Source organism: Pseudomonas sp. HP_08, from assembly GCF_055284095.1.
The window spans coordinates 112,216-469,604 of record NZ_JBTOQC010000023.1 but is presented as its reverse complement, the minus strand read 5'-3'; the positions used below and the strand labels follow the sequence as shown (position 1 = coordinate 469,604).

The window sequence follows — 357,389 nt, the reverse complement described above, 5'->3', positions numbered from 1 at the left end:
TTTGGAGCGAAAATCCAGGATGTAATTGTAGACGTAGCGTACACAGCCAAAGGTTTTCTCCAGTAGCAGTTTCTGCTCTGAAGTGGGGTAAAACCTGAATTTATAGGCGCGCTTGCTCATCGATGGATAGTGCCATCAAGCTGTATTTATGTACAGCCTATGCGGCTACGCCGCTCTCCTTTCCTCCCCCACCTGAAGGAAGGGGTTTCTCGGAGCGATCTGGATGAATCCGCAGTGACACCTTCCCCCTCGAATCAGCTATCCCAAAACTCACCCACCGGGGGCAGAACCCGGGTTCTGCCTATGGCCGATCACCTCCACACGCCGTGCAGCCTGGCGTGACAGCCCTCAAAACGTCGCTCCACAAAAAGGCGCCGACAGCCGTTTGCGCACCATTCTGGCGAAAGCATTCAGGCTTTTTGAGTGTCAAGATCGAAGAAACCACACGATATAAAGGCTTGGCAAACTTAGGCCTGATTATTGCTTGGTAAAATACCTGACCGAAAGGTCAAGTCATTAATTCTGGCTCAGATGATTCTTGGACGTCTGTAATAAAGGCATACGGCATGCCGAGCGATCTATAGAGAGTTATGGCAGGCGCCTTGGACAACCTACGGAAACCACATTGATGCTACGTTTTCTGCTCAACCAGAGCCTCTGCGAGGAGCGCGATCTGGATCCCAACCTCACCGTACTGGACTATCTGCGCACTCGGCACAGGCGGACCGGAACCAAGGAAGGCTGCGCATCAGGAGATTGCGGTGCCTGCACCGTGGTCTTGGTCGAGCTGGAGGGCCAAGACCTGCGCTACCGGGCGATAAATGCGTGTCTGACACTCATCGCCAGCCTGCACGGCAAGCAGTTGATCAGCGTCGAGGATCTCAAGCAGCAAGGTCGTCTGCATCAGGTGCAACAGGCCATGGCCGACTGCCACGCTTCGCAGTGTGGTTTCTGCACACCAGGTTTTGTCATGTCATTGTTTGCCTTGCAAAAGAGCGTGCAGCAATACGATCCCCATGCCACTCACCAAGCGCTTTCTGGCAACCTGTGCCGTTGCACCGGTTACCGGTCGATTCTCGCCGCCGCCGAACAAGCCTGCAGTCAACACCAGAGCGATTCATTCGATGCAGGCAAAGCCGAGGTCATCGCCCGCCTGCATGCCATTGCCGCGCAGCCCGGTGATGAGTTGCATAACAATGGTCGCCGCTGCCTTATGCCAACCAGTAGCGACGAACTGGCCCGGCAATTCGCCGCGCATCCCGAAGCCCGGCTGGTTGCCGGCGGCACCGACCTGGCGCTGAACATCACCCAGTTTCACCAGGAACTGCCGTTGCTGATTCATATTGGCAATATTCAGGAGCTGAAATGCATAGAGGTGCTGGACGACCATATCGAGATTGGCGCCGGCGTTACCCTCAGCGATTGTCACACCCTACTCACCGCCGAATACCCGGACTTCGGTGCGCTGCTGAAACGCTTTGCCTCGCTGCAGATCCGCAATCAGGCCACTCTCGGCGGTAACATCGCCAATGCCTCGCCGATTGGCGACTCCCCGCCACTGCTGATCGCCCTGGGTGCAAGCCTGATCCTGCGCAAAGGTGAACAACGCCGTCACCTGGCACTGGAAGACTTCTTCCTCGACTACAAGGTGACCGCTTGCGAACCCGGTGAATTCATTGAAAAAGTGAGAATACCGAGAAGCATCACAGGTCAACAGTTACGTGCTTACAAGGTGTCCAAACGTCTGGACGATGATATTTCTGCGGTCTGCGCCGCGTTCAACCTGTACCTGCAAGACGGCATCCTGAGTGAGGTGCGCATCGCCTTTGGCGGCATGGCCAGCACTCCAAAGCGCGCCACGGCCTGCGAACAGGCGCTATATGGCCAGCCGTTCGACAATGCCACGCTAGAAGTCGCCTGCGCCGCTCTGGCCGAGGACTTTATGCCGATAAGCGATTTTCGTGCTAGCCGCGAGTATCGCCTGCTGGTGGCGCAGAACCTGCTGCGCCGTTGCCATCTGGAACTAACCCAGCCACATATCTTCACCCGAGTAACCGACCTTGCATAAGCCCGCGCTGAGTCAACAGCAACTTGCCGAGCAGTTCCGCCAAGGCCTCGCCACCGGCGTGGGTAAATCGCTCAAACATGAGAGTGCCGACAAGCACGTCAGCGGCGAAGCGATCTACATCGACGACCGCCTGGAATTTCACAACCAACTGCACGTTTACGCCTTGCGCAGTGAGCGTGCCCATGCACGTATCACCCGTCTCGACACTTCGCCGTGCAAGAAAATGCCAGGCGTCGCCATCGTCATCACTCACGAGGATGTGCCGGGCCAGTTGGATATTGGTCCGTTACTGCCAGGCGACCCGCTGCTGGCCGACGGCCTGGTGCAGTTTGTCGGCCAGCCGATCCTGGCAGTCGCTGCCGATAGCCTGGACAACGCGCGCCGCGCCGCCATGGCGGCCATTGTCGAATACGAGGATCTGCAACCGGTTCTGGACGTGGTCCAGGCCATGCGCAGCCAGCATTACGTGGTGGGTGTACATCAGCAGCGACGTGGTGACGCTGCCGCCGTGCTGGCAGCCGCGCCACATCGCCTGAAAGGGCAGCTGCATATTGGCGGGCAGGAGCACTTCTATCTGGAGACCCAGGTGTCCTCGGTGTTGCCCACAGAAGATGGCGGCATGCTGGTGTACTGCTCCACACAAAACCCTACCGAAGTACAAAAACTGGTCGCTGAAGTACTTGGCGTAGCCATGCACAAGGTGGTGGTTGACACTCGGCGCATGGGGGGCGGCTTCGGTGGCAAGGAAACTCAGGCCGCCAGCCCGGCCTGCCTGTGCGCCGTGGTTGCATGCCTGACCGGGCGGCCGGCAAAAATGCGCCTGCCGCGCTTTGAAGACATGCACATGACCGGCAAGCGCCACCCGTTCTATATCGAGTACGACATCGGCTTTGACAATCAAGGTCGCCTGCTGGCCACACACATGGACCTGGCAGGTAACTGTGGCTATTCGCCGGATCTGTCTCGCTCCATTGTCGACCGTGCAATGTTCCACGCCGACAACGCCTACTTTCTCGGCGCCGCGCTGATCACCGGTCACTGTTGCAAGACCAATACCGCCTCCAACACCGCTTACCGCGGTTTCGGTGGCCCCCAAGGCATGCTGCCGATCGAAGAGGTAATGGACCGCATCGCCCGTCACCTCGGCCTTGATCCGCTGGAAGTACGCAAGCGCAACTATTACGACAACGCCGAGCGCAACGTCACACATTACGGTCAGACGGTCGAACACAACCTGCTGGCAGAGATGACCCGTGAGCTAGAAGAAAGCAGCGACTATCACGCCCGCCGCGCCTCGATCCGCGCGTTCAATGCGACTAACCCGGTACTGAAAAAAGGTCTGGCGCTAACCCCGGTAAAATTCGGAATCAGCTTCACAACCAGCTTTCTCAACCAGGCCGGTGCACTGATCCACGTCTACAGTGATGGCAGCATCCACCTCAACCATGGCGGCACCGAGATGGGTCAGGGCCTCAACACCAAGGTCGCCCAAATAGTCGCTGAAGTTTTCCAGGTCGATATCGAGCGCATCCAGATCACTGCCACTAACACCGACAAGGTTCCCAATACCTCGCCCACAGCTGCCAGCAGTGGCACCGACCTCAACGGAAAGGCTGCGCAAAACGCCGCTGAAATCATCAAGACACGCTTGATCGAATTCGCTGCCCGGCACTTTGCCGTGAGCGCAAGCGAAATCAGGTTCAGCAACAACCAGGTACGCGCCGGCGAATATTTATTGCCGTTCGACGAGCTCGCGCGGCTGGCCTGGATCGGTCAGGTGTCGCTGTCCTCTACGGGTTATTACAGCACACCAAAGATTCACTACGACCGTGCCAGTGGAAGTGGCCACCCGTTCTATTACTTCTCCTATGGACTGGCCTGCGTCGAAGCTCTAGTCGACACCCTGACCGGCGAATACACGCTGTTGCGCACCGACATCCTGCATGATGTCGGTGCCTCGCTGAACCCGGCCCTCGATATTGGTCAGGTCGAAGGCGGTTTTGTCCAGGGCGTCGGCTGGCTGACCTGCGAGGAGCTGGTGTGGGATGACAAGGGCCGCCTGCTGACCAGTGGACCGGCCAGCTACAAGATCCCCACCGTCGCCGATGTGCCCGCAGACCTGCGGGTCAAGCTGGTCGAGAACCGCAAGAATCCGGAAGACACCGTGTTTCACTCCAAGGCCGTCGGCGAGCCGCCCTTCATGCTCGGCATCGCTGCCTGGTGCGCGATCAAGGATGCCGTGGCGAGTATCTCCGATTACCGTATCCATCCGGATATCGACGCCCCCGCTACCCCCGAACGGGTGCTGTGGGGCGTCCAACAGATGAAGCAAGCACGATGAACAGCACCGTCTGGATCGAAGCCCTGGCCAACCTGCAACAGCAGGACGAAGCCTGCGTACTGGTGACCGTAATCGAGGAGAGCGGCTCCACGCCGCGTAACTCCGGTGCAAAGATGGTGGTATCGACCACTCACAGCCACGACACCATCGGCGGCGGCCACCTGGAGTACAAGGCCATGAAGATCGCCCGCGAGATGCTGGAAGCAGGCGGCCAGTCGCTGCGACTGGAGCGCTTCGTTCTCGGCGCCAGCCTGGGTCAGTGCTGCGGCGGCACCACCGTATTGCTGTTCGAAGCCATGGGCCGCGCCCAGGCGCGCATCGCCGTGTTCGGCGCTGGACATGTCGGCCGAGCCCTGGTGCCGCTGCTTGCCAGTCTACCGTGCAAGGTACGCTGGATAGACTCGCGTGAAGACCAATTCCCCGACTCACTACCCCGCGGCGTCGAGCGTATTGTCTGCGACGAACCGGTCGATGAAGTGAGAAAACAGCCGGCCGGCAGCTACTTTATCGTCATGACCCACAACCACCAGCTCGACCTGGAACTGAGCGCCGCCATTCTCGCGCGCAGCGATTTCGGCTGGTTTGGCCTGATCGGCTCGAAAAGCAAGCGTGCACGTTTCGAACATCGCCTGCGCGACCGCGGGCTGGCCTGCGATGTGATACAGCGCATGCGCTGCCCGATGGGGCTGAGCGAGGTCAAAGGCAAGCTACCGATGGAAATAGCAGTATCCATCGCCGGCGAAGTGATCGCCACCTACAACACCGCTTTTGGCACGCAAGCAGCCAAGGACAAACAATCCCTGACGCGCCTGCTACCCAGCTCGCGGCGGGCTTGAGCCCGCACTGAAAACGTCCTCCAATTTCAAGAGTGAAACCCATGAGTCCGATCCAAGCGTTTCGGGGCGCCTTGCTGCACAGCCTGGCTGACCCGGCTGACGTAGGCGAAGCCAACAGCCACGAATACTTCGCCGACGGCCTGCTGCTGGTACAAGGCGAAAAAATCCTTCAAGCCGGGCCTGCTGCCGAGCTACTGGCCCGGTTGCCGGCAGAAGTGACGGTGCAACACTTTCCTGATGCCCTGCTCTGCCCCGGTTTTATCGACACCCATATCCACTACCCGCAAACCGGCATGATCGGTGCCTACGGCGAAGACCTGCTGCACTGGCTGAACACCTACACCTTCCCGATGGAGTCGCAATTTTCCGACCCGGCCCATGCTGCCGAAGTGGCCGAGGTTTTCATCAAGGAACTGCTTCGCAACGGTACTACCACCGCCTTGGTGTTTGGCACCGTGCACCCGCAATCGGTGGACGCCTTCTTCAGCGCCGCCGCCGCACGTGACCTGCGCATGATTGCCGGCAAGGTGCTGATGGACCGCAACGCTCCGGATTACCTCTTGGACACCCCGCAAAGTGGCTATGACGAAAGCAAAGCCCTGATTGAGCGCTGGCACGGCAAGGGCCGCCTGCACTATGCGGTGACCCCGCGTTTCGCTCCGACCAGTAGCGCGCAGCAACTCGACCAGGCCGCCCGCCTGTTGCATGAGTATCCGGATCTATACCTGCACACGCACCTGTCGGAAAATCTCAAGGAAGTGCAATGGATAAAGGCACTATTCCCTGAACGCAGCAATTACCTGGACGTGTACGATCATCATGGCCTGCTCGGCGCGCGCTCGGTATTCGCCCACGGCATTCACCTGTGTGACAGCGAATGCAGGCGACTGGCACAGACCGGCTCGGCGCTGTCGTTCTGCCCCACCTCGAATCTGTTCATTGGCAGTGGCCTGTTCGACCTGAGCAAGATGGAACAGCACGGCGTACGTGTCGGCCTGGGCACCGATGTCGGCGGCGGCACCAGTTTCTCGCAGTTGCAGACACTGGCCGAAGCCTACAAGGTCAGCCAGCTACGCGGGCGCCAGACCCACCCATTCAAGCTGCTGCATCTGGCGACTCTCGGCGGCGCGAAGGCCCTGTATCTGGACGATCGCCTCGGCAACTTCCTGCCGGGCAAAGATGCCGACTTCGTGGTCCTCGACCTTAAGGCCACACCGCTGATCGACTACCGTCTGCGTCAGTCCAGGAGCCTGGAAGAAACCCTGTTCGCCCTGATTACCCTGGGCGATGATCGGGCCATCCAGGCCACCTATGCTGCCGGGCGCTGCGTGCACCAGCGCGGATCGAACTGAACGCTTCAAGCACCAACGTGGGTCAGCTACCGCGGTAGGTCGAGTAGCTGTAAGGCGAAACCAGCAGCGGAACATGATAGTGCAGCATGCTGTCGGCAACACCGAAGCGCAGGACCACGATGTCGAGAAATGCCGGAGACGGCAGTGTCATGCCGCGCGCTCGGTAGTAGTCACCCACCGCAAAATGAAGCTGGTAGGTACCGGCGATAAACTCATCGCCCTCCAGCAACGGTGCCTCGCAACGCCCATCTGCATTGGTTCGCAGGTTAGCCAGCAAGCTCAGCGTGGCACCTTCCACACGGTACAGTTGCATCTCGATGTCACTTCCCGGACAGCCATGAGTGGCGTCCAGTACGTGGGTGGTCAAACGTCCCATAGCGCACTCTTTTTGATTGACGGGTACAGCCTGTTCAGGCGGCGAAGCGGGTCGGCGCCATAATCTGACCCAACGGGCAAGTTTTTTGCAATACCCTTGCCAATCACCGCATGCCTGCATTCAACCGAGTGTGCGCCACGCAGCAAGAGGATCGGCACTTTGCACCCTGGCTACCCCCGCGACCTGATTGGCTACGCCAATACACCGCCCCATCCGCACTGGCCCGGCGAAGCCAGCATTGCCCTGTCGTTCGTACTCAATTACGAGGAAGGCGGCGAGCGCTGCATCCTGCATGGCGATGACGAATCCGAAGCCTTCCTTTCCGAGATGGTCGCCGCCCAGCCGATACCCGGCGCACGCCACATGAGCATGGAGTCACTCTACGAATACGGCAGTCGCGCTGGCTTATGGCGCCTGCTCAAACTGTTCCGTGAGCAAGGTATCCCGTTGACCATCTTCGCCGTGGCCATGGCCGCGCAGCGCCATCCTGAAGCGATCAAAGCCATGGTCGCCGACGGCCACGAAATCTGCAGTCACGGCCTGCGCTGGATCAACTATCAGGACATGCCCGAAGCAGAAGAGCGTGCGCACATGACCGAAGCCATCCGTATTCTTACTGCGATAACTGGCGAACGCCCGCTGGGCTGGTACACCGGCCGTACCGGGCCCAACAGCCGGCGCCTGGTGATGGAGGAAGGCGGCTTTTTGTATGACAGCGACACCTATGACGACGACTTGCCCTATTGGGAAAAGCACACCCCGAACGGTCAGCCGCACCTGGTGATCCCCTACACCATGGACACCAACGACATGCGCTTTACCCAAGTACAGGGTTTCAACAGCGGCGACGACTTCTTTACCTACCTCAAAGATGCCTTCGATGTGCTCTACGCCGAGGGAGAAGCAGGCGCACCAAAGATGCTCTCTATCGGCATGCACTGCCGTCTGCTCGGTCGTCCGGCACGGCTGGCCGCGCTGCAGCGCTTTATCGCCTATGTAAAAAACCATGAGCGCGTATGGTATGCCCGTCGTGTCGATATCGCCCGCCATTGGCAGACAGTGCATCCCTGCCCGCAGGTGACAGCATGAGCCGTTTCCGCACGCTAACCCCATCGAGCCTGACCCGCGAAGCCTTCATTGAGGCGTTTTGCGATATATACGAGCACTCGCCCTGGGTCGCCGAGCGCACCTATGATCAAGGCCAGCCGGCCAGCTTCGACACGATTGACGGGCTGCACTCGCAAATGGCCGCCGTGCTGCGCGACGCCGGTCATGACAAGCAATTGGCGCTGATCAACGCCCACCCGGATCTCGCCGGCAAAGAGGCCGTATGCGGCGAACTCACGGCCGCCTCTACCTCAGAACAGGCAGGCGCGGGTATCCAGCAATCCAGCGCTGAGGAGCTCGCGCGTTTCAATGTGCTTAACGACATCTACAAGACGCGGTTCGGCTTCCCTTTCATCAAGGCGGTAAAAGGCAGTAACCGTCAGGAAATTTTAGCGGCTTTCGAACTGCGTATTCACCACACCCTGGAACAGGAGTTCGCCACGGCCCTGACGGAAATCAACAAGATCGCCTTGTTGCGCCTACAGGCCCTGTGACGCGTATCACGTTGACAACGATTTTTCCTGCGGTGGCATCGTCCACCGCGAGCCTTTCAGACAGAGCGAAACGTTCCATGAACTTTTTCATCCCCTCACACAGCACCAGCGTGGAAAAACCGGCCGGGCGTATTCGCCAGAAAAACGAAGAATTGATTCTCATGGCGGCCGAAGAAGAGTTTGCCCGGCACGGTTTCAAGGGCACCAGTATGAACATCATCGCGCTCAAGGCGGGCTTGCCCAAAGCCAACCTTCACTACTATTTCAGCAATAAACTGGGGCTGTACATGGCCACCCTGGCCAACATCATTGACCTGTGGGACAGTACTTTCAACCACTTGACGGTAGACGATGATCCCGCGCTGGCGCTGTCACGCTACATCCATGCCAAACTGGAGTTCTCGCGTACCCATCCGCACTCATCACGCATATTCGCCATGGAATTGATCAGTGGCGGTCCGCACTTGAGTCAGTACTTCAATCAAGAATACCGAACCTGGTTCAACAGCCGGGCAGCGGTGTTTCAAGGCTGGATCGATGCCGGCAAGATCGACCCGATTACGCCCGAGCACCTGATTTTCCTGCTTTGGGGCAGCACCCAGCATTACGCAGACTTTGCAGCGCAGATCTGTCAGGTTTACGGCAAGGACGGCCTGCAGCAACATGACTTTGACAGTGCCCGCCAGACCTTGACCCACATTATTCTCAAGGGTTGCGGCCTGCAGCCCCCGGCCTGACGTCCATTGCGCTGGCGATTCACTCACGATCTTTAGTGCCTGTCTGCAGCCCCATAACCGAAAACCATCTGCCTTGACATCGCGAAGCGCGACATTGCGACAAGCCCCGAAAAAGAGCCTGTCGCAATCGACTATCAAGCCTGCAAAGGCCCGCCTTGTACGGTTTTCACCAGCCCATTGATAATGTCTTCACCTGTCTCCAATGCCAGTTGTTCATACCAGGCTTGAGTCGCTTGCGGGTCTTCGCCATGAATGATGGCTGCTCGCTCTCGCGCTTTGATGACGAGCGAGGCCACGCGGTCGGCGCGCGCTTGCTGATAGGCATAGAGCGCCTTATCAACATGGCTGGCAGAGGTTAAGCACTGCATCAGAACCCATGCATCTTCCATTGCCTGACAACCTCCCTGACCTATATTGGGCGTCATGGCGTGGGCCGCGTCACCTAACAGCGCTACACGGTCACTGACCAGACAGGGGAGCCGTTCCGTGTCGTAGATCTCCAGCCGCGCGATCATCGCGGGATCCATCTGCTCAATCAGGCGCTGAACAGGCGCTGGCCATTCAGCAAAATGCTCATTGAGTTCTTCTCGATAGCGCTCACGAATGTTGGGCGTGCCCTGCGGTAAGGGAACATCGAAGAAAAAATAAAACTCGCCGCCACCCATCGGCATTAAAGACACCCGCTTATGCTCACCGACATACTGTGCCCACTCGTAGCTGTCGCCCAGCGCTGAATCGGCGTAGATACGACCATTCCAGTTCACATAGCCACAATAGCGACGGTCAATCTGTTTTCCCGTCACCTTGTTTCTCAGGGTTGAATGTGTACCGTTGGCAACTATCAGCAGATCCCCCTGTATCGTTTCGCCGGTGGAGAGCTGCACCGAAACGCCATCTTTATCTTCTCGATAGCCCTCAACCGCGACCCCAAGCGAAATATGATCAAGGCCAAATGACTCAAGCAGGATTCGCTGAAGTTCAGCACGGGCTATGGGTATAGCGTGCTGGTTAACTTGTTCGTAAAGCGCACCCAGGCTAAATCGGGTCAGGCATTTTCCTGTCGAGTCACTGTAACTCATCGCGCGCATATCACCGCCGGCCTCCCGGATGGCTTCGCTTAACCCCAGCGCGTGCAGAACATTGACACCGTTTGGCCAGATAGAAATGGCGGCGCCAATAGGCTCCAGCCTGGTCGCGCGTTCATAGACGTGCACACGATATCCTGCGTTACGCAGTGCATTCGCGGCCGTAAGACCACCAATACCGGCACCGGCGATGATCACATTGAGATCTTTCATACGTTCTCCTGGAAATGCTGGAATTCATGCAAAGAATTGACCGCCCTTACAGGGTCAAGGTGAGGCATGATTGCGACGCCCCTGAAATGAAAAAAGAGCAATGACCCAGGCATGTAGAGGTGCTTTGAAAGGCCTGTGAAATCGGCAAGCACCTGGCGCTTTTGATTCAGGCATTGAACCAGCCCAACTTGACCACGAACAATACAGAGAGCACCACCAGCGGCACATTCAGTTCGCGCCATTTACCTGACATTAGTTTAATCAATGTCCAACTGATAAAACCGAACGCAATGCCATTGGCAATCGAGTAGGTAAACGGCATCGCCAGCGCGGTAATGACCACCGGCGCCGCTTCCGTTATATCTTCCCAGTTGATTTCTGCAAGGCTGGAGGCCATCAGGACGGCAACAAACATAAGTGCCGGAGCCGTGGCAAAGGCCGGGACGCTGCCCGCCAGGGGCGCAAAAAACAACGCCAGCAGAAAGAGTACCGCGACGACGATGGCGGTCAGCCCTGTACGACCGCCTGCGCTGACGCCCGCTGCCGATTCGATATAGCTGGTGGTGGTGGATGTTCCCAGCAGCGAGCCGGCCAATGCTGCTGTGCTGTCTGCGACCAGTGCACGGCCCATCTTCGGCATGTGGCCGTCCTTGCCCATCAACCCGGCGCGCTTGGCGACACCAATCAGCGTGCCGGAGTTATCAAACAGGTCGACGAAGAGAAAAGCGAAAATCACACTGACCATGCCCACATTCAAGGCTCCCGCAATGTCCAGTTGCAGGAAGATGGGGGCAATTGATGGCGGCATCGACATCACGCCGCCGAACGGTGTAACGCCCAATGCGATGGACGTCGCTGTCACTGCCAGGATGCCGATCAACACCGAGCCTTTCACCTTTAACGCTTCGAGCCCTGCAATTAAAAAAAAGCCCAGGGTAGCCAACACTGGCGCCGGCTGACGCAAGTCGCCCAGGCCAACCAGAGTGACGGGATTACCCACCACAATACCCGCGTTGTGTAGAGCGATAAGCGCCAGGAAAAGTCCGATGCCTGCAGCGATTGCCGAGCGAAGGGGCAGCGGAATGCTATTGATGACCCACTCACGAATACGCAGGATCGACAAGATGAAAAAACACACCGCCGAGATGAATACTGCACCCAGCGCGACCTGCCAGGTGTGTCCCATATGCAGGACCACAGTGTAGGTAAAAAAAGCATTCAACCCCATGCCTGGGGCCAGTGCGATCGGGTAATTGGCAATCATGCCCATAATTGCCGAGCCAATGGCGGCGGCCAGGCATGTGGCGACAAAAAGTGCGCCTTTGTCCATCCCGGTTGCCCCAAGGATGCTCGGGTTGACGAACAGAATATATGCCATGGCCAGGAAGGTGGTGACCCCGGCAAGCATTTCTGTACGCACGGTAGTGTTGTGCGCCCTGAGTTTGAAGATCGAATCAAGCATGATGATCCTGTTGACGCGGTTGGCGTCTGTAAGTGAAGGGTTTGTACTGTTTCAATCTGAGAGAGAGCAGGAACCTGCTATGAGATCTACCGCGGACGGGCATAAACCCATCTGATTGTTCCTTGGCTCACCAGAAGACTTTCACCAGCAAACTGGCCGTGTTCTGGTTAGTATCAAAATCGGAAGTGTTCTTGATACCGTATTTGTTTTTCCAGTAGTCGTACTCAAACCCCACGTATAAATGCTGTGCCGTCATGTTCAGCGCTTTCCCCATGTCGTACTTGATCTGCGGGTTGACGTGAATATTGCGGTGGTATTCGCCACGGCTGTTTTTGTCGCTTTGTATGACCCAGTCGATAAAACCATCTACGACGATGTCCGAACGGCCCACCGGAAAGGTGTACGACCAGGCTGGGGTGATTTGCCAGATATTGTCGCCAGCACGTGGACCCCGGCTGTGACGATTATAGAAATTGAGTTGAAAGTAATCGAAGCCCGGCACGGCCAGGTCAAAGCCTGGGCCTATCAAGAAAGATTCATTGTCACCTTCGCCAAACTCGTAAGTCCCTGCCAGTAATACATCCTTGATTGGCCCAATGGAAAAATCGTGGCCGCTGATCTTGGTAAACGACAAACGTGGGCTGAACTCGCCGTACAGCGTATGGCTGCCCGTAGCGGGATCGTTTTTACCGTTAAAGAAAATAGTGTCGACGAAGAGAAAATTATCACCGTATTTCCATGAGTCAGCGTGCTCAAACGTGATCGTCTGCTGCGTATCAGGGTCAACCTCGAAATTTTGTCCATAGAGGTAAGTGAGACTGTTGCTCTGCCACTGGAAGAAATCACTGGCCATCGCTTCACCTCCGGCCAACAGGCTAATCAACGCAACTAGCCTAGTGAACGCTTGCTTCATTGTGTTGCCCTCATGAAATCGGTCTGTCACGTTCGATGACTGTGATCAGCGGTTATCTGGCCGAAAAAGTCGACTTGTTGGTCAGGTTTTATTGCGAAATACGATAAGCAAGGTATGGGCCAACGTCATTCCAATAAAAAAAATTCAGGAAAATACGAATAATCCATGACGAAAAGGACTTTTGAAGGCGGGTAAAAAACCTCAATTCCATGAAAACGGAACTGGAACCGCATCGTGAAATGCTCTGACATGAAGCACCCATGTCAAAAATGATGCATTTGGTCAGGTTTTGAGAGATCTCGATTACAGCAAAGAGAATGGGGACGTATTTCAAAGGCCTGCATCGCAGATGCACAATCACTTTATCGTCGAAAGGCGGTAGGGCGACGCCTTGCTTTCAGCCTGAAAAAACTTTCAATTGATCAGCGGTTTCCTGGAACCCATCAAGCAAAGCGTTCCTGGCAGCAAAGAGATTGATTATCAGCAAAGCCCTCTGCCGCCTTCATCAAGCGAAACTCATTCCTTGATCTGCCCCCACGCACGCGCAACCGCCTCCACATCGGCGCATTCGATCCGCGCCAGATCCGTCGGGTAATCAACGCCCGGGTTCTCGCAAAAGCGCGTCGCCGTGAACTGTCCATTGCTGGCCCGCAAAATGAACCCGGTGTCCTGGCAGAGTGAACTGGCCAGGTACAACACACCGGGCACCACCCACTCAGGCTTGAGGTTTTCCGGCTCCCCGGTCTGCCCCCACATACGGGTCCGGGCCACCGGCGATACGGCATTGACCAGAATGCCGTCTGCCTGCCCTTCCATACTCAGGGCATTCATGATGCCGATCTGCGCCATCTTGCCGGCCGCATAGGCCACCAGCCCCGGTTGGGCGTATTGCTGATACATGGCCCGGTCCGACGTAGTCAGCACCACACGCGCAGCCTCGGAACACTTGAGGTGTGGCCAGGCATGCTTGCTCAGCCACACCGGCGCCTGCACGTTAATGCCCAGCGAGCGGTCGAGAAAATCAGCCTCTTGCGCCTCGATGGGCTGATAACCGACCCAGCCTGCGTTGTGAATCACAATGTCCAGCGCGCCAAAGTGCTCAATCGCCAGATTGACCAACTGTTCGCAACCCGCCTCGATATCCAGACGCCCGCAATGGGCGACCACCTGTGCATCACCCACCTGTAACGCACGAACCGTTTCCATGACCGGCTCTGCGTTGTGGCCTTCGCCTTCACGACCGGTTCCCAGGTCGCTGATGACCACGCGCGCACCCTGCTCAAGCAGTGCTTGCGCGTAGGCACGCCCCAGTCCCTGAGCTGCGCCGGTGACAATGGCAACTTTGTTTTTGAACAGCATGATCGAACTCCTGAGTGATCTGCTGTTACGGTATCGCTGAAAAAAACGGCCGCCCAATACCAAATACAGGCACGTTTGATACCGGGCAGATATCGATTCGACGAGGGAACGCAGCATGATCGAAACCCGTTTACTACGGCAATTCATCGCCGTCGCCGAAGAGTTGCACTTTCACAAGGCCGCGGCTCGTCTGCACATGGCGCAGCCACCCTTGAGCCAGGCGATCAATCGGCTTGAAGACAAACTGGGGTTCGACCTGTTCATACGTGACAAACGCGAAGTGAGGATGACCGCTGCGGGCGAGGCGTTTCTGCAAACGGCCTATCGCACCCTCAATGAGCTCGAACAGGGCATTGAACATGCCCGCCGTGTGGCGCAAGGCATCGCCGGCACCTTGACCGTGACAGCGATTTCCATCGCCTGTTATGAACCGTTGCTCGATGCCTTTCGCCAGTTTCGCGAGACCTTTGCCCAGGCACGCCTGGTGATTCGTGAAATGCCTTCCTGCGAGCAGTTGCAGCCCTTGCTGAGCGGGCAAACGGACATCGCCTTCATGCGCGAACTGCCCCTGCCGGCTCAGGCGCTGACTTCACGACGAATCCTCGACGAGCAGATCGTCATGGCCATGCCGTGCGATCACGCCCTGGCACAACAACCGGCGGTCGACCTTCGTCACTTTGCCGATCAAGCCTTTGTCTTTACCCCGCAAGCGCTGGGCAGCGGTTATCACAGCCAGTTAATCGCGTTGTGTGCAGCGGCCGGCTTTTATCCGAAAGTGGTTCAGGAAGCATCGAAGATTCATACGCTGCTGGGGCTGGTGGCCTGCGGCTTCGGGGTAGCGCTGGTACCGGAATACATCGCCCGGTCGGTCTCGAACGACAAGGTCCGGTTACGGCCTATCCAGGTATTGGAGGGCCAGGCCAATCCAGCCATGGGGTTGTACATGAACTGGAATCATCGGCATGTTTCTCCATTGCGGGATAACTTCATGGCGCTGTTGGGTGACGGCTGGCCGTGATCAAACAAGCGGCAAACTCAGCGGCTAGCGCCACGATGAGTTACACCACCTCTCGGGACACAATCATGCCTTATGGCACTGGCATTCCCCAACCAACCTGCTCAGTTTTCTGCCTTCGCTGCAGGGCAATCCTGCGCTATAACCACCTACACCTTCAGCACCTTCGAACACACTTCAATAAAAGCCCTCAACTTCGGTTGGCTCTTGGCCGTTCGAGAAAAATAAAGAAACAGCCCATCGCTGCCAGGCGAGCAATTCAGCAAGGCCGGCTCGAGTGTCCCGCTGGCCAGTTCACGCGAGGTGTGAAAGGTCGAAGAGTAAATCAACCCAACGCCTCTGACCGCGAGGCTGCGCATCAACTCGCCGTCGTTGACGGTCAGTGGACCATTGGGCTCGATCCTGACGGTTTCCTGGTTTTCAACAAACTCCCAACGGTAGACATCGCCCTTTTCGGGGCGGCGAAATCGAATACAGGGATGGTCGATCAGATCGCTGGTAACGGTGGGTTTACCCTTGGCCTTGAAATAAGCAGGCGAACCAAAGACCGCCCATTGAAAGGGTCTTGAAAGCCGCACGGCAATCATGTCTTGTTCAATGTATGAGCCGATCAGGATGCCGGCGTCATAACCCTCGGATACAAAGTTGTCATGACGGTTGCTGACCGTGATGTCCACATTCAAATTGGGCCAGGCTTTTCGAAAGACAGGCAATACCGGCTCGATGACGTGTGGCAAGGCCAGGCGCTCGACGATAAGACGCAACGTACCGGAGGGCGCTTTTGCTGACTGCGCCGTGTCTTCAAGCCCGGCCACAATGGCTTGTGCGGCAGGCTCGATCGTCATTAGCAGGTTCTTTCCTGAATCCGTCAGTGCCATCTTGCGCGTAGTTCGATGAAAGAGTGGCACGCCAAGTCGGCCTTCGAGCCTTTGCAGTGCCAGGCTTATCGAGCCGGGCGTTTTCCCAAGCTCAAGGGCGGCCTTGCGAATGCTCAGCCATTTCGAAATGGCCAGGAACTCGGACAATCCATCGAAACGATCAGGCTGCGCCATCGGACTTTCCTCTGTTGTTCAGGCACGTCATGCCGTGGTACATACGCCGGCAATTTACACCGTTTTTTCCTTCGCAATCCCTTTTCATAAGAGCGTTTTATTAAACAGTGCGTTCGGTGACAGCTGGCTATTTCCAGAGCCTACCCACCGATAGAGTGGCCGCCATCACTTACCACTAAAGGAAGCGGACATGTCGATTACGAAGTTTCTCGCGGGCCTTGTCGCCGCGCTGGTCCTGTTTACAAACCCTGTTGTTGCCGATGAAAACCCCAGCAACAAAAAAGTGCTGTTTGTGGTGTCCAGCCTGGACAAGAAAACACCAGAGCTCGTCGGCGGCTTCTGGTTTCCGGAGCTTACGCACCCGGTCGACGTGTTCGATGCAGCCAACGTCGACTTCGATATCGCCAGCCCTCAAGGTGGACTGGCGCCCTTTGATGGCTTCGACTTGAACGATCACGCCAACCTGAGTTTCTGGACCAACCCTGAGCACCGCAACAAGCTGGGCAACACCCTGAAACTGTCGGCGGTCGAGCCTTCCAGGTATGACGCGATCCTGTTGGTCGGCGGACATGGGCCGATGTGGGACTTCGTGGGTAACCCTGAACTTGACCGGATCGTGCGTACGTTCTACGAGAGCAACAAAGTGGTCAGTGCCGTTTGCCATGGCCCGGCAGGACTGATCGACGTCAAACTCAGCAATGGTCAACGCCTGCTCAAAGGTCACCGTGTCACCGGATTTACCGCAGAAGAAGAGCAATCACGCCAGTACGACAAGATCGTGCCCTTTGAACTGGAAAAAGCGTTGAAACAAGCCGGTGCGACCTTTGAAGAAGCACCTGTGTTTGAAAACAAGGTCGTGGTCGATGGTCAGCTGGTCACTGGGCAAAACCCGGCGTCAGCGAAGTCTCTGGCAGAAGCGGTGGTCAAATTGCTTCAATCAAAGGCGATTTAATTTACCGCCGGGCGCTGAGCATACGGCGCCCGCGCATTCAGCACGCCTGCATTCGCATCGGGAAACAGTTGATCGGTCAACTCGGCAATCTTTTGCTCAGCGTTTATAAACTTGGAGAAGATCCGCAAACCACCGCTGCGCGCGTCATATTCAGCCTGCCCGATCTGCTGGCCGTGCTGAAATACCCGAATATCCGCGTAACTCATATAGATCGTGAAGTCCCAGCTCCAGCGCCCCACATAGGTGGTTGAAACAGCACACAACGCAGGATCACTGCCAGGCGCCAGTTGCCGCGTCTGGAAGCCCTTCTCTTTCAACAAGGCCTCGTAGGCGGTGTTGAAACCTGGCCGTAAACCCTGCGCCGGAATCAGGCAGATCTCAGGCTGGCTATCCGCTGAAAGCGCCGCCGGGGTTACGGTTTGCTGAATGCTGCAACCGCTCAGGATAAACGTCGCCATAAGCGTGAACGGGATAAACAGGGTGCGCATCGCGACCTCCTTGCCTTGAATGGGCGGCGAGGTTAGCACGGCGCAGTTGTTGGCTTATGGCTTAATCGTCAGCCCCTCTATCCACGCAAACAACTCATCCAGATCGTAATCACCGCTGTGCGGCCGATCCCAGGGCAGCGCCAGGTCAACGCTGTAGCCCCTGTTCTGCAATACGGCCGCAAGAATAACCGGGATGGCCAGCGAGGTGTCGCGGTCCCTGGTGCCCTGGCGGATGCGCCAGTGGCGGGCGGTGTCGGTGCTGCGGGTGGCGATGTAAGCCATCGGGTTCATCATGCGCACAGTCAGCGCATCGGCCAGCGGTGTGGCCGGGTTGCTGTCGTGGGCTTTGGCGAACGCGGTGAAGTGCCGGGCATCGAGGGTCTGGGTGCCGAACAGCTGGTTTTCGCCAGAGCTGGCATCCAGCGCGTCGAAGGCTGGCGGTTGTTTCATCCGCCCGGCGTAGCGCACATAGGCGTCGAAATCCAGATCGACGACTTTACCGCCGCGCAGGGCCAGCCATTTCAGCGCCGACAGATCGGTGCCCGCAGCCAGTGCGTGATTGGCCGAGGCGATGATCAGCGATTTCAGATAGTTCTTGAACGGGCCATTGCCGCTGGCGTCCAGGGTCAGGTTCTGGCCGCCGGGATCACGCAGCACCAGGCTGTTGAGGTACGCCGGGAACTGCTGGCGCAGGGCTTCGGAGGTGTCGATCTGCTCCTTGCTCAGGGTGCCGGCCACTTCCTTGCGCTGGACCTTGTAGTCGAGCATCGAGATGTCGATCTTGCGGTAGTCGTTGATGCCTGCGAACAGCCATTCATAGGCGCTGTCGGCGTTGTCCAGGTTGGTGATCGGGCAATAGGCGGACACGGCAAAGATGTCGTCGCCAGCCGGTGCCGCGCCCAGCGCATCGAGGTACGGCTGGTAGTCGGTATTGTTGCCGCTGGCGCCCAGCAACGCCGAGAGTGCGCCGCCGGCACTGGTGCCATTGGCGATGATCTTGTGCGCATCGCCCGGCATGCGTTCGTCGTTGAAGTGCAGGTAACGCACCGCTGCCTTGAGGTCGACGATGGCCGCCGGTGCCTTGCCGGACCAGGTGCCGTCGGCGGCCTGGCTGGTGCGGCCGCGCGCACCGGGCGAGGCGACGACAAAGCCGCGGGCCAGCGCTGCGGCAATGGTGCTGGTACGCGGCTGTTCCGGACCACCCGGGCCATCGCCCGGCGGCGGCCGCTGACCCTTGCCAGCGCCGGGTGGGCCGCGACGGCCGTCCAGTGTGCCCGGTTCGCCCGGCATATAGCCGCCGACCTGATTGGGCAAAAAGATCGGCGCGGTTCTGGCGTTGAAGCGCCCTACTTCCTGGCCCTGAAAATAGGCATCGGGAATGTACAGGTTCATGACCTGATGAGCTTGATCCACGGGCCGGGTCACATAAGCAATGTTCTCGTAGGCGCGGATCGCCAGGGTCTTGCCGTCGACGTCGACCTGACGAAGCTGATAGCGGCTGGCATCGAATTCCAGCGCGGGCATCGGGCCTGCGCTGGCGCCGCTGGCGGTCAGCACACCGGCCAATAACACGCCGGCCATCAGTGGCCGGTTGTTCAATAAGCGCGTCATTTTCACTCCCTTGCGCATCAGAACTTCCAGCTCACCGAGGCGGTGACATTGCGCGGTGCGCCGTAGTTGGCGGTGGTCGCGCTCTGGTACAGCGAGAGCAAGTATTTGCGGTCGGTGACGTTGTTGAGGTTCAGCGCGGTGCTCCAGTGGCTGTCGATGTCGTAGCTGGCCATCAGGTCCACCAGGGCGTAGGCGTTCTGGCGCACGTGGCTGTCGCTGTCGCTTTCGACCGCGCCTTGCCAGGCCACGCGGGTGCCGACCCTGGCTTGCGGCAGGCCCGGCAGGCGGTAGGTCAGGCTGCCGCGCACGGTGTGGGTCGGCACGTATTTGCGCGCGCGGTCGCCTTCATCGTCGTCGATGCGCACATAGGTGTAGCCGCCATTGAGCTCAAGGCCCTCGGCGATTTCACCGGCTGCGCCCAATTCCAGGCCATGGCTCTTGTAGTCCAGGCCTTGGTACAGCTGACGCGAGCCTTGATATTCGCTGGTGCCTTCAGCGACGTTCTGCTGCTCGGTCTTGAACAGCGCGGCGGTGACGTTCAGACGTTTGTCGAGCAGGCTGCCCTTCACGCCCACTTCATAGCTGTGGCCTTCCAGCGGATCAAGCAGGCGACCGTCGGTGCCCAGCACATATTGCGGGTTGAAGATCTTGGTATAGCTGGCGTACAGCGCGTAGTCGTCGTTGAGGTCATAGACCAGCCCGGTGTACGGCGTAACCTTGCCATGAATACGCACATCGCGCGGCTGGGCGTAGTCGGTGCCATCGCTGTCGGCGCTGAGCATGCGCGCCCCGACGATCCAGTGCAGGTTGTCGGCCAGGCTGAAACGGGTGCCGGCATAGACGCTCTTCTGGCGGTCGGTGAAGTCTGAGGTTTCGGCATCGCTGGTGAACGCCATTTCTGGCTCGACAACGCTGCCCGACACGGTGGAGGCCAGGCTGCCCATCACGTATTCGTCGGCACTGACGTAGTAACCGCGCTCATGATTGCGCGCGCGACCGTAGTTGGCGCCCAGGGTCAGTTGGTGCTCACGCCCGAACAGGCTGAACGGGCCGCTGACTTTCGCCTCGCCGAGCAGTTGATTGTTGCGGGTGCGCGTGTGGCTGGGGTAGGCGTAGACGTCGTCGCCGACATCGGCCAGTACGTAGTACATCTTGGTGTCGTTGTGCTGCTGCACGCCGGTTACGGTGAGCGTGCCGTTCCAGCCGCCGCCGAAGTCATGCGCCCACTCGGCGAACGCACGTTGGGTGTGCACGTCCCAGTAGGTCCAGTCCTGGCCGATGCTGGAACTGCGGCTGCTGTAGTGGATCAGGTTGCCGGCGCCGTCGACCAGCGGCAGGTTGCCCCAGCTGCTGCCGTTGGAATTGCTCTTGGTGTCGGAGTAGCCCACGGTCAGGGTGTCGGCCTCGCTGAGGTCGAAGGCCAGCAAACCGGCAACCACGTTGCGCTCGTGGCTGTAGCGGTCGAGCCAGGAATTGCCGGTGTCATTGGCATAGATGAAACGCCCGCGCACATTGCCGCTGTCGGTCAAGGGGCCTGAGACATCGACGTCGACACGGCGGTTATCCCAGGAACCGACGCTCATGCCGATGCTCGCCTGCGTCTCGTAGGTGGGACGCTTGCGCACGAAGTTGACTGTGGCCGACGGGTTACCGCTGCCGCTCATCAAGCCGTTGGCGCCGTGCAGGATATCGACCTGTTCATACTCGGCCAGGTCCAGATCGCCGACCAGCAGGCCGGTGGCGAACGGCATGCCCATGCCGTCGTATTCGAAGTTATCGATATCGAAACCGCGCGAGGTGAAGCTGGTGCGGTCGGTCTCGGTCTGCTCGACGGTCACCGACGGCGCACTGCGCAGCGCGTCCTTGACGCTGTTGAGCTTGAAGTCGTCCAGTTGCTCGCGGGTGATGGTGGTGATCGCTTGCGGCGTCTGTTTTTCGCTCAGGCCCAGGCGCGTGGTGCTGCTGGCCGCCTTGCCCTGATACCCCTGGCTTTCGGTGTTTTGCTGCTGCTCGGTGGTCTGGATCTGGGTAGCCGGCAGGGTCAATTCATCGGCGGCATGAGCCAGTGGCAGGACACTGCAGGCACCTGTCAGCAGCAGGGTCATGGGGAGGCGGGGTTTCACAGTCGCGGTTCCTGATGGGAATGAGAAGGAATCGCTATTGTGAAGCAAAGGATAATTATTTCAAAATGTAACATTCTTTAGCTGGATTGTGACGATGCACCGCCCCATGCCTGCTGACGCGGCCGTTTATCCGGCTCGCTGGCACGCATGCGGCTGAACGCTAAATTATAAGCACCTCATTTAAACAGGATGATCCCCGCCCACTTAGCCAATAGCGCCTTGCTCTCAGCAATGCATCACTCACCTGTTGTTAACGTGTCCACCTGTATAAAAAACGAGAATAAAAATGGACTTGAAAACACTGCTCGATGACCCTCGGTTAAACAATACGCTGACGCAGATCGACCGACACTGCAAAGACAAAGTATTCAGCGACATTATCGATGCGCAAGGTAATCAATATGTAGACCTGGTAATGGAAGGCGGCGGCATGCTGGGCATTGCTCTGGTCGGGTATATACATGCCCTTGAGCATGCCGGTATTCGTTTTCTCGGGTTGGGTGGAACATCGGCAGGTTCTATCACTGCCCTTCTGCTTGCGGGGCTGGATGAACCCGGTCAACCGAAAAGCGAAAAGCTGCTGCGTGAACTGGCCAACAAAAACTTTATCGAGTTTGTCGATGGCGACGCTGACGCGCGCGACCTGATCAGCAGCTGGATCGAGGGCGCAGGCAGCCTGAAGCTGGCCATCAAGGCGGCGCAAGTCATCGATAACCTGAAAAACAATCTGGGGCTCAACCCTGGCAAGACCTTCACCGAGTGGCTGACCCGGCTATTGAAAGACAATGGCATTGAGACCGTCGATCAACTGCTCAAGCGCGTGAACACCTGGCCCACCGGTTTAACACTGCGACCTGAAAGAGCGCCGCAAACCCTTGACGAAAATGATGATCTTTTTGGCCTGGCGATTATTGCCGCCGACATCACCACCGAAACCAAAGTTGAATTTCCTCGCATGGCGGGCCTTTATTGGCGGGATGTGGGTAACCTCAACCCGGCGTTATTTGCCAGGGCTTCAATGTCCATTCCTTATTTCTTTGAACCGATGACCGTCACCCATCTCCCGGACACAGCCAGTGTCAGGGCACGTTGGGAAACACTGGCCAACTTTTCGATTGCCGACGCCGGGAAAGTCCCGGACACGGTGCTGTTTATTGACGGCGGGGTCATGTCAAACTTTCCGATTGATATCTTTCATAACACCAGGAAAGTCCCCCGTGCGCCGACCTTTGGCGTCAAGCTTGAGCTGGACAAAAAGCTGGCCTCGATCAACGGCCCCCTGGAACTGTTCAACCGGATCTTCAACGCTGCCCGTCACACCCTGGACTACGACTTTATCCGTCGTAACCCGGACTATAAGCAGTTGGTGACCTGGATTCCGGCAGAAGGCTTCAACTGGCTTGACTTCAATATGTCGGACGCGAAAAAGACCGATCTGTTTCTTGAGGGCGCCCAGTGCGCGGCTGATTTTTTGAGCACATTCGACTGGAAAAAATACAAGGCGCTCAGGCAGCTTATCGCCGAGCAGGCGCGCCTGAGCTGACCTTGTTCCAGTACTGGCCGGCGCTCAGCCTTGCAGCGCGCTGGCCAGGAAAGAGGCGGTGCGGCTGTCTTTGTTCTTCGCCACGGTCTGCGGCGTCCCGGCCACCACGACTTTACCCCCCGCCTCGCCTGCGCCCGGACCGATGTCGATCACCCAGTCGCTCTGCGCCACCACGCGCATGTCGTGCTCGACCACGATCACCGTGTGCCCGGCATCGACCAGCCGATTGAGTTGCACCATCAAGCGGTCGACGTCCTGCGGGTGCAAACCGTTGGTGGGTTCGTCCAGCACATACAGGGTTTTGCCGCGAGCCATGCGTTGCAGCTCGGTGGCCAGTTTGATCCGCTGCGCCTCGCCGCCCGACAGCTCGGTGGCCGGCTGGCCCAGGCGCAAATAACCCAGGCCGATGTCCTTCAGCACCTGCAAGGCGCGTCGGGCAGCCAGTTGCTCGGCAAAGGTGTCGTAGGCCTGGTCGACGGTCTGTTGCAGCACCTGGGCGATGTTCAGGCCTTGCCAGGTCACGGCCAGGGTTTCGGGGTTATAACAGGCGCCGTGGCAGGTCGGGCATGGTGCATAGACGCTGGGCATGAACAGCAGCTCGACGCTGACAAAGCCTTCGCCTTCACATGTTTCGCAGCGGCCCTTGGCGACGTTGAAGGAAAACTGCCCGGCATCGAAGCCCAGTGCCTGCGCCTGTTCGGTGGCGGCGAACAGTTTGCGCACGTGATCGAACAACCCGGTGTAGGTCGCCAGATTGGAACGCGGGGTGCGGCCGATGGGTTTCTGGTCAACCTGCACCAGCCGTTTCAACCCCTCAAGCCCGGCGCTGACATGACCGCCACTGGTTTGCTGCGGTTCGTCTTCCAGGCTTGATTCGACAGCGTCTGTCGCCGGGCTGGCCTGGCCGAGATGGCTGCCGACCAGTTCCAGCAAGGCCTGGCTGATCAGGCTGGATTTGCCGGAGCCGGAAATCCCGGTCACGGCGGTGAAGCAGCCCAGTGGAAAGTCGGCGTTCAGGTTGTTGAGGTTATTGCGGGTGATGCCTTGCAGGCGCAGCCAGTCATCTGCCGGGCGCGATTTACGCGGCGTCAGGTCGGGCTCGGCAAACAGATAGGCGCGGGTGCGCGACTCAGCGACCTGCTCAAGCCCTGCGGGCGGGCCGCTGTACAAAATGCGCCCACCTTGTTCGCCAGCCGCAGGTCCCACATCGATCAGCCAGTCGGCACGGCGCATGGTGTCCAGGTCGTGTTCAACCACAAACACCGAGTTGCCCGAGGCTCTGAGCCGTTGCAAGGCATCGAACAGCGCTTGGCTGTCGGCCGGGTGCAGGCCGGCGGACGGTTCGTCCAGCACGTAGATCACGCCGAACAATTGCGAGTTGAGCTGGGTGGCCAGGCGCAGGCGTTGCAGTTCGCCGGACGACAAGGTCGGCGTGCTGCGCTCCAGCGCCAGATAGCCCAAGCCCAGATCGATCAGGGTGGTGATGCGCTCCAGCAGTTCCTTGGCAATGCGCTGCGCGGCCAGGCGCTTTTCCAGCGACAGGTCAGGGTCTTCGTGTTGCAGGTAGTCATCGGCGGCTACCCGCGCAAGCACTTCGGCCAGCGCCTGTAACGACAGGTGCGACAGCTCGGCGATGTCCAGGCCTGCGAAGGTCACGGTCAGCGCCTCACGCTTGAGGCGTTTGCCCTCGCACGCCGGGCACGGGCTGGCGCGCATGTACTGCGACACGCGCTTGCGCATCTGCGCGCTTTGCGAGTGCATGAAGGTGTGCAGCAGGTAACGCCGCGCACCGCTGAACGTGCCCTGGTAACTGGGCTCCAGCTTGCGCTTGAGCGCGGTGCGGGTCTGTGCCGGGGTCAGTCCGGCATACACCGGCACCGTGGGCGTTTCTTCGGTGAACAGAATCCAGTCGCGCTGCTTTTTGGGCAGGTCGCGCCATGGAATATCGACGTCGTAGCCCAGGGTCACCAGAATGTCGCGCAGGTTCTGGCCCTGCCAGGCCAGCGGCCAGGCGGCCACGGCGCGCTCGCGAATGGTCAGAGAAGGGTCGGGCACCATGCTGGCTTCGGTGACCTCATGCACCCGGCCGATGCCATGGCATTGCGGGCACGCGCCTTGTGGCGTGTTGGCCGAGAAATCCTCGGCGTAGAGCATCGGCTGGGCGTCCGGATAGGAACCGGCGCGCGAGTAAAGCATGCGGATCAGGCTCGACAGGGTCGTGACGCTGCCCACCGAGGAGCGCGCACTCGGTGTGCCACGTTGCTGTTGCAGCGCGACTGCTGGCGGCAGGCCTTCGATGGCGTCGACATCGGGCACGCCGACTTGGTCGATCAGCCGCCGTGCATACGGTGCAACCGACTCGAAATAGCGGCGCTGGGCTTCGGCATAAATCGTCGAAAAGGCCAGCGACGATTTGCCGGAGCCCGAGACGCCGGTGAACACCACCAGCGCATCGCGGGGAATATCGACGTCGACATTCTTGAGGTTGTGCTCGCGCGCACCGCGCACCCGGACGAACCCGGAGCTGTGCGGCAAGGCGGGGGTCAAGGGCGTGTCGAGGTTTGAAGGCATGAAGGGAATTCCTTGATACGGCAAAGGCGGTAAGGCAATGGACCGCACCCAGTCCGGATCTACTGCGCCGATGTGCAGCGCACGGCGCGCTTGCGCTCATCGACCAGCACGCCGCTCAGCCCTTTCTGCTGTGTATCGAACAGCACGAGCACGCCGTCGATGCACTGCGCCACCTGGTCGGCCGGGTTCAGGCTGGCGCGCTGATCTTCGCCGGGCACGGTCTTGAGCATCGTGAATTCGTTGAGCAACAGCGCGTCTTCGGGTTTGGCGAAGTGCAGGTAGCCGTAGTAGCCAAGGCACGCGACCGTGCCGGCGATGCTGGCCACGGCCGTCAAAATCAGCGGAATAAGGTTGCGCTGCTCGGTCACGGTGCGGACTCCCCTTGGTAATTGGGGATTTCGCCCAGCCGGCGCAGGCCGTTGAAGTGTTGCGGGTCGTCGAGATAACGCAGCATCACCTGGCGCCAGGTCGGGTCGGCGAAGGTTTGCACGTGGCCGCCGCGGGTCAGTTGCAGCACACGCGGCAACGGCGCGGCCTTGTACAGGGCCAAGCCGTTGTCGAGCGGCACCAGCGTGTCGTCCAGGCTGTGGAAGATCAGCATCGGCGTGCCCTTGAGCTGCGCCAGGCTGTTGATCGCGCTGTCGCCATCGGGAATCAGCCAGGACAACGGGCGCTTCAGCGCCCAGGTCAGCCAAGAAGTGCCCAGCGTATAACGGGCCACATCGCGGTAGCTGGCCGGGACGCCGTCGAGAACCAGCGCCTTGAGGCGTTGACGCTGCTCGGGATGTTGCGCCAGATAGTGCACGGCCAGCGCGCCGCCGATGCTTTGCCCGAGCACGATACGCGGCCGGTCCTTGACCTCGGGCGCGTTATCGAGCCAGGCGAAGGCAGCGTCCAGATCCTGATAAATCGCCGGCAGGCTGGGTGCGCCCTGCGACAGGCCGTAGCCGCGATAGTCGAGCATCAGCACCTGATAACCCTGCTCCGGCAACCACCAGCTACCGCCCAGATGCCAGGCCAGGTTGCCGCCGTTGCCGTGCAAATGCAGCACCGTGCCCTTGACCGGCACGCCCGGTCTGGCCGGCAGCCACCAGGCATGCAGGCGCGTGCCGTCGGCGGCAGTCAGGGTGATGTCGCGATACGCCAGCTGCGCCTTTGCGGGGGTAAAGGGCTGACCGGTTTCGGGGTAGAACAGCAGGCTGCTGCAACCGCTGAGGGTCAGCAACAGGGCCAGGATGGCGATCAGTTTCAAATATACATTCCCTGAATAGTGCACGGTCCCCGTAGGAGCTGCTTTAGCTGCGAATGACGCGAATCGGTGGCGTCTGCTTCCCGACTGAAGTCGGTCCTACGGGTAGCGGCCCGGCCCATCACAAAATATTCGAATAATCCGCTTCGATCCGGTCCAGGCTCAGGTGGTTCAAGAAGTTTGAGAAGCACATCCACGCCGACAAGGCATTCATGTCGCGGAACTGGTCGGGCAGGTATTTGGGCGCGATCACCAGCCCTTCGTCGACCAGTTGGCGCAAGGTGCGCATGTCTTCCAGCGTGGTCTTGCCGCAGAACAGCAACGGCACCTGCTCCAGCTTGCCTTTGCGCACGGCCAGCTGGATGTAGTTGTAAATCATGATGAAGCCTTTGAGGTACGACAGGTCCTTGGTGAACGGCAGCCCGTTGGGGGTCGAGCCACGGAATACGCGGCTGGCGTTGCCATAGCTTTCGGACATGCCGAAGCCTTGTTCACGGTAGAAGTTGAACACCTCGATAAAGTCGGCGCCCTCCTCGGCCATGTGGATGGCGCGGGTGCGGTTGGTCAGTTTGCGCAGGCGGCTGGGATAGGACGCAAACGCGATCACTTCCATCAGAATCGCCAGGCCTTCCTGGGTCACCGTCGATGAGGGCGGGCCTTTGGACAGGAAGGTGCAGATCGGCTGGTTCTGGCCATTGAGGGTGGTGGCGACGTGGACCAGGCCTTCATGGACTTCCAGCGCGCGTACATCGCGCTCGTTGAACATCGCGTCCGAGCGCACCTTGATGTAGTCGGCGCCGGCCGCCGCATCGGCGACGATGCCGTCGGACTCGAACACCCGCACGGTATCCTCGGCCTCACCGAACACCCGGTTCAGCCGGCTTTGCAGCATGGCCACGGCGTCCTTGGCGGTGAGGGTCTTGGGCTCGTCCTTGAGGTCGCCACGACCGGCAATGTTGTTCAGGTAACCGGACAGCATCAGGCCCAGGTCAGACAGGGTCGGGTCGCCGGCATGAAAGGCATCGGAGGCCGCGCCGTACAGTTCCTGGGAAATCAGGCCGAAATCCTGGGTGCCGCGCGCCTCTAACATGCGCACCACCATGCGGTATTCGCGGCACATGCGGCGCATGATCTGCCCCGCCGGGTTGAACTGGCCGAGCTGGCGGGTGATGTCGCGCTCGATGTTCTGGAATTCCTGCTTCAGTACACCGGCATCGAAGCCCAGCGGGCGGCCTTCGTAATAGGCGCGATCGACAATGGGCAGTTCCTTGCCCTTGGCGGCCAGAAAGGTCTTGCGCACGCCGTCGTCCCACTTCACCGCATCCAGTACGCGAATCGGTGTTTGCGCCGCCACGATGCGGTCGGATAACACGCGAATAGTCTGCTGGTAATCGTCCACCCGGTACTCCTTGATCCTGTTGTTGACGTCCTGCATAAACACAACGCCCGATATTCCATGCCACGGACAAGGTCCGTCAACATTTATGCCGCGCATAAAAAACCGCCTGTTCACATTACATAAACAGGCGGTTCGTTTGTTCCGGCTTACGCCTGTGGGCGCATGTGCGGGAACAGGATCACATCGCGGATCGACGGCGAGTTGGTCAGCAGCATGACCAGACGGTCGATGCCGATGCCTTCACCGGCGGTCGGCGGCATGCCGTACTCCAGGGCACGCACGAAGTCGGCATCGTAGTGCATGGCTTCGTCGTCGCCGGCGTCCTTGTCGGCCACCTGGGCCTGGAAGCGTTCGGCCTGGTCTTCGGCATCGTTGAGCTCGGAGTAGGCGTTGGCGATTTCACGGCCACCGATGAACAGCTCGAAACGGTCGGTGACGTTCGGGTTTTCGTTGTTGCGGCGCGCCAGTGGCGACACTTCGAACGGGTACTGGGTAATGAAGTGCGGCTGCTCCAGCTTGTGCTCGACCAGTTCTTCGAAAATCATCACCTGCAATTTGCCCAGGCCTTCGAAGCCCAGCACCTTGGCGCCGGCTTTCTTGGCGATGGCGCGGGCCTTGTCGATGTCCTGCAGGTCATCGGCGGTCAGCTCGGGGTTGTACTTGAGGATCGAGTCGAACACCGACAGGCGCACGAACGGCTCGCCGAAGTGGAACACCTTGTCGCCGTACGGCACGTCGGTGGTGCCGAGCACCAGCTGCGCCAGCTCACGGAACAGCTCTTCGGTGAGGTCCATGTTGTCTTCGTAATCGGCGTACGCCTGGTAGAACTCCAACATGGTGAATTCAGGGTTGTGACGGGTCGAGACGCCTTCGTTACGGAAGTTGCGGTTGATCTCGAACACTTTTTCAAACCCGCCCACAACAAGCCGCTTGAGGTACAGCTCTGGCGCGATACGCAGGAACATGGCCATGTCCAGTGCGTTGTGGTGTGTTTCGAACGGCTTGGCCGCCGCGCCACCCGGAATGGTTTGCAGCATCGGCGTTTCGACTTCAAGGAAGTCGCGCTTGTTGAGGAAGCTGCGGATGTGCGCGATGACTTGCGAGCGCACGCGGAAGGTGTCGCGCACTTCTTCGTTGACGATCAGGTCGACATAGCGCTGGCGATAGCGCTGCTCGGTGTCGGTCAGGCCGTGGTGCTTGTCCGGCAGCGGGCGCAGCGATTTGGTCAGCAGGCGTACGCTGGTCATCTCGACGTACAGGTCGCCCTTGCCGGAACGGGCCAGGGTGCCTTCGGCAGCGATGATGTCGCCCAGGTCCCAGGTCTTGACCTCGGCCAGGGTTTGCTCAGGCAACGTCTTGCGGTTGACATAGACCTGGATGCGACCGGTCATGTCCTGGATCACCATGAAGGCGCCACGGTTGAGCATGATGCGACCGGCAACCTTGACAGGGATTGCAGCCTCGGCCAGCTCTTCCTTGGTCTTGTCGACGTACTGCTTCTGCAGGTCGTTGCAGTAGCTGTCGCGACGGAAGTCGTTGGGGAAGGCCTGACCCTTGGCGCGTTCTGCGGCAAGTTTTTCCTTGCGCAGGGCGATCAGGGTGTTTTCTTCCTGTTGCAGGGCTTGCGAGTCGGGTTGTTGGTCGCTCATGTCTTCAGTTATTCCATCACAGGTTCATTGTCCCTCGCCTGCGGCAAGGGATGGCGGGCAGTCCGGGCTGCCCGCTGCTGTTGTGTCGCCTTACGGGTAAACCCTCACAGGCCTTGTTTGAGGCTGGCGATCAGATACTCGTCCAGGTCGCCGTCGAGCACCTTGTCGCAGTCGCTGCGCTCGATGCTGGTCCGCAGGTCCTTGATGCGCGAAGCATCCAGAACGTAAGAGCGGATCTGGTGACCCCAGCCGATGTCGGACTTGGTGTCTTCCAGCGCCTGGGAGGCCGCATTGCGCTTCTGGATTTCCTGCTCGTACAACCGGGCCCGCAGCATTTTCATGGCGGTGTCCTTGTTGGCGTGCTGGGAACGTTCGTTCTGGCAACTGACCACGGTGTTGGTCGGCACGTGGGTAATACGCACCGCAGAGTCGGTGGTGTTTACGTGCTGACCACCGGCACCGGAGGAGCGGTAGGTGTCGATGCGCAGGTCGGACGGGTTGATCTCGATTTCGATGTTGTCATCGATTTCAGGCGAGACGAACACCGCCGAGAACGAGGTGTGGCGACGGTTGCCGGAGTCGAACGGGCTCTTGCGCACCAGACGGTGCACGCCGATCTCGGTGCGCAACCAGCCAAAGGCGTACTCACCCTTGATGTGTACGGTCGCGCCCTTGATACCGGCGACTTCACCGGCCGACAGCTCCATGATGGTCGCGTCGAAGCCGCGCTTGTCGGCCCAGCGCAGGTACATGCGCAGCAGGATGTTGGCCCAGTCCTGAGCCTCGGTGCCGCCGGAACCGGCCTGGATGTCGAGGTAGGCGTTGTTGGGGTCCATCTCGCCACTGAACATGCGGCGGAATTCGAGCTTTTCCAGCGCCTCGCGCAGGCGCTCGACTTCAGCTGCCACGTCGGCGACCGCGCCTTCGTCTTCTTCTTCGGCAGCCATTTCCAGCAGGTCACGGGCATCGGTCAGGCCGCTGCCAAGCTCGTCGAGGGTGTCGACGATCAGCGCCAGCTGGGAGCGTTCGCGGCCCAGGTTTTGCGCGTATTCAGGTTTGTTCCAGACAGCGGGGTCTTCGAGCTCGCGGGTAACTTCGGTCAGACGATCATGTTTGTGATCGTAGTCAAAGATACCCCCGAATGGTTTGGGAACGCTCGGAGAGGTCCTTGATGCTGTTTAGAATCGGATTGATTTCCATGGTAGTCAGCACTCGCAGGCGAAATTTTCAAAGCCGGCGAGTATACCCCAGAGGGCGGGGTGAAAGCAGCCTATTCCTACCCTCCCACCTGCACCTGATTACGCCCGTTATGCTTGGCCGCATACAGCCCTTTATCCGCGTCCAGTATCAACTGCCGGCTGTTACTGCCCGGCTGCGGCACCGTAGTCGCCACACCGATACTCACCGTCAGGTGCGCGCCGGCGTCCGGGGCGATGTGCGGGATGTTCATGCCGGCCACGCTCTGGCGCAGTTTTTCTGCCAGCAGGCGGGCGCCGCCCGGTGTGGTATTGGGCAGGACCATGGCGAACTCTTCGCCGCCGTAACGGGCCGGCAGATCCGACGGACGGCTGCAGTTGGCGCGAATCGCCTTGGCGACCTGACGCAGCGCTTCGTCGCCTTCGAGGTGGCCGAAGTTGTCGTTGTAGGCCTTGAAGTAGTCGACATCGATCATCATCAGCGACAGCTGGCTCTGCTCGCGCGTTGCGCGGCGCCATTCCAGCTCCAGGTATTCGTCGAAGTGCCGACGGTTCGACAGCCCGGTCAGGCCGTCGGAGTTCATCAGCCGTTGCAGCACCAGGTTGGTGTCGAGCAATTGCTGCTGGCTGACACGCAGCGCGCGGTAGGCTTCGTCGCGCTGCAGCAGGGTCATGTAGGAGCGCGAGTGGTAGCGGATACGCGCCACCAGCTCGATGGTGTCCGGCAGCTTGACCAGGTAATCGTTGGCGCCGGCGGCAAAGGCGGCGCTTTTGATCAGCGGGTCTTCCTTGGTCGACAGCACGATGATCGGGATGTCCCGGGTCAGCGGGTTGTTGCGGTATTCGCGCACCAGGGTCAGGCCGTCCAGGCCGGGCATGACCAAATCCTGCAGGATCACGGTCGGCTTGATCTGGATCGCCTGGGAAATGGCCTGATGCGGGTCGGCGCAAAAGTGAAAGTCGATCATTTCTTCACTGGCCAGCCCGCGACGCACGGCCTCGCCGATCATTGCCTGATCGTCGACCAGCAGCACCATGGCGGCGTTTTCATCCGGGGCCCTGAAGTCTTCTGGCTGAAAGTCATGCATGAGGCGTCTCCTGGTCACCGGCTTTGGGTGATTTCACCTGGAATATCATTGAGCGAATACCTCAAGCAATCGAGGGGCGATGGTGCGCAGCGGCCGGATCTCGACAGCGGCGTCAATGGCGGCCGCAGCCTTGGGCATGCCAAAGACCGCGCTGCTTGCCTGGTCCTGGGCGATCGTCAGAAAACCCTGCTCACGCATGGCTTTAAGCCCTTGAGCCCCGTCACGTCCCATGCCGGTCAATAAGACTCCCACAGCTTCTCCACTCCAGTAACGGGCCACACTCTCGAAAAAGACGTCGATCGAGGGCCGGTAGATTTCGTTCACCGGCTCCGCCGTGTAAGCCAGTGTTCCGTCCTTGAGCAGACGGATATGGTGATTGGTTCCGGCCAGTACTACCTGACCGCTTTGTGGTGGTTCGCCCTCGCGGGCCAGACGCACCGGCATGCCCGAAGCACTGCTCAGCCATTCGGCCATGCCGGCGGCGAACACCTGGTCGACATGCTGGACCAGCACAACGGCCGCCGGAAAATTCACCGGCAGGCCTTTCAACAACTCTTCAAGCGCCGCCGGACCACCGGCCGATGAACCGATGGCCACCAGCCCGCCGCGCTTGACGGCCGTGCGCAGCGGTGAAGTCTCGCTGCGTTCACGGCTATTGCGCTGGCCGATCAGCCAGCCAATATTGAAAATCTTGCGCAACAGCGGCGCCGCAGCCTCCTTGGGGTTGCCCGAACCGATGGCCGGTGTGTCGACCACATCCAGCGCACCGTGGCCCATGGCCTCGAATACCCGGTGCACGTTCTGCTCGCGGTCGACGGTAACCAGAACGATAGCGCATGGCGTGGCAGCCATGATCCGGCGTGTGGCTTCGACGCCATCCATGACCGGCATGATCAGGTCCATGAGGATCACATCGGGTAGCCGTTCGGCGCAGCGCTGGACCGCCTCGGCACCGTTGCTGGCCACCCAGATGATCTGATGCGCCGGCTCGAATGCCAGCGCGCGGCGCAGGGCCTCGACCGCCATGGGCATATCGTTGACGATAGCGACCTTCATCCCTGTGCTTCTCCTATCAGTTCCACGACCGCATCCAGTAAGGCGTCATCGTGGAAGCTGGCTTTTGCCAGATAATAATCGGCCCCGGCATCCAGGCCACGGCGGCGATCTTCCTCACGATCCTTGTAAGAGACCACCATCACAGGCAACGATTGCAGACGGGTATCACGGCGCAACAGGGTGACCAGTTCGATACCGTCCATGCGTGGCATGTCGATATCGGTAATCAGCAAATCGAAATCTTCGCCGCGCAAGGCATTCCAGCCATCCATGCCATCCACGGCCACAGAGACTTCATAGCCACGGCTGACCAGTAACTTGCGCTCCAGTTCGCGCACCGTCAATGAGTCATCGACGACCAGAACGCGCTTGCGTGACGCATTGCCGGCACTGCGGTTCTGTCGGTCGATGCGCTCCAGCCGGCCGGTATTAAGCAGTTTCTCCACTGAACGCAGCAAGTCTTCGACGTCGACGATCAGCACCACCGAACCGTCATCGAGCAAGGCGCCGGCCGAGACGTCCTGGACCTTGCCCAGTCGAGGGTCAAGCGGCATGACCACCAGGGTCCGCTCACCGATGAAACGCTCCACCGCCACGCCATACACCGCGTCGCGCTCACGGATCACCACGACCTTCAGGCTTTCCTGGACCTTGGCGCTCGGCGGCCGGTTGAGCAACTGGCTGGCCGACACCAGGCCGACATGCTGCCCTTCATGCCAGAAGTGCTGGCGACCTTCGAGTTGCACGATGTCGGCCGGCTCAAGGTCGCGCATGCGTTCGATGTGCGCCAGCGGAAAGGCATAGGCCTCGCCGCCGACGTCGACCACCAGGCTGCGCGCCACCGACAGCGTCAGCGGCACCTCGATGCGAAAGCAACTGCCCTGCCCTGCGGTCTGCTCCAGGGTCACGCCGCCATGCAGCTGGCGGACCATGTGTTGCACCGCGTCCAGGCCCACGCCGCGACCGGAAATCTGGGTGACCTTGTCGCGCATGCTGAAGCCTGGCAAAAACAGAAAGCTGAGCAGTTCTTCTTCGCTCATCTGTGCGGCCGTTTCCGCTGGCGACAATTTGCGCTGAACAATCGCCTGGCTCAGGCGCTGCAGATCGACACCGCCGCCATCGTCGCTCAGTTCCACCACCAGCATGCCGGCCTGATGCGAGGCGCGCAGGCGGATGGTGCCCTCGCTGTCCTTGCCGCGCGCCAGGCGCTGCTCGGGCATTTCAATGCCATGGTCGACGGCATTGCGCAGCAAGTGGGTCAAAGGCGCTTCGAGTTTTTCCAGCACCTCACGGTCGACCTGGGTTTTTTCGCCCTCGATGTCCAGGCGCACCTGTTTATCCAGCTCGCGGCCCAGGTCGCGCACCATGCGTGCCTGGCCGCCCAGCACATCGGCAAACGGGCGCATGCGGCACGCCAGGGCGCTGTCGTATAACGACTGGGCACGCTGCGCCGATTGCCAGCCGAACTCGTCCAGTTCGGCGGCTTGTTCGATCAGCATGTTCTGCGCCTGAGACAACAGGCTGCGCGCCTCTTCCAGCGCGCGCTGCGCCTCGGGCACCACGTCACTGACGCTCAGGCTCGCCTCCAGCACCTGCAAGGCGCGGTCGCTGCCCAGTTGCAGGCGCTTGAGGCGCTGCATGCCGGCCAGCAGCGGCTTGATGCGCTGGCTCTCGACCAGCGATTTGCTCGACAGGTCGAGCAAGCCGTTCAGGCGTTCAGCGGTGACCCGTAAAACGCGCTCGCCGCCTTCGGTCACTCGACGATCGCGCAGCGGCCGTGGCGCGGCGTCGGCGTCACTGCCGGCAGGCACAGGCTGGACCGGTTCGACAGGTGTCGCTTCGGGCATCAGCAGCTCGGGCTGCAATTGCAAGGCTTGTGACAGATCGATCTCTGGCAAGGCCTGCGCCGGTGGCTCGGGTTGCATCAAGGTGCCGAGCAGCAAACTGCCGGACAGCAACGGGTCAGGCGTATCGGGCGGCCGGCTGATACTGCGTGCAGCGCCAGCGCCCGAAGCCATCAGGGTGTTCATGCGCTGTACATAGTCATCGACAGCGGCCTGATCGACACTGCCGTCGCCGGGCGTGGCGATGCGCATCAGCATGTCCGTGCCCGACAGCAACGCATCGATGTGATCGGGTTGCAGCACCAGCCGGCTTTCCTGGGCGCTGACCAGGCAATCTTCCATGACGTGGGCAACGCTGACGCCAAAGTCGACGCCGACGATTCGCGCCGCGCCCTTGAGCGAGTGCGCCGCGCGCATGCAGGCTTCGAGCTGGTCGGCCAGGGTCGGGCTGCGCTCCAGTTCCAGCAGGCCTGCGCTCAAAACCTGGGTCTGTGCCTCGGCCTCCAGAGTGAACAGCTCGAACAGCGACGCATCGCGCATTTGATCTGGCGTCATGTAAGGCTCCGGTTGACCGCCAACAACAACTCCTGCTCATCGAGCAGCCGCAGACTGCGGTCCTTCCAGTGCAACACGCCGCGGGTGAAACGGGCGTTGGCGTGAGTGCCGGAAGTCGACGCCGAATCGAGCAGTTGCTCGGTCATGGCATGAATCCCGTCGACTTCATCGACCGGCACTACCACTGGTCCCCCTTGAGCGGCGACGATCAGCATGCGCGGCATGATCCGCCCGCCCGCAGGCGCTGCCGACGCTGCGCTGTCCAGGCCCAGCAGCTCGATCAGCGAGATGCACGCCACCAGCGCGCCGCGCACATTGGCAACCCCCAGCAAGGCGCGGGAGCGCTGGTGCGGCAGCGAATGAATAGTCTGCATCGGCGCCACCTCGACCAGGCTGCGGGTGGCCAGGCCCAGCCACTCATCGCCCAGGCGAAACACCAGCACCGAGCGGGTGCGCACCTGGGTCTGTTGCTCGCTGCTGCGCGAGCGGTCGTGATAGTCCTGGACCAGGCTGTAGCGGTCGAGCAGGCGCGTGGCCGCTGCCGAATAGACTTCGCAATTGCGGCAATGAATATGGCCGGCCAGGACCGGGCAGGAACGGTCGCCATGAATGCCGATACGGTTCCAGCAGTCGTCGATGGCGTGATCGTCATCCTGGGTAAGGCTTGAAAGGCTGACCCCGCTCATCGCGTGTTTCCTTGTTTATTGGCACCGCGTGCGGCGCGCTCAAGCAAGCGCTGGGCACCGGCACTGTCGCCCTGGGCGGCGAGCAGCGCGGCCATTTGCGCCAGTGTTTCAGGGTGCTGAGGCTCCAGGTACAAGGCCTTGCGGTAGTAACCCTGCGCCTGGCTGACATTGCCGTCGACCTCGCTGAGCAGGCCCAGCCAGTAGAACACCGAGGCGCTGGGCTCGTGCTGTTGCAGATAACGCTCGCAAGCGGCACGGGCCTCGTGGCTCTGGCCCTGATTGGCCAGCCGGGCGATGGCGGCCAGTTCATCGGCGGCCTGTGCAGGTTCAGCCACGCCCGCAGCGCTCGGTAAAGCCGGGCTGCCTGCCGACACACGTGACGCGGCGCCCGGCGCAAAAGGCCGTGGCGCAGCCGGGGCAACAGGGCGTGGCGCGGGCGGCGCGGCGGGTGCCACAGGCGTCGACATGAGGAACGCGGGGCTGGTGAGTACGGGCGGCACATCGTCCGGGCGGGCATGCCGGAAGGCGAACGACTGGGCAATGTTGATCGAGCGCATGCCGATGTGCGCCAGCAGGTTGCCTTCGGCGGGCCCAATGAACAGCACGCCATCGTCAAGGGTCAGGCGCTTGAGCACCTCGAACACATGTTTCTGAGTGGCGCGGTCGAAATAGATCACCAGGTTGCGGCAGAACACGAAGTCATAGGCCGGTTGATTGAGCAGCGCAGGGTCCAGCAGGTTACCGGGGCGAAAACCCACGCTGTCACGCACCCGCTGAGCGACCTGCCAGCCCTCGTCGACCGGCATGAAGTGCCGGTCGCGGTAGCTCAGGTCGGCACCGCGAAACGAGTTCTTGCCGTAAACGGCGCGCTGCGCCCGCTGGATCGACAAGGGGCTGATGTCGATGGCATCGACCCGAAACTGCGCAGCATCGATGCCGGCATCGAACAGCGCCATGGCAATCGAGTAAGGCTCCTCCCCTGTCGAACACGGCAGGCTGAGAATGCGCAGCGGCCGCACACCGGCCAGTTTCTGCAAACGCGCCACCGCCAGTTTGCCCAGAGTGACGAAGGATTCGGGGTAGCGGAAAAACCAGGTTTCCGGGACGATTACCGCCTCGATCAGCGCCTGCTGTTCAGCCTGTGATCCCAGCAACAACAGCCAGTAGGCATCGCTGTCGGCGGCCCCCGAAGCGCTGCAGCGCTGGCGCAGCGCACGTTCGACGATGGCTTCGCCCACCGAGGTGACATCCAGGCCGATACGCTCCTTGAGGAAGGCGAAAAAGCGCGCGTCGTCACTCATGGCGCATCCTCGAACAGGTCGATATCAGGCGGTACGACCGGATACAGCAGCTCACGCACCGGCTCGCTGAGCAGTTCTTCGACACGAATCCACTGCAACAACCCCAGTTCGTCTTCGCGCACCGGGCCCAGATAGGGCGACAGGCGATTCTCCAGCCCGTACTCCTTGAACTGCGAGGCCGGGCACCGCAGGGTTTCGGTGGCTTGCTCCAGAATCAGGCCCAGCAGTTGCGCCGGGTGTTTGTGGTCATGCCGGTACTGCACCAGCACCATGCGCGTGCTGGTGCGCGCCTGGGCCGGGGTACCGAAGCTCAGGGCACTGATGTCGATCACCGGCACGATTTCACCACGATGGGCGAAGATGCCCGCCACCCAGTGTGGCGCCTTGGGAATCGCCTTGAGTTTCAGGCGCGGCAGCACCTCGGCGATTTCACGCGCCTGCAAGGCGTAGCGTTCGTCGCCAATGCGAAACAGCAGGAACAGCGTGTCCCGTACTTGCGCAACCGCATTGCGCCGGGGTGAGTGATCGCGCATGGTCTGGCTCAGACCTTGAAGCGCGAGACGCCACTGCGCAGGCCGACCGCGACCTGGCTCAGTTCGTCGATGGCAAAGCTGGCCTGGCGCAGGGACTCGACGGTCTGGCTGCTGGCATCGGCCAGTTGCACCAGCGCCTGGTTGATCTGCTCGGCGCCGGTGGCCTGGGCCTGCATGCCTTCGTTGACCATCAGCACGCGCGGCGCCAAGGCCTGCACCTGATGAATGATCTGCGACAGTTGCTCGCCCACCTGGGTGACCTCGAACATCCCGCGGCGCACCTCTTCGGAAAACTTGTCCATGCCCATCACGCCGGCCGAGACCGCCGACTGGATCTCGCGAACCATCTGCTCGATGTCATAGGTGGCGACGGCGGTCTGGTCGGCCAGACGGCGCACTTCGGTCGCTACTACGGCAAAGCCACGGCCGTATTCGCCGGCCTTTTCAGCTTCGATGGCCGCGTTGAGCGACAGCAGGTTGGTCTGGTCGGCCACCTTGACGATGGTGACCACCACCTGGTTGATGTTGCCGGCCTTCTCGTTGAGGATCGCCAGCTTGGCGTTGACCAGATTGGCCGCGCCCATGACCTGGTGCATGGTTTCTTCCATGCGCGCCAGACCTTGCTGGCCGGAACCGGCCAGCGTCGAGGCCTGGTCGGCAGCCGAGGTGACCTCGGTCATGGTGCGCACCAGATCTCGCGACGTCGCGGCGATTTCACGCGAGGTTGCGCCAATCTCGGTGGTGGTGGCAGCAGTTTCGGTGGCCGTGGCCTGTTGCTGCTTGGAGGTCGCGGCAATTTCGGTCACCGAGGTGGTGACCTGTACCGAAGAGCGCTGCGCCTGGGCGACCAGCGCGGTCAGTTCGGTGACCATGTCGTTGAAGCCGGTCTGCACCACATTGAATTCGTCGTTGCGCTCCAGATTCAGGCGCTGGCTGAGGTCGCCGGTGCGCATGATCCCGAGGATTTCGACCAGCCGCTGCATCGGCGCGATGATCGAGCGCATCAGCAACAGGCCACAGGCGCCGGCCGCCAGCACAGCGATCAACAGCGAGACAATCATGCCGACCTTGGCGGCGAGCACGGCCTTGACGATATTGTCGGTGGCCTGATCAGCCAGTTGTTTGTTGGCGACGATGATGTCATTGAGTTGCTTGCGGCCCAGTGTCCAGACCGGGTTGACCTGTTCATAGAACTCGGCCTTGGCCACGACAAAATCACCGCGCTCATAAGCAACATGCACCTCTTTGAGCAGGCGGGTATAAATCTCGCGCTGTTTCTCGAACTGCTGGAAGTTGGCCTGGTCGGTCTCATCGAAGATCGAGCGCTTATACCCGTCGATCTGCTTTTGCAGGGAGTCTTCAAAGCCCTGGAACTGGTCGCGCTCGGTCTGGGTCAGCGTCCGGCCCTGGCCTTCACCGATCAGTTCAAGGGTGCGGATATAACTTTCGCCCCAGGCGCTGCGCACCAGGGTGCTGTAGTAGACGCCGGGCAAGGCATCCAGGCGCACCTGTTCTTCGCTGGACTCGATCGACAGCAAACGCGAATAAGAGGCCACGACCATCAACAACATGATGGCGATGATTACGGCAAAACTCGCCAGGATCCGTTGACGCAACGTCCAGTTCTTCACAGTCAGCCCTCAAGAGTTCAACACCGGCATGGCCGTGTTCAAGAAATGGACCGCTCCAGGGCCCAGGCGGGCTGAGTATAGCCCAGCCATTAGTTGATAAGCGTGTCACAAAGCAAGTAAATGAACCGGGTTGAGAGAACAGCCTGTACCGCTGTACGTACCAGTAGGAAAACCCTTGAAGTGCAATCGCACGCACTCGGTATGCCCCGCTATTGTCGCCAGCACATACAGGCGGCGGATCTATTGAATACCCTTTAATGCGCCTTGGGTGACTAGATAGTTAGCGCACCTGGCGCGCTGTCGGCTCGTACGCTTTGGCCACTCTTCAATGCCACAAGGCGTGCATGACCATGACGATCAATACCCAGCCGACGGCGTTGCCGGCCGAGCTGCCACACCGCGATATCATCCAGCAACGCAGCCCCGGCTGGCTGAGCCAGGCGCCAGCCACCACCCACGCGGCACTGCGCAAAGCGGGCAAACAGTCGTTGCCGTGGCTGGAGCAGGCACGCAAGCAGATGCCCTACATCGTTGACCGGCTGCAAAAGCTTTATGTCGAACACCGTGAGTATGAGCGGCGCATTCAGCCAATCATGAAAAAGCTCGGCACACCGGGCCGCTTTTGCGCACCGTTGCTGACAGCGGCAATCAAGGCACAGTACGACCTGGACATCGATGTTCGGCAGGTTTCTTTTTTACACGCCAGCCACGCGCAGGTAGACCAGTCGTTCATATCTGCCACCAAAGACCCTATCGTCCAGGCCAACAGTGCCCTGCATCAGGCAGTACGGCCGCTGCTCAATGCCGCCATGCAGAACTTTCAGGACAGTGACACTGCCGCCGGCGCAATGGATCAGGGCACCAGGCTCAAGGCTGAAGTTTTTTCCAGCCACCAGATTCTCGGCACGTGGATCACTGGCACTCCTCTGGCCATCCCCGCACACGAATTCGCTACGCTGAGTCGCAACCTCGATCTGGGCGGCCGTTACCAGAATCACATTGACTCATTGTTCAACCCGCGAGACGCGGTAGACGATCCAGCGCCTCTTTTCAAAGCGTTCCAGGAATCGACACTGGAACTGCACCTGCATATCGCCCTGCTCAAAGAGCTGATCAAGCCGTCCGAATACCTCGCCCTGATGCCGATGGCACGCGGTCCATGGCACTCCTCGCCCGGCCGCCCGTCGGTGGTATGCAACAGCGTGAGCCTGTGGGATGCCGAGCTGCATGGCATTGTGCTGTTCGAGATCGGCGAAAGGGTCACAGCGTATATCCCCGAAGACCCGGTGGCGCCCTTGCAATCGTTCAGCTCGTTCCAGGCGTTTCATGATGCCCTGCGCGAGCGGATGTTTAGCCCCGGTTATCTGGCCTTTCTCAGCCGTCTCATTCCTGCCCGTGAGCGCAATCGCCTCATCGACAGGCTAGACGAGCGGCTTTATCCGATGGTCAACCAGAACAAATGGTACGAGCGCCGATGGCTGGTCGAAGAAGCCGATCACAAGGCCAGCTTGTACCTGACCCTTAATCCGCTGAAGCTGCCGCTGGCTGAAGCGTTGTATCGCCGCAAGCTGGCCAGCATTCGCGACGATGCGCTGTTTCATGCCGTACCCACTGCCGAACAGGACCGCAAGTCGCACCAGGAACGTCAGGCCTACTGGCGCGACAAAGCGCTGCAGTTCCTGAACCTGGCCGCCTTTACCGTGCCGGTGCTCGGGGAGGTGATGCTGGCGGTAACTGCCGCCCAGCTGGTCTATGAAGTGTACGAAGGCATCGAAAGCTGGACCCATGACGAGCGTGAGCAAGCCATGGGTTATCTGTTCGATGTGGTGCAGAACATTGCCTTTATGGCAGCCCTGGGAACGGCCTCGGCACATGGCTCGCCGATTCCTGCCATCGAGGCGCCGCCGGTGATCGATAGCCTCAGGCCGGTCGAGTTGGCCAACGGCCAGACCCGTTTGTGGAAGCCTGACCTCGCACCGTTTGCCCACGATGTCTTGCTGCCCGCCGGGCTCAAGCCCAACGACCTTGGCCTGTACGAGTTCGATGGCAAGCAATGGCTGGCGTTGCAAGATCGCACCTACTCGGTCAAGGCCGCTGGCAACGGCACCGGGATGGTCATGGAACACCCGACAAACCAGCAGGGCTATGAGCCGCCCTTGCGCCACAACGGTGCCGGCGCCTGGCTGAATGTGCTCGATGAGCCACGACAGATGCACGGCCTGTCCCTGCTGCGTCGCCTGGGGTATAGCGCCCTGGAGTTTCCTGACGAAATGGCCGAGCGGATTCTGCAAGTCAGCGACACCGGCGATGGCGTATTACGCCGCGCACTCACCGAGCTGCAACGCCCACCGGCCTTGCTGGCCGACACTGCAGAGCGCTTCAGGCTGGACCGGGAGCTGGCAGAGCAAGGCAAGCGCGAGACCTTCAATGACGTTTACCAGTCCCGGCAGACCTCGCCTGTGGACGGCGTCGAATCCTTGCAGCCGTTATTGCCCGGCCGACTGCCGAGGGCGGTCGCCGAGGAACTGGTGGCTCACGCCACCCCGGCGGAGCAGCAAAGCCTGGTCAGGCTCAAGGTGATGTCGCCGCGGCTGGCCGAAGAGGCACGGATTTATCTGCAACAGGTTCGCCTGAGCCGTGCCTTTGAAGGGCTGTACCTGGAGTCGGTACACAATCCCGACACCGAGAAGTTGATCCTGCACAGCCTGGAAGGCTTGCCAGGCTGGTCAACCCAGGTACGCCTGGAGGTTCGAGAGGGCCACTTCAGTGGCTCATTGCGTGACAGCGTTGGCCCGGCCGATGCGCCGATCCGCAAGGTTCTGGTGGCGCGCGGGAGCGGTTACGAGCCTTTCGATGAGCTGGGCAATCAACTCAATGGCCGCAGCGACCTGTACGCCTCTGTCCTGCATGCGCTGCCCGATAGCGAGCGCAGCGCACTGGGTTTTCCCAATACCGGCCAGAAGGCCGACCTGCAACACACTGTTCAGGCGCAACCGATGTTACGCCGTCAGTTGCGCGATGTGCTGGGCATGGCGGCGGTCAAGCCAGCCTTCAGATCGCCGATGCGCCTGGCCGATGGCCGCATCGGCTACGCCATGAGCGGGCGTATCCGGCCCGACTGGGCATTCACCCGCGAAAGCCTGCTGGACAAACTGCGCCTGCTGGAGTTTGAGGATGCCTACCCGGACCAGATCCTCGATCGGTTGTCGGCCACCGGCTTGAGCAGCCAGGCGATCGACGAACGACTCAACGAACTTCTGCACGAGCAGCAGGCCATGCGCGACGGCATGGCACTGTGGACCGATGCAGTCAGTTCGATTCCGGTCACGTATGCGGCGCGTATCGCCAGTCGTACGCACATCAGCGAGGCCATCTGGCGTCACTGGAGCCTGAACAATCTGCCCGAGATCGGCCGTAACCTGGAGCCTCTGCAGTTGTCCTCGATTGCTCTGGAAGACTTTCCCGACTCCTTGCCGAATTTCTTTTATCAGCGGGTCAACGAGTTGCACCTCACCGACGTGACCACCTATTCGAGCAGCGCTCAACTGGTGTACGTGCGAATACTCGACCATGAGGTGCTGCAACGCTTTCTGACGCGGTTCAGCAACACCCGTGTTTTCACCTTGCGTCAGGAGACACTGGGCGGCCATGCCCTGTGGAGTTCCACGAACCTGTCACGCTATGTAGCCCATGCCCTGCCCAACCTGACCGACCTGGCATTGATCAACCAGCAGCTGTTGCTCGATCAAACCCAGATCGATGCGTTCAGGTCCCTGCGCAACCTGCGCAACTTGGACCTCAGCGGTAATCACTTCAACGCGATTCTGCCGTTGAGCCTGGACGGGTTACAGCTGCAGCGCCTGGTGCTGGAGCGCACAGAGTTGAGTCGCTGGCCTGCGTGGCTCAACACCATGATCCCGGCCAGCCTGCGCGAGCTGTCACTGGCCCACAACCGCCTGACCGTGCTGCCCGACAGCATTATGGACAACCGCACCGGCCTGAGAGGCCAGACGGTCATCGACCTGCGTGGCAACCCGCTGACGGTCGGCACGATCCTGCGGGCCCGCCTGGATGAACTGCTGCCCGACCTGTCGTTGAGCCTGCTGGTCGACACACCGCCCGCCATGGCCGCCAACCTGAGCGTGCAGATGAGCGAGTACAACGCGATGGTCGAAGCCATCGATGCCTGGACCGAAACGTCCGGATCACAGGCGCCCTTGAGCGAACAGACGATTGCCGGACGTCGTGACACAGGCAAGGCCCTGATAGCGCACTGGAGTGCCTATGCGCGAGGTGAAACACATACGCCGCTGGTGCTTGACGGGGTGGATCTGGCCGATTTCCCGAGGCACTTGCCGGCCTTTTTTCTGACGCGCATCCGCTCCTTGTTCCTGAGTGAGGCGAGAGCCAGCAGCGAACAGCTCGATAACCTGCTCAGGCGCTTCACGAACCTGACGACGGTGCATCTCGAAGGGGCCATGACGCCGCTGCTCGAACCGCCCATGGCGCTTGCCGAACTGCCATTGCTCACGACCCTGAACCTGATTGATCAGGGTGTGCTGATCGACCAGCGCTGGGCAGACCTTTTTGCCCGCCTGCCCTTGCTTGAACACCTGGAACTGGATGGCAACCGCCTGGGCACCCTGCAGGACAGCTCAGCGCTGGTGCGTCTCAACCTGCACTGGCTGTCGCTGAGCAATACCCGGCTGAGCAGTTGGCCGCACTGGGTGCTCGACCTGCTGCCCGAGCCTCTGGAAACCCTGATCCTGGACAATAACCAGCTGACCGACATCCCCGAAGAACTGCTCTCCAACCCGCGCCGCCAATGGGGTCACACCGAAGTCAGCCTGCGTGGCAACCCGTTGTCACACGCCGCCATGCAACTTGCGCATACCTCACAACATTCCGGGCGCTCTTATACCTTTGACATGGACCTGCCTGCGGACATCCTCGACATCAACTGGCATGAAAGCCACGACTCGGACTCCGACAGTGCGCCCAACAGCCATAGCCACAGCCCGGCCACGCTGCCCAGCGAGGAAGAAGCCAGCGTTGAACCCTGGCTTGAAGCCAGCAGCAGCACTGCCCAGGCCCGACGCGCAACCTGGGAGCAGATAGAAACGGGCGGCGATGCGGCTGACCTGTTGAGCCTGATCGACTATTTGCAGCGCAGCGCCGACTACCGTACGCCTGGCAGCCGGCCAGAACTGATCGAACGGGTGTGGCGACTGCTCGATGCCGCCGCCCAGGACCCGCAGTTGCGGGCAACCTTCAACGGCATTGCCGAAGAGCCATTGCGCATGATGCGCGGCGCAGAGACCTGTCCTGACGGGATCATGCTGGAGTTCAATCAGATGGAAGTGCTGGTGTTCACCCGGCAGTCATTGCGTGACGTGCCGAGCGGTGCCAGAGGCAGCGCCTTGTTCGGGCTGACTCAGCGGCTGTACCGGCTTCAGGAACTGGACCGCATTGCCCGCGATCAGGCGGGCAGTCGCGATGAAGCCGAGGTACGCCTGGCTTATCGCCTGCATTGGGCCCAGGCCCTGAACCTGCCCGTCCCGCCGCAGAGAATGCTCTATCAGGCCGAGGCCCGGTTGCGCCCCGGTGAGCTGGACCTGGCCTTGACCCGTGTGCAGGCTGGTGAACGCGGTGAGTCGTTTCTGAATTACGCCACTACTCAAGAGCCATGGACAAGTTACCTGCGCGAGCAGTACGCACCGCGCTTTGAGGCCCTGGAGCAGACTTACCGGGACAACCTGACGCAGTTGACCGAGCGTTTCGATCAGCAAGGCCTGAGCCTGAGCAGTCCGTCGTTCGAAACAGCAGCCCGTGAGCTGCAACAGCAATGGCTGGACGAACAGCAAAGGCTGATCAAGGCGCTGACCACCGAGCAGGCCATCGCTCAGTCAAACATCACTGAGCCTGACGCACCTGAGCCTCCAGCTCAGTCTTGAGCCCGGGCGCAAGATTCAACTGGCGGGCCAGTTCTTCAAGGTAGGCACGCTCCATGAAGTGCTCCTGATCGACCAGGATCAGGCTGGCGATGTACATCTCGGCAGCCATTTCCGGGGTGCTTGCCGCACGGGCCACCTCGGCGGGGTCCAGCGGCTTGTCGAGCTCGGCGTGCAGCCATTGCTGGAACTGCTGGTCGTTGTTGAGTTTGACGAACTCACCTTCGATCAGTTGCCGCTCACGATCATCGACATGGCCATCGGCCTTGGCCGCCGCCACCAGGGCCCGCAAAATGGCCTGGCTGTGTACTTCGGCCTGGTCTTCGGGCAACCGGTCGATGGTCTGCGGCTCGTGCTGGCCGGCCTGACCCTGGCTGGCCTGCCAGTTGTTGTAAGCCTTGTAGGCAATCATACCCAATGCGGCCAGGCCGCCATAGGTCAGCACCTTGCCGCCCATGCCACGAGCGCCCTTGCCCTTGAGCAGACCCAGGGCGCCCGCCGCCAGCGCACCGCCACCGGCGCCCGACAACAGACCACCCAGACCGCCTGCGGACTTGCCGCCCCCGAGCAGGCTGCCCAAGCCACCGGCCAGCCCGCTGTTGCCAGAGCTGCGCTTGCCAGGTTTGCCAGTGACTTTGTCCTGCAAAATCTGTTGACCCGATTTAAGCAATTGGTCGAGTAAGCCGCGCGTATTCATATGAGGTGCCTTTGTCATTGACTGTGTTTGACTGGATGGTTAATTGACAAAAAACCTGAGTCGAAGTCCCTTGAGCCCTCTGGATGTGTGATTCGGAATATTTCAGACATCTGCGGGAGTTCCCGCCTCTGTAAGAAATGTTGTACGACGAGGTGCAACCCTTGTAACTCGCTGCGGTCAATCCATCGGACACTTACAGAACGGCACTTCTTCATGCGCCTCTCCCCGAAGAACAGCCATCCCCGACATTACTGCCGCCAGCATCTGCAAGGGAGTTGCATCACGTGATATCAAGTGGGGGTTTTCCTGCCGGTAACAGCGAGACAGCCCGGATCATCAGGACCAGAGACTGGAGCGCGACATCGCTTGGCGCGATCGGGCATTGGTCCTGCGAGTTGAAAACCGCACTGCAACTGATGCTCGACTCCCCTGTATCGATGTACCTGATCTGGGGACCGGACCTGCTGTTTTTTCACAATGATGCCTACACCCCGATCCTTGGCTCGCAAGCCGAGGGTGCCATAGGTACGCCCATCGCCGTACTGTGGGGCGATGTATGGGAGCAGGTCAGGCCCATGGCTGAAAACACCCTGGCCGGCCAGCACTATCAGGCGCAAGACCTGCCATTGACCATGGCCCGCCAGGGCGAGCCCGAACAGACCTGGTGGTCGTTCTGTTTTTCACCGCTGCGCGACGAACAAGGGCTGATCTGCGGCGTGCTGTGCAACACCACTGAAACCACCCGCAATGTCCTGGACCAGCAGGCACTCAAGGCCGGCGAGCTGCAGCGCCAGGCGCTGATCGAAGACCTTGTGCGCCTGGAGCGCCGCCAGACCGCCCGCCTCGAGCAGCGCACCCTGGAGCTGGACACGTTCTGGGAGCTGTCGCCGGACTTGCTGGCAATCATCGATTTCAACGGCTGCTTTCAGCGTGTCAATCCGGCCTGGAGCGCCCTGCTCGGCCTGACCCCGGAGGCATTGCTCGGCACCTCGATTCTGGACAGGCTGCACCCGGACGATCTCGAACGCACTCAGCAGGCCCTGATTCACGCCCTGGACCGCGAGCTGCCGCTGTTCGAAAACCGCTACCAGCACATCGACGGCAGCTATCGCTGGTTCGGCTGGACCGCGGCCCCGGGCCAAAGCATGGTCTTCGCGCTGGGCAAGCACATGACCGAAGAAAAACAGCGTGCCGAAGCCTTGCGCCTGACCGAGGAAGCCTTGCGCCAGGCACAGAAGATGGAGGCTGTCGGTCAACTCACCGGCGGCCTGGCGCATGATTTCAATAACTTGCTGATGGGCGTCACCGGCAATATCGAATTGCTGCAATCGCGGATTAATCAAGGCCGGGCCAATGAGGTCGGCCGCTACATTACCGGCGCCCTGGAGTCGTCGCGGCGTGCCGCCGCCTTGACTCACCGGCTGCTGGCGTTCTCGCGCCGCCAGACCCTGGCGCCCAAACCGACCAACATCGATTCGCTGGTCGAAGGCATCGCCGACCTTGTGCAGCGCACTGTCGGCCCGGCCATCGACATGCACGTGTCGGGCACCTGCGGATTATGGCCAACGCTGGTCGACCCCAATCAACTGGAAAACGCGCTGCTGAACCTGTGCAACAACGCCAGGGATGCCATGCCCGATGGCGGCCGTCTGTTGATCGAGACGGGCAACCTGGCACTGGACGAGGTACTGGCCAGGCAGCATGAATTACCGCCTGGCGAATACGTGACACTGTGCGTCAGCGACACCGGCACCGGCATGCCGCCCGAGGTCATCGGCCGCGCCTTCGACCCGTTCTTCACCACCAAGCCGCTGGGCATGGGCACAGGTCTGGGCCTGTCGATGATTTACGGCTTTGCGCGTCAGTCCGGCGGCGGCGTACGGATCTTCTCAACCGTAGGTCAGGGCTCGAAGGTCTGCATTTATTTGCCGGTGCTGCCAGGCGGAATCGACTCGGGCGCCATCAATGAACCGCCGCGCCCGAATATCAGTGCACGAAATCTGGGGCAGACCGTGCTGGTGGTTGACGATGAACCGGCGGTGCGCCAGTTGATGAGCGAAGTGCTGCTGGACCTGGGTTACACCGTACTGCAAGCCGAGCACGGCGCGGCGGCCTTGAAGATACTTGACCAACAACCGCTGATCGACCTGCTGGTTACCGACGTCGGCCTGCCCGGCGGCATGAACGGTCGGCAACTGGCCGACGCCGCACGCACGCTGCAGCCCGAGCTGCGCGTGCTGTTCGTCACCGGCTACGCCGAAAGCGCCGCATTGGCCTATGGCTCGCTGGGCAGCGGCATGGATGTACTGACCAAACCGTTCTCCATTACCGCCTTGAGCGGCTGCATCGCCCAGCTGCGCAGCCCGGCTGTGTAGTCCGGCTGTGTAGCCACAGCGCCCGAGGACATCGCCACGCGCAACATTCTCCATCGGCACTCCATCGCAGGAACGCGACAAGAGCAGATGACTGCTCTTGTCGCGTAGGCCTCAGTCGCGCAGGTCGGACTCGTGGATCGGCTGGTCGCGGTGGGTCGCCCGTTGATACTGCGCAGGCCAGACGGACTGGCGACTGCCCAGATCGTCATCGGCATGCAACGCCCAGTACGGGTCGCGCAGCAGTTCGCGGGCCAGCAGGATGATGTCGGCCTGGCCGGTGCGCAGAATATGCTCGGCCTGGGCAGGTTCAGTGATCATCCCCACGGTGCCGGTAGCGATGTCCGACTCTTTGCGGATACGTTCGGCGAAACGGGTCTGGTAGCCAGGCCCGACAGGAATTTCGGCATGCACCGAGGTGCCGCCTGACGACACATCGATCAGGTCGGCGCCAAGCGCCTTGAGCCGGCGCGCCAGCTCCACGGTTTCGTCGGGGTTCCAGCCATCCTCGACCCAGTCGGTGGCCGACACCCGTACAAACAGAGGCAACTCGGATGGCCAGACATCGCGCACCGCTTCGGTGACCTGCAGCGCCAGACGGATACGGTTTTCAAACGAGCCGCCGTAATGGTCGGTGCGTCGATTGCTCAGGGGCGACAGGAACTGATGCAGCAGATAACCGTGCGCCGCATGCACCTCGACCACCTTGAAGCCTGCGGTCAATGCACGCCGGGTGGCGGCTACAAAGGCGTCGATCACATCCTGAATATCGTTTTCGCCCAGTGGCTGCGGCACGCTGTGCTCGGGATCAAAAGCAATCGCCGACGGACCGCGAGGCGTCCAGCCGCCCTCTTCGATCGGCACGTTGCCATGCTTGCCCAGCCAGGGACGCCAGGTGCTGGCCTTGCGTCCGGCATGCGCCAGTTGAATGGCCGGCACCGCGCCCTGGGCGGTAATGAAACGGGTGATGCGCTGCAAAGGCTCGATCTGCTCATCGTTCCACAGACCCAGGTCTTGCGGCGTAATGCGCCCGTCAGCGGTAACCGCCGTGGCCTCGGTGAAAATCAGCCCGGCACCGCCTACCGCGCGGCTACCCAGGTGGACCAGATGCCAGTCGTTGGCCAGGCCATCGACACTGGAGTACTGGCACATCGGCGAAACCGCAATGCGGTTGGGCAGTTTCAAGTGGCGCAGGGTATAGGGTTCTAGCAGCAGGCTCATGGCGACCTCTCAGATTGACAGTCAGACGTCCAGCGCTCCTGGAGGGGAGAAGAAAAGCCGTAGCTCCCCATCGATTGGGGCGGCCTTCCCTTTTTCTACACAGACTAGTCGACAATCAGAGGGCGTACAGCGTTCAACGCGCGGCAATATGCGTCACCAGCAGTTGCACCGTCTCGTTGCCACGAAACTCGTTGAGGTCCAGCCTGTAAGCCAGTTCTACCCAGCGAATATTGGGGTCAGGCCAGATCTCGCGGTCGACGCCAAAGGCGATGCCGTCCAGGCGCACGCTGCCGCATTCGGTCTTGAGCACCATCTTGAGGTGCCGCTCGCCCACCACCCGCTGCTCGACCAGTTGAAACACGCCATGAAACAGCGGCTCGGGAAAATGCTGGCCCCAGGGACCGGCATTGCGCAGGGCGCGGGCCAGTTCCAGGTGAAACTCTTCGACCGCCAGGGTGCCGTCGGACAACAGCCGGCCGGTCAGGTCGTCTTCGGTGAGTTGCCGGCGCACTTCAAGATCGAACGCTTCGGTGAAGGCCGTAAAATTGGCCTCGGGCAGCGACAGCCCAGCGGCCATGGCATGCCCGCCAAACTTGCTGATCAGGTCCGGATGGCGAGCCGCCACGGCATCCAGCGCGTCGCGAATGTGAAAGCCCGGCACCGAACGCGCCGAGCCCTTGAGCAGGCCATCACCGGCACTGGCAAAGGCAATTGCCGGGCGGTGATAACGCTCTTTGAGCCGCGAGGCCAGAATGCCGATAACGCCCTGGTGCCAGTCCGGCTCGAACAGGCACAGGCCAAACGGCATCGACTCCAGCGGCAAGTCCTGAAGTTGTGCCAGGGCTTCGCGCTGCATGCCCTGCTCGATGCTTTTGCGGTCCTGATTGAGTTCGTCCAGTTGCACGGCCATTGCCCGCGCTTGCAGCGGGTCTTCGCACAGCAGGCATTCGATGCCCAGGCTCATGTCGTCCAGACGCCCGGCGGCGTTCAGGCGCGGGCCCAGGATAAAGCCCAAGTCGGTGGAGGTGATGCGCGATGGATCGCGGCGTGCCACTTCAAGAATCGCGCGCAGGCCTGGCCGGGCGCGACCGGCACGAATGCGCATCAACCCTTGATGCACCAGAATGCGGTTGTTGGCATCCAGCGGCACCACATCCGCCACGCTGCCCAGTGCCACCAGGTCGAGCAACTCACCCAGGTTCGGCGGCTTCTGCTCGAACCAGCCCAGCTCGGTCAGGCGCGCACGCAGGGCGATCAGCACATAAAAGATAACCCCGACGCCGGCCAGTGACTTGCTCGGGAAAGTGCAGCCCGGCTGGTTCGGGTTGACGATGGCATCGGCAGCCGGCAGTTCGTGACCCGGCAAGTGGTGATCGGTGACCAACACTTTAAGCCCTGCCGCCTTGGCCGCCGCCACGCCCTCGACACTGGAAATCCCGTTGTCGACGGTCATCAACAATTGCGGCGTGCGTTGCAGGGCCACACTGACAATTTCCGGGGTCAGGCCGTAGCCGTACTCGAAACGGTTGGGCACCAGATAGTCGACGTGCGCGGCGCCCATCAGTCGCAACCCCAGCACACCGACGGTGCTGGCGGTGGCGCCGTCGGCATCGAAGTCACCCACGATAAGAATGCGCTGGCGCTGCTGAAGCGCCTCGACCAGCAGCTCCACCGCCGCCTCGATGCCTTTGAGTTGCTGATAAGGAATCAGCCGCGCCAGGCTCTTGTCCAGTTCGTCGACCGAGGCAACGCCTCGGGAAGCATACAGACGGGCGAGCAAGGGCGGCAGATCGCCGAGCAACGGCAAAGGGTCAGGCAAAGGACGGTGTTCGATACGCATGGGTGTTTTTCAGGTCTCGTAGGGGCGGTTTAATCGCGCTCGCCGGTCAGCCATTGCAGTTGCACTTCGTGCTGACCACGGTCGTCGGTGACGAAGATCGTGCCGTCGCTGATCATCACATCCCACTTGATGACCCGTGGCATGGCCTTGGAGAGGATATCCAGCGCCTCTTGCGGCACGGCGGCAATGTGAACATTTTTCAGGTTTTTCGCCACCGGCACGACCTTGCCCTCCCAGACGCGCAGGCTGCCATAGGCCAGCAGGCTGGTGCGTTCGGTACGGCGCGAGCACCAGGTGAGGCGATCGGCATCGGGCTGGCCGACTTCGATCCAGTGCAGCACGCGGTCATCCAGGCTTTTTTCCCACAAGGCCGGTTCGTCTACTTCAGACAGACCGCGGCCAAACGCCAGTTGCTCGTTGTACCAAAGCGCGTAAGCGAGCAAGCGCACGGTCATGCGCTCTTCGGTTTCGGAAGGGTGACGGGCGATGGTCTGCTTGACGCTTTCATAGACACTGCGGTCCAGATCGGTCAGGTTAAGTTCGAATTTGTACGTCGTCGACGGCTGGGCCATGAAGGGCTTCCAGGGCAGGAGAAAGCCGGCAAGTCTACCCGATGCAGGCCCCGGTAACGACATTGACTGGACGCTCGGGGATCATGACAGCGCTGTGCAGGTGATTTCGCCAGCATTTGTTGCGGCTGAAGGCCATAAGGCCGGAAAATCCGCTAGTGTAAGCACGCTTGCCGATGCTCTTTGAATGATTTTTCTGAGGATGAATTCGACGTATGTGTTTTCGCGCCTCGCCCCTTGCAAGCCTGCGCCTGGCTACCGGTCTGATGACGCTGGCTCTCTGGGCTCTGCCCGCCACTGTCCAGGCCAGGGATACGTTGATCTGGCTGATGCGCGACATGCCGCCAGTCACCATTTACTCCGGCCCCGACCAGGGCCAGGGCGCGATCGACCGGCTTATGCCGCTGCTGATCGCCCACATGCCCGAATACGATCATCTGCTGATGCGCGTCAACCGCGCCCGTGGCATGCAAATGCTCAACGAGCCGAGTTTCACCTGCGACCCGACCTTGTTATGGACGGCGGAGCGGGCCAAGAAAATCGTGTTTTCCATTCCCACGTATGCGGTATTCAGCAATGGCCTGATCGTGCGCAAGGACGACCTGGCGCTGTTTACCCCCTTTATTGCCGACCGGCATATCGATCTGCAAGCCTTGCTGGCCAGCAAGACCGTGAAGATCGGCGTGGTGGCGGAGCGCAGCTATGGCCCGGTCATCGATGACATTCTCAAGCAGACCGCGCCTGACGAACTGAACCTGCACTATGGCAACGATGCCATCGGCAGCCTGTTGCAGATGCAACGGCTGGGACGTTTGCAGGCAATGATCAGCTATTGGCCCGAAGCGCGTTATCAGGCACGCCAGCAAGGCATTCGAGAAAGCGAGTTGGTCTTTCTGCCGGTCAAGGACAACCCCAAATACCAGTTCACCCACATCGGTTGCTCGGACACCGAACAGGGCCGCCAGGCCATGGAAATCATCAACCGGGAAATGCGCGTGCTGCGTGAACAGTATCTGTTGGGTTTTTACGCCCAGTGGCTGGACGACAAAAAACGCGAGGAATACCTGGAGGACGCCAAGACGTTTTTTCTCGACAATTGATTGGCCCGGGCAAAAGAAACCCCGAGCAGCGGGGATGACTGGTCGGGGCAAACCTTGGCTTTTGGCCAGGATGGCAGGCATCGAACATCGGAGCAAAATGATCGAATCTGCCTTACCTGATACGAGCCCGTTACCGGGCAAAGGTTCCTGGCCTCTGGCGCCGCAGCTATAAAGCAGTTACAGAAAAGCAGATGACGCTGAAAACGCACGCTGGGCGGCAGCATGACGCATGGCCGCGATCATGCAAGGTTCAATACGCCCTTCGACGACCAGCAGGTCGCGATGCAGACCGTCGACAACATCGGTCAACTGAAACTTGTCGCGCAACTGATCGGCGCTGAAGCGACGTTCAATGACGGTGACACCGACAGCATTCTTCAGGGTTACCAGACGTTCGCCTTTCAAACCGGCAGGCCCGAGACTGGCCTGGTACGGCGACAGCGCTTCACTTAGCAGCAAGCTGATATTTTCCATCTAGATCACCACTCAACAGGTTGAATGCAAAGGTGCTTATCAATGACCTGCGCCCAGACTGGAAAGTTCTGACATCCGGGCATAAAGCAGGCAATGCTCCATGAAATCGAGCATGCCTATGGAATGTGACAGAGAGAAAACCACAACGCAATTGGCAATTATGTCAGTGGTCCGGCCGCCACATCGGCAGGCTGATGAAGCGGTCCTGTTCTGCGCCTGGCCATCCAGAGCAGTAAATCCTGCGGGCTCATGGGCCGCGCAATCAAATACCCCTGTATGGCGCATGCGCCCAGCGCCAGCAGGCCATGAAAGTCATCGATGGTTTCAACCCCTTCGACAACCACTTCCATGGACAAGCGCCGGGCCATGAACAGAGCCCCTGCGACCACGGCCGACTTGCGCGAGTCATCGCCCATGCCACGGACGAACTCAGCCGGAACCTTCAATTCGCAGAACGGCAGTTGCAGCAGGCGCCGGATATTCGAAACGCCGGTACCAAAATCATCGATCGACAGACGACAGCCCTGCATGCGCAGGCGCAACAAGTCGTCCACTTGCCAGCCACCCGCCTGATCGGCGTCCTGCTCAAGGATCTCCAGGGTCAGCAGGCTGGGGGCCAGCTCATGACGCGCGAGCAGTTCCAGTACCCGCCGGGCAAAATCCGCCTGCTCCAGCATGCGCGGGGCAATGTTCACGGCAACCGGCAAGGCTTGTCCCCGCTCATCACGCACCCTGGCGGACAATTGCAACGCCAGTTCCAGCACGCGCCAGGTCAACGGCGCGAGCAGGCCTGCCTGTTCGACAGCCGGCATGAAGTGGCCGGGGCTCAACAAGCCATGCCGTGGATGCTGCCAGCGCACCAGCGCTTCAACCCCCAGTAAATCGCCCTCCAGGCTGACCTTGGGCTGGAAATGCGCCAGCCACTGATCCACCGGCGGTGCGCACCCAGCCTTGCTGAACAAGGCTTCACATTCGATGTGCTGCGGCACGCCCGGCGAAACCTGCAGCATGTCTGCCGAGCAGCCATGACGAACATATGCTTCCAACAGCGTCCGCATCACCGTGACCGACGCCGGTTTTTGCAGACACCCCAACACCTCGATGCCTTGATGGCGCGCCAGCCGCGCGACACTGTCCTGCACATCGGCAGCGGCGCTGCTGAGCACAATCAGCGCCCGGGCCTGGCGCGTCTCGGCCAGATGGCGAATCAACGCCAGGCCGTCGGGGCCATCCATCTGCAAGTCGCAGATAGCGATGTCCACCGGGCCACTGACGCGCAGCGACTGGCAGGCCAGCGCCACGCTGTCAGCTGCCAGTACATTGAATATCTGGTTGGCATTGATCATCTGGTGCAACGCCATCAGTTGAAAAGGGTTGTCTTCGAGTATCAGGACTTTGAGTGAGTGCACGAGCGAGTCTCCACATGAAGCTGTTCCTCGATATCGCGACACAAGCTGCCGATACAGGCGTGCAGCCCAAGCCAGCACTCACTCGGGGCGGCCGTCGTTTCGCCGCACAGCGCGCTGTCCAGCGCCGTGCAGGCGCAGGCCAGCGCCCTGGCATCGATCAGGACGGCAGCGCCCTTGAGGCGATGCAGCGAAGCGCGCAGAACGCGCAGGTTTTGCGGCACGATGGCTGACTGCAATACGTGTTGCTCGTGATGCAGGTTCTTGTGCAGTTCATGCAGCAGGCGGTGTATCTGTGGCTCGTCGGCCTGGGTGAGGCGGCGGAGGGTATCGATATCGAAGCCCATGGTCTCAGCCCCCATGAAGCGCTTCTGTATCAAGGTCGTCATCGATCAGCGCCAGTAACTCGCGTATCGCGCGGTGGGCCGCCTGCAGGGCTTCGCAAGGGACATTACCCTGCCGCCGTGCCTGCTCGAACTCAAGCTCCAGCAGGTCGATGATCGCCTTCATGGGCGCGCGAACATGATGGTTGATATCGGCCACCAGTATGCTGTTGGCTGCACTGGCCTGCTCAAGCTGTACTTGCAGGCGCTTGCGTTCGGTGATGTCGACCCAGCCACCGAGCAAACCCTGCAACTGACCGTCAGCACCGAAGAACGGCACGCTCCATTGCCAGGCCTGTAGAGGCTGGCCCGACAGCTCCAGCGCCCGCTCGGCGAATACGGGCTGGCCGTTTTCCAGCAGTTGCAGGTAGTCGTCGTGCATCTGCCTGGCCAATGAGCCCGGCAGCAGGTCGACATCGATCAGACGCCGGCCCAGCATGTGCTCGATACTGACGCCCAGGCAGGTTTCGTAACACCGATTGCACGACAGCAACCGCCCTTGCAGATCGCGCACATACAGGGGCATGGGAATGCCATTGAGTAAGGCATGCCTGAAGGCCAACTGGTCATTGAGCAGCGCTTCGGCCTGATGGCGCAGGCGGACCTGGACCTTGAGCCGACTGTGCCAGGCCAGCGATACCAGCCCCAGCACAAGCACCATCGCCACGCTCCAGAGCGCCCATGACGGAATACGACTCCACAGCGATGGCTGCGGCAGCCTCGTGCCCAGCCATTTCATGCGGATCGCGCGCATTTCAGTCACCGGAAACTCTTCCAGGGATTTGTTGAGAATGCTCAGCAGCTCTGGCTGCGACTTGATCACCGAAAAGCGATCCGGCGACCATTTGCCATCCACACTGCGCCCGACCTTGAGCTTGCCGGGCGCAACCAGCCAGGCGCCGGCCTCATTCTGAATGGTGGCGTCAGCCTGGCCGCTTTCAACCAGTTGGCGGGCCTGGGCGTAGGTGTCGACAAGGCGCAGTTGAATGGCTGGATACTGACGACGGATTTCACCCTCAAGCGCGTGCCGGGCCGGCAGGGCCAGTACCTGCTCGCCAAGATCGGCCAGGCTGGCGGGCGAAGCCTGGTCGGCACGGACCACGAACACCCAGTGGTTGCCGCCAAAGGAATAAGTGAAGTTGAGAAACTGCTTGCGCTCGGTATTCTCGGCCAGCGTGGTGTTCATGTCGGCCTGGCCGTGCTGTAGCACTTCAAGGCTGACCTGGGTAGAAGGCACGGCCTTGTAGGCGAACTGCAAGCCGGTCATGCGCGAAATCCGCGACAGCACATCGACATTCAGCCCCACCCAGTGCCCGTGACTGTCGCGGTAGATGTACGGCGGCTGCTCGGTGGTCACGATGCTCACCAGCGGATGCTTGGCCTGCCAGAGCCGTTCAACGCGGCTCAGGGTGATGCGCTGTCCGGCAACATCGGCATTCAACCCCAGCGTCCAGCGCCTCGACACCTCACGCACCAACGCAGGCTCCAGGCTGGCCAGCGCCTGATCGACCTGCTCACGCAGGCGTTGATCGCTGGCGCGCAAGGCGAAGGCAAACCCGGTCGGCGGCAACGAACACTCAAACACAATCCGCAGGTCCAGATAAGGACGCATGGCCAGATAAGAGCGCACAACCACTTCGTTGCCGATAAAGACGTCCACTTCCTGCTGGGCCAGGGCCTCCATGGCGCTGTACAGATTGGGCGCCAGAATGATCTCGCTGTCGGGGTAGGTTTGATGGGTCACCTGCGGGTCGGCATAGCCCTCGAGCAGTACGATCTTCTTGCCGGCCAGCCCCTGCGCCGGCACCAGTTGCTTGCCATGGGCAACCACGACGGACCGGTCGGGCATGTACTGCCGGGAGAAGATCAGGCCAGGCTCGCCCTGATCAAAGCCGTTGGCGCTGGTGAGGATGTCGATGCTGCCGTCGCGCAGCGCTTTAATGGCGTCCTCGCGCTGGGCAAAGCCCACCAGTTGCATGGGCGTGGCCAGCTTGTGACTGACAAGACTCAGGTAATCGGCGCTCACACCCTGGTAGCGGTTACCGTCGGTGGTGATGTCGATGGGTTCGTTATCGGCGATGGCAATGCCGACCCGCAGCGGCGCGTTCGCGTCCAGCCACTGCCGCTCGGCATCGGAAAGTTGCAGAGCAGCAGAGCTCTCGAAGGGTGCGCCCAGCGTGAATGAAAGGCTTTGCGCAGCCGTGGCCGGTTGCATGAACGCCATCATGAGCATCAATGCCAGCAGACGCCAGGCATGGGCGTTCATTGCCGGGAAGGTCTTGCTGACGGGGCCCTGCCTGCTTGCCTGTTTCACAACCGCACACTCTTCCGAAACCATTCAACCGGCAGAGTTTGGCATGCGCAAACAAGAAGGCCCGCCAGATGGCGGGCCTCAAGTTGTTACACGACGATACCGTTAGAGCGGTTTGCCGCGGTTGCCATGCAGGCCAACAAAGGCCTGTACGGCTTTGAGGTCATTCGGCAGAACTGTGCAGCGCTCTTCGCGCTGGAACAAATCAGAAAGATGTGCAGGTAGCTCAAGCTCTTTTCCTACACCCGCCTTCTCCACCGCCTCAGGGAATTTGACTGGATGTGCGGTTCCCAACACCACCATCGGGATGTCCAGACTGCGGCGGCACTCGCGCGCAGCCTTGACGCCGATGGCGGTGTGCGGGTCAAGCACTTCGCCGGTACGGGCAAATACTTCAGCGATGGTGGCGCAGGTCTGCTCGTCGTCAACCGCCAGCGAGTCGAACAGCTTGCGGGTTTCGGTCCAGCGTTCCTGATCGACGCTGAAGCCGCCGCCTTGCTTGAAGTTGTCCATCAGTTCGGCGATGGCGGCGCCATTGCGACCGTGCATGTCGAACAGCAGGCGCTCGAAGTTCGACGACACCATGATGTCCATCGACGGCGACAGGGTCGCGTGCAGGGTTTCCTTGACGTACTGATTGCCGCTCATGAAGCGGTGCAGGATGTCGTTGCGGTTGGTGGCGACGATCAACTGGTTGACCGGCAGGCCCATGTTGCGCGCCAGGTAGCCTGCGAAGATGTCGCCGAAGTTGCCGGTCGGCACCGAGAACGACACCGAACGGGCCGGGCCACCGAGCTGCAGGGCGGCGTGGAAGTAGTAGACGATCTGGGCCATGATCCGCGCCCAGTTGATCGAGTTGACCGCTACCAGACGCGTGCCCTTGAGGAAGCCCTGGTCGGCGAAGCTGGCCTTGACCATTTCCTGGCAGTCATCGAAGTTGCCTTCGATGGCGATGTTGTGGATGTTGTCGCCCTTGATGGTAGTCATCTGGCGGCGCTGAACGTCGGATACACGCTTGTTCGGGTGCAGGATGAAGATGTCGACGTTGTCGCAGCGACGGCAGCCTTCGATGGCCGCAGAGCCGGTATCGCCGGAGGTGGCGCCGATGATCACTACGCGCTCGCCGCGTTTGGCCAGCACATGGTCGAGCAGGCGACCGAGCAGTTGCAGGGCGAAGTCCTTGAACGCCAGGGTCGGGCCGTGAAACAGCTCCAGCACCCATTCGTTGCTGTCGAGCTGACGCAGCGGAGCGACCGCGCTATGGGCGAAAACGCCATAGGTTTCTTCGAGGATTTTCTTGAAGTCGGCATCGTTGATGCTGCCGGCCACGAAGGGGCGCATCACCCGGAAGGCCAGCTCGTGATACGGCAGGCCGGCCCAGGAAGCGATTTCTTCCTGGGTGAAACGTGGCAGGTTTTCCGGCACATACAGACCACCATCGCTGGCAAGACCTGCGAGCAGCACGTCTTCGAAGTTCAACGCCGGCGCTTTGCCACGAGTACTGATGTAACGCATATCTGCAAACCTTTGGTGTGGGCGGCACGCTGCACGCATGCCGCCGCTGCTTGATTAGTTTAGGTGTTCGACGCGGATACGAACGACCGGGCCCACGACATCCTGCAAGGCTTCCAGCGCCTGGATGGCATCATTGATGCGCTGCTCGACGACACGATGGGTCAGCAGGATCATTGGCACCAGGCCATCTTGCTCTTCGACCTCTTTCTGCATGATCGATTCGATGTTGATGCCGCGCTCGGACAGGATGCTCGCCACCTGGGCCAGCACGCCGGGATGGTCCTTGCCCTGAATACGCAGGTAATAGGCGCTTTCACAGGCTTCGATCGGCAGGATCGGGTGCGCAGACAACGAGTCAGGCTGGAAGGCCAGGTGCGGCACGCGATTGGTCGGGTCGGAGGTCATGGCACGAACCACATCCACCAGGTCGGCAATGACCGAAGAAGCGGTCGGCTCCATGCCGGCACCGGCACCGTAGAACAGGGTCGAGCCGGAGGCATCGCCATTGACCATCACAGCGTTCATCACGCCGTTGACGTTGGCGATCAGACGGTCGGCCGGGATCAGGGTCGGGTGCACACGCAATTCGATGCCCTGCGCGGTGCTGCGTGCAACGCCCAGGTGCTTGATGCGATAGCCCAGTGCTTCGGCGTAGTTCACGTCGGCAGTGGTCAGCTTGGTGATGCCTTCGGTGTAGGCCTTGTCGAACTGCAGCGGGATGCCAAAGGCGATGGACGCCAGAATGGTCAGCTTGTGCGCCGCATCGATCCCCTCGACGTCGAAGGTCGGATCGGCTTCGGCGTAACCCAGCGCCTGGGCTTCAGCCAGAACGTCCGGGAAAGTACGGCCTTTTTCGCGCATCTCGGTGAGGATGAAGTTACCGGTGCCGTTGATGATGCCGGCCACCCAGTTGATACGGTTGGCCGACAGGCCTTCACGGATCGCCTTGATCACCGGAATGCCGCCAGCCACGGCGGCTTCGAATGCGACGATCACGCCCTTCTCGCGGGCACGCTCGAAGATTTCGTTGCCATGCACGGCAATCAGCGCCTTGTTGGCGGTGACCACATGCTTGCCGTTTTCGATGGCCTTGAGCACCAGTTCACGGGCGATGGTGTAGCCGCCGATCAGTTCGACGACCACATCGATCTCAGGGTTGCTGGCCACCTCGAACACATCGCTGGTGGTTGCAATACCGGTAATCTGGCAGTTGGGGTTGGGTGTACGAACTGCAATCTGCGCGACTTCGATGCCACGCCCGGCACGGCGGGCAATCTCCTCGGCGTTGCGCTGAAGCACGTTAAAGGTACCGCCACCGACGGTACCCAGCCCACAAATGCCTACTTTGACCGGTTTCACTGATGAACTCCCCGTAGAACAGCCGCCCTGAGGACGGCCGCGAAAAAACAGCTGCACGTAACCATGCAGCTAAAAATTGATTATTTGGCGCCCAGCGCCAGTTTGGCGACTTGAGCGGCCGGCTGGTAGCCCGGAATCACCTGACCATCAGCCAGGACAATGGCCGGTGTGCCGTTGACACCGATCGACTGGCCGATCTGGAATTGCTTGCTCACCGGGTTATCGCACTTGGCGGCCTTGATGTCCTTGCCTTCGACCATCTGGTCCATGGCCGCCTTGCGGTCCTTGGAACACCAGACCGCCTGCAACTGCTGGTCGCCCGGCGAGCCCAGGCCCTGGCGCGGGAAGGCCACATAACGCACTTCGACGCCCAGCTTGTTCAGCTGGCCTACTTCTTCGTGCAGCTTGTGGCAGTACGGGCAGGTGGTATCGGTAAAGACGGTGATGTGCGACTTGGCTTCACCCACGGCCGGGTAAATAACCATTTCACCGGGGGCGATGGCATTGATGGTCTTGGCAATGGCCTGGCGCTCGGTCTTCTCGGTCAGGTTGACCGGCTTGCCGTCCTGAATCTGGAACAGGTAGCCCTGCACCACGAACTGACCGTCGGCGCTGGCATACAGCACACGACCGCCCTTGAGTTTGACTTCATACAGCCCGTTGAGCGGGCTTGAGGCAATGCTTTCGACCGGCAGTTCGAGTTCAAGGGTATTGAGGGTCTTGCGAATGGCCTGTTCAGCCGCGGCATCGGCCTGGGCAGCCAGGCTGAAGGTGCTGGCCAGCGCAACGACGATGGCTGCAAAAAAAGAAGGAACGCGCATGAAAACTCCTGAGACGACGGACAAAGCCGAGGCCTCGCTACGCTGTAGCGCCTGCCTCGCTCTGTGAAACCGGCAAAGACTATCACATAAGCCCGTCAACACGGACCCGGACTGTCGGGCGTTTTGCTCAACCACGCGGATGATGGCTGGCATGCAGCTCCTGCAGGCGCGCGCGGGCAATATGGGTATAGATCTGGGTGGTGGACAGATCGCTGTGGCCCAGCAGCATCTGCACCACGCGCAAATCGGCGCCATGGTTGAGCAGATGAGTGGCAAAGGCATGGCGCAGTGTGTGCGGCGACAGGGACTTGCCGATGCCGGCCACCTGCGCGTGCTGCTTGATGCGGTGCCAGAAGGTCTGGCGGGTCATCTGCTCGCCGCGCAGGCTGGGAAACAGCACATCGCTGGGGCGGCCGTTGAGCAGCTCGTCACGCGCGCCGCGCAGATAACGCTCGATCCAGACGATCGCCTCTTCGCCCATCGGCACCAACCGCTCCTTGCTGCCTTTGCCCATGACCCGTACCACGCCCTGACGCAGGTTGACCTGCTCCAGCGTCAGGCCGACCAGTTCGGTCACGCGCAGGCCACAGGCATACAACACTTCAAGCATGGCCCGGTCGCGCTCGCCAATGGCGGCACTCAGGTCAGGGGCAGCCAGCAGGGCTTCGACATCGGCTTCGGAAAGCGATTTGGGCAGCGGTTTGCCTAATTGCGGCATGTCGACCTGCAAGGTCGGGTCGACGGCAATCAGCTTTTCGCGCAACAGATAGCGGTAAAAACCACGCAAGCCGGAGATCAGGCGCGCCGTGGAGCGCGGCTTGTAGGCATGCTCTACACGCCAGGCCAGGTGATCGAGAATCGCCTCGCGACTGGCTTCGGGCAGGTGTATGCCACGTTCGTGCAACCAGCCATTGAACAGCGTCAGGTCGCTGCGGTAAGAGTCGCGGGTATTGGCGGACAGGCCCTTTTCCAGCCACAGGGCGTCGAGAAAGAGGTCAATCAGGGGGTGATCCAGGGCAGACATTGCAGCTCGATGACAATGAACAGAGCGCAAAACCTACTACAGGGCACCTCTAAAAACTATCTGCGTTGCCATCGCTACGTTGAAAACCGGCTCGGAATGCTCATTTACTTCAGTAAACTCCGCTTCCTCGCCGGCTTTCGCCTTGCGCTGTCTGCCTCGCCTACGTTTTTAGAGGCGCCCTACAAGCGATCGATCGAAGAAACGCCAGACAACAAAAAAGCAGCCCGAAGGCTGCTTTTTTCATGCATCGAAAAACTGTATCAGGACAGTTTTTCTTTGATGCGTGCAGCTTTACCGGACAGGTCGCGCAGGTAGTACAGCTTGGCCTTGCGAACGTCGCCGCGACGCTTGACAGCCAGGCTGTCGATTTGCGGGCTGTAGGTCTGGAAAGTACGCTCTACACCAACGCCGCTGGAGATTTTACGAACAGTGAAAGCACTGTTCACACCGCGGTTACGCTTGGCGATTACAACGCCTTCGAAAGCCTGCAGACGCGCACGATCGCCTTCCTTCACTTTCACCTGAACGACAACGGTGTCGCCCGGGGCAAAGGTCGGGATTTCTTTCTGCATCTGCTCTGCTTCGAGGGCGAGAATGATTTTGTTGGTCATACTATGCTCCTAAGGGTGATCCTCCCGGATCAGCCATCGATACGTTAACTATCGTCCCGCTCGCGGATGTATTCCGCCAGCAGCTTTTTCTCTTCTCCAGAAAGTGAGCGACTTTCCAGAAGATCGGCCCGTCGTTCGTAGGTCCTTCCGAGGGACTGCTGCAAACGCCAACGCCGGATATGTGCGTGGTTGCCACTGAGCAACACGTCGGGTACACGCTGATCCGCATACACCTCAGGTCGGGTGTAGTGCGGGCAATCAAGCAGACCATCGGTGAAGGAATCTTCCTGCGCCGAGTCTACATGCCCTAAAGCTCCAGGCAGCAGCCGTGTAACCGCATCGATCAGCACCATCGCCGGAAGCTCACCTCCGGACAGAACATAGTCACCAACCGACCACTCTTCATCAACATGCGCTTCAATGAAACGCTCATCAATGCCTTCATAACGACCGGCAATGAGAATAAGTGCACTCTCTTTCACCAACTCGCGTACCGCCGACTGATCCAGCCTGCGGCCTTGCGGTGACAGGTAAATTACCTTCGCCGCATCCCCTGCCGCCTGCCTGGCCTGAACCAGAGCATCTTCCAGGGGCTTGATCTTCATCACCATGCCGGGGCCGCCACCGAAGGGGCGATCGTCTACTGTGTGATGCCGATCCGTGGTGTAGTCCCGCGGATTCCAACAGGTCAGCTGCATCAGCCCCTGTTTCACCGCACGGCTGGTTATGCCGTATTCGCTGATGGCGGAAAACATCTCCGGGAACAGCGTGATGACCTCTATGCGCAAATTGGCCACTTAGAAGTCCGCGTCCCAGTCCACCTTCATCTCGCCGGCTTCCAGATCGACTGCCAGCACGCAATGCTCCGTATAGGGCAACAGGCGCTCGCGATCATCCAGGCTGCCCGCGCAGGGCTTGACCACAATTACATCGTTCGAACCGGTTTCGAGCAGGTGATCGATCTTGCCGAGCAATTGCCCCTGCGTGTCGATGACCTTCAGGCCTTCAAGCTGGTACCAGTAGTACTCGCCATCGTCCAGATCGGGGAACAGGTTGCGCGGCACACAGATTTCACAACCGGACAGAAGACGGGCTTCGTCGCGATCATTGAGACCCTTGAGCGTTGCGACCAGGAACTTGCCTTGCAAGCGTCCACTGACCAGTTCTACCTGTTTTTCTACACGTCCTTCGCGCCGAAGCGTCCAGGTCCCGTAGTCCAGCAGGTTATCAATCGGATCCGTAAAGGAATAAACCTTCACTTCGCCGCGAACGCCATGAACCGAGAAAATCTTGCCAATGACGATCAGATCGTCGGCAGATGCAGGCGTCGCGTTCATAAGGTTCAGGCCGCAGCCTTGGCCTTGTTGTGCTCTTTCAGCAACTGAGCTACGCGCTCGGAAGTCTGTGCACCAACGCCCAGCCAGTAGTTCAGGCGTTCTTCGTTAACGGACAGACGGATTTCCTGACCACGAGCAATCGGGTTGAAGAAACCGATTTGTTCCTTGTGGGAACCGTCGCGTGGGTTACGGCTGTCGGTAACGGTCAAGTGGTAAAACGGGCGCTTTTTGGAGCCGCCAAGGGCAAGACGGATGGTTAGCATTGAACATCGTTCCTGTTAGTCGGTGCTGCAAATCTAAGGTGCACAGCGGGCATAGGTGCCCGAAAGGCCGCATATTCTCAAGGAATATCCTGACTATTGCAAATGACTTTTTCCTGCAGCCATTTGTTGCGCCCGACGATTTGCCAAGGTCCGACCGTCGGTGACGGCCGGGAGAGCCTGCCCGGAGGCAGAATGCGAAAGGTCCCCCTCTCGCGCAGAACGGGTGCAGCGCATGCCACACCCCGGATCAATCAAGCTGCCGAACCGGCCACGCACCAGGCGTTGCAGGCTCGACACCCCTTACATCTTCGGCATACCGCCGCCACCCGGCATCATGCCGCCCAGGCCGCGCATCATCTTGGCCATGCCGCCTTTGGTGGAGAATTTCTTCATCATTTTCTGCATCTGCTTGTGCTGCTTGATCAGACGCCCGATGTCCTGGACCTGAGTTCCGGAGCCCAGGGCGATGCGGCGTTTGCGCGAACCACTGATCAGGTCAGGGTCGCGGCGCTCGGCCGGGGTCATGGAGCCGATGATCGCTTCCATCTGCTTGAACTGCTTCTCGGCCGCGCCCTGGGCGTTGCCCATTTGCGAGAGGTTCATGCCGCCGATGTTCGGCAGCTTGTCCATCAGGCCACCCAGACCGCCCATGCTCTTCATCTGTTGCAGCTGGTCACGGAAGTCTTCGAGGTCGAAGCCCTTGCCCTTTTTGAGTTTCTTGGCGAGCTTGTCGGCCTTTTCCCGATCAAGGGTCTGCTCGGCCTGCTCGATGAGGCTGAGCACATCGCCCATCCCCAGGATGCGCGAGGCGATACGGTCAGGGTGAAACGGCTCGAGCGCCTCACTTTTCTCACCCATACCGATGAACTTGATCGGCTTGCCGGTGATAGCCCGCACCGACAGCGCCGCACCGCCACGCGCATCGCCGTCGACCTTGGTGAGGATCACACCGGTCAGTGGCAGCGCATCACCGAAGGCCTTGGCCGTGTTGGCCGCGTCCTGACCGGTCATGGCATCGACCACGAACAGGGTCTCGACCGGCTTGACGGCAGTGTGCAGTTCCTGGATCTCGGTCATCATTTCGGCGTCGATGTGCAGACGACCGGCGGTGTCGACAATCACGACATCGATGAACTTGAGCTTGGCTTCGCGGATGGCGGCCTGAGCGATATCGACCGGCTTCTGGCTGATATCGGACGGGAAAAAGGTGACGCCCAGGTCATTGGCCAGGGTTTCCAGCTGTTTGATCGCCGCCGGACGGTAGACGTCGGCCGAGACCAGCATCACGGTCTTTTTCTTGCGCTCTTTAAGAAAGCGCGCCAGCTTGCCGGCGGTGGTGGTTTTACCCGCACCCTGCAAACCGGCCATCAGCACCACGGCAGGCGGCGCAACATTGAGCACCAGATCTTCGTTGGCCGCGCCCATCAGGCTTTCAAGTTCGGCCTGGACGATCTTCACGAACGCCTGGCCCGGCGTCAGGCTGCGCGACACTTCGGTGCCGACAGCGCGCTCCTTGATGCTGTTGACGAAGTCCTTGACCACCGGCAACGCGACGTCGGCTTCAAGCAAGGCCATGCGCACTTCGCGCAACGTGTCCTTGATGTTGTCTTCGGTCAGCTTGGCTTTGCCCGTGACATGGCGCAGCGTCTGCGAAAGGCGGTCGGTAAGGTTTTCAAACATGCGCGATCCTTTAAGGCTCTGGTCGACCCGGTGGGTGCGGCCCCGCCGCGATAGAGACAAATGGCGCACGGCGAGCCCGCGGCCTGTAACAGGGCGGCGATTATAGCCGAGACTCCGGCGCACGGACACCAGCACGGCGAAGAGCGCCTCTGCAGTACCCGGCAGTGGCATGCTGCATCGTGCTGCGGCACTCTTTCGTGCAACGCCGGTCTATGCCACACTCAGCCCCTTTCAGGGCCCGCCCGTCAGGATTTATGTCCCCTTTGTCAGCCAGTCTGTTACCCAGCCTCGCCGCTGCCTGCCTTTACGCCGTTGCGACCGTCTATCAGGGCATTCGCCTGAGCCAGACCACCCGGCCCGACAAACGGCTGCTGGGCCTGCTCGGCAGCCTGGCGGTGATTGCCCACGCCTTCAGCCTTTATTCGCAACTGGTGCGACCTGTCGGGCTGGGCCTGGACTTCTTCAATGCCGCCAGCCTGATCGCCTTGTCGGTGATTGTCCTGACACTGCTGGCCACGATCCGCATCCCGGTCGAAAACCTGCTGGCACTGCTGTTCCCGCTGGGGCTGGTGACCGTACTGATGGCCCAGTTCGTGCCCAGCGGCACGGTCCAGCCGATTCTTGAAGAGGCCGGCATCCTCAGCCATGTCATGCTGTCGATCCTGGCCTATGGCATGTTTACCATTGCCGCGTTCCAGTCCTTGCTGCTGCTGTTGCAGGACTACCAGCTCAAGCACAAGCACCCTTCAGGCCTGATTCGCAATTTCCCGCCACTGCAAACCATGGAAAGCCTGCTGTTCGGTTTCTTGTGGGCGGGCTGGACACTGTTGTCGCTGTCGCTGATCAGCGGCTGGCTGTTCGTCGACAACCTGTTTGCCCAACACCTGGTGCACAAGACCTTGCTGGCGTGCCTGGCCTGGATCGTGTTCAGCGTGCTGCTGCTGGGCCGCACGCGCCTTGGCTGGCGCGGGCATAAAGCCATTCGCTGGACCCTGGGCGGCTTCTGCCTGCTGATGCTGGCCTATTTCGGCAGCAAGCTGGTACGCGAATTCATCCTGCACATCTGACGAGCCTTGCACATGGATAATCTGCCCATCGGCCCTCTGCTCGGTGTGCTGGCGTTGCTGACGCTCTGGTCGGGCCTGTTCACCGCCCTGGAACGCGCTCATGCCCTGTGCACCGCCGGGCGCAAGATGCGCGCCCGGACCGATATCGACCTCGACAGCCTGATCCTGGGCAACACGCTGATCAAGACCCTGATCGTGGTCATTGTCTTGCTGATCACCATTCGCTACTGGTTCTACCAAGGACCGGTGCTGGCCTGGCTGGGCAGCACCGCGCTGTTGTTGATCTTCGTCGAATACCTGCCGCGCCGGCTGGCCGCACGCTATCCGCTGAGCACCCTGCTGCTGGGCAAGAGCCTGCTGCGCTGGCCATTGCGCCTGCTGCGCCCGTTCAGCTGGAGCCTGGACACCACTGCCCGCCTGTTGCTGCGCCCTTTCGAGCCACGCCCGGTACAGGGCGGTGAAGTCGAGCATGAGCAACAACAACTGCCTGCTGCCAGCAACGACATCGAAGCGGACACCGACCTGCCACAGGGCGTGCTGGGCGGCATTCGCGCCCTGGATCGCATGACAGTCAACGACATCCTGATTCCGCGCAGCGAAGTGGACGGCATCAATCTGGATGACAGCATCGAACTGATCATCGAACGCCTGATTATTTCCAGGCACACGCGCCTGCCGGTCTATCACAACGACATCAATCAGGTGCAGGGCGTACTCAATACCCGGCAGATCAGCCATCTGCTGCCCAAAAGCGAGCTGACCAAAGAGCATCTGCTGGCGGCCTGCTACGACCCTTACTTCGTCCCGGAAAGCACGCCCCTGCAATTGCAATTGCTCAACTTCCACAAGCAGCAGCGGCGCCTGGGCGTGGTGGTCGACGAATATGGCGAAGTGCTGGGCATCATCAGCCTGGAAGACATTCTGGAAGAGATCGTCGGCGAATTCGAAAGCGAGCATCTCGACAACCCGGACATCACCCGGCTGGCGGACGGCCAGATGGAGGTCGATGGCGCAGCCTCCATCCGCGAACTCAACAAAAGCCTGGGCTGGCACCTGCCGTCAGACGGCCCCAAGACGCTCAACGGCCTGGTCACCGAAGCACTGGAAACCATCCCCGAAGGTCCGGTGTGCCTGAAGGTCGGCCCTTACCGGATGGAGATCCTCGAAACCGAGGACAACCGCGTAACCCGCGTACTGATGTGGAAGCATGCCCCGGCCCGCTCTCTTTATTGAGCAGGCCGGCACCTGTTACCGCTTGTTTCGAAAATAGATCCCTTCCTATAATCAACCCGCTTACCCAGCCCTGGCCGACCCGCGTGCTACCCGCACTTCGCGCAATCGGCCATGTTTCAGCCTGACCCACGCACTTTCAAGCGTCGCTCCCACCCACCAGCGACGCCCCTGCCCTGCCGCCCAACCGGGCCGACCTGTTCAGCGCTGCCCAATAACAACGATTGCTTGCGGCTGCGCTCGCAGCCTGAGGCGCCATGACAGGGATATTCACATGAGCACTACGACCGCAGCCGAGGCCGACGCGATACCGCCGGCCAACTCCGCCACCCGCGTTGCCACTGCCAGCTTTATCGGCACCGCCATCGAATTTTATGATTTCTATGTCTACGCCACCGCCGCAGCGCTGGTGATCGGCCCGGTGTTCTTTCCGCAAACCTCAGGGGCGGCGCAGATGCTCGCGTCGTTCCTGACCTTCGGCATCGCCTTCATAGCGCGCCCGCTGGGCTCGGCCCTGTTCGGCCACTTTGGCGACCGCATCGGGCGCAAGTCGACCCTGGTGGCTTCCTTGCTGCTGATGGGCGTCAGCACCACGCTGATCGGCGTGCTGCCCGGCTACGCCACCATCGGTTTCTGGGCGCCGTTGCTGTTATGCCTGCTGCGCTTCGGCCAAGGACTTGGGCTCGGTGGCGAATGGGGCGGCGCAGCCTTGCTGGCCACCGAGAATGCGCCCAAGGGCAAGCGCGCCTGGTACGGCATGTTCCCGCAACTGGGGCCTTCGATCGGGTTTCTGGCCGCCAACGGGCTGTTTCTGACCCTGGCACTGGTGCTCGATGACGAACAGTTCCGCTCATGGGGCTGGCGGATTCCGTTCCTGCTCAGTGCGGTGCTGGTGATGGTCGGCCTGTATGTGCGCCTGACCCTGGAAGAAACCCCGGCCTTCGCCAAGGTCCTGGCCCGCCAGGAGCGGGTGCGCCTGCCGATTGTCGAGACCTTCAGCCAGCACTGGGCGCCGATGCTGCTGGGCGCTGCGGCCATGGTGGTGTGCTATGCGCTGTTTTATATCTCGACGGTGTTCTCGTTGAGCTACGGCGTGTCGACGCTGGGCTACAGCCGCGAGACTTTCCTGGGCCTGCTGTGCTTTGCCGTACTGTTCATGGCCGCCGCTACACCCATCTCGGCACTGGCCAGTGACCGTTACGGTCGTCGCCCGGTACTGATCGTCGGTGGCGTGCTGGCGATTGCTTCAGGCTTTTTGATGGAGCCGTTGCTGACCCACGGTTCGACCTGGGGCGTGGCCCTGTTCCTGTGCATCGAGCTGTTTCTGATGGGCGTGACGTTTGCGCCAATGGGCGCGCTGCTGCCGGAACTGTTCCCGACCAAAGTGCGCTACACCGGTGCGTCGGCGGCTTATAACCTGGGTGGCATCGTCGGCGCCTCGGTGGCACCGTTCTTTGCGCAGAAACTGGTGGCCATGGGCGGCCTGAGCTGGGTGGGCGGCTATGTGTCGGCGGCAGCCTTGCTGAGCGTGCTGGCCGTACTGGCGCTTAAAGAAACCCGCGATACCGATTTGTAAACAGCGGCAAGCTTCAAGCTGCAAGACGCGTCGTTCTTGCTTGCAGCTTGAAGCTTGAGCCTTGCAGCTTACAGCTCGATTTTGACCGCTTGCGAGGCGCGGGTGGCCTTGGCGCGGGCGGCTTCGATCGACTCGTCGCGTGCCAGGGCTACGCCCATGCGGCGCTGGCCGTTGACTTCAGGCTTGCCGAACAGGCGCAAGGCGGTATCTGGCTCGGCCAGCGCAGCGCCAAGGTTGGCGAAAGCGGTCTGGGTCGACTGGCCTTCAACCAGCACCACGGCCGACGCCGATGGCCCGAACTGACGCACCAGCGGTACCGGCAGGCCCAGAATGGCGCGGGCATGCAGGGCGAACTGCGACAGGTCCTGAGAGATCAGGGTCACCAGGCCGGTGTCATGCGGGCGTGGCGAGACTTCGCTGAACCACACCTGATCACCCTTGATGAACAGCTCGACGCCGAACAGGCCACGGCCGCCCAAGGCTTCGGTGACGGCCTTGGCCACGCGCTCGGACTCTGCCAGCGCAACCGGGCTCATGGCCTGTGGCTGCCAGGACTCCTGATAGTCGCCCTTCTCCTGACGATGACCGACCGGAGCGCAGAACGTTGTGCCGGCGGCATGACGCACGGTCAGCAGAGTGATTTCGTATTCGAAGTCGATAAAGCCTTCAACGATGACACGGCCCTTGCCGGCGCGGCCGCCTTCCTGAGCGTAATCCCAGGCTTTCTGTACATCATCGACGCTCTTGAGCAGGCTCTGGCCTTTGCCCGAGGAGCTCATCACCGGCTTGACCACGCACGGGAAGCCCAGCTCCAGCACCGCCTTGTTGTAATCCTCGAAGCTGTCGGCGAAGAAGTACGGCGAGGTCGGCAGGCCCAGTTCTTCAGCGGCCAGGCGACGGATGCCTTCACGGTTCATGGTCAACTGCGCAGCACGCGCGGTCGGGATCACGGTGAAGCCTTCAGCTTCCAGCTCTACCAGGGTCGCGGTGGCGATGGCTTCGATTTCCGGCACGATGTAGTGCGGCTTCTCGGCCTCGATCACCGCACGCAGGGCGGCGCCGTCGAGCATGTTGATCACGTGGCTGCGATGCGCGACCTGCATGGCCGGGGCGTTTGCGTAGCGATCAACGGCGATCACCTCGACACCCAGGCGTTGCAGTTCGATCACGACTTCCTTGCCCAGCTCGCCGCTGCCGCACAGCAATACGCGGGTCGCGGTGGGCGACAGTGGAGTTCCGATTTGAGTCATCTCAGGTCCTCGTGGAGCAGATGTCGAGGGCAGCCCGGCATGAAACGGGCGACCGCTGTGGAGAAAGGCGCGCAATTTATCATGCTTGAAGTGCTAACGGGATCAGTTCAGTTCGTGCACGCCTGGCGGCGCAGGCGCCAGGCCATGATCAGCCACACCGCCGTGACACCGGCGAACTTCGAACCCAGCGCGGTGAGCAGCACCGGCGCTGTCAGGGCGTCGATCATGCCGAAGAAGATAAAGGTATCGAGCGGGATGCTCAGCGCCGAGCTGATCCACAAACGGTCATGCAACGGCCGGCGAGCGATGGTGAACACCAGCCAGTCGATGCATTCGGAAACCGCGAAAGCCGTGGCGCTGGCCAGAGCAATGGTCGGGTCGCTGGTGACATACGACAGCAGCAACGCGACCAGCATGGCCAGAATCGCGCCATGACCGAAACGGGTCTGCACCATGTCGCGCAAGACAAACACCAGCCCGCCCCAGGCCGACCAGATAATGTCCAGGTGCGGCGCGGCCGAGAAGGCAAAATTGATCAGCACGACGCTGGCGATATAAGCGGTCAGGAAAAACATGATTAAAAATTCCAGAGCACGCCGCTGGCCTTGGCCCGCTCATGACAGAGCACCAGCACCTCACGGCGCTGGTCGTTGTTCATGCGGCTCCAGCCGGTGATTTCGCTGACGCTGCGCTGGCAGCCGGTGCAGATATCGTCGTCATCCAGTGCGCAGATGCTCACACAAGGCGAACGCACGGGCTTTTCGGGCGGTGTTTCAGTAGTCATCGTCTTCCTGCTCGGCCAGGTCGCGGGCGTAACGCTGGGCGTTTTGCACGTAATGCGCGGCGCTGGCTTCCAGCATCGCTTTCTGCGCGTCGGTCAGTTCGCGCACCACACGACCCGGCGAGCCCATGACCAACGAGCCATCGGGGATCACCTTGCCTTCGCCGATCAGCGAATTGGCGCCGATGATGCAGTGCTTGCCGATCTTCGCGCCGTTGAGGATCACCGAATTGATCCCGATCAGGCTGTAGTCGTCGACGCTGCAACCGTGCAGCATCGCGTTATGGCCGATGGTCACGCCCTTGCCGATGGTCAGCGGCGAGCCCATGTCGGTGTGCATGACCGTACCGTCCTGCACGTTGCTGTTTTCACCGATATGGATCAGCTCGTTGTCGCCACGCAGCACGGCGCCAAACCAGACATTGGCCCCCGCTTCCAGGCGCACCTTGCCGATCAGCGTGGCAGTGGGCGCAGTCCAGCTGTCGGGATGGGTCTGGACGCGGGCGTCCCCCAGACGATATTTCATGACAGGTCCTCAGGCTTTCTTATAAGTAGGTGTTCAGCGTGTTACGGGGCGCGGCGGATGTTTCAGGCTGATCCTGGCGTCGTACAGCACGTTGATCAGCTCGACGATCATGATCGCGGTCAGGCCCCAGATCTTGTATTCGCCATAACGATAGCTGGGCACATACCAACTGCGGCCCTCGTAGTCGATACGGTGGGTGTGCTCGCGGACGTCCTGGCGAAAGAACTCCAGCGGCACGCTGAACACGGCAGCGATCTCGCCATCGTTGGGGCGGTATTCGACAAAGTCGGGAATGATGCCGACGTACGGCGTGACCTTGATGCCGTAGCGCGAGACCAGCGGGCTCAAGGGACCGACGATTTCGACCAGCCCCGGCGGCAGGCCGATTTCTTCTTCGGCCTCGCGCAGCGCGGTGAACACCAGGTCGGGGTCTTCCGGGTCGCGCCGGCCACCGGGAAAAGCCACTTCACCGCCATGGGTCGACAGCCCGCTGGCGCGCAGGGTCAGCACCAGCTCGGGCTTGTCGCTGCGGGTCACCGGCAGCAGCACTGCAGCCTCGGGAAAGCGCAGGTCCGTCTCAAGGATGTCTGGCGTATGACTGCTTACACGTCGAAGTAGCTCATCCAGCATGGGAAATCTCGATCGGTTGGCTACCCGGCATCATGCACCAAAAGCACGGGTTCGCCCAAGCCTTAGACAATCAGGTTGATGAACCGCGCACATGAAAACTTGCTGACCGGCCATGTGGCAGGCCAAGATAACGCCTGCCCTCATTGATCGAACCACGCCATGAATTTCTGCAGCCACTGCGGCCAGGCGGTTACCCAGCGCATCCCCGACGGCGACAGCCGCCTGCGCTTTGTGTGCGACCACTGCCACACCATTCACTATCAGAACCCCAACATCGTTGCCGGCTGCCTGGTCACCGTGGGCGACAAGGTGCTGCTGTGTCGCCGCGCCATCGAGCCGCGCCACGGTTACTGGACCTTGCCGGCAGGCTTCATGGAGAACGGCGAGACCGTCGAGCAGGCCGCACGCCGCGAAACCCTCGAAGAGGCCTGCGCCGAACTGCACGACCTGCACCTGTACGCCATGATCGATGTGCCGCACATCAATCAGGTGCACGTGTTCTACCGCGCCGAGCTGGCAGGTAGCGCATTTGCCGCCGGCATCGAGAGTCTGGAAGTGCAACTGTTCGACGAAGCCGACATTCCCTGGGGCGACCTGGCTTTCATGACGGTCAAGCGTACCCTAGAATGCTTCTTCGCCGACCGCCGCGAACAGCACTACCCTGTGCACACACAAGCGCTGCCGGCCTCACGCCCTACTTAAATTCTCCACTGCCCGGCACGTCGACGACGCGCCCTCAGGAAAACGTCAATGCGCTGGTTGTTCGCCGTACTGTGCCTGTCGTTCGCATCCGCCTCTCAGGCGGCCTTCACCCAGACCATCGTGCCCAAGGGCAGCGAGCAGAAGATCGTCGGCGAGAAGGTGATCAACACTGTAAAGCTGTCCGAACGGCGCATCGACAAGGTGCTGGTCATCAAGTCGGCGCGCCAGTTGCAGCTGATCAGCGACGGTGAAGCACTCAAGACCTACCGGGTATCGCTGGGCAAGAACCCCAAGGGCACCAAACTGCAGGAAGGCGACAAACGCACACCCGAAGGCTTTTACTGGCTCGACTGGCGCAAACCCAGCAGCCGCTACAACCTGTCGATGCACGTGTCCTACCCGAACGCCGCCGACAGCGAACGGGCCAAGGCGGCAGGTGTAAAGCCCGGCAGCATGATCATGATCCACGGCACGCCCATCGATGAGGAATACCCGGAGTGGTATTTCCATACGCTGGACTGGACAGAAGGCTGCATCGCGCTGAAGAACAACGACATGCGCGAGATATGGGATCTGGTGAAAGACGGCACGATGATTGAAATCAGGCCGTAAAGCCGTGCTGCGGCTTTAGAAGTCTTCGAGCCGCCACACTTCATAGGCAGGCGTCTCGTAGGGATGGCTGAGCTTGAGCGCCGCCACCGCCGCACGAATATGGTCGTCGGCGACGACCATCTCGACTTTCCACTCTGCAACTTCTTCGACCACCCCGCTCTGCCCGATAAACGGCTGGCTGCCGTCCAGCGGGCGGAACTGACCCTGGCCCAACACCTGCCAGGCACAGTGGTCGTAGTCGCCGATTCGCCCGGCACCGGCGGCGAATACGGCGCTCTTCACCCCATCCAGATGGCTGGCCGGGACGAAGAACGCGAGTTTATACACTGACTCAGTTCACCCAGGCGCGCGCGTTGCGGAACATGCGCATCCAGGCCGCGTCCTCGTTCCAGTCATCCGGACGCCAGGAGTTCTGCACGGCACGGAAGACCCGCTCAGGGTGCGGCATCATGATGGTCACGCGACCGTCACGGGTGGTCAGGCCACCGATACCACGCGGCGAACCGTTGGGGTTGGCCGGATAGGTTTCAGTCACCTTGCCGTGGTTGTCGACATAACGCAGGGCCACGGTGCCGGACGCATCGGTCAGGGCCAGGGCATCGCTGCTGGCGAACTCGGCATGACCTTCGCCGTGGGCGATGGCGATCGGCATGCGCGAACCGGCCATGCCTTGCAGGAAGATCGACGGCGATTCCTGGATCTGCACCAGCGCCACGCGCGCTTCGAACTGCTCGGAACGGTTGCGCACAAAGTGTGGCCACAGTTCGCTGCCCGGAATCAGCTCGTGCAGGTTGGAGAGCATCTGGCAACCGTTGCACACGCCCAGCGTGAAGCTGTCGCTGCGCTCGAAGAAGCCCTGGAAGGCGTCACGGGCACGGGTGTTGAACAGTGCCGACTTGGCCCAGCCTTCACCGGCACCCAGCACGTCGCCGTAGGAGAAGCCACCGCACGCGACCAGACCCTTGAACTCGTTGAGGTCAACGCGACCGGCGAGGATATCGCTCATGTGCACGTCGATGGCGTTGAAGCCGGCGCGGTCGAAGGCTGCTGCCATTTCGACCTGGCCGTTGACGCCCTGCTCACGCAGCACGGCCACTTGCGGACGCACGCCCTTCTTGATGTACGGCGCGGCAATGTCGTCATTGACGTCATAGCCCAGCTTCACGTTCAGGCCCGGGTTGTCTTCTTCGAGCAGCAGACCGAATTCCTGGTCGGCGCACTCAGGGTTATCGCGCAGGCGCTGGATCTGGTAGCTGGTCTGCGCCCACTCACGGTGCAACTGGTGACGCTGAGCGTTGAAGACTGCGGCGCCGTTGTAGCTGATCGAGACTTCGTCGTTGTTGAGCGGCTTGCCGATCACCGCGACGCAGTCCGACAGGCCAGCCGCGCTGAACTGGGCCAGCACATTGGCCGTGGCGTCCTGACGAACCTGGATGACCGCACCCAGCTCTTCGTTGAAGAGGATGGCCGACAGCTCAGAGGCATTTTCAGCCAGGCCATCAAGGCACAGTTGCAGGCCGCAATGACCGGCGAAGGCCATTTCCAGCACGCTGACCAGCAGGCCACCGTCGGAACGGTCGTGGTAGGCCAGCAGGTGGCCATCGGCGTTCAGGCCTTGAATCACGGCGAAAAACGCTTTCAGGTCTTCGGCGTCGTCGACGTCCGGCACGCTGCGGCCCAGCTTGCTATGTACCTGAGCGAGGATCGAACCGCCCATGCGGTCCTGGCCACGGCCCAGATCGATGAGGATCAGGTCGGTTTCGCCCTTGTCCATGCGCAGTTGCGGGGTCAGGGTCTTGCGAATGTCAGCCACCGGCGCAAAGCCGGTCACGATCAGCGACATCGGCGACGTCACGCTCTTCTCGGTGCCTTCGTCGCTCCAGCGGGTCTTCATCGACATCGAGTCTTTGCCGACCGGAATGGTAATGCCCAGCTCAGGGCACAGCTCCATGCCGACGGCCTTGACCGCGTCGTACAGACGGGCGTCTTCACCGGGGTGGCCGGCGGCCGACATCCAGTTGGCCGACAGTTTGATGTCGGAAATTTTCGCGATGTGCGAGGCAGCGATGTTGGTCAGCGTTTCGCCGACCGCCATGCGCGCGGAAGCTGCGGCATCGAGCAGGGCCAGCGGCGTACGCTCGCCCATGGCCATGGCTTCACCGGTATTGACGTCGAAGCTGGTGGCCGTCACGGCGCAGTCAGCCACCGGCACTTGCCATGGACCGACCATCTGGTCGCGGGCCACCAGGCCGGTGATGCTACGGTCACCGATGGTGATCAAAAAGCTTTTGCTGGCCACGGCCGGGTGATGCAACACGCGCTGCACGCTGTCAGCCAGGTCCAGCACGCTTGGGTCGAAATCGTCGCCCTGCTCGGCTTCACGCTGAACCGAACGGTGCATGCGCGGCGCCTTGCCGAGCAGCACTTCGAGCGGCATGTCCACCGGGCTGTTGCCGAAGTGGCTGTCGGTCACGGTCAGGTGCGGCTCTTCAGTGGCCTCACCGACGACGGCAAACGGGCAGCGCTCACGCTCACAGATGGCCTGGAAGCGCTCGAAATCCTCGGCGCTGACCGCCAGGACATAACGCTCTTGGGATTCGTTGCTCCAGATTTCCAGCGGCGCCATGCCCGGCTCGTCGTTGGGCACGTTGCGCAGTTCGAAGCGGCCACCACGGCCACCGTCGTTCACCAGCTCAGGGAAGGCATTGGACAGACCGCCCGCGCCCACGTCGTGGATGAAGGCGATCGGGTTCTTGTCGCCCAGTTGCCAGCAACGGTCGATAACCTCTTGGCAACGACGCTCCATTTCCGGGTTTTCGCGCTGCACAGAGGCGAAATCGAGGTCGGCAGAGCTGGTGCCGGTGGCCATCGAGGAGGCAGCGCCGCCGCCCAGGCCGATCAACATGGCCGGGCCGCCGAGCACGATCAGCTTGGCGCCGACGGTGATTTCGCCCTTCTGGACGTGTTCGGCACGGATGTTACCCATGCCGCCCGCGAGCATGATCGGCTTGTGATAGCCGCGCACTTCGTCGCCGTGCGGGGTGCTGATCGACTGCTCGAAGGTACGGAAGTAACCGGTCAGCGCTGGGCGACCGAACTCGTTGTTGAACGCCGCGCCGCCCAGCGGGCCTTCGATCATGATGTCCAGTGCGGTGACGATGCGCTCAGGCTTGCCGTACGGCTTTTCCCAAGGCTGCTCGAAACCCGGAATCTGCAGGTTCGACACGGTAAAACCGGTCAGGCCGGCCTTTGGCTTGGCGCCGCGACCGGTTGCACCTTCGTCGCGGATCTCGCCGCCGGAGCCGGTGGAGGCACCCGGGAATGGCGCGATGGCGGTCGGGTGGTTGTGGGTCTCGACCTTCATCAGGATGTGCACCGGCTCTTTGACCGCGCCGTACTGGCGGGTTTCAGAGTTCGGGAAGAAGCGCCCGGCTTCGTGGCCGACGATCACCGAGGCGTTGTCTTTATACGCCGACAGAACGCCTTCGTTGTGCATCACGTAGGTGTTCTTGATCATGCCGAACAGGCTTTTTTCCTGCTCCTGACCGTCAATGTCCCAGCTGGCGTTGAAAATCTTGTGCCGGCAGTGCTCGGAGTTGGCCTGGGCGAACATCATCAGTTCGATGTCGTTCGGGTTGCGGTTCAGTCCGGTGAAGCTGGTGACCAGATAATCGATCTCGTCTTCGGCCAGGGCCAGGCCCAGCTCGACGTTGGCTTTTTCCAGCGAAGCACGGCCACCGCCGAGGATATCGACAGAGGTCAGCGGGCGCGGCTGGGCGTGGCTGAACAGGCCGGCAGCCTGGTCCAGCGACGTCAGCACCAGCTGGGTCATGCGGTCGTGCAGCACAGCGGCGACGGCTTGCGCCTCGGCATCGCTGAACTGGCCTTCTACATAAAAGGCAATGCCGCGTTCCAGGCGCTGGATCTTGTCCAGGCCACAGTTACGGGCAATGTCGCTGGCCTTGCTCGACCACGGCGAAATGGTGCCGAAACGGGGCACGATCAGGAACAGGCGACCGCTCGGCTCCTGAACCGGCACGCTCGGGCCGTATTTCAGCAAACGGTCGAGCACCTGATGCTCCTGGTCGCTCAGTGCGCCAGTGACTTCAGCGAAGTGAGCGAATTCGGCATACAGGCCACTGACAGCTGAAACTTTTTGTTTCAGTTGTTCCAGCAATTTGCTGTGGCGGAAAGCAGAAAGGGCAGGAGCACCACGCAGGATCAACATCGTCGGGACAGCCTCGGGAAGGGGGGTGTACTTTGAGGCCACGCATTCTAGCCTAAAGCAGTCCTTCTGGCACCCAAAACGGCTGCACGGCATGCGCCGCAATGTCGCGCCAGCTTCTTTATTGGCGATTAAACAGAAAACGGCCGGTTTTCTTATCAGACGCAAGCTTTGCTGTCGATATATGGCGCTCAAGGTCCTTTGCGTATACTGCACCGATGTTCTCCCAACCAGACTTCCGTATTCGTTGCGTCAGATGGCTCATCGCAACCGGACTCTTCCTGCTGCTCGGCGCCTGTGTGGATAAACCCAACACACTGGAGCGAGTCAAGGAGGACGGCGTGCTGCGCGTGGTCACCCGCAACAGCCCGGCCACCTACTTCCAGGACCGCAACGGCGAAACCGGCTTCGAATACGAGCTGGTCAAGCGCTTTGCCGACGACCTGGGCGTGGAACTGAAGATCGAAACCGCCGACAACCTCGACGAACTGTTCGACCGCCTGCAGCAACCCGGCGGTCCGGTTCTGGGTGCCGCCGGGCTGATCGAAACGCAAAAACGCAGCCAGCAGGCGCGCTTCTCGCACCCTTATCTCGAAGTCACCCCGCAAGTCGTCTACCGCAACGGCCAGTCGCGGCCTACCGAGCCTGCCGATCTGGTCGGCAAGCGCATCGTGGTGCTCAAGGGCAGCAGCCATGCCGAGCAACTGGCCACGCTCAAGACCCAGTATCCGGCCCTGGAATATGAAGAGTCCGATGCCGTCGAGGTGGTCGACCTGCTGCGCATGGTCGATGAGGGCCAGATCGACCTGACCCTGGTGGACTCCAACGAACTGGCGATGAATCAGGTGTATTTCTCCAACGTGCGGGTCGCCTTCGACCTGGGCGAGAGCCGCCAGCAGCGCTGGGCCGTGGCCTCGGGCGAAGACAACAGCCTGCTCAACGAGATCAACGCCTTCCTTGCCAAGGTCGAGAAAAACGAAACCCTGCAGCGCCTCAAGGACCGTTACTACGGCCATGTCGATGTGCTGGGCTATGTCGGTGCCTACACCTTTGCCCAGCACTTGCAGGAACGCTTGCCCAAGTACGAGAAATTCTTCCAGACCTCATCGAAGAAAGAGCAAGTCGACTGGCGCCTGCTGGCGGCCATCGGCTATCAGGAATCGATGTGGCAGCCTACGGTCACCTCCAAGACCGGCGTACGCGGCTTGATGATGCTGACCCAGAACACCGCACAGGCCATGGGCGTGACCAATCGCCTGGACGCCCGGCAAAGCATTCAGGGCGGCGCCAAGTATTTCGCCTATGTCAAAGAGCAGCTTGATGACGATATTCAGGAGCCCGACCGAACCTGGCTGGCGCTGGCGGCCTATAACGTGGGCAGTGGCCACCTGGAAGACGCGCGCAAACTGGCAGTCAACGACGGGCTGAACCCCAATAAATGGCTGGACGTGAAGAAGATGCTGCCGCGTCTGTCGCAGAAGAAGTGGTACAGCAAGACCCGCTACGGCTATGCGCGCGGCGGTGAGCCGGTGCATTTTGTCGCCAACATCCGCCGCTATTACGACATCCTGACCTGGGTGACCCAGCCGCAACTGGAAGGCAGTCAGGTGGCTGAAGGCAAGTTGCACGTGCCGGGCGTCGACAAGACCGTGCCGGCGAGTGCGCAGCAGCAACCGGCACCCACAACGCCTACACCCACATCTGCACCCACACCCGCTACGACACCGTAATCAGGCACAGCTCAAGACTTCTGCAACGCCCGCCGCCTCCGGAAAAACTCGCTGAGCATATTGCCGCACTCCTCCCCCAGCACGCCGCCTTCATACAGCACGCGATGATTCAGAAAACCCTGGGTAAAAAACTGCCCCTGGCTCTGCACGATCCCCGCCTTGGGCTCCAGCGCGCCATACACCACCCGGCCAATGCGCGAATGGACGATCAACCCCGCACACATGCTGCACGGCTCCAGCGTCACGTACAGCGTGCTGCCCGGCAGCCGGTAATTGCTGATCGCCTGCGCGGCGTCGCGGATAGCGACCATCTCGGCATGCGCACTGGGGTCGCTGCCGCTGATCGGGCAGTTATAACCGCGCCCGACAATCTGTCCGTCCATCACCAGCACCGCACCCACCGGCACTTCCCCCAGCAGCGCGCCCTGCGCCGCCAGCGCCAGCGCCTCGCGCATGAAATCCTGATCGCGGCTGCGGTCGATGATTATTGGCTGACGCATCACGACACCTCGATGGCGGCCATCAGGCCGGTTTCCATGTGATCGATCACATGGCAATGGAACATCCACACGCCCGGGTTATCCGCCACCAGCGCCACCCAGGCCCGCTCGTTACGGCCGAGCAGGAACGTGTCGGTAAAGTATGGAATGATCTTGCGCCGATCCGACTTGAGCACCTTGAAGCTCATGCCATGCAAATGAATCGGGTGCTGGTACTGAGCCATGTTCTTCAGCTCGAAGATATAACTCTTGCCCAGCGTGAGCCTGGCAATCGGCCGGTCGGCACAGGTCTTGTCCGTGATGTCCCAAGCCTGGCCATTGATCTGCCACAGGCTTGGCGGCTTGCCGTTGTCCGTACCTTCAGACACCGCCCCGACCCACTCGAAATTGAAGTTGATGGTCTCGGCATTCTCCAGATCCGGTTCCGGCAACGGATTGGCCGGCAACGCGGGCGGCCAGTCGCCGGGCGCGTCGTTGTTGGCCACCGAGCGCAACGTGCCCAGACGCACCGGACCATTGCGCAACGACAACTCTTCGCCCGCGGGTGGCGCCTTGACCGCCAGGCACAGGCGCATGCCCGGGCCCAGCCAGTAATCCTTGCCCAACGGCCGGGGCGCGACCGGGTTGCCGTCGATGGCATAAATCCGCGCCTCGGCATCCGGCAGGTTGATGCGGTAGGTCACCGTGTTATCCAGATTGAGCAGCCGCACGCGGGTAATCTGCCCGGCCGGCAGCTCGATCACGCTGCGATGCTCACCGTTAATCGTTGAAAGCCGCCCGGCCGTGCCTTCGCGTGCAGCCTCGCGGATCACGCTGAAATCGGTAAACGCCCCGACCTCATCGACATGCCAGTTCTTCAGGCTGAGCGTGCGCTCATGGGCAAACCCGGTCGGTTCGCGCTCCTCGATAATCAACGGCCCGACCAGCCCGCGACCCAGCTCTTCGCTGCTGCTGACATGCGGGTGATACCAGAAGCTGCCGGCGTCCAGCACGCGGAACTTGTAGTCGAAATACTCGCCCGGCTTGACCGGCAGCTGCGACACATACGGCACGCCGTCCATCTCCAGCGGCACGCGGATGCCATGCCAGTGAATAGTGGTTTCTACCGGCAGATGGTTGATGAAGCGCAACCGCAGCCACTCGCCCTGACGCACCCGAAGCTCGGTGCCCGGCGCTGTGCCACCAAAGGCCCAGGCCGGGGTCTTGTGGCCTGGAATCAGCTCGACATCCAAGGGGGCTGCGATCAATTCGAAATCATGCCCCTCCCCCGGCCCGCGCTGACCCAGCCAGTAACGCGCCGCGCCGCCTGCGCCCAGGCCGACTACGGCAAGGCCGGCGATGCCGGTGAGAATCTGGCGACGGGTAAAGGACATGTCAGCGGACACCTTGAAAACGATGACGGAAGGCACCTGTTGGCAGATGCGAGGGGGTCAATACGATACACGCGGGGATGGCAATGCGTAAGGGTGACAGACGATGGAACAGGCCATAGGCCCAGGCAATCTCAAGCTAGTCGTAGATCCCGTCACCCTCGCCTTTCTCAATAAAAAGATCCGCAAGGTCACCCTGGATTTCTTTGCCGCCACAAGAAAGCACGCAGTCTTCGTCCCAATCATCAGGAAAGTGGACGCCATCCAGCGTACTTAAAATGGTGGAAGCGGTGTCTGCGATCACCAGCCGCAAGAAGTTTATGACGTCCGGTCTTTTAGCCTCATCCAGCAATGCCAGAGCGTTTCTGGCCTTGGCATAGGCATCCTGGTCGCCATCGAGTGGCTTGTTTAAAGCCGACTTGTACTGCTCAAAATTCTCATCGAACAATTCCCTGTAGAGGGCATACACCAGCTTTTTATCTAAAGACATAAACACTCCGGCCTGCGACTTGCGCAAAGTCCATGCAAAAACACCCTGCTTGTAAAACCCCCAGCAGCACCGTCACGTACGAACAAACTGGCCGATGAAATACACCGGTTTTTGTGGGCTTGCGCAAATGATTTGACACATATTCGGCAACGCTGCGCCAAATCGATAATGCATATAATTCGCTATTACTGCCCACCGCCAAGGTCTCCTGACGGTTGCCAGCGTCCGTCAGCGTCCGCCTGTGTTATCAGGCGCTGCCAATGGCTGCCGAGCGTTCCAGACTTCATAAAAAAAGGAAAAGAAGATGTCGTCAATGAAGTTTCCAGTGCGTCAACTTGCGGCAACCGTACTGGCCGTCACGGCAGCAATGGGCGCTACCGGTAGTGCGTTCGCCAAAGAGCTTAACCTGTACACCACCCGTGAACCCAAGCTGATCCAGCCTTTGCTCGAGACCTACACCAAGAAGACCGGCGTACAGGTCAAGACGATCTTCGTTTCCGAAGGTTTGCTGGAACGCGTCAAGGCCGAAGGCGAACGCTCGCCGGCCGACGTGCTGATGACTGTCGACATTGGCAACCTGATGGATCTGGTCGAAGGCGGCGTCACCCAGCCGGTCAAATCCAAGACCTTGGAACAGGTGATCCCGGCCAACCTGCGCGGCGCTGACGGTCAGTGGTTCGCGCTGTCAATGCGTGATCGTGTGCTGTATGCCGACAAGAACCTGCCGATTACCTCGTTCACCTATGAAGAACTGGCCGACCCGAAGTGGAAAGGCAAGGTCTGCATTCGTGCCGGCCAGCACCCGTATAACACCGCGCTGATTGCGGCAATGATCGCCCATGACGGGGCGGCAGCCACGCAGACCTGGCTTGAGGGCGTGAAGAAAAACCTGGCGCGCCCGGCAGCCGGCGGCGACCGTAACGTGGCCCGTGACATCCTCGGCGGTATCTGCGATCTCGGCATCGCCAACGCCTACTACGTCGGGCACATGAAGAACGCCAAGCCGGGCACCGATGATCGCGCCTGGGGGGATGCCATCAAGGTCGTGCGTCCGACCTTCGCCAGCAACCCCGATGGCGGTACGCATGTGAACATCAGCGGCGCATCGGTGGCGAAGAACGCTCCGAACCGCGACAACGCTGTCAGCTTCCTTGAGTTCCTGGTCTCCGAGCATGCCCAGGCGCTGTATGCCAAGGCCAACTATGAGTATCCGGTCCGTGAGGGCGTCGAGCTCGATCCGGTGATGGCGGCGCTAGGGCCGTTGAAGGCCGATACACTGAACGTGGCTGAAGTGGCCAGGCACCGTAAACAGGCCAGTGAACTGGTGGATAAAGTCGGTTTCGACAACTGACGCGATTGTCCGCAGCGCCCCTCGCTGGCCGCTTCCCGGTCGACAGGGGCGTTGTTTATTCGTGATGCTCAGAACAGCGAGTGTCGCCCTTCAGATACCCTCGTGATCGATGAACCTCTACTCTTTGCGTTTTTCCCGCGCCGTGCGTGGCTGGTGGGCTCCAGCAGGTTCATTGCTGGTCGCACTGATGGTCATTGCGCCGGTCGCCGCGCTGCTTTGGCATGCCTTTGCGGGTGATGTTGCCCACTGGCAGCATTTGCTCAATAACGTGGTGCCCGTTGCCCTGCGCGACACGCTGATCCTGCTGGCGGGTGTCGGCGTGGTGGTGACCCTGCTGGGTGTCGGCAGTGCCTGGCTGCTGACCGCTTACGACTTTGCGGGCAAGTCCCTGCTCGGTTGGGCGCTGCTGCTGCCATTGGCGGTGCCGACCTACATCATGGCTTACGCTTATCTGGATCTGCTGCATCCCATCGGCCCGGTGCAATCGACACTAAGGGCGTTACTGGGTTACAGCAGCCCGCGTGAATTCCGCTTGCCGGACGTGCGCAACATGACCGGCGCGATCCTGATTCTGGGCTTTGTGCTCTACCCCTACGTCTACCTGACCATGCGCGCGATGTTTCTCACCCAGGCGGCCAACCTGATCGAGGCCGCAAGAACCCTGGGTGCCAGGCGCCAGGAGGTGTTCCGGCGCATTGTCCTGCCGCTGGCCCGGCCAGCCTGGGCGGTGGGGCTGAGTCTGGCCTTGCTTGAAACGCTCAATGACATAGGCGCGTCGAGCTTTCTGGGGGTCAAGACCCTCACCGTGTCGGTGTACACCGCGTGGACGGCGCGCTCTGACCTGGCGGCTGCCGCGCAGATCGCCCTGACCATGCTGGTGGTGATCATTGGCTTGATCCTGCTGGAGCGTAAAGGCCGCGCCCGCCAGCGCTTTGCCAATACCCAGAAGATGCAACCGATGCGCCCGCGCACCCTGCACGGGCCGGCCGCGTTGCTTGCCTTGGCGCTGGGACTGATTCCGGTGCTGATCGGCTTTGTGATCCCGGCGGCCTATCTGTGTGCACAGGCCTGGGAACGCCTTGAGCAATCGGCAGGAGTGTCCCGCGCCTTGCTCGACAGTCTCTATAACACGCTGCTGGTCGCCTCGCTGGCCACCGTCATAACCGTGTGCGCCGGGCTGATGATCGCCTGGGCCGGCAGAACCCTGCGTGAGAGTGCCTGGCGTCAACCGGCCAGAGGCTTTGCGCGGGTCGGCAGCCTCGGCTATGCACTGCCTGGCACAGTATTGGCCATCGGCCTGATGACTCCGGCGATGCTGATCGAAAATCTTCTCGGTGGTTGGCTGGGCACTCAGACGCTGTTCCTGATGGGCTCTACCGGGTTATTGATCATCGCTTACTGCATTCGTTTTCTGGCCATTCCGATCGGCGCTGTCGAGGCCGGCCTGACCCGTGTGCCAGCGTCCATCGAGCATGCTGCACGGACATTGGGCGAGCGCCCCGGCGCCACCTTGCGCCGGATCCACCTGCCGCTGCTGCGCCCGGCACTGGCAGCCAGCGCACTGCTGGTGTTCGTCGACACGATGAAAGAGCTCTCGGCGACGCTGTTACTGCGGCCGCTTGATTTCGATACGCTGGCCACCCGGTTGTATGCCGAGGCCTCACGCGGCACCTATGAGGAAGGCGCCATAGCCGCCATCCTCATCGTAGTGGCGGGCTTGTTGCCCGTTGTACTGTTGGCCCGCACCAAACTCTCTTATGGACACTGACCTATGCCTGCCTATCAGCCGCAAGATTGTGCCAGTCGCCCCTATCTCGAGCTGGCCGGTGTCCGGGTCGCTTATGACACGCCGCATGGCCTGCTGAATGTCATCCATGATTTTTCCCTGCCGCTGGACAGAGGGCAGATCGGCTGCCTGCTCGGATCGTCCGGTTGCGGCAAATCGACAGTGCTGCGGGCCATCGCCGGTTTCGAGCCGGTGCTTGAAGGCTCGCTGAGCCTGGATGGCCGGCTGCTGTCATCCGCCAAAGTGCATGTCGCTCCGGAAGATCGGCGCATCGGCATGATGTTTCAGGACTACGCCTTGTTCCCGCACCTGACGGTCGGCGAAAACGTGGGTTTTGGGGTTCGCGGCGTCAGCAAGCAGGCCCGCCAGCTTCGCGTGCAAGAGATGCTCGACGCGGTGCGTTTGCCGGATATCGGCAACCGCTACCCGCATGAGCTGTCTGGAGGGCAACAGCAACGGGTTGCCCTGGCACGGGCACTGGCGCCTGCGCCGGAGATTCTGCTGCTCGACGAACCGTTCTCGAACCTGGATGTGAACACCCGCGAACGGCTGGCCAGTGAGGTGCGCGAGATCATCAAGGCGACCAACCACACGGCAATCATCGTGACGCACAACCAGGATGAAGCGTTTGCCATGGCCGACCGGATTGGCGTCATGCGCGATGGCCGCCTCGAACAATGGTCGTGCCCCGCGACACTGCGTGCAGCGCCTGCTTCGGATTATGTGCAGCAGTTTCTCAGTGGTGAGCTGGAACCGCTGCTGGTGGAGCAATAACGCCATGTGCACGAGGAGCCTGTTGCTAAGTTTTTGTGCTGTTTTACTGGTTGGCTGCACAGGCAGGGGCTTTCAACCACCGCCGCCGGAATTTACCAACTGGAAAAAAAGCGGGGTCTCGCAAGAAGGCGTCAAGAGCGCTATGACCGCATGCGGTTACACCAACCTGACAGGCACGGGGGACACCACGCCGATTGACCAGGTACTCACGCGGTTTTATTGCCTGAAAGACTCAGGCTTCAAGCGCACAGATAACATTGACCTGTGCAAGGAAGGCCGCATCGGCGAATCACCGGTGTGCGAAGGCCGCCGGTAAGCCATCACTAAAAAGCGGCCGGGAGGTCGGGGATCAATGCTAAATCAGTGGCCCACTGGCCGTTGCGGGCTGTATCGCGTGATGGCCGCACTGTCCGCCGCCCCACCCTCCTGAAACACCCGTGAAACCGCCTCGACGATTGCAGCCCACACGCCGGGCTGGCCTAACACCGGCATTTCTTTGGCCAACACGTTACTGAGTTCGCCCAGATTCTGCTCAATCGAACGCAATACCCGGTCGGCTTGCTGATCCGGCATCTCGACAATCTCCTTCAAAGCGGTACGCGCCCGGCCATGATTACGCAGGTAATGCGACTCTTCGCGCATCTGTTCGGACAAGGTGCGGCCGATGATGCCAGACAGAAAAACAAGGTGCGGCCCAAGATCAGGGTAACGCCACAACGGCCTGGCCAAGTGGTCCCCGGCAAAAACAAAGTTCGAGACCACACCATCTGCGTAGAGCGTACGCTCGGCATCAAAGACCACATCCTCGCGCACAGCCTGCATGAGAGGCCTGGACAGTTGATCAAGCACCCGGTCATAGCTGCGCCGTTCTCCCACGTCATCGGTAATCACGGCTGATACGGGCAAGATAACCGGATCAGGAATCACACCATCACGGCGCAGAATGTCATTGATCAAAAAGCGGTGAACACGGCCATTACCATCGGCCAAAGGATGGATATAGACAAAGCCAAATGAGGCTACCGCACTGCGCATGACCGATGATTGACCTTGGGTCTTTGCCAGAAAAGCCTGCACACCCTCCAGCATCGCCGCAACATCCGCAGGCGGCGGAGCAACGTAATGCACGACCTCCTGATAATGCAGCGTTTCGCCGACAAACACCGGAGATTGCCGCACACCAAAACGAGTCAAGGTTGTTCGCGCACCCAGAATTTCGGCTTGTAACCCAGCAAGCGGCACCTCACTCAGCGGCCACTCACCTTGTCCGGTACGCCGCGACATGACATCCGCGAATCGCTGCACACGCGTGATCTGATCGGCCTCGCCTTCAATGGCGAAACTGGCCTTGCTCTCGCGCAATGTCATCCAGGCGGCGGCACGCATCAGCAGGTCTTCACCAAACTCGGCAGTCAATTGGCCGTACAGTTGCGATACATCCAACTGCGCAGCCTTGAGCACCGCATCGGTTTTCACCACCAAAGGGCAAAAATATCGATTGCCGGGCAGATTATCGTTTATCCGCCAACGCTTCACTTTCTCGATCCGGTCGGCTGAAGCGACAACCTGCTTACTGCCATCCACGGCATCAACATAATTGCCGCCCAATCGAGCAGGAACCTGCAATACCTCTCCTGTCAGCCATTCATAAAGAAATGCAGCCCGACGAGCATATTGCCCTGTAGGTTCTGCCTCCACCCATGCCTGAACAAACTCAGGCCCTGCGTGAGCGAAAAGCCGGGCCAGAAATTCGAGGTGCAGAACCTCATGCCTGAGATGAAACTGTAGATGCGCTGCAGGCGCTGCTACCGGCCGCATGCTCTCAAGCCAGGTTTCCAGGCGAAGACCTTCACTGACCTGAGTGACACGGCGCCCCCCGATCCGGCTGATCACGGGCAGATGTCCCAGGACTTTCAGATCGTAAGTACGGACCAGCCAGGCGGCGCCTACGGGATCAGCAGGAAGGTCGTTCATACCCTCTCCAGGAATGCATAAAAACGATTACGTAGGCGAGCATACGCTTTTGAGGCGCTTATGAGCGCTCAAAAACGATTAGAAAGAAGAGGTTTTGCATAAAATCGATTACGGGTAATAGAAGAGCAATAGCGGCTCAAAAAGCCAGGCGACGGACAGAGCTTCATCGCAAACCAAAAAGCCCGCAATTACGCGGGCTTCAGGTTTTTTCTTGCTAATGGATACCGGTCAACACCGGACGTCCATCATTCCCACTCAATCGTCGCCGGCGGCTTGCTCGACACATCGTAAGTCACCCGCGAGATCCCTTCGATCTCGTTGATGATCCGGCCGCTCACCGTTTCCAGCAGCTCGTAAGGCAGGTGCGCCCAACGTGCGGTCATGAAGTCGATGGTTTCCACCGCGCGCAGTGCAACAACCCATGCATAACGACGGCCATCACCGACCACGCCTACCGATTTCACCGGCTGGAACACGACGAAGGCCTGGCTGACCTTGTGGTACCAGTCGGCCTTGCGCAGTTCTTCGATGAAGATGTGGTCGGCGCGACGCAGCAGGTCGGCGTATTCCTTTTTCACTTCACCGAGGATACGCACGCCCAGGCCTGGGCCGGGGAATGGGTGGCGGTAGACCATGTCGTACGGCAGGCCGAGTTCCAGGCCCAGACGGCGGACTTCGTCCTTGAACAGTTCGCGCAGTGGTTCGACCAGCTTGAGGTTCATTTCCTCTGGCAGGCCGCCGACGTTGTGGTGCGATTTGATCACGTGGGCCTTGCCGCTCTTGGCGCCAGCCGACTCGATCACGTCGGGGTAGATGGTGCCTTGGGCCAGGTACTTGATGTTGTCCAGTTGCGCAGACTGAGCGTCGAAGACATCGATGAAGGTGCGACCGATGATCTTGCGCTTCTTCTCCGGGTCGCTTTCGCCGGCCAGGTTGGTCAGGAACTGCTCTTCGGCGTTGGCGCGGATGACCTTGACGCCCATGTTCTCGGCGAACATGGCCATGACTTGCTCACCTTCGTGCAGGCGCAGCAGGCCGTTGTCGACGAAGACGCAGGTCAGCTGGTCGCCGATGGCCTTGTGCAGCAGGGCTGCAACCACCGAGGAGTCGACGCCGCCGGACAGGCCCAGCAGCACGTTGTCGGTGCCGACCTGGGCGCGAACCTGGGCGATGGCGTCTTCAGCGATCTTCGACGGGGTCCACAGCGCTTCGCAGCCGCAGATGTCGAGGATGAAGCGCGACAGGATGCGGCCGCCCTGCTTGGTGTGGGTCACTTCCGGGTGGAACTGCACGCCGTAGTAGGCACGCTCGTCGTTGAACATGCCGGCGATCGGGCAGCTCGGGGTGCTGGCCAGAATGTGGAAGTCTTCCGGCATCTTGGTGACCTTGTCACCGTGGCTCATCCATACGTCGAGGCCGAACAGGCCATCGGCGTCGATGTGGTCTTCGATGCCGTCGAGCAGGCGGCTCTTGCCGACCACGTCGACACGGGCGTAACCGAACTCACGCAGTTCGGAACCCTCGACCTTGCCGCCGAGTTGCTCGGCCATGGTCTGCATGCCGTAGCAGATGCCGAACACCGGTACGCCCAGGTCGAACACCGCCTGCGGGCAACGCGGGCTGTCGGCTTCGTGCACGGACTCGGGACCGCCGGCGAGGATCACGCCTTTTGGAGCGAACTCGCGAATGGCTTCATCGTCCATGTCGAACGGATGCAGTTCGCAGTACACGCCGATCTCACGCACGCGGCGGGCAATCAGCTGAGTGTACTGGGAACCGAAGTCGAGGATCAGGATACGGTGAGCGTGAATATCAAGAGACATGGAGGAGGCTCTGAAGAGCAGTTGCAAGCTTGAAGCTGCAAGCTGCAAGTTGTCGGAGTCAGCGGTAGCTGCGTCAAAGCAGCTACCGCTTATAGCTTGAAGCTGATCGCTTGAAGCTTAGAAGCTGGTCGGTGTCAGCCGACCCGGTAGTTCGGCGCTTCTTTGGTGATCTGCACGTCATGGACGTGGGACTCGGCCATGCCGGCACCGGTGATGCGGACAAATTCCGGCTTGGTGCGCATCTCTTCGATGTTGGCGCTGCCGGTGTAGCCCATCGAGGAGCGCAGGCCGCCCATCAGTTGATGGATGATCGCTGCCAGCGAGCCTTTGTAGGCAACGCGGCCTTCGATGCCTTCCGGCACCAGCTTTTCAGCGCCAGCGGACGAGTCCTGGAAGTAGCGGTCCGAAGAACCCTGGGCCTGGGACATGGCACCCAGCGAGCCCATGCCACGGTAAGCCTTGTACGAGCGGCCCTGGAACAGTTCGATTTCGCCCGGAGCCTCTTCGGTGCCAGCGAACATCGAGCCCATCATCACCACCGAAGCCCCGGCCACGATGGCCTTGGACAGGTCGCCGGAGAAGCGGATGCCGCCGTCGGCGATCAATGGAACGTCAGTGCCTTCAAGGGCGGCGGCAACGTTGGCGATGGCGCTGATCTGCGGTACGCCGACACCGGCGACGATACGGGTGGTGCAGATCGAGCCTGGGCCGATACCGACCTTGACCGCGTCGGCGCCGGCTTCAACCAGTGCCTTGGCCGCAGCGCCGGTCGCGATGTTGCCACCGATGACCTGCACTTGCGGGTAGTTTTCCTTGACCCAGCGAACGCGGTCGATCACGCCTTTGGAATGACCGTGCGCGGTATCGACAACCACCACGTCAACGCCGGCAGCCACCAGCGCAGCAACGCGCTCGCCAGTGTCCTTGCCGGTGCCGACTGCAGCGCCGACGCGCAGACGACCCTGGTCGTCCTTGCTGGCCAGCGGGTAGGCCTTGGCTTTTTCGATGTCCTTGACGGTCATCATGCCCTTGAGCGCGAACTTGGCGTCGACGATCAGGACCTTTTCCAGACGGTGCTTGTGCAGCAGGTCGCGCACTTCGTTCTTGTCAGCGCCTTCACGGACGGTGACCAGACGCTCTTTGGGGGTCATGACTTCGCGGACCGGGATGTCCAGGCGGGTCTCGAAACGCACGTCACGCGAGGTAACGATGCCGACCAGGTCGCCGTCGTGCAGCACCGGTACACCGGAGATGTTGTGCTGGCGGGTCAGGTCGAACAGGTCACGCACAGTGGCGTCGGCTTCGATGGTGATCGGGTCTTTGACGACACCGGCCTCGAACTTCTTGACCTTGCGGACTTCGGCAGCCTGCTGGTCGATGGTCATGTTCTTGTGGATGATGCCGATACCGCCTTCCTGCGCCATGGCGATGGCCAGGCGGGCTTCGGTGACGGTGTCCATCGCCGCTGAAACCAGCGGGATATTCAGCTCGATGCCGCGGGTCAAACGGGATTTCAGACTGACTTCGTTGGGCAGTACTTCGGAATAACCGGGTACAAGGAGAATGTCGTCAAATGTTAAGGCTTCTTGACTGATACGCAGCATCGCGGGGGCTCCCGAGCGGGAAAATTGGAAGCGCGCCATTATACCTATACACACCGGGCTGCTCAATGCAAAAACTCGGCCTATTCGACGCGCTGTCTATAGTCGGGCTTAAGTCGGGCTTATAAGCGCACTTTTACCCAGGACACCGGCCGATCCAGGCGTGCGGCAAATTCGTCGATAAAGCGCTGTTTGAAGCCCGCCGCCAGCCAATCGTTAAAGATAAAGCCCAGGTCGGAAAAGCCGCACGGATCAAGAAACAGAAAGCCGTTGATGTCGTCTTCATGCCGGCACAGCGGGCAGATGAAGTTATCGGTGTGCCTGGGCATCCACTCTTCAAGACTATCGAATAGCGCCTCGCCGATCTCCTTGCGGCACTCCGGGCAACCGGCTTCTTCGGCGAAATCGTCGAGCGGGGTATAGATGCAACGCTTGGTGACAATCTCCAGACCGTTCAGCGCCTGGCCGAACGGCAGCAGCTCAGGGTGCTCCACCACCTTGCGCGCGCCCGGCGCGATGGCATAAGCCATGCGGTTGCCGCTGCGCCCGCAGGTGCTCAACTCTGGCTCGACCACATCCAGCGTGACCAGCCAGCGCAGGATCTTGCGCGCCATGGCTTCACGCGCCGGGAAACTGGAGATTTGCGGGACGATAATGCTTTGGCTGCTCATGGGGCGATTGTCGTACATAAGAATCAGAGGGCGGCAGCTTAATCGCCCTCGGGCACAGGTCAAGCGTCATCCGCTGAAGTAGCGCACGATCAGGGCGATGCCACTGACCAGCACCAGCCAGGTGATGAACCTGACAAACGCTTCCCGCGACAGCTTCATGGTCACTCGACGACCGATCCACGAGCCGATCAGCATCGCTGGCAATAGACACGCCGCCAGCACCAGCAGCGGGATTTCGGCATACACGCCGGCAATCACGAACAAGCTCAGGCGCACGACGGTACTGCAACTGATCAAGGCGCCCTGCGTGGCCCGCGCCTGCTCCTTGGAGCTCAGCCGGCCATTGAGATAGATCGCATACAGAAAGCCGCCACTGCCGAACAGCGCCCCGAACAGGCCGCCGACCGTGCCCGCTGGCACCGCCCAGCCCGGCGCCAGCTGGCTGGGCCGTACTTTCACCGCCAGGCTATACAGCGCATAGGCAGTCACGAACAGGCCCATCAGCAACAGCAGCACATCGGACTTCAGATTAAGCAGAAACACTACGCCCAACGTGCAACCCACCGCCATAAAGGGCAGCAAGCGCAGCAGTTCCGCCTTGACCACCGCGTGCCGCGCCGGTAGCAGGTTGCCCAGTGCGGCGATGAAATCGAGCATGACCAGCAAGGGAATGATCCGTGACAGCGGCATGAAGTGAATCAGGATGGGACCTGCCACCAGTGCGGTGCCAAAGCCGGCGATACCGAAGACGATATAGGCGCCGACCACAGCCAGTTCGATCCATAGCCAGTCCAGCGGCGTAAAGCCCAGTTGTGCAAACCATTGCAGTGCTTGTTCGATGACCACACCATCCTCCCTGAATGCTTTTTTGTGCGCGTATATAAAGCCATGCACGACAAAACCACCAGTGGTGGCCGGGCGGCAAATCGCTTTATGATGCCCGGCATGATCAAAGACCCTTTTGCAAGACTCGGCCTGGACCGGGAAGTCCTTACTGTCAGCCAGCTCAACGGCCGCGCCCGGGTGTTGCTGGAGGATGTGTTCAGCAGCATCTGGGTCGAGGGCGAGATCTCCAATCTCTCGCGCCCGGCCTCCGGCCATGTGTACTTCACGCTCAAGGACTCTGGCGCCCAGGTGCGTTGCGCGCTGTTTCGCCAGAACGCCGCCCGTGTGCGTCAGGCGCTCAAGGACGGCCTTCAGGTCAAGGTGCGCGGCAAGGTGTCGCTGTACGAGGGTCGTGGCGACTATCAGTTGATCCTCGATACGCTGGAGCCTGCCGGTGATGGCGCGCTGCGCCTGGCCTTCGAAGCACTGAAAACCAAACTCAGCGAAGAAGGCCTGTTCAGCGCCGATCGCAAGGTCACCCTGCCCTTGCACCCACGCCGCATCGGTATTGTCAGCTCGCCGACGGGCGCGGTGATCCGCGACATCATCAGCGTGTTTCGCCGCCGCGCACCACAGGTCGAGCTGACCTTGATCCCTACCGCCGTGCAGGGCCGCGAAGCCATCAACCAGATCGTCCGCGCGCTGCAACTGGCCGACCGCCAGGGCTTCGATGCCTTGATCCTCGCCCGTGGCGGCGGTTCGCTGGAAGACTTGTGGTGCTTTAACGAAGAAGCCGTGGCGCGGGCCATTGATGCCTGCGTTACGCCGATCGTCAGCGCCGTGGGCCATGAGACCGATGTGTCGATCAGCGACTTCGTTGCCGATGTCCGCGCCCCGACGCCCTCGGCCGCCGCCGAGTTGCTGGCCCCGGATTCCAGCGATCTGCACCGCCAGGTCGAGAACCTGCAACGTCGGCTGGTCAGCCGCCTGCGTGAAAAACTGATGCGCGACCAGCTCCGGCTCGACGGTCTGGCGCGGCGTCTGCGCCATCCCGGCGAGCGTCTGCGCCAGCAGGCCCAACGCCTCGACGACCTCGACATGCGCCTGCGCCGGGCCTTCGAGCACAGCATGCGCAAGCGCGAAACGCAGATGACCCACCTGCAAAGCCGGCTGGCCGCACAGCATCCGGGCCGCACCCTGGCGTTCCTGCGCCAGCGCCTCGACAGCCTCGCCGAACGTTTGCCGCGCGCGATACGTGAACAGATCAAGACCCGTCGCCTGCATTTGCAAAACCAGGTGCAAACCCTGCATGTGGTCAGCCCGCTGGCCACGCTGGGCCGTGGCTACAGCATCCTGCTCGACGAACGTGGCCAGGCCGTGCGCCGCGCTGAACAAACCCACACCGGCCAGCGTCTGACGGCTCGCCTCAGCGAAGGCGAATTGCAGGTGCGTGTCGAAGACAACCACCTGACGCCCGTGACCCTTTCTCTTCTGGATTGACCTGCCAATGCTACGTGTTATCGCACCGCTGCTCGCTTTGCTGTTAAGCCTGCCCGCCTACGCCGACAGCTTTATCACCCGCACCCTGAACAAGCCGGTGCCCGGCGGCGTTGCCGTCATTGATCTGGGCAGCGCAGCCCAGGCGCCCAAAGCCACGTACCAGGGCAAGCCGGTGCTGGTGGTCAATGAACAAGGCACGCGCTGGCTGGCGATTGTCGGCATCCCGCTGACGGTCAAGCCGGGCAACCAGCAAGTGCTCAGCGGCGGTCGCACGCTAGCCTTCACCGTGGGCAGCAAGAAATACAAAGAGCAGCGCATCACCCTGAAGAATCAAAGCCAGGTCACGCCCGACGCCGAGCAGACCAAGCGTTACGAACGTGAACTGGCCGAGCAACTCAAGGCTTACCGCAGCTTCAGCCCCGGCACACCGAGCAACCTGATTCTCGACAAGCCGGTCAACGGCCCGCTGTCGAGCCGCTTCGGTGTACGCCGCTTCTTTAATGGTGAAGAGCGTAACCCACACTCGGGCCTGGACTTTGCCGTGCCAGCCGGTACGCCGATCAAGTCCCCGGCGGCCGGCAAAGTGATCCTGACCGGCGATTACTTCTTCAATGGCCAGACGGTCTTTGTCGACCACGGTCAGGGCTTTATCAGCATGTTCTGCCACCTGTCGAAGATCGACGTAAAGGTTGGCGATGCCGTGGCACGCGGCGGCGTGGTCGGCAAGGTCGGCGCCACCGGCCGTGCAACAGGCCCGCACATGCACTGGAATGTCAGCCTCAATGATGCACGGGTGGACCCGGCAATCTTTATTGGCGCGTTCGAGCCCTGATCGTCGTTTTCCGATGAGGGTGCCTTCACTTGCGCCCTCGCGGAACAGCCAGCAATAAAAATTCGTTTTACAAGAAAACAGCGCCACAAAATCCCGGCACATAAGCATTGCAGAAGATTTCTATCAATTTTTCGCAAGCGCTTGCCAATATTTACCCCAATGAGTACGGTTGGCGACATGAAAACCTCTCACACCCTCATCTTGTTGCGCCAGCACGCCTGCCTCGACCTGGTCAGCGCCCGACTGCCAGGCTAGATCGCGTCGCCTCGCCCCCTCTACCGCTTGCAAATGGTTGGCCGCCTCTATCACGGCCCATTCAGAACAAAAGGATTAGCCCGATGACCATGCTCAAAGACCCTTCGAAGAAGTACCGTGCCTTCGCGACCATTGACTTGCCGGATCGCACCTGGCCTTCGAAGTCCATCACTGCAGCGCCGATCTGGTGCAGCTCGGACTTGCGCGACGGCAACCAGTCGCTGATCGAGCCGATGGACGCGGTCAAGAAGCTGCGTTTCTGGAAGACCCTGGTCAGCATCGGCGTCAAGGAAATCGAAGCGTCGTTTCCGTCCGCCTCGCAGACCGACTTCGACTTCGTACGCACCCTGATCGAAGACAATCACATCCCGGAAGACACCACCATTCAGGTGCTGACCCAGGCGCGTGAAGACCTGATCGCGCGGACCTTCGAATCGCTGCGTGGCGCCAAGAAGGCCATCGTCCACCTGTACAACGCCACCAGCCCGTCGTTCCGCCGCATTGTCTTCAACCAGGACAAGCAAGGCGTCAAGGACATCGCGGTCAATGCGGCCAAGCTGTTCGTCAAGTATGCCGCCCAGCAGCCTGAGACCCAGTGGACGTTCCAGTACTCGCCGGAAACCTTCAGCGCTACCGAGCTGGAATTCGCCAAGGAAGTCTGTGACGCCGTGATCGAGGTCTGGAATCCGACCCCCGAGCACAAAGTCATCCTCAACCTGCCGGCCACGGTCGAAGTGTCGACGCCGAATATTTATGCCGACCAGATCGAATGGTTCGGTCGCCACATCAACCGTCGTGACAGCGTGATCATCAGCCTGCACACCCACAACGACCGTGGCACCGGTGTCGCCGCTACCGAGCTGGGCCTGATGGCTGGCGCCGACCGTGTCGAAGGCTGCCTGTTCGGCAACGGCGAGCGTACCGGTAACGTCGACCTGGTGACCCTGGGCCTGAACCTCTACACCCAGGGCGTACACCCTGAGCTGGACTTCTCGGACATCGACGGCATCCGCAAGGTGGTCGAAGAGTGCAACCAGATTCCGGTGCATCCACGTCACCCGTACGTCGGCGACCTGGTTCATACCGCGTTCTCCGGCTCGCACCAGGATGCCATCCGCAAGGGTTTCACCCAGCAAAAAGCTGACGCGCTGTGGGAAGTGCCGTACCTGCCGATCGACCCTGCCGACATCGGCCGTAGCTACGAGGCGGTGATTCGCGTCAACAGCCAGTCGGGCAAAGGCGGCATCACTTACTTGCTGGAGCAGGAATACGGTATTTCGCTGCCACGCCGCATGCAGATCGAGTTCAGCCAGGTGGTTCAGGGCGAAACCGATCGCCTGGGCCTGGAGATGACCGCGCAGCAGATCTACGCGCTGTTCAAGCGTGAATACTTGCAAGCCAACAAGCCTTACGCGCTGATCAGCCATCGCCTGCAAGAAGAGAACAACACCAGCAACGTCGACGCCGAAGTCAACGTCAACGACGAGACGCAACGCTGGAAGGGCAAGGGTAATGGCGCACTGGAAGCGCTGGTGTCCAGCCTGCCGGTCGCGGTCGAGATCATGGACTACAACGAGCATGCCATCGGTGCCGGCACCACGGCCAAGGCAGCGGCCTACATCGAGCTGCGCGTCAATGGCGAGCGTGCCGTACACGGCGTGGGCATCGATGAAAACATCACCACGGCCAGCTTCCGCGCCCTGTTCAGCGCCCTGAACCGTTCGCTGAGCGTCGCGCCAGGCAAGGCTGCTGCTGCCTGATTCCCGCCCTGCTCTTCGCCCTTTTTGCACTCCTACAGTGCAAAGGGCGAAGACGCCGGGGCAATAACGCCCCATCTTTGTGCATCTTGCATTTCCCGCATACCCCCGGCAGATTCGGCATAAGGCAGCGTAAAAACGCTGTGATAGCATTGCGACCTTAAACGATTCAGGCACCTGTGCTTGCGAGCCACATGACCTTTTCGCGTCATCGTATCCGGCTTGCGCCTCGCCTCTTCGCTGTACTTCACTTCCGACACTTCGATGACTAGCGCAACGATTTTCTGCCGAGAATCCTGCACGGAGCGACCTGCCGTATATTGAAAAACCATCAGCCGCGGCCGTGCCGGGCTGACCCTGCCCTCTACGGAGCGACTATGCCCAAGGCTTCCCATCAAGCTCTGCGCCGTAATTTTCGCGCACTGACCTCTTCCAGTTCCTGCTACCGCACCGCCTCGGTATTTGACCCCATGTCCGCCCGCATCGCGGCCGACCTGGGTTTTGAGGTCGGCATCCTTGGCGGCTCCGTTGCATCGCTACAAGTACTGGCCGCGCCAGACTTTGCCCTGATTACCCTGAGCGAATTCGCAGAGCAAGCCACTCGCATCGGCCGCGTCGCCGAACTGCCGTTCATTGCCGATGCCGACCACGGTTATGGCAACGCCCTGAACGTCATGCGCACTGTCGTGGAACTGGAGCGCGCAGGCGTCTCGGCACTGACCATCGAAGACACCCTGTTGCCGGCCCAGTTTGGCCGCAAGTCGACCGACCTGATTCCGGTCGATGAAGGCGTGGGCAAAATGCGCGCCGCCCTGGAAGCCCGCAGCGACAGCGAACTGTCGATCTTTGCCCGTACCAACGCGACTATTCTGCCGGTCAGCGAAACCATCGATCGCATGCAGCAATACCAGGCCACCGGCGTGGACGGCATCACGATTGTCGGCGTACGTGATTTCGAGCACCTGGCGCAGATCTCCGAAGGCGTGACTGTACCGCTGATGCTGGTGACCTACGGCAACCCTGAGCTGCTCGACAACCAGCGCCTGGCTGAAATGGGCGTACGGGTTTGCGTAGACGGCCATGGCGCCTATTTCGCCGCGATCAAGGCCACTTACGACAGCCTGCGTGCGCAGCGGCAGATTACCTGCAGCACCTCGGAAATGAGCGCCACCGAGCTGACTCACACCTACACCCAGCCTGAAGACTATGTGCAGTGGGCGCGCAAGTTCATGAACGTGAACGAGTAACCGCTACACCAACAAAAAGCCCCCGGTTCTGTACAGAGCCGGGGGCTTTTTCATGCGCAGACTTTTGCTCAGGCCGTGGTGTTCACGCTGCCTTGGGTCTGCAGTTGCAGCAACGAAGCCTGCAAAGTCTGCACCTGAGCACTGTAGGTCGAGATCTGTGCCTGAATGGCAGCGACCTGTGCCGCCTTCTCTTCTTCGGTGCCCTTGCCGTTCTGTGCGGCGGCCAGTTGCTGCTGTTGTTGCTGCAGCTGCTTCTCGGCTTCCTCGATTTGCTCTTCAAGCTCCTCGATCGCCTGCTCGGTAGACGACAAGGTACCGGAAGATCCGCCGGCAGCTCCAGTTGCAGAACCAGCCTTGGCGCCGTCCAGCGACACGGCGGTGGTGCTGCTGGCTTCGGTGTCGCTCGACGCGCTGGCTTGTTCGGTCTGGCTCTTGGTGGTAACCGAGAATGAGGCGCTGTAAGTACTGAGTGAACTGGTATTGATCGTGGTCATGGTGGAACTCCTGTTAGCCCGGACTCTTTATCGGCCCGGGCACAGGTGAAAACAGCATGACTTTGTAGCCACCGCGTATCAGTGCAGAGACAATCGCCGCTCGAATCAGGCGGTGGTATTGATGCTGCCACCGATCAGTTGCAGCAGGCTGCCCTGCAAGGTCTGCAAGCTGGCGCTGGTGGCGGCGATCTGCGTTTGAATCGCCATGGCCTGCTGAAGCTTGGTCTGCTCATCGGCCTTGCTGCTTTGCACGGCTGCCAGCTGCGCTCTTTGTTGTTCGAGCTGTTTTTCGGTCTGCTCGATCTGCTTCTTGATCTGCTCGATCATTTCTTCCGTCGGCGTCGACGCCGTGCTCTTGCTATTGCTGGCGCCACCAACCTTGGCGCCGCTCAGGTCGGCGCTGACGCTGGTCGCTTCGGAGGTCTTGGTCTCATCGGTCTGGGCCGCTTCGGGCTTCTTGACCGCCACGGCAAAAGCGCTGCTGTAGTTGCTCAGCGAACTGGTATTGATGGTCGTCATGACGAACTCCTTTCAGGTGTGCCGACTGTATCGGCCGACACACAAAAAACTACATACCTGTTACTGAATGTTAAAGCTATCGGCATCCAGTGACGCCGGAAAGCGTGCGCGATAGGCGGCAAGCTCGCTGGCATCCAGCGTTACCCGGAACACGCCATCGGCCTCGCCTGCGTTGAACAGGCTTTCACCCTGGAAATCCAGGACCTGGCTGTCGCCGGTATAGGCCAGGCCCTTGCCGTCGGTGCCGATACGGTTGACCGCCGCTACATAACACAGGTTCTCGATGGCGCGGGCCGGCAACAAGCGGTTCCAGTGCAAGCGCCGGGCGCCGGGCCAGTTGGCGGTGTAGAGCAACAGATCGGTGTCCTTGGCATCACGGCTCCACACCGGAAAGCGCAGGTCGTAGCAGATCAGCGGGCGAATCCGCCAGCCCTTGAGCTCGAATGTCACTTGCCGCTCGCCGGGGCTGAAATGCTCGTGCTCGCCCGCCATACGAAACAGATGGCGCTTGTCGTAGTGCAGCAACTCACCGTCAGGTCGCGCCCACAACAGCCGGTTGCGATGGCTGCCGTCGGCGGCGCGCACGATCACACTGCCGGTGATCACCGTCTGCAAGCGCCGGGCCTGGGCCAGCAGCCATTGTGCGGCCGGGCCGCCCTCTTCCTCGGCCTGGCTGAGCGAGTCCATGGTGAAGCCGGTGGTGAACATTTCCGGCAGGATCACCAGATCGGCCGATTGCGCCTGATCGAGCAAGGCCTGGAAGTGTTCCAGATTGGCCTGCGGGTCATGCCAGGCCAGCGTGGTCTGGATCAAGGCGATGTCCAGCGACGGCAAGGTACTCAAATCGCGCATAGTTTTTCCGCTGCCTGGCGCAGCGTCTCCTCGCGTTTGGCGAAACACAGGCGGATCAGGCGCTGGCCCTCAGGCGGGCTCTGGTAGAACACCGACACCGGAATACTCGCCACGCCATGCTCGCGGGTCATCCACAAGGCCATGTCGACATCGTTGAGATCGGGGCGAATCTGCGAGTAATCCACCAGCTGGAAATACGTCCCGCCTACAGGCTGGAAGCTGAAACGCGAAGCGGCCAGCTGCTCGCAGAAAAAGTCGCGCTTGGCCTGATAAAACGCCGGCAGCTCTTCGACATGCTCCGGGTGTTCGGCCATGAAGTCGGCCAATGCGTACTGCAAAGGCGTAACACCGCAGAAGCTGACGTACTGGTGCACCTTGCGCAATTCGGCGGTCAAGGCCGGTGGCGCCACCACATAGCCGGTTTTCCAGCCGGTGACATGGTAGGTCTTGCCAAACGAACTGACCACGAAAGCCCGTGCATACAACTCTTCGTGGGCCAGCACGCTGACGTGTTGGCGGCCATCGAAGACCAGATGCTCGTAGACCTCGTCACTGATCAGGTAGATATCGCGCTCGGCGATCAGCGCCGCCAGGCGGTCCAGCTCGGCGCGGCTGAGCAAGGCACCACACGGGTTGTGCGGTGAATTGAGGATGATCAGCCGGGTACGCGGGCTCAAGGCATCACTGAGCTTCTGCCAGTCGATAGAGAAATCCTGCGCATCGAGTTGCACATGCACGCAGCGGCCACCGGCCAGCTCCACGGAAGGCTCATAGCTGTCGTAGCAAGGGTCGAAAACGATGACTTCATCACCGGGACGAATCAGCGCCTGCACGGCGCAAAAGATGCCTTGGGTGGCACCGGGCGTGATGGTGATTTCTGTATCGGGATTGACCTGAACGCCATAGCTGCGGGCGATCTTGGCCGCCACTTGCTGACGCAAGGCCGGCAGGCCGGTCATGGGGGAATACTGGTTGCGGCCTTCGCGGACATGCCGCCCGAGCGCATCGCGCAACGCCTGTGGACCATCGAAATCGGGAAAACCCTGAGACAGGTTGATCGCCCCGGTTTCAGCGGCGAGTTGCGACATCACGGTGAAAATAGTAGTGCCCACGTTGGGCAGTTTGCTGTCGATCATTGGACGCCTGCTGTAGGGAAAGCCTTGGGGCTAACCCTACAACTTTAGCGGTAAGTTGCAAGCCAGTAGGAGGGCGCTTGCCAGAATGCCGGACCACCGCGACCGGCTGCGTAGCAGTCGTAAATTTTAGCGGCTCATAAATTTTTATGGCCGCTGCGCGCCCAGTCGCGGGCAAGCGCGCTCCTACCTACCTTTTGTCGCGGCGCTTTTTGTCGGCTTTCTTGTGGTGCGACATCAGGCGGCGCTTCTTGTTGACCTGGCGGTCGGTCAGGGTGTTCTTGTTGCCTTCGTACGGGTTTTCGCCGCCCTTGAACTCGATACGGATCGGCGTACCGACCAGTTTCAGCACCCGGCGATAGGTGTTTTCAAGGTAGCGCACATACGACTTGGGCACCGCATCGACCTGGTTACCGTGGATCACGATGATCGGCGGGTTGGCGCCACCCAGGTGGGCATAGCGCAGCTTGATGCGGCGGTTGTTGACCATGGGCGGTGCGTGGTCGCTGACAGCGTCTTCGAGAATCTGCGTCAGGCGGCTGGTCGGCCAGCGGGTCACGGCCGAGGCGAAAGCGTTCTGTACCGACTTGTACAGGTTGCCCACGCCGGTGCCGTGCAGTGCCGAGATGAAGTGGATGTCGGCAAAGTCGACGAAGAACAAGCGGCGCTGCAACTCGATCTTGACGAAATCGCGCTCACCCGGCGTCATGCCGTCCCATTTGTTCAGGGCAATAACCAGAGCACGCCCGGATTCCAGGGCAAAGCCCAGCAGGTTCAGGTCGTGGTCGACCACGCCTTCGCGCGAGTCCATCACGAAGATCACCACGTTGGCGTCCTTGATGGCCTGCAGGGTTTTGACCACCGAGAACTTTTCGACTTCCTCGTGGATCTTGCCGCGCTTGCGCACACCTGCCGTGTCGATCAGGGTGTACTTCTCTTCGTTGCGCTCGAACGGGATGTAGATGCTGTCGCGCGTGGTGCCTGGCTGGTCATAGACGATCACCCGGTCTTCACCGAGCATGCGGTTGACCAGGGTCGACTTGCCGACGTTCGGGCGACCGATGATGGCGATCTTGATGCCATCTTTCTCGCTCGGGCCCGGAATGCGCTTGGCTTCCTCGCCTTCGGCGACGTCTTCGACACCTTCAGGATCTTCGACTTCCTGCTCGTCCCATTCCAGGTCCTTGAGCACGAAATCGAGCATCTGGGTGATGCCGCGCCCGTGAGCGCCAGCCACCGGAATCGCGTCGCCCAGACCCATAGGGCTGAATTCGGCACGCGCCAGGTGTTCGTCGATGTTGTCGATCTTGTTGGCAATCACGAAGCTGCGCTTGTTGCGCTTGCGCAAGTGCTCGCCAATCATCTGGTCGGCAGCGGTGTAGCCTGCCTTGGCATCTACCAGAAACAGGACGACATCGGCTTCTTCGATGGCCATCAGCGACTGCTCGGCCATCTTTTCATCCATGCCATGCTCGTCACCGGAGATACCGCCGGTGTCGATCAGGATGTAAGAGTGCCCCTGCCATTTCGCCTCTCCGTATTGGCGATCACGGGTCAGACCGGACAGGTCGCCAACAATGGCGTCCCGAGACCTGGTCAGGCGGTTGAACATGGTGGACTTGCCGACGTTCGGTCGGCCCACCAGGGCGATTACGGGAACCATGCGGCTCTCCACTGCGTTATTTCAGAAAATACAAAAGCCGCTGCGGGGCAGCGGCCAGAGTGCGAAACAGTCCCCGAGGGCACTGCTGCCTTGCGCAAGCAAGGCAGGCCGGGGCGATCAGCCCAGGCCTTGGACAATCATTGCTTGATGGTCAGGGCTTCGAGTTTGCCACTGTTGCCATACACGTAAATCATGTCGCCGACCACCAGCGGGCGAGCCCGCAGGCCGTCGCTGTCGATACGTTCACGGGCTACAAAGCGACCGTCGACCTGGCTGAGCAAGTGTAGATAACCTTCGAAGTCACCTACAGCCACATAGCTGGAAAACACTTCAGGCGCGCTCAGTTGACGGCGAGCCAGCGACTCGTTGCTCCACAGCGCAGAAGACGAACGCTCGTCGACGCCTTCGACCGTGCCGGACGCCAGGCTCACGTAGACGCTACCGAAACCCTGGGCCACACCGGCATAGCTCGATGCATCACGCTGCCACTGTACGCGGCCGCTATCCAGATCAAGACCGGCAACGCGGCCCTGATAGCTGGCGACATACAGGGTGCTACCGGACAGCAGCAGGCCGCCGTCGATGTCGACCACGCGCTCCAGCTCCGAACGGCCTTGCGGAACGGCAATACGCTGCTCCCAGACCGGTACGCCGTTGCTGATGTCCAGCGCCACGACTTTACCGGTCGACAGGCCGGCAATTGCCAGGCGATTGGTAACGATCGGTGCACTGGTGCCACGCAGGGTCAGAACCGCCGGCGTGCTTTCGTAGATCCAGCGCTGGGCACCGGTGTAGGCGTCCAGACCAATGACGCGGTCGTCCTGGGTCTGCACGACCACAACGTCACCGTTGCTGGCGGGCGGTGCCAGTACTTCGCTGCTTACGCGGGCACGCCATTTTTCTTCGCCGGTGCTCGCATCCAGCGCGACCACTTCACCGCGCACGGTGCCGATGGTCAGCAGGCCGTAACCCACACCGACCGCGCCGGAAACCGGCAGGTCGAGGTCTTTCTCCCAGAGTTTGTCACCGGTCAGGCGATCAAGGGCAACCACTTCACCGGTCACGTCGCCGGCGTAGATGCGGTCACCGTCGATGGCCGGAACCAGCATGTTCCAGGTCTTGCCCTGGCCGTCACCGACCGAGTGGCTCCAGACTTTTTGCAGGACCACTTCTTCTTTGAAGTCGGTCAGCTCGGCCGGCGGCAATTCTTTCTTGCTGTTGCTGCTGCAACCCACGGCCATCACGGCCAGGGCCAGCAATGCTGCATGTTTCCAACGAATCACGTCACGCATCCCCTTTGGCCAGATCGTCGAGCTTCATTTGCAGGCCACCCACTGCGGCGTCTGGCGACAGTGCAGTCTTGGCCTTTTGGTAAGCAGCATGTGCCTCATCGGTACGACCCAACTGCACCAGCAGGTCGCCCTTGAGTTCTTCGCGGCTGGCCAGGAACGCCTTGTCGGCATCGCCATTGAGCAGCTTGAGGGCATCTTCGGCCTTGTTCTGCGCAGCCAGTACGCGGGCCAGACGCTGACGCGCCAGTTCGCCCAGCGTCGGGTTGGACGGCTTGTCGGCAACCGGCTTCAGTTCGGCGACCGCATCGTCGAGCTTGCCGGTATCAACGGCCACCTTGGCGACGAACAGGCTGGCGTACTGCGCGTAAGCGGTGCCGCCGTACTCTTTCTTCAGCTTGCCGGCCACGTCGGCAACGCGGGCAGGATCGGCTTCACCGGTCGGGGTCAGGGCCGTTTCCAGCAACTGCTGGTAAAGCACCGAAGCATTGGATGCCTGGGTGGTTTGATATTTTTTCCAGTATTGCCAGCCGAAGACCACTACCAGCGCCAGCAGGCCACCCGTTACCAGGGGTTTGCCGTTGCGCTGCCACCAGTCCTTCATTGCTGCCAGATCGTCATCTTCGCTACTCGACACCCCAATACTCCTAATTCGTCGCTAAATCGGCTATTTGACCGTTCAAGCCTGCGCCAGGCAGGCTGCCAGGTGCTCGGGCAGAGCGTCCCAGGCAATATTCTGTTGCTCGCCCTGGCCACGCAGCGGCTTGACGCCAATCTGCTGGCCGGCCAGCTCTTCTTCACCAAGGATCAGAGCATACAGCGCGCCGCTCTTGTCGGCTTTCTTGAACTGGCTCTTGAAGCTGCCGGCACCGGCATTGACTTGCAAACGCAGGTTCGGCAACTGGTCACGAACGCGCTCGGTCAGGGTCAGGGCCGCCAGTTCTGCCGCCTCGCCAAAGGCGCACAGGTAAACGTCGACCTGGCGTGCGATCTCTTGCGGAACCTGCTCAAGGGTTTCGAGCAACAGCACCAGACGCTCGATGCCCATGGCGAAACCGACGCCTGTCGTCGGCTTGCCGCCCATTTGCTCGACCAGACCGTCGTAACGACCACCGGCACACACCGTGCCCTGGGCGCCGAGTTTGTCGGTGACCCATTCGAAAACGGTCTTGCTGTAGTAATCCAGCCCGCGCACCAGCTTGGGGTTGATCACGTAGGGAATTCCGGCAGCGTCCAGACGCGCCTTGAGGCCGTCGAAGTGGATGCGCGACTCGTCGTCCAGGTAGTCGGCCAGTTTCGGCGCATCGACCAGCAAGGCCTGGGTCGCCTGATCCTTGGTATCCAAGATGCGCAACGGGTTGCTTTTCAGGCGGCGCTGGCTGTCTTCGTCCAGTTGCTCATGGCGTGCGGAGAGGTACTCGACCAGCGCATCGCGATAACGGGCACGGGCTTCACTGGTGCCCAGGCTGTTGAGTTCAAGCTTGACCGCATCGCGGATACCCAACTCGCCCCACAGGCGCCAGGTCAGCACGATCAGTTCTGCGTCGATGTCCGGGCCATCGAGGTTGAAGACTTCGACACCGATCTGGTGAAACTGACGATAGCGGCCCTTCTGCGGCCGCTCGTGACGGAACATCGGGCCGATGTACCACAGTTTCTGGACCTGGCCGCCGCCGGTGATGCCGTGCTCCAGCACCGCACGCACGCACGCCGCCGTGCCTTCGGGGCGCAGGGTCAGAGAGTCGCCATTACGGTCGGCGAAGGTGTACATCTCTTTTTCGACGATATCGGTGACTTCGCCGATCGAGCGCTTGAACAGCTCGGTGAACTCGACGATCGGCATGCGGATCTGGCGGTAACCGTAGTTATCCAGCAGGCGCGAGACGGTGCCTTCGAAGTAGCGCCACAGCGGGGTCTGCTCGGGCAGGATGTCGTTCATGCCACGAATGGCTTGCAGAGACTTACTCACAAAAAATCCTTAGCAATCTTGATTAGCCGCGCACGATGACCGAGGCGTCAGCTTGAACTTTTTCGGCCGCTTTCTCGCGAATCAGACGCTCGAGTTCGGTGACCAGATTCTCGTTGCCCAGCTTCTGCGCCGGCTTGCCGTCGATGTAGATCAGGTTCGGGGAGCCACCGGTCAGCCCGATATGGGCTTCCTTGGCTTCTCCCGGGCCGTTGACCACACAACCGATCACCGCGACATCCAGAGGCACCAACAGGTCCTCGAGACGGTTTTCAAGCTCGTTCATGGTCTTGACCACATCAAAGTTCTGCCGCGAGCAGCTCGGGCAGGCAATGAAGTTGATGCCACGCGAACGCAGGTGCAGCGACTTGAGGATGTCGTAGCCGACCTTGACCTCTTCAACCGGATCGGCCGCCAGCGAGATGCGAATAGTATCGCCAATCCCTTCGGCGAGCAGCATACCCAGCCCCACGGCAGATTTCACTGTGCCCGAACGCAAACCACCGGCTTCGGTGATGCCCAGGTGCAAGGGCTGGGTGATCTGCCGGGCCAGTTGACGGTAGGCCTCGACGGCCATGAACACGTCCGAAGCCTTGACGCTGACCTTGAAGTCCTGAAAGTTCAGGCGATCAAGGTGCTCGACATGGCGCAGCGCCGACTCGACCAGCGCCTCGGGCGTAGGCTCGCCGTACTTTTTCTGCAGGTCCTTTTCCAGGGAACCGGCGTTGACGCCGATGCGGATCGGGATACCGCGATCACGTGCAGCATCGACCACCGCTTTGACCCGGTCTTCGCGACCGATATTGCCAGGGTTGATGCGCAGGCAGTCGACGCCCAGCTCTGCCACGCGCAGGGCAATGCGGTAATCGAAGTGAATATCGGCGACCAGCGGCACCTTAACCAGTTGCTTGATGCGACCGAAGGCCTCGGCAGCGTCCATGTCAGGTACCGAGACGCGCACGATGTCGACGCCAGCCGCTTCAAGCCGGTTGATCTGGGCGACAGTGGCGGCAACATCGTTGGTGTCGCTGTTGGTCATGCTCTGAACGGCAATCGGAGCATCGCCACCGACCGGCACAGATCCGACCCAGATCTTGCGCGACTCTCGACGTTTGATGGGGGAATGGCCGTGCATGACTTATTGCCCTAGTTTCAGGCGAGCGGTTTCGCCAGTGATAAATGGAGCCACATCAACAGGCTGCCCGTTGTAGCTGACCTCGGCGCCGCGTGCGTAGCCAAGGCGCAGAGAAAGCGGTGGTTTGCCAGTCACGTCGAGGGTTTGACCCTTTAGTTTCAGACCGCTGGCCAGAACCTTGCCATTAGCATCGGTGACCTGTGCCCAGCAGTTGGCGACGAACTTGACGCTGACCTGCCCGGAACCGGGCATGATCGGCGCGATAGGCTCTGAGGTGACAGCGGCAGGTATGGAAGGCGCAGCGGCCACCGGTGCGCTGGCAACTGGCGGTGTGCTGGTGGCCGGCGCTGCAGAGGTCGTTGATTCGGGAACAGCCGGTGCGTTGTCTGCACTCGGGGTCGAAGGGGTCAATGGCAACGAGGAGGTCGTGCCCTCGGTCACTTGCGGCGCAGGCGCCGGCTCGTCCAGCTGGTGGATCTGGGTCGTGCCATCGGCGCTTTCGACCTCGACATGCTCAAGGTTCAGCCCGGCGACATCCTTGCCGCGCAGCGAGCCCTGGTCTTGCCACCAGAGAAAACCGCCGCCCACCAGCACCAGCAGCAACAACAGGCTGACGATGCGCAGAATGTTGTGCGACAGGCGCACTGGCTCTTCGATGCGGCCCAAGGCATGCACTTCGCTGCCCTTGGCGTTGGAGCCGGTGTACTGGTCGAACTGGGCGACCAGCTCTGTCTGGTCAAGCTCCAGCAACTTGGCATAGGCGCGGACATAGCCGCGGGCAAAGGTGTGCCCCGGCAGCTTGTCGAACGCACCGTTTTCGAGGTGATTCAGAGAATTGGCGGTCAGGTTGAGCCTCAACGCCACATCAGGCAGCGACCAGTTCTGGCGCTCACGGGCCTGGCGCAGGGTTTCCCCAGGATTCATACCATTGCCTGTTACAACTTCGGGATGCGCCGCTTTCATCATTGCTCCGACAGGTATTGCTGATATTCCGGCGTACCGGGATAGAGTCTTTTCAACTGCAGGCCATAACTGGCTGCGGTGTTACGGTCTTCGTGGATCCTGGCAAGACGTATGCCGAGCAACAGACTACGCGCATTCTGCTCGCTCATCTGGCTGAAGCGCTCGTAGTAATCGCGCGAGGGCACATATTGCCTGTCTTCGTAAGACAACTCAGCCATTTCCAGCAACGCGCGCGGCTGACTGCGGTCCAGACGCAAGGCGCGGGTGAAATATTCACGCGCCTGCTCGCGCTCGCCCAGTTTCTGCGCGGTCATGCCCAGGCTTTCAAAGATACGCGGGCGCTCAGGATACAGATTGTCGGCCGCTGCCTGTTCAAAACGTGCGTGAGCTTCCTTGTAACGCTGTTGTTCGTACAGGAAGCTGCCGTAGTTGTTGAGGATACGCGCATCGTTCTTGCTGGCGGCAATTGCCTTGAGGAAGTACTGATCGGCCAGCTCCAGCTCCATCTCGGCCTGGAAGACCAGCGCCAGTGCCGCATTGGCATCCGGGTCGTTGCTATTGAGGTCCAGGGCCTTTTTCAGCGGCACCTTGGCCTGCTTGGTCTGCCCTTGCTGAAAGTAACCCAGAGCCAGTTGCACATAGGCCTTGATTGCCTGGTCACGCCCTTTGCTGGTGGTCATCGGGTCGACATCGCCCGATGTCACGCAACCTGACAGCAGGAAGATGAAACTCAACAGCAACACAGCGCGCACAGACATAAGGTCCCTCTCGGTCAGGTTCGCAGGCGGATTCAGGAGACGGCGCGCTGTCCCTGCCCGGCTTCGGCATTGACCTCGCGAACCGCGATGTAGCGTTCGCTACGGCGCGTGCGGTCCATTACCTGGCCGACCAGCTGCCCGCAGGCCGCGTCGATGTCTTCACCGCGCGTGGTGCGCACAGTCACGTTGTAGCCGGCCTGATGCAGCATGTCCTGGAAGCGCCGGATGGCATTGTTGCTCGGGCGCTCGTAACCGGAATGCGGGAACGGGTTGAACGGGATGAGGTTGATCTTGCAAGGCGTGTCCTTGAGCAACTCGATCATCTCGCTGGCGTGCGCCGGCTGGTCGTTGATGTCCTTGAGCAAGGTGTACTCGACGGTCAGCACGCGCTTTTCGCCCAGCGTGGCCATGTAGCGGCGGCAGGACTCGAGCAGCACTTTCAAGGGGTACTTCTTGTTGATCGGCACCAGCTTGTTACGCAACTCATCGTTGGGCGCATGCAGCGACAGGGCCAGGGACACGTCGATGTGCTGGGCCAGCACATCGATCATCGGCACCACGCCTGAGGTCGACAAAGTCACCCGACGCTTGGAAATGCCATAGCCCAGGTCGTCCATCATCAAGTGCATGGCGGCCACGACGTTGTCGAAGTTCAGCAGCGGTTCACCCATGCCCATCATCACCACGTTGGTGATGGCACGGTCGACGGTAGCCGGAACACTGCCAAAGGATTTGTTGGCAATCCACACCTGGCCGATCACTTCGGCGGCGGTGAGGTTGCTATTGAAGCCTTGCTTGCCGGTGGAGCAGAAACTGCAATCCAGGGCACAGCCTGCCTGGGACGAAACGCACAATGTGCCGCGTTTGCCCTGGGGAATGTAAACGGTCTCGACGCAGCTGCCGGACGCCACGCGCACCACCCACTTACGGGTGCCGTCGGTGGAGATGTCCTCGCTGACAACTTCCGGGCCGCGAATCTCGGAGCAGCTCTTGAGCTTTTCGCGCAAGGCCTTGCCGACATTGGTCATGGCGTCGAAATCATCGACGCCAAAGTGGTGAATCCACTTCATGACCTGACCGGCACGGAAGCGTTTCTCCCCGATTGACTCGAAGAATTTTTCCATTTCCGGCTGAGTCAGACCCAGCAGGTTGGTTTTACCAGTCGTCACGATCATGAATTCACCTCTTGCTCGTCGGCCGTAGCTTAGCGAGCAGTTACTTCGGTAGCAGCGAAGAAGTAAGCGATTTCGCGAGCAGCAGCAGCTTCGGAGTCCGAACCGTGAACGGCGTTGGCGTCGATCGACTCGGCGAAGTCAGCACGGATGGTGCCGGCAGCGGCTTCTTTAGGGTTGGTAGCGCCCATCAGCTCACGGTTCAGAGCAATGGCGTTCTCGCCTTCCAGAACCTGAACCACAACAGGACCGGAAGTCATGAAGGCAACCAGGTCACCGAAGAAGCCACGCTCGCTGTGCTCGGCGTAGAAGCCTTCAGCTTCAGCCTTGGACAGTTGCTTGATTTTCGAAGCAACGATGCGCAGGCCGGCGTCTTCGAAGCGAGTGGTGATCTTGCCGATCACGTTCTTGGCAACGGCGTCAGGTTTGATGATCGAGAAAGTGCGTTGAACAGCCATGTGAAACTCCAGAAACAGGGATTAAATCAAAAATTAAACCCGCGAATTATACGCGGGTTCTAGAGTATTGCCTAACTTGCTTGCGTTACAGAGGCTGTCCGGGCGCCTCAAGGAGTTCCTGGAGGCGCCCGTGCAGGTCAGTCAGCCTCTTCAATCCACAATCCCTGGATTGCTTCGAGGACCTTTTCCCCGCCGCGATCCGGGATATCGTCGAATTCCGGCAGCGCCATCACCAGATTGCGCAGCTTGACGAAATTCACCGTCAGCGGATTGATATCCGGGTGCGCTTCAGCCAGCTGGATCGCGATTTCCTGCACATCAACCCATTTGAGACCCATGAATATCCCCTCCTGGGATCAGTGCGGCGCTTCGGCGGCGTGGTTGAGCGAGTATTTCGGAATCTCGATGGTCAGGTCTTCGTTGCCGACCTTGGCCTGGCACGACAACCGCGACTGCGCTTCCAGGCCCCAGGCCTTGTCGAGCATGTCTTCTTCGAGCTCGTCGACCTCACCGGTCGAATTGAACCCCTTGCGCACGATGCAATGGCACGTGGTGCAGGCACTCACGCCACCGCAGGCGCTTTCGATCTCGATGTGATGATCGTGGGCGAGATCCAGGATAGTCGTCCCCGGCGCTGCCTCGACGGTCATCCCGTCCGGACAATGCTCCTTATGGGGCAGAAAGGTCACCAACGGCATCAGTTATTCCTCAATCTCATTCAGGTTGCGTCCTGCCAGTGCGGCTTTTACCGTCGAATCCAGGCGCCTTGCAGCAAATGCATCGGTCACTTGCGACAGACGGCGAGTCTGTTGCTCGATGGCCGGGCCATCGGTGCCTTGCATCAGTTCACGTAATTCGTCCATTTGCAGGTTGATGACCAGCCGTTCCTCTTCATCGAGAAGACGCTCGCCGTCAACTTCCAGGGCGCCCTGCACCGCTTCGAGCAGGCGCTCGGCGTCGACCTGTTGCTCGCGCAGTACGCGAGCCACCTTGTCTTGCCCTGCGTTCTGGAAGGAATCCTTGAGCATCCGGGCGATTTCGCCGTCGGTCAGCCCGTAGGACGGCTTGACCTGGATACTCGACTCGACGCCCGACGCCAGTTCACGGGCCGCCACGCTGAGCAGACCGTCGGCATCGACCTGGAACGTCACGCGGATCTTCGCCGCACCGGCCACCATCGGCGGAATGCCACGCAGCTCGAAGCGCGCCAGCGAGCGGCAATCGCTGATCAGCTCACGCTCGCCCTGCAGCACATGAATCATCATGGCTGTCTGGCCGTCTTTATAAGTGGTGAATTCCTGGCCACGCGCCACCGGAATGGTCGTGTTGCGGGCGATGACTTTCTCCATCAGCCCACCCATGGTTTCCAGCCCCAGCGACAACGGGATCACGTCGAGCAGCAGCAGTTCGCCGCCATCGCGTTTGTTGCCGGCCAGGGTGTCGGCCTGAATCGCTGCACCAATCGCCACGACCTGGTCAGGGTCGATGTCGGTCAATGGCTGACGACCGAACAGCTCGGCCACCGCATCGCGCACGCGCGGTACACGGGTCGAACCGCCGACCATGACCACGGCCTTGACGTCGTCGATCTCGATATCGGCATCACGCACCGCACGCCGGCACGCCTTGAGGCTGCGCGCCAGCATGGGCTCGATCAGTTCATTGAAGGCTTCGCGGGTCAGCTCGGCACGCCAGTCACCATGCACCACCTCGACAGACGAGGCATCGGTCAGCGCCTCTTTGGCCGCACAAGCGGTGTGCAGCAGGCTGCGCTGTGCTGCCGGCTCAAGATCGGCGGACAAGCCGGCGCTGCTGATAATCCACTGCGCAATGGCATGGTCGAAATCGTCGCCACCCAGCGCGGTATCGCCACCGGTCGCCAGGACTTCGAAGACACCGCCGGTCAGGCGCAGGATCGAGATATCGAACGTGCCGCCGCCAAGGTCGTAAATGGCGACCACGCCCTCGGCGTTCTGGTCCAGGCCATAGGCCACGGCCGCGGCGGTCGGCTCATTGAGCAGGCGCAAGACGTTAAGGCCGGCCAGACGCGCGGCGTCTTTGGTGGCCTGGCGCTGGGCATCGTCGAAATAGGCCGGCACGGTAATCACCGCACCCACCAGCTCGCCGCCCAGAGTGGCTTCGGCACGCAGGCGCAGCACCTTGAGAATGTCGGCCGACACCTGCACCGGGCTCTTGGCGCCCTGCACGGTATCGATGAACGGCATGTGCGATTCGCCTTCGACGAAGCGGTAAGGCAGTTGCTCGCCCAGTTGCTTGACGTCGGCGATGCCGCGACCCATCAGGCGCTTGACCGACAGCACGGTATTGAACGGATCAACCGAGGCAGCCGCCTTGGCGGCGTGCCCGACTTCAACGCGATCGGCATGGTAGCGCACGGCCGACGGCAGAATGATCTGCCCGTTTTCATCGGCCAACGGCTCGGAAAGGCCACTGCGCAGTGCAGCAACCAGCGAATTGGTGGTGCCAAGGTCGATACCGACAGCCAGACGACGCTGGTGCGGTTGAGGACTCTGGCCGGGTTCGGCGATCTGCAGTAAGGCCATGCTTTTAGGAATAATCACAGGCGTACGGCCAGGGCCGCACGGGGTTAATCGTCGAGGCGCTCTTCGAGCTGGCGCACTTCTTGGGAGAGCTTGTCGAGGAACTGCATGCGCCGCATCAGGCGCTCGGCCTGTTCGCGTTGCGCGGCATCATCCCAACAAGCGGCAAAGCTGTCGTTGAGGGCCTCTTGCGCAACCTTGAGGCGACGCTTGAACACCGCGACGCCGGCCAGATCGGCCTCGTCCTGCAGGTCTTCGAGCTCTTCGCGCCATTGCATCTGCTGCAAGAGAAAATCGGGGTCGTGCACCGTCACTTCAAGCGGCACCTCATCGCCCCGGATCGCCAGCAGGTAGCGCGCCCGACGCGGGGCACTCCTGAGGGTCTGGTAGGCTTCATTGAGGTTGGCCGAACGTTCCAGCGCCTGGCGCTGCTCGGACTCGGGCGCATCGGCGAACCGATCCGGATGCACGCTGCGCGCCAGTTCCCGGTAGCGGCTCGCCAACTGGTCGAGGTCCACGACAAAACCGGGTTTCAGCTCAAACAGCGCGAAATGACAAGGAGTACCCACGATGACCCGCCTCAGACGTTGAAGCTTTCGCCGCAGCCGCATTCACCGCGCGAATTGGGATTATTGAACTTGAAGCCTTCGTTCAAGCCTTCGCGGACGAAGTCCAGCTCGGTGCCATCGAGGTACACCAAGCTTTTCGGGTCAATGATGACCTTCACGCCATAGGCCTCGAACACCGTGTCTTCAGGGTCCGCCGCGTCGACGAACTCAAGCACATAGGCAAGGCCGGAACAGCCTGTGGTGCGAACACCCAGACGAATGCCATCACCTTTGCCGCGCCCGTCAAGGGAGCGACGCACGTGGTTGGCGGCGGCTTCGGTCATGCTGATTGACATCGGGAACTCCTTGGATTTCGCCAGCGTTGCTATGAAGAACGGTGCGCTTACAACAAGCCTTTCTTTTGCTTGTAGTCGCGTACGGCTGCCTTGATGGCATCTTCAGCCAGTACCGAGCAGTGAATCTTGACCGGCGGCAAGGCCAGCTCTTCTGCCAACTGGGTGTTCTTGATGGTTTCGGCTTCGTCCAGGGTCTTGCCCTTCATCCACTCGGTGGCGAGGGAGCTGGAGGCAATGGCCGAACCGCAACCGTAGGTCTTGAACTTGGCGTCTTCGATAACGCCCTGATCGTTGACCTTGATCTGCAAACGCATCACGTCGCCGCACGCCGGAGCGCCGACCATGCCGGTGCCGACATCAGGATCTTCAGCATCCATCTTGCCGACGTTGCGTGGGTTCTCGTAGTGGTCGATGACCTTTTCGCTGTAAGCCATGATTCTGTTCCTCTCACATCAGGGGAGCCGCTCTGCAGGTCGCGCAACTTATAAAGAAGGCGACCTGTACGGGGGCGACTTTAGATTAGTGCGCCGCCCACTCGATCTTGGAGATGTCGACACCGTCTTTAAACATGTCCCACAGCGGCGAGAGCGCTCGCAGCTTGGTGACCGCCTCGCGAACCTTCTGCGCGGCGTAATCGATTTCTTCTTCGGTGCTGAAACGGCCGAAGGTGAAGCGGATCGAGCTGTGTGCCAGTTCGTCGTTGCGGCCCAGGGCGCGCAGTACATACGAAGGCTCAAGCGAGGCCGAAGTACAGGCAGAACCGGACGACACTGCCAGATCCTTGAGCGCCATGATCAGCGACTCGCCTTCAACGTAGTTGAAGCTCAGGTTCAGGTTGTGCGGAACGCGAGCGGTCAGGCTGCCGTTGACGTACAGCTCTTCGAGGTCTTCGACCTGCTTGAAGAAACGGTCGCTCAGGGCCTTGACGCGCTGGTTCTCGCTGACCATTTCCTCTTTGGCGATGCGGAACGCTTCACCCATGCCGACGATCTGGTGAGTCGCCAGGGTGCCGGAACGCATGCCGCGCTCGTGACCGCCGCCGTGCATGGTGGCTTCGAGGCGCACACGTGGCTTGCGGCTCACGTACAGCGCGCCGATGCCTTTGGGGCCGTAGGTCTTGTGCGCCGAGAACGACATCAGGTCGACTTTCAGGCTGGCCAGGTCGATCTCGACCTTGCCGGTAGACTGAGCGCCATCGACGTGGAACAACACGCCGCGCGAACGGGTCAGTTCACCGATCGCTGCGATGTCGTTGACGGTACCGATTTCGTTGTTCACGTGCATGATCGACACCAGAATGGTGTCTTCGCGCAGGGCCGCTTCGACCATCTGCGGGGTGATCAGACCATCTTCACCCGGCTCGATGTAGGTCACTTCGAAGCCTTCACGCTCCAGTTGGCGCGTGGTGTCCAGAACGGCCTTGTGCTCGATCTTGGAGGTGATGATGTGCTTGCCTTTGGTGTGGTAGAAGTGCGCCACACCTTTGATGGCCAGGTTGTCGGACTCGGTAGCACCGGAGGTCCAGACGATTTCACGCGGATCGGCATTGACCAGATCGGCGACCTGACGGCGAGCGTTCTCGACCGCTTCTTCAGCTTTCCAGCCAAAAACGTGGGAGCGCGACGCCGGGTTTCCGAAGTTGCCGTCAACCAGCAGGCAGTCCATCATCTTCTGGGCGACACGCGGGTCGACCGGGGTCGTCGCGGAATAATCGAGGTAAATCGGCAACTTCATTGAATATCTCCTTTCAGGCAGGCGCACCGCTCATTCATCTGCGTTCATTCGACGGCGGACGTTTCAATCTTACCCAGTTGCGAAGACTTGCTCGTGTTCGAGCAGCGACGCTGATCCTGGCGCTGTGCGACTTCTTGTACCTCACGGCGAGTGACAAGGTCCGCCAGGCTGATACCGCTAAGAAACTCGTGAATCTGCTGGCTGAGGTCGCACCACAAGTGGTGGGTCAGGCAGGTATCTCCGGCATGGCAATCGCCCAGCCCCTGGCAACGGGTGGCATCGACCGATTCGTTGACGGCGTCGACGACCTGAGCGACCTGAATGCCGTTCATGTCACGCGACAGCTGATAACCGCCACCGGGACCACGCACACTCGACACCAGATTGCCGCGACGCAGCTTGGCGAACAGTTGCTCAAGGTAAGACAGGGAAATGCCTTGGCGCTCGGAAATGTCGGCCAGTGACACAGGGCCATGTTGCGCATGCAAAGCCAGGTCCAGCATGGCTGTGACAGCGTATCGGCCTTTTGTAGTCAGTCGCATGGCATGTACCGCAGTGATTCAGAATGGGGCGAGTATGCTATTCCCGAGTATTTGAGTCAACTATAAAACCAAGCAAAACAGTCGGGATTAGCCTCAGGAGCGGGCAGCATCATAGCAAAAATGGCGGCGTATTGACACCGGTCAAGCCCGCGCCTTTTCTGGCTGGTCTTTTACACACTCGAACACCTCATCGGGCAACGACGGCAGCTCGCTGGCCCGATAATCGCAGTCCAGCTTGCTCAGCGCACCGCACATGTTCTCGAGACGCACATCGACTGCCTGCAGATGGTCGAGCAACTGGCCGATGGCACGGGCAATCGGGTCGGGCATGTCCTGGCCAACGCCATAGGCATCAAAGCCGAGCTTCTCGGCCATTGCCTTGCGCCGCGCCTCGACCTCATCGTCGGACTTGACGATGATCCGCGCCGGAATACCTACGGCCGTTGCACCGGCCGGCACGGCCTTGGTCACCACCGCATTGGAGCCGATCTTGGCCCCTGCCCCGACGGTAAACGGCCCCAGCACCTTGGCGCCGCCGCCCACCACCACGCCATCTTCCAGGGTCGGATGGCGCTTGCCGGCATTCCAGCTGGTGCCGCCCAGAGTCACGCCTTGATACAGCGTCACGTCATTGCCGATCTCGGCGGTTTCGCCGATGACGATGCCCATGCCGTGATCGATAAAGAAACGCCGGCCGATCTTCGCGCCCGGATGAATCTCGATGCCGGTCATCCAGCGGCTGAAGTTCGACACCACCCGCGCCGCCAGCTTCCAGTTGTTACGCCACAGAATGTGAGCTGCGCGGTGCATCCAGATCGCGTGCATCCCGGGGTAGCAGGTCAGCACTTCAAAGGCATTGCGCGCCGCCGGGTCTCGGTGGAAAACGCTCTGAATATCTTCTCGCAACCGCTCGAACATCACTGATCCTTCCGTTTGTAGGGTTCGCCGCGCGCCACTTTCTGAGTCTCGGTCAGGATGCCGCGCAAGATGCTCAGCTCCGGCCGTTCGACTTCACCGCGGCCGTACAGACGGCGCAGGCGCGCCATCAGGTGGCGCGGTTTTTCAGGGTCCAGAAAGCCGATGGCCACCAGCGTCTGTTCAAGGTGAGCATAAAAGCCTTCCATTTCATCCATGGTCGCCAGTTCGTGCTCACGCGCGACTGGCGCCCTGGCTTCAAGCGGCGCTTGCTGACCGGCCAGCCACGCCATGCGCACTTCATAACTGAGCACTTGCACGGCAGCGGCCAGGTTCAGCGAGCTGAAATCGGGATTGGAGGCGATATGCACGTGGTAATGGCAGCGTTGCAGCTCGTCATTGGTGAGGCCGGCATGCTCGCGACCGAACACCAGCGCCACTTCAAGCCCGCCACCTGCCTGCTCGATGACTTTTTCGCCCGACTCACGCGGGTCGAGCATCGGCCAGGGCAAGCTACGATCGCGCGCACTGGTGCCCAGCACCAGACTGCACCCGACCAGCGCCTCTTCAAGACTCGACACCACTTGCGCACCGGCCAGAATATCGTCGGCACCCGAGGCCCGCGCATCGGCTTCAGGCGATGGAAACACCCGCGGCTCGACCAGTACCAGCCGCGTCAGGCCCATGTTTTTCATGGCGCGGGCGGCCCCACCGATATTTCCGGGATGGGTCGTACCGACCAGGACAATACGAATGTTGTGCAACACCGTGTGCGCTCACTGACTCAATCTTGGGGCGCAAATCTTACAGAAGCGGCCTGCTTAACGCTATGAAGCCTTGCGACACCTTGCCGCGCAGGCGACAGACGCGCAGCAACGGCAGCTCATCCGCCAGGCACTCAGAATGCCCACACTAAGCTGGAAATAATTTAATTCAGCCACTAGAATGCCCGGCTCTCTTTAACAACCCTAGGTGATTTATCCATGCAGCCCATGCTGAATATCGCGCTGCGCGCCGCACGCACCGCCAGCGAATTGATTTTCCGCTCCATCGAGCGCCTGGATACCATCAAGGTCGACGAAAAAGAAGCCAAAGACTACGTCAGCGAAATCGACCGCGCGGCTGAGCAAAGCATCATCGCTGCCCTGCGCAAGGCCTACCCGACTCACGGCATCCTCGGCGAAGAAAGCGGCCTGCACGCCGGCAGCGGCGAAGGCACCGACTACCTGTGGATCATCGACCCACTGGATGGCACCACCAACTTCGTCCGTGGCATCCCGCACTTTGCAGTGAGCATCGCCTGCAAATACCGTGGCCGCCTGGAACACGCCGTGGTCCTGGACCCGGTTCGCCAGGAAGAATTCACCGCCAGCCGTGGCCGTGGCGCCGCTCTTAATGGCCGCCGCCTGCGCGTCAGCTCGCGCAAGAGCCTGGAAGGCGCCCTGCTGGGTACCGGCTTCCCGTTCCGCGACAACCAGCTCGAGCATCTGGAAAACTACCTGGGCATGTTCCGCAGCCTGATCGGCCAGACCGCCGGCATCCGCCGCGCCGGCTCCGCCAGCCTGGACCTTGCCTATGTCGCTGCCGGCCGTTTCGATGCGTTCTGGGAATCGGGCCTGTCCGAGTGGGACATCGCCGCGGGCGCCCTGCTGATTCAGGAAGCCGGTGGCCTGGTGAGCGACTTCACCGGCGGTCACGACTTCCTTGAAAAAGGCCACATCGTGGCGGGCAACGCCAAATGCTTCAAAGCCGTGCTGACCTCCATCGCACCGCACCTGCCACCTTCGATCAAACGCTGATCGAAATGCAGGCATAAAAAAAACCGGCCCAAGTGGCCGGTTTTTTTATGCCTGATTTACTGTTGGCTCAGAACCAGCTGACCGTTCTTGTCGACCGGAATCTGGTTACCCGGATCGCGGTCCATGCGCACCTGACCGACCTTCTCGCCGACCTTGTACTTCACGTTGTAGCCCACGACCTTGTCGCTGATGTCGTTGACGGTGTTACAGCGCGTCTGGGTCGTGGTGTAGGTGTCGCGGTTCTGCATGCCTTCCTGAACCTTGTTGCCGGCATAACCGCCACCGACCGCACCGGCCACTGTCGCGATCTTCTTGCCGTTACCGCCGCCGACCTGGTTACCCAGCAAGCCACCGGCCACTGCACCCAGCACACTGCCGACGATCTGATGCTCATCCTTGACCGGCGCCTTGCGCGTCACAGTCACGTCCTTGCACACCTCACGCGGCGTCTTGATTTGTTGCTTGACCGGCTCGACAGCCAGTACATCAGCATATTCCGGACCGCCCTTGACCAGACTGTAGGTGGCAAATGCGCCACCCGCAGTCACCGCAACGGCTCCCAACACGGCACCCACCAACAGAGACTTGTTCACGTGAACCTCCTGACCTTTCAAGCGCAATTTCTTGCGATTTACCCAGCCTTGGAGCAATAAAAAAGGCGCGAGTTCAACACTCGCGCCTTTTTTGGTCCGCTACGAAGCCTTAAGGCAGATCGTCGACCTTGTCGGTCGTCACCGGCGGAATCAGGTCTTCACTGCTCAGGTTCAGCCAGATCAGCACCACGTTGGCGATGTAGATCGAGGAGTACGTACCCGCCAGAACGCCGACGAACAGCGCAATGGAGAAGCCCTCCAGGTTGTCACCGCCAAAGGCCCACAAGGCCACGATGGCCAGCAGCGTCGACACCGAAGTGGCGATGGTGCGCAGCAGGGTCTGCGTGGTCGAGATGTTGATGTTCTCGATCAGGGTCGCCTTGCGCAGCACGCGGAAGTTCTCCCGTACCCGGTCAAAGACCACGATGGTGTCGTTGAGCGAGTAACCGATGATCGCCAGCACCGAAGCCAGTACGGTCAGGTCGAAGGTGATCTGGAAGAACGACAGGATACCCATCGTCACCACCACGTCGTGCACCAGGGAAACGATCGCGCCGACACCGAACTTCCACTGAAAGCGGAAGGCCAGGTACAGCATGATCCCGCCCAGTGCCAGCAACATGGCGATACCGCCCTGGTCGCGCAGCTCTTCACCGACCTGCGGGCCGACGAACTCGACACGCTTGACGGTCGCCGGGTTACCGGCATCGGCCTTGCGCAGTGCATCGGCAATGCGCGAGCCCAGTTGCGGGTCATCGCCCGGCATGCGCACCAGCAGATCGGTGGTGGCACCGAAACTCTGCACCACCGCGTCGTGGTAACCGGCATTACCCAGCTCCTGACGCACTTTGCCAAGGTCGGCTGGCTGCTCGTAGGTCAGCTCGATGAGCGTACCGCCGGTGAAGTCCAGCCCCAGATTGAGCCCTTTATGAAACCAGCTGAACAACGCCAGAACAGTAAGAAGCATGGTCAGGGCGAACGCACCGTTGCGCACGCCCATGAAATTGATCGTACCTAATTTCATGGCAGCTCCTTAAATCCACAGCTTCTTGAAGTCACGCCCGCCGTAGATCAGGTTGATCATTGCGCGAGTTACCATGATGGCCGTGAACATGGAGGTAAAGATCCCCAGCGACAGGGTAACGGCGAAGCCTTTGACAGGACCGGTACCCATTGCGTAGAGAATGCCGCCGACCAGCAGGCTGGTCAGGTTGGCGTCGATGATCGCGGTATAAGCGCGGTCGAAACCTTCGTTGATCGCGCGCTGCACGCTCATGCCGTTGGCCAGCTCTTCGCGAATCCGCGAGAAGATCAGCACGTTGGCGTCCACCGCCATGCCCATGGTCAACACGATACCGGCGATACCCGGCAGGGTCAGCGTGGCACCCAGCAGCGACATCAGCGCCAGCAGCGCGACCATGTTGAAGGCCAGGGCCACGGTTGCGATCAGGCCGAAGAAGCGGTAGATGGCCATGATGAACAGCGACACGAACAGCATGCCCCACAACGAAGCGTCGATACCCTTGGTGATGTTGTCAGCACCCAGGCTCGGACCAATGGTGCGCTCTTCAGCGAAGTACATCGGTGCAGCCAGGCCACCGGCACGCAGCAGCAGCGCCAGCTCGGAAGACTCACCCTGACCATTCAGACCGGTAATCCGGAACTGGCTGCCCAGCGGCGACTGGATGGTCGCCAGGCTGATGATCTTCTTCTCTTCCTTGAAAGTCTGGATCGGTACTTCTTTCTCGACGCCGTCGACCATCTGCCTGGCGTAGGTGGTCACCGGACGCTGCTCGATGAAGATCACCGCCATGCTGCGGCCCACGTTGCTGCGGGTAGCGCGGCTCATCAGTTCGCCACCGTGACCATCGAGGTTGATGTTCACCTGTGGACGACCATGCTCGTCGTAGCTGGCCTGGGCATCGGTGACCTGGTCACCGGTGATGATCAGACCACGCTCCACGGCAGCGGCCGGACGGCCACCTTCACGGAACTCGAACATCTCGGTAGTGGCCTTGGAGTCATCCGGGCCTGCGCCCAGGCGGAATTCCAGGTTGGCGGTCTTGCCGAGGATACGCTTGGCCTCGGCGGTGTCTTGCACGCCCGGCAGCTCGACCACGATGCGGTTGGCACCCTGGCGCTGTACCAGCGGCTCGGCCACGCCCAGCTCGTTGACCCGGTTACGCACCGTGGTCAGGTTCTGCTTGATGGAGTATTCGCGAATTTCTGCCAGCTTGGCGGGGGTCAGCGCCAGACGCAGCGTGACGATACCGTTGAGCTCGGACGGGGTAATTTCGAAATCGGTGAAGCTCTTGCGGATCAGCGCACGGGCCTGCTCACGCTCGGCATCATCAGTGAAGCCCAGTTGAATCACGTTGTTCTGCTGCGGCAGGCTGCGATAACGCACCTTCTCTTTGCGCAGCAAGGTCTTGACCTCGCCTTCATAGACTTTCAAACGAGCATCGATGGCCTTGTCCATGTCGACTTCGAGCAAAAAGTGCACGCCGCCCGACAAGTCCAGACCCAGTTTCATCGGGCTTGCGCCCAGATTGCTCAGCCAGGCCGGTGTCGTACGGGCCAGGTTAAGTGCCACGACATAGTCGTCGCCCAGCGCCTTGCGCACGATATCTTTGGCCGGCAACTGGTCTTCCTGTTTGGTCAGACGCAGCAAACCGCCCTTGCCATTCTCAGCCAGAGAAGAACCTTTGACCGCAAGACCTGCATCGGTCAGCGCCTTGGCGGCACGATCGACATCAGCCTGGTTGACTTGCAACGCCGTGCTCGCGCCGCTGATCTGGATAGCCGGATCGTCAGGGTAGAGATTGGGTGCGGAATAAATGAAACCGATCGCCAGCACTGCCAGGATCAGTATGTATTTCCACAGAGGGTATTTGTTCAGCATCACGCCGCCCGCTTAAAACGCGGGGCGCCTTGCGCGCCCCGTCGATGGTAGATATGAAACTCAGAGGGCTTTCAGAGTGCCCTTTGGCAGAGTGGCCACAATGGAGCCCTTCTGGATTTTCAGCTCAACGGTATCGGACACTTCGATCACAACAAAGTCGTCAGTCACTTTGTTGATTTTTCCGGCGATACCGCCAGCGGTCACTACTTCGTCGCCTTTCTGCAGGTTGCCCAGCAGGTTTTTCTGCTCTTTGGCGCGCTTGGCCTGTGGGCGCCAGATCATCAGGTAGAAGATGACCAGGAAGCCGACCAGGAAAATCCACTCGAAACCGGAACCTGCAGGCCCCGATGCAGCCGGTGCTGCCGCGTCCGCGAAGGCGGGGGAGATGAAAAAGCTCATTTAGCGCTCCATTTTCATAATTAGTATGTAAAGCAGGAAAAACTCGTTCTGTTTCAATCCAGCGGCGGCACAGGAAGGCCGCGCTTGGCGTAGAAGGCATCGACGAAGTCGGCCAATTTACCCTGTTGGATAGCCTCGCGCAAACCAGCCATCAGCCGCTGGTAATGCCGCAAGTTGTGGATTGTATTGAGCATGCTACCCAGCATTTCGCCGCACTTGTCCAGGTGATGCAGATAAGCGCGCGAGAAGTTCTGGCAGGTGTAGCAATCGCAGCTCGCATCCAGCGGCGAATCATCGTGGCGATGAAACGCATTACGGATCTTCAATACACCGGTGTCGATGAACAGATGGCCGTTGCGGGCATTGCGGGTCGGCATCACGCAATCGAACATGTCAACGCCGCGGCGCACACCTTCGACCAGATCTTCGGGTTTGCCTACACCCATCAAGTAACGAGGTTTGTCTGCTGGCATCAGGCCAGGCAGATAGTCGAGCACCTTGATCATTTCGTCCTTGGGCTCGCCCACCGACAGGCCGCCAATCGCCAGGCCGTCGAAGTCCAGCTCGTTCAGGCCGTCCAGCGAGCGCTTGCGCAGATTCTCATGCATGCCGCCCTGGACGATGCCGAACAGCGCCGCATCGCTCTCGCCATGAGCGATCTTCGAGCGCTTGGCCCAGCGCAGCGACAGCTCCATCGACACCCGCGCCACGTCTTCGCTGGCCGGATACGGTGTGCATTCGTCGAAAATCATCACGATGTCGGAGCCCAGATCACGCTGCACCTGCATCGACTCTTCCGGGCCCATGAACACCTTGGCGCCGTCGACCGGAGAAGCGAAGGTCACGCCCTCCTCCTTGATCTTGCGCATCGCGCCCAGGCTGAAGACCTGGAAACCGCCGGAGTCGGTGAGGATCGGGCCTTTCCACTGCATGAAATCGTGCAGGTCGCCGTGCGCCTTGATCACCTCGGTGCCCGGACGCAGCCACAGGTGGAAGGTGTTGCCCAGAATGATCTGCGCACCGATCGCCTCGATATCGCGCGGCAGCATGCCCTTGACCGTGCCATAGGTGCCCACCGGCATGAACGCCGGGGTTTCCACCACGCCACGCGGGAACGTCAGCCGACCGCGACGGGCCTTGCCGTCGGTGGCCAGCAACTCGAAAGACATACGACAGGTGCGACTCATGGGTGATCCTCTGATGCCGATTCCCGGGGCCCCGTAGGCGCGGGATTGCGGGTGATGAACATCGCATCACCGTAACTGAAGAAGCGGTAACCCTGCTCGATGGCCGCCGCATAGGCCGCCATGGTCTCGGGATAACCGGCAAACGCCGAAACCAGCATCAACAGCGTGGATTCCGGCAAATGAAAATTGGTCACCAGGGCATCGACCACATGAAAGGGACGCCCAGGATAGATGAAGATATCGGTATCGCCGCTGAACGGTTTCAACACGCCATCACGCGCCGCACTCTCCAGCGAGCGCACGCTGGTGGTGCCGACCGCCACCACTCGCCCGCCCCGCGCACGGCACGCCGCCACGGCATCGACCACATCCTGGCCGACTTCCAGCCACTCGCTGTGCATGTGGTGGTCTTCGATACGCTCGACGCGCACCGGCTGAAAGGTGCCGGCGCCCACGTGCAAGGTCACGAACGCGGTCTCGACGCCCTTGGCGGCAATCGCCTCCAGCAGCGGCTGATCGAAATGCAGCCCCGCCGTAGGCGCCGCCACGGCACCGGCGCGCTCGGCATACACGGTCTGATAGCGCTCGCGGTCCGCGCCTTCATCAGGCCGGTCTATATAAGGAGGCAACGGCATGTGCCCGACCCGATCCAGCAACGCCAGCACGGGTTCGGCAAACGCCAGCTCGAACAGCGTGTCGTGGCGCGCAACCATGGTCGCCTCGCCACCGCCGTCGATCACGATCGCCGAACCTGGCTTGGGCGACTTGCTCGAACGCACATGGGCCAGCACCCGATGGCTGTCCAGCACGCGCTCGACCAGAATCTCCAGCTTGCCGCCAGAGGCCTTCTGGCCAAACAACCGCGCCGGGATCACCCGGGTATTGTTGAACACCATCAGATCGCCGGGGCGCAGGTGCTCCAGCAAATCGGTGAATTGACGATGCGCCAGGGCGCCGCTCGGGCCGTCCAGCGTCAACAGCCGGCTGCCACGCCGCTCGGCCAGAGGATGACGCGCGATCAGGGCATCGGGGAGATCGAAGGTAAAGTCAGCAACACGCATGATGGGAGTGGTCGTCCAGCAGGGGCGCGAAGTTTAGCCGGTTTGCCTCAATTAGTAAAAAAGCCTCAAAAATCAGGGTTGACCGACCGTCAGACCATCCCTATACTTCGCGGCCATTGAGCCCTGATGGCGGAATTGGTAGACGCGGCGGATTCAAAATCCGTTTTCGAAAGGAGTGGGAGTTCGAGTCTCCCTCGGGGCACCAAAATTGAAAAAACCTCGCTGATGCGAGGTTTTTTTTCGCCTGCGGAAAAGGAATTCTGCTGACGAGCGACAAGGAAGATTCTTATGAAAGCAACGCCAGCATCCAGCCGACTGATGGTCGCGATATCTTTGCCACTGTTCTCGATGAAACCGGAGAGGGAGCACTTCTGGATCGGGTTAAAAGACAATCTGCTTTCAAGCAAGTCATCAAGCCCTCTCTGTACGAAGGTATCGACTACACTCTGGAGGCTCTGCCCAGCGCAGGTATCCGCTTAAACGAAGTAAAACCGTTGTGCTGGACGCGGCAAGAAACTTTGGCAGCCCGTCCTGACTTCTGTCGACATTGATACAGCGACCTTGCAGCAGGCTTTTCAAGCAGAGGGTCAAAACACCAAGCGCGTTGCGATGCTATTTGAAATCCCACTCACAGCAGTAGGTGCAGCAGCCAGAACTGATACGCGGAGGCGCCGCATTTCGGGTGTCCTGAAGATGACTCTCGCCCCCCGGGAAAATTTGATCAGATAATGATCTAAGACCTGCGCTCTGGACCTCTGAACTATCTTTTATGAATGAAAAAATCTGCCTGGCTTCATGATCTACCGATACAGACCGCAAACGCTATCGTCGATCCACTAGAAACATGGGCAGAAGCATCCTCACTGATTAAAAAGTGCCATCACCTTAAATATATTTTTCAAGCACAAGGCCACTACACAACCTCTAGGCACACATAATATGAAATACATTTAAAAGCATTCCAGGCTAGCCCCCCGCTCCCCTGCACGATTATCATGCCTTACGTCTGCCAGCATCTTAACAGCACGATCAGAAGCTATATTCAAGACCTTTTCTCAAGTACAAATCCTAGCAAAAATCTGTCATACCATTCAAAACTGAAAGACATTCAGGATCATTACATCGGCAAGCCATAGCCTTACGACCCGCCTTCTATCAAAGAAACCAAATGTGAACCTACAAAAATTTTTTTTATCTCTCGTTATAACCACTCTCATTTTTACGACTGGATATACATCAGAACAAGACTTCAAGACGCTGCCCGAAGGATCGATACTTGAAACACTTTCTTTGCAGTCATACGACGACAAGCAATGGGCAGCCTCGTCGAAACTCTATCCACACACGCAAAATCCTGTGCGCTGGTCCCCTTATGTATGGGCGTGGAATGCAGCAGCACTGACGTCAATATCGTCCGACAAAGCCAGGCTGGACCTGACGGTAAAAACACTGCTCACCGAATTGAGTGAACACTCCATCCAGGATGAAAATGGAAAATACCTGGTTGTCTTTCGCTACAACTACCCCTTCGAAAAATACAGCATAACACCTCCTTGGTACTCGGCATTTGGCAATGCGGCGGCTGCCATAGGACTGATGCACATCCGCCATGTCACGAACAATCATTCGATGAACAGTATGATTGAGGGCTACTTGGACCCTATTCCTGCACGCTTTAGCTATAAGAACGAGCAAGGAAGTATCTGGTATGCCGAATACATTTCTGAAGGAGTCCCTAACGGCCACATAAACGTTATCAACGGCCATTTTTTTGCCGTTGGCGCTATGTACGAATGGAAACAAATAACCGGCACACAGCGATATGACAAAAATATCAGTCAAGGAATGGACACCATGCAGAAAGAACTCCCTAACTTTATCAAAGAAGGTTATTTTTCTTATGCAGAGGGCTTTGACGATATAAAGGACTATGGACAGCAGCGAGCCGTAAATTATGCACGCGTATCCTGTGAGTTAAGGGAAGCCATCTGTCCGACAGCCATACAATACCAAGCGCTGTTTGAGACGTGGAATAAATAACATCGCCGTCGGCAACAGGGGTGTCAAAAAACCGTGCTGCCACCTGGTTCAAAAACGGTAGCCAGCAGACACTGCCCTGGCCCCTTATAGGGCCAACGACAACCTGACTCCGTCATATATCGCCGCATGTATATCCCGACTCGCCACCGCATCCCCAATCCGAAACAGCTGAAAGCGTCCCTCAGGATTCGTAGCCAAGTCTTGCCCCCGCACCTCAACAAACGCCGCCTGATCCAGCTCTCCCCGATTCCTCGACCTCTCCTTCAACGCAAAATACAACTCATCCATCGGCAACGTCCCATGCTCCACCACCACATGATCCACCACTCGCTCAAAACAACTGCGCGTTGCCTCACACCACAGCTTCGCCACCTTCTTCCCGCTTTCAGCCCGCACCCCGATCAGCCGCTGTGAAAATGTCTGCTGCACGCCCTTCTCGACAAACGCTTTCAGATAAGCCGGCATATTCAGCCCGCCGACATCCGGCCCGAGCATGTTTTCCCCGGTCACCAACTGCACCGCCACTCCAGGCATCTGCGCCAGTACTTCGGTGCAGCTCATTGCCTGATGTCCGCCATGACCATCGAACACCAACACATCACCGCTCGGTTTGAAGTCGCCGCTCAGCACGTCCCAACTGCTGTGTACCAGCTCATTGCCCTCTTCCAGAAACTCGCAGTCGGGTATGCCGCCGGTGGCGACGATCACCACGTCCGGCGCCAGCGCCAGTACTTCTTCGGCCTCGGCGTAGCAGTTGTAACGAAAGCTCACGCCCAGTCGTTCGCACTCACTCACGCGCCAGTCGATGATGCCGATCAATTCGCGGCGTCTGAACGGCATGGCGGCGATGCGTACCTGGCCGCCGGCTTTGTCGGCGGCTTCCAGCACGGTGACGCGATGGCCGCGTTCGGCGGACACGCGGGCGGCTTCGAGCCCGGCGGGGCCGGCGCCGATGATGACGATATGCCGGCCCGGCGCCTCACTCACCGGGGTGATGTGTGGAATGGTCGCTTCGCGGCCGGTGGCCGGGTTATGGATGCAGTGCGCTTCGCCAGAGATGTAGATGCGGTCGATGCAATAGCTGGCACCGACGCAGGGACGGATGCGTTCTTCTTGGCCGGCGGCGACCTTGGCCAGCAGGTGCGGGTCGGCCATTTGCGGACGGGTCAGGCCGACCAGGTCGACCAGGCCTTCGCGCAGGGCGTGGCGGGCGGTGGCGACGTCGCTGATGCGTGCGGCGTGCATTACCGGCACCGGCACCGTGCGGCGTACGGCGCCGGCCAGTTCCAGGTGCGGGCCGGCCGGCGTGCCCATGCCAGGGATGACGCGGGACAGGCCTTCGCTGCTGTCGATGCGGCCTTTGGTGACGCTGATGAAGTCGATGCTGTGGTCGACCAGCGTGCGGGCAATCGTCAGGCCTTGTTCCTGGTCGATGCCACCGGGCAGGTCCTCGTCGACGGCCATGCGCACGCCGATGATGAAGTCCGGCCCGACCGCCTTGCGCATGGCGCTCAGCACTTCGAGCGGGAAGCGCAGACGGCCTTCGAGGTCGCCGCCGTAACCGTCCTGGCGCTGGTTCGACGGACTCCAGAATGCATCGAACAAATGCCCGTAGGCTTCGATTTCGACCCCGTCCAGGCCGCCGGCCTTGCAGCGCTCGGCCGCTTCGGCGTACTGGCGCACGATGCGGGTAATGTCGAAGTCTTCCATCTGTTTAGTGAAGCTGCGGTGCGAGTGTTCGCGGCCGCGCTGTGGCCACATCAACGGCAGCCAGTCGTCGGTGAAGTTGCTGGCGCGCCAGCCCAGGTGCGAAAGCTGACACATGACGGCGCTGCCGTGCTGGTGCACGCCGTCGGCGAGTTCGGCCAGCCATGGCACCACTTCGTCTTTGTACAGGTGCAGGTTGCCGAAAGCCGGCGGGCTGTCGGCGGCGATGATCGACGAGCCGCCAATCATGGTAAGGGCCACGCCGCCTTTGGCTTTTTCTTCGTGGTACAGGCGGTAGCGCTCGCGCGGCATGCCGCCTTCGGAATACGCCGGCTCATGGGAGGTGCTCACTACACGATTGCGCAGGTGCAGGTTTTTCAGGACGAAGGGTTGCAACAGCGGGTCATTGGCGCTGGCCATAAGCACATCCTTATCAGCAACGACGGTTAGATCAGGGTTGGGTGACAACTGCGGTCTTCGCCGCATCGAACATGGCCTGGAAGCGCGGTTTGTTGGCGGCGTAGTAACTCGCCACCACCGTATCGACGCTGCTCTCCCTGGCTTTCATCATCAGGTCTTCAAGCTCGGCCAGCGGCATCGAGTAGTGGGCAAAGAAGTACGCCACTTGCGGGTGTTGCTGGCTGAAGCCCTTGCGCGCCACCGCGTGGATCTGCTCGGCACCGCCAAACAGGCCTTTCGGGTCGTCGAGGTAGCGCAGCTTCCACTTGGAGAACATCCAGTGCGGGTTCCAGGCATTGATTACGGTCCACTGGCCGCGCCGCAGGCTGCGGTCCATCTCGGTGAGCATGCCGGTCTCGGAGGAGGCCATCAGTTTGTAGCCGGTCAGTTTGTAATCGTCGATCGCCTGCAACGACAGCTTGTACTGGCCGTTGCCGGCTTCGGAGGTGAGGATGCGGCTGCCGAGCTTTTCACGTACTTCGGGCTTCTTGAGGTCTTCGACGGTCGACACTTCGCTGGCCGGCACGCTATCGGGCACCGCCCAACCGATACGGCCCTGATACAACACACCGAGGTCCTCGAGCTGGTCCTTGTATTTATCCCAGTAACCCTTGTGGGTGTTGGGCAGCCAGACCATGGGGATCAGGTCGATATTGCCGTTGGCCAGCGCCTGAAACTGAATACCGATGTCGGCCTGGACCATTTTCACCGGTTGTTTGAGCTGGTCCTGCAAGGCGGTTTGCGCCAGTTTGGCGGTGATCTCGGTGTCGGACCAGTTCACCCAGCCGATACGCACCGGCTCCTTCTCGGCCGTATGGCCCAGCAGGCTGCTGGTGGCGAGGGCAAGGCCTGCGAGCCAGGCATAAGCTTTTGGTCTATTCAGGGGGTAGACGGTCATCGGCTTTTTCCTTCAACGTGGGTGGTGGGCGTTCCTGGCAGTCGAAGTCAGCGCTGTTGCTTTTTGCAGATAACAACAAAGCCAGGCCTGGGCCGCAACCGATTAAAACTGCCGGTTGAGATAAGGAAATGTTATGGAAAGGCTACGTCGACGTTTGCCGCCGCTGACCGCACTGGTGGTGTTTGAAGCCGCTGCGCGCCTGCAAAGCTTCACCCTGGCGGCGCAAGAAATGTGCATCACCCAGGCCGCCGTGAGCCGGCAGATGCGCCTGCTTGAAGAGCATCTCGGCAACCCGCTGTTCATCCGCAACCACCGCAATGTGACACTGACCACGGCCGGGCTGCGGCTGTTCGAGGCGGTGGATGAAAGCCTGGAGCGTATCGCCCAGGCCAGCACCGAAATCCGCAGCGACGCCAGCGGTGCGATCACCATCGCCGCCACCGTGTGCATGGCCAGCTACTGGCTGATGCCGCGCCTGGATGCCTTTCAGCAGCAATTTCCCGAGGTGTCGTTGCGCTTGTTCGCGCTGGACCGCGAGGTGGATCTGCGCGCCGAGAACGTCGACATCGCCATTACCTGCGGCGTCGGCGGCCAGCGTCATGGTGTGCGCATGAGTTATCTGATGGATGAAGAACTGGTGCCGCTGTGCAGCCCCGCGTACCTGCAAGGGCGAACCCTGACCGAGCCGCAGCAACTGCTCGACGAACGCCTGCTCAACCTGGACCGCGAGCACTGGCGCGGCTTCAACTGGGCCGTCGCCGACTGGGCCGCCTGGTTCGACCAGATGAACGTACGCGGCACACTGCCGCCGGCACGCATGGCCTTCAACAATCACGCCCAGCAGGTTCAGGCCACGCTGGAGGGGCGCGGTATTTCGCTGGGCAGCCCGCACATGCTGGTCGATTTGATCGCGGACGGCCGCTTGATCGAAGCCCTGCCGCATCGGTACTCGACGCGTCGCGGGTATTACCTCGCGGTGAACGAGCATTCAACCCGACCGCGCGCGGTGGCGGCGTTGCAGGCGTGGTTGGGGAATGTGGTTCAGGAAGGCATGGAACCCAAGGCAACGATAAAGATTGCTTCCCGCCAGCCGACATAAATCAGACAACCCACCGCCATAGCCCGGTGCAATTCAGGTGGTCAGCGCCTCACCTTCTCGGACATTGGTCCCCACAATGAAAATAAAAAACAAGCTCGTTCTGGCTTTTGTCCTGGTCGCTTTCATCCCGGTCAGCCTGGTGGCGGTGATCTCGGTACTGAACATACGCTCGCAGGCGGTCGATCAGTTTCTGGATGGCAGCACCCGCGAAATACGCCAGATCGACGGTAATATCCGGCAGTTCTTCGACGCCACGAACCAGAACGTCGATCAGATGGCCACCGATTCGCGCTATACCTCGCTCGACAGCCTGAAAAACTATCAGGCCGCCGATGCCGCCAGCCAGCCGCTGCCACCGGCGGCAAGACAGGCCATCGATGCGTTTGCCCGGTATGGCGAAACCCATCCGGCGGCGGCCATTCTGTCCATCGGACTGGAAGACGGCACCTACGCCAAATGGCCGGATGACCCGCAACTGTCGAAGTACGACCCGCGTGCGCGTCCCTGGTACAAGGCGGCCATGGCCAGCCCCGGTAAAACCGTACGCACCGCCGCTTATTACTATGAAAAAGACGCTGTCGCGCTGGTCGGTAGCGCCCGCGCCATGCTTGATGAAACCGGTAAGCCCAAGGGTGTATTTGTTGTCAGCGTGTCGCTGAAGAACCTCACTGAACTGGTCAAAAGCATCAAGCTCGGCGACAGCGGCTACGTGATGCTGATCGAGGACGGCGTTGTCCTGGTCGACCCACGCGACGCCGCGCACAATTTCAAGCCGCTCAAGGATCTGGGCGAGCCGTACGCCAGACTGGCGGCCACGACTCAGGGCTCCACCGAGGTGGAAATCAATGGCGTTCGCTACATGGCCAATGTCTGGACATCGCCAGGTCTGGGTTGGCGTTACGTCGGTTTGATCGAGCACAAGGAAGTCATGGCCGCGGCCACGCACATGACCTGGCTGATCGCCGGCATCGTGGCCGTGCTGGTGCTGTTCTTTGCGCTGCTGGCAGCGGCGTTTTCCAGGGTCATCGTCAAGCCTATCGGTCAGGTCAGCAGCGGCTTGCAGTCGATTGCCGAGGGCGAAGGCGACCTGCGCCATGACCTCAAGATTCAGGGCAGGGACGAAACCGCCGAGCTGGCCGGCTGGTTCAACAAATTCCTCGCGGCCATACGCCAGTTGATCCAGCACATCGGCGCTGCCTCGACCAACTTGCAGGACGCCTCGCGGGTGAACAGCGAAGTGGCCAGCAACATGAATCAGGCAGCGGCCCGTCAGCGGGAAGCGGTGGAATTGGTGTCGACGGCCTTCAACGAAATGGTCGCGACCGCCAACGAAGTGGCCCGTTCGTGCAGCGCCGCAGCAGGCTCGGCCGAGAGCGGTCATCACCGCGTCGCAGAAGGCAAACAGCAGATTGAGCTGACCACCCAGAACGTCAATCGCCTGGGACGTCGATTGTCCGAGTCGTCGCAAGCCATGGTCGAACTCGAAGAAGGCAGCCGCAACATCAACCAGATTCTGGGCACCATCCGCGCCATTGCCGAGCAGACCAACCTGCTGGCACTGAACGCAGCTATCGAGGCGGCACGGGCCGGTGACCAAGGCCGTGGGTTTGCCGTGGTCGCCGATGAAGTCCGGGCACTGGCCAAGCGCACCTCCGACTCCACCGGTGAAATCGACCAGTTGCTCAACACGCTCGGCAGCAAGACGCAGGAAGTGTCGCAGAAGATGGAAAGTTGCCTGGACCTGTCACGCGCCAGCGTGTCGTCGATCGAAAACGCCCGCGACAGCTTTGAGGGCATCCAGTTGTCAGTCAATGAAATCAGGGATCAGAACCTGCAGATTTCGGCGGCCGCCGAAGAGCAACACAGTGTCGCCGAAGAGATCAATCGGCATATCCAGCAGATCTACGACGAGTCGCGGCTGGTAGAAAGCCTGGCCAACTCGGCGCAGGAAGATTCGGGCAGGCTTTCGCATCTATCCAGTGAGTTGAACGGGCTGGTCGGACGCTTCAAGTCGTAAATACAACGGGCCTGCATGGCCCGTTGTTGTTTATGCAGGAAACCACACTTTGTTACTGACATAACGCTATCGCGCAGCAAATAAAGCCTCGACAACAGCATGCTGCTTTCTCCTACAAACCGTATCCATCTATCCGGTCTGGCCATCACTTGCCTGGCCTCAGGCACCTCTCTACCTTTTCGCCACTCGCCAAGTCGCCTGAATGATTTGCTCAATCGTCGGATGGCATTTGCTTTGAGTCCTCATCGGTCAGGTTGTAGATGTGCATGCCTGCCCTTCTTTCTGTGCGACCGCCGCTTCATTGATGGCACAGGCTCTGCTTCACAGCATTTGCCATGCATGTAGCCGAACTACTACACTCCATATGAATAAACTCATCACTACCATAGAGTTCGACCAGTGGCTTTCGAGGCTCAGGGACAGCAAGGCGCGAGCTCGCATCGTCGCTCGCCTGCTTTCAGCCGAATCAGGCAATTTTGGAGACTGTGAACCGGTTGGTGGCGGTATTTCAGAAATGCGGATCTTTGTAGGCCCAGGCTATCGGGTGTACTACACGCGCCGCGGCGAGATCATTTACCTGCTGCTGTGCGGCGGTGACAAGTCATCACAAGATCGGGATGTAAAAGCCGCAAACGTTATCCTGAGCAAGATTGAACAAGGAGAACAGCCATGACCCAGCTCCAGCCTTTTGAGGCGTCCAAATACCTCACAGACGAGGAGTCGATCAGCGAATTCCTCAGCGCGTCTCTGGAAGATCCAAATCCGGATGTTTTTCTTCGTGCCTTACAGGAAGTGGCCAAGGCGCACGGGATGTCTCAATTGGCCAAGACCGCTGGGATCAATCGTGAAAGCCTGTACAAAGCACTCGCGCCGGGAGCCAAACCTCGCTATGACACCGTATTGAAACTCCTGAATGCATTAGGTGTGAGGCTGACAGCGTCCAGCGCCTGAAAACAGTACGAGCCTTGCACACGTGATTACCCTGCCCGCACCGCCCCTTCGCTTCTGCCCGTCAGATCCACCATGCGCAGCCGGTCACGGCCACCGCGCTTTGACTCATAAAGTGCGGCATCGCCCTGCTCGATCAACCCTGCCAGGGTTGCAGGTGCGTGGTCGAACAGGCTGGCGCCGATGCTCAGGGTGACCGCCTTGGGCGTGACAAACGTCTCTGCCGCGATCTTGTGAAACTGCTCGCGCAACATGCTGCCCATAGCTCCGATCTGTTCGCATGAGGCGTCGCGCAACAGGATCACGAACTCGTCTCCGCCAAGCCGGGCGGCGAGTGAGCCTTTGGGCAGTTCGGCGCGGATCAGTTCACTGAGCGTCACCAGCAGGCGGTCGCCGGCGGTGTGGCCGTGCAGATCGTTGACCAGTTTGAAGTTGTCGATATCGATCAGCAGCAACGCGCCGGGCTTACCGGGGGAAACGTCTTCAAGCAAACGTGTGGCGCGCGCTTCGAAGGCGCGGCGGTTGTACAGCGCGGTCAGCGGGTCGCGCGCCGCCAGCCGGGCGATACGCCGCTCGCGACGATGGCGCTCGGTGCCGGTCATCGACAGCGCGATCAGCATCACCGCCATCACGCCCTCGACCAGCGAAATCTGAATGATCTCGCCACGCAGCGACGCCAGATCGATCAAGGTGCCCGGCACCACCGCCGTGATCGCCTTGATGACATAAAACAGCCCGTGCAGCAGCAACACATAGCGCAACTGCACCGCGCCGACGCTCAACGACTGGCCGTGCGGGCGCAGCAGAAAGCTGGCGCGCAGTGACAGCAACGCCACCAGCAGAGAGTTGACCAGCAGCATGACCTTGGACCACGACGGGTCGGTCGGCAGCAGTAACAGCGAAAACCAGACGGCGACAATCAGGTACCAGGCACGCGACAGACGCACCTCGGTAAAGCGTGCGACACCCAGCAGAAACAGCCAGTGCGCAACCACCAGCAAGCCGTTGGCGAACCAGATACCGATCAATAACAGGCCGCTGCTGCGCAGCAATGCCAGCATGCAGCCCACGCTGATCGAGGCAAATCCTGCGCTCCAGAACAGCAGCGAAGACTCACGCACGCTGCGCCACTCAATGGCCAGATACAGCGCGGCAGAGGCGGCCAGGGCGATGGTGATCACCAGCAGGGTAAGAGGGTCGAGCGCCATAGACTGACGGGCCTGAATGAGTTGCCTTGAAGAGAATGAATTGTAGGCGTTTGAGGGGATTTTTAAGAGTGTTCATCGATTTTGAGTGCATAAGGTGGCGTTATCAGACAAATCGTTCATGAAGGCGACAGAGAGATCCTGTGGCCATCACTTGTCTGCCCCTTACAGCCACGCTAGGCTGCGCGCCGCTCGCTGCAAAATCAGCGACCGGATTTAGCGATCCGTTTACTCCTGGCGTGTCAGCGTCATCCAACCTGCAGCAAGCACATGCTTGATGCTCGCGTTATGGCGGCTGTGCGTCGGAGACCTCCGGGTCTGCCGGTTTCCAGGATGCCGGTTCGCTAACCTTCGCACAGCTGCCACCCCTCATTTAAAGGCCCCGCGCCTTTCGGGTAAGTCTTTACCCTCTTTGCGCTGATCCTTCTTACAGCCGAAGTAGAAGCCTCAGCCCGGGCCATCACTGGTCCCGGATGACCTGTCCTCGTTAGTCTGGGTTTCGCTCAAGCAAGCGATTTTGCGCGGCTCATATTCAGCCAGGCACCAACCTGTATATGGAGTCGTCAACTCTCAAACAGCAGTCACTTTTTCGTTTAGCGACGAGGTTTGGCTGCTTGAAAACCTGGAGCAACACCCATGTACCCGCTCAACCCCCAAGCCCCTTGCACACAACAATTTCAAGCCACCCTCTTCATCCGCCACCACCGCATGCTGCGCGCCGTGCTGTGCGATGGTCAGGCGTGGTTTTGCCTGGCAGATCTGGCCCGCCTGATGGGCACCCGGCTCGATGAACGCGCCACCCTCAAGCTCGACCCGGACCAACGCCGTACCGCCTGGCTGGAAGCACATGCAGAGTGGGAAAAATGCCTGCTGGTCAGCGAGTCCGGCATGTTTGCCTTGCTGGTTCACCACTACGTGCCCGAAAACCGCACCCTGCGCCAATGGATGACCCATCAGGTGCTGCCTGAACTTCATCAGCAACACCACGCAGCCCACGATGACCGGCCCAGCCTGAGCCGATTGAACTGGATGGGCAATTCGCTGCATTTGCTGCACTGGCGCAATGAGTCATGGGTGCGCTGGCAGGACGTGCCGCAAGCGGTGCTGGAGCTTCCGGCCTCACGAAGGGGATGGTGGCAGCGAATGGTGGGGAAGGTGCTGAACAAAGGTGAGGCCTTGCGGATCGGCTGATTTCCGGCACCGAACTGGATGAGGATTTTTTCCGCCGTGCTGAACGGCGCCTGCCAGTCGAACCGGCTATCACAAAATTTCTTGATGCTCATGTACGAGAGTGGTTGAAGCGCCAACAGAAGATCTGCCGTTTTCTGTTGTCTACCCTCTCCCAGGCACCAGCGCCCTGCTGAACACAAGGAGCCTTCTTCATGCACAGCAAACTGGACGACACCACCCGCGACGCCATCGCCTTCATCAACACGCTTTACGATCAAGACCTTATTGGCTGGCCCATCGATTTCGAGTCGGCGTCCTACAGCGACCAGGAGTTGGCGGAAACCTTCGGCCACTGGTTTGGCGGTCAGCGCTGGGCAGCGTCGGGCGACAGTTTTGTGCAGTTTGGTCAGGACGGCACCGGCTCGATGTTTCTGCTGTGGTATTACCCCGGCCTGAAGGCCCAGCCGCCGGTGGTGTTTCTTGGCTCTGAAGGCGAGACGAGCCTGGTGGCAAGCAATATCGAGGATTACATTCGGCAACTGGCCAGCGGCAAGCAGTTCTTCGACGGTGCCTGGCTGGAGCCGGATGAGGATGACGAACGCAAACTGGACTGGCAGGCGCTGGCCCGGGCCGTCGATGAACGCTACGGCCTGGGCGATGCGACGCCTGAGCAGCTGGCTGAAAAAGCCCGGCGCGAGCATCCGGACTTTGATCAGTGGGTTAATTCGAACGTTGAGTATGGCTAGACGGGGTTTTAGACCAACTCCACCGCTACCGCCGGCAAGCCTTCGATCACGCCGTGTACCAAACCCGGTCCTTCAGGTGTAAACAGCCCGGTGTACGACCCCGTGGTGATCACCGTTTCAGGCGTCAGGGTCAGGCCCTGGCGGCTGTAGTGGTTGACCAGCCACGGCAGTAGCAAGCGCGGGTCGCCGGCCGGGTTGGCGCCGGGACCGCTGACGATGTCCTTGCCGTCAAAGGTCAGTGACAGCGCCGGCTGGTTGAAGACGAAGTCTTCGCGGTACTCGACAAACTCGCCGACGATCAATGCGCCGTGGTTGAGCAAATCGGCGAGCATCGCCAGTGGCGTGACCTTCGGCCAGCCCTGATAACGGCTGGCCACCACCTCAAGGGTTGCCGCCACCGAGCCGATGCCGGCGTAGACCTCGGCATCGCTCCATGGCTCGCTGCGCGGAGCGAAGCTGCGCTTGAAGCGAAAGGCGATTTCCAGCTCCAGCGCGCCCGGCACATAGCCTGCACGTGGCAGCGAAACGCCGCTTGGCAACAGGCCATCGGCCGGCAGCGCCGAACCTTGCACCGGGCCGTTCGCCGCCGCCAGGCCGATCTTCCAGCCGCCCACGGTGGTGCCGCGCTGGCGTACGATTTCCTGTTGCACGGCGTAGGCCGTTGCCGTGTCCGGCACCTGTTCAGCGGACACCGGCGCAACCAACTGGCCGGTCTGGTTCAGGTGTTCGGCGATAAGGCGAATTTGATCGGTCATGCAATGACTCCTTCAAAAGACCAGAGAATTATAAACATCAGTTGCCCTCCAGCACGCCCAGTGCCCCGGCCAGCCGGTTGTCCCACAACGAGCTGACATCAAGGTCCTGCCGCGCCACGCCCTTGGCGTGCAAAAAGTCGGCGGCCTGCTGTTGCTGGCGAATGAAGCGCGGGCTGGCCGCATACAACCGCCGCCCTCGCCCGCCTTCCAGCCCGGCTTGCTCGCGGTAGATGTCCAGGCTGATGCCGGTCAGTTCATGGCTGCGCTGCGCCCAGGCTTCGGGGTTAGCATCGAGCCAGCGCAGCGTGCGGTCGGCGCGTTGCAGGTAATCGGTGATGGCCGCCAGCCGGCGCGGGTCGTCCAGTGCCTTCTGATTGGCGCAGATCAACGAGTTACCGACATAACCATCGGCGGCGCTGGCCAGCTCGCGACCGCCGTTGGTGCGTTGGGCAATCAGCGTGTCAGAGCCCTGGGTGATCCAGGCGTCGAGCTGCCCGGACAAAAACGCCGGCCGGCCCATGTCCAGGGTCAACGCGGCCGGCACGATGTCGTCGAACGTCAGGCCGTTCTGCTCCAGCAACTTGAGCAAAAAGTAATGCTGGTTGGAGGCCTTCAGGTAACCGACGCGCTTGCCCTTGAGCTGCGCCACGCTTTCGATCTTCGAGCCCGGCGGCACCACAACGGCCAGCAGCTTGTTGACGATCACGTTGTTGGCCACCCCGACCAGGCGAATGCCCTCCAGGCTTTGGCCCCAGATGGTCAGCGGAATGTCGGTGAAGCTCATGCCGACATCGATGTCACCCGCTGCAATCGAACGCAGCGCCACATCGAACGGTACAAAGACGTTATTGACCGTGTACGGCGTGTCGGCCTCGCCAGCCAGGTCCATGTATTGGGTGTAATTGATCTTGTAGGTGGCGACATTCAAGGTGATGTCGCGAAGCGACGAGGTGTCGGCCATGCCGCGCAACGGCCAGCCACCGATGGCGGCGACCGCGCCGGTCGCCGCCATCAGGCCGATGAATTGCCTGCGATTGAAGGTCATCAGAAGGTCACCTCAAGGCGGCCGTAATAGAAGCCGCCGTACTGTCCGAACGGGCTGTTGGACGCATACAACTGCGCGCCGCTGCTGTCGGCCACGCTGCTCTTGTCGGGGTAGACGTTGAACAGGTTGTTGGCGCCCAGCGCCACGGTGACCGATTTGGTCAGCGCATAGGCCACATCGAGGTCGGTGACCCAGTTGGCGCCATAGTGCTGGTCGGTGGACGGCGCAGTGGCGCTGGTGATCAGGTCATAGCGACCGTAGCGGGTCAGGTGCAGGTTGACGTTCCAGTCGTCGACCTTCCAGTTGCCGCCCAGCACCAGCTTGGTCTTGGGGTTGTAGTCGGTGATGTAGCCCTGAGCCACGCGGTTGAACAAGGTCAGGTTGAGCGCCGCCAGTTGCGCCGGTGAGTCGGCGATGTCGGTGATCTTCGTCTCGTTCCAGTTGAATGCCGCGTCCCAGCGCACATTGCCCAGGCGGCCCAAGTCCTGCTTCCAGGAGCCGACGACATCGACGCCGCTGGTCTTGGTGTCGATCGCGTTGGCGAAATACGACAGCGACTGGCTGCCGGCAAAGCCGTTGGCGATCAGGATCGAGTTGACCCCGGCGCCTCCAAGGAAGCCGGTCTGGGCGATGCGGTCTTCAAGAATGATGTGGTAGGCATCGACCGACACGTTGCTGTTTTCAGTCGGCGTGTAGTTCAGGCCGAGGCTGAAGTTGGTCGACTTCTCCGGGGTCAGGTCCTTGGCGCCCAGCGCCTGGCCCAGTGCCGAGTCCGGGCGCACCAGGCGGGTGGTGCTCAGGCCCGGGCCAAGGCTGGCGTTGTAGCCCATCGACGAGTTGGCATAGCCAGTCTGCGACAACGACGGTGCACGAAAGCCGTTGCTCACCGTGCCGCGCAAGTTGAGGTCGTCGGTGAGAATGTACCGGGTCGAGAGCTTGCCGTTGACGGTGTCGCCGGCCGAGTCGTCGTAGTGCTCGCCACGCGCCGCGACGCCGACGAACCAGCGGTCGGTCAGGTCGAAGCCCAGGTCCAGATAAGTTGCAAAACTGTTGCGCGACAGGTCGGCGGCGTCCTCGGGCAGGATGGTGATCGCGCCCTGCGCACCGACGGCGGCGGCACTGCCGGCCAGGGGGCCGCTGGGGTACACATAGCCGCCGTTGGCGTAGGCCAGCGGGTCGTGAATGATCGTCTGGTAACGCTCGTGCCGATGCTCCAGGCCCCACGACACCTGCACCGGATTACGCAGGCCGATGTCGAAAGCGCGGGTCAGGTCGAGGTTGTTGGTCCACTGCGAGAACTCCGACGAATAGGTGTCGAACTCGGTCGGCGTGGTCGGGCCCAGCGACGGGTTGACGGTATTGACCTGACGCTGATCGGCGCGGTTGCTGCCGTAGGTGCTCGACACATCCCAGTGCCAGCCATGGAAATCTTCGCCCTTGATGCCGCCGGCAAACTGGTAGTCCTCCTCGGTCAGTTCCAGACGTTGCTGCATCACCGAGCTGCCAAACACTTCAGGGATATAGCTGGTCGAGTTGGGCAAGCGAAAGCTCTGCCCGACCACGCCTTCGCGGTGGCTCCAGGTGCTGAACGAGTACAGCGACACGTCTTCGCTGAGCGGCAGCTCGGCGTTATACGACAGGTTCAGCGCTTCGATCTTGGGCAGGCCGCCCTGGTTGACGCGCTTGTCGACGGTGTTTTCCCGCGCATCGCCCGGAAAGTAGAAGTTGCCGCTGGCCTCGCCGTTGCGCAGCGTCCAGTTCTGTTTTTTCGCATCCAGCGCCAGGTTGAGAAAACCGTCGCCGGGCAAGGCAAAACCATGGTTCAGCGTCTGGGTGTAGGTGTCGCCGTCGCTGCGGCCCTTCCAGCGATAGCGCTCGCCCAGCGTGGTCACCGCTTTGCCGCCGCTGTCGTTCTGCTTGAGGACAATGTTGATCACGCCGGCAATCGCGTCAGAACCGTACTGGGCCGCCGCTCCGTCGCGCAGCACTTCGATGTGGTCGATGGCGCTGACCGGGATCAGGTCCAGGTCGACCGGGTTGGCGCCGGACGCCTGGCCGCCAGCCGTCAGGTTGGCGGTCGAGGTGTTGTGGCGGCGCTTGCCGTTCACCAGCACCAGCACATGGGCCAGGCTCAGGCCGCGCAATTGCGCCTGGCGCTGAATGGCGTTGCCGCCCTGGTTGTTGGAGGTGTTGACCTGAAACGAGGGCAGCAATCTGGCCAGTGCATCGCGCAGGTTGCTGTTGCCGCCGCTGGTGGCGTTGAGCTGCTCGGCGTCGATCACATCCACCGGCGCCGGGCTGTCGGCAGCGGCGCGCTGGTCGCCCCGGTTGCCGATACTGACCACCGTGCCGAGCACCGATTCGCCCGTGCCGTCGACCTCTTGCGCGCCGATTGCCTGTCCCCCGTAAATACTGAGCAATGACAGTGTCAGCAATGAAAGCCGGTGCGGCCGGCGCTGTGGAACCTGGTTCATCGTGCATCCCCGAAAAATAAAGAAAAACCCGGCCTCCCGGCATCCCGCCGTGGGTCAGGTGTATTGGAAAGTCGAGGGTGATGCCGATGGTTCGGTAATCAGGCAGCCTGCTCAGCGGCAGGTCCGCAGTCCTTTATCCCGTCGCGAACAGGGAGGGGAATCTAGCAAGCGGCAGGAAATAACCAAAATACATAATCGAACTATTCTTATATGCACAATGGTAATTATTAACAGGTCAGACAGGTTCCACGCTGGCCCAATAACGGCTCAGGTAACGCACTTTGACCGGCAAGGTCTTGCTCAGGTTTTCCAGCACCGTGTCGGTGTCATCAAGGCGAAAGGCGCCGGAAATGCTCAGGTGCCTGATCGACTCGCTGCAACGCAGCACGCCCGGGCGATAGCGGCTCAGCTCAGCGAGAAAGTCGCCCAGCTTCCAGTCGTTGACACTCAACATGCCTTGCTCCCAGGCGGTCGAGCCTGGCGCCAGGCGCTCAGGCGCACTGACCTGGTTGCGATCAAAGGTGACCTGCCAGCCTGCGAGCAAGCGGCCGGTGTTATGGATACTTTGCAGCGGGCGCACCTGCACCGCGGCGTCCAGCACGCCGACGCGGGTTTTGCCGGCCAGTTGCCGGACAGTGAATTGCGTGCCCAGCGCCAGGACGCTGCCCTCTTCGCTCAACACCATGAAGGGCCGTTGCGCGGCATCTCTGGCGGTCTGCACCAAGATTTCACCTTGATACAACTGGATCAGCCGCTGCTCGGCGTCGAAACGGATATCGACGGCAGTGTCGGCATTGAGCACCAGCCGCGAGCCGTCTTCGAGTTGCAGGGTGCGGCGCTGGTTGCCGCGGGTGTACTGCTGAGCGAGCAGCGCCTGATACGGCACATACCCGGCCGCCAGCCAGCCGGCGCCACCGAACGCCAGCAGCAGCGAAAGCACCTTGAGTACGTCGCGGCGTTGCGCTTTCGCCGCGCCCAGGCTGGACAAGGCAGCCTGCTGCGGCACGCGCGACCACTGCTTCTGCAGAATCTCGACCCGCTCCCAGGCGGCTGCGTGCTGCGGCGATGCCTTGAGCCACCGCTGCCAGGCCTGGATGCACGCCTCATCGACAGCCTCATCGTTGAGCTGCACATACCAGGTGGCGGCGGCTTCCAGGGTCTTGAGGTCCGGCCCTGCATTCATGGGGTGTCGACCAGCAACAGGCAACGGGTCATGGCGCGGATGAGGTGATTCTTGACCGTGGTCACCGACACACCAAAGCGCTCACCCACCGCCGCATAGGTCAGGCCTTCAAGCTGCACCGCCAGAAAGATCTCGCGGGTGCGACTGCCCAGCTCATCGAGCAAGCGGTCGACCTCCACAAGCATTTCAATGATCGACAGGCGGATTTCCGGCGACACCTCGACAGGCTCCGGTTGCAGGGTCAGGGCGTGCAGATAAGCCTGCTCGATGGTGCGGCGACGGGATTTGTCGATCAGCAACGAACGCGCCACAGCGCTCAAATAGCCGCGCGGCTCGCGGATCGGCCCGGCATTGCGCGCGGTCATGACTTTGAGAAAGGTGTCCTGCGCCAAGTCCGCCGCATCGGCCGAATTACCCAGCCGCACCCGCAGCCAGCCCTTCAGCCAACTATTGTGGTCGCTGTAAAGCTGGTGCATGGCCGAAGGTTCGAGGGTCGACATGAGAGACGCTGCCAGACGTGAATAATAATTGCTCGCATTGTCGACAGCCTGAAGGGTTTATGCAAGCAGTCTGCAGCGTCCGGTTTACCGGGATATGTCAGCCATGCGCCAAGCGCTCTAGCGTGCGCATTTCAAGAAAATTCACATTTCCTAACATTAGCTCTAAAGCTGAAACGATTAAGGTCGATAGCCAGCTATCGATCACTCAATAAACGGCCTCCCCCATGAATTTGAGAAACCTCAACATCGCTCCGCGATCACTGCTGTGCTTCGGCTTTTTTGCCATATTGATCACCGCCCTCGGGCTGTTTTCGCTGTACCAGGCGTCAAGACTCAAGGACTCGCGTGAAACCCTGCAAAACCAGGTCATGCCGGCAGGTCAGGCCATCGCCAACATCGAAAGCGACCTGCTGACCATCCGCCTGGGCAATACCAATTTGCGCATCGCGCAGAATCCTCAAGCCCAGGACCTGGCGCGCCAGCGTATCAATCAGGGGCGTACCGACCTGCAAACCGATGTGCGCAAGCTCAAGCCTTTGCTGACCGATGATGCCGGGCAAAAGGCCTACCAGCAGATGGAAACCGACCTCAACGCTTACCTTGGCGTGCACACCCGCTATCTGGAAGCGGTCGAGCAAAAGCGTGAGGACCTTGTCAGCGCCCTGTCCAGCCCGTCCGGCGAGCAGACTCAGGCGGCTAACCGCCTGACCCAGGATATCCAGACCATCAACCAACTGACCGACGCCATGCAGGCGCGCTCCGATGCCGTGGCCGAGCAGACTTACTCCCAGGCGCGCTATGTCACCATTGCCGCGATTCTGCTCGCGCTGGCCGCCACCTTGATCCTGGCGGCGCTGTTCACACGTAGCCTGGTTGCGCCGATTGCCAAGGCGCTGGCCGTGGCCGAACAGATTGCCGGCAATGACCTGAGCAAACCGATCGACGTCGATGGCCGCGATGAACCGGGCCGCTTGCTGGCCGCCTTGTCGGTGATGCAACAGAACCTGCGGCGCACGCTGGGTGAACTGGGCGACTCGTCCAATCAACTGGCGTCTACATCAGAAGAAATGACCGCCGTGACGGAAGATGCCCTGCGCGGCATTCAGCGCCAGAACGACGAAATCAACCAGGCCGCGACCGCCATCAATCAGATGAGCGCCGCCGTCGAAGAAGTCGCGCGTAACGCGGCACTGGCGTCGGACGCCGCCCAGGACTCCAGCGACTCGGCCAGAAACGGTCGCCAGCGCGTCGGCGAGACGGTCACTGTCATCAACGAACTGCACGACGCCGTCGGCAACACCGCCACCGAAATCGATGGCCTGGCCGTGCAGGTGCAAAGCATCAGCGGCGTGCTGGATGTGATTCGCGGCATCGCCGACCAGACCAACCTGCTGGCGCTCAACGCCGCCATCGAAGCGGCACGGGCCGGTGAAGCGGGTCGCGGCTTTGCCGTGGTGGCCGATGAAGTCCGGGCGCTGGCGCACCGTACCCAGCAGTCGACCGCCGAGATCGAAAGCATGATCGCCTCGATCCAGAGCGGCGCCAGCAAGGCCGTAAGCGCCATGGGCCTGAGCAGTGAACGTGCGCGCACCAGCCTGACCGTCGCCGAAGCCGCCGGCCAGGCCCTGGCCGAAATCACTGCGGCAATTGCGCAGATCAACGAGCGCAACATCAGCATTGCCTCGGCCACTGAAGAGCAGGCGCAAGTGGCGCGTGAAGTGGACCGCAACCTGACCAGCATCCGCGACCTGTCGCTGCAAAACTCGGCCGGCGCCAACCAGACCGCCGCCGCCAGCGGCGAACTCTCGCAACTGGCCGTGGGGCTCAATCAGGTGGTCATGCGTTTTCGCACGTAACCTGCGCTAAACAAGCACTGTGCCAGGGAGGCGCAGCCGCTTACTCCATCTCAAGCTTGACCGGCTTGTCCTTGTGCAACACCTCGAATTTTGCCGCCTTCTCGTTCCAGACCACCACGCCTTTGGTCTCGGTCATTTGCGGCCCTGAACCGACATAGCGGAAATCGCTCATGAAGATCAGATTGCTGGAGGCCTTGTGGGCGCCCTCTTCGGTCGAGGCTTCATTCATCGGCGCCTTGTAGATCTTGCCGTTGTTGGCATCGATGAACAGCGTCGCGGTACACCCCGATCCGCAGCCATAACGAGTCACCACAAAGTGCCCGGCAAAATCAGGCTGTTGCCCGACCACAGCCTCTACCGCTTCCTTGGACTTCCAGTATTTGGCAGTCTCCGGGCTCGACTTCCAGTCGATCTGGCCCAGTGCCTTGCTTGAGACGGTCGAGGCAGGATAAGCCTCGAAACGGTAGCGCTGCTCAGCGTGCACGGCGGCTGCGCTCAGCACGCAACCTGACAACAGCACACCACTCAGAAATCCTTTCATTTGATCGATCCGGCGTATTGAAGAGCTGCGCACGGTATCGCAGGGCAGGCGCGGCTGACAATCGGGTGGCTTCAGCTACCCTATGCCCTCTCCAACTTCCAGCAGCGAGTCGTTCTTCAATGAATATCCAATCCAGCAGTCTGGCCGTTTTGATGCTCGGTGTTTGCAGTGCGGTTCAGGCCCAGGAACCGCTTTCCCATCTCGACAAGGTTCAGCAAGCCGGGCAGTTGACGGTGTGTACCACCGGCGATTACAAGCCCTACACTTTTTTGCGCGAAGACGGCGAGTACGAAGGCATCGATATCAGCATGGCCCGCTCGCTGGCGCAAAGCCTGAATGTGCCCGTCAAATGGGTGCCGACCACCTGGAAAACCCTGATGCCGGATATGCAGGCGGGCAAGTGCGATATCGGCATGGGCGGTATTTCGGTGACGCTGGAACGGCAGAAGAAAGCGTTCTTCAGCAGTGTGCTGGATGTGGATGGCAAGATTCCGTTGGTGCGCTGTGAGGACCAGGCGCTGTACCAGACGGTCGAGCAAATCAATCAGCCTGCGGTGCGCCTGATCGAACCCGCTGGCGGCACCAACGAGGCCTTCGCCCGCGCCTGGCTGCCCAAGGCGCAACTGGCCTTTCATGACAACAACACCATCTTCCAGCAACTGTTGAACAAGCAAGCCGATGTGATGATCACCGATGCTTCCGAAGCGCTTTATCAACAGAAGCGCCTGCCGGGGCTGTGTGCCGTCAACCCGTCGCGCTACATGCAGTACGGCGAAAAAGCCTATCTCTTGCCGCGCGATGACATCGCCTGGAAAAGCTATGTCGACCAATGGCTGCACCTGAGCAAGGCCACCGGTGCGTACCAGAAAGTGTTGGGCGAATGGCTGGCGTTGCCGAATCAATAAAACAAAGACATCAGACAACCGTAAAAAATACGAAACGATTCCATCGTCAAGCGGTCACCAAAGACAGCGCAATCTTATTCGTGACTGCGACAGTAGAGCGCTTGACACTTATAGGGAAATCATTGGTTACATCTAGAAATGAGTCTGCTAACATCGTACGACCCGTGATGAGCAAGCGATCAAAAAGTATCGCATCTCTGTAAATGGACCGGTCCGCTGCAGGCGGACCGGCCACTCCGATGCAAACGAATCACAATGAGAGCAGCCCTCAAGGCCTGCCAGCCCCTGTTACGAATGCCCGCGCCTGCGATAACGACTCACATCGTTTGTCCGTGTTTCCGTTTGCCCTGAAAAAGGTGGCAGGCCAGGCATTCGCAACCTGAAGCCAGCAACGTTTACATCCATAGAGCACTGTGTCGTCCGGGATTTTCTTGTGAGCCGTCATAGGTGGTCCCTGTATGTTGTTGAACAAGCCGACATCACGAAGGAAGTTTCTGCTTTCTTCCCTGATTGCCTTGCCTGCGCTGGGCGTGACCGTAAAGGGGCTCAGTGCCGCAGTGGCGGCCGACATGGTTGCGCCAAGCCTTGAGTCCTACTCCCCCACGTTTTTCAGCCCGGCCGAATGGGCCTTCATCATGGCTGCGTGCAACCAGCTGATTCCTGCCGGCGGCCGTGGCCCTGGCGCGCTGGAAGCGAACGTGCCGGTGTTCATGGACCAGCAACTGGCCAGTGACCTGGGCAGCGAAATCTATCTGGAAGGTCCCTTCGACCTGAATGCGCCCAAGACCCTGGGCTACCAGATTCCTTACCGTCCGCAGGACATCTATCGCAAGGGCATCAAGGCCGTCGAGGCCTGGTGCAACGAGAACCTGAACGGCAACTTCGCCGCCCTTGAGGCCGCCAAACAGACTGACGTGCTGAAAAAGCTGCAGGCGGGTGACCTCAAGTTCAATGCTTTCGGCGAGGACATTCTCAAGTCGCCGATGTTCTTCTCCGAAGTCCTGTCGCTGGCCCAGCAAGGCTATCTCTCCGACCCGATCTACGGCGGTAACAAGGGCATGAAGTCGTGGATCGCCATCGGCTTTCCCGGCGCACGCGCCAGTTACCTGGAGTGGGTTGCGCAGCACAACGTGGCGTACCCGCTGGGCCCTGTAAGCATCAGTGGCGAGCGCGGCTGACCCCTTTCGTAAGCGTTAGAGCGAGCAAGATTTTTATGGCAACTATTACCAATGACGAAGTCGACGTTGTCGTCGTCGGCCTCGGCTGGGCAGGCTCGTTGATGAGCATCGAACTGGCCCAGGCCGGTTTGAAAGTCCGCGCCCTGGAGCGCGGCGAAGACCGCAACAACGCCGACTTCATGTACCCAAAACCGGCTGATCAGTACGCCTACGGCGTGCGCAACAAGATCATGGTCACCCCGAAGGATGGCGCGCTGACCGTGCGCCACAACATGAGCAGCACCGCGCTGCCGACCCGCAAGTGGGGCGCGTTCGTGCCTGGCACCGGCGTTGGCGGCTCGGGCCTGCACTGGACCGGCGTACTGATTCGTCCGACGCCCATCGACATCAAGCTCAAGACTTACGCAGACCAGGCCTACACCAAAGGCATCCTGCAAGAAGACATGCGCATCGGTGACTACCCGTTCACCTGGGACGAGATCGAGCCGTACCTCGACCGCTTCGACAAGATCTGCGGCCTGTCGGGCAACACCGGCAACCTCAACGGCAAGATCATCGAAGGCGGCGACCCGTTCGAGGGCCCGCGCTCCAGCCCGTTCCCGCTGCCGGCACTGGAAGACACGCTGAACTGCTCGATGTTTGCCGAGGCTGCACGCAAGCTGGGCTATCACCCGTTCCCCAACCCGTCGGCCAACGTTTCGCGCGCCTGGACCAACCCGTACGGCAACCAGATCGCGCCGTGCAACTACTGCGGCTATTGCAGCAAGTACCCGTGCCTGAACTACTCCAAGGCCTCGCCGCAAACCGCGGTGATGGACGCGCTCAAGCGCATGGACAACTTCGACTACAAGGTCAACGCCAACGTCCTGAAAGTAGAACTGCACCCGGACGGCAAGACTGCGCGCGGCGTGACCTACGCTGACGGCGACGGCAATCTGGTGTTTCAACCGGCCAAGATCGTCGTGCTGGCGGGCTTCCAGTTCGTCAATGTGCGCCTGATGCTGCTGTCCGGCATCGGCAAGCCGTACGACCCGATCACCGAGACCGGCACCATCGGCCGTAACTATGCGTACCTGAGCGTGGGCGCCAGCACGCTGTTCTTCAAAGACAAGAACTTCAACCCGTTCGCCACCGCCGGCGCCACCGGGCAGATGTTCAACGATGTCTCGCCGGGCAACTACGACGGCGCAGCGCTGGGCTTCATTGGCGGCGCCAAGATTCACAGCTCGCAAGCCACCGGCACCCCGATCGGCACCTCGCTGCCCGCCGGCACGCCAGAGTGGGGCCAGGGCTGGAAAGACGGCATGGCCGACTGGTACGGCCATTCGATGAAGGTCAGCATCTCGACCGGCTGCATGTCCTATCGCGACCACTATCTGGACCTGGACCCGACCTACAAGGATCCATGGGGCCAGCCGCTGCTGCGCATCACCTTCGACTGGAAACAGAACGAGCTGAAACTGCAGCAGCACCTGCGTGGCATCGTGCAGAACATCACCAAGGAACTGGGCCCGGACAGCGTCTCGGAAAGCTTCCTGGGGCTAGATTCGCACTGGGACATCACCAAGTACGTGTCGACCCACAACGTCGGTGGCGCGGTGATGGGCGAGTCGCCAAAAACCAGCGCCCTGAACCGCTACCTGCAAAGCTGGGACGTGCACAACGTGTTCGTGCCGGGCGGTAACGCCTTCCCGCAGAACTTCCAGGCCAACCCGACCGCACTGATCGGCGCGCTGACGCTGTTCGCGGCGCAGGCCATCAAGGATCAGTACCTGAAAAACCCTGGCCCGCTGGTGCAGGCATGAGGAGCGAGAAAGTGAAGTCCAAATCCCGTTCCCTGCTGATCACGTTGATCGTGATCGGCGTCGTGCTGGCGCTGCTGGGCTGGCTGGTTGCAGGCCTGCTCAACCGCTCGGGCGATGCCAGCGCGAAACTGTCGCAACCGGTCACGCCCGAGCTGATCGCCAAGGGTGAATACCTGGCCCGCGCCGGTGACTGCGTGGCCTGCCATACCGCGCACAACGGCCAGCCGTTTGCCGGCGGCCGTGGTATCGAGTCGCCGATCGGCACCATCTACGCCACCAATATCTCTTCTGATAAAGAGACCGGTATTGGCGGCTGGAGCTACGGCGAGTTCGAACGCGCCGTACGTCGCGGCATCGGTCATGACGGTAGCGCGCTGTACCCGGCGATGCCCTTCCCGTCCTATGCGCGCACCAGCGACGAAGACACTCAGGCGCTGTACGCCTACTTCATGAACGGCGTGGCGCCGGTCAAGCAGGCCAACAAGGCTCACGATATTCCGTGGCCGCTGTCGATCCGCTGGCCGCTGGCCTACTGGCGCACGCTGTTTGCGCCAACGCCGGAAAAAGCTGCTGTGTCGCTCAAGGCCTCGACCGAGGGTTCTGAAGCACAGGTCGCTCGCGGCGCGTATCTGGTGCAGGGCCTGGGCCACTGCGGTTCGTGCCATACACCACGCGCATTGACCATGCAGGAAAAGGGTCTGGATGAAAAAGACCGCGACTACCTGACCGGTAGCGAACTCAACGGCTGGACTGTTCCTGCCCTGCGCGGCATGCAGCATTGGTCCAAGGAAGAGATCGTCGACTACCTGGGCACCGGCCGTAACGCCAAGGCTTCGGTCGGCGGCGAAATGACCGACGTCGTTGCCAACAGCACCTCGCACATGACCGACGAAGACCTGAGCGCCATTGCGCTGTATCTCAAGTCGCTCGACGGCCACAAAGCGCTGTACACGCACACACCGCAAAACAGCGAAGCCACCACCGCCAAGCTGACCGCTGCCAAGGACCTGAATCTGGGTGAGCGTCTGTACCTGGACAACTGTGGTGCCTGCCACTTTGTTGCCGGTAACGGTGCCTCGCGGATCTTCCCGCCGCTGGACGGCGCGTCGATCATCAACGCCGACAACCCGACCGCACTGATCCACGTGATCCTCGCCGGTACTCAGACGCCGTCGACAGAACGCGCCCCATCGGTGCTGCCAATGCCGGGCTTCGCCTGGCGCCTGGACGACAGCGAGACCGCCGCTTTGGCGACCTTCCTGCGCCAGGGCTGGTCGAACAGCGCCAGCAAGGTGTCTGCCGATCAGGTCAAAGCCATTCGTGCCAGCCTGAATGCCGGTCACGACACGGCCAAGACCACGCTTGAGCCGTCCAAAGCCCAGCAGTAAACGCTGAATGGATCTGGCCACGCCTGTGGCCAGATCTTGCACCGTTACAACACCCTTTCCCGCGCCCACGCCACCAGTCGATCTGCCGTCATGGGTCTTGCCACGTAATAGCCTTGTATCTGGTCGCAGCCCCATTCCTTGAGCCGGTCATACAGCTCGGCCGTTTCCACCCCTTCCGCCACGACTTGATAACCGATGGTTTGCGCCAGCTGAATGATCGAGGTCACTACCGCACGGTCCTTGTCATTGCGGCAGGCATCGCGCATGAACGACTGATCGAGCTTGACCGTTGTCGCCGGCAACATGCGCAAGTACGTCCAGTTGCTGTAGCCGGTGCCGAAATCGTCGATGGCCAGGCGAATACCACAGTCGCGGGTCCGCTCAAGATTTGCCCGGGTCAGCTCAGGGTTGGTGATCAACGCGCTTTCAGTGAACTCCAGCTCAAGCAGGTGCGGCTCGATGGTCTTCTCGCGCAGCAGGCCGATCAACAGCTCGACAAACGTCGAGTCGGCCATGTCCGCTGCCGACACATTGATCGACACCTGCCACTCATAGCCCTGCACCTTCCATTCGGCGAGTTGCTCCAGCGCATGCCGTGCCACCCACGCGCTGATCTTGCGGATCAGCGCGGTCTTTTCTGCCAGCGGAATAAACTCTGCCGGGCTGATCAGCCCCAGTTCCGGATGCCGCCAACGCAACAAGGCTTCGACGCCGCACAGCTTGCCAGTGAGTGCCGCGACCTTGGGCTGATACTCCAGATAAAACTGGTCCTCGCGCTCCACCGCTTTCGACAGCGATGTCAGTAAGGTAAAGGCGCGCACCTGAGCGCGGTCCAGCTCCGGCTCGAAATACACCCAGCCCTTGCCTGTAAGCCGCGCATGATCCGCCGAGCTGACCAGGCAGCGCAGCCAGTCCTCGTGCCAGTCATTGCGCGTGAGCCGCAGCATCCCCAGGCCCGCACGCGGTTGCAAGGGAATGCCAGAGCACTCGATGGGCTGCTCGATTTCACGCGACAACTGCTCGATCAACTCGTTGATATCGCCCACGCCGGGAATCATGAAACCGAAACGGGTCGGGCTGATCTTGTACAAATCACGCTCGCCGATGATGCGCTTGAGCTTGTCCTTGAGCAGCAGCATCACCTGGGCTGAAAACGGGTAGCCCAGCGATTTGACGATCTCGTTGAGAAACGCCGGCGAGATCATGTCGGCGGCAATCACCGTGACCGGCTCGTCGCGATGCTTGAAGGCCTCGACGTCCTTTTCGAACTTGATACGGTTGAACAGGCCGATGCTGCCGTCGACATAGCTGCTCTCGCGCAGGTCGCGGATGCGCAGCATGACGATGCGAGCGAGTTGTTTGAGTGTGTCTTGTTGTTCGGGGGTCAGGCTGGGGCGAGGTTTGGTGTCGATGATGCAGAACATGCCCAATGTCAGGCCTTCGGTGGTAACGAGCGGGTAGCCTGCGTAAAAGCGGATGCCTGGGTTACCCAGTACCAGCGGGTTGTTGCGAAAACGGGTGTCGCTGGTGGCGTCGGTGACTTCGAAGAAATCATCTGCGATTACGGCGGTGGCGCAGAACGAGTCGATCAGCGGGGTCTGAGTGCAATCCATCCCCGCGTGCGCCCAGAACCACTGCCGGCTGTTTTCCAGAATCGAAATCAACGCGATCGGCACGGAGAAATGCGCAGTGGCCATACCGATCAATTCGCTGAATACTTCGTCCTTGATGCCCTCGAAACAGGCCAGTGCGCTCAAGGTTTCCTGGCGCAAAGGTGTGTTCGACAGCGGATGTGTTTCGTCCTGCACGTACAGATACCTCGTGGCCTGTTGCTATCAAGCTTCTACTCTAAAGGATTGCGCAAGGCTTTAGAAAACCCTTCCAGACGCAATGCACCTTCGATGCGATTGACCTTGCCATTGCAAATGCCTTTTTCAAACGCAACAAACAGTTAACTTCACTTTTACAATCACCTGTATATAATCGCCGCTTCCGTTGGGGAGTAACCTGCTGGCGAGCAATCGCGAGCGTTCGTATCAACATTCTCGGCCCTAGTCAGCCGTGGTACGAACACCTTTTTAGGTTGGTGAGACCAACGACATTGCACATGCCTAAAGCCGGGCGCGTGTCTTTGTCGTTGACTCATAGCCCGGCTGGACGTAATCCGTGAACCCGATTTCCCTCATATTTCTCGCCCTCGCGATGTCTACGGACGCCTTCGCAGCCGCCATCGGCAAAGGCTCCGCACTGCATAAACCCCGTCTTTCTGAAGCGTTACGCACTGGCTTGATCTTCGGTGTGATCGAAGGCATTACCCCACTTATTGGCTGGGCTATCGGCCAGGCGGCAACCGCCTGGGTAGAAGACTGGGATCACTGGATCGCCTTTACGCTGCTGGTCGTTCTGGGTCTGCACATGATCTACAACGGCGTGAAGGAAGACGACGAGGAAGAGGAGAAAACCGGCCAGCATTCGTTTTTTGTTCTTGCCGTCACAGCTTTCGCGACGAGCATCGATGCGTTGGCTGTTGGCGTTGGCTTGGCGTTTGTCGACGTCAATATTCTTGTAGCGGCAGCGGCGATTGGCCTGGCCACGATGATTATGGTGACCATTGGTGTGATGCTGGGGCGAGTGCTGGGGACTATTGTCGGCAAGCGAGCGGAGATTATTGGCGGGGTCGTACTGATGATTGTGGGTGGGACGATTCTGTTTGAGCATTTGACGGCGTAACAGTTGCCGAGAGCCGGCTAACCGAGCTTAGCGGCTCTCGCACAGGCCTATACGCCAGGCAGCCTGACCTTTTTTCAATTCAAAAATACCGGGCCAAAGAAATCAATCAGTTACGCACTGCCTGCAAAAAAGGGTTAAAAGCCCATTTGCCCAAGATTTCTCTTTGAAAGCGGGACCTTATCGAGCAAAGTGTCTACTTCACTGCCGCATAGGCAGCTCAGAAATGGACGAACACCTGCTGGGTGTGGCGCGCCTGCTTCACTGCCGCATAGGCAGCTCTGAAATTTCTGTAACATAGAGAAAAGGCCAGTTTGGTAGTCCAAGCTGGCCTTTTTATTTCTACTGAATGATCGATCTGATCACATCCTTATTCTGTTGCTGCTGCCCCTGCTGCGGCCGCTGCTGTTGTTGCTGGCGCTGGAACTGCTGCATCTGTTGTCCCTGCCGAATGATGTCGTCAGTGCTGCTGCCCGAATTGCCCTGATTGAAGGCGTTGGGCGGCGCAACATAGTTGCCGGAGTTACGCGGCTGACGCTGCTGCGCAGTACGCTCTTGAGCGCGTTGCTCACGAGCGCGCTGTTGTTGCTGTTGCTGCAACTGCGCTCGCAGCTCTTGCTGACGTTGCTCTTCAGCGCGTTGCTCACGTAATTGCTGAGCGCGCAGATCCTGTTCTTCACTTCTGCGTCGTGCTTCAAGTTCCTGCTGTTCGGCACGCGCACGGGCCTGTTCCTGACGAGCCTGATCGGCGGCGGCCTTACGCTGAGCTTCGGCTTGCAAACGCGCTTGCTTGTCGTCTTCAGCTTTTTGCAAGCGAGCCAGCTCACCTTGCGCTTGTTGCTTCAGAGTCAACGCTCGCGGTTCGTTGCGGTCTTTCTGCAAAGCCAGATCAGCATTGTCGATAGCGCAGCGATAGTCCTTTTTGCTCAAGCAAGTCTTGCCGGTCGCAACGGCTTGATCGATCACTTGCTGATTATGTTTGTTGCCAAGTTGAACAAGGCCATAGAACGCAACGACCAGCAAAGCCACTAATCCCAGCACTATCTTTTTCCAGCGCCCTTTGGGTTTTGCAGGCACTGGGACAGGCGCTGGAGTGGGCGGCACAGGAGCAGGTGCCGCAGCCGGTACCACTACAGGCGCTGGCTGCACTGTCGCAGGCGCAGCACTGGGTGTAGCGGCTGCAACGACAACCGGCTCAGCTGCAGGCGCCGCCGGTACGACCCGAAGCGTTGGCGCTGCCCGCTGCACAGCCACGCCGCAGAACGGACAGTGGTTAACCGGCCCGCACAGCGGTTGCGCACAGTTGCTGTTGACGCAGGCGATGGGGAATTTGGCGGCTTTTGCAGGCTGCGACATAGCTTCTCGTCCTCGATCAGTTCACTGGCGGCGGTGGTGGCGGCACAGCAGCAGACGCCGGAGGTCCACCCACTGGCGGCTGGAACAGATGCGCAAGCTCGACAATCTGCCCGGCACCTTGCCAACCCGCCATGCCTTCACGCCACAGCAGACTGTCCCGCGTCACTTGCCCGCTCTGCACATACTGCTGCAACTGAGCGGTGGTGTACGGCCCATAAGTCGTACCCGCCACGCTCAAGTGATAGCTGTACTGCGGCGCAGCCACCGGTGGAGGCGGCGCGAAACCTCCGGCCGCGGGCGGCGGCGGTGGTGGCATGCCAGCCGCGGGCGCTGCAACAGGGGCAACAACCGGTGCAGCCGGTTGCAGCAGATTTTCAAGCCAGCCCTCGGTAAAGAACTCAGGCCGTACCGTCAGCTTCTCGCCGTGATCGGGATGCACTTCGTCTTGATAGACGTCGGCACGCGACCCGGCCACAAACTGGATGTACTGCCCCAGCGACGCTTCGGCGCTGGCCAGCAAACTGTCCTCGCGCCCCAACGCCTGGCGCTTCAGGCGTGCCAGGTATTCTTTCTTGAGCAGCTCGGCAATCTTGTACGGGAACGACTGATACAGCTCGGACACGCCCTTCTCGTCCACACGCTTTTGCGCGCGATACGCCGTGCGGCTCATTTCTTCAAACAAGGCTGCAAGCCCGGCCACCTGCGCATCACCCAGACGCAAGGTCTTGGCGCGCACCTGGTTTTCGATATCGCTGCGCTGCACCGGCTTGAAGCCGCTTTGGCGAATCGAGAATTCATCACCGATGGTGAAGTCTTCTTTATTGATGAAGAACTCGTACAGGTTGTTGTCCAAGCGCTTGAGCACGCCCAGGGCAATCGCGTGCAGGTACAGCTTGAAGTCTTCAGCGAACTGCCGGTATTGCTCTTGGGTGAACTGGATCGGCTGCACGAACTGGCTGGTGCGCTTGTGGCAATGCAGCGGAATCGCAGCGCTTTCTTTGGTGTAGCTGGCCAGGTACGTCGGCAACGGCGTCAGTGCCGGCATCGGGAAACCGGACAACTCGGTGAAGCAGATCAGCTTGCCGGGCATGCCCGATTCGACGAACTGGATCTGCCCGGCGTTCATGCCGGTGCCTTGCGGAAGGCACTGGCCGAGCATCGCGCCGTACACGCGCTTGAACTCGCTGGCGTCCTGCACACCGATCAGGCAGGTATAGCGGTCCTTGTTGATATTGAAGCCGCCGGTCAGGTTGAGCGGCGTCCACGGCATGGCGCGCTGCAACAGTTGGCGGAATTTCTCGCGCTGCTCATCCGGCGTCAGCGCCGCCAGGGCGATCAACAGCGGGTCGGCGCCGGGTGCCTGTTTGGGCAATTGCTGCACGGACTTGTTGCGCAGTTTCGACAGCAGCTCTTCCTGGCCCTCTTCGGTCTGTAGCTTGCCGAACAGCACTTTCGAGCCGCCGAAATCCTTGAAGGCATCTTTGGCCCAGGCGCGGACATCGGGCGTCTCAGCGCTTGGCTCTTCGCCGGTCTGCACCAGCTTGAGCGGAATCAGGGTCGCGTGTTTTTCCTTGATGCTGGCGTCGATCTTGGCGATGTCGGTGTCGATGCGCTTGAGCAACTGGTTAACCGCATTGCGGCCATCCTGCAGGCGACCGACGAAACCGTTCCACACCGGCTGGCCGCTGTGGTCGACCGATTCCTTGCGGCCCAGCCACTCGGACACTTCGCGCAACAGCAGCGCGGCTTCGCGGGCGGCGATGTAGCGCACGTAGAACAACAGGCTTTCGCGTAGGGTGTCCTTGATCTGGCCGAGCACCGTGTCGGCCTGTTTGTCCTTGCCGCTCAGGCGGGCGAACAGGCCTTTGTCGGTGGTTTCCTTGAGGCGTTCGAACTCACGCGCCAGCTCGGCCGACTCCAGCTTCTCGGACAGCTCGCGGAAGCGCGCAGCGTTCTTTTCCAGCGCCGGGATGATGCCGCTGCCTTCGTTTTCGAGGCGGTCCTTGAGCATCTCGACCAGCGCCAGCGTGTAGTCCAGGCCGCCGCGCTCGTCGTCGTCCAGACGGCGGAACAGTTTTTCCGGCAAGGCGTCTTCGCGGGTCAATTCGGCCAGGCGCTTGTGGCGGTTCTCGCGAATGCGCACTTCATGGTTGCGCTCGGCGCTGTCGACCGAACTGCCCTTGGTGTCGCGCTCCAGTTGCTGCTGGATTTCGCGCACCAGGGTCAGCCACTGCTCTTTGTCCGCGCCGCCGCTTTGCAGGCGCTCGAACAAGGCTTCGGTCTTCTGCTCGATCTGCCCGGTGACGCTGATATCACCCTCGACCTGCAACAGGTCGTCAGCGATCTGGTAGTGAGTGAATTCGCCGGTGGCCACGGTCAGTTCGACCCGCGACAGAAACTCCGGCAGTTCGGTGAACGTGCGCGGGGTGACGTTGAGCTGTTCCTTGAGGAACTCGTCGCGTTCTTTGTCGGTAGGACGATTGCCACCCACGGCGGCGTTGGCAATACCGAAGAAGGCCTTGAGCATCTGCTGCACCTGACGGCTCAGGCGCACGTTCTGACGCGCATCGATCTGGGTGTCGAGCACCGCCTGACCGATCGACGAATAGGCACACGGGAAACGCAGCTCGGTGTTGTCGCCGTAATCCTGCGGCAGGTTCACCGTGTAGGAGCGGATCTTGTGCTGATTCTGGTTGACCGCAATCGAGCGCTTCTTGTTGGCGAAATCCTGAGAGGTGAAGTCGGTGAACAGCACGTCCGACAGCATCTCGTAGATGTCTTCCTGATCGGACGTCTTGGCCTGGGCGATGTTGCTGTTGTCGATGATGTAGACGTCATCGTACGGACGGCTGTCGATGAACAGGTTGTCGCTGGCGTCCCAGTGCTTGAGCAGCGGGTTGCCGCGCATGCAGGTTTCCAGCTCCATCAGCGCGGCGTAGCCGTTGGCCTGTACACGCTCGGTGTTGTAGGCATGAAAGCCGCCCGGCAGCACAAAGAACAGGTCGACCTTGCCAGCGATGTTGCTCTCTTTGAGGATCGCCTTGGCCAGATAGCCCATGTCCAGAAACGAGCCGGAGCCGGTGCCGCCGGCCGCAGAGCCGGTGATCACGATGCGGATCTTGCCCGGTTCGATTTCCAGGCCGAGCTTTTTCAGCTTGTCGGCCTGCGCGCCGATGTTGCTCAGCAAGCGGCCGATCTTGTCGCGCAGCTTGTCGCGAATGGTCGGGTACTTGTCGTAGAAGTACAGGCGCGACAGGGCACGAATCTGCCCGGCGCCTTTGGACGGATCGATCCCTAAGTGCTTGATCTTTTCCGGGGTCAGCGGGAACCACTCGGCCACTTCGCGGTGGCGGTTGAGCTCATCGATGGAGTGCGTGTACTTGCTCAGGTTGAGCTGCTCGATGATCTTTTCTTCAGAGGTGAAACTCACCTGTTCGGCCAGCACATCGGTCTTTACCGACTTGCCGTCCTGGGTCACTTCGCCGGAGTCGAGGTCGAAGTTGATGAACTGCACCACCGGAAAGTCGGCGACCTGCTGCACCTGGCTGTTGCCGCCCCAGATGGCATTGAGGATGCGCCGACGCACACGAATATTGACCTTCATGCCGGTCCCGCCCAAGGCGATGAACAGCGTCGGGTGAATCTTTTCGAGAATCGGGGTGGCTGGCGCGCCGGTGGGTTGTGCAGTGTCGCTCATTGAAAACTCCGTGAGCCCTGGGCGGGCTGGCCGAAAGCTCGGCATTGATCCTGGTGCGGTCGCGGCGGCTGGGCCGCGACCCTGAAAGCGGTAGGGCTTAGCGTTTGGCCGAGAAGGTCATCAGCCAGGCGACCAGCGAAATCGCGGCCACGCCGCCCAATGGCGCGAAGTACAGCGGCGCCAAGAACTGGCCGGAGTTGATCACCGCCAGCACGGCCATGGCCGCAATCATCAGCAGGCCCAGGAACAGGAACCAGCCCGAGGCGTTGGCGCGGCTAGGCGCGACGCGCTCACGCACGCGCCAGTTGGCGTAGGCGTTCTTGATCACGAAGAAGATGATCGCCAGCACCACCAGCACGGCGATGCCGACCAGGGCGTCGCGGCTGTCGACCTTTTTCGGCCCCAGGTCCAGCGGCGTCGGCACGCCCAGCGTGCTGGTGGTGGTTGCCGGAGCCGCCGCCGTGGTGCTTTCAATCGGGGCTGGCAATGCGCTGGTCTGGGCCATGTGAAGAACTTCCTTGGGATACGTGAAAGAGGGTTACTTGAGACGGACGGCGATGTCGGGCGCCCGGTCGATCAATTGCGCGCCGAACAGGCCACGCTTGAGGGTCGCGACCTTGTTCTGCCGGGCGTCATAAACGCCGACGCTGCTGAACGGCTTGAGCGGGTACTGCTGGGTGAGACCTTCAACCGCGACGGTGAAGCTCTTCTTGCCGCCGAGCATGGCGAACAACACCAACAGGCCGATCAACAGCAACACGAACAGGCCGAGCAGCAACAGCACGGGCATCAGCGGGTAGCTGACCTGCAGCACGATCGGCAAACGGGTGGCCGAGCTGCTGGCTTCGCTGGACGGCACGAACACATCCGGCAAGGCGTCGCCGGGGAACAGTTCGTTCATGCGTTCGATAAAGGCCTGGGAAATGCGCAGTTGCTGCTCGCTGAGGCGCACCTCAATGGCGCCGGCGCGCTGGTAGCCGCTGGAGAAGATCACCTCGCTGGACCATTGCGACGGTAGCGGCGGCAGTTGCAGGCTGATCGCCAGCGGCGCCGAGCGTGCGCCCGGTTCCAGGTCCTTGATGCGGTCGACCGAGATGCTCGATTGCAGGGCTTCGCCGGGCATGTCCAGGCTCATGTCGATCTTGGCGTCATGAATCTGATAAGGGTTGAACTGGTTTTCGAACTGCCCCAGCAGCACCGCCGTCTTCGGCGAGCTGTCGACCTTGATGTTGAGCACCACGGTCTGCTGGTCTGGCGCCAGCTCGGCGCTGACATCGTCGGTGTCCTGCACGCCGGTCGGAATGAAGCGCACCGCCGAGCGGGTCAATGGCTTGAGGCGTACATGGTTATCGTTGAGCAAGCTGGCCAGCGCCGGCTGGGCCAGCACTTGTTCCAGCGCGGCATTGGCGTTGTTGCCGTAGGCCAGCGCATAAATCATCAGCCCGTTGGCCTGATAGTTGGGGCCCTTGACCGGCATTTTCTGTGGGAAGGCGGCGATGCGCGAAATCGACGCTTCGTTGTGCAGCAGGTCATAGAACTCACGGTTCTTGAGCTGGGTTTCGCTGCTGTTGTTGGGGCTGTTCTTGTTGTTGGTGATGATCCAGACAATCCCCTCGCGGCCTTCAAGGCCGGTGGTGATCGCGGCCAGCAAGGCTTGCTTGAAATCGGTGTCGGCGTAGGCGCCACCGGCTTTGCGCGCCAGGTTCAGTTGATTGACGCTGTCGGCGACACCTGCATGGGTGCCGGGACCGCGATAGGTCCACTGCGGCGAAGGGTGCACGTTGTCGGCCTGGTTGAAGCCGCCGATCACCACTTCGCTGTCGCCCGCCGCGGTGGCGGCCAGCTTGATGACCAGCGGTTTGAACGGCGAGGCCGGGTCAAGATAGAACGGTTCCATCCAGCCGGAGTTCTGCACCAGAAACACCTGGCGCAGCGGTTGCGCCGAAGCGTTGGCATGAGCGTTTGTGGTGACACCCAGCAGGGCAAGCATCAGCAAGGCGGCACGCATCATCGGCCGGTTCAAGCGTTCCATCGATACAGCGCTCCGCAAGAGTCGATATACAGCCACATCGCGTTATCGAAGAAAAACCACTGGGCATTCCATGGCTGGCTGACCAGCGCATTAAGGCCAAAGCCAATGCCGCCGACCTGGTCCAGACGGTACTGGACGTCGGCTTTCTGGTCGCTCTGGAAGAAGTCATCCAGGGTGCGGGTCTGGTTGGCGCGCATCGACAACAGCAAGCGCTCGCTGCTGAACTCGATGAACGGGTACACCACTTCGCGGGTGGTCGGCTCCAGGTTTTCGTCGTGGGTGTCCCACGGCCGCTCCAGGCGGATGTTGTACTTGAAGCTCAAGTGCCCGGTGCTCAGGCGATAGCCCTTGATCGGCTTGGACGGGTCGGTGGCGCCGTCGTCCAGTTGCAGATAGCTGAGGCTGTCGTCGGTGGCAACCAGTTGCCACAGGCCGCTGCCATCGCGAAACGGCGGCCCCTGTTCCGGGTGGGCTGTGGCGCCATCGGGCCAGGGCTGCCATTCGGCCTGCACGGCGGTGCCCTGGCGCAGGCTCAGGTAGCCGTGTTCGCCGATCCACAGCAAGCGCCGCGAAGACGGATCGCGCACGGGGGCCGACAGGCGGGTCATGCGTTGCGGATCAGCACCGGTGACCGGGTAATGCTCCCAGCCGGCGGCGGTCGGGCTGACCAGACGCACGCTGCCGTCGCTCATGTGCAACGGCAGCCAGGCGCGTTCTTCGAGATCGCCAGGGCCGGCCAATGCGCGGCCTTCCTTGCGCTGGGTGCGGTATTTGAGGGTCAGCGGATCGACCTTGACCAATACCGCGCCCTCCTCGCCTCCGACCAGCAACGTATGGCCGCGCTCGGCGTCGCCCAGGCTGACCGACCAGGCCCAGTTTTCCAGGCGCGTGCGGCCAATCGGCGTGCCTTCCGGTTGCAGCTCCAGCCATTTGCCGGAACCGCGCTGCCAGAGGAACAGACTGCCTTCGCGGCCCAGGGCGAACAGCGCATCGCGATAACCCCCCAGGTCGGCGACGAAGAAGTTCAGGCCGTTCTTGCGTGGCAGTTCGATGATTTGCTTGCTGTCGTTCAAGTCACGCGCGCCAGCCGCTTGCAGGCGCTGGAACAAGGCCGAAACGGTGTGCTGCGCGGCGCCGAGCTGCCCATTGGCAATCACCCGCGAACCGCTGCCGTCACCATACGGCGGCAACCAGCGCTTGTTCGCCTGCCAGGCCGTTACGGGCAAGGCTGCGCCGTTGTCCGGACAATGCTTGAAGGTTGACGGCAGATAGTGCGCACCCGGCTTTTGCCGGGCACCGACCAGATAGTCGAGGTCGACCAGATCGCTTGCAGGTTTGACGCCCGCTACACTGTGAAGGGAGAAATGGCCATCAGGGCCCTGATGCCAGAGTTGGTCACCCAACTGCCAGGTGTGCACACCATCCTTTGCGGCTATCTCCATACCTTCCTACTGATTACTTGCTGCAAGCCGGGGCCGCGAGCGCCGGCACAAAGCCTGATGCGTCGGGTCGACTTGCTGAATGAATGCATTTGGCCATCTAATTTTGGCGCGGGAATAATGGCACAAGGAGATACAATTTGACATCCTCCTTAGGCTCATCTCAGAAGATTGCAAGGTCGCTTAATTGCCTGCCGCATCACCCATAGCGCTCTTCCAATACCGCCAGTTCCTGCTCGATGCCGTCCAGCAACGCCTCCCATTGCGCCTGGGTGCGCAGGCGTGACGGGCTATGCACGGGATAAAGAAAGTCGACGATGCCCGGCCGGACCTTGCCCTTGCTGACCACTCCGAAGATTTCACTGGTCAGGGCACGGGCCAACATGTCCAGTTCGGCGGCATGATTGATCCAGCGCCAGTCGCGCTTGAGCACAACCTTGTCGAGCAGGACGCACTGCTTCTTGAACGCCCGAAGGGCCAGGCCAAGGGTGCTGATACTGAGCAAGGCATTGAGCCGATCACTGTCGCTACCGGCCTTCTGTTCGGCACCCGGGCCGAAGAACCATTCGTTGAAGCCCATTTCGACCTCGCGAAAGGCCACGCTCGTATCCCAGAGGATGCTCAAGGTCTTGTTGTGGCGCACGTCGTGCTTCCAGGTGCCATAAGCGGCAAAGCTCACCCCGGCAATGCCGATGGCGGCCAGCGCCTCGATCATTGCGGATGCCGAATGAATGATTTGCCAGGCCTGTGCCGAACCCACTCTGACACTGAAAAAAGCGGCAACCACCAGCACCACCAAGGCCAGGCAGGCGCTGTAGAAACCGTAGGCGTAAGGGTCTTTCATGGGACGCCTGCTGCCTCAGCCAAAGGGGAATTGGATAATCAACAGCGCAGATGATTGAAATGAGAATAGCCAAGGCCCGGCACCTTTGCTCCTTGTGACACCGGCCATACGACCACAGGACAGGTTGAACCAACGCGCCAGAACAATTGCCAAATTCATCAAGGCTGCAGTATCGGGAAATGACCTGCGGATGGACGACAACACTGCAGGTCTCTACTCTGGACTGCATCTCATTTCTATTCATAAACAACAGGATGTGTTGAATGCCTATCAAAAAGACCCTCTGGCTCGGCCTGCTCGGCGCGCTTTCTATCAGTGTTCAAGCAGCATCGCTGGACGTGCCGGTCAATCTGGTCAGCGCCGACGGCGCACCCAAGCCGATTGGCAGCGTGCATATCGAAGAAACCGATTACGGCCTGCTGTTCACACCGAAACTGACCGACCTGCCGGCCGGCGTGCATGGCTTTCACGTGCATGAAAAAGGCAGCTGCGACGCAGGCGAAAAGGACGGCGTAAAAGTCGCGGCCCTGGCCGCTGGCGGCCACTTTGACCCGGACAAGACCGGCAAGCATCTGGGGCCTTATGACAAGAACGGCCACCTGGGCGACTTGCCTGCAATCTACGTGACCGCCGACGGCAAGGCCGATTACCCGGTACTGGCACCGCGCCTGAAAAAACTGTCTGAAGTCAAAGGCCATGCACTGATGGTGCATGCGGGCGGCGATAACCATTCCGACCACCCGAAACCATTGGGCGGTGGCGGTGATCGGGCTGCGTGTGGCGTGATCTGATAGCCGATGGGGTGGCGTATGTTTGGCATACGCTGCCCTTGTGTATGTGACCTTGGCTTATTTGTATGTTGGTTGATTTGATGCTGCCTATGCGGCAGTGAAGAAGCGGATCGTGCCCCAAGCTCCGGTCGTCGGTTTCTGAGCTGCCTTTACGGCAGTGAAGACCTACAAATTCAACTATGCGACCCGCCAGCCTTTCTGAGCTGCCTATACGGCAGTGAAGCACTGGAAAGCTACGCCGACAGTTCGCCTGCATTTCTGAGCTGCCTATACGGCAGTGAAGCAGTTCAGTGGCAGGCACAAAGCCCGGGTGACTTTCTGAGTTGCCTATACGGCAGTGAAGACCGACACCGTCAAAGTGTTTGTTATTGCTCATTTCTGAGCTGCCTATACGGCAGTGAAGGTGCTGGCCAGCGGCAAACGTACCGGCCTGCATTTCTGAGCTGCCTATACGGCAGTGAAGGTCACGTTGGCGAATGTCGAAAGGCATAACCATTTCTGAGCTGCCTATACGGCAGTGAAGGTTACGCGCCGAGGCTATGTCAATCCGAACCATTTCTGAGCTGCCTATACGGCAGTGAAGACATCTACCGGGCTGCATTGTGATCGCGAAATTTTCTGAGCTGCCTATACGGCAGTGAAGGTCACGCCTGCTGCACGCAGCCTTCTGCCAAATTTCTGAGCTGCCTATACGGCAGTGAAGGGGCTGCAAGGCGGCAACCTTCGCCATGATGCTTTTCTGAGCTGCCTATACGGCAGTGAAGGCGCTGGTTTATGGCGCGCTTGGGCTGATCCTTTTCTGAGCTGCCTATACGGCAGTGAAGGCAGCCAAGTTCGGCTCAAAGCGCCTGTTCCTTTTCTGAGCTGCCTATACGGCAGTGAAGGAGATAGGTTGCTTGACTCCCCGAGCCTTAATTTTCTGAGCTGCCTATACGGCAGTGAAGAATCTTGCCGACCGCCCCCATGACCCGCCCCATTTCTGAGCTGCCTATACGGCAGTGAAGGCGACGTCGAGGACTTCGGTCAACCATTGGTTTTTCTGAGCTGCCTATACGGCAGTGAAGCGGCTGTTCGTGGACAACTCCCCGACGCTGTTTTTCTGAGCTGCCTATACGGCAGTGAAGTAGACACTTTGCTCAACAACCTCCCGTTTTGAAAGAGAAATTATCAGTTCGCAGGGCGTTGACCCTTTTCTGCCGTTCATATAACCCATTGATTTATATAAGGCCCATGAGTCTTTCCAAAAAGAGGGTTCAGGCCCAGCTCCGTTCAGTGAACAACAGCATGGTTCTGTAGAAGATTCCCCGCCGTCACCGCGCCGCGTTGTCGCGCAGCAACCACCGACTCGTAGGAGCGAGGCGAATGGCTGCCCCCTCAAGCTCGCAAATACTGACCGATCGGTATCAGGATCCACGCCGCACTCAACCAAAAAGCCCTTTCTCCAACCTCCCATGCATAATCTTTTGAAACCACTTGTCGTATAAGGATAAAGATCACAGGCTATCCACGCATGCCTCGCATCAGGGAACGTATCGCGCATGAAACCCGCAAAGCCCATCACCCGTGCATTTTGTGTCGAACTCCAGCAGGAGCTGTCGATTGTTGCGGCGCGGCGTGAGTATTTTTCTCAGGAGCCGCCACGCGCTCGCTTCGAGTTTCTCTGTTCCAGCGAGCCGTGCCGGGCGAAGGGTGTGAAGGTCACCGGGGTTCGTTACGACGTCAAACCACAAGACAATCCCACCTTCGTGGCGGCGCACTTTCGTGCCAATCCGCATTACGACCATCACCCCGATTGCGAGTGGGTTGAAGAGGACGCCGTAGAAGCCGGGCAGACCGAATCAAGTGATCCGCAAACACGGCTGCGTCAGGTCAAGCGCAAGCTGGATGATGCTATCGATGTCTTCGACCCGAGTCTGAAACAGCCGACCAAGGAAGCCGCCACACGCGAATTGTCCGGCACCGCACCGGCAAAGCCTGCACAACCGACGCCTGCCCTTGCGGTCAGCGAACCCGCTACACCGCGCTACAGCGAAACCCGCACCAATAATCTTGAGCGCCTGGTGGATTTCTATCGGCAGGCGCGCGCCGAGTTGTCGCCGGAGGACTTCAAGCAACTGACGCTGCGCGTGGCCGGGCAAGGTGAGGTGTCGTTGCGCTCGTACTTTCGCCATATCAAGTACGCGCAGGCAGGCGACAAGGATCGGGTGATGTTCGGCGGTGGATTGATCGAGCGTTACGGCGTCGGCTTCAAGTTTCTGTTCTTCGATCGCATCGAAGGCAAGCGGGTGAGCCTGTATGTCTCGCCGGCGCGCATGCAGGCCTATCGCTCCAGCCGTTATATCAGCGAGTTGCTCAGCCATGCCGAAGAGGTGAAGTTCTTTACCTTTTTCGCCTTGGGCAGCCTGGTGATGAGCCCGTCGGGCAAGAGCCTGAATCTGGAGGTCGACGACCTGCGGCACCTGGCGATTGTGCTGGGGCCTGCCAGGGAAGAACCGGCGCCAGAATGAAAAAAGGGAAGCAATGCTTCCCTTTTTCATGCCGCCAAACGAGGTATCAGACCTTGACGATCCAGCCCTCTGGCGCTTCGACGTCGCCCTTCTGTACGCCGGTCAGTTCCTTGTACAGGCGCTGGGTCACAGGACCGACTTCGCTTTCGCTGTAGAACACGTGCAGCTTGTCCTTGTAGGAAATCCCGCCGATCGGGGTAATCACCGCAGCAGTACCGCAGGCGCCGGCTTCCTTGAAGGTGTCGAGCTGGTCGATGAACACATCGCCTTCTTCGACAGTCAGGCCAAGACGGCTGGCGGCCAGTTCGATCAGCGACAGACGGGTGATGCCTGGCAACACCGACGGCGAGCGCGGGGTCAGGAACTTGTCGTCCTTGGTGATGGCGAAGAAGTTGGCCGAGCCGACTTCTTCGATTTTCGAATGGGTCTGCGGGTCAAGGTAGATGCAGTCGGCGAAGCTGTTTTTCTTGGCTTCGGAGCCTGGCAGCAGGCTGGCCGCGTAGTTGCCACCCACTTTGGCAGCGCCGGTGCCGTTGGGGGCAGCGCGGTCGTAGCCGGAGATCACGAAGTTGTTCGGCTTCAGGCCGCCCTTGAAGTAGGCGCCGACCGGAATGCAGAAGATCGAGAAGATGAACTCGGGTGCGGTGCGCACGCCGATGTTGTCGCCCACGCCGATCACGAACGGGCGCAGGTACAGCGCGCCGCCGGAGCCGTAAGGCGGGATGAAACGCTCGTTGGCCTGAACGACTTGCTTGCAAGCCTCGATGAACGCATCGGTAGGCACTTGCGGCATCAACAGGCGCGCGCAGCTGCGCTGCATGCGCTGAGCATTCTGGTCGGGGCGGAACAGGTTGATCGAACCGTCCTTGCAACGGTAGGCCTTGAGCCCCTCGAAGCATTGTTGGCCATAGTGCAGAGCAGTGGAGCCTTCACTGATGTGCAAAACGTTGTCTTCGGTCAGCGAGCCCTGTTCCCAGGCGCCGTTGCGCCAGTAGGACAGAAAACGCTTGTCGGTCTTGATGTAGTCGAAACCGAGATTGTCCCAGTTGATGCTTTCTTGACTCATAACGCCCTCTTTCTTTTTAGCAGACTGCCTGGATGAGTCAGGCCAAGGCCGTATTCTGCCAGATGATTGCCGTTCTGAGTCTGAAATCACATCGCCTTCACCCGACTGGAACCGCCTGGGCGGCCTGGCGCTGGCGCACGTAGGTCAGGAAGCTTTCAGGGTCGGTGGTACACAGGTCACGGGCGACCGACTTGACCTCATCCATCGGCCAGTCCCACCAGGCCGACTCCAATAGCAGCTCACGCACCGGCTCATCGAAACGCCAGCGAATGAATTTGCACGGGTTGCCGCCGACCACCGCATAGGGCTCGACATCGCGGGTGACCACCGATCCTGCGGCAACCACGGCACCATGACCGATGGTCACCCCGGAGAGAATCATGACGCCGGTACAGATCCAGCAGTCGCTGCCGATCACCACATCGCCCTTGCTGGGCGCGTAGCCTTCGATGTCGGCGAGCTTGTCGACCATCGCCGGAAACGGGTAAGTGCTCAGCCAGTCGGTGCGGTGACCGCCACCCAGAAGGATTTTCACGCCCTCGGCCATCGAGGTGTAGGCGCCGACGTGCAGGCTGGCTTCCTGGTCGAACTCCAGTATCTGCGGGACACCATAGCTGCCCACGCCGAATTGATGTCGCGGGTGGTGCAGGCGGGTCTTTTCAGGCAGGCGCTCCAGCTTGTCCAGACTCTTGAGACGCTTGCGGGCTTGTCTTTCTTTGAACCATTCAAGCATTTTCATGAAATTTCCCGAGCCTTAACGATGCAGAACCAGGCGCTTGAAGCGGCGCCAGGTGGTGGTGTTCATGCATTTGAAGGGAATCGAGCGCAGGAGTTTCCAGGCATACGGTTTATCGGCCACCACCGCGTATTTGAGCGCCTTGTGGACGATGCGGGTTCGTGCGCGCTGGTAATCAGGATGGCCCTCGTACGGCGCGATGGTTTGCATGTCTGCATCCAGCAGCACTTTGTACTTGCGCGACAGGTTGTTGGCATGACGCCGGTAACGGGTGATTTTGACCGGCAAGACATCGATGCGATAGCCCTTGGCCGCAATGCGCAGGGTGATCTGGAAGTCCTGAACCCTGATCGAAGGGTCATAGCCACCGGCATCACGCAGCGCCTGCATGCGGTACAGCGCCACTGGCGCGCCGACCACCACCGCGCCGCGCACGACCTCATCGAAGTTCAGGCACTCGACCGCCTCGCGGCTCTGGCACTTGAGGTCCTTGCCGTCGCAGTCCATGTAGGTGATCAAGGCGCCGACGATGCCGACCAATGGGTGCTGATTGAGGTACTCGGCACGAATGCGCACCGAAAACGGCAGCATGATGTCGTCCAGATCCGGGGTTGCAACGTATACACCGCGCGCATGCCGCAAGCCATGGTTGAGCGCGGCGCTGACGCCCTGATTGGGTTGCCGGTAAAGCTGAAAGGGGTATCTGGCCTGCAGGGCCTGGAGCATGGCGTAGCTGTTATCGCTGGAGCCGTCATCGACGATGATGACTTCAAAGTGCTCGTAATCCTGGGCAAAGATGCTCTCCAGGGCGCTCTCGAGAAATTTCTCGGCGTTATAGCAAGGGGCGATTATCGAGACCAGCGGCGCTTGAGTGGCAGCCTGTTGTTGAGTAGACATCATGGGTGGTCACGCTTCATGAGGGAGTTCTGCAGCCTGTTAACGAAGGCCCGACGTTGAAGCACTCCCTACACGAATAAAAACCTAATCCATTACTTGATACTTCAACAGAGCATGTCTATCAGCCAGCTTCGCAACGCCGGAACCCCCGGTTTTGCGGCTTGTGACAGGCAGTGATTATCACTCCGGATTATGTAACTTTGAAGAGGTCATATATCAGGTTACAAAAAAAAGCCCTGTTCAGAGAACAGGGCTTTTGGGTACCGCTCAGGCAAGCCTCAGAAGGCGTAAGTCACCAACAGCTCTTTGGTCACCTGAAAGTCCACCGACATCATCACGCTCAAGGCAGTGATGGTGACAATGGAGAACACGAACAGCTTGCGGGCCCAGACAGTATCGTCGGCAGCCTTGTAGCCTTTCCAGGCCATGTACAGCCAGTACATGCCCATGCCTGCTGCAACCGCCAGATAATTCAGCCCGGCATAGCCGCCGAACGTCAGCATCAGGGTCGCCACCAGGAACGCCAGGATGTACAGCAGGATGTGACGCTTGGTCACCAGAATGCCACGCTCGACCGGCAGGACCGGAATCTTCGCCGCACGATAGTCGTTGAAACGGAAGATCGCGATGGCATACGAGTGCGGCATCTGCCACAGGCTGAACATCACCAGCAGCGTGAGGGCCGCGAAGTCGAAGCTGTTGCTCACCGCGCAGTAGCCAACCACCGGAGGCATGGCCCCCGACAGGCTACCGATCAGCGTGCCGTGCACCGACTTGCGCTTGAAGTACAGGCTGTAGAAACCGACATAGATCACGAAACCGATCACCACCAGCAACGCCGACAGCGGGTTGGCGTAGGTGTACAGCAACCCTACACCCGCCACGCCCAAGATTGCACCGTAGAGCAAGGCCAGCTTCAACGAAACCAGGCCCTGCACCAGCACACGGTTGCGCGTACGCTCCATGCGCTGGTCGATATCGCGGTCGATGCAGTTGTTGAACACGCAACCGGAGGCCACGACCAGGGAAGTACCGATGATCGCTGCCAGAAGCACGATGAAATCGATATCTCCCTTGGAGGCCAGGAAAAAGCCACCTGCCACCGAAAGCACATTACCGAAAATGATCCCCGGTTTGGTGATTTGGATAAAGTGCTTCAGCGACATCAGGATTTCCTCACTGCGCCATCATTTCACGGTGGATGCTGAAGATGATCCACAGCGACAGGCCGACCAGGAACACGATCACTAACGCGGTGAAGACAAACGCCGTCACGTTGTTGCGCTGCGCACTGGTGAAGTCCAGGTGCAGGAAGTAATGCAGGTGCACCAGGATCTGGATGACCGCGAAGGCCATGATGATCATCACAGTAATGTCTTTCGGCAGAACCGGGGACATCACCAGCGCGAACGGTATGGCCGTCAGGATGATCGACAGTACGAAACCGATCATGTACGACTTCACGGAGCCGTGGCTGTGATCGTCGGCGTGGCCGTGATCGCCTGCGGTGTTATGTGGATTAGCCATTTACAGCGCCCCCAACAGATAAACAATGGTGAACACGCCAATCCAGACCACGTCCAGGAAGTGCCAGAACAGGCTCAGGCAGCTCAGGCGGGTCTTGTTGGTGTTGGTCAGGCCCTTTTTCTGGACCTGGTACATCATGATGCCCATCCAGATCAGACCACTGGTCACGTGCACACCGTGCAGGCCGACCAGCGAGAAGAACGCCGACAGGAAGCCGCTGCGGCTAGGACCGTAGCCTTCGTGGATCAGGTGATGGAACTCATAGATTTCCATACCGATAAAGGCCGCGCCGCACAGGAAGGTCACGAACAACCAGCCCAGCACCTTGCTCTTCTCACCCTTGTACAGTGCCAGCATGGCAAAGCCGTAGGTGATCGAGCTGACCAGCAGGAACGCGGTTTCAACGGCCACGAATGGCAGCAGGAAGATGTCCTGACCGGTCGGGCCGCCTGCAACGCTGTTGACCATCACGGCATAGACCGCGAAGAACGAGGCGAACAGCACGCAGTCGGTCATCAGGTACAGCCAGAAGCCGTAGACCGTCATGCCACCACTGTCGTGGTGATCGTCATGCCCGTGGTCATCGTGACCATGGGCGTCGGAGTGAATAGCGGTATTTGACATTGTTTAAACCTGTTCCGGCGCAGACTTGACAGGAGTGTAGGCACCGTTGGCCGCCAGGACCTTGTGATGCTCACCTTCGATACGTGCAACCTCTTCGGCTGGCACCATGTAGCCCTGATCGTCACGCGCTGCGTGAGCCACGAAGACTGCGATGGTTGCGACCAGGCTTGCGCCGACCAGCCACCAGATGTGCCAGATGAACGCGAAGCCGAAGACGGTCAGCAGCAGACCCATGTACATACCGGTCGGCGTGTTGTTCGGCATGTGGATCGCCGAATACTTGGCCGGAACCTTGTACGCAGTACCTTCGCGCTTGGCATCGGTGAACGCATCGATGTCGTTGGCTTTTGGCAGCTCGGCGAAGTTGTAGAACGGCGGTGGCGACGAAGTCGACCATTCCAGGGTGTGGCCATTCCACGGGTCGCCAGTGACGTCCAGGTTCTTGTTGCGGTCGCGGATACTGACGAACAGCTGGATCAGTTGCGAAGCGATACCGGCAGCAATCAGGAACGCACCGAACAGAGCGATGTTCAGGTAGATGTTCCACTCAGGCATATCGGTCGCGTTCAGACGACGGGTCATGCCCAGGAAGCCCAGCGCGTACAGCGGCATGAATGCCACGAAGAAGCCGGTGATCCAGAACCAGAACGCAGCCTTGCCCCAGCCTTCGTGCAGCTTGAAGCCGAACGCTTTCGGGAACCAGAACGCGAAACCTGCGATGTAACCGAATACCGCACCGCCGATGATCACGTTATGGAAGTGAGCAATAACGAACAGGCTGTTGTGCAGGACGAAGTCAGCACCCGGGATGGCCAGCAGAACGCCGGTCATGCCGCCGATCGAGAAGGTGACCATGAAGCCCAGGGTCCACATGACCGGCGCGGTGAAGCGCAGACGGCCCTGATACATGGTGAACAGCCAGTTGAACAGCTTCACACCCGTCGGGATCGCGATAAGCATCGTCGCCAGGCCGAAGAAGGCGTTGACGTTGGCGCCGGCACCCATGGTGAAGAAGTGGTGCAGCCAGACCACAAAGCCCAGTACGCAGATACCACCGGAGGCGAAGATCATCGACTTGTGGCCGAACAGGCGCTTGCCGGTGAACGTCGAGATGACTTCAGAGAAGACACCGAACGCTGGCAGGACGAGGATGTACACCTCAGGGTGACCCCATGCCCAGAACAGGTTCACGTACATCATCGGGTTACCACCCAACTCGTTCGTGAAAATGTGGAAGTCCAGGTAACGGTCAAGGGTCAGCAGTGCCAGACACGCAGTCAGGATCGGGAACGAAGCCACGATCAGGACGTTGGCGAAGGTACAGGTCCAGGTGAAGATCGGCATGTCCATCAGTTTCATGCCAGGGGTACGCATCTTCAGCACGGTTACCAGGAAGTTGACGCCCGTTAGCGTCGTACCCAATCCTGATAGCTGTAGCGCCCAGATGTAGTAGTCGACCCCCACGCCAGGGCTGTATTGCAGGCCCGACAGCGGTGGATAGGCAACCCAGCCAGTCTTGGCGAACTCACCGACACCCAGAGAGATGTTGATCAGCAGCATACCGGCAACCAGCAGCCAGAAGCTCAGGGAGTTCAGGAACGGAAAGGCAACGTCACGCGCACCGATCTGCAGCGGCAGGACGATGTTCATCAGGCCGGTGAAGAAAGGCATCGCCATGAAGATGATCATGATCACACCGTGGGCGGTGAAGATCTGGTCATAGTGCTCTGGCGGCAGGAAGCCTTCGGCGCCGTTTTGCGCCATGGCCAGTTGGGTACGCATCATGATCGCGTCGGCAAAGCCGCGCAGCAGCATGACCATGGCCACGATGATGTACATCACGCCGATTTTCTTGTGGTCGACCGACGTCAGCCACTCGGTCCACAGGTAGTTCCACTTGCGGAAGTAGGTGATAGCACCGACCACCGCCAGACCGCCCAGAGCGATCATGGCAAGGGTCACCATGACTATCGGCTCGTGGAACGGTACGGATTCCAGACTTAATTTGCCTAACATTGTTTACTCCTCTGCCCCGGCAGCTGAATGCTCGCTCTTGACCGCACCTTGGGTGCCGGTGACCTGTTTCTGATCACGGATGCTTTGCTTGCTTGGCCCGTGGTTCATCCCCTCGTACTTGTCGATGATGATCTGGAACAGACCAGGCGTGACAGTGGAGTAGAGTTCTACAGGGTTGCGCTCGCTAGGTTTCAGCAGTGCAGCGTATTCAGCCGAGTCAAGCTGTTTAGGTGAATTCTTGACTTCGCTGATCCAGGCCTCGTAATCAGCCTGGCTGGTTGCGATAGCCTTGAATTTCATGCCGGTGAAACCCGCGCCACTGTAGTTGGCCGAGATACCGTTGAACTCGTGGTTTTCGTTGGCGATCAGGTGCAGTTTGGTGTGCATGCCCGCCATCGCGTAGATCTGTCCGCCCAGACCCGGGATGAAGAACGAGTTCATCACGCTGTCGGAAGTGACCTGGAAGTTGATCGGGGTATTGGCCGGGAAGACGATCTTGTTGACCGTGGCAATGCCCAGGTCCGGATAGACGAACAGCCATTTCCAGTCCAGCGAGATTGCCTGGATGGTCACAGGCTTCACGTCGGAGACCAGAGGACGATACGGATCGAGCTTGTGGGTCGACACGTAGGTGAAATAGCCCAGGAAGATCAGCAGGATGATCGGCACACCCCAGACCGCGACTTCGATCTTGGTCGAGTGCGACCAGTCAGGCGTGTACTTCGCGTCCTTGTTGGTGGCGCGATATTTCCAGGCGAAGATGAAGGTCATGAAAATGACCGGGATGACCACGATCAGCATCAGCAACGTGGCGATAACGATCAGGTTGCGTTGCTCGATACCCACCTGCCCTTTCGGGTCGAGCAGCGGGAAGCCTTCACAACCACTGAGTAAAAGCATACTCAACAGGGCCAAGTAGCCAAAAAACCTGGGGTACCTATTTTTACTCATCTCACGACCTCTAAAAGCAGCTTGCGCGGTGCTGTTGGGTTTCGACCGCCAACACTTCACCCTGCCAGTGCCGGCATATTTTTTTAAATTGAACAAGGGCCTGCCAGAACGCGGTAGCGCAACGACAAATCCGGTTTTAGCTTGGAGTCTCTTATTCTGAATGGCTGGAAACCGCCCTTTATACAGGACAGCTCCCTTAAGCGCGGCCATTCGGTGCGCTCTGAGGCCAGCGTTGCGCGGCCTTTTCAGGGTACACAGCGGCGCTCCGGGCCTCAAAAACAGCTAATCGCCAAGCCGGGCCGGACGATAACTGCGGGCGATTGTAGATATGTAAGTTTTTATTGACTATGCCTTATTTTGTAACAGTTAATCTCATGGCCGGTAACAATTGCAACATTTCGTTGTCTCCGAACCTGAAAAAATGCCCCGTCAAACGAGGCATTTCTGGCTAAAGCCCTTGTAAATCATGAGGCTTACGCCGGTTACGAATGATCCCCAAAGGAACCAGCACAGCAGTGAGGACGAATGCTACCAGAGCCCACTGCGCCAGGGACAGTCCCAGAACTGGCGGGTAAGGTGTGGAGCAGAAGCCGCTGACCTGAAAACCAAGGGGAAACATTGAAGCCAATGGTAGACCATCGACGATCGGTTGCAGGGTATCGATACCGCAACTGACGGCCGGATTGGCCAGCACCCAGACATGCCGACCGGCCGCCACGATGCCGCCAATGGCACTGAGCACCACCAGGGTTTCAAACAGCGTCAGGCTACGCCGGCCGGGCATTGCAGCGCCGATGAAGGCGAACAAGGCAATGCCCAGCAGGGCGTAACGCTGCAGGATGCACAGCGGACAAGGCGCCTCGCCAAGGACCACTTGCATGTACAGGGCGCCGCCGATCAGCGACAGGCAGATGATTCCCAGCAGAACCAGAAAGCGCTTTTCGCGCCTCAGGTACAACATGTTGTCGCTCATTCACATACCTTTCGAATTGGAGTGCGGTGGTTGCGGGTGCGCTGGCGCTTCCCGGCCGCCGCGATGATCAGCCTCATGTGCCGACAACTCAAGGGTTTGAGTGCCATACGGGCGCATTTCCCGGCTGGATGGCTTGCAGGTTTTGCCAACCTGAGTGAACCTGCGCAGGCGCATTTCCTTCCTTATATATAGAAGGCTGCGGCTTTTTGTCGCACAGCCCCTATAAAGGCAGCAATGCGCTGATTTGTCGCACAGCACCTATATAAAGGATGCGGTGATTTGCCGCACGCCTTGCGCCTCTATCAAGGGCGTGGTCATTTGTCGCAGGCCACCCGGTATTTGACGTCAATAAAGCCAAACTGCCAGTATACGTTCCCGTATTTGTCGACTGCCTCCACTTGTGTGCGCCAAAAGCGTGAACCGGCTCGCGAGCCAAATCATGCCAATCCGCTATTCTCAGTCAAAGCCACTGCCGTGCAGACACTCTTGTCCGTTTGCACAATCGGTGCCCTGCGGTCGACGTCACTCCCATTCAGAAGGTTCTTATGTCCAGGAACGCGCGAGCAGACTCTCTCTCGCTGCTGCTGTTCACGTTGCGTAGCGGCAAGTTGATGGCAATCAATCTGCTCAAGGTCAGCGAGATCATTCCCTGCCCTCCCCTGACGCATCTGCCCGAGTCGCATCCACACGTCAAAGGCATTGCGATCCTGCGCGGCGCTTCGCTGTCGGTCATCGACCTGAGCCGGGCCATCGGTGAACGACCACTGGCCGACCCCGATGCCGGCTGCCTGATCGTCACCGATGTCAGCCGCAGCAAACAGGGCCTGCATGTTCAGGCGGTAAGCCGCATCGTTCACTGCCTGAGCACCGACATTCGTCCGCCGCCCTACGGTGCCAGCAATCGCTCGTTCATTACCGGCGTGACCCAGGTCGACGGTGTGCTGGTTCAGGTGCTGGACATCGAAAAAGTGATCCACGGCATTGCGCCCGCACAGATCGTCGTCGAGCCGGACCAGTTGAGCAGCGAAGAAGTCGATGTACTGAACACGGCGCGCATCCTGGTGGTCGACGACAGCCAGGTCGCGCTGCAGCAATCGATCCTCACGCTGCGCAGTCTGGGCATCGAATGCCACACCGCACGCAGTGCCCGGGAAGCCATGGATGTCTTGCTGGAACTGCAAGGCACGCCGGGACAGATCAATGTTCTGGTTTCGGACATCGAGATGTCCGAGATGGACGGCTACACCCTGACCCGCACCCTGCGCGAAACGCCCGACTTTCAGGACCTGTACATCCTGCTGCACACCTCGCTGAACAGCGCCATGAACAGTGAAAAGGCCCGTGCAGCCGGCGCCGATGCGGTGCTGACCAAGTTCTCATCCCCTGAACTGACCCGCTGTCTGGTGGCCGCCGCACGCGCCGTGCAACCTGGCGCATAATGACCGGCCATAGATTGTTCATGGATGCGCCGCTCATGAAGACGACGATGAGAACTGCCCTTGTACTGCTGATGACCGCCGCCTGCGCCATCGGCCAGGCCCAGGCCGCCAGCCCGCAGGCCTGGAAAGATCTGGACCGTGCGGTGCTGGCCGGATGCATGAAGGCCAGCCAGCTCAAGCAAGTCAAGGTCGTGGGCAATACCGCCCGCTTCGATGACCGTACCGGTATCGATGCGGTATTACTGCAAGGCCGCTACCCGCAAAAGCACATGAACAACCGTCAGGGTCGTGAACTGTGCCTTTACCAGCGCAAGACCCGCAGCGTCAGTGTCACCGAGTGGGACAGCATCCAGCCACGCTGAATCGGCGCTGGCACATGTCTTGCCTGACTATCGTTCAATAAACGGGCTGGCACCCTGCCTGATGCCAGACCCGCCGTAGGCACGGACGAGTTCTCAAGACCATGAATACCCGGTTCAACTGCGTGGGTTGCGGCGGCTGCTGCACCGACCATCATGTTCCCCTGACCCTCAGCGAAGCCGCGCAGTGGGCGGCTGACGGCGGCAATCTGATCGTGCTGACCGAAGCCTTTCTCGACAACGGTTATGGCGTTGCCGCCGAACAGTTGCAGCACGCCACACGCCGTTCGATTCAGGTCGACAGTGGCCAGGCCAAGGCCTGGGTGGCGATCACCTTTGCCGCCTACAACGTCGGACCCTGCCGGAATCTTGACGCGAAAAATCTGTGCCGTATTTACGAACGCCGGCCGCTGGTGTGCCGTATCTACCCGATGGAAATCAACCCGCACATTCCGCTGCGTCCGCAAGCCAAGGACTGCCCACCGGAGTCTTGGGAGCAAGGACCGTTGCTGATCGTCGGCAACAGCGTGGCCGACCCCGCGCTGCGCGACCTGATCGAACAGTCGCGCCAGGCCGACCGCGACGACATCGGCGCCAAAGAGTCGATCTGCCAGCAACTGGGCATTCACACCACCGCGCTCAAGGGCAATGGTTTTGTCGCCTATCTGCCGGACATGGCGGCGTTCAGTGCGGCGCTTGAAAGCGTTCAGCCGGCACCGGCGCCGGCACAGTGGACCTTTCATGTCGCGGGCGAACAGGTCATCGACACCCTGCAACAGGCCGGCGCGCAGCTGGCCGGCAGCGATGCGCCGCCTTACCTGTTCATTCCCCTGCAACAGCCGGCCTAGGCGCTTTATGTAGAAAAAATGCGCGATTATTTGTAATACAGGTCAATCATGACATCGGCCTCGAAGGGGCCAGGCACCGTACGTGTGGTCTGCCACAGCAGTTCGGCATTGAACTCGACGCTGGCGGCATGGGTGTCACCCAACAGCTCTGCCAATGGAAAGGTCTGGTTGTAACGCACGATCTCGTTATTGGCGGTACGCACGATACGAATGCCCAGCGACGGATTGGCCGCCGGCACCAGCAGCTCACGCACCAGGCTGCCGGTCACCGGGCGAAAGCGTGCATCCACGCTGAACGGCGAATCGCAACTGCGCCGCGTCGACAACACGAACGGCCGTCGCTCGAAGACCTTGCCGATCACCACCTGCCGAATCGGCACGTTACCGAATGCCAGCGTCTCGGGGCTGACCAGCAGTTCGGCCTCGCAAGCGACAAACCTCAGCCCGCGCAAATTGTTGATCACATAACTCAGGCTGTGGCCCGGCAATGGATCGGGCGCATCGCTGCCAGCCAGCTGGAACATCCGGTAATCGAGCAACTCACCGGGCACCCCCGAAGGCGGCGTGGCGCCGAATTTTTGAATGAACACCGAAAAGCCCAGGGTGAAACGCACACTCGGGCAGGCGCCAATGTTGCTGTCGCCTTCGTGGCAGACCGGCACTGTGTGCCCTGTCGCAATACGCCCGGAAAAATGGTCGCCGCCCTCCAGCGTCAGCCCTGCGCGAATGCCCTGGCCGATATTCAGGTTGTCCGGGTTGAGGTAGACGAACACGTCCTGCGCGACAGCCTGCTGTCCTTCGCGAATGCATTCGACCTGCACGCTGCGGCGCTCGGAACGCCAGACCACCTCACCGGCCGGCAAGGATGCCGGGATCGCGACCGTGCTGCCCAGGTCATCGCGCAATAACCGCTCGCCCGAACCCTGGACCGAACAGACCACGGCGAAACAGCTCAGCGGCCCCAGCAACGACAAAAACAGCACGGCCAACAGCCGTTTAACCATGAACATGAAGTCAGACATCAGCAGGGCTCCGCAATCAATGAAGTGTCCAGCAGGCGCGCCGTGAACGACCCCTGCCCTGTGACCGGTGCGCAATAGGCACGCTGGCCGCCGTAATCGGTCAACGCCTTGAATAACAATCGCCGCAAAGGGCCGGTGTCGACGGGCCACTCGAAACGCTCACCCGGCGCCAGCAACAGGTGATCGTTCAAGACCCGGCCATCGAGGCTCAACGCCTGTAGCGCGACATGAAAGGCTGTCGGATTGGTCACCCGCAGGTGCCGCTGGCCCGGCGCTGCGCGGTTCAGCGACCAACTCAGCGCAGTGGCTGCGTCAGCCGGATCGCCGGGCAGCCCGACAGGTCGATAGAACACATTGATGCGCTGGCGCACCGCGATATTCAGTTGCGGCCCGGCCGCGCTGCGCTCTGGCACTTCGAGCACATACAAGTGCAACAGCGACTCACGCTCGGCCGGCATGCCGACGCCGTGGTACAGCAGCCGCAGCACCTGCCGGCCCTCGGCGGGCAAATGCGCCAGGGCCGGCGTGACCACAAACGGCAGCTCAAGGCGCGGCTGCGCGCTGGCCGGATCATCGTCATCACCCGGCGTGCCCAGCCAGGCCTGCAGCAACACTTCACGCTCATCGCGATTGCTGACCTCGATGGCCACCTCGCTGAACGCACCGGGGAACACCAGACGCGTACCGGCCAGCGACACCGCCGCCTGAGCCTGCGCGATGGCCATCATCAGCAACGCCAGCGCGCACCAGCGCCTCACCGGCACACCAGCCTGAGCCGGTCATAAGCGCGCAACGGGTCGCGCGGCGGCAACTCGAACGGTGCGGCGCAGCGTTGATCGGCCCAGCGCACATACAAGGTGCCGCGGTCGTGTTCACTGAGCACCAGCGCCTGGCTGGTCGGGTCGACGCTGGCCAGGGTCTTGCCCTGCCCGTCTTCGACCGTGGCCCCCAGCGGCAACTTGCTGCCATCGCTGCGCACCAGCGCAAATTGCACCCGCCGCCCGACGGCCGCCTTGAAGCGCAGCACCGGCATCGCGCCGCGACGCGGTACGACCTGGCCGACGGCGTTGTCCAGCTCGATGTCCGCGCCCAGTTGCCGGGTGTCGAGACTGATCCAGTTGCTGCGGTACGGCTGGGCAAACGGCAACACCGCATAACCGTTGCCGGCGGTCTCGACCTGACGATAAGTGGCAAGGCCCGCCCCTTGAACCTCGGGCACCTGCACCAGCGCGAAGGTTTCGCCCAGTGGCTGAGCGAAGTTTATGCCGCCGGCATGCGCCACGATCGAGCCGGTGCCGGCCAGCAGCAGGCTGCGGTAGTCGCGGCCCTGGCTGTAGCCGGCTTCGAAACGCCCGAAGGGCGCCACCGCGCCGAGTTTGCCGGCGCCAAAGCTGCCCGACTCACTGTCGTGGCCGGCCTGCACCGAATAAAAACTGTCGCGGTTATCCAGCACCTGGCCGTTGAGCCCGCTCTGCAGGTTATAGCCGCCCTGACTGTCGCGCACGGCATTGAAAAACAGCCGCGAGGCACTGGCAGTACGCCCCAGCGGCACGGTCAGGCTCAGCACCACGCGGTTATCGACGCTGGTTTCGCCTGCGCGGCTGTAGTTCTGATTGCGCTCGATAGACACGTTGTAGGTCAGGTCGCGCCACGCCGAACTCCACGACAGGTACACCTGGCGGGTCTTGCCCGGCAGGTTCCAGTAGCGCTGTTCGGAGGCGGTCAGGCTCAGTGACGCCGACTGCCCGGACAAGGTCTGGGTCACGTTGATTTCCAGGCGGTCGCGGGCCTGGCCGATGATCAACAAGGCGTCCCGTTCGCCAGACTCTTCGACATGCTGGCCCAGGGTGCGGTACTGCGCGGTCGAATAACGGTAGCCCGCCACCGCCAGCGTGGTACGGGTCATGTCCAGGGTATTGGCATACCGCAGCCGCAGACTCTGCCCGCCCCGCTGCTGGCCGCGCAGCTCGCTGCTCGAATGGGTGAGATCGGCCGACAATGCGCCCAGTCCGGTATTGACCCCGGCGCCAAGGTTGAAAGCCTGGTAATCCTCGGCCAGTTGCAGCCCGCCAAAGTCCGTCAGGTTCTCGCCGAACCCGTGAATCCAGGCGCCGCCGAGAAAATTGACCGCGTTGTATTGCCCTTCATTGCTGTCCACCTGACCGCCGCTGAGGCTGTAGCGAAAAGCACCGGCCGGCAGCATGATCGGCAGCGAGGCATAAGCCTGGGTGAAGCTGCGACGGCGGCCATCGGCCTCGATCACTGTCACCAGCAGATCGCCATTGGAGCCGCTGGGATAGATATCGGTGATCTCGAAGGGCCCGGGCGAGACATTGCCGCTGTACAGCAGAAAGCTGTTCTGACGCACCTCGACCGTGGCGTTGGTTTCGGCGATGCCGCGAATCACCGGCACATAGTTGCGCTCGCTGTCGGGCAACATGCCGTCGTCGGACACCAGCGCTGCGCCCTTGAAACGCACACTGTCGAATATCTGCCCGTCGCTGAAGGTTTCGCCCAGGGTCAACTGACTCTTGAGCGCGGTGATATCGCGCTGGACGAAGGTGCGGTTACTGCGAAAGCGGTACGGCTGATCGTCGCCGTGCACCAGGGATGATTCGTTGCGCAACCGCCAGGCGCCCAGGTTCAGGCCGTTGCGCAGCCCCAGATAATGCTGCGTGTGGCGCAGGCCTTGTTGATTGCGCAGCGCGCTGTTGAGGCTGTAGTTGATAAAGCCCGCGGTTTCACCCTGGTCCCACAACTGCGGCGACACATAACCGCGCGCGCTGCGAGCCATCAATGCCTGCGGCACGCTGATGTTCAGGCGCAAGGCACCGGGCTGGTATTGGACCCGGGCAAATTCGACGTGCGCGGCCAGATCGAAACAGCCTGGCGCCTGCGCGGCGTCTTCGGGCAGTTTCTGCACATCCAGGCCCAGCTCGCGGAGCATGTCGAGGCTCAGGCACGGCTCCACCCGCCCCGTGCCCGGATTGCGCACAAACTCGACATCGCGCCGTCCACTGAGCGAGCGGTTGACGTGGATATCCACCCGATAGACGCCGGGCAGCACTGAGCTGGCGCGCAGAAACTCTTCCAGGTCCGGCGGCTGGTCGCTGCCCTGGATAAAGGCGGTGTTGAAGCGCCCGGGCTTGGCTTCGCTGCCCGCCTGAGCCGCCAGCGCACTGAGCGACAGGCCCAGGCCCAGACCAAGACCGAAGCCGAGCGGTAACCCGCGAGGTGAAAGTTTGACCGGGCAGCGAGCGACCCGGAGCCTGAATCCCTGGTTATTTTTTATAAGCCATTCCATTAGCTGTGTTCACCATGCTGGGTGTATCTGGCGCGCCGCGCAGTCCGTTGCGCAACGCATGATGTTATCGAGGCTCGGCCCGACTGGCCGACACCACTTGCTCACCGTGCAGCGTGGCCCGGTAGACTTCCTGGCCGCCGAAATCATTGATGCTGGTAAAGCCCAGTTCCACCGGCTCCCGGCCTGGGTACGGGCGTTGCGACAGACGCCAGCGTTGCTGCGGCGCAAGCATGCGGCTGTCCTGGCTGGCCAGTTCCTGGCGGCCATGGCGCGTGCTGATCTTGAGCATCGAGACGTGAAAGGGCCCTGGGTTGAACACCTCAAGTTCACCGCTGCCCAACAGGCGCCATTGCAACTGCTGCGCGGCTTTTGCCGGGTCGCCACTCAAGCCCACGGGCCTGAAAAACAGCTTGATACGCTGACGCACGGCAATCTGCAGGGTGTTTTCAGCGGCGCTGCGCGGGATCTCCTGAACATTGAGCCACAGCACCGACTCGCGGTCGGTCGGCATGCCGTGGCCTGCATGAATGATGCGCACCAACTGCTTGCCGTCACCGGACAGATGCGCCAGGGGTGGCGTGACCATGAACGGCAAATCCGTGCCGTCCGTCTGCGCGCTGACGCCCACCGGGTCGTAGGGTTCGAGCCAGGACTGCAAGAGGATTTCGCCGGCGCCACTGTTGTGTACGCCAAGACTGACTTCCTTGTCCTTGCCCTGATAAATGACCCGCGTGGTATTGAGCACGATGCCCGCCTGAGCGCTGAACACACACAGGCACACGGCCGTGAGCAGCGCACAGCGAAAAAAAATGAAAAGCATGCTGGCATTGGCCTCGGCTGGAAAAAGAAGGCAGGACGAGCCGGCTCGCCCTGCCTGGGGCGGGTGCCTCTAAAAACGTTGCCGGGGCAGTCAGCGCAAGGCAAAAACAGGCGAAAAACGGCCGGACTCGCGCACGAGCCTGTTTTGAACGCAGCGATGACCACGCAGGTAGTTTTCAGAGGTGCCCTGTTGTTACTCGTAATCCATCACGAAAGGCATGAAGCCATCGGCATTACCGGGATTGGTTGCCGTGCCGTTGAGTACATACACCGCGCCAAAGTCGATCTGCGCCGTCGCGCCGCCCACGCTGTCCTTGATCAGCGGTTTGTCGATGGTTTCAGTGCCGGAAAGGTCCATCAGCCGGTTGGCTGCGTTGATCAGGCCGATGCCCACGCCGTCGGCAGCGCCGGTGGTGCGCAGCAAGCTCTGATCGTTATTGTCCAGGCCGCTGCCGTTACGGGCAGCAAAGCGCATTTTGACGGTGTTGTACTGATCGGCGCCGGCACTGCAATTGACCAGCAACTGGATCGGGGTGGCCGATTGCAGCTTGCTCTCGCTCGACAGGCCGATGTCGGAGAACGACACATTGCCCAGATCGACATTGATCTCACCCGGATTGGTACCCGGGCTGACCCCTGTGCCAGGCGCTACATCACACGTCATGTTGGTCAGTGTGCCATTGAAGATCAGCTTGCCGTTGTTGGCGGCATTGGCAGCACCCGTCAAACTCAGTGCACCCAGAACGGCCAGAGTAATAGAAAGCTTTTTCATGTTAACAACGTTCCTTGTGTTATTTCGTGTGTGCCCGCTAGTGGACGGCGAGCACTATAAAGCGCGGCTCCCTTAACCGATGTCAGCCCTATCCATTTACAATGAAAGAATCAGCAATATAAATTGCAGGATATTTCTGTAAGAAGAAAATGCCCCCCCATTGAACACCTTGAATTTACGGGCCTTTCTCTAAAGACCGAGTAAAAAGTTCAAGTAAATCCTGCGTGGGGTGTCTTTTAAATGCGTCGAGCGCTTTGCCGAAAACGACACGCTGCTGCCCCGCACATCACTTCATCCATACCATGAAGTGCGGGGCCATTGCAGACTTATTGATAAGTGACCGTGATCACCCCCAGCGCGCTGGACGACAGGCTTTGCGTGGCTTGCGCACTGTTTACCGGTGCCTGCGGCACGGACTGGTAGCGGGTGGTGAATGGCACTACCGCACCGGTACAGGCGTTATGTTGTGTGTCCACGTCCAGAAATATGCCGGGTTGTACCTGCACACTAAAGACCGGTGGCGATGCCACTCTGTGCGCGGGTTCATTAAGGGCACATGTTGAATTAACCAGTTGCCCGTGAAAAACCAGTACACCTTCCTGAGCCCGCACAGGAAGTGCTGCAGTGACCGCCACGCCCGCTATTAATACTCGACTGATCAGCGGCCTTGCCCACCCACTGAATAACTGTTCCCACACTGACGCATCGCTGTTCATCGCCACGCTCCGTTACACCGGGGGTCACACTGCTGAGTTAAGTCGAGCGTAGGAATAATCGCCAGAACACCACTTAAACTTCTGTAGGATATTTCCTCAAAGTTGGGCTTAGTCCTGTTTTTCGACCGTCAAAGGGCTATCGCCTGTGACGCGGGTTTCTTGATGGCGGCTCAAGGCCAGACAGTGGATTTGCCAACTGGCGCAGGCTTTGCTGACAATTCTGACAGCTGGAAGTCATTTTACTGACCGGGTTGACCGGCTATAAAGACGTCCACGATTGCTGTTGCCCTCTTCATCGACCTTTTTCAAAGACCCTTTTCATCGACCCCTTTCGGCGCCTCCTTCGCATGCGTAAATCGACCCGAATCGTTCTGGCCATTGTCTCTCTGGCCGTCCTTGGCGCTGGCGCCAGCTGGCTGCTGACCCGCCCTTCCAGCAAGGCGCCCACGGCTGCGACGGCCATTCCGGTCAAGGTGGTGAGCTTGCAGGCCGGGGATGTGCCGCGCTTCGTGACCGGCATCGGCACAGTGCAATCGCTGCAAAGTGTGGTGATTCGGGCCCAGGTCGACGGCATTCTCAACCGCGTGCATGTGACCGAAGGCCAGCAGGTCAAGGCCGGCGATCTGCTCGCCACCCTCGACGACCGGGCGATCCGCGCGGCCATGGAACAGGCCAGGGCGCAACTGGCGCAAAGCCAGGCGCAACTGGACCTGGCCCGCCTGGACCTGGCGCGTTATCAGGAACTGACCCGCGACAATGGCATTTCCCGCCAGACCTTCGATCAGCAAAAGGCCCAGGTTGTGCAACTCGGCGCGACCGTGCAGGGCAACAAGGCCACCCTTGAAGCCGCTCAGGTGCAACTGTCGTATACCCGCATCCTGTCGCCGGTGACCGGCCGGGTTGGTATTCGCAATGTCGATGAGGGCAACTTTCTGCGCGTCAGCGACGCTGCCGGGCTGTTCAGCGTGACGCGCATCGACCCGGTGGCGGTCGAGTTCTCGCTGCCGCAACAGATGCTGCCGCTGCTGCAAAAGCTCACCGGGCAAGCCGATCAGGCCACCGTGCAGGCCTGGCTGGGCGATGACGCCAATGGCACATTGCTGGGCGAAGGCCGGCTGACCCTGATCGATAACCAGGTGTCGCCGACCACCGGTACGATTCGCGCCAAGGCCAGTTTCGATAACCCCGCGCATACCCTGTGGCCGGGCCAGCTGGTGACGGTGAAGATCCAGACCGGCATCGAGCGCGATGCCCTGAAAGTCCCTCCGCAAGTGGTACAGCGCGGCATGGATCATCATTTTGTGTTCCGCATCCGCGATGACAAGGCCGAAGTCGTGCCGGTCAAAGTGCTGTATCAGGACAGCGACATGACCCTGATCAGCGGCCCGACGGCGGGTGATGTGTTGGTGCAGGATGGCCAGTCACGGCTCAAGGCCGGCAGCCGGGTCGAGATCACCCCCAACCCGGCGCCGACCACTGACACGGTGCAAGCGGCGGTGCAGCCATGAACGGTGCAGACACCCACGCACCCGCGCACAAGGGCAAGGGTTCGGTGTCGGCGTGGTGCATCGACCACCCGGTCGCCACTTTGCTGCTGACATTCGCCCTGTTACTGCTGGGGGTCATCGCCTTTCCACGCCTGCCGGTGGCGCCGTTGCCGGAAGCCGAATTCCCCACGATCCAGGTCAGCGCGCAGTTGCCCGGCGCCAGCCCCAAGACCATGGCCTCCTCGGTGGCCACCCCGCTTGAGGTGCAGTTCAGTGCCATCCCCGGCATGACGCAGATGACCTCCAGCAGCGCGCTGGGCTCGACCAACCTGACCTTGCAGTTTGCCCTGACCAAGAGCATCGATACCGCAGCGCAGGAAGTGCAGGCGGCGATCAACACCGCCGCCGGCCGTTTGCCGGCCGACATGCCCAACCTGCCGACCTGGCGCAAGGTCAACCCGGCCGACAGCCCGGTGCTGCTGCTCAGCATCAGTTCGACACTGATGCCCGGTACCGAACTGAGCGACCTGGCTGAAACCCTGCTGGCCCGCCAGCTCAGCCAGATCGAAGGCGTCGGCCAGGTGTCGCTGAGCGGCCAGCAGCGCCCGGCCATTCGCGTTCAGGCAGCGCCGGAAAAACTCGCCGCCCTGGGCCTGACCCTGTCCGATATCCGTCAGGCGGTGCAACAGACCAGCCTTAACCTGGCCAAGGGCGCGCTGTACGGCAAGGACAGCGTCTCGACCCTGTCAGCCAACGACCAGTTGTTCAACCCACAGGACTACGCGCAACTCATCGTCAGCTACAAAGACGGGGCGCCGGTCCACCTCAAGGACGTGGCCAAGGTCATCAATGGCGCCGAAAACGCCTATGTCCAGGCCTGGTCGGGCCAGCAACAGGGCCTGAGCCTGGTGGTGTTCCGCCAGCCGGGGGCCAATATCGTCGAGACCGTCGACCGGGTCTTGAATCAGCTGCCGCGCCTGACCGCCATGCTGCCGGCATCGGTGGAAGTCTCGGTGCTCAACGACCGCACGCGCACCATCCGTGCCTCGCTGCATGAAGTGGAACTGACCCTGGGCATCGCCGTGCTGCTGGTGGTCGCGGTGATGGCGCTGTTCCTGCGCCAGTGGTCGGCGACGCTGATCGTCACCAGCGTGCTGGGCGTGTCGCTGGTGGCGACCTTTGCGGTGATGTACCTGCTGGGTTTCAGCCTGAATAACCTGACCCTGGTGGCGATTGTGGTTGCGGTCGGCTTTGTGGTCGACGATGCCATCGTCGTGGTCGAGAACATCCATCGCCATCTTGAGGCCGGCCAAGGCATGCGCGAGGCGGCGATCAAGGGCGCGTCGGAAATCGGTTTTACCGTGGTTTCGATCAGCTTCTCGCTGGTGGCCGCCTTCATTCCGCTGCTGTTCATGGGCGGCGTGGTCGGCCGCCTGTTCAAGGAATTTGCGCTGACGGCCACGGCCACCATCCTGATTTCGGTGATCGTATCGCTGACCCTGGCGCCGACCCTGGCGTCGTTGTTCATGCGCGCGCCCAGCCACGGCAGCCACAGCAAACCCGGCTTTGGCGACCGTCTGCTGAATGTCTACGAGCGCGGCCTGCGCAAGGCCCTGGCGCACCAGCGCCTGACGCTGGGCGTGTTCGGCCTGACCCTGGCCATGGCGGTGGCCGGCTATGTGCTGATTCCCAAGGGCTTCTTTCCGGTGCAGGACACCGGCATGGTGCTGGGCACCAGCGATGCGGCCGGCGATATTTCTTACCCGGACATGGTCGAGAAGCACAAGGCGCTGGCGAAGATCATCAATGCCGACCCGGCCGTGCAGGCGTTCTCACACTCGGTGGGCGCGTCGGGCAATAACCAGACCCTGGCCAGCGGCCGCTTCTGGATCTCGCTCAAGCCACGCGGCGAGCGCGATGTGTCGGCCAGCGAATTCATCGACCGCATCCGTCCGCAACTGACCACCATTCCCGGCATCGTCCTGTACCTGCGCGCCGGGCAAGACATCAACCTCAGTCCGGGGCCCAGCCGCAGCCAGTACCAGTACGTGCTCAAGAGCAACGACGGCGACCTGCTCAACACCTGGACCCAGCGCCTGACCGACAAGCTGCGCAGCAATCCGGCCTTCCGCGACCTGTCCAACGACCTGCAACTGGGCGGCAGCGTCACCCACATCGACATCGACCGCCGCGCGGCCGCGCGTTTCGGGCTGACCACCGCCGATGTCGATCAGGCGCTGTACGACGCCTTCGGCCAGCGGCAGATCAGCGAGTACCAGACCGAAACCAACCAGTACAAGGTGATTCTGGAGCTCGATGCCCGCCAGCGCGGCCGCGCCGAGAGCCTGGCGTATTTCTACCTGCGCTCGCCGCTGACCAACGAAATGGTGCCGCTGTCGGCGCTGGCCAAGGTCAGCGCGCCGACCATGGGCCCGCTGTCGATCAGCCATGACGGCATGTTCCCGGCCGCCAACCTGTCGTTCAACCTGGCCTCCGGCGTGGCGCTGGGCGATGCGGTGCGCATGCTCGACCAGGCCAAGGAAGAGATCGGTATGCCGGTGGCCATCATCGGCAGTTTTCAGGGCGCCGCCCAGGCGTTCCAGAGTTCGCTGGCCAACCAGCCATGGTTGATCCTTGCAGCGCTGGTGGCGGTGTACATCATTCTCGGTGTGCTTTACGAGAGCTTCGTACACCCGCTGACCATCATCTCGACCCTGCCTTCTGCGGGCATCGGCGCGCTGTTGCTGCTGTGGCTGATGGGCCAGGACTTCTCGATCATGGCGCTGATCGGCGTGGTGCTGCTGATCGGCATCGTCAAGAAAAACGGTATCCTGCTGGTCGACTTCGCCCTTGAGGCCCAGCGCAGCCAGGGGCTGAGCCCCAACGAGGCGATTTATGAGGCCTGCCTGACGCGCTTCCGGCCAATCATGATGACCACGCTGGCCGCGTTGTTCGGTGCCCTGCCGCTGATGCTCGGCTATGGCGTCGGCGCCGAACTGCGCCAGCCGCTGGGCATCGCGGTGGTTGGCGGGCTGCTGGTCAGCCAGGTACTGACCCTGTTCACCACGCCGGTGATCTACCTGCAACTCGAACATCTGTTCCACCGCCGCCAGAATGCACCGACCGCTCGCCAGGCGATTGCCACATGAAAGCACTGACATGAAAGCCCTGATGAGAACCCCCGCATGCGCGTGCTGATTATCGAAGACGAACAGAAAACCGCCGACTACCTTCATCGCGGCCTGAGCGAACAGGGCTACAGCGTCGATCTGGCCGCCGATGGTATCGAAGGCCTGCACCTGGGGCTGGAAAACGATTACGCGGTGATCATCCTCGATGTGATGCTGCCGGGCCTGGACGGCTTTGGTGTGCTGCGGGCCTTGCGCGCGCGCAAGCAGACGCCGGTGATCATGCTCACCGCCCGCGAACAGGTCGACGACCGGATTCGCGGCCTGCGCGAAGGTGCCGACGATTATCTGGGCAAGCCGTTCTCGTTTCTCGAACTGGTCGCGCGCCTGCAAGCGCTGACCCGGCGCAGCGGCGTGCACGAGCCGGTGCAGATCAGCATCGCCGACCTGTGTATCGACCTGATCAGCCGCAAGGCCAGCCGCGCCGGCGCGCGTCTGGAGCTGACCGCCAAAGAGTTTTCGTTGCTCAGTGTGCTGGCCCGTCACCAGGGCGAGATTCTCTCCAAGACCTCGATTGCCGAACGGGTCTGGGACATCAATTTCGACAGCGACACCAATGTCGTCGAGGTGGCCATCAAGCGTCTGCGCGCCAAGCTCGACGGCCCGCACGAGCACAAGCTGCTGCACACCATTCGCGGTATGGGTTATGTGCTGGAGGACCGCCGTGCGGATTGACTCGATTGCCCTGCGCCTGGCGAGCCTGTTCGCGCTGGTGGCGTTCGGGGTGTTTCTGTTGATCGGCTGGGCGCTGTACTTGCAGGTCGACAAGCACCTCGACCTGCTGCCGGAAGCTGAAGTCGATGCGCGCTACAGCGTGCTGGAGTCGACCATCAACCGCTTCGGCAACCCGGAGCATTGGGGCAAGATCCAGAGCAAGCTGCACCTGCTCAGCGAAGAAGACAAACGCATCCGCTTCTGGGTGGTCAGCGACGACGCCACCTATGAGTACGGCAATCCCGGCCCCGAAGTGCGGCGTTTCGCCCACGGGCCGCTGGGCATGCATGACCTGCTGCTGCCCGGCGAGCGCTTTCCGTACAAAGTGCTGGTCAGTGAATTCGCCGCCCGCGACCAGCGCCCGGCGCTGCGCTTTCTGACCGGCATCGACACCCAGACGTTCTGGCAAACCCAGCATGCCTTGCTGGTCGCTCTGGTCAGCCTGGCGATCATCGGCATCGTGCTGGCCTCATTGCTCGGCTATTGGGTGGCACGCATCGGCCTGCGGCCGCTGAGCCATCTGTCGCTGGAGGCGCATAAACTGTCGCCCCCGCACTTGTCGGGGCGCTTGCAGCTTTCGCCGCTGCCGCCGGAGCTGGCGCAGTTCGTCACCGCCTTCAACTCGACGCTGGGGCGGGTCGAACAGGCCTATTCGCGGCTTGAGTCGTTCAACGCCGATGTGGCGCATGAACTGCGCTCGCCGCTGACCAACCTGATCGGCCAGACCCAGGTGGCGCTGACCCGTGGCCGCTCGGCCGAGCATTATTTCGAGGTGCTGCAATCGAACCTCGAAGAGCTGGAGCGGCTGCGCTCGATCATCAACGACATGCTGTTTCTGGCCAGCGCCGACCAGGGCAGCAAGGCCAAGGAACTGACCAGCGCCTCGCTGGCCGAAGAAGTCGCCACCACCCTGGATTATCTGGACTTCATCCTTGAAGACGCGCACGTCAGCGTACAGGTGCATGGCGATGCCAGCGTGCCCATCGAAAAGGCCCAGTTGCGCCGCGCGCTGATCAACCTGCTGCACAACGCGGTGCAACACACCGAGCCCGGCCAGGCGATTCAGGTCACCATCGACAGCCTTGAGCAACAGGTGCGCATCGGCGTGCGCAACCCGGGACCGCCGATCAGCGAGGAACACCTGCCGATGCTGTTCGAGCGCTTCTACCGGGTCGATGCCTCGCGCAGCAACAGCGGCGCCAACCACGGCCTGGGCCTGGCCATCGTCAAGGCCATCGCGCTGATGCATGGCGGCACGGTGTTCGTCGACAGCCACGGCGGCTTCAATACTTTCGGGATCAATCTGCCAAGGCCTTGAGCGCGGCGCCTGTGCAGAGCCTCGCCACAGGCCCTCGCCCGCCTGCTCGAAAACCTGTTATACCGTTCAGGACAAATACCCAGGCCGCAGGTCATAAGGCTCGTCGCCTCGCACCCGACAGCCATGTATCCGACAGAGCGCAGCCATGAACGCCTCCACAGCCCAGCCCTCAGTCTCACCTGGATGGATACGCTCCGAGCGCCTGCTGATCGGCGGCAGCCTGTTGTCGATGCTGGCGATTCTGGGCATTGTCGCCTCCTTGCTCGCGCGTGAGCGTAACGACGCCCTGCTCAGCGCCTCACGGGCGGCCAACAACACCATCAAGCTGATCGAGGCGGATATACAGCGCAGCGTGGAGCTGTACGACGCCTCGCTGAGCGGCATGATCAGCGCCTGGAACAGTGCTGACCTGCCCTTGCTGTCGTACCCGTTGCGCCAGCGCTTGCTGTTCGATCGCGCCAGTGCCGCGCCCTACAAGGGCGATGTCGCGTTGCTCGACGCACAGGGCAATGTGCTGGCCGACCCGCTGCCCGGCCCCACGCGGCAGGACAACTTCGCCGACCGCGATTTCTTTCAGTACCACCGCAACAACGCATTGCCCGGCCTGTACATCAGCGAACCGTTCAAGGCCCGCTGGGGCTTCAACGACTGGAGCCTGGGGTTCAGCCGCCGCCTGTCGGGGGCCAATGGCGAGTTTCGCGGCGTCGCCATCGCGGCCATGCGCCTGGCCTATTTCAAGCCCTTGTTCAGAAGCCAGTCGCTGGACCGCGACAGCAGCATCAGCCTGATCAACGCCAGCGGCGTGTTACTGGTTCGCGAACCGGAACTGAGTCCACTTGACCAGACCGGCGCCGACCTGGCTCAAATGGTCAACTTTCAGCACATTCTCGAATTGCCCGAAGGCAGTTTTGTCGGCCTGTCGAACAAGTATCAGGGCACCCGGCTTTACACGTTTTTGCGCGTGCACGGCTTGCCGCTGATCGTAGTCATCGCTCAGCCGGAGTCGGAGGTGTATGCCACCTGGCGGCGCAATGCCCTGCTGGTCGGCAGCGCCACCGGTGCGCTGTGCCTGGGCATCCTGTGGCTGACCTTTCTGCTGGCACGTGAGCTGCGCCGCCGCCAGCACGCCGAACGGGTGCTGGCCAATCTGGCAGCCACCGACGGACTGACCGGCCTGGCGAACCGGCGCCAGCTCGACCGCACCCTGGGCATCGAATGGGCACGCGCCCAGCGTTCCGGCGCACCGCTGTCGTTGCTGCTGATCGATGTCGATCATTTTCGTCGTTTCAACGAACGCCACGGCCATCTGGGCGGCGACCAGGCACTGCGTTTGGTCGCCGAGAGCATTGCCGTCCATGTAAGACGCAGCAGCGACCTGGCCGCGCGTTATGGCGGTGAAGAGTTTGCCGTGCTGTTGCCCGACACCGATCACATCCGCGCGCAGACGCTGGCCGAGAGCATCCGCCAGACCATCGTGCAGATGCCGCCGTTCGAGCATGAGCAGCAATCGATCACCGTCAGCATTGGCGTGACCACCCGCAAGCCTGGCAAGGGCGATGCGCTGGAGTCGCTGATCGAAGCCGCCGACAAGGCGCTGTATAGCGCCAAGCACAATGGCCGCAACCGGGTCGAATTTCTCGAGGGCACACAAACGCCAACCGCCAGCCCTGTATAAGCGGCTGGCGGTTGGCTGGACGGCATCCTTGCCGTCCCGAGAGCTTACAGAGAGAGCGGCTCAGGCGTCTCTCGAACAGGCTTATCAGGCCTGACGACGAACCTGGTCGCGCAGTGCCTTGACCTGGTCGTGGTTACGCTGAGTGCCTTGAAGCTGCTTCTCGATCAGGCTGACAACACTGGCTGGCAGGGCTTTTTCACGGGCCTTTTCAAGTGCTTTCTTGTAATCGGCCAGGGCGTGGTCTTCACCGCGCTCGACTTCATTGAGAATAGCTTCGTCGCTCTTGCCGGTAACCAAGGACTTCAGGTCTACCCAGGCGCGGTGCAGAGTGCCGCTGACACTGGAGGAAGTTTCCGGATCGCCGCCCAAGGCGCGTACTTCAGATTGCAGCTCGCGTACGGCGGTGGCGCAATCGGCAGCGTGGGCCTGGAAGAAGCGTTTCAGCTCAGGGTTTTTCAGGTCTTCAGCGCTGGTCTCAAAACCTTTCTGGCCATCCTTGCTCGTTTCGATCAGGTCGTTGAGCAGGCTGATCGATTCTTTGTTGATGTCAGTCATTTTCACTATCCTTCCTAGGCAGTTGATACCAATGTTTGAAGCTGACATAAACATTGCAGCGCCCGTGCCAGACTCTGAATTTAAAATTTTCCCTTTATTTTCAAATAGTTAAAAAGATCACTCGGAACGCTTGCCATGCGTTCTGCATGAACTGTCCTTTTGCCTCCATGCAGAATGCAAGTTGGCCAGCCGCGCGCCATACAAACCCACTGCAAGTCCTGCGACGATCAGTATCACGGCCAAAACTTTCATCGGCGACAGGCTCTCGCCGAACATCAGCATCGAGCCGAACATGCCGAAAATCGGCACCAGCAGCGACAGCGGTGCCACCGTGGACACCGGGTATTGCCTGAGCAATGAATTCCATACCCAGTAGGCAAACAGGGTATTGGGGTACACCTGAAACAGGATCGAAATCACCGTGCGCGTGTCGATCAGGTTGACCAGCGTGGCATAGCCCTGCGTGCCATTGACCAGGTAATCGAGCAAAAACAGCGGGATCGGCGCAAAAGCGCTGGACCAGACCAGAAAGGCAAATACCTGGGTGGTTCCGGCTTTTTTGATGATGATATTGGTCACGCTCCAGGCAAACGCGCCCAGCAGCACCAGCAGCAGGCCGGTGGTCGACACCGAGCCATCGGCCACGAAAATGATGCTCAGCAACCCGCCCAGGGCAATAAGAATCCCGGCCAGTTGCGCACGGGTGACTTTTTCCCGGAACACCCAGCCACCGAGCAGAATCGTGAAAAACGCGCTGAACTGCAGCACCAGCGAAGCAATGCCGGCCGACAGCCCGGACTGGATGCCCAGATTCACCACGCCCCACATACCGATGCCGAACACCAGCCCGTAGCCTGCGATATAGCGCCACGGCACATCGGGTTTGCGGATGAAAAAGATGGCCGGCAGCGCACACAGCGTGAAGCGCAGCCCGGCCAGAATGAACGGATCGACCGCCGCCAGGCCCAGCTTGATGATCGAGAAATTGAACCCCCATAACGCGGTGATCAGGATGGCAAGCAGCAGGTGGTGCACTTTCATAAATACAGCTCCATCAAGCGTTACAGGCATCAACCGATGCGGGAATACACAACCAGAACAGCCAGGCAGTCGCACTGATCGCGGCGCCCAGCAGGCACACGGCAATCCAGCCCCACAACGCATAAACCTGGGTGGCGGCGACCGCGCCCAGCGCGCTGCCGGCCGAGTAAAAACACATGTAGGCGCCGACCAGACGGCTTTGCGCATCGGGACGCGCGGCAAAGATCAGGCTCTGATTGGTCACGTGCACGGCCTGCACGGCAAAGTCGAGGAGGATCACCCCGACCATCAGCGCCAGCAACGAGCTTTGCGCACAGGCAATCGGTAACCACGACAGCACCAGCAGGCCCAGCGAGAGGCCGGTGATTCTATGCCCCAAGCCCTGATCCGCCCAGCGCCCGGCGCGACTCGCGGCCAATGCCCCGGCAAGGCCGGCCAGGCCGAACAGGCCAATCTGCGTGTGCGACAACGACAGCGGCGGCGCGCTCAGCGGCAGGACCATCGAGGTCCACAACACGCTGAAGGCCGCGAAGATCAACAAGGCAAAGACCCCGCGCCGGCGCAGTACAGGCTCGGTGATGAACAACGCGCAGGTCGAGCGCACCAGCGCCGTGTAGGAACGCTCAAGGCGCGGCAGGCCGGTGGCGGGCATGGTTTTGTAAAGGACGGCCGCCATGATCAGCATCAGCCCCGCTGAAACGTAATACACCGCACGCCAGCCGGCCAGATCGGCAATCAGCCCGCTGGTGAACCGCGCCAGCAAAATGCCCAGCACCACGCCGCTGGTCACCGTGCCCACCGCCTGGCCTCGCTGTGCGGGCGCGGCCAGGCTGGCGGCACACGCCACTAGCACCTGAACGACCACGGCCATCAGGCCCACCACTATCATGGCGCCCAGCAACACAGGCCAGTGCTGCGCAGACGCCACCACCAGTAACGCCAGGGCCGACAGCAACATCTGGCTGAGAATCAGGGTCCTGCGCTCGAGCAGATCACCCAGCGGCACGATCAGCAACAGGCCTGCGGCATAGCCGATCTGAGTGGCCGTCACCACGATGCCGATGCTGCCGGGTTCAATATTCAGGTTCTGCGCCATGACATCGAGCAAGGGCTGGGCGAAATACACATTCGCCACGGCGAGTGCGCAGGTCACTGAGAACAGCAGAGTCAGGGCGCGGGAAAGCGCGGGTGGGCTGGCGGTCATGCAGTCATCTCTGGCGATACAATCGGTTTCTTTTTGAAACCACTTGTTTGATTTCTACCCGTTCAGGTTTTAATCTGCAACCAGATTTTGCATTCCACTTCTCAATAACGGTGATTGGCATGGCCAGGCAAGCGACGCTGCAAACCAGCGAGTGCCCTGTGGCAAGAACCCTCGAAGCGATTGGCGAACGCTGGACGCTGCTGATCATTCGCGATGCGTTCGACGATATCCGCCGCTTCAGTGATTTTCAGAAAAGCCTGGGCCTGGCCAAGAACATTCTGGCCGCACGCCTCAAGGCGCTGGTTAACCTGGGGATCTTCGAGATTCGCCCGGCGTCGGACGGCAGTGCCTACAAGGAATACGTGCTGACCGAACGCGGCCGCTCGGTTTTTCCGATGGTGGTGTGCATGCGCCAATGGGGAGAGCAGCATCTGTTTGCTGCCGGTGAAACGCATTCTGTGCTGCTCGACAACGAGAGCGATCAGCCGGTGGCCAGCCTTGAAGTGAGGTCCGTCAGTGGCAAGCGACTGGCGCCGCAGGATTGCCATCGACAACGTATTACCAGGAACCTGTAAGCCATGAACCCGGAAACACTCAAACTGCTGGTCACCCGCGAAATGCCTTTCGGCAAATACAAAGGCCGGCTGCTGGCCGACCTGCCGGGGCATTACCTGAACTGGTTTGCCCGCGAAGGCTTTCCCAAGGGTGAGCTGGGCGCGCTGCTGGCATTGATGCAAGAGATCGACCACAACGGCCTGAGCGAGCTGCTTGATCCCCTGCGCACCCGGCCCCGGCAATTCAAGGACTCTTAAAATCCGTGCGAATCCTGTAGGAGCGCGCTTGCCCGCGATTGAATGCGAAGCGCTCACAGAACGCTGCGAAACGCTTGAAATTTACGCCTGCTAACGCAGCCGGTCACGGTGGTCCGGTATTCCGGTAAACGCGCTCCTACACGGTGTACCTGGCAAATGCTGGTTTAGCCAAACAGCGCCACTGCTTCTGCCGTCGCTTCCTGAATCCGGCCCCAGTCGCCGTTCTTCACCCAGCTGTTTTCGATCATCCAGCTGCCGCCGACGCACATGACGTTAGGCTGGGCGATGTAGTTTTTCAGGTTTTGCGCGTTCACCCCGCCGGTGGGGCAGAAGCGCACTTCGTTGAACGGCCCGCCCAGCGCCTTGAGTGCTGCCACGCCGCCGCTGACTTCAGCCGGGAACAGCTTGAAGCGCCGGTAGCCCAGGCCATAGCCGATCATGATGTCGGAGGCGCTGCTGATGCCCGGCAACAGCGGCACCGTGCTTTGCGCCGAGGCTTGCAGCAGGTCCAGCGTGCTGCCCGGCGTGACGATGAACTGCGCACCGGCAGCCTCGGCATCGGCCAGCGAACGACGGTCAAGAATGGTGCCGGCGCCCACGATCAGCTCCGGGCGCTGCTCGCGCAGAACGCGAATCGCATCCAGGCCGAAGGCCGAACGCAAGGTCACTTCCAGCACGGTCAGGCCACCGGCGGCCAGTGCATCGGCCAGCGGCAGCACATCTTCGGCGCGGGCGATGGTGATCACCGGAAGGATTTTCGCCTGGGCGCACAGCGCATCGATCCGGGCTGTCTTGTTCGCCATGCTGTCGAGCGGCTGATTGTTTTCGTAGTGGGTCATGGCGATATTTCCTTCGCTTAGGGGCACCAGTAGATCTCTAGGGACAGGTTAAGAAAGGCACGCACCGGCATCTCGGCCAGGTCGGTGCCATCCAGCGCGACGCGCAGGGTGTGCAGCTTGGATTTACCGGACACCGACAAAATCGGTGCACGGGCCGACGCCAACAGGCGACGGGTCAGGGTCAGGCGCTGGTGCGGCACGCTCGGCGCCAGCATCGGCAGGCAGCGACGCTCACCGTCTTCACTCAGCGCCTCGGCAAGGTTCGGGCTATCAGGGAACAGCGAGGCGGTGTGGCCGTCGTCGCCCATGCCCAGCACCAGCACATCGATCGGCGGCAGCTCGGCCAGCAGGCGGTCGGCCTGCTCGGCGGCCACTTCAAGGCTCGGCGCCACGCTGTACAGACCGATGAACGTTGCCGCCGCAGCCGGTCCTTGCAACAGATGACGACTGACCAATGCAGCGTTGCTGTCAGGATGCTCGACCGGGACCCAGCGCTCGTCGGCGAGAGAGATCACCACTTGCGACCAGTCCAGCGGCTGCACCGCCAGGTGCTCGAAGAACGCCACCGGGCTGCGGCCACCGGACACCACCAGAGTCGCCCTGCCGTTCTGGGCAATGGCGCTGCGCAGGCGCTCGGCGACATTCAGCGCCAGGGCCTCGGCCAACTGTTGCTGGGTGTCGAAGTCGTGGGCCGTCAAGCCTGCGGGTAATTGCAATTCACATATCGCCATACCAGGATCTCCCGTCGCGAGTAATAAGGGCAATGGAGCTCATCGGTCCCCAGGAACCGGCGGCATAGGGCTTGGGCGCGTCGCCCGCCTTCTTCCAGCCGGCGATCAGTTGATCGCACCATTGCCAGGCGTATTCGATTTCATCCTTGCGCACGAACAGGTTCTGATTGCCGCGCATCACTTCCAGCAGCAGCCGCTCGTAGGCATCGGGCACCCTGGCGCTGCGGTAAGTGTCGGAAAAATTCAGGTTCAACGGGCCGCTGCGCAGCTGCATGCCCTTGTCCAGCCCCTGGTCCTTGGTCATCACCTGCAAGGAAATGCCCTCGTCGGGCTGCAGGCGGATGATCAAGCGGTTGCTGATTTGCAGGCGTTGCTCGGGGGCGAAGATGTAGTGCGGCGGCTCTTTGAAGTGGATCACGATCTGCGACAGTTTCTGCGGCATGCGCTTGCCGGTGCGCAGATAGAACGGCGTACCCGACCAGCGCCAGTTGCGGATGTCGGCACGCAGCGCGACGAAGGTTTCGGTGTCACTCTCGGTGTTGGAGTTTTCTTCTTCCAGATAACCGGGCACCGCCTTGCCTTCGCTGTAGCCGGCCGCGTACTGGCCACGCACTACCTGGGTCGCCAGGCGCTCCGGGGTAAACGGCGCCAGGGCCTTGAGCACTTTGACTTTCTCGTCGCGAATACTGTCGGCCGACAAGTCGCTGGGCGGGTCCATGGCGATCAGGCACAGCAGCTGCAACAAGTGGTTCTGGATCATGTCGCGCAACTGCCCAGCCTGGTCGAAATACCCCCAGCGGCCTTCGATGCCGACCTTCTCGGCCACGGTGATCTCAACGTGGGAGATGTGGTTCTGGTTCCACTGGGTTTCAAACAGGCTGTTGGCAAAACGCAAGGCAATCAGGTTCTGGACCGTGTCCTTGCCCAGATAGTGGTCGATGCGGTAAACGCGGTTTTCCGGGAAGAACTGCGCCACGGCATCGTTGACCCGCTTGGACGACGCCAGGTCGTGACCGATGGGTTTTTCCAGCACCGCACGGGTGCGCCCGCTCAGACCGACGGCCGCCAGGTTCTCGCAGATGGCGCCGTACACCGCCGCCGGCGTAGCGAAATAGGCGATCAGCGTCTCGACGCCGGCCACTTGTTCGGCCAGCGCGTGATAACCCTCGACCTTGAGAAAATCCAGATGCAGGTAGCTCAGGCGTGCCAGAAAGCGCGTCACGTGCTCGTCTTCAAGTTCCGCTTGCGGGATGAACCGGCGCATGGACTGCTGGATATAGGCCAGGTGCGTTGCCTCGTCACCGGGCTCACGCGCCAGCGCGATCAGACGGGTGTCTTCATGCAACAGGCCGGCACGGTCAAGCTGATAAAGAGCCGGGAACAGTTTGCGCACCGCCAGGTCGCCCAAGGCGCCGAATAAGGCGAAGGTGCACGGTTCAACCGTAATCAGGGGCATAATGTTGGTTCTTTTATCAAGTTAGACTACAAATACCTTTTTTAAAGGCGTTTCTCAAGGCCATATGTAGTAATAACCACAACATTTTGTCGAAAACCTCATACCAGTGGTGATTCACACAGCCTCTGAGTACGATAGGCCACCTTTGCTACAGGCTAAAGGGGCCAATTGCAGCCCCGGACAAAACGCGGGTTAACGAGCCCCCGAAAAGGATCAGGAATGGACCGCACACGTAATTTGCTGGAGCAGATCCAGAACCGACTCCCGGAGCTGAACAAGGCCGAGCGCAAGGTGGCTGAAGTCATCCTGCTCAACCCACAGATGGCCACCCGGCTGAGTATCGCGGCGCTGGCGCAGGCAGCCAAGGTCAGTGAACCGACCGTCAACCGCTTCTGCCGCTCGTTCAGTGTCAGCGGCTACCCGGAACTCAAGCTGCAACTGGCACAAAGCCTGGCCAGCGGCGCCGCCTATGTCAGCCGCGCGGTGGAGCCGGACGACAATCCCGAGGCTTACACTCAGAAGATTTTCGGCAGCGCCATCGCTTCGCTCGACAGCGCCTGCCAGCAACTGGACCCGGCGCAGATCAGCCGCGCCGTCGACATGCTGATCCAGGCCCGGCAGATCCACTTCTTCGGCCTCGGCGCCTCGGCGCCCGTGGCGCTGGATGCGCAGCACAAATTCTTCCGCTTCAACCTGGCCGTCAGCGCCCATGCCGACATCCTGATGCAGCGCATGCTGGCCTCGGTGGCGCATACCGGCGATCTGTTCGTGATCATTTCCTACACCGGCCGCACTCGCGACCTGGTCGAAGTGGCACGCATCGCCCGCGAAAACGGCGCCTCGGTGCTGGGCCTGACCGCCGCCAACTCGCCACTGGCCCAGGCCAGCAGCGTAAGCCTGCACATCCCGTTGCCTGAAGACACCGACATCTACATGCCGATGACCTCACGCATCATCCAGCTCACTGTGCTCGACGTACTGGCCACCGGCATGACCCTGCGCCGCGGCGTGGATTTCCAGCCGCACCTGCGCAAGATCAAGGAAAGCCTGAACGACAGCCGCTACCCACTGGATGATCAGGGCTAAGACCGATCATTCACGAACACCATCAACCTACGTAGGAGCGCGCTTGTCCCGCGACCGAGTGCGTTAGCGCTCGCAAATTCTATGAAACGCCACAAATTTACGACTGCTAACGCAGCCGGTCGCGGGCAAGCGCGCTCCTACAGGGGTTGTGTGCGCTTTAGGCCAGTTGTGCCTGCAGGCTCAGGCTGGCTTGTTGGCCGGGGTGCAGGCCTTGGCCGTCGCTGTGGCCGCAGACGGCTTCGACCCTGACGAAACCGGTGGTTTCCAGGCCCGTTACCCCCAGCAACGGTCGATTGCCGGGGTGCCAGACGGCGGTGCCGGCGCTGTCGCCGGTGTCGATGTTCAGCCGGCGTTGCCAGGCCGGGTCTTGCAGTTGCACCGCGCCTTCATGCTCGAACAAGCGCTGGCAACCGCCGAGCACACGTAATTCGCCGTTCTGCCGACACGCCTGGCGCCGCAGCTGGTCGTAACCCTGCGCGCCATCGAGGCCTTGCAGGGCAACGTCGGCGACATCGCTGATCTGCCAGTAAGCATGCAGCGCATGGCTGAAATGACACGGTTCGCTGTCCTGATGGCGCGTGCTCAGGCGCACGTTCATGCCCTTGCCCAGTTCGGCATGCAAATCCACCTGCCAGTCCCAGAGCTGCAACTGCCAGTGCACCTGCACGCATGCTTCACTGGCCTGGCTGTCGATAAGGTTCCAGTTCAGCAAGCGCGCCCAGCCATGTGCCGGCCAGCCGCCCTCCTCCGGGTGGCGCCCGTACCACGGCCAGCACACCGGCACGCCGCCACGAATCGCGCCGACTTGCGGCCAGTGTGCCGCGCACCACAGCCAGGGTTTTTGCCCGCGCGGCTGAAAGTGCAGCAGTTGCGCGCCCTGACGACTGAACACGGCCTGGCAATGCGGATGATCGATCACCAGCACTTCACGGGCTTGATAGCGCTCCCACTCGAACGTGGCGCGTGGGCGCCTGCCGGTAAAAAACCGCTGCAATGGATGCTCGTGCATCTGCATTTCCTTGGACGTGTCAGGTAGTGAGGCCCTGGTATGAACTGAACGAATGACATCAGGCAAAAAAAACGGGCAGCCAGGCTGCCCGCAAAGCACACACGACGCTAATTGATCAGGACATTACTCCATCAGAACTTGGTCTGAATCTTCAGGCCTGCCACCAGCGCATCGTCAACCTTGTCGACACCGCCCGGATGGCGGATGTATTGCAGGTTGGGACGCACGGTCAGCCAGTTGGTCACATGGAAGCCGTAGTAGATCTCGGAGTTGTACTCGGTGTCCTGTACCGGCAAGAACGCCGGGTTGTCGTAGTCCTGGATATTGTTGAGCTGGTTGATCAGCCGGGCACGGTCCTGGGCATCGTCGTTGACGTGGATACGCGAGATGCCGATACCGATGTCATCCTTGGGCCGCGAATTGAACGGGCCTTTGTAGACCAGGCCGATCTGCTGGAAGTTGTCGATGTAGTTGGTGTCCTTGTCGTGCACGGTGGCAGCGGCAAACAGCGTCAGGCCACGCGCGGCATCGCCGTTGTGGGCGGTCAGTTGCTGGGTGGCCATGATCCAGCCGCCGTGCTTGCTGCCATGCGACTTGAACGCTCCGCCGCTGACCGGCTGCGGCTGGCCGTTGGCGCCTTCGTAGACGTCATCGGCGTCCGGGCTGCTGTGGTAGTAGCCCAGGCGGTATTCGCCCGGCAGCGAATTGACCTTCGGCGTCCACACCACTTCGACCGGCACGATGGTGCCCTGGCTGCCACTGCCGCTGAGCTTGAAGCCGTTGCCGGTTTCGAGGTTGGACGGGTTCTGCTCGAACACACCGACCTGGGCAAAGAACTCAGGGGTGATGTTGTATTTGACGGTCAACGCCCACTGGCTGACCGGCCAGTTGTACCAGGTGTTGACATAGTTGGCCGGCTGCGCGCCGCAGAAGGTCAGGTTCTGGAAGTCGCAGGGCGCCGAGGCGAACTCTTCGCCCGGTCCGAAGCGGCCGAATTTGACGTCCAGCGCGCCGTCGAACAACTTCTGTTTGACCCACATCTGGGTCAGGCGCCAGGTCTGGCCACGGCCCCAGACTTCTTGAGAAGAACTGAGCGTGCCGGCACGCGGGTCGCCGATCCGGTCATTGGAAATGTTGCGACCGCTACGCTCGGTGATGGCCAGCTTGAACTCGGCGTCCTGCCAGCCAAAGGCCTTCTGCAGGTCGACCTTCAGCCCGAAAGCAAACTGGTCACTCCAGCGCGCCGTGGTGTCCTTGTTATAGCCACCGTCGATGTTACTGGCCGCTTCGCTCACATACTCCAGTGACAGGTCATAGCCTTTGTCGAGCAATTCAGTGCGCGTCCCGCCCCAGTCGCCGGTCATCCATGGCGAGTCGGCGCTGAAGGCTCCGGCGGCCTGGGCGCTGCCGGCCAGGGCCAGGCTGCCCAGTACCGACAGTTTGCAGGCCCAATAGAGCCGCGAACGCACTGCTGTATTGATGTTGTTCATCCCTTCGATCCTCGATTTATTGTTATTGGCTTTTTAGGTGTACAGCTTTCGACTTACTTGCTCGACAGCCCAAGCATTCACTTGCGGCTCAATTGGGTCACGTTGCCGGCCCGCTCGGCGCCGGCAGGCGTACTCAGCCGGCCAAGGCGCGCGCCAGTGGCGGCATCGAACAGCAATACCCGTGCAGGATCGAACTGCAGGGTCAGGCTGTCGCCGGGCAGTGGCGCCTGATCCGGCGCCAGGCGGCAGCAGACCTTGGTCTGGTTGAGGGTGACGAACACCAGCGTGTCGGGCCCGGTCGGTTCGACCACCTGCACCTCGGCACGAATACTCGGCTGGCCTGCGGCCTCGCTGCCGGCCAGCGTGATCTGTTCCGGGCGCACGCCCAGAATCACTTCGCGGTCTTCAAGCCCGGCGTCACTGATCCCCAGCGGCAGCTCGCAACGCGCCTGGCCGCTGTCGAGCAGCGCGATCAGGCGGCCGTCACGACGTTGCAGGCGCAGCGGGATGAAGTTCATCGGTGGCGAGCCGATGAAACTGGCGACGAACTGGTTGGCCGGGTCGTTGTAGATCTCGCGCGGGGTGCCGAACTGCTGGACGATGCCGTCCTTCATCACCGCCACTTTGTCGCCCAGGGTCATGGCCTCGATCTGGTCGTGGGTGACATACACCGTGGTGGTCTTCAGGCGCTGGTGCATCAGTTTCATTTCGGTGCGCATCTCGACCCGCAGCTTGGCGTCGAGGTTGGACAGCGGCTCGTCGAACAGATAGATCTTCGGCCGCCGCGCCAGCGCCCGGCCCATGGCCACGCGCTGCTGCTGGCCGCCGGACAACTGGCCGGGCTTGCGCTCCAGCAGGTGCTCGATCTGCAACAGGCGCGCGACGCGGCTCACTTCTTCATCGATGGCCGCCTTGGGCATCTTGCGAATTTTCAGGCCGAACTCGATGTTCTCGCGCACGCTCATGGTCGGGTATAGCGCATAGGACTGGAACACCATGGCGATGTCGCGATCCTTGGGGCTGGTGTCGCTGACGTCCTGGCCGTCGATCAGAATCGCGCCGCCACTGATGCTTTCAAGGCCCGCAATGCAGTTCATCAGGGTCGACTTGCCGCAACCGGACGGGCCGACAAGAATCAGGAATTCGCCGTCCTTGATCTTCAGTTCGATGTTTTTCAGCGTGTCCGGCAGGCTCGCGCCGTAGGTCTTGTTTACGTTTCGAAGTTCGAGAGTCGCCATGGTTATTTCCTTGATTCAACCCTTGACCGCGCCGGCCGTAAGCCCACGCAGGAAGTACTTGCCGGCCTGGATGTAGACCAGCAGTGTCGGCAGCCCGGCGATCATCGCCGCTGCCATATCAACGTTGTATTCCTTGACCCCGGTGCTGGTGTTGACCAGGTTGTTCAGCGCCACGGTGATCGGCTGCGACTCGCCGCTGGAGAACACCACGCCGAACAGAAAGTCGTTCCAGATCTGGGTGAACTGCCAGATCAGGCAGACCATGATGATCGGCGTCGACATCGGCAGCACGATGCGCCAGAAGATGGTGAAGAACCCAGCGCCATCCAGCCGTGCGGCGCTGACCAGCGCCTGCGGCACGGTCACGTAGAAGTTGCGGAAAAACAGCGTGGTGAAGGCCAGCCCATAAACCACGTGGATGAACACCAGGCCGGTGGTGGTGCTGGCCAGGCCCATCTTGCCCAGCGTGAAGGACGCCGGCAGCAGCACGGTCTGGAAGGGCAGGAAGCAGCCGAACAGCAGCAGGCCGAAGAACAACTGCGAGCCGCGAAAGCGCCACATCGACAGCACATAACCATTCAGCGCGCCGATGGCGGTCGAGATGATCACTGCCGGAATGGTGATGCGCATCGAGTTCCAGAAATAGCCATCGACGATGTCCCAGGCCTTGATCCAGCCGATCACCGTGACCACGCTCGGCCAGCTCAGCAGATTGCCGCTGCCGATGTCTTCAGGGGTCTTGAGGCTGGTCAGCAGCATCACCACCAGCGGCACCAGATAAATCAGGCAGGCCAGCAGCAGCACGGCATGGATCAGGACCCGGCTGAAGCTCAGGCCTGAATTGAATCCGACAGGATTAGCCATTGCGTTTGGTCCTCAGTTCGGAATACAGGTACGGCACCAGAATCGCCAGGATCGCGCCGAGCATCAGCATCGCGCTGGCCGAGCCCATGCCCATCTGCCCGCGGCTGAAGGTGAAGGCGTACATGAACATCGCCGGCAAATCGGAGGCATAACCCGGCCCGCCGGCGGTCATCGCCGCCACCAGGTCGAAGCTTTTGATGGCGATGTGCGCGAGGATCATCACCGCGCTGAAAAACACCGGCCGCAGGCTGGGCAGCACCACGCGCCAGTAAATCAGCGGCAGGCTGGCGCCATCCATTTGTGCGGCGCGAATGATCGACTGGTCGACACTGCGCAGGCCGGCGAGAAACAGCGCCATGACAAACCCCGACGACTGCCATACAGCGGCGATCACCAGGCAATAAACCACGCGGTCCGGGTCGACCAGCCAGTCCATGCGAAAGCCTTCCCAGCCCCAGTCGCGCAGCATCTTGTCCAGGCCCAGGCCCGGGTTGAGCAGCCACTTCCAGGCCGTACCGGTGACGATCATCGACAGCGCCATCGGGTACAGGTAAATCGTGCGGATCACCCCTTCGCGGCGGATGCGCTGGTCGAGCAGCACCGCCAGGATCACCCCGACCACAAGGCTGATGGCAATGAACAGGCCGCCGAACAGCAGCAGGTTCTTGCTCGCCACCCACCAGCGATCGTTGTCCATCAACCGGGCGTATTGGCTCAGCCCGGCCCATTGGTACGACGGCAGAAAGGTCGAGCGGGTGAACGACAGCACCAGCGTCCAGAGGATGTAGCCGTAGAAACCCACCAGCACGATGAGCATGCTCGGCGCCAGCACCAGCTTGGGCAGCCAGCGTTGCAGCGCATCGAAGGGCGAGGCTTTGGTCAAAGCTGCGACAGAACTCATTGAAAGCATCCAGTCGGGTCGAATTCGGGCCGCAGGCCGCCGTGAAACCGGTTGACGGGTTTCATTGGCGCGGACTGCGGCTGAGGGTTGCCGCCCCATCGGGCGGCGGGGTCAGGGCGCTACGTTTCCGAGTAGCGCTACTTGGCGGATTTGATCGCCGAGGCCAGGCGTTGCGCGGCCTTGGCAGGATCGGCCTGCGGGTCGTTGATGTAGTTGGTCACCACATCGAAGATCGCGCCCTGCACGGCCAGCGAAGTGGCCATGTTGTGCGCCATGCTCGGCTGCAGGCCGCCGGTGCTGGCGTCTTTCAGGAAGTCCTTGGCCGAGGCCTGGGCGCAGGCATCAAAGTCATACTTGCCCATCTCGGCGAGCATGTCCTTGCGCACCGGAATGGAGCCCTTGTTGGTGCTGAAGACCTTCTGGAATTCTTCACCCAACGCGACTCTGGCCAGGTCCTGCTGGGCAGCAATGTCGCCCTTGCGGTCGGCCTTGAGCTTGAACACTGCCAGCGAATCGACGTTGTAGGTGAAGGCATCGGCGGTGCCGGGGAAGGCTACGCACTGGTAATCCTTGCCGGCCACCTTGTGCGCGGCGGTCCATTCGCTCTTGGCCCAGTCGCCCATGATCTGCATGCCGGCCTTGCCGTTGATCACATCGGCGGCGGCAATGTTCCAGTCGCGCCCGGCGCGGTTGGCGTCCATGTAAGTGGCGACTTTCTTGAGTTCGGTGAAGGATTTGACCATCTCGGGGCCGGTCAGCACTTTTTCGTCGAGCTCAACGAAGGCTTGCTGGTAGCCCTTGGCGCCCATGACCGAGAGCACCACGTTTTCAAACACGGTGCTGTCCTGCCATGGCTGGCCGCCGTGCGCCAGGGGAATGAAACCTGCGGCCTTGAGTTTTTCGGCAGCGGCGTAGAACTCTTCAAGCGTGGCTGGCGCCTTGGCGACGCCGGCCTTTGCCAGCACTTGCGGGTTGACCCAGAGCCAGTTGACGCGATGGATGTTGACCGGCACCGCGACATAGCTGCCTTCGAACTTGACGGTGTCAGAGACTTTCTTGTCGAGCAGCTCGTCCCACTTTTCCTGCCTGGCAACCTCGGTCAGCGTGTCGGTACTCAGCAGGCCGGTGGTGCCCCATTCCTGAATATCGGGGCCCTTGATCTGCGCCACACCCGGCGGGTTACCTGCTACGGCGCGGCTCTTGAGCACGGTCATCGCCGTTGCCCCGCCGCCGCCGGCCACAGCGCCGTCTTTCCAGGTGAAGCCGTCTTTTTCGACTTGCGCCCTGAGCACATCGACCGCCGCCTTTTCGCCACCGGACGTCCACCAGTGCACGACTTCGACCGAACCCTTGGGTTCATCGGCAATAGCGGTAAGGGGTAACAACGAGGCGAGGGAAATGACCACAGCGAGCGGGGACAGAGAATTCATCGATTCGACCTTCTTGTTGTTATTGGGGGGCAGGTCTTGTGCCTGCGCTTGAAAGCAGTCTAACCAAGCCGGATGAGTGTTCGGTAACGAAGCGACGCGCAATGGTCACAGACCGGTGACATTCAGTGGCAATGCGATATCTCACAGGCAATTGCGGTTACTCCCCGGTGCGCGGCAAGCGCAAGGTCACCCGCAACCCACCATCGCGCAGGTTTTGCATTGTCACTTCGCCGCCGTGGCTGTGGGCGATGTTGCGGGCGATGCCCAGGCCCAGGCCGTAGCCTTGCTTGTCGCTGCCGGCCAGGCGCACGTTGGGTTCGAATACCTGCTCCATGCGCTGCTGCGGCACGCCTGGCCCTTCGTCGTCGACGTGCAGGACGAACGCCAGGCGGTCGTCCTCGATGCGCAGGTGTGCGCGGTGGCCGTATTTGAGGGCGTTGTCGATCAGGTTGCCGATGCAGCGCCGCAACGCCAGCGCCTTGCCCGGATACGGCGCCTGGGCCACGCCGTACTGGGTCACGCGCCCGTCACCGCCGGGCAGCACATAGGGTTCGACCAGGCAATCGAGCAGGTGATTAAGGTCCACCGGCTCGATATTTTCGTGAATGTCGGTGTCCTTGACGCATTGCAGCGCGCCTTTGACCAGCAGCTCCAGCTCGTCCAGATCGCGCTCGAAACGCATTTGCACGTCCGGGTCTTCAAGCAGTTCGACACGCAGGCGCAAACGGGTAATCGGCGTGCGCAGGTCATGGGAAATGGCGCTGAACAACTGGCCGCGCTCGGTCAGGTAACGGCTGATGCGTATGCGCATGCTGTTGAAGGCGCGGCTGACTTCCTGTACTTCGCTGCTGCCGCTCTCGACCAGTGGCTCGCTGTCACCGTCCAGCGACAGGTTGCGCGCCGCCCGCGCCAGGCGCTTGAGCGGCCGGCTTTGCCAATGCACCAGCAGGCCGATGAACAGCAGCAGAAAGGCGCTGGTCAGGGCAATCGACCAGACCTGCTGCACCGGCAATTGCGGCTCTTCAAGGGTGGTGTAGGGTTCGGGCAACAGCGAGGCGATGTACAGCCATTCGCCGGGTGCCAGCTCGATCTGGGTCACCATCACCGGCGGGTCCACCGGTTCCAGGGTCAGCGCGTAATGCGCCCAGGAGCGCGGCAGCTCATCGAGTTTCAGGCCGCTGTTGAAGATCCGCAGGTCATCGGGGCGCACGAACCACACGGCAATCTGCGGTTCATCGCCCAGGTATTTGCGCAGCACCTCGCCCACCGCCTCCAGCACCGCCTGCTTGCGCGGCGTGGGATCGAGCAGCTGCATGTGCAGCGGATGGTCGTTGAGCGACACCACAAAGCGAGTGCCGCCCATGCTGCGCAACTGGTCCAGCACCAGCGGCCGGTAGGTGACCGGCAGCGAACGAAAATAACTGACGCTGGCCGACATCGAGTAGGCCAGGCTGCGCGCACTGTTGACCAGACCTTCCATTTGCGTGGCGCGCAATTGCGAGACCCAGATGATGCTCGACAACGCCTGCCCGAGCAGGATCGCCAGCAATGTCAGCAGCAGCATCCGGCCCAGCAAGGATCGTGGCAACGGCAGGCGCCGCTTGCCCACGCGCTTAATAGGCCGACTCCACACGGGTGCTGACATTGGCTGCCAGCAGATAACCACTGCCACGCACGGTGCGGATCAGCCTTGGCGATTTGCCGGTGTCGCGCAGGCGCTGGCGCAAACGGCTGACGGCCATGTCGACGATGCGCTCCAGCGGCATCAGTTCGCGGCCACGGGTGGCATTGCCGATGGTGTCGCGGTCGAGGATTTGCTGCGGGTGATCGAGAAACAGCTTGAGCAGGGCAAAGTCGGCGCCCGACAGAATCACTTCTTCGCCATCGAGGTGGAACAGCCGGTGACTGACCATGTCCAGGCGCCACTCATCGAACTGCCACACCTCGCCCCCCGCAGAACGCTCCTGGCCGAACTGCGCACGGCGCAGCAGGGCCTTGATTCTGGCCAGCAGTTCACGCGGGCTGAAGGGTTTACCGAGGTAATCGTCGGCGCCCAGCTCCAGGCCGATGACCCGGTCGGTTTCATCCGAGCTGGCGGTGAGCATGATGATCGGCACGTGCGGCTGTCGCGGGTGCTGACGCACCCAGCGGCACAGGCTGAAGCCGTCTTCGTCGGGCAGCATCACATCGAGGATCAACAGGTCGACCGGGGTCTCGTTGAACGCCTGGCGAAACTGCGCGCCGTTGCACGTGGCGCGCACCTGAAAGCCTGCACGGCTCAGGTAGGCTTCGAGCAACTCGCGGATTTCCTGATCGTCATCGACCAGCAGGATGGTCTTGTTGGCAGCGCTCAAGCGGGTCGTCCTTGTGCAGTGAGTCTTATTTTTATGGGTACCCGCAGGACCGGCTTCAGCCGGGAAGCAAGCACCGCGTAACGGCTTTCCCGGCGCAAGCCGGTCTTACAAATCAAACGCCTGTTGCAACGCCACGCCCGCGCCATTCAGGCCCGGGTATTCGGCAGTTACCAGCCACACCGGCAGGCCTTCGAAATAATCGCTCATCACGCCCTTTTCCATAAGAGCGCGTTTGAAACCACTGTTCATGAAGAAATCGGTAAAGCGCGGGATCACGCCACCGGCAATGTACACCCCGCCCAGCGCGCCGAGGGTGAGGACGTTATTGCCGGCCACACGCCCCAGGAACACGCAGAACTGCTCGAGCACTGCTGCAGCAACCGCATCGCCCTCGTGGGCGGCCGAGGTGATCGCGGCCGGTGACTTGAGGGTCGGTTCGATGCCGTCCAGCTCGCAGCTGACCCGGTACAGCAGCAGCAAGCCGGCACCACTGAGCACGGTCTCGGCACTAACGTGTTCGTGCTCGGCCATCAGCCGGGTCCACAGCAATGCTTCGCGGGCCGTGCCGATCGGCAGGTTGACATGCCCGCCCTCGCCCGGCAGCGCAGTCCAGTGATTTTCGCCGCTGCTGATCAGGGTGCCGACGCCCAGGCCGGTGCCCGGCCCGATCACCGCACGCGGACGCTCGGGCTTGCCGATGCCGTGGCAAACGGTCAGGTATTCATCATCCTGCAGGCGGGTCATGCCCAGCGCCATGGCCGTGAAGTCGTTGATCAACAACAAATGATCGACCTTGAGGTCGGTGCAAAAGCGCGAGCGGCTGAAGCTCCAGTGGCTGTTGGTGAACTGGAACTCGTCACCGTCGACAGGCCCGGCCACGGCCAGGCACACAAAGCCGACGTCACCGCGTTGCAGGTCGAGGTCTTGCAGATAGACCTCGACGGCCTGTTCAGGCCCCGTGTAATCGACGGTCGGGAATACCCGGATCGAATGCAGCTGGTTGTCTTCCCAAATCGCAAAGCGCGCGTTGGTGCCGCCAATATCACCGACCAAAGCCAATTTCACTTGAGCCCCTCCAGACTTGCCGTAAAGGCGCTGGCTCCCTGCTCGGCAGAGCTGAAAGCCTGGCGCATGAAACCGAACAGTTCACGACCACAGCCCACGCTGCTGTCGATCTGTACGGTTGCCAATTCCCTGGCGGCCAATTCTGCCGGTTCCAGCAACACTTGTAACGTGCCTTTGACGCCATCCACGCGGATGACATCGCCATTGCGCACGCGTGCCAAAGGGCCACCATCAAAGGCTTCCGGGCACACGTGGATCGCGGCAGGCACTTTACCCGAGGCACCGGACATACGCCCATCGGTAACCAGTGCGACCTTGAAGCCACGGTCCTGCAACACGCCCAGGAACGGGGTCATTTTGTGCAATTCAGGCATGCCATTGCAACGCGGCCCCTGAAAACGCATCACCGCGACAAAGTCGCACTCCAGCTCGCCGGCCTTGAAGGCATCGGCCAGGGCTTGCTGGTCTTCGAACACCCGCGCCGGGGCTTCGACCACCTGATGCTCCGGGGCAACCGCCGAGACTTTCATCACGCCACGGCCAAGGTTGCCCTCCATGACCCGCAGCCCGCCTTCGGCCGAAAACGGCCGCGCCACAGGGCGCAGGATATTTTCGTCCAGGCTTTGCAGCGGGCCTTCGCGCCATACCAGTTGGCCGTCCTCAAGAAACGGCTCGCGGGTGTACAGGCTCAGGCCGTGGCCGGCCACGGTGTTGACGTCTTCATGCAAAAGACCGGCGCCCAGCAGCTCGCGGATCAGAAACGACATGCCGCCGGCGGCCTGGAAGTGATTGATGTCGGCCTTGCCGTTCGGGTACACGTGGCTGAGGGTCGGCACCACGTCCGACAGCTCGGCCATGTCTTGCCAGGTCAGCAGAATGCCGGCCGCACGGGCGATGGCCGGCATGTGCAGAGTGTGGTTGGTCGAGCCACCGGTGGCGTGCAGGGCGACGATCGAGTTGATGATCGAACGCTCATCGACGATTTTGCCCAGCGGCATGTACTGCCCGCTCTGGCGGGTCATGCGCGTGACCTGCTGCGCGGCCTCGACGGTCAGCGCATCGCGAAGCGGGGTGTACGGGTTGACGAACGAAGCGCCCGGCAAGTGCAGGCCCATGACTTCCATCACCAGCTGGTTGGTGTTGGCGGTGCCGTAGAAGGTGCAGGTGCCGGGGCCGTGGTAGGACTTCATTTCCGAGTCCAGCAGCTCTTCGCGGCTGGCCTTGCCCTCGGCGTAGCGCTGGCGCACATCGGCCTTTTCCTTGTTCGACAGCCCCGAGACCATCGGCCCGCCGGGCACGAACACGGTCGGCAAGTGACCGAAGCGCAACGCGCCCATCATCAGGCCCGGCACGATCTTGTCGCAGATGCCGAGCATCAGGGCGCCATCGAACATGTTGTGCGACAGCGCCACCGCCGTCGACATGGCGATCACTTCGCGGCTGGCAATGGCCAGCTCCATGCCCGGCTCGCCCTGGGTCACGCCATCGCACATGGCCGGCACGCCGCCGGCGAACTGGCCGACCGAGCCGATCTCGCGCAGGGCCTGCTTGATGCGCTCGGGAAAATGTTCGTAAGGCTGATGCGCCGAAAGCATGTCGTTATATGACGAAACAATTGCGATGTTGGCCGCGTTCATCAGGCGCAGGGTCTGCTTGTCTTCGGTTCCGCAGCCGGCCACGCCATGGGCAAAGTTGGCGCATTGCAGCTGGGCGCGCATCGGGCCGTCGCTGGCGGCGTCGTTGATCAGTTGCAGGTAGCGCTGACGGGTCGGGCGACTGCGTTCGATCAACCGCTCGGTGACCTCAAGGATGCGGGGATGCATGTGCTGAACTCCAGGCTAAGGTCTATGGTCACCCGTAAAGGCACTGAACAGTCAGGGTCATCAACCTGTATTGGAAACATGTGACCTTGATCAAAACGTCAGGACTTTCAGGATTGTATTTGTAGGTTTAAGAAAATATTGCCACTAAAAAGGCTTGTTTTCTATTTTTATGAGAATAATCTTGTAATTCCAACAACAAATTTTCCCGAGGACGGCTGTATGACTCTTCGCATCGCAATCAACGGTTTCGGTCGCATCGGCCGCAATGTCCTGCGCGCACTCTATACCCAAGGGTATAGACAAGACTTGCAGGTCGTCGCCATCAACGACCTGGGCGACAGTGAAATGAACGCGCACCTGCTGCGTTTCGACACCGTCCACGGTCCGTTTGACGGTAGCGTCGAATGCGATAGCGAGAGCCTGACCGTCAACGGTGACCGCATTGCGGTCAGCGCGATCCGCAATCCCGCCGACCTGCCATGGAAAGCCCAGCAGGTCGATGTCGTGTTCGAGTGCACCGGGCTGTTCACCAGCCGCGAGAAAGCCGCCGCGCACCTGGTGGCCGGCGCCGGCAAAGTGATTATTTCCGCCCCGGCCAGCGGTGCCGACGCCACCGTGGTGTATGGCGTCAACCACGACATCCTGCGCGCCTCGCACCAGATCATTTCCAACGCCTCGTGCACCACCAACTGCCTGGCGCCAGTGGCTCAGGTGCTGCACCGCGAACTGGGTATCGAAAGCGGTCTGATGACCACTATTCATGCCTACACCAACGACCAGAACCTGATCGACGTCTACCACACCGACCCTTACCGCGCCCGTTCGGCCACCCAGTCGATGATCCCGAGCAAGACCGGTGCGGCCGAAGCCGTCGGCCTGGTGCTGCCGGAACTGGCCGGCAAACTCACCGGTATGGCCGTGCGGGTTCCGGTGATCAACGTGTCGCTGGTCGACCTGACCGTGCAGCTCAAGCGCGAAGCCAGCGCGGACGAAGTCAACGCCCTGATGAAGCAGGCCAGTCAGCATTCCAAAGTGCTGGGCTACAACACCCTGCCGCTGGTGTCCCACGACTTCAACCACAACCCGCTGTCGTCGATCTTCGACGCCAACCACACCAAAGTCAGCGGCAAGCTGCTCAAGGTGCTGGCCTGGTACGACAACGAGTGGGCGTTCTCCAACCGCATGCTCGACAACTGCCTCGCCCTTCACCGCGCGGCATAAAAGCAGCTACAAGCCGTCAGCTGCAAGCTGCAAGCAAAAGCGGTGTACACCTGGTTTTTTCGTGCTCACCGCGAACAGCCTTTTCTTGCAGCTTCAAGCTTGCGGCTTACAGCTATCAACTGCGACTTGAAAAAGTCGCAGTTGATAAGCATTATCATCGGCTTGATTTCCGGTCGAGCCTTCCTGTGTCCCAGTCCCGTTTCAATGATGTCTTCCAGGCCCAGCGCGATGTGCTGTTGCGGACGTTGCAGCGCATGGTCGGCAGCCACAGCACGGCCGAGGATCTGCTGCAGGAAACCTGGTTGCGGGTCACCCGTGCCCTGACCGAGCGCCCCATCGATCACCTTGAACCTTTCGTCTACCAGACCGCCCGTAACCTGGCGCTGGACCACCTGCGCGCGCGGCGGGTACAAGGGCGCATGCTGGTCGAGGATGTTCCGGCGCAAGAGCTCGAAAGTGTCGCCGCCCAGCTTGGCTCGCCCGAAGACGCCGCCCACGCCAAGCATTTGCTTGAAAGCCTGGGCGCCAGCCTGGGACGGTTGAGCACGCGCCAGCAGCGTATTTTCATCCTCAGCCGCCTGCACGGTTGCAGCTATCAGGAAATCGCCGAAGCCCTGGATGTGTCGCCCAGCACCGTACAAAAAGAACTCAAGCTGATCATGGCAATCTGTATCGGGGTCATCGCCAGGCTTGACCAGGCCTGAGCGGTTACTAACACTGCCCCCTTACAAGCCCTGCCGAGGAACCCCGTGGCTTTACAACCCCAACGCCCGCACGCGCCTGCCGAAGCGCTGCCAGGCGACAGCGCGATGGATCAGGCCCTGAACTGGCTGATCGAACTGGAAGCCGCCGATGCCGAACAGCAGGCGCGCTTTCAGGCCTGGCTGTGCGCGGACCCCGCGCATGCCGAGGCGTACGCCCGGGCCGAGGCGATCTGGAATGGCCAGTCGGTGCACCAGGCGGCCATCGTGCTGGAGCGCAAGCCTGATCGCTGGCGACGCCTGCGTGCCTGGCGCCGGCCATTGGCAGCGGCGGCGGTGCTGCTGATTGCGGTCGGTTACTTTGGCAACCTGCCGCTGCGCCTGCAGGCCGATCATCTGACGGTCATCGGTGAGCGCCAGCGCGTGCAACTGGCCGACGGCTCGCAGGTTCTGCTCAATACCCGCTCGGCGTTTTCCAGTCAGATCGACGATCAGCATCGTCAGGCACGCCTGCACCAGGGCGAAGCGTTTTTCGAGGTTGCTTCAGGCCAGGGCGCGCCCCTGGAAATCGAAGCCGGCCCGTTGCGCATGAGCACCCGCGGCACGGCCATGGCGGTGCGCTACCTGGATGGCGAAGCGCGGGTACTGGTGCAACGTGGCGCCGTGGACGTACAAGCAGCCAGGGACGGGGCGCGGTTGAGCCTGGGTGCAGGTGACAGCGTTCGCCTGGGTCCTGCGGGGCTGAGTGCGCGCGAACGCATCGACCCGGCCAAGGATCTTGCCTGGGTGCAAGGCCGGCTGGTGTTCGACAACTGCCCGATGGGCCAGGTGCTGGACGAACTGCGCCGCTATTACCCAGGCTGGATCGTCAACACCAATCCTGCGCTGGCGCAGGTACAAGTCACCGGCAACTACCGCCTGGACAACCCGCTGGACGTGGTGCGCTCACTGGCGCAAGCGACCTCGGCGACGGTGCATGAACTGCCGCGGCTGGTGATTCTGGATTAACTCCCCGCCTGACACAGCTCCGTAGGAGCGAGGCGGATGGCCGCCCCCTTAAGCTCACGAATGCTGACTATCAGTCACAGAAAGTGAATGTGCCGGCCTCTTCGCGAGCTCTACGCTCGCTCCTACGCAAACCGTGCTGTTTCCATACGCTTCAAGTTTCGAAATATTTTTACGCGCTCTCGATGTGCCGTTCGTCTAGTCATAGCCAATGCAACTGATTCGCATTACATAAAGGTTGCTGACTCTTATACGACGCACGACAGGGAGCCCTTCTCGATGCCATCCACGATCACCCCCATTCCACAGCCCCGCTCGCGTTTTGCACTGTCGGTGCTGAGTGTCGCGCTGCTGACGGCCGGTGTGCCGGCGGTGCCGGCCTTTGCCGCCGAGGCCTCCGCGGCGCCGGCGCGCAGTGCCGGGCAATACCGCTTCGAGATTGCCCAGCAGCCGCTGGTGTCGGCGCTCAACGAGTTCAGCCGGGTCACCGGCTGGCAGGTCGGTGCCTCGTCGGACCTGACGCGCAATGTCACCTCCCCTGGCGTGCAGGGTTCGCTGGCGCCCGAGCAGGCGCTGCAACAGTTACTGGCCGGCAGCACGCTGGGTTATCGCACCGTCAGCGCACAGAATGTGGTGTTGCAGCGCCGCGCCAACAGCAGCGTGCTGTCGCTGGACCAGACCACCATCAGCGCGACTCGCCAGGCTCAGGATGTGAGCACGGTATCGAGCACGGTCAGTGTGCACACCCGCGAGCAACTGGACCGCCAGAACGTCAACAACATTCGCGATCTGGTGCGTTACGAGCCAGGCGTGTCGGTGGGCGGCGCCGGCCAGCGGGCCGGCACCAATGGCTACAACATCCGCGGCATCGACGGCGACCGGATCCTGACTCAGGTCGACGGCGTCGAAGTGCCCGACCGCTTCTTCAGCGGCCCGTACGCGCAGACCCAGCGTAATTACGTCGACCCGGAAATCGTCAAGCGCGTCGAGATTCTGCGCGGCCCGGCCTCGGCCCTCTATGGCAGCAGCGCCATCGGTGGCGTGGTCAGCTATTACACGCTGGACGCCGACGACATCATCAAGCCCGGCAATGACGTCGGTGCCCGCCTGAAAACCGGCTACAGCTCGGCCGACGACAGCTGGCTGAACTCGGCCACCGTGGCCGGACGCTATAGCGATTTCGACGGCCTGTTGCACCTGAGCCAGCGCAATGGCCATGAAACCGAATCCTACGGCAGCACCGGCGGCACGGGCCTGGCCCGTACCGAAGCCAACCCGCAGGATGTGCGCACCACCAACGTGCTGGCCAAGCTGGGCTGGAACTACGCCGACGACGCGCGCCTGGGCTTCACCTACGAAAAATACAAGGACGACCGCGACACCAACCTCAAGAGTGCCGTCGGCGGGCCGTTCACCAATGGCGCAGGCCTGGGCATGTACCAATCGCGCAGCGGCAACGACACCATCACCCGCGAGCGCTTCGGCATCGAGCACACACTGGCGCTGGACAGCCTGCTGGTCGATAACCTCAAGTGGAGCCTGAACTACCAGACCGCCAAGACCGACCAGAGCACCGCCGAGCGCTATTTCCCGTTTTCACGCGACGTTTACCGCTTCCGCAACACGACCTATCAGGAAAAGCAGTGGGTCTTCGATGCCCAGCTCGACAAGGCCTTCAGCCTGGCCGATACCGATCACTTGCTGACCTACGGCACCACCCTCAAGCGCCAGAAAGTCACCGGCCTGCGTAGCGGTTATGGTGTTTGTGCCCGGGTGCTGGGCGCCTGCCGTGCGGTGGGAGACGACAGCGCCAGTGATCGTCTGGTGCCGACCAGCGACTTCCCGGACCCGACCATCACCAGCTACTCGCTGTTCGCCCAAGACCAGATCAGCTGGAACGACTGGACCTTCACGCCGGGCGTGCGCTATGACCACACGCGCATGGAGCCCAAGCTGACATCGGAGTTTCTCAACTCGCTCAGCGCCGCCGACCGCGCCCAGGCACAAGAGAAAGACCGCAACTGGCACCGCGTCTCGCCCAAGTTTGGCGTGACCTATGCCATCGACGATCAATACACCTGGTACGGCCAATACGCCGAAGGTTTCCGCACGCCGTCGGCCAAGGCCCTGTACGGGCGCTTTGAAAACCTCAACGCCGGTTATATCGTCGCGCCCAACCCCAATCTCGACCCGGAAAAGAGCAAGAGTGTTGAAACCGGCCTGCGCGGGCGTTTCGACGCGGGCTCGTTCGATGTCGCAGTGTTTTATAACAAGTACCGCGATTTCATCAACGAAGACGCGCTCAGCCCCGGCTACAGCGACACCACGTTCCAGTCCAGCAACATCAAGCACGCCACCATCAAGGGTGTAGAACTCAAGGGTCGCCTCGACCTGGACAGCCTCGGCGCGCCGCAAGGCCTGTACACGCAAGCGGCGGTCACTTACCTGCACGGGCGCAACAACGACAGCGGCGAGCCGATCAACAGCATCAACCCGCTGACCGGCGTGTTCGGCCTGGGCTATGAGCAGAATAACTATGGTGGCCTGCTGAGCTGGACGCTGGTCAAGCGCAAGAACCGCGTGGACGACAGCAATTTCCACACCCCCGATGGCGTGTCCAGCCAGTTCAAGACGCCGGGCTTCGGCGTGCTGGACCTGACCGGCTACTACAAGGTCACTCAGGATGTGACCGTCAGCGGCGGCCTCTACAACCTCACCGACAAACAGTACTGGCTGTGGGATGACGTGCGCGGCTACGACGGCGTTGGCGAGGCTGGCGTGACGGCGCCTGCCAACCTTGAACGCCTGACCCAGCCGGGGCGCAACTTCAGCGTCAACCTGGTCTGGGACATCTGATCCAGAGGCGTAAACCGACATGCCGCCGATCAGGCGGCCTGTTGTTATCCGGCTTTTTTACGCAAAACCCCTCGCCCATTCGTCTATTCAACAAGCCCTCACTCCCGGCAAGGAAGACCTTATGACCACTGAAAGCCAACGCCCTGCCCTGCGCTCGCAGCGCCTGAACAGCATTACCCATGCCCCGCACGAAAAGCTCGACCACGCCGTCAAGGCCCATACGCCGTTCGCCACCAAGGCCAGCTTCACCCGCTTTGTGGTCGCCCAGTACCTGTTCCAGAACGAGCTGCTGGCCCTGTACCGCGACCCGCAACTGATCGCGCTGATCCCTGACCTGGCGCAACGCTGCCGGGCCGAACAGGCCGCTGCGGACCTCAACGACCTGAACACCGCGCTGCCAGCACCGGTGGCCGGCGCTGTACACGAACCAAGCGTGGCGCATGCACTGGGCTGGCTGTTCGTGTCCGAGGGCTCCAAGCTCGGCGCCGCCTTTCTGATCAAGCGCGCCGAAGCACTGGGCCTGTCCGAACGTTTCGGCGCCCGTCATCTTGGTGAACCCGAAGGCGGTCGCGCCGCTGGCTGGAAAGCCTTTATCCGCACGCTGGACGAGCTGGATCTGACTGCCGAACAGGAAGCCGAACTGGATCAAGGCGCACTGGCGGCCTTCGAGCGTTTTGGCGTGTTGCTGGAACAGGCTTACGCCGGCGCAGCTCAGGTTGAAACGGTTCAGGCATGACAATGGCCGTGAGCCTGTTAAGCTGGCCGGGCTTTCGAACCGCTCAAGCATGACCATGACCTACAAACCTCCCGGCTCACGACTCTCACGCCTGCTTTATGGCCTGCTCGCCTATACGAGCCTGGGCATCGGCATTGCTGCGATCTTCATTCCCGGCCTGCCGACCACCGAGTTCATCCTGCTCGCGGCCTGGGCGGCCACGCGCAGCTCGCCGCGCCTCAATGCCTGGCTGGAAAACCACCGGGTGTTCGGGCCGATGCTGTACAACTGGCGCAACGGCAGGCGCGTGGCGCGGCGGGCAAAAATCAGCGCGACGGTGAGCATGCTGGTGTGCGCCATCGTCATGCTGAGCCTGTTCCACCATATCTGGTGGCTGTACCTGGCGCTCGCCGGCATGGCCATGGGTAACCTGTGGCTGTGGTCGCGGCCTGAACCTGAAAGCCGGCCAGCCTTGACCGACGACAAAAGCTGAACCGCCGCAAGGCTGCTAAGGTCTACCCGGATACATTTCCTCCAGGTGGAGTGCCTTTCATGTTCGAGCCCGGTCATCTGCATATCACTCGCAGCGCACTGCAAAAAACCGATCACAGCTTCGATATTCACATTCGCTACGAGCGCATTGAAGATCCCGCCCAAGGCACCAGCATAAGCTTTGTCATGGACGGCGAAATCAACGGCAAGGCCTTCAGCGAAACCTTTCAGTTACCCCGCGACCTGGCGTTCAACTTCGCCCATGACGCCAGCCGCATCGCCATTCGCCACGGCCTGCCCGACACCGCGGGGTTGCCGCTTGCCCAGCACAAGGACTACGACCGGATGTTCGAAGACATCCGTGAGCAGTTGCATGCAAAGTCCGGTGAGCCGGTGAAGCCCGAACATCTGCAATGATGGCGCCGGGCTTGACGTCATAAGGCATACTGGCGCCCTCTTTCCAGACCAGCCTCTTTGTCATGCGCATCCATGTCTGCTTCATCGACCGCGTCGGTATCACCCAGGAAGTGCTGGCGATACTCGGCAGCCGCAACCTGAACCTCGATGCAGTGGAGATGGTGCCGCCGAATGTCTACATCGATGCGCCGACCCTCAGCCTGAAGATGCTTGAAGAGCTCAAGGATGCGTTGTTCCGGGTGCGTGGCGTGGTGGCGATCACCGTGGTCGATATCCTGCCCGGCCAGCGCCGGCATTTGCAGCTCGATGCCTTGCTGGCCGCGATGACCGATCCGGTGCTGGCGCTGGACAGCGCAGGCCTGGTGCTGCTGGCCAACCCGGCGCTGGTGGCGTTGATCGGCCGCGAGCCTGCCGGCGAGCCGGTGGGTGAATTACTCGCCGACCCGGACCTGCAAACCACGCTGCTGGACAACGGTTTTCGCCTGCCGCTGCGCGAGATCACCCTCAATGGCCAGGCGCTGCTGCTGGAGGCCACGCCGATCACCGAGGCTGGCGCGCTGCTGACCCTTTATCCGCCCAGCCGCATTGGTGAGCGCTTGTCGGCCTTGCACCACGATCACGCCGAAGGCTTCGACGCCTTGCTTGGCGATTCACCGGCCATCAGCACCCTGAAAGTCCGCGCCCAGCGCATCGCGACCCTGGATGCGCCGTTGTTGATTCGCGGCGAAACCGGCACCGGCAAAGAGCTGGTGGCGCGCGCCTGCCACACCAGCAGTGCGCGGCACGGCGAGCCGTTTCTGGCCCTCAACTGCGCGGCCTTGCCCGAGAGCCTGGCCGAGAGCGAGCTGTTCGGCTATGCGCCCGGCGCCTTTACCGGCGCCCAGCGCGGCGGCAAGCCGGGGCTGATGGAGATGGCTGACAAAGGCACGGTGTTTCTCGACGAGATCGGCGAGATGTCGCCGTACTTGCAGGCCAAGCTGCTGCGCTTTCTCAACGATGGCAGCTTTCGCCGGGTGGGCGGCGACCGCGAGGTCAAGGTCAATGTGCGGATCATCAGCGCCACGCACCGCGACCTTGAAAAGATGGTCGCCGAGGGCAGCTTTCGCGAAGACCTGTTCTATCGCCTTAATGTTCTCAACCTGTCAGTGCCGCCGCTGCGCGAGCGCGGCCAGGACATCGTGCTGCTGGCACGCTATTTCATGCAGCAAGCCTGCACCCAGATCCAGCGCCCGCTGTGCCATCTGGCGCCGGGCACGCACGCCAGCCTGCTGAGCTATCGCTGGCCGGGCAATGTGCGCCAGTTGCAGAACGTGATCTTCCGCGCCGCAGCGGTCAGTGAAAGCGGTCAGGTGCATGCCGCCGACCTCGACATCGCCGGCACAACCCTGGCACGCCAGCCCGGCGATGCCGTCGATAGCCTGGAACAGGCGGTAGAAAGCTTCGAGCGCGACCTGCTGAGCAGGCTGTATGCCGAACACCCGTCGACCCGGCAACTGGCCGCGCGCCTGCAAACCTCGCACACCGCCATTGCCCATCGCTTGCGTAAATACGGCATTGGCGCCAAGACCTGACGTGTCGTAGCGATTTCATTCCATCGTAACGATTTCACTACAGTCGCGCAGCGTGAGTGCCCGCCAAGGCTTTGCGCGCACTGCCTTTTCATCCAAGCCTGCCAAGCGTAGCGAAATCGTTACAGAGACGAGCAGGAAAATCGTGTGAAATCCACTCAAAGCCCTGATTAATAAGGACAAAACAGAACTGGCCACAAACTTGCTAAGGACTTTTCATACGGCGCGCCCCACGTGGCCCGCCCTGATCCCCTGAGGAGTCTTTATGAGCGAGTTGCGATTCACCGTGGAACACGAATGGCTGAAGGCCGAAGCCGATGGCAGCTTCACTGTCGGCATCACGCCATACGCGCAGAACTCGCTCGGTGACGTGGTGTTTGTCCAGCTTCCTGAATTACAGGCCTACACTCAACACGCCGAAGTGTCGGTGGTCGAGTCGGTGAAAGCCGCCAGCAGTCTTTACATGCCTCTGGAAGGTGAAGTGGTCGAGGTCAACAGTGCCCTGGCCGACACGCCAGAGCTGGTCAACGAAGACGCGCTGGGCGCCGGCTGGTTTTTCCGCTTCGTACCCAGCGATGCCAGCGCCATCGATACCTTGCTCGATCAGGACGCTTACGACCGCCTGATCCAAGCCAACGACCAAGCCTGAGGAGCGCGCCATGAGTGATCGTATCGAGCTTGATACCGCCAATGAATTCATCGCCCGGCACATCGGCCCGCGTGCAGCCGATGAACACGCCATGCTGCAAACCCTGGGGTTCGACTCGCTCGACGCCCTGACCGCCAGCGTGATTCCGGACAGCATCAAGGGCACCAGCGTGCTCGACCTGCCTGCCGGGCAAAGCGAAGCTGACGCCCTGGCCTCGATCAAGGCCATTGCCAGCCAGAACCAGCTGTTCAAGAGCTACATCGGCCAGGGTTACTACAACACCCACACCCCGGCGCCGATTTTGCGCAACCTGTTGGAAAACCCGGCCTGGTACACCGCCTACACCCCGTATCAACCGGAGATTTCCCAAGGCCGCCTGGAAGCATTGCTGAACTTCCAGACCCTGATCAGCGACCTGACCGGCCTGCCGATTGCCAACGCCTCGTTGCTTGACGAAGCCACCGCCGCCGCCGAAGCCATGACGTTCTGCAAGCGCCTGAGCAAGAACAAGGGCAGCCAGCAGTTCTTCGCCTCGATCCATTGCCACCCGCAAACCCTCGATGTGCTGCGCACCCGCGCAGAACCGCTGGGCATTGAAGTGGTGGTCGCCGATGAAGCCGAACTGGGCGATGTCAGCGATTACTTTGGCGCGCTGCTGCAATACCCGGCCAGCAATGGCGATGTGTTCGACTACGGCGATCTGATCGGGCGCTTCCATGGCGCCAATGCACTGGTGGCCGTGGCCGCCGACCTGCTGGCCCTGACCCTGCTGACCCCGCCGGGCGAATTCGGCGCCGACGTGGCCATCGGCACCGCGCAGCGCTTTGGCGTGCCGCTGGGCTTCGGTGGCCCGCATGCCGCTTACTTCTCGACCCGCGACGCCTTCAAGCGCGACATGCCGGGCCGCCTGGTCGGCGTGTCGGTCGACCGTCATGGCAAGCAGGCGCTGCGCCTGGCCATGCAAACCCGCGAACAGCACATCCGCCGCGAAAAGGCGACCAGCAACATCTGCACCGCCCAGGTGCTGCTGGCCAACATCGCCAGCATGTACGCGGTGTACCACGGCCCTGAAGGCCTGACGCGCATCGCCAAGCGTGTCCATCGCCTGACCGCGATCTTTGTCGAAGGCTTGCGCCAACTGGGTCTCAAGGCCGAGCAGGAATTCTTCTTCGACAGCGCGACCCTGGCCACCGGCGCCAAGACCGCCGAGCTGCACGCCAAAGCGCGCGCGCATAACATCAACCTGCGTGCCGTCGATGCCGAGCGCCTTGGCGTGTCGTTCGACGAAACCAGCTCGCCTGATGCCATCAAGGCCTTGTGGGCTGTTTTCGTGACTGACGGCCAGAGCCTGCCGGACTTCGACGCCCTCGCCACCAGCACTCCGTCGCGCCTGCCACATGGCCTGCTGCGTCAGTCGGCGATTCTTGAACACCCGGTATTCAACCGTTACCACTCCGAAACCGAGCTGATGCGCTACCTGCGCAAGCTGGCCGACAAGGACCTGGCACTGGACCGCAGCATGATCCCGCTGGGCTCGTGCACCATGAAGCTCAACGCCGCCAGCGAAATGATCCCGGTGACCTGGGCTGAATTCGGCAACCTGCACCCGTTTGCCCCGGCCGAGCAAAGCGCTGGCTACCAGTTGCTGACCGACGAACTGGAAGCGATGCTCTGCGCCGCCACCGGCTACGACGCCGTGTCGCTGCAACCCAACGCCGGCTCGCAGGGCGAATACGCCGGCCTGCTGGCGATTCGTGCCTACCACCAGAGCCGTGGCGACGAGCACCGCGATGTGTGCCTGATCCCGTCTTCGGCACACGGCACCAACCCGGCCACCGCACAAATGGCTGGCATGCGCGTGGTGGTCACCGCCTGCGACGCACGCGGTAACGTCGACATCGAAGACCTGCGCGCCAAGGCGTTGCAGCACCGCGAGCAGCTGGCCGCGCTGATGATCACCTACCCGTCGACCCATGGCGTGTTCGAGGAAGGCATCCGCGAAATCTGCGCCATCGTTCACGACAACGGCGGCCAGGTGTACATCGACGGCGCCAACATGAACGCCATGGTCGGCCTGTGTGCGCCGGGCAAGTTCGGCGGCGACGTGTCGCACCTGAACCTGCACAAGACCTTCTGCATTCCGCACGGCGGCGGCGGCCCGGGCGTTGGCCCGATCGGGGTCAAATCGCACCTGGCGCCGTTCCTGCCCGGCCATCGCAACATGCAGCGCCAGGAAGGCGCGGTATGCGCAGCCCCCTTCGGCAGCGCGAGCATTTTGCCGATCACCTGGATGTACATCCGCATGATGGGCGGCGAAGGCCTCAAGCGCGCTTCGCAGATCGCCATCCTCAATGCCAACTACATTGCCCGTCGTCTTGAAGAGCACTACCCGGTGCTGTACAGCGGCAGCAACGGCCTGGTGGCGCACGAGTGCATTCTCGACCTGCGTCCGCTCAAGGACAGCAGCGGCATCACCGTCGACGATGTGGCCAAGCGTCTGATCGACTTCGGCTTCCACGCGCCGACCATGTCGTTCCCGGTGGCCGGCACGCTGATGATCGAACCGACCGAAAGCGAAGCCAAGGAAGAACTCGACCGCTTCTGCGAGGCCATGATCACCATTCGCGAAGAGATTCGCGCGGTGGAAAACGGCACGCTGCACAAGGACGATAACCCGCTGAAAAACGCCCCGCACACTGCCGCCGAACTGGCCGGTGCCTGGGAGCACCCGTACAGCCGCGAACAGGCGGTGTACCCGGTAGCCTCGTTGGTCGAGGGCAAATACTGGCCACCAGTGGGTCGCGTCGACAACGTTTACGGCGACCGCAACCTGGTTTGCGCCTGCCCATCCATCGAGAGTTATCAGCATGTCTGACGAATCCCTGCAGGTCACCCCGTTGCACGCCCTGCACCGCGAGCTGGGTGCCAGGATGGTGCCTTTTGCCGGTTACGAGATGCCCGTGCAATACCCGCTCGGGGTCATGAAGGAACACTTGCACACCCGCGCCCAGGCCGGCCTGTTCGATGTCTCGCACATGGGCCAGATCATGCTCAGCGGCCCGGACGCTGCCCGTGCGCTGGAAACCCTGGTGCCGGTAGACATCATCGACCTGCCGGTCGGCATGCAGCGCTATGCGCTGTTCACCAATGACCAGGGCGGCATTCTCGACGACCTGATGGTTGCCCGGATCGCTGACGAACAATGGCTGCTGGTGGTCAACGCCGCCTGCAAGGAACAGGACCTGGCGCATTTGTGCGAGCACCTGGCCGGCCAGTGCAAGATCGAGTCGCTGTTCGAAGAACGCGCCCTGCTCGCCCTGCAAGGCCCGCAGGCAGCGGCGGTATTGGCCCGACTGGCACCGAGCGTGGCCGGCATGACGTTCATGCAGTTCACCCGCGTGTCGATTCTGGGCAGCGACTGCTTTGTCAGCCGCTCCGGCTACACCGGTGAAGACGGCTTCGAGATCTCTGTACCGGCAGCCGAAGCCGATGCCCTGGCGCGTCGCCTGCTGGCGGAGCCTGAAGTTGAAGCAATCGGTCTGGGCGCGCGCGACTCGCTGCGCCTTGAAGCGGGCCTGTGCCTGTATGGCCATGACATGAATAGTGACACTTCTCCTGTCGAAGCCAGCCTGCTGTGGGCCATTTCCAAGGCGCGCAGAGTCGATGGCGCTCGTGCAGGTGGTTTTCCGGGGGCCGAGCAGATCTTCGCCCAGCAGCAAAACGGCACGGATCGCAAGCGTGTCGGCCTGTTGCCGCAAGAAAGAACACCAGTGCGCGAAGGGGCTTTGATCGTCGATGACCAGGACCGCACCATTGGCCTGGTCAGCAGCGGCGGCTTCGGCCCAAGCCTGGGCGGCCCCTTGGCAATGGGTTATGTAGAGAGCGGCTTCAGCGCGCTGGACAGCGAGGTTTTCGCGCTGGTCAGAGGCAAGAAAGTTCCATTGCGCATCAGCAAAATGCCTTTCGTGGCACAGCGTTACTTCAGGGGCTGAATACCGACGCCAATATTCCGCCTATGGAAAAAACCCCGGCCTTGAGAGTGCACTGACAAAGTGCAAAAGCGGGCCGGATGCGGCGCAAACCTTTGGGCAGTGAACAATCCTTGGGCATTGCTGCAGCCCTTTGAAATAGGGGACTCTGCGGGGCTTGTTTTTGTAACGAGAGTTGGCGTAGAGTTCTCGAACTGTGTTTGCAAAGGTCGCTGAATCGGGACCTGGGCAGTAGCTTTAAGTATCGCTACAACCCGCTCTACGTTTCTTACTTCCTGCAACCAGCCCCAGTATTCTTTCGCCTCATTTACAGGTCAGAAAGAGTCTGTCATTAAATTCAAGCGTCAAGGAAATAAGAACATGTCTACACGTCAGAGCGGTACCGTCAAGTGGTTCAACGACGAAAAAGGTTTTGGTTTTATCACTCCAGAAAGCGGTCCGGATCTGTTCGTGCATTTCCGCGCGATTCAGGGCAACGGCTTCAAGAGCCTGAAAGAAGGCCAGAAAGTGACCTTCATCGCTGTGCAAGGCCAGAAAGGCTTGCAGGCTGACGAAGTTCAAGCTGAAGCCTAAGCCTCAGTCTGATCGTCAAAAGCCCCTGATATTGATTTATCAGGGGCTTTTTTGTGGGCGCTGTTTCGTTTCTCCCTGCGAGGTCCAGCCATGCCTGCACGCTTGCTCCAGCCGCAAGGCACATTTGCCCGCGCCAGCCTGATCCGGCGCCTCGCGGCGGCCAGCTATGACCTGCTGCTGTGCCTGGCCCTGCTGATCGTCACCGCCTTTATCTACAAACTGATCTGGATGGTTTTTGTGGGCCAGGCACGCCTGCGCCAGCTGAGCGAGTCCGGCGCCATGGACGGTGACCCGCTGCTGTCGACCCTGCTGTTGCTGAGCGCCTTCGCCTTTTACGCCTGGTTCTGGACCCGCAACGGCCAGACGCTGGGCATGCAGGCTTGGGGGGTGCGTGTGCAAAACGCCGACGGCAGCGCCCTCAGCCTGACCCAGGCACTGCTGCGCTTCATGGTCGCCATCGCTTCGGGACTGTGTTTTGGGGCAGGTTTTTTCTGGAGCCTGTACGACCCGCAGGGCCGCACCTGGCACGATATCTATTCAAATAGCGTGCTGGTGCATTTGCCCAAACGTGGCTGAGCGGCGGGCGCGAAGCCCTACCCTGCCCTGCGTAGCAGCAGCACGCCGGCCACGGCGCAGATACCGGCCGGCACCAGCACCGCGAACAGCGGCGAGAAGCCGAACACCAGGCTCGACGGGCCGAGCAGGTCTTGGGCGATACGGAAGATAAAGCCCACCAGCACGCCAGTGAACACGCGCTGGCCCAGGGTTACCGAACGCAGCGGACCAAAGATGAACGAGATCGCCATCAGCACCAGCGCCACGGTCACCAGCGGCTGCAGCACCTTGGTCCAGAACGCCAACCAGTAACGGCCATTGTTCAGGCCCTGGTCGGCCAGATAATGCGCGTAGCTCCAGAGCCCGGTGATCGACAGCGACTCTGGCGGCATGATCACCGTGCTGAGCAATTGCGGGCTGAGCGTGACTTCCCAACGCTCGGTCGGGGTCTTGACGATGTCGGTCTGGCCATTGCGGAAATGCGTGGTCGTGACGTCGCTGAGCTCCCAGTAATCCTGCTGGTAATTGGCCTGGCGGGCAAAGCTTGAGGTCAGCATGTGGCGCTGCTCGTCGAAGCGATAACGGGTCACGCCATACATCAGGCCATTGGGCTGCACACTGTTGATGTGGATGAATTCTTCGCCCTGGCGGTGCCACAGGCCATGCTTGGCGCTTTGCGAATCACCCGTGCCCTGGGCCAGCGAGCGATCGGCCTGGCCTTTGTTTTCGGCCGCCGGCGCTACGTATTCACCGACCAGCACGCCAACCAGCATCAGCACCAGCATCGGTTTCATGACCGCCCAGACGATACGCCCGATGGACACGCCGGCAGCACGCATAATGGTCAGTTCGCTGCTGCTGGCCAGGCTGCCCAGACCGATCAGACAGCCGATCAAGGCAGCCATCGGCAGCATTTCATAGACCCGTCGCGGAGCGGTGAGCAGCACGAAGGCGCCAGCGTCCAGCAAGGTGTAGTTATCGCTGATATCGCCCATCTCATCGATCAGGGCAAACAGCGAGGCCAGCCCGAGAATGATGCCGAGTACGGCAAGAATCGCCAGGAAGACGCTCTTGCCGATGTACCGATCAAGCCTTCCCATGAGCCACCTCCACTGCGGTGCGGCGACCGGCCAGCTTCAAGCGCAACGGCTCCCAGTACAACAGGCCCAGACCGATCAACAGGAACAAGGCGTGAACCCACCACATGCCCAGCGCCATGGGCAGCTTGCCCTTCTCCAGCGCGCCGCGCACGGCAATCAGAATTGTCAGGTAAGCCATGTACAGAAGAATCGCCGGCAAGAGTTTCAGGTAGCGGCCCTGACGAGGGTTGACCCGCGACAGGGGAACAGCCATCAGGGTCACGATGAACACCAGAATCGGCAGCGACAGCCGCCAGTGCAGCTCGGCCTGGTAGCGCGGCGTGTCATTGCCGAACAGCTCGGAGGTCGGAATCGCGTCACGCTCGGTGACTTCGGCGCTGATCTCGGGCTTGGGCAACAACGCACCGTAGGTGTCGTACTGAATGGCGCGGTAATTGGCCTCGCCGGGATTGCCGTCATAGCGGTAGCCATTTTCAAGCACCAGGAAACGGCTGCCGTCGGGGCGTACTTCCTGGCGGCCTTTCTCGGCGACCAGCACGGTGATGCCGCTGTCCTTGCCCTTGTCGCTGGCCAGGCGCCGCTCGGAAATGAAGATGCTGCCCAGTTGGGTGCGGTCTTCGGACAACTCCTGGGTGTAGGTCACCCGGGTGCCATCACGCAGCGACTGGAAGCGTCCGGGCACCAGGGTGTCGAACTCGGTCAGCGAGTCTTGCTTGTTGATCAGCACCGAGAACTGCGCAGCGCCCTGGGGCGCCAGGCTGAAGCTCAGCCAGGCCACCAGCAGCGCAACCAGTGCCGCCGGCGCCAGGGTGATGGCCAGCAGACGCTGCTGGCTCATACCGGTGGCCGCCAGCACGGTCATCTCGCTTTCAAGGTACAGCCGGCCATAAGCCAGAAGGATGCCGAGAAACAGCCCCAACGGCAGGATCAGTTGCAGAAAGCCTGGCAGGCGAAAGCCCATGATCAGGAACAGGACGCCTGGGTCAAGCGCACCAGAGGCCGCCTGGGCCAGGTACTTGATGAAGCGTCCGCTCATGATGATGACCAGCAGCACGGCACTCACCGCACTCAATGTGACCAGCACTTCCCGGGACAGATAACGAAAGACAATCAAACCAGACACTCCAGGTTTGCCAGGCACAACCAGCCGGACAAGGAAAAAGACGAGCCACGGTACAGGCGAAAAAGATGCGGCATTATCCTGTGATTGACTCCTTATGTCACTGCGCGACCCGGATAGTTCTCACATCCATGTCCTACAGCGGTCAATCGGGGTTGTCAGCGATTGCCGCACAGGGTCAAACTGCGGGTCGACTTCAAGCCCGCCCGGCCTTGCCGCGCGTTCATTGTTCATTTATTGCTTTGCAAAGCTCACAGTCATTCGGGGACCCGACATGGAATTGGTTGTTAAAAGCGTTAGCCCAGAAACCTTGAAAACCGCCACCCTGATCCTCGCCGTCGGCGAAGGTCGGGTGCTGGGAGCAGCCGCCAAGAGTGTCGATACACTGAGCGGCGGCGCCCTGACTGCGTTGCTCAAGCGTGGCGACCTGGCCGGCAAGGTCGGCCAGAGCCTGCTGCTGCACAACCTGCCCAACCTCAAGGCCGAGCGCGTGCTGCTGGTGGGCGTGGGCAAGGATGAAGAGCTGTCGGACCGTCAATTCAAGAAAGTCATCAGTGGCGTTTTGTCGACCCTCAAGGGCCTGGGCGGCAGCGATGCGGCACTCGCGCTGGACGAGGTGCGGGTCAAGCAGCGTGAAACCTATGGCAAGACCCGCTTGCTGGCCGAAACCCTGCTCGACGGCGAATATGTCTTCGACCAGTTCAAAAGCACCAAGGCGCCAGCCCTGACCCTGAAGAAAATCACCCTGCTGACCGCCAAGGCCAGCACCGCCGAAGTCGAAAGCGCCGTCACCCATGCGCGTGGCATCGCCACCGGCATGGCCCTGACCCGCGACCTGGGCAACCTGCCGCCGAACATCTGCCACCCGACGTACCTGGGCGAACAGGCCAAGGCGCTGGGCAAGGCGTACAAGAACCTCAAGGTCGAGGTTCACGACGAGAAAAAACTCAAGGAACTGGGCATGGGCTCGTTCCTGGCCGTGGCCCAGGGCAGCGCCCAGCCACCGCGCCTGATCGTGATGAATTATCAGGGCGGCAAAAAGAGTGAAAAGCCGTATGTGCTGGTCGGCAAGGGCATCACCTTTGATACCGGCGGCATCAGCATCAAGCCGGCGGCTGCGATGGACGAAATGAAGTTCGACATGTGCGGCGCTGCCAGCGTGTTCGGCACCCTGCGCGCCGTGCTTGAACTGCAACTGCCGATCAACCTGGTGTGCATCGTCGCCGCCGCCGAGAACATGCCAAGCGGCACCGCGACCCGTCCGGGCGACATCGTCACCACCATGAACGGCCTGACCGTCGAAATCCTCAACACCGACGCCGAAGGCCGTCTGGTGCTGTGCGATGCGCTGACCTACGCCGAGCGCTTCAAGCCGCAGGCCGTCATCGATATCGCCACCCTGACCGGCGCCTGTGTCGTCGCCCTGGGCGCCCACACGTCGGGCCTGCTGGGCAACAACGATGCGCTGATCAACCAGTTGCTCGACGCCGGCAAGCAGGCCGACGACCGCGCCTGGCAACTGCCGCTGTTCGACGAGTACCAGGAACAACTGGACAGCCCGTTCGCCGACATCGCCAACATCGGTGGCCCCAAAGGCGGCACCATCACGGCGGCGTGCTTCCTGTCGCGCTTCACCAAGGCCTATGACTGGGCGCACCTGGACATCGCCGGCACCGCATGGCTCAGCGGCGGCAAGGACAAGGGCGCCACTGGCCGTCCAGTGCCATTGCTGACCCAATACCTGCTCGATCGCGCCGGAGCCTGACCGCCTGCTGCGCCTGGCCTGGTGGCCAGGCGCAGCGCTGTGAACCGACTATGACCCAGATCGACTTCTATATATTGCCCAGCCCGTCCCTTGAGGCGCGGCTGGACTTTGCCTGCAAGCTCACCGAAAAAGCCTGGCGCCTCGGCCACCGGGTTTACCTGCATTGCAGCGACGCCGCCCAGCGTGCCGACCTCGATGCCAGGCTGTGGCGCTTCAAGGGCGAAAGCTTCGTGCCGCATGGCGACGCCGAAAGCGATGAGCTGGCGCCAGTGGTATTGGGCCTGGGCGATGACCCCGGCGCGCACCAGGATTTGCTGGTCAACCTGGACTTGCGCATCGCGCCTTTTTTCACGCGTTTTGCCCGTGTCGCCGAGGTCGTTACCGAAGACCCGCAGATTCGCCTGGCCGCGCGCGAGAGCTTCCGGGAATACCGCAAACAGGGCTATGCTCCGCAAGATCACCGACTACAGCGCCTTTGAGTTCACGATGGATACTTCAAAAAAAGCTGAATCCGCGCACCTGCTGAACGACCTCGAATCGATTCGCAAGCTGCTGGAAGATGAAAACCTGCAACCGCCGCTGCTGACCGACACGGTGCACCGCGATGCGCAGATTCCGATGCTGTCTGACCGGGTCACGCAGCAACCTGCCGAGACATCCCCTGCCGTCTTGCACGTTGCGCCGCCTGCCGCCGAGCCGTCACAGGCCAAGCCTGGCGCACCCAGTGTCGACACGCTGCTTCATCTGGACACCGAACTGCGCTCTGCCGCGCAGTTGATCATGCAGGATGTGATCAACGACTTTGCACCGCACATCGAGACCGAGATCAAACGGCGACTTGAAGCGCGGCTCGAAAGACTTCTCGCAGCCTCAAGCCCCAAGTTATAAGCCTCAAGCTACAGGCTTGAAACGCCGTCTGGACGCCTGCCCCCTATCACCGCTTTTAACTTGCAGCTTGCCGCTTATGGCTTGCCGCTACCCTGCGGGTCTATACTTGCCGGTTTCCGAATCAATGCCACAGGTTCCCGCCGCGCATGGACAAGACTTACCAGCCGCACGCCATCGAAACTTCCTGGTACCAGACCTGGGAGTCCGAGAACTATTTCGCTCCGCAAGGGGCTGGTGACTCGTACACCATCATGATCCCGCCGCCGAACGTGACCGGCAGCCTGCACATGGGTCACGGCTTCAACAACGCGATCATGGACGCCCTGATCCGTTTCCGCCGTATGCAAGGCCGCAATACCCTGTGGCAACCCGGTACCGACCACGCCGGTATCGCCACCCAGATGCTGGTCGAGCGTCGCCTTGAAGCCCAGGGTCAGAACCGCCACGAGCTGGGTCGCGAAAAATTTCTCGACAAGATCTGGGAATGGAAAGCCGAGTCTGGCGGCAACATCAGCCGCCAGATTCGCCGCCTGGGTTCGTCGGTAGACTGGACCCGCGAGCGCTTCACCATGGACGACGGCCTGTCCGAATCGGTCAAGGAAGCCTTCGTACGCCTGTACGAAGACGGCCTGATCTATCGCGGCAAGCGCCTGGTCAACTGGGACACCAAGCTGCACACGGCCATCTCCGACCTGGAAGTTGAAAACCACGACGAGAAGGGCTTTCTGTGGAACCTGCGCTACCCGCTGGCTGACGGTGCCACCACCGCCGAGGGCAAGGACTTCCTGGTGGTCGCGACCACGCGCCCGGAAACCATGCTCGGTGACTCGGCCGTCGCCGTTAACCCGCAAGACGAGCGCTACAAGGCCCTGATCGGCAAGTTCGTCGAACTGCCACTGATCGGTCGCCGCATTCCGATCATCGCCGATGACTACTGCGACCCCGAGTTCGGCACCGGCTGCGTGAAAATCACTCCGGCTCACGACTTCAACGACTATGAAGTCGGCAAGCGCCACAACCTGCCGCTGATCAACATCTTCGACAAGAACGCCGCCGTACTGGGCACCGCCCAGGTGTTCAACCTCGACGGCACGCTGAATGACAGCCTTGATGCTCAGTTGCCTGCGCACTACGCAGGCCTGGACCGCTTCGAGGCCCGCAAGCAGATCGTTGCCGCGTTCGACGCCGCCGGCCTGCTGGTCAGCGTTGACGACCATGCCCTGAAAGTACCGAAAGGCGACCGCTCCGGCACCGTTATCGAGCCATGGCTGACCGACCAGTGGTACGTCTCCACCAAGCCGCTGGCCGAGCCTGCCATTGCCGCCGTCGAAGATGGCCGCATCCAGTTCGTGCCCAAGCAGTACGAGAACATGTACTTCTCGTGGATGCGCGACATTCAGGACTGGTGCATCAGCCGTCAGCTGTGGTGGGGCCACCGCATTCCGGCCTGGTACGACGAGTCGGGCAAGGTCTATGTAGGCCGCGACGAAGCCGAGGTGCGTGCGAAGAACAACCTGGGCAGCGATGTGGTGCTGCATCAGGACAACGACGTGCTCGACACCTGGTTCAGCTCGGGCCTGTGGACCTTCTCGACCCTCGGCTGGCCGGAAAAGACCGAAGCACTGAAGACCTTCCACTCCACCGACGTGCTGGTCACCGGCTTCGACATCATCTTCTTCTGGGTCGCGCGGATGATCATGCTCACCATGCATTTGGTGAAGAATGACGACGGCACCGCTCAGGTCCCGTTCAAGACCGTCTATGTGCACGGTCTGGTGCGCGACGGCCAGGGCCAGAAGATGTCCAAGTCCAAGGGCAACGTTCTGGACCCGCTGGACATCGTCGACGGTATCGACCTGGAAACACTGGTAGAGAAACGCACCAGCGGCCTGATGCAGCCGCAACTGGCCAAGAAGATCGAGAAGCAGACCCGCCAGGAGTTCGCGGACGGTATCGCCAGCTATGGCACCGACGCCCTGCGCTTCACCTTCTGTTCGCTGGCCTCGACCGGCCGTGACATCAAGTTCGACATGGGCCGCGTCGAAGGCTACCGCAACTTCTGCAACAAGATCTGGAACGCGGCGCGCTATGTGCTGGACAAGGGCGAAGACTGCGGCCAGAACGGCGAGGCCTTCGAGCTGTCGCTGCCGGACCGCTGGATCATCTCGCAACTGCAACGCACCGAAGCCGAAGTGACCCGCCAACTGGATCAGTTCCGCTTCGACCTGGCAGCACAGGCGCTGTACGAGTTCATCTGGAACCAGTATTGCGACTGGTACCTGGAGTTGTCCAAGCCAGTGCTGTGGGACGAGAACGCGCCGGTCGAGCGCCAGCGCGGCACCCGCCGCACCCTGGTGCGCGTGCTGGAAGTCGCGCTGCGTCTGGCGCATCCGTTCATGCCGTTCATCACCGAAGAAATCTGGCAGCGCCTGGCGCCGCTGGTCGGTGCGCAAGGCAAGACCATCATGCTGCAACCGTGGCCAGTGGCTAACGAAACACGCATCGATGAAGCCGCCGAAGGCGACATCGAGTGGCTCAAGGGCCTGATGCTGGCGGTGCGCAACATCCGTGGCGAAATGAACATCGGCCCTGGCAAGCCACTGCAACTGTTCCTCAACAACGCCAACGCCGAAGACGTACGCCGTTTGGGTGACAACGAGCACCTGCTGAAGAAGCTGGCCAAGCTCGAATCGATCACCGTCCTGGCCGCAGGCGCCGAAGCACCGCTGTCGGCCACCGGCCTGGTCGGCGAGATGCAGGTGCTGGTGCCGATGGCCGGCCTGATCGACAAGGGTGCGGAACTGGCGCGCCTGGACAAGGAAATCCAGCGCCTGCAAGGTGAAGTGCAGCGCGTGGGCGGCAAGCTGTCCAACGCCGCCTTCGTCGACAAGGCACCTGCCGAAGTCATCGAGAAAGAACGCGCCAAACTGGCCGAGGCTGAACAAGCCTTGAGCAAGCTGGCCGAGCAGCACGCCCGTATCAGCAGCCTGTAAGGCGCTGGTGCAAACAGCCAGTCCGTTCGCGGGCTGGCTTTTTTATGCACGCACTCCTGCTGTCATACAGCAACTGCAGGAGCGCGCTTGCCCGCGACCGGCTGCGCTAGCAGTCGTAAAATCTCAGCGCTTTACAGATTTCTGTGAGCGCTTCGCACTCAATCGCGGGCAAGCGCGCTCCTACCGGTTATTTTGTTTGCTGTAGGACCGCGCAGTGTCAAAGGATACGGCCCATGACCGATACCCCGAAGCCTCCACGTAAAAAGCCTAAACGCGAAAAGCACCAGCGCCAGGCCAAGCCTGCTGCGCCGCCGGTAAAGGCCACGTTGCACCCGCGTAACCGTCATCAGGGCCGTTACGATTTTCCGGCGCTGATCAAGAGCAGCCCGGAGCTGGGCGAGTTCGTCATTCTCAATCCCTATGGCAAGCAGAGCATCGACTTTGCCAACCCGGCAGCGGTGCGGGTGTTCAACCGCGCGCTGCTCAAGGCGCAGTACCGCATTGCCCACTGGGACATTCCCGCCGATTACCTGTGCCCACCGATTCCCGGGCGCGCCGACTACCTGCACTTTCTCGCCGACCTGCTGGCCGAACATAACCAGCAGGTGATCCCGCGGGGCGCCGCCGTAAAAGTGCTGGATGTCGGCACCGGCGCCAACTGCATCTATCCGCTGCTGGGGCATGCCGACTACGGCTGGCACTTCGCAGGCTCGGAGATCGACGCCAAGGCGCTGGCCGCCGCCAACACTATCGTCAAGGCCAACGGCCTGGGCAAAGCCATCAGCCTGCGCCAGCAGAGTAACCGCCAGCACATCCTCCACGGCCTGCTCGACAGCAGCGAGCGCTTTGACCTGAGCCTGTGCAACCCGCCCTTCCACGCCTCTCTGGAGGAAGCCACGCGCGGCAGCCAGCGCAAATGGCGGGCACTGGGCAAGGCTGACCCGAAGCGCAAGCTGCCGGTGCTCAACTTTGGCGGTCAGGCTCAGGAGTTATGGTGCGAAGGCGGCGAGATCGGCTTTGTCACTCGTCTGATCGATGAAAGCGCGCAAATCCCTGAACAAGTGCTGTGGTTCAGCACCCTGGTGTCCAAGGCCGCGAACCTGCCGGAGATTCAGCACCGCCTGAAAAAGATCGGCGCCTTCGAGGTGCGGGTCGTGGAAATGGGCCAGGGACAGAAGCAGAGCCGCTTCGTCGCCTGGACCTTTCACGATGCGGCCGAGCAGGCCACATGGCGAGCGCAGCGCTGGGCGACAGCCTGATCGCAAGGCCATATCGCGCCCACAAAAAAACCGTGCCGGGTAACCCCGTGCACGGCTTTCAACAGCAAGCGTGAGCTTACTTGTTGATCGAGTCGGTCAGCACTTTGGCTGGAACGAACTTGACCACTTTCTTGGCAGCGATTTCGATGGCAGCGCCAGTCGAAGGGTTGCGGCCGGTACGAGCTGGACGCTCGGTGACTTTCAGCTTGCCAATACCTGGCAGAGTGATTTCAGCACCGTTTTCCAGTTGATCAGCAACGATCTGGCCCAACTGCTCCAGAGCGCTACGCGCGGTGGTTTTTGGCGCGTCGATAGCTTCTGCGATATCGGCGATCAACTGGTCTTTGGTAAGAGCCATGTAGTGTTCCTTCCCTATAAAATTCATATGGATTGCAGAGTGCAACGTCGGCCATTGGCAGCCACGATCAATCGCGAAGTTGTAGATACTGAAACCATGATTTGGTTCGCCAGCACGCGCACAAACTGCATGCCTGACGCGCTGGAGTGCGCAAGACCGCGCAAAACTAGCACAGAGCCGGGCAAATATCCGCCTCTGGCTATCCTTTTGGTCAGGTTTTGCGGCCTTTGAAGCAAAAAAATCGATTCAAAACCCCCGATTGGACGAAAAACAGCCACATCGGCCATTTATCGCGACCCTGCGGTACACTGGCCGCCTTGCCACGAGCCGCACCGCTCTTCACTTTTCCGAGCCGAGAAATCCATGCCGATCCGTCATTGCATCGTCCACCTGATCGACAAGAAACCCGACGGCACGCCTGCAGTGCTGCACGCACGCGACAGCGAACTGGCCGAGTCGGCGGCCATCGAAAACCTGCTGGCCGACCTCAATGAAAGCTATAACGCCAAACAGGGCAAAGCCTGGGGGCTGTTTCATAGCGAGTCGGGCGCTTACCCATTCAGCGGCTGGCTGAAAGAGTACCTGGAGACCAGCAAGGACTTCACAGCCTTCACCCGCACCGCTGTCGAGCACCTGCAAAAGCTGATGGAAGAGTCCAACCTGTCTGTAGGCGGTCATGTGCTGTTCGCCCACTATCAGCAAGGCATGACCGAGTACCTGGCCATCGCCCTGCTGCACCACAGCGAAGGCGTGGCGGTGACCGAGTCACTCGACGTGACGCCTTCGCGGCACCTGGATCTGGGCCAGTTGCACCTGGCGGCGCGCATCAACATTTCCGAGTGGCAGAACAACAAGCAGTCCAAGCAATACATCTCGTTCATCAAGGGCAAGAACGGCAAGAAGGTCTCGGAGTATTTCCGCGACTTCATCGGCTGCCAGGAAGGCGTCGACGGCCCTGGCGAAACCCGTACCCTGCTCAAGGCCTTCAGTGATTTTGTCGAAAGCGAAGACCTGCCCGAAGAAGCCACCCGCGAAAAGACCAAGGCGCTGGTCAGCTACGCCACCAGCCAGAGCAAACTGGGCGAGCCCATTGCGCTGGACGAGTTGTCCGAACTGATCGATGAAGAGCGGCCAAAGGCCTTCTACGACCATATCCGCAACAAGGACTATGGCCTGTCGCCGGAGATTCCAGCCGACAAACGCACACTGAGCCAGTTCCGCCGCTTCACCGGCCGCGCCGAAGGCCTGTCGATCAGCTTTGAAGCCCACCTGCTGGGCGACAAGGTCGAGTACGACGAAGCCGCCGGCACGCTGATCATCAAGGGCTTGCCGACCCAGCTTACCGACCAGTTGAAACGACGCTGAGCCGATGCTGCAACGGACCCTCAAGAAAGTCGCGCTGATCCTGCTGGTGGTGGTGATCTATCAGAACTGGGGCAGGATCGAGCACTTCATCAACCCGCCCCCGCCAGAGCAGGCACAGCGCTATAGCCAGGCGCGGGTGGTGATGTACTCGACCGACTGGTGCGGCTACTGCAAGCAGGCGCGGCGCTTTCTGGACAGCAAGGGCATTGCGTTCAGCGAATACGACATCGACACCAGCGTCGAAGGCCGCAAGGCCTACGAAGCGCTGGGTGGACGCGGCATTCCGATGCTGGATGTCAATGGCACCTTGCTGCGCGATTTTGCGCCGGAGCAGATCGAAGCGGCGCTGAAATAACTAGCGCTTCTCGATCCTGAACCCCAGCCGCGGGAAGTGCACATGCACGACCCCGGCGCGAGGGTCTTCGCGGCGCAGAATCAGTTCTTCACGGCCCGCGAACAGCAACTCCCCTTCCACACCATCAACGCCGTAATCGATGGCCGAGATCACCACCTGATCACCCGGCTTGAAGCCGTTAGGGTCAGTGAAGACTTCCTTCGGCACTTCAATCGGGGTGGTATTAGCAGCGACTTCGATAGCCTCTTCAGCGCTCATCGCGCTGAAAGCGCCATGCCCGAAGCCTTCGACGCGCTTGAGCCAGGCCGCCACGGCCGGATACTCGTCCACGGCCGGCGCGGTAATCGGTGTCTGGCGCAGGAACCACAGCGGATGGGCCACGGAAAAATCGGCAATCGATGGCTCGCCGAACAGGTAATCGCCATTGCGCTCCAGCTGTTGCTCCAGGCGTGACATGAAGGTCGGCCACTGATGCAAGGCTTGCGCAAGTGGCAGCCGCGATGCCGAGCCACCGGCAAACAGGGCGGCACGGTCAGCCTTGAAGGCTTCGACCGCTTGCGGGGGCAATCTGGAAAAACGCAGCGCCATGGACTCAGGCTGAAACACCTGACTGACCGCATGCTGAAACAGGTTCACATCTGCCCAGGCCGCCAGCGCGGCGACGGTGAATTCCTGGCCTGCGGGGTAGAACGCCGGCGAGGCCTTTTCCTGCTCCAGCCGCCGGGCGATCAGGGCGGTGTCGCAATAGATGTCCGCGCCCACTTGCAGCACCGGCGTCTTGCGGTAGCCGCCGGTCAGTGCCGTGAGATCGGGTTTGGGCATCACGGCAGGAATGAACACCGAACGCCATGACAGGCCTTTATAGCCCAGCATCAAGCGGGCTTTTTCGGCGAATGGCGAGGCCGGGTAATGGTGCAGGATCAGCTCGGACATGCTTGGCTCCTTACGTGGACAAACTCTCGGGATTATTCTTTGTGTCGCGAATCACCGGCAGAAGCGGCCAACGCCTCCTTGGCACTCTTGCGCAACTTCTTGATCAGCCGCTCATGACGCAAGGCCTCGCCTTTGCTTGGCCACGCCTCCACATACACCAGCGCCACGGCAGGGCTTGCGTGAAAGTAGCGCGCACCCTTGCCGCTCTGGTGGGCGGCAAACCGTCGTTGCGGGTTGTCGCTGATGCCGCAGTACAGCGAGCCGTTGGCCGCCCGTACCAGATAAACGAACCAGGGCTTTTGCAGCGTATCGCTCGCTTGAACCTCAGCCACGCCGCTTCTCACCGAATGCCTTGAGGCCTTTATGCGCCTGGGCACGAATGGCGTTTTGCACCAGCGGTGTCCAGCCCAGTAGCAGGCCCTTGGTGCCCAGTGCCTGACGCGACCAGCGCCACACATCGAACTGGTCGTGGTGCTCGATGATCTTGCCGTCCCTGAACACGAAACGCGCCTGAATGTCGTTGACCACGGTGCGGCCGGTCTGGCTGAACAGATAGGTCGCCACCCAGTGCGCACTGCCGCTCTGGTCATCGGCGCGTACCTGGTCGAACACCACCGAGAAATTTTGTGCCCGCGACGTGAGCATGCGCCACATGTCCTTGGCCTGTTGTCCGCGCAAGGTGCCAAATACCGGGTCACTGAACAGCACGTCATCGCTGTAACAGTCAGCCATGGCCTCGGCATCGAGCCGCTGGAACGCTTCGTAGAAGCGGCTGATCAATGCGCTGTTGACCTGGCTTTGCTCTTCATAATCCATGCTGGCAGACGTCCTGAAAAAGTATCGCTGAACAATAAGCGGCAAACTGCCCGTGTGCCAACGGTCTCATGCGCGTTACGGCGTATCGTGACGGACCTGCACCTGACGGGCGCGTCCGGCGCCCAGCCCGGCAAGGATGGCGCCCAGACCCAGCAGGCCGAAAATCCAGCCGATCGGGCCCCAGGTTCCCGTGGCATCGTGCACCACACCTACCGCGAACGGCCCGATGGAGGCGACGGTGTAGCCGATGCCTTGTGCCATGCCCGACAGGTTGGAGGCCACGTGCGAGTCGGCCGAGCGCAGCACGATCAGGGCCAGCGCCAGGCTGAACGTGCCGCCCTGGCCAATACCGAGAATGATCGCCCAGCCCCACAAGCCTTCAATGGGTGCATACAGGCAGCCGAACAGCCCGGTCAGGGTCAGGCCCATGACCACCACGATTGCCAGGCGTTGATCCTTGCCACGGGTCGCCAGCCACGGGGCGCTCAAGGCACTGATGAGCTGGCAAATGATCGAGCCGGACAGCAACAGGCCGGCCTCGGTGGGGTTCAGGCCACGGCCGATCAGGATCGAGGGCAGCCAGCCGAAGACGATGTACGACAGCGATGACTGCAAGCCCATGTACAAGGTGACTTGCCAGGCCAGCGGATCGCGTAGCAGGCCGCGCACCTTGACGATGCTGCGTTGCGTACCGTGGGTCTGGCGTGCCTGCGGCCACCAGAACAGCGCAGCGAGCAATGCCGGAATCACCCAGAACGCCAGGCTGGCGTCCCAGCGCTCACCGAACGCATGACTCAGCGGCACACTGGCACCGGCTGCCAGCGCAGCGCCCAGGCACAGCGCCATGGTATAGACCCCGGTCATGGCGCCGGCGTGGGTCGGGAAATCGCGCTTGACGATACCCGGCAACAGCACGCCGATGATGCCGATACTGGCGCCGGCCAGCAGGCTGCCGGCAAACAGCCCGACCTCGCCGAACAGGCTGCGCAAGCCAATGCCCAGCGCCAGAATAAAGAGGATACCCAGCACCACCCGCTCGCTGCCAAAACGCCGCGCCAGCCACGGTGCCAGCGGTGCGAACAGGCCCAGGCACAGCACCGGCAAAGTGGTCAGCAAACCGGCTTTTGCCGCCGACAGCCCCAACGCCTGCGACACATCGTTGAGCAGCGGCGCGACACTGGACAGTGCCGGACGCAGGTTGATGGCCACCAGCACCAGGCCCAGCAACAACAGCCAGGTACGGATGCGCGGCGGCGCGTCGGTAACCGTCGTCTCGATCAAAGTGTCATCGGCAGGTGAAGGGTCGCGGGGTGGTTTGGCAGTCATTGAATCCTCAGGTCTCAGGTGTCGCCCCTGTCGCAGGGAGGGGCCGCGTATCCTGTTGGAGAAGGATGAGGATTACAAGGTTCAGCGCGATTGCGGCCAGGCGGGTATCACGCCTGCATAAAAAAACCGGACACAGGGTCCGGTTTCTTTATCTGCATCAACCTTCGATCAATGAATGATCTGGCTGAGGAACAGACGGGTACGGTCGCTTTGCGGGTTGTCGAAGAAGTCGTTTGGTGCGGCTTGTTCGACGATTTCACCCTTGTCCATGAAGATCACCCGGTTGGCCACGGTGCGGGCGAAGCCCATTTCGTGGGTCACGCACAGCATGGTCATGCCCTCTTCAGCCAGGCTGACCATGGTGTCGAGTACTTCCTTGACCATTTCCGGGTCGAGTGCCGAGGTCGGCTCGTCGAACAGCATGATCTTGGGCTTCATGCACAGGGCGCGGGCAATCGCCACCCGTTGCTGCTGGCCACCGGACAGCTGGCCTGGGTACTTGTGGGCCTGCTCCGGAATGCGCACACGCTCAAGGTAGTGCATGGCGATTTCTTCGGCCTGCTTCTTCGGCATCTTGCGCACCCACATCGGCGCCAGGGTGCAGTTCTGCAGAATGGTCAGGTGCGGGAACAGGTTGAAGTGCTGGAACACCATGCCCACTTCACGGCGGATGGTTTCGATCTGCCGCAGGTCGGAGGTCAGTTCGGTGCCATCGACAATGATGCGCCCCTGCTGGTGCTCTTCCAGGCGGTTGATGCAACGGATGGTGGTCGATTTGCCCGAGCCCGATGGCCCGCACAGCACGATACGCTCACCCTGACGCACATTGAGGTTGATGTCCTTGAGCACATGGAACTGGCCGTACCACTTGTGTACACCTTCCAGACGGATCATGCCTTCGGCGCCCAGCGGCTTTTTGACTGCTTCACTCATCACGAAACTCCTAACGCTTGTGGCCAGTGTCCAGCTTGCGCTCCAGATGCATGGAGTAGCGGGACATACCGAAACAGAAAATCCAGAACACCAGGGCCGCGAAGACATAGCCTTCGGTGGCCATGCCCAGCCAGGTCGGGTCGGCCGCAGCCTGCTTGACGCTGTTGAGCAGGTCGAACAGACCGATGATGATCACCAGGCTGGTGTCCTTGAACAAGGCAATGAAGGTGTTGACGATACCGGGGATCACCAGCTTCAGGGCTTGCGGCAGAATCACCAGGCCCATCGAGCGCCAGTAGCCCAGGCCCATGGCCGCAGCAGCTTCGTACTGGCCCTTGGGAATCGCCTGCATGCCACCGCGCACCACTTCGGCGATGTAGGCCGACTGGAACAGGATCACGCCGATCAGTGCACGCAGCAGCTTGTCGAAGTTCATGCCTTCAGGCAGGAACAACGGCAGCATGACCGAGGACATGAACAGTACGGTAATCAGTGGAACACCGCGCCAGAACTCGATGAACGTCACGCAGACCACTTTCACCGCCGGCATGTTCGAACGCCGTCCCAGCGCCAGCAGGATACCCAGCGGCAAGGCGCCGGCGATGCCGACGGTGGCGATGACCAGGGTCAGCATCAGGCCGCCCCACTGGCTGGTGGGCACGGTGGTCAGACCGAATGCGCCGCCATGCAGCAGGTAGAACGCGATGATCGGGTACAGCACCAGAAAGCTCAGGCCGTAGGCGACCTTGCGCTCGAACGCCTTGATGAACAGTGGCGCGATACCGACGATGGCCAGAATCACGGTCAGGTCGACACGCCAGCGTTGATCGCCGGGGAAGTAGCCGTACATGAACTGGCCGAAGCGCTGCTCGATGAACACCCAGCACGCACCGGCCTTGGTGCAGTCGGCGCGGGTAGTGCCGACCCAGTTCGCATCCAGAATGGCCCAGTTGATGATCGGTGGCACAATCAGCCAGACCAGATACAACGAGAACAGGGTCAGTACGGTGTTGAACCAGCTGGAGAACAGGTTACTGCGCATCCAGCCAACCACACCCACGGTGGATTTTGGCGGTGCCAGATTGGGTTTGAACGTATGTGTACTCATGCGCGTTTCCTCACCGCTCGATCAGCGCAATGCGCTTGTTGTACCAGTTCATCAACAGGGAAATGCTGATGCTGATTGCCAGGTACACGCTCATGGTGATGGCAATGACTTCGATCGCCTGCCCGGTCTGGTTGAGCACAGTGCCGGCAAACAGCGAAACCATTTCCGGATAACCGATACCGGCGGCCAGCGAAGAGTTCTTCACCAGGTTCAGGTATTGGCTGGTCAATGGCGGAATGATCACCCGCAGAGCCTGGGGAATGATCACCTTGCGCAGGGTCGGACCCGGACGCAGGCCCAGTGAACGGGCAGCTTCGGTCTGGCCGTGGCTGACCGACTTGATACCGGAACGCACGATTTCGGCGATGAACGCCGCGGTGTAGACCGTAAGTGCCAGTGTCAGCGCCAGCAGTTCAGGGATCAGTACCCAGCCGCCGACGAAGTTGAAACCACGCAGTTCAGGCATTTCCCAGTGCACAGGCGCACCGGCAATCAGGATGCTCAATGCCGGGATGACCAGCATCAGGGCAAGCCCTGCCCAGAACTTGTGGAACGGCACACCGGTTTCTTCGAAACGCTTGTTGGCCCAACGGGCCATGAGCACGGTGGCAATCACGGCCACCACCAGGCTGACCAGAAATGCCGTCATGCCTTCGGCCACCAGGGCACGCGGCATGTTCACGCCACGGCTGCTGACATAAAACATGTCGAGGTAGCCATGGGCATTACGTGGACCAGGCAAGGTCAGGAAGACAGCGAAGTACCAGAACAGGATCTGCAACAGCGGCGGGATGTTACGGAACACCTCGACGTAGACAGTCGCCAGCTTGTTGACCATCCAGTTGGGCGACAAACGGGCGATACCGATGCTGAAACCCAGCAGGGTCGCCAGAATGATGCCGATGAACGATACCAGCAGCGTATTGAGCAGGCCGATCAGAAAGACTCGGGCATAACTGTCAGCTTCGGTGTAGTCGATCAGGTGCTGGGCAATACCGAAGCCTGCACTGCGATCGAGAAAGCCGAAACCGGAGGTGATGCCACGATGTTCAAGGTTGGTCTGGGTGTTGTCGAACAGGAACCAGCCCAGGGAGACCACCGCCACAATCGTGATGATCTGGAATAGCCAGGCGCGCACTTTGGGGTCGCTCAGGGTGAGCTTTTGTTTGGGTGCGTCGATATGTTTTTGCATGAAATGCCCCGGAAAAAATGGAACGGTGCAGAGCACCCGGCGGCCTGTTCAGGCGGCCGGGCGCAGGGTCAAATCAGCGAATCGGAGGAGCGTACTGAATGCCGCCGTTGTTCCACAGCGCGTTCTGGCCGCGCTTGATCTGCAGAGGCGTGGTCTCGCCCAGGTTGCGCTCGAACACTTCACCGTAGTTACCGACCTGCTTGACGATTTTCACCACCCAGTCTTTCGGCAACTTCAGGTCTTTACCGTACTCACCGTCGGCGCCGAGCATACGGGCAACGTCAGGGTTTTTGGTCGCCTTGGCTTCGGCTTCGACGTTCTTGGAGGTCACGCCCGCTTCTTCGGCGTTGAGCATCGCGAACAGGGTCCACTTGACGATGGCCAGCCACTCTTCGTCGCCTTTACGCACGACCGGGCCCAGTGGTTCCTTGGAAATCACTTCCGGCAGTACCACGTAATCCTTCGGATTGGCCAGCTTGCTGCGTTGTGCATAGAGCTGCGACTGGTCGGAGGTCAGCACGTCGCAACGGCCGCTTTCCAGCGACTTGGCGCTTTCGTCGGAGGTGTCGAAGGTGATCGGGGTGTACTTCAGGCCATTGGCGCGGAAGTAGTCGGAAACGTTCAGCTCGGTGGTCGTACCGGCCTGGATGCACACGGTGGCGCCGTCCAGTTCCTTGGCGCTCTTGACGCCCAGCTTGTTGTTTACCAGGAAGCCGATGCCGTCATAGTAGGTGACGCCGGCGAAGGTCAGGCCCATGCCCGAGTCACGCGAGCTGGTCCAGGTGGTGTTGCGCGACAGCACGTCGATTTCGCCCGATTGCAGCGCGGTGAAGCGCTCTTTGGCGTTCAGCTGGCTGAACTTGACCTTGGTGGCGTCACCGAATACAGCGGCGGCTACGGCGCGGCAGACGTCAGCGTCGATACCGGTAATAACGCCTTTGGCATCAGGAACGGAGAAGCCTGGCAGACCATCGCTGACACCGCACTGAACGAAGCCCTTTTTCTGGACTGCGTCAAGCGTGGCACCGGCATTGGCGACACCGGTCATGCCCAGTGCTGCGAAAGCGGTCACTACCGCCAGGGTGGATTTCAACATCTTCATTCATAACCTCCAGTTTGCTCTTTGTTGTGTGGGAGCTTTAGTCACGTCGCACCCTTGTGGGGCATTAACGACCCGTGCTGGCATTTTTTTGGGTCGTGCGACGTTGGGTCCGTTGGTGAAACCATCCCCACCGTCTCGTGGACCAAAGCCCCATGATTTTTCCGTATCGTTGAACGGAATGAATCGTGCCGTGAATCCTGTAGCTGGGATTCGCGTGCTGCGCCGACCAGTGATAGCCAAATAGTGTTACCGGACGACGTGAGCGCTCTGACTCCGCATTCTTCATAGCAAAGCGCGTACCACACTGCTGGCTGATTCGATAAACCAACAGGTCAAGCGCAAAAGTTGTAACCTTGCGACATCTTCGTTCACTTTTGAATGGGCCGCGCCAGGCCCGGCACTCATTGAATGCACGGCCGACACCCTAGCGCACCAAACTGGAGCAATCATGACTCAACCTTTGATACTCGAGCCCGCCACCCAAGCCGACGCCTGTGTCATCTGGCTGCATGGCCTGGGGGCCGACCGCACTGATTTCGAGCCTGTCGCCCAGGCTTTGCAGACGTCATTGACCACCACCCGCTTTGTGTTACCCCAGGCCCCCATGCGTGCCGTCACCATCAATGGTGGCTATCAGATGCCCAGCTGGTACGACATCATTGCCATGAGTCCTGCGCGCGCCATCAGCCATGAAGAACTGGAAGTATCGGCGCAAACCGTACTGGACCTGATCGAAGCCCAGCGCGACAGCGGCATCGATCCGTCGCGGATCTTTCTAGCCGGTTTTTCCCAGGGTGGCGCCGTGGTCCTGCACACCGCCTACCGCCGCTGGCAGGGCCCGCTGGGTGGTGTGCTGGCGCTGTCGACCTACGCACCGACCTTCAATGAACAGATGACTATTTCGGCCAGCCAGCAGCGCATTCCGGCCTATTGCCTGCATGGCTACCACGATGAAGTGGTGCTCAATGCCATGGGCCGTACGGTCTATGAGTACCTCAAGTCACTGGGCGTCAGCGCGCAGTGGCAGGAATACCCGATGGGCCACCAAGTGTTACCCCAAGAGATTTCCGACATCCGTACCTGGCTGACCGACAAGCTGCGGTAACACCGCGGTTCAACGGGTGCCTCTGAAACGCAGGTTTTGTAGCCCTCTATGGATGACACTACGCCGAGTACCCAACTTGCTTTACACTGCTCGGCGTACATTCCTTGACCAATTGACGAGATGACCGTGCTCAAAGCACTCAAGAAGATGTTCGGTAAAAGCGAGGCTGAGCAGCTTGCGCCCCTTCCGACCACATCGACCCCCGCTTCAGTGATTACCGGCGATGCTCTCCCCGTCCAGCCTGTTGCTGTGATACCGCCTTCTTCTTCGCCATTGCCCGTGCAGCCAGCAGGTGACACGCCAGCACCGGCAGTGGCCATTGCCAAGCCGCCACGGGCCGAACGCCCGCGCCGCGAACGACCGCCCAAACCGGTCGACACCTGGAAACCCGAAGACTTCAATGTCGAGCCACAGGAAGGCAAGACCCGCTTCCATGACTTCGACCTTGCCGCGCCATTGATGCACGCCATCCACGATCTGGGCTTTCCTTATTGCACCCCGATCCAGGCCGGCGTCCTGGGCTACACCCTCAAGGGCCGCGATGCCATTGGCCGGGCACAGACCGGCACCGGCAAGACCGCGGCCTTTCTGATTTCGACCATCACCCAGTTGCTGCAGACCCCGCCGCCCAAAGAGCGCTACATGGGCGAGCCGCGTGCGCTGATCATCGCGCCGACCCGTGAGCTGGTGGTGCAGATCGCCAAGGACGCCGCCGACCTCACGCGCTACACCGGCCTGAACGTCATGAGCTTTGTCGGTGGCATGGACTTCGACAAGCAGCTCAAGCAGCTTGAAGCGCGCTATTGCGACATTCTGGTCGCCACCCCGGGCCGTCTGCTGGACTTCAACCAGCGCGGTGAGGTGCATCTGGACATGGTCGAGGTGATGGTGCTCGACGAAGCCGACCGCATGCTCGACATGGGCTTTATTCCGCAGGTGCGCTCGATCATTCGCCAGACCCCGCACAAGGGCGAGCGTCAGACCTTGCTGTTCTCGGCGACCTTCACCGATGACGTCATGAACCTGGCCAAGCAATGGACCACCGATCCTGCCATCGTCGAGATCGAGGCTCAGGGCGTGGCCAACGCCAACGTCGAGCAGCACATCTATGCCGTGGCGTCGGCCGACAAGTACAGGCTGCTGTACAACCTGGTCACCGACAACGGCTGGGAACGGGTGATGGTCTTTGCCAACCGCAAGGACGAAGTGCGCCGCATCGAAGAGCGCCTGGTACGCGATGGCGTCAATGCCGCCCAACTGTCGGGCGATGTGCCGCAGCACAAGCGCATCAAGACCCTGGAAGGTTTTCGCGAAGGCAAGATTCGCGTGCTGGTGGCCACCGATGTGGCCGGGCGCGGGATTCACATCGACGGCATCAGCCATGTGATCAACTTCACCCTGCCTGAAATGCCCGACGACTACGTACACCGCATTGGTCGTACCGGCCGTGCCGGCGCTGACGGCGTGTCGATCAGCTTTGCCGGCGAAGACGATTCTTACCAGTTGCCGGCCATCGAAGAAAAGCTGGGCCGCAAGATCAGCTGCGAAATGCCGCCGACCGAGCTGTTGCGTGCCGTAGAACGTAAACGCCCTTAAGGCTTACGTGTCCCAACGCTGGGCGGCCTGCTGGTCGCTCACGCGGCCTTCGACCCAGCGCGGGCCCTCTGGCGTATTTTCACGTTTCCAGAACGGCGCGCGGGTTTTCAGGTAATCCATGATGAATTCGCAGGCCTCGAACGCGGCCTGCCGATGCGCACTGGTGACGCCGACGAATACGATCGGCTCGCCCGGCTGCAGATGCCCGACCCGATGCAGCACCTCGACGCCCAGCAACGACCAGCGTTCGCGCGCCTGCTCGACGATCTTGTCGAGGGCCTTTTCAGTCATGCCCGGATAATGCTCCAGGAACATGCCTGACACTTCCTGGCCGTCGTTGAAGTCGCGCACATAGCCGATAAAGCTGACCACCGCGCCCACACCACGGTTGGCGGCGTGCAGGGCATTGACCTCGGCACCCGCATCGAAGGCCGTCGTCTGCACTCGAACACTCATGCTCAACCTCCAGTCACAGGCGGGAAGAATGCCACTTCGTCGCCGTCCTGCAACGGCTCGGCCAGCGAACAGAGTTCCTGATTGCGCGCGCACATCAGACCCTTTTCGGCCAGCACTTGCCAGGCCTCGCCACGGCTCAGCAGGTGCTCACGCACCTCATCGACGCTGCCAAAGACATCTTCGAGCTGTTCGCTGTCCAGGCCCAGCACCTCACGATAGCGAGCGAAATACTGCACGGTCAGGCTCATTGTCCGCCCTCGCCTGCATCTGCCTGGCCTGCATCTGCCTGATAGTGACCACTCTTGCCGCCGAGTTTCTCCAGCAGGCGCACCGACTCGATGACCATGCCGCGATCGACCGCTTTACACATGTCGTAGATCGTCAGCGCCGCGACACTGGCGGCGGTCAGCGCTTCCATTTCAACACCGGTCTGCCCGGACAGCTTGCAGCGCGAGGTAATCAGCACCGCATCCTCGCCCTCGGCTACCAGCTCGACCTTGACGCCGGTGAGCATCAGCGGATGGCACAGAGGAATCAGGTCACTGGTTTTCTTGGCCGCCTGAATGCCGGCAATGCGCGCCACGGCGAACACATCGCCCTTGGGATGGCCACCGGCGACAATCATTTGCAGGGTGGTGGGCAACATGCGCACCCGCGCCTGGGCCACCGCTTCGCGGAAGGTCACGGCCTTGTCGGTCACATCGACCATATTGGCGCGGCCTTGGGAATCGAGATGAGTCAGCACAATCGTTACTCCTTTGCAGGAGCACGATTGTGCAGCGCCAAGTTACAAGCTACAAGCCGCAAGCTGCCTGACTTGCAGCTTGCGGCTTGACCTCTTGTAGCTGCTACAGATGGCTTTCGGCATATTCGGCGAGGATGGAGCGTGGCACGCCTTGCAGGGTGATGTGCACGCCGTTGGGGAAGTCCTTGAAGCGCTCCGTCAGGTAGGTCAGCCCGGAACTGGTGGCCGACAGGTAAGGGGTGTCGATCTGCGCCAGGTTACCCAGGCAGACCACTTTGGAACCGGCGCCGGCACGGGTGATGATGGTCTTGATCTGGTGCGGCGTCAGGTTCTGGCATTCATCGATCAGGATCAGGCTCTGCTGGAAGCTGCGGCCCCGGATGTAGTTGAGGGATTTGAACTGCAAGGGCACTTTGCTGAGGATGTAGTCGACGCTGCCATGGGTGTTTTCATCATCCATGTGCAACGCTTCGAGGTTGTCGGTGATAGCCCCCAGCCACGGCTCCATCTTCTCGGCCTCGGTGCCCGGCAGAAAACCGATCTCCTGGTCCAGACCCTGCACGCTGCGGGTGGCGATGATGCGCCGGTAGCGCTTGCTGACCATGGTCTGTTCGATGGCGGCGGCCAGCGCCAGGATGGTTTTGCCGGAACCGGCAGCGCCGGTCAGGTTGACCAGATGAATGTCCGGGTCCAGCAGGGCAAACAACGCCAGCGCCTGATGGATATCGCGAGGCTTGAGGCCCCAGGCTTCCTGGTGCAGCAACGGCTCCTGATGCATATCCAGAATGATCAGTTCGTCGTTCTTGACGCCCTTGATCCAGCCGACGAAGCCCTGCTCATCGATGATGAACTCGTTGAGGTGTACCGCCGGCAGGTTTTCGCTCAGTTGCACACGGTGCCAGGTACGACCGTGGTCCTGGCGGGTATCGACCTTGCTGACCCGGTCCCAGAACGAGCCGCTCAGTTCGTGATAGCCGCGCGACAGCAAGGAGACGTCATCGACCAGCTGGTCGGTGCTGTAGTCTTCGGCCGCAATGCCACAGGCGCGCGCCTTGAGGCGCATGTTGATGTCTTTGGTGACCAGCACCACGTCGCGATCCGGGTGACGGGCGTGCAGTTCGATCAACTGGTTGATGATGATGTTGTCGTTGAGGTGCTCGGGCAGCAGGCTGGTGGGCTCCTGGCGCTTGCTCATCAGGATCGACAGATACCCCTTGAAAACCCCGGTGCCGCGGTCAATCGGTACGCCGCGCTCGACGTCTTCGGGACAGGCCTCGCCAAGGGTCTTGTCGATCAGGCGAATGGCCTGGCGGCATTCGGCGGCGACCGAGTGTTTGCCATCCTTGAGTTTGTCCAGCTCCTCCAGGACCGTCATCGGAATGGCAACGTGATGTTCTTCGAAATTCAGCAATGCGTTGGGATCATGGATCAATACATTGGTATCGAGCACGTAAAGGATAGGCTGGTTAGTGGAGGGGCTGCGTCCGTGGTCATCCATACTCGCTCACCTTTTCAGAAGCCTGGACACGGCATCATTGAGATCCGTGCCACTGGGGGACCGCCGGTGGCTTCCCTTGAGGCAGGGGAGCCGGGGGCTCAAGGTGGGTCTTGTGCGACGCCACCTGTGTTGCAGGTTTCGGCGGTCTGACTCAGGTAATACCGCAAAACAGATGACAGAAAAAAGCACTTTGACAGTTTTTTGAAGTTTATTTCACAGTATGACGAATAGCGCTTGGCGGTCGACGCCTGCACGTTTACATTCATTAATTCACTGCGTCAGGTTCCTCCTGGCCTTCCGGGTCCTGCAGCTGCGCAGGCTCGACGCGCTGCACCGGTTGCGCGGCCTCAGGTGCCTGTATTTGCTGATCTTCCTGCTCAGGTTCCACACTCTGCGACTCGTGCGGTAGCTCTTCCTGATCACCCGATTCAGGTTCTGGCTCGGGCTCGGGTTCCGGCTCTGGTTCCGGTTCGCGCGACAGGTTGCGGCAGTCGTCCCAGGTCAGCTCGCTTTGCGCGCTATTGGCCAGCAGCAGCGGCAACGCCGATTGCGCCTGAGAACCCGAATCGTGAAACACCACCGTGCCCCGGCGCCACAGCAGCATCAGGGTTTGTGTGCGATCGCTGATCTGCGCCGAGGTCAGGCGCCCCGACTGATCCTGGGCATCGATGGTCCACAGCGACACTCGCAGGTTCAACGAACGGAAAAACTCCCCGCTGTCAGCGCGTCGATGCCCGTAAGGCGGACGAAACAGCGGCACCACATTGTCCGGCAGCAGGCGCTCGACCAGCTCGGCACTGCGTTGTACCGAGCCCTGCCAGTCGCGCCACTGGCTGTGCGAGCGATATTCCCAGCCCTGAATGCCGACACATTGCTGGCGGTACACATTGGCAATGGCGCCGGCAGAACTGCTGTCCAGGCGTGCCTGCAACTGCTTGCCCAACACAAAGAAGGTCGCGGTCATGTTCTGCTGGCGCATGAAGTCGGCCAGCCAGTCGGTGTCGCCATGGGTGGCACTCGGGCCGCCTTCGAAATTGAGCATGAAGGTGCGGTCCGGCAACTCGTCACCGCTCAGTTCATCGGAGTTGTAGCGGGCGATCTCGCTGCTGGTCTGCGGGAACAGCGCGGCCTTGTACAGCAGTTCGTCCAGATACAGCCTGTGAAAGGCGGCACTGGGCGCACCCCACGCAGCGTAGAACGAGTCGTCGCCGATCTTGAATTCCTCGGCGCGCTGACGCAGTTGCTCCATATCGCGCGCATAGACACAGAAGTTGGCGTCCTCGGTGCAGCTCTTTCGCGCCTGGCGAAAATTCACCAGCAACCGTTCCCACAGGCGATTACGCACCAGATTGAGCGAGGCGACGTCGATGTAGCGCAGCCCCAGACGTTGCTTGAGCCCCTCTTCATCGAGCTGCTCACTGGCCCATAGCGCATGGGCAAATCCGAGAATCTCGGCCCGTGAAGCGACATCGAACAAGGCCGGGCTTTCCAGCCGCTCCGGCCACAGGCTGCGATCGATGATCGCCACCGGCGGTACTGCCGCCTGCACCTTGAACCCCAACAGACACACGCAAACTGCCAGAACGATACGCAAATCCGATGCCCACCCTTATCAAATACACCGTTGTAGGAGCGCGCTTGCCGGAATGCCGGACCACCGCGACCGGCTGCGTTAGCAGTCGTGAATTTTCAGCGTTTCATAAATTTTGCGAGCGCTAGAGCGCTCGGTCGCGGGACAAGCGCGCTCCTACTAGGATAGCTGGAGTCATGCGTCATCAGCCCCTAGAATTGCGCCACGACTTCAGGAGACAAGCGCATGCTGATGGTGATTTCCCCAGCGAAAACCCTCGACTTCGAGACCCCGCCCACGACCACCCGCCATACCCTGCCGCAGTACCTGGACCACTCTCAGGAACTGATTACCCAGCTTCGCGAGCTGGCACCGAACCAGATTGCCGAGTTGATGCACCTTTCCGACAAGCTGGCGGGCCTTAATGCTGCGCGCTTCGGCAGCTGGACGCCGGCCTTTACACTGGACAACGCCAAGCAGGCGCTGCTGGCCTTCAAGGGCGATGTGTACACGGGCCTGGCTGCCGAGACCCTCGATGAGGCAGGCCTCGATTACGCCCAGCAACACCTGCGCATGCTCTCGGGCCTGTACGGCCTGCTGCGCCCGCTGGACCTGATGCAGCCGTACCGTCTGGAAATGGGCACCCGACTGGCCAATGCCCGTGGCAAGGACCTGTATGCCTTCTGGGGCACGCGCATCAGCGAATGGCTGAATCAGGCATTAAGCGACCAGGGCGACGACCTGCTGCTCAATCTGGCCTCGACCGAGTACTTTTCAGCGGTCAAGCGCAGCGCCTTGAAGGCACGGGTCATCAATACCGAATTCAAGGACTACAAGAACGGTCAGTACAAAATCATCAGCTTCTACGCGAAAAAAGCGCGCGGCATGATGAGCCGCTTCGTCATCGACGAGCGCATCGACTCGCCTGAAGCCCTCAAAGGCTTTGATGTGCAAGGTTATTACTACAGCGCCGAACAGTCCGCCACGGACAAACTGGTGTTTCTGCGCGACACCCCGCCCGCCTGAAAACAATGACCGGTGCGGCGAATTATTCGTTGCACCGGCCGCTGTCAAGTCAACGCACAAAAAAGCCAGATAAATGGCGTCGTAATAATGTCAGCTTAGGCCTACACTTCTTTTCAGTTGCCGACGTAGAAAAAAATAATCAACTTTTTTAACGATGGCACTTCGCCGCGAATGAATAATAGCCATTAACCATACTGTTAAGTGAAGCACCCGAATATAAAGGCCTCTGTGAGAATCGCTATCATTTTGCAATGACTGTAATTTTTGAGCATCAATAAGACAGCGGCGGAAACAGGATGAATGGCCAGGAACTATTTCATAATGTTCGGGCTCCTACATCCCGTAACAATTCTGCGACAGCCTGTAGGCGATGGCGTACAGAAAGAGCAGAAACACAAACGTCGGTAAAAGGTGTTACCGCAACGAAGTTTGATCCCTGGGATGATCAATGCTGTAGGTATCGAATCAAACCCACATCCATAACAGCCAGACAGGAAATGCACTGATCGGAATAGTTCAGACAGGACGAGACAGGACACCGGGGCGCAGGCTTCGTACTGTTCTGATCAAGCGGGCTGCTGATCTCCGCTCAGAAGTGATACAGGATTCCCAGAGCAGGACCCCGCCCGTCTGGGCAGGCAACTTGCCACCTGTGTCAGGCGCCAGTTGAGTTAGCCCATCCTGTAGTTGGCAACTCATTACATTAAACATGCCTCCGTTAGTTATGTGACTTATATAAGTCACCGCTGCCTGATGCGGGGAAACTGCGGGCACTATTTATATCCAGCCACGTGGTGGCGACAGATGTAACGTTCGAGGAGAGTACGATGCGGATCAGTATTTTTGGTTTGGGTTATGTCGGTGCCGTGTGTGCCGGTTGCCTGTCTGCACGGGGTCATGAGGTGGTCGGCGTGGATATTTCCAGCGACAAGATCGCCCTCATCAATAACGGTAAGTCGCCCATTGTCGAACCCGGCCTGGAAGCCCTTCTGCAACAAGGTATTGATACAGGGAGATTGCGCGGCACCACGGACTTTTCCGAGGCTATTCGTGCCACTGACCTGTCGATGATTTGTGTCGGAACACCGAGCAAGAAAAACGGTGACCTGGAACTCGACTACATCGAATCGGTGTGCCGCGAAATAGGGTTTGTCCTGCGTGAAAAGAACTCGCGGCATACCGTGGTAGTGCGCAGCACGGTGCTGCCGGGCACTGTGGCCAACGTGGTGATTCCGATCCTGGAAGATTGCTCGGGCAAGAAGGCCGGCGTCGACTTCGGCGTGGCGGTCAATCCGGAATTTCTGCGTGAAAGCACCGCGATCGATGACTACGACAAGCCGCCAATGACCGTCATCGGCGAGTTCGACACGCTGTCGGGCGACCTGCTGGAGTCGCTGTATGCCGAACTCGACGCGCCGGTGATCCGCAAGGACATCGCCGTCGCCGAAATGATCAAGTACACCTGCAACGTCTGGCACGCCACCAAGGTGACCTTCGCCAACGAGATCGGCAACATCGCCAAGGCGGTGGGTGTCGATGGCCGCGACGTGATGAACGTGGTCTGCCAGGACAAGACCCTCAACCTGTCGCAGTACTACATGCGCCCCGGCTTTGCCTTTGGCGGCTCGTGCCTGCCCAAGGATGTGCGCGCCCTGACCTACCGCGCCGGCAGCCTGGATGTCGAGGCGCCGCTGCTCAACTCGCTGATGCGCAGTAACGGCGAGCAGGTGCAGAACGCCTTCAACATCGTCGCCAGCCATGACACCCGCAAGGTCGCCTTGCTGGGCCTGAGCTTCAAGGCGGGCACCGATGACCTGCGTGAAAGCCCGCTGGTGGAACTGGCCGAGATGCTGATCGGCAAGGGCTTCGAGCTGAGCATCTACGACAGCAATGTCGAGTACGCCCGCATGCACGGTTCCAACAAGGAATACATCGAGTCGAAGATCCCGCACGTGTCGTCACTGCTCAACGCGGACTTCGATCAGGTGATCGGCGACTCGGACGTGATCATTCTGGGCAACCGTGACGAGCGCTTCCGCGCCCTGGCAGACAAGGCACCGGAAGGCAAGCACGTCGTCGACCTGGTGGGTTTCATGACCCACGCTACCGCGCAAAACGGTCGTAGCGAAGGCATCTGCTGGTAACGGCAGCAGCAAGTAACGAGCTGCAAGCTGCAAGTTCAAGCCATGGCGCTTTCACTTGCAGCTTATTGGCTTGCAGCTGGTAACTGAGTGTTAAGGATCCAGATTATGCAAAGGCTCAAGCACGGCTTGCTGCAGGCCGCCGGTTGGCTGTTTTACCTGACCTTGCTGTTAGCGCTGGTCATGGCTTTGCCCACCAGCATTTTCGATTCGCAATCGAAGCATTTCATTTTCCTGATCGGTATCGTCGGTGTCTGGCGCTACTCGATGGGCGCCACGCATTTTGTGCGCGGCATGCTGTTTCTGTACGTGGTCTACCCGCACTTGCGGCGCAAGGTTCGCGCGCTGGGCAAGGCGTCCGACCCGTCGCATGTGTTTCTGATGGTCACCAGTTTTCGTATCGACGCGCTGACCACCGCCCAGGTCTACAGCTCGGTGATCCGCGAGGCGATCGACTGCGGCCTGCCGACCACCGTGGTCTGTTCGCTGGTCGAGATGAGCGATGAACTGCTGGTCAAGAGCCTGTGGGAACGCATGAATCCGCCGGACCGGGTCAGCCTCGACTTCGTGCGTATTCCTGGCACCGGCAAGCGTGACGGCCTGGCCTACGGCTTTCGCGCCATCTCGCGGCACATGCCCGACAACCGCGCCGTGGTGGCGGTCATCGATGGCGACACCGTACTTTCCCAAGGCGTGGTGACCAAGACGGTGCCGTGGTTCCACCTGTTCGACAATGTCGGCGGCCTGACCACCAACGAGTTTTGCGAGGTGCGCGGCGGCTACATCATGAGCGAATGGCACAAGCTGCGCTTCGCCCAGCGCCACATCAACATGTGCTCGATGGCCCTGTCCAAACGGGTGCTGACCATGACCGGGCGCATGTCGATGTTTCGCGCCACAGTAGTCACCGACCCCGAGTTCATTGCCGACGTCGAAAGCGACTCGCTGCACCATTGGCGCCTGGGCACCTTTCGCTTTCTGACCGGCGACGACAAGTCCAGCTGGTTCAGCCTGATGCGCCTGGGTTACGACACGTTCTACGTGCCGGACGCCGCGATCAACACCGTCGAGCACCCACCTGAAAAAAGCTTTTTCAAGGCCAGCCGCAAACTGATGTACCGCTGGTACGGCAACAACCTGCGGCAGAACTCCCGCGCGCTGGGGCTGGGCGTCAACCGCCTGGGGCTGTTCACCAGCGTGGTGCTGTTCGACCAGCGCGTGTCGATGTGGACCTCGATCCTGGGCCTGACCGTGGCGATCATCGCCGCGTTCAAATACGGCGGCGCGTTCTTGCTGGTGTACCTGCTGTGGATCGGCATGACACGCCTGATCCTCACCCTGCTGCTGGCCTGCTCCGGGCACCGGATCGGTCCGGCCTACCCGATGATTCTTTATTACAACCAGATCGTCGGGGCCTTGATGAAGATCTATGTGTTCTTCCGCCTCGACCGCCAGTCCTGGACCCGCCAGGACACCAAACTCAGCCGCGACATGGCCAGCTTTCAAGGCTGGTTCAACACCTGGTCGTCGCGAACCATGACCTTTTCGGCCGGCAGCATTTTCGTCGCCGTGCTGCTGACCATGGTCTGAACGGACCTTTGAAGCCAACGATCTATCAGGAAGCCTCACCATGAATACAGCCGTGAATGCCAATGTCGTGCATGAATCCGAAGCCCAGCGTCAACACGCCCGGGTCAAGCTGCCGGCCCGGCTGCGCCTGCTCAACGGTGCCCCCAATGCGCCCCTGGTGCGCGTCGAAGACTTGTCGGCGGGCGGCCTGAGCTACATCACTCCCAACACCCAGCAGTTGACCGTGGGCGAGGTGATCAAAGGCCGCCTGCAGTTTCTGATCGACCACCTGGGCCTGGCCATGGACGTCGAGTTGCAGATCCGCTCGATCAACACCAAGACCGGCCGGGTCGGCTGCCAGTTCCAGAACCTGGAGCCTCAGGACATCGCCACCCTGCGCCACTTGATCACCTCGCACCTGGCCGGCGACATCGTCAGCGTCGGCGAAGTGCTGGCGACCCTGCAACGCGACAACTTCACCAAGGCGCGCAAGAACAAGGCCGGCGACGGCGGCATGGGCGTGCTCGGCCGGCTGCGTGCAGTGACCTTCAGCCTGGGGATTTTCATTGTCGGTCTCGGGGCCTTCGGTTTCATTCTCAAGACCGTCTACAACCTGTACTTCGTCAGCCATGCCACCGCAGGCCTGGTGACGGTACCGAGCATGGACGTGACCATGCCTCGCGAAGGCACCGTGCAAAGCCTGGTGATGTTCAATCAGGTCACCCAGAAAGGCGCGCCGCTGGCGACGTTCAACACCAACATGCTCGAGCTGCTCAAGGGCGGCCTGACCGGTGAAGACTTGCAGCCGGCGAAGATCGAACAGCTTTACGGCAAGCAGATGAGCGGCACCCTGACCAGCCCGTGCGACTGCGTCGTGGCCCGCCAACTGGTCGCCGACGGTCAGTACGCCGCCAAGGGCCAGGTGATCTTCCAGCTGGTGCCGCAAGACACCGAGGCCACCATCGATGCGCGCTTCACTTACCGCCAGTTCAACGACGTCAAGCCCGGCGCGCGGGTCAGCTTCCAGGTGGCCGGCGAAGACCAGATACGCAGCGGCCAGGTCGTGACCAGTGCCAACCTCACCAACACTGACCTGTCGACCGACATTCGCGTGCAGATCAAGCCTGACGAAGCCTTGAGCAGCGCGTTGGTCGGTCGCCCTGTCGAGGTGGTCAGCGACCGCGGCCCATCCATGAACTGGCTGATCGACAAAGCCACCGCTGCGGGTTTTTGACCATGAGCCGCCTGTCGACCCTACCTCCATCGACGCTGGGCCTGGCCGTGGCTGTTGCCTTGAGCCTGGGCCTGACCGGCTGCGCCGGCCTGCCCGACCTGCGCCTGGCCAATGAAGCCATGCAGAACGGCAACACCGCCCTGGCCGAGCAAAACTACCGGCAACTGGCTGACCTGGGCTACAGCGACGCCCAGGTCGGGCTGGCCGATATTCAGGTTGCCAGTGGCGACCCTGCGGTCCTCAAACAGGCCGAGGCCACGTATCGTCAGGCCGCCGCGACATCGCCACGCGCCCAGTCGCGCCTGGGCCGGCTGCTGACCGCCAAGCCCGGCGCTACTCAGGCTGAGCACCAGGAGGCTGAAAAGCTGCTGAAAACAGCCTTTGCCAACGGTGAGTCCGGCGCGCTGATGGGCCTGGCCATGTTGTACCTGCAATACCCGCAGAGCTTCCCCGAGGTCAACGCCCAGCAGCAGATCAACCAGTGGCGCGAGCAGGGTTATGCCGAGGCGGGCCTGGCGCAGATCGTGCTGTATCGCACCCAGAACACCTACGCCGAGCATCTGGATGAAGTCGAAAGCATCTGCAAGCAGGCGCTGGCCAGCACCGACCTGTGCTACGTCGAACTGGCCACCGTGTACCAGACCCGCGGCCAGGCCGAACCGCAAAAGGCGCTGCTCGAGCAACTCAACAGCGCCCATGCCGCCGGCCGTGTCGACGCGGCAAGGGTCGACAGCGTGGCCCGCGTGCTGGGCGACGCCCAGATCGGCACGCCCGATCCCAAGACCGCACAGCAGTTGCTCGAAGGGATTGCGCCGGGTTATCCGGCCTCGTGGGTGACCCTGGCCAAGCTGCTCTACGACTTCCCCGAACAGGGCAATGTCGAGCAGTTGATGGAGTACCTCGACAACGGCCGCGCGGCCGACCAGCCCCGCGCCGAACTGCTGCTGGGGCGTATCTACTACGAAGGCAAATGGTTGCCGGCCGATGCGAAAAAGGCCGAGCAACACCTGAGTAAAGCCAGCGCCACCGAAATCTCGGCGCATTACTACCTGGGGCAACTGTACCGGCGCGGTTATCTGGGCCATGTCGAGCCGCAAAAGGCCGTCGATGAACTGCTGACCGCTGCCCGCGGCGGCCAGAACAGCGCCGACTACGCCCTGGCGCAGCTGTACTCGCAAGGGCGCGGCATCAAGCCCAACCCGGTCAATGCCTGGGTCTTTGGTCAACTGGCCCTGGCCACCAATACCCCGCAAGCCATTGAACTGGCCCAACAAGTCACCCAACAACTGCCACCGGAACAACTCGCCACAGCCCAAGCCTTGCTCGAACGCGAACAGAACGTCCGGGGTGCGACCGCCAGCCAGAGCGCGCTGGTCCTGCAGACCCTGCAAAAAGACAACGCTGAGGAAGCTCTATGAAGCTCAACCCTTTGATGGCCGCTGGCATGGGCCTTGGCTTTACCCTGTTGTGGGCGTGCCCGACGCTGGCCGCCATGACCGAAGACCAGAACTTCGGCCTGGAAGCAAAGATCACCGCACAAAGTGAAGACGACCGCGATCTGGGTACCCGCTCAGGGGGTGATGTCAACGGTATCGGTCTGGACCTGCGGCCATGGGTGTATGGCGAGCGTGGCGCCTGGAGCGGCTATGCGATGGGTCAGGTGGTGACCGCCACCGACACGATTCAGACCGACCCGCTGGAACAGACAGCGACCAACAGCAATGGCGAGACCGGCACGCAAGTGGCACGCGGCAATGCCAGCGAGCGCGAAGTGAAAAAGAGCTACGCCGCGCTGCGTGAATTCTGGGTCGGCTACAACGGCCTGACGCCCTACCCTGGCGAGATGCTCAAGGTCGGCCGCCAGCGCCTGCGTAACAACGACGGCCAGTGGCGCGACTCCAACATCGAGGCGATCAACTGGACCTTCGATACCACCCTGCTGCGCGCCGACCTGGGCGCCGCCCAGCGCTTCAGCGAGTACCGCACCGACCTGACCGAACTGTCGCCCGAAGACGAAGACCGCCAGCACCTGTTCGGCTCGGCCAGCTACCAGTGGACGCCGGGACACTGGGCCGGTATTCGCGCCCACCACAGTCACGACGACGGCAAGCTGAAACGCAGCGGTGAAGTGCTCGACGATCTGGACAAGACCGCCAATGGCGACCTGACCTGGCTGGGCCTGCAAGCCGACAGCGATGCCTTCAACCATCGCAACAGCAACACGGTGAATTACTGGGGCAGCCTGACCTGGCTGACCGGCGACCGTGACGAAATCGGCGCCACCTACGACAGCAATACCGATCAATACCTGGCCGGCGACAAACGCAGTCGCAATGTCGACGGCTGGGCCACCGACCTGGGCCTGCGCCTGCGCCTTGACCCGCAATGGCAGGTCGGCGCCGCGTACTCGCGCGCCAGCAAGAATTACGAACAGACCGGCCTTGAAAGCAACCGCTCGAACTGGACCGGCACCCGTTCGCGGGTCCACCGCTTCGGCGAGGCGTTCCAGGGTGAAATGGCCAACGTTGAAAGCGCCTCCCTGTTTGCCTCCTGGCAGTTGAACGACGAATACGACGCCTCGTTGATCTACCACAAGTTCCGCCGTGTCGACGGCAATGCACGCATCGGCGGTGCGGGCGTCAACCCGACCCAGGAACAGCTGGACGGCAACGGCATCCCGACCAACACCTTCAGTTCACTGCCGCTGGAAGACGGCCGCAAGGACCTGGGTCAGGAGATGGACCTGGTGGTCACCAAGTACTTCAAGCAGGGTCTGCTGCCGGCGGCGCTCAGTCAGTCGATCGATGAGCCTTCGGCCCTGATCCGCCTGCGCGCCGGCGTCTTCAAACCGGGCGACGCTTACCACGGCGACGTGGACAGCTACATGCACCGCGCCATCGTCGATGTCATCTGGCGCTTCTGATGCGAGCCGGACCTAGGAGTGCGATGAGATGAACAGTCAACCCAGCCATGCCCGCCAGCGGCCCTGGCCGCACGCGCTACTCGAAACAGCAGTGCTGGGCAGCGCACTGCTGATGGCCAGCGTGGCCCTGGCCAGTACGCCCGTGGTGTCGGAGCCGGTCAAGGAAGTGGTCAAGGAACTGCAACAAGCCAAGACCTACACCATCAGCAGCCCGCCCGTGGAGCCTTTGGCCATGGACAAGCCGGTGCTGCCCGACCTGTCCGGCTACACCACTGAAGCGGCCCTGAAAAAGATCCAGCGCAACACCAGGGGCAAGGTGCGGGTTACGCGGATGATGGATGAAAGCAACGGCATGAAGGAGTTCGTCGGCGGCGATAACAAGATGTCCGAGTGGGTGGCGCGCCAGCGCGGCATTCCGCAGATCATCGTGGTCGAGAACGGTTACGCCAGCCTGCAGGACATCGCCCGCCAGGTGCCCAAGCAATTGCTCAGCGAAGTGTCGCCAGGGGTGTTCATTGCCCGGGTGCCGATTCTGGTCAAGGACACCGGCACGCTGGAAATCGACAAGCGCACCCATGAGCTGCGCCTGTCTCAGGAGCAGGGCGCGTTCATCGTCAACGAAGGCAACCTGTTGATCACCCATGCACAGATCAACGGCTGGAGCGAGGCACGCAACGGCCTGGCCAAATGGCGCCAGGCCAAGGAATTCCGGCCGTTCCTGCTGTCCTGGGGTGGCTCGCACACCTGGATTGCCAGCAGCAAGCTGAACAGCCTGGGCTACGACCAGAGCAAGTCCTACGGCGTGAGCATTTCACAGTACACGCCCAACGCCGCCAAGGTGCTCAAGCGTCCCGAACCCACCGGCTGGATCGTCGACTCGGAGTTCGTCGACCTGTGGTACGGCTTCTACTGCTACGAAACCCTGGGGTTTGTCATCAAGGGCAATACCTACCGCGACAACATCGTCTACGGCATTGACCCGCACGACCGTTCGCACGGTCTGATCATTGCCGAGAACACCGTGCACGGGACGAAAAAGAAGCACGGCATCATCGTGTCCCGCGAGGTGAACGACAGCTTCATCTTTCGCAACAAGAGCTACGACAACAATCTGTCCGGGGTCATGCTCGACCGTAACAGCATCAACAATATCGTTGCCGACAACGATATCTATCAGAACCACACCGATGGCATCACCCTGTACGAAAGCGGCGACAACCTGCTGTGGGGCAACCGGGTCATCGCCAACCGTCGCCACGGTATCCGGGTGCGCAACAGCACCAACATCAAGCTGTACAACAACTTTGCCATGGGCAACGGCCTGGTCGGTGTCTACGGCCACATCAAGGACTTGAGCGACACCGACCGCGACATAGAGCTGGACCCCTTTGACACCCAGGTGTCGCTGCTGGTGGTCGGCGGTGAGCTGGCCGGCAATGGCTCCGGCCCGCTTTCAATCGACTCGCCGCTGAGCATCGAGCTCTACAACGTGGCCATGCTTGCGCCGACCAAGGCCAACGGCATCACCCTCAGCGGCATCCTGGGCGAAAACCAGTCACAGATATTCGACCTGTTGGTACGCCAGAAAAAAGCCGTACTGATCGATCCCGTTGAAAGCCAGACCGAGCTGCGCGAATGAGCCGAGGTATTTTCATGCACACCCATGTGATCAAATGGCTCGGTCTGCCGAGCCTTTCTACCACCTTGACGGCCACCTTGACGGCCGCCCTGATGGCCGCCGCAGGTGCAGCACGCGCCGATGAACAGGCGCCGGCCTTTACCGCAGAACCGTGCTGCCAGCTGTGCCCGGCCGCCCATGACGCGCGCAATTACACCACCCGCTACCAGCAGAACTTCACCACCCTGATCCAGGCCGAAGGCGACTGGCTGTTCCGCACCAAGGAAGACCTGCGCACCGAGTTCAACACCTCGGCGCTGGGCTACAAACGCCTGCAACAGTTGCAACGCGCGTTCAAGAGCAAAGGCGTGGAACTGGTGGTGGTTTACCAGCCGACCCGCGGCCTGGTTGATCGCAACAAACTGCTGCCCGCCGACCGCGAGAAGTTCGCCTACGACACCGCCCTGAAAAACTATCAGGACATGCTCGGCCGCTTCAGCAAGATGGGCTACTGGGTGCCGGACCTGTCGCCGTTGGCCAATGAAAATGAAGCCCACGATTTCTACTTTCGCGGCGACCAGCACTGGACCCCGTATGGCGCCCAGCGCACCGCCAAACGCGTGGCCGAGACGGTGAAAAAGATCCCCGCCTACGCGGATATTCCCAAGCGCGAATTCGAGAGCCTGAAATCCGGGCGCATGGGCAAGACCGGCACCCTGCACAACATGGCCGGCCAATTGTGCGGCACCAGTTACTCGGTGCAGTACATGGATCAGTTCGCCACCGAACCCAAGGGTGAAGCCGGCGACAGCGACCTGTTCGGCGATTCGGGCAACCCCGAGATCACCCTGGTGGGCACCAGCCACAGCGGCAAGAACTACAACTTCGGCGGCTTCCTGCAGGAGTACCTGAGCGCCGATGTCTACAACGTCGCCTTCCCTGGCGGTGGCCTGGAAGGTTCGATGCTGCAGTACCTGGGCAGCGAGGAATTCCAGAACAACCCGCCCAAGGTGCTGATCTGGGAATTCTCGCCGCTGTACCGCCTGGACCAGGAAACCGTATGGCGGCAAATGCTCTCGCTGCTCGACAACGGCTGCGAAGGCAAGCCTGCGCTGCTTAGCCGCGAGACCAGTCTCAAGCCCGGCAACAATGAAGTGCTGGTCAACGGCACCAACGGCATCAAGAACATTCGCAACAGCGACAACCAGGTCGATATTCGCTTCGAGGACACCTCGGTCAAAGTCCTGCAGGCACGCCTGTGGTACATGAACGGCCGCCACGAAGACCTGAAGATCGAAAAACCCGAAACCTCCGACACCGATGGTCGCTTCGCCTTCGAGCTGCGTGAAGACGAAGACTGGGCCAACCAGCAGTTGCTGGCGGTAGAAATCGAAGGGCCGCAACCCGGCACCAAAGCCCAGAAGGTCAAGGCCCAGGTGTGCAAACGCAATGTATTTTCCAGCCCCGCGCAACAGACCGCGCAAGCCGGACGATGAGGTGAATTTTATGCAGACCCGCAAAGCCCTACGCCCTGCACTGCTGTCACTGGCCATTTTGGCAACGACGCTTTCGATGCCGTCACAGGCGGGTAACGCAACCGCCACACCGGGTGCGCCGCTGGTAGCGCCACCCGGTTATTCAGCACCGATCGAGCAAATGAAGACCGGCAGCCATAACTTCAGTTGTGCCGCGATTCCGACGCCGTACACCGGCGAGCTGGTGTTTCGCAGCAAATACGAAGGCTCCGACAAGGCCCGTTCGACCCTCAACGCAACGGCAGAAAAAGCCTTTCGCGATGCCACCCAGGACATCACTGATCTGGAGCGCGGGATCAGCAAGGTGGTCATGCAGTACATGCGCGACGGCCGCCCGGAACAGCTCGATTGTGCGCTGAACATGCTCACCACCTGGGCCCGCGCCGATGCACTGGAATCGCAGCAGTACAACCACACCGGCAAGTCGATGCGCAAATGGGCGCTGGGCAGCATGTCTGCGGCTTATCTGCGCCTGAAGTTCTCCGACTCGCGGCCGCTGGCCAACCACCAGCAACAGGCTCAGGAAATCGAAGGCTGGTTCAACAAACTGGCCGACCAGGTGATCCGCGACTGGAGCAACCTGCCGCTGGAAAAAATCAACAACCACTCCTACTGGGCCGCCTGGTCGGTGATGTCCACCGCCGTGGCGACCAATCGCCGCGACCTGTTCGACTGGTCGGTGCAGGAGTTCAAGGTGGCCGCCAGCCAGGTCGATCCGCAAGGCTTCTTGCCCAACGAGATCAAGCGCCGCGAACGCGCCCTGGCCTATCACAACTATGCCCTGCCGCCACTGGCGATGATCGCCAGCTTCGCCCAGGCCAACGGTGTCGACCTGCGCCCGGAAAACAACGGCGCCCTCAAGCGCCTGGGTGACCGGGTGCTGGCAGGCGTCGACGACCCGGATGAATTCGCCGAACGCGGCGGCCACAAGCAGGACATGACAGACCTGAAAAAGGACCCGAAATTTGCCTGGCTCGAACCCTATTGCTCGCTGTACCAGTGCGACGCGAAGGCACTCGAAAAAAAGCACGAAAAGCAGCCGTTCAAGACCTTTCGCCTTGGTGGTGACCTGACCCGGGTCTATGACCCGCAGCATGACCGCGACGGTTCGTAAGTCGCTGTAATGAGTTGATGGTGTACGCCCCCTCATTTTTCACGGGGGGGTTTGGGGGGGCTTTGGCTCCCGATTCCGGACAATCGGAGATATGGGGATGGTCTTTTCATCCAATGTGTTCCTCTTCCTGTTCTTGCCGATCTTTCTCGGCTTGTACTACATAAGCGGGCAACGCTATCGCAACCTGTTGTTGCTGCTGGCCAGTTACGTTTTTTACGCCTGGTGGCGGGTCGACTTCCTGGCGCTGTTCATTGCGGTCACGGTGTGGAACTACTGGATCGGCCTGAAAGTGGGCGCCGCCGGGGTTCGCAGCAAGCCGGCACAACGCTGGTTGCTGCTGGGCGTGGGCGTCGACCTGTGCATTCTGGGTTACTTCAAGTACGCCAACTTCGGCGTCGACAGCATCAACGCGATGATGACCTCGGTCGGTCTTGAGCCGTTCATCCTGACCCATGTGCTGCTGCCGATCGGCATCTCGTTCTATGTCTTCGAGTCGATCAGCTACATCATCGATGTCTATCGCGGCGACACGCCGGCGACCCGCAACCTGATCGATTTCGCAGCATTCGTGGCGATCTTCCCGCACCTGATTGCCGGCCCTGTGCTGCGCTTTCGCGACCTGGTCGACCAGTTCAACAATCGCACCCACACGCTCGACAAATTCTCCGAAGGCTGCACGCGCTTCATGCAGGGCTTCATCAAGAAAGTCTTCATCGCCGATACCCTGGCGGTGGTGGCCGACCATTGCTTTGCCCTCGACAATCCCACCACCGGCGATGCCTGGCTGGGCGCGCTGGCGTACACCGCGCAGCTGTACTTCGACTTCTCCGGCTACAGCGACATGGCCATCGGCCTGGGCCTGATGATGGGTTTTCGCTTCATGGAAAACTTCAAGCAGCCCTATATCAGTCAGTCGATCACCGAGTTCTGGCGGCGCTGGCACATCAGCCTGTCGACCTGGTTGCGCGACTACCTGTACATCACTCTGGGCGGCAACCGTGGCGGCAAGTTTGCGACCTATCGCAATCTGTTTCTGACCATGTTGCTCGGCGGCCTGTGGCACGGCGCGAACATCACCTACGTGATCTGGGGCGCCTGGCACGGCCTGTGGCTGGCCATCGAAAAGGCCGTGGGCATCGACACCAAACCCTATGCCTTCAACCCGATCCGCTGGGCGCTGACCTTCCTGCTGGTGGTGGTCGGCTGGGTGATCTTCCGCGCCGAAAACCTGCACGTCGCCGGCCGCATGTATGGCGCGATGTTCAGCTTTGGCGACTGGCAACTGTCGGAACTGACCCGCGCCAACCTCACCGGCCTGCAAGTGGCAACGCTGGTACTGGCCTACGCCACGCTGGCGTTCTTCGGCCTGCGCGACTTCTACACCCACCGTCCGGCCAAACCGCTCAAGCCTGGCGCCGATGGCGTCACCCCCGACGCCCTCGGCACCGTCAAGGCAGTGCCTGGCGAAAACGCCAGCAGCATTCATCAGCCCGGCTTCAGCGTGGGCCACGAGGCGCAAGTGCAACCGGCTTACTGGCAGGCCGACTGGCCACGCTACGCCATGCGCGCCTTGATCCTGCTGCTGTTCGTGGCCTCGATCCTGAAACTGTCGGCGCAGAGTTTTTCGCCGTTCCTGTACTTCCAGTTCTGAGGAGCCTGAGATGAGCCGTTCATTACGCATCCTCTACGTCAGCGTGTTCATGGGCCTGTTGCTGGTGCTGGGCGTCTGGTCGCTGCGCAGCTTTGCCAGCTTCTCGACGACGCCGGCCACCACGCTGCTCAACGGTAAATGGGCCAAGGCCGCCGAGACTCATTACGACGATGAGTTCCCGATCAAGCGCCTGGGCACTAATCTGTGGGCGGCGCTGGATTACAAGCTGTTCAACGAAGGCCGCCCTGGCGTGGTCGTCGGTGAGGACCAATGGCTGTTCAGCGACGAAGAGTTCGACGCCATCAAAGGCGGCGAGCACAACCTGCAAGAGAACCTGGCGCTGGTGCGCGGCGTACAGGAAGCGCTGCGCAAACAGGGCTCGCAACTGGTGCTGGCGATTGTCCCGGCCAAGACGCGCCTGTACCCCGAGCACATCGGCGAACACACCCCGGCGCGCCTGCACAGTGACCTGTACCAGCGCTTTCATGAGCAGGTTGCGCAAGCCGGAATCGTCGCGCCGGACCTGCTGACACCGCTGCAACAAGCCAAGCAACGCGGCCAGGTGTTCCTGCGTACCGACACGCACTGGACGCCGATGGGCGCCGAAGTGGTCGCCCAGCAACTGGGCCAGACCATCGCTCGCCAGGCCCCGCTGAACGCCGAGCCGCAGCACTTTGTCACCGCCGACCAGGGCACCTCGGACTACAAGGGTGACCTGACCAACTTCCTGCCGCTGGACCCGCTGTTCAGCCACTTGCTGCCCAAGCCCGACGCGCTGCAAAAACGCAGCACTGAAGCGGTCGATGCCGCCACTGAAGGCAACGACGCGCTGTTCGCCGACCACGACATTGCCGTGGGTCTGGTGGGCACCAGCTACAGCGCCAACCCCAACTGGAATTTCCTGGGTGCGCTCAAGCAGGCGCTGCACAGCGATGTCGTCAACTACGCCGAAGACGGCCATGGCCCGGTCTTGCCGATGCTCAAGTACCTGCAAACCGATGCGTTCAAAAACAACCCGCCGCCGGTGGTGATCTGGGAATTCCCCGAGCGTTATCTGCCGGTACACAACGATCTGGGCGAGTTCGATGCCCAGTGGATCGCCGAGTTGAAGAAAACCCGCAATACCCAAGAAAACCTGGCGTTCAGCGCCAGACCATCCGAGACGCCCGAACGGGCGCATCACAGAGAGGACTGCCCTTATGACCTTACAGAACACTGCCAATCGTTCGGTTTCTGACCGCCTGCGCACCACGCGCCTGATCAAAAGCTGCGCCCTGGCGCTGACGCTGGGCATGGGCCTGAGCGCGGCTTCGCTGCCGGCCATGGCCGCCGGTGACGCGGCGCTGTACGGCCCGGTCGCACCTAAAGGCTCGACCTTCGTGCGGGTCTACAACGCCAGCAACAGCGAAATCAGCGCCAGCGTCGGCAACACCAGCCTCAACGACGTCGCCCCGCTGGGCAGCACCGCGTTCAGCTTCCTGCCGCAAGGCGACTACACCGCCAAGCTCGGCAGCCAGAGCCTGCCGGTGAAACTGGCCGGCGATCACTACTACACCCTGGTCAACCACGCCACCGGCAAGCCGCAACTGGTGGAAGAGTCGCCGTTCAAGAACAAGCAAAAGTCGCTGGTGCGCGTGCAGAACCTCAGTGACCAGTCCTTGAGCCTGAAAACCGCCGACGGCAAGACCGATGTGGTCAAGGCCGTGGCCGCCAAGGGCACCGGCGAGCGCGAGATCAACCCGGTGAAAGTCAGCCTGGCGCTTTACAACGGCGACACCAAAGTCTCCGACGTCAAGCCGGTGGCGCTGGAGCGTGGTGAAGCCGCCGTGCTGTACATCACCGGCAGCGGCAGCAACCTGTCGCCGGTCTGGGTCAAGCCACCGGTCGAAACCCGTTGAAGCATTTCCGATCCCCGGCCTGAATCCGGCCGGGTGATGAGGAGCAGCATCCATGACAACAAGACGCAGCCTCGACACACGACGCAACACTCGTCAGCAAACCCGTACGGCCCTTATTGAAAACGATTGGAGACATAAAATGATCCCGGTAATCCTGTCAGGCGGTAGCGGTTCTCGACTCTGGCCACTGTCGCGCAAGCAATTTCCCAAGCAGTTCCTGGCCCTGACCGGCGAGCACACCTTGTTCCAGCAAACCCTGCAACGCCTGGCATTCGAAGGCATGCAAGAGCCCATCGTGGTGTGCAACAAGGACCATCGTTTTATCGTCAACGAGCAGTTGACTGCGCTGAAGCTGCAAACCCAGGCCATCATCATGGAGCCGTTCGGGCGCAACACGGCACCGGCCGTGGCGCTGACCGCGATGATGCTGGTCAACGAAGGCAACGACGAGCTGATGCTGGTGCTGCCGGCCGATCACGTGATCGACGACCAGAAAGCCCTGCAACGCGCCCTGGCCCTGGCCACCGTGGCCGCCGAGCGTGGCGAAATGGTGCTGTTCGGCGTGCCGGCGACCAAGCCTGAAACCGGCTACGGCTATATCAAGTCCGGCGCCGATTCGCTGCTGCCCGAAGGCGTGCGCCGGGTGCAGAGCTTCGTTGAAAAACCTGACGAGAAACGCGCCGTCGAGTTCGTCAAGGACGGCGGTTATTTCTGGAACAGCGGCATGTTCCTGTTCCGCGCCAGCCGGTATCTGGAAGAGCTGAAAAAGCACGACCCGGACATCTACGACACCTGCGTGCTGACCCTGGAACGCAGCCAGCAGGAAGACGGCACCATCGACATCGATGAAGCCACCTTCGCCTGCTGCCCGGACGACTCGATCGACTACGCGGTGATGGAAAAAACCCAGCGCGCCTGCGTGGTACCGCTCAGTGCCGGCTGGAGCGATGTCGGTTGCTGGGCCTCGTTGTGGGCGGTGCACGACAAAGACGTCGACGGCAACGTCACCAAGGGCGATGTGGTGCTGCAAGACAGCCGCAACTGCATGATCCACGGCAACGGCAAACTGGTGTCGGTGATCGGCCTGGACAACATCGTGGTGGTCGAAACCAAGGACGCCATGCTGATCGCGCACAAGGACAAGGTCCAGGGCGTCAAGCAGATGGTCAACACCCTCAATACCCAGGGCCGCACCGAGACCCAGAACCATCTGGAAGTCTACCGGCCGTGGGGCTCGTACGACTCGGTGGACATGGGCGGACGCTTCCAGGTCAAGCGCATCTCGGTCAAACCGGGTGCCAGCCTGTCGCTGCAAATGCACCACCACCGCGCTGAACACTGGATCGTGGTGTCAGGCACCGCGCAGGTGACGTGCGACGAGAACGTGTTTCTGCTCACCGAAAACCAGTCGACCTATATTCCGATTGCCTCGGTACACCGCCTGAAAAACCCCGGCAAGATCCCGCTGGAAATCATCGAGGTACAGTCGGGCAGTTATCTGGGGGAAGACGATATCGAGCGCTTCGAGGACATCTACGGGCGGTCCGGCCCGATCGAGACCGGTGTGAAAACGCAAACGATCGCGCGTTGAGGTCTGGCCAGAAAAGCTGAACCGACGCCCACCCTGCGCACTTGCAGGGTGGGCGGCTCATGATTATCAGTCAATGAACGTATAAGGCACTGACACAGGCGATGCGATCCAGCCCACATTCGGTAGCCGCAGGTGGACTTGAGCGGTCGCTACATCTCCTGCCTTGAAAGGCTTGTCGGGCCACACTTGCGCTAGCGTCCGGGTCTCCTGGCCACGAATAAACGGCACGAATTCGGAGTGAATGCCCGCGCTGAAATTGGCGGTGTGGAATACAAATAAAACCTCGGTGTAATCAATATCGGAAAAAGCGGGCAACACCAGAGTGATCGGCTCGCCGACTTTAAGCGTGTCATTTGCGCCAGCCTCTTCCACATAGGGCGTGGTCGGCAATAAGAGACCGTTCGCCTTTGCGACCTTTAACGTGATGCATACATCGTAGCTACTCGATACTTCATTAGTGTTTGTCATTATGAAATCCCTGTTCATATAAATTAGACGAGCACTTCCATGTCCGCGTTGAATATAGGCCGTCGAAAAATCCTTGACCACTGACAGAAATGTCAATGGCCGACCAAACGCGCCTGGCCTTTCCTGCACCAGTCATGCCTTCTAATCACAGGCTCGTGTGCAGTGCAAGCATGGTCGCTGGGTCATGGCCAAGCGCGGTGCGCTTTCTGTAGGATGACCCGCATCTGCCACGCCGGAGCCCACCATTCATGCTGATTGGCATATTACTGATACTCACCTGGCTGATCCTGTTGCTGCGCTATCCGGCCAAGGCCTTGCCGGTCTCGCTGGTGGCCGCCGTGGCGCTGGGTATCGTCGCCACGCTGGTGATCTGGCAAGACAACCGCGAAACCCGCCAGCTTGAACGCCTCGACCTGCGCCTGGTGTATGCCCCGCAAAGCTGCCCGGCCGACCGGCCGCTGCAGGTCAGCCTGACCAACACCAACCCGGTGCCGCTGCTCGATTTACGCTGGCGCGTGGCGGTGTATGTGCCGGGCGATACGGTGAATCTGGCCGACAATACCTACACCTCGGCCCGCTACCGTGGCCCCAATGAATTGCAACCCGATGCCACCTGGCAGGAATGCCTGCCGCTGCCGGTGCTGCGCAGCGGCTATCGGGCACAAACCCTGGAGTTTCGCGCCGAACACCTGCAAGGCAACTTTTCCAATTAAGGTCGCCTCTTCAATTAAGGATCATTGATGCCCGTTACTCTGATCACTGGCTGCTCCAGCGGCATTGGCCGCGCGCTGGCCGACGCCTTGCGCGCCGCCGGCCACGATGTCTGGGCCACGGCCCGCAAGCCTGAAGATGTCGCGGCGCTGAGTGCCGCAGGTTTCACCGCCGTGCAACTGGACGTCAACGACAGCGCCGGCCTTGAACAACTGGGCCAACGGCTTGAACCGCTCGGGCTGGATATTCTGATCAACAATGCCGGCTATGGCGCCATGGGGCCGCTGCTCGATGGCGGCGTGGCGGCCATGCAGCGCCAATTCGAAACCAATGTGTTCGCAGTGGTCGGCGTTACCCGCGTGCTGTTCCCGGCCCTGCGCCGCAAACGCGGGCTGGTGGTGAATATCGGCAGCGTCTCCGGCGTGCTGGTCACCCCGTTCGCCGGCGCCTACTGCGCCTCTAAGGCCGCCGTACACGCACTGAGCGAAGCCCTGCGCCTGGAACTGGCGCCCTTTGGTGTGCGGGTGATGGAAGTCCAGCCGGGCGCTATCGCCTCACGCTTTGCCAGCCATGCCTCGCATGAAGCCGAGCAGTTGCTGGCTGAAAGTTCGCCGTGGTGGCCGATCCGCGAAGGCATCCGCGCCCGTGCGCGTGCGTCACAGGACAACCCGACGTCGGCCGAAGACTTCGCTCGCGGCGTAGTCGCCGCCCTCCAGCGCCCTCGCCCACCGCGCCTCTTGCGTTTGGGCAATGGCTCACGGCTGATGCCGCTGGTGGCGTGGCTGCTGCCGAAAGGATTGCTGGAGTTTGCGTTGAAGAAACGCTTCGGGCTGGGTGGACGCCTGTAGGAGCGCGCTCTGCCGGAATGCCGGACCACCGCGACCGGCTGCGTTAGCAGTCGTAAAATTGTGGCGTTTCATCAATTTTTATGGCCGCTTCGCGCCCAATCGCGAGCAAGCTCGCTCCTTGTATCGGGTCAAAGCACTTTGCGAAACGTTCCTAAGTAGGCTTGCGTAGGAGCGCGCTTGCCCGCGATTGAGTGCGAAGCGCTCACAGAAATCTATTAAACGCTGAAAGTGTACGACTGCTCACGCAGCCGGTCGCCGGCAAGCGGGCTCCTACAGGTATCGTGTCAGAGAGCTTTGCGAAACGTCCCAGAGTAGGCTTGCGTAGGAGCGCGCTTGCCCGCGATTGTTGACCGTGAACAGAGTATCTACAGGGCCCATGCTCACTGCGCGACAGCGGGTGTCACAATCCGGGCTTCACCACCACCGTGCAGGTCATCCCCGCCGCCAGCAAAACGCCTTCCGGCAGCGGGTCAAGGTGAATGCGCACCGGCACGCGCTGGGCCAGGCGGACCCAGTTGAAGGTCGGGTTGACGTCAGCGAGCAGTTCACGGCTTTCGGGGTTTTCGCGGTCGTAGATACCGCGGGCGATGCTGTCGACACGGCCGGTCAGGATCTGGCCGCTCATCATCTGCAACTCGGCGGCATCGCCGACCCGCACATGTGGCAGTTTGGTTTCTTCGAAAAAACCGTAGACCCAGAACGAGTTCATGTCGATGAGCGCCATCTTCGCCTCGCCGGCCTGCGCGTAGTCGCCGCGATGCACATTGAGGTTGGTCACGTAGCCGTCCACCGAGGCACGCACTTGGGTACGTGCCAGGTTCAGTTCAGCGCTGTCCAGCCGCGCCTGCGCTTGCTGGTATTCGGCCTGGGCGGCCAGCGCCTGGTGGCCGGCGTCATCGCGGTTTTCGGCCGAGATCACCAGCGCGTCCATGTCGGCGCGGCGTTTGGCATTGCTGAGGCGCATGTCCCACGCGGCCTTGCGCGCCGCCACTTCGGCACGGGCCTGCTTGACCGCCAACCGGTAATGCTCGGGGTCGATCTGCAACAGCAGGTCGCCCTGTTTCACTTGCTGGTTATCGCGCACCGCGACGTTGACCACCAGCCCCGAGACATCGCTGGCGACATTGATGATGTCGGCGCGCACCCGGCCGTCGCGGGTCCACGGTGTGTCCATGTAATGCACCCACACGCTGTGCCCAAGGCCGATGGCAAGGGCCACAATCAACAAGGTGGCAGTCAGGCTGAACAGCTTTTTCATCCGCAGGATCTCGAACCGGGCATCAACGATAAAGGGCCAGCGCCAGGGCGCCGAACAGGCAGGCAAACAGGCTCAGGCGCAGCAGCGCCGGGTGCCAGAACAGGCGGTACAGGTCCAGCGCGGACAGCACGCGGTCCAAAACCCAGGCCAGCACCAGCGCGAGCAGAAACACCAGGCTCAGGGTCGGCATGTACACACCCTGCACAGCGATTTCACGCGGCATGCGCGGCTCCTGAAGAAGTGCTGGGCGCCAGGCTGGCCAGCGGCGATTGCGGGTCCAGCAGGCAGGTGCGAATGAAGTGCAGGTAACTCTCGACCCGGCGCAGCGGCGAGGTGTCGAAGTGCGAGGCGAACGGCTCGTCGGTCTGGCGCACCCGGCCGATGGCGCGATTCACTGCGGCCAGGCTACGGCCCAGATTGCGGGCGTCGGGCTGGATGAACAGGCGGATCAGTGAGCGGCCCATGACCCGGATCGACACGCGCCATGAACGATGCGCTGCATAGCTGGGGTGCACCGGCAACAGCGCCTGCTCGCGGCGCAGTTCGATGATCGCGTGGCCGATCTCCAGCACCACGAACATCCAGCGCAGCAGTTCGCGCTGCACCTCAGGCTTGCCGGCGGCCAGGGTGTCGGCCTGGTGCATCACATCACGGGTCTGGCTCTCGAAACTCGATCCCAACCGTGCCAGCGGCGCGCTGATGGCGAACACCACCTGGCGACGCAGATCATCTTGCAGGTGGCGCCACATCCAGCGGCTGTTGGGCGGCAGGATGATTGCCCCGGCCGCTGCGCAGATCAGCATGCCGACGATCATCGCCAGATAATCGTTGATGAACAGCGCAGGGTCGTAGCGGGTCAGGTTGTCGGGCAGCGAGCCCATGCAAAAGAACAGCATCAGGCCCAGCCCATAGCCGGCCCACTGCGCACGCGAGGACAGAAACGTGCCGAACACCAGCACCGGTGCCAGCACCACACACAGCAAGGGAAAGCCGTCGATGCGCGGAAAAATCGCAAAGGTTTCGACGAAGCCGAACACGGCGCCCAGCAGCGTGCCGCATGCCATCTGCAACGACATGCGCCACGGGTTGGCATTCATCGACGACAAGGCCACGGTCACTGCCGAGACCAGAATCATCGTTGCGCCGCTGGGCCAGGCGGTCAGCACCCAAAAGGCGCTCATCAGCCCGACCACCAGCGCTGCACGCACGCCGGCGCCCAGCGCGGCCATGCCGTTGGTGCGGCTGACAAAGGGCTCTTCCCACTGTTCGCGCACATGATTGTGATCGGCCAGCGATGCATGGGTCAGCGCGTAGTTGTGCAGTTCGCTGACCAGGCGGTACAGCAGCTCGAAGGCGGTGTGAAAATCCAGGCGCTCGGCCTCGCTGGGCTGATTGTCTTCAAGGTCCTTGCGCAACTGGCGCACCAACGGCGGCAGTTCGGCCTTCCAGTGTTCAAGACGCAGCACCAGCCGCGCCGCATCTTCAAGGCTCAAGGCATGGTCGGTGCAATGCTCCAGCACAGAAGCCAAGCCTGTCATTCCCGGCGTCACATAGCCCAACACTCGTCCCTGCGGCTGGCTGCGCAGCCTTTCCAGCAACTGGTGCAGCGCATTGAAGCGCGTGGTGATGGCCATGAACTCACTGTTCAAGCGGTTGAGCCGACCGTTGCGCCGACGCATGTACGGGTCTTCGAACAGCGTCACGCTGCGCAGCCCTTCAAGGCCGATGGCTTCGGCGACAAAACGCAGGTTGCCCGCCTCGAAGTCAGCTTGTGGATGGCCCTGGCGCAGGCCGTCGACCACAAAGCGGGCATAGCGGCCAAAGCGCTGAAACAGGGTGTTGCGCATCGCCGCGCTGGCGCTTTGCGGCAGGATCGCGGCGCTGACCAGCGTGGAGCAGAGAATGCCAAGCGAGATTTCCAGCACCCGCCACACCGCGGCCATGAACGCACCTTCCGGGTGCGCCAGCGCCGGCAGGCCGATCAAGGCGGCGGTGTAACCGGCCAGCACAAAGGCATAGGCGCGAAAGTTGCGAAAGCGCGCCGCACCGGCCGCACACAGGCCGACCCACAGGGCCAGGCAGCCCAGAAACGGCACCGAATCCTGACCGAACAGGGCCATCAGCAGCACCATCATGGTCGAGCCGGCCAACGTGCCGAGCAGGCGATAAAAGCTCTTGGCGAACACGTGCCCGCTTTGCGGCTGCATGACCAGCACCACGGTAATCACCGCGATGCGCGGCTGCGGCAATTCCAGGCGCAGCGCCAGCCAGTAGGTCAAAAAGGCCGCCAGCAACACCTTGGCGATGTACACCCAGGTCACGCCATCGCTGCGCAACCAGGCATCGAATTCACGCCGCCACGGCAAGGCGACCAGACGTTGTAGCGCAAGATTCATGGATGAGGTGCCTTGAGTGCAGGTTCAGCCGGTGAATCCGCGCCGGCCTGCAAGCCGCCGCCCAAGGCAACCACCAAGCCTGCATAAGCGCCCAGCCGCGCCGCTTCGACCTGTTGCTGAATGTCCTGCTGACGCCACAATTGGGTCTGCGCCTGCAACACATTGAGGTAATCGACCAGCCCGCGCTGCCAGGCCAGGCGCGCCAGGTCGCAGTTCTTCTGCGCCGCCGCCACCGATTCGCCGGCCAGCGTCTGTTGCTGGTCCAGCGAGTCGCGGCGTACCAGTTGATCGGCAATGCCTTGCAACGCGCTGACCAGCGTCTGCTGGTAGTGCGCCACGGCCAGGTCGTAGCCGGCGCTGGCCTGGCCCAGTTCGGCACGCAGACGCCCGCCATCGAAAATCGGCAGGCTCAAGGCAGGCCCGACGTTCCAGGCCAGCTTGCGTGTGCTCAAAAACTCCAGCAGGCCACCGCCGGTGGCCATGTAGCCGAGGCTCGCGGTCAGGTCGACATTGGGATAGAAACCGGCGTGCGCCACCTCGATGCCGCGCGCCTGGGCCGCAACCTGCCAGCGGCTGGCAACCACATCCGGGCGCTGGCCGAGCAGTTGCGCGGGCAAGGCCGCAGGCAACGGCAGCGGCTGATGCAAGGCCAGCGCCGGGCGCTGCAATTGCGCACCCTGCTGCGGGGCAAGGCCTGCCAGCGCCGCCAGTTGATGCCGGGTCAGGGTGATGGCTTCGTGCAGGTCGTCGATCTGCCGATGGGTTTCCGGCAACGGCGCCTCGGCCTGGCTCACTTCCAGCTGGGTACCGATGCCTGCGGCCAGACGCCGACGGGCCAGTTCGAGAATCTGTGTTTGCTGCTCCAGCGTCGACTCGACAATGCCCAGCCGCGCATGCTGCAACGCCAGCTGGATGTAGGCACGCACCACGTTGTCCTGCAAGGTCAGTTGCGCCTGGCGCAGCTCGGCAGCGCGTTGGTGGGCGATGTCCAGCGCCTGTTCGCTGGCGTTATGTTCGCGGCCCCACAGGTCCAGATCCAGGCTCAGGGCCAGGCCTGCATTGTTGTCCCAGGTGCGGGTATCGGCCAGACTGCCAGGGCCGTAAAAACCATCGTTGGGCCAGTTGCGCCGGGCAATGCGCGCGGTGGCATCAACCTGCACGGCTTCGCGGGACTCGACCACGCCGGCCAGCGCTTGCGCCTCACGCACCCGGGCTGCGGCGGCGGCCAGGCTTGGGCTGCCACGCCCGGCGCGCTCGACCCAGGCATCGAGTTGCGGGTCGCCATAGGCACGCCACCACTGCGCATTCGGCCAGCCAGCGTCGCGCCCGGCCAGTTCGATGGCCAGCTCGAGGGTGGGCAAGTGCTCGGTCTGCGGCTTGATGCCTTGGGTTGAAATACAGCCGTTGAGTAATGCGGATACTGCCAGAAGGCTGAGAGCCCTGATGATGCGACGCGGCACTGCTGCAAATTCCCAAGAGGAATGAAACGACTTAGGGCACCTCTAAAAACTACCTGCGTTGCCATCGCTGCGTTAAAAACAGACTGGAGCGCCAGCCCGGTCAAATGCTCATTGACAAGCCGTCAACTCCGCTTGCTCGCCTGTTTTTGCCTTGCGCTGGCTGCCTCGCCTACGTTTTTAGAGGCACCCTGTAAGTGCGGCGATTCTAGGCGGCGCCTGTGGCGGCGATAAGCGGGAACGAATGCGATTCTTTGTTACAGATTTTGAAATAATCATTACATTGAGGATGGACAGATCACGGTAACTTCATGTCACAATTTGCCAACTGTGATAGACGTTCCTCCCAGAGATACACCATGGACACCCTGCAAAACATGCGCGCCTTCAGTTGCGTGGCGCAAGCGGGCAGCTTTACTGCGGCTGCCGCCCAACTGGACACCACCACCGCCAATATCTCGCGGGCCGTTTCCAATCTTGAGGCGCACCTGCAAACCCGCCTGCTCAATCGCACCACCCGACGCATTGCACTGACCGAAGCCGGCAAGCGCTATCTGCAACGCTGCGAGCAGATTCTGGCGTATGTCGAAGAGGCCGAAGCCGAGGCCAGCGACGCCCATGCGCGCCCGGCAGGCCAGCTCAAGGTGCATTCGATGCCGGGGGTCGGCCAGCATTACGTGATCGATGCGATTGCCCGCTACCGCAGCGACCATCAGGACGTGTCGTTCGACCTGACCCTGACCAACCGAGTGCCGGACCTGCTTGAAGACGGCTACGACGTGTCCATCGTGCTGGCCAGCGAACTGCCCGACTCCGGCTTTGTGTCGCAGCGCCTGGGCATCACTTACAGCATCGTCTGTGCGTCGCCCGCCTACATCAAGGCGCGCGGCATGGCGCACAAGCCAGCCGAGTTGCTGACGCACGCCTGCCTGCGCCTGGTCAGCCCGGTGTTCCCGCTCGACAAGTGGCAGTTCAACGGCCCCGATGGCCAGGAAACGGTCACGCTCAATCACTCGCCGTTTCTGGTCAATTCCGCCGAAGCGATGAAAACCGCCATCGCCAGCGGCATGGGCGTCGGTATCCTGCCGATCTACTCGGCCATCCAGGGCCTGCGCGACGGCACGCTGGTGCGGGTATTGCCGCGCTACCGCTTTCAGGAGCTGAACCTGTACGCGGTCTATCCATCGCGCCAGTACCTGGATGCCAAGATCAAGACCTGGGTCGAATACCTGCGCAGCACGCTGCCGGATATTCTGGCCGCCGACGAAGCCGACTTGCAGGTGCACACCCTCAGCTAGGCAGTTGTACGACAAGAAAACGGCTGACCAGAAAGGGATGAAATGTTAGCGTGCTACTCATTCATCCGGTCAAGAGTGACAGCACAATGAAAAAAACCGTACTCGCCTTCAGCCGTGTCAATCCGCAACTGGCTGAACGCCTGGCGCAGGACTTCAACGTAATCGTGCCCGATCCGAAAAAGGGCGACCTCAACGCGCAGTTCGACGAAGCCTTGCCCCAGGCGCACGGACTGATCGGTGCAGGCCGCAAGCTGGGTCGCGAGCAACTGGCCACGGCCGAAAAACTGGAAGTGGTCTCAAGCATTTCGGTCGGCTACGACAACTACGACGTCGACTACCTCAGCGAGCGCGGCATTCTGCTGACCAACACCCCGGATGTGCTGACCGAAAGCACCGCCGACCTGGGCTTCTCGCTGATCATGAGCAGCGCCCGCCGCGTCGCCGAGCTGGACGCCTACACCAAGGCCGGCAACTGGAAACGCAGCATCGAGCCGCCGCACTTCGGCACCGATGTGTACGGCAAGACTCTGGGCATCGTCGGCATGGGCAACATCGGCGCCGCCGTGGCCCGTCGCGGCCGGCTGGGCTTCAACATGCCGATCCTGTACAGCGGCAACAGCCGCAAGACCGAACTGGAACAAGAGCTGGGCGCACAGTTCCGCAGCCTGGATCAACTGCTGGCCGAAGCTGACTTCGTCTGCCTGGTCGTGCCGTTGAGCGAAAAGACCCATCACCTGATCGGCCGTCGCGAACTGTCGTTGATGAAGCCAGGCGCAATTCTGGTCAACATCGCCCGTGGCCCGATCGTCGACGAACCGGCGCTGATCGAAGCCCTGCAGAACGGCACCATTCGCGGTGCCGGCCTGGACGTCTACGAGAAAGAGCCGCTGTCCGACTCGCCGCTGTTCCAGCTCAGCAACGCCGTGACCCTGCCGCATATCGGCTCGGCCACCCACGAAACCCGCCAGGCCATGGCGGACCTGGCCTGCACCAACCTGCGCAGCGCCCTGCTGGGTGAACGCCCGCAGAACCTGGTGAATACGCAGGTGTGGAAAGGCTGATTCAGGCTACAGGCTGACGCGCTCTATCAGGGCGCGTCATGCCAGCTTGCCCTGCGCCGTCACCTGCACCACCCGCGGTTTCCTGAACACCAGCACGTTACCCACCATCACCAGCACCAGCCCGAACAGCGCTGGCAGCGTCCACTGATAGCCTTCGACAAACACCGAGATATTCAGCGCCACCACCGGAAACAGCACGGTGCAGTAAGCCGCCCGCTCAGGCCCCATGCGCCCGACCAGAGTCAGGTAGGCGGTAAAGGCGATCACCGAACCCGGAATGACCAGATAAACCAGCGAGCCCACATAGCGGCTGTTCCATTCGAAATGCAGCGGCACGCCGCTGATCAGGCAGTACAGGCTGATCAGCAGTGCCCCGTAAAGCATGCCCCAGGCGTTGGTGGTCAGCGGGCGCAGGCCGGCTTTCTGTTGCAGGCTCGACAGCATGTTGCCGGCCGAGAAGCACAGCGTACCGATCAAGGCCAGGCCCAGGCCGAGCAGGGTTTCGCGGCTGGCGGTGTGGCCGACCAGTTCCGGCCAGAACAGACAAGCCAGGCCGCTGAGGCCCAGGGCGGCGCCGAGCAGTACGTTGCGGGCGATGCGCTGGCCGAAGAACACGCGGGCATTGAGCGCATTCCACAGCGTGGAGGTGGAGAACACCACGGCGATCAGGCCGCTGGGGATCCACTGGCTGGCGGTGTAGAAGCACATGAAGTTCAGGCAGAACAGGCACAGCCCTTGCGCCATGCAGATGAGCTGACCACGGCGGTTCATCGGCTGCAGGCGTTTGCTGAGCAACAGCACGGCAAACAGCACCAGCGCCGCCAGGCCGAAGCGATAGGCGATCGACAACGGAATGGCGACTTCGCCCAGTTGCAGTTTGAGAGCGATCCAGGTGGTGCCCCAGATGATGACGGTGAGCAAATAAAGCGAGAGGTTCATGATGCGGCTCCTGATGAGCCTTGAGTCTGCTGCCCGACCCTGATACGCGCTTGCACAATCTTGCGCATTTACGTCGGGCGTTGCTGGCAAACGGCCTTGCGCGGCGTACGATAGGCAGGTCAGAGGAGTCATCATGTCCGCGCTCGAATCAATCCAGGTCTTCCAGTGCCTGAACAGTTCACCCCACGCCCGCCTGGAGCAGAGCGCGCTGCTGGGTGACGGTCTGATCGCGGCGCAGTGGAACAACCATCACGATATTCGCGAGTACCATTCGCCCACGCACCACACCTTGTCATGCTACATCGCCGATGGCACCGGCACCTTTCGCCGCGATCAGCCCGACCAGAAAGGCGCGCCCGGCAAGCTGTGCGTGCTGCCGGCCGGGCATGAGTCGGCCTGGGTCATCAATGGCGAGATTCGCCTGGCGCACCTGTATGTCAGCCCCGAGCAGTTTGCCCAGGGCTGCGTCACGCTGCTGGACCGCGAGCCGCGCGAGCTGCAACTGCGTGAAAACACCTTTCTCGACGATGCCCGCCAGACCGAGCATTTTCGCCAGTTGATCAACCTGAACTGGCACGAGCCGGGCGAGCGCTTGCTGACCAGCAGCCTGGCACACGAGATGCTCAGTCACGCCTTGCTCAGCCAGGTCGGGCTGCGTGACGGCTTGCGTCTCAAGGGTGGCCTGGCAGCGCATGCGCGACGGCGGCTGGTGGAGTTTATCGAGGCGAACCTGAGCGATGCGCTGAGCCTGGGTCAATTGGCGAGCCTGTGTGCGCTGTCCGAATATCACTTTGCGCGGATGTTTCGTGAAAGCTTCGGCATGCCGCCGCATCGCTACGTGTTGGCGCGGCGCCTGGAGCGCGCCCGGCAGTTGCTGCGTGAAACCGTGCAGCCGGTGGGCGATATCGCGCTGGACTGCGGCTTTGCCAGCGCGAGTCATTTCACCAACCGCTTTCGCCAGAGCATGGGCGCAACGCCGGTGGCGTATCGCGGGGTGGTTGGAAAGACCTAAAGCAGTGCAACCAGCGGGCTGAACAGCAGGCCGGCGCCGGCCAGTGCAAGCACCCAGCGCGGTCGGTAAGGCATCAGAAACACTAGCAACACGGCGCTGGCCATCAACACCGCGCTCCATTTCACCAGGCCCATGGTCCAGCCCTCGGCGCTGACCGCTGCCCAGATTGATACCGCCAACAGCAACCAGCCCGCCGCCTTGAGCAGACGCCGCCGGCGCAGGCTCGGCTTGCCGGCCAGCAGATCGCTGTAGTGGCGCTCCATCGACAGGCACAACGCGGTGAAGCCGACATAGCACAACAAGGCAGGCAGCAGCATCAGTTGGCCTCCTGTGCAGCAGCGCCTGTGGCCTGGTTGTTAGCTGCGACGGCTTTACGCGCAGGCTTGGCCAGCGCCGGCCTGTTGCGAAACTTCAGCGCCGCCCAGCCCAGTATCAACCCGGTGCCCAGCGCCGTCAGGTCGAAGCCGATCAGCACCCAGTCGCCTGCTCGCAGGGACTCGATCAGGTGCGCGCGGCTGGTCAGCAGGTCCAGCAGCGGCAAGCCGGCGAACAGCAGCGCGGCGAAGCCCAGTTGCTCACGCCATGCCGTTTGCCCGTTGCGCAGCAGCGCGTGCAGCACCGACAGGCCCCAGAGGGTAAAGAACGCATTCACTTCCCAGTTCTCGCGCCCGGCCATGCTGGCCGGCAACAAGCGGTTGGCCCAGAACACTGCCGCCACAGCGAGCATCAGGCCGGCCATGCTGGCGATATTCAGCACTTGCACCAGACGCAACTCGAACGGCAGGACACCGGCCTTGGCGTGCTTGAGCGCACGCTTGCCCAGCCACATCACCAGCCCCGTGCCGATCATGGCGGTGCCGGCGATGCCGAAGATAAAGTACAGCCAGCGCATCACCGGGCCGGCGAACTGGCCCATGTGCAGGTCGTAAAACGCTTCGGTGACCACCGACGGCACACCTTTGTCCGGCTCGGTATCGGACTGCAACGCACCACTGGTGGCATCGAAGGTCAGGGTATCGCCGCTGCGCCGGACCAGCCGGTCGTGGGTGTCGCGGTAGATGACTACCGAGGCACTGGCATCGTTAGGGTTATTGATGACCACGCGCCCGACCCGATTCTCGCCCCAACGCTCGTTGGCCACCCGCAGCAGTGAGTCGAACGCGATCATGTTGGCGGGCACGTTCTGCGCCTTGGGGGTGACCGAAGACGGATACAGCTCATCGTAATAGGCCCGCGAATCAGTGCCGTAGGTGCTCAGGATGCTCGCCGGCATGACCATCGACATGAAGAACAGCAGGCTGCTGTAGGTGATCATCAGGTGGAACGGCAACACCAGAATGCCCAGCGCGTTGTGCCCGTCCAGCCAGGAACGCTGGCCCTTGCCGGGGCGGAAGGTGAAGAACTCCTTGAAGACCTTCTTGTGCACGATGATCCCGGTGATCAGCGCGATAAACATCACCATGGCGGCGATGGTGGCCAGCCAGCGCCCCCAAGGGTGCGGCATTTCCAGCTGGAAATGGAAACGGTAGAAGAAGTCGCCGCCGCGGGTCTTGCGCGCCTGCACCTCGGCGCCGGTCTGCGCATCGAGGGTCTTGCGCTCGAACTTGCCACGCTCGCCCGGCTTGCCCGGCATCATCGACATCACCCCAAGACCCGGCTCACGCACATCGGGCAGGTTGATGAACCAGCGCGTCGCCGTCGGGGCGCTGCGTTGCAGATAGTCCTGGGCCAGACGCACGCTGTTGCCGGCGTCCAGTGGGTGCGCGATAACTTCCGGGGTCATCCAGTGGGTGATTTCGGCCTTGAAGTACGACAGGGTGCCGGTCAGGAAAATCGCAAACAGCAACCAGCCGAAGATCAGCCCCAGCCAGGTATGCAACCAGGCCATGGCCTGGCGAAAGCCCTCTTTCATAGCAGCCACCGATCGCAGCCATACGCTGCGCCAAGGATCACACACGGCAGTAGCACGCCGCTCCATGCCCGCCAGGCCGTGCGGCAGGCAAAGCACCAGATGAACGCGCCCAGATACGCCAGGAACGACAGCATCATGCCGGTCAACACAGCCTCGGCGCGGGGCAACGGTAGCCAGCGGGTCAGGCACACGCTGAACAGTGAGGCCAGCAGGTAGCCGGCAAACGTGGCTGCCATAAAGCGTGAGGCCACGGCCAGGCGATAGGCCACTGAAACACCGGCCTGTCTGGCCTTGGGCGTACGTGGCGTGGCTTTTGGAGGAGTGCTGGTAACCGTGCCGTCCATCGGGAGACTCGTGACTGACCTGAGGATAAGGAGAAAAGCGCGGCCAATAGTAATGATAAATATTCTCACGCGCAAAAGAGTCTGCCAGAATCTGCGCCCTCTTCTTCTTCGTCGTGGATTGCACACCGCCATGCCCACTGCCCAGCCTGCCGTGTACCCCACCGTCGAAGGCCTGTATCAGGAGCATCACTCCTGGCTGACGACGTGGCTGCGACGCCGTCTGGGCTGCCCCGACAATGCCGCCGACCTGGCGCAGGACACCTTCGTCAAGGTGCTGCTGGCCCGCGATACGCCGCAACTGGTCGAGCCGCGGGCATTCCTGACCACCATTGCCAAACGGGTGCTGAGCAACCATTACCGGCGTCAGGACCTGGAGCGTGCCTGGTATCAGGCACTGGCTGAACTGCCCGAGTGCGTGGCGCCGTCCGAAGAAGATCGGGCGATCATCTTCGAAACCCTGGTTGAGCTGGACCGCCTGCTCGATGGTTTGCCGATGGCGGTCAAGCGTGCCTTTTTGCTGTCGCAGGTCGATGGCCTGAGCCATGGCGAAATTGCCGCGCAACTGGGCATTTCCATCGCCACGGTCAAACGTCACCTGAACAAGGCCGCGTTGCGTTGCTATTTCGCACTGTGAGTCGACATTCATGAACAGCAACAGCGAATCGCTGAATAAATCAGACATCGCCCCTGCCGTGGCGCGTCAGGCCGTGGCCTGGCTGATCGAAATGCAGGAAGGCGCACTCAGTGCCTCGCGCCAGCAGGCCTGGCAGCAGTGGCTTAACGGCAACGCGGAACATCAGCGCGCGTGGGCGCATATCCAGCGGGTCAATCAGCGTCTGGGCGGTCTGTCTTCACCTTTGGCGCATGCCGCTCTGGGCGCGCCTAAATCGGCCGGCCGGCGTCACGCGGTCAAACTGTTGGTGCTGCTGGGGGTTGGCGGCACATTGGGCTGGAGCCTGCGCGACGAACAGGCCGTGCAGTCGTTGCTGGCCGACTACACCAGCAAGGTCGGCGAACGACGCAAGGTGGCGCTGAGCGACGGCAGCCAGTTGCAGCTCAATACGGCCAGCGCCGTGGATGTGCGCTACGACAGCGGTCAGCGGCTGATTCGCTTGTTGCAGGGCGAAATACTCATGGCGGCCGCTGCCGACCCGCGCCCGCTGAGCCTGTTGACCGGTGAAGGCCGGATTCAGGCCGGCAGCACGGCCAGCCGCTTCAACCTGCGTCAGTTCGAGGGACGCACGCACCTGGCGTTGCTGGACGGCACATTGCAACTGCAACCCACGGCGCACAGTGGCCCGGCATTGGTGCTGCAAGCCCGCCAACAGGTGAGTTTCGACCGCAATGCCTGGGGCCCGGTGCAGACGCTGGACGCCAGCAGCGGCGCCTGGGCCGACGGCATGCTGGTGGCCTCACGCATGCGGCTGGCGGACTTTGTTCAGGAGCTGGGGCGTTACCGTCATGGCCGCCTGAAGTGCGATGCCAAGGTGGCCGACCTGTTGATTTCCGGCAGTTACCCGCTGGCCGACAGCGAGCGGATTCTGGACATGCTGGAGGTGGCGTTGCCGGTGAAGGTGCAACGCTTAACCCGCTATTGGGTCACGGTGCAGGCAAAAGCCTAGAAAGAATTTCAAATTCAGTGAGCCGTTTTGCACAGCTCGCGTGACAGACAGGGAAAGCACCTCTCAACCCTTACGTCAAAGGACGCCCGAATGTCTGCTCGCCCTCTGCAACTGTCCCCGCTGGTGCGCACTTTGCGCCATGTCATCTTTGGTGCCGGCCTGTCGCTGGCCGGTCTGCCACTGGCGTATGCCGACGCCCCGGCCAAGGCCTATCACATCGCGCCCAGCGAGCTGGAGGCGGCGCTGAATCAGTTTGGCCGTGAGTCGGGCGTACTGATTTCCTATGGCTCGCAACTCACCCAAGGCTTGCGCAGCCACGGCCTGCAAGGCCAGTTCACGCCCGAGCAAGGTCTGGCGGCGTTGCTGGACGGCACCGGTTTGCAGGCGCGCGCCGATGGCCAGGACGGCTTCACCTTGCAGCCGGTCAGTAATGCCGCGGTCAATGCACCGATCGAACTGGGTGCATCGAGCATCGTCGGCGACTGGCTGGGCGAGGCCAAGCAGGACAACGTCTTTGAACATGCCGGCGCCCGTGACGTGATCCGTCGCGAGGAGTTCGAGCGTGTCGGCGCCAGCAGCGCCCGTGAAGTGCTCAACCGCATTCCGGGCGTCAATGCCCCGGAAAACAACGGCACCGGTAGCCATGACATGGCGCTGAACTTCGGTATTCGTGGCCTCAACCCGCGCCTGGCATCGCGTTCTACGGTGTTGATGGACGGTATCCCGGTGCCCTTCGCACCGTACGGTCAGCCGCAGTTGTCGCTGGCGCCGATCAGCATGGGCAACATGGATGCGGTCGACGTGGTACGTGGCGGCGGTGCGGTACGTTATGGCCCGCAGAACGTCGGCGGCATCGTCAACTTCGTGACCCGCGCGATCCCCGACGAGCCAACGGTCAAGGGCAGCGTGCAGACCCAGGTCAGCCCGTCCTCTAGCCAGGACGGTTTCAAGACCACGGGTAACCTGCTGGCTGGCGGCACAGCCGACAACGGCCTGGGCGGCGCGATTCTGTATTCCGGCGTGCGTGGCAGCGACTGGCGCGAGCACAGCGATACGCAGATCGACGACCTGATTCTGAAGGGCAAATACCAGATCGACGAGGCCAACAGCCTCAATGCCATGGCCCAGTACTACGAGGGCGAGGCCGACATGCCCGGCGGCCTGAGCGTGGCGGCCTACAAAGAAGACCCGTACCAGTCCACGCGCCTGAAAGACAAGTTCTGGGGCCGCCGCACACTGGTCAACTTTGGCTACCGTTTCGAGCAGGATGCCCGCGTTTTCACCGCCAATACCTTCTTCACCAAAACCCTGCGCAGCGGCTATCTGGACCAGGGCACATTCATGTCGCTGTCGCCACGCGAGTACTGGGTACGCGGTCTGGAAACCCGTTTCTCGCAAGGCTTCGCGCTGGGCGAGAGCTGGCACGAAGTCGGCGTCGGCTACCGCTACATCAACGAAGCCGGCCATGAACTGCGCTTCCGCGAGCCACTGACCGGCGACATGCCAACCACCGCCAGCCGCAACGACCGCGACACCCGTGGCGCCACCGAGGCCAATGCGTTTTACCTCGACGACCGCATCGACATCGGCAAGTGGACCATCACGCCGGGCATTCGCTACGAGATGATCGACACCGCGCAGAACAACAACCTGACCAACGTCAAATACCAGGGTGATTACAACACCGCCCTGCCGGCGCTTAACGTGCTGTATCACCTGACCGACAGCTGGAACCTGTACGCCAACACCGAAGGCTCGTTCGGCAGCGTGCAGTACAGCCAGATGCCCAACCGGGTGGCCGGCGGTGAAGTCAAACCCGAGAAGGCCCGCACCTGGGAGCTGGGAACGCGCTATGACGATGGCGGCCTGCGTGCCGAAATCGGCGTATTCCTGATCAACTTCGATAATCAGTACGAAAGCAATCAGACCAATGACAGCGTGATCGCGCGCGGCGAAACCCGTCACCAAGGTGTCGAGACCAGCATCAACTACGCACTCGAAGGCCTGACCCCCGCACTGGCCGGCTTCGATGTGTACGCAAGCTATGCGTTCGTCGATGCGACCATCCGCGAAGACGGGCCGAACAAGGGCAACCGCGTGCCGTTCTCGTCGCGCCATAAAGGCACCTTGGGCGTGAGCTACACCGAAGGCCCATGGAAGCTCAATCTCGACAGCGCGTTCCAGAGTGACCAATTTGCCGATAACGCCAACACTCGCGCTGAAAGCGCCGACGGCAGCACCGGCAAGATTCCAGGCTACATGCTGTTCGGCACACGGGCGGCGTATGACTTCGGCCCGCGATTGTCGGACCTGAATGTGGCGGTCGGGGTGAAGAATATCTTCAACCGCGAGTACTTCACCCGCTCGTTCGACGACAACAACAAAGGCAAATACGTGGGCGAGCCACGCACCATTTATGTGCAGACCTCTGTCGCATTCTGAGGCAGGCAGTTCACCACGCAGGAGCGGCTTTAGCCGCGAAAATACGCATTTTTCCGGATTTTCGCGACTGAAGCCGCTCCTGCGAACGTATATGTGAATTTTTTGGTGCGAAATATTTCTTCCATCTGGGGGGTTGAAATATGAATCGTTTGGCGCCAACACTGTATTCGAGCGCAGACAAAAACGTATGACTGCTCAGGAGCCGTACGTGTCGCCTCGCACGAGCCAAGCCCTAGTAAGGATTAATTATGCAAATCCAGGTCAACAGCGATAACCACATCGAAAGCAGCATCCGACTGGAGAATTGGGTTCGTAGTACCCTTGAAAGCACGCTCGAACGTTATGACGATTACCTGACTCGCGTTGAAGTCCATCTGCGCGACGAAAACGGCGACAAAACCGGCCCGAACGATATTCGCTGCCAGCTTGAAGCCCGCCCTAAAGGTCACCAGCCGATTTCTGTCACGCACAAGGCTGACTCGCTCGAACTGGCCATCGATGGCGCCGCCGTCAAACTCGATCACGCGCTGGAGCACTTGCTGGGCAAGCTGCGTGACAAGCAACGCAACGTAGTGTTGACCCCGGACGAGATCGAGACTGAAAGCGCCGACGCGCTGCTGGAAGAAGAGTTTCTTGAAAAAGAACAGGAGAAAGAAGTCGCTCGCCTGATTTGATCCAGTCTTTTTACCGCTGACAAAAGCGGGCCTCGATGGCCCGCTTTTTTGTGCCTGCACATTTTTCAGGCGTTGGCCTGAAGCATGCATAGTTGTCCACGTCGCAACCGACACCCGAACAGTCGCTCATGTGCCACCGCCAAGTGAACCGAGGGACTACGCTGTACTGATCCAGGCATATTCGTGACCGCTTATCTGTCGCCGAGAACCAAAAGGATCACTACCCGGTCAACTTATGCAGACCCCATGAGCAGGTATTAATTTATGGACAATCCGGACAATCCTTTTCAGATGATCACTGACACGTTTCACCCTGATTATCGGGTGAACCTCAGTATTCAAGGGCTGGACGGCAGCATCATGCTGACGTTGTCCAACGATGATGGCGTGGTGGCCAAACGGCTGATCAGCGCCGAGCAGCGCAACGAGCCCAAGCGCTTGCGACGCCTGATCGAGAGCGTGCAGTTCGGCATTGCCATCGAGCAAGGCCATAGCGCCATGAGCATCCTGGCGGCCATGACCGACAGCGACCGGATCAAGCAATTGACCATCCCGGTACAGCCACACAACTGGCTGCGCAACCGGCCGAACCTCTCGGTCGGGATCTGAACCGACTGCCTGTGCTTTAACGAAAATGCCCCGCATCTGGCGGGGCATTTTGTTATCCGGTTCTATTATTTATCCGTTACGTTGTCGCCGACGTATTCGCCCGTCGAGTCGATGGCCTTGCTCGACGGAAACTTGTACGACGCATAGCGCACCGCCACAACCGACAGCGCCAGCAGGAAAATCCCGCCGCACATGTACAGCAGGCCAACCTCGGGTGCCTTGTGGTGCGAGACATCACCGATCAGGTAGCGGGTCAGCGCGGTGATGGCGATGTACAGCAGAAAGCGGATCGGCAGATGGTTGGTCTTGAAATAGATCCCCACCATCGCCCCCAGCTCGAGATAGATGAACAACAACAGAATGTCATCGATGCTGGCATGGCCCTTGTCGAGCATCTCCATAAAGGCCATGACCGATGCCCAGGCCGTGACGCCGCCAATGGCAAACAGGCCCAGATAGTGAAACCCTTCGACCAGCAGGTTCCCGATGGCGTTGGCGCCATCATGCATGCGCTTGCGGCTGTTGTTTGCCCACTTCATCTTCTATTTCCTCAAGAACCAATCAGGTAGTGCGGCCAGCTTTGTAAAGCAGGATCAAGGCCAGATCCAGCTTCATAGGCGCGTCCAGTTGTCGCAAGGCACGTTTGACGGTGGAAAAGATCTTCATGAGCCACTATGCATGAGAGGTGAGAATGGCGTATCCTCGACACTGTATAAAAACACAGTTACCGTAAATCAATCTGGAAGGCTTGTGAGGTGGTGAATGGCCGTCGAAGTGGTATACCGCAGCAGCCGAGATCTGGAGCGTTTGTTCATGGATAAAGCCGAAGCTGACCGTCATGACAAAATGCTGGAGCTCGCCGAGTTGCTTGGATCGGTGTTGAAAAAAGCCGTGCCGTCGTTGACGGAAGAGCAGCTTGAAGAAGCCGGCATTTATATGGCCAAGAACCGCGATGTGTTTGCCCGCGCGTTCAAGAGTCAGCCGGACGCTCTGAACGAGCTGATCAATGGTGCCGAAGCCGAGTGACGGTTTCGCGACATTGAACAGGTTTGTACGCCAGGCCGTTTGACCCGCAAGCAGGGGCCCGCAAAGAGTGCGGTAATGCCCTGCTGACGGGTCAGGTCAACCCAACCGTTATTCGCTGGTCCGCAGGCTGCTCACCAACGTATCCAGGCTCGCAAAGAGCCCGTTGGCGTTTACCAGCCGCGATTCGCTGCCATGACCGACCACCAGTGCCGGCACGCCGTTTACTCCCAGTCTTTCCATCATTGAACGGCTTTTCGCAAGGCGCTCCTCGTTGAGGCTACGCAGCGTTTCACCCTGCGCGGTCAACACATCGGCCGCTTGCCTGAGCCCGATATCGCTGAGCGTCTGCGCCAGAATATTCGGGTCGGTGATATCCAGCCCCTTTACGTAACGTGCCTGCTGAATAGCTTTCAAGGCGGCAAATTCAAGTGTCGGCGCCGTGGCGGCCACAGCAGTCAGTGCACGTGTGGCGGGCCCGGAATCGAACAGGCTGGCGTGGTCAGCGAGCACCTTGTTCTGGTAATCCTCAGTGAAACGCTGCCCGGTGAGGCGCTCGATACGCTGGTCGTTGGACCAGGCGTAATCCGCAAAACTTTTGTTCATGGGCCGCGCATTGCGGTCGGCGAACAGCCCGGTCGGGCAGAGTTCTATCTCAAACTCCGGCATGCCGATAAGTTGCTCCAGCACAGGCGATGCGCCGTAGCACCAGCCGCACAGAGGGTCAAAAAGGTAGGCGATGTGCAAAGGATTCATCCTGTCATTCGTAAGCAGGTCGAAAGACTAATGGAGATGAATGCCCCGAAAAACGCCGAATCGCGCCCAGGTTTGTTTCTGGAACCGGACAAATAAAGGCCAGCCGTGACACGGCTGGCCTTCCCCATGCTTACTCAGGCTTCTCCAGTGCCTGCACCAGCGCCTTGAAGAATCGGGCCGCCTCGCCGCCCGTCACCGCCCGGTGATCGAACGTCAGTGACAACGGCAAGATCGGGTGAATGACCACCTCGCCGTTGACAGCCACCGGCTCATCGCGAATGCCGCCGGCCCCGAGAATCGCCACTTGCGGCGGCACCACCACCGGGTTGGCGTAGCGTCCGAACAGGGTGCCGAAGTTCGACAGGGTAATGGTTGCACCCATCATTTCCTGGGGCGGAATGGAACGCGCTTTCACGTCGCTGCGCAGACGGTTCATGCCTTCCTTCAGATCCTCGGCGCTGCGACCGCCGACATCGCGAAGCACCGGGACGAACAATCCGTCGGGAGTGTCCACGGCAATTCCCAGGTCCAGTTGCTCGTGCTGACGAATCGACAGGGATTTACCCTCGAACCAACTGTTAAGCACAGGTTCGACCTTGCACGCCTCGGCCATGGCCTTGCCGATGCGGATCAGCGGGTCGCGGGCCTGCCCCCACGCATGCAAGTCGGCATCGGCAAACAGCGTCACCGGCACCACCTCGGCATGCGAGCGGGCCATGTTGATCGCCATGCTGCGCCGCACACCGCGCAGTTTCTGGCCGCCAAAACGGTCGCGCTCAGCCTGGGCGGCGCCCTCTACATCGCTGCGGGTGATCAGCCCGTCGTTACCGGAGCCGGTCAGGCTATTGAGCTCGACGCCCAGTTGCCGGGCCAGTTGGCGCACGGCAGGCGTAGCACGGGCGCCCAGGTGTTCGCGGGTCGAAGGTGCGGCACCGACGAAGAACTGATCTTCATGACTGCCGCCGCCTTCCAGCTTGCCGACCACGGTGCCGTTGTCGCCCTCGCCTTCGAACGCAATCAGCGGTTCGCCCACATGCAGAATCTCGCCATCGGCGCCAAACAGCTTGGCCACCACCCCGTCATAAGGGGCAGGAATATCGACCAGCGCCTTGGCGGTTTCGACCGACACCAGTAGCTGATCGGCCTTGACGCTGTCGCCGGCCTTGACGTGCCACTGCACCACTTCGGCTTCTTGCAGGCCTTCGCCCAAGTCAGGCAATTTGAAAAATTTCATCGCAACCTCCTCGGGTCTCAGGCGTAATCCAGCGCGGTATCGCAGGCGTGCAAAATGTCTTCGACGCCCGGTATATACAGGTGCTCCAGCCGGTACAGGGGCGGCGGAATGTCGGGAGCGGTGACGCGCTGGATCGGCGCCTGCAGGTCGAGCAAGGCACGCTCATACAGGCTGGCGGCAATTTCTGCACCCACGCCACACGAGCGCGGTGCCTCATGAATGATCACGCAGCGCCCGGTCTTGCGCACCGAGGCCTCAAGCGTGTCCAGGTCCAGCGGCTTGATACAGGCCACATCGATGACCTCTGCCGACACCCCACGCTCGGCCAGAGCCTGCGCCGCTTGCAGGGTTTCATGCACGCTGGCGCCCCAGCTCACCAAGGTAATGTCGCTGCCTTCACGCAACGTGAAACAGGTATCCAGCGGCAGGCGCTTGCCGTCATCGAGCAGCGGTTGCGGATTCATGCGGTAGAGCCGTGTCGGCTCCAGAAAGATGACCGGGTCCGGATCGTCGATGCTGGCCAGCAGCAAACCGTAAGCCCGGGCCGGTGACGACGGGATGACCACGCGCAGGCCCGGTATATGGGCAAACAGCGCTTCAGTGCTTTCGCTGTGATGCTCCGGCGCACGAATGCCGGCGCCCATCGGCGCGCGCAGCACCATCGGGCAAGTCAAACGGCCGCGGGTGCGGTTGCGTATCCGGCTGGCATGCGACACCAGGTGTTCCATGGCGGCATAGATAAAGCCCAGAAACTGGATCTCCATCACCGGTTTCAAGCCTTGAGCGGCCATGCCGACCGCCAGCCCGCCGAGCATGGTTTCGGCCAGTGGCGAGTCGATGACCCGCTTGAAACCGAAGCTGTCGCGCAGCCCTTGGGTTGCACGAAACACCCCGCCATTGACCCCGACATCCTCGCCCAGCACGACGACGTTTTCGTCTTCGTGCATGGCCCGGTGCAGGGCCATGTTGACCGCTTCAAGCAAGGTGATTTTTTCATTGTTCATGCTGTTCGCCCCCCTCACGCCGTGCGACCCGCTCCAGGAACCCTTCACGCTGATCGGCCAATGCGGCAGGCCACTGGGCGTAGACATGGTCAATCACCGATTCGGGCGGCTGCCGGTCGCGGCTTTCATAAGCGCTTACGGCGTCTTGCACCAGAGCCTGGCATTCGGCAATCAGCGCCTGCTCGCGGCTCTCATCCCAGATGCCCTGCCCGGCCATGAAGCTTTGCAGGCGTTTGATCGGTTCTTCGTGCCAGGCCTGGCGGACCTCTTCGGCGGAGCGATAGCGGGTCGCGTCGTCGGCGGTGGTGTGATCGCCGAGTCGATAACTCAGGCACTCCAGCAACACCGGCCCCTTGCCTTTGCGGGCGCGGTCAAGCGCAATGCGCATCCGGTCGTAAACGGCGAGGATGTCGTTGCCGTCGACCTGTTCACCGTGAAACCCGGCGCCAATGGCTTTCTGCGCCAGCGTTGGCGCGCCGCACTGAATACGCCGGGGCACGGAAATCGCCCACTGGTTGTTGTTGATGACAAACACCACGGGCAACTGCCAGGCGCCGGCGACATTCAATGCTTCAAGAAAGTCGCCCTTGCTGGTTGCACCATCGCCACAGGTGGTGACCGCCACCCGATGCTCGCCGCGCACCTTGAAGGCACTGGCCACACCACAGGCATGCAAGGCCTGGGTCGCAATCGGTACACACAGCGGAAAATCCTGCGCTGCAGCCGGTTCGGCATAAGCACTGCCGCGCTCGTCACCGCCCCAATACAGCAGAATCTCGTCCATGCGCACCCCGCGCATGAGTTGCACGGCGGTGTCGCGGTAGTACGGCACCAGCACGTCTTCGGCCTGCATCAGGCTGCCGATGGCCACACCGATGGCTTCCTGGCCCAGGGTCGGGGCAAAGGTGCCGATACGCCCGGTGCGTTGCAAGGCGACGGTTTTCTGGTCGAACAGGCGGGTCAGCACCATCTGCCGGTACAGCCTTGTCAGCAGATTGAAGTCGTCTGCCCAGGCAGGCAGCGGTGCGATGAGTTGGCCATCAGGGGCCAGGTAACGGGTATACGCAAGCTCATTGTTGTTATTGGACATTGCCTACTCCAGGCACGCAGGGTCTGCGTGGTACTCGTGGTTCGCAGCTTGTGGCTGCATGGAACCGTCGGGCGGCACCGGGTAATGGTGCGCTGGCCGACACTCAAAAGGCTCAATGAATGGAGCATGAACCTCCCACAATCGTAGCCCGATTCGGAAAATATGCGCGACCGGCGTGGCAGGTGCTGCCAGGGCTGGACGAAACCCGGCCAGAGGGCTACAACATGAGCGTGTCGTCCAGTCAGTGGTTTGAAACAGGGAAAGCGGGAGGAGATCATGACTCCACGTCAACAGTGCCTGGCCTGCCTGCAACGCACGCCAATCGCGGTATTTGAAGCTGCGCTATGGATCAGTGCCGAGCACGATTCCAGTTTTACGCCACCACAGATCATTGAAGACATGGACCGGCTACAACGCCAGATCAGCGCGCTGCTGCCTGCGCTACCGGCCCCCGAGCTGGCCCAGCCGCTGCTGCGCGAGTTCATCAGCCTGGGCTTTCAGCGAGACGAGTGGAACCCGCCCAAGCCGGAATCGGCGCTGCTGCACCGCATCGTCCAGCGCCGCAGGGGCCAGCCGTTGGGCCTGGCGCTGGTAGCCATGGAGATCGCCCGGCGCCTGGGCATTCCCATGGAAGGGGTGAATTTTCCGGGTCATTTCCTGCTGCGCGTACCCGGCGCCGATCATGTGCTGGACCCGTGCAGCGGTCGCCGCCTGTACCCCAAGGACTGCCGCGAGCTGCTGGTGCGCCAGTACGGCCCGGACATGACCTTGCGCGCCGAACACATGGTCCGCGCCAGCCCCTTGAGCCTGTTGCAGCGCATGTCGCGCAACCTGCGGCATCTGCATCAGATCAACGATGACTTTCTCTCGGCCCTCAAAGACGCCAACCGCATCGTCGAGCTCGGCGAAGCAACCAGCAGCGACCACATGGCCCGCGCCAGCCTTTATCAGACCCTCGACTGCCCGCAAGCCGAACGTTTCGATCTGGAACATGCCCTGCTGCTGAGCGAAGACCCGCTTCAGCGCTTGCGACTGACCGAGCGAATCAGCCAGCTACCCGGCAGCCGCGCGCTGCACTAGCGTTATTGAATGCCGTTTCTTTGCGCGGCCTTGCTCTTTTGCATTTCATAACTGTCACCTGAACAGGCGAAGACCTGCAGATTCTGGATGACATGAATGGCGCGTATGTAATCGGGCATCAAGGTCTGCGCATACGGGTCGCCCCACGCCGTTTTCTCTCTCATGATCAGGATCTGATTGGCGAGAAACTCCAGCGCATTGATCGGCTCATCGGCATTGATGACCTTGCCGTCCTTGTCGAACGCAGCGCCTGTGCGGTTCATGAGGTCGGCGGTCAAATTATCGATAAAGCCACTCTTGTACAGCAGCGTGCCCGCCTTGCTGAGTTCCTTGGGAGTGATGTGTTCCGGATTGAAGCCCTTGAACAGTTTTTTCATATTGCTTTTTTCCATCGCCAGCGAATTGAGTGCAATGGCGTTTTCGCCCACTTCACTGAGCACTTGAAGTGCCTGTCCGCTGATGGGGCTGACCGCACTTTTCTTTGTGAGTGATGAAGGCCTGATGGTAAACGGCGAAAGATCGCCCCAGATGGGCTTTGACATTATGGATGCTCCTGAAGAGTGCAGTGATGACTTCAACACTATCGGAGCTTTCTGGAGTTAATTAAGAGTGCAATTAAAAACCATACCAAACCTACAACATGAAAAGAAAAGTCCCACATTCGAAAATCAGATAAATTTATAAAAAGTAGACACTGTTCGCTTTTATCTAAAGCATGGAACGCTCCTACACAACTTTCAGATGGGGACCTACAGTAAAACCACTCGAGGTGTGTTTAAAGGTTTATTAATACGTTGATATCTCAATATCACGAATTGAAAACCAGGCCAGTCGCTTTGCGAAAAGGCCAAAAAAACAACAAGGGATGCACCATGAAAGCACTACTCTGCACCGCACTTACCCTGATCTCTGCCTATAGCTACGGACAGGAAACCACTATCGAAAAAGTCTCTGCACCGAGAACGATTCGACTCGTCAACCATGACAGCGCAGCTTCTTACTTCCGTGTGAAGTTCGTAGATCTGCCAAGGACTTTATCGCCTGCCCCCATGAAGCTTGAGCAGTTAAGCTGGAGCGCCACACACTACCCTTACGCCGACGTCACTGAACAATTAGAGGTGTGCTATTACCCCTATGGGGAAGGAAGAAATCAGTCAAAAGTCTGTGACAACGCAACCCCTGGCGCAACGGGAACATCCATCAAATTCAATTCATTGCGATTTGGCCATGAATCCACTGTTCAGGTTATCCATAAAGTCCAGGGTGGCCGACAGACCATCAGCCCTGCAGGCAACGACATGATACTGCTCAGAATCTCTTATCAATGATTATCAGGCACTCCTTGTTCATGCCGAGACGGGAGTGCCTTTTGGCATAAATAAATGTTCCAGGCTCCTGGATGCATTTAATAACACGGATGAAAAATCCATGATTATTACCAACAGCAATATTCTGCCTGTCCACAGCGTCTTACAAGCCACACCAGCGAATACGTCTGTATCAAGTGATTCAGGCACAGAAAAAAACGTTCCTGTCCCTCAAGAGTCACTCTCTGCCACAGCACTTCAAATGAGCAAGGCCTCTACTCGCGCCGCCGTCCGTGGCACAGCCTTGAGCCCCGATGAGCGCGCTGCATTACTGGAACAATTCACCGGCGAACGTTATCAAGCCAACAAGACCCGACATGACGCAGAGCAACCTGCCATTCAAGATATCGGTTTGCTGGCCCGCGCCAGACAGGCTACTGATTTCAGTAATGGCCTGGACAGCAACCCATTCAAAGCCATGCCAGTGGATCAACTGGCTCTGATTGCCTTTGATGCCAACAATACCTTTACCGTCAACGAGCGCCGGGCGGCCTGGCAAGAATTCCAGATAGCAAACACTCCGTATCGAACAAACCTTACAGATGGCATAAATCGAGAGGGCTATGACCTCTTGGTATCACGGCTGTTCTATGCGCAGGAAGGTCCGGTACGCGATAAGGCGGACGGTTATCTTCTGGAAAACATCAGTAATCCGGACGCTGACTTTCTGACCTCGCAGGACCGAAGCTTGATCTCTCATGTGTATGCCTACGCTCAGGAACAAGGTGCCAACTTAAAGTATGTCGACGACCTGGCTCGGGATATTGCCGATTATCGCAGGCATGAAAATGGCAGTACGTTGCGCAACATGAATGATGGTCACCGGTACGATGGCGAAGGCCGCCAATTGAGCGTCAACTTTGTTGCCCCTTATGCCGCCACCGCCCAGCGCGTGTTGGGCGGTACGGCGATTAATAGCACTTTGCTGGACAAGGGATTTGTGCGCTTCAATCTTGATCCGGGCTTTCGTCCCTACAGCTATAGCGGTGACCCCGGCTTTCTGGAAGCGATGGTAATAAAGTTCTCCGCCGACGCTGGCGAAGACTACACACTCGACAGCCGTTTCCAGACCTATACGCGAGATCCCAAAATCAAAGACAAGATCGTCCACGCCTCAGAGACGATAAGGCTGCCGCCACGTGAAGAGCCTGTACTTATCAACAAACAGGGCGTCTGGACGATTACGGCAACCGGCAAGGCGGCAGGCTATGTCATGAACCCTGTCACCGGCATACCGGAGCAGATCGAGAAAACACCTGACATTGCTGCCAAACCAAAAGTCCCCATCAACCCTTTCGAGGGCCTGATCGGCAAGAAGCCCGACAAGTCCCGCCTGCTCACCCTGTTCGATTACCTGTTCATGAAAATGAAAACACAAGGTCGGGGGCGCAGGCCTTGATGGATGTGCCTCAACCCAGCTTCTGGATGAATTCGGCCAGCCACGGTTCGGCATCGGTGTCAGGGGTGACGCTTTCGCTGGCATCCAGGCGCAGCATGTCCTGCACCTCGTTCACGCCCAGTTCACTGAACAGGTCACGAATCTGTGCGCCACCGCCGCAAAAGGTGTCGTCATAGCTGGAGTCGCCCAAGGCGATCACGCCTCCGGGCAGGCCGCGAAAGGCCGCCGGCAGGGTGTCGCGAAGCTGGTAATACAGCGGCTGCAGGTTGTCGGGCAGCTCGCCCATGCCAGTGGTCGAGGTCACTGCCAACAGCGCTTCTGGTGCAAAGGCCAGCAGCTCGGCCTGGGTCAGGCGCGTGTTGAACAGGGTTTCGTGACCGGCATTGCGCAGCAGTGTGCTGGCATGTCGGGCGACGTCTTCTGCCGAGCCAAAGACGGTTCCGGAAAGGATGGCGATTTTCATAGAGATTCCCGTGACAGGATAAAAATTCAGGCATTATGCATCATTCGATCGACCTGCTTGTGCAACAGGATGTTCTGCACGACGATGACGTGCAGGAATCGAAAAAATGACCAACGGTCACAACATGGTCGGAAATTTATTGTCTCTTTCCCATCTTACGGATCGATCCGGGTTTCATCATGCAACCTGAAACAATTCTGACCCAGGACGAACTGGATTTTATCCTGGGCATGCAGCGTAACCCTCAGTTGAACGTGCGCGACTCGACACGCAACCTGATCGTCAATGGCGGCATCCAGATCCAGGATCTGTTGGCGCGACTGGCAGCCAGTGAACAGGTGACGATCCAGGCACAGTTCAACAACCAGAAAATCAGCTTTCCACTGCAAATGGTGGAGGATGAGTTTCATGCCCAGCATCTGGAAATCGGTACACCCAGCATTTATGAAGAAGGCCCGCAGATTCGTCCGTGGCGCCTGGTGCTGCCCAGCCCGATTCCGCTGGAAACCGAACACGGTGCATTAACGGCTCTTTGGGTGCACGAAGTGTCGTTCAAGGGTGTGTTGATCGAATACCGCCGCAAAGGCAATCCGCCCCGGCATTTCTCAGCCTGGTTCAACGCCGCAGGTCACGCTCCGATCGCCATGCGCGGCCGTCTCGAACGCATGACCGAAAAAGGCATGGCGGCCTATCACCTGAGCGAAAAATACCCCGAAGACACCGAGCGCTTGCGCCAATACATGCTCAACGAGCATCGTCGGCTGCATCCGGCGGTGCATACGCTGGCCGGGTAATTTGCCAGACGGGCCAGCAGATGGCTCCTTGCTATAAATTTTCATGGCGTATTTCAGGATTTCAGGAATAATCCTCGCTTGCTTCTTACCCGAAGCTGACACGTTGCCACCACCCCGGCGTCGTGCCTGATGAGTTCCCTACCCGGGAGCCTCATACCGCCCATGGAGATACACAATGTCTACCGCTCCCGTCACCTTGATGGTAGCCCGCCGTGTTGCCCACGGCCGCTATCAGGAACTCCTTGCCTGGCTGCATGAAGGCGAACGACTGGCCACCGACTTTACTGGCTATCTCGGTTCGGGCGTATTGGCCCCACCGCCCGGTGACAACGAATTCCAGATGATTTTCCGCTTTGCCGATGCGCAGACCATGCACGCCTGGGAGCATTCGGCCTCGCGACGCGCCTGGTTGGTGCGTGGCAGCGGGTTATTCGAGCGACCCAGCGAGCATCGCGCTAGCGGCATCGCCGGCTGGTTTGGCGCGGCCGGCTCTCGCCCGCCACGCTGGAAACAGGCCGTGGCTATCTGGCTGGCGTTCTTTCCGGTGTCATTGCTGTTCAATTTTGTACTCGGCCCGCTGCTCAGCCAGATGGAGCTGATGCCCCGCATCATGTTCAGCACCCTGATCCTGACGCCGCTGATGGTGTATCTGTTTATTCCCCTCTCGACCCGCCTGCTCGCGCCCTGGCTGCAAGGCAATACAGCGCAGCCACGCGACAATACCGAGTCGGCTTCCTCACGCTGACCGACTCGCGCAGCCGGTGCCTAAAACCATCAGGCCCCGGCTGCGAATCACGACCTCCGATGCAGCAGGCCGCCCCAAGGTTGTACAGCGTTCGGCATTGGTATAACTTTGCCACTCAATGCTGTTTTCCGACCTATTGATGGGATCGTGTTCCCATCATCCCGCCTGCCCGGATTCGTGAGCTGTCGATGGCCTCCAGCCCTGCACCGATATTGATCACCGGCGCCAGCCAGCGCGTCGGCCTGCACTGTGCCCAGCGTTTGCTCGACGAGGGTCAGTCAGTGATCATCAGTTACCGAACCCTGCGCCCTGGCGTCGAGCAGTTGCGTGCGGCCGGTGCCATTGCCCTGCCTGCGGACTTCTCCAGCGAAGCCGGCATCATGGCCTTCATCGAGCAGTTGAAGCTGCACACCGATTGCCTGCGCGCCATTGTGCATAACGCTTCTGAGTGGCTGGCCGAAACCCCGGGCAGCGAAGCTGAAGTCTTTACCCGGATGTTCAACATCCACATGCTGGCGCCCTACCTGATCAACCTGCACAGCGCCGAACTGCTGCAACGCAGCGCGGTCGCAGACATCGTGCATATCAGCGATGACGTGACCCGCAAGGGCAGCCGCAAGCACAGTGCTTATTGCGCCAGCAAGGCCGGCCTTGAAAGCCTGACCCTGTCGTTTGCCGCACGCCTGGCGCCGCAGATCAAGGTCAATGGCATCGCCCCGGCCTTGCTGATGTTCCAACCCGATGACGACGCGGCATACCGCGCCCAGACCCTGGCCAAGTCGGCGCTGGGAATCGAGCCCGGTGCCGAGGTGATCTACCAGAGCCTGCGCTACCTGCTCGATAATCCCTATGTGACTGGCACAACCCTGACCGTAAACGGTGGACGGCACCTTAAGTAAGTCACTTGAGCCGCCGCCCCGAGGATCCCGATGATGAGCGAATCCCTGCCACAGCAATACCGAGACATTCTCGTGGGCCTGGGCGAAGATCCAGACCGCGAAGGCCTGCTGGACACTCCCAAGCGTGCCGCCAAGGCCATGCAATACCTGTGTCACGGCTACAATCAAAGCCTTGAAGAGATCGTCAATGGCGCGTTGTTCGCCTCTGATAACGACGAGATGGTGATCGTCAAGGACATCGAACTGTATTCGCTGTGCGAGCATCACCTGCTGCCGTTCATTGGCAAGGCGCATGTGGCCTATATCCCGACCGGCAAGGTGCTGGGGCTGTCGAAAATCGCCCGGGTCGTCGACATGTTTGCCCGCCGCCTGCAGATTCAGGAAAACCTGACCCGGCAAATCGCCGAGGCCATTCAGGGCGTGACCAACGCCGCCGGCGTTGCGGTGGTCATCGAGGCCAAGCACATGTGCATGATGATGCGCGGCGTCGAGAAGCAGAACTCGACCATGAACACCTCGGTAATGCTCGGCGCCTTCCGCGAGTCGAGCACCACGCGCATGGAGTTTCTGCAACTGATCGGACGGAGCAAGGACTAATGGCCAGACTGGAACCAGGCACTGCACGCATCCGGGTCAAGGACCTGCGCCTGCGCACGTTTATCGGCATCAACGAGGACGAGATTCTCAACAAGCAGGATGTGCTGATCAACCTGACGATCTGCTACGCCGCTCAGGAAGCAGTGCGCGATAACGACATCGATCACGCCCTGAACTACCGCACCATCACCAAGGCGATCATTCAGCACGTCGAGGGCAACCGCTTTGCCCTGCTGGAGCGTCTGACCCAGGAAGTGCTGGATCTGGTCATGAGCCATACGGCTGTGACCTATGCCGAGGTTGAAGTCGACAAACCGCACGCGCTGCGTTTTGCAGAATCGGTGTCGATCACCCTCGCCGGGCAGCGCTGAACCCTCTTATCATTGCGCGCCTCGATAGCGCCCGACATGAGCGAGCAATCTATATGACCGATCAACAACGCCTGGAACTCGAAGCCGCCGCCTTTCGCCGGCTGGTCGCCCATCTGGACAGCCGCAAGGATGTGCAGAACATCGATCTGATGAACCTCTCCGGGTTCTGCCGTAACTGCCTGTCCAAGTGGTACAAGGCCGCCGCCGACGAGCGCCAGATCGACGTCAGCCTCGACGATGCCCGGGAAGTCGTCTACGGCATGCCCTACACCGAGTGGAAATCGCTCTACCAGCAAGAAGCCAGCGCCGAGCAACTCGCCGCCTTCAAGGAACCCAAGCATGACTGATCTGAACACCCTGCGCGCCAGCCTGCGCAGCGACCAACACGCATTCGCCGACACCCTGGCCTTTATTGCCCAGGGCTACGACTACCAGCCCCAGGCCTTTCGCAACGGTGACGTGGAAAACGCCGCCGGGCAGAACGAGGGTTCGTGCAAGACCCTGGGCCTTGCCCTGCTCGAAGGCCTGAGCGACGAAGAAGCGTTGCTGGCATTCGGTGAGCACTACCGCTCGGTTCAGGCCACGCCTGAAGGCAGCGACCACGGTAATATCCGCGCCCTGATCGCCCATGGCCTGGCCGGCGTGAAATTTGCCGCCGAGCCGCTCGTGCGTAAGCCGTAAGCTCAACGGGCAACAAAAAACCGGCACAAGGCCGGTTTTTTGTTGCTTGCAAAACGCGATCAGAACGACACGTTGGCCAAACCGTCCAGATAACGCTCGACGTCCAGGGCCGCCATGCAACCGGCGCCGGCCGAGGTGATGGCCTGACGGTAAACGTGGTCAGCCACGTCACCGGCGGCGAACACGCCTTCCACGCTGGTGGCAGTTGCGTTGCCTTCACGGCCGCCCTGCACAACCATGTAGCCGTCTTTCAATGCCAGCTGGCCTTCGAACAGCGTGGTGTTCGGCGTGTGGCCGATGGCGATGAACACGCCGTCGACTTTCAGCTCGTCGCTGCTGCCGTCGTTGTTCTTCAAGCGCGCACCGGTCACGCCCATGTTGTCGCCCAGCACTTCGTCCAGGGTCGCGTTGAGCTTGAGCTCGATCTTGCCTTCGGCAACCCGCGCATGCAGCTTGTCGATCAGGATCTTCTCGGCGCGGAAGGTCTCGCGACGGTGAACCAGGGTCACCTTGCTGGCGATATTGGCCAGGTACAGCGCCTCTTCCACTGCCGTGTTGCCGCCACCGACCACAGCCACCGGCTTGTTGCGGTAGAAGAAACCGTCGCAGGTGGCACAGGCCGAAACGCCTTTGCCCATGAACGCTTCTTCCGAAGGCAGGCCCAGGTAACGGGCGCTGGCGCCGGTAGCGATGATCAGCGCATCACAGGTGTAGGTCGCGTTGTCGCCCTTGAGGCTGAACGGTTTGCCGGCCAGGTCCACGGAGTTGATGTGGTCGAAAACGATCTCGGTCTCGAAACGCTCGGCGTGCTCGCGCATGCGCTCCATCAGGGCAGGGCCGGTCAGGCCATGCGGGTCACCCGGCCAGTTGTCGACCTCGGTGGTGGTGGTCAACTGACCACCCGCCTGCATGCCGGTGATCAGCAGCGGCTTGAGGTTGGCACGGGCGGCATACACCGCGGCACTGTAACCGGCAGGGCCGGAGCCGAGAATAATCACTCGGGAATGACGTACATCAGACATGACACACTCCTGGCGACCGGCTATTGATGCCGACGTCGCAACGATTTAACGGGGTGGATCAGCGCACACGCACTGATCGCGTAATCAGATTGGTTGCGCCTTACAAGGCGTTGGCGTTGGACGCCAGGTAATCGGCAACGCCTTGAGCGTCAGCCTTCATACCTTTCTGGCCCGGGCGCCAGCCGGCAGGGCAGACTTCACCGTGTTCTTCGGTGAACTGCAGGGCTTCGACCAGACGGACCATTTCGTCGACGTCACGGCCCAGTGGCAGGTTATTGACCACCTGGTGCTGAACCACGCCCGCCTTGTCGATCAGGAACGAGGCACGCAGGGCCACGCCCGCATCGTGCTCGATGCCGTAGGCGCGAGTGATCTCGTGCTTGACGTCAGCGACCATGGTGAACTCGACTTCGCCGATACCGCCCTTCTCGACCGGCGTGCTGCGCCAGGCGTAGTGGGTGAATTGCGAGTCGATGGATACGCCAACCACTTCAACACCCAGCTCGCGAAATCTGGCGATGCGGTTGTTGTGGGCAATGATTTCCGACGGGCAGACAAAGGTGAAGTCCAGCGGCCAGAAGAACAGCACGACGTACTTGCCGCGCAGGGAAGACAAGGTGAAGCTGTCGACAATCGAACCGTCGCCCAATACGGCGGCGGCATCGAAGTCCGGGGCTTGCTTGTTTACCAGTACGCTCATGAATGACTCCAGTTCAGAAAGGGGAAGGATAGGTCAGGAAAGTGATCGCCAGCCTATCGGGGTGGCGCAGATTAAGGAAATTTCGTTTCACAATCCACTTCATAGACTTCGCCTATGTAGAAAACGCAGGGCATTACTTTACGCCACGTGCCAGGCAATCGGGAATGGCTGTCAACCCAGGCCCGCAAACCATCGCTTTAACCGTCACAGCAAAGCCGGTAAGGTCAGCCTTCGAGCACTTTTCGGAGACCATGATGCCCTTACCCGCCCTGACCGGCCCGCAATACCTTACCCAAGGCTTGCAACTGATCATGCGCCCTGGCCTGCGCCTGTTCGTGCTCTTGCCCCTGAGCATCAACCTTGTGCTGTTTGGCGGCCTGGTCTATCTGGCCATGCACCAGTTCGGTATGTGGGTCGATACCTTCATGCCGACCCTGCCGCACTGGCTGAGCTTTCTCAGCTATATCCTCTGGCCGCTGTTTGTGGTGCTGGTGCTGTTGATGGTGTTCTTCACCTTCACCTTATTGGCCAATATCATCGCCGCACCGTTCAACGGCTTTCTGTCTGAAAAGGTCGAATCGGTAATCCGTGGCGTAGACGACTCACCACCGTTCAGTTGGGCGGAATTACTGGCCATGATCCCGCGCACGCTGTCGCGTGAGTTGCGCAAACTGGGCTATATGCTGCCGCGTGTGATTGCCTTGTTCATCCTGTCGTTCATCCCGGTGGTCAACCTGATCGCCGCACCGCTGTGGCTGCTGTTCGGCGTGTGGATGATGGCGATCCAGTACATCGACTACCCCGCCGACAACCACAAGATGAGCTGGCAAGACATGCTCGCCTGGCTGCGCGCCAAACGCTGGGCCAGCCTGAGTTTTGGCGGCTGCGTGTATGCAGCGTTACTGATCCCCTTCGTCAATATCTTCATGATGCCGGCGGCAGTGGCCGGGGCGACGTTGTTCTGGGTACGTGAGCGGGGTGCGCAAGAACTGACGGGCGCACGGGGTTGATTGAACGGCAGGGTGAAGATTTTTATCTTTGCCCTGCAGGTTTATTGACTTACTACAACAACCCGTAGAAATAAAAGAAACGCCCTACACATAAAAAAGAAAACAGCTCTATTCCTTACGCTTCTTTTTAATACCGCTATCGGCCATACTTTTCCGGCATCGGCAAATACCCGCCTGATGATATCTGTTGGCGTCTTATAACATTCCCGGTCAAATAAGTTACTCATCCCTGCTATGGCTAGGCCAGACCGTCAATCCAGGGACATGTTCCAACTCTGGCACCCCGTTTGCTCTTGTGTTCTAAACAACCCAAAGAGTAAATGCCATGAATGTTACCTCGCCCGCTGTTGATACCCGTCGCGCACTTGCTGCCCTGGAGTCCGCGCCGACCTCCCGTGCCTCGGGTTTCAGTCAGATATTGCAGAGTCTCAACACCGATAAAATATCGGCCGTCATCAATCCGGCTTCCGCTACGCTGATCTCTCTGCCTTTACAACGAGGCGACGCATTTATACAGAACATGACTCGCGAACAGCGAAGATCAATTGTGCTGGATCCAGACTTTCTAGCGGCACCTGCGGCGCTTGAGCGTCTTTAAAATAACCGGGGCTGACGGGCACTTGATCATGAATATTCACCCGTATGAGATTCAGGATCAAATACCGGGGTCCCTGAAAGCAACGTCACAAACCCATCACAAATCCTCCACAGAACCGCAACCCGGCCAGTCGACACTGGCCTCATGAGTACATTCCTGCGTGTCACCCTGGTCACTGAAACCTACAGCCCCGAGATCAATGGCGTTGCCAACACGCTGGGACGCTTGTGCGACGGGTTGCGGCTGCGCGGGCATACGGTGGAGCTGGTGCGCCCGCGTCAGGGTGGCGAAGCGGCACCTGAGGCGCCGGATGAGTTGATGCTGTGCCGTGGCTGGCCGATTCCGGGTTATCCGGGGCTGCAATGGGGCCAGGCGTCGATGCACAAGTTGCTGCGCCGTTGGCAGCGGCGGCGCCCGGACGTGTTGTATATCGCCACCGAAGGGCCGCTGGGTCTGTCGGCGTTGCGGGCGGCACGCCGGTTGGGAATCGCGGTGGTCAGCGGCTTTCATACCAACTTCCCGCAGTACAGCCAGCAGTACGGCATGGGCTTTATCACGCGCTTGCTGACCCACTATCTGCGCTGGTTCCACAATCGCTCGCAGCTCACGCTGGTGCCCAGTGTCAGCCAGAAACTGGAGCTGGAGCGCCGGGGTTTCGAGCGCGTCGAGCAATTGTCGCGGGGCGTGGACAGCCAGTTGTTTCATCCCTCGAAACGTTCATCGGCGCTGCGCGAGCAATGGGGGCTGCAAGACGATGAAGTCGCCGTGCTGCATGTCGGCAGGCTGGCGCCGGAGAAAAATCTGGGCCTGCTCAAAAGCAGCTTCGAGGCGCTGAGCGAAAGCTACCCGCAACGCAAGCTCAGGCTGGTGGTGGTCGGAGAAGGGCCGCAACGGGCTACATTGCAGGCGCAACTGCCCGAGGCAATCTTTTGCGGTATTCAGCGGGGTGAGTTACTGGCGAGCCATTACGCATCGGGCGATCTGTTTCTGTTTCCCAGCCTGACCGAGACCTTTGGCAATGTGGTACTTGAAGCCCTGGCGTCGGGGCTGGCGGTGGTGGCTTATGACGAAGCGGCCGCCGGGCAGCATATTCGCCACGGCCACAATGGCGCGCTGGCCATGCCGGGTGACGAAGAAGCCTTTATCGACGCGGCCCGCTGGCTACTGGAAGACAGCGAAACCCTGCGCCGGGTGCGGCTTAACGCAAGGCAGCACGCCAGCCGGCAGGGCTGGCAGAGCATCATCGACCAGTTTGAGCGACAGCTCTACGGGGTTTGCCCCGATCAAGTCGATCTACCGACCAGACCGGTGTCATCACCGCGTATCACTTAGCCCAACGCTTTCTCGATTGCCGCAATGATCGCTGGATCGTCCGGGCTGGTGCGCGGCGAGAAACGGGCAATCACGGCACCGTTGCGACCGACCAGAAATTTCTCGAAATTCCAGGTGATGTCACCCGGAAACTCTGCGCCTTCGCCGGCCAGTTGCACGTACAACTTGTGACGGTGCGGGCCGTTGACGTCGAGCTTTTCGCCCAACGGGAAGGTCACGCCGTAATTGACCTCGCAGAACGACTGGATTTCCTGCTCGGTGCCCGGTTCCTGGCCTGCAAACTGATTGCAAGGCAGCCCCAGCACACTGAAGCCCCGGTCCTGATACTGCTTATAAAGGCTCTCAAGTGCTGCGTATTGTGGCGTCAGGCCGCATTTGGAGGCGACGTTGACCACCAGAACCACTTTGTCCTTGAATGGTGCCAGTGGCAATTCCTTGCCATCCAGCCCATTCAGCTTAATGCCGTGAAAAGCACTCATGAATCATCCCCTTCAAGCCGTACCCGCAAAAAAGGCGTCTGGCAAGCTGCGCAATATGCAGACCTGCCTGGACGCCTCGGCGGTTATCTGAGCCTAGCAGCGGATCGCTGCCTGACACAAATCAATGGTGATGGCCACCTTCGCCATGGACGTGGCCATGAGCGACTTCTTCTTCGCTGGCTTCACGGATTGCAACGACCTTGACCTGGAAGGTCAGGCGCTGACCGGCCAGAGGATGGTTGCCGTCAACGGTGACATCGTCGCCGTCCAGATCGCGAATGGTCACGATCTGCATGCTGCCGTCAGGACCGGATGCGTGGAACTGCATGCCGACTTCGAGTTCGTCGACGCCTTCGAACATGCTGCGGCTCAGGGTGCTGACCAGCTCGGCGGAGTATTCGCCGTAAGCATCTTCAGGTTCGATGGAAACGTTCAGCTCGTCACCGACGTCTTTGCCTTCCAGCGCTTTTTCCAGACCCGGGATGATGTTGCCGGCACCGTGCAGGTACACCAGCGGCGCGCCGCCGGACGAGCTGTCGATGACCTCACCAGCATCGTTGGTCAGGGTATAGTCGATGGAGACAGCCTTTTTGGCAGCGATAGGCATGAGGGCAAAACCTTTGCTTGATATGAATGAAAGAACAAGTCTAACCAAGCCATCGCCCGAAAGCGAACGCAACACCGACCGGTGGACCCTATGCACGCGACAACCCTGACCGGCTGGCGCCAGGATGAAGACGATCATTGGGTCGCAATTCTGGCCTGTGGCCACACCCAGCATCTACGTCACCAGCCGCCCTGGCAATCGCGGGCCTGGGTACTGGACCCGGTCCTGCGACTGGAAAAAATTGGCCAGCCCTTTCACTGTGGGTGGTGCGCAAAGGGCGTCGATAACGATAGTCTTGACCGCAATTGAGACGCTGCGAAAGACAGCGCCCTGTTACAACAAGCATTTCGAGAAGCGCCACGCCCCTTGCACTGCCTAATTCGGAAGCCCGCATGCAGACTTTTTTCATTGCGCCCACAGATTTTGGTGTGGGCCTGACCTCCATCAGCCTTGGCCTGGTCCGCACGCTTGAGCACGCAGGCCTCAAGGTCGGCTTTTTCAAGCCCATCGCCCAGCCGCACCCAGGCGATACCGGCCCGGAGCGCTCCACCGAACTGATTGCCCGCACCCATGGCCTGAAACCGCCAAAACCACTGGCGCTGGCGCATGTCGAGCGCATGCTGGGCGACGGTCAGCTCGATGAGCTGCTTGAAGAAATCATCAGCCTTTATCAGCAGGCGGCTGTCGGCAAAGACGTGCTGATCGTCGAGGGCATGGTGCCTACCCGTAGTGCCAGCTACGCGGCACGGGTCAACCTGCACCTGGCCAAGAGCCTGGATGCCGAGGTGATCCTGGTCTCGGCGCCGGAAAACGAAGTACTCACCGAACTGTCGGGCCGGGTCGAGTTGCAGGCGCAGATGTTCGGCGGCCCTAAAGATCCGAAAGTGCTGGGCGTGATCCTTAACAAGGTGCGCACCGATGAAAGCATGCAAAGCTTTGCGGCGCGCCTCAAAGAGCATTCGCCGCTGCTGCGCAGTGGTGATTTCCGCCTGCTGGGCTGCATCCCCTATCAGGCCGACCTCAATGCCCCGCGCACCCGTGACGTGGCCGAACTGCTGGGCGCCCAGGTGCTCAACGCCGGCGATTACGAACAGCGGCGCATGTCGAAGATCATCATCTGCGCGCGCACGGTGGTAAACACCGTGCACCTGCTCAAGCCCGGCGTGCTGGTGGTGACGCCCGGCGACCGCGACGACATCATCCTGGCCGTGAGCCTGGCGAGCATGAACGGCGTGCCGCTGGCGGGCCTGTTGCTGACCAGCGAGATCGTGCCGGACCCGCGCATCATGGAGTTGTGCAAAGGCGCGCTGCAGGCCGGTCTGCCGGTGATGTCGGTGACCACCGGCACCTACGACACCGCCAACCGCCTTAATCAGCTCAACAAGGAAATCCCGGTCGACGACCGGGAGCGCGCGCAGATCATCACCGATTTTGTGGCCGGGTATCTGGATGCCGACTGGCTGCACCAGCGCTGCGGTACGCCGCGTGAGTTGCGCCTGTCGCCCGCTGTATTCCGTTACCAGTTGATCCAGCGCGCCCAGGCCGCCAACAAACGCATCGTGCTGCCTGAAGGCAACGAGCCGCTGATCATCCAGGCCGCGGCGCTGTGCCAGGCGCGTGGCATTGCTCGCTGTGTGTTGCTGGCCAGGCCCGAAGAGGTGCATGCAGTGGCCAAGGCGCAAGACATTGTCTTGCCGCCGGGCCTGGAGATTCTCGACCCGGACCTGATCCGTGAGCGCTATGTCGCGCCCATGGTCGAGCTACGCAAGAGCAAAAGCCTTAATGCGCCGATGGCCGAACAACAGCTGGAAGACCCGGTGGTGATCGGCACCATGATGCTGGCGCTCGACGAAGTCGATGGCCTGGTCTCGGGGCTGGTGCACTCCACCGCCAATACCATTCGCCCGGCCCTGCAACTGATCAAGACCGCGCCCGGCTGCCGACTTGTGTCGTCGGTGTTCTTCATGCTGTTCCCCGAGCAGGTGCTGATCTACGGCGACTGCATCATGAACCCGCACCCGGACGCTGAGGCGCTGGCGGAAATTGCCCTGCAAAGCGCTGACTCTGCGCAAGCGTTCGGCATCACCCCACGGGTGGCGATGATCAGTTACTCCAGCAGCCATGCCGACCACAGCGACGAAGAGGTGGAAAAGGTTCGCGAAGCCACGCAACTGGCCCGCGAGGCACGCCGTGGCCTGCTCATCGACGGCCCGTTGCAGTACGATGCGGCGGCCAACGAGAACGACGCTCGGCAACTGGCGCCCGACAGCCAAGTGGCCGGGCGTGCCACGGTGTTCGTGTTCCCGGACCTGAACACCGGCAACACGACCTACAAGGCCGTGCAACGCAGCGCCGACTGCGTCACCCTCGGGCCGATGCTGCAAGGTCTGCGCAAGCCGGTCAACGACCTGCCGCGCGGCGCTCAGGTCGACGATATCGTGCACACCATTGCACTGACCGCGATTCAAGCCGACACACTGTCCTGATAAACCTGCAGATGCCGATGCGTTGAGCCCGGCATCGTTTCTTTACCTGGAGTTATTCATCGTCATGGCTTTCTTGCCTGCTCCCTTGCGTGGCGTTATTGCCTCGCTGCTGTTGGCACTCAACACCGTGGGCTGCTGCATCCCGTTGTTTGTGGTGACCCTGTTCAAGCTGTGCCTGCCCTTCCCGGCCGCCCGGCGTTTTTGCGACTGGCTGATGAGCCATATCCAGGAAACCTGGATCAGCAACAACAATGCCTGGATCCGTCTGCTGGGCCGCACCCAGTGGCAGGTCAGCGGCCTGGAGAAACTCGACTACCAGCATTCGTATCTGGTGACCAGCAACCACCAGAGCTGGGTCGACATCATCGTTTTGCAGTACCTGCTCAACCGCAAGATCCGCCCGCTGAAGTTTTTCCTCAAGCAGGAACTGATCTGGGTCCCGGTCATAGGCCTGGCCTGGTGGGCGCTGGGCTTTCCGTTCATGAAGCGCTATTCCAAGGCATACCTGGCCAAGCACCCGGAAAAGCGCGGCAAGGATCTGGAAACCACCCGCCGCACCTGCGCACGCTTTCGCGATAACCCGGTGAGCATTTTCAACTTCGCCGAAGGCACACGTTTTACCAAGGCCAAGCACGCCGAGCAGCAGTCACCCTTTCGCAACCTGCTCAAGCCCAAGGCCGGCGGTATCGCTTTTGTACTCGATGCGATGGGCGAACAACTGGAGTCTATCGTCAATGTGACGCTGCACTACCCGCAAGGCCGTTCAGGCTTCTGGACGCTGCTATGCGGCGAGCTGAACGAGGTGGTCGCGCACATTGAAGAAATCCGTATCCCGACACAGTTCATCGGCAAGAACTACGACCAGGACGAAGCCTACCGCCGGGAATTCCAGCAGTGGATCAATGCGCGGTGGGAAGAGAAGGACCGGCTGCTGGACCAGTTGAAAGCCCGGCAGCCAGGAGACAGGACTTAGTATTGCTGGCCTGGAATCGGCTTGAGGTTGACTTCTACGCGGCGATTTTGCGCCCGGCCATTGGCGTCAGCGTTGCTGGCGATCGGTTGGTCGGGGCCGGCACCACGTACTGACAAGTGACTCTGGTCGACACCTTGAGACGTCAGGTAGGTCGCCACACTCTGCGCACGTTGCTGCGACAGGTCCATGTTGTGCTGGCGGCTGCCGGTGCTGTCGGTATAACCGATGATTTCGATGTTGTTCTGGTTGAACTGACGCAGTGAGCCCGCCAGGTTATTCAGCGGCGAGTAGAAGCTGCTGGAGATGGCCGAAGAGTCAGTGGCGAAGGTGATATTGCCCGGCATGATCAACTTGATCTGGTCGCCCTGACGCTGCACTTCGACGCCGGTATTGGCCATCTTGGCGCGCAACTCGGCTTCCTGGCGGTCGGCGTAATAGCCATAGCCTGCCGAGGCTGCACCCACTACGGCGGCACCGATCAGCGCACCCTTGCCGCGGTTGTTATGGTCGATGGCCGCACCGGCCACGGCACCTGCCAGCGCACCCAGCCCACCGTATTTGGCGGTGCGGCTCACGCCTTGTTGTTGCTCGTTATTGCCATAGCCTCCCTGCCCCTGATTGTCGTAAGGGTTGGGCGAAGCACAGCCAGCCAACAGGGCCACAGCCGTGGCAGCGATGATCAGACGCGGTGAGGTCAACATGGAAAAAACTCCTGATTTCAGTGAACGCTCATGGCCCTTTGGAACACGTATCCAGGCAAAAATTCCTTGCCCTGCCAAGCCTCTGCCACTGGCGCCACCTTAAAACAGGCCCCCAATTACCGTAATGAAAGAAATTTTAATCAGGTTTCTGACGTCAGAAATTCAAATTGTCGCAACACTCTGATTTATTTAGGGAACCCTCGAACAACAAGTTCCTGACGCTTTTTTAATGTCATGCAAGATCACAAAAGCACGCCATATACTGGCAATCAGAGATCAGATCTTTCCTGATGCCGTCCAAGGGGGCCACCAACATGCCCGGAATTACTCGCCCGATCGGGCAATCTGCTGTTCCCACCTTCCCCACTATGAGTCAGGCATGGATTGCCAGTGCGACCGTCGAATAAATCGGTGACCGGCCATGCTAAGAAAAATACCGGTTTGCGAACTCGTACTGGGTATGCACATTCACGAATTCTGCCGCCCATGGAGCGGCGACCCGTTCTGGGGCGATCAGGTCGAAGCGGTCCTGCGCGACGCTGATGTGCTGGAACGCATCCAGCGCTCTGACACCCGTGAAGTCTGGATCGACACCAGCCTGGGCAAGGCACCTGCCAATAACGCCATGGCGCCGAATGAAAACACCGCGCCTGTCAGCCTGGAAAAGGAACTGAACCGCGCGCGGCTGATTTGCGGACGCGCCAAGCACGCCGTGATGACCATGTTCAGCGAGGCCAAGATGGGCCGGGCCATGAACGTCGCCGACGTCGGGCTGATGGTCGAGGAAATTTCCAACTCGATCGTGCGCCATCCGCATGCGCTGATCAGCCTCTCGCGCTTGAAAAGCTCCGACGAATACACCTACATGCATTCGGTCGCGGTCTGCGCCCTGATGGTCGCCCTGGCCAGACGCATGGGCCTGAGCGAAGAGCAGGTGCGCGATGCCGGTGTAGCGGGCCTGATGCACGATGTCGGCAAGATGCTGATGGACCCGGACATCCTCAACAAGCCCGGGCGCCTGACCGACGACGAGTTCGCCGCGATGAAATCGCACCCCGAAGCCGGGCTGAAGATTCTCGAACAGAGCCAGCCGGTAATCCCTGCCGCGCTGGATGTGTGCCTGCATCATCACGAGAAGTTTGACGGCTCAGGCTACCCGCACGGCCTCAAGGGCGAAGACATCAGCATCTTTGCCAGGATGGGCGCGGTCTGCGATGTCTACGACGCAGTAACCAGCGACCGCCCCTATAAAAAGGCCTGGGAACCTGCCCAGGCCATTCGTGAGATGGCGTCCTGGAAAGGTCATTTCGATGAGCGGATCTTCCAGCATTTCGTCAAGACGGTAGGCATCTACCCGGTGGGCGCGCTGGTGCGCCTGGAAAGCGAGCGGCTGGCCGTGGTCATGGAACAGAGCGAACAGTCGCTGTTGATGCCCAGGGTCAAGGTGCTCATGTCGGTGCGCACACGCAAGCCCCTCGAGCCACGGATCATCCAGTTGGGCAAGTGCACAGAGGCGGACAGTATCGTCAGGATCGAGTCCCCCGGCGACTGGGGGATCGAGAACTTCAACGAGCTATGGGCGGGGCCTGCGCCGCATTGATCAGCCTGACCCGCTGGCCTGGGTGCGCAGCTTCATGCGCACTCAGCAGTGCATAAACCTGTGGGGATCTATCATTGCCAGTATGTTTTTCTTACTCGTCGCTATTCTTACAGGCTCTCTGCTCTTCCTGTCAGGCCCCGCTGCGATTGCCGCACTCTCAGCCGTGAAGCTTATGAATTGGGACGATCACCACTTCGTTACCGTCGACGGCAAGTACCGGATTAGCGAGGCACATACCACCGACCTCACCCGCCTCCCTAACAAGGATCTGTTCGAGCAATATCTGGCCTTTTTACGTACCGTCGTCGCGCCGCACGCAGAATTCACCGAAACAGTCTGGAAGTGGTAACCCGCCAACCTCACGTCCCAGAAAACAGCGCTGCGTCATCGACACAGCGCTGTCAGGCGATCAATCAGCGCACGCCGTCCTGACGCAATGCGTTAGCCGTAAAGTCGCTGGTATTGGCCTCGAATCCAAACTCGTAGGCACGCGCCTCTTCGTTTTTCATGCCCAGCGCCATGTAGCGGCCCGATTGCAGGTCGTACAGGGTTTCGACCACATACCACGGCACTTGCTTGTCGTAGTAGTTGACCGCATGCGCCTCGGCCACACGCCATAGCTGGTCGCGGCCATCGTAGTGGTCGATAACCGCCGCTTGCCAGGTGTCTTCGTCGATGAAGAAGTCGCGCTTGGCATAGATATGCCGCTGGCCGGGCTTGAGGGTGGCGGTTACGTGCCAGACACGGCGCAGTTCGTAACGGGTCAAATCCTGGTTGATGTGCCCGGCCTTGATGATGTCGTCGTACTTGAGCGAGGTGTCATCGAGTTTGTGGCTGTTGGCCGGAATGTACAGTTCCTGCTTGCCGACCAGTTTCAGGTCATAGCGATCCGGCGCGCCGTTGTACATGTCGAGGTTGTCGGAGGTGCGCGTGCCGTCGGAAGCGGTGCCCGGTCCGTCGTAGGCCACTTCCGGGGCCTTGCGCACACGGCGCTGGCCGGTGTTGTAGACCCACGCCGAGCGCGGTTCCTTGACCTGGTTGAGGGTTTCGTGAACCAGCAGCGCGCTGCCGGCCAGGCGCGCCGGCGCGGTGACCTGTTGTTTGAAGTAGAACAGGATATTGCCCGGATTTTTCGGGTCGTAGTCCTTCATGCGGTCGCGGAACACGAACTGGTCGCTGAACTTCACGATCAGGTACGAGCCGTTGGGCTGTGGCGTGGCCTGGGTGACCAGGCGCTTGACGGTGCCGCCGCGGTAACGGGTGATGTGGTTCCAGATCACCTCGACGCCGCTGGCCGGAATCGGAAACGGAATGGCCGTCTCGAAGTTTTCCAGGCCGTTACCGCCATCGGTCAGCTTTGTGTTGGTGGCGTTGCGCTTGATCGCGGCAAGCACTGTGTCCGGCACCGTGGCCCCGCGATGGCTGGGGTACACCGGTATGCGATAGGTTTGCGGGTAGCGCTTGAACATCGCGTACTGCCCCGGCGCCAGCTTGCTTTTGTATTGCTCGACGTTGCTTGCGGTAATGACAAACAGCGGCTTTTCACTGGCATACGGGTTAGCCAGGAAGCCTTTGCTGTCCACGGCGCCGGCGTTTTTCGGCATCGGGCTCCAGGCCGGGATGCTGTTGTCGGCGTTGCCGGCTTTTTCCGCGCCCATGGGCGTCAGCGAGGCACCGAGCTTTGCGGCTTCGGATTCCGATACCGCGGCCATTACACCGGTCGCCAGCAGCGACAACCCCAATACACCGGCCTGTAACAGGCCTTTGGTCATTTTCATATTGATAGTCCTGAAAACCGATGTTTAGAAGTTCACGCCAAAGCTGAGCGCCACAAAATCGCGGTCATCCACCGTGGTGTACTTGCCGTCGAAGAAGTTGGTGTAGAACAGGCTCGCGGTGTAGGTGTTCTGGTACTCGGCATCGAGCCCCAGGCTGACCGCCTTGCGACCTTCCTCGAAGTTACCGCCAGGGCTTGGCGAGTAACCCTTGACGTCGTGAGACCACGCCACGCTGGGCCGCAGGTTTACCCCGGCAAGTACGTTGTTGTAGTCCCAGATCGCCCGGGCGCGGTAGCCCCAGGAATTGCTGGTGGTGAAGCCGTCGTTTTCGCAATAGCGGGTCAGGTTGTTCTGCGCGGTGCCGGTCAGCGTACCGGCGTTGAGCGCCGCACATTGGCCGTTCGGCAGCGGGCCCGGCCCGTACACCGGATCGCGGCCATAACGCAGCTTGGAGGTGCTTTCGAGCCCGCCGACATGGGTCCAGCCCACCTCGCCCACAACCGTCAGCCGTTCGGCGCCCATTACCTGATCGAAGAAGTGCGTGAAGGTGGTCTGCAGTTGAGTGATTTCCTTGCGCGAGTAACCCGGCTGATCGGTCTCTGGCCGGCCATTAAGCAGCGAAACGCTGGGGTTGAGCGGTGACAGGCCCGAATACAGGATGTCGGTGGTGTTGATCTGCACCGGCGCGTTGGGCCGGTAGCTGATTTCCCCGCTCCAGGCCGTGCCGGTGGGCAAGGTGGTGGAGAAGCTCAGGCCATACAAGCGAATGTCTTCAGGGTATTCGACGTAGTAACTGGAGTTGCCGGCGACCACCACCGGCAACAGGGTCGGCGCCAGGGCTGCGGCGGTGGCGGCCGGCAAGCCGTTGCGCATTAGCGAGCCGACCAGCGACGAGGCGCTGTAGGCACTGGCTGAGCCGCCACGACCGCTGAAAATCGGCAAACGGCTGTGGTAATTCATCATGTAGGCGCCGAACTCGGTGTTCAGCGGTGCGAAGTTGTAGCGCATGGCCAGGCCGAACTGGCCGCTGTCGCGGGCATCGCGGTCAGGACCACGGCGTACGATCACGCCTTCATCGGGCGAGCCGAAGGTTGCGCCCTGCTGGGCCAGCGCATTGAACGCCGCGCCCCGCGCCGCTGCGGGCAGGCCGGCGGCGGTCAGCGCCGAGTTCAGGCCGCTCTGGCTGCGCAGTACCGCCAGGTTGCTGCTGCAGCCGTCGGCGATCACATCAGGCTGCGAGAAGAAGGTGCCGCAGTTGTCGACCACCGTCTGGTCCCATTCCAGCTGGTAGAAGCCCTCGGCGGACAAATCCTGGGTCAGTCCCTGGGACAGATAGAACATGTTGACCGGGATCAGGCCTTCCTTGATCTCGGAACCGGGCCGGCGAAAGGCTGAAACATCGATCGGGTTGACGCTGTTGATGCCGCCGCCAATAAACGTGCTTTCACCCCAACTGACCACCTGCTTGCCGAAGCGAACGGTGCCCGGCTCGTCGCCGAGCGAGTAGCGGTGATAGACAAAGGCATCGAGCAGTTGCGCGCCGGACGACTTGGCGCCTTCCTTGCGGTTGGAATCGCTGATGTCCTTGAACTCGCGGCCTTCATCCTTGAGTTCGAAGTCGTACCAGTACTTGCCACGCAGAAACACACCGGTGTCGCCGTACTTGAGTTCAAGGTCATGGATACCCTTGAAAACTTTTGAAAAGGTTTCGCCGCGTTTAAAGTTCAAATGGCCGTCGTCAGAGGTCTGCGACAGGCCACGGCCGCCGTTGTTGGCGCCGATCAGGTTCTTGTTGGGGCTGGCTGTCGACCAGCTTGAACCGATGGAGAGCGACGAGTCGAAGCTGCCTTCGATTTCACCGACATTGAAACTGACGCCGAAGGCGGGGCCTGCAAGCGTTGAGGCAAGGCTGACGGCCAGAGGCAATCGTGCCCGGCGCCAGAAGGGGGTTGCTGTGGTCATCGTCGCTACTCCGTGTGCTTTTATTTTTTATGGCACTCAGGACGCCCGGTGCTCCAGTCCAAACCGGGGGCATGCTTAATCTGGCAATTACGTGTTGCCACGTCCTTGTGCCGACTCCTCTGAAACACATAAACAGCATCATCAGGCCCGCCGACTCTTACCCGAGAGCGCGACAGGCTTCGAGGGAGAATGGCTGAATATGGCGATTTGGCAAGCGAAGTGTAAGACCCGTCTTACAGAACACTCTGCCGCGCGTTGAGCGCGCGGCAGAGAGCAGGATCAGAGTGTAGACAGCAAAGCGCTATTACTGTTCTGCCACTCGGCGATGTCCACGCGCATGCGCTTCTTGTCGAGCTTGCCGACGCTGGTCTTGGGAATCTCGGAGACCACGGCAATCTGTTGCGGAATCGCCCACTTGTTCAGATGGCCCTGCTCGACAAACGGCGTGAGGTGTTCCTTGAGCGTTGCCGCATCCAGCGGCTGGCCCTCATGTGCAACCACCAGGGCAAAGGGTCGCTCGCCCCACTGTGGATCGGGAATACCGACCACGGCGACCTCGCGCACCGCCGGGTGACGACTGCACAAATCCTCCAGCGCCAGCGAGGACAACCACTCGCCGCCGGTCTTGATCACGTCCTTGATGCGGTCACGAATGTCGATGAAGCCGTAGTCGTCCAGCGTGGCGACATCGCCGGTGTGCAGCCAGCCGCCGGCCCACAGTTCGCGGCCTTTTTCCGGCTCGTTCAGATAGTTTTCGGTCAGCCAGGGCGCGCGCAGTACCAGCTCGCCCTGGGTCTGACCGTCGGCGGGCAAAAAGTTACCCTCCTCGTCGACAATCGCCGCATCGACCAGCATGCCCGGCACACCGGCCTTGATCTTGAAGCGAATGCGTTCGTCCTCGGAGCCTGCAAGCAACTCTTCGTTGAAATGCGCGACGGAAATCAACGGCCCGGTTTCCGACATGCCATACGCCGCGGTCAGCTCGATACCCTTGGCCTTGGCTGCCAGGTACAGGCTGCGCGTCAGCGAGCTGCCGCCGATGATGATCTTCCAGCCACCGAAATCCTTGTCTTTGGCGCCTTTGGCGTTGAGCAACATCTGCAGGATGGTCGGCACGCAGTGCGAGAAGGTGACCTTTTCCGTCTCCCACAGGCGCACCAGCAATTCCGGGTCGTAACGTCCCGGATAAACCTGCTTGATGCCGAGCATGGTGGCGGCATACGGCATGCCCCAGGCATGCACATGGAACATCGGCGTGATGGGCATATAGACATCGCCGGAGCCCAGAACCCGCTCCTTTTCGACGCAGCCCAGGATGGAAGCCACGCCCAGGGTGTGCAGCACCAGTTGCCGATGGGTGAAATACACGCCCTTGGGATTGCCGGTGGTGCCGGTGGTGTAGAAGGTGGTCGCTACCGAGTGCTCGTCGAAATCGGCGAATTCGTATTCGGGACTGGCATCGGCCAGCAGCGCTTCGTACTCACCGATCAGGTTTGGCAGCTCGACGGGCTGGTCCGGGGTGTCGGTGAGCAGCAGGGTTTTCTCGACGGTGGTCAGGTGCCCGGCAATACCCTGATACAAAACAGCGAACTCGCTGTTGACCAGCACCACGCGATCGTCGGCGTGATTCATGGTGTAGACGATCTGCTCCGGCGACAGGCGCACGTTGATGGTGTGCACCACCGCGCCAATCATCGGGATGGCGAACATGCACTCAAGATAGCGGTGGCTGTCCCAGTCCATGACCGCGACGGTGTCACCCGCCTTGACTCCGGCTGCACTGAGGACATTGGCCAGGCGCCGGACGCGCTGGTTAAGGGTGGGATAGTCATAGCGGACTGAATCGCGGTACACGATCTCGCGGGTTCTTTCATAGCGGCTGCCGGAAACCAGCAGGCTTTTGATCAACAGCGGGTACCGATAAGCGCCTTCGGCTGGCGCAAGAACGCGAGTCTGCAACATAAGAGTCCCTTTCCAGAGTTCACAGGCGAAGCTCCAATATGGACGCTGATGGTCTGTCTCGCCAGTTGCATTGATCAAAGGGACAATTTGCCGACCCATGCGCCATTGCAGCGCACGGGCCGGACGCCAATTATCCCGCTTGCGTGAACGCCAGCTTCACGCCAAGCGCCACCAGCACGGCGCCCATGGCGCGGTCGAACCAGTGGCCCATGCGCGCAAAGCCTGCGCGCACTCGTTCCTGGCTGAACAGCCGCGCCACCATGCAAAACCACAGCGCCGTGGCGATGGCCAGATAAACGCCATAACCGCCCTGCACCAGCAGCGGCGTGTGCGGGTCGATGACCACGGTGAACAGCGACAGGAAGAACAGCGTTGCCTTGGGGTTCAGACCATTGGTGACAAAACCGCTGACATAGGCGCCACGCGCCGAGCGCTCGACGCTCTGCGCCTTGATATTTTCGGCCGACGCGCTGGCAGGTTTCGCGCGCAGGGCCTTGATGCCGATGTACAGCAGATAAGCGGCCGCCGCCCACTTCAAGGCGTTGAACAGCATGATCGACTGGGAAACGATGATGCCGATACCCAGCAGCGAATAGCCGACATGGACAAAAATCGCCGAGCCCACGCCCAGCGCCGCCCAGGTGCCGGCCTTGCGCCCGTGGGTCACGCTCTCGCGCACGACCACGGCAAAATCGGGACCGGGACTGGCCACGGCCAGCAGGTGAATCAGCGCAACGGTCAAAAACTCAGCCCAGTACATGGAATTCTCCGGGGACGAACAGCCTGACTGCGGCAGATAAAAACTGTCTGCGCGATCTACAGGCTGTGATAGAAAAAAGGTCTGCAACCATACAACTCCAATTCCTCCCACAAAAGGTACAGCGATGAGCAATGTCGGCAGAGCAGTTTTTCTTGATCACACCTCTCTGGATCTGGGCGATCTCGACCTGAGCGTTCTGGAGGGCAGCTTTGCCGAACTGGTGCTGCACGCCAGCACCACGCCCGATCAGGTCAGCGAGCGTCTGCACGGTGCGCAGGTGGCGATTACCAACAAGGTGAGAATCGACGCCAGCACCTTCGCTGCCTGCCCGCAGCTCAAGCTGGTGCTGGTTGCCGCCACCGGCACCAACAATGTCGACCTGGTTTCAGCCCGGGAACACGGTGTGACGGTGTGCAACTGCCAGGGTTATGGCACCGCCTCGGTCACCCAGCACACCCTGTTATTGCTGCTGGCCCTGGCCACGCGCCTGCCCGATTACCAGCGCGCGGTGCAGCAAGGGCTGTGGCAGAAGTCTTCGCAGTTCTGCCTGCTCGATTTTCCGATTGTCGAGCTGGAAGGCAAGACCCTAGGCCTGCTTGGCCACGGCGAGCTGGGCGGCGCGGTGGCGAAACTGGCCGAGGCGTTCGGCATGCGCGTGCTGATCGGCCAATTGCCAGGCCGCCCGGCCCGTGCTGATCGATTGACGCTGGATGATCTGTTGCCGCAGGTCGATGCCCTGACCCTGCACTGCCCGCTCAACGAACAGACCCGGCACATGATCGGCGCCCGTGAACTGGCTCTGCTCAAGCCGCATGCACTGGTGGTCAATACGGCACGCGGCGGGCTGATCGACGAACAGGCGCTGGCCGACGCCTTGCGCAACGGACACCTGGGCGGCGCGGCAACCGATGTGCTCAGCGTCGAGCCGCCGGTGGATGGCAACCCGCTGCTGTCCGGCGATATCCCGCGCCTGATCATCACCCCGCACAGTGCCTGGGGCGCCCGCGAGGCCCGGCAACGTATCGTCGCGCAGATTGCTGAAAATGCGCAGGCATTTGCCAGTGGTACGCCGGTAAGGGTGGTTGCCTAACCTGTTAAACTGCGCCCTTTTTCAGGAGCCAGGACATGGACCCGCGCAGTGAAGTGATACTCCGCCAGCCCGAGCTGTTTCAGGGAAAGGTGCTGCTGGCCGGGCTGCCGGCCGATGACTTGATGGGCAAGCTGCCCAATGCCCATGGCTGGTCCTGGCATGCCGGTGATCGGGCGGCGCTCGATGCGCGTTTCGAAGGCCGCACGCATTTTGGTACCGAACACCCGGCCGATGAGTTCGAGGCCGTGGTGCTGTTTTTGCCCAAGGCCCGCGACCTGACCGACTATCTGCTCAATGCCCTGGCCTCACGCTTGGCCGGGCGTGAGCTGTTTCTGGTCGGCGAAAAACGCGGCGGGATCGAAGCCGCCGCCAAGCAACTGCACCCGTTCGGCCGGCCGCGCAAGCTCGACAGCGCCCGGCATTGCCAGCTCTGGCAGGTCAGCGTAGAAAACGCCCCGCAAGCGCAAACGCTCGACAGCCTGGCCAGGACCTATGAAGTCGAACTGGCCGACGGTCCATTGAGCGTGATCAGCCTGCCCGGCGTGTTCAGCCACGGCCGGCTGGATCGCGGTACGGCGCTGTTGCTGGAGCACCTGGACAAAATGCCCGGCGGCTCTTTGCTGGATTTCGGCTGCGGTGCAGGCGTGCTGGGGGCTGCGGTAAAACGTCGCAACCCACAGACTGAAGTGGTGATGCTCGATGTCGATGCGTTTGCCACCGCCAGCTCCGCGCTAACGCTGGCGGCCAATGGCCTTCAGGCTCAGGTAGTGACCGGCGATGGCATCGATGCCGCCCCCAAGGGCCTGAGCACGATTCTGAGCAATCCGCCCTTTCATGTCGGTGTGCACACCGACTACAAGGCTACAGAAAACCTGCTGAAAAAAGCCCGCGAACATCTGCGATCCGGTGGCGAACTGCGCCTGGTAGCGAACAGCTTCCTGCGTTACCAACCGATGATCGAAAGCCAGTTCGGCACCTGCGAAACGCTCGCCCAAGGCAACGGCTTCAAGATTTATCGCGCCCGTCGCAGTTGAAAATAAGCGCTTGCCCAAAGCGTTTTGCGAAGGCAGAATCCGCTCCGTCCTAGGGGAGTAGTCTCCCACGAGCACCCAGCTCGAATGGCATGCATCAACATACTTGGTCCACCGACCATGGTGCATGCGACCCGGAATCCGCAAAGACGGATCAGCGGTTTGACAAGACCTATGACACGCACACCTTACCGGGCGGGAAGGCTGTACGTGTCATAGCCGTGTCGACCCGCCCCCAGGAACCCTGATGCTGGAATCGCTACTTATCCCTACCGCTGTTGTGGCGCTCGCCGAGATCGGCGACAAGACCCAACTGTTGGCGCTCATTCTCGCCGCCCGCTTTCGCAAACCCTGGCCGATCATCGCCGGTATCGTGGCCGCCACATTGGCCAACCATGCTGCTGCCGGTGCCGTGGGCGCCTGGTTCAGCCAGTATTTCTCGGATGTGGTTTTGCACTGGGTGCTGGCCGCCAGCTTCACCGCCACGGCGCTATGGACACTGGTGCCGGACAAGATGGACGAGGACGAAGCGAGCACCAAGCGCCAGTTCGGCCCGTTCATGACCACGCTGATCACCTTCTTCATCGCCGAAATCGGCGACAAGACCCAGATCGCCACCGTGATGCTCGCCGCGCAGTATGATTACCTGTCACTGGTGATCATCGGTACCACGGTCGGCATGCTGATCGCCAATGTGCCGGTGGTGCTGGCGGGCAATTTCGCCGCCGACAAACTGCCCTTGACGCTGATACGCCGGCTCGCCGCCAGCGCCTTTTTCGTCCTGGCACTGGTGGCGGTGTACAAGGCCATGCAGGTGAGCGGCTGGGTTTAGTTCTTCGGCGCTTGCTGGTAAAGCGGCATGACCTTCGGAATTGCCGCATTCAACGAGGCCATGCGGCTTTCGGAGGCCGGGTGAGTGCTCATGAATTCAGGCTGCGAACCGCCTGATTTCTGGGTCATCTTCTGCCACAGGGTGATTGCAGCATTGGGGTTGTAGCCCGCGCGGGCAGCCAGTTCCAGTCCCAGCAGATCAGCTTCGTTCTCGTTGCTGCGGCTGTTGGGCAGGGTCAGGCTGTAATTGACCACGGTGTCGGCCAACGCCAGGCTGTTCTCGCCCAGCCCCAACAGAGCACCTGCGCCTTGCTTGGCCATTTCTACGCCATATGCCTTGGACATGGCTTCACGGCCATGCTCGCGCAGGGCGTGGGCGATCTCGTGGCCCATGACCGCTGCGATCTCATCGTCGCTCAGGTTGAGCTGGTCGATAAGACCCGAATACACAATGATCTTGCCGCCAGGCCCGCAGTTGGCATTGAGGTCATCGCTCTTGATCAGGTTCACTTCCCACTGCCACTGCGCCGCATCCGGGCGTAGCTTCGGTGCCTGGGCGATCAGCCGGTGGGCGATGGCCTGTACCCGCTTGGCGTTGTTGCTGGTGGTGTCCAGCACACCCTTGCTGGTCGCCTCACTGACTGTCTGCTGGTAAGACTGGGCATACATCTGGTTGACCTGATCGGTCGACAGCATGCTGAACATATACTGCTTGCGCTCAACCCCTACCGAGTCGCCACCGGTGGTGTTGACTGCCTGGCAGCCAGCCAGCAACAGCGTGGCGCTCAAGGCAGACAAAGCAAAATACTGACGCATTACTGGACTCTCCTATCAAACGTGGCGGTCATGCTAGGTCCTGCAGCAATTCTGCGCCAGAGACCAGCCAATTGCCCTATTGGTCCATCATGACCGGGCCTTGGTTCCGTGGCTGCCGGTAATCAACGCTTGCCTGCCTGAATTCCAAAGCCCGGTTCCCGATCAACTACAAGATTTGCTGGCCTGTCATACAGATGCACCCATTTTGATGGCTGAATCGGCTCATGATTTTCTCGTCTCGGGCGATAGCGCTTTATAGAGCGTGCCCTCTTGCCGTGCGGAGCCGATATGAAGTTCAAGTCGATCCAGTTTTCCATTGCATCCCTGGCCGGTGCCATCGTGCTGGCCGTAGTTCTGGTGCTGATTGGTTATGCCCTGTATGCCGGCGCCCACACTCAGTCGCTGGTCGAAGAGCGTACCCGCCAGCAGTCGGAGCTGGCCGTCAGGCAACGCCTCGAAGCCCTGGCGCACAGCCAGGCCAGCGCGATTAAACAGGCGCTGGAGTTGCCGTTGCAGGCCGCCACTCATCTGGCGCAGATCAATGCCCTGCTTGGCAGCGTCGACAGCCAGGGCCGCGCAGCCCTGAACCTGAGCCGCGAAGACTTGATCGCCCTGACCCGCGACGTCGTTGACCAGAACCCGCGACTGGTCGATGCCTATATCGGCTGGGAACCCAACGGCCTGCTGAATAACGATGCCCAGTACGCCGGCCAGCCCGGCATGGAACAGGACGGGCGCTTTATCCCGCTGTGGTTCCGCAATGCCGATGGCAGCGTTGGGCTGGACAAGCTCACCGACCTGGATAACAACAACCTGTTGCCCACCGGCGTGCGCGCCAACGAGTATTACCTGTGCGCCAAGGAAACCGGCAAGGGCTGCGTGGTCGACCCGGCGCCCTACCCGATCGGCAACCGCACCATCATGCTCTCTTCGTTCATCGCGCCGATCATGGTCAACGGCAAATTCCAGGGCATCGCCGGCGCCGACCTGTCGGTGGACTTCATTCAGGAAATGCTCGAAAACGTGGACCGCAGCCTGTACGACGGCGCCGGCGAAATCGCCCTGATCGCCAGCAACGGCGGCGTGGTGGCCTACACCAAAGACAAGACTTTGCTGGGCCAGAAAGCCAGCGCACTGCTCGATGCCAACGAAGTCGCCAACCTGAGCAAGCTGGCCAACGATCAGGTGAGCTACGACCTGGACGAAGAACACGGGCATGTCGAGGTGTACATGCCGTTCACCATCGGCGCGACCAATGCACGCTGGACCCTGATGATGCAGTTGCCACTCAGCGCGGTCATGGCCGATCAGGAAAAGCTTCAGCAAGACCTGCAGGCACAGCGCAGCAGCGACATCGTCGGCATGAGCCTGGTTGGCTTGGTGATCGCACTGGCAGGACTGCTGGTGATCTGGCTGGCGGCGCGCGGCATTGCCCGGCCGCTCAAGCAGATGGTCGCCATGCTCGACGACATCGCACAGGGCGAAGGCGACCTGACCCGTCGCCTGCACAGCGACCGCGCCGACGAACTGGGCAGCATTGCCAAGGGCTTCAATACCTTTCTGGGCAAGTTGCAGACCATGATCAGCCAGGTGGTGACCTCGGTGCAGAAGGTCAGCGACTCGTCGGAACACACCGCCGACATCGCCATCCGCACCCACCAGGGCATCCAGAAACAACTGGCCGAGATCGATCAGGTGGCCACGGCCGTGCAAGAGATGACCGCCACCGCCCAGGACGTTGCGCGCAACGCCACTCAAGCGGCGCAGGCGGCCAGCCATGCCGACAGCGCCGCCCATGAGGGCATGAGCATCGTGCAAAGCACGTCCGACTCCATCGCCCATCTGGCCCGCGAAATCGGGCGTGCCGTGGAGGTGGTGCAGACCCTGTCGCGCGACAGCGAGAATATCAATGCGATCCTGACCACGATTCGCGGCATTGCCGAGCAGACCAATCTGCTGGCCCTCAATGCCGCCATCGAGGCCGCCCGCGCCGGCGAGCAGGGTCGCGGCTTTGCGGTGGTCGCCGATGAGGTGCGCAATCTGGCGCAGAAGACTCAAGCGGCAACCCAGGAAATCCAGAGCATGATCCAGCAACTACAGTCCGGCACCCGCCAGGTGGTGCAGGTCATGCAGGACAGCCAGAGCCGGACCGACGAAAGCGTCAGTCACGCCACCCAGGCCGCCGAGGCGCTGGGCAGCATCACCCAGGCGGTGTCGGTGATCAACGACATGAATACCCAGATCGCCAGCGCCGCCGAAGAACAGAGCGCGGTGGCCGACGACATCAACCGCAACGTGATCAATATCGGCCAGGTGGCCCGGGAAGTTGCCGGCGGCGCCGATGAAGCCAGCAAGACCAGCACCGAGCTGACTCGCCTGGCCGAACAGCAGCGGCGCCTGATCAATCAGTTCAAGGTGTAGCGCGGGGATTACAGCGGGGTCAAACACTCGGGGCCGTTGATTTTCGGGTCATTGACCAGATTGCTCAGCGGCCGCTCGCGCAGCGGGATCTGCCTTGAAACCAGCAGTTCCTGCAACACGTGCTCGCTGGTTTCAGGGTCCAGCCAGGCCTTTTGCCCTGCTTCGTCCAGGATCAGTGGCCGACGCTGGTCCATGGCCGGCTGGGTGATCAGCGCCACACTCAGCCAGATTTGCTCCTGCACCGGATAGGCCTCCCAGATGCCGGCAAAAAACAGGGTCGAGCCCTCGCCCGGCGTCAGCCAGAACGGCCGCTTGCGCACCCCGCCGCGCCATTCATAGAAACCGTTGGCCGGCAGCAGGCAGCGCCGGTGGTTGAAGGCATCGCGAAACATCGGCTGTTCAGCCACGGTTTCGGCTCGCGCGTGCGCAGGGGTGCGGGTCAGGTCGGTCAGCCAGGGCGGTGTCAGCCCCCAGCGCGCACGCGCCAGGTTCATGCCGTCTTCGCCTGCGCGCAGCATCAATACCCAGTCGGCCGGGCAAATGTTCCACTTCGGCGGGTGCTTGTCAGGAAATCCCGGCAAGGCCGCAAAGGCCGGTGTCCAGCGAAACAGCGCATAACGTCCACACATTTTTCAGCACACCAGTACATCGGGATAACTGTCGGGCTCATCGCCGTCCAGAGGCAGCGCGGCATTGTACGCACTGATCAACGCCTGCGCCTGATCGACCTGCGCATCATCGACTTCGATACCCAGCAGGCCGGTCACCGGTAGACAGCCCATGCCGCCCAGCAGATCCTGCCCGGTCAGGCGTGCCTGCACGCCTTCGCTGGCAAGCATGGCCAGCAGCAGCTCACCTTCCAGCAGGTGTTCCGGCTCGTAGATCCTTTGCATCATTCGTTCTCGCTGCGGGTATCCAGGGTCCATTCTTCGCCGTCGGTGCGCAGGTCGAAGACGATCGGCCGGCAACAGACCTGGCAATCCTCGATGTACTGCTGATCGCCGCCAGACAGGTCCAGCAGGGTCTCGACGGGCTCGCCGCAATACGGGCATTGGTAATCGACTAGTTCTTGCATCGGGTCTGACCTCAAGTTTTGCGTATAATCGGCCCTCTGTTCGAGGGCCGAGCCTTTTTGCTGAAACCGGAGTCTGTTATCCGTTTTATTTCAGACCGGCCTTCCCTTAACTCTATCCGTTCCCTACAAGAGAGCATGATGGGCGAATTCGATGCCATCCGACCTTATAACGACGCAGAAGTAGCCTCTGTACTGGCGCGCCTGCTCAGTGACAAGGACTTCCTCGCCACCCTGACCAAATTCCGCTTTCCGCGCCTGGCAGGCTCTTTGGGCTGGATTCTGCAACCCGCCCTGGCGCGCAAGCTGCGCCGCCAGTTCGCCGGAATCGACTCGGTGGCCAGCCTGCAAGACAAGGTCGAGGTGTATGTCGACCACACCATCGACCGCGCCACCGACGGCGTGACCTATACCGGCGTCGAGCAATTCAAGTCCGGCAGCGCCTATCTGTTTCTGGCCAACCACCGCGACATCGTGATGGACCCGGCCTTCGTCAACTATGCGATCTATCACGCCGGCCTGCCGACCCCGCGCATCGCCATTGGCGACAACCTGCTGCAAAAGCCGTTCGTCAGCGACCTGATGCGCCTGAACAAGAGCTTTATTGTGCACCGCTCGATCAGCGGCCGCCGCGAAAAGATGGCGGCCTACCAGTTGCTGTCGGCGTACATCAATCATTCGATTACCCGCGATGTGCAGTCCATCTGGATTGCCCAGGCCGAAGGCCGCGCCAAGGACGGTGACGACCGCACCGAGTCGGCGATCCTCAAGATGTTCCACATGAGCCGCAAGGACGAGCCGTTCGCCGAGGTGATCCGTTCGCTGAACCTGACCCCGGTGTCGATCAGCTACGAATACGACCCGTGCGACCACGCCAAGGCCCGCGAGCTGTACATCCGCGCCACCACCGGCAGCTACACCAAGACCGAGGGCGAAGACGACATCAGCATCGCGCTGGGCATCACCGGCTACAAGGGCCGGGTGCATGTCAATTTCGCCCAGCCCATCACCGGGGTATTCGAGGACACCAAGCTGCTGGCCCAGGAAATGGATCGGCAGATTCTCGGCGGCTACCGCTTGTTCCCGGTGCACTATCTGGCCTGGGCGCAATGGAGCGAAGCCGATGCCAGCCTCAATGTGCCTACGGCCAGTGAGCTGTTCGGCACTCAGGAACTGGACAAGGCGCGTGCCGAGTGGGAAAGCCGCCTGGCCGGCTGCCCGGCCGAGCACCGGCCTTATCTGATCCAGCAGTACGCCACGCCGGTGCGCAACCAGTACCGGATCAAGGCTGGCCTGGCCCTGCCTTAAAGGCAGCAAGCGTCACGCGATCGTCATCATGTGACGGCATTGTATGGCTCCTCAAACGGAGTGTGGCAGCGCAACGGCGCCTGCCACACAGCTTGCAGGGAATGCCAACATTGCGGAGTCACCATGCTGCACGCCAATAACCAGGACCGTCTTTACCTGATCGCCCAGAACGAAGAACAGCAGGACCTTGTCGATGCGCTGGCCTTCAATGTCCACGACCGTCGCTGGCTGGTCTACTGCGCGCTGGGCGGCTATCAGCATCAGGACCTGCCCGAGCAGGATCCTGATACGGGCTTCAGTTTCCTGGATTTCTCCCAGCAGGTGGCCTGACGCTGTATCGCAGGCAAGAAAAAGCCCGGCATCTGTGCCGGGCTTTTTCGTCGTGCCATTGCAGCTTACTGCGCCAGCGTGGACGCAATGGTCTGGTCCTGGAACACGCGGGTCAGGGCATCGCTGAGGACATCGCTGACCAGCTTGGTGTTGGTTTCCTGGTTGGGTGCCATGCCGAAGCGCTGGTCCAGCGAGGCGGCGTAGCGGCCGTTGTAGCTGCGGCCGGAGTTGTTGTTGCGCACATCGGCACGGAAGGTCGAGCTGATGGTGGCTTCGGTCACATACAAACCTTCCTTGGGCGACTGATAACGCAGGTCGGCCAGGGTCACGGTCAGTTGCGGCGCGTTGCCGCCTTGCGTCGGGGTAAAGCCCAGCAAGCGCACGGCGGCTTCGGCCTGGGCCTGCAGCTTGGGCAGCAGATCGGCACCGTTGACGGTGATCGCGCTGGTTTCAGGGTACAGACCGCCACGGGTGCCCAGCGACTGGCTCTGACGGCCATCGACAACGCGCACCACGACCGGCTGGCCATGACCCACCGGCGCCAGTTGTGTAGTGATTCGTGGTTGCGGGCTCAGTTGTTGCGGGCTGTGGGCACAACCGACCAGAGTCAAACTGCTTACAGCAAGCAGACCAAACAAAACGCGACGCAGCATGCTCAATTCTCCATGGGCCAGGCACTCGATGGGCGGCAGTATAGCGGCGACCTCTATCGCCTCACTAGCTGAAATTCCGACCATCGGCGCCTGACAGTGGTTCAGCCAGGCCTGAATTGTAATCAGCGTGTCACCTGTCCCGGCCAAGCTATGCCCATTGATTGCACAGGAGCACTGTCATGGGATTTTTCTGGTCACTGTTCACCGCACGCTCTGCACTTCGCCACTACGCTCGCGTCGATCAGGCCGGTATTTGTCGTGCGCTGAAGCACTGCCGCCAGGCGCCCGAGGGCCACGAATGGGTCGAAGTCGTCGAACAACGCCTCGCCTGGCTGGGCCAGCCACTGCCCGCCAGCGCCCGGATTGCGCCGCGTGCAACACGTTCTGGCCTGCGTCCAATGCTCGCTGCGTGATTTCCTCGCGAATAAATGTCACTTAAGCCGATCAATTCCTGATATTTCATCGCTATAATCTCCCCCCGATTATAAGGACGTCTCCTGATCGGGCCTCGCAGCATCGCTAATCCACGAAATTAGCTCCCCGCCATGCCCACAGAGAGCCGCCCACGCAGTCTGCTTCATGCAGGATTTCGATGGACGGTGTGCGATTGCCCGCATTCGGGCGAACCTTTGCCAACCCTCGACGCCTATCCGTGAAGACAGCACTGGCCAGAGCTGCATTGCAGCCCTTTTTGAGGTTTGGTTCGCGTGTCCAAAAGAGCGCGAAATAACGGGTTTCACAACTTCACAAGAGTGTGGCGAGCACATGAATAGGTTTGAAGATGCACCCTTGGTGTCCCCATCGGCTTCACCCGGCAGGGTCGAACGTCGCGGCGCAACCTCCCGTAAAGGAGCCTGAGCCATCGTCCTGACGATGGTCGAATGGTCCTGCGGGCTGCAAAATGCGTTCATGACAGTGTCACGAACCCTTGAACAGCTCGACCGGACCTGCGCTTGAGATGCAAAACATTGCGAAGAATCGGACACTCGATCCCGGCCAGTTACCGTGGGGGCACAACCTTGATCCACTCCCCACACACTGGCATCCAGCCTCGGGATCGCAGGCCGTCAATTGGGTGCTGCAGATTTTGGAGACGCGTTAATGGCGCATAACGAAGCAGTCGACGTGGTATTGGTCGGGGCCGGCATCATGAGTGCCACCCTGGCAGTACTGCTCAAAGAGCTTGACCCCAGCCTGAAGCTGGAAGTTGTCGAGCTGATGGATTCCGGTGCCGCAGAGAGTTCCAACCCATGGAACAACGCCGGCACCGGTCACGCCGGCCTGTGCGAGCTGAACTACACGCCGCAGGCGGCCGACGGCACCGTCGACATCAAGAAAGCCGTGCACATCAACACCCAGTTCGAGGTCTCGAAACAATTCTGGGCGTATCTGGTGCGCAAGGGCAGCTTCGAAACGACCCGCACATTCATCAATCCCGTCCCGCACCTGAGCTACGTGCAGGGCGAGAAGGACATGTCATTCCTCAAGGCACGCTTCGAGACCCTGCGCCAGCACCATGCCTTCGCAGCCATGCAGTACACCGAAGACAAGGCCAAGCTGGCCGAGTGGATGCCGCTGATGATGTCCGGGCGCAAGCCTGACGAAAAGCTGTCGGCCACGTATATGAGCAACGGCACCGACGTCAACTTCGGCGCCCTGACCATCCAGTTGCTCAAGCACCTGTCCAGCACGCCCGACGCGCAGGTCAAGTACAGCAAGCGCGTGACCGGCCTGACCCGTAATGGCAAGGGCTGGACTGTGACCGTCAAGGACGTCAACAGCGGCAGCAGCCGCGACATCGACGCCCGCTTCGTCTTTCTCGGTGCCGGCGGCGCGGCCCTGCCGCTGTTGCAGATGTCGGGTATCGAAGAAAGCAAGGGTTTCGGCGGTTTCCCGGTCAGCGGCCAGTGGCTGCGTTGCGACAACCCCGAAGTGGTCAAGCACCACCAGGCCAAGGTCTACAGCCAGGCCGCCGTGGGCTCGCCGCCGATGTCGGTGCCGCACCTGGACACCCGCGTGGTCGACGGCAAGAAATCCCTGCTGTTCGGACCGTTCGCCGGCTTCACCACCAAGTTCCTCAAGCACGGTTCATTCCTCGACCTGCCGTTCTCGGTGCGCCTGGGTAACATCAAGCCGATGCTGGCCGTGGCCCGCGACAACATGGACCTGACCAAGTACCTGGTCAGCGAAGTGCGGCAGACCATGGAACAGCGTCTGGATTCGTTGCGCCGCTTCTACCCTGAAGCCAAGTCTGAAGACTGGCGCCTGGAGATTGCCGGCCAGCGTGTGCAGATCATCAAGAAAGACGCCAAGAAAGGCGGCGTGCTGCAATTTGGTACCGAGCTGGTCTCGGCCGCCGACGGCTCGCTGGCCGCTCTGCTGGGCGCATCCCCTGGCGCATCGGTGACGGTGTCGATCATGCTGGAACTGATCGAGCGCTGCTTCCCGGAGCAAACCAAAGGCCAGTGGGCTGCCAAGCTCGACGAAATCTTCCCGGCCCGCGAAAAAGCCCTGGCCACCGATGCGCAGCTGTACCAGCGCATCAGTGCCCAGAGCGACGAAAACCTCGGCCTGGTCGAGCATCCGCACAACGAGGCGCAAAGCATCGCTTGATGCCTTGAATCTTGAGGCCTTGAATGGCGGATAAAGAAAAACCCCGTGGGCTTACTTAGCCACGGGGTTTTCTTTTTACGGCAGGCCGCTCTTACAAGCGCTTGGCCAACACAGCAATGTGTTCCGGGCCAATGCCACAGCAGCCGCCGATATGGGTAGCGCCGCGCTGAACCCAGTTGGCCGCCCACTGTTGGTAGCCTTCGGGGTCGAGGTCTTCGCGCAGCTCGTCCAGGCCGTCGTTGGCGGTGGCGTCCTTGGGTTGCGGCGGGAAGGCGTTGGCGTAAGCACCGACGCCGATCTCCACACCCAACTCGACAAACACCGCACGGGCGGCATCGATGGCGGCGCCGATCACTTCAGGCTGGCTGCAATTGAACAGCAACGTCGCTGCACCCAGCTCAGCCGCAGCACGGGCGGCATCGGCCACCGGCTCGCCGGAGCGCAGGCGCGGTGTTTCATCGATGTCTTCGTCCTGCAAGGTGAACGACAGCCAGAACGGCTTGCCATCGGCAGGAAGTCCTGCGCGAATGGTCCGCGCCTCGACAATGCTGCTCTGGGTTTCGGCCAGCCACAGGTCGACATGCTCGCTCAGGCCGCGCACCAGCGGCTGAAGAATCTGGCTCGCATGCGCGGCGTCGAACAGATCCGGGCGATAGGAACCGAACAGCGGCGGCAAGGAGCCAGCCACCAGCACATTGGCACCGTTGGCATCGGCGGCCTGGCGCGCCAGCTGGCCTGCGGTCGCGGCCAGCGCTTCACCTTCACGGGCAAAGCGCTCTTCGCCGATATGAAACGGCACCACCGCATAACTGTTGCTGGTAATCACCTGCGCGCCGCTGTCGATATACGCCGCGTGCACGGCGATGACCGCCTCGGGGGCTTCGGTCAACGCCAGCGCCGACCACTCCGGTTGCCGGAACGGCGCGCCTCTGCGCTGCAGTTCACGGCCCATTCCACCATCAAGAATTACTGTCGAACGCTGAGTCATATTTGATCTACTTATATACATATGAAAAAGACTCATTAGAATCGAGCCCTATATAACGTATTTAATACGCCCCTTTATTCCAACTACAACCGTTTTTTTGAGGTTCTGACGTGAAACTACGCACGCTTGTGGGTATCGGCCTGTTGGCCCTGACAGTCTCCAGCCAGGCCCTGGCGGGCGCCACCCTGCAAAGGGTGGAAGAGAAAAAAGAGCTGGTCAACGTGCTGATGGAAAGCTACCCGCCCTTCTCGTTTCTCAATGACCAGAACCAGCTTGACGGTTTCGACGTCGATGTGGCCAAGGCCGTGGCCGCCAGACTGGGCGTCAAACTGCGCCTGGAAACCCCGTCCTGGGACGTGATCGCCGCCGGCCGCTGGAGCGGTCGTTACGACATCTGCATCTGCTCGATGACCCCGAGCCAGTCGCGCGCCGAAGTGTTCGACTTTCCGGTCGAGTATTACGCCTCCCCTGCGGTAATCGTGGTCAATGCCAAGGATGACCGCATCCAGTCGGCCAAGGACCTGAGCGGCAAGAAAGTCGGCCTGACCAGCGCGTCGAGCTACGAAAGCTACCTGAACAAGAACCTGGTCATCGAAGGCGCTACCGGCAAGCCGCTGGAATACCCGTTCGAAAACGTGCAGATCGCCCCTTACGACAACGACAACGTCGCCTTCCAGGACCTGGGCCTGGGCGCCGGCAAGCGTCTGGATGCGGTGCTGACCAACCTGGTCACCGCGCAGCCACGCCTGGATCAGGACAAACGCTTCAAGCTGGCCGGCGCTGCACTGTATGAAGAGCCGAACTTTGTCACCGTCGAGAAAGGCGATGCCGAGTGGAACGCCAAGGTGCGCGAGGTCTTCGAAGAGCTGAAGAAGGACGGCACACTGAGCAAGCTGTCGCAGAAGTGGATCGGCGCCGACATCAGCAAATGACCGGCACTCCTTCACAACGTCCACCTGAGCCCGCCAAGGCCAGCCTGCTCAAGCGCGTGTTCAACTTTCGGACCCGCCTGTACCTGACCTGGGCGGCGATGTTCGCCCTGTTTGCCGGGTTCTTCCTGAGCTTCGACCTGAAGTTCTCGATCATCCTCGACAAGCTGCCGAATCTGGTGGGCCTGAGTCTGGCGCCCAACGGTTTTCTGCAAGGCGCGGCGCTGACGCTGTTTGTCTGCGTGTGTTCGATCGCGGTGTCGGTGTTGCTGGGCTTTGTGGCAGCGCTGGCGCGGCTGTCGCGCAGCGCGGTGGCGTTTGGTATTGCCAGCTTCTATGCCTCGTTCTTTCGGGGCACGCCGCTGTTGATCCAGATCCTGCTGATCTACCTGGGCCTGCCGCAGATCGGCGTGGTGCCGGGCGCCATCGTCGCCGGCATCATCGCCCTGTCGCTGAACTACGGCGCCTACCTGAGCGAGATCTTCCGCGCCGGCATAATCAGCGTCGCCGCCGGACAACGGGAAGCCGCCATGGCCATGGCCCTGCGCCCGGTGCAGGTGTTCTGGCTGGTGACCCTGCCGCAAGCGATGCGCACGATCATTCCGCCGACCACCAATCAATTCATCTCGATGCTCAAGGACTCGTCGTTGATTTCAGTGATGGGGGTCTGGGAAGTGATGTTTCTGGCGCAATCGTATGGGCGGTCCAGCTATCGCTATATCGAGATGCTGACCACCGCCGCGGTGCTGTACTGGATCATGTCGATCGGCCTGGAATTGCTCCAGGCACGAATGGAGCGGCATTACGGCAAGGCGTATCAGCCGCGTCAGTAGCACATCGATCAGGCCTTGCGGGCCTGGTCGATCAATTCGATGTATTCCTCGGCATTGCGCTGATCCTTGATCAGGTCGACAAAGGTGCTGCCTTTCTCGTCCTGGCCATCGAGGTCATAGCCGGCTTCACGGAAGAATCCCAGGAAGCGCTCGAAATCGTCGATCCGCAGGCCACGATAGGCCTTGATCAGTTTGTGCAGCGACGGCGAAGTCGCATCAACCGGCTCGAATTCCAGGAACAGTTTGATCTGATCGTCGCCGATTTCGTCGCCAATGATCTGTTTCTTGTCTTTACGCATTACGGACTCCAGCGGGTCGCGGTCACTCATCAAGGTCGGGCAGTTTATCGCCAGTATTCAGCCAGCTCAACGCGGCTTTGAACTGGCCGTGTGCAGGTCGGCCCAGACGTGGCCGTTGGCGTAGGTCAGGAACTGGCAGTAGACCTTTTCATTGCGCAGCAGGTCGACCAGCACCGGGTAATGCGACTGCGGGTAGTACAGCGTCAGGGTCCGGCTGGCATCGTCGTAACCAGGCTTTTTCAGGCTCTTGCTGTCCGCGCCGTCGAAGTGGATCTGCACCTGCACCACGGTGGCGCCCTTGTTCAGCGGCTTGCCCTTGAGCAGGATCGACAGCGGCGAGGTCACCGGAATCGGCTGCTGGTTGGACGGCCGCTGGTTGCCGACCACCACCGAGTACTCGGTCACCAGCAGCAATTGCTGTTGCTCCGGCGCGCCGACGCGCAGGCTCTGGTCGTCCGGCGGCAGGTATTGCTCATGCATCGGTGCGGCCAGGGCCGCGTCTGCCAGCATGGCCAGCGCCAGGGCGCCGGGTATCATCAATGACTTCATCAACACCTCTAGACCATTCCCTGAACCTGCCGCCATGAGTGCCGCAGGTATTACATTCCTTTTACAGCAAAGATGCCGGCGGCGTTACGCCAGTACCCTTTGTAGTCCATGCCGTAACCGAAAATAAACCGGTCGATGCACGGCAGGCCGACGAAATCGGCTTTCAGGTCCGGACGCGCCTTGCGGTTGTGGTCCTTGTCGATCAACACGGCGGTGTGTACCGCGCGGGCGCCGGCATGCCGGCAGAAGTCGATGATCGCGCCCAGGGTGTGACCTTCGTCGAGGATGTCGTCGATGATCAACACATCGCGGTCGATGAACGACACTTCAGGCTTGGCCTTCCAGAACAGCTCGCCGCCGCTGGTTTCGTTGCGATAGCGAGTGGCGTGCAGGTAGGACGCTTCCAGCGGGAAACTCAGGTGGGTCAGCAGCTTGCCGGAAAAGATCAGGCCGCCGTTCATCACACAAAACACCACAGGATTGCGGTCGGCCAGCGTGGCATTGATCTGCGCGCCGACGCGGGCGATGGCCGCCTCGACTTCGGCTTCGGTGTACAGGCAGTCAGCCTCGCGCATGATTTGACGGATATGCTCGAGATCAGCAGACATTGATCGCTCCAGATGGCGTGGGGAAAAACGCGCAAAGGTACGCATCCGCTGCATTCAGGGCAAGCGGATATGGGCTAACGTTGCCAGAGCCTTGCGATTTGGCTTCGAATGAAGTCAGACAATACGTCATGTGCAGTAAGACAGTAACCGCACAATCGATTAATCTAGGCCGTTTTTTTGCCCGCCCCCAGGAGCATTGCCATGCCTGTCCGTGAAATCCGCCACCCGTTGATTCGCCACAAACTCGGCCTGATGCGCCGTGCCGATATCAGCACCAAGAATTTCCGCGAGCTGGCTCAGGAAGTCGGCGCCCTGCTCACCTATGAAGCCACCGCCGATCTGCCGCTGGAAAACTACGATATCCAGGGCTGGGCCGGCACCGTGCAGGTCGAGAAAATCGCCGGCAAGAAAATCACCGTGGTGCCGATCCTGCGCGCCGGCATCGGCATGCTCGACGGCGTGCTCAGCCTGATTCCGGGCGCCAAGGTCAGCGCCGTGGGCGTGGCGCGCAACGAAGAAACCCTTCAAGCGCACACTTACCTGGAAAAGCTGGTGCCGGAAATCAACGAGCGTCTGGCGATGATCATCGACCCGATGCTGGCCACCGGCAGTTCCATGGTCGCCACCATCGACCTGCTGAAGAAAGCCGGTTGCCGTGAGATTCGCGCCATGGTGCTGGTCGCCGCCCCCGAGGGCATTGCCGCCGTCGAAAAGGCGCACCCGGACGTGCTGGTATACACCGCCTCGATCGACGAGCGCTTGAACGAACACGGTTACATCATTCCGGGCCTGGGCGATGCCGGCGACAAGATTTTCGGCACCAAGCAGAAGGACGCCTGAATAAATGAAGCCCGACGAGTTCAATGATCCTCTGTGGCGCACGGTGCTGTCAGGGGCGCAGATGCTGTTCGTGGCCTTCGGCGCGCTGGTATTGATGCCGCTGATTACCGGGCTTGATCCCAACGTCGCGCTGTTTACCGCTGGCCTGGGCACCTTGTTGTTCCAGCTGGTCACCGGGCGTCAGGTGCCGGTGTTCCTGGCTTCAAGCTTTGCCTTTATCACCCCGATCATTCTTGCCAAGGGCCAGTTCGGCCTGGCCGCCACCATGGGCGGCGTGATGGCGGCGGGCTTTGTCTACACCTTCCTGGGTCTTGCGGTGAAGATCAAAGGCACCGGTTTCATTGATCGCTTGCTGCCGCCGGTGGTCATCGGTCCGGTGGTGATTTCCATCGGCCTGGCCATGGCGCCGATTGCAGCGAACATGGCGATGGGCAAGTCCGGCGACGGCGCCGAGTTGATCCCTTACCAGACCGCCATGTGGATCTCCATGCCGGCGCTGCTGACCACCCTGATCGTGGCGGTGTTCGGCCGCGGCATCTTCAAACTGGTGCCGATCATTTCCGGCGTGCTGGTGGGCTTTGCCATGGCGTTCTGGTTCGGTGTGGTCGACACCGCCAAAATCGCCGCCGCGCCGTGGCTGGCGATGCCGCATTTCACGGCACCGGAATTCAACTGGCAGGCGATTCTGTTCATCGTTCCGGTGGCGCTGGCACCGGCCATCGAGCACATCGGCGGGGTGATTGCGGTCGGCAGCGTGACGGGCCGTGATTATCTGAAAAAGCCTGGCTTGCACCGCACGCTATTGGGCGACGGTATCGCCACCACCACTGCCGGCCTGTTTGGCGGCCCGCCCAACACCACCTATGCCGAAGTGACCGGTGCGGTGATGCTGACCAAGAACTACAACCCGAAAATCATGACCTGGGCGTCGATCTTCGCCATCAGCCTGGCGTTCGTCGGCAAATTCGGCGCGCTGCTGCAAAGCATTCCGGTGCCGGTCATGGGCGGCATTCTGTGCCTGCTGTTCGGCTCCATCGCAGCGGTGGGCCTGAACACCATGATCCGCCACAAGGTCGACCTGAACGAAGCGCGCAACCTGGTGATCGTCTCGGTCACGCTGGTGTTCGGGATCGGCGGTGTGTTGATCGGCAGCGGCACCGGGCCCGATGATTTCGGCCTCAAGGGCATCGCCCTGTGTGCGATCACCGCCATTGCCCTGAACCTGATTCTGCCGGGCAATGACGGCTGGAAGCACAAGCAAGGAAACGACGTTTAAGACCGGCGTTGTTCCAGGGCTGGCGCGCGCTCACACAGGATATTGAGCGCCGCTGCCCAGTTGGGATCGTCATTCAGGCACGGCACCAGCACCAGTTCATCACCGCCGGCCTCCTTGAACTGTTCAGCACCGCGATCGCCGATCTCCTCCAGCGTCTCGATGCAATCGGCGACAAACGCCGGGCACATCACCAACAGGCGTTTGACGCCCTGGGCGGCCAGCTCTTCGAGGCGCTGCTCGGTGTAGGGTTCGATCCACTTGGCCCTGCCCAGCCGTGACTGGAACGACACCGACCACTTGCCCTCGGGAATACCGATCAACTTGGCGAAGGCGGCTGCCGACTGGATGCACTGTGCGCGGTAGCAGGTGGCAAGCACTTCGGGCGGCGCCTTGAGGCAGCACTCGTTGTCCTGAAAGCAGAAGTTGCCGGTCGGGTCGAGCTTGCGCAGGTGCCGCTCCGGCAAACCGTGAAAGCTCAGCAGCAGATGGTCATAAGGCTGCTCAAGGTGCGGGCGCACGCTCTGCACCAGCGCATCGAGGTACTCAGGCTGGTCATAGAACGGCTGGACCACAGAGAACTGCATGTCCAGCTTGTGCTCACGCACCACCCGCTTGGCCTCCTCGATCACGGTGGTCACCGTGCTGTCGGCAAACTGTGGGTACAACGGCGCCAGCGTGACCTTGCGAATGCCCTGCCCGGCCAGGCGCTGCAACACCGACTCGATGGACGGCTGGCCATAACGCATGGCCAGCTCTACCGGCCCCTGCGTCCACTGGTTGCGCATTTGCGTCTGCAAACGGCGGCTGAGTTCGACCAGCGGCGAGCCCTCGTCCCACCAGATCGAGGCATAGGCATGCGCCGACTGTTCGGGCCGCTTGATCAGGATCAGCGACACCAGCAAACGCCGCACCGGCCATGGCAGGTCAATGACATACGGGTCCATCAGAAACTGATTGAGGTAGCGGCGCACGTCCGCGACGCTGGTGGACGCGGGCGAGCCCAGATTGATCAGCAACAGCGCATGATCGGTCATGCAAGATCCTATTTTCAGTGAGGGTCCAGCACGTTACGCAGGGCGTCGTGCAATTGGGTAAAACGGAAGGTGTAGCCGGCCTCTTGCAGACGGGTCGGCCGCGCACGCTGGCCGCCGAGCAGCAGCCCGGACATCTCGCCGAGCAGAATGCGCAGCGCCAGCCCCGGCATGGGCATGAACGCCGGGCGATTCAACACGCCGCCCAGAGTCTTGGCGAATTCGCGGTTACGCACCGGCGCGGGCGCACACAGATTATAAGGACCGCGCGCATCGCTGTGGTTGAGGAGAAAGTCGATGGCGCCAACCTGATCGTCGATGTGTACCCAGGGCATCCATTGCCGACCGTTGCCGATCGGTCCACCCAGGCCCAGCTTGAACGGCGGCAGCAGGCGCTGAACCATACCGCCCTGGCCCGACACCACAAGACCGGTGCGCAACAGCACCACGCGCACACCCAATGCCTCGGCGCGCTGGGCGGTTTCTTCCCAGGCCAGGCACAGGTGGCTGGCAAAGTCTTCCTTGACCGGCTGGGCAGTCTCGTCCAGCTCACGCTCGCCACCGTCGCCGTACCAACCCACCGCCGAGCCCGACAGCAAAACCTGCGGCCGCTGCGGCTGGCGTTCGATCCAGGCCAGCACTTGCTCGGTCAGGTGAATGCGGCTTTCCCACAACAGCAGGCGGCGCTTGCGGGTCCAGGGCCGATCGGCAATCGGCGCACCGGCCAGGTTGACCACGGCATCGACCGTCTGGCCGTCCAGTTCCTGCAGTTGAACGATGCCGCGCACCTGCTCACCGCACCGTCGCGGGACCTGCTCGGGATGGCGGCTCAAGACCGTCAGCTGGTGCCCTTGGGCCTGCCAGAACTGGCAAAGTGCTTTACCGATCAAACCTGTACCGCCGGTCAGCAAGATGTGCATGGCAGGTATCCTTAAGTGGCGTTCGCGGCCATTGAGTAGTCTATTTCTTGCAGGTTGTGCTTATTCATCAAGCGAGAGCCTTAGCTGAAACATAGGCCACACCTGAAAAGATTTGGAGCTTTACTGCCCGAACCGGGTAGTTGGCCCATTGTCTATTAGCTACAGACTGACCGTCATGGACCGTACGAGTTGCAGAGCCCTCGTCACTGCCGAAATGTGAACGACTGCAACCTATACCAAAGAACAAGATTGTACAGGTTTTAAGGACGGCGTAGTCTGTGCAGACAAGGTAACGAGGCCCCTATGACTGTACCCATCGCAATCATCGGTACCGGTATCGCCGGACTCTCCGCCGCCCAGGCGCTCACCACTGCCGGGCACGCCGTACACCTTTTCGACAAGAGCCGCGGCAGCGGCGGACGCATGTCCAGCAAGCGCAGCGACGCAGGCTCTCTGGACATGGGCGCGCAGTATTTCACTGCCCGCGACCGTCGTTTCGTGGCCGCCGTCAATCAATGGCAAGCCAGTGGCTGGGTCGCCGAATGGACCCCTTCGCTGTACAACTTCCATGGTGGCCGGCTCAGCCCTTCGCCGGACGAACAGGTTCGCTATGTCGGTACGCCCGGCATGAGCGCCATCACCCGGGCGATGCTCGGTGATCTGCCCGTGACCTTTTCCTGCCGCATCACCGATGTCTTTCGTGGCGCCGAACACTGGCACCTGCAAGACGCCGATGGCCAGAATCACGGGCCCTTCAGTCATGTGATCGTCGCCACTCCGGCACCGCAGGCCACAGCCTTGCTGGCCGCAGCACCGAAACTGGCCGCCGTGGCCGCCGGCGTCAAGATGGACCCGACCTGGGCGGTGGCGCTGGCGTTCAGCACGCCGTTGCAGACCTCGATGCAAGGTTGCTTCGTGCAGGACAGCCCGCTCGACTGGCTGGCCTGCAACCGCAGCAAACCCGGACGCGACGGTGACCTCGACACCTGGATATTGCACGCCACCAGCACCTGGAGCCGCGAGCATGTCGACATGCCCAAGGAAACGGTGATCGAACACCTGCATGGCGCCTTTGCCGAACTGCTCGACTGCAGCATGCCGGCCCCGGTGTTCAGCCTCGCCCACCGCTGGCTCTACGCCCGTCCCGCCGGCGCACATGAATGGGGCGTGCTGTCCGACGCCGACCTGGGTATTTACGCGTGCGGCGACTGGTGCCTGTCGGGCCGGGTCGAAGGCGCCTGGCTCAGCGGCCAGCAAGCCGCCCGCCGCCTGCTTGAACACATCCGTTGAATCGGCTCAACCCACGCAAGCTGCTGCTGTCGAAATGGACAGCGGCAGCCCCGCAGAACCGTGAAAAGCACTTTCTGGTGACCGAGCTGTTTCGCGACGAAGAAGGCACGGTGCTGGAAATCGAATTGCAGGCCGTGCTGACCGGGCGCAATCAACGCCTGCCCTGGCAAGTCTTGCAGGATGCCGAGCACTGGCGCATGGGCTGGCAATGACCAAAAACCTTGTACAAAGAATTTGACTTGTACAACCTCGCATCTATCATGAACTTCAATTGTACAAAGCAGGTCTTCTGTACAAGTTCATGAGTCGAGGTGTGCAATGTTCCAGTCTGTGATCGATAAACCTAAACTGGGCGTCAGCGCCTGCCTGATGGGTGTCGAGGTCCGTTTCAATGGCGGCCACAAGCAGTCCGACCTGTGCACTCAGGCGCTGGACACCTATTTCGATTTCATCCCCGCCTGCCCGGAGGTCGCCATCGGCATGGGCGTGCCCCGCGAGCCGATCCGGCTGGTAGGCGACATCGACAAGCCGCAAGCCGTCGGCACCGTGCATCCCGAGCTGGACGTCACCCAGGCGCTGGCCGATTACGGCGAGCACATGGCTGATACGATGAGCGATATCAGTGGCTACATCTTCATGCAGAAGTCGCCTTCGTGTGGCCTGGAGCGGGTCAAGGTGTACCGCGAAAACGGCGCACCTTTCGATGGCGGCGGTCGTGGTATCTATGCCCAGGCATTCTGCGCACGCCACCCGGACTTGCCGGTCGAGGAAGATGGCCGGCTCAATGACCCGGTATTGCGTGAAAACTTCATCACCCGCGTCTATGCCTACGCGGCCTGGCAGCGACTGCTCAAGGCCGGCATCAGCCGCCGCGCCCTCACCGACTTTCATTCGCGCTACAAGTACCAGGTCATGGCCAGTGATGTGGTTCAATACCACGCCTTGGGCAAACTCCTCGGCAGCATGGGCCGTAGCGACCCGAACGACATTGCTGCGCAGTATTTCAGCCAGTTGATGCAAGCCCTGAAAAAATGCGCCACACGGCGCGGGCACACCAACGTGTTGCAGCACCTGAGCGGCTATCTCAAGCAGACCCTGAGCCGCGACGATAAACAGGAACTGCAGGGGCTGATTACCCAGTACCGTCAGGGTATCGTGCCGCTGGTCGTACCGCTGACCTTGCTCAAGCATCACTTCCGTCATCACCCGGACCCGTATGTTGCCCTGCAGGTTTACCTGCAGCCGCACCCGGAACCTCTTAGCCTGCGAAATGCGATCTGACCATGAAACCAGCCCCCCTCCAGGAACCTGACACACAGGACCCCGCTGCCGCCTGCCCCTTGCCGGACGGCTGGCTGCCAATCCGTGAAGTCGCCCGCCAGACCGGTGTCAATGCCGTGACGCTGCGCGCCTGGGAGCGTCGTTACGGGCTGATTGTCCCGCACCGCACCGCCAAGGGTCATCGGCTGTATTCCGACGACCATGTGCAGCGGGTCATGAAAATCCTCACCTGGCTCAACCGCGGCGTTTCGGTCAGCCAGGTCAAGGCCTTGCTGGACAACGACAGTGTCATCACGCTGCCTTCCGGCAATGACTGGGACACCTTGCGTCAGGCACTCCTGCACGCCATCGCCGGGCTGGCCGAGCGACGGGTCGACGACCTGTTCAATCAGGCCATGGCCCTGTATCCGCCGCGAACCCTGTGCGAGCAGTTGTTGATGCCGCTGCTGGCCGATCTGGAACAGCGCTGGCAGAACCCGTTCGGCAGCCAGATGGAGCGGATGTTTTTCCACTCCTGGCTGCGCAGCAAATTCGGCGCCCGGATCTATCACAACAACCGCCAGCTCAGCGGCCCGCCGCTGTTGCTGGTCAATCAGTCGGACCTGCCGCTGGAACCTCATCTGTGGCTGGCGGCCTGGCTGATCAGCAGCGCCGATTGCCCGGTCGAAGTCTTCGACGGGCCGCTGCCGGTGGGTGAACTGGCGCTGGCAGCCGAATACCTCGCCCCGCGAGCGGTGCTGCTGTATTCCAGCAAGGCCCTGAACCTTGGCCAGTTGCCGAAACTGTTGAGCAATATCCATTGCCCGATCGTGATCAGCGGCCCGGCGGTGGTTATCCACCAGGACGAATTGCCCGCCAGCACCGACGCGATTGCCAACCTGAGCCTGACCCGCGACCCGCTTGAAGCGCACAGCGAGCTGAACAGACTCGGGCTTATCTGACTCATCTGAAAACTGGAACTGCCCATGCAATTGCTTTGGCTGCGCAGCGATTTGCGCGTTCACGACAACACCGCTCTCAATGCCGCCCTCGGCAAAGGTCCGACCGTGGCGGTCTTTCTGCTCAGCCCGACGCAATGGCAGCGCCATGACGATGCCGCGTGCAAAGTCGACTTCTGGCTGCGCAACCTGGCTGAACTGGAAAAAGCCTTGGGCAAGCTCAATGTGCCGCTGCTGATCCGTGAAGCCGACACCTGGGACAAGGCGCCCAAGGTGCTGGGCGCGCTGTGCCAGGAATTGAAAGTCGAAGCGTTGCACGTCAACGAAGAATACGGCGTCAACGAAACCCGTCGTGACCAGGCCGTGCAGCAGGCACTGGAAAAAGCCGGCATCAGCTGGCACAGCCATCTGGACCAGTTGCTGTTCCCGCCGGGCAGCATCCTGACCAAAAGCGACCAGTACTTTCAGGTGTACAGCCAGTTTCGCAAGGTCTGCTATTCACGCCTGCACACGGCAACGCCGCACCCGCATCGTCTGCACAGCGCGCAACAGCCGCTGTCGATCAAGAGCGATCCGATACCGGCCACCGTCAAAGGCTTCGATACACCCAATGAAGCACTGCGCGCGTTGTGGCCTGCCGGTGAGGCCGAGGCGAAAAAGCGTCTGGATGCGTTCAGCGACGAGCAGATTCACTATTACGAAAGCGAGCGCGACTTTCCGGCCAAGCCGGGCACCAGTCAGTTGTCCGCGTATCTGGCCGCCGGGGTGATTTCGCCGCGCCAGTGCCTGCATGCCGCACTGAACAGTAATCAGGGTGAGTTCGACAGCGGCAACACCGGCAGCGTGACCTGGATCAACGAGCTGCTGTGGCGCGAATTCTACAAACACATTCTGGTCGGCTACCCACGGGTTTCGATGCACCGGGCCTTCCGTAGCGAAACCGAAGCCCTGCCCTGGCGCAATGCGCCCAAAGACTTGCAAGCCTGGCAAGAGGCCCGCACCGGGCTGCCGATCATCGATGCCGCCATGCGCCAACTGCTCGAAACCGGCTGGATGCACAACCGCCTGCGCATGGTCGTTGCGATGTTTCTGACCAAAAACCTGCTGATCGACTGGCGCGAAGGCGAGCGCTTTTTCATGCGCCACCTGATCGACGGCGATCTGGCGGCCAACAATGGTGGCTGGCAGTGGAGTTCTTCGACCGGCACGGACTCGGTGCCGTACTTCCGCATCTTCAATCCGTTATCACAGTCGCAACGATTTGATCCCGAAGGCCGCTTTATCAAACAGTGGCTGCCGGAACTGGCGGGGTTGAATAAAAAAGAAGTGCACGACCCGGCAGCGAGCGGCGGGTTGTTCGGGGTGGACGGCTATCCGAAGCCTATCGTCGATCTGAGCGCAAGCCGCGCAAGGGCACTGGAGGCTTTCAAAAACCTGCCAAAGCGCGGCTCGACTTGATTTTAGAACGGCATCTTGTAGTGCAGGGCGAAGCTTTCGGCGCCATCGTTCGGCTGCTTGATGCCGGCGTTGGAGTAGTGGGTAGCGCGAATGCCCACTTCGTGGCCGCCCTTGAAGCGCAGGCCAAAGCCGATGCGGTCTTCGAAGTTGAAAGAGCTGCCCAGGTTGTTGCTCTCAAGCTGGGTGTTGGCAAACGCCGAAACACCGATGCCTGCTTCAATGTAAGGTTTCACACTGTCGCCCGCGAACTCGTACACCAGAACCGGCGAGAACGACAGGCTGTGGTTGCTGGAAGTCTTGTCACCTTCCCAGAAGGTGTACGCCGCATCCCAGTAACCGGTCAGACGCCCCACGTCGCTTTGCAGCCAGCTCTTGTCCCAATCAAATTGAACACCCAGACGATACGTCATGGTCGAGTCACTGGTTTGACCGACCGAAAACTCGACGCCGTCGGCTTGTGCTACAGCAATTTGCCCCATCGTTGCAGCCACAAGTGCAGCCACACAAAAAAGTCGTTTCATCAGAAACATCCTGTGCTAATCACGCCGTTGTAGTTTTTTCGAAGCTTTTTTCAGACCTGTTTATAGAAATCCGTTACAGAACATTAGTTCAGCGTTGTAACGAGGATTTCACACTTTTTTTACAAATCGAAGCTTCGCACAGCGTGGGATTTTTTCCATAGGACAGGTAGGATTTTTCTGAAATTGTCCGAATCGCCACTGGTCCAGAACACGGTTTCACGCGCAGGGCCATAAGCGGCCAGTTCGCGTTGCGTCAATAAACGCTGCAATTGCCGGGCAACCGCTCTTCCGGTGTCGATCAGCGTCACGCTGTCGGGCACCATCTGACGCAGCAGCGGCTTGAGGAAGGGATAGTGCGTACAGCCCAGAATCAGCGTGTCACAGCCTTGAGCCAGCAAGGGTTCGACATAGCCTTGCAACAGTTGCCGGATGGCCGCGCTGTGCAGGTCGCCGGTTTCGATCAGTTCGACCAGCCCCGGGCACGGCTGAGTGACCACCCGCACATCGTTGGCAAAACGGTCGAGCAAGGCGGCAAAGCGCGCGCTCTGCAAGGTGCCGGTGGTGGCCAGCACGCCGACCACACCGCTGCGCGTCGCCTCGGCTGCCGGTTTGACCGCAGGCTCCATGGCCACGATCGGCCAGTCGGGATAACGCTCGCGCAATGGCGCCGCGGCCGCCGCCGTTGCCGTGTTGCACGCCAGTACCAGCGCCTTAGCGCCCTGGGCATGAAAGAAGCCGGCAATCGTCATGCAACGCTGGACGATGAATTGCGGGGTCTTTTCGCCGTAAGGCACATGCCCGCCATCGGACAGATAGCACAGCGATTCGGCAGGCAGCAGCTGGCGAATCTCGTCCAGCACCGACAGCCCGCCGACACCGGAGTCGAACACGGCCACCGGCGCCTCGCGGCCATGGCTCATCTGCACGTCGGTCATGAATTCAGGACACTCCGCCACACACTGCACAAGCCGGATCACGGCGTACTTTCAGTTCGCGAAAACGGCTGCCCAGCGCATCGATCAACAGCAGACGACCGACCATGGGCTCACCGAATCCGGCCAGCAACTTGAGCGCTTCAAGGGCTTGCAGGCTGCCGACCAGGCCCACCAGCGGGCCGACCACGCCGGCTTCGCTGCAGGTCAGTTCTTCATCGCTGCCATGCCCGTAAAGACAGTGGTAGCAAGGGCTTTGCGCATTGCGCGAATCGAACACCGACAACTGCCCTTCCAGGCGAATCGCCGCGCCGCTGACCAGAGGCTTGCGCGCTGCAACGCACGCGGCGTTGACTGCCTCGCGGGTCGAAAAGTTGTCGCAGCAGTCGAGCACCAGATCGACCCCGGCCACCGCAGCCGCCAGGGAATCGGCATCCAGCGCCTGCCGATGCGCCACCAGCCGGACTTCGGGATTGAGTGCCGTCAGCCGCGTCATCGCCGAATCGACCTTGGACAGGCCGACGCTGTGGCTGTCGTGGACGATCTGGCGTTGCAGGTTGGTCAGGTCGACGCTGTCGAAGTCGGCCAGGTGCAACTCACCGACGCCCGCAGCGGCCAGATACAGCGCCACCGGCGAACCCAGCCCGCCTAAACCGACGATCAATACGCGGCTGGCCTTGAGGCGCAACTGACCGTCGATATCGACGTGTTGCACCAGAATCTGCCGGCTGTAGCGCAGCAGCTCTTCATCACTCAGGCCTGCATCCGTCAGCACGGCAGGCTGCCGAAGGTGATGCGCTCGTGATCGCCCAGATCGCGGCGCGTCTGGATGCGTTCATAGCCATGCTGCAACAGCAGTTCGCGCACCGCCGCGCCCTGGTCGTAACCGTGTTCAAGCATCAACCAGCCGCCGGCATTCAGATAGCCCGGCGCCTGCTCGATGATATTGCGCAGATCGTCCAGACCATCGCTGCCCGCGACCAGCGCACTGCTGGGCTCGAAGCGCACATCGCCTTCGCTCAGGTGCGGATCGCTGTCAGCGATGTACGGCGGGTTGCTCAGGATCAGGTCGAAACGTTCACCGGCCAGCGCTTCAAACCAGTGGCTTTGCACGACACGGGCATTGTCCAGGCGCAGCCGCTGGCGATTACGCTCGGCCAGCGCCACCGCTTCCGGCACACGGTCGACGGCGGTGACCTGCCAGGCTTGCCTCTCATGGGCCAGGGCCAGGGCGATGGCGCCACTGCCGGTGCCCAGGTCCAGAATCCGCGCGCTGGCAAATGTCGGCACCTGCTCCAGGGCCGCTTCTACCAGCATTTCGGTTTCCGGCCGCGGGATCAGCGTATGCGGCGCCACTTCCAGATCAAGCTTCCAGAAACCCTGCTGGCCGAGAATGTACGCCACCGGCTCGCCCAGGCGGCGACGCGCCAGGTAACCGGAGAAGGCCACGGCCGCCTCGGTACTGACGATGCGCTCGGGCCAGGTGTGCAGAAAGCTGCGCGGCTTGCCCAGCGCGGCGGCCAGCAACAGTTCGGCATCCAGACGCGCGGTCGGTGAATCGGGAAGTTCAGCACTTCTTAACAGGCTGGCGATGATGGTCATTTATTCACCCAGTGCCGCAAGTTGGTCTGCCTGATATTCGGACAGCAGCGGTTCTATCACTGCATCGACTCCACCGCTCAAAACTTCATCGAGCGAATACAAGGTCAGATTGATGCGGTGATCCGTCACTCGCCCTTGGGAGTAGTTATAGGTACGAATGCGCTCGGAGCGGTCGCCCGAGCCCACCAGCAGCTTGCGCTCGGTGGCAATGGCATTGGCCGCTGCACTGGTCTGTATGTCGTTGAGTTTGGCAGACAACCAGGACATTGCCCGGGCACGGTTCTTGTGTTGCGAACGCTCTTCCTGGCACTCCACAACGATGCCGGTGGGCAAGTGCGTGATGCGGATCGCCGAATCGGTCTTGTTGATGTGCTGACCACCGGCACCCGACGCACGATAGGTGTCGACGCGCAGGTCGGCCGGGTTGATCTCGATGGCCTGCTGCTCATCGGGCTCGGGCAGCACCGCAACGGTGCAGGCCGAGGTGTGGACGCGCCCCTGGGATTCGGTTTCCGGCACGCGCTGAACACGGTGCGCACCGGACTCGAACTTGAGTTTGCCGTAGACGCTGTCGCCCTCGACCCGGGCAATGATCTCTTTATAGCCGCCGTGCTCGCCTTCGTTCTCCGACAGCACTTCAACGCGCCAGCCACGCCGCTCGGCATAACGCGAGTACATGCGGAACAGGTCGCCGGAAAAAATCGCCGCCTCGTCACCGCCGGTGCCGGCGCGGATCTCAAGAAATACGTTGCGACCGTCGTTGGGGTCCTTGGGCAGCAGCATGCGTTGCAGGTTGGCTTCGATCACCTGCAACTGTTGCCTGGCTTCGCGGACTTCCTCGACAGCCATCTCGCGCATGTCCGGGTCGTTGTCCTTGAGCAGCGCCTGGGCGCCCTCAAGGTCCGCCTGCACCTTGACGCGTTGCTTGTAGACCTCGATAACCGGCTCGACCTCGGCGTATTCGCGCGAGTAGGCACGAAATTTCGTCTGGTCGCTGATCACCTCCGCGTCGCCCAGCAGCGCGGTCAGTTCCTCGAAACGGTCGCTGAGCACATCCAGCTTATTGAGCAGTGAAGCTTTCATTGCGGGGGTTTATCCGTCGAGCCCTCACCGAGGGCAAATAGTTCCTGGGCCATGGCCAGCGCATCGACGCGGCCCTCGGCAGACAGTTTCTTGAGCTGCACACTGGGAGCATGCAGCAATTTGTTGGTCAGGCCACGCGCGAGCTGCACCAGCACGTCCTCGGCATTGGCGCCGTTGGCGAGCAGGCGCTGAGCCTTGCTCAACTCGTCGTCGCGCAGCCGTTCGCTCTGTTGCCGATAGGCCTTGAGCACATCCACCGCCGCCAGCTCGCGCAGGCGCAACATGAATTCCCCGGCACCGACCTCGACCAGCGCCTCGGCCGCCAGTGCGGCGCCCTGGCGCGACTTGAGGTTTTCGGCGACCACTTCGTGCAAGTCATCGACGGTGTACAGGTAAACGTCGTCCAGCTCACCGACTTCAGACTCGATATCGCGCGGTACAGCGATGTCGACCATAAAGATCGGCTTGTGCTTGCGCAGCTTCAACGCGCTTTCTACCGCGCCCTTGCCCAGAATCGGCAACTGGCTGGCGGTCGAGCTGATAACGATATCGCTGTTGACCAGCTCCGCCGGAATATCCGACAGCAATACCGCATGGGCACCGAACTCGGCGGCCAGGATACTGGCGCGCTCCAGAGTCCGGTTGGCAACCACGATACGCTTGACGCCCAGATCGTGCAGGTGCCGCGCCACCAGGGTGATGGTTTCGCCGGCGCCGATCAGCAGCGCCTGGCTGCGTTGCAGGTCGCTGAAAATCTGTTTGGCCAGGCTCACGGCGGCAAACGCCACCGACACCGGGTTCTCGCCAATGGCGGTATCGGTACGCACCTGCTTGGCAGAACTGAAGGTCGCCTGAAACAAGCGGCCCAGCAATGGCCCGACGGTGCCAGCCTCGCGGGCCACGGCATAGGCCGACTTCATCTGGCCGAGAATCTGCGGCTCGCCGAGCACCAGCGAGTCGAGCCCGGAGGCGACCCGCATCATGTGCCGCACCGCAGCGTCATCTTCATGCACATAAGCACTGGCGCGCAGCTCATCGAGGCTAAGCTGGTGGTAGTTGGCCAGCCAGGCGAGGATCGCCTCGGGCGCCAGGTGTTCGTGTTCGATGTACAACTCGCTGCGGTTGCAGGTCGACAGGATTGCCGCTTCCCGGCTGTGGGTCAGGCGGCAAAGCTGTTGCAGGGCCTCAACCAACTGCTCGGGCGTAAAAGCCACGCGCTCGCGGACGTCTACCGAGGCAGTCTTATGGTTGATACCAAGTGCAAGGAAGGCCATTCAGGGTCGCTGGTGGTGACGTGAAGCCGGCAATTGTCCTACTTCGATAGACTTAGAACAACCACCGCATATTATTGTCCCACTAGAATCGGGGCTGGATGGCACACCTGATGGCACGCGCAACGCCGCATGCCGGGCCGCCAGCAGATTTTCAGGTGGCTGTGGGTTTTGCCGACAGCCTTGTGTCATGATGCTCCAAACCGCAGGTAGCCGCTCCTCCTTATATGAATAGATCTTCCGCGCTGTTCCTCGCCCTCGTCCTGCTCGGCGGTTGCCAGTCCATGGCCACAGTCGACACACCGCCGGCGCAGGCCCAGAAAGACCCGACTCCAGCGCCTGAAGCCAAGCCGACGGTCTATGGCTCGTTCACCCAGGACCAGCTGTTTAGTCTGCTGAGTGCCGAGCTTGCCGGGCAACGCAATCGTTTTGACATCGCCCTGGACAACTACGTGACCCAGGCGGTCAATACCCAGGACCCGGCCGTCTCCGAGCGGGCCTTCCGCATTGCCGAATACCTGGGCGCCGACCAGGCTGCGCTGGACACCGCGCTGATCTGGGCACGCAACGACCCCGGCAACCTGGAATCGCAGCGCGCTGCCGCCATCCAGCTGGCCCGCGCCGGCCGCTACGATGACTCCATGCTGTACATGGAGCGCGTCCTGCAAGGCCAGGGCGACACCCATTTCGACTTCCTGGCACTGGCGGCGGCAGAAACCGACACCGGCACCCGCAATGGCCTGATCAAAAGCTTCGACCGCCTGCTGGGCAAATACCCGAGCAACGGTCAGTTGATCTTCGGCAAGGCCTTGCTGCTGCAACAGAACGGCGAGTCCGAGCAATCGCTGAAACTGCTCGAAGACCATCCGCCCAAGGAAGGCGAGATCGCTCCGATCCTGCTGCGCACGCGCCTGCTGCAAAGCCTGGGGCGCGGCGATGAAGGCCTGCCGATCCTCGAAAAAAGCATCAAGAAATACCCTGACGACAAGCGCCTGCGCCTGACCTATGCCCGCATGCTGGTCGAACAGAACCGCATGAACGACGCCAAGATCCAGTTCGCCAACCTGTTGCAGCAATACCCGGACGACGATGATCTGCGCCTGTCACTGGCACTGGTCTGCCTGGAAGCCCGGGCCTGGGACGAAGCAGCCGGCTACCTTGAAGAACTGGTGGCCCGCGATGCCCATGTCGACACCGCGCACCTGAATCTTGGCCGCATTTATGAAGAGCGCAACGATCCGCAAGGCGCGCTGGCCGAATACGAACAGGTCGGTCCCGGCACAGATTTCCTGCCTGCGCAGTTGCGTCAAAGCGATATTCTGATCAGCAACGGCAATGCCGCCGAAGCCTCGCGACGCTTGAGCGAGGCCCGCGACGAGCAGCCCGAGTTCGCGATTCAGTTGTACCTGATCGAAGCCGAGACCCTGACGACCAATAACCATGCCGAGCGTGGCTGGCAGGTGCTGAACAAGGCGCTCAAGCAGTACCCGGACGACCTGAATCTGCTGTACACCCGCGCCATGCTTGCGGAAAAGCGTGACGATCTGAAACAGATGGAAACCGACCTGCGGGCGATTCTGGCCCGCGAGCCGGAAAACGCCATGGCCCTCAACGCCTTGGGTTACACCCTGTCGGATCGCACCAATCGCTACGCCGAAGCCCGCGAACTGATCGAAAAAGCCCACCAGCTCAACCCCGATGACCCCGCCGTGCTCGACAGCCTTGGCTGGGTCAACTATCGCCTGGGGAATCTGGACGAAGCCGAGCGCCTGCTGCGCATGGCGCTTGAACGCTTCCCCGACCATGAAGTGGCCGCCCACCTGGGTGAAGTGCTGTGGGCCAAAGGTCAGCAGCGCGAAGCCCGCAAGGTCTGGGCCAAGGCCCTTGAAGAACAACCCGACAGCCCGGTCCTGCGCAGCACGCTGCTGCGCCTGACCGGCTCAGAGAAGCTTTGAACCCATGTATTTGCGCCACATCCTCGTAGTTACACTCATCGCCCTGCTTGCAGGCTGTACCGGTTTTGGCTCGCGCGAAGCCCTGCAAGGCAAAGGCGACCCTGCTCAATGGCGGGTACATAAACAGCAACTGACCGGCCTTGATGGCTGGCAGATAAATGGCAAGGTCGGCATTCGCGCACCCAAGGACTCCGGCAGCGGCACCCTGTTCTGGCTGCAACGCCAGGAGTACTACGACATTCGCCTGTCCGGCCCGCTGGGTCGCGGTGCTGCACGGCTGACCGGCCGTCAGGGCGCCGTGGCGCTGGAAGTGGCCAACCAGGGCCGCTTTGAAGCCGCCACCCCGGAAAGCCTGCTCGAAGCGCAACTGGGCTGGAAGCTGCCCGTTTCGCACCTGGTCTGGTGGATTCGCGGCCTGCCCGCACCGGACAGCAAGAGCCGCCTGGTGCTGGACGACGACAGCCGTCTGGCCAGCCTGGAGCAGGACGGCTGGCAGGTCGAATACCTCAGCTACATCGAGCAGAACGGCTACTGGCTTCCCGAGCGGGTCAAACTGCATGGTCAGGATCTGGACGTGACCCTGGTGGTCAAGGACTGGCAACCGCGCAAGCTGGGGCAATAAGCATGGCTGCACCGCAACTTGTTCTTCCTGCACCGGCCAAGCTGAACCTGATGTTGCATATCCTCGGCCGCCGCGCCGACGGTTATCACGAATTGCAGACCATCTTTCAGTTTCTCGATCACGGCGACGAACTGGGCTTTGCCCTGCGCGAAGACGCGCAGATCGTGTTACGCACCGATGTGCCGGGCGTCGCCCATGACAGCAACCTGATCGTGCGCGCCGCCCGCGCCCTGCAACAACAATCGGGCTGCACCCAGGGCATCGATATCTGGCTCGACAAGCGCCT

The 357,389-nt window shown here is 60.9% G+C and carries 323 protein-coding genes, 1 tRNA gene, 6 pseudogenes, 1 CRISPR repeat array and 1 riboswitch (1 of these 332 running past the window's edge); of the genes and pseudogenes, 141 read left to right on the top strand and 189 right to left on the bottom strand.

The window, feature by feature from the left end; all coding sequences use genetic code 11:
* A partial coding sequence (locus ACYAS9_RS20980; protein WP_463570231.1) for a helix-turn-helix domain-containing protein occupies window positions 1-120 on the bottom strand: 120 nt, incomplete at its 3' end.
* Between the two features lie 508 nt (window positions 121-628).
* On the opposite strand from ACYAS9_RS20980, the gene xdhA reads away from it, so the two are divergent.
* From xdhA to guaD, 4 genes are read left to right on the top strand one after another with little or no spacing between them, the layout of a single operon-like run.
* Window positions 629-2,068, top strand: coding sequence for a xanthine dehydrogenase small subunit (xdhA, locus tag ACYAS9_RS20975; protein ID WP_463570208.1), 1,440 nt, complete (start codon window positions 629-631; stop codon window positions 2,066-2,068).
* Window positions 2,061-4,409, top strand: a complete 2,349-nt coding sequence (gene xdhB / locus ACYAS9_RS20970) for a xanthine dehydrogenase molybdopterin binding subunit (protein WP_463570207.1) — start codon at window positions 2,061-2,063, stop codon at window positions 4,407-4,409. The genes xdhA and xdhB overlap by 8 nt, the downstream gene beginning before the upstream one ends.
* The gene (gene xdhC, locus ACYAS9_RS20965) at window positions 4,406-5,245 is read left to right on the top strand and encodes a xanthine dehydrogenase accessory protein XdhC (protein ID WP_463570206.1); all 840 of its coding nucleotides are present in this window, start codon (window positions 4,406-4,408) and stop codon (window positions 5,243-5,245) included. Before xdhB ends, xdhC begins: the two co-directional genes overlap by 4 nt.
* Window positions 5,246-5,286: 41 nt before the next feature.
* Window positions 5,287-6,597 (top strand): guanine deaminase, encoded by a 1,311-nt coding sequence (gene guaD, locus ACYAS9_RS20960; RefSeq protein WP_463570205.1) that lies wholly within the window; start codon window positions 5,287-5,289, stop codon window positions 6,595-6,597.
* Window positions 6,598-6,619: 22 nt separating this feature from the next.
* Here guaD and uraH read toward each other — a convergent pair whose 3' ends face one another.
* Entirely contained in the window at window positions 6,620-6,973 is a 354-nt protein-coding gene (gene uraH / locus ACYAS9_RS20955; protein ID WP_463570204.1) for a hydroxyisourate hydrolase, read from the bottom strand.
* Window positions 6,974-7,132: 159 nt separating this feature from the next.
* On the opposite strand from uraH, the gene puuE reads away from it, so the two are divergent.
* The 3 genes from puuE to ACYAS9_RS20940 all read left to right on the top strand — a co-directional run bounded on the left by puuE (window position 7,133) and on the right by ACYAS9_RS20940 (window position 9,311).
* Window positions 7,133-8,062 carry an allantoinase PuuE gene (gene puuE, locus ACYAS9_RS20950; RefSeq protein ID WP_463570203.1) on the top strand — a complete coding sequence of 310 codons (930 nt, stop codon included), beginning with the start codon at window positions 7,133-7,135 and terminating at the stop codon, window positions 8,060-8,062.
* Window positions 8,059-8,574 (top strand): 2-oxo-4-hydroxy-4-carboxy-5-ureidoimidazoline decarboxylase, encoded by a 516-nt coding sequence (gene uraD, locus ACYAS9_RS20945; RefSeq protein WP_463570202.1) that lies wholly within the window; start codon window positions 8,059-8,061, stop codon window positions 8,572-8,574. The genes puuE and uraD overlap by 4 nt, the downstream gene beginning before the upstream one ends.
* 77 nt (window positions 8,575-8,651) lie before the next feature.
* Window positions 8,652-9,311, top strand: a complete 660-nt coding sequence (locus ACYAS9_RS20940; protein ID WP_463570201.1) for a TetR/AcrR family transcriptional regulator — start codon at window positions 8,652-8,654, stop codon at window positions 9,309-9,311.
* A 134-nt stretch (window positions 9,312-9,445) separates the two neighbouring features.
* Here ACYAS9_RS20940 and hpxO read toward each other — a convergent pair whose 3' ends face one another.
* From hpxO to ACYAS9_RS20920, 4 genes are all read right to left on the bottom strand, one after another.
* Window positions 9,446-10,609 (bottom strand): FAD-dependent urate hydroxylase HpxO, encoded by a 1,164-nt coding sequence (hpxO, locus tag ACYAS9_RS20935; protein WP_463570200.1) that lies wholly within the window; start codon window positions 10,607-10,609, stop codon window positions 9,446-9,448.
* A 166-nt stretch (window positions 10,610-10,775) separates the two neighbouring features.
* A complete protein-coding gene (locus tag ACYAS9_RS20930) occupies window positions 10,776-12,071 on the bottom strand; it encodes an NCS2 family permease (RefSeq protein WP_463570199.1) in 1,296 nt (431 codons plus the stop codon).
* A gap of 127 nt (window positions 12,072-12,198) precedes the next feature.
* Window positions 12,199-12,984 (bottom strand): outer membrane protein OmpK, encoded by a 786-nt coding sequence (locus ACYAS9_RS20925; protein ID WP_463570198.1) that lies wholly within the window; start codon window positions 12,982-12,984, stop codon window positions 12,199-12,201.
* A 516-nt stretch (window positions 12,985-13,500) separates the two neighbouring features.
* Window positions 13,501-14,343: an SDR family NAD(P)-dependent oxidoreductase gene (locus tag ACYAS9_RS20920; RefSeq protein ID WP_463570197.1), complete on the bottom strand. Its 843-nt coding sequence runs from the start codon at window positions 14,341-14,343 to the stop codon at window positions 13,501-13,503.
* A 115-nt stretch (window positions 14,344-14,458) separates the two neighbouring features.
* Here ACYAS9_RS20920 and ACYAS9_RS20915 point away from each other — a divergent pair, with 115 nt between their 5' ends.
* Window positions 14,459-15,361 carry a LysR substrate-binding domain-containing protein gene (locus ACYAS9_RS20915; RefSeq protein WP_463570196.1) on the top strand — a complete coding sequence of 301 codons (903 nt, stop codon included), beginning with the start codon at window positions 14,459-14,461 and terminating at the stop codon, window positions 15,359-15,361.
* Between the two features lie 146 nt (window positions 15,362-15,507).
* On the opposite strand, the gene ACYAS9_RS20910 is transcribed toward ACYAS9_RS20915, so the two are convergent.
* Window positions 15,508-16,410 carry a LysR family transcriptional regulator gene (locus tag ACYAS9_RS20910; RefSeq protein ID WP_463570195.1) on the bottom strand — a complete coding sequence of 301 codons (903 nt, stop codon included), beginning with the start codon at window positions 16,408-16,410 and terminating at the stop codon, window positions 15,508-15,510.
* 190 nt (window positions 16,411-16,600) lie between these two features.
* Here ACYAS9_RS20910 and ACYAS9_RS20905 point away from each other — a divergent pair, with 190 nt between their 5' ends.
* Entirely contained in the window at window positions 16,601-17,362 is a 762-nt protein-coding gene (locus ACYAS9_RS20905) for a type 1 glutamine amidotransferase domain-containing protein (protein ID WP_463570194.1), read from the top strand.
* On the opposite strand, the gene ACYAS9_RS20900 is transcribed toward ACYAS9_RS20905, so the two are convergent.
* The 3 genes from ACYAS9_RS20900 to ACYAS9_RS20890 are packed head-to-tail and all read right to left on the bottom strand — an operon-like array spanning window position 17,359 to window position 21,566.
* Entirely contained in the window at window positions 17,359-17,850 is a 492-nt protein-coding gene (locus ACYAS9_RS20900; RefSeq protein ID WP_463570193.1) for an Sbal_3080 family lipoprotein, read from the bottom strand. The genes ACYAS9_RS20905 and ACYAS9_RS20900 overlap by 4 nt on opposite strands.
* 54 nt (window positions 17,851-17,904) lie before the next feature.
* Window positions 17,905-19,461: a subtype B tannase gene (locus tag ACYAS9_RS20895; RefSeq protein WP_463570192.1), complete on the bottom strand. Its 1,557-nt coding sequence runs from the start codon at window positions 19,459-19,461 to the stop codon at window positions 17,905-17,907.
* A 17-nt stretch (window positions 19,462-19,478) separates the two neighbouring features.
* Window positions 19,479-21,566, bottom strand: coding sequence for a TonB-dependent siderophore receptor (locus ACYAS9_RS20890; RefSeq protein ID WP_463570230.1), 2,088 nt, complete (start codon window positions 21,564-21,566; stop codon window positions 19,479-19,481).
* Window positions 21,567-21,870: 304 nt separating this feature from the next.
* On the opposite strand from ACYAS9_RS20890, the gene ACYAS9_RS20885 reads away from it, so the two are divergent.
* The gene (locus ACYAS9_RS20885) at window positions 21,871-23,127 is read left to right on the top strand and encodes a patatin-like phospholipase family protein (RefSeq protein WP_463570191.1); all 1,257 of its coding nucleotides are present in this window, start codon (window positions 21,871-21,873) and stop codon (window positions 23,125-23,127) included.
* 24 nt (window positions 23,128-23,151) lie between these two features.
* Here ACYAS9_RS20885 and ACYAS9_RS20880 read toward each other — a convergent pair whose 3' ends face one another.
* From ACYAS9_RS20880 to ACYAS9_RS20820, 13 genes are all read right to left on the bottom strand, one after another.
* On the bottom strand, window positions 23,152-25,698 hold the full coding sequence (locus ACYAS9_RS20880) for an excinuclease ABC subunit UvrA (protein ID WP_463570190.1): 2,547 nt from the start codon (window positions 25,696-25,698) through the stop codon (window positions 23,152-23,154).
* A 59-nt stretch (window positions 25,699-25,757) separates the two neighbouring features.
* On the bottom strand, window positions 25,758-26,066 hold the full coding sequence (locus ACYAS9_RS20875; RefSeq protein WP_463570189.1) for a hypothetical protein: 309 nt from the start codon (window positions 26,064-26,066) through the stop codon (window positions 25,758-25,760).
* Window positions 26,063-26,950, bottom strand: a complete 888-nt coding sequence (locus tag ACYAS9_RS20870; RefSeq protein WP_463570188.1) for an alpha/beta hydrolase — start codon at window positions 26,948-26,950, stop codon at window positions 26,063-26,065. The genes ACYAS9_RS20875 and ACYAS9_RS20870 overlap by 4 nt, the downstream gene beginning before the upstream one ends.
* A 118-nt stretch (window positions 26,951-27,068) precedes the next feature.
* A complete protein-coding gene (locus ACYAS9_RS20865) occupies window positions 27,069-28,382 on the bottom strand; it encodes a flavohemoglobin expression-modulating QEGLA motif protein (protein ID WP_463570187.1) in 1,314 nt (437 codons plus the stop codon).
* Between the two features lie 110 nt (window positions 28,383-28,492).
* Entirely contained in the window at window positions 28,493-29,995 is a 1,503-nt protein-coding gene (gene lysS, locus ACYAS9_RS20860) for a lysine--tRNA ligase (RefSeq protein ID WP_463570186.1), read from the bottom strand.
* 104 nt (window positions 29,996-30,099) lie between these two features.
* A protein-coding gene (gene prfB, locus ACYAS9_RS20855; protein WP_459748423.1) for a peptide chain release factor 2 occupies window positions 30,100-31,195 on the bottom strand; the annotation gives its coding sequence in 2 pieces (ribosomal slippage) (window positions 30,100-31,122 and window positions 31,124-31,195; 1,095 coding nt in all).
* A gap of 76 nt (window positions 31,196-31,271) precedes the next feature.
* Window positions 31,272-32,279 carry a diguanylate cyclase domain-containing protein gene (locus tag ACYAS9_RS20850; protein ID WP_463570185.1) on the bottom strand — a complete coding sequence of 336 codons (1,008 nt, stop codon included), beginning with the start codon at window positions 32,277-32,279 and terminating at the stop codon, window positions 31,272-31,274.
* 45 nt (window positions 32,280-32,324) lie between these two features.
* Window positions 32,325-33,335 carry a chemotaxis-specific protein-glutamate methyltransferase CheB gene (gene cheB / locus ACYAS9_RS20845; RefSeq protein WP_463570184.1) on the bottom strand — a complete coding sequence of 337 codons (1,011 nt, stop codon included), beginning with the start codon at window positions 33,333-33,335 and terminating at the stop codon, window positions 32,325-32,327.
* Window positions 33,332-35,734 (bottom strand): response regulator, encoded by a 2,403-nt coding sequence (locus ACYAS9_RS20840; protein ID WP_463570183.1) that lies wholly within the window; start codon window positions 35,732-35,734, stop codon window positions 33,332-33,334. Before ACYAS9_RS20840 ends, cheB begins: the two co-directional genes overlap by 4 nt.
* Complete coding sequence (locus ACYAS9_RS20835) at window positions 35,731-36,420, bottom strand: chemotaxis protein CheW (protein ID WP_463570182.1); 690 nt, start codon at window positions 36,418-36,420, stop codon at window positions 35,731-35,733. The genes ACYAS9_RS20840 and ACYAS9_RS20835 overlap by 4 nt, the downstream gene beginning before the upstream one ends.
* Complete coding sequence (locus tag ACYAS9_RS20830) at window positions 36,417-37,721, bottom strand: CheR family methyltransferase (RefSeq protein ID WP_463570181.1); 1,305 nt, start codon at window positions 37,719-37,721, stop codon at window positions 36,417-36,419. The genes ACYAS9_RS20835 and ACYAS9_RS20830 overlap by 4 nt, the downstream gene beginning before the upstream one ends.
* The gene (locus tag ACYAS9_RS20825) at window positions 37,718-38,254 is read right to left on the bottom strand and encodes a chemotaxis protein CheW (protein WP_463570180.1); all 537 of its coding nucleotides are present in this window, start codon (window positions 38,252-38,254) and stop codon (window positions 37,718-37,720) included. The genes ACYAS9_RS20830 and ACYAS9_RS20825 overlap by 4 nt, the downstream gene beginning before the upstream one ends.
* An 8-nt stretch (window positions 38,255-38,262) precedes the next feature.
* A complete protein-coding gene (locus ACYAS9_RS20820; RefSeq protein WP_463570229.1) occupies window positions 38,263-39,825 on the bottom strand; it encodes a methyl-accepting chemotaxis protein in 1,563 nt (520 codons plus the stop codon).
* 410 nt (window positions 39,826-40,235) lie between these two features.
* On the opposite strand from ACYAS9_RS20820, the gene ACYAS9_RS20815 reads away from it, so the two are divergent.
* Window positions 40,236-45,839, top strand: coding sequence for an NEL-type E3 ubiquitin ligase domain-containing protein (locus ACYAS9_RS20815; protein WP_463570179.1), 5,604 nt, complete (start codon window positions 40,236-40,238; stop codon window positions 45,837-45,839).
* Here ACYAS9_RS20815 and ACYAS9_RS20810 read toward each other — a convergent pair.
* Window positions 45,799-46,533 carry a tellurite resistance TerB family protein gene (locus tag ACYAS9_RS20810; protein ID WP_463570178.1) on the bottom strand — a complete coding sequence of 245 codons (735 nt, stop codon included), beginning with the start codon at window positions 46,531-46,533 and terminating at the stop codon, window positions 45,799-45,801. The genes ACYAS9_RS20815 and ACYAS9_RS20810 overlap by 41 nt on opposite strands.
* A 284-nt stretch (window positions 46,534-46,817) precedes the next feature.
* On the opposite strand from ACYAS9_RS20810, the gene ACYAS9_RS20805 reads away from it, so the two are divergent.
* A complete protein-coding gene (locus tag ACYAS9_RS20805) occupies window positions 46,818-48,908 on the top strand; it encodes a response regulator (protein ID WP_463570177.1) in 2,091 nt (696 codons plus the stop codon).
* 111 nt (window positions 48,909-49,019) lie between these two features.
* On the opposite strand, the gene ACYAS9_RS20800 is transcribed toward ACYAS9_RS20805, so the two are convergent.
* The 3 genes from ACYAS9_RS20800 to ACYAS9_RS20790 all read right to left on the bottom strand — a co-directional run bounded on the left by ACYAS9_RS20800 (window position 49,020) and on the right by ACYAS9_RS20790 (window position 52,538).
* On the bottom strand, window positions 49,020-50,126 hold the full coding sequence (locus tag ACYAS9_RS20800) for an NADH:flavin oxidoreductase/NADH oxidase (RefSeq protein WP_463570176.1): 1,107 nt from the start codon (window positions 50,124-50,126) through the stop codon (window positions 49,020-49,022).
* A gap of 133 nt (window positions 50,127-50,259) precedes the next feature.
* Window positions 50,260-51,966, bottom strand: coding sequence for a single-stranded-DNA-specific exonuclease RecJ (recJ, locus tag ACYAS9_RS20795; protein ID WP_463570175.1), 1,707 nt, complete (start codon window positions 51,964-51,966; stop codon window positions 50,260-50,262).
* Window positions 51,967-51,995: 29 nt separating this feature from the next.
* Window positions 51,996-52,538 carry a YaeQ family protein gene (locus tag ACYAS9_RS20790; protein WP_463570174.1) on the bottom strand — a complete coding sequence of 181 codons (543 nt, stop codon included), beginning with the start codon at window positions 52,536-52,538 and terminating at the stop codon, window positions 51,996-51,998.
* Between the two features lie 260 nt (window positions 52,539-52,798).
* Between ACYAS9_RS20790 and ACYAS9_RS20785 the strand changes: the two genes are divergently transcribed.
* Window positions 52,799-53,635 carry a TIGR02285 family protein gene (locus ACYAS9_RS20785; protein WP_463570228.1) on the top strand — a complete coding sequence of 279 codons (837 nt, stop codon included), beginning with the start codon at window positions 52,799-52,801 and terminating at the stop codon, window positions 53,633-53,635.
* 177 nt (window positions 53,636-53,812) lie between these two features.
* On the opposite strand, the gene ACYAS9_RS20780 is transcribed toward ACYAS9_RS20785, so the two are convergent.
* From ACYAS9_RS20780 to ffh, 13 genes and pseudogenes are all read right to left on the bottom strand, one after another.
* A complete protein-coding gene (locus ACYAS9_RS20780) occupies window positions 53,813-54,109 on the bottom strand; it encodes a DUF3509 domain-containing protein (RefSeq protein WP_463570173.1) in 297 nt (98 codons plus the stop codon).
* A gap of 158 nt (window positions 54,110-54,267) precedes the next feature.
* Entirely contained in the window at window positions 54,268-55,518 is a 1,251-nt protein-coding gene (locus tag ACYAS9_RS20775) for an EAL domain-containing response regulator (protein ID WP_463570172.1), read from the bottom strand.
* On the bottom strand, window positions 55,497-55,862 hold the full coding sequence (locus ACYAS9_RS20770) for a hypothetical protein (RefSeq protein WP_463570171.1): 366 nt from the start codon (window positions 55,860-55,862) through the stop codon (window positions 55,497-55,499). Before ACYAS9_RS20770 ends, ACYAS9_RS20775 begins: the two co-directional genes overlap by 22 nt.
* A 118-nt stretch (window positions 55,863-55,980) precedes the next feature.
* A pseudogene (locus tag ACYAS9_RS20765) lies at window positions 55,981-58,164 on the bottom strand (transporter substrate-binding domain-containing protein); the annotation flags it as partial.
* Window positions 58,165-58,314: 150 nt separating this feature from the next.
* Window positions 58,315-59,724 (bottom strand): threonine synthase, encoded by a 1,410-nt coding sequence (gene thrC / locus ACYAS9_RS20760; RefSeq protein ID WP_463570170.1) that lies wholly within the window; start codon window positions 59,722-59,724, stop codon window positions 58,315-58,317.
* Between the two features lie 54 nt (window positions 59,725-59,778).
* A complete protein-coding gene (locus ACYAS9_RS20755; RefSeq protein WP_463570169.1) occupies window positions 59,779-61,083 on the bottom strand; it encodes a homoserine dehydrogenase in 1,305 nt (434 codons plus the stop codon).
* Window positions 61,084-61,163: 80 nt separating this feature from the next.
* Entirely contained in the window at window positions 61,164-61,904 is a 741-nt protein-coding gene (gene dsbC / locus ACYAS9_RS20750) for a bifunctional protein-disulfide isomerase/oxidoreductase DsbC (protein WP_463570168.1), read from the bottom strand.
* A 127-nt stretch (window positions 61,905-62,031) separates the two neighbouring features.
* Entirely contained in the window at window positions 62,032-62,928 is an 897-nt protein-coding gene (gene xerD, locus ACYAS9_RS20745) for a site-specific tyrosine recombinase XerD (protein WP_463570167.1), read from the bottom strand.
* A gap of 260 nt (window positions 62,929-63,188) precedes the next feature.
* Window positions 63,189-63,539, bottom strand: a complete 351-nt coding sequence (gene rplS, locus ACYAS9_RS20740; protein WP_056835535.1) for a 50S ribosomal protein L19 — start codon at window positions 63,537-63,539, stop codon at window positions 63,189-63,191.
* 44 nt (window positions 63,540-63,583) lie between these two features.
* Window positions 63,584-64,294 (bottom strand): tRNA (guanosine(37)-N1)-methyltransferase TrmD, encoded by a 711-nt coding sequence (trmD, locus tag ACYAS9_RS20735; protein WP_463570227.1) that lies wholly within the window; start codon window positions 64,292-64,294, stop codon window positions 63,584-63,586.
* A gap of 42 nt (window positions 64,295-64,336) precedes the next feature.
* On the bottom strand, window positions 64,337-64,876 hold the full coding sequence (rimM, locus tag ACYAS9_RS20730) for a ribosome maturation factor RimM (protein WP_463570166.1): 540 nt from the start codon (window positions 64,874-64,876) through the stop codon (window positions 64,337-64,339).
* 5 nt (window positions 64,877-64,881) lie between these two features.
* Window positions 64,882-65,139, bottom strand: coding sequence for a 30S ribosomal protein S16 (gene rpsP, locus ACYAS9_RS20725; RefSeq protein ID WP_056835529.1), 258 nt, complete (start codon window positions 65,137-65,139; stop codon window positions 64,882-64,884).
* 300 nt (window positions 65,140-65,439) lie between these two features.
* A complete protein-coding gene (gene ffh / locus ACYAS9_RS20720) occupies window positions 65,440-66,819 on the bottom strand; it encodes a signal recognition particle protein (protein WP_463570165.1) in 1,380 nt (459 codons plus the stop codon).
* Between the two features lie 254 nt (window positions 66,820-67,073).
* On the opposite strand from ffh, the gene ACYAS9_RS20715 reads away from it, so the two are divergent.
* From ACYAS9_RS20715 to ACYAS9_RS20705, 3 genes are all read left to right on the top strand, one after another.
* Window positions 67,074-67,886, top strand: a complete 813-nt coding sequence (locus ACYAS9_RS20715; protein ID WP_463570164.1) for a cytochrome C assembly family protein — start codon at window positions 67,074-67,076, stop codon at window positions 67,884-67,886.
* Window positions 67,887-67,898: 12 nt separating this feature from the next.
* The gene (locus tag ACYAS9_RS20710) at window positions 67,899-69,119 is read left to right on the top strand and encodes a transporter associated domain-containing protein (protein ID WP_463570163.1); all 1,221 of its coding nucleotides are present in this window, start codon (window positions 67,899-67,901) and stop codon (window positions 69,117-69,119) included.
* A 271-nt stretch (window positions 69,120-69,390) separates the two neighbouring features.
* Window positions 69,391-70,692, top strand: coding sequence for an MFS transporter (locus ACYAS9_RS20705; RefSeq protein WP_463570162.1), 1,302 nt, complete (start codon window positions 69,391-69,393; stop codon window positions 70,690-70,692).
* Window positions 70,693-70,760: 68 nt separating this feature from the next.
* Here the strand turns inward: ACYAS9_RS20705 and purT are convergent, their stop codons facing one another.
* The 5 genes from purT to ACYAS9_RS20680 all read right to left on the bottom strand — a co-directional run bounded on the left by purT (window position 70,761) and on the right by ACYAS9_RS20680 (window position 73,879).
* Window positions 70,761-71,942 carry a formate-dependent phosphoribosylglycinamide formyltransferase gene (purT, locus tag ACYAS9_RS20700; protein ID WP_463570161.1) on the bottom strand — a complete coding sequence of 394 codons (1,182 nt, stop codon included), beginning with the start codon at window positions 71,940-71,942 and terminating at the stop codon, window positions 70,761-70,763.
* Window positions 71,943-72,049: 107 nt separating this feature from the next.
* Complete coding sequence (locus ACYAS9_RS20695) at window positions 72,050-72,517, bottom strand: preQ0 transporter (protein ID WP_463570160.1); 468 nt, start codon at window positions 72,515-72,517, stop codon at window positions 72,050-72,052.
* Window positions 72,518-72,519: 2 nt separating this feature from the next.
* Window positions 72,520-72,726, bottom strand: a complete 207-nt coding sequence (locus ACYAS9_RS20690; RefSeq protein WP_463570159.1) for a DUF1289 domain-containing protein — start codon at window positions 72,724-72,726, stop codon at window positions 72,520-72,522.
* Window positions 72,716-73,249, bottom strand: coding sequence for a gamma carbonic anhydrase family protein (locus tag ACYAS9_RS20685; RefSeq protein WP_463570158.1), 534 nt, complete (start codon window positions 73,247-73,249; stop codon window positions 72,716-72,718). The genes ACYAS9_RS20690 and ACYAS9_RS20685 overlap by 11 nt, the downstream gene beginning before the upstream one ends.
* Window positions 73,250-73,282: 33 nt before the next feature.
* The gene (locus ACYAS9_RS20680) at window positions 73,283-73,879 is read right to left on the bottom strand and encodes a CoA pyrophosphatase (RefSeq protein WP_463570157.1); all 597 of its coding nucleotides are present in this window, start codon (window positions 73,877-73,879) and stop codon (window positions 73,283-73,285) included.
* 159 nt (window positions 73,880-74,038) lie between these two features.
* Here ACYAS9_RS20680 and ACYAS9_RS20675 point away from each other — a divergent pair, with 159 nt between their 5' ends.
* A complete protein-coding gene (locus tag ACYAS9_RS20675) occupies window positions 74,039-74,581 on the top strand; it encodes an NUDIX hydrolase (protein WP_463570156.1) in 543 nt (180 codons plus the stop codon).
* A 48-nt stretch (window positions 74,582-74,629) separates the two neighbouring features.
* The gene (locus tag ACYAS9_RS20670) at window positions 74,630-75,193 is read left to right on the top strand and encodes a L,D-transpeptidase family protein (RefSeq protein WP_459748392.1); all 564 of its coding nucleotides are present in this window, start codon (window positions 74,630-74,632) and stop codon (window positions 75,191-75,193) included.
* A 15-nt stretch (window positions 75,194-75,208) separates the two neighbouring features.
* Here ACYAS9_RS20670 and ACYAS9_RS20665 read toward each other — a convergent pair whose 3' ends face one another.
* Together ACYAS9_RS20665 and purL are read right to left on the bottom strand one after the other, a co-directional pair.
* Window positions 75,209-75,520, bottom strand: coding sequence for an NGG1p interacting factor NIF3 (locus ACYAS9_RS20665; RefSeq protein ID WP_463570155.1), 312 nt, complete (start codon window positions 75,518-75,520; stop codon window positions 75,209-75,211).
* Window positions 75,521-75,524: 4 nt separating this feature from the next.
* Window positions 75,525-79,421 carry a phosphoribosylformylglycinamidine synthase gene (gene purL / locus ACYAS9_RS20660; RefSeq protein ID WP_463570154.1) on the bottom strand — a complete coding sequence of 1,299 codons (3,897 nt, stop codon included), beginning with the start codon at window positions 79,419-79,421 and terminating at the stop codon, window positions 75,525-75,527.
* 215 nt (window positions 79,422-79,636) lie between these two features.
* On the opposite strand from purL, the gene mltF reads away from it, so the two are divergent.
* Window positions 79,637-81,148: a membrane-bound lytic murein transglycosylase MltF gene (gene mltF / locus ACYAS9_RS20655; protein WP_463570153.1), complete on the top strand. Its 1,512-nt coding sequence runs from the start codon at window positions 79,637-79,639 to the stop codon at window positions 81,146-81,148.
* Window positions 81,149-81,159: 11 nt separating this feature from the next.
* Here the strand turns inward: mltF and tadA are convergent, their stop codons facing one another.
* From tadA to ACYAS9_RS20640, 3 genes are all read right to left on the bottom strand, one after another.
* Window positions 81,160-81,648, bottom strand: a complete 489-nt coding sequence (tadA, locus tag ACYAS9_RS20650; protein ID WP_463570152.1) for a tRNA adenosine(34) deaminase TadA — start codon at window positions 81,646-81,648, stop codon at window positions 81,160-81,162.
* Window positions 81,648-83,021: a multicopper oxidase family protein gene (locus ACYAS9_RS20645; protein WP_463570151.1), complete on the bottom strand. Its 1,374-nt coding sequence runs from the start codon at window positions 83,019-83,021 to the stop codon at window positions 81,648-81,650. The genes tadA and ACYAS9_RS20645 overlap by 1 nt, the downstream gene beginning before the upstream one ends.
* Before the next feature lie 136 nt (window positions 83,022-83,157).
* Window positions 83,158-83,508: a hypothetical protein gene (locus tag ACYAS9_RS20640; protein WP_463570150.1), complete on the bottom strand. Its 351-nt coding sequence runs from the start codon at window positions 83,506-83,508 to the stop codon at window positions 83,158-83,160.
* A 304-nt stretch (window positions 83,509-83,812) separates the two neighbouring features.
* On the opposite strand from ACYAS9_RS20640, the gene ACYAS9_RS20635 reads away from it, so the two are divergent.
* The 4 genes from ACYAS9_RS20635 (at window position 83,813) to ACYAS9_RS20620 (ending at window position 87,735) form a co-directional block, all read left to right on the top strand.
* Window positions 83,813-84,859 carry a Fe(3+) ABC transporter substrate-binding protein gene (locus ACYAS9_RS20635; RefSeq protein WP_463570149.1) on the top strand — a complete coding sequence of 349 codons (1,047 nt, stop codon included), beginning with the start codon at window positions 83,813-83,815 and terminating at the stop codon, window positions 84,857-84,859.
* 109 nt (window positions 84,860-84,968) lie between these two features.
* A complete protein-coding gene (locus ACYAS9_RS20630; RefSeq protein ID WP_463570148.1) occupies window positions 84,969-86,627 on the top strand; it encodes an ABC transporter permease in 1,659 nt (552 codons plus the stop codon).
* A 3-nt stretch (window positions 86,628-86,630) separates the two neighbouring features.
* Window positions 86,631-87,419, top strand: a complete 789-nt coding sequence (locus ACYAS9_RS20625; RefSeq protein ID WP_463570147.1) for an ABC transporter ATP-binding protein — start codon at window positions 86,631-86,633, stop codon at window positions 87,417-87,419.
* 4 nt (window positions 87,420-87,423) lie between these two features.
* Complete coding sequence (locus ACYAS9_RS20620) at window positions 87,424-87,735, top strand: hypothetical protein (protein WP_463570226.1); 312 nt, start codon at window positions 87,424-87,426, stop codon at window positions 87,733-87,735.
* Window positions 87,736-87,779: 44 nt separating this feature from the next.
* Here the strand turns inward: ACYAS9_RS20620 and ACYAS9_RS20615 are convergent, their stop codons facing one another.
* The 5 genes from ACYAS9_RS20615 to ACYAS9_RS20595 all read right to left on the bottom strand — a co-directional run bounded on the left by ACYAS9_RS20615 (window position 87,780) and on the right by ACYAS9_RS20595 (window position 94,334).
* Entirely contained in the window at window positions 87,780-89,393 is a 1,614-nt protein-coding gene (locus tag ACYAS9_RS20615; protein ID WP_463570146.1) for a Fic family protein, read from the bottom strand.
* A 245-nt stretch (window positions 89,394-89,638) separates the two neighbouring features.
* On the bottom strand, window positions 89,639-91,216 hold the full coding sequence (gene guaA / locus ACYAS9_RS20610; RefSeq protein WP_463570145.1) for a glutamine-hydrolyzing GMP synthase: 1,578 nt from the start codon (window positions 91,214-91,216) through the stop codon (window positions 89,639-89,641).
* 134 nt (window positions 91,217-91,350) lie between these two features.
* Window positions 91,351-92,820 carry an IMP dehydrogenase gene (gene guaB, locus ACYAS9_RS20605; RefSeq protein ID WP_463570144.1) on the bottom strand — a complete coding sequence of 490 codons (1,470 nt, stop codon included), beginning with the start codon at window positions 92,818-92,820 and terminating at the stop codon, window positions 91,351-91,353.
* A gap of 119 nt (window positions 92,821-92,939) precedes the next feature.
* Complete coding sequence (locus tag ACYAS9_RS20600) at window positions 92,940-93,488, bottom strand: sugar ABC transporter ATPase (RefSeq protein ID WP_463570143.1); 549 nt, start codon at window positions 93,486-93,488, stop codon at window positions 92,940-92,942.
* A gap of 66 nt (window positions 93,489-93,554) precedes the next feature.
* The gene (locus ACYAS9_RS20595) at window positions 93,555-94,334 is read right to left on the bottom strand and encodes a sulfite exporter TauE/SafE family protein (RefSeq protein WP_463570142.1); all 780 of its coding nucleotides are present in this window, start codon (window positions 94,332-94,334) and stop codon (window positions 93,555-93,557) included.
* Between the two features lie 99 nt (window positions 94,335-94,433).
* Between ACYAS9_RS20595 and xseA the strand changes: the two genes are divergently transcribed.
* The 4 genes from xseA (at window position 94,434) to ACYAS9_RS20575 (ending at window position 99,904) form a co-directional block, all read left to right on the top strand.
* A complete protein-coding gene (gene xseA, locus ACYAS9_RS20590) occupies window positions 94,434-95,813 on the top strand; it encodes an exodeoxyribonuclease VII large subunit (RefSeq protein ID WP_463570141.1) in 1,380 nt (459 codons plus the stop codon).
* Window positions 95,814-95,820: 7 nt separating this feature from the next.
* Window positions 95,821-96,645, top strand: coding sequence for a peptidoglycan DD-metalloendopeptidase family protein (locus ACYAS9_RS20585; RefSeq protein WP_463570140.1), 825 nt, complete (start codon window positions 95,821-95,823; stop codon window positions 96,643-96,645).
* A 338-nt stretch (window positions 96,646-96,983) separates the two neighbouring features.
* Window positions 96,984-98,660 (top strand): 2-isopropylmalate synthase, encoded by a 1,677-nt coding sequence (leuA, locus tag ACYAS9_RS20580; RefSeq protein ID WP_463570139.1) that lies wholly within the window; start codon window positions 96,984-96,986, stop codon window positions 98,658-98,660.
* A 374-nt stretch (window positions 98,661-99,034) separates the two neighbouring features.
* Window positions 99,035-99,904 carry an isocitrate lyase/PEP mutase family protein gene (locus ACYAS9_RS20575; RefSeq protein ID WP_463570138.1) on the top strand — a complete coding sequence of 290 codons (870 nt, stop codon included), beginning with the start codon at window positions 99,035-99,037 and terminating at the stop codon, window positions 99,902-99,904.
* A gap of 68 nt (window positions 99,905-99,972) precedes the next feature.
* On the opposite strand, the gene ACYAS9_RS20570 is transcribed toward ACYAS9_RS20575, so the two are convergent.
* The 23 genes from ACYAS9_RS20570 to trmJ form a co-directional block, all read right to left on the bottom strand.
* Window positions 99,973-100,398, bottom strand: a complete 426-nt coding sequence (locus tag ACYAS9_RS20570) for a hypothetical protein (protein WP_463570137.1) — start codon at window positions 100,396-100,398, stop codon at window positions 99,973-99,975.
* 105 nt (window positions 100,399-100,503) lie between these two features.
* Window positions 100,504-100,917: a hypothetical protein gene (locus ACYAS9_RS20565; RefSeq protein ID WP_463570136.1), complete on the bottom strand. Its 414-nt coding sequence runs from the start codon at window positions 100,915-100,917 to the stop codon at window positions 100,504-100,506.
* 60 nt (window positions 100,918-100,977) lie between these two features.
* Window positions 100,978-101,769, bottom strand: a complete 792-nt coding sequence (locus ACYAS9_RS20560) for an amidohydrolase (RefSeq protein WP_463570135.1) — start codon at window positions 101,767-101,769, stop codon at window positions 100,978-100,980.
* Window positions 101,757-102,905, bottom strand: a complete 1,149-nt coding sequence (locus tag ACYAS9_RS20555) for a pyridoxal phosphate-dependent aminotransferase (protein WP_463570134.1) — start codon at window positions 102,903-102,905, stop codon at window positions 101,757-101,759. The genes ACYAS9_RS20560 and ACYAS9_RS20555 overlap by 13 nt, the downstream gene beginning before the upstream one ends.
* A gap of 187 nt (window positions 102,906-103,092) precedes the next feature.
* Window positions 103,093-104,565: a ribosome biogenesis GTPase Der gene (gene der, locus ACYAS9_RS20550; RefSeq protein WP_463570133.1), complete on the bottom strand. Its 1,473-nt coding sequence runs from the start codon at window positions 104,563-104,565 to the stop codon at window positions 103,093-103,095.
* A gap of 137 nt (window positions 104,566-104,702) precedes the next feature.
* A complete protein-coding gene (bamB, locus tag ACYAS9_RS20545; RefSeq protein WP_463570131.1) occupies window positions 104,703-105,857 on the bottom strand; it encodes an outer membrane protein assembly factor BamB in 1,155 nt (384 codons plus the stop codon).
* The gene (locus tag ACYAS9_RS20540; RefSeq protein ID WP_463570129.1) at window positions 105,850-106,491 is read right to left on the bottom strand and encodes a tetratricopeptide repeat protein; all 642 of its coding nucleotides are present in this window, start codon (window positions 106,489-106,491) and stop codon (window positions 105,850-105,852) included. Before ACYAS9_RS20540 ends, bamB begins: the two co-directional genes overlap by 8 nt.
* Before the next feature lie 42 nt (window positions 106,492-106,533).
* Window positions 106,534-107,823, bottom strand: coding sequence for a histidine--tRNA ligase (gene hisS / locus ACYAS9_RS20535; RefSeq protein WP_463570128.1), 1,290 nt, complete (start codon window positions 107,821-107,823; stop codon window positions 106,534-106,536).
* A gap of 22 nt (window positions 107,824-107,845) precedes the next feature.
* A complete protein-coding gene (gene ispG / locus ACYAS9_RS20530) occupies window positions 107,846-108,955 on the bottom strand; it encodes a flavodoxin-dependent (E)-4-hydroxy-3-methylbut-2-enyl-diphosphate synthase (protein WP_463570126.1) in 1,110 nt (369 codons plus the stop codon).
* 3 nt (window positions 108,956-108,958) lie between these two features.
* Complete coding sequence (locus tag ACYAS9_RS20525) at window positions 108,959-109,918, bottom strand: RodZ domain-containing protein (protein WP_463570124.1); 960 nt, start codon at window positions 109,916-109,918, stop codon at window positions 108,959-108,961.
* Window positions 109,918-110,676 (bottom strand): type IV pilus biogenesis/stability protein PilW, encoded by a 759-nt coding sequence (gene pilW / locus ACYAS9_RS20520; protein WP_463570123.1) that lies wholly within the window; start codon window positions 110,674-110,676, stop codon window positions 109,918-109,920. Before pilW ends, ACYAS9_RS20525 begins: the two co-directional genes overlap by 1 nt.
* 32 nt (window positions 110,677-110,708) lie before the next feature.
* The gene (gene rlmN, locus ACYAS9_RS20515) at window positions 110,709-111,851 is read right to left on the bottom strand and encodes a dual-specificity RNA methyltransferase RlmN (protein WP_463570121.1); all 1,143 of its coding nucleotides are present in this window, start codon (window positions 111,849-111,851) and stop codon (window positions 110,709-110,711) included.
* Between the two features lie 29 nt (window positions 111,852-111,880).
* Window positions 111,881-112,306, bottom strand: a complete 426-nt coding sequence (gene ndk, locus ACYAS9_RS20510; RefSeq protein WP_459748358.1) for a nucleoside-diphosphate kinase — start codon at window positions 112,304-112,306, stop codon at window positions 111,881-111,883.
* A gap of 137 nt (window positions 112,307-112,443) precedes the next feature.
* Entirely contained in the window at window positions 112,444-112,644 is a 201-nt protein-coding gene (iscX, locus tag ACYAS9_RS20505; RefSeq protein WP_459748357.1) for a Fe-S cluster assembly protein IscX, read from the bottom strand.
* An 18-nt stretch (window positions 112,645-112,662) separates the two neighbouring features.
* Window positions 112,663-113,004, bottom strand: a complete 342-nt coding sequence (gene fdx / locus ACYAS9_RS20500) for an ISC system 2Fe-2S type ferredoxin (protein WP_459748356.1) — start codon at window positions 113,002-113,004, stop codon at window positions 112,663-112,665.
* 3 nt (window positions 113,005-113,007) lie between these two features.
* Window positions 113,008-114,870 carry a Fe-S protein assembly chaperone HscA gene (hscA, locus tag ACYAS9_RS20495; protein ID WP_463570120.1) on the bottom strand — a complete coding sequence of 621 codons (1,863 nt, stop codon included), beginning with the start codon at window positions 114,868-114,870 and terminating at the stop codon, window positions 113,008-113,010.
* Between the two features lie 44 nt (window positions 114,871-114,914).
* Window positions 114,915-115,436 carry a co-chaperone HscB gene (hscB, locus tag ACYAS9_RS20490; RefSeq protein ID WP_463570118.1) on the bottom strand — a complete coding sequence of 174 codons (522 nt, stop codon included), beginning with the start codon at window positions 115,434-115,436 and terminating at the stop codon, window positions 114,915-114,917.
* A gap of 11 nt (window positions 115,437-115,447) precedes the next feature.
* Window positions 115,448-115,771, bottom strand: coding sequence for an iron-sulfur cluster assembly protein IscA (gene iscA / locus ACYAS9_RS20485; RefSeq protein ID WP_459748353.1), 324 nt, complete (start codon window positions 115,769-115,771; stop codon window positions 115,448-115,450).
* Between the two features lie 47 nt (window positions 115,772-115,818).
* Window positions 115,819-116,205, bottom strand: coding sequence for a Fe-S cluster assembly scaffold IscU (gene iscU, locus ACYAS9_RS20480; RefSeq protein WP_108095972.1), 387 nt, complete (start codon window positions 116,203-116,205; stop codon window positions 115,819-115,821).
* Window positions 116,206-116,290: 85 nt separating this feature from the next.
* A complete protein-coding gene (locus ACYAS9_RS20475; protein ID WP_463570115.1) occupies window positions 116,291-117,505 on the bottom strand; it encodes an IscS subfamily cysteine desulfurase in 1,215 nt (404 codons plus the stop codon).
* Between the two features lie 44 nt (window positions 117,506-117,549).
* Window positions 117,550-118,047 carry a Fe-S cluster assembly transcriptional regulator IscR gene (gene iscR / locus ACYAS9_RS20470; protein WP_463570114.1) on the bottom strand — a complete coding sequence of 166 codons (498 nt, stop codon included), beginning with the start codon at window positions 118,045-118,047 and terminating at the stop codon, window positions 117,550-117,552.
* Between the two features lie 141 nt (window positions 118,048-118,188).
* Window positions 118,189-118,965: a serine O-acetyltransferase gene (gene cysE / locus ACYAS9_RS20465; protein ID WP_463570112.1), complete on the bottom strand. Its 777-nt coding sequence runs from the start codon at window positions 118,963-118,965 to the stop codon at window positions 118,189-118,191.
* The gene (gene trmJ / locus ACYAS9_RS20460) at window positions 118,965-119,729 is read right to left on the bottom strand and encodes a tRNA (cytosine(32)/uridine(32)-2'-O)-methyltransferase TrmJ (RefSeq protein WP_463570111.1); all 765 of its coding nucleotides are present in this window, start codon (window positions 119,727-119,729) and stop codon (window positions 118,965-118,967) included. Before trmJ ends, cysE begins: the two co-directional genes overlap by 1 nt.
* A gap of 216 nt (window positions 119,730-119,945) precedes the next feature.
* On the opposite strand from trmJ, the gene suhB reads away from it, so the two are divergent.
* Window positions 119,946-120,761, top strand: coding sequence for a type III secretion system regulator SuhB (gene suhB / locus ACYAS9_RS20455; RefSeq protein ID WP_463570109.1), 816 nt, complete (start codon window positions 119,946-119,948; stop codon window positions 120,759-120,761).
* Window positions 120,762-120,817: 56 nt separating this feature from the next.
* On the opposite strand, the gene ACYAS9_RS20450 is transcribed toward suhB, so the two are convergent.
* The 6 genes from ACYAS9_RS20450 to queA form a co-directional block, all read right to left on the bottom strand.
* Window positions 120,818-121,354, bottom strand: a complete 537-nt coding sequence (locus ACYAS9_RS20450) for a glycine zipper 2TM domain-containing protein (RefSeq protein ID WP_463570108.1) — start codon at window positions 121,352-121,354, stop codon at window positions 120,818-120,820.
* 109 nt (window positions 121,355-121,463) lie between these two features.
* Window positions 121,464-122,378, bottom strand: a complete 915-nt coding sequence (secF, locus tag ACYAS9_RS20445) for a protein translocase subunit SecF (RefSeq protein WP_463570106.1) — start codon at window positions 122,376-122,378, stop codon at window positions 121,464-121,466.
* A gap of 9 nt (window positions 122,379-122,387) precedes the next feature.
* Window positions 122,388-124,256, bottom strand: coding sequence for a protein translocase subunit SecD (gene secD / locus ACYAS9_RS20440; RefSeq protein WP_463570105.1), 1,869 nt, complete (start codon window positions 124,254-124,256; stop codon window positions 122,388-122,390).
* A 60-nt stretch (window positions 124,257-124,316) separates the two neighbouring features.
* Window positions 124,317-124,655: a preprotein translocase subunit YajC gene (gene yajC, locus ACYAS9_RS20435; protein WP_056835407.1), complete on the bottom strand. Its 339-nt coding sequence runs from the start codon at window positions 124,653-124,655 to the stop codon at window positions 124,317-124,319.
* A gap of 53 nt (window positions 124,656-124,708) precedes the next feature.
* Window positions 124,709-125,824, bottom strand: a complete 1,116-nt coding sequence (gene tgt, locus ACYAS9_RS20430) for a tRNA guanosine(34) transglycosylase Tgt (RefSeq protein WP_459748746.1) — start codon at window positions 125,822-125,824, stop codon at window positions 124,709-124,711.
* Between the two features lie 14 nt (window positions 125,825-125,838).
* Entirely contained in the window at window positions 125,839-126,903 is a 1,065-nt protein-coding gene (gene queA / locus ACYAS9_RS20425) for a tRNA preQ1(34) S-adenosylmethionine ribosyltransferase-isomerase QueA (RefSeq protein ID WP_459748343.1), read from the bottom strand.
* A gap of 120 nt (window positions 126,904-127,023) precedes the next feature.
* On the opposite strand from queA, the gene ACYAS9_RS20420 reads away from it, so the two are divergent.
* The 3 genes and pseudogenes from ACYAS9_RS20420 to ACYAS9_RS20410 all read left to right on the top strand — a co-directional run bounded on the left by ACYAS9_RS20420 (window position 127,024) and on the right by ACYAS9_RS20410 (window position 128,943).
* Window positions 127,024-127,108 (top strand) — tRNA-Leu (locus ACYAS9_RS20420).
* 109 nt (window positions 127,109-127,217) lie between these two features.
* Window positions 127,218-127,632 (top strand): annotated as a pseudogene (locus ACYAS9_RS20415) (hypothetical protein); the annotation flags it as partial.
* Window positions 127,633-128,073: 441 nt separating this feature from the next.
* On the top strand, window positions 128,074-128,943 hold the full coding sequence (locus tag ACYAS9_RS20410) for a D-glucuronyl C5-epimerase family protein (protein WP_463570102.1): 870 nt from the start codon (window positions 128,074-128,076) through the stop codon (window positions 128,941-128,943).
* 84 nt (window positions 128,944-129,027) lie between these two features.
* Here the strand turns inward: ACYAS9_RS20410 and ACYAS9_RS20405 are convergent, their stop codons facing one another.
* Complete coding sequence (locus ACYAS9_RS20405) at window positions 129,028-131,070, bottom strand: oxidoreductase (protein ID WP_463570101.1); 2,043 nt, start codon at window positions 131,068-131,070, stop codon at window positions 129,028-129,030.
* A gap of 31 nt (window positions 131,071-131,101) precedes the next feature.
* Window positions 131,102-132,007 (bottom strand): glycine betaine ABC transporter substrate-binding protein, encoded by a 906-nt coding sequence (locus tag ACYAS9_RS20400; RefSeq protein ID WP_463570100.1) that lies wholly within the window; start codon window positions 132,005-132,007, stop codon window positions 131,102-131,104.
* Between the two features lie 133 nt (window positions 132,008-132,140).
* On the opposite strand from ACYAS9_RS20400, the gene ACYAS9_RS20395 reads away from it, so the two are divergent.
* The 4 genes from ACYAS9_RS20395 (at window position 132,141) to ACYAS9_RS20380 (ending at window position 136,074) form a co-directional block, all read left to right on the top strand.
* Window positions 132,141-133,106 carry a LysR substrate-binding domain-containing protein gene (locus ACYAS9_RS20395; RefSeq protein WP_463570099.1) on the top strand — a complete coding sequence of 322 codons (966 nt, stop codon included), beginning with the start codon at window positions 132,141-132,143 and terminating at the stop codon, window positions 133,104-133,106.
* 76 nt (window positions 133,107-133,182) lie between these two features.
* Window positions 133,183-135,123 (top strand): methyl-accepting chemotaxis protein, encoded by a 1,941-nt coding sequence (locus ACYAS9_RS20390; RefSeq protein WP_463570097.1) that lies wholly within the window; start codon window positions 133,183-133,185, stop codon window positions 135,121-135,123.
* Window positions 135,124-135,487: 364 nt separating this feature from the next.
* The gene (locus ACYAS9_RS20385; protein ID WP_463570095.1) at window positions 135,488-135,796 is read left to right on the top strand and encodes a type II toxin-antitoxin system RelE/ParE family toxin; all 309 of its coding nucleotides are present in this window, start codon (window positions 135,488-135,490) and stop codon (window positions 135,794-135,796) included.
* On the top strand, window positions 135,793-136,074 hold the full coding sequence (locus ACYAS9_RS20380; protein WP_463570094.1) for an addiction module antidote protein: 282 nt from the start codon (window positions 135,793-135,795) through the stop codon (window positions 136,072-136,074). Before ACYAS9_RS20385 ends, ACYAS9_RS20380 begins: the two co-directional genes overlap by 4 nt.
* Before the next feature lie 26 nt (window positions 136,075-136,100).
* On the opposite strand, the gene ACYAS9_RS20375 is transcribed toward ACYAS9_RS20380, so the two are convergent.
* The gene (locus ACYAS9_RS20375; protein WP_463570092.1) at window positions 136,101-137,279 is read right to left on the bottom strand and encodes a GGDEF domain-containing protein; all 1,179 of its coding nucleotides are present in this window, start codon (window positions 137,277-137,279) and stop codon (window positions 136,101-136,103) included.
* 633 nt (window positions 137,280-137,912) lie between these two features.
* On the opposite strand from ACYAS9_RS20375, the gene ACYAS9_RS20370 reads away from it, so the two are divergent.
* Together ACYAS9_RS20370 and ACYAS9_RS20365 are read left to right on the top strand one after the other, a co-directional pair.
* A complete protein-coding gene (locus ACYAS9_RS20370) occupies window positions 137,913-138,467 on the top strand; it encodes a BRO-N domain-containing protein (RefSeq protein ID WP_463570091.1) in 555 nt (184 codons plus the stop codon).
* A gap of 191 nt (window positions 138,468-138,658) precedes the next feature.
* Window positions 138,659-139,192, top strand: coding sequence for a hypothetical protein (locus ACYAS9_RS20365; protein ID WP_463570089.1), 534 nt, complete (start codon window positions 138,659-138,661; stop codon window positions 139,190-139,192).
* An 8-nt stretch (window positions 139,193-139,200) separates the two neighbouring features.
* Here the strand turns inward: ACYAS9_RS20365 and ACYAS9_RS20360 are convergent, their stop codons facing one another.
* From ACYAS9_RS20360 to ACYAS9_RS20340, 5 genes are all read right to left on the bottom strand, one after another.
* Window positions 139,201-139,947, bottom strand: a complete 747-nt coding sequence (locus ACYAS9_RS20360) for a 2-keto-4-pentenoate hydratase (protein ID WP_463570088.1) — start codon at window positions 139,945-139,947, stop codon at window positions 139,201-139,203.
* Between the two features lie 37 nt (window positions 139,948-139,984).
* Complete coding sequence (locus tag ACYAS9_RS20355) at window positions 139,985-140,992, bottom strand: ABC transporter substrate-binding protein (protein WP_463570086.1); 1,008 nt, start codon at window positions 140,990-140,992, stop codon at window positions 139,985-139,987.
* Window positions 140,992-143,466 (bottom strand): TonB-dependent receptor plug domain-containing protein, encoded by a 2,475-nt coding sequence (locus ACYAS9_RS20350; protein ID WP_463570085.1) that lies wholly within the window; start codon window positions 143,464-143,466, stop codon window positions 140,992-140,994. The genes ACYAS9_RS20355 and ACYAS9_RS20350 overlap by 1 nt, the downstream gene beginning before the upstream one ends.
* Window positions 143,467-143,701: 235 nt before the next feature.
* Window positions 143,702-144,649: a FecR domain-containing protein gene (locus ACYAS9_RS20345; RefSeq protein WP_463570083.1), complete on the bottom strand. Its 948-nt coding sequence runs from the start codon at window positions 144,647-144,649 to the stop codon at window positions 143,702-143,704.
* Window positions 144,646-145,149: a sigma-70 family RNA polymerase sigma factor gene (locus ACYAS9_RS20340; protein ID WP_463570082.1), complete on the bottom strand. Its 504-nt coding sequence runs from the start codon at window positions 145,147-145,149 to the stop codon at window positions 144,646-144,648. Before ACYAS9_RS20340 ends, ACYAS9_RS20345 begins: the two co-directional genes overlap by 4 nt.
* A gap of 224 nt (window positions 145,150-145,373) precedes the next feature.
* Here ACYAS9_RS20340 and ACYAS9_RS20335 point away from each other — a divergent pair, with 224 nt between their 5' ends.
* Window positions 145,374-147,005, top strand: a complete 1,632-nt coding sequence (locus tag ACYAS9_RS20335; protein ID WP_463570080.1) for a methyl-accepting chemotaxis protein — start codon at window positions 145,374-145,376, stop codon at window positions 147,003-147,005.
* A 40-nt stretch (window positions 147,006-147,045) separates the two neighbouring features.
* On the opposite strand, the gene ACYAS9_RS20330 is transcribed toward ACYAS9_RS20335, so the two are convergent.
* Window positions 147,046-147,546: a hypothetical protein gene (locus ACYAS9_RS20330; RefSeq protein WP_463570079.1), complete on the bottom strand. Its 501-nt coding sequence runs from the start codon at window positions 147,544-147,546 to the stop codon at window positions 147,046-147,048.
* Between the two features lie 119 nt (window positions 147,547-147,665).
* Here ACYAS9_RS20330 and ACYAS9_RS20325 point away from each other — a divergent pair, with 119 nt between their 5' ends.
* From ACYAS9_RS20325 to ACYAS9_RS20310, 4 genes are all read left to right on the top strand, one after another.
* Window positions 147,666-148,451 (top strand): transporter substrate-binding domain-containing protein, encoded by a 786-nt coding sequence (locus ACYAS9_RS20325; protein WP_463570078.1) that lies wholly within the window; start codon window positions 147,666-147,668, stop codon window positions 148,449-148,451.
* Between the two features lie 458 nt (window positions 148,452-148,909).
* Window positions 148,910-149,629 carry a gluconate 2-dehydrogenase subunit 3 family protein gene (locus ACYAS9_RS20320; RefSeq protein ID WP_459741706.1) on the top strand — a complete coding sequence of 240 codons (720 nt, stop codon included), beginning with the start codon at window positions 148,910-148,912 and terminating at the stop codon, window positions 149,627-149,629.
* Between the two features lie 35 nt (window positions 149,630-149,664).
* A complete protein-coding gene (locus tag ACYAS9_RS20315; protein ID WP_463570077.1) occupies window positions 149,665-151,434 on the top strand; it encodes a GMC family oxidoreductase in 1,770 nt (589 codons plus the stop codon).
* A 71-nt stretch (window positions 151,435-151,505) separates the two neighbouring features.
* Window positions 151,506-152,822: a c-type cytochrome gene (locus tag ACYAS9_RS20310; protein ID WP_463570225.1), complete on the top strand. Its 1,317-nt coding sequence runs from the start codon at window positions 151,506-151,508 to the stop codon at window positions 152,820-152,822.
* A 44-nt stretch (window positions 152,823-152,866) separates the two neighbouring features.
* Here ACYAS9_RS20310 and ACYAS9_RS20305 read toward each other — a convergent pair whose 3' ends face one another.
* Window positions 152,867-154,630 carry a sensor domain-containing phosphodiesterase gene (locus tag ACYAS9_RS20305; protein ID WP_463570075.1) on the bottom strand — a complete coding sequence of 588 codons (1,764 nt, stop codon included), beginning with the start codon at window positions 154,628-154,630 and terminating at the stop codon, window positions 152,867-152,869.
* 358 nt (window positions 154,631-154,988) lie between these two features.
* Here ACYAS9_RS20305 and mntP point away from each other — a divergent pair, with 358 nt between their 5' ends.
* A complete protein-coding gene (gene mntP / locus ACYAS9_RS20300; protein ID WP_463570074.1) occupies window positions 154,989-155,552 on the top strand; it encodes a manganese efflux pump MntP in 564 nt (187 codons plus the stop codon).
* A gap of 339 nt (window positions 155,553-155,891) precedes the next feature.
* Here the strand turns inward: mntP and ACYAS9_RS20295 are convergent, their stop codons facing one another.
* From ACYAS9_RS20295 to ACYAS9_RS20270, 6 genes are all read right to left on the bottom strand, one after another.
* On the bottom strand, window positions 155,892-156,590 hold the full coding sequence (locus ACYAS9_RS20295; protein ID WP_463570073.1) for a hypothetical protein: 699 nt from the start codon (window positions 156,588-156,590) through the stop codon (window positions 155,892-155,894).
* Window positions 156,591-156,921: 331 nt separating this feature from the next.
* Window positions 156,922-160,602 (bottom strand): tubulin-like doman-containing protein, encoded by a 3,681-nt coding sequence (locus ACYAS9_RS20290; protein ID WP_463570072.1) that lies wholly within the window; start codon window positions 160,600-160,602, stop codon window positions 156,922-156,924.
* Window positions 160,603-160,699: 97 nt separating this feature from the next.
* Complete coding sequence (locus tag ACYAS9_RS20285; protein WP_459741720.1) at window positions 160,700-161,107, bottom strand: hypothetical protein; 408 nt, start codon at window positions 161,105-161,107, stop codon at window positions 160,700-160,702.
* Between the two features lie 33 nt (window positions 161,108-161,140).
* Window positions 161,141-162,634, bottom strand: a complete 1,494-nt coding sequence (locus tag ACYAS9_RS20280; protein ID WP_463570070.1) for a hypothetical protein — start codon at window positions 162,632-162,634, stop codon at window positions 161,141-161,143.
* Window positions 162,622-164,076 (bottom strand): hypothetical protein, encoded by a 1,455-nt coding sequence (locus ACYAS9_RS20275; protein WP_463570068.1) that lies wholly within the window; start codon window positions 164,074-164,076, stop codon window positions 162,622-162,624. Before ACYAS9_RS20275 ends, ACYAS9_RS20280 begins: the two co-directional genes overlap by 13 nt.
* A 196-nt stretch (window positions 164,077-164,272) precedes the next feature.
* Complete coding sequence (locus tag ACYAS9_RS20270) at window positions 164,273-164,917, bottom strand: hypothetical protein (protein WP_463570067.1); 645 nt, start codon at window positions 164,915-164,917, stop codon at window positions 164,273-164,275.
* A 269-nt stretch (window positions 164,918-165,186) separates the two neighbouring features.
* On the opposite strand from ACYAS9_RS20270, the gene sodC reads away from it, so the two are divergent.
* On the top strand, window positions 165,187-165,708 hold the full coding sequence (sodC, locus tag ACYAS9_RS20265; protein ID WP_463570224.1) for a superoxide dismutase [Cu-Zn] SodC: 522 nt from the start codon (window positions 165,187-165,189) through the stop codon (window positions 165,706-165,708).
* A gap of 135 nt (window positions 165,709-165,843) precedes the next feature.
* Window positions 165,844-166,832: direct repeats of the CRISPR family, unit length 28 nt; unit sequence TTTCTGAGCTGCCTATACGGCAGTGAAG.
* 414 nt (window positions 166,833-167,246) lie between these two features.
* A complete protein-coding gene (locus ACYAS9_RS20260; protein ID WP_463570065.1) occupies window positions 167,247-168,215 on the top strand; it encodes an ATPase in 969 nt (322 codons plus the stop codon).
* A 46-nt stretch (window positions 168,216-168,261) separates the two neighbouring features.
* Here the strand turns inward: ACYAS9_RS20260 and ACYAS9_RS20255 are convergent, their stop codons facing one another.
* The 9 genes from ACYAS9_RS20255 to ACYAS9_RS20215 form a co-directional block, all read right to left on the bottom strand.
* Window positions 168,262-169,335, bottom strand: a complete 1,074-nt coding sequence (locus ACYAS9_RS20255) for a branched-chain amino acid aminotransferase (RefSeq protein ID WP_463570223.1) — start codon at window positions 169,333-169,335, stop codon at window positions 168,262-168,264.
* Between the two features lie 43 nt (window positions 169,336-169,378).
* Complete coding sequence (locus ACYAS9_RS20250) at window positions 169,379-170,020, bottom strand: CatB-related O-acetyltransferase (protein ID WP_463570063.1); 642 nt, start codon at window positions 170,018-170,020, stop codon at window positions 169,379-169,381.
* A gap of 15 nt (window positions 170,021-170,035) precedes the next feature.
* A complete protein-coding gene (locus tag ACYAS9_RS20245) occupies window positions 170,036-170,917 on the bottom strand; it encodes a glycosyltransferase family 2 protein (protein ID WP_463570062.1) in 882 nt (293 codons plus the stop codon).
* A 275-nt stretch (window positions 170,918-171,192) separates the two neighbouring features.
* Complete coding sequence (gene cyoE, locus ACYAS9_RS20240) at window positions 171,193-172,080, bottom strand: heme o synthase (RefSeq protein WP_463570060.1); 888 nt, start codon at window positions 172,078-172,080, stop codon at window positions 171,193-171,195.
* 10 nt (window positions 172,081-172,090) lie between these two features.
* Window positions 172,091-172,441, bottom strand: coding sequence for a cytochrome o ubiquinol oxidase subunit IV (cyoD, locus tag ACYAS9_RS20235; RefSeq protein WP_463570059.1), 351 nt, complete (start codon window positions 172,439-172,441; stop codon window positions 172,091-172,093).
* Entirely contained in the window at window positions 172,442-173,065 is a 624-nt protein-coding gene (cyoC, locus tag ACYAS9_RS20230) for a cytochrome o ubiquinol oxidase subunit III (protein WP_463570058.1), read from the bottom strand. It lies immediately after the preceding gene.
* Between the two features lie 3 nt (window positions 173,066-173,068).
* Window positions 173,069-175,081, bottom strand: a complete 2,013-nt coding sequence (gene cyoB / locus ACYAS9_RS20225; RefSeq protein WP_463570057.1) for a cytochrome o ubiquinol oxidase subunit I — start codon at window positions 175,079-175,081, stop codon at window positions 173,069-173,071.
* 3 nt (window positions 175,082-175,084) lie between these two features.
* Complete coding sequence (cyoA, locus tag ACYAS9_RS20220; protein ID WP_463570055.1) at window positions 175,085-176,032, bottom strand: ubiquinol oxidase subunit II; 948 nt, start codon at window positions 176,030-176,032, stop codon at window positions 175,085-175,087.
* A gap of 448 nt (window positions 176,033-176,480) precedes the next feature.
* Window positions 176,481-177,005 (bottom strand): disulfide bond formation protein B, encoded by a 525-nt coding sequence (locus ACYAS9_RS20215; protein WP_463570054.1) that lies wholly within the window; start codon window positions 177,003-177,005, stop codon window positions 176,481-176,483.
* A gap of 545 nt (window positions 177,006-177,550) precedes the next feature.
* Between ACYAS9_RS20215 and ACYAS9_RS20210 the strand changes: the two genes are divergently transcribed.
* The 3 genes from ACYAS9_RS20210 (at window position 177,551) to ACYAS9_RS20200 (ending at window position 179,651) form a co-directional block, all read left to right on the top strand.
* Window positions 177,551-178,444, top strand: a complete 894-nt coding sequence (locus ACYAS9_RS20210) for a chemotaxis protein (RefSeq protein WP_463570052.1) — start codon at window positions 177,551-177,553, stop codon at window positions 178,442-178,444.
* A 35-nt stretch (window positions 178,445-178,479) separates the two neighbouring features.
* Entirely contained in the window at window positions 178,480-178,806 is a 327-nt protein-coding gene (locus ACYAS9_RS20205; protein ID WP_463570051.1) for a hypothetical protein, read from the top strand.
* 101 nt (window positions 178,807-178,907) lie between these two features.
* Window positions 178,908-179,651 (top strand): YkgJ family cysteine cluster protein, encoded by a 744-nt coding sequence (locus tag ACYAS9_RS20200; RefSeq protein WP_463570050.1) that lies wholly within the window; start codon window positions 178,908-178,910, stop codon window positions 179,649-179,651.
* 26 nt (window positions 179,652-179,677) lie between these two features.
* Here the strand turns inward: ACYAS9_RS20200 and ACYAS9_RS20195 are convergent, their stop codons facing one another.
* From ACYAS9_RS20195 to ACYAS9_RS20170, 6 genes are all read right to left on the bottom strand, one after another.
* Window positions 179,678-180,673, bottom strand: coding sequence for a fimbrial protein (locus tag ACYAS9_RS20195; RefSeq protein ID WP_463570049.1), 996 nt, complete (start codon window positions 180,671-180,673; stop codon window positions 179,678-179,680).
* Complete coding sequence (locus ACYAS9_RS20190; RefSeq protein WP_463570222.1) at window positions 180,673-181,401, bottom strand: fimbrial biogenesis chaperone; 729 nt, start codon at window positions 181,399-181,401, stop codon at window positions 180,673-180,675. The genes ACYAS9_RS20195 and ACYAS9_RS20190 overlap by 1 nt, the downstream gene beginning before the upstream one ends.
* Before the next feature lie 26 nt (window positions 181,402-181,427).
* On the bottom strand, window positions 181,428-183,977 hold the full coding sequence (locus ACYAS9_RS20185; RefSeq protein ID WP_463570048.1) for a fimbria/pilus outer membrane usher protein: 2,550 nt from the start codon (window positions 183,975-183,977) through the stop codon (window positions 181,428-181,430).
* 64 nt (window positions 183,978-184,041) lie between these two features.
* Window positions 184,042-184,797, bottom strand: a complete 756-nt coding sequence (locus ACYAS9_RS20180) for a fimbrial biogenesis chaperone (protein WP_463570046.1) — start codon at window positions 184,795-184,797, stop codon at window positions 184,042-184,044.
* Between the two features lie 192 nt (window positions 184,798-184,989).
* On the bottom strand, window positions 184,990-185,568 hold the full coding sequence (locus tag ACYAS9_RS20175) for a fimbrial protein (RefSeq protein ID WP_463570045.1): 579 nt from the start codon (window positions 185,566-185,568) through the stop codon (window positions 184,990-184,992).
* 326 nt (window positions 185,569-185,894) lie between these two features.
* Window positions 185,895-186,044, bottom strand: coding sequence for a hypothetical protein (locus tag ACYAS9_RS20170; protein ID WP_463570044.1), 150 nt, complete (start codon window positions 186,042-186,044; stop codon window positions 185,895-185,897).
* Between the two features lie 587 nt (window positions 186,045-186,631).
* On the opposite strand from ACYAS9_RS20170, the gene ACYAS9_RS20165 reads away from it, so the two are divergent.
* The 5 genes from ACYAS9_RS20165 to ACYAS9_RS20145 all read left to right on the top strand — a co-directional run bounded on the left by ACYAS9_RS20165 (window position 186,632) and on the right by ACYAS9_RS20145 (window position 194,666).
* Window positions 186,632-187,792, top strand: a complete 1,161-nt coding sequence (locus ACYAS9_RS20165; RefSeq protein ID WP_463570042.1) for an efflux RND transporter periplasmic adaptor subunit — start codon at window positions 186,632-186,634, stop codon at window positions 187,790-187,792.
* Complete coding sequence (locus tag ACYAS9_RS20160) at window positions 187,789-190,920, top strand: multidrug efflux RND transporter permease subunit (RefSeq protein ID WP_463570041.1); 3,132 nt, start codon at window positions 187,789-187,791, stop codon at window positions 190,918-190,920. Before ACYAS9_RS20165 ends, ACYAS9_RS20160 begins: the two co-directional genes overlap by 4 nt.
* Before the next feature lie 36 nt (window positions 190,921-190,956).
* Window positions 190,957-191,634, top strand: a complete 678-nt coding sequence (locus ACYAS9_RS20155) for a heavy metal response regulator transcription factor (protein ID WP_463570040.1) — start codon at window positions 190,957-190,959, stop codon at window positions 191,632-191,634.
* On the top strand, window positions 191,624-192,991 hold the full coding sequence (locus ACYAS9_RS20150; RefSeq protein ID WP_463570038.1) for a heavy metal sensor histidine kinase: 1,368 nt from the start codon (window positions 191,624-191,626) through the stop codon (window positions 192,989-192,991). The genes ACYAS9_RS20155 and ACYAS9_RS20150 overlap by 11 nt, the downstream gene beginning before the upstream one ends.
* Before the next feature lie 145 nt (window positions 192,992-193,136).
* The gene (locus tag ACYAS9_RS20145) at window positions 193,137-194,666 is read left to right on the top strand and encodes a GGDEF domain-containing protein (protein WP_463570036.1); all 1,530 of its coding nucleotides are present in this window, start codon (window positions 193,137-193,139) and stop codon (window positions 194,664-194,666) included.
* Between the two features lie 84 nt (window positions 194,667-194,750).
* Here the strand turns inward: ACYAS9_RS20145 and ACYAS9_RS20140 are convergent, their stop codons facing one another.
* The 3 genes from ACYAS9_RS20140 to ACYAS9_RS20130 form a co-directional block, all read right to left on the bottom strand.
* Window positions 194,751-195,221 (bottom strand): ferritin-like domain-containing protein, encoded by a 471-nt coding sequence (locus ACYAS9_RS20140; protein WP_463570035.1) that lies wholly within the window; start codon window positions 195,219-195,221, stop codon window positions 194,751-194,753.
* 117 nt (window positions 195,222-195,338) lie between these two features.
* The gene (locus tag ACYAS9_RS20135; RefSeq protein WP_463570034.1) at window positions 195,339-196,262 is read right to left on the bottom strand and encodes an EamA family transporter; all 924 of its coding nucleotides are present in this window, start codon (window positions 196,260-196,262) and stop codon (window positions 195,339-195,341) included.
* Window positions 196,263-196,275: 13 nt separating this feature from the next.
* Window positions 196,276-197,466, bottom strand: coding sequence for an MFS transporter (locus ACYAS9_RS20130; RefSeq protein WP_463570032.1), 1,191 nt, complete (start codon window positions 197,464-197,466; stop codon window positions 196,276-196,278).
* 119 nt (window positions 197,467-197,585) lie between these two features.
* Between ACYAS9_RS20130 and ACYAS9_RS20125 the strand changes: the two genes are divergently transcribed.
* Together ACYAS9_RS20125 and ACYAS9_RS20120 are read left to right on the top strand one after the other, a co-directional pair.
* Window positions 197,586-198,041, top strand: coding sequence for a winged helix-turn-helix transcriptional regulator (locus ACYAS9_RS20125; RefSeq protein WP_463570031.1), 456 nt, complete (start codon window positions 197,586-197,588; stop codon window positions 198,039-198,041).
* A 3-nt stretch (window positions 198,042-198,044) separates the two neighbouring features.
* Window positions 198,045-198,278: a DUF3820 family protein gene (locus ACYAS9_RS20120; RefSeq protein WP_463570030.1), complete on the top strand. Its 234-nt coding sequence runs from the start codon at window positions 198,045-198,047 to the stop codon at window positions 198,276-198,278.
* A gap of 164 nt (window positions 198,279-198,442) precedes the next feature.
* On the opposite strand, the gene ACYAS9_RS20115 is transcribed toward ACYAS9_RS20120, so the two are convergent.
* From ACYAS9_RS20115 to zwf, 3 genes are read right to left on the bottom strand one after another with little or no spacing between them, the layout of a single operon-like run.
* Window positions 198,443-199,117, bottom strand: a complete 675-nt coding sequence (locus ACYAS9_RS20115; protein ID WP_463570029.1) for a bifunctional 4-hydroxy-2-oxoglutarate aldolase/2-dehydro-3-deoxy-phosphogluconate aldolase — start codon at window positions 199,115-199,117, stop codon at window positions 198,443-198,445.
* Between the two features lie 17 nt (window positions 199,118-199,134).
* On the bottom strand, window positions 199,135-199,848 hold the full coding sequence (pgl, locus tag ACYAS9_RS20110) for a 6-phosphogluconolactonase (RefSeq protein WP_463570027.1): 714 nt from the start codon (window positions 199,846-199,848) through the stop codon (window positions 199,135-199,137).
* Window positions 199,835-201,304 carry a glucose-6-phosphate dehydrogenase gene (gene zwf / locus ACYAS9_RS20105; RefSeq protein WP_463570026.1) on the bottom strand — a complete coding sequence of 490 codons (1,470 nt, stop codon included), beginning with the start codon at window positions 201,302-201,304 and terminating at the stop codon, window positions 199,835-199,837. The genes pgl and zwf overlap by 14 nt, the downstream gene beginning before the upstream one ends.
* Window positions 201,305-201,523: 219 nt before the next feature.
* On the opposite strand from zwf, the gene ACYAS9_RS20100 reads away from it, so the two are divergent.
* Window positions 201,524-202,390 (top strand): MurR/RpiR family transcriptional regulator, encoded by an 867-nt coding sequence (locus ACYAS9_RS20100; protein WP_463570025.1) that lies wholly within the window; start codon window positions 201,524-201,526, stop codon window positions 202,388-202,390.
* Window positions 202,391-202,547: 157 nt separating this feature from the next.
* On the opposite strand, the gene ACYAS9_RS20095 is transcribed toward ACYAS9_RS20100, so the two are convergent.
* The 10 genes from ACYAS9_RS20095 to edd all read right to left on the bottom strand — a co-directional run bounded on the left by ACYAS9_RS20095 (window position 202,548) and on the right by edd (window position 214,564).
* Window positions 202,548-203,399, bottom strand: a complete 852-nt coding sequence (locus ACYAS9_RS20095; protein WP_463570024.1) for a D-hexose-6-phosphate mutarotase — start codon at window positions 203,397-203,399, stop codon at window positions 202,548-202,550.
* 131 nt (window positions 203,400-203,530) lie between these two features.
* Window positions 203,531-204,889 carry a carbohydrate porin gene (locus tag ACYAS9_RS20090; RefSeq protein WP_463570022.1) on the bottom strand — a complete coding sequence of 453 codons (1,359 nt, stop codon included), beginning with the start codon at window positions 204,887-204,889 and terminating at the stop codon, window positions 203,531-203,533.
* Window positions 204,890-204,966: 77 nt separating this feature from the next.
* On the bottom strand, window positions 204,967-206,127 hold the full coding sequence (locus ACYAS9_RS20085) for an ABC transporter ATP-binding protein (protein ID WP_463570021.1): 1,161 nt from the start codon (window positions 206,125-206,127) through the stop codon (window positions 204,967-204,969).
* 15 nt (window positions 206,128-206,142) lie between these two features.
* Window positions 206,143-206,991, bottom strand: a complete 849-nt coding sequence (locus ACYAS9_RS20080) for a carbohydrate ABC transporter permease (protein WP_463570019.1) — start codon at window positions 206,989-206,991, stop codon at window positions 206,143-206,145.
* Window positions 206,984-207,892, bottom strand: coding sequence for a carbohydrate ABC transporter permease (locus tag ACYAS9_RS20075; protein ID WP_459741787.1), 909 nt, complete (start codon window positions 207,890-207,892; stop codon window positions 206,984-206,986). Before ACYAS9_RS20075 ends, ACYAS9_RS20080 begins: the two co-directional genes overlap by 8 nt.
* A 137-nt stretch (window positions 207,893-208,029) precedes the next feature.
* The gene (locus tag ACYAS9_RS20070) at window positions 208,030-209,322 is read right to left on the bottom strand and encodes an ABC transporter substrate-binding protein (RefSeq protein WP_463570018.1); all 1,293 of its coding nucleotides are present in this window, start codon (window positions 209,320-209,322) and stop codon (window positions 208,030-208,032) included.
* Between the two features lie 157 nt (window positions 209,323-209,479).
* Window positions 209,480-210,967, bottom strand: a complete 1,488-nt coding sequence (locus ACYAS9_RS20065) for an ATP-binding protein (protein ID WP_463570017.1) — start codon at window positions 210,965-210,967, stop codon at window positions 209,480-209,482.
* Window positions 210,936-211,676 carry a response regulator gene (locus tag ACYAS9_RS20060; RefSeq protein WP_463570015.1) on the bottom strand — a complete coding sequence of 247 codons (741 nt, stop codon included), beginning with the start codon at window positions 211,674-211,676 and terminating at the stop codon, window positions 210,936-210,938. Before ACYAS9_RS20060 ends, ACYAS9_RS20065 begins: the two co-directional genes overlap by 32 nt.
* A gap of 105 nt (window positions 211,677-211,781) precedes the next feature.
* A complete protein-coding gene (locus ACYAS9_RS20055; protein ID WP_463570014.1) occupies window positions 211,782-212,741 on the bottom strand; it encodes a glucokinase in 960 nt (319 codons plus the stop codon).
* Complete coding sequence (gene edd, locus ACYAS9_RS20050; protein ID WP_463570012.1) at window positions 212,738-214,564, bottom strand: phosphogluconate dehydratase; 1,827 nt, start codon at window positions 214,562-214,564, stop codon at window positions 212,738-212,740. The genes ACYAS9_RS20055 and edd overlap by 4 nt, the downstream gene beginning before the upstream one ends.
* Before the next feature lie 219 nt (window positions 214,565-214,783).
* Between edd and gap the strand changes: the two genes are divergently transcribed.
* The 13 genes and pseudogenes from gap (at window position 214,784) to ACYAS9_RS19985 (ending at window position 229,326) form a co-directional block, all read left to right on the top strand.
* Window positions 214,784-215,785 carry a type I glyceraldehyde-3-phosphate dehydrogenase gene (gap, locus tag ACYAS9_RS20045; protein ID WP_463570010.1) on the top strand — a complete coding sequence of 334 codons (1,002 nt, stop codon included), beginning with the start codon at window positions 214,784-214,786 and terminating at the stop codon, window positions 215,783-215,785.
* 185 nt (window positions 215,786-215,970) lie between these two features.
* On the top strand, window positions 215,971-216,489 hold the full coding sequence (locus tag ACYAS9_RS20040; RefSeq protein ID WP_463570009.1) for an RNA polymerase sigma factor: 519 nt from the start codon (window positions 215,971-215,973) through the stop codon (window positions 216,487-216,489).
* Between the two features lie 105 nt (window positions 216,490-216,594).
* A complete protein-coding gene (locus ACYAS9_RS20035) occupies window positions 216,595-217,494 on the top strand; it encodes a FecR family protein (protein ID WP_463570221.1) in 900 nt (299 codons plus the stop codon).
* A 276-nt stretch (window positions 217,495-217,770) separates the two neighbouring features.
* Window positions 217,771-220,347 (top strand): TonB-dependent receptor, encoded by a 2,577-nt coding sequence (locus tag ACYAS9_RS20030; protein ID WP_463570007.1) that lies wholly within the window; start codon window positions 217,771-217,773, stop codon window positions 220,345-220,347.
* Window positions 220,348-220,468: 121 nt separating this feature from the next.
* Window positions 220,469-221,083 (top strand): biliverdin-producing heme oxygenase, encoded by a 615-nt coding sequence (locus ACYAS9_RS20025; RefSeq protein ID WP_463570006.1) that lies wholly within the window; start codon window positions 220,469-220,471, stop codon window positions 221,081-221,083.
* Window positions 221,080-221,555 (top strand): annotated as a pseudogene (locus ACYAS9_RS20020) (YbaN family protein). The gene ACYAS9_RS20025 and the pseudogene ACYAS9_RS20020 overlap by 4 nt, the downstream one beginning before the upstream one ends.
* A gap of 59 nt (window positions 221,556-221,614) precedes the next feature.
* A complete protein-coding gene (locus ACYAS9_RS20015) occupies window positions 221,615-221,971 on the top strand; it encodes a DUF5064 family protein (protein WP_463570005.1) in 357 nt (118 codons plus the stop codon).
* Between the two features lie 62 nt (window positions 221,972-222,033).
* Complete coding sequence (locus ACYAS9_RS20010; RefSeq protein ID WP_463570004.1) at window positions 222,034-223,542, top strand: sigma-54-dependent transcriptional regulator; 1,509 nt, start codon at window positions 222,034-222,036, stop codon at window positions 223,540-223,542.
* Window positions 223,543-223,804: 262 nt separating this feature from the next.
* A complete protein-coding gene (gcvH, locus tag ACYAS9_RS20005; protein WP_463570003.1) occupies window positions 223,805-224,188 on the top strand; it encodes a glycine cleavage system protein GcvH in 384 nt (127 codons plus the stop codon).
* Between the two features lie 10 nt (window positions 224,189-224,198).
* Entirely contained in the window at window positions 224,199-227,063 is a 2,865-nt protein-coding gene (gcvP, locus tag ACYAS9_RS20000) for an aminomethyl-transferring glycine dehydrogenase (RefSeq protein WP_463570001.1), read from the top strand.
* Window positions 227,056-228,180 carry a glycine cleavage system aminomethyltransferase GcvT gene (gene gcvT, locus ACYAS9_RS19995; RefSeq protein WP_463570000.1) on the top strand — a complete coding sequence of 375 codons (1,125 nt, stop codon included), beginning with the start codon at window positions 227,056-227,058 and terminating at the stop codon, window positions 228,178-228,180. Before gcvP ends, gcvT begins: the two co-directional genes overlap by 8 nt.
* 357 nt (window positions 228,181-228,537) lie before the next feature.
* Entirely contained in the window at window positions 228,538-228,750 is a 213-nt protein-coding gene (locus ACYAS9_RS19990) for a cold-shock protein (protein ID WP_463569998.1), read from the top strand.
* A 90-nt stretch (window positions 228,751-228,840) separates the two neighbouring features.
* A complete protein-coding gene (locus tag ACYAS9_RS19985) occupies window positions 228,841-229,326 on the top strand; it encodes an RDD family protein (RefSeq protein ID WP_463569996.1) in 486 nt (161 codons plus the stop codon).
* A 17-nt stretch (window positions 229,327-229,343) separates the two neighbouring features.
* Here ACYAS9_RS19985 and lptG read toward each other — a convergent pair whose 3' ends face one another.
* Both lptG and lptF read right to left on the bottom strand, forming a co-directional pair.
* Window positions 229,344-230,405 carry an LPS export ABC transporter permease LptG gene (lptG, locus tag ACYAS9_RS19980; protein ID WP_463569995.1) on the bottom strand — a complete coding sequence of 354 codons (1,062 nt, stop codon included), beginning with the start codon at window positions 230,403-230,405 and terminating at the stop codon, window positions 229,344-229,346.
* Window positions 230,392-231,519, bottom strand: coding sequence for an LPS export ABC transporter permease LptF (gene lptF, locus ACYAS9_RS19975; RefSeq protein ID WP_463569993.1), 1,128 nt, complete (start codon window positions 231,517-231,519; stop codon window positions 230,392-230,394). The genes lptG and lptF overlap by 14 nt, the downstream gene beginning before the upstream one ends.
* A gap of 280 nt (window positions 231,520-231,799) precedes the next feature.
* On the opposite strand from lptF, the gene ACYAS9_RS19970 reads away from it, so the two are divergent.
* From ACYAS9_RS19970 to rlmF, 5 genes are all read left to right on the top strand, one after another.
* Window positions 231,800-233,290: a leucyl aminopeptidase gene (locus ACYAS9_RS19970; RefSeq protein ID WP_463569992.1), complete on the top strand. Its 1,491-nt coding sequence runs from the start codon at window positions 231,800-231,802 to the stop codon at window positions 233,288-233,290.
* Between the two features lie 50 nt (window positions 233,291-233,340).
* Entirely contained in the window at window positions 233,341-233,769 is a 429-nt protein-coding gene (locus tag ACYAS9_RS19965) for a DNA polymerase III subunit chi (protein WP_463569991.1), read from the top strand.
* A 7-nt stretch (window positions 233,770-233,776) separates the two neighbouring features.
* Complete coding sequence (locus ACYAS9_RS19960; RefSeq protein WP_463569990.1) at window positions 233,777-234,178, top strand: DNA polymerase III subunit chi; 402 nt, start codon at window positions 233,777-233,779, stop codon at window positions 234,176-234,178.
* Between the two features lie 146 nt (window positions 234,179-234,324).
* The gene (locus ACYAS9_RS19955) at window positions 234,325-237,171 is read left to right on the top strand and encodes a valine--tRNA ligase (RefSeq protein WP_463569988.1); all 2,847 of its coding nucleotides are present in this window, start codon (window positions 234,325-234,327) and stop codon (window positions 237,169-237,171) included.
* Window positions 237,172-237,404: 233 nt separating this feature from the next.
* Entirely contained in the window at window positions 237,405-238,430 is a 1,026-nt protein-coding gene (rlmF, locus tag ACYAS9_RS19950; RefSeq protein WP_463569986.1) for a 23S rRNA (adenine(1618)-N(6))-methyltransferase RlmF, read from the top strand.
* Window positions 238,431-238,506: 76 nt separating this feature from the next.
* On the opposite strand, the gene ACYAS9_RS19945 is transcribed toward rlmF, so the two are convergent.
* Window positions 238,507-238,788, bottom strand: coding sequence for an HU family DNA-binding protein (locus ACYAS9_RS19945; RefSeq protein ID WP_459741831.1), 282 nt, complete (start codon window positions 238,786-238,788; stop codon window positions 238,507-238,509).
* A 363-nt stretch (window positions 238,789-239,151) separates the two neighbouring features.
* Here ACYAS9_RS19945 and yejK point away from each other — a divergent pair, with 363 nt between their 5' ends.
* The gene (gene yejK, locus ACYAS9_RS19940; protein ID WP_463569984.1) at window positions 239,152-240,153 is read left to right on the top strand and encodes a nucleoid-associated protein YejK; all 1,002 of its coding nucleotides are present in this window, start codon (window positions 239,152-239,154) and stop codon (window positions 240,151-240,153) included.
* A gap of 4 nt (window positions 240,154-240,157) precedes the next feature.
* Window positions 240,158-240,508 (top strand): glutaredoxin domain-containing protein, encoded by a 351-nt coding sequence (locus ACYAS9_RS19935; RefSeq protein ID WP_463569983.1) that lies wholly within the window; start codon window positions 240,158-240,160, stop codon window positions 240,506-240,508.
* On the opposite strand, the gene ACYAS9_RS19930 is transcribed toward ACYAS9_RS19935, so the two are convergent.
* The 8 genes from ACYAS9_RS19930 to ACYAS9_RS19895 form a co-directional block, all read right to left on the bottom strand.
* Window positions 240,509-241,441 carry a glutathione S-transferase family protein gene (locus ACYAS9_RS19930; RefSeq protein WP_463569982.1) on the bottom strand — a complete coding sequence of 311 codons (933 nt, stop codon included), beginning with the start codon at window positions 241,439-241,441 and terminating at the stop codon, window positions 240,509-240,511.
* Between the two features lie 32 nt (window positions 241,442-241,473).
* Entirely contained in the window at window positions 241,474-241,773 is a 300-nt protein-coding gene (locus ACYAS9_RS19925) for a GIY-YIG nuclease family protein (RefSeq protein WP_463569980.1), read from the bottom strand.
* Window positions 241,766-242,257 (bottom strand): nuclear transport factor 2 family protein, encoded by a 492-nt coding sequence (locus tag ACYAS9_RS19920; RefSeq protein ID WP_463569979.1) that lies wholly within the window; start codon window positions 242,255-242,257, stop codon window positions 241,766-241,768. The genes ACYAS9_RS19925 and ACYAS9_RS19920 overlap by 8 nt, the downstream gene beginning before the upstream one ends.
* Before the next feature lie 75 nt (window positions 242,258-242,332).
* Window positions 242,333-243,583, bottom strand: coding sequence for a CynX/NimT family MFS transporter (locus ACYAS9_RS19915; RefSeq protein WP_463569977.1), 1,251 nt, complete (start codon window positions 243,581-243,583; stop codon window positions 242,333-242,335).
* Between the two features lie 168 nt (window positions 243,584-243,751).
* Window positions 243,752-244,516 carry an amino acid ABC transporter ATP-binding protein gene (locus ACYAS9_RS19910; RefSeq protein ID WP_122469630.1) on the bottom strand — a complete coding sequence of 255 codons (765 nt, stop codon included), beginning with the start codon at window positions 244,514-244,516 and terminating at the stop codon, window positions 243,752-243,754.
* Window positions 244,517-244,526: 10 nt separating this feature from the next.
* Window positions 244,527-245,624: an amino acid ABC transporter permease gene (locus ACYAS9_RS19905; RefSeq protein WP_463569975.1), complete on the bottom strand. Its 1,098-nt coding sequence runs from the start codon at window positions 245,622-245,624 to the stop codon at window positions 244,527-244,529.
* 10 nt (window positions 245,625-245,634) lie between these two features.
* Complete coding sequence (locus ACYAS9_RS19900; RefSeq protein WP_463569974.1) at window positions 245,635-246,816, bottom strand: amino acid ABC transporter permease; 1,182 nt, start codon at window positions 246,814-246,816, stop codon at window positions 245,635-245,637.
* Between the two features lie 73 nt (window positions 246,817-246,889).
* On the bottom strand, window positions 246,890-247,918 hold the full coding sequence (locus tag ACYAS9_RS19895) for an amino acid ABC transporter substrate-binding protein (RefSeq protein ID WP_463569973.1): 1,029 nt from the start codon (window positions 247,916-247,918) through the stop codon (window positions 246,890-246,892).
* A gap of 448 nt (window positions 247,919-248,366) precedes the next feature.
* Between ACYAS9_RS19895 and ACYAS9_RS19890 the strand changes: the two genes are divergently transcribed.
* Both ACYAS9_RS19890 and rhlB read left to right on the top strand, forming a co-directional pair.
* Complete coding sequence (locus tag ACYAS9_RS19890; RefSeq protein ID WP_463569972.1) at window positions 248,367-249,023, top strand: alpha/beta hydrolase; 657 nt, start codon at window positions 248,367-248,369, stop codon at window positions 249,021-249,023.
* A 120-nt stretch (window positions 249,024-249,143) separates the two neighbouring features.
* Window positions 249,144-250,619, top strand: coding sequence for an ATP-dependent RNA helicase RhlB (rhlB, locus tag ACYAS9_RS19885; RefSeq protein ID WP_463569971.1), 1,476 nt, complete (start codon window positions 249,144-249,146; stop codon window positions 250,617-250,619).
* Between the two features lie 3 nt (window positions 250,620-250,622).
* On the opposite strand, the gene moaE is transcribed toward rhlB, so the two are convergent.
* From moaE to ACYAS9_RS19860, 5 genes and pseudogenes are all read right to left on the bottom strand, one after another.
* Window positions 250,623-251,075, bottom strand: coding sequence for a molybdopterin synthase catalytic subunit MoaE (gene moaE, locus ACYAS9_RS19880; RefSeq protein WP_463569970.1), 453 nt, complete (start codon window positions 251,073-251,075; stop codon window positions 250,623-250,625).
* Between the two features lie 2 nt (window positions 251,076-251,077).
* Complete coding sequence (locus ACYAS9_RS19875) at window positions 251,078-251,323, bottom strand: MoaD/ThiS family protein (protein ID WP_463569969.1); 246 nt, start codon at window positions 251,321-251,323, stop codon at window positions 251,078-251,080.
* Window positions 251,320-251,820 (bottom strand): cyclic pyranopterin monophosphate synthase MoaC, encoded by a 501-nt coding sequence (gene moaC, locus ACYAS9_RS19870; RefSeq protein ID WP_463569968.1) that lies wholly within the window; start codon window positions 251,818-251,820, stop codon window positions 251,320-251,322. Before moaC ends, ACYAS9_RS19875 begins: the two co-directional genes overlap by 4 nt.
* Before the next feature lie 103 nt (window positions 251,821-251,923).
* On the bottom strand, window positions 251,924-253,318 hold the full coding sequence (locus tag ACYAS9_RS19865) for a PhoH family protein (protein WP_463569967.1): 1,395 nt from the start codon (window positions 253,316-253,318) through the stop codon (window positions 251,924-251,926).
* Window positions 253,319-253,751: 433 nt separating this feature from the next.
* Window positions 253,752-254,912, bottom strand: a pseudogene (locus tag ACYAS9_RS19860) (polysaccharide deacetylase family protein); the annotation flags it as partial.
* Between the two features lie 222 nt (window positions 254,913-255,134).
* On the opposite strand from ACYAS9_RS19860, the gene yaaA reads away from it, so the two are divergent.
* The 13 genes from yaaA (at window position 255,135) to ACYAS9_RS19795 (ending at window position 273,188) form a co-directional block, all read left to right on the top strand.
* Window positions 255,135-255,914 (top strand): peroxide stress protein YaaA, encoded by a 780-nt coding sequence (gene yaaA, locus ACYAS9_RS19855; protein WP_463569965.1) that lies wholly within the window; start codon window positions 255,135-255,137, stop codon window positions 255,912-255,914.
* 827 nt (window positions 255,915-256,741) lie between these two features.
* Window positions 256,742-258,058 (top strand): nucleotide sugar dehydrogenase, encoded by a 1,317-nt coding sequence (locus tag ACYAS9_RS19850; protein ID WP_463569963.1) that lies wholly within the window; start codon window positions 256,742-256,744, stop codon window positions 258,056-258,058.
* Window positions 258,059-258,163: 105 nt separating this feature from the next.
* Window positions 258,164-259,645: a mannuronan synthase gene (alg8, locus tag ACYAS9_RS19845; protein WP_463569961.1), complete on the top strand. Its 1,482-nt coding sequence runs from the start codon at window positions 258,164-258,166 to the stop codon at window positions 259,643-259,645.
* A gap of 40 nt (window positions 259,646-259,685) precedes the next feature.
* Entirely contained in the window at window positions 259,686-260,858 is a 1,173-nt protein-coding gene (locus ACYAS9_RS19840) for a PilZ domain-containing protein (RefSeq protein WP_463569959.1), read from the top strand.
* A 2-nt stretch (window positions 260,859-260,860) separates the two neighbouring features.
* Window positions 260,861-262,276 (top strand): alginate biosynthesis TPR repeat lipoprotein AlgK, encoded by a 1,416-nt coding sequence (algK, locus tag ACYAS9_RS19835; RefSeq protein ID WP_463569958.1) that lies wholly within the window; start codon window positions 260,861-260,863, stop codon window positions 262,274-262,276.
* Window positions 262,273-263,781: an alginate export family protein gene (locus ACYAS9_RS19830; protein ID WP_463569957.1), complete on the top strand. Its 1,509-nt coding sequence runs from the start codon at window positions 262,273-262,275 to the stop codon at window positions 263,779-263,781. The genes algK and ACYAS9_RS19830 overlap by 4 nt, the downstream gene beginning before the upstream one ends.
* 28 nt (window positions 263,782-263,809) lie before the next feature.
* Window positions 263,810-265,420 carry a mannuronan 5-epimerase AlgG gene (gene algG, locus ACYAS9_RS19825; RefSeq protein WP_463569955.1) on the top strand — a complete coding sequence of 537 codons (1,611 nt, stop codon included), beginning with the start codon at window positions 263,810-263,812 and terminating at the stop codon, window positions 265,418-265,420.
* A gap of 14 nt (window positions 265,421-265,434) precedes the next feature.
* Window positions 265,435-266,895, top strand: coding sequence for an alginate O-acetyltransferase (locus ACYAS9_RS19820; protein ID WP_463570220.1), 1,461 nt, complete (start codon window positions 265,435-265,437; stop codon window positions 266,893-266,895).
* Window positions 266,896-266,905: 10 nt separating this feature from the next.
* On the top strand, window positions 266,906-268,048 hold the full coding sequence (locus ACYAS9_RS19815; protein WP_463569954.1) for a mannuronate-specific alginate lyase: 1,143 nt from the start codon (window positions 266,906-266,908) through the stop codon (window positions 268,046-268,048).
* Window positions 268,049-268,145: 97 nt separating this feature from the next.
* Complete coding sequence (locus tag ACYAS9_RS19810; RefSeq protein ID WP_463569953.1) at window positions 268,146-269,699, top strand: MBOAT family O-acyltransferase; 1,554 nt, start codon at window positions 268,146-268,148, stop codon at window positions 269,697-269,699.
* A 10-nt stretch (window positions 269,700-269,709) separates the two neighbouring features.
* A complete protein-coding gene (locus tag ACYAS9_RS19805) occupies window positions 269,710-270,936 on the top strand; it encodes an alginate O-acetyltransferase (RefSeq protein WP_463569951.1) in 1,227 nt (408 codons plus the stop codon).
* Window positions 270,899-271,597: an alginate O-acetyltransferase AlgF gene (locus ACYAS9_RS19800; protein WP_463569950.1), complete on the top strand. Its 699-nt coding sequence runs from the start codon at window positions 270,899-270,901 to the stop codon at window positions 271,595-271,597. Before ACYAS9_RS19805 ends, ACYAS9_RS19800 begins: the two co-directional genes overlap by 38 nt.
* A 139-nt stretch (window positions 271,598-271,736) precedes the next feature.
* Complete coding sequence (locus ACYAS9_RS19795; RefSeq protein WP_463569948.1) at window positions 271,737-273,188, top strand: mannose-1-phosphate guanylyltransferase/mannose-6-phosphate isomerase; 1,452 nt, start codon at window positions 271,737-271,739, stop codon at window positions 273,186-273,188.
* Between the two features lie 66 nt (window positions 273,189-273,254).
* On the opposite strand, the gene ACYAS9_RS19790 is transcribed toward ACYAS9_RS19795, so the two are convergent.
* A complete protein-coding gene (locus tag ACYAS9_RS19790; RefSeq protein ID WP_463569946.1) occupies window positions 273,255-273,656 on the bottom strand; it encodes a hypothetical protein in 402 nt (133 codons plus the stop codon).
* 248 nt (window positions 273,657-273,904) lie between these two features.
* Between ACYAS9_RS19790 and ACYAS9_RS19785 the strand changes: the two genes are divergently transcribed.
* On the top strand, window positions 273,905-274,369 hold the full coding sequence (locus tag ACYAS9_RS19785) for a multidrug transporter (RefSeq protein ID WP_463569944.1): 465 nt from the start codon (window positions 273,905-273,907) through the stop codon (window positions 274,367-274,369).
* 27 nt (window positions 274,370-274,396) lie between these two features.
* Window positions 274,397-275,215, top strand: coding sequence for an SDR family oxidoreductase (locus tag ACYAS9_RS19780; protein WP_463569943.1), 819 nt, complete (start codon window positions 274,397-274,399; stop codon window positions 275,213-275,215).
* Window positions 275,216-275,615: 400 nt separating this feature from the next.
* Here the strand turns inward: ACYAS9_RS19780 and ACYAS9_RS19775 are convergent, their stop codons facing one another.
* Genes ACYAS9_RS19775 through ACYAS9_RS19760 form a run of 4 tightly spaced genes read right to left on the bottom strand, consistent with a single transcriptional unit; the run spans window position 275,616 to window position 280,329 of the window.
* On the bottom strand, window positions 275,616-276,473 hold the full coding sequence (locus ACYAS9_RS19775; protein WP_463569942.1) for an efflux RND transporter periplasmic adaptor subunit: 858 nt from the start codon (window positions 276,471-276,473) through the stop codon (window positions 275,616-275,618).
* Between the two features lie 22 nt (window positions 276,474-276,495).
* Complete coding sequence (locus ACYAS9_RS19770) at window positions 276,496-276,696, bottom strand: DUF1656 domain-containing protein (protein ID WP_459741887.1); 201 nt, start codon at window positions 276,694-276,696, stop codon at window positions 276,496-276,498.
* Entirely contained in the window at window positions 276,686-278,869 is a 2,184-nt protein-coding gene (locus ACYAS9_RS19765; protein ID WP_463569941.1) for an FUSC family protein, read from the bottom strand. Before ACYAS9_RS19765 ends, ACYAS9_RS19770 begins: the two co-directional genes overlap by 11 nt.
* Window positions 278,866-280,329 (bottom strand): efflux transporter outer membrane subunit, encoded by a 1,464-nt coding sequence (locus ACYAS9_RS19760; protein WP_463569940.1) that lies wholly within the window; start codon window positions 280,327-280,329, stop codon window positions 278,866-278,868. The genes ACYAS9_RS19765 and ACYAS9_RS19760 overlap by 4 nt, the downstream gene beginning before the upstream one ends.
* A 356-nt stretch (window positions 280,330-280,685) precedes the next feature.
* Between ACYAS9_RS19760 and ACYAS9_RS19755 the strand changes: the two genes are divergently transcribed.
* Both ACYAS9_RS19755 and ACYAS9_RS19750 read left to right on the top strand, forming a co-directional pair.
* Window positions 280,686-281,624, top strand: coding sequence for a LysR family transcriptional regulator (locus ACYAS9_RS19755; protein ID WP_463569938.1), 939 nt, complete (start codon window positions 280,686-280,688; stop codon window positions 281,622-281,624).
* Window positions 281,625-281,710: 86 nt separating this feature from the next.
* The gene (locus ACYAS9_RS19750; protein ID WP_463569937.1) at window positions 281,711-282,685 is read left to right on the top strand and encodes a 2-hydroxyacid dehydrogenase; all 975 of its coding nucleotides are present in this window, start codon (window positions 281,711-281,713) and stop codon (window positions 282,683-282,685) included.
* 36 nt (window positions 282,686-282,721) lie between these two features.
* On the opposite strand, the gene ACYAS9_RS19745 is transcribed toward ACYAS9_RS19750, so the two are convergent.
* Complete coding sequence (locus tag ACYAS9_RS19745) at window positions 282,722-283,624, bottom strand: DMT family transporter (protein WP_463569936.1); 903 nt, start codon at window positions 283,622-283,624, stop codon at window positions 282,722-282,724.
* A gap of 133 nt (window positions 283,625-283,757) precedes the next feature.
* On the opposite strand from ACYAS9_RS19745, the gene ACYAS9_RS19740 reads away from it, so the two are divergent.
* A complete protein-coding gene (locus ACYAS9_RS19740) occupies window positions 283,758-284,636 on the top strand; it encodes a helix-turn-helix domain-containing protein (protein WP_463569935.1) in 879 nt (292 codons plus the stop codon).
* On the opposite strand, the gene ACYAS9_RS19735 is transcribed toward ACYAS9_RS19740, so the two are convergent.
* Genes ACYAS9_RS19735 through ACYAS9_RS19725 form a run of 3 tightly spaced genes read right to left on the bottom strand, consistent with a single transcriptional unit; the run spans window position 284,633 to window position 286,892 of the window.
* Complete coding sequence (locus ACYAS9_RS19735; protein WP_463569933.1) at window positions 284,633-284,953, bottom strand: DUF3325 domain-containing protein; 321 nt, start codon at window positions 284,951-284,953, stop codon at window positions 284,633-284,635. The genes ACYAS9_RS19740 and ACYAS9_RS19735 overlap by 4 nt on opposite strands.
* Window positions 284,953-286,548, bottom strand: a complete 1,596-nt coding sequence (locus ACYAS9_RS19730) for a PepSY-associated TM helix domain-containing protein (protein WP_463570219.1) — start codon at window positions 286,546-286,548, stop codon at window positions 284,953-284,955. Before ACYAS9_RS19730 ends, ACYAS9_RS19735 begins: the two co-directional genes overlap by 1 nt.
* Complete coding sequence (locus ACYAS9_RS19725) at window positions 286,545-286,892, bottom strand: DUF3649 domain-containing protein (protein WP_463569931.1); 348 nt, start codon at window positions 286,890-286,892, stop codon at window positions 286,545-286,547. Before ACYAS9_RS19725 ends, ACYAS9_RS19730 begins: the two co-directional genes overlap by 4 nt.
* Before the next feature lie 130 nt (window positions 286,893-287,022).
* Here ACYAS9_RS19725 and ACYAS9_RS19720 point away from each other — a divergent pair, with 130 nt between their 5' ends.
* From ACYAS9_RS19720 to ACYAS9_RS19700, 5 genes are all read left to right on the top strand, one after another.
* Entirely contained in the window at window positions 287,023-287,526 is a 504-nt protein-coding gene (locus ACYAS9_RS19720) for a sigma-70 family RNA polymerase sigma factor (RefSeq protein ID WP_463569930.1), read from the top strand.
* A 10-nt stretch (window positions 287,527-287,536) separates the two neighbouring features.
* A complete protein-coding gene (locus ACYAS9_RS19715; RefSeq protein WP_463569929.1) occupies window positions 287,537-288,514 on the top strand; it encodes a FecR domain-containing protein in 978 nt (325 codons plus the stop codon).
* 90 nt (window positions 288,515-288,604) lie between these two features.
* Entirely contained in the window at window positions 288,605-290,956 is a 2,352-nt protein-coding gene (fecA, locus tag ACYAS9_RS19710) for a TonB-dependent Fe(3+) dicitrate receptor FecA (protein WP_463569927.1), read from the top strand.
* Window positions 290,957-291,204: 248 nt separating this feature from the next.
* Complete coding sequence (locus tag ACYAS9_RS19705; RefSeq protein WP_463569925.1) at window positions 291,205-291,630, top strand: HPF/RaiA family ribosome-associated protein; 426 nt, start codon at window positions 291,205-291,207, stop codon at window positions 291,628-291,630.
* Between the two features lie 264 nt (window positions 291,631-291,894).
* Window positions 291,895-292,239 carry a DUF3509 domain-containing protein gene (locus ACYAS9_RS19700; protein WP_463569924.1) on the top strand — a complete coding sequence of 115 codons (345 nt, stop codon included), beginning with the start codon at window positions 291,895-291,897 and terminating at the stop codon, window positions 292,237-292,239.
* Between the two features lie 65 nt (window positions 292,240-292,304).
* Here the strand turns inward: ACYAS9_RS19700 and ACYAS9_RS19695 are convergent, their stop codons facing one another.
* A complete protein-coding gene (locus ACYAS9_RS19695; RefSeq protein ID WP_459747936.1) occupies window positions 292,305-292,778 on the bottom strand; it encodes a phosphate-starvation-inducible protein PsiE in 474 nt (157 codons plus the stop codon).
* A 223-nt stretch (window positions 292,779-293,001) separates the two neighbouring features.
* Between ACYAS9_RS19695 and ACYAS9_RS19690 the strand changes: the two genes are divergently transcribed.
* Window positions 293,002-293,265, top strand: coding sequence for a YebG family protein (locus tag ACYAS9_RS19690; protein WP_459747935.1), 264 nt, complete (start codon window positions 293,002-293,004; stop codon window positions 293,263-293,265).
* 108 nt (window positions 293,266-293,373) lie between these two features.
* Here the strand turns inward: ACYAS9_RS19690 and ACYAS9_RS19685 are convergent, their stop codons facing one another.
* The 4 genes from ACYAS9_RS19685 to pdhA all read right to left on the bottom strand — a co-directional run bounded on the left by ACYAS9_RS19685 (window position 293,374) and on the right by pdhA (window position 297,346).
* Window positions 293,374-294,009: a DsbA family protein gene (locus ACYAS9_RS19685; protein WP_463569922.1), complete on the bottom strand. Its 636-nt coding sequence runs from the start codon at window positions 294,007-294,009 to the stop codon at window positions 293,374-293,376.
* Between the two features lie 139 nt (window positions 294,010-294,148).
* A complete protein-coding gene (locus ACYAS9_RS19680) occupies window positions 294,149-295,252 on the bottom strand; it encodes a dihydrolipoamide acetyltransferase family protein (RefSeq protein WP_463569921.1) in 1,104 nt (367 codons plus the stop codon).
* A gap of 17 nt (window positions 295,253-295,269) precedes the next feature.
* On the bottom strand, window positions 295,270-296,256 hold the full coding sequence (locus tag ACYAS9_RS19675) for an alpha-ketoacid dehydrogenase subunit beta (RefSeq protein ID WP_463569920.1): 987 nt from the start codon (window positions 296,254-296,256) through the stop codon (window positions 295,270-295,272).
* Window positions 296,246-297,346, bottom strand: coding sequence for a pyruvate dehydrogenase (acetyl-transferring) E1 component subunit alpha (gene pdhA, locus ACYAS9_RS19670; protein WP_463569919.1), 1,101 nt, complete (start codon window positions 297,344-297,346; stop codon window positions 296,246-296,248). The genes ACYAS9_RS19675 and pdhA overlap by 11 nt, the downstream gene beginning before the upstream one ends.
* Window positions 297,347-297,622: 276 nt before the next feature.
* On the opposite strand from pdhA, the gene ACYAS9_RS19665 reads away from it, so the two are divergent.
* Window positions 297,623-298,426, top strand: coding sequence for a SirB1 family protein (locus ACYAS9_RS19665; protein WP_463569918.1), 804 nt, complete (start codon window positions 297,623-297,625; stop codon window positions 298,424-298,426).
* Window positions 298,427-298,428: 2 nt separating this feature from the next.
* Here the strand turns inward: ACYAS9_RS19665 and ACYAS9_RS19660 are convergent, their stop codons facing one another.
* Window positions 298,429-298,968 carry a hypothetical protein gene (locus tag ACYAS9_RS19660; protein ID WP_463570218.1) on the bottom strand — a complete coding sequence of 180 codons (540 nt, stop codon included), beginning with the start codon at window positions 298,966-298,968 and terminating at the stop codon, window positions 298,429-298,431.
* 330 nt (window positions 298,969-299,298) lie between these two features.
* On the opposite strand from ACYAS9_RS19660, the gene ACYAS9_RS19655 reads away from it, so the two are divergent.
* Window positions 299,299-299,754 (top strand): hypothetical protein, encoded by a 456-nt coding sequence (locus tag ACYAS9_RS19655; protein WP_463569916.1) that lies wholly within the window; start codon window positions 299,299-299,301, stop codon window positions 299,752-299,754.
* 100 nt (window positions 299,755-299,854) lie between these two features.
* Complete coding sequence (locus ACYAS9_RS19650) at window positions 299,855-301,192, top strand: hypothetical protein (protein WP_463569915.1); 1,338 nt, start codon at window positions 299,855-299,857, stop codon at window positions 301,190-301,192.
* A gap of 10 nt (window positions 301,193-301,202) precedes the next feature.
* On the opposite strand, the gene ACYAS9_RS19645 is transcribed toward ACYAS9_RS19650, so the two are convergent.
* Entirely contained in the window at window positions 301,203-301,655 is a 453-nt protein-coding gene (locus ACYAS9_RS19645; protein WP_463569913.1) for a flavodoxin, read from the bottom strand.
* 179 nt (window positions 301,656-301,834) lie between these two features.
* Between ACYAS9_RS19645 and ACYAS9_RS19640 the strand changes: the two genes are divergently transcribed.
* The 7 genes from ACYAS9_RS19640 (at window position 301,835) to ACYAS9_RS19610 (ending at window position 305,742) form a co-directional block, all read left to right on the top strand.
* The gene (locus ACYAS9_RS19640; protein WP_463569912.1) at window positions 301,835-302,449 is read left to right on the top strand and encodes a hypothetical protein; all 615 of its coding nucleotides are present in this window, start codon (window positions 301,835-301,837) and stop codon (window positions 302,447-302,449) included.
* Between the two features lie 175 nt (window positions 302,450-302,624).
* The gene (locus ACYAS9_RS19635) at window positions 302,625-303,194 is read left to right on the top strand and encodes an antibiotic biosynthesis monooxygenase (protein ID WP_463569911.1); all 570 of its coding nucleotides are present in this window, start codon (window positions 302,625-302,627) and stop codon (window positions 303,192-303,194) included.
* Window positions 303,195-303,382: 188 nt separating this feature from the next.
* Complete coding sequence (gene folM / locus ACYAS9_RS19630; protein ID WP_463569910.1) at window positions 303,383-304,093, top strand: dihydromonapterin reductase; 711 nt, start codon at window positions 303,383-303,385, stop codon at window positions 304,091-304,093.
* Window positions 304,094-304,126: 33 nt separating this feature from the next.
* Entirely contained in the window at window positions 304,127-304,690 is a 564-nt protein-coding gene (gene folE, locus ACYAS9_RS19625) for a GTP cyclohydrolase I FolE (protein WP_463569909.1), read from the top strand.
* The gene (gene folX, locus ACYAS9_RS19620) at window positions 304,690-305,061 is read left to right on the top strand and encodes a dihydroneopterin triphosphate 2'-epimerase (RefSeq protein ID WP_463569908.1); all 372 of its coding nucleotides are present in this window, start codon (window positions 304,690-304,692) and stop codon (window positions 305,059-305,061) included. Before folE ends, folX begins: the two co-directional genes overlap by 1 nt.
* A 53-nt stretch (window positions 305,062-305,114) precedes the next feature.
* A complete protein-coding gene (locus tag ACYAS9_RS19615; RefSeq protein WP_459747915.1) occupies window positions 305,115-305,408 on the top strand; it encodes a DUF1244 domain-containing protein in 294 nt (97 codons plus the stop codon).
* Window positions 305,401-305,742, top strand: coding sequence for a HopJ type III effector protein (locus tag ACYAS9_RS19610; protein ID WP_463569907.1), 342 nt, complete (start codon window positions 305,401-305,403; stop codon window positions 305,740-305,742). Before ACYAS9_RS19615 ends, ACYAS9_RS19610 begins: the two co-directional genes overlap by 8 nt.
* Before the next feature lie 59 nt (window positions 305,743-305,801).
* On the opposite strand, the gene trxB is transcribed toward ACYAS9_RS19610, so the two are convergent.
* Both trxB and ACYAS9_RS19600 read right to left on the bottom strand, forming a co-directional pair.
* Complete coding sequence (gene trxB, locus ACYAS9_RS19605; protein ID WP_463569906.1) at window positions 305,802-306,764, bottom strand: thioredoxin-disulfide reductase; 963 nt, start codon at window positions 306,762-306,764, stop codon at window positions 305,802-305,804.
* Between the two features lie 100 nt (window positions 306,765-306,864).
* Window positions 306,865-307,464 carry a peroxiredoxin gene (locus ACYAS9_RS19600; protein ID WP_463569905.1) on the bottom strand — a complete coding sequence of 200 codons (600 nt, stop codon included), beginning with the start codon at window positions 307,462-307,464 and terminating at the stop codon, window positions 306,865-306,867.
* Between the two features lie 254 nt (window positions 307,465-307,718).
* Between ACYAS9_RS19600 and cysZ the strand changes: the two genes are divergently transcribed.
* The 3 genes from cysZ (at window position 307,719) to ACYAS9_RS19585 (ending at window position 310,404) form a co-directional block, all read left to right on the top strand.
* Window positions 307,719-308,474 carry a sulfate transporter CysZ gene (cysZ, locus tag ACYAS9_RS19595; RefSeq protein WP_463569904.1) on the top strand — a complete coding sequence of 252 codons (756 nt, stop codon included), beginning with the start codon at window positions 307,719-307,721 and terminating at the stop codon, window positions 308,472-308,474.
* A gap of 325 nt (window positions 308,475-308,799) precedes the next feature.
* On the top strand, window positions 308,800-309,072 hold the full coding sequence (locus tag ACYAS9_RS19590; protein WP_463569903.1) for a hypothetical protein: 273 nt from the start codon (window positions 308,800-308,802) through the stop codon (window positions 309,070-309,072).
* A 144-nt stretch (window positions 309,073-309,216) separates the two neighbouring features.
* Window positions 309,217-310,404, top strand: coding sequence for a glycosyltransferase family 4 protein (locus ACYAS9_RS19585; RefSeq protein WP_463569902.1), 1,188 nt, complete (start codon window positions 309,217-309,219; stop codon window positions 310,402-310,404).
* Here the strand turns inward: ACYAS9_RS19585 and ACYAS9_RS19580 are convergent.
* Together ACYAS9_RS19580 and ACYAS9_RS19575 are read right to left on the bottom strand one after the other, a co-directional pair.
* Window positions 310,401-310,883 carry a glutathione peroxidase gene (locus ACYAS9_RS19580; RefSeq protein ID WP_463569901.1) on the bottom strand — a complete coding sequence of 161 codons (483 nt, stop codon included), beginning with the start codon at window positions 310,881-310,883 and terminating at the stop codon, window positions 310,401-310,403. The two genes, ACYAS9_RS19585 and ACYAS9_RS19580, sit on opposite strands and share 4 nt — an antisense overlap.
* Before the next feature lie 121 nt (window positions 310,884-311,004).
* Window positions 311,005-311,490, bottom strand: coding sequence for an FKBP-type peptidyl-prolyl cis-trans isomerase (locus tag ACYAS9_RS19575; RefSeq protein WP_463569900.1), 486 nt, complete (start codon window positions 311,488-311,490; stop codon window positions 311,005-311,007).
* 13 nt (window positions 311,491-311,503) lie between these two features.
* Here ACYAS9_RS19575 and ACYAS9_RS19570 point away from each other — a divergent pair.
* The 3 genes and pseudogenes from ACYAS9_RS19570 (at window position 311,504) to ACYAS9_RS19560 (ending at window position 314,949) form a co-directional block, all read left to right on the top strand.
* Window positions 311,504-311,799 (top strand): annotated as a pseudogene (locus tag ACYAS9_RS19570) (DUF3565 domain-containing protein).
* A gap of 83 nt (window positions 311,800-311,882) precedes the next feature.
* Window positions 311,883-313,976, top strand: coding sequence for a phosphate acetyltransferase (pta, locus tag ACYAS9_RS19565; protein WP_463569899.1), 2,094 nt, complete (start codon window positions 311,883-311,885; stop codon window positions 313,974-313,976).
* A gap of 64 nt (window positions 313,977-314,040) precedes the next feature.
* Window positions 314,041-314,949, top strand: coding sequence for an acyltransferase (locus ACYAS9_RS19560; protein ID WP_463569898.1), 909 nt, complete (start codon window positions 314,041-314,043; stop codon window positions 314,947-314,949).
* On the opposite strand, the gene ACYAS9_RS19555 is transcribed toward ACYAS9_RS19560, so the two are convergent.
* Window positions 314,946-315,650 carry an OmpA family protein gene (locus ACYAS9_RS19555; protein ID WP_463569897.1) on the bottom strand — a complete coding sequence of 235 codons (705 nt, stop codon included), beginning with the start codon at window positions 315,648-315,650 and terminating at the stop codon, window positions 314,946-314,948. The genes ACYAS9_RS19560 and ACYAS9_RS19555 overlap by 4 nt on opposite strands.
* Window positions 315,651-316,071: 421 nt before the next feature.
* Here ACYAS9_RS19555 and ACYAS9_RS19550 point away from each other — a divergent pair, with 421 nt between their 5' ends.
* Together ACYAS9_RS19550 and ACYAS9_RS19545 are read left to right on the top strand one after the other, a co-directional pair.
* Window positions 316,072-317,250 carry an HD-GYP domain-containing protein gene (locus ACYAS9_RS19550; RefSeq protein ID WP_463569896.1) on the top strand — a complete coding sequence of 393 codons (1,179 nt, stop codon included), beginning with the start codon at window positions 316,072-316,074 and terminating at the stop codon, window positions 317,248-317,250.
* Window positions 317,251-317,284: 34 nt separating this feature from the next.
* Entirely contained in the window at window positions 317,285-317,599 is a 315-nt protein-coding gene (locus ACYAS9_RS19545; protein WP_463569895.1) for a hypothetical protein, read from the top strand.
* A gap of 64 nt (window positions 317,600-317,663) precedes the next feature.
* On the opposite strand, the gene ACYAS9_RS19540 is transcribed toward ACYAS9_RS19545, so the two are convergent.
* The 4 genes from ACYAS9_RS19540 to ACYAS9_RS19525 all read right to left on the bottom strand — a co-directional run bounded on the left by ACYAS9_RS19540 (window position 317,664) and on the right by ACYAS9_RS19525 (window position 323,712).
* The gene (locus tag ACYAS9_RS19540; RefSeq protein WP_463569894.1) at window positions 317,664-319,028 is read right to left on the bottom strand and encodes a DUF1329 domain-containing protein; all 1,365 of its coding nucleotides are present in this window, start codon (window positions 319,026-319,028) and stop codon (window positions 317,664-317,666) included.
* Between the two features lie 24 nt (window positions 319,029-319,052).
* The gene (locus tag ACYAS9_RS19535) at window positions 319,053-320,990 is read right to left on the bottom strand and encodes a DUF1302 domain-containing protein (RefSeq protein ID WP_463569893.1); all 1,938 of its coding nucleotides are present in this window, start codon (window positions 320,988-320,990) and stop codon (window positions 319,053-319,055) included.
* Window positions 320,991-321,269: 279 nt separating this feature from the next.
* Window positions 321,270-322,952, bottom strand: a complete 1,683-nt coding sequence (locus tag ACYAS9_RS19530; RefSeq protein WP_463569892.1) for a fatty acid--CoA ligase — start codon at window positions 322,950-322,952, stop codon at window positions 321,270-321,272.
* A 130-nt stretch (window positions 322,953-323,082) separates the two neighbouring features.
* Window positions 323,083-323,712 carry a LysE family translocator gene (locus tag ACYAS9_RS19525; RefSeq protein WP_463569891.1) on the bottom strand — a complete coding sequence of 210 codons (630 nt, stop codon included), beginning with the start codon at window positions 323,710-323,712 and terminating at the stop codon, window positions 323,083-323,085.
* A 124-nt stretch (window positions 323,713-323,836) separates the two neighbouring features.
* Here ACYAS9_RS19525 and ACYAS9_RS19520 point away from each other — a divergent pair, with 124 nt between their 5' ends.
* The 3 genes from ACYAS9_RS19520 (at window position 323,837) to ACYAS9_RS19510 (ending at window position 326,665) form a co-directional block, all read left to right on the top strand.
* Complete coding sequence (locus ACYAS9_RS19520) at window positions 323,837-324,802, top strand: 2-hydroxyacid dehydrogenase (RefSeq protein WP_463569890.1); 966 nt, start codon at window positions 323,837-323,839, stop codon at window positions 324,800-324,802.
* Window positions 324,803-324,837: 35 nt separating this feature from the next.
* Complete coding sequence (locus ACYAS9_RS19515) at window positions 324,838-325,836, top strand: methyltransferase (protein ID WP_463569889.1); 999 nt, start codon at window positions 324,838-324,840, stop codon at window positions 325,834-325,836.
* Between the two features lie 39 nt (window positions 325,837-325,875).
* A riboswitch (yybP-ykoY riboswitch) is annotated at window positions 325,876-325,976 on the top strand.
* 104 nt (window positions 325,977-326,080) lie between these two features.
* A complete protein-coding gene (locus tag ACYAS9_RS19510; RefSeq protein ID WP_463569888.1) occupies window positions 326,081-326,665 on the top strand; it encodes a TMEM165/GDT1 family protein in 585 nt (194 codons plus the stop codon).
* Here the strand turns inward: ACYAS9_RS19510 and ACYAS9_RS19505 are convergent.
* Window positions 326,662-327,480 carry a M48 family metallopeptidase gene (locus ACYAS9_RS19505; protein ID WP_463569887.1) on the bottom strand — a complete coding sequence of 273 codons (819 nt, stop codon included), beginning with the start codon at window positions 327,478-327,480 and terminating at the stop codon, window positions 326,662-326,664. The genes ACYAS9_RS19510 and ACYAS9_RS19505 overlap by 4 nt on opposite strands.
* Window positions 327,481-327,768: 288 nt before the next feature.
* Between ACYAS9_RS19505 and ACYAS9_RS19500 the strand changes: the two are divergent.
* Window positions 327,769-329,043 (top strand): annotated as a pseudogene (locus ACYAS9_RS19500) (methyl-accepting chemotaxis protein); the annotation flags it as partial.
* A 15-nt stretch (window positions 329,044-329,058) separates the two neighbouring features.
* Complete coding sequence (locus ACYAS9_RS19495) at window positions 329,059-329,901, top strand: methyl-accepting chemotaxis protein (RefSeq protein ID WP_463570217.1); 843 nt, start codon at window positions 329,059-329,061, stop codon at window positions 329,899-329,901.
* Between the two features lie 8 nt (window positions 329,902-329,909).
* Here ACYAS9_RS19495 and ACYAS9_RS19490 read toward each other — a convergent pair whose 3' ends face one another.
* From ACYAS9_RS19490 to ACYAS9_RS19480, 3 genes are read right to left on the bottom strand one after another with little or no spacing between them, the layout of a single operon-like run.
* Window positions 329,910-330,530, bottom strand: a complete 621-nt coding sequence (locus tag ACYAS9_RS19490) for an SOS response-associated peptidase (RefSeq protein WP_463569886.1) — start codon at window positions 330,528-330,530, stop codon at window positions 329,910-329,912.
* 3 nt (window positions 330,531-330,533) lie between these two features.
* Window positions 330,534-330,794 (bottom strand): putative signal transducing protein, encoded by a 261-nt coding sequence (locus tag ACYAS9_RS19485; protein WP_463570216.1) that lies wholly within the window; start codon window positions 330,792-330,794, stop codon window positions 330,534-330,536.
* Window positions 330,794-330,976 carry a CPXCG motif-containing cysteine-rich protein gene (locus tag ACYAS9_RS19480; protein WP_463569885.1) on the bottom strand — a complete coding sequence of 61 codons (183 nt, stop codon included), beginning with the start codon at window positions 330,974-330,976 and terminating at the stop codon, window positions 330,794-330,796. Before ACYAS9_RS19480 ends, ACYAS9_RS19485 begins: the two co-directional genes overlap by 1 nt.
* Window positions 330,977-331,111: 135 nt before the next feature.
* Here ACYAS9_RS19480 and ACYAS9_RS19475 point away from each other — a divergent pair, with 135 nt between their 5' ends.
* Window positions 331,112-332,281 carry a 1-acyl-sn-glycerol-3-phosphate acyltransferase gene (locus ACYAS9_RS19475; RefSeq protein ID WP_463569884.1) on the top strand — a complete coding sequence of 390 codons (1,170 nt, stop codon included), beginning with the start codon at window positions 331,112-331,114 and terminating at the stop codon, window positions 332,279-332,281.
* Between the two features lie 123 nt (window positions 332,282-332,404).
* Entirely contained in the window at window positions 332,405-332,611 is a 207-nt protein-coding gene (locus ACYAS9_RS19470; protein WP_463569883.1) for a hypothetical protein, read from the top strand.
* Window positions 332,612-332,676: 65 nt separating this feature from the next.
* Here the strand turns inward: ACYAS9_RS19470 and ACYAS9_RS19465 are convergent, their stop codons facing one another.
* On the bottom strand, window positions 332,677-333,264 hold the full coding sequence (locus tag ACYAS9_RS19465) for a YajG family lipoprotein (protein ID WP_463569882.1): 588 nt from the start codon (window positions 333,262-333,264) through the stop codon (window positions 332,677-332,679).
* A 179-nt stretch (window positions 333,265-333,443) separates the two neighbouring features.
* Here ACYAS9_RS19465 and ACYAS9_RS19460 point away from each other — a divergent pair, with 179 nt between their 5' ends.
* Both ACYAS9_RS19460 and mqo read left to right on the top strand, forming a co-directional pair.
* Window positions 333,444-333,677 (top strand): hypothetical protein, encoded by a 234-nt coding sequence (locus ACYAS9_RS19460; RefSeq protein WP_463569881.1) that lies wholly within the window; start codon window positions 333,444-333,446, stop codon window positions 333,675-333,677.
* A gap of 688 nt (window positions 333,678-334,365) precedes the next feature.
* Entirely contained in the window at window positions 334,366-335,877 is a 1,512-nt protein-coding gene (gene mqo / locus ACYAS9_RS19455) for a malate dehydrogenase (quinone) (RefSeq protein ID WP_463569880.1), read from the top strand.
* 91 nt (window positions 335,878-335,968) lie between these two features.
* On the opposite strand, the gene ACYAS9_RS19450 is transcribed toward mqo, so the two are convergent.
* Window positions 335,969-336,865, bottom strand: a complete 897-nt coding sequence (locus ACYAS9_RS19450) for a homocysteine S-methyltransferase family protein (RefSeq protein WP_463569879.1) — start codon at window positions 336,863-336,865, stop codon at window positions 335,969-335,971.
* Between the two features lie 110 nt (window positions 336,866-336,975).
* Here ACYAS9_RS19450 and ACYAS9_RS19445 point away from each other — a divergent pair, with 110 nt between their 5' ends.
* Complete coding sequence (locus ACYAS9_RS19445; protein WP_463569878.1) at window positions 336,976-337,797, top strand: ABC transporter substrate-binding protein; 822 nt, start codon at window positions 336,976-336,978, stop codon at window positions 337,795-337,797.
* A complete protein-coding gene (locus tag ACYAS9_RS19440) occupies window positions 337,794-338,627 on the top strand; it encodes an amino acid ABC transporter permease (protein WP_463569877.1) in 834 nt (277 codons plus the stop codon). Before ACYAS9_RS19445 ends, ACYAS9_RS19440 begins: the two co-directional genes overlap by 4 nt.
* An 8-nt stretch (window positions 338,628-338,635) precedes the next feature.
* Here ACYAS9_RS19440 and ACYAS9_RS19435 read toward each other — a convergent pair whose 3' ends face one another.
* The 3 genes from ACYAS9_RS19435 to ACYAS9_RS19425 all read right to left on the bottom strand — a co-directional run bounded on the left by ACYAS9_RS19435 (window position 338,636) and on the right by ACYAS9_RS19425 (window position 340,083).
* Window positions 338,636-338,926: a PA4642 family protein gene (locus ACYAS9_RS19435; protein WP_463569876.1), complete on the bottom strand. Its 291-nt coding sequence runs from the start codon at window positions 338,924-338,926 to the stop codon at window positions 338,636-338,638.
* A 66-nt stretch (window positions 338,927-338,992) separates the two neighbouring features.
* Window positions 338,993-339,475 (bottom strand): hypothetical protein, encoded by a 483-nt coding sequence (locus ACYAS9_RS19430; protein ID WP_463569875.1) that lies wholly within the window; start codon window positions 339,473-339,475, stop codon window positions 338,993-338,995.
* Between the two features lie 50 nt (window positions 339,476-339,525).
* Window positions 339,526-340,083, bottom strand: coding sequence for a hypoxanthine-guanine phosphoribosyltransferase (locus tag ACYAS9_RS19425; protein ID WP_463569874.1), 558 nt, complete (start codon window positions 340,081-340,083; stop codon window positions 339,526-339,528).
* Between the two features lie 201 nt (window positions 340,084-340,284).
* Here ACYAS9_RS19425 and upp point away from each other — a divergent pair, with 201 nt between their 5' ends.
* Together upp and ACYAS9_RS19415 are read left to right on the top strand one after the other, a co-directional pair.
* Window positions 340,285-340,923 (top strand): uracil phosphoribosyltransferase, encoded by a 639-nt coding sequence (upp, locus tag ACYAS9_RS19420; protein WP_463569873.1) that lies wholly within the window; start codon window positions 340,285-340,287, stop codon window positions 340,921-340,923.
* 4 nt (window positions 340,924-340,927) lie between these two features.
* Window positions 340,928-342,199, top strand: a complete 1,272-nt coding sequence (locus ACYAS9_RS19415) for a uracil-xanthine permease family protein (protein ID WP_463569872.1) — start codon at window positions 340,928-340,930, stop codon at window positions 342,197-342,199.
* Here the strand turns inward: ACYAS9_RS19415 and hemH are convergent.
* A complete protein-coding gene (gene hemH / locus ACYAS9_RS19410; protein ID WP_463569871.1) occupies window positions 342,196-343,233 on the bottom strand; it encodes a ferrochelatase in 1,038 nt (345 codons plus the stop codon). The genes ACYAS9_RS19415 and hemH overlap by 4 nt on opposite strands.
* Before the next feature lie 14 nt (window positions 343,234-343,247).
* Window positions 343,248-344,150: a TIGR01777 family oxidoreductase gene (locus tag ACYAS9_RS19405; RefSeq protein WP_463569870.1), complete on the bottom strand. Its 903-nt coding sequence runs from the start codon at window positions 344,148-344,150 to the stop codon at window positions 343,248-343,250.
* 303 nt (window positions 344,151-344,453) lie between these two features.
* Between ACYAS9_RS19405 and ACYAS9_RS19400 the strand changes: the two genes are divergently transcribed.
* The 5 genes from ACYAS9_RS19400 (at window position 344,454) to phrB (ending at window position 349,117) form a co-directional block, all read left to right on the top strand.
* A complete protein-coding gene (locus tag ACYAS9_RS19400) occupies window positions 344,454-345,440 on the top strand; it encodes an NAD(P)/FAD-dependent oxidoreductase (protein WP_463569869.1) in 987 nt (328 codons plus the stop codon).
* Window positions 345,437-345,652, top strand: a complete 216-nt coding sequence (locus ACYAS9_RS19395; protein WP_463569868.1) for a TIGR02450 family Trp-rich protein — start codon at window positions 345,437-345,439, stop codon at window positions 345,650-345,652. Before ACYAS9_RS19400 ends, ACYAS9_RS19395 begins: the two co-directional genes overlap by 4 nt.
* A gap of 106 nt (window positions 345,653-345,758) precedes the next feature.
* Window positions 345,759-346,721 carry a YbgA family protein gene (locus tag ACYAS9_RS19390; protein WP_463569867.1) on the top strand — a complete coding sequence of 321 codons (963 nt, stop codon included), beginning with the start codon at window positions 345,759-345,761 and terminating at the stop codon, window positions 346,719-346,721.
* 2 nt (window positions 346,722-346,723) lie between these two features.
* Window positions 346,724-347,662, top strand: a complete 939-nt coding sequence (locus ACYAS9_RS19385; RefSeq protein WP_463569866.1) for a MerR family transcriptional regulator — start codon at window positions 346,724-346,726, stop codon at window positions 347,660-347,662.
* Between the two features lie 24 nt (window positions 347,663-347,686).
* Window positions 347,687-349,117, top strand: coding sequence for a deoxyribodipyrimidine photo-lyase (gene phrB / locus ACYAS9_RS19380; RefSeq protein WP_463569865.1), 1,431 nt, complete (start codon window positions 347,687-347,689; stop codon window positions 349,115-349,117).
* A gap of 2 nt (window positions 349,118-349,119) precedes the next feature.
* Here the strand turns inward: phrB and ACYAS9_RS19375 are convergent, their stop codons facing one another.
* The 6 genes from ACYAS9_RS19375 to hemA form a co-directional block, all read right to left on the bottom strand.
* Entirely contained in the window at window positions 349,120-349,638 is a 519-nt protein-coding gene (locus ACYAS9_RS19375; protein ID WP_463569864.1) for an acyloxyacyl hydrolase, read from the bottom strand.
* Window positions 349,639-349,757: 119 nt separating this feature from the next.
* On the bottom strand, window positions 349,758-350,573 hold the full coding sequence (gene murI, locus ACYAS9_RS19370; RefSeq protein WP_463569863.1) for a glutamate racemase: 816 nt from the start codon (window positions 350,571-350,573) through the stop codon (window positions 349,758-349,760).
* A gap of 4 nt (window positions 350,574-350,577) precedes the next feature.
* The gene (locus ACYAS9_RS19365) at window positions 350,578-351,327 is read right to left on the bottom strand and encodes a molybdopterin-synthase adenylyltransferase MoeB (RefSeq protein WP_463570215.1); all 750 of its coding nucleotides are present in this window, start codon (window positions 351,325-351,327) and stop codon (window positions 350,578-350,580) included.
* Between the two features lie 11 nt (window positions 351,328-351,338).
* On the bottom strand, window positions 351,339-352,172 hold the full coding sequence (gene prmC, locus ACYAS9_RS19360) for a peptide chain release factor N(5)-glutamine methyltransferase (RefSeq protein ID WP_463569862.1): 834 nt from the start codon (window positions 352,170-352,172) through the stop codon (window positions 351,339-351,341).
* Window positions 352,173-353,255, bottom strand: a complete 1,083-nt coding sequence (gene prfA, locus ACYAS9_RS19355; RefSeq protein WP_463569861.1) for a peptide chain release factor 1 — start codon at window positions 353,253-353,255, stop codon at window positions 352,173-352,175.
* Window positions 353,252-354,529 carry a glutamyl-tRNA reductase gene (hemA, locus tag ACYAS9_RS19350; RefSeq protein WP_463569860.1) on the bottom strand — a complete coding sequence of 426 codons (1,278 nt, stop codon included), beginning with the start codon at window positions 354,527-354,529 and terminating at the stop codon, window positions 353,252-353,254. The genes prfA and hemA overlap by 4 nt, the downstream gene beginning before the upstream one ends.
* A 224-nt stretch (window positions 354,530-354,753) precedes the next feature.
* Here hemA and ACYAS9_RS19345 point away from each other — a divergent pair, with 224 nt between their 5' ends.
* The 3 genes in view from ACYAS9_RS19345 to ispE are tightly spaced (at most 4 nt apart) and all read left to right on the top strand, a layout consistent with a single transcriptional unit that may run on beyond the window.
* Window positions 354,754-356,481, top strand: a complete 1,728-nt coding sequence (locus ACYAS9_RS19345) for a tetratricopeptide repeat protein (protein ID WP_463569859.1) — start codon at window positions 354,754-354,756, stop codon at window positions 356,479-356,481.
* 4 nt (window positions 356,482-356,485) lie between these two features.
* The gene (gene lolB, locus ACYAS9_RS19340) at window positions 356,486-357,103 is read left to right on the top strand and encodes a lipoprotein insertase outer membrane protein LolB (protein WP_463569858.1); all 618 of its coding nucleotides are present in this window, start codon (window positions 356,486-356,488) and stop codon (window positions 357,101-357,103) included.
* A gap of 2 nt (window positions 357,104-357,105) precedes the next feature.
* A protein-coding gene (gene ispE, locus ACYAS9_RS19335) for a 4-(cytidine 5'-diphospho)-2-C-methyl-D-erythritol kinase (protein ID WP_463569857.1) crosses the window boundary here: on the top strand, window positions 357,106-357,389 show its 5' end (the start). 565 nt of this gene lie beyond the right edge of the window; 284 of the gene's 849 nt are visible here — the first part of the coding sequence; the start codon lies at window positions 357,106-357,108; its stop codon lies beyond the right edge, outside the window.

Coding starts and splice junctions, on each gene's coding strand:
- ACYAS9_RS20085 (WP_463570021.1), bottom strand. CDS start 206,127: ATGGCGACTCTCGAACTTCGAAACGTAAACAAGACCTACGGCGCGAGC.
- ispG (WP_463570126.1), bottom strand. CDS start 108,955: ATGCACGGCCATTCCCCCATCAAACGTCGAGAGTCGCGCAAGATCTGG.
- ACYAS9_RS20565 (WP_463570136.1), bottom strand. CDS start 100,917: ATGACGACCATCAATACCAGTTCGCTGAGCAACTACAGCAGCGCTTTT.
- pilW (WP_463570123.1), bottom strand. CDS start 110,676: ATGTCTGTGCGCGCTGTGTTGCTGTTGAGTTTCATCTTCCTGCTGTCA.
- ACYAS9_RS19675 (WP_463569920.1), bottom strand. CDS start 296,256: ATGAACAATGAAAAAATCACCTTGCTTGAAGCGGTCAACATGGCCCTG.
- ACYAS9_RS20145 (WP_463570036.1), top strand. CDS start 193,137: ATGAACGCCTCCACAGCCCAGCCCTCAGTCTCACCTGGATGGATACGC.
- fecA (WP_463569927.1), top strand. CDS start 288,605: ATGTCTGCTCGCCCTCTGCAACTGTCCCCGCTGGTGCGCACTTTGCGC.
- ACYAS9_RS19585 (WP_463569902.1), top strand. CDS start 309,217: ATGAGTACATTCCTGCGTGTCACCCTGGTCACTGAAACCTACAGCCCC.
- ACYAS9_RS19535 (WP_463569893.1), bottom strand. CDS start 320,990: ATGACCACAGCAACCCCCTTCTGGCGCCGGGCACGATTGCCTCTGGCC.
- gap (WP_463570010.1), top strand. CDS start 214,784: ATGACTCTTCGCATCGCAATCAACGGTTTCGGTCGCATCGGCCGCAAT.
- ACYAS9_RS19780 (WP_463569943.1), top strand. CDS start 274,397: ATGCCCGTTACTCTGATCACTGGCTGCTCCAGCGGCATTGGCCGCGCG.
- ACYAS9_RS20125 (WP_463570031.1), top strand. CDS start 197,586: ATGGCCAGGCAAGCGACGCTGCAAACCAGCGAGTGCCCTGTGGCAAGA.
- ACYAS9_RS19720 (WP_463569930.1), top strand. CDS start 287,023: ATGCCCACTGCCCAGCCTGCCGTGTACCCCACCGTCGAAGGCCTGTAT.
- ACYAS9_RS20925 (WP_463570198.1), bottom strand. CDS start 12,984: ATGAAGCAAGCGTTCACTAGGCTAGTTGCGTTGATTAGCCTGTTGGCC.
- ACYAS9_RS20320 (WP_459741706.1), top strand. CDS start 148,910: ATGTTGTTGAACAAGCCGACATCACGAAGGAAGTTTCTGCTTTCTTCC.
- ACYAS9_RS19805 (WP_463569951.1), top strand. CDS start 269,710: ATGAGCCGTTCATTACGCATCCTCTACGTCAGCGTGTTCATGGGCCTG.
- ACYAS9_RS19850 (WP_463569963.1), top strand. CDS start 256,742: ATGCGGATCAGTATTTTTGGTTTGGGTTATGTCGGTGCCGTGTGTGCC.
- ACYAS9_RS20285 (WP_459741720.1), bottom strand. CDS start 161,107: ATGGCCCAGACCAGCGCATTGCCAGCCCCGATTGAAAGCACCACGGCG.
- cyoC (WP_463570058.1), bottom strand. CDS start 173,065: ATGTCAAATACCGCTATTCACTCCGACGCCCATGGTCACGATGACCAC.
- ACYAS9_RS20135 (WP_463570034.1), bottom strand. CDS start 196,262: ATGAAAGTGCACCACCTGCTGCTTGCCATCCTGATCACCGCGTTATGG.
- ACYAS9_RS20900 (WP_463570193.1), bottom strand. CDS start 17,850: ATGCGCACCCTGTTTATCCCGTTCACGCTTATGGCGACGTTTATCCTG.
- ACYAS9_RS20670 (WP_459748392.1), top strand. CDS start 74,630: ATGCGCTGGTTGTTCGCCGTACTGTGCCTGTCGTTCGCATCCGCCTCT.
- ACYAS9_RS20865 (WP_463570187.1), bottom strand. CDS start 28,382: ATGCAGGACGTCAACAACAGGATCAAGGAGTACCGGGTGGACGATTAC.
- ACYAS9_RS19600 (WP_463569905.1), bottom strand. CDS start 307,464: ATGAGCGTACTGGTAAACAAGCAAGCCCCGGACTTCGATGCCGCCGCC.
- ACYAS9_RS20100 (WP_463570025.1), top strand. CDS start 201,524: ATGGACCGCACACGTAATTTGCTGGAGCAGATCCAGAACCGACTCCCG.
- ACYAS9_RS20625 (WP_463570147.1), top strand. CDS start 86,631: ATGCCTGCCTATCAGCCGCAAGATTGTGCCAGTCGCCCCTATCTCGAG.
- cyoA (WP_463570055.1), bottom strand. CDS start 176,032: ATGAGTAAAAATAGGTACCCCAGGTTTTTTGGCTACTTGGCCCTGTTG.
- moaE (WP_463569970.1), bottom strand. CDS start 251,075: ATGAGTGTTCGAGTGCAGACGACGGCCTTCGATGCGGGTGCCGAGGTC.
- ACYAS9_RS20140 (WP_463570035.1), bottom strand. CDS start 195,221: ATGACTGACATCAACAAAGAATCGATCAGCCTGCTCAACGACCTGATC.
- ACYAS9_RS20885 (WP_463570191.1), top strand. CDS start 21,871: ATGGACTTGAAAACACTGCTCGATGACCCTCGGTTAAACAATACGCTG.
- ACYAS9_RS20330 (WP_463570079.1), bottom strand. CDS start 147,546: ATGAAAGGATTTCTGAGTGGTGTGCTGTTGTCAGGTTGCGTGCTGAGC.
- folE (WP_463569909.1), top strand. CDS start 304,127: ATGAGCGAATCCCTGCCACAGCAATACCGAGACATTCTCGTGGGCCTG.
- leuA (WP_463570139.1), top strand. CDS start 96,984: ATGACCATGCTCAAAGACCCTTCGAAGAAGTACCGTGCCTTCGCGACC.
- ACYAS9_RS19755 (WP_463569938.1), top strand. CDS start 280,686: ATGGACACCCTGCAAAACATGCGCGCCTTCAGTTGCGTGGCGCAAGCG.
- folM (WP_463569910.1), top strand. CDS start 303,383: ATGGCCTCCAGCCCTGCACCGATATTGATCACCGGCGCCAGCCAGCGC.
- ACYAS9_RS19705 (WP_463569925.1), top strand. CDS start 291,205: ATGCAAATCCAGGTCAACAGCGATAACCACATCGAAAGCAGCATCCGA.
- ACYAS9_RS20800 (WP_463570176.1), bottom strand. CDS start 50,126: ATGAGCCTGCTGCTAGAACCCTATACCCTGCGCCACTTGAAACTGCCC.
- ACYAS9_RS19740 (WP_463569935.1), top strand. CDS start 283,758: ATGTCCGCGCTCGAATCAATCCAGGTCTTCCAGTGCCTGAACAGTTCA.
- ACYAS9_RS19460 (WP_463569881.1), top strand. CDS start 333,444: ATGGGATTTTTCTGGTCACTGTTCACCGCACGCTCTGCACTTCGCCAC.
- prfA (WP_463569861.1), bottom strand. CDS start 353,255: ATGAAAGCTTCACTGCTCAATAAGCTGGATGTGCTCAGCGACCGTTTC.
- ACYAS9_RS20630 (WP_463570148.1), top strand. CDS start 84,969: ATGAACCTCTACTCTTTGCGTTTTTCCCGCGCCGTGCGTGGCTGGTGG.
- ACYAS9_RS20600 (WP_463570143.1), bottom strand. CDS start 93,488: ATGAGCAGCCAAAGCATTATCGTCCCGCAAATCTCCAGTTTCCCGGCG.
- rhlB (WP_463569971.1), top strand. CDS start 249,144: ATGACCGTGCTCAAAGCACTCAAGAAGATGTTCGGTAAAAGCGAGGCT.
- gcvP (WP_463570001.1), top strand. CDS start 224,199: ATGAGTGATCGTATCGAGCTTGATACCGCCAATGAATTCATCGCCCGG.
- ACYAS9_RS19690 (WP_459747935.1), top strand. CDS start 293,002: ATGGCCGTCGAAGTGGTATACCGCAGCAGCCGAGATCTGGAGCGTTTG.
- guaB (WP_463570144.1), bottom strand. CDS start 92,820: ATGCTGCGTATCAGTCAAGAAGCCTTAACATTTGACGACATTCTCCTT.
- ACYAS9_RS20365 (WP_463570089.1), top strand. CDS start 138,659: ATGCACAGCAAACTGGACGACACCACCCGCGACGCCATCGCCTTCATC.
- ACYAS9_RS20555 (WP_463570134.1), bottom strand. CDS start 102,905: ATGATCGACAGCAAACTGCCCAACGTGGGCACTACTATTTTCACCGTG.
- iscR (WP_463570114.1), bottom strand. CDS start 118,047: ATGCGACTGACTACAAAAGGCCGATACGCTGTCACAGCCATGCTGGAC.
- hpxO (WP_463570200.1), bottom strand. CDS start 10,609: ATGAAAGATCTCAATGTGATCATCGCCGGTGCCGGTATTGGTGGTCTT.
- ACYAS9_RS19390 (WP_463569867.1), top strand. CDS start 345,759: ATGTTCCAGTCTGTGATCGATAAACCTAAACTGGGCGTCAGCGCCTGC.
- thrC (WP_463570170.1), bottom strand. CDS start 59,724: ATGCGTTACATCAGTACTCGTGGCAAAGCGCCGGCGTTGAACTTCGAA.
- ACYAS9_RS19400 (WP_463569869.1), top strand. CDS start 344,454: ATGACTGTACCCATCGCAATCATCGGTACCGGTATCGCCGGACTCTCC.
- xerD (WP_463570167.1), bottom strand. CDS start 62,928: ATGTCTGCCCTGGATCACCCCCTGATTGACCTCTTTCTCGACGCCCTG.
- ACYAS9_RS20180 (WP_463570046.1), bottom strand. CDS start 184,797: ATGCTTTTCATTTTTTTTCGCTGTGCGCTGCTCACGGCCGTGTGCCTG.
- secD (WP_463570105.1), bottom strand. CDS start 124,256: ATGCTGAACAAATACCCTCTGTGGAAATACATACTGATCCTGGCAGTG.
- lysS (WP_463570186.1), bottom strand. CDS start 29,995: ATGAGCGACCAACAACCCGACTCGCAAGCCCTGCAACAGGAAGAAAAC.
- ACYAS9_RS19635 (WP_463569911.1), top strand. CDS start 302,625: ATGTCTACCGCTCCCGTCACCTTGATGGTAGCCCGCCGTGTTGCCCAC.
- ffh (WP_463570165.1), bottom strand. CDS start 66,819: ATGTTTGAAAACCTTACCGACCGCCTTTCGCAGACGCTGCGCCATGTC.
- lolB (WP_463569858.1), top strand. CDS start 356,486: ATGTATTTGCGCCACATCCTCGTAGTTACACTCATCGCCCTGCTTGCA.
- ACYAS9_RS19405 (WP_463569870.1), bottom strand. CDS start 344,150: ATGCACATCTTGCTGACCGGCGGTACAGGTTTGATCGGTAAAGCACTT.
- ACYAS9_RS19575 (WP_463569900.1), bottom strand. CDS start 311,490: ATGCCTATCGCTGCCAAAAAGGCTGTCTCCATCGACTATACCCTGACC.
- uraD (WP_463570202.1), top strand. CDS start 8,059: ATGAGCCGTTTCCGCACGCTAACCCCATCGAGCCTGACCCGCGAAGCC.
- ACYAS9_RS20850 (WP_463570185.1), bottom strand. CDS start 32,279: ATGCATGACTTTCAGCCAGAAGACTTCAGGGCCCCGGATGAAAACGCC.
- mltF (WP_463570153.1), top strand. CDS start 79,637: ATGTTCTCCCAACCAGACTTCCGTATTCGTTGCGTCAGATGGCTCATC.
- ACYAS9_RS19645 (WP_463569913.1), bottom strand. CDS start 301,655: ATGAAAATCGCCATCCTTTCCGGAACCGTCTTTGGCTCGGCAGAAGAC.
- queA (WP_459748343.1), bottom strand. CDS start 126,903: ATGCGTGTTGCTGACTTTACCTTCGATCTCCCCGATGCCCTGATCGCG.
- ACYAS9_RS19530 (WP_463569892.1), bottom strand. CDS start 322,952: ATGTTGCAGACTCGCGTTCTTGCGCCAGCCGAAGGCGCTTATCGGTAC.
- gcvH (WP_463570003.1), top strand. CDS start 223,805: ATGAGCGAGTTGCGATTCACCGTGGAACACGAATGGCTGAAGGCCGAA.
- ACYAS9_RS20175 (WP_463570045.1), bottom strand. CDS start 185,568: ATGAAAAAGCTTTCTATTACTCTGGCCGTTCTGGGTGCACTGAGTTTG.
- ACYAS9_RS19430 (WP_463569875.1), bottom strand. CDS start 339,475: ATGAAGTCATTGATGATACCCGGCGCCCTGGCGCTGGCCATGCTGGCA.
- ACYAS9_RS19970 (WP_463569992.1), top strand. CDS start 231,800: ATGGAATTGGTTGTTAAAAGCGTTAGCCCAGAAACCTTGAAAACCGCC.
- ACYAS9_RS19495 (WP_463570217.1), top strand. CDS start 329,059: ATGATCAGCCAGGTGGTGACCTCGGTGCAGAAGGTCAGCGACTCGTCG.
- ACYAS9_RS20815 (WP_463570179.1), top strand. CDS start 40,236: ATGACGATCAATACCCAGCCGACGGCGTTGCCGGCCGAGCTGCCACAC.
- ACYAS9_RS19425 (WP_463569874.1), bottom strand. CDS start 340,083: ATGTCTGCTGATCTCGAGCATATCCGTCAAATCATGCGCGAGGCTGAC.
- ACYAS9_RS19450 (WP_463569879.1), bottom strand. CDS start 336,865: ATGACTCAGCGTTCGACAGTAATTCTTGATGGTGGAATGGGCCGTGAA.
- ACYAS9_RS19650 (WP_463569915.1), top strand. CDS start 299,855: ATGATTATTACCAACAGCAATATTCTGCCTGTCCACAGCGTCTTACAA.
- ACYAS9_RS19490 (WP_463569886.1), bottom strand. CDS start 330,530: ATGTGTGGACGTTATGCGCTGTTTCGCTGGACACCGGCCTTTGCGGCC.
- ACYAS9_RS20585 (WP_463570140.1), top strand. CDS start 95,821: ATGCTACGTGTTATCGCACCGCTGCTCGCTTTGCTGTTAAGCCTGCCC.
- ACYAS9_RS19515 (WP_463569889.1), top strand. CDS start 324,838: ATGGACCCGCGCAGTGAAGTGATACTCCGCCAGCCCGAGCTGTTTCAG.
- ACYAS9_RS20025 (WP_463570006.1), top strand. CDS start 220,469: ATGACCACTGAAAGCCAACGCCCTGCCCTGCGCTCGCAGCGCCTGAAC.
- pgl (WP_463570027.1), bottom strand. CDS start 199,848: ATGGCGATATGTGAATTGCAATTACCCGCAGGCTTGACGGCCCACGAC.
- ACYAS9_RS20395 (WP_463570099.1), top strand. CDS start 132,141: ATGGAAAGGCTACGTCGACGTTTGCCGCCGCTGACCGCACTGGTGGTG.
- ACYAS9_RS20810 (WP_463570178.1), bottom strand. CDS start 46,533: ATGAATACGCGCGGCTTACTCGACCAATTGCTTAAATCGGGTCAACAG.
- ACYAS9_RS20710 (WP_463570163.1), top strand. CDS start 67,899: ATGGATAATCTGCCCATCGGCCCTCTGCTCGGTGTGCTGGCGTTGCTG.
- ACYAS9_RS20400 (WP_463570100.1), bottom strand. CDS start 132,007: ATGACCGTCTACCCCCTGAATAGACCAAAAGCTTATGCCTGGCTCGCA.
- ACYAS9_RS20790 (WP_463570174.1), bottom strand. CDS start 52,538: ATGGCCCAGCCGTCGACGACGTACAAATTCGAACTTAACCTGACCGAT.
- ACYAS9_RS20475 (WP_463570115.1), bottom strand. CDS start 117,505: ATGAAGTTGCCGATTTACCTCGATTATTCCGCGACGACCCCGGTCGAC.
- ACYAS9_RS19640 (WP_463569912.1), top strand. CDS start 301,835: ATGCAACCTGAAACAATTCTGACCCAGGACGAACTGGATTTTATCCTG.
- ACYAS9_RS20615 (WP_463570146.1), bottom strand. CDS start 89,393: ATGAACGACCTTCCTGCTGATCCCGTAGGCGCCGCCTGGCTGGTCCGT.
- ACYAS9_RS20115 (WP_463570029.1), bottom strand. CDS start 199,117: ATGACCCACTACGAAAACAATCAGCCGCTCGACAGCATGGCGAACAAG.
- ACYAS9_RS20635 (WP_463570149.1), top strand. CDS start 83,813: ATGTCGTCAATGAAGTTTCCAGTGCGTCAACTTGCGGCAACCGTACTG.
- ACYAS9_RS20190 (WP_463570222.1), bottom strand. CDS start 181,401: ATGATGGCCATCGCGCAGGCTCAGGCGGCGGTGTCGCTGGCCGGTACG.
- ACYAS9_RS19745 (WP_463569936.1), bottom strand. CDS start 283,624: ATGAACCTCTCGCTTTATTTGCTCACCGTCATCATCTGGGGCACCACC.
- hemH (WP_463569871.1), bottom strand. CDS start 343,233: ATGACCGATCATGCGCTGTTGCTGATCAATCTGGGCTCGCCCGCGTCC.
- cyoE (WP_463570060.1), bottom strand. CDS start 172,080: ATGTCGCTGAAGCACTTTATCCAAATCACCAAACCGGGGATCATTTTC.
- ACYAS9_RS19520 (WP_463569890.1), top strand. CDS start 323,837: ATGAGCAATGTCGGCAGAGCAGTTTTTCTTGATCACACCTCTCTGGAT.
- ACYAS9_RS19475 (WP_463569884.1), top strand. CDS start 331,112: ATGATGGGCGAATTCGATGCCATCCGACCTTATAACGACGCAGAAGTA.
- ACYAS9_RS20325 (WP_463570078.1), top strand. CDS start 147,666: ATGAATATCCAATCCAGCAGTCTGGCCGTTTTGATGCTCGGTGTTTGC.
- hscA (WP_463570120.1), bottom strand. CDS start 114,870: ATGGCCTTACTGCAGATCGCCGAACCCGGCCAGAGTCCTCAACCGCAC.
- ACYAS9_RS20290 (WP_463570072.1), bottom strand. CDS start 160,602: ATGAGCGACACTGCACAACCCACCGGCGCGCCAGCCACCCCGATTCTC.
- ACYAS9_RS19550 (WP_463569896.1), top strand. CDS start 316,072: ATGCTAAGAAAAATACCGGTTTGCGAACTCGTACTGGGTATGCACATT.
- ACYAS9_RS20345 (WP_463570083.1), bottom strand. CDS start 144,649: ATGAATGCAGGGCCGGACCTCAAGACCCTGGAAGCCGCCGCCACCTGG.
- ACYAS9_RS19960 (WP_463569990.1), top strand. CDS start 233,777: ATGGATACTTCAAAAAAAGCTGAATCCGCGCACCTGCTGAACGACCTC.
- ACYAS9_RS20835 (WP_463570182.1), bottom strand. CDS start 36,420: ATGAGCGGGGTCAGCCTTTCAAGCCTTACCCAGGATGACGATCACGCC.
- ACYAS9_RS19795 (WP_463569948.1), top strand. CDS start 271,737: ATGATCCCGGTAATCCTGTCAGGCGGTAGCGGTTCTCGACTCTGGCCA.
- edd (WP_463570012.1), bottom strand. CDS start 214,564: ATGCATCCCCGCATCCTTGAGGTCACCGAGCGGTTGATCGAACGCAGT.
- ACYAS9_RS20120 (WP_463570030.1), top strand. CDS start 198,045: ATGAACCCGGAAACACTCAAACTGCTGGTCACCCGCGAAATGCCTTTC.
- yejK (WP_463569984.1), top strand. CDS start 239,152: ATGCCGATCCGTCATTGCATCGTCCACCTGATCGACAAGAAACCCGAC.
- ACYAS9_RS19910 (WP_122469630.1), bottom strand. CDS start 244,516: ATGAGTGAAGCAGTCAAAAAGCCGCTGGGCGCCGAAGGCATGATCCGT.
- secF (WP_463570106.1), bottom strand. CDS start 122,378: ATGAAATTAGGTACGATCAATTTCATGGGCGTGCGCAACGGTGCGTTC.
- ACYAS9_RS19485 (WP_463570216.1), bottom strand. CDS start 330,794: ATGCAAAGGATCTACGAGCCGGAACACCTGCTGGAAGGTGAGCTGCTG.
- ACYAS9_RS19840 (WP_463569959.1), top strand. CDS start 259,686: ATGAATACAGCCGTGAATGCCAATGTCGTGCATGAATCCGAAGCCCAG.
- tgt (WP_459748746.1), bottom strand. CDS start 125,824: ATGTCTTTCGAGTTGCTGGCCACCGACGGCAAGGCCCGTCGCGGTCGG.
- ACYAS9_RS19915 (WP_463569977.1), bottom strand. CDS start 243,583: ATGACTGCCAAACCACCCCGCGACCCTTCACCTGCCGATGACACTTTG.
- rlmF (WP_463569986.1), top strand. CDS start 237,405: ATGACCGATACCCCGAAGCCTCCACGTAAAAAGCCTAAACGCGAAAAG.
- ACYAS9_RS19750 (WP_463569937.1), top strand. CDS start 281,711: ATGAAAAAAACCGTACTCGCCTTCAGCCGTGTCAATCCGCAACTGGCT.
- xdhC (WP_463570206.1), top strand. CDS start 4,406: ATGAACAGCACCGTCTGGATCGAAGCCCTGGCCAACCTGCAACAGCAG.
- ACYAS9_RS20645 (WP_463570151.1), bottom strand. CDS start 83,021: ATGTCCTTTACCCGTCGCCAGATTCTCACCGGCATCGCCGGCCTTGCC.
- guaD (WP_463570205.1), top strand. CDS start 5,287: ATGAGTCCGATCCAAGCGTTTCGGGGCGCCTTGCTGCACAGCCTGGCT.
- ACYAS9_RS19680 (WP_463569921.1), bottom strand. CDS start 295,252: ATGAAATTTTTCAAATTGCCTGACTTGGGCGAAGGCCTGCAAGAAGCC.
- ACYAS9_RS19775 (WP_463569942.1), bottom strand. CDS start 276,473: ATGAAAAAGCTGTTCAGCCTGACTGCCACCTTGTTGATTGTGGCCCTT.
- yajC (WP_056835407.1), bottom strand. CDS start 124,655: ATGAGCTTTTTCATCTCCCCCGCCTTCGCGGACGCGGCAGCACCGGCT.
- ACYAS9_RS20380 (WP_463570094.1), top strand. CDS start 135,793: ATGACCCAGCTCCAGCCTTTTGAGGCGTCCAAATACCTCACAGACGAG.
- recJ (WP_463570175.1), bottom strand. CDS start 51,966: ATGCGTATCGAACACCGTCCTTTGCCTGACCCTTTGCCGTTGCTCGGC.
- ACYAS9_RS19895 (WP_463569973.1), bottom strand. CDS start 247,918: ATGAAGATGTTGAAATCCACCCTGGCGGTAGTGACCGCTTTCGCAGCA.
- ACYAS9_RS19385 (WP_463569866.1), top strand. CDS start 346,724: ATGAAACCAGCCCCCCTCCAGGAACCTGACACACAGGACCCCGCTGCC.
- ACYAS9_RS20335 (WP_463570080.1), top strand. CDS start 145,374: ATGAATTTGAGAAACCTCAACATCGCTCCGCGATCACTGCTGTGCTTC.
- ACYAS9_RS19655 (WP_463569916.1), top strand. CDS start 299,299: ATGAAAGCACTACTCTGCACCGCACTTACCCTGATCTCTGCCTATAGC.
- purT (WP_463570161.1), bottom strand. CDS start 71,942: ATGACTCAAATCGGAACTCCACTGTCGCCCACCGCGACCCGCGTATTG.
- ACYAS9_RS19525 (WP_463569891.1), bottom strand. CDS start 323,712: ATGTACTGGGCTGAGTTTTTGACCGTTGCGCTGATTCACCTGCTGGCC.
- ACYAS9_RS19470 (WP_463569883.1), top strand. CDS start 332,405: ATGCTGCACGCCAATAACCAGGACCGTCTTTACCTGATCGCCCAGAAC.
- ACYAS9_RS20185 (WP_463570048.1), bottom strand. CDS start 183,977: ATGGAATGGCTTATAAAAAATAACCAGGGATTCAGGCTCCGGGTCGCT.
- ACYAS9_RS19945 (WP_459741831.1), bottom strand. CDS start 238,788: ATGGCTCTTACCAAAGACCAGTTGATCGCCGATATCGCAGAAGCTATC.
- algK (WP_463569958.1), top strand. CDS start 260,861: ATGAGCCGCCTGTCGACCCTACCTCCATCGACGCTGGGCCTGGCCGTG.
- lptG (WP_463569995.1), bottom strand. CDS start 230,405: ATGGGAAGGCTTGATCGGTACATCGGCAAGAGCGTCTTCCTGGCGATT.
- ACYAS9_RS19560 (WP_463569898.1), top strand. CDS start 314,041: ATGGCTTTCTTGCCTGCTCCCTTGCGTGGCGTTATTGCCTCGCTGCTG.
- ACYAS9_RS19440 (WP_463569877.1), top strand. CDS start 337,794: ATGACCGGCACTCCTTCACAACGTCCACCTGAGCCCGCCAAGGCCAGC.
- ACYAS9_RS19715 (WP_463569929.1), top strand. CDS start 287,537: ATGAACAGCAACAGCGAATCGCTGAATAAATCAGACATCGCCCCTGCC.
- ACYAS9_RS19830 (WP_463569957.1), top strand. CDS start 262,273: ATGAAGCTCAACCCTTTGATGGCCGCTGGCATGGGCCTTGGCTTTACC.
- ACYAS9_RS20370 (WP_463570091.1), top strand. CDS start 137,913: ATGTACCCGCTCAACCCCCAAGCCCCTTGCACACAACAATTTCAAGCC.
- ACYAS9_RS20210 (WP_463570052.1), top strand. CDS start 177,551: ATGTCCAGGAACGCGCGAGCAGACTCTCTCTCGCTGCTGCTGTTCACG.
- ACYAS9_RS19555 (WP_463569897.1), bottom strand. CDS start 315,650: ATGTTGACCTCACCGCGTCTGATCATCGCTGCCACGGCTGTGGCCCTG.
- trmD (WP_463570227.1), bottom strand. CDS start 64,294: ATGTTTTCCGCCATCAGCGAATACGGCATAACCAGCCGTGCGGTGAAA.
- der (WP_463570133.1), bottom strand. CDS start 104,565: ATGGTTCCCGTAATCGCCCTGGTGGGCCGACCGAACGTCGGCAAGTCC.
- folX (WP_463569908.1), top strand. CDS start 304,690: ATGGCCAGACTGGAACCAGGCACTGCACGCATCCGGGTCAAGGACCTG.
- cyoD (WP_463570059.1), bottom strand. CDS start 172,441: ATGGCTAATCCACATAACACCGCAGGCGATCACGGCCACGCCGACGAT.
- ACYAS9_RS19580 (WP_463569901.1), bottom strand. CDS start 310,883: ATGAGTGCTTTTCACGGCATTAAGCTGAATGGGCTGGATGGCAAGGAA.
- ACYAS9_RS20165 (WP_463570042.1), top strand. CDS start 186,632: ATGCGTAAATCGACCCGAATCGTTCTGGCCATTGTCTCTCTGGCCGTC.
- ACYAS9_RS20405 (WP_463570101.1), bottom strand. CDS start 131,070: ATGGCCAGCGCCAATGACCCGCTGTTGCAACCCTTCGTCCTGAAAAAC.
- ACYAS9_RS20090 (WP_463570022.1), bottom strand. CDS start 204,889: ATGAACAACATCAATACAGCAGTGCGTTCGCGGCTCTATTGGGCCTGC.
- ACYAS9_RS19610 (WP_463569907.1), top strand. CDS start 305,401: ATGACTGATCTGAACACCCTGCGCGCCAGCCTGCGCAGCGACCAACAC.
- ACYAS9_RS19770 (WP_459741887.1), bottom strand. CDS start 276,696: ATGCCGCGTGAAATCGCTGTGCAGGGTGTGTACATGCCGACCCTGAGC.
- ACYAS9_RS19785 (WP_463569944.1), top strand. CDS start 273,905: ATGCTGATTGGCATATTACTGATACTCACCTGGCTGATCCTGTTGCTG.
- ACYAS9_RS20620 (WP_463570226.1), top strand. CDS start 87,424: ATGTGCACGAGGAGCCTGTTGCTAAGTTTTTGTGCTGTTTTACTGGTT.
- ACYAS9_RS20315 (WP_463570077.1), top strand. CDS start 149,665: ATGGCAACTATTACCAATGACGAAGTCGACGTTGTCGTCGTCGGCCTC.
- ACYAS9_RS20570 (WP_463570137.1), bottom strand. CDS start 100,398: ATGACCACGATCAATACCAGTTCACTCAGTACTTACAGCGCCTCATTC.
- ACYAS9_RS19985 (WP_463569996.1), top strand. CDS start 228,841: ATGCCTGCACGCTTGCTCCAGCCGCAAGGCACATTTGCCCGCGCCAGC.
- ACYAS9_RS19735 (WP_463569933.1), bottom strand. CDS start 284,953: ATGCTGCTGCCTGCCTTGTTGTGCTATGTCGGCTTCACCGCGTTGTGC.
- ACYAS9_RS20780 (WP_463570173.1), bottom strand. CDS start 54,109: ATGGAAAATATCAGCTTGCTGCTAAGTGAAGCGCTGTCGCCGTACCAG.
- ACYAS9_RS19935 (WP_463569983.1), top strand. CDS start 240,158: ATGCTGCAACGGACCCTCAAGAAAGTCGCGCTGATCCTGCTGGTGGTG.
- ACYAS9_RS20770 (WP_463570171.1), bottom strand. CDS start 55,862: ATGGGCTTCGATATCGATACCCTCCGCCGCCTCACCCAGGCCGACGAG.
- ACYAS9_RS20010 (WP_463570004.1), top strand. CDS start 222,034: ATGCGCATCCATGTCTGCTTCATCGACCGCGTCGGTATCACCCAGGAA.
- ACYAS9_RS19660 (WP_463570218.1), bottom strand. CDS start 298,968: ATGTCAAAGCCCATCTGGGGCGATCTTTCGCCGTTTACCATCAGGCCT.
- hemA (WP_463569860.1), bottom strand. CDS start 354,529: ATGGCCTTCCTTGCACTTGGTATCAACCATAAGACTGCCTCGGTAGAC.
- purL (WP_463570154.1), bottom strand. CDS start 79,421: ATGTTGATCCTGCGTGGTGCTCCTGCCCTTTCTGCTTTCCGCCACAGC.
- ACYAS9_RS19725 (WP_463569931.1), bottom strand. CDS start 286,892: ATGGACGGCACGGTTACCAGCACTCCTCCAAAAGCCACGCCACGTACG.
- ACYAS9_RS20560 (WP_463570135.1), bottom strand. CDS start 101,769: ATGCGCGATTTGAGTACCTTGCCGTCGCTGGACATCGCCTTGATCCAG.
- ACYAS9_RS19545 (WP_463569895.1), top strand. CDS start 317,285: ATGCGCACTCAGCAGTGCATAAACCTGTGGGGATCTATCATTGCCAGT.
- rlmN (WP_463570121.1), bottom strand. CDS start 111,851: ATGATCGTGACGACTGGTAAAACCAACCTGCTGGGTCTGACTCAGCCG.
- ACYAS9_RS20640 (WP_463570150.1), bottom strand. CDS start 83,508: ATGTCTTTAGATAAAAAGCTGGTGTATGCCCTCTACAGGGAATTGTTC.
- ACYAS9_RS20070 (WP_463570018.1), bottom strand. CDS start 209,322: ATGAATTCTCTGTCCCCGCTCGCTGTGGTCATTTCCCTCGCCTCGTTG.
- ACYAS9_RS20260 (WP_463570065.1), top strand. CDS start 167,247: ATGAAACCCGCAAAGCCCATCACCCGTGCATTTTGTGTCGAACTCCAG.
- iscX (WP_459748357.1), bottom strand. CDS start 112,644: ATGGGTCTCAAATGGGTTGATGTGCAGGAAATCGCGATCCAGCTGGCT.
- xdhA (WP_463570208.1), top strand. CDS start 629: ATGCTACGTTTTCTGCTCAACCAGAGCCTCTGCGAGGAGCGCGATCTG.
- ACYAS9_RS20880 (WP_463570190.1), bottom strand. CDS start 25,698: ATGCCTTCAAACCTCGACACGCCCTTGACCCCCGCCTTGCCGCACAGC.
- ACYAS9_RS20685 (WP_463570158.1), bottom strand. CDS start 73,249: ATGAAATATCGTCTGGGGGACGCCCGCGTCCAGACCCATCCCGACAGC.
- ACYAS9_RS19435 (WP_463569876.1), bottom strand. CDS start 338,926: ATGCGTAAAGACAAGAAACAGATCATTGGCGACGAAATCGGCGACGAT.
- ACYAS9_RS19615 (WP_459747915.1), top strand. CDS start 305,115: ATGACCGATCAACAACGCCTGGAACTCGAAGCCGCCGCCTTTCGCCGG.
- cyoB (WP_463570057.1), bottom strand. CDS start 175,081: ATGTTAGGCAAATTAAGTCTGGAATCCGTACCGTTCCACGAGCCGATA.
- ACYAS9_RS20830 (WP_463570181.1), bottom strand. CDS start 37,721: ATGAGTGACGACGCGCGCTTTTTCGCCTTCCTCAAGGAGCGTATCGGC.
- ACYAS9_RS20385 (WP_463570095.1), top strand. CDS start 135,488: ATGAATAAACTCATCACTACCATAGAGTTCGACCAGTGGCTTTCGAGG.
- ACYAS9_RS20275 (WP_463570068.1), bottom strand. CDS start 164,076: ATGGAGATAGCCGCAAAGGATGGTGTGCACACCTGGCAGTTGGGTGAC.
- cheB (WP_463570184.1), bottom strand. CDS start 33,335: ATGAAGGTCGCTATCGTCAACGATATGCCCATGGCGGTCGAGGCCCTG.
- ACYAS9_RS19920 (WP_463569979.1), bottom strand. CDS start 242,257: ATGGATTATGAAGAGCAAAGCCAGGTCAACAGCGCATTGATCAGCCGC.
- ACYAS9_RS20065 (WP_463570017.1), bottom strand. CDS start 210,967: ATGTCAGCACCCGTGTGGAGTCGGCCTATTAAGCGCGTGGGCAAGCGG.
- ACYAS9_RS20350 (WP_463570085.1), bottom strand. CDS start 143,466: ATGAACCAGGTTCCACAGCGCCGGCCGCACCGGCTTTCATTGCTGACA.
- ACYAS9_RS19540 (WP_463569894.1), bottom strand. CDS start 319,028: ATGAAAATGACCAAAGGCCTGTTACAGGCCGGTGTATTGGGGTTGTCG.
- ACYAS9_RS20130 (WP_463570032.1), bottom strand. CDS start 197,466: ATGACCGCCAGCCCACCCGCGCTTTCCCGCGCCCTGACTCTGCTGTTC.
- ACYAS9_RS20840 (WP_463570183.1), bottom strand. CDS start 35,734: ATGACGCCAGATCAAATGCGCGATGCGTCGCTGTTCGAGCTGTTCACT.
- ACYAS9_RS20355 (WP_463570086.1), bottom strand. CDS start 140,992: ATGACCTTCAATCGCAGGCAATTCATCGGCCTGATGGCGGCGACCGGC.
- ACYAS9_RS20715 (WP_463570164.1), top strand. CDS start 67,074: ATGTCCCCTTTGTCAGCCAGTCTGTTACCCAGCCTCGCCGCTGCCTGC.
- rplS (WP_056835535.1), bottom strand. CDS start 63,539: ATGACCAACAAAATCATTCTCGCCCTCGAAGCAGAGCAGATGCAGAAA.
- ndk (WP_459748358.1), bottom strand. CDS start 112,306: ATGGCTGTTCAACGCACTTTCTCGATCATCAAACCTGACGCCGTTGCC.
- ACYAS9_RS19465 (WP_463569882.1), bottom strand. CDS start 333,264: ATGCTGCGTCGCGTTTTGTTTGGTCTGCTTGCTGTAAGCAGTTTGACT.
- ACYAS9_RS20905 (WP_463570194.1), top strand. CDS start 16,601: ATGTCGATTACGAAGTTTCTCGCGGGCCTTGTCGCCGCGCTGGTCCTG.
- ACYAS9_RS19765 (WP_463569941.1), bottom strand. CDS start 278,869: ATGAATCTTGCGCTACAACGTCTGGTCGCCTTGCCGTGGCGGCGTGAA.
- ACYAS9_RS20820 (WP_463570229.1), bottom strand. CDS start 39,825: ATGTTGTTGATGGTCGTGGCCTCTTATTCGCGTTTGCTGTCGATCGAG.
- uraH (WP_463570204.1), bottom strand. CDS start 6,973: ATGGGACGTTTGACCACCCACGTACTGGACGCCACTCATGGCTGTCCG.
- ACYAS9_RS20075 (WP_459741787.1), bottom strand. CDS start 207,892: ATGAGTTCTGTCGCAGCTTTGACCAAAGCCTCGCCCTTCGATGCGCTG.
- ACYAS9_RS19875 (WP_463569969.1), bottom strand. CDS start 251,323: ATGAGCCTGACCGTGCAGTATTTCGCTCGCTATCGTGAGGTGCTGGGC.
- ACYAS9_RS20930 (WP_463570199.1), bottom strand. CDS start 12,071: ATGCTTGATTCGATCTTCAAACTCAGGGCGCACAACACTACCGTGCGT.
- ACYAS9_RS20270 (WP_463570067.1), bottom strand. CDS start 164,917: ATGAAAGACCCTTACGCCTACGGTTTCTACAGCGCCTGCCTGGCCTTG.
- ACYAS9_RS20360 (WP_463570088.1), bottom strand. CDS start 139,947: ATGACCGATCAAATTCGCCTTATCGCCGAACACCTGAACCAGACCGGC.
- suhB (WP_463570109.1), top strand. CDS start 119,946: ATGCAGCCCATGCTGAATATCGCGCTGCGCGCCGCACGCACCGCCAGC.
- ACYAS9_RS19890 (WP_463569972.1), top strand. CDS start 248,367: ATGACTCAACCTTTGATACTCGAGCCCGCCACCCAAGCCGACGCCTGT.
- ACYAS9_RS19510 (WP_463569888.1), top strand. CDS start 326,081: ATGCTGGAATCGCTACTTATCCCTACCGCTGTTGTGGCGCTCGCCGAG.
- algG (WP_463569955.1), top strand. CDS start 263,810: ATGAACAGTCAACCCAGCCATGCCCGCCAGCGGCCCTGGCCGCACGCG.
- ACYAS9_RS19900 (WP_463569974.1), bottom strand. CDS start 246,816: ATGCAAAAACATATCGACGCACCCAAACAAAAGCTCACCCTGAGCGAC.
- iscU (WP_108095972.1), bottom strand. CDS start 116,205: ATGGCTTACAGCGAAAAGGTCATCGACCACTACGAGAACCCACGCAAC.
- ACYAS9_RS19905 (WP_463569975.1), bottom strand. CDS start 245,624: ATGAGTACACATACGTTCAAACCCAATCTGGCACCGCCAAAATCCACC.
- ACYAS9_RS19375 (WP_463569864.1), bottom strand. CDS start 349,638: ATGAAACGACTTTTTTGTGTGGCTGCACTTGTGGCTGCAACGATGGGG.
- ACYAS9_RS20895 (WP_463570192.1), bottom strand. CDS start 19,461: ATGACGCGCTTATTGAACAACCGGCCACTGATGGCCGGCGTGTTATTG.
- ACYAS9_RS20280 (WP_463570070.1), bottom strand. CDS start 162,634: ATGGAACGCTTGAACCGGCCGATGATGCGTGCCGCCTTGCTGATGCTT.
- ACYAS9_RS19505 (WP_463569887.1), bottom strand. CDS start 327,480: ATGCGTCAGTATTTTGCTTTGTCTGCCTTGAGCGCCACGCTGTTGCTG.
- ACYAS9_RS20245 (WP_463570062.1), bottom strand. CDS start 170,917: ATGATGTCTACTCAACAACAGGCTGCCACTCAAGCGCCGCTGGTCTCG.
- gcvT (WP_463570000.1), top strand. CDS start 227,056: ATGTCTGACGAATCCCTGCAGGTCACCCCGTTGCACGCCCTGCACCGC.
- ACYAS9_RS20825 (WP_463570180.1), bottom strand. CDS start 38,254: ATGCGCGATCACTCACCCCGGCGCAATGCGGTTGCGCAAGTACGGGAC.
- ACYAS9_RS20690 (WP_463570159.1), bottom strand. CDS start 72,726: ATGACTACTGAAACACCGCCCGAAAAGCCCGTGCGTTCGCCTTGTGTG.
- ACYAS9_RS20695 (WP_463570160.1), bottom strand. CDS start 72,517: ATGTTTTTCCTGACCGCTTATATCGCCAGCGTCGTGCTGATCAATTTT.
- ACYAS9_RS20675 (WP_463570156.1), top strand. CDS start 74,039: ATGAATTTCTGCAGCCACTGCGGCCAGGCGGTTACCCAGCGCATCCCC.
- guaA (WP_463570145.1), bottom strand. CDS start 91,216: ATGTCTCTTGATATTCACGCTCACCGTATCCTGATCCTCGACTTCGGT.
- ACYAS9_RS20015 (WP_463570005.1), top strand. CDS start 221,615: ATGTTCGAGCCCGGTCATCTGCATATCACTCGCAGCGCACTGCAAAAA.
- ACYAS9_RS19955 (WP_463569988.1), top strand. CDS start 234,325: ATGGACAAGACTTACCAGCCGCACGCCATCGAAACTTCCTGGTACCAG.
- rimM (WP_463570166.1), bottom strand. CDS start 64,876: ATGAACGCGACGCCTGCATCTGCCGACGATCTGATCGTCATTGGCAAG.
- ACYAS9_RS20095 (WP_463570024.1), bottom strand. CDS start 203,399: ATGCACGAGCATCCATTGCAGCGGTTTTTTACCGGCAGGCGCCCACGC.
- ACYAS9_RS19730 (WP_463570219.1), bottom strand. CDS start 286,548: ATGAAAGAGGGCTTTCGCCAGGCCATGGCCTGGTTGCATACCTGGCTG.
- ACYAS9_RS19800 (WP_463569950.1), top strand. CDS start 270,899: ATGACCTTACAGAACACTGCCAATCGTTCGGTTTCTGACCGCCTGCGC.
- ACYAS9_RS20920 (WP_463570197.1), bottom strand. CDS start 14,343: ATGCTGTTCAAAAACAAAGTTGCCATTGTCACCGGCGCAGCTCAGGGA.
- ACYAS9_RS20080 (WP_463570019.1), bottom strand. CDS start 206,991: ATGGCTAATCCTGTCGGATTCAATTCAGGCCTGAGCTTCAGCCGGGTC.
- ACYAS9_RS20155 (WP_463570040.1), top strand. CDS start 190,957: ATGCGCGTGCTGATTATCGAAGACGAACAGAAAACCGCCGACTACCTT.
- ACYAS9_RS20205 (WP_463570051.1), top strand. CDS start 178,480: ATGAAGACGACGATGAGAACTGCCCTTGTACTGCTGATGACCGCCGCC.
- ACYAS9_RS20195 (WP_463570049.1), bottom strand. CDS start 180,673: ATGTCTGACTTCATGTTCATGGTTAAACGGCTGTTGGCCGTGCTGTTT.
- upp (WP_463569873.1), top strand. CDS start 340,285: ATGCCTGTCCGTGAAATCCGCCACCCGTTGATTCGCCACAAACTCGGC.
- ACYAS9_RS19820 (WP_463570220.1), top strand. CDS start 265,435: ATGCACACCCATGTGATCAAATGGCTCGGTCTGCCGAGCCTTTCTACC.
- zwf (WP_463570026.1), bottom strand. CDS start 201,304: ATGCCCCTGATTACGGTTGAACCGTGCACCTTCGCCTTATTCGGCGCC.
- ACYAS9_RS19930 (WP_463569982.1), bottom strand. CDS start 241,441: ATGTCCGAGCTGATCCTGCACCATTACCCGGCCTCGCCATTCGCCGAA.
- ACYAS9_RS20250 (WP_463570063.1), bottom strand. CDS start 170,020: ATGAAAATGCTTGAATGGTTCAAAGAAAGACAAGCCCGCAAGCGTCTC.
- iscA (WP_459748353.1), bottom strand. CDS start 115,771: ATGTCAATCAGCATGACCGAAGCCGCCGCCAACCACGTGCGTCGCTCC.
- ACYAS9_RS19695 (WP_459747936.1), bottom strand. CDS start 292,778: ATGAAGTGGGCAAACAACAGCCGCAAGCGCATGCATGATGGCGCCAAC.
- ACYAS9_RS20525 (WP_463570124.1), bottom strand. CDS start 109,918: ATGAAAGCGGCGCATCCCGAAGTTGTAACAGGCAATGGTATGAATCCT.
- ACYAS9_RS19865 (WP_463569967.1), bottom strand. CDS start 253,318: ATGGATGACCACGGACGCAGCCCCTCCACTAACCAGCCTATCCTTTAC.
- ACYAS9_RS20215 (WP_463570054.1), bottom strand. CDS start 177,005: ATGAGCGACAACATGTTGTACCTGAGGCGCGAAAAGCGCTTTCTGGTT.
- ACYAS9_RS19415 (WP_463569872.1), top strand. CDS start 340,928: ATGAAGCCCGACGAGTTCAATGATCCTCTGTGGCGCACGGTGCTGTCA.
- cysZ (WP_463569904.1), top strand. CDS start 307,719: ATGCCCTTACCCGCCCTGACCGGCCCGCAATACCTTACCCAAGGCTTG.
- ACYAS9_RS19815 (WP_463569954.1), top strand. CDS start 266,906: ATGCAGACCCGCAAAGCCCTACGCCCTGCACTGCTGTCACTGGCCATT.
- ACYAS9_RS20915 (WP_463570196.1), top strand. CDS start 14,459: ATGATCGAAACCCGTTTACTACGGCAATTCATCGCCGTCGCCGAAGAG.
- rpsP (WP_056835529.1), bottom strand. CDS start 65,139: ATGCTAACCATCCGTCTTGCCCTTGGCGGCTCCAAAAAGCGCCCGTTT.
- ACYAS9_RS19810 (WP_463569953.1), top strand. CDS start 268,146: ATGGTCTTTTCATCCAATGTGTTCCTCTTCCTGTTCTTGCCGATCTTT.
- alg8 (WP_463569961.1), top strand. CDS start 258,164: ATGCAAAGGCTCAAGCACGGCTTGCTGCAGGCCGCCGGTTGGCTGTTT.
- xseA (WP_463570141.1), top strand. CDS start 94,434: ATGATCAAAGACCCTTTTGCAAGACTCGGCCTGGACCGGGAAGTCCTT.
- ACYAS9_RS19790 (WP_463569946.1), bottom strand. CDS start 273,656: ATGACAAACACTAATGAAGTATCGAGTAGCTACGATGTATGCATCACG.
- ACYAS9_RS20890 (WP_463570230.1), bottom strand. CDS start 21,566: ATGACCCTGCTGCTGACAGGTGCCTGCAGTGTCCTGCCACTGGCTCAT.
- ACYAS9_RS20680 (WP_463570157.1), bottom strand. CDS start 73,879: ATGCTGGATGAGCTACTTCGACGTGTAAGCAGTCATACGCCAGACATC.
- ACYAS9_RS19665 (WP_463569918.1), top strand. CDS start 297,623: ATGACTCCACGTCAACAGTGCCTGGCCTGCCTGCAACGCACGCCAATC.
- ACYAS9_RS19990 (WP_463569998.1), top strand. CDS start 228,538: ATGTCTACACGTCAGAGCGGTACCGTCAAGTGGTTCAACGACGAAAAA.
- mqo (WP_463569880.1), top strand. CDS start 334,366: ATGGCGCATAACGAAGCAGTCGACGTGGTATTGGTCGGGGCCGGCATC.
- ACYAS9_RS19480 (WP_463569885.1), bottom strand. CDS start 330,976: ATGCAAGAACTAGTCGATTACCAATGCCCGTATTGCGGCGAGCCCGTC.
- ACYAS9_RS20910 (WP_463570195.1), bottom strand. CDS start 16,410: ATGGCGCAGCCTGATCGTTTCGATGGATTGTCCGAGTTCCTGGCCATT.
- yaaA (WP_463569965.1), top strand. CDS start 255,135: ATGCTGATGGTGATTTCCCCAGCGAAAACCCTCGACTTCGAGACCCCG.
- ACYAS9_RS20575 (WP_463570138.1), top strand. CDS start 99,035: ATGCCCAAGGCTTCCCATCAAGCTCTGCGCCGTAATTTTCGCGCACTG.
- ACYAS9_RS20390 (WP_463570097.1), top strand. CDS start 133,183: ATGAAAATAAAAAACAAGCTCGTTCTGGCTTTTGTCCTGGTCGCTTTC.
- pta (WP_463569899.1), top strand. CDS start 311,883: ATGCAGACTTTTTTCATTGCGCCCACAGATTTTGGTGTGGGCCTGACC.
- ACYAS9_RS20200 (WP_463570050.1), top strand. CDS start 178,908: ATGAATACCCGGTTCAACTGCGTGGGTTGCGGCGGCTGCTGCACCGAC.
- ACYAS9_RS20160 (WP_463570041.1), top strand. CDS start 187,789: ATGAACGGTGCAGACACCCACGCACCCGCGCACAAGGGCAAGGGTTCG.
- pdhA (WP_463569919.1), bottom strand. CDS start 297,346: ATGTCCAATAACAACAATGAGCTTGCGTATACCCGTTACCTGGCCCCT.
- ACYAS9_RS20705 (WP_463570162.1), top strand. CDS start 69,391: ATGAGCACTACGACCGCAGCCGAGGCCGACGCGATACCGCCGGCCAAC.
- ACYAS9_RS20375 (WP_463570092.1), bottom strand. CDS start 137,279: ATGGCGCTCGACCCTCTTACCCTGCTGGTGATCACCATCGCCCTGGCC.
- trxB (WP_463569906.1), bottom strand. CDS start 306,764: ATGTCTGATGTACGTCATTCCCGAGTGATTATTCTCGGCTCCGGCCCT.
- bamB (WP_463570131.1), bottom strand. CDS start 105,857: ATGCGTGACGTGATTCGTTGGAAACATGCAGCATTGCTGGCCCTGGCC.
- murI (WP_463569863.1), bottom strand. CDS start 350,573: ATGACCGACGTGCAGATGAGCCATGGCCGCGAGGCGCCGGTGGCCGTG.
- phrB (WP_463569865.1), top strand. CDS start 347,687: ATGCAATTGCTTTGGCTGCGCAGCGATTTGCGCGTTCACGACAACACC.
- fdx (WP_459748356.1), bottom strand. CDS start 113,004: ATGCCGTTGGTGACCTTTCTGCCCCATAAGGAGCATTGTCCGGACGGG.
- cysE (WP_463570112.1), bottom strand. CDS start 118,965: ATGTTCGAGCGGTTGCGAGAAGATATTCAGAGCGTTTTCCACCGAGAC.
- ACYAS9_RS20340 (WP_463570082.1), bottom strand. CDS start 145,149: ATGTCGACCCTCGAACCTTCGGCCATGCACCAGCTTTACAGCGACCAC.
- ACYAS9_RS20940 (WP_463570201.1), top strand. CDS start 8,652: ATGAACTTTTTCATCCCCTCACACAGCACCAGCGTGGAAAAACCGGCC.
- ACYAS9_RS20035 (WP_463570221.1), top strand. CDS start 216,595: ATGGATCAGGCCCTGAACTGGCTGATCGAACTGGAAGCCGCCGATGCC.
- ACYAS9_RS19590 (WP_463569903.1), top strand. CDS start 308,800: ATGAATGTTACCTCGCCCGCTGTTGATACCCGTCGCGCACTTGCTGCC.
- ACYAS9_RS19700 (WP_463569924.1), top strand. CDS start 291,895: ATGGACAATCCGGACAATCCTTTTCAGATGATCACTGACACGTTTCAC.
- tadA (WP_463570152.1), bottom strand. CDS start 81,648: ATGCGTCAGCCAATAATCATCGACCGCAGCCGCGATCAGGATTTCATG.
- ACYAS9_RS19345 (WP_463569859.1), top strand. CDS start 354,754: ATGAATAGATCTTCCGCGCTGTTCCTCGCCCTCGTCCTGCTCGGCGGT.
- ACYAS9_RS20030 (WP_463570007.1), top strand. CDS start 217,771: ATGCCATCCACGATCACCCCCATTCCACAGCCCCGCTCGCGTTTTGCA.
- prmC (WP_463569862.1), bottom strand. CDS start 352,172: ATGACCATCATCGCCAGCCTGTTAAGAAGTGCTGAACTTCCCGATTCA.
- ACYAS9_RS19965 (WP_463569991.1), top strand. CDS start 233,341: ATGACCCAGATCGACTTCTATATATTGCCCAGCCCGTCCCTTGAGGCG.
- dsbC (WP_463570168.1), bottom strand. CDS start 61,904: ATGCGCGTTCCTTCTTTTTTTGCAGCCATCGTCGTTGCGCTGGCCAGC.